Source organism: Streptomyces sp. NBC_00104 (genome assembly GCF_045160825.1).
GTDB lineage: Bacteria > Actinomycetota > Actinomycetes > Streptomycetales > Streptomycetaceae > Streptomyces.
Genome location: NZ_CP108215.1, coordinates 5,398,172 through 5,859,544 on the forward strand (window position 1 = coordinate 5,398,172; position 461,373 = coordinate 5,859,544).

Sequence of the window (461,373 nt, forward strand, 5' to 3'; positions counted from 1 at the left end):
CCCTCGGGGGTCTTCATGCGGACCGAGTTCTCGGGCGTGAGCCCGGCCGGGAGGTCGTCGGCGATGTTCGGGGGATCGGCTATCTGATACGTGCCTTCGCCCAGCCTGATGTGCGTGCCGTTCGTGATCCCCCGCAGCCCGGCCATGACATCGCTGATCTTGACGGCCGTCCCGCCGATGCCCTTCGCGATGTACGTCATCGGGTCGACGATCCGCCCCGCCTTGCCCGCGAAGGAGATGGCCTTCGCGATCGCACCGGCCTTACCGGTCGCCGCGACCGCTCCTCCCGCCCCACCCGTGAAAACGGTCGTCAGGACGTTGAACGTCACCGCTCCCGCCGCCCGCGACGGGTTCTTGCCCCACTCGTCGTACGCGATCAGCGCCTTCCCGGTCTCCACGACCGCCGTACGGGAGTCGCGCAGCCAGGAGGGGAGCTTGTCGGCCGGGGTCAGCCAGTACGCGGCACCGAGCGGCGTTCCCGTGATCAGGATGCCGGTCGCGAGCTTGCCGAGGCCCACCCAGGCCTGGCCCGCCGCGTCCCAGCCGTTGAAGCCGACCAGCGTGCCGAGGCCCTTGATCGTGCCCCACACGCCGTCCACGACGAAGCCGACCGTGAAGTCCCAGGCGTGCTCGTGGAAGTAGTACCAGGGGTTGGACTCCTCGACGACGTCCCCCCACGGCAGACCGCCGGCGTTGTTCAGGTCCTCGGCCCGGTAGCCGTACGTGTTCTCCTTGTCCGACCCGTCGCCGACGACGAGCGGCTCTCCGCCGACCAGCGCGACGATCTTGTTGTAGCAGGCCCGCTCGGCGGCCTGGAACGCGGTCCAGGCCGCGTTCACCGCGTTGCGGCGGGCCGTGTTCTCGTCGATGAGGTCGCCGTCCGCGACCCAGTCGTCGTCGTCCGCGACGCGCCGTTCGAAGGCCGCCGCCTCCTCGCGGAGCGAGTTGAGCCTGTCGACCAGGGGCCGGACCTCTGCCGCGTAGTCGAGCAGCGCCTTGGAGACCGTGCCCAGCTCGGTCTGCAGGTCGTGGCCGGCCGCCGCGACCGGCGCGGTCGTCGCGAAGAGCTGGTCGGCCTCGGGGGCCTTGTAGAAAGGTTCCAGCAGATTGAAGTTGGCGTCGATCAGCAGACCCGCGGCACCGATCGCCATCCCGTCGAACGCGATGTCCCCGGCGTCCGTCTCCAGCTGCTCCAGATTCCCCGTGAACTCCGGTATCTCGGCTGAGACAACGGGCCTGTCCTCGCTCACGCCTACCCCCGTGGACGCCTCGCAGATACGTTCCCTCAACTCGGCGCCCAGCCTGCGCACCTGACGCAAGGACAGACAAGGACACCCAGTCGATCATTTGTACCAAAATTGCGATCGCGATCCCATGCACTTCTGGCCAAAGCTCGATCCTCAGGGCGAACCGGCCCCCACACACGACCCTTACGTCCACATCAGGCACACTCGAACTCCGGAGAACACCGGATCGACAGAACAGGGGCGAACAGGGCCGACACCCCGTCAGAAGCGGGGACGGGCCAGCCCCCTGAGGCCACGAAAGGGGAATAACGACGGAACCACACCACAGGTTCCGGTTCACCCTCGTTGCCCGGCGTGACCCGCCGTGATACACAGAGTGACGATACGACCCTTCGTTTACCGTTCCGCACCCCCCGTTAGGGGCCCACGCGGGTCGGCGGCAAGGGATCCGTACGAAAACCGCCAATCAATGACGCCAAGTCGACATACGACAGCGTCATTGTCGGCGAGAATGGGCCCGACCTCTGCGCACCCGCGCGGAGGTGTGCGGTGCGAACGCCGAGGCGCACGCGCCGCACAGCACCGAAGACAACAGAACTACCCACTAGGGGCGGTGACTTACATGTTCGTTGCGGCCGACAAGGGCGACATCACCACCATCATCGGCGGAATCGCCCCCGACTGGGGGCCTTTCGGCAGCCTGGGCAACGAAGCACGCGTGATGATCGAGGTCGTGATGGCGATCGCCATCCTCCTCTGCCTCGGCATCGCGATCTGGGGTGCGGCCAAACAGCGCATCGGCGCGACCGCCCTCCGCGACACCTTCAGTGCCGAACAGGGCAAGGGCCTCATCATCGCCGGCCTCACCGGCGTCTTCATCATCGGCTCACTGGGCACGCTCTTCACCATCGTGTACGGCATGGCCGTGTAGCGCCGCGGCCGGCCCTCGTCCCGGCCGGGCACGCCAGCTTCGCCCGGTTCCCCCTCCCACCCCACCCGTCCGTCGTGCCCACCGGCTGAGGTTGCGTTTCCCTGATGTCGAGTCTCCACACCGCGCCCGCGCGGGAACCAGCGCGGCTACCGTCGTACTGCTACGCCTTTCGGTACGACGTCGAAGTTGAAGGGGCGACTGCGGCATGAGTCTCGGCGACGAGCACGGGTACGAGTCCTCGCGCACCGGTGACGACGGGGCGTACGGGGCGTACGGGGGGTACGCGGGCACCGGCCAGACCCGGACCCGCCTCCCCGAAGGCGACGCCCCCTACGGCGGGGCACCCCGCCGCCCCCGCTCCTCCTCCAGAAGCCTCGTCACCATCGTCGGCGTGGTCGTCCTCCTCATCGCCGCGATCGCCTTCGCGAACCGGGGAGGCGGCGACACCGACACGGGTTCCGGCGACGCCAAGACGGAGACGGCGCCTACGGCGGCTTCGGGGGAACGGCCGGTGGAGTCGAAGACAGCCGGGATTCCTACGGGGTTCGCGCGGAGCGAGGAGGGCGTGCAGAGCGCCGCGGCCAACTACGCCGTGGCACTCGGCTCGACCGGCATGTTCCACACAGAGAGCCGGCACTCCATCGTCGACGCCCTCTACACCTCCGACGCGGCCGCCAAACTGCAAACACCGCTGGACGAGGCCTACTCGGCTGACTTCCTGAGCAATATGGGCCTGGACTCCGACGGCAACCCGCCCGAGGGCAGCACGTTCGTCTCGCGTGTGACGCCGTTGGGCACCACGGTCCAGGACTACGGCGACACCGGCGCCAAGGTCGCGGTTTGGTACATGGGCCTCATCGGCATGTCCGGGAAGAGCTCGACCGATCCCGTCACCTCCACCTGGAAGACGTGGACCTTCGATCTCCAGTGGTCCAACGGTGACTGGAAGATCGTCACGGACTCTCAGAAGGACGGCCCCGCCCCGGTCCCGGGCGACGACCAGGCCGCCACCTCCGAAGAGATCAGCAAGGCCGTCGAAGAGTACGGAGGGTTCACGTATGCCCGGTAGCCCGAACCGTGCGCTCAGGCTCACCGGAGCCGTAGCCGCCGTGCAGACGTCTGTCGTCCTGCTGGCGTCGAGCGCCTACGCGGCTCCCACCCCGTCGCCGTCGCCCTCGTCGTCGAACAACCCTTGCGATCTCATCGTCGGCGAAGCCAAGAAGTACTGCGAGCGAGAATCCGGCGAAAAAGGCGACACCAGCACCCTCCCCAACGACGTAACCACCACCCTCGACCCCCTCTCCTCCCTCGCCCAAGGCTGCGCCGACGCCGCCTCCTGGACCGTCGACAAGCTCTCCGAAGCCGTCAACGAGACCGCGGACGTCGACTTCACGAACCTCACGTTCCTGAAGCAGTACGCCGTCGTCTTCGCGGCCTCGGCGATCCTCACGCTCGTGCTGTGGCTGCTCGCGGTCACCAAGCGAGCCGTCCGGGGCGTGCCGCTCATGACCGCGATGTCGGAGGCCATCGGCTTCCTCTGGCTGACCGTGCTGGCGTCAGCCTTCACCCCACTGATCCTCTACACCGTCGTCTCGGCCACCGACGGCGTCAGCGACATCATCGCCCAGACGACCGGCAACCAGACGGACACGTTCTTCGGCACGTTCTCCGAGGCCCTGAAGCAGGGCAACGACATCGGCGGCGGCCCGATCATGCTCATCCTGGTGTCGCTGATCTCCATCGTCGCCGCGGGCGTGCTGTACATGGAGCTGTTCCTGAGGGCCGTCCTGCTCTACGTCGGCGCCCTGCTCGGCGTGGTGGTCTACGCGGGCCTCGTCGACAAGGACCTGTGGGGTCATGTCCGCCGCTGGGCGGGCATCATGATCGCGATCATCCTCGTCAAGCCCGTCATCGTCATCGTGCTCGGCCTCGCGGGCGCCCTGACCACGGAGGAGGGCCCCGACTCCCTCGCCGCGATCGTCTCCGGCCTCGCCATCATCCTCCTCGCCATCTTCGCCTCAGGCATGATCTACCGCTTCGTCCCCGGCTTCGGCGACGAGATCGCCAACTCCCGCAACAACCGCATCATGCGCGGCGCCGAGGGCAAGGCCGCGGCCGTGATCAGCTCTCCGGCCAGCCTCGTCGCCCAGGGCATCAAGACCCACAGCTCCCGGGCCGACAACAACGGCGGCGGCGGCGGAAGCAGCGCCCCCCGCCCCGCCAACCCCGTATCCGGCGGCGTGGCCGCCCACAGCTCGCGCCCCGCGAACGGAGGCGGCGGAACTGTCCCCTCCGCCGCACCCCCGCCCCGGACGAGCCCGGTCAACACCCCCCACGCCGGCAACACCCGCAACAGCAATCGCACGGGAGGTGAAGGGCGTTGACGGCTGATTCCCACGCGGCCCATTTGTCCCATCCGGTCACGCCCCGCCGTACCTATCTGATCGGCCGCGCCCGGCCGAACGCGATCATCGGCCGGAACCGCGAGTCCGGCGAGATCGCGCTGATCATCGCGGGCGCGTTCCTCGGCATGATGTGCGGCCTCCTCGTCCCGGTGCTCGTCCCGCGCATCGCCCTGCTGACGGGCTTCCCGATGCTGGCGCTGGCCGCCGTGTACGTGCCGTACAAGCGGCGGACGTTCTACAAGTGGTTCGAGATCAACCGCAGTTACAAGCGCAGCCTGCGCCGCGGCACGACGTACCGCTCCGCCAACATGGAGGCCGGAACGCGCCTCGACGGCCGTGAGGTCGAGGTCGGGCCCCCGCCGGGTATCGGCCGCATCACCTGGCTGGCCGCGCCCTTCGGCCCCGACGAGATCGCCGTCCTCCTGCACGCCGACCGCCGGACCGTCACCGCGGCCATCGAGATCGAGGGCCCGGGCGTCGGCCTGCGCGACTCCGAGGACCAGGAAGCCCTCGTCGACCGCTTCGGCACCCTCCTCAAGCACGTGGCCAACGGCGACGGCTTCGTCACCCGCCTGCAGATTCTCGCCCGCACCCTCCCGGCCGACCCCGACGCCCACGCCAAGGACGTCGCCCAGCGCGGCGACGAGCGCGCCCCGGGCTGGCTGCAGCAGTCGTACGACCAGCTGCAGTCCATGGTCTCCACGAGCAGCGAGCAGCACCGCGCGTACCTCGTCGCCTGCATGCACTACACCCGCGAACTGGCCGCCGAGGGCCACGCCATGGCCCGCGCGGCCCGCCCCCACCAGGGCCGCAAGCTCGACAAGGACGCGGGCCTCGCCGTCGTCATGGCCCGCGAGCTGACGGACATCTGCTCGCGCCTCCAGGAGGCCGACATCCGCGTACGGCAGCCGCTGGGCCAGGGCCGCCTCTCCTCCCTCATCCACTCCATGTACGACCCGGACCACCCCATCGACCACATCCAGGCCATGACCAAGCGCAACGCCTGGCCGGCCGAGCTGGACGCGATGGAGCCGGACTACCTCCAGGCCAAGACCCGCGAGTCCTCCACCCGCGCCCCCTGGTGCCACGCCACGGCCTGGGTGAAGGAGTGGCCGATGACCCCGGTCGGCGTCAACTTCCTGGCGCCGCTCCTGGTCCACACCCCGGACGTCATCCGCACCGTCGCCGTCACGATGGACCTCGAACCCACCGAGGTCGCCATCGAGCGCATGCTGACGGAGAAGACGAACGACGAGGCGGAGGCATCCCGCGCCGCCAAGATGAACCGGACCGTCGACCCCCGTGACGTGGCCTCCCACTCCCGCCTCGACCAGCGCGGCGAGGACCTCGCGAGCGGCGCGGCCGGCGTCAACCTGGTCGGCTACATCACCGTCTCCTCCCGTTCCCCGGAGGCGCTGGCGCGTGACAAGCGGACGATAAGGGCCTCGGCCGGCAAGTCGTATCTGAAGCTGGAGTGGTGCGACCGCGAACACCACCGGGCCTTCGTCAACACGCTCCCGTTCGCCACCGGAATCCGAAGGTAGGGCCACCGCGATGCGGGATCATCCGGACCAGCACCAGCAGGAGTCACCCCCAGGGTCGGTTTCCGAGACCGGCCGAGTGCCAGAGGCCGCTCGTGTGCCGCGGCAAGGACAGGAGGTACGTCGCTGATGCGGGACCCGATGTCCGCCCTCACGGACGCCTTCACGTCATTCCTCTTCGGCAAGGTCGAGACGACCCGCCTTCCCGTGCGCACCTCCACGGGCCAGGCCCAGGCGGTCTACCTCCCGACCGCCGCCCCCGGCCTCGGCGACTCCGGCGTGATCATCGGCCGCGAGGTCTACTCCGGCAAGGGCTACATCTACGACCCCTTCCAGCTCTACGGCCAGCAGCTCCCCGCCCCGCACTGGCTCGTCCTCGGCGAGTCCGGCAACGGCAAGTCGGCCCTGGAGAAGACGTACGTCCTGAGGCAGCTGCGCTTCCGCGACCGCCAGGTCGTCGTCCTCGACGCCCAGGGCGAGGACGGCGTCGGCGAATGGAACCTCATCGCGGAGGAGCTGGGAATAACTCCCATCCGCCTGGACCCGACGGCCGCCCTGGACCACGGCATCCGCCTCAACCCCCTCGACCCCTCGATCACCACGACCGGCCAGCTCGCGCTGCTCCGGACGATCATCGAGGTCGCGATGGGCCACGGCCTGGACGAGCGCTCCGGCTTCGCCCTCAAGGTCGCCCACGCCTACGTCAACGAGACCATCGTCGAACGTCAGCCGGTCCTCACCGACATCGTCGAGCAACTCCGCCACCCCGAGCCGGAGTCCGCGGAGGCGATGAACGTCGCCATAGACGACGTACGGGCGTGGGGCCTGGACGTGGCGCTGGTCCTGGACCGCCTGGTCGACGGTGACCTGCGCGGCATGTTCGACGGCCCGACGACGGTCGGCATCGACCTCGACGCGCCGCTCATCGTCTTCGACCTGAGCCACATCGACCGCAACTCCATCGCCATGCCCATCCTCATGGCGATCGTCGGCGTGTGGCTGGAGCACACCTGGATCCGCCCCGACCGGAAGAAGCGCATCTTCCTGGTCGAGGAGGCCTGGCACATCATCAACAGCCCCTTCGTCGCCCAGCTCTTCCAGCGCCTGCTGAAGTTCGGCCGACGCCTCGGTCTGTCCTTCGTCGCGGTCGTCCACCACCTGTCCGACGTGGTCGACGGCGCGGCGGCGAAGGAGGCCTCGGCCATCCTCAAGATGGCCTCGACACGGACGATCTACGCCCAGAAGGCGGACGAGGCGAGAGCGACGGGACGCGTACTGGGCCTGCCGCGCTGGGCGGTGGAGATCATTCCCACCCTCACCCCCGGTATCGCCGTCTGGGACGTCAACGGCAACGTACAGGTGGTCAAACACCTGATCACCGAGACCGAACGCCCCCTGGTCTTCACCGACCGCGCGATGACCGAATCGTCCGTCGACCACCTGATGGACCAGGACGACGCCTTCCACGCCGCCGAACTGGAGGCCGAGGAACGGGCGGCCGCGTTCGTCGCACAGCAACTGAGCGAGGTCGACGGATACGGCTCCTCCGAGTCGACGGTGGCCTGACCGAGACCAGGAACGAGCGGGACCAGGAACGAGCGGGACCGAGCAGGCAGGGCAAGGGAACGGCGTGAACGGCGGCGGAGGAAACGGCGTGAACGGCGGCGTGCGATGAGACCGGGCGACCGGCGCCCCGAGCAGGGCGGAGGCGGCGTCCCCGACGGGCTGCTGATCGCCCTCCTCGGCTTCCTGGTGGGCCTGACCCTGCTGGTCTGGTCCGCCACCGGCCTGGCCGGCCTCTTCGCCCACGGCGCCTGGCCCGACGCCATCACCTTCACCCGTACGCCCCTGGCCGTACGCAGCCTGGTCTCGAACCCCCAGGACCTCGCCGCGGCCTGGCCGGACACCCCCGCCGCCCAGCTCTCCGGCTACGGCCTCTTCTGGGGCCTCTTCATCGGCCAGCTCATGATCCTCCTCGTCCTGACCGTCTTCGTGATGGGCACACTGGCCCGCTGGCGGTCCGTACGAGCCCGGGAGAAGGCGGCACGAGCCCAGGGAAAGAGCAGCGGCGCGTCGACGACTGCCCCGACCGAGGCCCAGGGCCACACCACACCACACACCACGCCGTACGCCACACCGCACGCCGCTGGGTACGCCCACAGCCCGGACCCGACGGCCGACGCCCCCGGCGGGCCGGCCACCCCACCTGTCCCGCCGCACACCGGAAGACACACCGGCGGCCTCGCTCCCCCCGCCGGGTTCCCTGCCGCGCCCTCCACACCCTCCACGCCGGTCCCCGAGCCGCGGCACGGCGCGCCCTCTGCTCCGCTCGTCCCGGCGACCGAGGCTCCTCGCGCGGCCCCGCCCGGCCCGCACCCCACCACCCCCCTGACCCTCGCGACCGGTACGGAACCCGCCGCTCCGCCCGCCCACCCCCGGCCCGGAGGAACCGAAGCCCCGGCCGCCCTCCACACCGGCGGCTGGGCAAGCGCGCCCCCCTCGGTCGTCCTCGGCCCCGCCGAATCCCGTCGCCCCGCCGCCACCCAGGCCGTACGGGACGCCGAGGGCCCTGCCCTGGTGGTCACGTCCGACCCCACCCTCTGGTCGGACACGAAGGACGCCCGCGCGAAGCTGGGCCCGGTCCTCCTCTACGACCCCGCACACCGCTGCGACACCCCGGCCCGCCTCCACTGGTCCCCCATCGCCGGCTGCGAGGACAAGCCGACGGCACTGGCCAGGGCGATCGCCCTCCTCGCCCCCATCCGCCCCACCGCCAGGCTCGACCAAGCGATGGCGGACACGGCGGAAACCCTCCTGCGCAGCTACCTCCACGCCGCCGCCATAGACACCCGCACCATCCGCCACCTGCACCGCTGGGCCCAGGGCAGCAACGTCCAGGAAGCGGTACGCACCCTCCGTACGAACCCGAAAGCGGCTCCCGGCGCGGCGGGCGAACTGGAGTCGGCGCTCACCTCGCACCCCGAACGCCGGGACATCGCCCAGCAGTTGACGGCCCGAGCCCTCTCGGCCCTTTCCACGGTCAACGTCCGGGAATCCTGCACCCCGAACCGAGCCGACTCCCTCGTCCTGGATTCCTTCGTGCACGAGGGGGGAACGCTCTATGTGGTCGGCGACCCCATCGAGGACCCCAAGGCGAACCCTTCCGCGATGCCGCTTCTGACGGCCCTCGCCTCAAGCGTGGTCGAGCGCGGCCGGCGCATGGCCGAACGGTCATCCTCCGGCCGCCTCGACCCACCACTCACCCTGGTCCTGGACGACGTGGCAGCCGTGGCCCCGCTCCCCCAGCTCCCCCAGCTCCTGACCAGCGGCCCCGACCAGGGCCTCCCCACCCTGGCCCTCCTCCGCTCCCGCGAACAGGCCAGATCCCGCTGGCCCCACCACGAACTCCCGCTGCCGTAAAGGCCACGGGGACCGTCACCCGGCCGACGCCCCGCTCTCGCCCTCATACTCGCCCTCGTGCTCACCCTCCTGAGACACCGCGTACCCGGGCACGGACGGCCACCGCACGGTCAGCACCACCGACTCCTCCTCGGCGACCCAGGAGTGGTCCACCCCGCGCCCCCAGACGACATAGTCGCCCTGGCGCTCCAACACGACGCTACGGCCGGGAAAGTCGACCCGGAAGCGACCGCTGATCAGCACCTGCAGGGCGGTACGTTCCTCGCCCCGGACCCACTGCGCGCGTGTGTCGCCCCGCGGATGAACACCCCATTTGATCTCCACCGCCTCACTCCGGCGAGGATCACCGTCCGCCTTGAAATGCCCGAGCAGCCAGCCCCGGTCCATGGCCGCGTCCTTGCCCGCATTGCCCACGTACACGCTGTCGTCCATGCCGCCGAAGCTAACACCAGCCCGTCCGGCGCCCGCGCCTACGCCGGCTCCAGCACGTACTCCAACTCCCGCCCCTCGTCCCCCTCTACGGTCACCCCGCTGCCCACGAAGCCTGCCCGCCGATAGAACGCCGCGGCCCGTCCGTTCCCCTCGTTCACGAACAACCGCACCCGCTCGACGCCGACTCCTCGGGCCCACTCCACCGCGACCGCGAACATCGCCTCTCCCAGGCCCTTCCCCCGATGCCCGTCCCGCAGGAACACCCCCACCAGATGCCCCTGCCGCCGCTCGACGATCCCTCCGAAGAAGTCCCGCGTCCCGGCCTCCTCCACGAGCACGGTCACCGTCCCGACCCATGCACCGTCCTCGCTCTCCACAACGAACTGCTGCCGCTCCCGAACCCCCTCCGCGGCCTTCTCCGTCCGCTCCTTCCAGAACGCGTCGGACCGCGCCAGGGCATCCTCGTAGGTCTCCAGAAACGCGAGATGCGCCACCGGGTCCAACAACGCGGCCAACCGCAACTCCCGTACGGCCCGCCACTCATCAGCGCGAACGGCCCGCACCACATACCCCTCGGGCACAGCGCCCTCGGCACCCCTCAGCAGATCCATACCGGCGACGCTAGCCTCACGCTTTCTTGAAGCAGGCTGTCCGGCAGGTGGTCAGCTCAGCAAAAAGTGCCCCTGACCAGCAAGAATGAGGATTGTCGAGGTCCTTGTTCCCGCTGAAACCAGAGGCACTTTCCAGGTGAAGGTGCGACACGAGGTCGCGTGTGTTGAGTGGGCTCTTTTGGAGAGGGGGTCGGCGATGGCGTCGGCGACAGAGTAGCCCCGGGTCAGTGTCCGATGACCTGTCCCCACCCGGACATGCGTCGCTGGTAACGGCGGGGTGTGAAGCTCCGGGGGAAAAGCCCAAGTGCCCTCGTTCCACCCGAGGGCAACAGGCAAGGGGAAGACCGGACGGGTGAATAACCGTGAACCCTTGATGACGTCTCGTGAGAGAAAGCCCCGCCGGTGGGAAGCAACAGCGGGGTGCAGGGCAGGCCGCTGGAACGCGGCAGGCGCCGGGCGGATGCTTCACGCCGCCCGGGAGGACACCGCCGCCCCGGGATATAGAGGGCACCCAACCCGGTCGCAGCTCAGGCACACGGAACGTGGAAACCCCGACGGAAGCCGCCCGTCCATACCGGACGGGCGGTGGGCTGACCGTGAGGAAGGCTGATGTTTCCGGCGGGAAAGGACGGCTCAAGAAGCGAAGGCCGGCACGCCGAAAGGCCGGAGGAAACCAAGGCAGCTACGGACGGTGGACTCTCCGCCGCCGCTTTGGCCAACTCGCCGGATACGGACCGATGTCCGAGTCCGAAAGGACGCTGACGTGAGCCGGGTGAGCCTGTGAGGAGGGACGATGACAGCAGCGACAGCACTGAAGGACAAGTTGGACGCCCCGGCCCCGGCCGGGGTGAACGGACCGGAGGGCGGCTTCGTGGACTGGCCCAGCATCGACTGGGACCAGGCGGACAAAGACGTACGCCGTCTGCGCCAACGCATCTTCACGGCATCGAAGGAAGGGGACCTGGCGAAGGTCAGGAACCTGCAGAAGCTGATGCTCCGGAGCCTGAGCAACACGCTGGTCAGCGTGCGGCGGGTGACGGAGATCAACGCCGGACGCAAGACGGCGGGGATCGACGATCAGGTCGTACTCACCGCCTCGGGCAAGTCGGAACTGGTGCGCTTCATCCAGCAGCGCGGCAGTAACTGGCAGGCTCGCGCGGTCCGGCGGGTGTTCATCCCAAAGGCGGGAGGACGCAAGCGGCGCCCGCTCGGCATCCCCGTCATCGTCGACCGGGCTCACCAAGCCCGTGTCTCGGCGGCGCTGGAACCTGAGTGGGAGGCCCGGTTCGAGGCAAGGTCGTACGGCTTTCGCCCGGGCAGGGGCTGCCATGACGCGATCGGGGTCATCTTCAATACGCTCAGCGGCAAGAACCCGCAGCGCGTGTGGATCCTGGACGCGGACCTGGCGGCGGCATTCGACCGCATCGATCACGACCAGCTTCTGGCCGGGCTCGGCACTTTCCCCGCTCGGGGACTGGTCCGGCAATGGCTGAAGGCCGGGGTCGTGGAACGCGGGAGATTCACACCGACCGAGGAGGGGACTCCCCAGGGCGGCGTGATCAGCCCCGTGCTGCTGAATATCGCTCTGCATGGGATGGAGATGGCTGCGGGCGTGCGGTATCACCCTTCGGGCCGACGGGCCGGAGAAATCATGCCGAACGCTCCTGTGCTGGTCAGATACGCTGACGACCTCGTGGCGATATGCCACAGCCGCGCTGCGGCTGAGCAGGTCAAGGCACGGCTTGCCGAGTGGCTCGCGCCCCGGGGGCTGGTCTTCAACGAGGACAAGACGCAAATCGTCCACGCGGAAACCGGCTTCGACTTCCTCGGGTTCAACGTGCGCCGCTACCGCAGCGGCAAGCTACTGATCAAGCCCAGCAAAGCGGCCGTCAAGCGGATCCGGGGCAGACTGCGGGAGGAAATCCGGGCCCTTCGTGGCGCGGAGCCTGCGGCAGTACTGCGGACGCTCAATCCGATCGTTCGCGGATGGGCGGCCTACTACCGGACGGTGGTGTCCAAAGAGGTCTTCGCCTCGCTGGACGCCTACCTATGGCAGCTCACCTACCGGTGGGCGCTGCCCAGGCACCCGAAGAAGCCGAGGCGCTGGATCATGAGGCGGTACTTCGGTCGCTTCAATCCTGCACGTCAGGACAATTGGGTGTTCGGTGACCGCGACAGCGGCGCCTACCTGGTCCGGTTCGCCTGGACGAAAATCATCCGGCATCAGCTGGTCAGGGGTGGGGCGTCCCCGGATGACCCTGCTCTGACCGACTACTGGGCCGACCGCCGTCGCAAGGGCGCCCCGCTGCCGCTGGACCGGGCCACCATGCGTCTACTGAAGATGCAGGCGGGCCGCTGCCATCGGTGCGGGCAACTGCTCCTGCACGCAGACCGGTCCCCGCAGTCCCCAAGGGAGTGGGAGCAGTGGCTCCGCACCACCCGGAAAGCGATCAAGACCCAAAACATCGCTTACCAGGGGACGAAGACGCCGGATGGGGTTCAACTCCGCCTCACCCACGCCTCATGCCGTCAACGCCTATACGTGGACGGCCGCGAGGAAACCCTGCACACCGGAGAGCCTTCGGGGCTTGCTTGAGCCGTATGCGCGGATGACGTGCACGTACGGTTCTGAGGGGGCCGGAGTCCAGCAATGGACTCCGGCTACCCGACCAGCCTATAGGTTCCTATCCCCGTGTGCGTGTTCAGGGTGACGGCCGTCAGGTCTTCTCCCAGGCCGGGTCCGTCCTGCTGGTCGAAACGGTCCGCAAAGCCGGTCTCGACCGGGTGTTGTCCTCAGCGCTTGCTCCGTGGCGGAAGCCGCGGGCCGTCCACGACCCGGCCAAGATCCTCCTGGACGTCGCGCTGGCGGTCGCACTCGGCGGGGACTGTCTCGCCGACATCGCAACGCTGCGGGCCGAGCCGGCCGTGTTCGGGCCGGTCGCCTCCGACCCGACGGTCTCCCGCCTGATCGACACCCTTGCCGCCTCGAGCGAGAAGGCACTGACCGCCATCCGCGCGGCCCGGTCCGAAGTCCGCGTCCGGGTCTGGACGTTGGCCCGCGACCGGGCTCCGGACGCCGGTGGGCAGGTCACCGTGGATCTGGACGGAGTGCTGGTCATCGCCCACTCGGACAAGCAGGACGCCGCCCCGACCTGGAAGAAGACCTACGGTCACCACCCGCTGATGGGCTTCGTCGACCACGGCCCCGGTGGCACCGGTGAACCTGTCGCCTCCCTTCTGAGGGCGGGCAACGCGGGCTCGAACACGGCCGCCGACCACATCGAGGCCGCCCGCCTCTCCCTCGCCCAGCTGCCCACGAAGTACCGGCGCGGGCGGCAGACCTTGATCCGCTGCGATTCCGCGGGCGGCACCCACGAGTTCGTCGCCTGGCTCGCCCAGCGCGGGCGCTGGCTGTCCTACTCGGTCGGCATGGTGATCACCGAGGCCATTCACCAGCACGTTCTGAAGATCCCGGCATCGGCATGGACGCCGGCCGTCGAGACCGGCGGCGAGGTCCGCGACGGGGCCTGGGTCGCCGAACTCACCGGCGACCTGCTTGAGGGCTGGCCGAAGGGCATGCGGCTGATCGTCCGCAAGGAACGGCCGCATCCCGGGGCCCAGTTGAGAATCACGGATGCGGACGGCATGCGGATCACCTGCTTTGCTACCAACACCGCCGGCCGTCCCATCGCCGAACTCGAGCTCCGTCACCGGCTGCGGGCCCGGGCCGAGGACCGCATCCGAGCTGCCCGCGCGACGGGCCTGCGGAACCTGCCCCTGCACGACACCGCACAGAACAAGGTCTGGCTGGAGATCGTCCAGATCGCTCTCGACCTGCTGGCCTGGATGCCCATGCTCGCCCTGACCGGCCAGACCCGGCTCTGGGAACCCCGCCGCCTCCGCTTCCGCCTGTTCTCCGCAGCCGCCCAGCTCGTCACCACCGGCCGGCGCCGCATCCTCCGCCTCGCCCGCCACTGGCCCTGGACCCGGGAGATCACAGACGCCCTCGCACGGCTCGCACTCCTGCCGAACCCCGGCTGACCAGCAGCTTCCCTACCCCTGCGAGTAGCACCACCCCACCCGGAGCAGTGGAACCCGGCGCCCACCCGACGCGACACTCGGGCCCACGGCCTGCCCGGCATCAGCCACCGAAAGCGAAACGGCCCACCGACTCCGTCGGCGGACCGTCACGAAAGATCGAGGCTAGTACCGGGGTACCGCACCCTCCACCCAATTTCCCTCCGGAAACGCAAAAAGGCCCACACCATAAGGTGTGGGCCTTTCGCAATATTTGTTCGGCGGCGTCCTACTCTCCCACAGGGTCCCCCCTGCAGTACCATCGGCGCTGTAAGGCTTAGCTTCCGGGTTCGGAATGTAACCGGGCGTTTCCCTCACGCTATGACCACCGAAACACTATGAAACACTCAACCGCACCATCCCCCGTGACCAAACAAGGGAATGGGGTTGTTCGTGGTTTCAGAACCAACACAGTGGACGCGAGCAACTGAGGACAAGCCCTCGGCCTATTAGTACCAGTCAACTCCACCCGTTACCGGGCTTCCATATCTGGCCTATCAACCCAGTCGTCTACTGGGAGCCTTACCCCATCAAGTGGGTGGGAATACTCATCTCGAAGCAGGCTTCCCGCTTAGATGCTTTCAGCGGTTATCCCTCCCGAACGTAGCCAACCAGCCATGCCCTTGGCAGAACAACTGGCACACCAGAGGTTCGTCCGTCCCGGTCCTCTCGTACTAGGGACAGCCCTTCTCAATATTCCTGCGCGCGCAGCGGATAGGGACCGAACTGTCTCACGACGTTCTAAACCCAGCTCGCGTACCGCTTTAATGGGCGAACAGCCCAACCCTTGGGACCGACTCCAGCCCCAGGATGCGACGAGCCGACATCGAGGTGCCAAACCATCCCGTCGATATGGACTCTTGGGGAAGATCAGCCTGTTATCCCCGGGGTACCTTTTATCCGTTGAGCGACGGCGCTTCCACAAGCCACCGCCGGATCACTAGTCCCGACTTTCGTCCCTGCTCGACCCGTCGGTCTCACAGTCAAGCTCCCTTGTGCACTTACACTCAACACCTGATTGCCAACCAGGCTGAGGGAACCTTTGGGCGCCTCCGTTACCCTTTGGGAGGCAACCGCCCCAGTTAAACTACCCATCAGACACTGTCCCTGATCCGGATCACGGACCCAGGTTAGACATCCAGCACGACCAGACTGGTATTTCAACGACGACTCCCCCTGAACTGGCGTCCAGAGTTCACAGTCTCCCAGCTATCCTACACAAGCCGAACCGAACACCAATATCAAACTGTAGTAAAGGTCCCGGGGTCTTTCCGTCCTGCTGCGCGAAACGAGCATCTTTACTCGTAGTGCAATTTCACCGGGCCTATGGTTGAGACAGTCGAGAAGTCGTTACGCCATTCGTGCAGGTCGGAACTTACCCGACAAGGAATTTCGCTACCTTAGGATGGTTATAGTTACCACCGCCGTTTACTGGCGCTTAAGTTCTCAGCTTCGCCACCCCGAAGAGTGACTAACCGGTCCCCTTAACGTTCCAGCACCGGGCAGGCGTCAGTCCGTATACATCGCCTTACGGCTTCGCACGGACCTGTGTTTTTAGTAAACAGTCGCTTCTCGCTGGTCTCTGCGGCCACCCCCAGCTCGAGGAGCACGTCCTCTCACCAGTGATGGCCCCCCTTCTCCCGAAGTTACGGGGGCATTTTGCCGAGTTCCTTAACCATAGTTCACCCGAACGCCTCGGTATTCTCTACCAGACCACCTGAGTCGGTTTAGGGTACGGGCCGCCATGAAACTCGCTAGAGGCTTTTCTCGACAGCATAGGATCATCCACTTCACCACAATCGGCTCGGCATCAGGTCTCAGACTATTGCCAGGCGGATTTACCTACCTGACGTCCTACACCCTTACCCCGGGACAACCACCGCCCGGGATGGACTACCTTCCTGCGTCACCCCATCACTCACCTACTGCAAGTCTGGTCCGTCGGCTCCACCACTTCCCTTTCCCCGAAGGGTCCGGGACGGCTTCACGGACTTAGCATCGCCTGGTTCAATGTTTGACGCTTCACAGCGGGTACCGGAATATCAACCGGTTATCCATCGACTACGCCTGTCGGCCTCGCCTTAGGTCCCGACTTACCCTGGGCAGATCAGCTTGACCCAGGAACCCTTGGTCAATCGGCGCACACGTTTCTCACGTGTGTATCGCTACTCATGCCTGCATTCTCACTCGTGAACCGTCCACAACTCGCTTCCGCGGCTGCTTCACCCGGCACACGACGCTCCCCTACCCATCCATACAGGCGTTGGCCCTATTGTATGAATGACACGACTTCGGCGGTACGCTTGAGCCCCGCTACATTGTCGGCGCGGAATCACTAGACCAGTGAGCTATTACGCACTCTTTCAAGGGTGGCTGCTTCTAAGCCAACCTCCTGGTTGTCTGTGCGACTCCACATCCTTTCCCACTTAGCGTACGCTTAGGGGCCTTAGTCGATGCTCTGGGCTGTTTCCCTCTCGACCATGGAGCTTATCCCCCACAGTCTCACTGCCGCGCTCTCACTTACCGGCATTCGGAGTTTGGCTAAGGTCAGTAACCCGGTAGGGCCCATCGCCTATCCAGTGCTCTACCTCCGGCAAGAAACACACGACGCTGCACCTAAATGCATTTCGGGGAGAACCAGCTATCACGGAGTTTGATTGGCCTTTCACCCCTAACCACAGGTCATCCCCCAGGTTTTCAACCCTGGTGGGTTCGGTCCTCCACGAAGTCTTACCTCCGCTTCAACCTGCCCATGGCTAGATCACTCCGCTTCGGGTCTTGAGCGTGCTACTAAAGTCGCCCTGTTCGGACTCGCTTTCGCTACGGCTACCCCACCCGGGTTAACCTCGCAACACACCGCAAACTCGCAGGCTCATTCTTCAAAAGGCACGCAGTCACGACGCACCGAGCAAAGCTCGATACGCGACGCTCCCACGGCTTGTAGGCACACGGTTTCAGGTACTATTTCACTCCGCTCCCGCGGTACTTTTCACCATTCCCTCACGGTACTATCCGCTATCGGTCACCAGGGAATATTTAGGCTTAGCGGGTGGTCCCGCCAGATTCACACGGGATTTCTCGGGCCCCGTGCTACTTGGGTGTCTCTCAAACGAGCCGTACAGATTTCAGCTACGGGGGTCTTACCCTCTACGCCGGACCTTTCGCATGTCCTTCGCCTACCCATACGGTTTCTGACTCGCCGACCAGCCGGCAGACTGATCAAGAGAGATCCCACAACCCCGTATACGCAACCCCTGCCGGGTCTCACACGCATACGGTTTGGCCTCATCCGGTTTCGCTCGCCACTACTCCCGGAATCACGGTTGTTTTCTCTTCCTGCGGGTACTGAGATGTTTCACTTCCCCGCGTTCCCTCCACTTGCCCTATGTGTTCAGGCAAGGGTGACAGCCCATGACGACTGCCGGGTTTCCCCATTCGGACACCCCCGGATCAAAGCCTGGTTGACGACTCCCCGGGGCCTATCGTGGCCTCCCACGTCCTTCATCGGTTCCTGGTGCCAAGGCATCCACCGTGCGCCCTTAAAAACTTGGCCACAGATGCTCGCGTCCACTGTGCAGTTCTCAAACAACGACCAACCACCCGTCACAACCCGCTCACACGGATTTTTACCGGGGTCGGCACTGAAGGCAGCCATACGGCCATACCCTCAGACACCCAACAGCGTGCCCGACCCGATCGACGTCCGGAGATCATGCTTTCCACGCCCTTACGGACAGTACTCACAGCCTCCGACCCGTGAACCGGTCGAATAATCAACGTTCCACCCTTGAGCTGACCACCGCAGAACATTTGCCTGCGTAGTGGCTCTGGATCTCTTGCGAGACCTAGATGCTCCTTAGAAAGGAGGTGATCCAGCCGCACCTTCCGGTACGGCTACCTTGTTACGACTTCGTCCCAATCGCCAGTCCCACCTTCGACAGCTCCCTCCCACAAGGGGTTGGGCCACCGGCTTCGGGTGTTACCGACTTTCGTGACGTGACGGGCGGTGTGTACAAGGCCCGGGAACGTATTCACCGCAGCAATGCTGATCTGCGATTACTAGCAACTCCGACTTCATGGGGTCGAGTTGCAGACCCCAATCCGAACTGAGACAGGCTTTTTGAGATTCGCTCCGCCTCACGGCTTCGCAGCTCATTGTACCTGCCATTGTAGCACGTGTGCAGCCCAAGACATAAGGGGCATGATGACTTGACGTCGTCCCCACCTTCCTCCGAGTTGACCCCGGCAGTCTCCTGTGAGTCCCCATCACCCCGAAGGGCATGCTGGCAACACAGAACAAGGGTTGCGCTCGTTGCGGGACTTAACCCAACATCTCACGACACGAGCTGACGACAGCCATGCACCACCTGTACACCGACCACAAGGGGGCGACCATCTCTGGCCGTTTCCGGTGTATGTCAAGCCTTGGTAAGGTTCTTCGCGTTGCGTCGAATTAAGCCACATGCTCCGCTGCTTGTGCGGGCCCCCGTCAATTCCTTTGAGTTTTAGCCTTGCGGCCGTACTCCCCAGGCGGGGAACTTAATGCGTTAGCTGCGGCACCGACGACGTGGAATGTCGCCAACACCTAGTTCCCACCGTTTACGGCGTGGACTACCAGGGTATCTAATCCTGTTCGCTCCCCACGCTTTCGCTCCTCAGCGTCAGTAATGGCCCAGAGATCCGCCTTCGCCACCGGTGTTCCTCCTGATATCTGCGCATTTCACCGCTACACCAGGAATTCCGATCTCCCCTACCACACTCTAGTCTGCCCGTATCGAATGCAGACCCGGGGTTAAGCCCCGGGCTTTCACATCCGACGCGACAGACCGCCTACGAGCTCTTTACGCCCAATAATTCCGGACAACGCTCGCGCCCTACGTATTACCGCGGCTGCTGGCACGTAGTTAGCCGGCGCTTCTTCTGCAGGTACCGTCACTTTCGCTTCTTCCCTGCTGAAAGAGGTTTACAACCCGAAGGCCGTCATCCCTCACGCGGCGTCGCTGCATCAGGCTTTCGCCCATTGTGCAATATTCCCCACTGCTGCCTCCCGTAGGAGTCTGGGCCGTGTCTCAGTCCCAGTGTGGCCGGTCGCCCTCTCAGGCCGGCTACCCGTCGTCGCCTTGGTGAGCCGTTACCTCACCAACAAGCTGATAGGCCGCGGGCTCATCCTTCACCGCCGGAGCTTTCCACACTCATCGGATGCCCGAGAGTGTTGTATCCGGTATTAGACCCCGTTTCCAGGGCTTGTCCCAGAGTGAAGGGCAGATTGCCCACGTGTTACTCACCCGTTCGCCACTAATCCCCACCGAAGTGGTTCATCGTTCGACTTGCATGTGTTAAGCACGCCGCCAGCGTTCGTCCTGAGCCAGGATCAAACTCTCCGTGAATGTTTACCCGTAATCGGGTCGACACCACGAGAGCGGAACCACCGGAGGAATGATCCGATGGTTCACAGCGTCCTCGCTGTGTTTTACTTCAAAGGAACCTCGCCCCAACCGATAACCGGCCGGGAACGGGGTATCAACATATCTGGCGTTGATTTTTGGCACGCTGTTGAGTTCTCAAGGAACGGACGCTTCCTTTGTACTCACCCAAGCTACTCTCGGGCTTTCCTCCGGGCAGTTTCCCTTCGGTCTTGCGTTTCCGACTCTATCAGATCGTTTTCCGATCCGATTTCCTCGGTGCTTTCCAGGTTTCCGCTTCCGCGTTTCCCTTTCCGGCGGTTCCGACTCTATCAGATCCTTTCGGGCCTGATTCCCAGTCAGCGGGAGTTGTCTTCGCGACTGTTGGGCCGTTCCGACGTTCCAAACCTTAGCGGATCTGCTCGGCAGTTCCCAATCGGGGCTGTCGAACCCAAATCGAATTGCATTCGGGCGTGCCGAATTCACCCCGGTTGGGAGGTCGTGCTGCTTGGTTTGGGTGCCGCTTGAGCGGCGGAGGTGCTGTCGCAGAACCGTTACGGCTCCGTGGCAACCCGAAGAACTCTACGTATCGCGGGGTGGACTGTCAAGCCTCCCCCGGGGCACCCGCGGCCAAACCTCGGGCGCCTTCAAGCGTACGGCCTCAGTCGAGGTCGGTGAGGCGGCCGCCGGCGTCCGGCTGAGCGTGCTCGACGCGGCGGAGGAGACGGGTCAGGACCTCGCCCAGGACGGTGCGTTCCAGCGGCGAGAGGTCCTGGAGGAGGTCCTCCTCGAAGACCGAGGCGAGGCGCATGGCCTCCAGCCACTTCTCGCGGCCCTCGGGGTTGAGCTCGACGATGACGCGTACGCGGTTGGTCTCGTCGCGCTCTCTCGTCACCAACCCCTCGGCGACCATGCGGTCGATGCGGTGGGTCATGGCGGCGGGCGTGAGGCCGAGCCGCTTGGCGAGCTCGCTCGGACCCATGCGGTACGGGGCGCCGGAGAGGACGAGGGCCTTGAGGACCTCCCACTCGGCGTTGCTGATGCCGAGCGCCGAGGTCTGCCGGCCGTAGGCGACGTTCATCCGGCGGTTGAGGCGGGAGAGGGCCGAGACGATCTTCTCGACCTGGGGGTCGAGGTCCTGGAACTCGCGCTGGTAGGCGGCGATCTGCTCCTCGAGTGTCGGCTCGGCGCTGTCGGAGATGCCGGGGGTGTCGCCCATGGGCGAAGTATGGCACGCCGCTGCTTGGCGTCGAAGTCCTTCGAGGTGTACTGTTTAGCTTCTAAGTTTTAGCTTCGAAGTCTTCAGTGTTAACGCTTGAGCTGAACGGCTTCCCTTACCTAGGCAGGTGAACGTGACCAGGGGGATGGGCGCAGCGATGCGCCGGATTCACGTGGGCAACGCGCTCGGCGCGTTCGGACTCGGCTTCACGGTCCCGTATCTGTACGTCTACGTGGCGCAGGTGCGGGATCTCGGTGCCACGACGGCGGGGCTCGTGCTGGCGGTCTTCGCCGTGGCCGCGCTGGTGGTGCTGCCCTTCGCGGGGCGGGCCATAGTCCGGCGCGGCGCGCTTCCGGTGCTGCTCACCGCCCTGGTCACCGCCGCCGTCGGATCGCTGAGCCTCGGGCTGGCCTCCAGTGCGACGACCGTGCTGTTGTCCGCGGTGGCGCTCGGGGCTGGGCAGGCCGTGACGCAGCCGGCGCTCGCGACGATGATCGTCGACTGTTCGCGTGCGGAGAACCGGTCGCGGGCCTTCGCCACACAGTTCTTTCTGCAGAACCTCGGGCTCGGGGTCGGCGGGCTGATAGGCGGGCATCTCGTCGATGCCACGCGCGCCGGTTCCTTCGTCCTCCTGTTCTCCATACAGGCGGCGATGTTCCTGCTGCTCGTGGGAGTGATGGCGACCGTGCGGATGCCTCGCGCTCCGAAGGTCGAGGGCGTGCCCACAGGGGCGACGGCCAAGGGGAGCTGGAAGCAGCTGCTCGGGAATCGGGCCATGGTGCAGCTGTGCGTGCTGGGGTTCGTGTTGTTCTTCGCCTGCTACGGGCAGTTCGAGTCGGGGCTCAGCGCGTACGGGGTCGAGGCGGCCGGGATATCGACATCCGCGCTCGGGACGGCGCTGGCGGCCAACACCGCGGTGATCGTGATCGCGCAGTTCGCCGTGCTGCGGTTCGTGGAGCGGCGTCGGCGGTCGCGCGTGATCGCTGCCGTGGGGCTGATCTGGGCCGTGGCGTGGGGCGTGGCCGGGTTCGCCGGGCTGGGGCAGACGAGCCAGACCATGGCGACTGCCGCGTTCGTCTCGACGTACGCGCTGTTCGGGCTCGGTGAGGCCATGTTGTCGCCGACGGTTGCTCCGCTGGTGGCCGATCTTGCGCCGGAGGGGATGGCTGGGCAGTACAACTCCGCGTTCGCGCTGGTCAAGCAGCTTGCGTTGGCGGTTGGGCCAGCGGTGGGTGGGCCGATGGGGGCCTCGCTGCATGCCCCGTACATCGTGGCGTTTCTGCTCTTCTCGCTGGGGATCACGGTGCTGGCGTTGCGGCTTGGGCGGCAGCTCAGCGATGTACAGGATCAGCCCGCCTCGGGGAGGAGTCGGGTGGTGGCTCGGGGTGGGGCGGCTTCCCGGAAGAGCGGGGTGGTGCGGGCCTGAGGTTTCGCCCCGCCGCCCCTACCCATCCCACCCGTCCACAAGGGGCTGTGCCCCTTCGACCCCGTCAAAGACTCGGGGCTCTGCCCCGGACCCCGTTCGCGCAGTTCCCCGCGCCCCTATGAGGGCGTGGGGCGGGGCAGGGCGAACTCGCACCACACCGCCTTGCCGCCGCCCGGGGCGCGGCGGCTGCCCCAGTTGGAGGCGATGGTGGCGATGATGGCGATGCCGCGGCCGGACTCGTCGGCGGGGTCGGCTCGGCGGCGGCGCGGGAGATGGTCGTCGCCGTCGGTGACTTCGACGATCAGGCGGCGGTCGGTGCGGCGCAGGCGCAGGCGCATGGGTGGGGTGCCGTGCTGGAGGGAGTTGGCGACGAGTTCGCTGGCTGCCAGGACGCCCAGGTCGTGCAGTTCCGGCGGGAAGCGCCAGCTGCTCAGGACGCCGGAGGCGAAGGCGCGGGCCCGGGGGGCGGCTTCCACGCCGCCGAGGAGTTCCAGGGCGGCGTTGCGGAAGAGTTCGCTGTCGGGGCCGACGCGGGCGGGGTGCTGGAGGACGAGGACGGCCACGTCGTCGTCGTGGTCGGCGGTGACACCCGTCGAGCGGACGAGGCGGTCGCAGACGACCTGCGGGGTGCCGGTGGCTCCGGACAGGGCGCGTTCCAGGGCGGCGATGCCCTCGTCCAGGTCCTCGTTGCGGCGCTCCACCAGGCCGTCCGTGTAGAAGACGGCCGTGGAGCCGGGGCCGAGGGGGATCGAACCGGAGGAGTGGGTCCAGCCGCCGGTGCCGAGCGGGGGGCCGGTCGGTTCGTCGGCGCGCAGGACCGTGCCGCTCTCGTCGCGGACGAGGATGGGGAGGTGCCCCGCGGAGGCGTAGACCAGGCGGCCCTCGTTGGGGTCGTGGACGGCGTAGGCGCAGGTGGCGATCTGGTTGGGGTCGATCTCCGTCGCGAGACCGTCCAGCAGCTGGAGCACCTCGTGCGGCGGGAGGTCCAGGCGGGCGTAGGCGCGGACGGCCGTACGGAGCTGGCCCATGACGGCGGCCGCGCGGACGCCCCGGCCCATGACGTCGCCGATGACGAGGGCCGTGCGGCCGCCGCCGAGGGTGATGACGTCGTACCAGTCGCCGCCGACGGCGGTCTCGGTGCCGCCGGGGTGGTAGACGGCGGCGATGCGCAGGTCGTCGGGTTGTTCCAGCTCCTGCGGGAGGAGGGAGCGCTGGAGGGTGACGGCGGTCTCGCGCTGGCGGCGCTCGCTCGCGCGGAGGCGTTCGGCGGCCTCGGCGTGGTCGGTGACATCGGCGGCGAAGATCAGCACGCCGCCGTCGCTCTGCTCGGCGCCGCTCGGTACGTCGACCGGGGTGCAGGTGATCGTGTAGCTGCGGCCGCCGGCGGCCTTGCGGGACTTGACCGTGCGGGGTCTGGAGCTGCGCAGGACCTGGTCGAGGAGCGGGAGGAGGCCGAGGGCGTCCAGCTCGGGCAGGGCCTCGCGGGCCGGTTCGCCGAGCGGGCGTACGCCGAAGGCCGCGGCATAGGCGTCGTTGACGTAGGCCGTGCGGTGGTCCGGGCCGTGGACCAGGGCGACGAGGGCCGGGATGCGGTCGAGGATCTCGCGGGTGGGGAGGTCGTCGACGACGGGCACGGTCGGTGTGTCGTCCGGGGGGTCGTCGGTCTGCCGTTCGACGCGGGCCGCGGGCACGGAGCCTTCCCCCCGCCGGTCCGGGGTGACCGTGTGGTCGGTCCGCGCTGCGGCGCGGCGCTGCGTACCGGGGAGCCGGGCGCTCCAGCGCGTGAAGTTCACCGAATCCTTGCCTCGTGCCTCGTGTTGTCGTCTGTGGCCGGCTCCGGATCCTGCCGATGGCCCCGGGTGGTGCCCCGGGGTACGGCGGTGGGGGGACGCCTGGTCGTGGGTGCTGTGCGGGCAGGGCGGTGGCCCCGCCCGAGATTGTGGATCACGTCGCGGACCAGTCTGGCCGACAGGACCGACATCCGTCAGACGTCGGCCTGAACGGTGGAGTTCCTGGATCCGGTCAGGACGACCCCTTCGGGTCCTCAGGAGGCTTTCCACCGGCCGCGAGTTCGAACTCGGCACGGGGATGTTCGAGTGAACCGAGCGAGACGATCTCCCGTTTGAAGAGCCCGGAGAGGATCCATTCGGCGAGGACACGGGCCTTGCGGTTGAAGGTCGGCACCCTGCTCAGGTGGTACACGCGGTGCATGAACCAGGCGGGGTAGCCCTTCAGCTTCCGTCCGTAGACGTGGGCGACGCCCTTGTGGAGGCCCAGGGAGGCGACCGAGCCGACGTATTTGTGCGAGTACGTCTGAAGCGGCTCGCCGCGCAGGGAACGGGCGATGTTGTCGCCGAGGGCGCGGGCCTGGCGTACGGCGTGCTGGGCGTTGGGGGCGGTCTCCTTGCCGGGTTCGGCGGTGACGTCCGGGACGGCGGCCGCGTCGCCCGCGGCCCAGGCGTGCGCGACGCCCTCCACGGTCAGCTCAGCCGTGCACTTCAGGCGCCCGCGCTCGTTCAGCGGGAGGTCGGTCGCGGCGAGGATCGGGTGCGGTTTCACACCGGCCGTCCAGACGACCGTCCGGGTCGGGAAGCGGGCCCCGTCGCTGAGGACGGCGACGCGGTCGGCGCACGATTCGAGACGCGTGTGGAGGCGTACGTCGATGTTGCGGCGGCGCAGCTCGGTGACCGTGTAGCGGCCCATCTCCTCGCCGACCTCCGGGAGGATGCGGTCGGAGGCCTCCACGAGGATCCACTTCATGTCCTCGGGCTTCACGTTGTGGTAGTACCGCGCGGTGTAGCGGGCCATGTCCTCCAGCTCGCCGAGCGCCTCCACGCCGGCGTAGCCGCCGCCCACGAAGACGAAGGTCAGGGCCGCGTCACGGATCGCGGGATCGCGGGTGGAGGAGGCGATGTCCATCTGTTCGATGACGTGGTTGCGCAGGCCGATGGCCTCTTCGACGGTCTTGAAGCCGATGCCGTGGTCCGCGAGCCCGGGGATGGGCAGGGTGCGTGCGATCGAGCCGGGGGCGAGGACCAGCTCGTCGTACGTCAGCTGCTCGGAGCCCGTGCCCTCCTCCGCGGTGGCGAGGGTGTCGAGGGTCGCGATGCGTTTGGCGTGGTTGATCGCGGTGGCCTCGCCGATGACGACCTTGCACTGGTCGAGGACGCGGCGCAGCGGCACGACGACATGGCGGGGCGAGATCGAGCCCGCGGCCGCCTCCGGAAGGAAGGGTTGATACGTCATATAGGGGTCGGGGGACACGACGACGATCTCGACGTCACCGCGTCCGAGTTCCGGTTTCAGCTGTCGCTGCAAGCGCAGCGCTGTGTACAGCCCGACGTATCCGCCGCCGACGATAAGGATGCGCATCGGTTCCTTCACCATCCCATGACGCACCTTGCTCGTTGGTTTGTCCACAGGCCCGGCAATTTGTGTGACCGGTCTCCACAGGAGCGCGGGGTTGGCCGATTTACCGGCGTGTGCGGCAGATGCGCAGGTCAGATGGTGTGAGCGGGGTGGCAGGAGGGGGCGCAAACCGGACGTAAACCGCCCGTACTCCGATCGAGGGGCGCTCCGTGCGGAACGTGCCCCTTCTGAATTGACTCCCTCTCAACTATGTTCGTGTGTCGACGGGGTGTAGGGGGATGCGTTCAAGAGGTTCGGTCGGGTCCGGTTCCGGGTTGTGGATTCCGGGTTCGGGTCCGGGTTCCGAGTGGTCCGCGACGGGCGGTTCGGCTCGGGGACCGGGTCTCCGGCGAAGGAAATCGGAGACCACCGAGGACCTTGGACGCTTGTTCCGCCGCTCCGGCTTCCGATGACGGGGAGAGTCTCCGGGGGGAGACGTCATTACCGGGGGAACACGTATGCATATTCAGGAATCCCATTGGTCGTCCGCGTCCACCATCGCACCCGGTGGTGCGATGGGCTCGGCGGGCGGCAACGGACGCGGTGACGGAGTGCGGTCCACTCCGCTCCGCGTGGACGCACAGCGCAACCTCGAGCACGTGCTGCGCGCGGCGCGCGAGGTCTTCGGCGAGCTGGGATACGGCGCGCCGATGGAGGATGTGGCCCGCCGCGCGCGGGTCGGTGTCGGCACGGTGTACCGGCGCTTCCCGAGCAAGGACGTCCTGGTCCGGCGGATAGCCGAGGAGGAGACGTCCCGGCTCACCGAACAGGCCAGGGTGGCGCTCGGGCAGGAGCAGGACCCGTGGCAGGCCCTGTCGCGGTTCCTGCGGACCTCGGTGGCCTCGGGTGCCGGGCGGCTGCTGCCGCCGCAGGTACTGCGGGTCGGGGTCGCGGAGGACGGGTCCGACACGGTCGGCGGATTCGTCGTCGACGAGGCGCGGGTGCCGCAGCAGCGGGCTCAGCCGACGGCCGAGCTTCGGTTGGTGTCGGCGGATTCGGGCGCGGGTTCGCTCGGCGCCTCGGGTGGCGTCGGTGCGAGTGCCGGTGCCGGTGGCGTCGGTGGACCGGTGGACGATGCCGGGGCTTCGGCACTGCTCGAGGTGGTGGGGCAGTTGGTGGAGCGGGCGCGGGCCGCCGGGGAGCTGCGGCAGGACGTGACCGTGGCGGATGTGTTGCTCGTGATCGCCACGGGTGCGCCCGCGTTGCCGGATGCGGCGCAGCAGGCTGCCGCGTCGGCTCGGTTGCTGGACATTCTGCTGGAGGGGTTGCGGTCTCGGCCTGCCTGATGGTGGGTGGGTGAGGTTGTCGCCAGGGGCGGCGTGGGGTGGGTTTCCGCCCCCGCCGCCCCTACCCGTTCCCCTCCACTTCCCCTCCACCAGGGGCGCTGCCCCTTCGACCCCGTGGGGTGTGTTGTCGGGTGCGGGTTCGTGGGGGTTCTCGCGCGGTTCCCCGCGCCCCTTTCGGGGCGCGGGTTACAGCGGGTGGCCACCGTGCCGGCTGGTTCCGGCGGCCAGGAGGCGTGCGGTGCGGGCGTGGTCGCCGAGGCCGGACAGTACGGTCGCGGTGCTCGGCCGGGGTTGGCCGCCGTCACGGTCTCGGCGCAGGGATGTCCACGGCGGTGCGGAGGGCGTCGGTCATTCCGCGCGGGCCGGGTTCCGGGCCGGACTCTGCGGTCGTGAGGAGCCCGTCGACCAGGTCCGGGAAGGCCCGGAACCGGGGCGGGACTGTTTCCCGGTGAGGCACCTCGTGGGCGAGCCGCCACAGATCACGGGCGTGGGTGGTCTCGCCGTCGACCAACGCCATGGGGGCGCGGGAGGTGGACGAAGGCGTGGGGGTCCGGGGCGCCGAAGCGGTCGGCCGCCGCCGTCGCCTCGTCCAGCGGGGCATCGGGGCAGGTGGCTCGCGCCCCGAAAGGTCGGCTACGCCCGTCGCGCCGTCGCCCCCGTGCCCAGCGCGCCCCTCTGGGGGGTGATGCCGGCCGGTACCGCTCGCTGTCTTGCCGGGGTGCCCGTCCAGCAGGTGCCTCGGCGGGAGAGGAGGCGGCGGAGCCAGAGTTCGAGGGAGACGAGGTCGGCGAGGCCGTCCAGGGGGAGGGGCTCGCCCTCCGCCGCCGCTCGGAGGGCCTTGCGGACCACGCGGGCCTCCACCAGGCCCGCCTGCGCGAGCAGCGGTGTGTCGAAGAGGCTGATCAGGGTGTCGGCGGCCACGCGCAGGCCGGTTCGGGCCGCGGCGGCGGAGGTGGCGTGGGAGGGGGCGCCCCAGCCGGGCGGGAGGTCGGTGACGCCGGCGCCCTCCAGGACCGTACGGAGGATGGCGGCGCGGGCGCCCGGCTGGACGCGCAGGGCCTCGGGGAGGGCGCGGCAGGCGCGGACGACCTGGTTGTCGAGGAAGGGGGTGTGGAGGCGTTGGGAGCGGATCTCCGCCGCCTGCTCCAGGATCCTCAGGTCCGCCGCATGCCGGGCCAGGGCCGCGCGGGCGCGGAAGTCGCCGGGACGCTGGCCGGGGCCGACGGTGGAACGGCCCGTCGTCGCTCCCAGGCGAATCGATACTTCTGCCAGGGCCTCGCCGGTGAGCCAGCGGGCGGCGGGGCCCGGTCTGGCCCAGGTGAGCGCCGCCAGGGAGGCGCCCACCGCGCCTCCGGGCTCCTCGAAGCGGCGCTGCATGAGGCGGTCGGCGAGGACTTCGACGCCGGAGCGGTACGGGGTGCGGGCCAGCTTCCGCGCGGCGCCGTACACCCGCGCGGGGACCATCACCGAGCCGTCGGCCTTGGTGAGGGCGGCGACCGGGCGGACCAGGTGGCGGCGTTTGCGGTCCATGAGGAGGTCGGCGAGGCGGGCGGGGTGGGCGTCCAGGACCTGGCGGGCGCCGTAGCCGGTGAAGTGGTCGGCGCTGCCGGCGGCGAGGCGGGCGCGGTGGCGGGCGGCCGTCACCAGGGAGGGGCCCGGTTCGTCGGTCAGGGGGATGTCGAGGTCGGCGTACGGGAGCACCTCCTCGCCGCCCGTCACGACCACGTGGTGGAGGCGGGGGTTGGCGGCCAGCGTGCCCGCGCGTTCCAGTTCGGTCTCGCGGCCGGAGGTGGCCAGGTCGTTGAAGGTGACGGCGAGGAGGCGTTCGCCGGCGCCCGTGCCGTGGCCGAGGACCGTGCCGGGGGCGCCGGGCAGGCCGGCGGCGAGCAGGGCCAGGGTGCCGGAGGCGGGGCCGCCCGAGACATCGGCGCCGATGCCGGGGACGGGCATGCCGCGGGCGGCGCGGCGCTCGGCCGGGCCCATGCCGGGGACCGGGCCGGGGTCGACGTCGGGGACGTGCCGGGGGGCGGACAGCCGGACCCGTACGGCCTCGACGAGGGCGTCGCGGACGGCGTCCACCGCGCTGGTCGGGTCGGCGGAGGGGGCGGCGACGGCCAGCGAGGCGACCTGCTCGTAGCCGGCGACCTCACGCGCCCCGGCGCGCAGGATCAGTGCGTGCCCCGGAGGAATGCGGCGCACGCCGTCGTACGGGGTGGAGTCGTGCAGGGCGTCCGGTACGTCGGGGGCGGCCAGCAGGGCGGCCAGGTGCCCGAAGTCGAGGTTGGCCTCGATGAGGTCGGCGAGGGGCAGCGCGGCGGTCGCGTACGCCGTGCCGCCCGCCCAGGGGGTGTAGAAGACCGGGCGGGCGCCCGCGATGTCGCCGCAGACGGTCACCCGGCGGCCGACCTGGACGACGGCGGTGTAACTGCCGGGCCAGGCGGTCAGGTGGCGCAGGGCACCGCCGCGGGCGGCGAACAGGCCCACGCGCAGCTGCTCGTCGGAGGCGCCGCAGATGCCGAGGACGGCGATCTTGGTCTGGGCGTCGGCCGTCACGACGCGCACCTCGTCGGGGCGCCAGTCGCCGACGGCCCACAGCGGATCGGGGTCGCCCCACAGGAGGTGCGAGCCGACCGGGTGCACGGTCTCGCCGTCGGGTCCGGTGGCGCCGGCGGAGCCGAAGGCGGGTGCGCCAGCGGCGGTACTGCTCCATCCCACCAACCACCGCATCGTCGCCTCCACAGGCTGTGGACAACCAGGGCACCGCACGAACGGCTCCCATGCTGCCACGAAGGAGGCTTGCCGGAGGGCGTGTGGCGCGGCTTGCACACCGGTGAGTGCGCCCCTGGGGAGCCTTGAGCGCTCCCCCGCCACACCCTCAAGTCGCCCTTGAAGAGGGGAGGTCGACAAAGGAGGACCCCGGGTCTACGACGTGAATGCGCCCCCGGTACGCTCCCCCAGAACACCTAACGCGCCCTCAAGAGACGTGGTCGGAGCGGTATTCACGCTCGACGACCACCGTCGATTTTCGGCCAAATCGGCCCTGAAGGGCGGAGTTGGCCCACCCGCCGTACCGCCCCCGATGACGACACAGCGTCAACGCACAGTCCGGGAGGCGGAGTTCGCCTCCCGGACCGGTCCGCCGCCCGCGGGGATGTAGGCGGCGGTGTCCCCCAGCCCACTGGATCCAGTACAGCGGGCCGACCCACGCACGACCATGGAAGCGCTCCCCCGGTGGCCGGAGAAGAGCGCACGGACAGGCGCACGGCCACACAGCGGGAGCACGTCACCACACTCCGTACTCTGTCCGCACTTTCGTACGGACCACAATCCCGCCATCCGGATTTGGGCCCCTTAACGCTTGGGATGCGGCGAACTACGCTGGGTTTACGAATGCCGCGTGCCTATGCCGCCGCGGCAGCCGTCTGTTCGAGGGGTGGCGCAATGTCCAGGGAGCAACGCGGGCCGAACGAAAAACTCGGCACCGTTCTCGCCCTCGCGGGAATCAGCAACGCAGGACTCGCGCGTCGCGTCAACGATCTTGGCGCTCAACGCGGGTTGACACTTCGCTACGACAAGACCTCGGTGGCGCGGTGGGTCTCCAAGGGCATGGTCCCCCAGGGCGCCGCGCCGCACCTCATCGCGGCCGCGATCGGCCAGAAGCTCGGCCGACCGGTGCCGCTCCACGAGATCGGCCTGGCGGACGCGGATCCCGCCCCCGAAGTGGGCCTCGCCTTCCCCCGGGACGTCGGGCAGGCGGTGCGCGCGGCGACGGAGCTCTACCGCCTCGACCTCGCCGGCCGCCGCGCCGGCACCGGCGGCATCTGGCAGTCCCTCGCCGGATCGTTCGCAGTGAGCGCATACGCAACGCCCGCCTCACGATGGCTGATAACCCCGGCCGACAGTTCGGTGGCGCGTGAGGCGGGCTCCGCGGAGGGCTCCGGGTCGCCGCTGAAAGTCGGCCACAGCGATGTGCAGAAGTTGCGGGAGGCCGCCGAGGACGCCAGGCGCTGGGACTCCAAGTACGGAGGCGGCGACTGGCGTTCGTCCATGGTGCCGGAGTGCCTGCGGGTCGAGGCGGCGCCGCTGCTGCTCGGGTCGTACTCCGACGAAGTGGGCCGCGCGCTGTTCGGAGCGTCCGCGGAACTCACCCGCCTGGCCGGCTGGATGGCCTTTGACACGGGTCAACAGGAGGCGGCGCAGCGGTACTACATCCAGGCGTTGAGGCTCGCGCGGGCCGCGGCCGACGTGCCGCTGGGCGGATATGTGCTGGCCACCATGTCCCTGCAGGCGACCTACCGCGGCTTCGGCGACGAGGGCGTCGATCTCGCGCAGGCCGCGCTCGAACGCAACCGGGGGCTGGCCACCGCGCGCACGATGAGCTTCTTCCGGCTCGTCGAGGCGAGGGCACACGCACGCGCGGGTGACGCGGCGGCCGCCGGGGCGGCCCTCAAGGCCGCCGAGGGGTGGCTGGAGCGAGCCCGGGACGGCGACAACGATCCGACCTGGCTCGGGTTCTACGGCTACGACCGGTTCGCCGCGGACGCCGCGGAGTGCTACCGCGACCTCAAGGCGCCGCGTCAGGTGCGCCGCTTCACCGAGCAGGCACTGTCGCGGCCGACGGAGGAGTTCGTACGCTCGCACGGGCTGCGGCTCGTCGTGTCGGCGGTCGCCGAGCTGGAGTCCGGCAACCTCGATGCGGCGTGCGAGCAGGGGGTACGGGCGGTGGAGGTCGCGGGGCGCATTTCGTCCGCCCGCACGACCGAGTACGTGAAGGATCTGCTGCACCGGCTGGAGCCGTACGGGGACGAGCCGCGGGTGATCGAGCTGCGGGAGAGGGCGCGGCCTCTTTTGATGACGCCTGCGTGAGCGCTCCGCTTGGCTGTCGGCGCCTACTCGTCTGCCGGGTTTGTGAGGGTTTTGCGGGTGCGGGTGAGTTGTGGCTGGTCGCGCGGTTCCCCGCGCCCCTTTGGGGCGCGGCCTTGGGCGCCCGGCATCGAAGAACGGCATCGAGGAACGGCATCGGAGAACGTGACCAGCGCCATGTAGGCGGCTTCCGGGTTTGAGGGCATTGTCAGTGGTGCAGTGCACTATCGGAGTCGGGAGGTGGGGCGCGTGCGGAGGCAGGGCGCGTACGACTGTGATGTGCTCGTGGTCGGCGGCGGGATCGTCGGGCTGTCCACCGCGTATGCGATCACGCGGGCGGCGCCGGGCACGCGGGTCACCGTGCTGGAGAAGGAACCGGGACCGGCCCGGCATCAGACCGGGCGGAACAGTGGCGTCATCCACAGTGGGATCTACTACCGGCCGGGGTCGCTGAAGGCGCGGTACGCGGTCAAGGGCGCCGCCGAGATGGTCAAGTTCTGCGCCGAGTACGGCATCGACCACGCGGTCACCGGAAAGCTGATCGTCGCCACCGAGAGGTCGGAGCTCCCCCGGCTGCACGCCCTCGTACAGCGCGGGCGGGAGAACGGGATCCCGGTGCGGGAGCTGGGCGCCACCCAGATCGCCGAGTACGAGCCGGAGGTGCGCGGGCTCGCGGCCATACACGTCGGCACCACCGGGATCTGCGACTTCGTCGGGGTCGCCCGGCAGCTCGCGCGGGCGTCCGGCGCCGAGATCCGGTACGGCGCCGAGGTCGAGCGGATCGACCGGCGGGCCTCGCTGGGCGTCGCCGTGCGGATCCGGGGCGGTGACGTCGTACGGGGACGGGTGCTGGTGAACTGCGCCGGGCTGCACTGCGACGAGGTGGCCCGGATGACCGGGGACGAGCCCGGGATGCGGATCGTGCCGTTCCGGGGGGAGTACTACGAGCTGGCGCGGCCCGAGCTGGTGCGTGGACTCGTGTATCCGGTGCCCGACCCGGCGTTTCCGTTCCTCGGGGTGCATCTGACCCGGGGGATCGACGGGGGCGTCCACGTCGGGCCCAACGCCGTGCCCGCCCTGGCCCGCGAGGGGTACGGGTGGGGGACCGTGCGGGTACGGGAGCTGGGGGCGACCCTGGCCTGGCCCGGGGCCTGGCGGATAGCTCGGCGGCACTGGCGGTACGGGGCGGGGGAGCTTCGGCGGTCCGTGTCGAAGAAGGCGTTCACCGGGGCGGTGCGGCGGTTGTTGCCGGGGGTCTCGGAAGGGGACCTGGTGCCTGCGGCGGCCGGGGTGCGGGCTCAGGCCGTGCTTCGGGACGGCACGCTGGTGGACGACTTCCTGATTCGGGAGGGGGCGCGGGCCGTCCATGTACTGAACGCGCCTTCGCCTGCGGCGACCGCTTCGCTGCCGATCGGGCGAGAGGTGGGGCGGCGGGCGCTGGCCGTCCTGGCCGGGGTGTGACGGGCGCTGGCCGTCCTGGCCGGAGTGGGACGGGCGCTGGCCGTCCTGGCCGGAGTGGGACGGGCGCTGGCCGTCCTGGCCGGAGTGGGACGGGCGCTGGCCGTCCTGGCCGGAGTGGGACGGGCGCTGGCCGTCCTGGCCGGAGTGGGACGGGCGCTCGTGCGGTGCCCGGCGGCTGGGGCCGCGCGATGGTCGGTGGGTTTCGCTCACCGGCGCCCGCGGGTGGCCGCTGCGGCCACCCGTGCCGCCCCGAGCGGCACGACTGCCCGCAGCTGCGCGCGGGGGCGGCGGGCAGGCTGGGACGCGGGCTCGGGGAGTCGTAAAATCGGGGGCACTGTGTCTGACTCCGCCAATTCCCCTGAGCCCCGCACCACCGGTGCCTCCCTTCGGCGTACCCGGGACAAGGGTGAGCCGCGATTTCCCGATGGGCCGAAGGCGGATCCCGCCGGGTCGCATTTCGAGCGGCGGATCAGGAGTTTTCAGCCCCGGCGCAGTCGGGTGACGGCCGGGCAGGCGGACGCGCTGCAGCGGTTGTGGCCCAAGTGGGGGCTCGATATCGACGGGCGTCCACTGGATCTCGTCGAGCTGTTCGGCGACGAGAAGCCCGTCGTGCTGGAGATCGGGTTCGGGATGGGAGAGGCGACCGCGCGGATGGCGGCCGCCGATCCGGAGACCAACGTGCTCGCCGTGGATGTGCACACGCCGGGCCAGGGAAACCTGCTGAATCTCGCGGACCGGGACGGACTGTCCAACATCCGGGTCGCGAACGGCGACGCGATCATTCTGCTGCGGGAGATGCTGACACCCGGCTCACTGGACGGGCTGCGCGTGTACTTCCCCGACCCCTGGCCGAAGAAGCGGCATCACAAGCGGCGGCTGATCCAGCCGGAATTCCTCACGCTCGTCGCGTCACGGCTCAGGCCGGGGGCGATCGTGCACTGTGCGACGGACTGGGAACCGTACGCCGAACAGATGCTGGACGTGCTCACCACCCATCCGGATTTCGAGAACACCCGGACCGACGGCGGGTTCGCGCCACGTCCCGGCTTCCGGCCGCTGACCCGTTTCGAGGGGCAGGGACTGGACAAGGGTCATGTGGTGAACGATCTGCTCTTCCGCCGCGTACAGCAGCGTGAGCAGGAGCAACAGCAAACGCAGAAGCGGATGCGGATGCGGATGCAGGAACAGATGCGGAAGTCCGAACACCCCCCCACAGGCGTCTGAAGGCCGTCGTTCACAGTCCGGCGGGCGCGGTTCGGCGGGCAGAGTCCGGCGGCCGGGCCGGCGCGTGCGGTCCTACGGCCGGGCCGGCCGGCGCGGTCCGGCGGGCCGTACCACGCGCCGTCGCGGGCGGCGCCCCTCCCTCGTTAGGGTCAATGCAATGGCCACCAGTCCCCCCTACCCGACGCACCCCAGCGGCCCTGCCGGTGGGTATGCGTTCAGGCCCACGCGCTGGTGGCAGCGGAAGAGCGTCACGTACGGGGCGCTGATAGGACTGCTCGGGATCTCCGGGCTCGTCATCCTCGCGCTCGTCCGTGAACAGACCGGCACGGAGGGGTTTCTCGTCGGGCTGGGGCTCTCGGTGCTGCCCGTGCCGTTGCTCATGGCCGCGTTCCGGTGGCTGGACCGGGTGGAGCCCGGGCCCTGGAGGAACCTGGTGTTCGCGTTCGCCTGGGGGGCGTGCGCGGCGGCGCTGATAGCCATCGTGGCGAACAGTTTCGCGACCCGGTGGATAGCCACGGCGACCGCGGACCCCTCGCATGCCGACACCCTGGGGGCCACCGTCATAGCGCCCGTGGTGGAGGAGACCGCCAAGGCCGCGGCCGTCCTGCTCGTCTTCCTGTTCAGGAGGCGGGACTTCACCGGGATCGTGGACGGGGTGGTGATCGCGGGGTTCACCGCGACCGGGTTCGCGTTCACCGAGAACATCCTGTATCTGGGGACCGCGTTCGGGACGGATCAGCTCAGCGGAGGGAGTGGGCTGGCGTCGGTCACCGCGGCGACGTTCTTCGTGCGGGTGATCATGTCGCCGTTCGCGCATCCCTTGTTCACCGTGCTGACGGGGATCGGGTTCGGGGTGGCGGCGTTCTCCGCGGAGTGGCAGCGGGGGCGGCGGGTGCTCGTGCCCGTGGGCGGGCTGTTGCTCGCCATGGGGATGCACGCGGTCTGGAACGGGTCCGCGACGTTCGGGGAGTACGGGTTCTTCGCGGTGTACGCGGCGTTCATGGTGCCGGCGTTCGGGTTGCTGACGTGGTTGGTGATCTGGGCTCGGCAGCGGGAGTTGCGGACCGTGCGGGAGGAGCTGCCGGCGTACGCGGCCGCGGGGTGGCTGACGCCGGCCGAGCCGTATGTGCTGGGGTCGATGCGGGCTCGGCGGGTGGCGCGGGAGTATGCGGCGCACCACTTCGGGAAGGCGGGGGCTCGGTCGGTCGCGGAGTACCAGGCGTACGCGACGAGGTTGGCGTTCCTCCGGAACCGGGGGCGACGGGGTCGGGCCGGGGGCGACTTCGCGCTGCGGGAGCGGGAGTTGCTGTTCGAGCTGTGGCGCAGGCGGGAGTTGGCCCGCCCGGCCCTGGGGTACGCGGGGCGGGAGGCCGGACCGAAGCACGGGTACGGCGGGTACGGGTACGGATACGGATACGGCGGATACGGATACGGCGGGTACGGCGGGTACGGGTCCGCCTATCCGCAGCCGGTGGTTCACGGGATGGCTCCGTATCCCTCGTACAACCCGTATCGGTACTAGCGGTATCGGCAGCGGGAGCCGTAGCGGTTCGCGGGCTGCCGGTGCGTGGCGTGGTCGGGGCCGTGCCGGTGTGTCCCCCGTCGCCTGGCGCCAGGTGCCTCCTGCGGTAGGGACGCCCGCCCCGCCGCCGCACCGTACTGTCGCTCCCCCGGCATGACGAACGCCGCGTAATCCCCGTGGGGTTACGCGGCGTCGTGGTCTCCGCGGGCGGGTGCGAGGCCCGGCGGGAGTGGTCGCTGGTTCTGCCCGGCTACGGGGTGAGGCCCTTGCTGCGCAGCCACGCCGCCGGGTCGATGCCGCTGGCGGAGCCGCCCGGGTGGACCTCCATGTGGAGGTGGGCGCCGGTGACGTTGCCGGTGGCGCCGACGCGGCCGATGACGTCGCCGGTGGCGACCTTCTGGCCGACACTGACGCCGATGGAGGACTGGTGGGCGTACCAGATCTCGGTGCCGTCATCGAGGGTGAGGACGGTCTTGTAGCCGTAGGAGCCCTCGTAGCCGGCCTGCGTGATGGTGCCGCTGTGGACGGCCTTGATGAGGGTGCCGGTGGGGGCCGCGAAGTCGAGGCCGGTGTGGTAGCCGGAGGACCAGTAGGGGCCCGCCTGGCCGAAGGTCGAGGTGAGGGTGTACGAGGAGGTGGGAAGCGTGAACTGCTTGGCGAGGGCGGCGAGGCGCTCGGCCTCCTTCTTCGCCGCGGCCTCCTCCTCCGCCTTCTTCTTGGCGGCGGCTTCCTTCGCCTCGGCTTCCCTCTTCTCCTGGGCGGCCTGCTCGGCGGCCTTGTCCGCGGCGGCGGTCTGGGCGGCCTCGGCGGCGGCCTTGTCGAAGGCCTCCTGCTGGGACTCGGCCTGCGCCATGATGCGGGCGCGCAGCGCCTCGCCGGCGTCCGCGGTGCCCTGCTCGGTGTCGGCGGTGGTCAGGCCGGCACTGCTGAGCGGGGTGGTGGAGGCCTGGGGCTCCGGCTCGTCGGGCTTCTCGTCCTCGAAGACCGAGCCGACGTTCGGCATGTCGGGCAGCGATATGGACACCGGGGCCTTGCCGGACTGCGCGCTGGCCATGCCGGCGCCGCCGACGGCGGCTATGACACCGACGCCGAGAACCGTGGAGCTGCGGGCCAGTCCGCCACGGGCGAGTCCACCGCGCGGCTTGGCGACGCGGTGCCGACCGCGAACGGGGCGCAGGGTCTCCTCGCTGGGATTCCACTCCTGCCAGGGGCCCTCGTTGTCGCTGTTGTAGCTGCCGTAGCCGAACGTCTGGCTCTCGCCGTCTCGTTGGCTCGGTACGAACGGGGCTTCGGTCGCGGACCGGTTCGACGCCACGTGGGCGTGCTCCTTCCTTCCTCCTCGCCTACCGGGTTAGCTGACGGGTTCGGAGCAGGAAGGTCTCCTACGCGCGTAAACCAGTCGTGCGTACTGCCACGACGGCTTCCGTGCGATTCACCCCAGGGTGGTGGTTCCCCGGTTCCCTTGCGGGATTCGGCGCGTGAGCACGGAGCCGTCTCTTGTGACGGCTGGGACGACCGCGCTGCGTTATCGAACGTTAATAGACGCGAGTACTCCATTCCAAGCTGTTCTTAATGATCGTTCCGGCTTTCGCGCTGGACTTTACGGGTCATGAGGGGCGTAAAACGGGCGAGTTGACCTTTCCTCAGGAGTAACAAATGGCCTGACGGTACGTCAGTTGTTATACGGAGGACGGTCGGACGGACACGCTCGGTGATATCGAGCGGGAGAGATGTGAGAGGGGCGTGTGCGACGTCAGGGACGGCGGACCGCGAGGAGGGCCATGTCGTCCGTCGTGCGGCCACCCGTGTGACGGCGTACCTCTTCCGCGAGGGCCGTCAACAGGGCACGCGGGGCGGAGAAGGTGCGTCCGGACAGGCGCTCGGCCGGGTCGTAGAAGGCGCCGCGCGCGTCCCGCGCCTCGGAGAGGCCGTCGGTGTAGAAGAGCAGCGTGGCGCCGGGCGGGAATCCGGTCTCCTCCGCGCGGTCGGGCCAGGTGCCCAGGTCGTCCATGCCGAGGGGAAGCGCGGGCTGCGGGGCTTCCAGGGCGCACAGAACGCCGTCGGCGTACAGCAGCAGGGGGGACGGGTGGCCCCGGTTGACGATCCGGGCACGGCCGGCGCCGTGCGGGAACTCCGCCAGGACGGCCGTCACGAACCCCTCGTGCTCCACCGTCGCGTCCCGTCGCGCGGCCTCGCGGCGCGTGGCCTCCCGGGCCAGCGCCCGTTCCAGGCGCTGGGCGACCGCTTCGAGCGTCGACTCCTGCTCGGCCGCCTCCCGGAACGCGCCGATCAGCACGGCCACCGCCGACACCGCCCCCAGCCCCTTGCCCCGCACATCGCCGACGATCAGCCGTACGCCGTGGGGCGAGTCCTGCACCGCGTACAGATCGCCCCCGATCGACGCCCCGGCCTGCGCCGCCTCGTACCGCGCGGCGATCTCCAGTCCGCCGATCCGCTCCTGCGGCACCGGCAGTACGGCGCGCTGCGCCGCCTCGGCGATCTCACGGGCGGTGGCGAGCCGGGCGTCGCTGCGGCGCACGAGGCGGTTGATCAGTACGGCCAGTACGGCGACGGTGGCCACCGTGGCGATCTCGGTGATCGCGTCCACGCTGCTCGTGTCGCCGTAGTAGAGGCGTACGGCGGTGATGCCGGCGATCGAGGCGAGCCCGGTGACCACCGTGCCGTGCAGCGAGAAGAGCGGGGCCGCCACCAGGGGCGCTGCGGTGAAGAAGGGGACCGCCGTGAACTCGCGCGGGGTGAAGTGGTCGTAGAAGAGGCCCGTGGCGATCAGCAGGGCGGGCAGGACGCGAACGAGCGCGCGGGCATACGAGAACCGCCGCCCACCCGGCTCCCGCACACCCCTCCACTCCCACTGGCTGCCCACGGATACAGGGTTTCCGTCGGTGGGGAACGGGGCTAGTCGGCCGGGCCGAGTGGGCTAGTGAGGGGACGGGGAGGCCGCGCCGCGCGGGGCTCAGCCCGCCGTCAGCCCCGCGAGTCCCGTCAGTTCCGTCAGTTCCGGCAGCTCCGGTAGGGGGAGGGTGTGCTGGGTCTGGAGGACCTTCGCGCGGAGGTAGCGGACGTTGTGGGCGGTGGTGAAGACACCCGTCGGGACGCGCCGGCCGACGCCTACGCCGAGGTCGCGGAGCTGCTGCGCCTTGTCGGGGTTGTTGGAGAGCAGGTCCAGTTCGTCGATGCCGAGGGCACCCAGCATCTGGGCCGCCGCCGTGTAGTCGCGGGCGTCCTCCGGCAGTCCGAGCGCCGCGTTCGCCTCGTACGTGTCGAGGCCCTGGTCCTGGAGGGCGTACGCGTCGAGCTTGTTGTAGAGGCCGATGCCCCGGCCCTCCTGGCGGAGGTAGAGGAGGACACCGCCGCGGTCGGCGATCCGCTCCACTGCCTCGCGCAGCTGCGGACCGCAGTCACAGCGGGCCGAGCCGAACACGTCGCCGGTCAGGCACTCGGAGTGCAGCCGGACCAGCGGGGCCGCGCCGGGGGCGGGGTCGCCGAGGACGATCGCCAGGTGCTCCTGGCCGTCGACGAGGCCGTGGAAGGTGACCAGGTCGGCGTCGACGCCGTAGCCGTCGTGGAAACGCAGCGGTACCCGGACGCGGGCACGCGGGGTGGCAGCGGGAAAGTCGGGCATGCGGGTTCTCCGGTCCTGGGGCGGGGCGTCGCTGTGCTTCAGTTTTGAAGCACAGCGCTCGCAGCGACTCTAACCCGTGCTTCAAAATTCAAGCAACCGGTTTGGGGATGCGTCACATTCCCGCCACACGGGAACCGAGGGGAGGGCCGCCCGACCGGCCACCTGGCGGGCCACCGGGCGGATCGCGGAGCGCCCGCTACTGCCCCGGCCGGCCGGACGGGCACGCGCGGCGGCGCCACGGCAGGTCGTCGGAGCCGGCGGTCGCCTGCGGCTCCCCGCCCTGGATCGCCGTCGCGATGGCCGCGCAGATCTCCTCGAACTGACTGATCTGCTCGGCGCTGAGGTGGTCGAAGACGGCCTTGCGGACCGTCTCGACATGCCCCGGCGCCGTACGCTCCAGCAGGGCCATGCCCTCGTCGGTGAGCACGGTGACGCTGCCGCGCTTGTCCCACTGACAGTCCTCGCGCCGCACCACGCCGTCCTTCTCCAGCCTGGTCACGGCATACGTCAGCCGACTGCGCGTGATCTTCAGGTACTCGGCGAGATCGGTCATCCGCATACGGCGGTCCGGCGCCTCGGAGAGGACGGCCAGCACGGAGTAGTAGAGGTGCGGGAGGCCTGCCTCCTGCTGGAGCTGCCGGTCGAGCGCGTCCTCCAGGAGCGTGGTCGCGGCGAGGTAGGCACCCCAGGCACGCTGTTCCTCGGGGGTGAGCCAGCGGGTCGTCATACGTACAGTGTAGTTATTGTTTAAAACTTGAACCAAGCCCGGTGGTGAGGCAGGCCACCACCGCCGTCACCCCACCGCCGTCACCTCACCGTCACCGCCAGGGAGCGCGTCCATGCCCCAGCCCTACGTCCTGTTGTCCGCCGCCGTCTCCCTCGACGGCTTCCTGGACGACACCGGGCCCGAGCGGCTGCTGCTCTCGGGTCCGGCCGACTTCGACCGGGTCGACGAGGTGCGCGCTGCGAGCGACGCCATCCTGATCGGCGCCGGCACCCTGCGCACCGACAACCCCCGGCTGCTGGTCAACTCCCCGGAGCGCCGCGCGGCCCGCGTCGCCGCCGGGCTCCCGGAGTACCCGCTGAAGGTCACGGTCAGCGCGTCCGGCGATCTCGACCCGGCGGCCCAGTTCTGGCACACCGGCGGTGAGAAGGTCCTCTACACGACGGACAAGGGCGCGGACCGGCTGCGCGGACTCGGCCTGCCGACCGGCCCGAACGGCGTGGCCGTCGTGTCCGTCGGCCCCGACCTGCAGTGGCCCGCCCTCCTCGACCACCTCGGGGACGTACGCGGCATCCGGCGCCTCATGGTGGAGGGCGGCGGCCGCGTGCACACCCAGTTGCTCCAGCAGGGGCTCGCGGACGAGGTGCAGCTGGCCGTCGCGCCGGTGTTCGTGGGCGAGGCGGACGCGCCGCGGATGTTCGGGACCGGCGCCTACCCCGGAGGGCCGAAGAGCCGGCTGCGCCTGCTGGAGACCCGGCCGGTCGGCGACGTCGTCCTCATCCGGTACGCCCCCACCGTCCCCGGCACCGGCCCGGCCGTCTCCGCCGCCGACCGGCACTGGCTGTCGCTGGCCTGCGAACTGGCCGCCGAGTGCCCGCCCTCGCAGACCGCGTTCAGCGTGGGCGCGGTCGTGGTCGCCGCGGACGGTACGGAGCTGGCCCGCGGCCACTCCCGCGAAGGCGGCGACCCCGTGGCCCACGCCGAGGAGGCCGCCCTCGCCAAGCTCGACCCCGCCGACCCGCGACTCGCCTCCGCCACGGTCTACAGCAGCCTGGAACCGTGCGCCCGCCGCGCCTCCCGCCCCGCGCCCTGCGCCCGGCTCGTCCTCGACGCGGGCATCCGCCGCGTCGTCACGGCCTGGCGCGAGCCGGACACGTTCGTCGAGGACGCCGCCGTCGGCAACGCGGTGCTCTCGGCGGAGGGGGCCGAGGTCGTCGTCCTGCCGGAGTACGAGGAGCGGGCGAAGACGCCCAACAAGCATGTGGTCGGCTGAGCAGGGGTGTGGTCGGAGGCGTGTGGTCGGAGGTGCTTCGTCGGCCGGGTCGGACCCGCGTGGGAGCGGGCGGCCCCGCGTTGGAGCGGACCTGACAGACGTTGTGCGCACCTGACACACGCGTGGCCCGGTCGCCTGGCAGATGTCCGGGCGGCTGAGTGAACTCACGGTGATCGGCGGTCGCCATCAAGCCGTGTGCGTGAGGTCCCGCAGATGGCGTACACTGGTTTCAACGACGCGGGGTGGAGCAGCTCGGTAGCTCGCTGGGCTCATAACCCAGAGGTCGCAGGTTCAAATCCTGTCCCCGCTACTGAAGGCCTGGGGCCGGAATCCGATGAGGATTCCGGCCCCAGGTGTTTGTGCTCACCGGCCGGGGCTGTGGGCCCGACGGACCGCCGCCACCGCGTCCGTGTAGAGCTCGCGCGTGAGGTCCTCCGGGGCGATGCCCAGCTCGTCGAGCACCGCGCGGATGTCGTCGAGGGCCGCGCCGACCTCGGCTTCCTCCATGACCAGGGTTTCGATCTCCAGGAACGTGCCGTCCAGTTCGGGGACCCGTACGAGGGTGGCGAGCATCGGCCGGCCGTACGCCTCGAAGGCGTGGCTGCGGCAGCGCTTCTCGAACACGATCGCCGGCACGTAGCCGAGATGTTCCAGGATGGCGTGCGCGATCTGTGAGTCCCCGACCCGCGTCTCGTACTCGGGCTTGGAACCGGACGCCTCGTCCACCGCGGCCGCCTTGAAGGTGAGCAGCGTCCGCCGGTCGCCCGTGCCGTGGTCGGCCAGGAACCGCAGCCGCAACTCCTCGTCCCGCGCGCGCAGGCTGCCGTCCGGCAGGTCGTAGTACGTGTCCTGGTACGTCTCGGACCTGCCCTCGGCCCACTCGTCGAGCGCCCGCGCGACCGCCTCCGGCGCACGGACCCGGGCCTTCAACTCCGCCTCGATCACGACCCGTTCCTCTCCTTCCACACCGCTCCCCCTCTCCCCCTCCCTCCTACTGTCCCCTCCGACCGAGCGTCAGGGGAGACGGAGTGGGGCGCTCACAGGTGGAGAGACGAGAGCGCGAAGGCGCGAGAGGGGAAGGGAGGAGGTGGAGGGTGGACGGGCGGGCCCCGTCACCACCCGTACGGCAGTTCCACCGCGACCATGGTCGGTCCCCCGACGGGACTGGTCACGGCGAACAGGCCGTCCAGGGAAGCCGATCGAGCGCTGCAGGCAGGTCGGAGGGCACGTTTCCATGAAGCGTGCTGCTGCGTACGTCGGCTTGGCCGGTGACCGGCCAGCGGTCACCGGTCAGCGGTGGCTGGCCGGTGGGACCGCTGGGGCCGGTGGCCTACTTGCCCCAGATCTTCCGGTACGCCTGGCGGTAGCCCTCGGAGTCCCAGGACAGTGCGCCGCCGCTGTTGGAGGCGGTGGCGATGTGGACAGGGGCGACGTATCCGCTGTCGGCTCTGCCGGAGAAAGCACGGTTGAGCTCGTCGATGATCTGCCAGCCCTGTTCGGAGAGGGGCTCGGGCACGGTGGCGGCCTGGTACTCCCTGCCATTGATGCGCCGGAATGCCGAGGGGTCGCCGTCGCCGGCGCCGATGTTGAACGGGGCGTCGGCGCCCTGCCGGCCGGCGGCGCGCAGAGCGGTGGCGGCGTGCTCGAAGTAGAGGTCGTTGATGGCGGCGGAGTGGGTCCACTCGCTGCCGAAACGGGAGAGCAGGGAGGAGACCGCCTCAACGGTGCGGCTGTTGGCCTCGGGGATGGGGATGTCCTCGTAGCTCAGCAGCCTGACGTCGGAACAGGTGGCGAGTTCCTTCTTGATCAGGTCGGACTTGCGCTTGGCGAAAGGTATCGAGGCGTCGGTGAACAGGACCACGCCCGCGCGCCCGTTGGACCGGCTGATGATCCAGTCGGCGCTGATCCTCGCGACGTCCTCGACCCTGGTGGTGACGTTGCTGAAGAGCTCCGGGTCGTCGCTGGGGCCGGGGGCGCCGACGGCGTGCCAGCCGATCAGCGGGATACCCGCGGCATTGGCCCGACGGACCTGCTGGGCAGTGGATTTGGGGTCGAAACCGCCGATGACTATGCCGGCGGGCTCAAGGGCCACGGCCTCGTCGAAGGCGGCCTTGATTCCGGCGGGCGTGCCCTGGCCGTTGATGACGCGGACCTTCCAGCCGATGACCTTGGCGGCCTCCTCGACTCCCTGGGCGACGCCGGTGACACCGGGGTTGGCCAGGGTCTGGGCGACGAAGACGACGGTCTTGCCGGGAACCGCCCGGGGACCGGTGGTGGGACCGTCCCACGGTGCGTCGACGTCTTCGGCCTTCTTGACCGCCGACTTGGCACGGGCAAGGACAGCGGGGCAGCCGGGCTCGGCGGAGCCGGCGGTGGCTGCGGCGGTGGTCGAACCACTGTCGCAGCCGACGACGGCGGTGGCCAAGACCAGCAACGCGGCGGCCGACGCGGTCGCCTGGCGGGTGGCGTGCACTGGGGTCTCCTCAGAACAGGGCAAAAGAGGGTACGGGGAGTGGGGGGAGGAGAGGGACAAAGACGCCTACGGTTCCGTGCCCTCGAAGGCGGCCGGGGCGTGTGCCGGGGGAATGTAGCAGGGTGCGCGGTGCCCGTCCGCCGGCAGGACGCCTCGCGCCTCCGCACGACGCCGAGGTGACGATCCGCCACCGGGCCGAGCCGAGCCGCGACGAACAAGGCGCCGACGACACCGACGACGTCGACGACCTACGCGCCGTCGGCGCCGAAGCTCACGCGGAAAACGAAGAACACGAAGACGACGAAGACGACGAAGAGCACGAAGGACACGAGGAACGCGCAGACCACGCGGGACACGTCGACCCTGGGCAACTCCGCCGCCCCGCATCGGACATGGGCCGACGGCGGACTCTCCCACGACGAAGCGTCCATGTCTGCACATAAACCAAGAAACATTTTGTAATCAACTCTTGATGGCATATGGCCAGTCGAACCTCCGCCCGAACGATAGTCTCCGCACGGCCGGATTCAGACACGTGGCGCAATCACTTCGTACCTATCAGCGATGGGCGGGCCCATAGTGTCACCCTCCGCTCCCAGCGGCTCGCGGTCCGGCACGAACAACCCCTCGGTCACCGCTCAGGAACACGACGAAGGAGGCCCGGGTGTCCGCGACCACAGTGGACCCTCCCCCACGCTCGGCTTCGCCCGAGCGGGGGGACCACCACCTCGCATCCGCCCCGCCAGGGCCTGCGGACGCGACGCCGCCGTTGCGCCGGAGAGCGGGGGCCGTGCTCGACCGATGGCCGTTCCGGCGGAAGCTCAACGTCCTGGTGAGCGCACCCGTCCTGGTTGTCGGCCTGCTGCTCGGCGCCGGTGTCGTCGACCAGGTGGACCGGGCCCGGGACGCCGGCCGGATCGCTGATCTCGTACGCGACAGCGAGCAGGTCGCGAGGCTCATCAACGACGTACAGGCCGAACACCGGCAGGCGCTCGTGCTGTCGGTGCGGTACGAGTCGGCCCGCCCCGGAGCCGCGCTGCCCTCGCCCACCGACTACCGCCGGGCGCAAGAGGACACCGACGCTCAGGTCGCCGCCGTGCGTTCGGCGTTCGGGTCGAACCTGCCGGCCGAGGAGACGCAGGCCCTTGAGTACATCGACAGTCTCGCCGTCCTGCGCGACAAACTCGGACGGGGCTATGTCCCGGCCGCCAACATCGACCCCGCGTACGCCTCCGCGGTCGACTATCTGATCGACGGCATCGGCCTCGACCGCTTCTCCGGCACCTCGTCGTCCTCGGTCACCACGCTGCTCGACACGGTGTTGCGCGCCGACTCCGCCCACGCCGCCTATGAGAGCGCGGTGTTCTCCGCGCAGACCCGTGACGCCAACGCTCTCACCGAGTACACCCGCGCGGTCGGCGCCCACGCGCTCTTCGACCACCAGTCGGACCGGTTCAGCCGGATCGCCACACCGGACCAGGTCCTGAGCCTCAGCGGCATCGAGCGCAGTGCCGAGGAGAGCGGCATCGAGTCCCAGTTCGCGGAGCTGCAGATCGATCCGAGTTCCCTTCAGAACCAGACACCGGAGCAACTGCGCAAGGAGATCGCCGCCGGGGCACAGCAGGCCGAAACCCGCCTCGGCATCACCCGGTCGCTGATCCGTCAGATCGCCGCCCAGGCCGACTCCACCTCCGCGAGCGCCCTGCGGGAGGCGCTGGTGCTGCTCGGCCTGGCCCTGCTCGGCTTCGCCGCCTGGCTGGCCTTCTCCATCCTGGTGCGGCGCTCGGTCGTACGCCCGCTGGCGGCACTCACCGGCGCCGCCCAGCAGGTCGTCGACGTGGCGGGGGAGGAACTGGCCCGCGTCGCCGACGACGAGGCCGCCGACAGCACCCCGCTGCGTCCGCGGGCGATCCCGGTCCCGGTACGTGACGAGATCGGTGAGTTGGCCGAGGCGTTCAACCAGGTGCAGGTCACCGCGGCCGCGCTGCTGGAGCGGCAGGTGCTGAGCCGTCGGAACATCGCCGAGATGTTCGGCAACGTCGGCCGAAGAGTCAGCAACCTGACATCACGTCAGCTCCTGCTGATCGACACCGCCGAACGCGAGGAGACCGATCCCGACCTCCTCGAACAGCTCTACCGCATCGACCACATCGCCGTACGCCTCCAGCGCAACGCCGACAGCCTGATGCTGCTCGCCGGCATCCGGGAGACCGGTGTCGAGGCCCGGCCGACCCCCCTGGCCGACGTCATCCGCGCGGGGCTCGGCCGGATCGAGGGATTCCAGCGGGTGTCGCTGCGGGCCGAGGCGGACGTCACCATCGCCCCCGACATCATCGGCGACCTCACCCTGATGCTCGCCGAACTGCTGGAGAACGCGGTCGCTTTCTCCCCGTCCCATACGCCCGTCGAGGTGGCCGTCCGCCCCGGCACCGACGTCACGTCGGACGGCGGTGCGCTGGTCGAGGTCATCGACCACGGCCTCGGGATGAGCGCGGAACGCCTCGCCGAGGAGAACGCCCGCCTCATCCGCCGGGAACGGCTCGACGTCGTACCGACCCGGGTGCTCGGTCTCTTCGTCGTCGGCACCATCGCCCGGCGCTGGGGCATACGGGTGATGCTGAGCCGCACGCCGGGCGGCGGGGTCACCGGGACCGTCTGGATTCCCTCCGCTCTCCTGTTGACCATGAGCTCTGTGGACCCCGTCCCGCCCCGGGCCACGGGCCCGACCGGGACCGTGGCGGCGTTCCCGACGAGAGCCGTAGCGGGGCACGAGCAGGAGGCCGTCGCACTCGTGAGCACACCGAAGGCGACGCCGCCCGCGGCGGAGCCACTGATCGACGCGACGCGAGCGCACACGGACGTGACCTCGGCGCACACGGCTCACGAGGACGCGGCGGACGACGAGCAGGGCCCGGGAAGCGTCAGCACCGGAACCGATCACCCGGACCCGAACCCGAACGGCGATCACCCGGCCCCGGCCCCGAACCCGAACGACGATCACCCGGCCCCGGCCCCGGCCCCGGCCCCGGCCCCGAACGACGATCACCCGGACCCGGACGAACACGGCAACGGAATCCGGGAACCCAAGCCCGCACGGGCGGCCCTCGCCACCGAAGGGCGGCCGACGACTCCGTCGCCGCAGGGCCTCCCCCGACGCGTCCCGGCCCGCACCCGCACCACCGCGGACGGGGTCGCCCACGCCGAGGAGTCCGCGACGGATGCTTCCCGACCGCTGCGCAGGCGGGTACGTGGCGCGACGCTCGCCAGGACCAGCCCACCGGCCGACCGGGGGAATCCGGCCGTACGGCCCCCCGTCGACGCCGACGCGGTCCGCGCGGAGCTCGACGACTTCGAGGCCGCCGTACGCAGGGCGGAGCAGGACAGCGCCCTGAGCAGGACGGAGTCGGCACCATCAGCGCACCAGGAAACCCAGAAGGAGTCGGGCAGTGACCACGTCGACAGGTGACAGCAGTTCCGAACAGGCGATACCCACCGATCTGCGAACCGCCGCGGCCGATTTCACCTGGCTCCTCGACCGGTTCGCCTCGGACACGGCCGGCGTCGTCGACGCCATCGCGGTGTCGTCCGACGGCCTGCTGATCGCAGCCTCCCGGCTACGCGACCATGCCGACTCCGAGCGCCTCGCCGCGATCGTGTCCGGCATGACGAGCCTCGCCGCGGGCGCCTCCGGCAACTACGGCCTGGGCGGCCTCAACAAGGTCATCATCGATCTGGAGGGCGGCCACGTGCTGGTGTCGGCCATCGGCTGCGGCGCGGTCCTCGGCGTGGTGACCTCGAAGGAGGCGAAGCTCGGCAACATCGCCTACGAGATGACCCTCTTCGCCAACCGGGCCGGGGCCGCGCTCACCCCCCAACTGGTGCTGGAGCTGAAGAAGAGCGTCGGTGCCACGCCGGCCGGCTGACCGTCCGAACGCCACGGCACGGTTGCAGGGACTTCGGAAAGGGATCGTGATGGCCGTCGGTGGACCAGCACCACACGATGCGGCAGGAGTTGTCGGTAACTCGCCGGAGCATTCAGCGGCAGCGGCGGCCGCCGGCAACTCACCGGAGCATGCACCGGAGCCGGTCGGGCGCGCCCCCGCCATCCGTCCGTTCCTGCTGACCGCCGGCCGGGTGTCGGGGGGTGGCACCGGGCTGCCCATCCCCATCGAGACCCAGGTCGTGTCGACGTCGGCCGGGCTGTCCGTCCTGCACACGCTCACCTTCGAGCACCGCGACATCATCGCCGCCTGCCGGCAGCCCCAGTCCGCGGCGGAACTCGCCGCCCGGCTGCGGTTGCACCTCAACGTCGTCCGCGTGCTGGCCGAGGACCTGTGTGCCGCCGGGCATCTGGCGATCCACAGGCCGAACGCCGGAGCGGCCCAGGATCTCTCCGTACTGCGAAGGGTTATCGATGGTCTCCGCGCCGTCCCCGATTCACGGGGCACACTCCGTGACTCCGGTTGAACAGCCGCCGCTGCCGGTCAAGTTGGTCATCGCCGGTGGCTTCGGGGTCGGCAAGACCACGGCCGTGGGCGCGATCTCCGACATACGACCGCTGACCACGGAGGCCGCGATCACCGAGGTCGCGGCCGGCGTGGACGATCTCACGCACACCCCGGGCAAGACCACCACCACGGTCGCCATGGACTTCGGCTGCATCACCATCGACCCGACGCTGAAGCTGTACCTGTTCGGCACACCGGGCCAGGACCGGTTCGGCTTCATGTGGGACGACCTGGTCGAGGGCGCCCTCGGCGGTCTGGTGATCGTCGACACCCGCCGTCTGGACGACTGCTATGCGGCGGTGGACTACTTCGAGCACAAGGAGCTCCCGTTCGCGGTCGCCGTCAACGCGTTCGACGGGGAGGTCGGGCACGATCTGGACGAGGTGCGGTGGGCACTGGACATCCCGGAGCACGTACCGCTGATCGTCTTCGACGCACGAAGGACCGGCTCGGTCCGGGACGCGCTGCTGGTGGTACTCGACATCGCCCTGTCCCGCGCCCAGGACGCGGCGGCCACCTGATCCCCGACCATGGGATCAGGTGGCGCACAGGGCGGGCAGCGCGGCGCGGGGCCGTGACAGGACCCCCGTCCCGGTCACGGCCCCGCTGGCACGGAGGTCGGTCATCGGCGGATCAGCAGCAGCCGCCCGCGGGAACCGGTTCCTGCGCGCCGGTGCCCGTGCCCGACCCGGCCGTGCCGGAGTCCGCCGTGCCGGAGTCCGCCGTGCCGGTGCAGCAGGTGCTGCCCTGCTGCTTGGCGAGGGAGTCGGCGTCAGCCTTGACGACGTACACCTCCCAGGGTTCCCGGCCGGGGCCGTGGACCCAGACCTTGTCCTGGAGGGCGTAGCAACAGGTGGTGTCGTTCTCCACGTCGGTGGCCAGGCCGGCCTCGCCCAGGCGGGCGGTGGCGGCGTGGACCGCTTCGGTCGTCGCGACCTCCACCCCGAGGTGGTCCATGCGGGTCGCCTCGTCCGGGGTGCCTTCGATGAGGACGAGCTTGAGCGGGGGCTCGGTGATGGCGAAGTTGGCGTACCCGTCGCGGAGTTTGGCCGGTTCGGTGCCGAAGAGCTTCGTGTAGAAGGCGATGGACGCGTCGAGGTCGGGGACGCGGAGGGCGAGCTGTACGCGGGATGTCATGGCGAACCTCCTGGAGTGGGTGGGATGTTCAGCAGCCGCCGGAGGTGGTGGCCGGGGTGCCGATGCCGATCTGGAGGGTGGAGGGGGCGGCGCAGCAACCGCCGCCGGACTGCTCGACGTTGTCCGGCTCGTCGAAGAGGCCCGCGCCGCCGCACACGCCCGTCTCCGGGAGGGTGAGTTCGACGCGCTCGGCGGCCTCGCGGTCGCCGGCGAGCGCGGCGGAGAGGGAGCGGACCTGCTCGTAGCCGGTCATCGCGAGGAACGTCGGGGCACGCCCGTAGGACTTCATGCCGACCAGGTAGACGCCCTGCTCGGGGTGGGAGAGCTCGTTCACACCGTGCGGGTAGACCGTGCCGCAGGAGTGCACGTTCGGGTCGATCAGCGGGGCCAGGGCGGTCGGGGCCTGGAGGCGTTCGTCGAGGCCGAGACGGAGTTCGGAGAGGAAGGACAGGTCGGGGCGGAGGCCGGTGAGGACGATGACCTCGTCGACCGGGTCGAGGCGGCGGCCGTCCTCCGCGACCAGGACGAGCTGGTCACCGTCTCGTTCGACCGCCTCGGTGCGGAAGCCCGTGACGGCGGACGCGTGGCCGGCCTCGACGGCGGCCTTGGCCCGCAGGCCCAGCGCGCCTCGGGCGGGCAGTTCGTCGGCCTCACCGCCACCGTAGGTGCCGGCACCGATGCCACGGCGCAGGATCCACACCGCGTGCGTCCCGTCCTCCTCCTTCGCCAGGTCGGCGAGGAGGGCGAGGGCGGTGAAGGCGGAGGCGCCGGAGCCGACGACGGCGGTGCGCCTGCCCGCGTAACGGGCGCGTACGGCCGGGTCGTCGAGGTCGGGGACGCGGTAGGAGACGCGGTCGGCGGCCGTCTTCTCGCCGAGGGCGGGCAGGCCGTCGGCGCCCATGGGGCTCGGGACGGACCAGGTGCCGGAGGCGTCGATGACGGCGCGGGCGGTGATCCGCTCCTCGCGCCCGTCGGCACACTGGATGTGCACGGTGAACGGCTGCTCGTCGCGGCCGGCGTCGACGATCCGATCGCGGCCGGCGCGGGCGACGCCGGTCACCGTGGTGCCGTAGCGGACCTTGTCGCCGAGGACGTCGGCGAGGGGCTGGAGGTAGCGCTCGGCCCAGTCGCCGCCGGTCGGGTAGGCGGTGGCGTCGGGGCGGATCCAGCCGGTCGGGGCGAGCAGCTTCTCGGCGGCCGGGTCGATGACCTCGCCCCAGGTCGAGAACAGGCGAACGTGGGACCACTCGCGTACGGCGCTGCCCGCGACCGGGCCGGCCTCCAGAACCAGGGGTTCCAGGCCACGCTCGACGAGGTGGGCGGCAGCGGCCAGACCGATGGGGCCGGCACCGATGACCACGACGGGCAGCCGGTCGACGGTGAGCACGCTGTCAATGGACGCAGCCACTGGATTCCCCTTTGTTTCGATATTCGTCGATCTCCTGCGCTGCCAGCATGGCACCTGTATCGACAAGCGTCAACATAGACATCCATCGAATTCATGGAGCGGTGTGGAACAGGCAGACGTAGCGGTGATCCGGGTCGGCCCGGCTGGCCCGGCCGGCCAGTCCGGACCGGCCGCAGCAACCGCCCTGCACCGGCAGGGCTTCAGCCGGTGGCCCTGAAGGCACCCGTCCGGCCGACCGGATCATGGCCGCGCTACCACGACAGCCTCACCCTCTCGGGTCGACGGCAGCAGCGAGGAGGTCGACACGACCCTGCCGACCACCGGCCACCGGCCACCGCCTCGACCTCGGCTACCTGACCCCGCTCGGCGCGCTCAACGAACACGGCCACCCCATCCACCGGCAAGGCGTACAGCTCCTCCACCCCGGCCTCGCCTACGCCGGGCCGGAGTGGCAGCGCGACCCGTCCTCGAACTCCCTTCGGAGGTCGGCAGGGACGCGAACCGGATCGCACGAAGCAGCACGGCGTACGTGCGCCGGGACCGATGAAACCGCGGACCCTGCCCACCCTGGTTCGACGTATGTCAACATAGATGCATGTCGAACATCAAAGTGCTGCCGCTGGTGGAGCCCGAGGTTGCAGAGGGTGTCGTGCCGTGCTGCCCGCCGCTCACCGAGCGGCCGCTGACAGCCGAGGAGGCCGAGCGGACCGCCGCGATGTTCAAGGCACTCGGCGACCCGGTCCGGCTGCGGCTGTTCTCGCTGGTCGCCTCGCACGAGGGCGGCGAGGCGTGTGTGTGCGACATCTCCGACGTGGGCGTCTCGCAGCCGACGGTCTCGCACCACCTAAAGAAGCTCAGGGAGGCCGGCCTGCTCACCTCCGAGCGGCGCGGCACGTGGGTGTACTACCGGGTGGAGCCGTCGGTGGTGGCAGCGATGGGGCAGATGCTGACCGCGGCTGCCCCTGCGGCCTGACCGTCACCCAGCTCGGGGATCGGGCCGTCCCGACGTTCTCACGCAGCACCCCGAGAACGCCACAGCGCCCGATCCGACCGAAGCCAACCCGAGCGCCGCACCGCAGGTCAGTATCAAAAGTCCTGGTGGGGGTGTGGCGGGTGGTTCCGGACGACTCGTCACAGCTCCGAGACTGGTAGAACCGCTCCAACCCCAGCCGGTCGGAGGCGGACCGCTCGACGACGACCCGCTCCCGTGCCTGGCGCACCGGGCCGCTGGGAGGCTCGGCATCCGAGAGCCAGACCCGACCGCGCCGGTCGTAGAGGTCCCAGGCGAGGAGCAGCGAGGAGCGGGCCGGCGAAGAGGCGAGCAGAGCCGGGGCTCGCACATCGGCCCGGACCTCGGCGGACTCGCCCGGCGTCAGGTCCCGCGGAAGCGCGGCCAGGTGATCCACAGGTTGCTCGCCCCGCCGGTACGCGTACTCCGAGCCGTCCGGCCGGTACCACCGCGCACCGAGGGCGATGTCCCGCGCCCGCCAGGGCTGTTGGCCCGTGTCCGTCACCGTGACCCGCACCTCGGCCCTGTCGCCGGGGATCCAGCGCCGTGGAGTGGCGGGCGCGACGTAGGTCGCTCCGCGCGGTGGGCGCTCGGTCCGGCTCGCGGTCGCGTCCCTCTTGTCCCCGGCGGGAGGCCGTCGGTGGGGCAACGGCTCGCCGGACGGCAGCAGCCCACCCGGATGCCGTCCGGGTTCCCCCTGCCACACCGGAGCGGGTACACCTCTGCCGGACCCACCTCCGTCCGAGCCGTTCGAACGGCTCGGGACTTGCGCACCCGGCACGGTCGCCAGGGTGGAGCCGATGAGAAGGAGGACAAGAGGGAACCGGCTGCGGGGCATGCGTCAGCTCCATGCACGGGAGGGAATCCCGAGGCGACCCACGGACCTGATCACTACAGTCGGATGATCGAGAATCACATAGCGTGACATCCTGACGTCGTGTGCGCCATCCGGACGAAAACGTCCTGCCCAGGTCCTGGAACCGTCGCGGCGGGACGCTCCGCGCGGCTGACCACCCGCCGTCGCACGCGCCCACCCGGGCGTTCCGGGACACACCCGAGGAGCAATGAAGTATCAAGGGAAGCCGGGGTTCCAGCCCGGGGGGAGAGACCGTGACCGACAGCACATCCGCCTCTGTTTCCTTCGCACAGTGCCGCCGCGCGGCGCGAGCGGTACGGGCGGCGGAATACGGGCGGCGGGCAACGGCCACGGTGCGCGGCGGCCGGGGGATCTCCAGCCTGCTGCGTGCGCGCGGCCCGCTGACGGTGCTGCTGTACGTCGCCGCGCGCGAGGGACGGCTGGTGTGGCAGGGCGAGCGAGGCTTCATGGTGCTGGAGCCGCCCTTGCTCATCTCTCGGCGGTTCCACGGAGCGGGCGTCGGTCTCCGGCTCCTTCGGCTCGTGGACCGGCACTGGCAGACGCTGCTGTTCGCGGGTCCGCCGACACTGGCCCTCGCGGTCGCCGCGTCTCTGCTGCCGTTTCCGGGCGCGCGTCTCGCCGTCCTGCTGCTGGCGCTGGCCGCGGTCGCTCACGTCGCCGTGCTCATGGCCGCCCAGGTCGTCACCAGCGGCTGGGCCCTGTGGCGGTCGTTCGGCACGGCGGGAGCCGGACCACGCGCCGTGGCGGAGTCCCTGGCGGGCCGGCATTGGACCGTGCCGCTGTGCCACCAGGAGGACGTGCACCGCACGGACGAACTACTCCGGCGCACCACCGGGCGGCTGAGCACACTGGTCGCCGTACACGCGGAGGCAGCCGCCGCCGACCTCGGTTTCCGAGTACAGCGGGGGGACTCGGCCGAGACCTTGGTGGTGCTGCGGCGCGGGATCACCACCGAGGCGGTGCGGCGGTGCCTCGACGCGCACGACGACAAGGCCGGTGACCCGGTCGAGGTCCTGGTCCTGCACCCGCCGTCGACGGCCTCCGACCCGAGCGACCGCAGGGTCGTCTCCGGGTCCTTCCTGCTCTGGTACGTCAGTGGTGCGGCCGTCTCGGTACTCGTGGGAGCCCAACTCGTGGTGGGCTGGGAGCGCGCGGAATGCCCCGGCGAGTGTCCCGGCCGTCCGGTCACGTACACCAGCGCACTGCGCTGGCTGTCCCATCGACTGCTGCTGACCGAGCCCGACGGTCTCAGCCCGGCCACCGCCCAGACCCAGACCATCGGCTGGCTGCTCGGGCTCATGGCCCTCATGGCCGTCCCCGTCACCTACGTGGCGGTCCGTCAGCAGGCGAAAGCGCTACGGATCGCGACCGAACCCCATCGCAGGCTGAACAGGAGAATGATGCCCACGAAGCTGCTGCTCGTCGTCGCGACCTCGGACGAACGGGATGCGGTGTTCCGATCGGTGGCGGCAGTCAACGGAACCGGCCCCGAACGCCGTCGCCTGGGCGACCACACGGCCTTCGCCCTCGGCCGGATCAGCGAAGTCGACCTCTACGTCGTCCAGAGCGAGCAGGCCTCGGGCGGCCCCTCCGGCTCCGCACTCGTCGTGTCGTCCGTACTGGACCACCTGGCGCCCGACTTCCTCGTCGCGGTGGGAATCTGCTGCGGCACGCGCCCCGAGCGGCAGGAACTCGGTCACATCCTGGTCTCCACCCAGCTCCGCATGATGGACCACCGACGTGTCGGTGACGCCGACGGAGAGCCGCTGGTCGTCCTGCGGGGCGACAAGGTGTCCGCCTCCCCGGTACTGCTGGACCGGCTGCGGGCCGCCGAGATCGACTGGACCGGCGCCAAGGTCCACTTCGGGCTGATGCTGTCCTCCAGCGTCCTGATCGACTTCGCTCCGCTCCGGGACCGCATGGTGGAGGAGGAACGGGACGCCCTGGGCGCGGAGATGGAGGGCGGCGGCATCCACGCGGCGGCTGCCAGGCGCCACGTTCCCTGGATCGTGGTCAAGGCCGTCTCCGACTGGGGCGCGGGGAAGACCGACGACGCGCAGGTACCGGCCGCTCGCAACGCCGCCGACTTCGTGACGCACATGGTGAGGGGCGGCGCCCTCGACCCCCAGAGCGGGCAGAGCGCGCACACGGGCCGGTAAGGAAACGTCGGACCTTCGGCCAGGAGTCCGGTCATCGCGGCACAAGCGCTCACGCGACAGAACCGGAAACCCGCGAGGAGCCTCGGCCGGCTCCCGCCGACCGAGGCTCCTCTTCGCAGGTCAGAGAGGTTTCCTCTCCCCCGCACCGGTAGGCCCTGTGGGACTCGAACCCACAACCAATGGATTAAAAGTCCACTGCTCTGCCAATTGAGCTAAGGGCCCAGGCGATGTTGCCTCCCCGAGCATAGCCGGACGTGGCCGGGAGTCCGATCGGGTATCGGTGACCCGGCCGCGTCGGAGGGCCGCAAAAAGGTCCGCCGCAGAACAGAACGGGCGGAAGATCGGCGGAAGTCGGGCGAGTCGACTGGTGCGCCCGCCCCTACGGATCCACCGGTTCCGGTGCCCCCTTCCGTGCCGCTTCCCGGGCCACGCTGCGCTCGTGCTCGGGGTTGAGGAACCAGTGGCGGGCGGAGGCGGCCCACCAGATCGCCGCGAAGCCCAGCACCACGAGCACGGCGACGGGGGCGTAGTTGAAGTTCTCCCAGGTGACCGGGGACAGCTGCGGAAGCATGAACAGGACGGTGATGACGAAGACCCAGAGCACCGCGATGAGGCCGATCACCCGCGACCAACGGCCCAGGTGCCAGGGCCCCCGTTCGAACGCGTCGCCCTTGCGCAGCCGCAGCAGGGTCGGGATGACGTACGCGATGTAGAGGCCGATCACCGCGATCGACGTGACCGCCGCGTACGCCGTGACATTGATCAGGTACGGCAGGCCGAGGACGAGCGCGCCGCCCGCCGCCAGCCAGACCGCCGCCACGGGGGTGCGGGTGCGGGGGCTGACCGTGTGCCAGATGTGCGAGAACGGGAGGGCGCCGTCGCGCGAGAAGGCGTAGATCATGCGGCTGTTGGCGGTGACGGAGGCCATACCGCAGAAGAGCTGCGCGCCGATGATGACGAGGAGGAGCAGTTTGCCGCCGGTCGCGCCGAGCGCGTCCAGCAGGATCTGCGCGGGCGGCACCCCGGTCTTCGAGGCGAGAGCACCGTCGTAGGACTGGATGGCGAAGGTGAAGCCGAGGAGGAGGACGAAGCCCGCCACCCAGGACGTCCAGATGGACTGGACGATGCCCTTGGGGCCGGCCGTCGACGCGTCGTGCGTCTCCTCGGTCATATGGGCGGAGGCGTCGTACCCGGTGAAGGTGTACTGCGCCATCAGCAGGCCCAGCAGCACCACGTACAGCCCGCTGCCCCAGCCGGTGTTGTTGACGAACTCGGTGAACACGAAGGACGCCGACTGATGACTGTCGGGGACGACGACGAGCGCGCCGACGATGACGACCACGCCCACGACGTGCCACCACACGCTGATGCTGTTCAGCAGGCCGACGATGCGGACGCCGAAGGTGTTCAGGAGGCCGTGCAGCAGCAGGATCGCGGCGAACAGCAGGATCGTCCGGCCGGGGGTCACCTCGAAGCCGAACTCGAGGTTGAGATACGCCGCCAGGAAGGACGCCGCGCCGAAGTCGATGCCGGCGGTCACGGCGACCTGGCCGAGGACGTTGAACCAGCCCGTGAACCACGCCCAGGCGGCCGCGCTGCGCTCCGGCGCCAGTCGATGGGCCCAGAAGTACAGGCCGGCGGAGGTCGGATAGGCCGAACAGATCTCGGCCATGGCCAGACCCACGAAGAGCGTCATCAGACCGACCGCGACCCAGCCCCAGGTGATCACCGCGGGCCCGCCGGTGTTCATACCGAAGAGGTAGAGCGTCATACAGCCGGACAGGACCGAGATGATCGTGAAGGAGACCGCGTAGTTGGAGAACGCGGACATACGGCGGGCGAGGACCTGCGTGTAGCCCAGCTGGGCGAGCCGTTCCTCGTCGGACACCGAGACCGACACAGAGTCCGGAGCCGAAGCCCCGGCCGCCCCACGGGCTATGTCGTCATCTGTCATGCCCCCAGCAATTCCCTCCCGGGCGGCGTGACATGCGCCACACCGTGGCCGAAAACCGGCGGGGACAAGGGGAAGCCATGCAGAAGGGCCCGTACGACAGGAGTCGTACGGGCCCTTCTGCATGGCAGTTGTATGTCAGTCGGCGTCAGCCTCAGGCCTCAGCCATCGACATCAGCCATCAGCCATCGACATCAGCCGTTGCGCTTCCAGCGCGGCTTGTCGTCACGACGGCCGAAGGAGGAGCCGGTGCCGGTGCCGGTGCCGGTCCCGGTGCCGCGGTGCTCGTCACGACGGCCGTACGGGCGCTCGTGGCCGCCGGAGCGGAAGCCCGGACGGTCGCCGCCCTGCCGGTCGCGGTTGAACGGACGGTCGCTGCCCCGGTGCCCGCCACGCTCGTCACGACGCTCGAAGGAACGCCCACCACGGTCGCCGTCCCGGCGGAAGCCGCTGCCGCCACGGTCGTCGCGACGCTCGAAGGAACGCCCACCGCGCTCGCCGTCCCGGCGCTCGAAGCCGCCACGGTCGTTGTCCCGGCGGAAGCCACTGGCACCACGGTCGTCGCGACGCTCGAAGGAACGCCCACCACGGTCGCCGTCCCGACGGTCGTCACGGCGGTCGTTGTCGCGGCGGAAGCCGCTGCCGCCACGGTCGTCGCGACGCTCGAAGGAGCGGCCTCCACGGTCGTTGTCCCGACGAAAGCCACTGCCGCCACGGTCGTCGCGACGCTCGAAGGAACGCCCACCACGGTCGCCGTCCCGACGGTCGTCACGGCGGTCGAAGCCACCGCGCTCACCGTCGCGGCGGTCGTCCCGGCGGAACCCACCGCGGTCGCCACGGTCGTTGTCACGACGCTCGTAACCGCTGTTGCCCCGCTCCTCGCGGCGCTGACGCGGCTGGTCGTACGAGGAACGCTCGGCCGGCTGCTCGACGATCGCGACCGGGGCCTCGACCGGCGCGCCGTCCGCCTCGACGACGGCGGCCGCGGCCTCCACGACGGCGGCGACGGCCGCCTCCGGGTCCTCGCCCCGCTCCCGCGCGGCACGCGCGGTCAGCCGGGTGGCCTCGTCACGCAGCTCGGCGGCGCGGCGCGTGGCCCGCTCCAGCTCCTTGGTGAGCTGGGCGACCTCGCGCTCGGCCTGCTGCGCGGCGTTGTCGACCGACTCGGCCTGGACCTCGGTCATCGACCGGGCGCCGGTGATGTCGGCGACCTCGGTGTCGAAGGCCGTACCGCCCTGGATGATGTGGCGCGAGGCGTCGACGCCCGCGTCCTCCATCAGGCGGAAGATCTGTCGGCGCTGGTGCGGCAGGGAGAGCGACACGACCGTGCCGCTCCGGCCCGCGCGGGCCGTACGGCCGGAGCGGTGCAGGTAGTCCTTGTGGTCACCGGCCGGGTCCACGTTCAGGACCAGGTCGATGCCGTCGACGTGGATACCGCGGGCGGCCACGTCGGTCGCGACCAGCGCGTTGACGTAACCGTCCTTGAAGTCGGCCAGCGTCCGCGTGCGGGCGCCCTGGGTCATGCCGCCGTGCAGCGCGTCGGCCTTCACACCGGCGTCGCGCAGCTGCTCGGCGATGCGGTCGGCGCCCAGCTGGGTGCGGACGAAGATGATCGTGCGGCCCTTGCGGGAGGCGATCGCGGCGGTGACCGGCGCCTTGTCCTTGGGCTTCACGATGAGGATGTGGTGCGACATGGTCGTGACGTTGCCCTGGGCGCTGTCGACCTCGTGCGTGACCGGGTTGCTCAGGTAGCGCTTGACCAGCGTGGAGATCTCGTTCTCCATCGTGGCCGAGAACAGCATGCGCTGGCCGCCGCCCGGGATCTGGTCGAGCAGCTCGGTGACCTCGGGCAGGAAGCCCAGGTCGGACATCTGGTCGGCCTCGTCGAGCACGGCGACCTGGACGTTCTCGAGGGAGCAGGCGCCGCGGTTGATGAGGTCGCGCAGCCGTCCCGGGGTGGCGACGAGGACGTCGACGCCGCGCTCCAGGGCGTAGATCTGGTTGCCCATCGACGTACCGCCGCAGACGACCTTCATCTTCAGGCCGAGGACGTCGCCGTAGGGCTGGAGGGCGTCCGCGACCTGCATCGCGAGCTCACGCGTCGGCGTGAGGATGATGCCGCGGGGCTTCTTCTTCTCGGTGTGGCTGCCGGACAGCTGCGTCAGCAGCGGCAGACCGAAGGAGAGGGTCTTGCCGGAGCCGGTGCGGCCACGGCCGAGGATGTCCTTGCCGGCCAGGGCGTCCGGAATGGTCGCGGCCTGGATCGGGAAGGGGGTGGTCACGCCGTTCTGCGCGAGCTTGCGCACGACGCCCTCGGGGAGACCCAGGGTCGCGAAGGTGACCTCGGGTGCTGCCGCCTCGGCGGAGACGTTCTCGATGTTCTCGACGTCTTCGCCGTTCTCGGGCACGACGACGTGATCAGTACTGGAAATGGACATGCGTATGCGAAACCTTCCGGAGTCTCGTCGGCACGCGCCCGTCAACTCCGTGATTTCGCAAACGACCGCCTCAATGCGGTCAGCCACGGCAAGGGAGAGTACGCGCCACGCGGCGCGCTCTGCAGTGGCGCCGGGCAATGGGATCAAACGATCTACCACCATACGCACCCACCACCCACCAAGGCAAACTGGGCGGATACCCGCAGGTCAGGCGCTGACACCTCGGGCGCGGGCGACGGCCGGCGACAAGCGGGTGCGGAACCCTCGACATCGAGCACGGACAACCGAACGGACACCCCACCCGAACACACCCGGCCCACCCCCACCCCCCACCCCAACTCCCCAAGCCCTACGCCGCATCCCCCGCCTCAGGCGCCGGCTCCCGTTCCACCAGCTGCGCCCCCTGCTCGTGCGCGGACGACGACGGCTCGGCCGAAGGTTCGGGCGACGGCGACTCCACCGGCTTCGTCGGCTCCGGCTCGGGCTCGGGCTCCACCACCGTCGGCGGAGGAGTCGGCTCCCCCTGCGTGGGCTCGGGCTCCTCCGGCCACTCCCCCTTCCCCTCGTCCTCGCCCCCCTTGGGAGGCATCGCCTTCCCGGACGGCTCGGCGGCCCCGGGGGCCGACGCGGAGGCGGACGCGGACCGGGAGGCGGAAGGGTCGGGTGAGGCGGAGCCGCGGCGCTTCCCCTGCCCGGCCTGGTACCCCGTACCGCCTCCGCCCGTCACCGCGGAGCCCCCGTCCGGCTTCTCCCCGCCCCGCTGCCCCGCGGACGGCGACGGCCCGGGTTTCCGCCCGTCGTCCCCCACGCTCATACAGCCGGCGGCTGCCGCGACGGCCATGACCGTGGCGGCCAGACGGGCGGATACGTTCAAGGCGCGCACGGCGGCCACCTCCGAGGGGGGCGGGAAGAGGAGTCCCCCTGCCCAACTCCCGCCGCCCGCAAGAAGACACGCGCCGCCCGAAGCCCCCTACGAGTGCCGCATTTCACAGCCCCCGGCCGAAGCGGTGCCCCCGAAGGAGCGCGGGGAACGGCCCGACCGTCCCCCACCCCACCCGGCGGTCATCCGTACCCCAGCGCATGCAGCCGCGCGTCGTCGATCCCGAAGTGATGCGCGATCTCGTGCACCACGGTCACCTCGGTCTCCGCGACCACGTCCTCCCGCGTCTCGCACATCCGCAGCGTCGGCCCCCGGTAGATCGTGATCCGGTCCGGCAGCACCCCCGCGTACCACTCCCCGCGATCCGTGAGCGGAGTCCCCTCGTACAACCCGAGCAGCTCGGGGTCGTCGGCGGGCGGCTCGTCCTCGACGAACACCGCCACGTTGTCCATCAGCCGCGTCAGTTCCGGCGGAATCCGGTCCAACGCCTCGGCGACCAGTTCCTCGAACTCCTCGCGCGTCATCTCCAGCACACGGCCATTGTCATGCACGACACGCGACTACGAGAGCTCCGAGCAGCACGAAAGCCACACACGGCACAACGGGCGGGCACACGAAGCACGACGCCCCGGCCCCCGACCCCCACAACCCGCCACCGCATATCCGCCCCCACCCCTGGGCATACGGGACCAATGGCCCGCGTCCCCGCCGCCCCAGCCACCGCCGCCAACGCCTCCGACACCGCCCCGCGTACGGCCCTGCGCCGCATCCGCCGGGCCCTGCCGCGGGCCCCCCGCGCCCTGGCCCGGCACTATCGCTCCCGCCGCACCCCCCCGACCGTCGAGCTGGTCCACCACCCCCACCCCTGGGGGCGCGCGTTCGGTCTGGTCGCGGTCGTCCTGTTCGGCGCCTGGCTGGGCCTGCTGATCGTGGGGAACGTACGCACCCCCGTCGGCCCCATGAACACGACGATGACCCTGCGCCCCTCCCTCACCGGCGGCACGAAGATCAACGTCTCCCCGCTGGGCGCCCTGGAGCTGCAGAGCCACCACGCCCCCGTACGCCTGGACGTGAACGTCGACCAGCTCGACCCGGAGCGCGCCCAGGCCCTGGTCGACCACCCCGAACGGATCTCCGGACTGCAGGAGGAGATCGCCTCCGACGTGCAGCACGGCACCATCGACCTGGCCGTACGGTCGGGCGTCGCCGTCGTCGTAGGGGCCACCACGCTCGGCCTCGCCGTGTACCGCCGCCCCCGCCGCGCCCTGGCCGCCGGCGGCCTCGCCTTCGTGCTCCTGGCCGGCTCCGGAGGGACGGCCGCCGCCACCTGGAACCCGAACTCCGTCCTGGAGCCGAAGTTCTCGGGTCTGCTCTCCTCCGCACCCTCCATCGTCGGCAACGCGCGCAGCATCGTCACCGAATTCGACGTCTACCAGCAGGAGTTGGCCCGCCTGGTGACGAACGTGACCAAACTGTACGACGTCACGTCCACCCTCCCCGCGTACCAGCCGGACCCGACCACCATCCGTGTCCTGCACGTCTCGGACATTCACCTGAACCCCGCGAGCTGGAAGATCATCGCCTCGCTGGTGGAGCAGTACGAGATCAACGTCATCGTCGACTCCGGCGACACCATGGACCACGGCAGCGCCGCCGAGAACGGCTTCCTCGACCCGATCGCCGACCTCGGGGCCCCGTACGTCTGGGTGCGCGGCAACCACGACTCGCGCGCGACGCAGCGCTATCTGGAGGGCATGGACAACGCGCACGTCCTCGACGAGGGGAGGGCGGTGACCGTGGGCGGGCTGCGCTTCGCGGGGATGGGCGACCCGCAGTTCACCCCGGACCGCTCGACCGACAAGTCGGGCCTGCCCTCGGAGGAGGTGGCCGGGCGGCGGCTGGCGGACGCCCTGCGCGCCCAGAAGGCGGCGGGCACCCCCGTGGACATCGCGATCGCCCACAACCCGGACGCCGCCCGGGAGACGGACGGCGACGTCCCGCTCGTCCTCGCCGGGCATCTGCACCACCCGGAGATGGAGGTCCTCGACGAGGGCACCCGCCTGCGCATCGAGGGCTCGACGGGCGGCAGCGGTCTGCGCGCCGTGGAGGGCAAGCACCCCGACCCGATCGAGGCCTCGGTCCTGTACCTCGACCGCGACACCCGCCGCCTCCAGGCCTGGGACGAGATCAAGCTCGGCGGCCTGGGCCTGACGACGGCCGAGGTCAGCCGCCACCTGCCGAAGGAGAACCAGCCGGGGGCCGAACCCGGGGACGAGCAGTCCCCGTCGCCCTCGGGAAGCACGTCAACCGGGGCCTCCCCGAGTGGCCCGTAAACCGTTTTGGCGATACCTCCCGCCACCCCGTATGCTTCTCACGTCCCCGACGCGCTGACGAAGCGCCCAGGCGGGCCGATAGCCCTCATCGTCTAGCGGCCTAGGACGCCGCCCTTTCAAGGCGGTAGCACGGGTTCGAATCCCGTTGGGGGCACGCAACACACTGTGCGAGACTAGTCCCGCACAAGCTTGGTCCTGTGGAGCAGTTTGGAGTGCTCGCCACCCTGTCAAGGTGGAGGCCGCGGGTTCAAATCCCGTCAGGACCGCTGGTGTTTCACGTGAAACATCGCGGCTGGGTAGCTCAGTTGGTACGAGCGATCGCCTGAAAAGCGATAGGTCGCCGGTTCGACCCCGGCCCCAGCCACACCGTACGAAAACCCCCTCCGGATGCCCGGAGGGGGTTTTCGTCGCTCACGGAGCCTTGACGGAAGCCTTGAGGGGCTTCTTGGAGCCCATCACCAGGAGACCTGTGACGGTCGGCGAAAGCCCGACAGCGAACACTTCGTCGACAGCGGCACAGACGACACAAAGGACACAGAGGACTACGTCGACGTGCGGTAACGCGCATCACAGGCATCGGGCGAGGGGCGGACGCAAAAGCGTTCGCCCCTCGTTTCCCTGAGGTGAGATCCTGGGTCGCGTATGTCCACTCACCCCGCCCCCGCCTTCGGCGCCCTCGCCCCCCGTCTGGCCGAGCTGTCCCTGCGCGACGCGCACCGGCTCGGGCGCAGGCTCGAAGGCGCGCGCAAGATCCGTAAGCCCGAGGCCCGGGCCGCCGTGCTCGCCGAGATCGAGGCGGAGGTCGCCAAGGGCGAGTCCCGCATGGCCGAGCGCGCCGCGCGCGTGCCGGCCGTCTCGTACCCCGAACAACTGCCCGTCAGCCAGCGGAAGGACGACATCGCGGCCGCCATCCGCGACCACCAGGTCGTCATCGTCGCGGGCGAGACCGGCTCCGGCAAGACGACCCAGATCCCCAAGATCTGTATGGAGCTGGGGCGCGGCGTACGCGGCATGATCGGGCATACGCAGCCCCGTCGTATCGCCGCCCGTACGGTCGCCGAGCGCGTGGCGGAGGAGCTGCGGACGCCTCTGGGCGAGGCCGTCGGCTGGAAGGTGCGGTTCACCGACCAGGTGAATCCCGACGCGACCTTCGTCAAGCTGATGACGGACGGCATCCTGCTCGCCGAGATCCAGACGGACCGCGAGCTGCGCGCCTACGACACGATCATCATCGACGAGGCCCACGAGCGGTCCCTCAACATCGACTTCCTGCTGGGCTATCTCGCCCAGCTGCTGCCCAAGCGCCCCGACCTCAAGGTCGTCATCACCTCCGCGACCATCGACCCCGAGCGCTTCTCCCGCCACTTCGGCGACGCGCCGATCGTCGAGGTCAGCGGCCGTACGTATCCGGTGGAGGTGCGCTACCGCCCCCTCCTGGAGGAGGACGGCGACGACGCCGACCGGGACCAGATCACCGCGATCTGCGACGCCGTCGAGGAGCTTCAGGGCGAGGGCAAGGGCGACATCCTCGTCTTTCTGTCCGGTGAGCGCGAGATCCGCGACACGGCGGACGCCCTCATCAAGAAGCAGTACCGCTTCACGGAAGTACTCCCCCTCTACGCCCGGCTCTCGCACGCCGAGCAGCACCGCGTCTTCCAGCCGCACACCGGCCGCAGGATCGTTCTGGCCACGAACGTCGCCGAGACGTCCCTCACGGTCCCCGGCATCAAGTACGTCATCGACCCGGGCTTCGCCCGCATCAGCCGCTACAGCCACCGCACCAAGGTCCAGCGGCTCCCGATCGAGGCGATCTCCCAGGCCAGCGCCAACCAGCGCAAGGGCCGTTGCGGCCGTACGTCCGACGGTGTCTGCATCCGCCTGTACAGCGAGGACGACTTCGAGGCCCGCCCGGAGTTCACGGACGCCGAGATCCTCCGTACGAACCTCGCGAGCGTCATCCTCCAGATGACCGCGGCCGGCCTTGGCGACATCGAGAAGTTCCCCTTCATCGACCCGCCGGACCACCGCAACATCCGCGACGGCGTCCAGCTGCTCCAGGAGCTCGGCGCGCTCGACCCGACGCAGAAGGACGCGCGCAACCGCCTGACCCCGATGGGCCGCAAGCTCTCCCAGCTGCCCGTCGACCCGCGCCTGGCCCGCATGGTCGTCGAGGCCGACAAGAACGGCTGCGCCCGCGAGGTCATGGTGATCGCCGCCGCGCTCTCCATCCAGGACCCGCGCGAGCGCCCCGCCGACAAGCAGGCCCAGGCGGACCAGCAGCACGCCCGCTTCAAGGACGAGACCAGCGACTTCCTCGCCTTCCTCAACCTCTGGCGGTACGTCCGCGAGCAGCAGAAGGAACGCGGCTCGTCGTCCTTCCGCAGGATGTGCAAGCAGGAGTACCTGAACTTCCTGCGGATCCGCGAATGGCAGGACATCTACAGCCAACTGCGCACCGTCGCCAAACAGATGGACATCCATCTCAACGAGGACGACGCCCCCGAGCAGCACGTCCATGTCTCCCTCCTCGCCGGCCTGCTCTCCCACATCGGCATGAAGGATGTGAAGGACGCCGGAGGGGAGGCCGGGAGAAGCACGGGGAAGAACGAGTACCTGGGCGCCCGCAACGCCAAGTTCGCGATCTTCCCCGGCTCGGCCCTCTTCAAGAAGCCCCCGCGCTTCGTGATGTCGGCGGAGCTGGTGGAGACCAGCCGCCTCTGGGCGCGCGTCAACGCGAAGATCGAACCGGAGTGGGTCGAGCCGCTCGCCGAGCACCTCCTCAAGCGGACGTACAGCGAGCCGCACTGGGAGAAGGACCAGGCGGCCGTGATGGCGTACGAGAAGGTCACGCTGTACGGCGTGCCGATCGTCGCCCAGCGGAAGATCAACTACGGCCGGATCGACGCGGAGGCCAGCCGCGAGCTGTTCATCCGCAACGCGCTCGTCGAGGGCGACTGGCGTACGCACCACAAGTTCTTCGCCGACAACCGCAAGCTCCTCAGCGAGGTCGAGGAGCTGGAGCACCGGGCCCGGCGCCGGGACATCGTGGTCGACGACGACACGCTCTTCGACTTCTACGACCAGCGGGTCCCCGAGCATGTCGTCTCCGGCGCCCACTTCGACTCCTGGTGGAAGCACAAGCGCCACGACCAGCCCGACTTCCTGGACTTCGAGCGGGAGATGCTCATCCGGGAGTCGGCGGAGGCGGTCACGAAGGCCGACTACCCGGACTCCTGGCGCCAGGGGCAGCTCAAGTTCCGCGTCACGTACCAGTTCGAGCCGGGTGCCGACGCGGACGGTGTGACGGTCCACATCCCCCTGCACGTCCTCAACCAGGTCACCGACGAGGGCTTCGACTGGCAGATCCCGGGCCTGCGGCAGGAGGTGGTGACGGAACTGATCCGCTCCCTCCCGAAGCCGATCCGCAGGAACTACGTGCCCGCGCCGAACTTCGCGCAGCGCTTCCTGGACCAGGCGGTCCCCCTCCAGGAGCCGCTGCCGGTGACGATGGCCCGCGAGCTCAAGCGCATGGTGGGCGTGCCGGTGACGCCCGAGGACTTCGACTGGTCCCGGGTCCCCGACCACCTGAAGATCACCTTCCGGATCGTCGACGAACGGCGCCGGAAGCTGGCCGAGGACAAGGACCTGGAGTCGCTGCGGCTGCGGTTGAAGCCGAAGGCGCGCCAGGCCCTCTCCCAGGCGGCAGCGGCGACCGCCGAGCGCCAGGGCGGCGAGTCCCTGGAGCGCACGGGTCTGACGGACTGGACGATCGGTTCGCTCACCCGTGTCTTCGAGACCCGCCGGGCCGGGCAGCCGGTGAAGGCCTATCCGGCGCTCGTCGACGACGGACCGACGGCGAACACCGTCTCCGTGCGCCTCTTCGACACGGAGGCGGAGCAGGCGGAGGCGATGTGGAAGGGCACCCGCCGGCTGATCGTGCGCAACATCCCGGTCAACCCCGCGAAGTTCGCTTCCGAAAAGCTGACCAACGCGCAGAAGCTGGCGCTGTCCGCGAACCCGCACGGTTCGATCCAGGCCCTGTTCGACGACTGCGCGATGGCGGCCGCCGACAAGCTGATCGCCGACTTCGGCGGACCGGCGTGGGACGAGTCGTCGTACCGCAAGCTGTACGACAAGGTGCGCGCCGAGATCGTCGACACCACGGTCCGTACGGTCGGCCAGGTCCAGCAGGTGCTGGCCGCCTGGCAGGCCTGTGAGCGCCGCCTGAAGTCCACCCGCAGCCCGGCCCTCCTCGCCAACCTCGCCGACGTACGGGGGCAGCTGGACGCCCTCGTGAAGCCCGGGTTCGTCACGGAGGCGGGGCTGCGCCGGCTGCCGGACCTGATGCGCTATCTGGTGGCGGCCGACCGCCGCCTCCAGCAGATGCCGACCGGCGTCCAGCGGGACACCTCCCGCATGGAGAAGGTCCACGAGATGCGTGACGAGTACGCCTGGCTGCTCGAACAGCTCCCCCAGGGCCGGCCCGTCCCGTCCTCCGTCCTGGAGATCCGCTGGATGATCGAGGAGCTGCGCGTCAGCTACTTCGCCCACGCGCTGGGCACGGCCTACCCCGTCTCCGACAAGCGGATCGTGAAGGCGATCGACGCCGCGGTTCCGTAACGGGCCGTGCACTCCGGGTGAGTTCGACCGACGGGCTCCGGCTCCTGTACAGTCTCTTCTCGCAGGCCAGCGCGGCAACAAGGCGCGGACTGCGAAACCTGGTCCTGTGGAGCAGTTTGGAGTGCTCGCCACCCTGTCAAGGTGGAGGCCGCGGGTTCAAATCCCGTCAGGACCGCACGATCGTGAGAGGCCCGTATCCGATGAGGATGCGGGCCTCTTGTCGTTGGGGCAGCGGGATTCCCCTCCCCCAGCGCCGACCCCGCCGCCAACCCTGCCGCCGGGCCGCCGCCGCCCAAGAGCGCGGGACTCTGGGGTTGTTGGGCGCGTACGGGGCGCGTGGGGCTGGTCGCGCGGTTCCCGCGCCCCCTGGAGGGGCCCGCGGCCCTCCACGGGCGCGCCGGGGGTTGACGGCGTCACATTCCGCCGGTACCTCAGATTCAGGGCCCAGACACCCCCGGAGGTGGCGCATGGCGGCGTCCGCTCGGCACGAGACCCGCGCGTTGCTCCGTGCCCATCTGTCGGCCGCCTCCTCGTACCGCCACCTCACCCCTCACTGCCCCATCTGCCACCGCCTGCTGCGGCTGGTGACGGACCCCGCGACGGGCGACGAGGACGGCATGGAGGGCCCCACGGAGGACGAGACCCCTTCCAAGGCGTGAGACGCGTCCGGCAGGGAACACACTCGGCGAGGGCGCGGCGCGCTCAACTCCCGCCTCCCCTATCGCACATACCGGTCGGTCAACAAGGATCCCGGCGTGTGACGGGTGTCACCGTATGAGTTTTCAGAACGCCGGTTCTTACAGGTCCCCTACAACTAGTCAATTTAATATGTGCAATTGCACCACTCCCCCGGGGGCCTGCACAGGAGATCCGACACCCCTCCCCAGAGTCCGACAAGCCCGAGCACAACCGGCCGCTTCCGGACCTGAAGCGCCCCGTTCCGCGCACAAAAAAGATCGCGCTGGACCCGGCGGAGTCCAGCGCGATCTACGACACACCCTTGTTGCTTGCCTGACGATGTCCAGGGGGCCTGGGGCCTCCCGGAAAGCTGTGTGTGGCTCGGGCGTGGGATCCGTTGGGGCGGAACCCGCGTCGCTTGAAGCTGCTTGAGCGGTGCTTTCGAGCTTCCGGCCGATTGGGGGACCAGCCGAAATGCCCTGTTATGCGAGTGGTCAGGCCTCGCTGCGCTGCTGCGGAATACCCGCGAGCAGTGCGCGGACCTCAGCCTCGCGGTAACGGCGGTGTCCGCCGAGCGTACGGATGGACGTGAGCTTGCCGGCCTTCGCCCACCGCGTGACCGTCTTGGGGTCGACGCGGAACATGGTGGCGACCTCAGCCGGGGTCAGCAGCGGCTCGGCATCAGGGGTGCGAGCGGTCATGAGCGGCCTCCTCGGGAGAACCGAACCTTCTCGGTTCTTTCCTCTAAATTCTGCACCTTGACCCGCGTTGCCCGAAATGGCGGACGCGAGTCGAGTCGGTTATAGGACGAACGGCTTGTCCTCGGCACTACAACTACACCATCCGTCCAGCCGCGTCGGCCAAACCGATGGAATTGCCCTCCCAGGTGTTCATCAGCGACGGATGCCGATGGACCATGCCATAGCGGACAGTCACGCCACTGTGACGATCAGTCACAGTGGCGCGCAGGAGTCACGAGACCCCCCAATAGCGTGCAATGCTGAGATTCCACCCATACGTGGGCAGAAGGAGCCTCCCCCGGGCTCCTTGTCCTATTTTGACACGAGGAGGTGCGTAAGAGGCAAGGCCCGCGTAAGTGCAATCCGTCACGCTTGGCGCCTGCTTGACACAAAAGCCCGGATCGGCGGCCTACGTCCCGTGATGACGTCCCTGTGGAACTTCGGTGCGTCAGGCCTGGGCCAAGAGTGGACAGTTCACCATGCTTCAGCTTGCGTGGAAAGCCTTTTCTCGCTGGCCCCACAAGTCACAAGTACGGCTGCGAGGTTGAGATGGTTCAACCGGTTCGGACCGTTTCTGCTCGCGAAGGACCGGTTCAGTTCGCCGAGCGCCGGTCCCGTACCGCCCGCCAGCGCTCGACCAGCCGCCCGTACGCCTCTCCGGCCGTGAGGCCGTCGCCACCGCGAAGGGCCTCGATGCCCTCGGCGACGTCGGCGGCGGAGTGGTCGCCGTCCAGCTCGGCGGCGGGCAGGACGTGCACGAGGCCGCCGTAGTCCAGCTCGACGAGCGAGCGCGGGTGGAACTCCTCCAGCCAGCGGCCCACGTCGACCAGACCGTCGATGAGCGGTCCCTCGTCGAGGGTGTCCCGCAGGGTCCGCAGCCCGCGCGCCACGCGCCGCCGGGCCTCCACCATCGGAGTGCGATAGCGAAGCACGGGCGAGGTCTCGCCCGAACCCTTCTCGTAGGTCCGCTCCTCGTCCGAGACGAGGACGAACCAGTTCAGCGGCACGTGCCAGGTCGCGGTGCGGATCCACGGCCGGGCGTCCGGGTTGCCGGCCATCCAGCGCTCGTAGTCCTGGCTCGCCTGGTGGCGCACCAGTGGCGGCAGCACCGCGTCCAGGACGGGGGTGGGCAGCTCCTCGGCCAGGTCGCCGAGCGCCTGCCAGCCGCGAAGCCGGGTCCGCCAGGGGCAGACGCAGACCACCCCGTCGACGTCCAGCACGAAGGCGTCGCCGCTCTCGTGCACCGGCACCGGGACGGGCGGGGTGGGCAGCAGGTCGGCCAGCGAGCGGCGCAGCTCGTCCTGGTACGAGGGCCGGTCGGTGCGCCGGGCGTAGCGGGCCCAGTGGCCGCGCTCGGGCTCGGGGAAGGCCGCCAGCGGCTCGTACACGCGGAGGTAGGACGCGTACGGGACGATCACCGAGGACACCTTGGGCACGCCTGCTCCCTCCCCCGGCTGCCACCGGGGAAACCTGCCGAACCCGCACACCGGCGGGCCGGAAAACTGTGCGGATCCCACCACGGCCGTACTCCGGAAGTGGGGTGATCCTGAGGCTGCGCCGCTGTACGGCGGACGCAGGCTCTAATCTCATCCCCACAGGCCCCGCCACCCGTACGGGAGCCTGTCACCCACCGCCGCTTCTTACCCAGGAGTCACCACAGTGACCGACGTATCTGACGGCGTCCTGCACACCCTGTTCCACTCGGACCAGGGCGGCCACGAGCAAGTCGTGCTCTGCCAGGACCGGGCCAGCGGCCTCAAGGCCGTCATCGCCATCCACTCCACCGCGCTGGGCCCCGCTCTCGGCGGCACGCGCTTCTACCCGTACGCGACCGAGGCGGAGGCCGTCGCCGACGCGCTGAACCTCGCGCGCGGGATGTCGTACAAGAACGCCATGGCCGGGCTCGACCACGGCGGCGGCAAGGCCGTGATCATCGGCGATCCCGACCGGATCAAGAGCGAGGAGCTGCTGCTCGCCTACGGACGGTTCGTGGCCTCGCTGGGCGGCCGGTACGTCACCGCGTGCGACGTCGGCACGTACGTCGCCGACATGGACGTCGTGGCCCGCGAGTGCCGCTGGACGACGGGCCGGTCGCCCGAGAACGGCGGCGCCGGCGACTCGTCCGTCCTGACCGCCTTCGGCGTCTACCAGGGCATGCGGGCCTCCGCCCAGCACCTGTGGGGCGATCCGACGCTGCGCGGCCGCAGGGTCGGGATCGCGGGCGTCGGCAAGGTCGGCCACCACCTCGTGACGCATCTGCGGGCCGAGGGCGCCGAGATCGTGATCACGGACGTGCGTGAGGAGGCCGTACGGCGGATTCTCGACCGGCATCCGGAAGGGGTCACCGCCGTCGCCCACACCGACGCGCTCATCCGGACCGAGGGGCTCGACATCTACGCCCCCTGCGCGCTCGGCGGGGCCCTCAACGACGACTCCGTGCCCGTCCTGACCGCCGAGGTGGTGTGCGGCGCGGCCAACAACCAGCTCGCGCACCCCGGTGTCGAGAAGGACCTCGCCGACCGCGGGATCCTCTACGCGCCGGACTACGTGGTGAACGCCGGAGGGGTCGTCCAGGTCGCCGACGAGCTCCACGGATTCGACTTCGAGCGGTGCAAGGCGAAGGCCGCGCAGATCTACGACACCACCCTGGCGATCTTCGCACGTGCGAAGACGGATGGTATTCCGCCGGCCGCCGCGGCCGACCGGATCGCCGAGCAGCGGATGCACGAGGCGGCCGCGGCGCGCGGCCGCTGAGCCCGAGCGGCCGGGTCGCGCCGCCTTCGCGCGGCGGCGGCCGGTACCCGTCGGCGGCTTTAGAGAGAACTCTCACTTCCGTCGGCGGGTCGCTCGCCGAGAAAGGGTTAAAATCGCGGTTGACCAGCGAGGAAAGGGCTCCTCGCAGGTTCTGGGCTCGGGCACGTCCTGCGGGCGACGTACCGTATGGGCGTGGGCTCAGGTACCGTGGAAGCCCTACGGACCGGTCTCTCCACGGAGAGCCCGTTCCAGATCATGAACGCGTGTCAAGACTCTGGGGCCACCGAGCCCCGTATCCGAGGGGGTCGAGCCATGGGGCGCGGCCGGGCAAAGGCCAAGCAGACGAAGGTCGCCCGCCAGCTGAAGTACAGCAGCGGCGGGACTGATCTGTCGCGTCTGGCCAATGAGCTGGGCGCTTCGACTTCGAGCCAGCCGCCGAATGGCGAGCCGTTCGAGGATGACGAAGACGACGACGACCCGTACTCCCAGTACGCGGATCTCTACAACGACGACGACGAGGACGAGGACGACCAGTCCGGTCCGGCGTCACATCGTCGCGGAGCTTGACGCCGTTTCGCTGCGCTTGCCCGGTCCGAGGGGGTTTCCACCACCGGACCGGGTTTTGCGCGGTTGCGCTCCGCTTGGGGCAGGGGCGCCTCGTGGGTTAGGTGCCCCTGTGGTTTGGGCGGCCGCGGATTCGTCGTGGTCGCTCGCGCAGTTCCTCGCGCCCCTTTTGGGCCTTCGGCCCATCAGGGGCGCGTTGCTGTTCAGCTTCGCGCGTAGTCGCCCACCAGTTCCGCGCCTGTCGTGTGGTCGCCGCGGTCGGTGATCTCGCCTGCCACCCAGGCGTCCACCCCGCGGTCCGCCAGGGCCGTGAGGGCCACGTCCGCCGACTCCTGGGGGACGATGGCGATCATGCCCACGCCCATGTTCAGGGTCTTCTCCAGCTCCAGGCGTTCCACCTGGCCCGTCCTGCCGACGAGGTCGAAGATCGGGGCCGGGGTCCAGGTGGAGCGGTCGACCGTGGCGTGGAGGGTGTCGGGGATGACACGGGCCAGGTTGGCGGCGAGGCCGCCGCCGGTGACGTGGCTGAAGGCGTGGACCTCGGTGGTGCGGGTGAGGGCCAGGCAGTCCAGCGAGTAGATCTTGGTGGGTTCCAGGAGTTCCGCGCCGAGGGGGCGGCCGAGTTCGGCGATCTCGGCGTCCAGGGAGAGGCCCGCCTGGTTGAGGAGGACGTGGCGGACGAGCGAGTACCCGTTCGAGTGAAGGCCGGAGGCCGCCATGGCGATCACCGCGTCACCCGTACGGATACGGTCCGGGCCGAGCAGCCGCTCCGCCTCGACCACGCCCGTGCCGGCGCCGGCGACGTCGAAGTCGTCCGGGCCGAGGAGGCCGGGGTGCTCGGCGGTCTCACCGCCGACGAGGGCGCAGCCGGCGAGGACACAGCCCTCGGCGATGCCCTTGACGATGGCCGCCACCCGCTCGGGGTGGACCTTGCCGACGCAGATGTAGTCGGTCATGAACAGCGGTTCGGCGCCGCAGACCACGATGTCGTCCATCACCATCGCGACCAGGTCGTGGCCGATGGTGTCGTACACGCCGAGCTGCCGGGCGATGTCGACCTTCGTACCGACGCCGTCCGTGGCGGAGGCGAGCAGCGGGCGCTCGTAGCCCTTGAGGGCGGAGGCGTCGAAGAGGCCGGCGAAACCGCCGAGGCCGCCGAGGACCTCGGGGCGCTGCGTCTTCTTCACCCACTCCTTCATGAGCTCTACGGCGCGGTCGCCCGCCTCGATGTCGACGCCCGCGGCTGCGTAGCTGGCACCAGTTGTCTCAGACATGGCTAGTGAGAACCTTCGTGTCGTACGGCAGGTGTTACGGACCGTCTACGGACGACGGATCGCGTCGGCCGCGGCCGTGGCGGCGGGACCGGCCGCCAGCTCGGTCTCCAGCAGCTGCTTGCCGAGCAGTTCGGGGTCCGGCAGTTCCATCGGGTACTCGCCGTCGAAGCAGGCACGGCAGAGGTTCGGCTTGGCGATGGTGGTCGCCGCGATCATGCCGTCGAGGGAGATGTACGCCAGGGAGTCGGCGCCCAGGGAGGTGCCGATCTCGTCGATCGTCATGCCGTTGGCGATGAGCTCGGCGCGGGTGGCGAAGTCGATGCCGAAGAAGCAGGGCCACTTCACCGGAGGTGAGGAGATCCGGATGTGGACTTCCGCCGCGCCGGCCTCGCGGAGCATCCGGACCAGCGCGCGCTGGGTGTTGCCGCGGACGATCGAGTCGTCGACGACCACCAGGCGCTTGCCCTTGATGACTTCCTTCAGCGGGTTCAGCTTCAGCCGGATGCCGAGCTGCCGGATCGTCTGGGAGGGCTGGATGAACGTACGTCCGACGTACGCGTTCTTCACCAGACCCGCACCGAACGGGATGCCCGAGGCCTCCGCGTAGCCGATGGCGGCCGGCGTGCCGGACTCCGGGGTCGCTATGACCAGGTCGGCGTCGACGGGGGCTTCCTTGGCGAGCTTGCGGCCCATCTCCACACGGGAGAGGTACACGTTCCGGCCGGCGATGTCGGTGTCCGGGCGGGCCAGGTACACGTACTCGAAGACACAGCCCTTGGGCTTCGCGTCCGCGAATCGGGAGCTGCGCAGACCGTTCTCGTCGATGGCGATGAACTCGCCCGGCTCGATCTCCCGGACGTAGGCGGCGCCACAGATGTCGAGGGCGGCGGACTCGGAGGCGACGACCCAGCCGCGCTCCAGGCGGCCGAGGACCAGCGGGCGGATGCCCTGCGGGTCACGGGCCGCGTAGAGGGTGTGCTCGTCCATGAAGACGAGGGAGAAGGCACCGCGCACCTTCGGGAGGACCGTGTGGGCGGCCTCCTCGATGGTCAGCGGCTTGCCCTCGGGGTCGACCTGGGCCGCGAGGAGCGCGGTGAGCAGGTCGGTGTCGTTGGTGGCCGCGACGCGGGGCGTACGGCCCTCCTGCCTGGGCAGGTCGGCGACCATCTCGGCGAGCTGGGCCGTGTTGACCAGGTTGCCGTTGTGGCCGAGTGCGATGGAGCCGTGCGCGGTGGCACGGAAGGTCGGCTGGGCGTTCTCCCACACGGAGGCGCCGGTGGTCGAGTAGCGGGCGTGACCGACCGCGATGTGACCTTGGAGGGAACCGAGCGAGGTCTCGTCGAAGACCTGGGAAACGAGGCCCATGTCCTTGAAGACGAGGATCTGGGAGCCGTTGCTGACCGCGATACCCGCGGATTCCTGGCCCCGATGCTGGAGGGCGTAGAGCCCGAAGTAAGTGAGCTTCGCGACCTCTTCGCCCGGCGCCCAGACACCGAAGACGCCGCAAGCGTCCTGGGGGCCTTTCTCGCCGGGGAGAAGGTCGTGGTTGAGTCGTCCGTCACCACGTGGCACGCCACCGAGTGTAGGCGAGATCGTGCACCGGTCCGAATCCGGTGATCTCGCCCGCCCCGGTACCCGACTGCGGGCCGTCTCCGGTCACTTGTCGGCGACGGCACCGATGCCCGCGTTGTTTTCGCTGGTCAGCGTGATGCTGCGGTGATCGATTCGATACTCCACCGTGCCCTTGAAGAGCTCCAGAAGGCTGCGCTCGGCGGCCATGAGTGAGTCGGAGCACATCTTGCGGGTGGTCCGCGGGTTGCCGAGGGTGATTCGGTCCTCGCTCACCGTGGCCTTCGCCGACACCTCGTTGCAGCCGAGGCTTCCGTTCAGGGTTCCGGCCTTCTTGTCGAGGGTGAACCAGGCCTTGCCCTGGGCGGCCTCGGGGAGCGAGGTGGCGACGTCGTGGTCCATGAGGGAGTCGATCCGCCACTTCGTGCCGTAGAGCTCCGCGGGCTTCTCCTCGCTCATCTTGACGGTGTCGCCGTCGCCCGTGGTGAGGGTGAGCCCGCCGTCGGTGGTCTCGGCCGTGAACTTCTCCGCGTCGAGCGTGCGGGCGAAGGCCTCCTCGAACTTCATCGGGACGTCGCCGCAGGCCATCTCCGTGGACCGGGCGGTCTCGAAGTCGATGCCGTCGTCCTTGAAGGCGGCGGTCGAGCCGAAGGTGTTGCAGCCGTAGTTGCCGTCGACCTCGCCGTTGTCGGCGATCTTCAGATAGGCGCCGTCGGGGGCCTGCTCGGTCTTCCCGCCGACGGTGAGGCTGTCGACCTTCCAGCGGACGCCGGTGACCGCCGCCTTCGTGGCGGTCGAGCCGACGTTGCCGCTGCCGGAGTCGCCGGCCGACTCGGTTCCGCAGGCCGCGAGCAGCGGGAGCGGGAGCAGGGCCAGGGCGGTGAGGGTCAGTCGCTTGTCCATGGCGGTGGGACGGGTGAGGTGGGTGGGTGGTTCCACCGGGATGACTCCACCGGGATGGTGCGGCCCGGATCAGCTCATGAGGGGCAGCAGCCTGCTCAGATCGGCGCGCTCGCCGCTCGCGCTGACCTTCGCCCCGTCCAGGGCGGCGGCCCACTCCAGGCGGCCGGTGGCGAGACGGATCCAGGTCAGCGGGTCCGTCTCGACGACGTTCGGCGGGGTACCCCGGGTGTGCCTCGGCCCCTCCACGCACTGCACGACGGCGTACGGCGGGATCCGCACCTCCGTCGAGCCGCCGGGCGCCCGCGCGGCGAGGGTGTCGGCGAGCAGCCGGACACAGGTGGCGAGGGCGTGCCGGTCGTACGGGATGTCGAGGCCGGGGACGGCGGCGTTCAGGTCGTCGGTGTGGACGACGAGTTCGATGGTGCGCGTGAGCAGGTAGTCGTCGAGCATCATGCCGCCGGCGCGGGTGTCGATGACCCGGTCCTGCGGGGCGGCCGCGAGCCCCTCGGTGATCCGCTGCTCCACCCCCGCGTAGAGGGCGACGAGGTCGGGGTCGGCCTCGGCCAGGCCGCGGCTGCCCTCGGCGATGGCACCGGCGTACGTGGCGGTCGCGGAGGCGTGGTCGAACGGGTTCAGCCCGGCCTTCGGGGGCTCGGGCCGTTCCAGGGCACGGCTGACGCTCTCCACGGCCATGGTGAGGTGCGCGGCCAGGTCCCGCGCGGTCCACGCCCCGAGCCGCGTCGGCAGCGCGAGCTGCTCGGCGGTGAGGGTGCCCACGGCCTCCCGTACGTTCCCGAACTGGGCCAGCACGGCCTTGCGGGTCTTGGCGGGGTCGTAGGTGCGGGGGCGTTTCCTGGCCGGGGGCATGGTGGGAAGCGTAATTGGAGCTGCGCCCGACGGAGGGCACGTCGCTGCGGCCCGCTGTCCGAGACGGCGGGCCGCAGCGACGTGCCGGTGTGGCGTCAGGGGGTCTGGCCGCCCGAGGTGGGCTTGAGCTGGACCCAGCCCGCGTTGCTCGGGGCGCCCTCCTCGTTCAGCAGGAAGATCATGTAGTAGCCGGGTGGGGCGGCGGCGGCCGAGGGCGGTGCCTGGAGCTCGACGAAGTTGCCGGAGCGGCTCTTGATCCGCAGGTCCAGGTGGCGCTGGCTGGTGTTGACCGAGTGGGTCGCGGTGGTCGGGGCGAGCAGCACTGCCCGGGTCACGTCGGCGGCGGTGGTGCTGCTGACGGTGATCCGCTCGTTGTAGCCGACCGAGGGGTTGAAGACCATGCCGAGGTTGGGGCGGCCGCCCTGGTGCAGGTAGGGCGGCTCGTAGATCTCGATGCTGCCGTTCATGTCGTCGTCGATGTTCGGGTCGTTGGCGAGCTGCTGCAGTTCGTCACCGGTCACCATCACCCGGCCGTCGGGGAGGACCACCGCGTTGGAGTGGTAGCCGCGCGGCAGCCGCTGGGCCGGGCCGAGCTTCCAGTTGCCGTTCGCGTCCCGGAGTTCGGTCTGGCGGTACTTCAGGTCGGCGTTCGGGTTGTACGGCCCGTTGCCGTAGTCGCGGATGTCGAAGGCGCCGTTCACGGTGAGCAGGTTGGCGTCCGGGAGCAGCAGGGTGTTGTCCTGGGTGCGGCCGAAGGCGCGCGGCTTCTCCTTGCTCCACTGGCCGCCGACCAGCTGGTAGGTGTTCGGGTCGTCACGGTCGCCGCCGAGGACCAGCACCGAGTCCGGGCCGCGGAAGCCGGCCGGGAGCGGGACGGCCGAACCGTAGTTACGGCCGATGCCTTGCGGGGGGACCATGGCACCCGGCGGGTGCGGGATGTCCGGGCGGGCCGGAAGGTCGCTTCTGGTCTCGGTGTTGATGTCGAACGTCCACTGCTGGTCGGGGTTGCGGCCGAGCCCGTAGATCTTGCCGTCGCGCAACGAGAACAGGTGCGGGTAGTCGCGCTTGAACGGCGCGTCCGCCCGGAACCCGCCGACGGACCAGCCTTCCGGCTTGTCGGTCCTGGCCACCGGCACCGGCCTGTCGAGCGCGGGGAAGCGCTCGACGATCGAGGTCGGCGTGCCCCAGCCCAGCTCGGACTGGCCGGACATGATGAGCTGTCGGCCGTCCATCCCGGTCACCACGCTCGGGTACCAACGGCCGACCGCCATGTCCTTGTTCTGGTACCAGACCTCCTGCCAGGGGTCGAAGACCAGCGAGAGCTTGGCCCCGGTGCCGCCGTTGCCGCCCAGGTTGCCGCCGAAGACACCGAGCATGCCGTTCGGCAGGAAGGAGTGCCCGGCGCAGAAGAACGGCGCGGGACGCGGCTGGTTGAGCCCGTCCGGCACGTTGACCGTCGGCGGGGTGACCTTGGTGAAGGCGTCCGATCCGGTGCCCTTGGCCGGGTCCCAGAGGTAGGCCCGCCCCGCGTTCTCCTTGCCGATGGTGTCGGTCGGCGCGGGTTCCTTCTGCGGGTTCTTCTCGACCCGCTCGAACGAGAACAGCAGCACCTTGCCGGTGGGCAGCTGGGCGACGTGCGCGGCGAAGTCGGGGGACGGGAAGTACTCCCGGAACCGCCCGGACTCACTCGGGTCGAAGCCCGTGTTGGCGGCGGCCTGGGACTCACCCAGCGCCTTGAGGCGCGCGGTGCGGGTGGTCTGCGGGTAGTCGCCGAGCGCCGCCAGCGCCCTCCTGGTGTGGGCGTGCTCCTCGGCGTGCTCCTCGCCGAGGGCCGCGGCCTCGTCCGGATCGGCCTTCACCGGCGCCCTGGCGGAGGTGCCGGCGGTCCGGTCGTGGTCGTGGTCGGTGCCATGGGCAATGGCCGGTCCGGTCACTCCGACGGTCAGTGCGGAGGTGGTGCAGACCGCCAGTGCGGCCGCGAGCAGCCACCGGGGGACGGTCGAGGGATTACCGCGGGACATGGAACTCCTAGCGAAGCTGGGATCGATGGCATGGGCCGGCCGATGGGCCGACGCACCGTCACCCAGTGTTGGTTCACCGCGACTGGCTGTCGTTTCCGAGCGGGCAGCCGGGTGAGCCGGTCCGGCTGGTTCGCCCGGTCGGGTCAGCCCGGAGCACAGCCCGTCGACTTACGAACACATGACGTAGTTGTATGGCAACTTAAAGTAACGCTTCGTCATCGGGAGACGAGATGCCGACTGAACTGAAACTGCGGGAGAGCGAGGACATCCAGGGCGATGTCCTCGCGGGTTTCAAGAAGGACCAGATGACCCTGCTCTTCCTCAAGTTCGAGGACGCGGCCAGGGCGAGGACGTGGGTGCGGCAGCTCGAACCGCAGATCTCCACCACCAGACAGGTCGCCACCTTCAACGCGGCGTTCCGCAAGGCCAGGCAGGCCTCGGGCGGCGACGATCCGCAGAAGCTGAAAGCGACCTGGATGAACGTCAGCTTCACCCACGAGGGCATCTGGCAACTGATCGGCAAGGACCCGCTGCCCAGCACGCGGCCGGGCGGCACACTGGAGGCGTTCAAGGACGGCTCGAACAAACGTGCGCTTGGCGACGTCGGCGACAGCTCGCCGGAGAACTGGCTGTTCGGCAACGGCAAGGGCCAGACCGTGCACGCGGTACTGACCATCGCCTCGGACACCGTCCAGGACCTGCAGGCCGCCGTCACCGCGCAGCGCGAGGCAACCGCCCAGGCCAAGATCGTGATCGTCTTCCAGCAGAACGGCGCGACCCTGACCGGCTCCCGCCGCGGCAAGGAGCACTTCGGCTTCAAGGACGGCGTGAGCGAGCCGGCCGTGATCGGCTTCGACGAGCCGGACCCGGAGCGGCCCGAGTACGAGAAGGGCAAGCCCGGCACCCGGCTGATCCCGGCGGGCGAGTTCGTGATCGGACATCCGAGGATCGGCGGTATCACCTACGACGAGATGCCGGACTGGGCGGTGAACGGCAGCTTCCACGTGGTGCGCCGGCTGGCCCAGGACGTACCCGGCTGGTGGGCCCAGATCTCCGCGCAGCTCAAGGTCCTGAAGAAGGCCAAGGTGGTGCCGCCGGAGGCCACCCCCGAGTGGCTGGCCGCCCGGGTGGTCGGCCGCTGGCGCTCGGGCACCCCCGTGGCCAAGTGCCCGCACGCGGACCGGCCGGGCAACGCGGAGGCCGGTGCGGACAACGACTTCGGTTTCAAGAACGATCCGGAGGGATTCGTCACCCCGCTCTTCTCCCACCTGCGCAAGACCAACCCCCGCGACGGCCTGCAGGAGAAACCCGGCGCCGAACCGTTCCCGGAGAACCCGGTGATGGACCGCCGGCGGATCATGCGCCGGGGCTCCCCGTACGGCGCGCCCTTCGACCCTGCCTCGGAGGGGCCCGGCGGGCCCGACGACCCACGCGGGCTGCTCTTCGTGAGCTACCAGTCCGACCTCGTCGAGCAGTTCGAGTTCATCCAGAAGGCCTGGATCAACGACCCGAACTTCCCCCCGGGCCGGACGAACAAGCCCGGCCCCGACCCGGACGTCGGCCCGACCGGCACCGTGACGTACGAATCGCCCGGCGCCTCCACCCAGCTGACGTTCAACCAGTTCGTGACCACCGAGGGCTCGGTGTACGGCTTCGCGCCCTCGCTGACCACGCTCCGGCTGCTCGGCGAGGGACGGCTGACCGACAAGCTGCCCAGCACCGTCCGGCCCACCGACGCCTTCCTGGGCGTCCCGGACCTCTACCGCCAGGGCGGCAAGAGCTGGTACTGGGCGTACGGAACGGGCGGTTCGGGCCCGGTCGCCCGCACCGTCTCGATCGCCGAGGGCGACGAACACAGCGACAGGCTGGAGCGGCCCGACCGGCCGCTCTCCACCTGGCCGCAGCTCTACAGCGGGGTCGGCCGCGTGGACGCGGTGCTCCCGGTGCCGGACGAGCAGCGGATCGACGGGCGCAGCCGGTTCTGGCTGTTCCACACCACCGAGGGCCGCCAGGTCTACCGGCTGATCTCGATCAACGACCGGGCCGAGTCGGGCCTGCCGCCGGACCAGGCGGGCACCGTCGACCGGGGGGACCGGGCGATCACGGCCTGGACCTCGTTCAACGGCATCGAGCAGGTGGACGCCTTCCTGCCCGTGCCGGACTGGAGCGGCGAGTTCCGGAACAACGGCAGGAGCTGGTACTGGGTCTTCCACACCCTCATGGGCCAGCAGGTCTACCGACTGATCTCGATCGCCGACGGCAAGGCGCACACCGACGTGATCGAGCGCGGCGACCGTTCACTGTCGCTCTGGCAGTCGCTGGCCGGGATCGACAAGGTCGACGAGTTCCTGGCCGTGCCGGACATGCAGATGATCAACGGCTTCAGCCTGTTCTGGGTCTTCCACCAGGACAGGTACCGGATCATCTCGATCAAGAGCGGTGCCGGACACCCGGACCAGGAGTCGGTCGGCGACCGGCCACTGACGCTCTGGACGTCACTGACGAACTGACCCGGCCGCCCGGCCGAGCGGCCCGGTCACGCCCAGCTGACCAAACGGCTTGGCTGACGCTCACCCGCCCGTACGGACCGCCGGGTCCGTACGGGCGGTTTTGACATGGCCGACGAAGGCGGTGAAGGCCTGGGGTGCGAGGGCGAGGGCGAGGATCGGGTCCGGCTACGACAAGGTCGATGCCGGGCGGGCGTACCTCTGGACGCGGCTGGCCGACCACACCGAGCGGCAGTCGCTCGTCGAGGAGACGGAACTCGTGGCCCGGGAGGGGCGGGCGTGAGGGCGTTGCTGCGTCGGCTCGGCCGGCGGATCGGCAGGGGGACACCGGGCGGCGGCCTCGCCGCCGGCGCACATCGGGGCTGGGGCGTCTCCGGACCCCACGTGCCCACGAACGGCAGGAAGGACCGCGACCATGCCTGCCGCTGCTGAGGACCCGCGCCCCGAACTCCCGTGCACGGTCTGCGGCACCGGCCGCGCGCCCTTCCTGCGCTACGGGACCGTGGACCGTATGGGGCGGATGTGCTCGGAGTGCCTGCGCCGGACCCGGATCTGCGTACGGTGCCAGCCCCCCGCCGAGAAGCCGGTCCCCGTGGCCGTCGTGCACGGCGCCACGGGTCCGGGCCGTACGGAGTACGCGTGCCGGGACTGCGCGGACCCGGGAGAGAGGTCACCCGAAAGTGTGATCGACGGCGAAGTACGCCTCGCTCCGACGCCCACTGGCGACACTGGCCTTCGCCTGGAAAGGGGGGCAACATGACGGTTATGGCCGAGCGCACGTCTCAGATGTCGGTGGAGGAGTTCGAAACGATCGCCTCCGCCGCTCCCGAGACCGTCACGTTGGAGTTCATCAACGGACGGATCGGAGTCAAGCAAGTGACGGACGGGGACCACAGCACCATCGTGTCCTGGTTGACCCGGCGCTGTATGCAGTCAAGGCCCGACCTGGACCTGTATCAGGGCCAGGGGCTCAGGGTGGAGACGTACCGTGAGGGCAGGGCGAAGCCGGACGCGGTGATCGCACCCGAAGCCCACTTCGCGGGACACGGCGAGTGGGCCGACCCCGACGGGGCGCTCATGGTCGTCGAGGTCACGTCCTACGACTCCGACACCGACCGGCGGGACCGGCACGAGAAGCCGGCCGCGTACGGGCAGTCCGGGATCCCTCTGTACCTTCTGATCGACCGGGGCTCGTGCACCGTCACCGTGCACAGCGGCCCGGACCGGCTGGTCGGCGGTTACCGCGACGTGCACACCGCGAAGTTCGGCGAGAAGGTGTCCCTTCCCGATCCGGTCGGGATCGAACTCGACACGGAGATCCTCAAGAACTACGTCCGCTGATCCCAGGACGCGGCGAAGGCCCCGCCGGATGCTTCCCCATCCGGCGGGGCCTTCGCCGTCGTACGCGGGACTACGCCAGCAGCGCCGGGATCGTGCCCTCGTGGGCCGTGCGCAGCTCTTCCAGGGGGAGGGTGAACTCGCCCTGGATCTCCACGGAGTCGCCGTCGACGACACCGATACGGGTCACGGGCAGGCCCCGCGCGCCGCACATATCGTTGAAGCGGACCTCCTCGGAGCGGGGGACGGCCACGACGGCGCGGCCGGCCGACTCCGAGAGGAGGAAGGTGAAGGCGTCCAGGCCGTCCGGGACGATCAGGCGCGCGCCCTTGCCGCCGAGCAGGGCCGACTCCACGACCGCCTGGACCAGGCCGCCGTCGGAGAGGTCGTGCGCGGAGTCGATCATGCCGTCGCGGGAGGCGGAGATCAGGATCTCTGCCAGCAGGCGCTCACGCTCCAGGTCGACCTGCGGGGGCAGACCGCCGAGGTGGTCGTGGACGACCTGGGACCAGGCCGAGCCGCCGAACTCCTCACGGGTGTCACCGAGGAGGTAGAGGAGCTGGCCCTCTTCCTGGAAGGCGACGGGTGTGCGGCGGGCGACGTCGTCGATGACGCCCAGGACCGCGACGACCGGGGTGGGGTGGATGGCCACCTCGCCCGTCTGGTTGTAGAGGGAGACGTTGCCGCCGGTCACCGGGGTGCCCAACTGCAGGCAGGCGTCCGCGAGACCGCGTACGGCCTCCGCGAACTGCCACATGACCGCCGGGTCCTCCGGCGAGCCGAAGTTCAGGCAGTCGGAGACGGCGAGGGGCTTGGCACCGGTGGTGGCGACGTTGCGGTACGCCTCCGCCAGGGCCAGCTGGGCGCCGTGGTACGGGTCCAGCTTGGCGTACCGGCCGTTGCCGTCCGTCGCGATGGCGACGCCGAGGCCGCTCTCCTCGTCGACGCGGATCATGCCGGAGTCCTCGGGCTGGGCGAGCACCGTGTTGCCCTGCACGAAGTGGTCGTACTGGCTGGTGATCCAGGACTTGGAGGCCTGGTTCGGGGAGGCCACCAGCTTCAGAACCTGCTCACGCAGTTCCTCGCTGGTCGCCGGGCGCGGCAGCTTGTTCGCGTCGTCCGCCTGGAGCGCGTCCTGCCACTCGGGGCGGGCGTACGGGCGCTCGTAGACCGGGCCGTCGTGCGCGACCGTGCGCGGGTCGACGTCGACGATCTTGCCGCCGTGCCAGAAGATTTCGAGACGGTCGCCGTCCGTGACCTCACCGATCACCGTGGCGATGACATCCCACTTGTCGCAGATCTCCAGGAACCGGTCGGCCTTCTCCGGCTCCACGACCGCGCACATGCGTTCCTGCGACTCGCTCATGAGGATTTCCTCGGGCGAGAGGGTCGAGTCGCGCAGCGGTACGTCGTCCAGCGTCACGCGCATGCCGCCGGAGCCGTTGGAGGCCAGCTCGGACGTGGCGCAGGAGAGACCGGCCGCGCCGAGGTCCTGGATGCCGACGACCAGCTTCTCCTTGAACGCCTCCAGGGTGCACTCGATGAGGAGCTTCTCCTGGAAGGGGTCGCCGACCTGGACGGCGGGGCGCTTCGACGGCTTGGCGTCGTCGAAGGTCTCGCTCGCCAGGATCGAGGCGCCGCCGATGCCGTCGCCGCCCGTGCGGGCCCCGTAGAGGATGACCTTGTTGCCGGCGCCGGAGGCCTTGGCGAGGTGGATGTCCTCGTGCCGCATGACACCGATGGCACCGGCGTTGACCAGCGGGTTGCCCTGGTAGCAGGCGTCGAAGACGACCTCGCCGCCGATGTTCGGCAGGCCCAGGCAGTTGCCGTAGCCGCCGATGCCGGCGACGACGCCCGGCAGGACGCGCTTGGTGTCGGGGTGGTCGGCCGCGCCGAACCGCAGGGGGTCCACGACCGCGACCGGGCGGGCACCCATCGCGATGATGTCGCGGACGATGCCGCCGACACCCGTGGCCGCGCCCTGGTAGGGCTCGACGTAGGAGGGGTGGTTGTGCGACTCGACCTTGAAGGTGACCGCGTAGCCCTGGCCGACGTCGACCACGCCCGCGTTCTCACCGATGCCGACGAGCAGGGCGTCCGACTGGGGCGCCTTCTCGCCGAACTGGCGGAGGTGGACCTTCGAGGACTTGTACGAGCAGTGCTCGGACCACATGACGGAGTACATGGCGAGCTCGGCACCGGTGGGCCGGCGGCCGAGGATCTCGACGACCCGCTCGTACTCGTCCTTCTTCAGGCCCAGTTCGGCCCAGGGCAGCTCGACGTCGGGGGTCGCGGCCGCGTGCTCGACCGTGTCCAGAGGCGTCCGGCTCATGCGTTGACCAGCTTCTTGAGGATCGAGGTGAAGAAGGGGAGGCCGTCGGTGCGGCCGGTGCCGATCAGCGGCTCCACGGCGTGCTCCGGGTGCGGCATGAGGCCCACGACGTTCCCGGCCTCGTTGGAGATGCCGGCGATGTCGTTGAGCGAGCCGTTGGGGTTGAAGTCCAGGTAGCGGAACGCGACCCGGCCCTCGGCCTCCAGCTTGTCCAGCGTGTACTGGTCGGCCACGTAGCGGCCGTCCATGTTCTTCAGCGGGATGTGGATCTCCTGGCCGGCCGTGTAGTCGGTCGTCCAGGCGGTCTCCGCGTTCTCCACCCGCAGCTTCTGGTCGCGGCAGATGAAGTGCAGATGGTCGTTGCCGAGCATCCCGCCCGGGAGGAGGTGGGCCTCGGTGAGGATCTGGAAGCCGTTGCAGATGCCGAGGACCGGCAGTCCGGCCTTCGCCTGCTCGATGACCGTCTCCATCACCGGCGAGAAGCGCGCGATGGCTCCCGCGCGCAGATAGTCACCGTAGGAAAAACCACCGCACAGCACCACGGCGTCGACCTGGTGGAGGTCCTTGTCCTTGTGCCAGAGAGCGACGGGTTCGGCACCGGCGAGCCTGATCGCACGCTGCGTGTCCCGGTCGTCGAGGCTGCCGGGAAAGGTGACGACGCCAATACGAGCGGTCACTTTCCCGCCTCCGCGACTTCCTCGACCTTGACGGTGAAGTCCTCGATCACGGTGTTGGCGAGGAAGGATTCCGCCAGTTCGTGGATGCGGGCGAGCGCGGCGTCGTCCACCGGTCCGTCAACTTCCAGTTCGAATCGCTTTCCCTGACGTACGTCGGAGACGCCCTCGAAACCGAGGCGCGGCAGCGCGCGCTGCACCGCCTGGCCCTGGGGGTCGAGGATCTCCGGCTTGAGCATGACGTCGACTACGACGCGTGCCACTGGCACTCCCGGTGTGTGGTGCTGAGCAGGTTCCTTCAGACTACCCGTACAAAATTTCTACGCGGGTAGATTCGTAGGAAACTACAGGGATTCCGGGTGACGGCGGTCACGATCCGGTATCGGGCGATCACCCTCACGAAAACTTCCGGGAAAGATCCCGGATCCCTATTGCGCGAGGGACACGCGGGCGGATTAAGTCTGTCTTCACATTGCAATGCCGGGCACTGTACAAATGAATTGGCAATAGCCGATACTTTGCCCAAATAACAGCCGGACAGCCGACATCCTCCTGACGTCAGGGCACGTCAACGGAGAGATGTCGCACGAAGGGACCGATATTCGTGGCGCAGCGTGTCGTGGTCACTCTCTCCGACGACATCGACGGCTCGGAAGCGGCGGAAACGATCGCCTTCGGACTCGACGGCAAGTCGTACGAGATCGACCTGAACGAAGCCAATGCCAAGAAACTGCGTAAGGCGCTCGCGCCCTACGTGGACGCCGGCCGCAAGCGGTCGAGGTCGGGCAAGGCGTACAAGCAGACCCAGGTCGCTCCGGACCCGGCGGCCGTCCGTGCCTGGGCCCAGGCCAACAAGCTGGAGGTTCCCGCGCGCGGCCGGATCCCCAAGAGGGTCTACGAGGCGTTCGCCGAGGCGCAGTAGACGCGCTCCGGTCGGCCGGTCCTCAGGGTTCGTCAGCGGGCCCCGGGGACGGCCGACTTGGACCCCGGGGACAACCGACTTGCGTTGCCCCCCGGCAGATCGGCTAGAGTCTGGAGCACGCCGAAGGGCAAGGCCGAAAGGCCCGGCTCACCGGAGTCACGCGGGTGTAGTTCAGTAGCAGAACATCCCCCTTCCAGGGGGAAGGCGCAGTGTGCAATTCCTGTCACCCGCTCTGGATCGCTTACCGACCACTGTTGTGGATCAGGTAAAGTAGTCCTCGCGCCGATCGGTGGGAGCCGGTCGGAGGCAATGCGGACGTAGCTCAGTTGGTAGAGCGCAACCTTGCCAAGGTTGAGGTCGCCAGTTCGAACCTGGTCGTCCGCTCGTGAGATAGATCGAAGAAGGCCCCGGTCCACTGGACCGGGGCCTTCTTCGTGTTTCCTCCGCGTGTTCCCTCCGACGTATCGCGCGTCTGACATTTGTCATGCCGAGTGATGACACCGCGCACTGCCTCACGGCCCGAACCGACGGGACGCTGAAGGCATGAAAACGAGCGGGCACGACGGCGTGAGCCCTCACGATCACGAGAACGTGATCGAGGTCACCGACCTGCGGCGCGTGTACGGGGGCGGTTTCGAGGCCGTGCGGGGAATCAGTTTCTCCGTCGGCCGGGGAGAACTTTTCGCGCTTCTGGGCACCAACGGAGCGGGCAAGACCTCGACGGTCGAACTGCTGGAGGGACTCGCGCCGCCGTCCGGGGGCAGGGTGCGGGTCCTCGGGCACGACCCCTACCAGGAGCGCGCGGCCGTACGCCCCCGGATCGGCGTGATGCTGCAGGAGGGCGGCTTCCCCTCCGAGCTGACCGTCGCGGAGACGGTACGGATGTGGGCCGGCTGCACCAGCGGGGCGCGGCCCGTGGCCGAGGCGTTGGAGATCGTCGGACTCGGTCGGCGGGCCGACGTACGGGTCAAGCAACTGTCCGGGGGTGAGAAGCGGCGCCTCGACCTGGCGCTCGCGCTCCTCGGGCGCCCCGAGGTCCTCTTCCTGGACGAGCCGACGACGGGCCTCGACGCGGAGGGCCGCCAGGACACGTGGGAGCTGGTACGGGAGTTGCGCGACGGGGGTACGACCGTGCTGCTCACCACGCACTACCTGGAGGAGGCGGAGGACCTGGCCGACCGGCTCGCCATCCTCCACGAGGGCGCCGTGGCCGCGACCGGCACCCCGGCCGAGGTGACCGCCTCCCAGCCGTCCCGCATCTCCTTCGAACTGCCCGCCGGGTACTTCCTCGGCGACCTGCCGCCGCTCGGCGAACTGGGCGTCACCGGGCACGAGGAGAACGACCGCGTGGTGGTGCTGCGCACGAACGAACTCCAGCGGGCGGCCACCGGGCTGCTGCTGTGGGCCGAGCGGGCGCGGGTCGAGCTGCGACGGCTGGAGGTGCGGTCCGCCTCGCTGGAGGAGGCGTTCCTGCGGATCGCCCGGGAGTCCGCGGAGGCATCGCGTGCGGCCACGGAATCCCGTACGGCCACGGAATCGCGCTCGGGCACGGGATCACGCAAGGACGGGGTGGCGGCATGAGCACGACCACGGGTACGGCGACGGGGGCGGGCGCGGCGCCCGTCGTCACGGCCGGGACGACGACCCTCAGGAGCCGGATGACCGCGCTCGCCCGCGCCGAGCTGACGCTGCTGGGGCGGAGCCGGGCCACCCTGTTCACGGCCTTGTTCGTGCCGTTGCTGCTGCCGCTCAGTGTGCGGTCGGCGACGGACCAGATGGACCTGGGGAAGGCCGGGCTGAGCGTCGGGACGGTCATGCTCCCCGCCGCCATCGGCTTCTCGCTGCTCTTCGCGGTCTACACCGCCCTCACCAACATCTATGTCGTACGCCGCGAGGAACTCGTCCTGAAGCGGCTGCGGACCGGTGAGCTGCGCGACCCGGAGATCCTGGTCGGCGCCGCGCTGCCCGCCGCGGGCATCGCGCTCGGGCAGTGCGTGCTCCTCGCGATCGGCTGCACGGTCCTGCTCGACCTCGGGGCGCCGCCCGCACCCCACCTGGCCGTGCTGGGGGTGCTGCTGGGCATCGTCCTGTGCGTGGCGCTGGCGGCGGTCACCGCGAGTTTCAGCCGTACCGCCGAGAGCGCGCAGGTCACCAGCCTGCCGCTGATGTTCGTTTCGCTGCTCGGGTCGGGCATCACCGTGCCGCTCGAAGTGCTCCCCGAGCGCCTGGCGTCCGTCTGCGAACTGCTGCCGCTCAGCCCCGTCATCACGCTGGTGCGCGGCGGCTGGACCGGCGACCTGTCCGCGTACGACGCCCTGGGTGCCCTCGCCACCGCGCTGGCCTGGACCGTGCTCGCGGTGTTTGCTGTACGGCGGTGGTTCCGCTGGGAACCGCGCCGATGAGGGGAGTTGGGGCATGCGGGGGCCGGGGGCGTGGTGGCGGGGCAAGAGCACACCCGCCAAGGTGGAGACGTACACGCGGTGGTCGTTCCACTCGTTCCCGGTGATCGAGGTCGCCGCGTTCGGACTGCCGCTCTTCGGCAACGTGCCGATGGTCCACGCGGGCTGGCTGTTCACGCTGCTGTGCGGGCACGCGGTGCTCGCCTCGGTGACCGGGTCCCGGGCGCTCGACTGGGTGCGGGGCACCCGCGAGCAGCCGCTGCGGCTCATGTGGTCGCTCGGGGTGGCCACCGTGGTGCTCGGCATCGCCGCGTTCGCGCTCGCCGACGCCGGGCACGGCGAGGACACCGCCACCGCGCTGGGCGGGATGTTCGGCGGGGTGCTGGTCTTCGGCCTCGGCATGATCACGCTCGGCATCCACAAGCGGCGGCGCGTGCTGTACCTGATAGCGGGTTTCGCGGGCGGCTCCGGAGTGCTGGTCCTCGCGGTGGGAGCCTCCTGGACCGCCGCGTTGGGCACGTCGATCGCGGTGCTGTTCGGCACCTCGTTCTTCGCCTTCACCTCCGTCTTCTCCGTCTGGCTCCTCAGAGCCGTCTACGAACTCGACGACGCCCGCGAGACCCGTGCCCGGCTCGCCGTCGCCGAGGAACGGCTCCGCTTCGGGCGGGACCTGCACGACGTGATAGGCCGCAACCTCGCGGTCATCGCCCTGAAGAGCGAGCTGGCCGTCCAGCTGGCCCGCCGGGAACGGCCCGAGGCCGTCGAGCAGATGATCGAGGTCCAGCGGATCGCGCAGGAGTCGCAGCGCGAGGTGCGGGAGGTCGTCCGGGGCTACCGGGAGGCCGACCTCGGGGTCGAACTCGCCGGTGCGCAGGGCGTGCTGGCTGCGGCCGGCATCGACTGCTCGGTCGACGGGGCGGTCGCCGCCGGGCTGCCCGGCGAGGTGCAGTCCGCGCTCGCCTGGGTGGTGCGCGAAACGACGACGAACGTGCTGCGGCACGGCAACGCCGTGCAGTGCGCGGTGGGGTTGAAGGTGATGGAGGGGCAGGTGGTGCTGACCGTGGAGAACGACGGGATACGGGCCGTCGGAGAGGGTGAGGAGCCGGTGGGGGACGAGAGCGCCCGGCGGTCTGTCGGCGCCGGGTCCGGGCTCGCCGGGCTGCGGGAGCGGCTGGCGGTGGTGGACGGGACGCTGGAGGCGGGGCCGGTGGGCGCGGAGGCGTTCCGGGTGGTGGCCAGGGTGCCGCTCGGGTCGACGGGCTCGCCGAGGACGTCGAGGGCGACGGGGGCGGCGGGGTCGGCGGGGTCGGAAGCGGCCTCCGGGGCGGCCTCGGGCTCGGCTTCGAGGAGCGCCGCGGCGGCCGGCCCGGCTGTCGTACGGGAGAGCGCGTCATGACCGGCGTACCGGAGGCGGGGCGGCCCGTGCGGCTGCTGCTCGCGGACGACGAGCATCTGATCAGGGGGGCACTGGCCGCGTTGCTGGCGCTGGAGGACGACCTGGTGGTGGTCGCGGAGGCGGCGACCGGGCCGGAGGCGCTGGCGATGGCGCGGGCCCACGAGCCGGATGTGGCGGTGCTGGATCTGCAGATGCCGGGGGCGGACGGTGTGAGGGTCGCCACATCCCTGCGCGCCGACCTGCCCGGCTGCCGGGTGCTGATCGTGACCGGTCATGGGCGGCCGGGGCATCTGAAGCGGGCGCTTGAGGCCGGTGTGCGCGGGTTCGTCCCCAAGACCGTCAGCGCGCAACGGCTCGCGGAGATCATCCGGACCGTGCACGCGGGGAACCGTTATGTGGACCCGGAGTTGGCGGCCGACGCGATCTCGTCCGGGGACTCGCCGCTGACCGCGCGGGAGGCCGAGGTGCTCGAATTGGCCGCCCACGGGGCGCCCGTCGCGGAGATCGCCGAGCGGGCGGCGCTGTCCCAGGGGACCGTCCGGAACTATCTGTCGTCGGCCGTGTCCAAGCTCGGGGTGGAGAACCGGCACGCGGCGGTGCGTCTCGCACGGGAGCGAGGTTGGGTATAGTGGGCCTCGCGCCACGGCGCAACGCGGACGTAGCTCAGTTGGTAGAGCGCAACCTTGCCAAGGTTGAGGTCGCCAGTTCGAACCTGGTCGTCCGCTCGTGAGATAGATCGAAAGAAGGCCCCGGTCCACTGGACCGGGGCCTTCCTCGTTTCACTAGCTCCAGCTGATGCCCGTCAGGCGCTCGTACGCCTCCACGTACTTGGCCCGGGTCGCGGCGACGATCTCCTCGGGCAGCGGCGGCGGGGGCTGCTCGCTCTTGCGGTCCCAGCCGGAGGCCGGTGAGGTCAGCCAGTCGCGGACGAACTGCTTGTCGAAGGACGGCTGGGCCTGGCCCGGCTCCCACCGGTCGGCCGGCCAGAAGCGGGAGGAGTCCGGGGTGAGAACCTCGTCGGCGAGAACGAGGGTGTCGCCCTCGTAGCCGAACTCGAACTTGGTGTCGGCCAGGATGATGCCCCGGTCCCGGGCGATGTCCCGGGCACGGCCGTACACCGCGAGGGTCGTCTGGCGCAGCTGGGCTGCGGTCTCCGCGCCGACCTGGCGGGCGACCTCCTCGTACGACACGTTCTCGTCGTGCTCGCCGACGGCGGCCTTGGTGGCCGGGGTGAAGATCGGCGCCGGCAGCTCCGAGCCGTCGACCAGGCCCTCCGGGAGAGCGAGACCGCAGACCGTACGGGAGTCGTTGTACTCCAGCAGGCCCGAGCCGGTGAGGTAACCGCGGGCCACGGCCTCCACCGGGACCATCGTGAGCGACTTGCAGACGAGGGTGCGGCCCGCCCAGTCGGCGGGGGCGCCCGGCGGGAGCTCCGTGCTCAGGACGTGGTTCGGGACCAGGTCGGCGAGCTGGTCGAACCACCAGAGGGACAGCTGCGTGAGGACGCGCCCCTTGTCGGGGATCTCCGTCGGCAGCACCCAGTCGAACGCGGACGTTCGGTCGCTGGCGACCATCACGAGGTCGCCCGCCTCGTTCTGGTACAGCTCGCGCACCTTGCCGGTGTGCAGATGTACCAGGCCCGGAATCTGGATCGGCTCGGGCTTTTCTACGAATCCGGACACGGTTCCTCCCCGTGGTGATGTCCAAGTGGCTCGATTCTCCCGTATGCGGGCAACCGATCTTGGCCAGGGGTCGTGCCGACTGGGCTCAGTCGCGTTTGCAGATGCGGTCCAGAAGGTTTGCGGTGGCTCGCTGGACACGGGTGTCGACGTGGCCCGGACGGTCCAGGGCCGGGGACCAGGCGAACGTCCCGGACGCGAAGACCCAGGCACCGGACGGGGCGCGGTACAGCGACGTCTCCTGATGGCGGACGGTGTCGTGGGCGTCCCGGTACGGGGAGTGGGCCAGGAGTATGCGGCCCTGGTGCTCGGGGAGCGGGGTGCGGGGGAAGTAGCGGTCGGCCTCGCCGGCGACCATGCCCTCCAGCTCGTCGTTCTCGTGGGCGCCGGTCGCGTCCCAGAGCCAGTGGTCGGCGTTGCGCACGACCAGGGGGTGGGGGTCGGGGACCCGGCCCTCGTACTGGATGCCCATCAACTGCTGCTCGGGGCGGTCGATTTCGCGCCACAGTGCGGATTTACCGGGGCCCCGGCGTTTTCGGCAGGTGAGGAGGCGGTCGGGGACCCCGGACGGGGACGGGCTCAGCTCCACCTGCCAGTACATGGTGTTGGAGGAGAGGAAGACCAGCGAGGTGCCGCTGTCGCGGGCGAGCTCGGCGGTGCGGCGCATCTGCGGTGACCAGTACTCGTCGTGGCCCGGGAAGACCAGCCCCCGGTAGCGGGACGGGTCGACACGGCCGGAGTGCAGGTCGCGGGCGTCGGCGTAGGCGAGGTCGTAGCCGTAGCGCTCGGCCCAGCGGATGAAGTCGTAGGCGTGACCCACATGCAGGGGGAGGCCGGCGCCGGCGTACGGACGGTCGAAGGAGACGGTCGTCGCGGCGTCGGACTCGCCGAGCAGCCGGCCGTCCTCGTCCCAGGCGTGGTAGAGGCTGGCGCCGGTGCGGCCGTCCTCCGGATACAGGTTGTACGCCTGCCAGGTGATGTCCGGGAGCAGGAGCAGCAGGTCGGCCGGGCGGTCGTCGCGGATGGTGAACGGCACGTGGGAGCGGTAGCCGTCGGCGGTGGTCAGGACCGCGACATACGCGCCGGTGTTCCAGTAGCTCGGGATCTGCAGCCGCCAGGAGAGCCACCAGTGATGGCAGGAGACCGTGCGGTCGGCGGTGAGGGGCGGGGGCTGGACGATGCCGGAGAGCCGGGGGCTGGTGGTGATCTTCGCCGCCCCGTCGCCGCTGTAGTGCCCGATGCGGTAGACGTCGACGCCGAATTCCTGCGGCGGGTCCACGGTGATGTGGAAGTCGATGGACTGGCCGGGCGCGGCGGCACCGGTCGCCGTGAACCCTTTGATCTGCCGCCGCACGTCGTCGGCGGAGCGGGGGCCCGCCGGGGTGCGGGGGGCGGGGACGCGGGCGCGGGTGCCTTTGGCCGCGGCGTCGGACTCGGGCGGGCCCGGCTCCACGTACCAGGGGACCACGTGGCCGGTGTCGTCGAAGTACGTCACATTGCCCCGCAGCCAGGGGACGGGGCCCTGGCCGAAGGGGTCCGTCACGGCGTGGGCGAGTGCGCCCGACTCCCAACGGCGGATGTGGTGCTCCGGGCTCATGAGTGGTCCCTCCCTCGTCCCCGTGAGCTGTCGCAAGCCCTTGCTACGTACGCGATCGGTCCCAGCACATCACATTACGCACGCACTCCGTCACCGTTCGTTGCGAATGGGCGAGAGTGGAACGGTGAGCTCCGGATGGGGAGTTGGGAGAGCGGGAGTGAGCCGGGGTCCGGTTGTGGATGGTCGGCGGTGGGTGCGGGTTGTTGTGGCTGGTCGGAGGCTGGTCGTGGGCTGGTTCGGGGCCGGGGGCACGGTCGGCCCGGCGAGGCGGGGCGGCGCGGGGCGTGGTGGTGGTCGGTCGCGCTCAGACCAGGCGGACGGGCTTCTCCGGGCGGACGCCGAGGCGGCGGAGCCAGTCCCGGAGAGGGACGGGGTCGCCGTCCTCCACGAGGGTCAGGACCCGGGGGGCGAGGTCGGCCGTCCGTTCGCCGTCGACGAGCAGGGAGGGGCCGTCCAGCCAGTCCAGGCCCGGGGCGGCGCCCGCCGTGTCCATCGCCGCGCAGCAGACCATCGCGGTGACGTGCTCGGTCAGCAGCTCACGGCCCGTCCGGGGCGGCTGCATCGGGAACAGCGGCAACAGCCCGTCGTCCCACAGCGCCAGGTCCGGTCCCTGCGCCTCGGCTCCGCCGCCCGCGCCGGCCACGGCGGCCGGGGCCGCCGCCTCCTCCCGCGCCAGCTCGGCGGTCAGAGCGGCGGCGAGATCGGCGGACTGGGCGTTCACGAGACCGGGTTCGTCGTCGTCATCGGCGTCGTCAGGACGGGATATGTGCTGCCGGTCCGGTTCCTGGGCGGGGTTGTGCGCGTGCTCGCGGTCCTGCGGGGCGGCGGGGGCTTCGGAGAGCGGCCCGGTGGTGCCCCCGGGGTGCGGCTCGTGTGTGGTCGCGTCGGCATCCGGCCGGTGCCCGTCGACGGCCTCGGGGAACGGCTCGCGCCCGCCGACGGCTCCGGGGCGCGGCTCGTGCGTGGTCGCGTCGGCATCCGGCCGGTGCTCGTCCGCGGCCTCGGGGAACGGCTCGCGCCCGCCGACGGCTCCGGGGCGCGGCTCATGGCCGGTGGCGACACCCGAGTGCCGCTCGTGCCCTTCGGGGGCGTGGGTCCGGGCTGTGGGTGCGTGTGCCAGGTGGTTCAGCACTCGGGCGAGGGTGGGGCCGGTGGGGTCGCGGCTCGGGTCGGTCGTCGTGTGGTGGACGCCCAGGGTGTCGAGGACGCGGTGGAGGCGGGCGGCGTCGGTGCGCCACTTGCGGTCGACGACCTCGTCCGGGTACTCGTGCCAGTCGACCGGTGACCAGTCGGGGCCGGACTCGGCGGGGCCGCCGTGGAAGAGGCGGGCGGCGAGAAGCGACGCGGCCTCGTCGACCGTGCCGGGCTCTTCGAGGAGGTCGCAGGCGGGGCGCTCGCCGAGCCGGGAGGCGAAGCCCTCGGCCAGACGGTCGCGGCGGGACAGCTCCGTGAGCGCGGCGACGACACCCGCGTCCAGGCGGGACGGCCAGCGGCCCATCCGCCAGGCGGGCAGCGCGACCCGGGTGAGAAGGCGGTCCCAGCCCGCGTAGGCCAGGCCGACCTGCTCCTGGGCGACAATCCGCAGACCGTAGTCCACAGCCTGTGCACGCTCGGCCGCCGCGGCGGCGACCCCGCGCTCCATCTCGGCCGCGTGCCCCCGGCAGCCGCGCAGGAGCAGCCGGGTCACCCAGCCGACACCGCCCAGCACCGTACGGAAGAGCGGGCCGCGCGTCGGCGACGAGGTGACGGCCACTGCGGCGTCCAGCCCACGGACGAAACGGCGGGCCGCGGCTATGTCCGGGTGCGCCGACGGTCCCGTACCCGCGACGACCGGTGCCAGCACCGCTCGTAGCTCACCGACCCGCATCCACCACAGGAACGGCGAGCCGATGACGAGCACCGGGGCGGTGGGCGCACGGTGCCGCCGGGGGGAGGAGAGTCCGGACTCCAGACCGGATTGCGGACCGGACTGCAATCCGGATCGCGGACCGGATCGCGGGTCCGGCGAAGAGCCGTGGGCGCTCGCCCTCTCGTCGGACCGTTCGCCGTCGGCGAGGCCGGTACCGCTGTCGGCCGCGTCGGCCCCGGTGGTCGAGGACTGCTTGGCGGGTGTGGTGTGGGACGGGTGGGTGCGGTCCTCCAGCCAGCTGTCGCAGTCCGGGGTGAGCGCTATCGCGGAGGGGGGCGGGACGTCGAGGCGGTCGGCCAGATCCCGGACCAGGCGGTAGAGATCGGGGGCGGCCTCCTCGGTGATCGAGACCGTGGGGCTCATGGCGGGCCGGGCGCGGGCCACGACGAGCGCGATGCCGGCGGTGGCGAGCAGCACGACGGCGGCGAGGCCGGACACGACCCAGCCTGCCGTCGACCAGCCCCGGCCGGTCAGATGACCGGTCGACCCGCCGACGAGCAGGACGACGGCGACGGCCGCGGGCAGCAATGCCACGGCCAGCGCCCTGCTGCGGACACGCAGCACAGCGAGGGCCCGGGAGCGCGCGGCCTGCGCGCCCGCCTCCTCACCACCTGCCATACCGGTCACGACCCGACGTCACCCCCTGCTGTCCTGTGCGGCGCACGGCGCGACGACTGCGACGACTGCTCGTCGAAGTGGTCGCCGCCGCATGCCCTGACGTTGCTCACTCCCCCACTGTGGCACCCACCACTGACATCGCAATGCCGGTGGGCCAAGTGCCGGAACACTTGCGCCGCACCCTAGTTGGGGCCCCGGCCGCCGTCAGCCGGATGGGCCATCGCTCACTCGATCGAATGGCTTTGGGGAGAGGTGAATGACGCTGGGCACGGATTGGGCCCCGGATTCCGACGGCTTTTCCAGGGGTTCCTGGGGGAGTCTCCGAGGGCTTCCGGGGCCTGGGGTTCGTACCCCTTTACGTGTGGATGCGTACGGAAAGGGCGACGCGTACGAAAGGGAGTGGAGGGTTGTGGAGGGGCCTGGAGGGGCCTGGAGGGGGGTGGGAGGTCACGGTCGCGCGGCCGGACTGAAATGGTCCGCCGGGTCCGTCGAGCGCACCCCACCCCACCCCTGCCGGACGACCGTGTGGCCCTCGGGCGACCGGCCGTCAGTCGGTCACGCCTCGGCTGCCGCCTTCGCCGCGATGTCCGCACGGTGCTGGGAACCGTCGAGGCCGATGCGGGCGACGGCGGTGTAGGCACGGTCGCGGGCCTGGGTGAGGTCCTTGCCGCTGGCCGTGACGGAGAGGACGCGGCCGCCGGCGCTGACGATCTCGTCGCCGGCGCGCTTGGTGCCGGCGTGCAGGACGTACGCGTGCGGGGCGTCCACCGCGGCGACCTCGTCGAGGCCGGTGATGGGGTCGCCGGTGCGCGGCGTGCCGGGGTAGTTGTGCGAGGCCACGACCACGGTGACGGCCGCGTCGCCGCTCCAACGGAGGGGTTCGAGGTCGCCGAGGGTGCCGTTGGCGGCGGCGAGCAGGACACCGGCCAGCGGCGTCCTGAGGCGGGCGAGGACGACCTGGGTCTCCGGGTCACCGAACCGGGCGTTGAACTCGATCACCCGTACGCCGCGGCTGGTGATCGCCAGGCCCGCGTAGAGCAGGCCGGAGAACGGGGTGCCGCGGCGCCGCATCTCGTCGACCGTCGGCTGCAGCACGGTCTCCAGGACCTCGTCGACCAGCTTCGGGTCGGCCCAGGGGAGCGGCGAGTACGCGCCCATGCCGCCGGTGTTGGGGCCCTCGTCGCCGTCCAGCGCGCGCTTGAAGTCCTGCGCGGGCTGGAGCGGGACGACGGTCACACCGTCGGTGATCGCGAAGAGGGAGACCTCGGGGCCGTCCAGGAACTCCTCGATGACGACCCGGCCGCAGGCGAGCGCGTGCTCGCGGGCCTGGGCGAGGTCCGACGTCACGACGACGCCCTTGCCGGCCGCGAGCCCGTCGTCCTTCACGACGTACGGCGCGCCGAACGCGTCCAGGGCCTCGTCGATCTCCTCGGCGGTGGTGCAGACGTACGACCGCGCGGTGGGCACGCCGGCCCCGGCCATGACCTCCTTGGCGAAGGCCTTGGAGCCCTCCAGCTGCGCGGCCTCCCCGGAGGGACCGAACACGGGGATGCCCGCCTCGCGCACGGCGTCGGCGACACCCGCGACCAGCGGGGCCTCCGGCCCCACGACCACGAGGTCGGCCTCCAGCCGCGTGGCCAGCGCGGTCACGGCGGCGCCGTCCAGCGCGTCGACCGAGTGCAACTCGGCCACCTCCGCGATGCCCGCGTTGCCGGGAGCGCAGTGGAGTGCGGTGACATCGGGGTCGAGGGACAGCGAGCGGCACAGCGCGTGCTCACGAGCACCGGTACCAATGACGAGGACGTTCACGGGGGCCAGCCTAGCCGGAGGGGGCGGGTGGCTTTGTGGGGGCTTCCAAAGAGTGGGACGGCGGGGGGTTGTCGGATCGTACGAAGGAGGGAGGGGAGGGGAAGGGAGGGGAAGGGAAGGTTGGGGAGGGGATCGGGGGCTGAGGGCGGAAGAGCGCGGACAGCGGCGGATGAACGGGGCCCTGCGGCAGCGCAGTCCGCAACCCGCGACGAGTTAGCCGAAGCGGGACTGGGCGCGGCGTCGGCGAACCCCGGCTCCGCGCCCCCCATGTCGGCGAAGCGCCGACCGCACCGCAGCGTCAGCCGGGACCCCGCCGCGAGTCTCACGGCGGCACTCCCGCCCCGCTCCTCTCCCCGCTCGCTCTTCCTCGCCCGCTCGCGGCGCGCGTGCTCGCGGCGCGCGTGCTCGCTACTCGTTCACGATCTCTTCCACCACCGTCGCCCCGAGTTCGCGCACGATCAGGTCGTGGCCGGAGAGGGCGGACTCGTCGAGGTCGGGGTCGTCGTCCTCGGGGGTGTCGTCCTCGGGGGAGACGGGCGGGGGTTCGGGGGCCGGGGGCGGTGCCGGGGCGACGGGACGGGCGGTCGGGGTCGACTGGTGGGACGCCGCCGGGCCCGGGGAGGCCGGGCGGGATGACGGAGCCGAGTCCTGGGGCCCGGCGGGGCGTGACGCCGGGGCGGGGGAGCCGCCGTAGCCACCGCCCGCGCCACCACCGCCGTATCCGCCACCGCCCGCGCCACCACCGCCGCCGTATCCGCCGGCGGCCGGAGCGGGAGACCCGTAACCGCCGGGGGCGCCCGGTGATGCCGAGCCGCCCGACGTGTCGATGACCGCCTCGATCTTCCAGTGGACGTTGAACTGCTCGGCCAGGGCCGCCCGCAGTACGTCCTCGCTGCCGCTGCTCGCGAAGTTGTCCCGGGCGCCCGCGTTGACGAAGCCGATCTGGAGGGTCGTGCCGTCGAACCCGGCAACGTGCGCGTTCTGGCTGAGCAGGATCCAGGTGAAACGGCGGCGGTTCTTCACCGTCTCCAGGATGTTCGGCCAGAGCGTGCGGGGGTCGGGTCCGCCGGGGGCGGGGTGGTAGGCGGCGGGGGCCTGGGCAGGCGCCGGAGGGCCGGGCTGGGCGTACGCCGGGGGCGGGCCCGAGGCGGCGGGCGCGGCCGGGCCGGGGGCGGACGCGGCCGGGGCCCCGGGTGCGGAGCCACCACCGGTGGGCGCGGCGGTCGGCCATCCGCCGGGCCGGCGCCCGCTGCCCGCGGCGGCCGGGGTGGGCCAGGAGCCGGGGGCGGAGCCGCCGGGCGCGGCGGCGGGCGCGTTGGGGTGGGGAGGGGGCGTGGAGCTCGCGCCCGGGTGGGCGGGCGGCGCGGCCGGAGCACCGGGCGCGGCGGCCGGGGCGATCGGTGCCTCCTGCGGGGCGGCCGGAGGCACCCCCGCAGGACCACCGCCGCCCGGGCCCGCCGGCCCGCCGACGGCGCCCCCGGCACCGTACGCATCCGCACCCGGGCCCGAAGCCGACGCGGAGCCTGCACCACCGGCACCCGGACCACCACCTGGCGCACCTGTCGCTCCGCCGCCTGAGCCAGAGCCCGGCCCGCGAACCGCTGCCCGCGCCGCCGCGGGCCCACCACCCGGCGGCACCTGCGCGACGTTCGGAACCTGCGGAACGTGCGGAACCTGTGGGGCCTGCGGGGCCATGCCCATGGGCGGGGCCGCTCCCCCATGCGCGTCGGGCCCGGGCACGTACCCCATGGCCGGTCCGGCGCCGCCGGAGAAGTTGATCCCGCGCTCCAGGCGGTCCAGGCGGGCCATGACGGATCGTTCGTCGCCGTAGGTCGCGGGGAGGAGTACGCGGGCGCAGATCAGTTCGAGCTGGAGGCGGGGCGAGTTGGCGCCGCGCATCTCGGTGAGGCCTTCGTTGACGAGGTCGGCGGCGCGGCTGAGCTCGGCGGCGCCGAAGACGCCGGCCTGGGCCTGCATCCGCTCCAGGACCTCGGCGGGGGCGTCGATGAGGCCCTTGTCGATGGCGTCGGGCACGGCGGCGAGGATCACCAGATCCCGCAGCCGCTCCAGCAGGTCGGCGACGAACCGCCGCGGATCGTTGCCGCGCTCGATCACGTGGTCGACGACGTCGAAGGCGGCGGCCCCGTCCCCCGAGGCGAAGGCCTCGACGACCGAGTCGAGCAACGACCCGTCGGTGTATCCGAGCAGCGACGTGGCCATGGCGTAGGTCACGCCCTCCTCCGTCGCGCCCGCCAGCAGCTGGTCCATGACGGACATCGAGTCACGCACGGAGCCGGCTCCGGCGCGCACGACCAGCGGGAGGACACCCTCCTCGACCGGGATCTTCTCCTTGCCGCAGACCTCGCCGAGGTACTCCCGCAGCGTGCCGGGCGGCACCAGCCGGAACGGATAGTGGTGCGTACGCGACCGGATCGTGCCGATGACCTTCTCGGGCTCGGTGGTCGCGAAGATGAACTTGAGGTGCTCCGGCGGCTCCTCGACGACCTTCAGCAACGCGTTGAAACCGGCCGACGTGACCATGTGGGCCTCGTCGATGATGTAGATCTTGTACCGGCTGCCCGCGGGCCCGAAGAAGGCCTTCTCCCGCAGCTCACGGGCGTCGTCCACACCACCGTGCGAGGCCGCGTCGATCTCGATGACGTCGATCGACCCCGGTCCGTTCCGTGCCAGGTCCTGGCAGGACTGGCACTCTCCGCACGGCGTCGGCGTGGGCCCCTGCTCGCAGTTCAGACACCGGGCGAGAATCCGCGCACTGGTCGTCTTCCCGCACCCACGCGGCCCGCTGAACAGGTACGCGTGATTGACCCGGTTGTTCCGCAGCGCCTGCTGCAGCGGGTCGGTGACATGCTCCTGCCCGATGACCTCGGCGAACGACTCCGGGCGATAGCGGCGGTACAGCGCGAGAGACGACACGCCTACGAGGTTATAGGCGCCCACTGACAACACGGACCCCCGCCGGAGACCAGGACCGAAGGGGCAGCAGAGCGCGGACCGCCTCCCGGCCGTCGCTCGCCCGCCCCTCGCCATGCCCCGCGGTCGGCCTCAGGCCGTGCGCGGGGCTCTGGGACGCAGAAGACCCCCCACGCACCCGCCAGAGCCAACCTACCCTTGCTGCCTTCCGGCCCTGGGGGAGTTCAGTCAGATAGCGCCGCGTGAGGGGCTGGCCCCAGCCTACCCGATCCCCGGGGCCCGCCGACCCGCCTCCCCACCTCCCCCTCCCGCCCGGATCACCCGGCCTCGAACGAGTTCGCAACCACCCTCCACCGTCATGTAATGTTCCCGGCGGAGGATTCGCCTAGAGGCCTAGGGCGCACGCTTGGAAAGCGTGTTGGGGGCAACCCCTCACGAGTTCGAATCTCGTATCCTCCGCCAGTGCCTCACCGGGCACGATGTCGAAGGGCCCCACCGTTCGCGGTGGGGCCCTTCGACGGTTCTCAGCCCTCGTTGTCCTGGTTTTTGTCCACAGCGGGTGTCTCCGGGGTTCCCCGGATGGCATCGGCGATCTTCCGGGCAGCGTCCTTGAGCATGGCGTCCGGCACGTGGAGGTACCGGGCCCGCATGCTTGCGGACGTTCCCGGCTCCCATCCCATGACCAGAGCTTTACCGAGGGGTCCGGACGCGGCGCTTCTCCACCCTCATTTCGTGCCGTTACGACCCGGAAACACTCGAAGTGCTGGAGAGTCGACGCGTCACTCAGTCATCCCCCGCATCCGTCGATGCCTTATTCACCCATCACGGGTTGGTCTGCGGCGACTCTGGTCTCGGCGGATCCACGCGGACTGTCCATGCTCCCGGGACGATGTCGCGGTCATAGCCCGATCATCCGGACCTTGCTGCCGCACAGCCGGGTCATGTCATCGACATCCGACGTGAGGATGGCGACCGGGCCAGGCTGACGCAAGGCCGCTTCCGCGACGGTGGCGTCGATCGCGTACTTGTGTCCGTGCAGACCGGCGCCCTTGAGCAGTTGGGCCGCCGCCTTGGCCGCCGCCTCCGTGATCGGCTCCACCTTGACCCGGGAGAGCGCCCATTGCAGTCGGGGCAGGTCCACCCTGGCGTGGCTCACCTCCACGATGGTGTTGGCGCTGACGACAAGGTCCGCCCCCATGTCATGGAACACCTGGAACATCGCCAGAACCTTCCGGTCCTGCGCCACCCAGGCCGACAGTCCCTCGCTGTCCAGGACCACGGTCTCCATGTGCCCGCTCACGCGGCGCTCGCGCCGCCGGCGGCCGACGTCGTACCGAAGACGCGCGCCCGCGCCTCGGCCAGCTCTTCCTCGCTGAAGGCCCCGTGCTCGTCCGTGTGGCTGCGCAGGTCGGCCCCCAGGAGCTGGTGCCGGATCTGCCTGGCGACCGCTTCGGCGACGTAGCCGGAGATGTTGTCCGTGATCTTCTTCAGCTCCGCCACCTGCTCGGCGGGGAGTGTCACCGTGATGCGCGTGGTGTCAGCCATAGCCGCAAGCATACTGCGGTATGCGCGGTACGTGCTGTCTGTTCCCGCAGCCGGTCCGGTCAGCGGCAGTCGGCGCGACTGTCCGTTCGAGCAGGGGCTCAGCCGGCCAGTTGTACGACGCGCCGGTTCAGCGGGCCCAGGAGCGGTATGCCTCGATCCACTGCCAGCCCTCGGGGGCGGGTTCCGGCAGCTGCAGGTCCAGAATTCCGATGTCCTGTCGGACCGGCCCCCGGGCGCAGCGTGCGACCATGCGTCCGTCCTCGACCAGATCGACACCGACCACGCTCACCTCGACGCCGAGAACAGTCGTGGTGAAGGGCACAGCAAGGCTCTCCTCGATCATCGTGAAGAAGCCGGTGAGCTGCTCATCCTCGCCGTAGGCGTCGACGGTGGCCTCTTCGATCAACGCCTCCAGCGCGGCTGGGGTCCAGGTGCTCATGACCTCACCGTAGCGCTGCACCGTACGGCTGAGGACCGGTGTGTTCAGCAGCGGCGTTTCCGTCGTGGCGCCGTCGCCGGCAGTCAAGCCAAGGCTCGCGGTTGCCAGTGTGTGACGTTGCCTGGTGGGGTTCGGTAGTGAGGCGGCCCAGGGGAGGGCCCGGCGAGCGACAGGGCGGAAGAGAGTGGCACGAGTCGTCGTACGAGAGCCGAGTACGGGCGCGAGGAGCACACCGCCGCTGGCCCGGCAGGAGACATCCGCCTTCGTGAGGGAGCTGCTCGGCGCCGGCTGGGCGGCGGTGTTCCTGCCCGGTGAGCCCGCCCGCCTTGGGCGCCTCCTGCTGTGGAGGCCGACCGGGGCAGCAGCCGGAGACAGTACGGTGCCCACCGGCCTTGAGACCGAGGCGGTGGAGTTGGTCCTGCCGCACGGCCGCTCGGTCAGGCGGCGCAGGGTCGAGGGTTACGCGTTGCCTGTCGCCGTCGCTGTCTCCGCCCTGGTCAATGCGGAGCCGACGCATCCCTCGGGCGCCGCCTGGCAGGCCGCCACTCGCTTCGCGCTGCGGCTGCTCGCCGACGGCCGCCTCCACCCGGCCCTCACCCCCGCCGGTTACGACACCTGGCAGGTGGGTCCCCTCACCGCCGCCCAGCGCCGGACGCTGGACGCCCTGGCCGCCGCCTTCCCGCCACACGCCCACTGCCTGCCCGAGCCTGGCCCTGCTCCGGTACGGATCGCCGAACCGGCTGCGCTGGTACGCCAGTTCTGCGACGCGGTCGCCGATGATCTGGTCCGTACGCCGGCCGCGCCGCTCGCCATGGGAGCGCTGCCGTACGCCTGGCGCGAGGCCCGCGCCGTGCCCACCTTGCGTGAATGGGCCGAGGAAACCCAGGCGGCGCTCACCGCCGACGTCAGTGTCTCCCTGCGCGTCGACGTACCCGAAGGACGCCGACGGCAGTTCCGGGCCGTCCTGCAACTGCACACCGCGGCGGACCCGGCGCTCGTCATCGAGGCCGCACGACTCTGGAGCGAGCCGACCGAAGTGGAGCGGCTGCTCGGCCCACGCGCCGAGACCGAGACCCTTCTCGCCCTGCGCCGCGGCGCCCGCGCCTGGCCCCCGCTGCGGAGGCTGCTCGACGATGCCGCTCCCGATCAGCTCCGGCTGACCGACGACGAAGCCTTCGATCTCCTTGGGGACGCCACGGACGCGCTGCGCGCGGCCGGTGTCGACGTGCACTGGCCGCGCGACCTGGTCAAGGCGCTCACCGCGACCGCGGAGATCGGGCAGCGCACCGCCCCCGGTTCCGCCGCGGGCGGCCTGCTGGACACCGAGGCCCTCCTCGACTTCCGCTGGCAGGTCTCCCTTGGCGGCGAGCCGCTCACCGAGGCCGAGATGGATGCTCTCGCAGAGTCACGCCGTCCCCTCGTCCGGCTTCGCGACCAGTGGGTGGTCGCCGACCCGAAGCTGGTGGCCCGCGCCAAGCGCCGCCGAATGGAACCGCTCACCCCCATGGAGGCGTTGAGCGCCGCGCTGACCGGCGAGGCCGAGCGAAGCGAGATGGGGGTCCCCCCGGCCGGAGGCTGGGGGAGGGACGGTGACCGGGTCCCCTGTGCGGCGGTCGGTGCGCTCGGCGACCTGGTCGCTCGTATCCGCGACCCCGAGTCCCGCACCCTCGTGCCCCAGCCCGCCGCCCTCAAGGCCACGTTGCGCGAGTACCAGAAGCGGGGCCTGGCCTGGCTGGCCGAGATGTGCGCACTCGGCCTCGGCGGCTGTCTCGCCGACGACATGGGCCTGGGCAAGACCATCACCTTGCTCGCTCTGCACCTGCACCGCCAGAACGACCCCACCACCGCGGGCCCCACCCTTGTCGTCTGCCCGGCCTCCCTGCTCGGCAACTGGCAGCGCGAGGCCGCCAGATTCGCACCGCTCACCCCCGTACGCCGTTACCACGGCGGCGACCGACACCTGGGGGACCTGGCCGGCGACGAGATCGTCCTGGTCACCTACGGGGTGCTGCGCCGCGACCGCGAAGTGCTCGCCGAGACAGCCTGGTCGCTGGTGGCCGCCGACGAGGCCCAGCACGTCAAGAACCCCTACGCCGTCACCGCCCGCGAACTGCGTGCCCTGCCCGCCCGCGCCCGCGTCGCTCTCACCGGCACCCCCGTGGAGAACAACCTCTCCGAGCTGTGGGCCCTGCTCGACTGGACCACCCCCGGGCTCCTCGGCTCACTCACCGCCTTCCGTGACCGGCATGCCCGCGCCATCGAGGCGGGCGAGGATCCCGAGGCAGCCGAGCGCCTGTCCCGTCTCGTACGTCCCTTCCTGTTGCGCCGCAAGAAGTCCGACCCCGGCATCGCGCCCGAACTGCCGCCCAAGACCGAGACCGACCACGTCGTCCCGCTGACGGCCGAGCAGACCAGCCTGTACGAGGCACAGGTCCGCGAGACCATGGCGAAGATCGCGGAGTCGGAGGGCATCGCCCGACGCGGTCTGGTGCTCAAGCTGCTCACCGCGCTGAAGCAGATCTGCAACCACCCCGCCCAGTATTTGAAAGAGCACAGCCTGCGCCGGTCCACTCCCCTGCGGGGCCGCTCCGGCAAGCTCGACCTGCTCGACGAACTTCTCGACACCATCACCGCCGAAGGCGAATCCGTGCTGGTCTTCACGCAGTACAAACAGATGGCGGCTCTGCTGGAGAAGCATCTCGCCGAGCGAGGCGTCCCCACTCTCTTCCTGCACGGTGCCACCCCCGTCACGCGGCGCGAGGAGATGGTGGACCGCTTCCAGCGCGGTGAAGTGCCGGTGTTCCTGCTGTCGTTGAAGGCGGCGGGCACCGGACTCAATCTCACCCGCGCCACTCACGTCGTGCACTACGACCGCTGGTGGAACCCGGCCGTCGAGGACCAGGCCACCGACCGCGCCTACCGCATCGGCCAGGACAAACCCGTCCAGGTACACAAACTCCTGGCGGAGGGAACCGTGGAGGACAAGGTGGCGAAGCTGCTCGAAGCCAAGCGCGCCCTCGCCGACGCCGTCGTCGGCTCCGGCGAGGCAGCCCTGACCGAACTGTCCGACGCCGACCTCGCCGAACTCGTCGCCCTGGGAAGGCGGTCATGAGCCCCGCTGTCCCCGGCCCGCGCCGGGCGCCCACCCGCGGCAGGCGAGCCTTCGCCGCGACCTGGTGGGGCCAGGCATGGGTGGCCGCCCTGGAGGACTCCACCCTGGACGCCGGACGGCTCTCGCGCGGACGCACCTACGCCCGCAAGGGCATGGTCGGCCCGGTCACCGTCGCTCCGGGCAAGGTCAGTGCCGCTGTCCAGGGCAGCCGCCCGCGCCCGTACCGCTCCTCGGTCCACCTGCCCGTCCTCACCGACCCTCAGTGGGACACCCTGCTCGACACGATCGCGGCCCGCGCCGGACATCTCGCAGCACTTCTCGACGACGAGATGCCCGCCGAACTCGTGGACGACGCCCGGCACGCGGGCGTCCCACTGCTCCCCCTGCCCACCGAGCTCGATCCGGAGTGCTCCTGCCCCGACTGGGGATACCCCTGCAAGCACGCCGCCGCGCTCTGCTACGCCATCGCCGCCACCATCGACACCGACCCGTTCGTGCTCTTCGCGCTGCGCGGCCGCGGTCGCGAGGAGGTCTTCGCCCAGCTGCGCGCACTCCGTACGGCAGCACAGGAGACCGCCGCCCCACCGGCACCGGCCGGTATCCCGGCCGCCGCCGCGTACGCCCACTGGGCCGAAGAGCCCCCCGCACTGCCCGAACTCCCGGAACCCGCCGCCCACACCACAGCACTGCCCGTCGCCCCGCCATCCGGCACCGGCCTGGCCGCCGCGGACCTCGAACGCCTCATGGCCGACGTCACCGTGCGCGCCGCCCGGCTCCTCGCGGGCGACACCGCCGACCTGCACCTGACCCAGCACCAGGACGCCGTCCGCATCGCCGCAAACAACCCCGGACCCGAGTGGTTCCACCACCTGATCCAGAACACCGGCACCAAACCCACTGCCTTCGCACGCCTCACCCGCGCCTGGCGCCACGGCGGCCCCACGGGCATCACCGTCGCCGAACAGCCCTACGCCCCCGACCCGACGGTGATGAAGGCCGCCCGCACCGCCCTGGACGCGGCCCTCGCCGAGATGACCGACTCCCCCACACACCTCAGAGCCTGGCGCAATCGACTCACCCTCACCCACCACGGCATCCAGCTGCGTCTGGGCCCCGACGCCCGCTGGTACCCCTACCTCCAGGACGACGACGGCGAATGGTGGCCCGCGGCACCAGCCGACACTGACCCGGTCATCGCGCTCACCTCGGCCTGGTCGCAGAACGGGGAGTAAGGAGGCGGCCCCCCGCTGACCAGGAACCACGAGCAGAAGCTGGACACACTCGGTCGGGGGTTGCCTTGCGGGCCGCCGACCCGTCGGCCTGCGGGGCGTCCCGCCCATGCGCAGAGCGAGTACGTCACGTCACCCTCACGACGCGAGCCGGGTCTCGGTTCCCGTCTCGGTTCGTGCTCGGGAGCGCCCGCTGGGCACGGCGCGCGGGGCCTGGACGCCACATCAGACGTCACCCCAGGGCGCCGGCGCGGCGGTCGGCTGGGCGGTCGGCTGGGCGGTGCGCAGTCGGGGCGGGGCCGTTCAGGGGCCGGGTGGCCAGTCGGTGGCGTCTCCGGGGGATGGGGGGCGGGCCGTGCTGAGGCGGCGGTAGGCGGCGCGGGCCTGGAGGAGGCGGGCGAGGGCGGTGCCGGTGAGGGCGGCGGTGAGGAGGCAGACGAGCCAGAAGGTGTCGCGGGGGTTGGTCCAGGTGAGGACGCCTGCGGGCGGGATCGCGAAGCCGTTGAGGAAGAGCCAGCACAGGGCTGCCGTGCCCGGGGCCGCGGTGAAGCGGGCGTACCCGCCGAGGAGTGCGGAGAGCAGGGACAGCGCGGCCAGGGCCGGACCGGGGCGGTCCGTGCCGACCAGCGCGTTGTGGAGGGCCACCAACGCCATCGCGCCCCCGAAGGCCGTGGCCCACACCAACGGGGTGGCCACCGGCTGGGGGACGGGGCGGGGGCCGCTCCCCAGAGACACCCACTGGATCACGGGCACGCTCCGGGGGTCTTGGGGGCCCGCGGTCCGGGGGATGTGGGGCCTGCGCAGGTCGAGGGTCGTTCGGGGGCGGAGGAGCGTCGGAGAGGTGAGGGGCGTCGGAGAGGTGAGGGGCGTCGGAGAGGTGAGGGGCGTCGGAGAGGTGAGGGGTGTCCGCGAGGCGAGGATCGTCTGGGGAGCGAGAGTCCTTTGGGGACCGAGCTTCCTTCGGAGGGCGAGGACCCTTCAGGGACCGAGGATCCTTCGAGGGCCGAGCGTCGGCCGAGGACCGAGCATCGTCCGAGGACCGAGCGTCGGCCGAGGACCGAGCGTCGGCCGAGGACCGAGCATCGTCCGAGGACCGAGCGTCGGCCGAGGACCGAGCGTCGGCCGAGGACCGAGCATCGTCCGAGGACCGAGCGTCGGCCGAGGACCGAGCGTCGGCCGAGGACCGAGCATCGTCCAGGGCTCGCCGGGCCTTCCGCTCCCGGGGGAATCGGTATCCCCTCGGTGTGGGGCTTGAGGTCATCCGCGCCATGGCTTGTGAGGGCGACCGCTCCGCGGCTCGCGGAGGCACCCGCCCAACGGGCCGTCGGAGCGCCCGCGTCGCGGCGGGCCGTGGGAGCGCCCGCGCGGGAGTTCGTCGGGACGTTCGCTTCGCGGAGCGTCGGGGCGGCCGGTTCGTTGGAGGTCGGGGTGTCCGTGCCTCGGGCCGTCAGGGGGTTCGCCGGGTGGCGGGCCGTCAGGGGGTTCGCCGGGTGGGTTGTGGGGGCACCCATGGGGATCATGGTGGTGGTTCCTTTCGGTCATCCCGCGGTGCCGGGGCGGGGTGGGGCCGGTCCGGGTCGAGTTGAAGGGGGATTGTTCCACCGGGGCGCAGACCCGGCGGCCTGCGGCCGGATTTCGGGGTCTCGTTAGGGTGGCACCGACGGTTGTCCGATGACATATCCGAATCAGACAGGGGGCCAGCCGTGGGTGCTCCGCGCCTCAGCAGTACGCCGTTGCCCGGCATCGGGGTCCGCTACGACCTCACGACGAGGGAGCAGCGGCGGATTTCGGTGGTCGCCCATCGGGACGGCGCACGGACGTTGAGCGCGTACCGGCAGGACGACCCGGACGCGTGCGCGCTGTCGGTGCGGCTGACGTCGGGAGAGGCGACCGCCCTCGTCGACGCGCTGGCGCCGGACCACCACAGCCCGACCCTTTTGTCCACCACGGAGTTGGGGCTGGTCGCCGAGCGGATCGAGCTGGCGTCGACGTCGCACTGGAACGGGCGGGTACTGGGCGACACCCGGATGCGGACCGAGACGGGCGCGTCCATCGTGGCCGTCCTGCGGCGGGCCGAGGCGATTCCGTCGCCGACTCCGGACTTCCGGCTGGCCGGCGGTGACACGCTCATCGTGATCGGCACCCGGGAGGGTGTGGAGGCGGCCGCCGCGACTCTCGGGCGGGAGTGAGCGGTTCATGTACGTCTCCGCTCAGTCCGTCGGACAGTCGGCCGGGGAGTCTGTCGTGCGGTTCGCCGGGGAGTCCGTGGTGGGCTCCGCCGGGGAGTCCGTGATGCGGTCCGCCGGGGAGTTCCTCGCCGAGTCGTCCGCCACTCACTCCTCCGCCGTCTTTCTGGTCGAGTTCGGCGCGATCATCCTCGGGCTGGGGCTGCTGGGGCGGTTCGCCGGACGCTTCCGGTTGTCGCCCATACCGCTGTATCTGCTGGCCGGGCTGGCCTTCGGGGAGGGCGGGCTGCTGCCGCTGGGGACGAGTGAGGAGTTCGTGGCGATCGGCGCCGAGATCGGCGTGATCCTGCTGCTGCTCATGCTCGGGCTGGAGTACACGGCGAGTGATCTCGTCTCCAACCTCAAGACCCAGTACCCGGCCGGACTCGTCGACGCCGCCCTCAACGCCCTGCCCGGTGCCGCCATGGCGCTGCTGCTCGGCTGGGGTCCCGTCGCCGCCGTCGTGCTCGCCGGCGTCACCTGGATCTCGTCGTCCGGCGTCATCGCCAAGGTGCTCGGCGATCTCGGGCGGCTGGGCAACCGGGAGACGCCCGTCGTGCTCAGCATCCTGGTCCTCGAAGACCTCTCCATGGCCGTCTATCTGCCGATCGTCACCGCGCTGTTGGCCGGGGTCGGTCTGGCGGCGGGCAGTGCGACGCTGGCCGTCGCGCTCGGTACGGCCGGGGTCGTCCTGCTGGTGGCGGTGCGGTACGGGCGGCACATATCCCGGTTCGTCTCCAGCGACGATCCCGAGAAGCTGCTGCTCGTCGTGCTGGGGGTGACGCTCGTCGTCGCCGGGCTCGCGCAGCAGTTGCAGGTGTCGGCGGCCGTGGGTGCGTTCCTGGTGGGCATCGCGCTGTCGGGTGAGGTCGCCGAGGGCGCGCACAGTCTGCTGGCGCCGTTGCGGGACCTGTTCGCCGCCGTGTTCTTCGTCTTCTTCGGGCTGCACACCGATCCCGCCAGCATTCCGCCCGTGCTCCTGCCCGCGCTCGTCCTGGCCGTCGTCACCGCCCTGACGAAGATCGCCACCGGGTACTGGGCCGCGCGCCGGGCCGGGATCTCCGCCAAGGGGCGCTGGCGCGCGGGCGGGACGCTGGTCGCCCGCGGCGAGTTCTCCATCGTCATCGCCGGCCTCGCCGTCACCGCCGGCATCGAACCGTCCCTCGGGCCGCTGGCCACGGCGTACGTCCTCATCCTGGTGATCGCCGGGCCGCTGACCGCGCGGTGGACCGAGCCGGTGGCGATGTGGGTGACGGGCCGACGGCTACGCGGGCACGCGGCAGCCGGCCCGGGAGAGGGCGGCACGCCGCCGACGGCTTCGGCGGCTTCAGCGGGAGCGGCGGGAGCGCACGAGGCGCTGGACGGGCAGGGTGCCGCCGACCGGACCTGAGGGACACAGTCGGGCGGCGTGAGGGGCGCGGCCGACCAGGCATGAGGGCCGTGGTCGGGCAGGCATGAGGGCCGTGGTCGGGCAGGCATGAAGGGGCGTGGTCGGGCAGGCATGAAGGGGCGTGGTCGGGCGGGGCAGCGCGCGCGAGCAGGGCGGTAGGTCCGGGCAGGTTCGTACGTCCGAGTCACCGCGACGGCCACGGCGGCGGAGGCGGAGGCGGGCTCGGTCGGCGTTTCCGGTGCTCACTGAGCCGTACCGGCCAACAGCCAGCGCCGTACGGGGACTTCGAGCAGTACGCGGGTCTCGCCCGGCCGGTGGGGTGCGGTGACGTCCCAGCCGTACTTCGCGGCGAAGGCCTCCGTGACGTCCGCGAGGTCCGCGAGGTCCGCCGGGAACGGGCCGCGCCGCACCACCGCCGTACCCTCCGCCACGACCGGGGACCCGCCGTCCTCCAGAGCCAAGGACACCCGCGCGAACCTCTCGATGTTCCGGACCTTGACCGACCCCCCGTCCGCGCCGATCCACCAGCTGCCCCGCAGGAACACGAACCACACCGGCGTCACATGCGGTGCCCCGTCCGGCCGCACGGTGCAGAGCCAGACGTTCTTCTCCGCGGTCAGCCGATCGCGTACGGCGGCGTCGGGCGGGACGGCACCGGGCCGGGCGGCGGCCGATGTGCCGTCGACCGGGGAAACCGGGGAGCCGTGCACGAGGGAGCCGTGCACCGGGGTGCCGTCGACCGGGTCGGCCGCATCACCCATGCGCGCCCCATCCCTCAACCTCGCCCTCGCCCTCGCCCTCGCCCTCGCCTAGACCCCACCCTCGCCCCCGCCCTCGACCCCGCCCTCGTCGAAGCTGGCGAAGTACGCGGCGGCCATGTCCTCGTCGGCGTGGCCCTGGGCGGCGGCGCGGGTGAGGCGGTCGGCGCCGGCGGCGGCCACGTCGAGGCGTACGCCGTGCCGCTGTCCGGCCTCGACGATCAGGCGGGCGTCCTTGGCGGCGGTGGAGACGGCGAAGGAGGCCGGGGAGAGGCGGCCGTCGAGGATGAGCGCGGACTTGGCGCGCAGATAGCCCATGTCGAGCGGGCCACCCTCGATGATCTCGAAGAAGGACTGCGGGTCGACGCCGAGGGCCTGGGAGAGGGCCAGGACCTCCCCGGCCGCGTTGGTGGCGGCGAGCACCCAGCTGTTGGCCACCAGCTTGAGCCGGGTCGCGGTGCCCGCCGCGCCGTCCTCGCCGGTCCAGACGGTCCGGGCGCCGACGGCGTCGAAGACGGGGGTGACCGTCTCCCGCCCCGCGACCGGCCCCGCGGCCAGCACCGTCAGCTGTCCCGCCTCCGCCGGCTGCCGCGTGCCGAGGACCGGGGCGTCGTAGAAGACCAGTCCGTGTTCGCCGGCCAGCGCGGCCAGTTCGGCGACGGTCTCGAGACCGGTCGTGGTGGACTGGACCCATGCCGTGCCCGGGCTCAGCGCGGGCGCCGCCTCGCGCATCACGTCCCGGGCGGCGGCCCCGTCGTACAGCACCGTGAGCACCACATCGGCGCCCCGCACGGCCTCGGCCGGGCTCTCGGCGATCTGCGCACCGTCGGCGGCGAGCGGCTCGGCCTTCTCCCGGGTGCGGTTCCACACCCGTACGGCGTGACCGGAACGGACGAGGTTGCGGGCCATCGCGGCCCCCATGATGCCGGTACCCAGGACACTTACGGTGAGCTTGTCGGTCATGACGTCAACTTCCTGCCGCGTACAGTGCGTTGGCAGTTTCGCAGCCCGGTGCGGGCTCGGGGGTGCTACGACACCGGGCGGCGCGCCCGCTCGAACCCGCTCGGATTCGCTCGGGTTCGCTCGGGTTCGCTCGGGTTCGCTCGGGTTCGCTCGGGTTCGCTTGCCGCGTGGGGGTCGGTGGCGGGCGGTCGTTCAGGACACTTTCCCGGTCGGACCGCATGCACGGACGGCACCGTGGGAAGACCGGGCCACGAAAGCCGGACCGCAACCGTCAAGGCACACAGCACCCGGCATCCAGCCCCAGCCCAGCCCCAGCACCCAGCACCCAGCACCCAGCACGACAAGCGATACAAGCGATACAAGCGACCGGCGTCGAAGGGCGAGCGATGAGCATCGACACGAACACGTCCCCGTCCTCGGAGGGACCCACGGGCGGCCTCGACGTGCGGCCGGCCTCCGGGCACATCGGCGCCGACATCCACGGCGTGGACCTCGCCGCCCCGCTCGACGACAGGACCGTCGCCGGTATCCGCGCGGCGCTGCTCCGCTGGAAGGTCGTGTTCTTCCGGGAGCAGAAGCTGGACCACGCCGGTCAGATCGCGTTCGCGCGCCGCTTCGGCGAACCGATCCGGCTGCGTTCGCGGGGTTCGGTCTCACCCGCCGGACACCCCGAGATCGAGACGACGGCCGACCGCCAGGAGCTGGGCCGCAAGCACGGCATGGACCAGGCCGAATGGCTGGAGCGCCGCCGCCACTCCACCCTCCGCGGCTGGCACGCCGACCACACCGCGCGCATCGACCCGCCCGCCCTGACGCTGCTCCGCGCCGAACGCGTGCCCCCGTACGGCGGCGACACCACCTGGGCCAACCTCGCCAGCGCCTACGCGGGCCTGTCCGAGCCGGTGCGCCGGTTCGCCGACGGACTGCGCGCCGAGCACCGCCTCGGCGTCGGCTACCTCGCCCGCTCCGGCCCCGACCCCTACCTCCGTCACCTCCAGGACCACCAGGTCGCGTCCGTCCACCCGGTCGTCCGCGTCCACCCCGAGACCGGCGAACGGATCCTGTACGTCAACCCGTACTACGTCGAGAACATCGTCGACGTCACCCGGGCCGAGAGCCGGCTGCTCCTGGAGATGTTCGTCGAGCAGATCACCCGTCCCGAGTACACGGTCCGTTTGCGGTGGGAGCCGGGTTCGGTGGCCCTCTGGGACAACCGCGCCACCGTCCACCTCGCCCCCAACGACACCGCCCATCTGGACTTCCCGCGCATCATGCACCGTGTCATGGTCGCCGGGGACCCGCCCGTCGGCGTCGACGGCACCCCGTCGAAGTCGCTCTGCGGCACGCCGCTGCACGACCGGAGCGAGTAGCCCCCGGCGAACGGGTGGTCAGGTCGCCGAGCCCGGGTAAGTGCCGAGCCCGGGTAAGTGCCGAGCCCGGGTAAGTGCCGAGCCCGGGTAAGTGCCGAGCCCGGGTAAGTGCCGAGCCCGGGTAACCGGCATCGCATGGGTGACGTACTCGCCGGAACCTGCTCCTGGACGGACCGCGCGCTGCTGGCCAGCGGCCGGTATACACGCGGCCACCGCGACCCCGGGCCCCGACTCCGTTACGCCTACTCCGAGTCCGAACTCACCGCGTGGGCGCCCCGGCTGCGGGCAGCTGCCAAACAGGTCGACGAGTTGCACGTCCTCTTCCACAACTGCTGCGCCGACGCCGCCGTACGCGCTGCGGAGACGATGCGGCGGATCCTGGCCGGGCGGTGAGCCCCGCCGGCCGAGCCGATCCGCCGCCCCGCTGCCCCGCTGCCCCGCTGCCCCAACGCTCCGGGCCCGGCCCGCCCCCGTCGGCGCCCGATGACCCGGCCCCCGGCCCGCTTCCCGCTTCCGCCTCCACTCGGCGGACCGGCTAGCTCACCCGTACCGACTTCTCCACCGTGACCTGGTCGATCTCCGTCGTACGGACCGTGAGTCTCATCGTCCACTTGCCCGGCAGAGGGAGTTGCAGGGTGTCGGTGGCCCAGTAGCCGCCGCGGTTGGTGAGCTTCGCGTCGATCGGGCCGATCTTCTGGGACTTGAGAGTGAAGGTGAGACGCAGTTCGGGAACGGTCGCGATGCCGTCGTCCGGGCCGAAGACCACGGCCTGCACGGAGTTCTTGCCCACGCGCCCCGGACCGAGGTCGATCTGGACCTTGCCGTGACCGTTCGGGGTGCCGACGTCGAACGGAACCGTCGACGAGGAGGCCGTGACCTCACCGGCCGCCCCGCCCGCCCCCTCCTTGGCGATCTCCGCCGCCGCCCGGCCCGGCAGGGTCCCCGTCAGCACGGTGGTGATCACCAGCACGACGACCGCGACGGTGAACTCCGCCAGCACGGAACGCCGAAGGCCCTGGCGCCGCAGATCTGCCGTATCCGCGGTATCCGCGGTATCCGCGATGTCTGCGGGCGAGCTCTCGGCCTGTGCGGCCGACGCGTCCTCGCCGCCACCCTGGTCGCCGTCCCGCGCACCTCGCGCGTCACCGGAGTGACGGTCGTCGGCGTCGGCCGCGTCCCGGGAGGGCCGGTCGGCGACATGGGTCGCAGCGTCGGTGTCGACACCCCCCACCCGCTCGGTCACCCGCGCCGCCACCGCCACGGCCGCGACGGCCGCGCGTTCGGTGCCCCCGGCCCGCTCGGCGGTCCTCACCGGCTCGACGACCGTCGTCGACGCGGCGGCCTCGGCCGAGCCGGTGCCCTCGGTCGCCCCAGTGGCTCCGGACACCTCACCGGCACCGGCACCGGCACCGGCCTCCCCCGGAACCGCCCCCAACCGCCCCGTCCAACGCCGTGAGAACGCCGCCGCCACCAGCAGGAGCAGCACCGCGACCAGCTTCGCGACGAGGACCTCTCCGTACGCCGTGGAGGTGAAGGCGGACCAGGAGCCGAGGCCGCGCCAGGACTGGTAGACGCCGGTGACGGCGAGGACGACCACCGAGACGAAGGCGAGCCGGGAGAAACGGTCGACCACGGCCGCCGACAAGGTCCGCGGCGCCCGGTACAACACGGTGAGCAGCGCGGTCAGCCCGCCCAGCCAGACGGCCATGGCCAGCAGATGCAGCACGGAGGAGGTCATCGCGACCGGCACCTGGATACCGGCGGAGGCGTGCTCGGCCACCGCCCAGGTCCCGGCAAGCCCGACGGAGACCAGCGCACCGCAGACAAGCGCGCTCTTCCCCCACTCCTGCCGCTCTCCCTGCGCTCCCTGCTCTCCGTGCTTGCCGTGGTTCCCCTGCCGCCGTACGCGTACGAGGAGGAAGGCGGCCACCGCGAGCAGCGCCAGCCGGGCCAGCAGGGCGAGTCCCGGCCGGCTCACCATCGTGTCGCGCAGGACGGAGAGGTCGAGTGCGGCCCCGACGCCACTGCCCCGCTCGTACGGTCCGCGGAGCAGCAGCAGTACCGCCGAGGCCAGCAGCAGGGCGAGCCAGCCCGCCAGCAGTAGCTTGCGCAGCACCTCGCTCGGGCCCCCGAGCACGACCGCCAGGAAGAAGGTCACACCGATGAGCAGGGCGAGGGCGCCGTAGGCGAAGTAGCGGGTGATGTCGTAGAGGGAGGACGTGAGCGGGTCCTCGGCGAGGTCGGCGGGGAGGACCGCGGAGGTCGCGGAGGGCTCGCCGATCGAGAAGAGCAGGGCACCCGAGATGGGGTGGCTGTCGGCCGAGACCACCCGCCAGGCGATCGTGTAGGTGCCGTCGTCGAGGCCGGTGGGGAGGGTGACGCGAGCCGTGTCGGCACGGCCGCCCGCGCGCCCCGGCCTGCCCGTGTCGACGGCCCGGTTCTCCGGGTCGACGACGCGGATGGAGTCCTCCAGGAGGCTTACCGACTCGGTGAAGCGGAGGGTGACCTCCCGGGGAGCGGCGTCGAGGACGCTGCCGTCGACGGGATCGCTTCCCTTGAGAGCGGCGTGCGCGGACGCGGTACCCGCCCCGCCGAGGAGGAACAGGACCAGCACGGCGCCCAGCAGCACCAGGCGCTGAACTCCTCGGCCCCGGCCACCGGCCCGGCCTCCGGTCCGGCCGACGGTCCGGCCGACGTGTCCACGCGTGGCCCCGCCGGATCCGCCGGGTCCGCCGGGTCCGCCGATCCCGCCATGTCGCCTCGCGCCTCTGTCTCCGCCACTGTTCCCGACCCGGCCCCGAGCCTCGTCCCGGTTCCGCTCCCGGACCCCGGCCCTGTCCCGGGCCTTGTTCCTGGCCCGGTCCTCGACTGGGTCGCTGTACCTGCCTCGGTCCACGTAGTGCTCCGGATCCACGGTCGCCGGCTCTCGAACTCCTCGAACAGGTACGCACGGCACGAACGTCGCGTTCAACACACGCCGCACGGGGCCACCCCGCACCGGGCCACCCGCCTCCGTGCAAGCACCCGCACCGCCTCCCCGGGCCTACGCCCGCCCCAGCTCCCCTATCGCGGCGGCCCGGTCCGGGTACAGCCGCGCCAGCTCCGCGGCGTCCCCGTGCTCGTACCCCTCGTAGGTGAACCCCGGTGCCATCGTGCACCCGAACAACGTCCAGCCCCCGCCACCACCGCCCAGGACCCGCGCCCCCATCCAGGTCCCCGCGGGCACGACGTACTGCACGTGCTGTCCGTCGAGCACGTCCGGCCCGAGGACGACGTCCCGCGAGGACCCGTCCGGGGCGAGGAGCAGCATCCCGAGCGGATCGCCGAGGTGGAAGTGCCAGATCTCGTCGCCGGGCAGCCGGTGCAGCGCGGAGTAGTCGCCCGGCTCGCTGGTGAGCAGGGCGACGATCGCGGTCCCCTCCGGGCGCCCGTCGCCCCGCTCGGGCCCCGCCCACGTCTGACGGAAACGGCCCCCTTCGCGCGGGATGGGCTCCAACTCGTAGTGCGCTATGAGGTCTTCGGGAGTCATCCGCCCGAGGCTACGCCCACCACCCGAACTACTGAGCGAGCATGGTCTCCCTCCGCAGGAACGCCAACCGGGCCCGCTTCTCGGGCAGATACACCTCCGGCAGGTCGATCTCCGGCAGTACGACGACCTGCCCGCACTCGAACCCCTGCCGCCTGAACCGCGCGATCGCCCGCTCGTTCCGCTCGTCCGGATCGACGACGACCCGCCGCCGGTCCAGCCCCACCAGCACGTACGACGTGAAGGCCGTCAGCACCGAGGACGACCACCCCGGCCGGCCTCCGGCGTCCCCGGCGGGCGCCAGCAGCACGTGGACGCCGATGTCGCCGGGCTCGACCTCGTAACACTCGCCGACCCGGTCGGCCTCCGGCTCGTACGTCTGCAACAGCCCGACGGGCTCGTCCTCGTGCACGGCGAGGTAGGCGTGGTGCGTGTCGAAGGCCTCCAGGCCCTCGTAGATCTCCCGCACCTGCTCCTGCGTGAGCCCGTTCATCCCCCAGAACTCGGCCCTCGGCTCACTCACCCAGCCATGGATCACCTCGGCGTCCGCCTTCGCGTCCAACGGCAGGATCCGCACGACCCCGAACCCATCGGCCACCTGCTCATGCACGGCCACCCGGCCGCTGTACGACCCATGCGGCTCATGCGGCTCATGCGGCTCATGCGGCTCATGCGGCTCAACGGTCATGGAGCTGCTCCTCGTTGCTGTTGTGGTTGTTGTTGTGGTCGCTGTTCTGGTCGCTGTTGCTGTTGCAGTTGCTCTCGTCGTCCTTGGTGAGGCGGTTCCAGTCGGTGACGACCGGGACGAGGTCTCCCCGCAGCCAGAGGGGGAGTTGATCGCGGTGGTGGGCAGATCCCTCTACGCCGGACGCTCCGAACGGCACCACCCAGAGGCTGTCCTCGCGTCGGGCCAGGTCCCAGACGTACCGGGCGGCGGGCCCGCGAGCGCTGAGGTCGGTGATGCCGGGGACAGCGGAGGTGCAGAGCACGCAGTCGTGGTCACCGGCCAGCCCCGGCTCGTCCCGGGACGCGTTCGGGTCGTCGTCCGGAAGCGCCCGCCACGGCACGAGCCGGTGGCTCTCGCCCCAGCGCCCGGTCCCGGAGTCGATGCCTGCGACCTCCTCCAGCGCCTCCCGCACGAGTGCGGCCCGGTCGATCCCGTACAACTCCTCGGCCCTGAGCAGATGTTCGAGCGCGAACCCGATCCGTACGGTGAGCGACAGCCACGGCCGGAACACCTCGGGGTACGTCGGCGGCACCGCCAGCGCCGCGAAGGCGGGCTCCGCCGCGAGCCGCCGCACGACCGCCCCACGCAACGCCGCGTACGCCGCCGCGTCGGCGCTGTCGGCCTCCATCCGCCGATCCCAGCGCAGGAGCCGGTCCCGGAGCTCGACCGCGGCCGGGCTGAGAGCCGCAGGTCCTTCCGGGGCGCGCGCCGGGACACCGACCGGGCGCGCCCCGGTGGAGCGATGCGCCGGGGCTTCGACCGGGTGATCCGTCGAATCATCGGCCGAACGGGCCACCGGGACTTCGACCGGACAATCCACCGGGTCATCGGCCGGGCGATCCGCCGGAGCTTCGGCCTGACGGCCCGCCGGGGCATCGGCCGAGAGGTCCACCGGACTCGCCGGGTCATCGGACGAGAGGTCCACCGGTTCCGCCAGGTCATCGGCCGGGACGTCCGCCGGTTCCGCCAGGTCATCGGCCGGGACGTCCGCCGGTTCCGCCAGGTCATCGGCCGGAAGGTCCGCCGGGTGATCCACCAGGGCGCCGAAGGAAGGTTCCGCAGGGCCCACCGGGTCAGCGGGCGGGGCTTCTGTGAGGGTGGCCAAGTGGTCCAACAAAGGTCCGGCGGAGGCCAGATGGGTGTCCATGTGGATCGCGGGCATGTCCTGCGCGGACCACACCCGCTTCTCGTTCAGCATCGCGCGGATGCGTTCGGCACGGTGCGGCGGGGCGAACTCCACGCCCAACGGGGTCGCCGGACCACGCTGGTTGGCCATCACCGCGACGCCGTCCTCGAACGCGCCGTACGGCGTCTCGTGCCACCCCTCCCACTCGTGTCCCGGCTCCCAGGCCGCCACGACCCGTGTCCGGTTGTCCCGGCTCCGTACCGGAACCCGCCCCGCCACCCGGTGCAGCACGCCACCCCGCGTGTCCGCCGCCTGCACGACGTTCACCGGCTCGGCCCACTGATCGAACGCCCGGTCCACATCGGCGACTTCCCGGGCCCGGAGGAGGGGAAGGAGCGCGCCGATCCCGAGGTCCTCGGTGACGCGGGGCGGATAGCGAAGGCTGAGGGGACCGACTGGGCCGGAATCGCCGCGGTCACGGTCATTGGCGTTGGCGTTGGCGTGGGAGCGGGAGTGGGAGTGGTCGTCGTCCCGGTCATCACCGTCGGAATCGGCATGCTCGCCGGTGTCCAGGCCGCCGATGACGACCGGCCCCCGCGCGGTCTCGATCACCTCCACCTCCACGGGCTCCCCACCCGCGACCTCGATGACCTCCACATGCCGATGCGCGACCCGCCACACCCCGTCCGGATCGAGCGCCTCGACGACGCCCTCGCCCCCGTACTTGTCCCCGTTCCCGTTCCCGTTCCCGTTCCCGTTCCCGTCCCCGTCGCCCTCTCCCTCGCCTGTCCGGCGGAGCCGCAGCCGCTCCCGGTACAGGTCCTGGTAGTCGGCCATGGCGTTGGTGATGGCCCAGGCCACGTCGCCGGTGTGACCGAAGTGGGCGATGCCGGGCAGGCCCGGGACGGCGAGGCCGACGACGTCGAACTCCGGGCAGGAGAGGCGGATCTGCTGGTAGACGCCGGGCTCCTCGATGAACCGGTGCGGATCACCGGCGATGACGGCCCGGCCGGTGGTCGTACGGGTCCCGTCGACCAGCCACCCGTTGCTGCCCGAGGTGGCGGGCCCGTCGGTGGCGAAGAGCCCGACCGCGTCGGCGCCGAGATGCCGTACGGCCTCCTCACGCCAGAGCTTGGCGGGGAACCCGGCGAACAGGATGTGCGTGGCGAGCCAGACGCCGAGCGGATGCCAGACCTCCCAACGCCCGGGCACGAGCCCGGCGCGCTCGAACTCGGGCGCGCGCCGGCCGCCCTCGGCCAGCCCGTCGTTCACACCCTCTACGTACGCCCCGACCCAGTCGGCGGTCTCCGGGTCCGTTCTCTCCAGCCGGGCGAAGCATCTTCGGGCCGTGTCCTCCAGGCGGGCCCGTCTCGCGAACCGGTCCCAGCCGAGGGAGCCGGCACCGAGGAACGCGGCCGAGGTGCCCTGCACGCGGTGGCGCTCGACCTCCAGCTGCCAGGCACGGTCGAGGGCGGTGACCCGGCCCTGGGCACGGGCGAGCGTGCGGACGTCGGCGGCGCGAAGGTGCGGAATACCCCAGGCGTCGCGATACGTCCCGTATGCCCCGTGGCTCAAACCGTTCCCCTGAGCATGCCCCTGAGCACCGCCGATTTCCCGCATCTCTCTATCCCACCTGTGATTTAGGTTAGCCTCACCTAAGCGGTCTGTGATCAAAGCGTACGCGAAGGGTGCAGAAGCCATGGGGCAGGGGCACGGTTGGGAGGGAGCGGTCCTCAAACTGCTCCGCGGGAAGGACTTCGTCTTCACGGTGACCGGTGCGGAACAAGTCACCGAGCACTACCGCCGGATCCACCTCACGGACGGCGGCATGCTCGCGGTGACCGGAGTCCACCCGACGATGTGGGTACGCCTCTGGTTCGAGGCGGCAGGCAAGCCGCACCAACGGGCGTACACCCTGGTCGACCCCGACCCGGCGGCCGGCACCTGCAGCCTGGAGTTCGCCCTCCACGACGGCCACGCCAGCGACTGGGCCCGCGCCGCACAGCCCGGCGACACCATCGAGGCCACGGTCCACGGCACCGCCTTCACCGACCCCGACCCGGCGCCTTCCCACATCCTCGCCATCGGCGACCCGGCCTCCCTCCCCGCCATCAACTCCCTCCTCAGAGCCCTCCCGTCGACCCCGGCGACGATCCGGTTCGAGACGTCGACGAAGACGAAGACGGAGACGGAGACGGAGACGGAGACGGACGCAGCCTCGGAGACAGATACGGAGGTAACGGCTGCGGCCGTGACGGGGGCGGCCGTGACGGGGGCGAGGACCAAGCCGCTCACGGAAGCCGAGCACACAACCGAAGCCGAAGCCGAAGCCGAAGCCGAAGCCGGAGCCGAAGCTCAAGTCCGAGCCTTGCTCCAAGCCCCGGTGGCAGAGGGTCTCCCCCTCCGTATCGACCCCGCCCGCCACGACTTCCGCCCGATCCCCCGACAGGACGCCGGCGCCCGCCTCCTCACCCAGGTGCAGACCGACGCCCCCGACCTCCTCGAAAACACCCCCGACCCCTACGTCTGGATCGCCTGCGACACGGCGACGACCCGATCCCTGACTGCGTACTTCCGCAAGGAACTGGGCCTCCCGAAGCAACGGATGCACGCCCTGGGGTACTGGCGGCCGTAACCACACCCCACAGCCCCCGGCACCGGCACCGGCCCCGGCCCGGCCCGGCCCCGCAGGACTACCGCCCGCAGGACTACGGCCCGCACCCCCGCCTCCAAGCACACGCCGGGGCCGAAGCCGGGCAAGAGCCGAGGCCGGGCTGCGGTGGGTCGCCCGGCAGGCGATCATCGGGGCATGGACGTCACCCTTCACCTCGCCCAGGACCCCGAGGCGGACGAGTTCCTCGGCCGCAGTCCGCTCGCCGCGCTGGTCGGCATGCTGCTGGACCAGCAAGTGCCGATGGAGTGGGCGTTCAAGGGCCCCTGGACCATCGCCCAACGGCTCGGCGCGGACGACCTGGACGCCCACGAGATCGCGGCGGCGGACCCGGAGTCCTTCGCCGCACTGCTGTCCACCAAACCGGCGGTACACCGCTACCCCGGCTCCATGGCGAAGCGGATCCAACAGCTGTGCCAGTACCTGGTCGACCACTACGACGGCGACGCGAGCACGGTCTGGCAGGACGCGACGACCGGCAAGGAACTCCTCTCCCGCCTTGAGTCCCTCCCCGGCTTCGGCCACCAGAAGGCCCAGATCTTCCTGGCCCTCCTCGGTAAACAACTCGGCGTCCACCCCACCGGCTGGCGCGAAGCCGCCGGCTCCTACGGCGACCCCGGCTCCTTCCGCTCCGTGGCCGACATCAAGGGCCCCGACTCCCTGGCCAAGGTCCGCTCCCACAAACAGGAAATGAAGGCAGCAGCCAAAGCGGCGAAGGCATCCGGCACCTGACCACCACCCGCCCTGCCCCGCACCCAGCACCCACCACCTCCCCCGGGCGGCAGCCCGCACAAGCCCCGGGGTCGAGGGGCAACGCCCCTGGTAAGGGGCGTCAACAGGGGCGCCGGGAACGAGAGTCGCCGCGGCCCCAGACCCACAGCCCCCGGCTGATCCACGGCCCAGTCAGGGGAGAACCACCGGTAGCTTCCGGGAGGCCTCCCGGCGACAGCGACTTCGCGGCGCCCCTCCGGAGAGGCCCGGGAAAAGCCCGGAAAAGTCCGGGAGAAGTCCCGAGGAAGCCCCAAGGAAGCCCCGAGAAAGCCCCGGCGAAGCCGGACCGAGATCCGGGAGAATCCCCGCCCACGCCGCGCGGTGAACTCTCCGCGCCCCCGAAAGAACCCCGCCGAGCGTTCACGACCACCACCGAACCCCCACAGAATCACCGTTTTGCCCCGCTTCGCGACGCCTTTCCGGGCTCGCACTCCGTCGCCATGGCTGCGCCCGGAACGTCTCGACCGGTAGGCTTTCCGTGTGATCTTCAAGCGCATCGGAAACGGCCGGCCGTACCCCGACCACGGCCGGGAAAGCACCCGGCAGTGGGCGGACGTCGCACCGCGCCCGGTCCGCCTCGATCAGCTCGTGACGACCAAGGGGCAGCTGGACCTGGAGACCCTCCTCGCCGAGGACTCCACCTTCTACGGCGACCTCTTCGCGCACGTGGTGAAGTGGCAGGGCGATCTGTACCTGGAGGACGGCCTCCACCGCGCGGTCCGCGCGGCCCTCCAGCAACGCCAGGTGCTCCACGCCCGCGTCCTCGAACTGGGCTAGCCCTTCACCGTCGGCGGCCTGACCGGCAGTCACCTGCCGACAGTCGCCCCGGCCACCGCCCCCAGGCGGTTCCGACCCGTGCCCTGACGGACGCCCGTTGGACCTTTCGGGTTGGACTGCAGCGCGGTGAATGATCATCTAGTAGGCATCACCGTCCAACGGCACTACGCTGCGCCCATGAGCATGCTGACTCCTCCTGGCATGGGCCGCCAGTACCGGATCACGGGGGACAAGTACCCGAGGCTGCGCCGGCCCAAGAGGCGTCGCAGGCTCGTCCTCACGGTCGTCGCGTCCGTGACCGCACTGGGCCTCGTCGGCTGGGGAACCCTGCAGCTCATCGACGTCTTCACCGGCGACGAGGACCAGGCCGCCGCGGCCGGCCCCAAGGCGGATTGCGCGAGCCGGGTGAGCCCGTCGCCGAAGGCGAGCGGGCCGGCCGGGAAGCCCGGCAGGGCCGGAGCGTCCGCGAAGGGCTTCCCCGCCCCCGGCAAGATCACCGTCAACGTCCTCAACGCCACGCCCCGCGCGGGTCTCGCCAAGGAGACCGCGGACGAGCTGAAGAAGCGCGGCTTCCGCATCGGGAACGTGGGGAACGCGACCGAGGAGTACGACAAGAAGGTCAAGGGCGTCGCCATACTGCTCGGCGCGAAGGCGGCCGAGGGCGCGGCGCTGCCCGTCCTCAACACCCAGCTCACCGGTGCGCGGCTGAAGACGGACGGCCGTGCGAAGGCCACCGAGGTGGACCTCGTCATCGGCACCGGCTTCAAGGCCCTCAGCAAGCAGAAGGACGCCGACAAGGCACTGGCCGACCTGACCAGTCCCGAGCCGACGCCCACCGCCACGAAGACCTGCTGACAAGACCCCGTAAGAGACCTTGCCCGTACGGGTTACTCGGCTGCGCCGTACAGCCGGTCGCCCGCGTCACCCAGGCCCGGCACGATGTAGCCGTGCTCGTTGAGACGCTCGTCGACGGCGGCGGTCACGACCGTCACCGGGGCGCCCGCCAGCTCGCGCTCCATGACCTCGACGCCCTCCGGGGCGGCCAGGAGCACCACGGCGGTCACGTCGTCGGCGCCGCGGGCGATCAGCTCACGGATCGCGGCGACGAGGGTGCCGCCGGTGGCGAGCATGGGGTCGAGGACATACACCTGGCGCCCGGAGAGGTCCTCGGGCATACGGGTGGCGTACGTGGAGGCCTCGAGCGTCTCCTCGTTGCGGATCATGCCGAGGAAGCCCACCTCGGCGGTCGGCAGCAGCCGGACCATGCCGTCGAGCATGCCGAGGCCGGCCCGGAGGATCGGCACGACGAGCGGGCGCGGGTGGGAGAGCTTGACGCCCGTGGTCGTGGCGACCGGCGTCGTGATGTCGACGAGCTCGGTGCGCACGTCCCGCGTGGCCTCGTAGGCGAGCAGGGTGACCAACTCGTCGGCGAGGCGACGGAAGGTCGGGGAGTCGGTGCGCCGGTCGCGCAGCGCGGTGAGCTTGTGAGCGACCAGGGGGTGGTCGACGACGTGGAGACGCATGTCCACAACAGTAACCGGGGCCACACCTTCGAGCGCCCCCGCCCGTCCGCCGCCCACCTCGTCTTCCGGATGGCATCAAACCCGCTATCGGAGGGAAAGTGGGATGAACAGAGCGGCGACTGAACGAGCCGACGCCTGACGGTGGTGACCCATGCCAGACAACCACGACGCCTCCCCCATCCCCGGGCCACCAACACGGCGCCCGCCCGAAAACCCGCCGCCGACCGACAGCAGACAGACGGCCAAGCGGGGGCACATGACCGACAAGACAGCCCGAACCACCGGCCGGACGGCCGACAGGACGACGCGGACGACGCGGACGACCAGCGGTTCGGCGCGAACGGCCAACAGGACGACACGAACCGCCGGCGGAACGCCACGGACGAGCGGCGGGACGGCACAGACCGCCGATGGAGCGACGCGAACAGCCGACGGGTCAGCACGGACAACCGGCAGGTCAGCACAGACGGCCGGTGGAGCCACGCGAACAGCCGGTGGAGCCACGCGAACAGCCGGTGGAGCCGCGCGAACAGCCGGTGGGACACCGCGAGGATCCGACGGAACAGCACGGACAGCCGACCGCGCAGCGCCCAAGGCCGACGAGGTGGCGCGCACGGCCGGGCGCTCGACCCGGATGCCTGGCGGGACGGCGCGAACGGCCGACGAAGCGGCGCGGACGAGTGGGAGGGCAGCGCAGGCAGGCAATGGGGCAGCGCCGAGGCCCGGACGGGCGGCGGAAAGGGCCGGTGGGACGGCGGAAGGGGCTGGCCGGACGACGAAAAGGGCCGGCGAGGCGACGGAAGGGACCGGCGAGGCGGCGCAGGGGGCCGGTGAGGGGGCGCGCCCGGTCGATGGGGCGCAGCGGGACGGGTGGGAGAGTGATGCCGCGCGTCGGCGGCGGCGCGCACAGTTCCTGCGGGAGCTGACGGAGGCGCGGGAGCTGCGCGACCGGGTCCAGCCGCGCCGCGCCAAGGCCGCCCGCCTCCGCCACGCCATGCGCATGCGTACCTTCCGCTGGTGACCTGGGCGGCCGAATCGAGCCCCGCCCCTCCTTGGCCCTCCCTACGTTCCCCCAGCCTCCCCAGCCCTCCCCAGCCTTCCGGTGCGCTTCCTCCATCCCTCCAACGGCTCCGCCCCAGCCGCTCCCTGACCGCCCCCCCACCACCACCACGCTCCGCTCTCTTCCGCTCCGTACCGCGCCCCGCCCCGCCCTGCGGCCTCCATCGCCCCTTTTCTCCCGGCCCCCTCCCTCGGCGCGCCCGGCCCCTCCACCGGCCGTCGCTGCCCGTCGCATGGTCCGCCCCGCCCATGCCCCTCTTCTCTTCCTCCACGCCCCACCCCGCCCCCCTCGTCAGACGCTCCCCACCCCCTCCCCGGTCGTCACCGGCTCTTCCCGGACCCTTACGTGGGGACCGGGTGGCGGGTTCGTGGGGTATGTGTGGGGCGTTCACGGGGTGGTCGTGCATATGCGGCCGGGAACTCCGCGTACGATCCGCTGGTGGCGGCAACAGGTGCGCAGGTGAACAGCGGACCCACCGGCGATCAAAAGAGCCGGACACAGGGAGCCGAAGACGTCCCCTGAGCGCTCTGTTTCTGCCACGATTCCGAGTGGGTGGGGCTCGGACCGCAAGCCTCCCCACCCACAACCTCCGCCGGGGGGACCCCCAACCGGCACACCTATGACCAGTGGGAGAGTCACGGTGTACTTCGCCGCACTGCTCGCGCGCACCGAAGACGGGTGGAAAGCGAGCGACACAGAGCTCGACGATGTGGAAACCCTGTCGGATCTGGCCGACCTCGCCCGTGAAGCCTCGCCCGGCGACGACACGGTGCTGGTGCTCATCGAGCAGGAGGACGCCTGGTTCGGCGTCGTCCGCATCGATGGCGAGGAAGACCCTCGTATCTATGTCTCGGACGCCGCCGCCGCTGCCCGCAGCAGCTACGGCGAGATCCTGCTCACCGACGAACTGCTCGGAAGGGAGCCCGGCGACGACGTCGCCGACCTGGACTCCCTCGACCTGGACGGCACGGAGGACGGTGAACCCGACGACGATGACGACGACACGGGCGCCGAGTCCGTGCCGCACAGCCCGGTCGGCGACACCGAGATCCTCGACGACCTGGGAGTGGGCGAGAAGGAGCTGCGCGCCCTCGACGCCGACGACGCCCTCGGCTCGATCGCCGACGCCCTCGGAGCGTCGGAGGTCCTGGAGACGGTCCGCTGAGTCCCGTGAGTCCCGTGTTTCCCCTGAGTCCGCTGAGTCCATCGGCTACGTGCCCCCGGTGACCGACGCGACCGACGCAGAGGCACCGGGCGGACCCGATCCGGTACGCGACCGCTGGCGGGCCGCGATGCGGCTCGCCCTGGCCGAGGCCGGGCGGGCCGCCGAGGGCGGGGATGTCCCGGTCGGTGCGGTCGTCCTGTCCCCGGACGGCACGACCGTACTGGCCACCGGGCACAACGAACGCGAGGCGACCGGCGATCCGACCGCCCACGCGGAGGTGCTCGCCGTCCGCCGCGCGGCCGCGGCACTCGGCGAGTGGCGGCTGACCGGCTGCACCCTGGTCGTCACCCTCGAACCCTGCACGATGTGCGCGGGCGCGCTCGTGCAGTCCCGGGTCGACCGGGTCGTCTACGGTGCCCGCGACGAGAAGGCCGGCGCCACCGGCTCCCTCTGGGACGTCGTACGCGACCGTCGCCTCAACCACCGCCCCGAGGTGGTCGAGGGAGTCCTCGCCGACGACTGCTCCAGGCTCCTCACCGACTTCTTTCGCACCCGTTGAGACCCCGGCCATATCGATTTCAAAGCACGCCCCACCTTGCTGTAAGGTCTCCCTCGGTAGCGTGTCCGAGCGGCCGAAGGAGCTCGCCTCGAAAGCGAGTGTGGCGCAAGTCACCGAGGGTTCAAATCCCTCCGCTACCGCAGGTAGACGAAGGGCCCGGTCCGATGGACCGGGCCCTTCGCGCTGCTCCGTCTCAGTTTCCGTCTCAGTTGCGACACCAGCACACGCCTACTGCCGCGTATGCCTGAGCAGCCTCCATGCTCGCTGTGACCCGAGTGCGCAACCACGCTCCGGCCGGATGCCGGCCGAAGGAGACAGTCTCAGCTCCCGGCCGAAGCGCGTGCGTCAGACGGTCGCGGCCAGCCAGCCGATGGTCTCGGTGGTGTGCTTGCCGTCGCTCTTGGCGGCGCCGGCGTACACCTCGTTCAGGCGGATGAGGAAGCCCGTGTTGGTGACGTCATGGACACGGATGCCCGGCGTCTCCGGGCCGTTGAAGGTCTGGGTCAGCGGGAAGACGACGACGTTGGAACCCGGCGGGAACGGACTGGGGAACGTGACGCGCGTGAAGGTCGAGGTATTGCCGCCGCTCGTCTCGATGGGGTCGTCGGACCTCAGATCGACCTTGCCGGTCTGAATGAAGCTCATCGTCGAGTTCCTTCATGTGAGGGGTCGGATTGCCTGGCCGTCTTGGACGACCAAAGGGAGGTTCGGCATGAAAGCGGCTCCGCATGCCGAAGTCCCACAAAAGAGCGATCACTTTCCAGACAGGAACAAAGCGGCACATATCACTAAACGGCGGGGGCGGGCGCCGAGCCCGCCCCCGTGTTTTCACGGGACTGGCGTCAATGCCCCGCGAACCCATCACCCTCGTCATCTTGTCCGTTTTCACCGGGCTTCCAGACGAGTCCGTCGACTTGCCGGGCGACGTCGCTGCGGACGGAATCCACCATGTGCTGATATCGCGCGGCCATGGCCGTGGTGGACCAGCCCATGAGCCGCATGACGGCCCGCTCGGAGACTCCGAGGATCAGCACGACCGTGGCGGCAGTGTGGCGGGCGTCGTGGAGTCGGCCGTCTCGTACCTTCGCGTCGGTGAGGAGTTCCTTCCAGTCGTCGTAGTCCGTTCGGGGAGACGTGCCCCGAACGGTCGGCGTCGCGAACAGCCACCCCTCATCCGTCCAGTCGTCTCCAGCCGCCGCGCGTTCGGCGGTCTGCTTGGCCTGATGCACCCGGAGCAGATCGACGAGCTGGGCGAGCAGACCGACCACGCGCCGCCCCGCACGAGACTTCGTGTCGGCCGTCTCGGGGTTCGTCCGCAGGCGCTGCGGGCAGTAGCCGGCCTTCCTGCCGCAGGTGTCGCCGCAACCGTGGGCGTAGCGCGGTCGGCGGCGGCTCCGCCGGAGCATCACGCGCTTGTGGGCAGCACCCCCACCGAGGACGTACGCGCCGCAACGGTCCTGTCCGATGGCGCGTCGCGTCTCGTCACTGAGTACGCCATGGCGACGTGGCGCGAAGTCTTCACGACGCTCCGGACCGGGGGACCGCGCGAGCTGATCGACACCGTCCGGAAGGTCGAAGCCACAGACCCGACGGGGCGACGGTGGCCGCGCTACAAGTCGGGCGACGACGCTTCCATCGCCTTCTGCCAGTGGTGATTGCCGCAGGTCAGTAACGACCGGCGCCGTCTCAGTCCGTCTCAGTTCCCGTCTCATTCACCCCGCTCCAGCGCCGTTCATAGCCGTTCGCGCCTCGGGCGGGAGTACGGGAACGAACGGGGTTGAACAGCCCTGGATCATGCCCTGACCAGCACGAACAGACCTCGGAAGCGAGTATGGCGCAAGTCACCGAGGGTTCAGATCCCTCCGCTACCGCCGAAGAGGGGTCCCGTCGTCAGACGGGGCCCTTCGTGCGTTTGCGGCCTCTCCTGCGAACGGATGATCGGGTTACACTCGCCGCCGACAAAGAGGACCCATGGGGCCCACGGGGCACAAGAGGCGGGGGAGGCCGCGGTGGCGGTGCACGGGAAGAAGATCGCGCTGTATGTGCTCGTGGTCTTCGTGGCCTACGTGATCATCACGGACCCGAAAGGGGCCGCCGGCTACGTCCAGATAGGGTTCGAGGGCATCTCGAACGCCGCCCAGTCCATCGGCGACTTCTTCACCTGGATCGCCGACGGGGCCGAGTAGCCCCCAGCCCTCGTACGACCCTCCCGGAGCGCCCATGATCCGCCACCTGGTCCTCTTCAAGCTCAACGAGGGCGTCGAGCGCGACGACCCGCGGGTCGCGAAGGGCGTGGACGCCTTCCGCGCGCTCGACGGGAGGATCGAGGAGATCCGCTCCTGGGAGCTGGGCTGGAACCTCAGCGACCGCCCCATCGCCTACGACTTCGCGATCAATTCCGCGTTCGACGACGTGGACGCGCTGCGCACGTACGTCGAGCACCCGGACCACCAGGCGGGCGTGGCCCTGTGGCACGAGTTCGCCACGTGGATCATCGCCGACTACGAGTTCTGAGCCGTACCCCCGGGGTTCCGAGCCGTACGCCGGACTCCGAGCCGTAGCCCCGGGGTTCCGAGCCGTACGGCCGCGCCCCCGACGCCCCGCATTCGAACAGTGCGGGGCTTTTTACACCCAATTACCCTTCGCTCCCCCAACTCTTGCTCAACACGGCTATATGCGGTGCTTGATCACAGTGCACATGTCTTGTGATGCTATGACCGCTTTTGACGGTTGAGTTGATGGATGAAGAGGTGGCGTTGACCGTGTCGGCCAGTACTGCCCCTCCCCAGGAAGAAGTCCCGGCTCCCGACCCCGCGTCGGCCCAGGTCACGGCCCAGGCCACCGCCCCCGCTCCGGAGAAACGTCGCGGCGCCGACACCCGGGCCCTCACCCAGGTGCTGTTCGGCGAGCTGAAGCATCTGGTGCCGGGCACCCCGGAGCACAACCGCGTGCGCGGGGCGCTCATCGAGGCGAATCTCCCGCTCGTGCGGTACGCGGCCGCCCGCTTCCGCTCCCGCAACGAGCCCATGGAGGACGTGGTCCAGGTCGGGACCATCGGGCTGATCAACGCCATCGACCGGTTCGACCCGGACCGGGGCGTGCAGTTCCCGACCTTCGCGATGCCGACCGTCGTCGGCGAGATCAAGCGGTACTTCCGCGACAACGTCCGCACGGTCCACGTCCCGCGCCGGCTGCACGAGCTGTGGGTCCAGGTGAACAGCGCGACCGAGGACCTCACCACAGCCTTCGGGCGCACCCCCTCCACCGCCGAGATCGCCGAGCGGCTGCGCATCACCGAGGAGGAGGTCCTGTCCTGCATCGAGGCGGGCCGCTCGTATCACGCGACCTCCCTGGAAGCCGCCCAGGAGGGCGACGGGATGCCGGGGCTGCTCGACCGGCTCGGTTACGAGGACCCCGAACTCGACGGCGTCGAACACCGCGACCTCGTACGGCATCTCCTCGTCCAACTGCCCGAACGCGAGCAGCGGATCCTGCTGCTCCGCTACTACAGCAACCTCACGCAGTCGCAGATCAGCGCGGAGCTGGGGGTCTCCCAGATGCATGTGTCGCGGCTGCTGGCCCGAAGCTTCGCGCGGTTGCGCTCGGCCAACCGGATCGAGGCGTAGGCGCTCCGCTCGGCGCCGGGTGCCTACTCGCCTGCCGGGTTTCTATGGTTTGCGGGTGCGGGTGCGGGTGCGGGTGCGGGTGCGGGTGCCGGTTCGGGTGCGGGTGCGGGCTCGGGTGCCGGTTCGGGCTCGGGTGCCGGTTCGGGCTCGGGTGCCGGTTCGGGCTCGGGTGCCGGTTCGGGTGCGGGCTCGGGTGCCGGTTCGGGTGCGGGCTCGGGTGCCGGTTCGGGTGCGGGCTCGGGTGCCGGTTCGGTCGTGGCTGGTCGCGCGGTTCCTCGCGCCCCTTCGGGGCGCTGCAACCGCAGCGGGGTGGGTGACCTTCGGTAACCAGAAACCCCCCGTACATTCCCGGTCGGACCATGGGGCACGCGGGGCGCACGATGGCAGGCGGGGCGCACAGAATCGGCCAGCGGGGCGCGAGTGCAGGCCATGGGCGTGACCGAATGCGCTGTCGAGGTGTCACCGGTGGGAGCGAATCGGTTATTGATGCTTCTTCAGGCTGATCTGCGCTGAAATCCCGTCAGACCACCTGTTTCCAGGGCTTATTCACCCTCTCCATGTCGACATGTCACTACATCGCGTTGCCGACGTGTGACATTCTCTCCCCAGCGCGTTTGCCGTGGCCTCGCCGCCGGTATTCAGGTGGAGGTGGAGGCTGCGTTCCTTACGACGGAGCGTCCGCCGCGACCGTCCGCGACCCAAAGGGGGTGGCATGTCCGCAGACCAGGGCAGCTCGAAGGTGCTCACGCTCGACAAGAGCGAGACCGCGCCCGACGCTATCCAGGCCCCTCAGGACCTTCAGGCGCTTGAGGACCTTCCCGGTCCCCAGGCTCCGCCGGTGACTGACCTTCCGGCCTCGTCGGCCTCGGCGAACATCGACACCCGCACCCTGTCCCGCTCCCTGTTCCTGCGGCTGGCCGCACTGGACGAGAACAGCCCCGAGCGTGCCTATGTCCGGGACACCCTCATCGAGCTCAACCTCCCGCTGGTGCGTTACGCCGCCGCACGTTTCCGGTCGCGCAACGAGCCGATGGAGGACATCGTCCAGGTCGGAACGATCGGCCTGATCAAGGCGATCGACCGCTTCGACTGCGAACGGGGCGTGGAGTTCCCGACGTTCGCGATGCCGACGGTCGTGGGCGAGATCAAGCGGTTCTTCCGCGACACCTCGTGGTCGGTCCGGGTCCCACGCCGCCTCCAGGAGCTGCGCCTGGCCCTCACCAAGGCCAGCGACGAGCTGTCGCAGAAGCTCGACCGCTCCCCGACGGTCACCGAACTCGCCGCCGTACTGGGCGTTTCGGAGGAGGACGTCGTCGACGGCCTCGCGGTCGGCAACGCCTACACGGCGTCGTCGCTGGACTCCCCGGCCCCCGAGGACGACGGCGGCGAGGGCTCCCTCGCGGACCGCCTCGGCTACGAGGACACGGCGCTGGAGGGCGTGGAGTACCGCGAGTCCCTCAAGCCGCTGCTGGCCAAGCTGCCGCCCCGCGAACGCCGGATCATCATGCTCCGCTTCTTCGCGAACATGACGCAGTCCCAGATCGGCGAAGAGGTCGGCATCTCCCAGATGCACGTCTCCCGCCTCCTCACCCGGACCCTGGCCCAGCTCCGCGAGGGCCTGATCTCGGACTGAGTACGGCGACGCGTTGACACGTGACCGCCGGGGTGCCCTCGCAGGGGGCAGCCCGGCGGTTGTCGTACGTGCGTATGGGTGAGTGGGCGCGGGTGTGTGTGTGGGGGGGCGGTGCTTCGGCGGGTGCGGGTGAGTGGGGGCTGGTCGCGCAGTTCCCCGCGCCCCTGAAAAGCAGGGGCTGCGCCCCGTGCTCTTCGGCCCGCCGGCCCGTCGTCGCCAGACCCAGAGGCCTGTGGTCCTTCAGCCTGCAGGCCCGTAGCCTTTCAGGCCCGCAGGGCCTGGTCCTTTAGGGGCGCGGGGAACTGCGCGACCAGCCCCCACCGCACCCGCACCCGCCGACGCCGCCGCACCCGCAGCCACAGCCACAGCCACAGCCACAGCCACAGCCACAGCCACAGCCACAGGATCACAAGAACCCGGCAGACGGGTAGGTACCCGAAGCACCGGGCAAGCGGTTACGCCAGCGCGAGCCACACCACGGCGGCCACCACAGCCACCGCCGCGATCACGCCGATGATCACACCCACCCGCGGCCCGGAGGACCCGGCCGCGGCCGCGGCGGCCTGACGGCCCCCGGAAGGCGTCTCGTCGACGAAGGCGCGGAACATCTGCGTACTGCCCGCGGGGTCGTAGTTGCCCTGGGGGCCCTGGTTGTCAGCCATGGCCCGAGACCTTAGCGAATCGGGGAGGACGCGCCCAAGCGGGGTTCTCCGTCCGAGACCGTCCGAACGTTCTCCTTTGCCAAGACTTGGGCCGCCCACCCCCGATTTCATTTGCCTGTAGCAACCATCCAGACCTATGGTTGCCCTAAGCAACAAACACGGGAGGGGCTCCATGGCCGGGCAAGCGCACTACGAGGAGCTGGCCCGTCAGCTCAGCGCCATCGGGGCCGTGAACCGGGAGATCGCACGGATGCTGCCGTACGAGTGCCCCGGCGGCTCGGCGGGAGTCCTGACGCTGCTCGGCCGGCACGGCGAGATGCGGATGAGCAAGCTCGCCGAGCTGCTCTCCGTGGACATGTCGGTGACCAGCCGACATGTCGCGCACGTCGCCGAGCGGGGCTGGATCGAACGCCTCCCCGACCCGGCGGACAAACGCTCGCGCATCCTGCGCCTGACCCCCGAGGGCCGGGCCGTGGTCACCGAGCTGTACCGGCGCACCAGCCGGCTCATGGCCGACCGGCTGAGCGACTGGTCCGACGACGAGGTCGGACAGCTCGCCCGGCTCCTGGGCCGGCTGCGGGAGAGCTTCGACGCCACTGCGCCGAGCCGTACGCCCGTACAGCCGACCGTCCCACCCGCGTAGAGACCACCACCACAACCCGTACACCCGCAAAGACCACGTACGAAAAGGAAGCCCCATGGCAACGACCACACCAGCCGGTGTGCGGGCTCACGCCAAGCACGGAGGAGGCGCCGCCAAGGGTGCCCCCCACAGCGGCGGCGACGCCCCGATGACGCACCGGCAGATCATGGAAGCGCTGACCGGGCTGCTGCTCGGCATGTTCGTGGCGATCCTGTCGTCGACGATCGTGTCGAACGCGCTGCCGGACATCATCAAGGACCTGGGCGGCGGACAGAGCGCCTACACCTGGGTGGTGACCGCGTCGCTGCTCGCGATGACCGCGTCCACCCCACTGTGGGGCAAGCTCGCCGACCTGTTCTCCAAGAAGCTGCTGATCCAGCTGGCACTCGTGATCTTCGTGCTCGGGTCTGCCGCCGCCGGGCTGTCCCAGAACGCCGGGATGCTCATCGGATTCCGCGCCGTCCAGGGCATCGGCATGGGCGGGCTCTCCTCGCTGGCCCAGATCATCCTCGCGGCGATGATCTCCCCGCGCGAACGCGGCCGGTACAACGGCTACCTCGGTGCCACCTTCGCGACCGCCATGGTCGGCGGCCCGCTGGTCGGCGGGGTCATCACCGACACCGACTGGCTGGGCTGGCGCTGGTGCTTCTACGTCGGCGTGCCCTTCGCGGTCATCGCCCTGATCGTGCTCCAGCGGACCCTGCACCTGCCGGTCGTCAAGCGCAGGGTCAAGGTCGACTGGGCGGGCGCGTTCCTCATCACCGCGGCGGTCTGCCTGCTGCTGGTCTGGGTGACCTTCGCCGGTGACAAGTACGACTGGGTGTCGTGGCAGACGTACGCGATGGTCGGCGGCACGGTCGCGCTGCTCGCGGTCTTCCTGCTGGTCGAGTCGAAGGCCAGCGAGCCGATCATGCCGCTGCGGCTGTTCCGCAACCGGACGATCGCGCTGGCCTCGCTGGCCTCGCTGTTCGTCGGTGTCGCGATGTTCGCGGGCACCATCTTCTTCAGCCAGTACTTCCAGCTGGCCCGCGACAAGTCGCCCACCATGTCCGGTGTGCTGACCATCCCGATGATCGCCGGTCTGTTCGTCTCGTCGACCGTCTCCGGGCAGGTCATCACCCGCACCGGCCGCTGGAAGGCCTGGCTGCTCGCCGGCGGTGTGCTGGTCACCTCCGGTCTCGGACTGCTGGGCACCCTCCGGTACGACACCCCGTACTGGCACGTGGCGATCTTCATGGCGCTGCTCGGGCTCGGCGTCGGCATGATGATGCAGAACCTGGTGCTGTGCACGCAGAACCAGGTGGCCCCGAGCGACCTCGGTGCCGCCAGCTCGGTCGTCACCTTCTTCCGCTCCCTCGGCGGCGCGATCGGCGTCTCCGCGCTGGGCGCGGTCCTCAGCCACCGGATCTCGCACTACGCGGAGGAGGGCCTCGCCAAGCTGGGGGTGTCCGGCTCCGCCACGGGCCACGGCGAGATCCCCGACCTGGACGCGCTGCCCACGCCGATCCGCACGGTGATCGAGAGCGCGTACGGCCACGGCATCGGGGACGTCTTCCTCTACGCCGCGCCCTTCGCCGTCCTCGCGCTCGTCTTCTCCTTCTTCATCAAGGAGGTCCCGCTGCGGACCAACGGAGCGCTCGCCCAGGCGGCGCAGGCCGAAGCGACGGGGACCGGGACGGACGACGGGACGGACGTGCCCGAGACATCGCCTGCTCCGGCCATGGCCATGGCCATGGCTTCGGTGACCGCCGACTCCGCCGAGGCCGCGGCTCCCACCGCGGCTCCCGCCACCACTTCGGTCACCGCTCCGGCCACCGCACCGGCCACCGCACCGGTGTCGGGCGGCGGCGGGATTCCCGTACGGGGTCATGTCCGCGGGGCCGAGGGCGCGTCCGTGCCGCGGGCCGCCGTCACCCTCATCTCGCTCGGCGGGCGGCAGCTCGGCCGTTCGGTCGCGAGCATCGACGGGGCCTACGCGGTGGACGCTCCCGCCGCCGGATCGTACGTCCTGATCGCGGCCGCCGACGGGTTCCAGCCGCAGGCGTCCACGGTGGTCGTCACCGGCGAGCCGGTCGCGTACGACATCCTGCTCAGCGGTACCGGCGGGCTGAGCGGTGTGGTGCGGGCCGCCGGGGCCGGGCAGGCCGTGCAGGACGCCATGGTCGTGGTGACCGATGTGCGCGGGGACGTGCTGGCCAGCGGGCTCACCGGTGAGCAGGGCGAGTTCGGCTTCGGCGAGCTGGTGCCGGGCGGGGTCACCGTCGCGGTGAACGCCACCGGGTTCCGTCCGCGGGCCCTGCCCGTCGAGGTTGGCGGCACCGGGGTCACCCGGATCGAGATCGACCTGGCGGCCGGGGCCCGGCTCCAGGGGGTCGTACGGGCGCCGGGCGGGGCTCTGGCCGACGCCCGCGTGACCCTCCTCGACGCGGCGGGCAACGTGGTCGGCACGGCCACCACCGGCTCGGACGGGGCGTACGCCTTCACCGACCTGGACGGCGGCGAGTACACGGTCATCGCGACCGGCTACCCGCCCGTGGCCACGGCTCTGACGGTCAGTGGCCCCGGCGTCGACGGCCACGACATCGAACTCGCCCACCCCGGCGAGTAGCCCGGCGAGTCGTTGGACCACCGGCCGGTGGAGCCACCCCCCGCTCCACCGGCCGGTCGCGTGCTGAGGAGTTGAACGGACATGGGATCGACATCGACATGGGACTGAGACCGCGAAAATCCGCACCCGGGACGGATGGGCCGTGTCGCACGCGGTCGTCACGGTGACCGGTGGGGGTACCTCCCGCTCGAGCGAAGCCGAGAGTGGGGGAGCGGTACGCAGGTGCTGCGGGCCGAGGCGGACGCCGAAGGGGGCGTGCACGACCCGACACCGCTCGCGCCCGGCGCGTACACGGTGATCGTCACGGTGATCGTCACGGCGGTCGGCTACGCGCCGTTCGCCGCCGGTGCCCTGGTGACGGCGAGTCGCCGGGCGGAGGTCGGCACGGTCGCCCTCGCCCGGCCGGTCGACACGGAACTGCCCCCGCCCGGGTCCCTGGACCGTCGACCCGGCCCACTCCTCCGTCGCCGCCGTGGCCCAGCACCTCGGCATCTCCAGCGTCCGCGGCCGCTTCACCGACTTCTCGGCCTCCATCGAGATCGCCCCGGCCCCGGACGAGGGGACCAAGTCCCGGGTGGAGGCGGTGATCCGGGCCGCCTCGATCGACACGGGGAACGCGACGCGGGACCGGCATCTGCGGTCCCCGGACTTCCTGGACGTCGAACGGCACCCCGAGATCACCTACGTCTCGACCGGTCTGACCCCCGTCGGCCCGGACCGCTGGACCGTCCACGGCGAGCTGGGGATGCACGGGGTCGTCCGGCCGGTGGACCTGGACCTCGCCTGTCTCGGACCGGCGCGGACCCCTGGGGCGGCACGCACGCCGCCTTCCGGGCCACCACCGAACTCCGCCGCGAGGACTTCGCCATGAACCACAACCAGGTGGTGCGGGCGGGAATCGCGGCGATCGGTACGACGCTGAAGGCCGAGCTGGACGTGCAGGCGGTCCAGGGCGAGACGCTGCCGTAGGCACAGGGCGTGGGCGTGGGCGTGGGCGTGGGCGTGGGCGTGGGCGTGGCGCGTGGCGCGTGGCGCGTGGCGCGTGGCGCGTGGCGCGTGGCGCGTGGCGCGTGGCGCGTGGCGCGTGGCGCGTGGCGCGTGGCGCGTGGGCGTGGCGCGTGGCGCGTGGGTACGCACGACAGGGTCAGCCTCACGGGCGGGCCGAGGGCCTACGCTGACCGCCATGGCACGGAACATCGCGACCAACACCTCGGTCTCCCTCGAAGAGCTGCTCGACTTCGTGCGCCCCCGGCACCGGGCGCTCCTGCTCACCCGGCGGGCCGACGGCAGCCCGCAGGCATCGCCGTTGACCTGCGGCGTCGACGACTCGGGCCGGATCGTGGTCTCCACGTATCCCGAGCGCGCCAAGACACGTAACGCCAAGCGGGACGAGCGCGTGAGCGTCGTCGTGCTGAGCGACGACTGGGACGGCCCCTGGGTCCAGATCGACGGTACGGCGGAGGTCATCGACTCGCCGGACTCGGTCGAACCCCTGGTGGAGTACTTCCGGAACATCTCGGGCGAGCACCCGGACTGGGACGAGTACCGGGCCGCCATGGTCAAGCAGGGCAAGTCGATCATCCGGGTCACTCCGGAGAGGTGGGGGCCGGTGGCCACCGGCGGCTTCCCGGCGCGGCTGGCGTCCGGGGAGTAGTCAGCCCCGCCGTGCCATCACCTCGATGCCGGCGACGAGGGTGTCCAGGGCGTAGGTGAAGTCATAGGCGCGCATCTCCTCGACCGTGTCGCCGCCACGGGCCTCCATGAGGTCCGCGGAGTGCTGGATGACCTCGTGGGGTTCGAGGGTGTCGGACACCGCGCTCATGGCGTGCCGGAAGTACTCCTCCTGGGTCATGCCGGCCGCGGCGCAGCGCTGGACGAAGTGGCCCTCGATGGTGCCGAAGCCGTACACGAACTGGAAGACCGCCGAGATGGCACCGGCCTGGCCGCGCGCGGGCAGGCCGGTGCGGCGGATCACGCGCTGCACGGCGAGTGAGAAGTCGAGCGCGTGCGGGCCGATGTTGAGGAAGGTGCCCGCGAGCGGTGACACCCAGGGGTGGCGGACCAGGATCGCCCGGTACTCCCCGGCGAGCGTGCGCAGTTGGTCCCGCCAGTCCTCGTCGGAGTCCGCCGGGGGCAGCCGCATCTCGTCGAACGCCTGGTCCAGGGCCAGTTCCAGCAGGTCGTCCTTGGTGTCGACGTACCAGTAGACCGACATCGCGGTCACGTTCAGCTCGGCGGCCAGCCGGCGCATCGAGAACTTGCCCAGCCCCTCCGCGTCCAGCAGCCGCACGGCCGTCCCGGTGATCCGCTCCCGGTCCAGCCCCGACGGCTGCCGACCCCGCCCGTCCCGCGCCTTGCCTTCCAGCCAGACACTGGCTCGCGCGGACCCCTCGGCCCGACCGGCTGCCCTCACCATGAGCACCTTCCCAGAAACACGACGACGATCGTCCGTTCACTGGTGACGATGCTAGGCGTGCCGCGCCCCGTGAGGGGCGCGGGGAACCGCGCGAGCAGCCACGACGTACCCGCGGTCGCGAGAACACCGCACCCCCGAGCTATGAGGCGACCACCACCTCCGCATCCGCCTTCTCCGCCCTGCGCAGCAGCCCCGCCGCCACCAGCCCCCCGAGCAGCACGGCCACGGCCCCCACCAGCAGACTCGCCTCCAGCCCGGACGAGAACGCGGACAGCACCCCGGCCCTCTCCGCGGCCGTGTCCGCCGCTCCCAACGCCGCGGGCAACGACGCCGCCGCCACCGAAACCGTCGCCGCGAACCGGGAGTTGAGCACCGCCCCCAGCACGGCCACCCCCAGCCCCGTCCCGAACTCCGCGAGCGTGCCGTTGATCCCGGCCCCCACCCCCGCCTTGGCCGGCGGAATCGCGCTCATGATCGCGTGCGCCATCGCGGGGTTGGCGATCGCGCAGCCCACCCCGATCAGCACCAGCCCGAGCAGGGTCCCCGCGTAACCGCCGGAGGCCATCGTCGCGACGGAGACCAGCCCGCCCGACATCAGCACCATGCCCAGCGCGATCGACACCGGCGTTCCGAGCTTCGCCGTCCACTTCGCCGAGAGGCCGGAGAAGTTGAGCGCGACGACGACCAGCGCGAGGGGCGCGGTCCGCAGCCCCGCCTCCAACGCGTCGTAGCCGAGCACGAACTGCAGATGCTGGGTGAGGAGGAACAGCGCGCCGCCCATGCCGAACGTGATCAGGACCACGCCGGCCACGGCACCCGTGAAGCGCCGGTCGCGGAAGAAGTGCGGGTCGAGCATGGGGTAGGGGATACGGCTCTCCCAGGATGCGAAGGCCGCGAGGACGACCACGGCGACGGCGGCCGTGGCGAGCACCCGGCCGGACGTCCAGCCGTGCTCGGGGCCCGAGATGATCGCGTACACCAGTGCCGTCATGCCGATGGTCGACAGCAGCGCGCCCAGCAGGTCCGGCCGGTCTCCCTGCGGGTTCTTCGACTCGGGGACCAGGGCGATCACGGCCACCACGCCCAGCGCGGCGACCGGCAGGTTGATCAGGAAGATGGCACCCCACCAGAAGTGGCCGAGCATGAATCCGCCGAGGAGAGGGCCGGCCGCGAAGCCGAGCGCGTTGACCGCGGCCCAGATACCGATCGCCTTCGGCTGCTCCTCGGGCGCGAAGATCTGCATGGCGACGGCGAGAGTCGTGGTCAGCAGCAGCGCGCCGCCGACGCCCATCCCGGCCCGCGCGGCGATCAACTGCCCGGTGGACTGGGCGAGTCCGGCCGCCAGCGAGCCGATGCCGAACAGCACCAGGCCCGCGATCAGCATCTTCTTGCGGCCGTAGCGGTCGGCCGCGCTGCCCGCGGTGAGCAGCAGCCCCGACTGCACCAGCGAGTAGGCGTTGATCATCCACTGGATGTCCGAGGTGGCCGCCCCCAGCTCCTCCGTGAGGGAGGGGATCGCCACGTTCAGCACGGTGTTGTCCAGCAGGACGGTGAGCTGCGCGAGACAGATGACGCCGAGGATCAGCCAGCGCTGCGGGTGGCCCTGGGTGGAGGGCGCGGTGGGCGCGGTGGAAGCGGTGGGGGTGGACATGCTCTACACCGTAGAACAGTTCCTATACGGCGTACAACGTGTATTTCTCCGACGTCCGAAAAGGGCGGTGGCCCGGGAGTTCGTCCGCCCCCGGGCCACCGCCCCGCTCACGCCACGGCCCCGCTCACGCCGCGGCCTCGGTCACTTCGCCTGCGTCAGGTCGTAGAACGTCGTGCCGTCGACCGTCACCGACTCGAAGTTCTCCTGGACCCAGGAGGTGATCTGCGAGGAGGTGCCGTCGCTGCTGCCGCCCATGCCGCCGCCGGATCCGCCGGCGATGAAGTAGTGGATCTTGCCGTCCGCCACGTACTTCTTGAACTCCGCGAGGGTCGGGGACGGGTCGGTGCCGTTGAAGCCACCGATCGCCATGACCGGGTCGCCGGTGGAGAGCTGGTAGCTCGCCGCGTTCTGGGCGCCGATGGCGGCGGCGGCCCAGGTGTAGTCACCGGCGTTCTTCTCCAGCAGTTTCTTGGCCTCGTCGCTGACGGAGGTGCCGTTGATCAGGCCGCCCATGCCGCCACCGCCGCCACCCATGCCGCCGCCGTCACCGTTCCGGGTCTGGCCGTTGCCCTGGCCCTGCTGCTGGTTCTGGCCGCCGCCGAAGCCGCCGGTCGGGGGCTGGCCCATCTGACCGTTGCCCTGCTGGTTGTTCTGGCCGCCCTGCTGGTTCTGGCCGTTGCCCTGCTGGTTGTTCTGGCCCGGCATACCGCCACCGCCGCCACCGGGACCGCCGCCCATGCCGCCGCCGGGACCGCCGCGGGCGCCCTGGACGGACGGACCGGCCGTCACGATCGAGCCGGTGTGGCCCTCGCCCAGGGTGGTGAGGGTGTACGCCGTCGGACCCGCCACCGCGGTGACGAAGCTCAGGCCCACGGCCGCCAGGGCCAGTTGACGCCCCAGCCTGGCCACGAAGACCAGGCCGAGCGCGGCGACCAGGCCACCGACGAGCACGACCCACTTGAGCCAGGGCAGGTAGTCGGACGAGCGGTTGAGGAGGACGTAACCCCAGACGGCCGTGGCCGTCATGGCGGCCGCCATGGTGATCGACGCCCAGAGCTTGCTCCGCCGGTCCCAGAGCAGAGCCGCGCCCATACCGATCAGCGGCGCGATGTAGGGGGCCAGGGCCACGGTGTAGTACTCGTGGAAGATGCCCTGCATGAAGCTGAAGACCACCATGGTGATCAGCAGCGAGCCGCCCCAGAGGAGGAAGGCCGCGCGGGTGGTGTCCGTGCGCTTCAACTTGCGGGTCGCCCAGATCGCGGCGCCCAGCAGGATCAGCGCGGCCGGGATCAGCCAGGAGATCTGGCCGCCGATGGAGGAGCTGAACATCCGGTCCCAGCCGGTCTCGCCCCAGTTGCCGCCACCACCGCCTCCGCCTCCGCCACCGCCGACGCTGCCGGTCTCCTCGCCGTTGATACGGCCGAGACCGTTGTAGCCGAAGGTCAGTTCGAGGAAGGAGTTGTTCTGCGAGCCGCCGATGTACGGGCGGGAGGACGCGGGCCACAGCTCGACGATCGCGACCCACCAGCCGCCGGCGACGACCATCGCGAGCCCGGCGAGCAGCACCTGACCGACCCGCTTCTTCACCGGGGCCGGCGCGAGGACGACGTACACGATCGCCAGGGGCGGCAGGATCAGGAACGCCTGGAGGGTCTTGACGAGGAAGGCGACGCCGATGGCGACACCCGCCCAGACCAGCCACTTCGTCCGCGCCTTCTCCATCGCGCGCTGCGTGCAGTAGACCGCGGCGGCCATCAGCAGCGCGAGGGCCGCGTCCGGGTTGTTGAAGCGGAACATCAGCGCGGCGACGGGCGTGAGCGCGAACACCGCCATGGTGAGGAAGCCGGCCGTGGCGGTGAAGCGACGGCGTACGGCCGCCCACAGCACCCCGGCGGTGGCGACCGCCATCAGGACCTGCGGGAACAGGATCGCGAAGGAGTTGAGGCCGAAGAGCCGCACCGACAGCGCCATCGGCCACAGCGAGGCCGGGGGCTTGTCCACGGTGATGGCGTTGGCGGAGTCCAGCGAGCCGAAGAAGAAGGCCTTCCAGGACTGGCTGCCCGCCTGCACGGCCGCCGAGTAGAAGGAGTTGGCGTAGCCGGAGGCCGTGAGGTTCCAGGTGTAGAGGCCGCCGATGAGCAGCAGCGTGAGGAGGAAGCCGGGGCGTGTCCAGCGGTTGTCCTCCGGCCGGCCTCTCCACAGCCGCTTGGCGAAGGGCTGCTTGGGCTCACCGGCCCCGGGGGCCGGGGGCTCGGCGGGTGCCTCCGGAACCACCGGTTCCTGATGGGCCGTCGTCGACGGGTCCCGGTCGGGGCCGGGATCCCCCGCCCGGCTCGTCGTCTCGAACTGCGTGGTCATCGTGCGTTCCTCGAATCCTGATCGTGCGGGCGCACCGGCCGCATCGGCATGGTCGCGTCCCCCCAGGTGCGGTCCGCGGCTTCACCGGCGCGGAACTGGGTCGTGGTGTACGGGGCGTTCCCGTACGGGGCTCGGGGCGCCGTCGCGTACTCGGCGCGGTTGTTCTGGCTCACGGTCGGGCGCTGCGGCAGCGGGTGGAACCGGTCCTGGTGGCCATACGGGCCGGGCTGACCGGGTCGCACCCCGATCGACGTCGGGTACGGGGGCGAGGCCGCGTCGGCGGGCTGGTGCGAGGCGACGACGGTCGAGCCCGGAGCAGCGGGCGTCCCGTCGTGGGACGACCCGTCGCCCCGGTCCGGGAACACCCACGCCCGGAAGAGCAGGAACCGCAGCACCGTCGCCGCGAGGTTGGCGGCGATGAGGACCGCCAGTTCCGTGGAGTGCGCGGGGTCGGAGGTCGCCGCGTTCAGGGCGGCGAGCGAGCCGCTGGTGAGGGCCAGTCCGATGCCGAACACGACCAGGCCCTGTGCCTGGTGCTTGATGACACCGCCGCGGCCGCGGACGCCGAAGGTCAGCCGCCGGTTGGCCGCCGTGTTGGCGACCGCCGAGACCAGCAGGGCGAGCGCGTTGGCGATCTGCGACCCCGAGAAGGTCCGGAAGCCGCTGTAGAGGAGCAGGTAGAAGAGGGTGGAGAGGCCGCCCACCACGCAGAAGCCGAGGAGCTGGCGGGCGAGGCCGCGTGGTACGTCCTGGATCTCGCGGTCCCGGGGGTCGTCCCCGAACGGCCGGGCGAGCCGGTCCAGCGCGAGTGATCCGGTGGCCAGGGCCTTGCCGACCCGCCAGACACCCTTGAGGTCGTCGGTGGCGGTCTTCACGATGTGGACGGTGGAGTTCGGGTCGTCGACCCAGTCCACCGGCACTTCATGAATCCTGAGCCCGGCGCGCTCGGCAAGCACCAGCATCTCGGTGTCGAAGAACCACCCGGTGTCCTCGACGAGCGGCAGCAGCACCTGCGCCACGTCGCGGCGTATCGCCTTGAACCCGCACTGCGCGTCCGAGAAGCGGGCCTGCAGCGAGCCGCGCAGGATCAGGTTGTACGCACGGCTGATGAACTCCCGCTTGGTGCCGCGCACCACCCGCGAGGAGCGGGCGAGCCGGGAGCCGATCGCGAGGTCCGAGTGACCGGAGATCAGCGGGGCCACCAGCGGCAGCAGGGCGTTCAGGTCGGTGGACAGGTCCACGTCCATGTAGGCGAGGACCGGCGCGTCGGACGCGGACCACACGGTCCTGAGGGCCCGCCCGCGCCCCTTCTGCTCAAGTCGGAAGGACGTGACCTCGGGGAGCTCCGCCTCCAGCCGCGCGGCCACCTGCGGGGTGGTGTCCGTGGACGCGTTGTCCGCGATCGTGATGCGGAAGGCGTACGGGAAGGTGCGCGCGAGGTGCTCGTGCAGTCTGAGCACGCACGGCTGGAGGTCCTTCTCCTCGTTGTAGACGGGGATCACTACGTCCAGGACAGGCGTACCGGCGTTTCCGGCCGGGAGGTGCTCCCGCGCCGGCAGGGTGCCGGGAGAAGAGTCGGTTCGCATGACAACCACATTCGCGAGCCGCTCTGTTATGCCCGTGTGCTCACACTGTGGTGTGCCTGTGAGTCCGATTGCCAGTTTGTCGCGCCGGTCACCAGGTCGTTCCCGTCGAACTCTCCGTCATGCCCGCCGTCGTACTGCGCGTCGTCGAGCTGCCAGTTCGCGGCGTCGTCGAGCGGCGGCACATCCCGGCCGAGGGCGGGCAGATGCACGGTGAACACGGTCCTGCCGGGCACGCTGTCGACGGTCACGGCACCACCGTGCGCGTCGGCCACGGCCTGCACGATGGCGAGCCCGAGCCCGGTCGACCCGGACGCCCTGGAGCGCGACGAGTCCCCTCGCGCGAACCGCTCGAACACGTGCGGCAGCAACTCCTCCGGGATGCCCTGCCCGTCGTCCTCGACATCGACGCACATCCACGGCCCACGCCGCTGGACGCGCGCGGTGACGGTCGTACCGGGCGGGGTATGCGTGCGCGCGTTCGCCAGCAGGTTGACGAGCACCTGCTGAAGCCGTGCCGCGTCGGCCGAGACGAGCGCGGGCAGGTCCGGCAGGTCGAGCCGCCAGTTGTGACTCCGCCCGGCGACACGCGCGTCGCTGACGGTGTCCACGACGAGGGGGATGAGATCGGTCTGCTCGAACTGCAGCGGCCGGCCGGCGTCGAGCCGCGCCAGCAGCAGCAGATCCTCGACGAGCATGGTCATCCGCCCGGACTCGGACTCGATCCGCCCGAGCGCGTGCCGGGTGTCGGGCCCGATCTCCTCCCTGCCGCGCCGGGTCAGCTCGGCGTAGCCGCGAATGGAGGCGAGGGGCGTCCTGAGCTCATGACTGGCGTCCGCGACGAACTGCCGTACGCGCGTCTCGCTCTCCTGCCGCGAGTGCAGGGCGCCGTGGATGTGGTCGAGCATCCTGTTGAGCGCCGCCCCCACCTGGCCGACCTCGGTGTGCGGGTCGGTCTCGGACGCGGGCACCCGCTCGTTGAGGGTGACTTCGCCTGTGTGGAGCGGCAGCTCGGAGACCCGGGTGGCGGTGGAGGCGACCTTGCGGAGCGGGCGCAGGGCCACGCCGACGAGGACGGAGCCGGCGATACCGGCGGCGATGAGGCCGGCGCCGGTGACGCTGAGTTCGACAGCGATGAGGGTGTTGAGGGTCTTGGTGACGGAATCGGTCGGGAGCGCGACGTAGAAGTTGCCCCGGTTGCCCTCGACGTACTGGACCCGGTATTCACCGAGGCCAGTGATTTCCACGGTGTGGGTGCCTGTCTTCGACACGTCGGCGAGAGCGGCCACCTTCTCGGCGCTCAGTGCGACGGCCGTCATGCCCTCGAAGCCCTCGCTGTCGGAGGTCTTCTCCTTGGCCACCACAGCTTTCGTGATCCCGCCGGAGGTACTCACCTGGGCGACGACGGTGTTCTCCTCGGTGCCGCCCTTCGTGACGAACCCGAAGGGGCCGTCCGGCGGGGGCCGGTTGTCGTCACCAGCGCCCTCTGGCTTCAGCGGACCGCCAGAGGCACGCATGGCGACCTCCGTCACCTGATCGTTGAGCTGGTCGTTCAGGCGCTCGCTCAACGCGACCGTGGTCACCGTACCGATGACCGCACACACCACCGCGACCAACGCCACCACGGAGACGACGAGCCGCGTACGCAGGGTGCGCGGCTGTCGTCCTCGCCCTCGCCTCAGCTTCAGCTGCCTCTGCGTACGCGTCCGTCGTCGCCCGCTCATGACGCGGCGGGCTTGATCAGGTAACCGGCCCCACGCCGGGTATGGATCATCGGCTCGCGCCCGGCGTCGATCTTCCGCCGCAGATACGAGATGTAGAGCTCGACCACGTTGGCCTGCCCGCCGAAGTCGTACGACCACACCCGGTCGAGTATCTGGGCCTTGCTGAGCACCCGCCTCGGGTTCCGCATCAGGAACCGCAGCAGCTCGAACTCCGTGGCGGTGAGGTGGATGTTCGCCCCGCCGCGCGACACCTCGTGGCTGTCCTCGTCGAGCATGAGGTCACCGACGACGAGCACGGAGTCGGAGCGGCGGTCGGCGGCACCGGAGCGGCGGATGAGCCCGCGCAGCCGGGCGACGACCTCTTCGAGACTGAACGGCTTGGTGACGTAGTCGTCACCGCCGGCGGTGAGCCCGGCGATCCGGTCCTCGACCGCGTCCTTCGCGGTCAGGAAGAGCACCGGCACGTCCGGCAGCTCGCGCCGCAGCCGCCCGAGGACGGTGAGCCCGTCCATGTCGGGCAGCATCATGTCGAGGACGACGGCGTCGGGCCGGAAGTCCCGGGCGGTCTGGAGGGCACCCGTGCCGTCCCCCGCACTCCGGATCTGCCATCCCTCATAGCGCAGGGCCATGGACAGCAGTTCGGTGATCGACAGCTCGTCGTCCACCACAAGCACTCGGACGGGGCTCCCGTCCGGCCTCAGCAGTTCGGTGCGCCCCTGGGGCGAGGTCGTGGTCATGCTGGACACCTTGTCGGGGCCCCCTGAGAACACCCTTTCCGGAACCTGTGATTTTTCTGAGAAACGCACAGGCGCCTCTCAGGCAACCCTTGGGAAGATCCCCGACTTCTCGGACACCACCCGCGCCGACCAGTACGTTCCTGATCGTTCCCACGGCATTCGCCAGGCCGCCTCACCGCGAACCCACAGCCTCACGAACACAGCGGCCCCCTCCTCGCACCCCTGCCCTGACCCCGGCTTTATGCAAGCGCTGTCATGCTTCGCCCCCTCCCCTCACGAAACCATGGCTCCGCTCGACCTTGGCGATGTGCAGCGTGTAGCTCTCGTACCACTCGGCCCGCCCCCGCTTCTGCGCCGCCCGGTGCTCGACATCGCCCCGCCACGCCTCGATGGCTTCGGCGTCCCGGAAGTACCCCACGGTGATGGCCATCCCGCCGGGTGTCCGAGCCTGATCCATCCCGAGGAACCCCGGCACGCCTTTCACCAACTCCTCCATCCGCTCGGCGGTCTCCCCGTACCCGCTCTGGTCCTCGGTCCGCGTGGAGGTGAAGACGACGGCGTAGTAAGGCGGTTCGTGGGCGGGTACGGGCGCTACGGCAGATACGTCGTCCGGTGCGTTGTCCGGTGCGTTGTCCGGTGCTTCGTCGGGTGCGTTGTCCGGTGCTTCGTCAGGCGCTATCCGCTGATCACTCATGGCAACACTCTCGGGCCGGGCCGCGACCGACGTCCACAGCCTTTCCGAACGGGATCCCAAAGGGATCGAAGTCTTTACCCGCCGCACCCGCCGCGCCCATCGCGCTCATCGCCCCCGGACCCACCGCGCCCATGGCGCCCTGCCCCTTAGGCACCCTTAGGCACCCTCAGGCCCTTCAGGCGCTTCAGGCCCCTCGGCCCCCCTCAGAACAGCCCGTCCTGCACGCTCCCGTCCCCCGGGCTCTTCAACTCCCGTACGGGCACGGTGAGGACGTCACGGGCGCCCTCGCCGACGGGAGCGGTCAACTCCCAGCCGGTCATGAGCCGCGTATCGAGGACGACGGTGCCTCGCCCGGTGGCCAGATGCAGATCGGGTCCGGCGACGGCGAGGACCTCACCGCCCACGACCCCACCGGCGACCAGCTCGGTCACCACACCGTCGGCGGCCGGCAACCCGCCGAGTCCGAACACGCCGAAGTGATCGACGGCTTGGAAGGGCACGGGCTCCAACGACTCGGGCCACCCGGCGAGCCCCAGGGCCCGCCCATGCAGCTCCGCCAGCTCCCCGACGCGCTCCTCGACGCCCGGCAGGTCGGCCCGCACGAGCCGCTTCTCGGCGTACGGAATCCGATCCGGCACCTTGAGCGCGGCCCGCAGCATCTCCTCCACCCGCCGCGCTGCCATCAGCGGCCCCCGCCCGAGCCACCCGAAGCAGACCGCCCCCTGCTCCAACAGCCGCGCCGGCCCCCGCTCGACCGCGGTGATCCCGACCTTCACCTGTGCGGGCCCGAACCACGCGAGGTACACGTGATACGGCCGCGGGTCATCGGCGATCGTGTCGGCGGCCACGGAATGCGCCCGGTCGAGCCGCGCACACTCCTCACACCGAGCCCCGATACTCCGCCCCGGCACCCCCGCACGCACCGGACACGGGTTCCCCCTGGCGCCGACGCACGTGCGACGCCCCTCGCTCACGACTCCGAAAGCCACCACCTTCCCCTGGGGCAATGGACTCCCCCGTCCACCCGCCCACCCCAACAGCGGCCCGTCCTCGCTCCACCGCAGCCCCGTACATCTCCACACGCGTGCCATCCCCCACGACGTTAGAGGGCACCACTGACAGCGCCTCCGCCCGGCGGTCCGGACCTCGGGAAGGTTCGTCGTCGGAAGGCGGCGATGCCGCGATGGCATGGCGAAGCCGGAGGCGGGGCGGCATGGCTCGGCGACGCGGCCGGCCGCGCCCCCCTCAGGGGCGGAACCCGGCGGTCGGGCCTACAGCTTGCTCATCTTGGTGTACGGGCTCAGGATCCGCTGTCGCGCGGAGCCGAAATCGACGAGGGCGGCGATCCCGTCCTCGATGCCGATCACTCGGCCGAGGCCGTACATGTCGTGTGTGACCTGGTCGCCCACCGCGAAGTGCTTGGGAGGCGGAGCGACCGGGGCCTTGAAGGGACTGGTGGGCAGATAGCGCTTCGGTGCACCTGGCTTTGTCATTGAGACCAGTATGCGCCAACGACGAGGGCCCCGGATCTCTCCGGGGCCCTCGTCTTGCTTGTGTGCACTCGGCAGGATTCGAACCTGCAACCTTCTGATCCGTAGTCAGATGCTCTATCCGTTAAGCTACGAGTGCTTGTTCTGTTTTCCCGCCGATCCTGGCCCTTTCGGCCCGCTCTCGGCGACAGGAAGAACATTACATGACTGCCGTCGCCATGTGAAATCCGTTTGCCATAGCCCTTGTGACCTGGGGAAACAGCTTCTGGGGCGCTCTCGGAGCGGGGTGGGGACGACGAAGCCCCGGTCGGGTGGACCGGGGCTTCGGTGATCAAGCGCGGAGGCGGAGGGATTTGAACCCTCGATGGGATTGAAGTCCCAAACCGCATTAGCAGTGCGGCGCCATAGACCGGACTAGGCGACGCCTCCAGCACAACCGCCCACGCGAGCGCGAGTGGTGCGTGCAGATGATGACACAGCCGGGTGGGCTGTCACCAATCGCCTCCCACGGTACTAGGCGGAGAGGCCGCAGGGCAAAGCCGTATGGCACGTCGGGAGTGGTGCGACGGCCTGACGGGGCGCCGCGGAACGGCGGACGTGGCGCCGCAACCGTGAGGCCGGCGTGACGTTAGTCAGGTCATGTCGCAGACCCCTCCCGCCGCGTCCCCCAGCCGTCCCGCCGCCGCCCTGGGCCGGCTGTTCCTCGGTGCCGCCGCCTCGCTCGCCGCGGCCGCCGCGGGCACGCTCGCGCCGGTGGCGCCGGACGCGTACGCCGCCGAAGCGGTGTCGCACGCGTCACTGCCCCTGCCCACACCCACGCCCGCGCCCGAGACCGGGGACCGGTTGACCGTCACCGTGCGCGAGGCCGGCGGCGGGGCGGACGGGACGTTCGAGCTGCGGTGCCACCCCCAGGGCGGCAGCCACCCGGACGCGCGTGAGGCGTGCGGGCGGCTCGATCGGCGGACGGTCTGGGGGAAGGATCCGTTCGCGCCGGTCCGGCCCGACGCCGTCTGCACGATGCAGTACGGCGGGCCGGCCACCGCGTACGTCACCGGGACCTGGGCCGGGCGACGCGTCGACGCCCGCTTCGACCGCGGCAACGGCTGCGAGATCGCCCGCTGGGACGCACTGGTGCCCGTGCTGCCGGACCTCCGCGCCTAGGAGCGCGTATAGAGGGGGTAGAGAGGGAGGAAGAGAAACCAGCCACCCGACGCGCGGCGCCGACAGCCCCCTCGACACCCGTGCACAGCCCGTACATATGTGCCGCGGGCAAGTCCGTCGGGCAAAACACACGGTCACGGCACCCCCGTCCGCACAGTCACGGCATCTCCGTATGTTCGGTGTGCGACCTCCCTCTCATCCGGCGTCGCGAGCGCAACCTCTGCCCGTAGACTCCCTCGCGTGACACGTTGCGGGCCGGTTGGCAAGATGGCCATGGGCCCAGCGGTCGGCAAGGTGCGGTAACAGGGAGGAAGCGTCTCGTGAGCAGCAGGCCATCCCGAGGCGCTGCTCGCCTCGCAGCCATACTGGACGCGCTGCCCGATGCGTTGGTGCTGGTCAACGCCAATGGGACCGTCGTCAACGCCAACACGATCGCCCTGGAGGCCTTCGAGACCCCCGGGACCGCGTTGGTCGGGCGCGGGTTGCTGGACCTGCTGCCCGAGTTCGACTCCCGGCTCATCCCGGGCTCCATGCGGCGGCCCGACACCATGGACCCGACCGGGCGGACCAAGCCGACCCGGATGACCGCCCGCCGGACCGACGGCAGCGAGTTCCCGGTCGAGGTCACAAGCGCGAATCTGGAGAACGGGCAGCAGGCGTACGACGGTTACGGCTACGCCAACGACGAGCTGCTCATGCTGGTCGTACGGGATCTTTCGGGCACCGTCGACACCGAGGCCGAACTCGCGCGTTCGCAACGGCAGACCGAGATGATCCTGCGGGCCGCGTCCGAGGGCGTGGTCGGGACCGACACGGACGGCAGGATCGTCCTCGTCAATCCGGCCGCCGCCCAGATACTGGGTTATCGGGCCAGTGACCTCGGCGGACGCGAGCTGCACACCCTCGTGCTGCACTCCCGCGAGGACGGCGCCCCATTCCCGTACACCGAGTCGCCGCTCGCGGACACCCTGAAGTCCGGGCGCAAGCACCGGGTGCGCGGGCAGGTGCTGTGGTCGAAGAACGGCGAGAAGGTGTCGGTCGACCTGACGACCGCGCCGGTGCGCGACGGGGATCAGCTCGTCGGCGCCGTGATGACGTTCACCGACCGGCGGCCGTACGACAAGCTCGCCGAGGAGAAGGACGCCGAGGCCGAGACGCACGCGGAGGAGCTGGAGCGGCTCGCCAAGGAGCACGCCGAGGAACTCGCGGGCGTACGCGAGGAGCACGCCGCCGAGCTGGCCGAACTGGCCGAACAGCACGCCGAGGAGCTCGCCGCCGGCGACGAGCGGTACGCGGCGCTCGGGGAGCGCGAGAAGGACCGGTACGAGGCGCTGGCCGCGCGGCACGAGCAGCTGCTCGCCGTGCTGGGCACCTCGCTGCGCGGCCCGCTCGACCAACTCCGCGGTGAACTGGGCACGCTCGCCGCCGACGACGCCGGGCAGCTGTGGCCCGAGGCCAACCAGGTGCTGCATCACCTGACCGCCGGGTACTCGCGGATCACGACGCTCATCGACAACGTGCTCGGCTACCAGCGGATCGACGCGGGCGAGGACACCCTGGTGCGTACGGCCGTCATGCTCGACGCGGTCGTCGCGGCCGGGGTCGACGGGGCCGTGGAACTGGTCGGGCCGGGACGGGTGCAGTTCGCCGTGCACGCGCCGCCCATCGAGGCCGAGGTGGACCAGGTGCGGCTCGCGACCGCGCTCGCCCATCTCGTCGCGGATGTCGCCGGTGTCGACGCGACGGGCAACGCGCCCATGTCCACCGGCGGCTACATGGACAACACCGTCGTCGTGGCGGCCGCGCAGCGCGGTGAGGTCGTCCGCATCGAGGTGCGCGGGCCATACGCCGGGGGAGACCCGGTGCACCAGCCGATCGTCCAGGGGATCGTGCGGGCGCACGGCGGTGTGCTCCAGACGGTCGAGGTGCCGGGGATGAGCGGCAGCGCGTATGTGCTGGAGGTGCCGCTGGGTGGCGGTGCCGGGGCGGTCCCCTCGCAGGCGCTGCCCGCCGAGACGGGCGTCGAGGCCGAACCCGAGTACATGGCGACCGGTGCCGAGGTCTCCTTGCCCGACCAGGCCGCCGCCGGTGGCGGCGGCGGGCGGCGGCGGGCACGGCGGTCGTCGGTGGACGCGTTCCTGGAGAGCGAGGACGCTCCCGAAGGTGGGGAGGGCGAGACCGCTGTCGCCCCGACCGGGCGGCGCAGGCGCAGGGCGGAGGACGCGGCGGCCGCGGCCGGTGCGGCAGCCGGGTCCGGCGAGGCCGCCGGACCCGCGCAGGGCGCCGAGGCCGAGGGCTCCGGAGGTACCGGGCGACGGCGTGGACGTGCCGCCTCGGCCGAAGCCGCCGGTGAGTCCGTGGCCACCGAGGGCGCGGTCGTCACGGCGGCCGAGCACGCGGCGGGTGCCGCTGCCGCCGCCTCCGGCCTGGGCGGGACGGTGCCGCCGCAGGGCGTGCCCGCGCCCGGCGGACGGCGCGCGCGCCGGGAGCCCGTGGCACAGAACGCTCTGCCTCCGGCGCTGCCGGCGGGGCCGAGCCCGGTCACCGAGGCGACCGCCGACGACGCCGCGTCCGGCGAGGCGGGCGGCGCCCAGCAGCCCACCGGACGCCGTCGTCGCGCCCTCGGGGGCGGGGAGGAGCGCGCCGCAGCGCCCGCACCGGGTGCGCGAGCGGTCTTCGCGCTGCCGCCGGCCGAGGCCGACCGGGGGCCCGAGTACGCACAGGCGGCCGGACTCGGTCCGCTCCCCCTGCCCGCGGGACCGGGTGCGCCCGGCACGCCCATGCCGCTGCCGGCAGGCCCGGCCGGACCCGCCGTGCCCGTGCCCGCGCAGGGTGCGGGGTACGACGGTGAGGGCGGCCAGGGTGTGGCCGCTGCGGCCGGGGGTATGGCTGCTGCGGCCGGAGGGCCGGTGCCCGCCGGAGGGCCGGTGCCCGCCGGAGGGCCCGTGCAGGTCGGAGGACCCGTGCAGGCCGCGGGAGTTGTGCCTGCCGGAGAGCCGGTGCCTGCCGCCGGGATCGGGCAGCAGGTCAGTGGGGGAGGACAGCAGGGCGCCGGAGCCGGGCAGCAGGTCCCCCAGAATGGTCCGGGGGCGCCGGGTGGCGTCGCCGGTGCGGGTGCGGGTGCGGGCCAGGTGGCCGGTGCCGGGCAGGGCCCCGGCGCGGGTCAGGCCGCCGGTGTGGGTCAGGCCCCCGGCGCGGGTCAGGCCGCCGGTGTGGGGCAGGCTCCTGGCGCTGGTCAAGGCGCCGGTGCCGGGCAGAACCCGGGTGCGGGCCAAGTGACCGTCGAGGGCCAGATGTCGGGTGCCCCGGCCGGGGGTGCCGACGACGGTCGCCACGACGCCGCGCTGCACGACCCGACCGACCACACCCCGCCGCAGCCGCACCCGGTGCCCACGCCGACGGGCCGCCGCCGGGCGGCACGGCAGACCGCTCCCCAGCAGGGTGACGGCGTGGCGACGATGGCTCCCGCACAAGGGGTGCCGCCCCAGGGTGCTCCCGCGCAGGGGATTCCCCCGCAGGGAGGACCGGAACAGCCGGTGCCCGCACAGGGCGCACCCGTGGCCACCGCACAGCCCGTGCCCGCCCAGGGTGTCCCGGGCGGCCCGCAGCAGGTGCCCGCGCACGCCGGAGCCCTCGGCCACTCCGTCGTCGTACCGGGAGTGCAGGGCGTACAAGGGGTCCAAGCCGTTCAGGGTGTACAGGGCGCGCAGCCCGTCCCCGCCCAGGCCCCTGGCGTGGCTCCCGGTCAGCCCGCCGCGGCAGGAATCGCGGCCGCGCAGTCCGTCTCTCCGCAGGGGGCCCCGGGGGGCGCCGCTCAGGCAGCCGCCGGGCAGGCGGCCACAGGCCAGGCCGCTGCCACCCAGGCCGCTCCAGGACAACCCGACACCGTCGGACAGACCGCCGTCGGACAGACCGCCGTCGGACATCCCGTCGCCGCGCAAGGCGCCGTCCCGCCGCAAGGTGCCCCCGGTGGCGCACAGCAGGTGCCCGCGCACGCCGGAGCCCTCGGTCACTCCGTCCTCGTACCGGGAGTGCAGGGCGCGCAGCCGGTTCAGGGCGTCGCCCAGCCCGTGCCCGCACCAGGGGTGCCCGGCGCCCAGCAGCCCGTCCCGGCTCAGGGTGCGGCCGCGGCCCCCGGCGCACCCCAGCCGCAGCAGCCCCAGTCCTGGCCGGACCCCCGCCAGGAGACCTCCGGGGCCGCCATCCCCGTAGCCGCTCCGCAGGCGCCGCTGCCCCCGCAGTCCACCCCCTCCTCGGGCACTCCGCTGCCGCCGGAGGTCGCCGTACAGCAACAGCCGCGCGCCGCACAGCCGTTGCCCGCCGAAGCCGCGGCCCCGGCCCCGGCCCAAGCCCCGGCTCCGTCTCCGGCTCCGGCCCAAGCCCAGGTTCGGGCCCAGGCCGCCCCGGTCCCCGCCGCCGCTCCCGCCCCCGTCGACCCCAACTCCACCCAGGGACGGTCGATCAGCGTGCGGACGCTCGGCCAGGGCGTCCCGTTCTCCCGCCAGGGCGGTCCCCAGGCGCAAGCCCAGGCACAGGCACAGGCACAGGCAGGCGCACAGACGCAGCCCCAGACCGGAGCCACACCCGCACCGAATCAGCCCGGTGGTTCCGGCAGGCGCCGCAAGCTCGGGACACCGCCCCAGGGGGTCGGCCGACCCGAAACGTCCGCGCGCCCCCACCCGCAGTCCACCCCGACCAACGGCACCGGTATCAGCACCGGCACCGGCACCGGCACCGGCACCGGCCAGACCCCGCCGCCCGCCCAGGCGGCGGCCCAGCCCCAGCAGGCAGCCGCGCATACGGCGCAGCCCTCCCTCGCCGGCCAGACCCCGCTGCCGGCCCAGCCCTCCCTCGCCGGGCAGGTCCCGCTCCCGCCGCAGCCCTCCCTCGCCGGGCAGTCCCGGCTGGCGGGCCGTACGGAGGGTGCCGGGCGGTCGTACGCCATAGGGGCACCCGACGAGAACGCGGCCGAAGGTCCCGAGCCGCTGGACGGGCCCGGCGGCGCCGTGGAGGTCCCCGACCGGCCGCATCCGCAGCCGATGGACGACGAGTTGCCTCCGGAGCCGCTGGACAACCCGCGCCGGCTGCTGGTGTGGCCCGCGCCGGACGCGTCGACCCATCAGGCGCTGAGCGACCGCGGCTACCGGCCCGTCATCGTGAACTCCCGCGAGGACGTGGACGCCCAGATCGCCGCCTACCCGGCCGCCCTGTTCGTCGACCCGCTGACCGGCCCCATCACCCGCACGGCCCTCCAGTCGCTGCGCCAGGCCGCCGTGGCCGCCGAGGTCCCCGTCCTCGTGACGGCGGGACTCGGCCAGGCGACGCGCGAGGCGGCGTACGGCGCCGACCCGGCCATCCTGCTGAAGGCGCTCGCGCCGCGCGACTCCGAGCAGCACCCGCCGCGCGTCCTGCTCATCGAGGAGCACGCGGAGATCGCGCTCGCCCTGACCGCGACGCTGGAACGGCGTGGCATGCAGGTCGCACGGGCCGCGTCGGACGCGGACGCCGTCACGCTGGCCGCGCAGATGCGGCCGAACCTCGTGGTGATGGACCTGCTGCAGGTGCACCGCCGCCAGGCCGGAATCATCGACTGGCTGCGGACGAACGGCCAGTTGAACCGCACCCCGCTCGTCGTCTACACCGCCGCCGTCGACCAGTCCGAACTCCCGCGCCTGGCCTCGGGAGAGACGGTCCTCTTCCTCGCGGAACGCTCGACGAGCCCCGAAGTACAGACCCGCATCGTGGACCTGCTGGCACGAGTCGGCACGAACTGATCCCCCCACGCATGGCGGTGGGGCGGTGTTTCACGTGAAACACCGCCCCACCATCACCTCACCTGACCGCGACGCGTCCTAGATCTGCGTCACATCCAGCGAGCCCTCCGCGTACTGCCTCCGCAGCACCTTCTTGTCGAACTTGCCCACGCTCGTCTTCGGCACCGACTCGATGATCGTCCAGCGCTCGGGCAGCTGCCACTTGGCGATGTGACCCTCGTCGGCGAGGAAGGAACGCAGGGCGGCGAAGTCGGTGGTGGACCCCTCCTTCAACACGACCGTGGCGAGGGGACGCTCGCCCCACTTGTCGTCCGGTACGGCGACGACGGCGGCCTCGGCAACGTCCGGGTGAGCCATGAGGGCGTTCTCCAGCTCGACGGAGGAGATCCACTCGCCGCCGGACTTGATGACGTCCTTGGCGCGGTCGGTGAGGGTGAGGAAGCCGTCGGGGCTGATCGTGCCGACGTCGCCCGTCTTCAGCCAGCCGTCCTCGCTGAACTTGTCGTCGGGGCGGACGGGTTCGGCGCCCGAACCGCCGTAGTAGGCGCCCGCGATCCAGGGGCCACGGACCTCCAGCTCACCGGCGGACTCGCCGTCCCAGGGGAGGCGTTCGCCGCCGGGGCCGGTGAGGCGGGCCTCGACGGAGGCGGGGAAGCGGCCCTGGGTGAGGCGGTAGGCGAGCTCCTCCTCCGAGTCGGGCTCGACATGGGCCGGCGGCCGGGCGATCGTGCCGAGCGGGGAGGTCTCCGTCATGCCCCAGGCGTGGCAGACGTGCATCCCCAGCTTGTCGAAGGCCTCCATGAGGGCGGGCGGGCAGGCCGAACCGCCGATGGTCACCTGGGTGAGCGAGGAGACCTCGCGCGGGCGGGCGGTCAGCTCCGCGAGCAGGCCCTGCCAAATGGTGGGGACGGCGGCGGCGTGCGTCGGCTTCTGCGTCTCGATCATCTCGGCGAGCGGGCCGGGCTGCAGAAACCGGTCCGGCATCAGCATGTTGACGCCGGTCATGAAGGTCGCGTGCGGCAGGCCCCAGGCGTTGACATGGAACTGCGGGACGACGACGAGCGAGAGGTCCGCGTCCGTCAGGCCCATGGACTGGGCCATGTTGACCTGCATGGAGTGCAGATAGATCGAGCGGTGGGAGTAGACGACGCCCTTGGGGTCGCCGGTGGTGCCGGAGGTGTAACACATGGCGGCGGCGGAGCGTTCGTCCAGCTCGGGCCAGTCGTACGTGGTCGGCTTCCCGGCGATCAGGTCCTCGTACTCGTGCACCTGGACGCTCGCTCCGGCGAGCAGCGACCGGTCGCCGGGTCCGGCGACGACGACGTGCTCCACCGGCTTGAGGTGCGGGAGGAGCGGCGCGAGGAGGGGCAATAGCGAGCCGTTCGCGATGATCACGCGGTCGGCGGCGTGGTTGACGATCCAGGCGAGCTGCTCGGGGGGCAGGCGCAGATTGAGGGTGTGGAGGACGGCCCCCATGGAGGGGATCGCGAAGTACGCCTCCACATGCTCCGAGTTGTTCCACATGAGAGTCGCGACGCGCTCGTCGCCGTCGACTCCGAGGTCCTCGCGCAGGGCGTGGGCCAGCTGCGCGGTGCGGGCGCCGATCTCGGCGTAGGAGCGGCGTTCGGGCTCACCCTCACCGGTCCAGGTGATCACCTGCGACGTCCCGTGGATGACCTGTCCATGGGTCAGGATCCTGGAGATCAACAGCGGTACGTCCTGCATGGTGCTCAGCACGGCGTCCTCCCGGGGCGGCTCTGCCTACGCGGTGGTAACGGATGTGCTGATTCTGCTCACATACCGCTCGGTATGTCACTAGAGGGCAAGATGATCGATCAGACGGAGTCACCCGGGCGAGCCCGAGCCCGCGCGTGCCGGAGCCACCTGACACACCAACGACCCGGCTAGCGCACGGGTTCCAGCTCGGGGTCCTCGCGCAGCTTGCCGAGCGCCCGGGACACCGCCGACTTCACCGTGCCGACCGAGACGCCGAGGACCTCGGCCGTCTGGACCTCGCTCAGATCCTCGTAGTACCTGAGGACGACCATGGCCCGCTGGCGCGCCGGCAGTTTCATGATCGCCCGCCACATCGCGTCGTGCAGCGCCTGCTGCTCGGCCGGGTCCGCGGCCTGGGCCCCCTCGGGCTCCGGCAGCTCTTCGCACGCGAACTCGTCCACCTTGCGCTTGCGCCACTGGGACGTCCGGGTGTTCAGCAGCGCCCGACGGACATAGCCGTCGAGTGCCCGGTGGTCCTCGATGCGCTCCCAGGCCACGTACGTCTTGGCCAGCGCGGTCTGCAGCAGGTCCTCGGCGTCGCACGGGTTCGCGGTGAGCGAGCGGGCGGCCCGCAGCAGCACCGGCTGGCGGGCCTTCACGTACGCCGAGAACGACGGGTACGACAGGTTCGTCAGGCTCGACAGGGCCGGCCGGGCCGAGGTCGATCGTGCCGAGGGCGACAGGGTCCGCGTCACTGGTGCAGCGGCCTTCGAAGCGCTGGTGCAGACGGGTGTGGTCATGGCTCCACGCTAGGAGCGGGCCCCGCCCGGCAAATCGGCCGCAGGTCCCGAAGGCGAATCCCCCTCAGGTTGTAGGAGTGGGGCACACCCGACCTACTGAAGGTGGATGAACAGCCCCGGGGTACTGAGGGTGTACCCCTGAGACCACCTGCCCAGGGTGTACGGCACCGGACCCGAGGAGGCCTGGAGCTCGCCCCGGGCGTCACCTGCGCACCGCTCACCCGTCCGTCCCCAGCACCAACCCCGAGGTCGGCACCCCCGTACCCGCGGTGACCAGCACCCGCTCGGCGCCGGCGACCTGGTTCACGGCGGTGCCCCGCAGCTGCCGTACCGCCTCCGCGATGCCGTTCATCCCGTGCAGATACGCCTCGCCGAGCTGCCCGCCGTGGGTGTTGAGCGGCAGCCGCTCCTCCGCGACGAAGTCCGCCGCCTCCCCCGGCCCGCAGAACCCGAACTCCTCCAGCTGCATCAGCACGAACGGCGTGAAGTGGTCGTACAGGATGCCCACGTCGATGTCGTCGGGACCGAGCCCCGAGGTCCGCCGGAGCTGCCGGGCGACGACGCCCATCTCCGGCAGCCCGGTGAGGTCGCTGTCGTAGAAGCCGGTCATCTGCTGCTGCGCCCGGCCCGCGCCCTGGGCGGCCGCCACGACCACGGCGGGCGGCTTCGGCAGATCCCGCGCGCGCTCCACGGACGTCACGACGAGCGCCTGGCCGCCGTCCGTCTCCTGGCAGCAGTCCAGCAGCCGCAGCGGCTCGACGATCCAGCGCGAGGCCGCGTGCTCGTCGAGGGTGATGGGACGGCCGTGGAAGTACGCCGCCGGGTTCGTCGCCGCATACTTCCGGTCCACCACGGCCACCTGCCCGAACGCCTCGGGGGTCAGCCCGTACGCGTACAGGTAGCGCTGTGCCGCCATCGCCACCCACGAGGCGGGCGTGAGCAGCCCGAACGGCAGCGTCCAGCCCAGCGCCACGCCCTCCGCCGAGGGTTCCCGATGCCGTACGCCCGACCCGAACCGCCGCCCCGAGCGCTCGTTGAACGCCCGGTAGCAGACCACCACCTCCGCCACGCCCGTCGCGACCGCGAGCGCCGCCTGCTGCACGGTCGCGCACGCGGCGCCGCCGCCGTAGTGGACACGGGAGAAGAAGGACAGCTCGCCGATACCGGCCGCCTGCGCGACCGTGATCTCCGGGCTCGTGTCCATCGTGAACGTCACCATCCCGTCCACGTCCGCCGGCGCCAGCCCCGCGTCGTCGAGCGCCGCCCGTACCGCCTCCACGGCCAGCCGCAGCTCGCTACGCCCCGAGTCCTTGGAGAAGTCGGTCGCGCCGATACCGACGATCGCGGCCCGCCCGCCGAGCCGGTCCTTGGTTCGCACGCTCATTCGGCACCCCCTGCCGGGAGGACGACATCCCCTGTCGGGAGGGCGGGGTCGCTTCCTGCCGGGAGGGCGGGGTCGCTTCCGGCCGGGGGCGGGAGGGTGTCGTCCGCTTCCGGGAGCGTGACCGTGACCGTGCCGGTGACGTGCCGGCCGATGCCGTTCTCGCCGACGACCTTGATCGTGGCCGTGCGACCGGCGGTCGTCTCGACCGTGCCGGTCAACACCATTGTGTCGCCCGGGTAGTTGGGCGCGCCCAGCCGGATCGCCACCTTGCGCAGGACGGCGGCCGGACCGAAATGATCGGTGACGTACCGTCCCACCAGCCCGTTCGTCGTCAGGATGTTCATGAAGACGTCCGGAGACCCGCGCCGCCGGGCCAGCTCCGGATCGTGGTGCACGTCCTGGTAGTCGCGCGAGGCGATGGCCCCCGCGACGACGAGCGTCCGGGTGATCTCGATCTCCAGCGGCGGAAGCGCCTGTCCGGCCTCGGCCCTCATACCGGCGCCACCTCCTCCTCCACGCGGAACACCGGCAACTCCAACTCCTCGTCACAGCGTGCGAATTCGAGCCGTACGGGCATCCCGATCCGCACCTTGTCGTACGGCACCCCGATCACGTTGCTGACCATCCGCACCCCTTCCGCCAGCTCGATCAGCCCGACGGCGTACGGCGGATCGAAGGCCGGGAAGGGCGGGTGATGCATGACGACGTACGAGTACACGACCCCCTCGCCGCAGGCCTCGACCGTGTCCCACTCGGGCGAACCGCACGCGTTGCAGCCCGGCAGCCAGGGGAGGCGGAGCGTGGCGCAGTCGGCGCAGCGCTGGATGAGGAGCCGGTGCCGCGCGACGCCCTCCCAGAAGCCGGCGTTGTCGCGATTGACGACGGGGCGGGGACGGCGGGGCCGCTCCTGCGGTTGGGGCCGGGGCTCTCGCTCCCTGGGCTCGTGCTCCCGGGACTCGTGCTCCCGGGACTCGTGATTCCCGGAGGCACCAGCCGGCGCGTACTTGAGTATCCGGAAGCGATGCGTGCCGACGAGTTCGTCGCCCTCCTCACCGGCCCGCACATCCATGCGCGTCGTCACGAAGTACCCCGTGCCGAGTCTGGTGGTCTTCCGCTCCGACACCGACTCGATGACCGAGTCGAACGTGATCTCGTCCCCGGGCCGCAGCGCCCGTAGGTACTCCTGCTCGCAGTCGGTGGCGACGACGGAGGTGTACCCGGCGCCGTCGAGCAGCGCGAGGAGTTCGCCGTACGCCGGCGCGCGGGTCTCGTGCCCGCTCAGCCCGCCCATCGTCCACACCTGGAGCATGGTGGGCGGCGCGATGGCCCCCGGTCCGGTGTACGCGGGGTTGGTGTCCCCCATGGCCTCGCACCAGTGCCGGATCATGGGCGAGTTGACGGGATCCTTGCCACGGCCGCCGTGGACGGCCGCGCGCCCCTCGTAGGCCTTGAGCCGTACGGACAGGTCCTCGACCATCGTGCCGCAGCCCCCTCCACGTTTCTGACTGTCCGTCAGATTGAAGGAGCGGTCGCCCCAACTGTCAAGGTCACGACGTCGCCGGAAACGCCTGTGCGGCGGTGCCGAAGCACCGCCACACAGGCGTGTTTCACCCCACGAACATGTCCCACACGTCCCGCACCCGAGGGTCGGGCCCTGAGGCCTCAGGGCCGGGGCGACCTCATCCGCCCACCCTCGGCCGCCCGGCCCGCCCTCGGCCCGCTCACCAGAGGTTGGTGAAGCTGACGACGGCGTTCTCCTGGTCGATCGCCGTGAGGCCGGAGCCGTTGACCTGGGCGGTGTTGTTCTGGTTCGAGGCGCCCGAGCCGTTCGCCTGCTGCTGCGAGGTCGACGAGTTGCCGCTGTTGTCGCGGCCGACACCGCTGCCGACGATGTTCGCCACGCCGGCGTTCGATCCGTTGTCCGCGATGGCGCCGTTGTCGGCCGACGCGACGCCGGTGAACAGGGCGGCGGCGAGCGGGAGCGCCGAGACGGCGGCGAGAGCGCGGGCTGTACGGATGCTTGCCATGTGCACTTCCTCCAGGGGTCCTTCACGCAAGTACGGGTTGCCCCGGGGCAGTTGGCCGACCGCCTCGGTGCGGGTCTTCGACGTCGCGAATCCAGAGTTGCCCACCGAATCCCCGGCGAACCACCCCGGAAGCCCCTATTCCCCCTGAAGCGTGATGACAAGTCGATAAACCCCCATGGATCAAGGAACTCCCAGTTCAGGAGCGATGCGCCCATCGAGCGGCAGCAAGATCAAGTGACGCAAGGGGCGAAGCGTTCCGGCACTTTTCCAGCCACCCCGCGCACTGACCTCCGACGACCGAAAGCGCTCCTCGCACCCCCTTCCCTTTATCGAACACACGTACGAACATAGAAACATGGCCACCACAGACCGGCAGGCCGGCACCCTGGCTCTGGCCCACGCCCTCTCCGCCGCCGAACGCGGACTGGCGGTGATCCCGCTGTCCCGCGCGAAGCTCCCGGCCCTGCGCTCCCCCCACCGAGACGACCCGTCTCCCTCCCCCTCCCCCTGTCACGGCGAGTGCGGCCGCTTCGGCCACGGCGTCCACGACGCCTCCACCGACCCCCGCCGCATCCGCGAACTCTTCACCGCCGCCCCCTGGGCCACCGGCTATGGCATCGCCTGCGGCCTCCGCCCCCACCATCTGATCGGCATCGACCTCGACACGAAATCCGGCACGGACTCCTCGACGGCCCTGCGCGAGCTCGCGCTCCGCCACCTCTTCACGATCCCCGAGACGGTCGTCGTCGTGACCCCCAGCGGCGGCCGCCACCTCTGGCTCACCGGCCCGCCCGACGTCGTCGTCCCGAACTCGGCGAGCCGCCTCGCCCCCGGCATCGACATCCGCGGCGCCGGCGGCTACCTCGTCGGCCCCGGCTCCCGCACCGACCACGGCGTCTACAGCACGGCCCCCGGCACGGCCCACCTGCCGCCGGCCCCCTGCCCGCCAGCCCTGCTCCGCCTCCTGCTGCCACCGCCGCGCACGAGCCCCTCCCAGACATCCGGCGGCCGGGGCGACGGCCACGGTCTGGTCCACTTCGTCCTGACCGCCCAGGAGGGCCAGCGCAACACCCGCCTCTTCTGGGCGGCTTGCCGCGCGTACGAGAACGGCCTCGGCCCCGACCTCACGAACGCGCTGGTCGAGGCCGCCGTACACACGGGGCTCACGGAACGGGAGGCGAGGTCGACGATCGCTTCGGCGGCACGGATGTCGGGGCGACGGGCGTGAAGGCGTGCCCCAGCCGCGACGCGCGACCGGCCGGCACCCGCGATTCCGCGCGCCGGTCGCCGGTGGTCTGTCATCGGTCGCCGGTTGCCGGTTGCCAGTCGCCGGTCGCCGGTGGTCTCTCATCGGTCGCCGGTCGCCGGTCGCCGGTCGCTCGAACATCATCACGGCGCGAGAGACGGCCGCGGCCGACGAGGGCGAGTAGGACTGACGGCCCCGTCAGCCGCGCCGCCACCACGGCACCATCACGCCACCACTACCGGGGCGGGTCCTCGCGGCCGGTGTCGGTCTGCCCCGTCTGCCCCGTCTGCCCTGTCTGCCCTGTCTGCCCTGTCTGCTCCGAGCCCATCTGCCGCCTGAGCCTCTCCTGCGCCGAGTCGACCTGACCGCTGTGCTTCCCCTGCGTCCGCCCGTCGACGAAGTCACCGGTCTTGTCGATGCCCTGCCCGGCCTGGTCCTCATGGCCCTTCAGCATGTGCTTGAGCTTGCCCATCACAGACATAGCGTCTCCTTCCGCCGTTTACACCGTCCCCACCAGAATCCGCGCCCCTCCCACAGACCGCATCTCGTAACCCCGCCCAACCGCCGACGAAGGGGCGCCCCGCAACCGGGACATCCCTGAAAGCGGCAAGTGCCCTACCGCTCGGATCGCGTGCCCCACTCGTGCGCCAGGCCGGGGAATCACGGGAACGTCAGGGCTGTCGGCGAGCAGCCGTCAACACAACGGCCCCTGACCGTCTTACCTGGTCAGGGACCGTTCACCTGGCGGTGGGTGTGGGATTTGAACCCACGGTGACTCGCGCCACGACGGTTTTCAAGACCGTTCCCTTAGGCCGCTCGGGCAACCCACCTACGCCCCGGCCCACCTGGCCCGGAGCGGCTACAGACTACCGGCTGCGGTCATGATCATGGGATGGCGGTCCGCGACAGGTGCACGGCGGCGCGGTGACCGGCTACAACTGTGGTGGGGGGAGGGGCCCATGAAGCCGGAGACCGTGATTTCTGTGTCGGCGACCGTGATCGCACTCGCTTCGCTCTGGGTGAGTTTCACGGAATCGCGAAGCATCCGGTCGCACAATCGTCAGTCGGTGAGACCGCTCCTGCAGATCCGGCGGGTGCTGACCTTCGAAGGATCGAGGACGGGGATCCAGCTCGTCAACGCCGGTCTCGGTCCGGCCATAGTCACCAGCAGCGTGGTGCGGGTGGACGGCGAGGTGTTGGGGGAGTGGGACCTGAAGACATACCGGCGGCTCACACAGGGGCACTCGGTCCGCCCGAAGGTGTCGACGCTGCAGCCAGGTGTTCCCGTGCTCTCCGGCCAAGTCGTGCACCTGCTGTTCTTCGACGACTTCGACCGCGCCGAGCACGCGTGGTTCTGGACGCTCGTCAGTGAGCGTCTGATGGTCGAGATCTACTACGAGTCGATGTACGGCGGCGAGAACTTCAGGGCCGTGCTGATCCCACCGTGGGAGCCCCCGACCTGACGCCGACCTGACGCCGACGTGATGTCGACCTGATGTCGACCTGATGCCGCCGTCCCCGTCCCCCGAGGCGGATGGCCGAGGGGTACGGGGACGACGGGACGAAGGGGCGGCGGTGAGCGGGGTCAGCTGTCGCCCTGGCGTTCGCCGAGGGTGACGTCCGCCGTGCGGGTCTTGCCGTCGCGGGTGTAGGTGAGGGTGACCTTGTCGCCGGGGAGGTGGGTCCAGATCTCGCCGATGAGGGTGGGGCCGCTGTCGATGACGTGGTCGTCGAGTTTGGTGATGACGTCACCGGGCTTGAGGCCGGCCTTGTCGGCGGGGCCGCCGGAGGTGATGGAGCCCGCGCCGCCCTCGCCCGACTCCGTGATCTTCGCCCCGCCCGTGCCCTCCTCCAGGGAGACCGAGGCGCCGATCACCGGGTACACCGGCTTGCCCGTCCTGATCAGCTGCTGGGCCACGTTCTTGGCCTGGTTGATCGGGATGGCGAAGCCGAGGCCGATGGAGCCCGCCTGGCCGGAGCCGAAGCTGCCGTTGCTGGCGGACTGGATCGCCGAGTTGATGCCGATGACGTTGCCCCGCGCGTCGAGGAGCGGGCCGCCGGAGTTGCCCGGGTTGATCGACGCGTCGGTCTGCAGGGCGCTCATGTAGGAGGCCTTGCTGCCGGAGGAGCCGTCGCTGGAGGCCACCGGGCGGTTCTTGGCGCTGATGATGCCCGTGGTGACCGTGTTGGAGAGGCCGAAGGGCGCGCCGATCGCGATCGTCGAGTCGCCCACCGCGACCTTGTCGGAGTCGCCGAGCGTCAGCGGCTGCAGGTTCGACGGGGCGTTCTCCAGCTTGATGACCGCCACGTCGTAGCCCTGCGCGTGGCCGACGACCTCGGCGTTGTACTTCTTGCCGTTCGGGAAGGTGGCCGTCACCTTGCCGCCGTCGACGGCTTCCGCCACCACGTGGTTGTTGGTGACGATGTGGCCTTCCTTGTCGAACACGAAGCCGGTGCCCGTGCCGCCCTCGCCTTCGCTGCTGGACGCCTCGATGGTGACCGTGCTCGGCAGCGCCGAGGAGGCCACGGCGGCGACCGTGCCGGCCGCGCGCTTGACGTCACCGCCGTTCTGCGAGGCCGAAACGGTCGTGGAGCCGGTGGAGTTGTCGTTGCGGTCGGCCAGTGTGTAGCCGATGCCGCCGCCGACCCCGCCCGCGATGAGCGCCGCCACGAGGATCGCGGCGATCAGACCGCCCCGCTTGTTGCCCGCCGGCTTGGGGGCCGGCTGCTGCGTCTGCTGCCACGAGGAGCCCCAGCCGCCGTCACCGGGGCCTCCGGGACCGCCGGCGCCGCCGGCTCCTCCGGCCGCGCCCGCGTTCCCGTACGCGCCGCCGCTGTCCGCGTACGCGCCGCCGCCGTTGTCCGCGTACGACGGGACGGCCGGTGGCGCCGGAGGCGGCCAGGCGGAGTCGGGCGCGGAGGACCCGGCACCGCCGGGTGCCTGTCCGTAGCCTCCGGGGGCCTGGCCCATGCCGTAACCCTGACCCTGGCCCGCGGCCGCCGCGTAACCGGGCGCCCCTGCGGACACCAGCTGCGGCTGGTGGGGAGTCGGCTGGTGGGGTGTCGGCTGCTGTGCCGTCGGTTGCTCCGCCTGCGGCACCTGCGGCTGTACCGCCGTCGCACCCGGCTCCGGGGCCGTCGGCGGGACCGGCGGGAGCTGCGTCGTCGGCTCGTTGTCGGCGGTGGCTCCGGCCGGGGCCGCCGGGGCGGTGGTCTCCGCCGGTGCCGCGCTCGGCTCGTGCGCCGGGGCCGGCGCGGAGGCAGCGGGAGTTTCCACCGGCACGGGAGGTGCGGACGGGGCCGGGGGTACCGCGGTGCCCTCGTTCTCGGTGCTCACAGCTTTTCTCCTCGATCCACGGCTTCACCTTGTCGGCGGTCGACTGTTCTTGGTCGCACATCCGGCTGTGCCTGAGTTTTGTATGGGGTCAGCTTTTCCCACGAGCCGTCAGGGCACCATAAGCGGTGACTGTGCGTCCGGGGCCATCCTTTATATAGGATCTATAGGACTAATGGCGCGTACTGTGCGTATGAACCCGGCCCTCCACGACCACCGCCCCACGCGTACCCCTCCACGGTGGCACCATGACGCGGTGACCCACGCACGACAGCTCCCGATTCAGGTCGTCGCCCACCGGGGGGCCTCCGAGGCAGCCCCCGAGCACACCCTGGCCGCGTACAAGAAGGCGATCGAGGACGGCGCGGACGCCCTCGAATGCGATGTCCGGCTGACGGCGGACGGCCACCTCGTCTGTGTCCACGACCGACGCGTCAACCGAACCTCGAACGGCCGGGGCGCGGTCTCCGCCCTGGAGCTCGCCGACCTGGCCGCCCTGGACTTCGGTTCCTGGCACAGCGGCGACGAGGCCCCCGACTGGGAGGTCGCCCCCGAGGACCGGGCGGACACCTCCGTCCTCACCCTTGAACGTCTGCTCGAACTCGTGGCCGACGCCGGGCGCCGGGTGGAACTGGCCATCGAGACCAAGCACCCCACCCGCTGGGCGGGCCAGGTCGAGGAGCGGCTGCTGGTCCTGCTGAAGCGGTTCGGCCTGGACGCCCCGGAGTCGGCCGCCGAGTCACCGGTACGGATCATGAGCTTCTCGGCGCGCTCGCTGCACCGCGTCCGGGCCGCGTCCCCGACGCTGCCGTCGGTCTATCTGATGCAGTTCGTCTCGCCCCGGCTGCGCGACGGACGGCTGCCGTCCGGTGTCCGGATCGCGGGCCCCTCGATCCGGATCGTGCGCAACCACCCCGCGTACATCGAGCGCCTGAAGAGCGCGGGCCACCAGGTGCACGTGTGGACGGTGAACGAGCCCGAGGACGTCGACCTCTGCGTCGAGCTGGGCGTCGACGCCATCATCACCAACCGCCCACGCGAGGTTCTCCACCGACTCGGCCGCTGACCACACCCCGGAGACCGCCGGGCACCCTCGCACCCCGGTGTCTCCGACACCATCGAGCGCACGGTCTCCGACACCTTCGAGGGCACGGTCTCCGACACCTTCGAACACACCGATTCCCACAGCTTCCAACACTTCGCCCCGGGCAGCTCCGAACACGCCTCTGTTCACACCTGCGACCACCTCGCCGACCCCCGTCACCGCCGCCGCGCGCCTCTTGACGGAGGTAAGAATTCCGCCAAGGCGGCGAAACAACGCCCGGGGACAAGTCGGCATATCGGGGACGAAATTCAGCCAGGCGACTACGGGGTGTACACCGGCGCGTTCGATCCGTATTCGACCGTGGCGAGTGCGTCAGAGCACATGTGTTGGCCGGTTTCCAGTCCAGTCCAATGGGGCATTCACACCGTGGCGTGGGGCGAAGGAGGTCTCGGGGGTGGCGTTGGTGGTGGCACAGGAGGTGCCCACGTCGTCGAGCATGGCCGTACCCCATGGCCCTGCGGGCGTGGGAGAAGCAAGGCATCGGATGCGCAATCAGTTGCGCGATGGTGGTGTGGCGGAATCGGTCATCGACGACGCCCTACTGATCCTTTCCGAACTACTCAGCAATGCCTGCAAACACGGCAGGCCACTCGGCGAGGCGCTGGCCGGTGACGGCGACGTCCGCTGCTCCTGGCGGATGGACCCCTCGGGGCGGCTCACGGTCGAGGTGACGGACGGCGGTGGTCCGACCCGCCCGGTTCCGTCCACGCCCTCGGTCACCGCACACGGCGGCCGCGGGCTGAACATCGTGACGGCACTGGCCGACGACTGGGGCGTGCGCGACGACGCCCGCGGCGAGGTCACGGTGTGGGTCGTCGTCCAGGACGACGTCTACCGCGCCCACCGCCGGGACGACTTCGCCAGCCGCGTCGTCGCCCCCTCGGTCTCCGGCATCCCCGATCTGGACTTCGCGGACGCCTTCGAGGACATGGACTGACGGGCCGGCCCGGGCCAGGCGTGCGCAACCTGGCCCGAACCGCCGGTTCCGGGACGACTCGGTGCGTTGTCCACAGGGTCCCGTCGGGCGTCGTACGAGCGGCTAGGCTCGCGCGAGTACGAGACGAGCCGTGATCGGGAGACACCCACGATGGCCAAGAAGCGACCCCACACGAAGGCCAAGCGCCCGCAGGGCACCGGCGGAGTCGGTGCCGCAGGCGCCGATGGGCAGGTTCCGGTTGTCGGCGCGCGCGAGCAATGCCCCTGCGGCAGCGGCCGCCGCTACAAGGCCTGTCACGGCCGGGCCGCCGCCCATGCGGTGACCGAGCTGGTGCAGCGCCCCTTCGAGGGGCTGCCGGGCGAGGGCGACTGGATCGCGCTGCGCGAGCTGGTGCCCGCCGCCACCGTCGAGCTGAAGCTGAAGGACGCGCTCCCCGAGGGCGTCCCGTCGGTGACGCTCGCCACCGTCCTGCCCATGGCGTGGCCCGCGCTGCGCCGCGACGACGGCTCGGTGCTGCTCGGCCTGCAGAACGACACGGCGTCCGGCGACATCAGCCGCGACCTCGCCGACACCCTCCAGCGCGCCCTCGCCGCCGAGCCGGGCACTCCGGTTCAGGGCCGGCGCGCCCCGGCCGACGGTCCACGTCTGCAGGACCTGCTCGACCCCGAAGGTGAGTTCGAGCCAGTCGTGCACTCGGGCTTCGAGTTCTGGGTCCCGGACTCGGAGAACGCGACCCCGGAGGTGACCGCCTCCCTGGAGCGCGCCAACTCCGCGGCGATCCCGACGGTGAAGCTCGCGGGCGTCGACGCGGCGTACTGGTGCGAGACCCCGGAGAAGAACCACCTGCGGTGGGTCATGCCGCACGCCGAGGAGCGGCTTCTGGACGCCCTCGCGCGGCTGCACGCGGCGGGGCGCTCCAGCCTCGGCGAGGGCACCCGCCTGGTCGGCTCCTTCCGTGCTCACGGCCTCACCGTGCCGGTCTGGGACCTCCCCAGCGGGGTCGGCGCGGACGACGTCGAGAAGCCGGCGGCCGAGTTCGCCGAGCGGCTCGCCACCGCCCTGGCCGACGAGTCTCCGCTCACCCCGGACGAGCGCCGGGCGCGCGGCGGCCTCACCAACCGACAGGTCACGCTCAGCTGACGTACATTTCCGGGCCGGTCGGACACCCGGCTGACCGAGTGCGTTCGAAGTGTGGTGACTCCTGTCACAACTCCCCTACGTGACAGGCGAATTCGTGTCCGAATAGCCGAGATCGAATTTGCGAAGCGCCGATCTCTTGTTACGGTTCCATTAGCCCGGTTGCTGGTGCATCCCCCGTCGCCAGCAACCGGGTCTTTTCATGCCCGGGATCGGAGCGGCTCCGCTGTACGGAACCCGCGATCGGCGTCAACGCCCTTACGAGCGGCCCGAGTTGCTCCCTGAGCGCAGCAACAGCGGCCCATCGCCGTCCGGTGCCGCGAACTCCGCGACGGCCGTGTACGCCCCCGTAGCGCCCCGCGTACGCTCCCTCGGCGTCTCGCACGCCCCCGGCTCGTCGTGTGCGCTCACGGCGCAGTGCATCCGTACGGTGTGCCCGCCGGGCGCCATCATGCTGAGGACCGAACTCAGCTCCCGCCCGGTGGCGTTGCGGTAGTACGTGCGGGCCCAGGTCCGCTCGCCCTGGGTGAGGACACACGTCTGCGCCTCGATGCCGTCGGGGGAGGTGAGCTCGGGGCCGCAGCGGGCGGCGGTGGCGAGTCCGAGGCCGAGCAGGGGGCGCGAGGAGAGCGCGGCATCGTCCGCCGCGTCGGCGCCGCCCGCCGGATCTCCGTCCGCCTCGCCCGCTCCGCCCGCCTTCGGATCGACGCGCCTGGACGAACCCTCGGCGTCCTCACCGGCGCCGTGCGCCGGCCCCACGGCCCCGCTTCCGAGTCCGGCGGCTTCACCGACGCGGTCGGCGGCACGGTCGAGTTCGGAGGGGAGGGTGCGCTCGGACCGGGAGGCGCGCTCGGACGTCCGTACGTCACCGAGCGGGCCCGCGGAGGCGGCGAGGGGCAGGCCGAGCGCGACCGCGACCGCCGTGGTCAGTCCCGCGAGGCGGAGCCGGCGTGGGTCCGGCCCGCCGCGCGCCGACTCGGGTGCTCTACGGCTCCGGGGCGGGAGAGCGCTGTGGCGGCCGCGCGGCGGGGCCCCGCGGCCCCCGGGAAGACGCTGCATGTGCGGAAGATAACGACCGACCGGGAGCACCAGGCCCCCCGCGCGCCGGGCGGGCTCAGAAGTCGGGCGCGCTCACACCCGTACGAGTGAGGGCGTCGACGACCGCGTCCACGACCGCCTCGACACCGGGCACCCAGGGGGCGGCCGAACCGGGCAGCGGCGCCCGCTCCCAACGGATCAGGCCGTGGCCCGTCTCCGAGGGGGGCAGGGCGAGATAGCCGCCCTCGCCGTGGAAGCGGAGGGAGCCGGGGACGAAGTCCTTGGCGTAGAGCAGCTCGCCCAGCTGTTCCATGGAGTACGGCGCGACGAGGATCGCCCAGCGGTGCGGGGCCGCGACCACGGGGCCGAGGCGCATACCGGTGCGGTCGAGCGCGGCGAGGGCACGGGAGGCGGCCAGGGCCGGCAGGCTCACCGCGCAGGGGGCGCTGCCCCCGGTGGCCAGCACGATCGGTGCCGTCGGCCGGTTGGTCCACCACCAGCGGACCATGCGCTCGTCGGTGGTGGCGGCCAGCAGGCCGGGGTCGAAGGGGTGAGCGCCGGGCACCACGCACTCCGGGTCCGGGCAGCCGCAGCGAGCACGCCCCTGCGGGTCCGGCGCCACCCCCGGGAGTACGGGCCACTGCCATTCCGTGGCGAACGTCAGGGCCTGCTCAAGAAGCTCGGGCCTCCCGCCGTTGCGCTTGGACAGGAGCCTGCGTCGCTTTCCGGGGATCTCGCGCATGAGCGCTCGTCCTTTCCGTTGCACGCATGGCAACACCGTGGGTCACATCACAACATGTGTCGTTCACTGCACTGTGCGTACCTGCTGGCGCATCACACCCCTGTCGCGGACAAGGGGAACCCCTGCGGGCCGAGCTCGGTTACGTCCGCGTCCCTCGCTTGCGTCGACTTGCGTCTGTCAAAAGCATGGGCATGGCGTAGGGGTGGCGGCGCCTGGCGTTTTACTGTCCCGCATGTGCTCGCCGCCTCCGCCACGGGAGGATGGGGCTCGGTCGTCGGTGGATAGGACGCCCGGGTCCGTCGCCAGGTTCCGGGTGGCCTCCGCCGCCCCTGGTCTTCACCGAGTACGTACCCATCACGACCGCTGTGACGCTCTGTTGAACAAGGCCAGTCGACCTCAATACACCGTTCACCACAACACTTTTTAGCCAACTTTGCTTTTTCCAAAGGACTGTACAAGAAGCCGACAGTCGTCCAACACCGCCTCACGGACACCAGATATCCCAGCAGGACAATGCTGGACATCTCCTCACGAGTGCGTGTACATGTGGAGACACTGCTAGCGGCGCAGAATGACATGGGGGTTTGCGATGCTTTTGAGCAATACGCACCGGTCGGAAAGCCGGACACCATGAACGCCCCTCACCCTCCGAAAGTGGCTGGAATCGATTCAACGGTTCCCTCCCCCGCACACACTGTCGCGCCCGCGCCCGCCGCCCCGGGCACCCCATCGGCCACTCCCGCCACCGGACCGGGCACCGCTCCCGGGGCCGTTCTCCAGGACAGACTCGCGGGCTGGGTCTCGGACCTCACGACGCTGCACGAGCTCACCGAGCGTCTGACCCGCACGGACTCACTCGAGAGCGCGCTGCAGGAAACCCTGCACGCCGGAGCCGCCCTGGTCGGCGCCCGCCGCGGTCTCGTCGTCCTGGAACCGGGTGACGGACTCGGCCCGGACACCACCATCGGCCTCGGCCTCGGCCGCGCCGACCTCGGGCACATCGAAACCGTGCCGCGCAGTTCCCTGCCGTACGGCCGCATCCTCGACGGACTGCCCGGCGGGGACGGCGAGATCGCCCAGCCCGACCTGTTCGCCGAGGACGGGCTCGACCCCCGCCACCGCGAGGTCGCCGCCCGGCTCGGATACGCGGCGAGCTACGCGCTCCCCCTGTCCGCCGAGGGGGCCGGCCGGCTCGGTGCCGCCGTCTGGCTGTACGACGAACCCGCGGAGCCGGTCGAGCGGCAGCGGCACCTCGTCGGGCTGTACACGCGGTACGCCGCCGAGCACCTGGCGCGGCTCGTCGAGGTCGAGCGCACGCGCGCGTGCATGGCGACCATCGCCGAGGAACTGCTCCCCTCCCGGCTGCCCCGCGTCGCCGGCGTCCAGCTCGCCGCCCGGCACCGCACCGGGCCACGCGGCGGCGGCGACTGGTACGACGCGCTGCCGCTGCCGGACGCCGCGCTCGGCCTCGCGGTCGGCTCGGTCACCGGGTCGGGGCCCAGCGCGGTCGCCGCGATGGGCCGGCTGCGGGCCTCCCTGCGGGCGTACGCCGTGATGGAGGGCGAGGACCCGGTCGCCGTCCTCTCCGACCTCGAACTGCTCCTCCGGCTCACCGAGCCCGCCCGCTCCGCCACCGCGCTCTTCGCCTACATCGAGCCCGCACTGCGCAAGATCACGCTGGCCGGGGCCGGACACAGTCCGCCCCTGGTGATCGGCGAGCGCCGCACCGAGTACGTGGAGACGTCCCTGTCGGCCCCCCTCGGCATGCTCGCCTGCTGGGAGGCGCCCAGCGTCGAGCTGACCGCCGAGCCAGGAGAAACCGTCCTGCTCTACACCGACGGCCTCCTCCAGCGCACCGGCGAAACCGTCGACCGCTCCTTCGCCCGCCTCCACGCGGCCGCCGCGGGCGTTCCCCGCGGCCTGCGCACCGACCCCGGCGCCCTCGCCGACCACATCCTGCGCACCGTCCTCCCGGACGGCCTCGACGAGGCCGACGGCACGGAGGACGTGGTGCTGCTGGCGGCGCGGTTCGAGTAGGGACGGTGGCGGGGCGCCGTCGGGCGGGGCGCCGCGTGCCGCCTAGCCCGGCCTCGTGTGTCGGTGAGCCCGGCGCTGTGTATCGCCGACGGCCGTGTGTCGCCGACGGCCGTGTGTCGGGCGGGCCGGCGTCGATGGATCTGCGCCTGGCCGGCCACCTGCCGGGCGGGCGGGCGCGGTCGCTTCGTGCCCGGGGTGCGGGGTGCGGGGTTGCGGTCACCGCGCGCGGAGGTGTCGCGCCCTCGCGGCTGCTTCCCGTGAGGGCTTGGTGACCCGTCGTGAGAGGTGCCTCGGCCTCCTGGGCCGCCTTCGGTACGACCGTACGATGGACGGGGTCCAGTGCCGTACCTAGGAGGATGACCGTGGCGGACGAGCTCGAGCCGGCGATCCCGGAGACCGAGGCGACCGAAGCCGAGGAGCCGATCAAGCAGCGCAAGAACGGACTGTACCCGGGCGTGTCCGACGAGCTGGCCGAGAACATGAAGTCCGGTTGGGCCGACACCGAGCTGCACGGCCTGGAGCCGATCGCCCAGGTCGCCGAGACGGCCGCCCGCCGCGCCGCGCTCTCCGCGCGCTTCCCGGGCGACCGCCTGGTGATCCCCTCGGGCAACCTGAAGACCCGCTCGAACGACACCGAGTACCCCTTCCGGGCGTCGGTCGAGTACGCGTACCTCACCGGTAACCAGACGGAGGACGGCGTACTGGTCCTGGAGCCGGTGGGCGAGGGCCACGAGGCGACGATCTACCTGCTGCCGCGCTCCGACCGGGAGAACGGCGAGTTCTGGCTGTCGGGACAGGGCGAGCTGTGGGTCGGGCGGCGGCACTCGCTGACCGAGTCGGCGGAGCTGTACGGCATCCCCGCCGCCGACGTGCGCGAGCTCGCCGACAAGCTGCGCGAGGCCACCGGCCCGGTGCGGGTCCTCCGCGGGTACGACGCCGGTATCGAGGCGGCGCTCACCGACAAGGTCACCGCCGAGCGCGACGAGGAACTGCGGGTCTTCCTGTCCGAGGCGCGGCTGGTCAAGGACGGGTTCGAGATCGGCGAGCTGCAGAAGGCCGTCGACTCGACCGTGCGCGGCTTCGAGGACGTCGTACGTGTGCTGGACAAGGCCGAGGCCACGTCGGAGCGCTACATCGAGGGAACGTTCTTCCTGCGCGCCCGGGTCGAGGGCAACGATGTCGGATACGGCTCCATCTGCGCCGCCGGTCCGCACGCCACCACGCTGCACTGGGTCCGCAACGACGGCCCGGTCCGCTCCGGCGACCTGCTCCTGCTGGACGCGGGCGTCGAGACGCACACGTACTACACGGCCGACGTCACCCGCACCCTGCCGATCAACGGCACCTTCAGCGAGATCCAGAAGAAGATCTACGACGCCGTGTACGACGCCCAGGAGGCCGGTATCGCCGCCGTGCGGCCCGGCGGCAAGTACCGCGACTTCCACGACGCCGCGCAGCACGTGCTGGCCGAACGGCTGGTCGCGTGGGGGCTCGTCGAGGGTCCGGTCGAGCGGGTCCTGGAGCTGGGCCTCCAGCGTCGCTGGACCCTCCACGGCACGGGCCACATGCTCGGCATGGACGTCCACGACTGCGCCGCCGCGCGCGTCGAGTCGTACGTCGACGGGACGCTGGAGCCGGGGATGGTGCTGACGGTCGAGCCCGGTCTGTACTTCCAGGCGGACGACCTCACCGTGCCCGAGGAGTACCGGGGCATCGGTGTCCGCATCGAGGACGACATCCTGGTGACGGACGACGGCCACCGCAACATGTCCGCCGGACTGCCGCGCCGCTCCGACGAGGTCGAGGCGTGGATGGCGTCGCTGAAGAGCTGACGACAGGTTGATGGCCGGGTACCCGCGGGGTGCCCGGCCGTTGTCGTGCCCGGCCGTTGTCGTGCCCGGCCGTTGTCGTGCCCGGCCGTTGTCGTGCCCGGCCGTTGTCGTGCCCGGCCGTTGTCGTGCCCGGCCGTTGTCGTGTGCGGGCGTTGTCGTGTGCGGGCGAGTGGGGGCTGGTCGCGCAGTTCCCCGCGCCCCTTAACAGCGTGGGTCGCGCCCGGCGCTTTCAGGGGCGCGGGGAACTGCGCGCGCAACCACGCACAACCCGCACCCGAACAACCCACCCGGGGGTCGAAGGGGCGCAGCCCCTGGGGAGGGGAATGGGTAGGGGCGGCGGGGGCGGACCCCTATGCGGGCACCCGCGCGGTGATCGGCAGGGCGTCCACGAACAGGGCCCCGGCGAGCAGCGAGCCACTCCCGCGGGGGCTCCATCCCCTGCCCTGGAGGTCCGTGTCGAACGCGGTCAGAGCCTCACGACCCGCATCGGTCGTCGTACCCCCCACCTCGATCACGCCCCGCGCCCCCGCCTGCACATGCCGCAGCCCGTGGGGCCCGGCGGTATAGAGCAACTCGGTGTCCTGGAGCGTCGACATGACCGTGAGGAGCGCGTCGAGGCGGGCGTCCGGCTCGGGTGTGCCGGCGGTGCGGGCCTTGCTCAGGACGTCCAACGCCCGCCGGACATGGGGGAAGCCCGCGCGGGCCTCACCCCGGGCGCCGGCCGCCCCGTACTTGGCGGAGACCGACGACCCCCGGGAGGGCCGCCTGGGCGCCCGCCGATCGGGATGCGCGGCTATCTTCTTCGCGGTGGCGGCGAGTTCAAGCCCCCGCGCGCCGGGTTCCATGGCCGCCGCGGCGACCAGGAGGCCGAGCACCCACGTGGCGCCGCGATGGCCGCCACCGGCGAGTTGCACGGAGTGTTCGGTGCAGCGCCCGATCGCACCGAGTTCGGCGCGGAGTTCGGGGGTGGGCGCACCGTTGCGGCGGGCGCAGGCCGCCATCGCCGTGAGGCCGGGCATCAGCGCCTTGGCCGACCAGCGCAGGGCGCGGTGGTCCTGCCGGGTGACCCGGGCGCCGAGATCGCGCGGGTCGGGCAGGCCGGGCTTGGGCGCCAGTTCCAACTGCCTGGTCAGCGCGGCCACCGCGGCCCGCGCGAGCGTCTCGTCCTCGCGGCTGCTCATGGGCGTACCCTACGAGGCCGACTCGGAGGCCGTGGCGCTGTCGGTCGGAGCGTCCGCCGGGGGCTCGCCCGACGGGGGCGTGCCGCCTTCGCCGCCACCGCCGCCGGCGCCGGTGTTCTCGGCGTCGGGGTCGATGCCGAGGGTGAGGAAGCCCTTGTAGCCCCGGGCCGGGTCGGCCTTCTTCACGGCCTTGAGGGTGAGCAGACCGCTGGAGGCGCCGCCGCCGTCGTAGACCATGTCGTCGTCGAGGGTGGTGTAGCTGCCACTGTGCCGGGAGTACGGCTCCAGCGTGAAGACCTCCTGGGCGATGTCGTCGTCGAAGAAGAACTGGCCGGTGTAGTTGACCTTGCCGCCCTCGTAGGTGCCGTCCTCCTTCTCACCGCCGGTGTGCACCTTCACGTGGATGTGGCAGGTGCGCGGGGTGTACCAACCGGGGAAGACGGTCTCGAACTTGACGACCCCGTTCGCGTTCGCGATCTGGTAGCCGCGGAGATAGGTGGCGTCGTCGGCGGTCGAGCCGTCCTCGCTCTCGGCGGGCGCCGAACCGCCGGGATTCGCGGTGGTGTAGCCGGAGTAGTAGCCCCAGGCGTCGCAGTGCCAGATCTCCACGGCCGCGCCGGGGACCGGGGTGCAGCCGTCGGTGGCGTCCACCACCGTGAGCCGCAGCGTCAGCGGCACACCGCTCTTGCCTTCGGTGATGTCCTTCCGGACCAGGGCGCCGTCCAGGTAGTAGGGGCCCTCGGTGACGCTCGTCATCAGCGTCATGCACGCGTCGGCGGTACTCGTCGCAGACGCCGCGGCCGTCGCCTCGGTGCTGCTCGCCGCCTCGTCCGCGAACGCCGACTGGTACCCCGCGACCGCCAGACCACCGGCGGCGACCGTCCCTCCGGTCACCGCGAGGGCGCGACGCCGGGTGATCGTTTTGCTTTTGTGGATTCCCGTCATGGCAGCGAATTTAGGGACGCAGTCCGTCAGGGGGCTGGGGCGTGGCTGTGAGGGGGCTGAGAGTGCGGAGAGCGCCGAGAAGCCTGAAGCCGCCCGGTTTCGCGGCCGCTCCGGCCCAACCGCCGTGCTCGCGGCGGGCGATGAGACGGTTCTCACGTTTGCCGCCCCGAATACGGACGAGGCTTGTGTTGCCGTTCGAAGCACTCCTCGGCTTCGGCTATGTTCTGGTCGCGACCAGCAGCTGACCGAATATTCGGCGCCGTTCGCCTGGTCGGCCGCTAACTTCTTCTGCGGTCGGTGCTCAAGTGAGAAATTCCTGTCGGCATCTGTTTCATCGAGCCGCAAGACTCCGCAACCCCGTCAGTTTCCACGCACAGATTGATGAGGTCTCCATGAACGCATCGCTCGACGCCACGGCCGAAGAGTCAGGGACTACGGCCGCCGTCGGTCCGGAGCGGGTGTCTTTGGTGCAGTTGGCGGCGCGGAGCGGCGGCGCGCTGTCGCCCGCTCTGACCCGTGCCGTGTCGAACGGAGTCGAACAGAGGGGGCCGGGAAGGGTCGCGGTAGCGGCTTTCCAGTCTTCCGTCTGACACCCCGACCCCCGCGACTCCCCGACATCCACATGACCGTCATGGGCCGACCGCTCCTGCCGCTACGCCAGTTCGTGCTGAAGATGCACAGTCGCTGCGATCTCGCCTGCGACCACTGCTACGTGTACGAACACGCGGACCAGAGCTGGCGCGGCCGGCCCCTGGTGGCGTCGGACGAGGTCCTGCGCGCCACGGCGGAACGCATCGCCGAGCACGCGAAGACCCATGAGCTCGCCGCCGTCCACGTGGTCCTGCACGGCGGCGAACCCCTCCTCGCGGGCCGGACCCGGCTGCGCAGGGCCGCCACGGAACTGACGGCCGCCCTCGGCGGCGTGTGCGAGCTGGACCTGCGGATCCACACCAACGCCGTCACGCTCGACGAGCGGTTCCTCGACCTGTTCGACGAGTTCGACATCAAGGTCGGCGTCTCGCTGGACGGCGACAGGGCCGCGAACGACCTGCACCGCCGCTACGCCGACGGACGCAGCAGCCACGACCGGGTCCTCAAGGCCGTCGCCCTGCTCAACCGGCCCCGCTACCGCCACCTCTTCGCGGGCATCCTGTGCACCGTCGACCTGCGCAACGACCCGGTCGCCGTCCACGACGCGCTCGCCGAACTCGCCCCACCCCGCGTCGACTTCCTCCTCCCGCACGCCACCTGGGACGATCCGCCCCCGCGCCCGTCCGACGACCTCGACGGGACGGCCTACGCGCGCTGGCTGCTGGCCGTCCACGACCGCTGGACCGCGACCGGCCGCTCCATGGACGTCCGCGTCTTCGAGTCGGTCCTGCGGACCCTGCGCGGCGAGAGCAGCCTGACCGAGTCGCTGGGGCTGTCCCCGGCCGACCTCGCCGTGATCGAGACCGACGGGACCTTCGAACAGGCGGATTCCCTGAAGACCGCGCACGACGGAGCGCCCGCCACCGGCCTGGACGTGTTCACCCACTCCCTGGACGAGGTCGCCGCGCATCCGGGCATCGTGGCCCGGCAGCAGGGCCTCGACGGGCTGGCCGAGCAGTGTCGCGCCTGCCCGGTGGTGCGCTCCTGCGGCGGCGGCCTCTACGCCCACCGCTATCGGTCCGACGGCAGCGGATTCCTGAACCCGTCGGTGTACTGCTCCGACCTGCTGTCCCTGATCACCGACCTCCGGGACCGTCACATGACCGACCAGTCCGCGCGGCCGGTGCTGGCCGACCACCACCTGGCCGACCTGGCCACCGGTCGCGGCACGAGCGCCACCGTGGACCTGCTGTCCCGCCACCAACTCGCCCTGGCCCGCGAACTGCTGGCCCTGGTACGGCACGAGGCGACGCGGACCCCGCCGACCGACGACGCCGAGAACGCCATAGACGCCATGAACGCCGAGAACACCGAGAACTCCAAAGCCGCCGAGGACGCCGAGGACGCCTGGAACACCCTGTCCGCCCTCGACAGCGAGGCACCCGAGGCCGTGGACCGAGTCCTGGCCCACCCCTACGTACGATCCTGGGCCCTCGGTTCCCTCAACTCCCTCGGCTCCCTCGGGGCCCGTCCGTCGGTAGGACCGCCCGGAGGCGCCGCGCCGGCCACGCGCGGGATCGCGGAGATCGCCGCCGCCGCCGCGCTGCGCGCCGGGCGCCGGGCGGCGGTCGTCGTCCCGGTCCACGACGGGCTGTTGCGGCTGCCCACGCTCGGGGCGCTGACGGTGGAAGCGGGCGTCGAGCGGGCCGTGGTGCGCACGGACACCGACGGCTTCACCGTCCAGGCGGGCGACCGGACGTACACGATGGCCCGGAACGGCCCCGCCGACCCGGCCTGGCGGGGGAGTCGGCGGTTCGAACTGGACGGCTGGACCGTGGCCCTGGAGGACACCGACCCCTGGCGGGACGGCCACGGCCATCCGGCGCACCCCCGGCTCACCGAGGACGAGGCCGAGGCGTGGCGGGCGGACCTGACCGCGGCCTGGTCCTGGATCCGCCGCGAACTGCCCCAATACGCGCCGGGCATCGCGGCCGGCCTCCGCGTGATCACCCCGCTCCTTCCCTCCCCCGAGGGTGCCGACATCAGCTCGGCGGCCCGCGACGCCTTCGGCGCGGTGGCCATCGCCCGCCCTGCCGCACCGGAGACGCTGGCGCTGCTCCTCGTCCATGAGTTCCAGCACGTGAAGCTGGGCGCCGTACTGGACCTGGCCGACCTGCACGACCCCGCCTGCGCAACGCTGTTCTACGCCCCCTGGCGCCCCGACCCGCGCCCGCTGGAGGGGTTGCTGCAGGGGACGTACGCGCATCTTGCGGTGGTGGACTTCTGGCTCGCCCGGTGGCGCAGCGGAGGCGGGCGGGAGGCCGAGGTGCAGTTCTCCCGGTGGCGCGACCAGACGGCGGAGGCCATGGGGACCTTGGTGGGGTCGAAGGCGCTGACGGTGACCGGGGAGCGGTTCGTCGCGGGGCTCCGGGAGGCGCTGGCGGGGGACGAGGTGAGCGCGGACGCCCTGCGGGCCGCCCGGCGGGTGGCGGAAGAACACCGGCGGGGCGTTCGGCCGTAGGAGAGTGACGTGCCCGGCGCGTCCCGCTTGCCTGTTCGAGAGCTGTGTCGCGGCGGCCGGGGCCGGAAGATTGAGCCCGTTCGTCATACTCCACGTGCCCCTGCCCCGTTCCTACACCGAGGAAAGTCACCGGCATCGGGGGGGCATGGGTGCGACACGGAGAAGTCCGAGGAACCGAGCCGCCGAGGGAGGTGTCCGCCGGGAGGGAGTGTCCGGGGGGGGGAAGTGACCGAGGGGGAGGGCGGGGCGTCTACACCGCCACCAGCGGTGCGTCCTCGCGCCATTTGAGGATCTTGTCGAAGCTGACGATCGCGCCGCCGCGGCCCGGTTTGTTGCCGATGTGGACGTGGTCGGCGAGTTCCCGGATGAGACAGAGGCCGCGGCCGCTCTCGGCGTCGGTGTGGGCCGGGCGGACCGGGTGGCGGTGCGGGAAGCCGGGGCCGGAGTCGGCGACCTCGATACGGCACTTCTCGCCGTCGAGATAGGCGGTGACCCGGTAGGCCTCGGTGGTGGCGCCGGCCGGGACCGCACCGCCGTGCTCGACCGCGTTGGCACAGGCCTCGCTGAGGGCGATGGAGAGGTCGTAGGAGACGTCCGGGTCGACGCCCGCCGTCTCCATCGTGCCGATCAACAGTCGCCGGGCGAGCGGCACGCTCGCAGCCTCACGCCGCAAATGGAGTGACCACCAGATGCTCATGCTCCAGCCTCCTGGCCGCGGCTCGACATACCGTTACGTATTGCCGCCGAGGGCCGTGCGCAATCGCCCGGAGGCCGTCTCTCCGCCCATACGGCGGATGCGTCCACCCCACAATCGGTGTATGCGGACCGAACCCTTCCGAATCACCCACCACTTTTGACACCCCACCCCCACGTGTACGACCACGGCCGACCTCGGGATTCAGGGGGCCAGGGCGGTCACGCGACCTTCAAAGGAACGAGGAGGTCCCGCGACCTTCAAAGGAACGAGGAGGTCCCGCGGCCTTCAATGGAACGGGGCGGAGAACGGGCACGGGGAGCGCGGGGCGGGGAACGGGAGCGGGGAGCGCAGCGCGTCTTTCAGGGGGGGCGGGCCACGGCACGCTTCAGGACCGCGGGCCACCGCACGTCTTTCAGGGGCGCGGGGAACTGCGCGACAAGCCACCCACGACCCGCACCCGCCACTCGACCGCGCACCCACCCCCTCCCGCGCCCAAACCCCCACCTGAACACCGGCCCCGCTCCCCCCGTACCTCCCGTCATGAACCCGCCGAACCCAGCGGAGCGCCCCGGTGCGATGATGGGCCCGCCATGACTGCCCCCCACCCACACCGGCCAGGCGCCCCGCGCCGGTCGCGCGCCGGAGGCGATCTCCGGGTTCTGCGGGCCGCGGTGTTCGCCGCGGTCTGCGTCGTGCTGGCCGGGGCCGGGCACGCGCTCGCCTCGTGCGCGACGATCCCGCTGTGGAGCCTGGGCGTCGGGTTCGTCGGCGTCTTCTCCGTCGCGGCAGTGCTGGCCGGGCGGGAACGCTCGCTGCCGGGCATCGCGGCGATGCTGGCGGTGGGCCAGACCGCGCTGCACGTTCTGTTCGGGCTGAACCAGCACGGGACGACAGCCGCGTCGCGGACCACGGAGACGATGGACGCGGTGCTCATCGAGCGCGCCGCCCGCTTCGTGTGCGGCGCGACCGCCGCGGCCCTGAGTCCCGCGCAGGCCCGGCGGATCCTCACCGAGGCCGGGGTCGGCAGCACGCACGCCGCGCACGATCCGGCGGACGCCATGACGACCGCGGCGGGCTCCCCCGCCGCCCTCCTGCCGTCCCTGCCCATGCTGCTCGGCCACGTGCTCGCGGCCGTCGCCGCCGGGTGGATGCTCCGCCACGGCGACCTGGCACTGCTGCGCCTGGCCCAGCTGTCGGCCCAGGAGCCGCTCGTACGGTCCCTGCGCGGGGCGCTCGCGCTGGCGCGGGTCCTGCGCTCCGGGCTCCCGGGTGTGCCGGAGGCCATTTCGCGCGCCTCGCACACCGTGTACGCGGCGCCCGCGGCGCTGCGTACGACCGCGCTCCAGCACACGCTCGTCCGCCGCGGCCCGCCGACCGCCGCGCCCGCCTTCGCCCTCGCCGCCTGACACGACGCACGCTCACTCCCCACCTGGGAGGGGGAGTCCGTCGTACGGCGTCGAGAACGCGCGCGCATCCGCTCCCGGCCCTTGGCCCCAGCGCCATGCCATGCCATGCCATGCCATGCCAGCGGTCGCTGTCGGCTGCCGGCTCCCAGTTGCCAGCTATCGACTGTCGCTGTCGGCTGTCGGGCTTTCGGCTATTGGGTTTTCGGCTGTCGGCTCTCCGCGCGCGTCGTCCCTCTTCCTCTCGTCTCCCTCACGCACTGTGGAGTGTCACCAGTCATGAAGGTTTCTCGTATCGCCGCCGTCGGCGCCCTCGCCGGTTCGGCCGTCCTCCTCCTGTCCGGCCCCGCGTTCGCGCACGTCAGTGTCGCGGCGGAGGGCACAGCGGCCAAGGGCGGGTACGCGACCGTCAACTTCAAGGTCCCCAACGAGCGCGACGACGCCACGACCACCAAGCTCGAGGTGAACTTCCCGACCGACCACCCGCTCGCCTCGGCGCAGCCGGAGGCCATCCCCGGCTGGGACATCAAGGTCACCAAGTCCAAGCTCGACAAGCCGGTCGACCTGCACGGTGAGCAGATCGACGAGGCGGTCTCCAAGATCACTTGGACCGCGGACGACGACGGCATCAAGGCGGGCTTCTTCCAGAAGTTCCCGGTCTCCATCGGCCAGCTTCCCGAGGACACCGACGAACTGGTCTTCAAGGCCATCCAGACGTACTCCGACAAGGAAGTCGTCCGCTGGATCGAGGTGCCCAAGGACGGCGAGGAGGAGCCCGAGAACCCGGCGCCCGTGCTCGCGCTGTCGGCCGCGTCCGACGATCACCACGGCTCCGGCGCCTCCACCGCCTCCGACGAGTCGGAGGACACCGACGACGCCAAGGCCGCGTCGAACGAGACCACCGCCGCGCCCGCCGACACCAGCGACACCACCGCCCGCGTCCTCGGGATCGTCGGCATCGTCGTCGGTGCCGCGGGCGTGGCGTACGGCGTGCTGGCCGGCCGCCGGCGCACGAACGCCTGAGCCTCCGGCTTCTCGGCCCCCTTCCCCCTCGGCGCGCACGCGGTCCCGTACAGAAGTTCGGACAGAAGTTCGGACAGAAGTTTTGGTGCAGAACTTCGTAGACCGTGCTGTCCGCGACGGCGTACGTCCCGTGCGCGCCGGGGCTCGACCATCTGGGACATTTCTCTATGCGTACGAACACGAAGAAGAAGACGTTCGCGGCAGGCGCCCTGCTCGTCGCGGCCCTCCTCACGCTCTCGGCCTGCGGCACGGGCGACGACTCCACGACGTCGGTCGCCGAGGTCTCCGACACCGGCCCGCGGAAGGCCTCCACGGTCCTCGACCAGCCGTTCACCAAGCCGGATCTGGTCCTCACCGACACGAACGGCAAGGCGTACGACCTCCGCAAGGAGACCGAGGGCAAGCCGACGCTGATCTACTTCGGCTACACCAACTGCCCCGACGTCTGCCCGCTGACCATGAACAACCTCGCGGTCGCGAAGAAGGAGGTGGCGAAGAAGGTGTCGAAGTCGGAGCTGGCGAACCTCCGTCTCGTCTTCGTCACCACCGACCCGGAGCGGGACACCCCGGCGGAGCTCGGTAAGTGGCTCAAGGGGATCGACGCCGAGATCGTCGGTCTGACCGGCGACTTCGACGACATCCAGGCCGGCGCCCGCAAGCTCGGTATCTCCATCGCCCCGCCGACCAAGGACAAGAACGGCAAGCCCGTCTCCGAGCACGGCACCCAGGTCATCGCGTTCTCGCCGAAGACCGACGGCGGCTATGTGCTGTACGGCGAGGACGCCACCGTGCAGGACTACGAGAAGGACCTGCCGAAGCTGCTCAAGGGCGAGAACCCGTGAGACGACTCGCCGGCCCCGTCCTGATCACCACCGCCGCGCTGGTCCTGACCGGCTGCGGTTCCTCCGACTCCTCTTCCTCCGACCCCTCGTCCTCCGCCGCGAAGCTGTCCGTGAAGTCGGCCTACATGCCGCAGCCCGTCACGGACTCCCTGGCCGCCGGTTACCTCGTCATCGAGAACGACGGCGGTACGGCGGACGAGCTGACCTCCGTCACCAGCGACATCGCCCAGGACGTCACCGTCCACGAGACGACCGGGCAGTCGATGCAGGAGGTCGCGGGCCTGAAGGTCCCCGCCGACGGCGAACTCGTGCTCAAGAGCGGCGGAAACCACCTGATGTTCGAGAACCTGAAGCGCAAGCCGAAGGAAGGCGAGACGGTGTCCCTGCGGTTGAACTTCACCAAGTCCGAGGCCATCACGGTCGAGATGCCCGTGAAGTCGGCGACGTACCAGCCGACCAGCGGGCACTGAGGGAGGTAGCACCGTTGAGCCGGTTGAGGCCGTTGCTGTTGCTGTTGTTCGCCACCGTCGGTGCGCTGCTCGCCGGTGCCGTGCCCGTCTCCGCGCACGCCGCGCTGACCGGCAGCGACCCGCAGCAGGGGTCGGTGGTCCAGGAGGCACCGGACCAGGTGTCGCTCACCTTCTCCGAGAAGGTCGCGATGTCCGACGGCTCGGTGCGCGTGTACGACCCCAAGGGCAAGGAGGCCGACACCGGCGAGGTCACCGACCTGGGCGGCAACAGCTATGCGGTCGGGCTGCACTCGGGCCTGCCCGACGGCACGTTCACCGTCACCTACCAGGTCGTCTCGGCGGACAGCCACCCCGTCTCCGGCGCCTTCACCTTCTCCGTGGGAGCGCCCTCCAAGACGACGGTCGCGGTACCCGAGCAGGAGGTCGGCGGCGGGGTCGTCGGCGGTCTCTACGGGTTCGCGCGCTACCTGTCGTACGCCGGTTTCATCCTGCTGGTCGGCGGCGCGGCCTTCGTGCTGGCCTGCTGGCAGCGCGGTGCCGGGGTACGACCCGTGCAGCGGCTCGTGGTCTCCGGCTGGCTCGCGCTGACCACCGCCACCCTCGCGATGCTGCTCCTGCGCGGCTCCTACACCGGCTCCGGCAAGCTCGGCGACGTGTTCGACCTCGACCTCCTCGGCCAGGTTCTCCAGACGAAGACGGGCGCCGCCCTCGTCTCCCGTCTGCTGCTGCTCGCGGCGGCGGCACTGTTCATCGCGGTGCTGTTCGGGGCGTTCGCGCGACGGGACGAGGAGGTCGAGAACGACGGGGAGGCCGAGGATCCCGCGAAGGCCGAGGAGAAGGAGATCGAGGGGGTCGACGAGGTCGACGGAATCGACGGAATCGACGAACTCGAAGGGGACACCGTCGAGAGCGTCGAGGACGGCGAAGAGGACGAGGACGACGACGACTCCCTCCGGCGAGACCTCACCTTCGGGCTGGCCATCGGCGGGGGCGTGGTCGCCGCCGGTCTCGCCGCGAGCTGGGCGATGGCCGAGCACGCCTCGACCGGTATCCAGACGGGCATCTCGATGCCCCTGGACGTCCTGCACCTGCTGGCGGTCGCCGCGTGGCTGGGCGGCCTGGCGACGCTGCTCGTGGCACTGTTCCGGGCACCCGTCGAGGCGCAGATCGAGACCGTGGCCGTACGACGGTTCTCACGGGTCGCGTTCGGCAGTGTGCTCGTGCTGACCGCGACCGGGATCTACCAGTCGTGGCGCCAGGTCGGCACCTGGTCCGCGCTGACCGGCACGTCGTACGGACAACTGCTCCTCGTGAAAATCGGCCTGGTCGCCCTGCTCGTGGGCATCGCGTGGATCTCACGTCGGTGGACCTCGCAGCTTGCGGAGGCACCGGCCGAGGCCGAAGCGGAAGCCGCGGTGGAGAAGGTACCGGCGGCCGCGCACGCGAGCGGCGGCTCCGGGCAGGCCACCGGGGGAGCTCCCGCGCGGGTCGCCAAGGAGGGTTCCACGAAGGTCGCCGAGGGTGGTTCCGCGTCGGGCGTCGGCAGCGGTTCCGCACGGGGCGCCGGCGAGGGTTCCGAGCCCACCGCCGAGCGTTCGGAGCGGGCCGCTCAGCTCGCCCGGCAGCAGGCGGCGATGACGACCGCCCGTGAGAAGCGGATGCGGAACGCCGACCCGGGCCGTACGGGACTGCGCCGGTCGGTGTTGGCGGAGGCGGGCGTCGCCGTCGTGCTGCTCGCCGTCACGACGGTGCTGACGGCCACCGAGCCGGGGCGCACGGTGGAGGAGGCCAAGGCAGCCAACGCGGCTCTGACACAGGAGGCCGAGCAGTCCGGAGCGCTGGCGCTGGACATGTCGTTCGACACCGGCGGCAAGGACGGCCAGGGCGTGGCACGGCTGGAGATCGACCCCGCGCGCGTGGGCGCCAACGAGATGCACGTCTACGTCCAGCGCCCCGACGGCAAGCCCTTCGACGTCCCCGAGGTGAAGGTCGCCTTCACCCTGGAGGCCAAGAAGATCGGGCCCCTGCCCGTGGTGCCCGACCGTGTCACCGCCGGCCACTGGACGGCGAACGGCGTGCAGCTCCCCATGGCGGGCGACTGGAAGATCGAAATCACCGTACGGACATCTGAGATCGATCAGGTGACCGTCAGCAAGAACGCGAAGATCGGCTGAAACACACCATGGCTGACCAGGACCTTGTCGAAGACGGCTCCGCCGCCCCCAAGAGGGCGCGGGGCGGTGGTGACCATGCGGCTACCACCGCACGGGCCCGAGCGACCACGGACGACTCGCGGTCGCCGTCCGGCCCTGCGGAGTCCCGGCGAGACGGCGCCACCCCATCCCCTGGTGGAACGATCTCGCGTCGCCTCCTGCTGAGCACCGCCGGCGCGACGGGTCTCGCACTGGGCGCGGCAGGCGGCGCCGCCGGATACGCGGCCGGTTCCGCTGCCTCGTCCTCCTCGGCCGAAAGGGTCACCCCGCTGGCCTCCCTCGGCGCGGGGGAGGTCAGGTTTCACGTGAAACATCAGCCCGGGATCACCACCCCCCTCCAGGCCCGCGGCCACCTCGTCGCGTTCGACCTGGCCGCCGGGGCCGGGCGCAAGGAGGCGGCCGCTCTGCTGCGCCGCTGGTCGGACACGGCTCGCCGGCTGATGGCGGGCGAGCCCACGGCACAGGACGACACCGACATCGCCCGCGACGCGGGACCGTCGTCGTTGACGGTCACGTTCGGCTTCGGGCACAGCTTCTTCGCCCGTACCGGTCTGGAGAAACAGCGCCCGGAATCCCTGGACCCGCTGCCCGACTTCTCCTCGGACCAACTCGACACGTCGCGCAGCAACGGCGATCTGTGGGTGCAGATCGGTGCCGACGACGCGCTCGTCGCCTTCCACGCCCTGCGCGCGCTCCAGAAGGACGCGGGCAGCGCGGCCCGGGTGCGGTGGCAGATGAACGGCTTCAACCGTTCACCGGGCGCCACGGCCCACCCCATGACGGCCCGCAACCTGATGGGGCAGATCGACGGCACTCGCAACCCGAAGCCGACCGAGTCCGACTTCGACGAGCGGATCTTCGTCCCCGCGTCCGCCTCACCGGCCACCTCCGGCGACCCGGCCTGGATGGCGAACGGCTCCTACGCCGTCGTACGCCGCATCCGCATGCTCCTCGACGACTGGGAGCAGCTCTCGGTCAAGGAACAGGAGGGGGTCATCGGGCGCCGGAAGTCCGACGGCGCGCCCCTGAGCGGGGGCGCGAAGGCGACCGAGACGACCGCGATGGACCTGGAGAAGACCGACTCCCAGGGCAATCTCCTCGTGCCGATCAACGCGCACGCCAGGATCACCCGCCCCGACCAGAACGGTGGCGCGGCCATGCTCCGCCGGCCGTTCTCCTTCCACGACGGCATCGACGCGAAGGGTGTTCCCGACGCGGGCCTGCTCTTCGTCTGCTGGCAGGCCGACCCCCTCCGCGGCTTCGTCACCGTCCAGCGCAAACTCGACCGCGGCGACGCCCTCTCCAAGTTCATCCGCCACGAATCCAGCGGCCTCTTCGCCGTGCCGGGGGGCGCGGCGGAGGGGGGCTATGTCGGGCAGCACCTGCTGGAGGGTTGACCCCTCCTTCACTCCCCTGGCTGCGGGCAGCCGAGCTGCTGGAGCGGCTCGGCTGCCCGCAGGCGGCGCCCTGTCGGCGTCGGCAAGCGCGACCGACCCCGCCCACAGCCCCTGCGTCGGGTTCCAGGGAGGCGTGAGGGCGCCCACAAGGCCGTACGTCGCTCTCAGGGGTGGTGGGGCGAGATACGTGCGCCGGGGCGCCGCAAGGCCATTAGGGTGAGTCCATGCCAGCCAGCTACGTGTACCTCGGTCCCGAGGGCACCTTCACCGAGGTCGCCCTGCGCACGCTGCCGGAGTCCGCGACCCGCGAGCTCGTCCCGATGGTCTCCGTGCCCGCCGCACTGGACGCCGTCCGCAACGGCGAGGCCGAGGCCGCGTTCGTCCCGATCGAGAACTCCGTGGAGGGCGGCATCACGACCACGCTCGACGAGCTGGTCGCCGGAGCGCCGCTGATGATCTACCGCGAGGTGCTCCTCTCGATCACCTTCGCGCTGCTGGTCCGCCCGGGCACCAAGCTCTCCGACATCAAGACGGTCACCGCGCACCCGGCCGCCCAGCCGCAGGTCCGCAACTGGATGAAGGCCAACCTCCCGCCCGACGTCGTCTGGGAGTCCGCCGCCTCGAACGCCGACGGCGCCCGACTGGTCCAGGAGGGCCGTTACGACGCCGCCTTCGCCGGTGAGTTCGCGGCCTCGCGGTACGGCCTTCAGGCCCTGGAGACCGAGATCCACGACGCGGAGAACGCCCAGACCCGGTTCGTCCTGGTCGGCCGTCCCGCCCGGCCCGCCGCCCCGACCGGGGTCGACAAGACCTCCGTCGTCATCTGGCAGCGCGACGACCACCCCGGCGGACTGCGCGACCTGCTCGGCGAGTTCGCCGTCCGCGGCGTCAACCTCATGCTGCTGCAGTCCCGACCGACCGGCGAGGGGATCGGCAACTACTGCTTCGCCATCGACGCCGAGGGCCACATCTCCGACCGCCGGGTGGCCGAGGCGCTGATGGGTCTCAAGCGGGTCTGCCTCCAGGTGCGCTTCCTCGGTTCGTACCCGCGCGCCGATGCCGCCACCGCGAAGATCCGGCCCACTCTGCCGGGCACCTCCGACGCCGAGTTCGTGGCCGCGTCGGACTGGGTGGCGCGCTGCCAGGACGGTCGGTTCTAGCGCGGCCCGCTCGCCGGTGCTACCTGCCTATTTTCTTTGTCCACAGAAGTTATCCACAGGGTTGCTTCTCGACCTGGGGACAAGTCGACAACACGGTGCCACTCGGTCGACAAATCCCCTTCGCGAGCCCTGCTGTGTCCACACCCCCGCAGGTCACCCTTCGCCCATGTGTCTCCCCCCGTCAATCCTTTAGGGCGACCCATTTCCGTGCGAATCCACTCGAAAGTGGGCGTGAAGGCGGTTTGAGTCGGGAATCCTCAAGTCGGCGTCCGGCTTCGCCTGCGATCTTCCCCGAAGTCCACAGATCTTTCGCACAGCCTGTGGATAACTTTGCGACACTGCGGATTCCTGTGGACGACCGAATGCCAAGTCCTGTACGAAACAAGGGAGTCGAGTCAACCAGGCGCCACCCGCATGCCCCCTTCGAGGGGGCGGACCGCAATTCATTGACATTCACCGGCGCCGGCGGGCCCGACCACCGTGATCAACATTCAGGTCAAAGCGCCACAGAAACGGCGTACCGCGAATTCAAGTCGTGGGCCGGAACCAGGCACCGGTAGCCTTGTGGGGTGATTGACCTTCGCCTGCTCCGTGAGGACCCCGACCGTGTGCGCGCGTCCCAGCGCGCCCGTGGAGAGGACGTCGCGCTCGTCGACTCTCTCCTGTCCGCCGACGAGCGGCGCAGGTCGTCCGGCGTCCGCTTCGACGAGCTCCGCGCCGAGCAGAGGTCGCTCGGCAAGCTGATCCCCAAGGCCTCCGCCGACGAGAAGGCCGAGCTGCTCAAGCGCGCGGAACAGCTCAAGGCCGACGTCAAGGCCGCCGACGCCGAGCGCAACGCGGCCGACACCGAGACCCAGGAGCTCCTCCTCCGCCTCGGCAACCTCGTCCACCCCGACGTCCCCGTCGGCGGCGAGGAGGACTTCGTCACGCTGGAGACGCACGGCGAGATCCGCGACTTCACGGCCGAGGGCTTCGAGCCGAAGGACCACCTGGAGCTCGGCACGATCCTCGGCGCCATCGACACCGAGCGCGGCGCCAAGGTCTCCGGCTCGCGCTTCTACTTCCTGACGGGCGTCGGCGCACTCCTCGAACTCGCCCTGGTCAACGCGGCGATCGCCCAGGCCACCGCGGCCGGCTTCACCCCGATGCTGACCCCGGCACTGGTCCGCCCGCAGTCGATGGCCGGCACCGGCTTCCTCGGCCAGGCCGCCCAGGACGTCTACCACCTCGACAAGGACGACCTGTACCTGGTCGGCACCTCCGAGGTCGCGCTGGCGGCGTACCACATGGACGAGATCATCGACGCCGACCGCCTCCCCCTGCGCTACGCGGGCTTCTCCCCCTGCTTCCGCCGCGAGGCCGGTTCGCACGGCAAGGACACCCGGGGCATCTTCCGCGTCCACCAGTTCGACAAGGTCGAGATGTTCTCGTACGTCGCGCCTGAGGACTCGCAGGCCGAGCACCAGCGCCTGCTGGACTGGGAGAAGCAGTGGCTGACGTCGCTCGAACTGCCCTTCCGGGTCATCGACGTCGCCTCCGCCGACCTCGGCTCCTCGGCCTCGCGCAAGTTCGACTGCGAGGCGTGGATCCCGACCCAGGGCAAGTACCGCGAGCTGACCTCGACCTCCGACTGCACCGAGTACCAGTCGCGCCGCCTGCAGATCCGTGTCCGTGACGGCAAGCAGGTCAGGCCGCTGGCCACGCTCAACGGCACGCTCTGCGCCGTCCCGCGCACGATCGTCGCGATCCTCGAGAACCACCAGCAGGCCGACGGCTCCGTCCGCGTCCCCGAGGTTCTACGTCCGTACCTGGGCGGCCGCGAGGTGCTGGAGCCGGTAGCCAAGTGAGCGAAGCGGCCGCCACCGAGGGCTCCACGGACTCCAGGACGACCACGGATCCGGATGCGTCCGAGGCATCCGAGGTTTCCGACACATCCGTGACGCCCTCGGGCTTCCCGTACAAACTGATCGCGACCGACCTCGACGGAACGCTCCTGCGCTCCGACGACTCGGTCTCCCGGCGCACCCGTGAGGCGCTCGCCGCGGCCACCGCGGCGGGCGCCGCCCACATCGTCGTCACCGGCCGGGCCGTCCCCTGGACCCGCCACATCCTTGACGACCTCGGCTACCGGGGACTGGCCGTCTGCGGCCAGGGCGCACAGGTGTACGACGCCGGAGAGCACCGTCTGCTCACGGCCGTCACCCTGGACCGGCAGCTCGCCGCCGTGGCCCTCGCCAAGATCGAGGCGGAGGTCGGCCCCCTGCACCTGGCCGCCAGCCGCGCGGGCCTGGAGGGAGCCATACTGATCGGCCCCGGCTACGCCCTGCACGGCTCGCTCCCCACCACCCCGCTCACGGACGTCTCCGACCTCTGGGCGGCCCCGCTGAACAAGATCTACATACAGCACCCGACCCTGACCTCCGACGAGCTCACCGAAGCCGCCCGTCAGGCCGCCGGCGGCTTCGTCACGGTCGCCATGGCCGGCGAGGGCATCGTCGAGCTCCTCCCCCTCGGCCTCACCAAAGCCACCGGCCTCTCCCTCGCCGCCCGCCGCCTCGGCGCCAAGCGCACCGACACCATCGCCTTCGGCGACATGCCCAACGACATCCCCATGTTCACCTGGTCCACCCACGGCGTAGCCATGGCCAACGCCCACCCCTCCCTCAAGGCCATCGCCGACGAAGTCACCTCCTCCAACGAGGCCGACGGCATCGCCGAAGTACTGGAACGGCTGCTGAGCGAGGGGCTCGACGGACGCTGACCGCCACGACGCCACGACGCCACGACATCAGCGTGACTCGACCGCGGCCCATCGGTCCGGCAAGGCCAACGACGCCAAGGGACGACGCTGTCGAAGCCGACGGCACCTGAGGCAGGACCTGCAGCAGCACCTGCCGAAGCAGACGGCACCTGGAGCCGGCGCGGTGGGCCCAGGCGCCGCCCAGGGCTGACGCGCTGGTGACCCGGGCGCCGCCCAGGGGCAGCGTTCTGGAGCGGATGATCACAGCTGGGGCAGTCACGGTCGGCCGACGCCCACCACCGCTGCCGCCGCCCTCCCAACTGCCCGCTGCCGGCCCTCCCGACTGCGGGCAAGTCCTACCGCGAGGAACGGGTGTCCACCCGGCCGTCGTAGCTGCGGGCAGTCGTGCCGCAAGGGGCGCGGCACGGGTGGGCGCAGCGGCACCCTGCAAGCGCCGGTAAACCAAGCCCACCCCGCCCAGCAGACCGCCCGGCACCCTCAAAAAAGCCCCCGAGGCCCAACACAGCCCCGTGAACCTCTCTACACGAACCCCCAACCCAAAAGCCCGGCCAAGTCACAGCGACAGCGAAACGGCGGAGGATGCACGAATCGAACGTGCGCGGGCAAAACCCGACCACGGCTTAGCAAGCCGGTGCCTTACCACTCGGCCAATCCTCCGGGTGGGCGGCCCACGCGAAGCGATTCGCGCGCTCGAAGCGGCCGCCCCGGGCAGCTCCCCGCTGGGGGAGGGACGGACTCGACGGAGGGGTAACTACTCCGGAGCCCGCCGTGGGCTGCCCTGTCGGGAACTCGACGTACTGCGCCTGAAGGACAGCATGGCCGGGCTCCTCTCCCAGAACATGGCGCCGGCTCGACCCGGCGACCTGGACATCAACCACTGTGCCCCGCAGCCGAGTTGCCCGCCACCGAATATCCGTCGCCTGGACCTCCGGCGCGCGGGACGGTCACCGGCGGCGCCACTTGCGGCGTCGCGCCTTGCTGAAGAACCACCCGGCGGGCGGCTCGTCCGAGCGCCAAGGCTGGGGGTCGGGGGCCTGCTGCCGCCAACGCGCGGCGAGCATCCGGGCCCGCGCCGAAGGTTCGTCCGTCTCAGCGGACCGTATGAAGTCCTCGTCCAGAACGAGGTCGTCCCAGACATCCTCGCCCGTGTTCCCGGCTCCGGATCCCGGCACCGGTCCGGATCCGCCCTCGGCGCCCGGTCCAGCCCCAGCGCCTGCTCCGTCCCCAACCGTGCTGTCGGTCACCGCGCCCTGCGTCTCGCCTCCGTCGGGCGACAACTCCGCCGGCATCCCCGCTCCTCCTGTCTCCTGGCCGCCCTTCCTGGCCGTGTATGCCCCTTCGATTCCGCGTTGCCCAGTGTGCCTGGACGTGTGTGAAGCCCCGGTCAAGATCAAGAGAGGGCGAGCCTCCGGGGCCGAGCGCCCCGGAGGGTCCGTCACTCCTCGCCGGCCAGCTTCAGCGTCCGCAGCTTCTGCCCGGCGTACCAGGTCGCGCCCGCTGTGACCACCGTCAACAGAACCACCGCGGTCGGCAGCCCCACGTCCGAGGTCACCAGGCCCCCGTCGGTGACCTTTTGGGCGACGGCGAGCGCCCACTGCTGGACGCTGAGCGTGCGCGCCCCGTCCACCAGGGACCCGAAGAGGGTCTCCCAGACGAGCGCGTACACGAGCCCGAAGACGACCGCGTGCCGGGTGACCGTCCCGAGGAGCAGGAACATCGCCGCGTACGCGATCGAGGCGACCAGCGCCGCCACCGTGTACGCGACCGCGATCTGCTGTCCGTTGCCGTTCAGGATCAGGCCGGCGAGCAGTGTCGGTATGGCCGAGAACGCCATCGTCACCGCGATCGCCACGATCAGCTTGGTGAAGATGATCGTCGGCCGCTTCACCGGCTTGGCCAGCAGATACACCACCGAGCCGTCGTCGATCTCCGGCCCGATCGCGCCCGTTCCCGCGATGACGCCGATGATCGGCACCATCGTGGCGAGCGCGAATCCGCCGAGGAGGTCCGCGGCCACCTGGTCGTCGGCGCCGCTCAGGCCACGCACGGCCACGGAGAGCACGATCAACAGGGCAGGCAGCGCGCTGAGAATGAGGGCCCGACGGCGGCCGAGCAGGGCCCGGTAGGTGAGCCGGGCGACTGTGGGGTCGTACATGTTCGGCCTCCTACGCCGCGACGAGATACGAGAAGACGGACTCGAGGGACTCGTCCGACGGCGAGACCGTGAGCAGACGAATTCCGTGGTCCCGGGCCACCCTCGGCAACAGCGTCGTGAACCGGCCGAAGTCGACGGCCTGGATGCGCAACGCGCCCTCGGCCGTATCCACTTCGATCCCGGCCGTCGACGGGTCGGCGATCAGCGCGGCGGCCAGGGCCCGGTCGTCACTGGAACGCACCAGATAGCGGTGCGGGCGGTCGGTCATGAGGCGGCGGATGCGCCGGAAGTCACCGCTGGCCGCGTGCCGTCCGGCGACGATCACCTCGATGTGGGACGCCAACTGCTCGACCTCTTCGAGGATGTGGGACGAGAAGAGCACCGTGCGGCCCTCGTCGCCCATGCGCCGCAGCAGGTCCATGAGCTGCATGCGCTGGCGCGGGTCCATACCGTTGAACGGCTCGTCCAGCAGAAGCAGGGACGGTTCGTGGACCAGCGCGGACGCCATCTTCACGCGCTGGCGCATGCCCTTGGAGTAGGTCGAGATCTTGCGGTCCTGCGCGTATTCCATCTCCACCGTGGCGAGCGCCCGCTGGGCGGCCTTCGCCCCGAGACCGTGCAACTCGGCGTTGGCGACGACGAATTCGCGGCCCGTGAGGAAGTCGTACATCGCCTCGCGCTCGGGGACGATGCCGATGTGCTTGTAGATCTGCTCGTTGCGCCACACCGGCGTGCCGTCGAGGGTGACGGAGCCCGTGGAGGGGGCGAGGAAGCCGCCCATCATGTTGATGAGGGTGGACTTGCCGGCGCCGTTCGGGCCGAGCAGGCCGGTGACACCGGGGCCGATCGTCATCGTGACGTCGTTGACCGCCACCACGTTGCCGAACCAGCGTGAGACGTGGTCGATGTTGAGCGTGGTCACAGCCCGACCTTTCGGTAGCGGCGCATCAGCAGGCCGTAGGAGCCGACGACGAGACCCAGGACGACGAGGAGATAGAGGACTCCCTGCCCGTTGGAGGGGCCGTGTCCGCCGGGGAAGGCGGAGGTGGCGCCCAGGAAGGCGGTCTGTACGCCGTCTATCAGAGTGATGGGCGAGAAGAGGCCGAGCCAGGGGACAGCCTCGGTGCTGGACTGCACGTCGGCGATGGCCTGGACGACGGACACGGCCCCGTACGAGATGGTGAGGACGGCGATGACGGCCGCGATACCGAAGCCGCGGCGCGGGGTGACCGCCGAGATCACCAGGCCGATGCCGGCGAAGAGGAGCGACAGCAGCGCCACGGACACCAGTCCCTGTGCCAATCCCTTGGTCTGGTCGGTGAAGTCGAGCTTGGCCAGCAACGCGCCCACATAGAGCACGAGCAGGGGCACCGCGGTGAGAATGAACAGCGCCGAGGTCAGCGCCGCGAACTTGGCGCGGACGTAGTCGGCGGTCTCGATCGGGCGCGAGAAGTACAGCGGGACGGTCTTGAAACGCAGGTCGCGCGAGACGGACTGCGGCGCCTGGGAGGCGACGTACAGGCCGATGACGGCCTGCATGATGACCGCGTAGTCGGTGTACTTGATGGGCAGGTCGTTGGCCTGGGTGGCGACCGATACCGCCACCATGATGGCCGCCGGCACGCACATCACCGCGAACAGCAGCATGGGCAGCACCTTGGACTTGGCCGAGCGGCCCAGTCCGTACGCGCCGCGCAGGGACTGCGAGTACAGCGAGCGGCGGGCGTAGGCGCGGCCGAGGCGAGGGCCGTCGTAGGAGCGGTATCCGATGTTGTGGATACGGCTCTGCTCGCCCGTGCGGGCGGGCTGTCCACCGGCGAGGGCCGGTGCCTGTGCACCGTGCTGCTCAACCGCCATGGCCGACCGCCTCCTTTCCTGCGTCCTGGGCGCTCCGGGTGCCCGTCTGCTCGTCGTGGTCCTGGAAGACCTCGGCGATCTGGTGCCTGCGCTGCTCCATGCGGACCAGACCGAGGCCCAGGTCGGCGACGACATCGCGGACCAGGTCGTAGGTCTCTTCCCCCTGGGCGGTGAGCAACAGGATGTGTCCGGCGCCCGGGAGCCCGCTGCCGTCGGAGACGGTCACCCCGCGTGCGTTGAGCGCTTCGCGCAGCGCGCTGGTGCCGTCGGGGTGCTCGTCGCTGTCGGTTACCTCGATCGCGAGGATCGCCGTGCTCTGGGTGAAGTCCTTGGTGGAGCTGGACCGCAGAAGCTTGCCGCCGTCGACCACGACGACGTGGTCGCAGGTGCGCTCGAGCTCGCCGAGCAGATGTGAGGTGACGAGGACCGAGATGCCGAAGTCGGTGTGGATGCGGCGGATGAGGCCGAGCATCTCGTCCCGGCCGACCGGGTCCAGGCCGTTCGTCGGCTCGTCCAGGAGCACCAGCTGCGGGTCGTGCACCAGGGCCTGGGCGAGCTTCACCCGCTGTTTCATGCCCGTGGAGTAGCCGCCTATGGGGCGGTACCGCTCCTCGTACAGGCCGACGTGGCGCAGGGTGTCCGCCGTGCGTTCTCGCGCGGCGGTCGGGGGGAGTCCGGACATGCGGGCCATGTGCACGACGAACTCGGTGGCCGAGACGTCGGGCGGCAGGCAGTCGTGCTCCGGCATGTACCCCACGCGCTCGCGGATGGCGCCGCCCTTGGTGGCGACGTCGAGGCCGAGCACCTCGGCACGGCCCTCCGAGGCGGGGGACAGACCCAGCAGGATTTTGATCAGTGTGGACTTGCCGGCGCCATTGGCACCGACGAGTCCCGTCACACCGGGTCCGATGTCCACGGAGAGCCGGTCAAGAGCGGTCACCCTCGGGAACCGCTTGCTCAGGCTTTCGGTCGCGATCACAGTCACGATTTAGACATTAGGGGCGGGGGCCGCCACGGTCATCACCCCGCAGAGCTGTCTCGACGTCACTCTCGAGTCGTAGGGGTCCGTAGGGGACATCCACCGCCGGTCCCCCTAGGGGTCACCCTGAGGTCGAACGACCCGACGGAGTCGGAACGCGCGGCGGTGGCCGTCATGGGAGGGAACGAGCGGCCTCGCCGTTTCGTGCCCACGTTCACGCCTGTCTTCGTGTCCACCGGTTGTCCACAGCCCTCGCGTACCCCCATTGACGCAGCCGCCAATCACTGTCACATTCATTGATGTCACCTTGCGAACACGGACTGTAGTCGATGGAGACGGGTGGGGCAGTGACATGACCTCGGCACTGACAAGCGGACTCACCACGGAGCTGCGAGGGTTCAGGCAGGTGCAGACCCTCGCGTACGACTGCGCGGAAGCGGTCGCGGCCCAGCTGAGGCCGGGCGTGACCGAGCGGGAGGCGGCACGGATGCAGCGCCGCTGGCTGCGCGAGCGTGGCGTGCGGGACTGGTTCCACCTGCCGTTCGCCTGGTTCGGCGACCGCACGGCGTTCGTGAACTTCCGCGTACCGCTGCAGTTCTTCCCCACCGACCGCCGTCTCGAAGCGGGCATGCCCTTCATCCTCGACATGGCCCCCATATACAAGGGCTACACGGCGGACATCGGCTACTCGGGCTGCATCGGGCCGAGTCCCCTCCACGACAAGCTGATGGCGGATCTTCGAGCGCACCGCGAGCTGATCCTGTCCGAGGTGCGTGAGCGCCGGTCGCTGCGCGAGATCTACGAGGACGTGGACCGGCTCATGGTCCGCCAGGGTTATGCCAACCGGCATCGCGCCTATCCCTTCGGTGTCATCGCGCACAAGGTGGACCGTGTGAAGCAACGCCGCTGGTCACCGCATGTGTTCGGGTTCGGCACACAGTCGTTGAAGGGCCTCGCCGCGGACGCGCTGCGCGGGCACCGCGACGGGTGGTCGCCGCTGTGGTCTCCGTACCGGTTCTCCGACCACCCGCCGCGGCCGGGGCTGTGGGCGGTCGAGCCCCATCTCGGCTTCCGGGGCACGGGCGCGAAGTTCGAGGAGATCCTCGTCGTCACCGACTCCGCAGACGCCGAGGAGAGCGCGTTCTGGCTGGACGACGACCTGCCGCACGTCCGGCGGTGGGCGGAGGAGAAGTGCCGATGACCGAAGGGGGAGACATGACGGATGCGGTGACGCTCGAAGGCGCGCGGGAGCGCCGGGTGCGTGCGGACGGAGTCGAGTTGTGCGTCGCCGAGCTGGGCGACCCCGAACAGCCGACCGTGCTGCTGGTGCACGGCTACCCCGACTCCAAGGAGGTCTGGTCCGAGGTCGCCGTACGGCTCGCGGAGCGCTTCCACGTGGTGCTGTACGACGTGCGCGGCCACGGCGGGTCGACGGCGCCGAAGCCGTTGCGCGGCGGTTTCACGCTGGAAAAGCTGACGGACGACTTCCTCGCGGTCGTGGACGCGGTCAGCCCCGACCGCCCCGTGCACCTGGTGGGACACGACTGGGGTTCGGTGCAGGGCTGGGAGTTCGTGACGGTCGAGCGCACCGCGGGGCGCATCGCGTCCTTCACCTCGATGTCGGGGCCTTCCCTCGACCACTTGGGGCACTGGATCAAGCAGCGGGTGAGGCGCCCGACCCCGCGCCGGCTTGCTCAACTCCTCGGCCAGGGCGCCAAGGCCTGGTACATCTACGCGCTGCACACACCCGTGTTGCCCGAGCTCGCCTGGCGCGGCCCCCTCGGCAAGCAGTGGCCCGGCCTGGTCCGGCGGGCCGAGAAGCTGCCCCGGAGCGGCTATCCCAGCCCGTCGCTGCCCACGGACGCGGCGCACGGGGTATGGCTGTACCGGGACAACATGCGAGCTCGTCTGGCCCGCCCCCGTGACGACGCGTACGCCCACGCGCCCGTGCAGCTCATCACGCCCCTGGGTGACCAGTTCCTCTCCGAGCAGCTCTACGACGACCTGGAGTCGTGGGCTCCCCGGCTCACCCGTCGCACCCTGCCCGCCAAGCACTGGATCCCGCGCACGAGGCCCGATCAACTGACCGCCTGGATCACCGCGTTCGTCACGGCGGCCGAGGGCGGACGCCCCGCACCGGAAGCCACCGGGACGTACACGGACCGCTTCGGCGGGCAGTTGGTCCTGGTCACCGGCGCGGCCAGTGGCATCGGCCGGGCCACGGCCTTCGCGTTCGCCGAGGCCGGGGCACGCGTCGTCGCCGTCGACCTGGACACCGAAGGAGCGGCCCGCACCGCGGAGCTGTCGCGGCTGATCGGCGCGCCCGAAGCCTGGGCCGAGACGGTCGACGTCTCCGACGAGCGGGCGATGGAGAAGCTCGCCGAGAGGGTCGCCACCGAGTACGGCGTGGTCGACGTGCTGGTGAACAACGCCGGGATCGGACTCTCCGGGTCCTTCCTCGACACCACCCCCGAGGACTGGCGGAAGGTCCTGGACGTCAACCTTTGGGGCGTGATCCACGGCTGCCGGCTCTTCGGCAGGCAGATGGCCGAGCGCGGCCAGGGCGGACACATCGTCAACACCGCCTCGGCCGCCGCGTATCTGCCCTCCAGGTCGCTGCCCGCGTACAGCACCTCCAAGGCGGCGGTCCTGATGCTGAGCGAGTGTCTTCGCGCCGAGCTGGCCGGGCAGGGCATCGGGGTGTCGGCGATCTGCCCCGGCATCGTCAACACCAACATCACCTCGACCGCCCGCTTCGCCGGCGTCGATGCCGCGGAGGAGAAGCGGAGACAGCAGAAGACGACGCGGCTGTACGGACTGCGGAACTACCCGCCGGAGAAGGTCGCGGAAGCCGTCCTGCGCGCGGTCGTCCGGAACCAGGCAGTCGTGCCCGTCACACCGGAGGCCCACGGCGGCCGCTTCATGTCCCGGTTCGCCCCGCGAGTGCTGCGCCGGCTCGCCCGACTTGACCCGCCGCTGTGAGCCCCCGGGACGCCCAGCACGAGAACGGGCAACACGTGATGGCCCCACGCAGTCTCCCCTTCGACTGGGAGAAGACCCGGCCGCACCGGTTCCCCGACGAACCCAGCGCCACCCCCCTGCCGTCAATGGGCTGCGAAGGGCTTCGTCCGCTCGGAGCCGGACCTCGGACGGGAGCAGTGCCGCCGCTCGGTTCCAGCCTTCGCGAGGCAGCGTGCAGCCCTCGTACGTCCGACGGATCACGGGCACGGCGGTCGCCGCGTCCCCGGCGCCACGCCTGCGGACGCGGAGGCGCCGTCTCTCTCCGATGGCAGGGCCCTGAGCTCGCCGGACGCCCGGCTGCTCGCTCGCCGCGCACAACCGCGCCGCGCACAAAGGCCCGTCGCCCACGCGGAAGGAACTCGGCGCGGGCGCGATCGCGCCGGCGGTGGCGTAGCCGCCCAGGGCAGCACGGCAGCACGGGTGACAGAAGGAGGCACGAGGACCGTGAACCACGAACCGGCCGGGGCCGCGTATCGCATCGAGGATCTGGCGCACCAAAGCGGCGCCACGGTCCGGACGATCCGCGCCTACCAGGACCGCGGACTGCTCCCCCGTCCCGAGCGACGCGGCCGGGCGAACGTGTATTCGAACATGCATCTGACCAGACTGCGTCAGATCGCCGGCCTCCTCGACCGCGGCTACACCCTGGCCTCCATCAAGGAGCTCCTGGAGGCCTGGGACACGGGCCGCGGCCTCGGCGGAGTGCTCGGCCTGGCCGCGGAGGTCGAGGGGCCGTGGACCGACGAGGAGGCCGTACGGATCTCGCGGGCCGAGCTGATCGAGCGATTCGGCGGCGCTCCGGACGAGGCGGCGGTGGCGGACGCGGTCGAGCTGGGCGTGCTGGAGCCGGTGCCCGGCGAGGCGGACCTGTTCCTCGTGCCCAGCCCACAAGAGCTGGCCGTGGCAGCCGAGTTGCATGAGGCCGGGGTGCCCCTGTCCGCGATCGCCGGTCATCTAAGGGAGTTGAGGGGACAGGTCGAGCACATCGCCACCCGTTTCCTGGAGTTCACCACCGAGCATGTGTTCGCTCGCTATATCGGGCAGCACCAGCCACCGACCGAGGCCGACACGGTCGAGGCGGCGACGCTCGTACGACGTCTGCGACCGCTGGCACAGCAGACGGTGGACGCCGAACTCGCGCGCGCCATGCGACTGTTCGCCACGCGTCAGCTGCGCCGCCATCTCGGCTCCGTCCCCGCCGCCACATCTGCGGAGGAGTCGTGTTCCGTACGGATCCCGGCGTCGACAATGCGAGCGGTCGAAAGGCTGGTTGGCCCCGAGCAGGTATCGGCCTTCATCGCGGCGGCAGCCGAACGGGAGGTACAGTCCCGCACCTTGGACTCACTCACTGCAAATATGCGCGAAACCAACAAAGTTCACGAACCACCCTGAATCAGAAAGGTAGTTGTCCACAGAATCTTCAATTCACCTGTGGATAACTCCACTTGGCTGTGGATCAAACATCCGGATCAAAATCACGTGCGTGACGCAGGTCTCTCCAGGCACGCTGGTGGGATGAACGAACGACGTACCGTGAGAGTGTCGAAGTACCTCTCGAAACACCTGCGACACCAGCCGGAGCGGATCGGGCTCACGCTCGACGAGGGCGGCTGGGTCGGGATCGACACGCTCATCGAGGCGGCCGCCGCCCACAACTTCCACTTCACCAGGGCGGAACTCGACCACGTGGTCGACGCCAACGACAAGCAGCGCTTCGCCGTCGAGGGCGACCGGATCCGCGCCAACCAGGGCCACACCGTCGAGGTCGACCTCGGCCTGGCCCCGGCGACGCCGCCGGCGTACCTCTATCACGGGACCGTGGCGGCCTATCTGGGCGCGATCAGGGCCGAGGGCCTGCGCGCCATGAACCGGCATGACGTGCACCTCTCACCCGACCGCGAGACCGCCACCCGCGTCGGCGCCCGCCGCGGCCGTCCCGTCGTGCTCTCCGTGGACGCGGGTGCCATGCACCGCGACGGCCACGTCTTCCGCGTCAGCGACAACGGGGTGTGGCTGACCGAGGCGGTTCCGCCTCAGTACCTGCGGTTCCCCGCGTCGCACTGAGCGGGACCACCCCACGACTGCCCTTACGCTCCATGTATGAGTCTGCGTCTGAGCACCGTGATCCTGCCGTACCTCCGCTGGCACGAGGGCGGCCGTGACACGTGGCAGCGCGCCAAGCAGCTCGGGTTCCACACCGCGTTCACGTACGACCACCTGTCGTGGCGGACCTTTCGGGACGGGCCGTGGTTCGGCGCCGTGCCGACCCTGACCGCCGCAGCCGCCGTCACCGACCATCTGCGCCTCGGCACTCTCGTGACCTCGCCGAACTTCCGGCACCCGGTGACCCTCGCCAAGGAACTGATCTCCCTCGACGACATCTCCGGCGGCCGGATCACCCTCGGCGTCGGCGCGGGCGGCACCGGCTTCGACGCCACCGCGCTCGGCCAGGAACCGTGGACGCCGCGCGAGCGCGCCGACCGTCTCGCCGAGTTCGTCCCCCTGCTCGACCGGCTCCTCACCGAGGACTCCGTCTCGTACGAGGGCGACTACTACTCGGCCCATGAGGCACGCAACATCCCCGGCTGCGTCCAGCGTCCCCGGCTGCCCTTCGCGGTCGCCGCCACCGGGCCGCGCGGGATGCGGCTGGCCGCACGGTACGGGCAGGCGTGGGTGACCACCGGGGACCCCAAGCTGTTCGAGACGGGCACCCCCGAGCAGTCGGTTCAAGCCATGCGTGGGCAGGTCGAGAGGCTGGCCGACACGGCCGCCGCGCTCGGCCACGACGCGGCCCGGCTCGACAAGATCCTCCTCACCGGTTTCACCCCGGACCGCGGCCGGCCGCTGGAGTCGCTGGACGCGTTCGTGGACTTCGCGGGCCGCCACGCCGAGCTGGGCTTCACCGACCTCGTGGTCCACTGGCCGATCCCGGACTCGGACTTCGCCGCGGACGAGAAGGTCTTCGAGCGGATCGCCATGGAGGCATTGGCCCAGCTGGCGTGAGCGCTTCCCGGAGCAGTCCCGACCGGGGTGCACACGGCGGCTCGTAGGAGCGCGAGCGCGGTCGGTCGTAACAACGCAGCTAGTCGGCGGGTCGGAGCGGTAATCACTCACCCGTGCGGGCGCCCGCACGACCGTGCGCGCATATGCGCGACAATGGGGTCCGTGACCTCAGCGACGAGACAGCCCGAGACCCCGGCCCCGACCGTCCCGCTCCGGCTGATAGCCACGGATCTCGACGGCACCCTGCTCCGTGACGACAAGTCGGTCTCCCCGCGCACCGTCGCCGCCCTCGCGGCCGCCGAGGCGTCCGGCGTCGAGGTCTTCTTCGTCACCGGCCGCCCGGCCCGCTGGATGGACGTCGTCAGCGAACACGTCCACGGCCACGGCCTCGCGATCTGCGGGAACGGCGCCGCCGTGGTCGACCTGCACGGCGGCCCGGGCGCCCATCGCTTCGTCAAGGTCCGCGAGCTGGCGCGGGAGAACGCGCTCGACGCCGTACGACTGCTGCGCGAGGCGGCACCGGGCACGGTGTACGCGGTCGAGCAGACGTTCGGCTTCAACCAGGAGCCCGAGTACCCGAAGCTCCACATGGAGATCCCCGACATCCTCGCGCCCGCCGAGAAGCTGCTGGCCCAGGGCGGTGCGGCCGACGACGAGCCGGTACTGAAGATCCTCGCGTACCACCCGTCGATCGACCCCGACGACTTCCTCGCCACCGCCCGTATCGCCGTCGGCGACCGTGCCACCATCACCCGCTCCAGCCCCAGCGCCCTGCTGGAGATCAGCGGACCGGGCGTCTCCAAGGCCAGCACCCTCGCCCTGTGCTGCGCCGAGCGCGGTATCTCCCACGAGGAGGTGGTCGCCTTCGGTGACATGCCGAACGACGTCGAGATGCTCACGTGGGCGGGGCAGTCGTACGCCATGGGCAACGCGCACCCGGACGTCCTCGCGGCGGCGTCCGGCCGGACCGTGGCCAACAACGAGGACGGGGTGGCGGTCGTGATCGAGCGGCTGCTGGCGGAGCGGCTGTAGCCGCGACCGCCGGGCTCACCACCGTCACCGGGCGCATCAGCGACGCCGCCGAGCTCGCCACCACCGCCGCCGAACCCATGACCGCCGCTCCGCCCACGGCCACCCCCGTGCCGGAGCGCCCGGCTACAACTCCACCCCGTGCTCCCGCAGCCACGGCACGGGATCCACGGCCGACCCCAGCTCCGGGGTGACCCGTACCTCGAAGTGCAGGTGCGGTCCGGTGGAGTTGCCGGTGGTGCCCGACTGGCCGATCCACTGCCCCGCCGCCACTCGTTCGCCCTGGTCGACGGTGACGGCGGCGAGGTGCGCGTACTGCGTGCAGTAACCGTCGGCGTGCTCGACGACGACCTCGATGCCGAAGGCTCCCCCGCACGACACCTTCACCACACGCCCCGCCCCGACCGCCCGCACCGGCGTGCCGATCGGCACCGCGAAGTCCTGCCCGGTGTGCTGACTGGCCCAGTGCTCACCACCGCTGCCGTAGCCCGCGGAGAGTTCGTACGTGCCCACTGGCGCCACCCACGCCTTCGAGGGCCCGCCGGCCGGCTGCTTCAGTCGGACGGCTCCCCGGCAGGCGCCGGCCGCGACCGCCTCGTCGGCCTGCCCCTGAAGCGTCCACTGCGCCACCTCGAGCTTCTGCTGGATCACCTGCTTGATCTCGGAGAGTCCGGTCTTCCACTCCTCCAGCGCTCGCCACGCCGTCGCGGCCTTCGCCTCGTCCGCGGCGAGCCTCGCCTCCGCGCGGCGGCTCTTGGCCACGGCGTTGTTGACCGCCAGATCGGCCTGCCAGACAGCCCGGTGCCCCCGCATCAGCTGCTCCGGGTCAGCCGCGAGAAGCATCTGCGCGGTGTACGGCACCCCGCCGCCCTCGCGGTACTGGGCGCGCGCGATCCGGCCCAGGTCGGTGTTCAGCACCCCGATCTGCTTCCGTTCCCGCGCGAGCAGTTTCTCCAGCCGCTCCGCCTTCACCTTCTGCGCCTCCGCCACCCGCCGCCCCGCCTCGTACCGCTGCGTCGCCACCGCCGCTTCCTCGAACAACCGCACCACCTGGGCGCTGAGCCCTGCCTCGCCGGTCCCACCCGGGGTCCCACCGCCGCCGCTGTCGGCCGCCGTCGGCCGGACCACGAGAACCGCCGCTGCACACAGCGGCACGACGACGAACAGCGAGTGTCGGCGAGAGAAGCGCATATGCGATCGTGGCCCGGCCCCCCGCGCCAGTCCTGTTCGAGTCGTACGGCCGGGGGACACGCTGCCCCCGTACGGGCCAAGGGACTAGGCCGAACAGGGGCCCGGCTCAGGTGTGTTCGGCCCGGTCACTCGCGGGCCAGTTTGAGCCGTACGAGACGGTCCGCGAGGCGGTCCTGCTCAGACGGGCCGTGCCAGCAGTCGGCCACACGACAGCGGCCCGACGGCAGCGGGCAGTCGGCGTCGGCCGGGACGGCCACCGCACTCAGCGAAGCTCCGGCCACACCACCGTCTGCCGCCCCACCCGTTCGTCCGCAACGGTCGGTCGGGCGCCCGGCCGACCGTCCGTCAGAGCCGCGACGAGATTCTCCGGCGAAGCCGCGATCGATCAGACTGAGACCAGCAGCTCTCCCGCCGCCTCCCGCTCCACCATCGTCCGCAAGGGGCCGTCCACCAGGGCCAGTTCCGCATAGGTCCCACGCTGCGCGACGCGTCCCTCCGCCAGCACGACCACCTCGTCCACGGCCTCGAGGCCGGCCAGCCGATGGGTGATCAGCAAGGTCGTGCGGCCCTCGGTCGCGGCCAGCAGGTCCTCGGTGAGCGCGTCGGCCGTCGGCAGGTCCAGATGTTCCGCGGGCTCGTCGAGGACGAGAACCGGGAAGTCGGCCAGCAAAGCACGGGCGAGGGCGAGCCGCTGACGCTGGCCGCCGGACAGCCGTGCCCCGTGCTCACCGATCAGGGTGTCCAGCCCGTCGGGGAGTTCGTCGGCCCAGTCGAGCAGCCGTGCCCGCTCGAGCGCGTCCCGCAACTCCGCCTCGCCCGCGTCCTTCCGGGCGAGCAGCAGGTTCTCCCGCACCGTGCTGTCGAAGAGGTGAGCGTCCTGGGCGCACAGCCCCACGAACCGCCGTACGGCGTCACCCTCGAGCGCGTACGCGTCCACCCCACCCAGCGTGTACGTCCCGTCCCGCGCGTCCAGGAACCGCAGCAGCACCTGTGCGAGCGTCGTCTTGCCCGCCCCCGAGACACCGACCACGGCGATCCTGCGCCCCTGTTCAAGGGTGAGGTCCAGCCCGGCGAGCGCGTCCCGGTCCTGCCCGGCGTACCGCGCGCCGATCCCTGCGAGCCGCAGCGGGAACGGCGACACGGGCGCCTCGGCCGACTCCCGCGGCTCGCGTACGGGGTCGGGGGCGTCCAGCACCTCGTACACGCGCTCCGCGCTCCTGCGGACCCGCTGGCGGAACTGGACGGCCAGTGGCATCCCCAGCACCGCCTCGAACGCGGCCAGCGGGGTGAGTACGACGACGGCCATGGCCACACCGCTCAGCCGCCCGCCGACGACTGCCTGCGCGCCGAGAAGCGCGGTGGCAGCGACGGTGAGCCCGGAGACGAGCGTGGTGAGTCCGTCGCCGAGCGCCGTGGCGGTGGCGGCTCGGGAGGCGATCCGGGTGAGTACGTGGTCCGCCCGCCGCGCCTCGGCGGTACGCGCGGGCAGGGCACCCGCGACCGTCAACTCGGCGGTGCCGGTGAGCAGATCGGCCACGCGGGTGGCCAGCACCCCGCGGGCCGGCGCCAGCCGGTGCTCCGCCCGCCGGGCCACGGACCCGGTCACGAGGGGGACCCCGGCGCCGGCGGCGAGCAGCCCGACGGCGAGAGCCGCTCCGGCCTCGGGCAGCAGCCAGGCCGTGAACCCGACGGAAGCGGCGGAGACGGCCACCGCGGCCCCGGCGGGCAGCAGCCAACGCACCCAGTAGTCCTGCAGGGCGTCCACGTCGGCGACCAGCCGCGAGAGCAGATCGCCGCGCCGGGTCGTCCGCAGCCCGGCGGGTGCCAGCCGCTCCAGCCGCCGGTAGACGGCCACCCTCGTGTCGGCCAGCATCCGCAGCACCGTGTCGTGCGACACCAGCCGCTCCGCGTACCGGAACACGGCCCGCCCGATCCCGAACGCCCTCGTCGCCGTCACCGCGACCATCAGGTACAGCACCGGAGGCTGCTGCGAGGCCCGCGAGATCAGCCAGCCGGAAGTCGCCATCAGCCCGACGGCGCTCCCCAGTGCGAGGCTGCCGAGCAACAACGCGAGGGTCAGCCGGCCCCGGCGCGGGCCTGCCATGTGGCGAACACGGCCGAGTACACCCTGCCGGGCGGCGTGGTTCGATGCATCGCGGCGTGGCACCGTGATCCCAGCCCCAGCCCCAGTCGCAACCCCAGCCGCAGTCGCAGCCGCGTCGAGGGGCACCCGCGCAGCAGCAGTCTTCTCGATTGCCCTCGCGTCGACGGCCCGTCCGGCCGCCGTTGCCGTTCCAGAAGAGCCGGACTCTCCCCGATCCTCCCCTTCGGCTCCCTCGGAAGGCCTGAGCGCACCGGCGGGCTCCCCCGACAAGGGCTCCCGGGTGGACAGCGCCTCAGCCGCCCGTCCCTCCAGCCGCACCACCCGATCCGCCACGCCCAGCAGAGCCGGCCGGTGTACCACCAGCAGCACGGTCCGCCCCACCGCCAGCCGCCGTACCGCCTCCACGACCTCCGCCTCGGTCTCCCCGTCCAGTGAGGCCGTCGGCTCGTCGAGGAGCAGCACGGGCCGGTCGGCGAGGAACGCACGGGCGAGGGCGAGCCGTTGCCGCTGTCCGGCGGAGAGACCGGCCCCGTCCTCGCCGAGGACCGTCTCGGCCCCGGCCGGCAGCGCGTCCACGAACTCCAGCGCACCCGCGTCGGTGAGCGCCCGCCGTACCGCCGCGTCGTCCGCGTCCGGACGTGCCAGCCGTACGTTCTCGGCGATCGACCCGGCGTACAGGTGCGGCCGCTGCGGCACCCAGGCGACGTGCGAGCGCCACTCGTCCAGGTCGAGCGAGGCGAGATCGGTGCCTCCGACCCGCACCCCGCCCGCCGTGGCCTCCGTGAACCCCAGCAGGACGTTCAGGAGCGTCGACTTGCCCACACCGCTCGGTCCGACGAGGGCCATCGTCTCCCCGGGGGACACGGTGAAGGACACGTCCGAGACGGCATCGTACGAGCGCCCGGGGTACCGGACGGTGACCCCGTCGAAGTGGAGGGCACCGGCGGACGGCACAGCCTCGGTCCCGGACGCCGGAAGCGGTGTCTCCAGGACCGCGAAGATCTCCTCGGCCGCCGCGAGTCCCTCGGCGGCCGCGTGGAACTGGGCGCCCACCTGCCGGACCGGCAGATAGGCCTCGGGGGCCAGCACGAGGATGACCAGCCCGATGTACAGATCCATCTCACCGTGTACGAGTCGCATGCCGATGGTGACCGCGACCAGCGCGACCGAGATCGTGGCGAGCAGCTCCAGCGCGAAGGACGACAGGAAGGCGATCCGCAGCGTCCGCATCGTCGCCTGCCGGTACTCGCCGGTGATCCGCTTGATCGACTCGGCCTGCGCCTTGGCCCGGCCGAACACCTTCAGCGTCGGAAGCCCGGCGACGACATCCAGGAAATGCCCCGACAGCTGTGACAGGAGCCGCCACTGACGGTCCATCTGCGACCGGGTTGCCCAGCCGATGAGCACCATGAAGACCGGGATCAGCGGCAGCGTCCCGACGATGATCGCCGCCGACACCCAGTCCTCGGTGACGATCCGCGCGAGCACCGCGACGGGCACGACGACGGCCAGGCCCAGCTGCGGCAGATAGCGCGAGAAGTAGTCGTCGAGCGCGTCGGCCCCCCGGGTGGCGAGGGCGACCAGCGAACCGGTGCGCTGCCCGCTCAGCCAACCGGGCCCCAGAGCGGTGGCCCGCTCCAACAGGCGCCCCCGCAACTCCGACTTCACCGCCACACTCGCGCGGTGAGCGGCCAACTCGGTGAGCCAGGAGACCAGGGCCCTTCCCAGCGCGACCGCCGCCAGGAGCAGCAGAGGAGTACGGAGTTCAGCGACCGCCATCCCGTGCTGGAAGGCGCCGACCACGATCTCGGCGATGAGCATGGCCTGCGCGATGACGAGCGCGGCCCCGACGACACCCAGGCCGACGACCACCACCAGGAAGAGCCGGGTGGCGCGGGCGTACCGCAGCAGTCGCGGATCGATCGGTTTCACGTGAAACACCCTCTTCTCGGCAGGCATGTTTCACGTGAAACATGCCTCTTCGGCCTGAGGAGGTGTGTTTCACGTGAAACATCGTCAAACACACCTCCCACCGGGACTCAGTGCGCCGACTCGGCGATGTGCTGTGTACCGATCCGCTTGCGGAACACCCAGTACGTCCACCCCTGGTAGAGCATGACCACTGGTGTGGCGACTGCCGCACACCACGTCATGATCTTCAGGGTGTACGGACTGGACGAGGCGTTGGTGACCGTGAGGCTCCAGTCCTCGTTCAGCGAGGAAGGCATGACGTTCGGGAAGAGCGTCAGGAAGAGCATCGCGACGGCAGCCACGATGGTGACCCCGGACAGAGCGAACGCCCAGCCCTCGCGCCCCGCTCGAACCGCCACCAGCGCCGTCACGAGCGCGGCGACCGCCACGGCCGCAGCGACCAGCGAAGCTCCGTCGCCCTTCTCGATCTGGGTCCAGAGCAGGAAGAGCAGCGCCAGTCCGGCCGTCACGGCACCGACGCGCAGCGCCAGCGTCCGCGCCCGCTCCCGGATGTCACCGACGGTCTTGAGGCCGACGAACACCGTCCCGTGGAAGGTGAACAGCGACAGCGTGACCAGACCGCCCAGGAGGGCGTACGGGTTGAGCAGGTCGGCGAAGTTGCCCACGTACTCGAAGTCGCGGTCGATCTTCACTCCGCGGACGATGTTGGCGAAGGCCACGCCCCACAGGAACGCGGGGAGCAGCGAGGTCCAGAAGATCGCCGTCTCCCAGTTGCGCTGCCACTTCTCCTCGGGCCGCTTCACCCGGTACTCGAAGGCGACGCCCCGGACGATCAGACAGACCAGGATGAGCAGCAGCGGCAGATAGAAGCCGGAGAAGAGGGTGGCGTACCACTCGGGGAAGGCGGCGAAGGTCGCGCCGCCCGCCGACAGCAGCCACACCTCGTTTCCGTCCCAGACGGGCCCGATGGTGTTGATGAGGACCCGCTTCTCCGGACGGTTCCGGGCCAGCAGCTTGGTGAGGACACCGACCCCGAAGTCGAAGCCCTCCAGGAAGAAGTAGCCGATCCACAGGACGGCGATGAGAACGAACCAGACGTCGTGAAGTTCCATGACTGTGCTCCCTTGGCCCGGTGCGGCCTAGTACGAGAAGGCCATCGGCTTGTCGGCGTCACGGGAGTCGCCGCCGATCTTCGTGGGCGGGTTGAGGTCGGCCTCCGTCAGTTCCGGTGGCCCCGCCTTGACGTACTTCACGAGCAGCTTGACCTCGACGACGGCGAGGATGGCGTACAGCACGGTGAAGACGATCATCGAGGTGATGACCTCGCCCTGGGAGACACCGGGGGAGACCGCGTCCTCGGTGCGCAGCACGCCGTAGACGACCCATGGCTGGCGGCCCATCTCGGTGAAGATCCAGCCCCAGGAGCTGGCGATCAGTGGGAAGCCCAGGGTCAGGACCGCGATGCGCCAGTACCACTTGGTGAGGGTCGGGCCGAGGGCCTTCTTCGGCAGCAGGACGAGATGCGGCACCTCGTCGTCGCCGACCCGCAGGTGCTGCGGCAGCAGGAACTTCTTGCGGGTGAGCCAGAGTCCGACCATGCCGATGGCGAAGGACGCCATGCCGAAGCCGATCATCCACCGGAAACCCCAGTAGGCGACGGGGATGTTGGGCCGGTAGTCGCCGGGCCCGTACTTCTCCTGCTCGGCCTTGTTGACGTCGTTGATGCCGGGGACGTACGAGTCGAAGTCGTCGTTGGCGAGGAAGGACAGCAGACCGGGAACCTCGATGGCGACCTTGTTGTGGCCCTTGTCTACGTCGCCATAGGCGAAGACGGAGAAGGGCGCGGGCGCCTCGCCGTCCCACAGGGCCTCGGCGGCGGCCATCTTCATCGGCTGCTGCTTGAACATGACCTTGCCGAGCAGGTCGCCGCTGATCGCGGTGAGCATGCCGGCGATCACCACGGTGACCAGACCGAGTCGCAGCGAGGTCTTCATCACCGGGATGTGCTTCCTGCGGGCCAGATGGAAGGCGGCGATGCCGACCATGAAGGCACCGCCGGCGAGGAAGGCCGCCGTGAGGGTGTGAAAGACCTGGGTGAGCGTGGTGTTCTGGGTGAGGACGAGCCAGAAGTCGGTGAGCTCGGCCCGGCCTTTGGCCTCGTTGATCCGGTAGCCGACGGGGTGCTGCATCCAGGAGTTGGCCGCGAGGATGAAGTACGCCGACAGGATGGTGCCGATGGAGACCATCCAGATGCAGGCCAGGTGGATCTTCTGCGGGAGCTTGTCCCAGCCGAAGATCCACAGGCCGATGAAGGTGGACTCGAAGAAGAAGGCGATCAGCGCCTCGAAGGCGAGCGGGGCCCCGAAGACATCACCGACGAAGCGGGAGTAGTCGGACCAGTTCATGCCGAACTGGAACTCCTGCACGATGCCGGTGACGACACCCATCGCGATGTTGATCAGGAAGAGCTTGCCCCAGAACTTGGTGGCCTTGAGGTACTTCTCCTTCCCCGAGCGCACCCACGCGGTCTGCAGGCCGGCGGTGAGCGCGGCGAGCGAGATCGTGAGGGGGACGAAGAGGAAGTGGTAGACGGTGGTGATGCCGAACTGCCATCGCGCCAGAGTCTCCGGCGCCAGAGCGAGGTCCACGTCTTCTCCTTACATGCCGTGGCACTGCGGCAGTTTGTCCCGCCTGCCACGTACATCTCAGGACAACCGGGACGCGCTTGTGAACGCGTTCACATTCACAAGCAATTATGACGCATACCCGTTCGAGCATCGATGGGTGGGGGGTCCCTAAGTCCGTGCCGATGGGCCTATGGCGCAAACAGGCACGTCAGCCCTATCGCGCACGCGGAAGGGGTTCGGGAGATCCCGAACCCCTCACCGCCGAGAGCACCGAGAGCTAGATGTTCTGTCCCGGGAGGTTGTGGACGGTGACAGGGATCACGGCTGATTGATCTTGAAATGGGTGAGGGCCTTCTGGCCTGGTGTGGATTGCGACATCTGCACCAGCAACAGAAAGGCCCTCGTGCCCCACCGTAATGCACCCCTGACCGAGACCGGCCGTCTGCGTCTGGCCCGCTGCGTGGTCGAGGACGGCTGGCCCCTGCGCCGGGCCGCCGAACGCTTCCAGGTCTCGCCGACCACCGCCCGGCGCTGGGCCGACCGCTACCGCCGACTCGGCGAGGCAGGCATGGCCGACCGCTCCAGCCGTCCCCACTCCAGCCCGCGCCGCACCCCGACCCGCACAGAACGGCGGATCATCAAGGTCCGCGTGCTGCGCCGCTGGGGACCGGCCCGCATCGCGCACCTGCTCGGCCTGGTGCCCTCGACCGTGCACCGCGTGCTCACCCGCTACCGGCTGGCCCGCCTGACGCACCTGGACCGGACCACCGGCCGTGTCATACGCCGCTACGAACGCGACAGGCCAGGCGAGCTGGTGCACGTCGACATCAAGAAGCTCGGCAACATCCCCGACGGCGGCGGACACAAGATCCTGGGCCGCCAAGCGGGCCGCAAGACCCGCTCGAACGCCGGCTACAGCTACCTGCACACCGCCGTCGACGACCACTCCCGCCTCGCCTACAGCGAGATCCTCACCGACGAGAAGAAAGAGACCGCCACCGGCTTCTGGACCCGCGCCCAGGCGTTCTTCACGGCGTGCGGGATCACCGTCGAACGCGTCCTGACCGACAACGGCTCCTGCTACCGCTCACGCGACTGGCGCGACCTGCTCACCACGGCCGGGATCACCCACAAGCGAACCCGGCCCTACCGGCCGCAGACGAACGGCAAGGTCGAACGCTTCAACCGCACCCTGCTCGACGAGTGGGCCTACGCCCGCCCCTACCGCTCAGAAGCCGAACGACGCGACGCCTTCCCCGACTGGCTGCACACCTACAATCACCACCGCGGACACACCGCGCTCGCAGGCAAACCACCCGCCAGCCGCGTCCCCAACCTCACAGGGCAATACAGCTAGAGCTCCTTGCGGAACCCTTCCGTCACCTTCAAGAAGATGTCATTCCCCTCGGTCTCGCCGATCGTCACGCGCACACCCTCGCCCGGGAACGGCCGCACGACGACACCGGCCTGCTCGCACACACCGGCGAACTCGACCGTGCGCTCCCCCAGCCGCAGCCACACGAAGTTCGCCTGCGTCTCCGGAACCGTCCAGCCCTGGGCTCGCAACGTCTCGACAACCCGGTTCCGCTCGCAGACCAGCGAACCGACCCGGCCGATGAGCTCGTCCTCGGCGCGCAGAGAGGCGACCGCGGCGTCCTGTGCGAGTTGGCTCACACCGAACGGCACGGCCGTCTTGCGCAGGGCGGCCGCCACCGGTTCGTGGGCGATCGCGAAGCCCACCCGGAGTCCCGCGAGGCCGTATGCCTTGGAGAAGGTGCGCAGCACACAGACGTTCGGGCGCTCGCGGTAGAACTCGACGCCGTCCGGCACCTCGGCATCCCGCACGAACTCGCGGTACGCCTCGTCCAGCACCACCAGCACATCACCGGGCACCCGGTCGAGGAACCGCTCCAGCTCGGCCCGGCGGACGGCCGTCCCGGTCGGGTTGTTCGGATTGCAGACGAAAATCAGCCGGGTCCGGTCGGTGATCGCGTCCGCCATCGCGTCCAGGTCGTGCACGTCCCCCGGCGTCAACGGCACCTGCACGGACGTCGCGCCGCTGATCTGCGTGATGATCGGGTACGCCTCGAACGACCGCCAGGCGTAGATCACCTCGTCACCAGGCCCCGAGGTCGCCTGCAGCAGCTGCTGGGCGACACCGACCGAGCCGGTACCCGTGGCCAGGTGCGTGACCGGCACCGCGAAGCGGTCCGCGAGCTCGCTCATCAGTCCCGTGCACGCCATGTCCGGGTACCGGTTGAAGGACGCGGCCGACCCGGTCACGCTCTCCAGCACCCCGGGCAGCGGCGGATAGGGATTCTCGTTGGAGGACAGCTTGTACGCCACCGGGCCGCTCGCCGCGGCCGGCTTGCCGGGCTTGTAGGTGGGGATCCCCTCCAGCTCGGCTCGCAGCTTGGGGCTCGTCTCGCTCACCGCAGTCCTCCTCGTCGACGTAATGCTTCTCACCTTATGAGGATTCGGCGCCCCTGCGAATGGCCTGTGGACAACCGCGTCCGTCCCGCATCCACACCTCTGCTGTCACACCAGCCCCACGGGCATCAGCACACGAAGGGGTACGAATCAGGGGGCGTGCCGTTCGCGGACGCACGCGCCGGTGGCTCACGCCGTAGCGCGCATCACCCGTGCAGGTGAGTTGAGACCTCTTCGAAACATCAGCTACTTGGCAGGCCTATGCGCGCCGACAAGTCACGTAGTGCCATTGGATCGTTCAACTCCCTTACAATCCAAGGCACTTGCCCCTGTATGACCTTGCAGAAACGTGCCTGTCAACGAGTGCATATGCGTCCGCACTACCCCACCGCATGAGCCCTACTATCGGCTCGCCATGACAGCAGCAGGGAAGCACCAGGTGAGCCGCGCGGAAACTCCCCGCCGAGGCACCCGGTCGGGCCGGGCGGGCATCCGGGACGTGGCCGCCGCCGCCGGAGTCTCCATCACGACCGTTTCCGACGCCCTCAACGGCAAGGGCCGGCTCCCGGACGCCACCCGACGCCATGTACGCGAGGTCGCCGACCGACTTGGCTACCGCCCCTCGGCGGCGGCCCGAACCCTCAGAACCGGCAAGTCAGGCCTCATCGGCCTGACCGTGACCACATACGGGGATGAACCTTTCACCTTCACCGAGTTCGCGTACTTCGCGGAAATGGCGCGGGCCGCCACCTCGGCCGCGCTGGCCCGGGGCTACGCCCTGGTCATCCTCCCCGCGACCTCGCGGCACGACGTGTGGTCGAACGTCGCCCTGGACGGCACCGTGGTCATCGATCCCTCGGACCACGACCCGGTCGTCAGCGAACTGGTCCGCCAGGGCTTACCGGTGGTCTCCGACGGCCGCCCGGCCGGCTCGCTGCCGGTCACCGCGTGGGTCGACAACGACCACGAGGCCGCCGTCCTCGGCATCCTCGACCACCTGGCCGCCGCGGGAGCACGGCGGATCGGGCTCCTCACGGGCACGACGACGGACACGTACACGCATCTCTCCACCACCGCGTACCTGCGCTGGTGCGAGCGAGTGGGCCAGGATCCGGTGTACGAGGCCTACCCGGCGCACGATCCGTGCGCCGGAGCCGTCGCCGCCGACCGGCTGCTGGCCCGGCCGGACCGCCCGGACGCGGTCTACGGCCTCTTCGACCCGAACGGCACCGACCTGCTGGCCGCGGCCCGGCGGTACGGCCTGCGCGTCCCCGAGGACCTGCTGCTCGTCTGCTGCAGCGAGTCCGCCGTGTACGCGACCACCGAGCCGCCGATCACCACGCTCTCGCTCAAGCCTCGCCGGATCGGCACGGCGGTGGTCCAGCTCCTCATCGACGCCATCGAGGGAGTCGAATCGGACCAACCGGTCGAGCAGGTGATACCGACGGAGCTGATCGTGCGGACCTCGTCCGAGCGGCGTCCACCGCGTACGACGGTCAGCCCGCCACGATCACCCGAAGAGGGTTGACGCCCGAGCTGAGGATCCGAACGGGAATTGGGCGGGAGAGCCCCGCCCAATTCGGGAGAAAACCGCGGCGAACTGGGGCCCTGCGCCATTTCACCACCCCTGGGTCATCACATGGCGCGATCCGCATTCCTATGATGGGCGCACACACCGTGGGCCGCTGCGACCAGGCAGTCCGATGCGGTGCAGATGCGGGCGATGGTGGTGGAGGGGTCGATGACTCAGGGGGCCGGTCAGGGACCCGAGGTGCGGACGCCGACGGTGCGCGATTTCCGCGTGCCCGCGTACGTCCACGAGGCCGGTCCGTACGGCCACACCGCAGACCCCGGAGAGGCCTCCAGGCCCTCCGAGGAACCCGAGGGCTACCCCGAGGGATACACCCCGACCCAGCGGGACCTTCCGGTGATCAAACGGGGTGACACGCTCCAGGTCGTGATCGACCCGGAGACCGCGGAGGCCGAGCAGTCCTCCGCCCGGCCGGGTCCGCTCTTCGTCGTCGGGGACGTCCACGGCTACCTCGACGAACTCCTCGCCGCACTGCGCGAGAAGGGCCTCGTCGACACCGCGGGCAACTGGTCGGCGGGCACCGCCCGGCTCTGGTTCCTCGGAGACTTCACCGACCGGGGCCCGGACGGCATCGGCGTCATCGATCTCGTGATGCGCCTGTCCGCCGAGGCCGCCGCAGCAGGGGGCTACTGCAAGGCCCTCATGGGCAACCACGAGCTGCTGCTGCTCGGCGCCAAGCGGTTCGGCGACACCCCCGTCAACTCCGGCGCGGGCACCGCCACCTTCCAGGCCGCCTGGCTCCTCAACGGCGGCCAGAAGACCGACATGGACCGCCTCCAGGACCACCACCTCCAGTGGATGGCCCGCCTGGACGCCATGGAGGAGGTCGACGGCCACCTCCTGGTGCACTCCGACACCACGGCCTACCGCGACTACGGCGACTCCATCGAGGCGGTCAACGACACCGTCCGCGAGACGATCACGCGCAACGACCCGGACGAGGTCTGGGACCTCTTCCGCAAGTTCACCCGGCGCTTCTCCTTCCGCGACGAGGGCGGCGCCGATGCCGTGCGCTCACTGCTGGAGACCTACGGTGGCACTCGCATCGTCCATGGTCACAGCCCCATTCCGTACCTCCTGGGCGAGGTCGGCTCGGAGGACGGCGAGGACCGCTCGGGCCCCTCGGTGAACGGACCGTACACGTATGCGGACGGTCTGGCCGTCGCCATGGACGGCGGCGTGACCATGGCCGGAAAGCTGCTGGTCCAGGAACTCCCGTTGCGTAGCTGAGCCTTCAACGGGCAGGCGTCCCCCGTCGGAAGACTTGGCTGGCCAGGGGCCAATTTCTTCAAACCCCCTGTCACCGCCTGCCGTCACCGCTCTACCATCGGCTTATCCGTAGCAGGCTCCCCTCCGTTTCTGCCCGACGGCTCGTCAGCATGCCGAGCCACAAGCCCTACGGAGCATCGGGGGATGCACATGAACAGCGTTCCGCAGCACCTGCTCAGTGAGGACCGCCAGGAGTACGAGCGGATCCTCGGCGAGGCGCTGCGCTCCGCACCACAGCGCCCGGAATTCGCCGCCGGCCTCCAGCGGCTCAACCGCGAACAGCTGCGCACCATGGCTCTCAACGCCACGGCGATCATCACCGCCGCCGCGACGACCGAATACCAGTACTACGTCAAGGTCCGCGACGAATTCCGCAACCCGCCGTCGACCACCACGCCCGCCCGTGAGGGGACGGCGTCCGGGTCCAGCGAACCGGACGGCACCGCGGTGGGACTCGCCGCCACCGTGGGCGAGGTCACCGAGGCCGTCGGCGCGGGCGCCGGTGCCATAGCCACGGTGCTCGCTCCCGTCCTCGCCGGAACCGCCGCAGTGCTCTTCCTGCTCGTGGGGTACGTCATGAAGGTGCTCGACCCCGAGCGCGCGATCGCCGAGACCCTCCTCACCACGGGGTGGGTCTTCGGCGCGGTCACGGCGGCGGCGATCCTCGTGGCCGCGATCGGCCTCCTGCTCACCGCCCTGCGCAACAACGCCACCGCCCTTCTGGACGACGGAGCGCGCAGCGAGCTGAACGAGGAGGTGACCCGGGCCAGGGAAGCCTGGTGCGAGGCTCTCCTGGAGCGCGGCATCCTGCCGTTCCTCCGCGATGCCCTCGCCAACCCGGGCCCGGCGGTGCTGAGCGAGCCGGACCAGCCGGCCCGGCCCAGCCGCATGCCCCACCTCGGTTACAACCGCCCGAGCTTCAGCAGCAGCCCGGACAGCGGCGGCGCCGGCTCCCGCCCCAGCTACAGCAGCCCGGACTTCTCCAGCCCGGACTTCGGCGGGCCGGAGCACCAGCCCGAGTAGCACCCGGGCTGCGGCCGCCACCCGGAAGCAACCGGGCTTCGGCGGCCATCTGGCACGCCCCCGGCCCGCGGGCCGGAACAGGCCCCACGGCACCGCCCAACCCGCGGCGGCGGGCTCTCCCGGCAACCGGCCGGAAGAGCACCGCTCGTCGCACAGGCAGCAGTTCGCCGCACGAGCGGTGGCGGCCGCGACCGGACCACTTCGCCGCCCATGGCTTTCGGCGGAGGTGCGCCTCAGTCCGCCATCGGCAGATAGACCCGGTTCCCCGCCTCCGCGAACTCCTTGGACTTCTGGGCCATACCCGCCTCGATCTCGGACCGGGAACCACCGTGTTCACGACGGATGTCCTGGGAGATCTTCATCGAGCAGAACTTCGGTCCGCACATGGAGCAGAAGTGGGCCGTCTTGGCCGGCTCGGCCGGGAGCGTCTCGTCGTGGAACTCACGAGCCGTGTCGGGGTCGAGGGCCAGGTTGAACTGGTCCTCCCAGCGGAACTCGAAGCGGGCGTCCGACAACGCGTCGTCCCACTCCTGTGCGCCCGGATGTCCCTTGGCGATGTCCGCCGCATGAGCCGCGATCTTGTAGGTGATGACGCCGGTCTTCACGTCGTCACGATTGGGCAGTCCCAGGTGCTCCTTGGGCGTGACGTAGCAGAGCATCGCTGTGCCCCACCACGCGATCATCGCGGCACCTATGCCTGAGGTGATGTGGTCGTACGCCGGCGCGACGTCCGTGGTCAGCGGGCCGAGCGTATAGAACGGGGCCTCATCGCAGATCTCCTGCTGCAGGTCGATGTTCTCCTTGATCTTGTGCATCGGGACATGTCCCGGGCCCTCGATCATGGTCTGTACGTGGAAACTCTTGGCGATCGTGTTGAGTTCCCCGAGCGTGCGCAACTCCGCGAACTGCGCCTCGTCGTTGGCGTCCGCGATGGAGCCCGGCCGAAGGCCGTCACCGAGGGAGTACGTGACGTCGTAGGCGGCGAGGATCTCGCACAGTTCCTCGAAGTTCTCGTAGAGGAACGACTCCTTGTGGTGCGCCAGGCACCAGGCCGCCATGATCGAGCCGCCGCGCGAGACGATGCCGGTCTTGCGGTTCGCGGTGAGTGGCACATACGCGAGGCGCACGCCCGCGTGGACCGTCATGTAGTCCACGCCCTGTTCGGCCTGCTCGATGACCGTGTCCTTGTAGATCTCCCAGGTCAGCTCCTCGGCCTTGCCGTCGACCTTCTCCAGCGCCTGATAGAGCGGCACCGTGCCGATGGGGACGGGGGAGTTGCGCAGCACCCACTCGCGGGTGGTGTGGATGTTCCGGCCGGTGGACAGGTCCATGACCGTGTCGGCGCCCCACCGGGTCGCCCAGGTCATCTTCTCGACCTCCTCCTCGATGGAGGAGGTGACCGCGGAGTTGCCGATGTTGGCGTTGACCTTCACCAGGAACCTCTTGCCGATGATCATCGGCTCGATCTCCGGGTGGTTGACGTTCGCGGGCAGTACGGCCCTGCCCGCCGCGATCTCCTCGCGGACGACCTCCGGCGAGATGTTCTCCCGTACGGCCACGTACTCCATCTCGGGGGTGATCTCCCCGCGTCGTGCGTACGCGAGCTGGGTCACCGCCCGGCCGTCACGGCTACGGCGTGGCTGGCGCGGCCGCCCCGGAAACACCGCGTCGAGGTTGCGCAGCCCGCCACGCGGCGAGGTGTGCTTGACCCCGTCGTCCTCGGGGCGGACAGGACGGCCCGCGTACTCCTCGGTGTCTCCCCGGGCGATGATCCAGTTCTCGCGGAGGGGGAGGAGTCCCCGCCTGACGTCGGTCTCCGTTGTCGGATCGGTATACGGGCCGGAGGTGTCGTACAAGGTGACGGACTGCCCGTTGGTGAGGTGCACCTGGCGGACCGGCACCCGCAGATCGGGGCGCGAGCCCTCGATGTACGCCTTGTGCCAGCCGATGGACTTCCCGGCCTCCAGAGGCTGTTCGCCCTGGTTCGTTTCGCCCTCGGACGCGGTGGATACCCCGTCTGTCTGGCTGGAGGCAGGCGTGCGTGTGTCCTCGATGGTCATGAGACCTACTCCCTACGCCGGCATTACCCGGTAACAGGTTCAGCGGTCGACGCAGCGATTTCCGCCCGACGATGTTCCACGTGAAACATCGCGTCTGCGGAGGTCAGCGCCCTCTCAGCCCGGTGCTCCGAGCTCCCGCGTGTGCAAAGGTGCCTCCACGCTAGCGGCAGATGTGGCGCGGTGAACAGTGCGCATCGCTCGTTCTTGCGATGATCGGTCGGTGACCACGACGCAGCAGCCCCCGCCTCCGCCCCCCGAGCGACCCCACGGCCATGGCCCCGGAAACGGTCATGGGCACGGCTCCGACGGTGGCCATGGATACGGTTCCGGGGGCGGCCACGGCCCCGGAGACGGTCATGGATACGGTTCCGGAGGCGGTCATGGCCCCGGTGACGGACATGGCCAAGGCCCGTCCTCCGGCGGCGGCCACTCCCACAGTCACAGCCATGGCCCCGCCGCGCCCGTTTCGCAACATCTGCGCAAGGTCATCGCGGCGGTGCTGATCCCCTTCGCGACCGCGGTCGTCGTGGGCCTCGTCGTGCTCTGGCCCGGCGGCGCCCCGGCACACGAGCGCACCGGGGTGGGCTTCGACCGGCAGACGCAGCAGGCCACCGTCACCAAGGTCGACGAGGTCGACTGCTCGTCGGTGAACGCCTCGGGTGTCCCCCCGACCGGCGACACGTCCACCGCCGAGGGCTCATCCGCCCAGCAGCAGGCGAACGGCACCTGCAAGAAGGCCACGATCCGAGTCGATACGGGCGACGACAAGGGCCGTACGTTCACGGAGATCGTTCAGCCGGACCAGTCACGGCAGTTGGAGCAGGGCCAGGAGGTCGTGGTCGCCTACGAGCCCGCCGCGCCCAAGGACCTGCAGTACTCGGTCACCGACGTGAACCGGAAGTTCCCGATGGCGCTGCTCGCCGGGATCTTCGCGCTCGCCGTCGTGGTGGTGGGCCGACTGCGTGGCCTCATGGCCCTGGTGGCACTGGCCATCAGCTTCCTGGTGCTGACCCTCTTCATCCTGCCGGCCATCCTGCAGGGCTCGAACCCGCTGGTGGTGGCGGTGGTCGGGGCGAGCGCCATCATGCTGATCGCTCTCTACATGTGCCACGGGCTCTCGGCCCGGACATCCGTGGCGGTGATCGGCACCCTGATCTCGCTGCTGCTGATCGGCCTGCTGGGTTCCGGATTCATCGGCTGGGCCTATCTGACCGGCAACACGGACGACAACACCGGCCTGATCCACGGGCTGTACCCGACGATCGACATGAGTGGTCTGCTGCTCGCGGGCGTCATCATCGGCTCGCTGGGTGTGCTCGACGACGTGACGGTCACGCAGACATCGGCGGTCTGGGAGCTGCACGAGGCCAACCCGGCGATGGGCTGGCGGGACCTGTACCGCGCGGGCATCCGGATCGGCCGGGACCATATCGCGTCGGTGGTCAACACCCTGGTCCTCGCCTACGCCGGCGCCGCGCTGCCACTGCTGCTGCTCTTCTCGATCGCCCAGAGCAGTGTCGGCACGGTCGCCAACAGCGAGCTCGTCGCCGAGGAGATCGTGCGCACGCTCGTCGGCTCCATCGGCCTCGTGGCCTCAGTGCCCGTGACCACCGCGCTGGCCGCCCTGGTCGTCTCGGCCGACCGCCCGGGGGCCCCGGAAGCGGCGGCCGTGCCGGCTCCGGCACGCGGCGGAAAGGGCCGCCGCCGGAAGCGCTGAAGCGTTACGGCACCCCGGCGCCGTAACGGTTCACCCCGCGCTCTGCTCCTCCGCCAGGATGCGGTCCAGAGCCTCGTCGAGCAGCGTGTCGAAGTCGGCGAGGGAACGCTCCTGCCCCAGCGGCACGAGCTTGTCCGTACGGTCCAGGAAGGCCACCAGCGGCGCCGTGCCGACCCGGAACATCGCCTGGTCGGTGCCCACCTGAAGCCGGATCAGGACCTCGCCGAACGTCTCCGGATCGGCGGGCGCGATGTGGACGTCCCCGTCCCCACACGGCCGACCCACGCCGTCGATGAGCAGCTCCCGCCCGAAAGCCCAGGTCACCGGAGCATCACCGGGCAGGTGGAAGGTCAGCCGCACGGCATAGGGATCACAGGTCTCGTAACGCAGCTCCACCGGAATGCGGAAGGAGAGCTCCTCCGAGACCAGGAAGCTCATCATGACCTCTGCCTGTACCGACTCGTGCATCGCCTACCCCGCCGTGTTCGTCGACTGGCCAGGAATCATCCGCCTGACACCCCTGGAAGTTTGCTGAAAGTACACGAGAGATCACAAGGAGTGATTTTTCAGATGCTGATAGAGATCGCGAGTGTCCCTAGCAGCTTTCCGATCTCGGTCTGCAACTGACGGGCGACGGGCAGCAGTCTGTCCGCCTGGTGCGACGGCAACGAGATGGCGAGGGTCCCGGCGGTGGTCCCCACGGTGATGGGAATCGCTGCGCAGACCGTCCCCAGGGCGTACTCCTGCCGCTCGACGACCGGCTCCATCCGCCCGATCCGGTCCAGGCGCCGGAGCAGCGCCTCGTCGTCACGGACCGTGTACGGGGTGAGCGACTGCACCGGATAACGATCCAGGTGGTCACGGCGGGCCTCATCGCTCAACTGGGACAGCAGGCACTGTCCGATGGCGTGTGCGTGACCCGTCTCACGGAAGTCGGCCCACTCCTCGACGGCCGGGGTGTTCGGGCTGTCGGCGACGCACTTCACCTCGATCTCGCCGTCCCGGTAGATCGCGAAGTACACGGGCACACCCAGGGCGTCCCGCCAGTGCGCCAGGACCTCGCCCACCGTGCTGCGACGTTTCTGCTGCGCTCCACTGCTGCTCAGCCGCTCCGCCGCCTCACCGAGGAAGAACAGCCCCTTCTCCCGGCGGAGATAGCCATCGTGGACCAGCGTGCGGAGCAGGTGGTACGCCGTGGGGAGCGCGAGCCCGGCGTCCCGCGCCAACTGTTTGGCAGGCGCCCCGTGTTCCCGCTCGGCGACGGCCTCCAGGAGCCGCATCGCCCGCTGCACGGAGCCGATCAGAGTGCCGGAGTTCGCCTCCGACACGGTCGGCGACGCCGGGGCCGGGATCCGCGCTCCCCTTGTCGGACCGTGCCCATGAGATGGCACAGGGCGGTCGAGCCCGGCGGTCCGCGGCTGGGTCCGGGCCGGTGGTGCCGGTGGCTGTGCACGGGTCGATGATGCCGCCACCTGCGCCTGCGGCAGGACCGGTGACGCCGGTGGCCGCGTCCGTGTCTGGGGCGCGGGAAGTTCGGGACATCGCTCGTTCTCCTCGCCCGGCGAGGTACGTGGCTGCACAGGGGGAGCCGAGGTCTTCGAAGGCGCAGTACGCGGCGGTGGCGGCGCACCGTGAGTCTCCGCGGCCCGGACACGCGGCTGCTCGGCGGCTGTCGGTGTCGATCGCGGGCCCGGCTGCGTGGGAGGAAGGGCGCTCTGTGCCGACCGGGAACGCGGCCTGGCGGATGGGGAGAGCGGTTCTGCGGGTGCGGTGTCAGCCGTGGCCAAGGGTCACTCCCGAAGCGCGAGGAGGGCCGCCCGTGCGGGGGACACGGGAGGGAGATGCGCCGCCCGCGGGGTCGAGCCCGCGACGAGTTCCCGGACTCTAGCCGCCCGTCACCGCCCGCAGACCGCCCCGCCGGGAAACTTCCCTCGGGCGAGGGAACCTCACGTTCCTGTTACCGCCCTGCCCTGACCGGGGCTCACCCACTCACGCCTCAACTGTTGCACGGTGCTGACGCCTCACCAGTCGCCGCGCGACGAGGAACCCGCCGTGAACTTCCTTACGACGTAGATCAGTCCGCCGACCAGCGCCACGAAGACCAGCAGCTTGAAGAGCAGGCCCACCACGACCTGGACGACACTGACTATCAGGCCTCCGAACACCAGCAGGGCGATGACCGGCACCGCGATCCACTTCACCCACCACGGCATCCCCGCGAAGATCTCCCGCATGGCCCTTGCTCCTTGTTTCTCCACCCGTCGCCCCGCCACCGGGGCACTCATTCCGGGCCTACTGCTGTCCTGCCATCGATGCTAGGCCCGCGCAGGGGCCATCCGGGGGCTTCGCACCCCTTGTCCGACCCTGATCGTCCCCCTAGGGAACACCGAAGCGGACGTCAGCCCTCCGGCGGAGAGAACACCACCACGACCCTCAAGTCCTCTGAGATGTGGTGGAACTTGTGGGCGACCCCGGCGGGCACGTACACGACGCTGCCGCGCGCGACCTGGGTGGTCTCCAGGCCGACCGTGAGTGCCGCCCGGCCGCTCACCACGAGGTACACCTCGTCCTGGCTGTGCGGCCTCTGCGGATCGAGCTCGCCGGCATCGAGCGCGTACAGGCCGACCGACATGTTCCGCTCGCGCAGGAACTGCAGATAGGCACCGTCATTGGCGGCGCGCTCCGCCTCCAGTTCGTCCAACCGGAATGCCTTCATCGACTTAGTCGCCCCTGCCCGGTGCTCGTACCGATCGCTTCTGCCACGATCAGACACATGATGAATTTCCTAGTCAAGACGATCGCCAACGCAGGCGCCCTGGCGGTCGCTGTCTGGCTGCTCGACAAGATCACGCTGACCGGGGACAGCACGGGCAAGAAGATCGGCACGCTGCTGCTGGTCGCCCTCGTCTTCGGCCTGGTGAACGCGGTGGTCAAGCCGCTCTTGAAGCTGCTGACCCTCCCGCTGTTCATCCTGACACTCGGCCTGTTCACGCTGGTCGTGAACGCCCTGATGCTGCTGCTCACCTCGTGGCTGGCCGACAAGCTCGACCTGAGTTTCCACGTGGAGGGCTTCTGGACCGCCGTCCTCGGCGGCCTGATCATCTCGATAGTCTCCTGGGCGCTCTCCCTCGTCCTGCCCGACGGGGACTGAGGGTCCGGCATGACCTACCGAGTCTGCTTCGTCTGCACCGGCAACATCTGCCGCTCCCCGATGGCCGAGTCCGTCTTCCGTGCCCGCGTGGAGGAGGCCGGGCTCGACGGCCTGGTCGAGGTCGACAGCGCGGGCACCGGGGGCTGGCACGAGGGCGACGCCGCCGATCCGCGTACCGTCTCCGTTCTGGAGGCGAACGGCTACGGCAGCATGCACGCGGCCCGGCAGTTCCAGGTCTCCTGGTTCTCCCGCCTCGACCTCGTCATCGCCCTCGACGAAGGCCACCTCAAGGCCCTGCGCCGCCTCGCGCCGACCGCTGCGGACGCGGACAAGATCCGGCTTCTGCGCTCCTACGACCCCGCCGCGGACGACGACCTCGATGTTCCGGACCCCTACTACGGCGGCATGGACGGGTTCGAGGAGTGCCTGGAACTCGTGGAGGCGGCGAGCCCCGGTCTGCTGGCCGCCGTACGCGAAAAGGTGGAGGCTGGGATCACATGAGCACGGACGACCTCGCGTCGGGCCCCGGTGACGGCACCCGCGCGGTGCGGGCCGGACTGCCCGAGCCCGTCAAGCACGAGCCGACCCTCCCCGGACCGGTCTTCGCCGCCCACTACCACCTGCCTGGTGAGCCCACCGGCCCGTACGCCTACGGGCGCGATCAGAACCCCACCTGGACGCTCCTGGAGCGTGCCATCGGCGAACTGGAGGCACCCGGACAGGACGCCGCAGAGACTCTCGTCTTCGCATCCGGCATGGCCGCCATCTCGGCCGTGCTCTTCTCCCAGCTGCGCTCCGGAGACGTCCTCGTCCTGCCGAGCGACGGCTACAACGTGCTGCCTCTGGCCGGTGAACAGCTGCGTTCATACGGCATCGAGGTGCGCAGCGCCCCGACGGGCGGCGACGCCCAGCTCGACGCTCTCGACGGTGCCAGGCTGCTGTGGCTCGAGACGCCGTCGAACCCGGGGCTGGACGTGTGCGACGTGCGGCGGCTGAGCGAGGCGGCACGCGCGCGTGGCTGTCTCGTGGCGGTCGACAACACCCTGGCGACCCCGCTCGGGCAGCGGCCGCTGGACCTGGGCGCCGACTTCGCCGTGGCCAGTGGCACCAAGCAGCTGACCGGTCACGGGGACGTCCTGCTCGGATACGTCGTCGGACGCGATGCCTCACTCATGGCCGGTGTACGACGGTGGCGCAAGATCGTCGGAGCGATCCCGGGCCCGATGGAGGCCTGGCTCGCGCACCGCTCGCTCGCCACGCTCCAACTGCGCGCCGACCGGCAGAGCGTCAACGCCCTGGCGGTGGCCGAGGCGCTCAAGGGCCGGCCCGGGGTGACCGGGGTGCGGTATCCGGGGCTGCCGGACGATCCCTCGCACAAGATCGCCTCGCAGCAGATGCGGCGCTACGGGTGTGTGGTGTCGTTCGCGTTGCCCACGCGCGCGCGTGCCGACGTGTTCCTCGACGCACTCGGCCTTGTGGACGACGCCACCAGCTTCGGCGGGGTGCGCTCCACCGCCGAGCGGCGCGGCCGTTGGGGAGGCGACGCGGTGCCGGAGGGCTTCATTCGTTTCTCGGCCGGCGCGGAGGACACCGACGATCTGGTGGCGGACGTGCTGCGGGCGCTCGCTGTTGCTACCGGCTAGTAGGACTCCGTTAAGTTGCTCTGGCTCTTGGGTTCTGGCTGGTGGTGGATGTTCTGGGCAGGGGGCGGTGGCAGGTGGTGCAGGTGCCGGTCCAGCAGTTCAGCAGGTCCTGGATGGTGTCGAGGATCTGGTAGAGGGTGAGTCCGCTGTATCGGCTTTTGGGGCCAGGCGCTGTTCGGTGAGGAACGCGTGGGCGGCGGTGACCAGGGTGACGTGGTGGTGCCAGCCGGTCCAGGAACGTCCTTCGAAGTGGTCCAGGCCGAGGCCGTGTTTGAGTTCCCGGTAGTCGTGTTCTATGCGCCAGCGGATCTTGGCCAGGCGGACCAGTTCAGCGTGCGGGGTGTCGGCCGGCAGGTTCGACAGCCAGTAATCGGTGGGTGCTTCGGCGCCTTCGGGCCATTCGACCAGCAGCGTGACGTCGGGCAGGACACCGTCCCACAAACCCTCCTGCGCGGTGGCGGCGGCCTGGGCAAGGCGGCGGGACCGGACACCGGCCGGCCGCACGCGCAGCGCCAGAAAGCGCGAGCGCATCGGCCCGCGTGAGCCTTCACGCCAGGTCACCTCGGTGAAGGCCTGCCGCCCCTGGTCCGCCGCGAGCGCGGCCACCGGGGACGGCTTGTCGCGGTAGCGGGGCTGAGGCTTGCGGCCGTTGCCGGACCAGGGCGGGGCAGCGGGCACCGCATCGTGCGGGTGGACGGTCACGTCCGAGCGGATCGCCACCACGTAGCCGATGTTCCGACGTTCCAGCCCGTCGCGGAAGTCGGCGTTCTGCCCGTAGCCGGCGTCGGCCACCACCGCCGGCGGCACCAGCCCCCACCCGGCCAGCTCGTCGAAGACGTCCAGGGCCAGGCGCCACTTCTCCCGGTGCCCGACCTCCTCAGGAACCCCCGTCCTGCGTCGGCGGACCGGATCATCCGCCCACTCCCGGGGCACGAACAGGCGCCACTGCAGCGGACAGGACGCGGTGTCGGAGACCGCGTGCACGCTGACCGCGACCTGACAGTTGGCCTGCTTGCCCAAAGCCCCGCAGTACTGGTGAGCGACAGCGACCGACATCTTCCCGTCCTTGGGAAACGACACATCGTCGACCGCCCAGGCATCCGGGCCGATTCTCGGCACCATCCGTTCCGCGATCCGCCGCCGCACCGGCACGGGATCCCAGGTCGACTGGTTCACGAACTGCTGCAGGTTCTGCTCGTTGCCGTCCGGCAGCCGCGAGGCCATGGCCTGGATGGACTTGCGGCGACCGTCCACCATCAGTCCCCGCAGATAGCAGTCACTCTTGGCCCGCTGATCCTTGCGCGGCACCGACGCGAACACATCGGCCACGAACAACGCCAACTTCGCCCGGGCACGGTTCACTTCATGTGCATCCACACACCCACCATGCCCCCAAACAGCACCGCGAGACAGACCTAACGGAGTCCTACTAGTACTGCACCACGCACAACGGGCGGTCCGAGCCTCCCCCCTCGTGGCTCGGACCGCCCCCGGTTCTGCGCGCGAAGAACCGCGCGAACAAGGCTAGTTGACTCTGTGTCAGTGTCCAATCACAGTAACGACAGAGACCTATCGACATATTTATAGTTGGGCGCTCCGGAGGCGGTGAGGCGAGAGGAGAGGATCGACCATGGATCTGGCCTTACTGCGAACGTTCGTGACCGTGCACCGGGCCGGTTCCTTCACCCGCGCGGCTGCCCTGCTCGGCCTCTCGCAGCCGGCCGTCACCTCGCAGATACGCACCCTGGAACGCCAGTTGGGCCGCCCCCTCTTCCTGCGCCAGGCCCGGGGAGTGACCCCGACGACCATCGGCGACGAACTCGCCCACAAGGCGGCGCCACATCTGGACGCGCTGGTGGAGATCGCCGAGACCGGCCTCGACGACGACTCCTCCTTACGGACCCTCCATCTCGCCGGTCCACCGGAGTTCACCGCCGAGCGGGCCCTGCCCGCCCTCACCGAGCTGACCGGGGACGACGGCCAGGGCTTCACGCTGCGGGTCTCTTTCGGGAACGCCGAAGAGACGCTGGAAGGCCTCGCCGCCGGGCACCACGACCTGGTCATCACCACCGCCCAGCCGCGTGGTGCCCTGCTCACCGCGGCTCCCCTCTGCGACGAGGAACACGTCCTGGTCGCCGCCCCGCGCTGGGCGGACGAGATCAGTCCTGGCAGGTTGCGCCGTAAGGGGGCACACGCCCTGGAGGACCTGCCCCTCGTCGAGGTGCACGAGTCCCTGCCCTTCATCGCCCGCTACTGGGCCTCGGTCTTCGACTCCCGGCCCGCCGTCTCCGGCACCGTCGTCGTCCCGGACCTGCGCGCGGTCCTCGCCTGTGCGATCTCGGGCGCCGGACTGGCCGTGCTGCCCCACTACCTGTGCGCCTCCGCCCTGGAACGCGGAGACCTCGTCACGCTCCTCGACCCTGCGGTGCCCCCGCTGCGGACCTATTTCCTGGTGGTCCGAACGGGCACCCTGGCCATGCCGCACATCGCGCGGGCGCATGAGTGGCTGTTGGAGTCCTCCGGAAACTGGTCCTGAGGCGGCCTGACGTGGGTCCTGTGGCAGCGCTGATGCCCCTCGGCGGCGGGGAGGGGCGGCGGCGGACCGCTCGCGAGCTCCGGGGTGCCCCTCTTCGTCGCTCCGGCGATGTTTCACGTGGAACATGCAGGGCCACATTTCTCCCATGACCGTACGACCCGTGGTCAAGCGCACCGCCCGCGCCGTTCTGCTCGACGGCGACGACCTGATCCTGATCAAGCGGACCAAGCCGGGCATGGATCCCTACTGGCTCACGCCGGGCGGCGGCGTCGAGCCGGAGGACACGACGGTCGTCGACGCGCTCCACCGAGAAGTGCACGAGGAGCTCGGCGCCAAGATCACCGACGTGGTCCCCTGTTTCGTCGACACCGTCGAACACATCGGCGAGGACGGCGGCGCCACCGGCGTGAAGGTCCAGCACTTCTTCGTCTGCCGCCTGGAGTCCATGGACCCCTCCAAGCGGCACGGCCCCGAGGTGGACGAGCCTCAGGGCGAGTACGAGATCGTGCGCATCCCCTTCACCCGGGTCGGCATCGCCTCCGTGCACCTCGTCCCGTTGTCCCTGCGGCACTACCTGGACGGGAACATCGAGGGCGTACGAGCGATGCACGCGCCCGACCTGGGCTGACGTTCCGCCGACGGTCACCCGGCCGCGCGCCGGGGAAACTTCGGCGGTCAGTCCCCGGCCGCCACCAGTTCCTCCACCGAGTCGTGGCGTATGCGATCCGAGGGCACCCCGGCGCCCTTCAGTGCGTCCACGCCGCTGCGGATCATGCCGGGAGGGCCCGAGAGGTACGCGTCGTACCCGTTCCAGGGTCCGTGGTCACGTATGGCGTCGGGCAGCTGGAGCAGCCCGTGCCGGTCCACGACGGGGCGGACCTCGAGCCACGAGTTGCTCTGCTGCAGCCGTAGCAGCGTGTCGAGGTCGTAGAGGTCCTGGCCGGTGCGGGCTCCGTAGAAGACCTCGACCGGGCGGTGCCGCCCGTGCTCGGCGACGTCCTCCACGATGGCCTTGATGGGTGCGATACCGGTGCCGCCGCCCAGACAGAGCAGTCCGCTGTCGCTGGTGTGGTCGACGGTCATCGCGCCGGCCGGCGGTCCCAGTCGCAGCACGTCTCCGGGCCGGGCACGGTGCACGAGCGAATTGGAGACCCAGCCCGCGGAGATCGCCTTCACGTGGAACGACAGCAGTCCGTCCGAGCGGGGCGCCGATGCGAACGAGTAGTGCCGCCAGATTCGCGGCCACCAAGGGGTCTCCAGGCTCGTGTACTGCCCGGCGAGGAAGGGGTACGGCTGATTCGGGCGGACGGTGATGACCGCTGTGTCCGACGTTCTCAGGTCGTGCGAGACGACCTCGGCGAGCCACCAGGGCGGGGCTCGCAGCTCGTCCGCCGCGGCCGCGTCGATCATCACCTGGGAGATCGTCGTGTACGCCCGGACCCAGGCCGCCTCGGTCTCGCCGCTCCAGCTCGCCTTGGCGTACCGGCTCAGCGCACCGATCAGACACTCGCCGACGGCCGGGTAGTGCTCGGCCTGGGTTCCGTACTTACGGTGGCCGCGACCGAGGTTCTGCAGATAGTCGACGAGGACCGGGGCGTTGTCGATGTGCTCGGCGGCGGTCAGCAGCGCCTTGAGCAGGCGGTCGCGCTGGGCGTCCATCGCGGGAGGGAACATCGAGCGCAGCTCCGGGTGCTGGACGAAGAGCAGCGCGTAGAAGTACGAGGTGACCTTGTCGGCGACGGGTCCGACCTCGTCCATAGTCCGCCGGATGAGAACGGCGTCGGGGGAGGCGGCGGCGTCGGTGCCGCCGCGCTGGACGGGCACACGGGTGTCGAAGACGGAGTGCTCGGAGGCGTGCTCCGCGGCGGGCGGGGCGGGCTGGGGGCTCGGCGGGGCGCTGGGAGGGAGGTCCGCGGAGGTCTGTATTCGCTCCCGCACGGTGCCTTCCCGGTTCTGCTGTGAGCCCTTCGGTGGCTCCTGGGAACGGCCGACGGGCCGCAGGGCTGCGAGGCGGTTGCCCTCTGGCTCCTGGTCTGCGCCGGGGGACGGCGGAGACGTGCGCGGCGTGAACCAGCCGCCTCCGTCAGTGCCCTCCGAAGTACCGTTGCCGGCCGACGTGGTGGTCGGAGCGTCCATGGTCTGCCTCGCCTCGAGCATCTTTCGGTCGATCTGCGTGCGCCCCCACTCGGAAGTCGCACGCTTTCCCCCGCGGACGGCCTTGCTTTTCCCCGTTCGTTCCCCGTCGACCAACGCGGCCACATTCAACCCGGGTTCCCGCTCCGTACGGACAAGTAGGTGAGAGTGTGACGTGAGCCGCAGCACTCACCAGCGTTCCACAGCACGCGAACGCCCCCGCCTCGTAACGGTAAACGCAGGTCCTCGATCTCCCTGTCCGGTTAGGCTGCATTGAGCTGCGTTCGCACCCCCGCCATGAGACGACTGCATCTCGCTTCGGACACGAACCGGACTCGACCCTACCGGCAGGGCCGCCACACACAAGTCCCCCCTTGCCCTACCGGGAATTCAACGGGGGCGAATCAACAATTCCTTCAATTACCGGGCGCGTCGCACCAATTCATAGGCATCCCACAGATCCTGCCCCGTGCACGAGTGAGTGGCCAGCCCCATCGGATGCCGGTCGGCATTCACGGCGACCGAGATCGGCACCGTACCGACGAGTTCCGCGTCCGAGAGAGAGTCGCCGTGAGCGACGCAGTCGGCGTGGGTCACCCCGAACTCCGCACAGAGCCGGTCCGCGATCTCCGCCTTGGCCGCCGACGTGAGAATCCCGGCCGATCGACAGGCTCGGTAATGGGAACACGGGAAGCGCGAGCCGTACGCGGCGGGCACGCCGCAAGTCGTGAGCCGCTCGAGGATGCGCCCCGTCACGACGTCCCGTTCGAGCTTGGCTGTCTCCTTGTCGAGGCCGAGTTGTCGCGAGATCTCCACCGGGGCCGCCGTGCGGCACAGCAGGGTGCCGTCCAGGCCGAACAGGTGCAGTCTCGTCATGGGAGCCGCGGCCAGCCACGCCTGCACGCCTATGCCCGGAGACGGATGTTTCACGTGAAACATCCGTCCGCGCCTGTGCGGTTGCGCACGGGATGGCCAAAAGGGCGTACGTCTGAAGGCAAACCGGTGGACGTCCGGGGTGCGTGTCGGACAGCCTGACCTGCGTGCCGACACCTTCCCCCGCCGCTCTGTCCATCCGCCGTCTGACGCATCGCGATCTCACCGCCTGCGCTGCTCTGTCCGAAGACCGGGGCTGGCCCCGCGAGGAGCACAAGTGGGGGCTGCTTCTCGCGGCCGGCACGGGGTACGGCGTCGATGACCCCGAGGGCGGCCTTGTCGCCGCCTGTGTGGTGACCGAGTACGGGCCGGTGGGGCGCCCCGACCTGGGTGCGATCGGTATGGTTCTGGTCGCCGAGCGGCACGCCCGCCAGGGCATCGGCCGCCGCCTGATGCGCCACGTCGTCTCGGAGATGGGAACGACTCCGCTGACCCTGCACGCGACACCGCACGGACGTCCGCTCTATGAGGAGCTGGGTTTCAAGGTCACCGGACGGGCCGAGATGGTTCGCGGGCACTTCACGTCAGGGGGGCCTCATCCTGCGGTCTCCACGCGCCCGGCCACGGCCGAGGACCTCACCACGATTCTCCGACTCGACGGAGAGGTTTTCGGCTCGGACCGGACCCACATCCTCACCCGGCTCCCCGCCTTCGCCGACCATCTGCGCGTAGCCGAGGACAACGGCCGGATCATCGGATACACGGCAGCCTGGCCCAACATGGACGATCACGTCGTCGGTCCACTGATCGCCCGTGACACGGAGACAGCGAAGGCGCTCATCGTTTCCCTGGCCTCCCACACCGACCGACCGTTGCGCACCGACATCGACGTACGCCATGAAGAACTGCTGACGTGGGTGAAGGCACGCGGCCTGGTGTCGGTCGCCTTCAACTCGGTGATGACGTACGGGCTCTCCGAGCTACCGGGTGACTGGACCCGGCGCTACGCCCCGTTGACCGTGGCGGCGGGCTGAGACCACACGTCCCGCACGTTCCGCTCATCGGGCTGTCAGTGATGCACGGCGGTCCGTTGATCGCCCGCTCCCACCGTTCCCGCGACGACCGTGCCGGCAGCGCTCTCCCGGCGCTCCAGCGTCGTCGCGATGAGCGCCAGCACCAGTGCGCTCACGGCGAGGGTGGCTCCGACCCAGCTGGGTGCCGTGTAGCCGAGGCCCGCGTCGATGACGAGGCCGCCGAGTCAGGCGGAAAGCACGTTGCCGAGGTTGAAGGCACCGATGTTCACGGCCGAGGCCAGTGTGGGGGCGCCGTGCGCCTGGTCGAGAACGCGCTTCTGCAACGGCGGCACGGTCGCGAAACCCAAGGCTCCGACCAGCGCGATGGTCACGGCCGCGGCGATCTTGTCCTGGGCGGTGAACGAGAACAGTGCGAGGACGACGGCCAGAGCGCCCAGTGAGACGTACAGCATGGGCATCAGCGCGCGGTCCGCGTACGTGCCGTCCACGAGGTTGGCGCCGACCATGCCAAGGCGACGACACGACCGAGCAGCATGACGGAGCAGACGGGGGCGAGCGCGGAGAGCAGGCGTGCGCGAGTACTCCCTGCTCGACGTGCTGAGCCGCCAGCACGACGGCGAGGTCGGGCACCTCCAGATGAAAGGGGTCGCCGACGCGGTCGTTCTCAGCCAGAGCGCAACGACCCGGCTGGTCACCCGGCTCGAGGTCCGCGGCCTCCTCGCGCGCTACCTCTGCCCGACCGACCGCCGGGGCATCTACACCGATGTCTCCGCAGCCGGTCTTGCAACTCCTCGCGCGGCACGCCCCACGAATGACGCCGCCCTGCGCGAGGCTCTCGACGAGGCGGCCGAGAACCCCGAACTGGCACCTCTGGTCCGCGCCGTGGAGTCGCTGAAGGCACCTGCGTAGGGTGCGGGCATGGGAGATCTTGGAATACGGTCGGCGACCAAGGACGACGTCCCGGAAATCGTCGCGATGCTGGCCGACGACCCTCTGGGCGCCGAGCGCGAGTCGTCGGACGACCTGGCCCCCTACTTCACAGCGCTGGAGCGGCTCAGCGGTGACCCCAACCAGCACGTGATGGTCGCCGTCCGCGCGGGCCGTGTCGTGGGTACGCTCCAGCTGACGATCATCCCCGGCCTCTCCAGGCGTGGCTCCACCCGCTCGATCATCGAAGGCGTACGTGTCCACACCGATGAGCGCGGCAGCGGTCTCGGCACACGACTCATCGAGTGGGCGATCGACTCATCACGGGCCCAGGGCTGCCAGTTGGTGCAACTGACGTCCGACGTCACGCGCACCGACGCCCACCGCTTCTACGAGCGGCTCGGCTTCGAGGCCACCCACGTGGGTTTCAAACTGCCGCTCTGAGAAGCGGTCCAGGAACACCTGTGGGGTCCTGTTTCACGTGAAACAACGCGCGCCAGAACCCCACCATCATCAGACTCGCACCTACGAGATCCCGCGCCACCCCTCGGGCTCCACCCCACCCGGCACCGGAGCCCCCTCGTCGTACGGCTGACGCGTGAACACGAACGACCCGAGGTCCAGATGGCTCACGGTCCCGTCGGGCCTTCGTACGGCCCGTAGAAGCTCTCCGGCGAAGTAGCCGTTGAGCCCCGTCCAACTGCCGTCGCCGTTGCGCCGGAACCGAGCGCCGCGCAGGGTGGCGGAGAGCGGATCCAGTGAGAGACCTCCGTCGGCGACGAGCCGCAACACGAAGCTGTACGTCCCCCAGTACCAAGGGCCGGCCAGCTCCAGGACCGAGCGGTCCACTTCGGGCAACGGTCGCCACGGCTCGGGGATCCGAGGCTCGGCCTCCGCCACGATGCGTACGAGGTCGGCGGCCACCTCCGAGACAACCGGCCCGGAGGTGCAGTTGGTGAGCACGACGGCCGCCACATCGTCCTCGACACTGATGAGGAGCTGCGCGAGGAAGCCGGGAACCGAACCGCCGTGACCGACGAGGAACCGTCCGTCCCGGTGCTGAAGCTGCATCCCGAGCCCGTACGCCGAACCGGCCGACACATCGGCGGCCTCCCCCGGTGCGGCCGGCGTCCGCATCTCCGCGACGGACTCCGCGCTGAGCACCCGGTCGTCGCCCTTGGCCAGGAGGACCGCGAAGCGCGCCAAGTCGCCTGTCGTGGACCAGAGTTGGCCAGCTGGACCCATGCGGCCCAGATCCTCGACCTGTTCCGGCAACATCACGTCGGCCCAGGGGTGGACGGCCCAGCCGCCGGCATGCGGCGCCTCCGGGTGCCACGTCGTGCGGCGCAGGCCGAGCGGTTCGAGCACCTCACGACGCAGGACGTCCTCCCAGGGCGCACCCCGCAACTGTTCGACGAGCGCGCCGAGGAGCGTGAAGCCGGGGTTGGAGTAGTGGAAGCGGCGGCCGACAGGGTGGCGGTGAGGCTGCTCGCCGAGCACATCGGCGAGTTCCGGGCGCAGGGAGCCCGGGGTGCGCTCCCACCAGGGCGATGGCGACTCGGCCGCCAGTCCGCCCGTGTGCGCGAGCAGTTCGGCGATGGTCGCCTCCCCCGCACCGGTGCCCGGCAGGTGCTTCTCCAGCGGGTCGCCGAGGTCCAGCACGCCCTCGTCACGCAGCCGCAGGACCAGTACGGCGGTGAAGGTCTTGGTGATCGAGCCGATCCGGTACTGCACGTTGGCGTCCGGCGCGTGCCCCTCCACCGAGGTCCGCGCCCCGTTCCACACCGTCTCCCCGCCCCGCACCACAGCCGCCACCAGTGACGGCGCCCGTCCGTCGGCCTGAGCGACGGCGATGCGGTGCAGCAGAGCCCGACGCGTGGCGGGAAGCAGCTCTTCCTGAGGTGTTGTCATGGGCCCAGTCCATCGGGCCCGGCACCACGCGTCGAGCGCATTTCGCCGGGTCAGGTCTGTGCCATGTCCACGAATCGCGAGTAGTGACCCTGGAAGGCGACCGTGATCGTGGCCGTCGGACCGTTTCGGTGCTTGCCCACGATGATGTCGGCCTCACCCGCGCGCGGCGACTCCTTCTCGTACGCGTCCTCGCGGTGCAGCAGGATCACCATGTCGGCGTCCTGCTCGATCGATCCCGACTCACGCAGGTCGGAGACCATGGGCTTCTTGTCCGTACGCTGCTCGGGACCACGGTTGAGCTGTGACAGCGCGATCACCGGCAGCTCCAGCTCCTTGGCCAGCAGCTTCAGGTTTCGCGACATGTCCGAGACTTCCTGCTGGCGGCTCTCGGACCGCTTGCCGCCGGACTGCATGAGCTGCAGATAGTCGATGATGACGAGCTTCAGGTCGTTGCGCTGCTTCAGACGCCGGCACTTGGCGCGGATCTCCATCATCGACAGGTTCGGGGAGTCGTCGATGTACAGCGGCGCCGCCGAGACGTCCGGCATGCGGCGGGCCAGCCGCGTCCAGTCCTCGTCGGTCATCGTGCCGGACCGCATGTGGTGCAGGGCCACGCGCGCCTCGGCGGACAGCAGTCGCATCGCGATCTCGTTGCGACCCATTTCGAGCGAGAAGATCACGCTCGGCATGTTGTGCTTGATCGAACAAGCGCGCGCGAAGTCCAGCGCCAGCGTGGACTTACCCATGGCGGGCCGGGCCGCGATGATGATCATCTGTCCCGGGTGCAGTCCGTTGGTGAGCTGGTCGAGGTCGGTGAAGCCGGTTGGCACACCGGTCATCTCCCCCGACCGCGAACCGATCGCCTCGATCTCGTCGAGCGCGCCCTCCATGATGTCGCCGAGCGGCAGATAGTCCTCGGTGGTGCGCTGCTCGGTGACCGCGAAGATCTCGGCCTGGGCTCTGTTGACGATCTCGTCCACGTCGTCGTCGGCCGCGTATCCCATCTGGGTGATGCGGGTGCCGGCCTCCACCAGGCGGCGCAGGACGGCACGCTCGTGGACGATCTCCGCGTAGTACTCGGCGTTCGCCGCGGTCGGCACCGTCTGGACGAGGGTGTGCAGATAGGAGGCGCCGCCGACCTTGGTGATCTCGCCGCGCTTGGTGAGCTCGGCGGCGATCGTGATGGGGTCGGCGGGCTCACCCTTGGCGTAGATGTCGAGAATCGCCTGGTAGATGGTCTCGTGAGCCGGTTTGTAGAAGTCGGGGCCCTTGAGGATCTCGACCACGTCGGCGATGGCGTCCTTGGACAGCAGCATGCCGCCGAGGACGGACTGCTCGGCATCGAGGTCCTGCGGTGGTACGCGTTCGAAGGCCGAACCTCCGCCGTCCCACTCCCCGTCGTCCCGGCCGCGGTCGTGCCGCTCGTCCCTGCTCCGGCCGCCGTCCGGACGCCGGCGGGAAGAGGGCAGACGATCACTGGGCCCGCTGTCGGCCCACGGGTCGTCCAGGGGCTCGGAAATGCTCACCGAGCAACCTCCTCCCGTCCGCCGAGCGGACCTCGCCGTGCTTCTCATTTCTACGGCACGACACTGACAAATAAGAGGCCCAACTCCGGTTCTGGCACGTCGGTTTTGCGAGGTTTCCGTGATCTGCCAAGGAGCGGGCGCCGCACCACCGTAGGCCCGTCGGCACCGTCAGCCAATCTGGTTATCCACAGGCCATGTGGACGACGGCCCAGATGCTGTGGAGAACCCCGCAAAACCTGTGCACGACTCGGTGGACAGGCCTGTGAACAAGACCTCGCCCCTACCGAAAGAACCGCCCTGACCTGCATCTTTACCGTCCACGGGCTGTGCAGAAGAAAAACTTTCCCGACCGGATCAAGATCATCACTATCGGTACACAAGAACACACCCGACCGGGCATCATGTAATAGTCACAAGCTCATTGCGTCACTTACCTGTGGAAGATTAGATTGGTGCTCATGACACAGGCTTCCGCGACCCCCAAGGCCACTCGGCGTCGGCACGATCGAGAGATCATCACGCTGGCCGTTCCGGCCTTCGGCGCGCTCGTCGCCGAGCCGCTCTTCCTGATGGTCGACACCGCCATCGTCGGCCACCTCGGCACCGCGCAACTGGCCGGTCTCGGCGTAGCCTCGGCCCTCCTCGTCACCGCGGTGAGCGTCTTTGTCTTCCTGGCCTACGCCACCACGGCCGCAGTCGCCCGGCGCGTCGGAGCCGGAGATCTGCGGGCCGCCATCCGCCAGGGCATGGACGGCATCTGGCTCGCACTGGTACTGGGCGCGGCCGTCGTCGCTGTCGTCGTCCCCACAGCTCCCACCCTGGTCGCTCTCTTCGGTTCCTCGGACACCGCGGCTCCGTATGCGACGACCTATCTGCGGATCTCGGCCCTCGGCATCCCGGCCATGCTCATCGTGCTCGCCGCCACCGGCGTCCTGCGCGGCCTCCAGGACACGAAGACTCCCCTTTACGTCGCCGTGGCGGGCTTCGTCGCCAACGGCGCCCTGAACGCAGGCCTCGTCTATGGTGCCGACCTGGGCATCGCGGGATCCGCCTGGGGCACGGTCATCGCCCAGGTCGGCATGGCTGCCGCGTATCTCTGGGTGGTGGTCCGCGGTGCCCGACGGCATGGCGCCTCATTGCGACCGGACGTCGTCGGCATACGTGCCTCGGCTCAGGCAGGAATGCCGCTACTGGTCCGCACGCTCTCACTGCGGACAATCCTGATGATCGCCACCGCGGTCGCCGCCCGGCTGGGGGACGAGGACATCGCCGCACACCAGATCATCCTCTCGCTCTGGAGCCTGCTCGCCTTCGCCCTGGACGCGATCGCCATCGCCGGGCAGGCCATCATCGGCCGCTACCTCGGCGCGGGCGACACCCAGGGAGCCCGCGAAGCCTGCCGCCGGATGGTTCAGTGGGGAATCGCCACGGGTTCCATACTCGGACTCCTGGTGATCATCGCCCGCCCTTTGTTCATCCCACTGTTCACGGGCGATCCGGCAGTCCAGGAAGCCGCGCTCCCCGCTCTCATCGTGGTGGCGCTCGCCCAGCCGATCTCCGGCGTCGTCTTTGTGCTCGACGGCGTACTGATGGGCGCGGGCGACGGCCCCTACCTTGCTCGGGCCATGTTGCTGACCTTGGCGGTCTTCATCCCGGCCGCCCTGCTCGTCCCTGCCTTCGGCGGCGGTCTGACCGCGCTCTGGGGTGCCATGACGCTGATGATGGCGACGCGCATGTCGACCCTCTGGCTGCGATCCCGCTCCGGCTTGTGGATCGTCACCGGAGCGACGCGCTGAGAGCGTGACCGAAGCCCGGCTTTGTTTCACGTGAAACATCGCCCGACAAGCATGTGGGGCCGCACCCTTCACAGGGTGCGGCCCCATACACCGCTTCAGCGAGCACGGCCCTTAGGCCGCGATGACCTCGATGTTGACCTTGGCGGCAACCTCGGGGTGCAGACGCACGGACGTCTCGTGGGCGCCCAGCGTCTTGATCGGAGCCGTCAGCTCGATGCGGCGCTTGTCGACCTCGGGGCCACCGGAAGCCTTGATCGCGGAAGCGATGTCGGCCGGGGTGACGGAACCGAAGAGACGACCGGCGTCGCCGGAGCGGACAGCCAGACGGACCTTGACGGCCTCGAGCTGGCCCTTGACCTGGTTGGCCTGCTCGATGGTCTGGATCTCGTGGATCTTGCGAGCACGACGGATCTGCTCGACGTCCTTCTCGCCGCCCTTGGTCCAGCGGATCGCGAACTTCCGCGGGATCAGGTAGTTGCGAGCGTAGCCGTCCTTGACGTCGACGACGTCGCCGGCAGCGCCGAGGCCAGAGACCTCGTGGGTGAGGATGATCTTCATGTGTCGGTCACCCTTCCCTTATCGCGCGGTGGACGTGTAGGGCAGCAGCGCCATCTCACGGCTGTTCTTGACGGCCGTGGCGACGTCACGCTGGTGCTGCGTGCAGTTGCCGGTCACGCGGCGGGCACGGATCTTGCCGCGGTCGGAAATGAACTTCCGCAGCATGTTCGTGTCCTTGTAGTCCACGTACGTGACCTTGTCCTTGCAGAAAGCGCAGACCTTCTTCTTCGGCTTGCGCACAGGCGGCTTCGCCATGGTGTATCTCCTGTGTGATCAAGAAGTTTGGGGTAAGACCCCCGCCCTCGACCTCGACGACCGGTGATCCGGCCTCGAAAGTCTTAGAAGGGGGGCTCGTCCGAGTAGCCGCCACCGCCGCCGCTGCCGCCGCTGCCGCCGCTGCCGCCGGAGCTTCCGCCCCAGCCGCCGCCACCGCCCTGGTTGCCACCGGCGGGAGCGCCGCTGGCCCACGGGTCGTCGGCGGGAGCGCCGCCGCCCTGCTGGCCGCCACCGGGGCTTCCGCCCCAGCCGCCACCACCCTGGCCGCCACCGCCACCACCGCCGTAACCGCCCTGGCCACCGCGGCCGCCTCCGGCGGTCTTGGTGACCTTGGCCGTGGCACTGCGCAGGCTGGCGCCGACTTCCTCGACGTCCAGCTCGTAGACCGTGCGCTTGACGCCCTCACGGTCCTCGTAGGACCGCTGCTTCAGCCGGCCCTGCACGATGACGCGCATGCCTCGCTGAAGCGACTCGGCGACGTTCTCCGCCGCCTGACGCCAGACCGAGCAGGTCAGGAACAGGCTCTCGCCGTCCTTCCACTCGTTGGTCTGACGGTCGAAGGTACGGGGAGTGGACGCGACACGGAACTTCGCGACCGCCGCACCGGAAGGGGTGAAGCGCAGCTCGGGGTCGTCGACAAGATTGCCGACGACCGTGATGACGGTCTCGCCTGCCATGGGGGTACCTCTCGGCGGGTTTGCTGCTGGCTGCTTGTGCTGCTACTCGGATCCCGGGATCAACTGAGCGGGAGAGCTCAGTGGGTCTCGGGACGGAGGACCTTGGTCCGGAGGACCGACTCGTTCAGGTTCATCTGGCGGTCGAGCTCCTTGACGACCGCAGGCTCGGCCTGCAGGTCGATGACCGAGTAGATGCCCTCAGGCTTCTTCTTGATCTCGTACGAGAGACGACGACGGCCCCAGGTGTCGACCTTCTCGACCTTTCCGTTGCCCTCACGGACGACGGAGAGGAAGTTCTCGATCAGAGGGGCGACAGCGCGCTCCTCCAGATCGGGGTCGAGGATGACCATCACCTCGTAGTGACGCATGTAGAACCCACCTCCTTTGGACTCAGCGGCCACGGTCGTTCCGTGGCAGGAGGGTCGTGATGCGTACGCAACGGTATCGGCCGCCACTGACAATCAGGGATCCCCGCCGGGGATTCCTGTCATGGCCTGGGCAGACACTCGTGCAGACGGTACAGACTACCCGCACACCCGCTTCCGGTTGAAATCCGGTGGCGGTGACCGTCAATCTGTACACATCGGGTGTGTATGGCGCTACGATGCGCCGCCTTCCGCAGGAGGTGCCCTATGGCACAGACATTGCGACCCAACATCGCCGGCTCTCTGTTCGCCACCGACGACAAGCCCCACCCAGTGCAGGACACGCTGCTGGCCGTGACGCTCGTACTCGGGGCGGTCTCCTTCATCACGGCGATGTTCCACCATCTGCACCTGCTCAGTTCATGGACAGGGTTGGTGGGGATTCTGACCGGCGCGTACGGACAGTTCATCTCGGAGACGACCCGTGAGCGCTTCGGCCTGATCGTGGGTCTCGGTGCCTCAGCCGTCGGCTTCTTCCTCGGCATGGCCCATGGAGGGCTCTTCGGCGGGCTCATCGGCTGACTCCGTATCTCCGACCGCGCGGTCGGAGGGCCGTGCTTCTCGCTGTCCGCTGTCCCACATCGGACCAAGCGGCCGAATAACACCGCCTGGACTCCCGGCCGCCTCCCGGCCGGGCTTCCAGGTTCCATACGGCCATTCGAGGCGCCCGCAGGGCGCTATAGGCTTCGGCGCGAGAGCCGGAGCCCCTGTACCCATGGGGACACACCAGCCCGAGGAGCGCCCCGAATGAGCCTGACCCTGAGGACGATCAGCCGTGAGCAGCATCTGGCGTACATCCAGAGCCTGCCTGCGGCTAGCCACATGCAGGTCCCGGCCTGGGCCGACGTCAAGGCCGAGTGGCGCTCCGAGAGCCTCGGGTGGTTCGACGACAAGACCGGTGAGATGGTCGGTGCCGGCCTGGTGCTGTACCGCCAGCTGCCCAAGATCAAGCGCTACCTCGCCTATCTGCCCGAGGGTCCGGTCATCAACTGGTTCTCGCCGAACCTCACCGACTGGCTGGAGCCGATGCTCGCGCATCTGAAGCAGCAGGGCGCCTTCTCGGTGAAGATGGGCCCGCCGGTGATCATCCGGCGCTGGGAGGCCATCTCCATCAAGGCGGGCATCCAGAACCCGGACGTGAAGCGCCTGCGCGACATCGAGGCCGACTTCATCGAACCACGCGCCTTCGAGGTCGCCGACAAGCTGCGCCGAATGGGTTGGCAGCAGGGTGAGGACGGCGGCGCCGGCTTCGGTGACGTACAGCCCCGCTACGTCTACCAGGTGCCGCTCGCCAACCGCTCCCTGGAAGAGGTCCACAAGAACTTCAACCAGCTGTGGCGCCGCAACATCAAGAAGGCCGAGAAGGCGGGCGTCGAGGTCGTCCAGGGCGGCTACCAGGATCTGGAGGAGTGGCAGCGGCTGTACGAGATCACGGCTGTGCGTGACCGCTTCCGGCCCCGCCCGCTGTCGTACTTCCAGCGCATGTGGACGGCCCTCAACACCGAGGACCCCAATCGCATGCGGCTCTACTTCGCCCGGCACAACGGCGTGAACCTCTCCGCCGCGACCATGCTGGTCGTCGGCGGGCACGTCTGGTACTCCTACGGCGCCTCGGACAACATCGGCCGTGAGGTCCGGCCCTCGAACGCGATGCAGTGGCGCATGCTGCGCGACGCCTACGCTCTGGGCGCGACCGTCTACGACCTGCGCGGCATCTCCGACTCGCTGGACGAGACGGATCACCTCTTCGGCCTGATCCAGTTCAAGGTGGGCACGGGTGGACAGGCCGCCGAGTACCTCGGTGAGTGGGACTTCCCGCTGAACAAGCTGCTCCACAAGGCGCTCGACATCTACATGTCGCGCCGCTGACGCCCCCGTTTTTGCTTCCATACCTCTGATACACCGCAGCCACCAGAAAGGTTCCGGGACCGTCCATGGCGCTCACGCTGTACGTCGACACCGCGCGCTGGCGGGCACACCACAAGCACGTTCAGGAGCAGTTCCCGGGACTCGTCCCCGTCTGCAAGGGCAACGGCTACGGCTTCGGGCACGAGAAGCTGGCGGAAGAGGCCACGCGCCTCGGGTCGGACATCCTCGCCGTCGGCACCACGTACGAGGCCGCCCGGATCAAGGACTGGTTCAGCGGCGACCTGCTGGTGCTGACGCCCTACCGACGCGCTGAGGAGCCCGTTCCCCTACCCGACCGTGTCATCCGCTCCGTGTCGTCCGTCGACGGCGTGTACGGCCTCGTGGGCGCCCGTGTCGTCATCGAGGTCATGTCCTCGATGAAGCGGCACGGAGTGAGCGAACAGGAGCTGCCCCAGCTCCACGCGGCCATTGAGAACGTGCGCCTGGAGGGCTTCGCCATCCACCTACCGCTGGACCGCACCGACGGCTCGGACGCCGTCGAGGAGGTCATCGGCTGGATGGACCGGCTGCGCGCGGCCCGCCTGCCGCTGCACACCATGTTCGTCAGCCACCTCAAGTCCGAAGACCTCATCCGTCTTCAGCAGCAATTCCCGCAGACCCGTTTCCGGGCCCGTATCGGTACGCGGCTGTGGCTGGGCGACCACGAGGCGACGGAGTACCGGGGAGCCGTCCTGGACGTCACCCGCGTCGCCAAGGGCGACCGCTTCGGCTATCGGCAGCAGAAGGCGGCCTCCGACGGCTTCCTGGTGGTCGTGGCGGGCGGTACGTCGCACGGGGTGGGTCTGGAGGCCCCGAAGGCGCTGCACGGCGTCATGCCGCGCGCCAAGGGCGTCGCCCGGGCGGGCCTCGCCACGGTCAACCGGAACCTTTCTCCCTTCGTCTGGGGCGGCAAGCAGCGCTGGTTCGCCGAGCCGCCGCACATGCAGGTGTCGATCCTCTTCGTGCCGTCGGACGCCCCCGAGCCGAAGGTGGGCGAGGAACTGGTGGCCCATCTGCGGCACACCACCACACAGTTCGACCGGATCGTCGACCGCTGAGCCCTGCCTCCCGAGGAGGCGGACGAGCAGGTCACCGGGCGGATCCGCCCGCAGTCCACGCGGAAGGCCGGACACGAGGTTCTCGTGTCCGGCCTTCCGCGTTGCGCCTCCCGCACCATGTTCGCTCAGAGCGAACCATCTCCCGGGCCCCGGCTGCCCCACTCCACCTGAGGTCCATCGAAGTGCATCGCGTGCCGCGGGGGATGGGCCGCCGCACCGTACACATGAACGTCCTCCGCGCCGTCGAGCACTCCGCCGGAGGGATCGTCGTCACCGGCCCGGCGCACCATGTCCCGCTCGGGCATGAAGATGTCCCGCACGACGACGACGCACAGGTAGAGCGTCCCCAGCAGGTGCGCCATGATGGCGAGTTGGTAGCCCTCGGCGGGCAGGCCCTTGTGGGCGTCCCCGCTGGTCGTGTACGCGAGGTACATCCAGATCCCCAGGAAGTACGCCACCTCGCAGGCCTGCCAGATCAGGAAGTCACGCCAGCGGGGCCGGGCCAGCGCGGCCAGGGGAACCAGCCAGAGCACGTACTGCGGCGAGTAGACCTTGTTGGTGAGGATGAAGGCCGCGACGATCAGGAAGACGAGTTGCGCGAAGCGCGGGCGACGCGGGGCGGTGAGCGTGAGTGCGGCGATGCCGGCGCAGACGAGCACCATCGAGACCATCGCATACGCGTTCGCCGTCTCGGCGGTGATCTGGATGTTCACCCGTTGCGAGATGACGAGGAAGAAGGAGCCGAAGTCGACGCCGCGTTCCTGGCTGAAGCGGTAGAACTTCGCCCATCCGTCGGGCGCCAGGAGCATCACCGGGATGTTCACCGCGAGCCAGGCCCCGACGGCGCCGAGCAGCGCGGTCATGTACGCGCGCCATTTACCTGCCCGCCAACACAGCACGAAGAGCGGCCCGAGCACCAGGAACGGGTAGAACTTGGCGGCCGTGGCGAGCCCGATCAGCACACCGAAGGCGAGAGGGCGCCGACGCGACCACATCAGCATCGCGGCGGCCAGCAGAGCCACGGCGAGGAGGTCCCAGTTGATGGTGGCGGTCAGCGCGAAAGCGGGCGCCAAGGCCACCAGAAGGCCGTCCCAGGGGCGCCGGCGGTGAATGCGCGCGCAGCAGACGGCGATGACCGCCGCGCACACCATCAGCATCCCGGCGTTGACCATCCAGTACCACTGCTCTTGTTCCTGGATGGTCCCGCTGCCCGGGGTGAGCCAGGCGGCGACCTCCATGAACACACCGGTCAGCACCGGATACTCGAGGTACTCCATATCGCCGGGGATCTTGTCGAAGTACGGCACGAGTCCGTCGGCGAAACCGCGCCCCTGATAGAGGTGCGGGATGTCCGAGTAGCACGCGTGCGTGTACTGGGAGCTGGCCCCGAAGAACCAGGCGCCGTCGTAGCAGGGCAGCTTCTGCACCATGCCCAGCGCGAACATGCCGATCGCCACGAGCGCGACAACCCGCACCGGCGTCCACCAGGACGTGCCGAGCAGCGCACGCCGCCCGATCGGGCCGCCGATCAGCTCACTGCCGGTCGAAGCGACCTCGTCCTCCCTGGTCGGCCGCACAGGCTCCGGCTCGTCCATGCTCACTCGCGTCGTCTCTGCACTGGGCATGCCGCACATCCTGCCGTACGTCTCCAGGAATACGCCGAGGACCACCGCATCCCGTCGTGTGCGACCCGCCCATGTTTCACGTGAAACACATCTCAACCGCTTGGTCCGAATCTCTCGGCGGACAGGGCAAGGGCCACCGCACCTGATCGGTGCGGTGGCCCTTGTTTCACGTGAAACACGTTCTGCCGGGCGGGAAATTACCCGGTGGAGCCCCCGAAGAGACCACCGTTCTGGTTGCCTCTCGTATCGTCCACCGACTCCGTCGGTGTCGCGGTCACCCCACCGTCGGTGCCACCTGTGTCTGTCCCGCCCGTGTCCGTACCGCCCGTGTCCTCACAGGTGGGATTGAACGGGTTCTTACAGGTCTCGCTGGGCGTCGGTGAGGGCAGGATCTCACTCTCGGACGGAGTCGGGCTCGGCTCGGGGCTCTCCTCCTCGGACTCGGTCACCGTCGGGGTCGGCGTCGGGTCCGGGTCGTCGTTGACGATCACACCGATCGGCTGGGGCTCCGGGAAGTCCTCCGCCGGCTCACCCTTGAGAGCGTCCTCCATGTAGTCGTGCCAGATCTCGGCCGGGAACGAGGCACCGTGAATCGTCTCCTGGCCACCCGTGCCGTACATCTCCAAGAACGTGCGGTTCTTGTTCGACTCGTTGTCGTCCATGCGGTACATGCTGATCGCGGTCGACAACTGCGGGGTGTACCCGACGAACCAGGCCGACTTGTTGCCGTCGGTGGTACCGGTCTTGCCCGCCACCTCACGACCGGTCAGCTGGGCCGACGTACCGGTTCCCTCGTCGACGACGGTCTTGAGGACGTCGGTGACGTTGTCGGCGACCTCGGACGTGAAGGCCCGCTTGACCTCGGCGATGCCGTCGTGGTCGAACACGGTCAGACCCTCATGCTCGACCGTCTTGACCGAGAACGGGTCGTTCTGCTTGCCGCTGGCTGCGAAGGTCGCGTACGAACCCGCCATACGGATCGCGCTGGGATCGGAGATGCCGATCGAGAAGGACGGGTAGCTGGTACCGGTGAGGCTTCCCTTCTTAAGGCCCGCCTCCACGGCCGCTTCCTTCACCCGGCTCAGACCGATGTCCATGCCCAGCTGCACGAAGGCGGAGTTCGCCGAGACCCGCATCGCCTCGCGGAGGTCGATCTGGTACTTCGGCGGGCTGCCGTACGACGCGTCGTCGTCGTTGGCCTGCAGCCACTCCTTGCCTTCTTCGTTGGTCCAGATCTCGCCGTCGTAATCCCTGATCTTGAGGTTGTTCTTGCCGCTGTAGAGGCTCTTCGGCGAGACGATGGTGCGCTCGTCCTGAGCCTGCTCGGGGTCGAGAGCGGGGTCACGCTTGCCCCAGGTCATGGCTGCCGCCAGGACGAAGGGCTTGAACGTCGAACCGACCTGCGCGCCGGTGACGTCGGCATTGTTGGTGAAGTGCTTGGTGGCGTCCTCACCGCCGTAGATCGCCTCGATGGCCCCCGACTTCGGACTCACCGACGCTCCACCGAACTGAACATGGGTATCGGTCTTCGGACGCAGGTCCGGCTTGATGTTCTCCTTGCGGACCTTGTTCACGGCCTTCTCGAGCTCCTTGACCTTGCTCTTGTCAAAGGTCGTGTGGATCTCGTAGCCGCCCTGATCGAGCTGCTTCTGCGTGATGTCGGTGTTGTTGAGGATGTAGCCCTTGGCCGTGTCGACGAGGTAGCCGATCTGGCCGCCCAGCTGCGCGTTGGAGCGAGGCGACTGGATCTTGGGGAAATCGGGGTACTTGGCACGCTCGGATGCCGACAGATGCTTGTCCTTGACCATCTCGCCGAGGATCCAGCGCCAGCGTTCCGTGGCCCGCTTGGTGTTCGCCTGTGCCGAGGCCGCCGGGTCGATCGACGTCGCTCCGGCCGGGTCGTAGTACGTCGCGCCCTTGAGGACCGCGGCGAGGAAGGCGCACTGGCTCGCGTCGAGCTTCTCCGCGTCCTCGCCGAAGTAGGTGCGGGCGGCTGCCTGAAGGCCGTAGGCACCGCGGCCGAAGTAGGCCGTGTTCAGGTAGCCGCGCATGATCTCGTCCTTGTCGACGGAGGCGCCCACCTTCACCGAGATGAAGAGTTCCTTCACCTTCCGGGACAGCGTCTGCGACTGGTCGTCGAGCATGGCGTTCTTCACGTACTGCTGGGTGATGGTCGAACCACCCTGCGTCTGACCACCCTTGGCCATGTTGACGACGGCACGGGCGATACCCATCGGGTCGACGCCGCTGTCGGTCTCGAACGTCTTGTTCTCGGCCGACATGACGGCGTAGCGCATCTCCTTGGGGATCTTCTCGTACGCGATGATCTGGCGGTTGACCTCACCACCCGTCGCGACCATCTGTGTGCCGTCGGACCAGTAGTAGACGTTGTTCTGCGCCGTCGCGGCCTCAGCCGGGTTCGGTACGGCCACGACCGCGTATCCGATGCCGGCCGCTGCCACCAGGCATCCGAAGAACCCGATGAACAGCCCTGTCACCTGGCGCCACGAGGGCACCCAGCGCATCGCCCCGTACTTACCGGCGCGCGGATAGTCGATAAAACGCTTCTTGCCGGGCGGAGCGGGGCGCCCACGGCCACGACCGGGCCCACGCCCCGCGGGTTCGGCAACCCTACGTCGGCCGCCACCCGGACCTGCGCCGGTGCTTCTCTGCGCCGCCCGTCGAGAAGCGGCGCGGCCCTCGTACTGGGTCTCCTCACCTCCCGAGCCATAGGTCTCGGAAAGTGACCCGGTGGCGCCCCGCGGTGCCGCGCGGCGGCCGGAGGATGCCGACTGGCCGCGTCGGGCCGCGGCACGTCCGCCTCCCTGCGGCTGCGGCGGTTTGCGACGGTGCTCGCTCATCGAACGACTACTCCTCGGGCAGGCGCACCCGTGCGCGCCTGGAAACGGCGGCTGGTTTCCGGTCCCCCCGAAGTACGGATGCGGTCGTGTTGGCATTCATCCGTACCGCACCCAGGACGACGACGTGATCAAACGTCACGCGTTTCCCAGTGGTGTGCATGCCGCACAGACTACGCACCGTCAAAACCCACGGAGCACCGAACTTCACCCCAAAACAGGCAACTTGCTTCCTACTAATCGGTGATGTGACCCCGTTCACCGGATCCCCACTTGTCGCATCCGTAGGGGCGTTCTATGGTCTGGATGTATCGAGTCGATACATCAGCTCGGCATAAAACGTGTCGGCAGGGTCAGCGGGAGAGGGGAGGCGACGATGAGCCGGCGCTCCGGGATACTCGAGTTCGCCGTCCTCGGCCTGCTCCGCGAAGCCCCGATGCACGGCTATGAGCTGCGCAAACGACTCAACACGTCGTTGGGTGTGTTCCGTGCGTTCAGCTACGGGACGCTCTATCCCTGCCTAAAGACGCTGGTCGCCAACGGCTGGTTGATCGAGGAGTCGGGTGGGAGTACCCCGGAGGATGCTGCCGCCGCCCCGCTCACGGGTCGCCGCGCCAAGATCGTCTACCGGTTGACGGCGGAAGGTAAGGAGCACTTCGAGGAACTGCTCTCGCAGACGGGTCCCGACGCCTACGAGGACGAGCACTTCGCCGCTCGCTTCGCATTCTTCGGGCAGACCTCCCGTGATGTGCGCATGCGCGTCCTGGAGGGCCGTCGCAGCCGTTTGGAGGAACGGCTGGAGAAGATGCGCGCCTCTCTGGCGCGCACCCGCGAGCGCCTCGACGACTACACGCTCGAGCTCCAGCGCCACGGGATGGAGTCCGTGGAGCGCGAAGTGCGCTGGCTGAACGAGCTCATCGAGAGCGAGCGGGCCGGCCGGGACCTGAAGGGTCCCAGCCAGGGAGAACCCGCTCGCGACACCACAGAGGGAGCGCCGGGCGCCCTGCCCCGGCCCGGGGACACCCCCGGTCCGGATGCGCCCGGCGACACCACCACGTGAGGTCCCTGCCAGGACCTCACTCGTACACACAGGGAGCAACCGGAATGGGTTCGGTTCGCGTAGCCGTCGTCGGTGTGGGCAACTGCGCCGCGTCGCTGGTGCAGGGAGTCGAGTACTACAAGGACGCCGACCCGGCGTCCAGGGTCCCCGGCCTCATGCACGTGCAGTTCGGTGAGTATCACGTCCGTGACGTGGAGTTCGTCGCCGCCTTCGATGTCGACGCCAAGAAGGTCGGTCTCGATCTCGCGGACGCCATCGGCGCCTCCGAGAACAACACGATCAAGATCTGTGACGTGCCGAGCACCGGCGTGACCGTGCAGCGCGGCCACACTCTGGACGGCCTCGGCAAGTACTACCGGGAGACCATCGAGGAGTCCGCCGAGGCCCCGGTCGACGTGGTCCAGGTCCTCAAGGACAAGCAGGTCGACGTCCTCGTCTGCTACCTGCCCGTCGGTTCCGAGGACGCGGCGAAGTTCTACGCCCAGTGCGCCATCGACGCCAAGGTCGGCTTCGTCAACGCCCTTCCGGTCTTCATCGCCGGCACCAAGGAGTGGGCGGACAAGTTCACCGAGGCGGGTGTCCCGATCGTCGGTGACGACATCAAGTCGCAGGTCGGTGCCACCATCACGCACCGCGTCATGGCAAAGCTGTTCGAGGACCGGGGCGTCGTCCTGGACCGCACCATGCAGCTGAACGTCGGCGGCAACATGGACTTCAAGAACATGCTCGAGCGTGATCGCCTGGAGTCCAAGAAGATCTCCAAGACGCAGGCCGTCACCTCCCAGATCCGGGACCGTGAGCTCGGCGCCGACAACGTCCACATCGGCCCGTCCGACTACGTGGCCTGGCTCGACGACCGCAAGTGGGCGTACGTCCGCCTTGAGGGTCGCGCCTTCGGTGACGTCCCGCTGAACCTGGAGTACAAGCTCGAGGTCTGGGACTCCCCGAATTCCGCCGGCGTCATCATCGACGCCCTGCGCGCCGCGAAGATCGCCAAGGACCGCGGCATCGGCGGCCCGATCCTGTCGGCGTCGTCGTACTTCATGAAGTCCCCGCCGGTGCAGTACTTCGACGACGAGGCCCGCGAGAATGTCGAGAAGTTCATCAAGGGCGAGGTCGAGCGCTGACCAGGCGTTCGTAGTGGGCTGTTGAGGGTCTCCGGGTCATGCGCCCGGGGGCCCTCCCCGTATGTGAGGCTGTGGCCCATGTCCGTCGTGCGCGACCTGCGCATCCTGCTCCGCTTCCGGGACTTCCGGCAGCTGCTGGCCGTACGACTGCTGTCCCAGGGAGCCGACGGCGTCTACCAGGTCGCGCTCGCCACCTACGTCGTGTTCTCGCCCGAGAAGCAGACGTCGGCGGCCGCGATCGCCTCCGCGATGGCGGTCCTGCTTCTTCCGTACTCCCTCGTCGGCCCCTTCGCGGGCGTCCTGCTGGACCGCTGGCGGCGCCGCCAGGTCCTGCTGTACGGAAACGTGCTGCGCGTCCTGCTGGCATCGGTGACAGCCGTCCTCATCCTGAGCCATGTGCCCGACTGGCTCTTCTATGTCTCCGCGCTCTGCGTCACGGCGGTCAACCGCTTCGTCCTGGCGGGACTCTCCGCCGCGCTGCCCCGTGTGGTGGACGCCGACCGTCTCGTGGTCGCCAACTCGCTCTCGCCGACAGCCGGAACGCTCGCCGCGACCGCCGGTGGCGGACTCGCCTTCGTCGTACGGCTGGTGGCCTCGGACTCCGACGCCGCGGTGGTCCTCCTCGGCTCGGCCCTCTACCTCTGCGCGGCCCTGGCCTCACTGCGCATGGCCCGGGAACTGCTCGGCCCGGACCCCGAGCTGGTGCAACCGCGCCTGGGTGCGGCGCTCGCCGGGACCGCACGGGGTCTGGCAGCGGGCGTGCGACATCTCGCCGAGCCTGGACGACGGGCGGCCGCCTGGGCACTGATCTCGATGACACTCATGCGGTTCTGCTACGGCGCGCTGACGGTCATGGTGCTCATGCTCTGCCGGTACGCCTGGTCGTCCACCGGCTCCGGGGCGTCCGACCCGGAAGAGGGGCTGGCCCTCCTCGGTCTCGCCGTGGGGATATCGGGAGCGGGATTCTTCACCGCGGCGGTGATGACGCCCTGGGCAGCCGGGCGGTTGGGTCCCGGCCTCTGGATCGTCACCTGCTCCGCGGCCGCCGCCGTGCTGGAACCGGCCCTCGGCCTGCCCTTCACGCAGGGGCCCATATTGATCGCGGCCTTCGTCCTGGGTCTGGTGACACAGGGGGCGAAGATCTCGACGGACACGATCGTCCAGTCCTCTGTCGAGGACGGCTACCGGGGCCGGATCTTCTCCCTCTACGACGTCCTGTTCAACGTCGCCTTCGTCGGCGCCGCCGCCATGGCCGCCCTGATGCTCCCCCCGGACGGCCGCTCAGTCGCTCTGGTGCTCACTGTGGCCGTGATCTACGGAGTGATCGCTACGGTCATGGCCCGTTTCGGGGTAGCGAGACAGCGCTGACGCCGGAGCGTCGATGTTTCACGTGAAACATCGACGCTCCGGCGTCCATGACGCCCGAGTCGACTGCGCGACATAGCAGTGCGGTGCGATGTTTCACGTGAAACATCGCACCGCGCTGTCCTCCGAAGGCGACGGAATACCTCTCGTCACGAAACCTGCGATGCCTGAGCCCACCACTCCTTGAGTGCTGTCACCGCCTCGCCGTGTTCCATCGGCCCGTTCTCCAGCCGCAGCTCCAGCAGGAACTTGTATGCCTGCCCGATCACCGGGCCGGGCCCGACGCCCAGGATCTCCATGATCTGGTTGCCGTCGAGGTCCGGGCGGATGGAGTCCAGTTCCTCCTGCTCCTGAAGCTGGGCGATGCGCTCTTCCAAGCCGTCGTACGCGCGGGACAGAGCGTTCGCCTTGCGCTTGTTCCGTGTGGTGCAGTCGGAGCGGGTCAGCTTGTGGAGCCGATCGAGGAGCGGGCCGGCGTCTCGCACGTAGCGGCGGACGGCGGAGTCCGTCCACTCACCGGTGCCGTACCCGTGGAAGCGCAGATGGAGTTCGACCAGGCGCGAGACATCCTTGACGAGTTCGTTGGAGTACTTGAGGGCCGCCATGCGCTTCTTGGTCATCTTGGCGCCCACCACCTCGTGGTGGTGGAAGGAGACCCGGCCGTCCTTCTCGAATCGACGAGTGCGGGGCTTGCCGATGTCGTGCAGCAGCGCGGCGAGCCGCAGCGTGAGGTCCGGTCCGCTCTCCTCGAGCGCGATCGCCTGCTCCAGGACGATCAGCGTGTGGTCGTATACGTCCTTGTGGCGATGGTGCTCGTCTCGTTCCAGCCGCAGCGCCGGCAGCTCGGGCAGGACGTGCTCGGCCAGCCCGGTGTCGACCAGCAGGCTCAGGCCCTCCCGGGGGTGGGCGGACAGAATCAGCTTGTTCAGCTCGTCCCGTACCCGCTCCGCCGAGACGATCTCGAGACGGCCGGCCATGTCGCTCATCGCCGAGACGACCTCAGGGGCCACCTCGAAGTCCAGCTGAGCGGCGAAACGCGCGGCCCGCATCATCCGCAGCGGGTCGTCGGAGAAGGACTCCTCAGGGGTGCCGGGAGTCCGCAGTACGCGCGCCGAGAGGTCCTCGAGCCCGCCATGGGGGTCGATGAACTCTTTCTCAGGGAGGGCCACCGCCATCGCGTTCACAGTGAAGTCACGGCGTACGAGATCTTCCTCGATCGAGTCACCGTACGACACCTCGGGCTTGCGCGAGGTCCGGTCATACGCCTCGGAGCGGTAGGTCGTGACCTCGATCTGGTAGCCGTCCTTCTGCGCCCCCACCGTGCCGAAGGCGATCCCGACCTCCCAGACGGCATCCGCCCAAGGACGCACGATCTTCAGCACGTTCTCAGGGTGGGCGTCCGTCGTGAAATCCAGGTCGTTGCCGAGCCGGCCGAGCAGCGCGTCCCTGACCGAACCACCGACCAGGGCGAGCGAGAACCCGGCCTCCTGGAAACGGCGGGCGAGGTCGTCGGCGACAGGCGACACCCGCAGCAGTTCACTCACCGCGCGGCGCTGCACCTGGCTCAGGGCACTGATGTCTTCGTTGGCGTTCGGCACAACAGAAAAGGGTACGTGGCGCCGGTGGCAGCAGTCGCCTCCATTGAACGTGCACAACGGCTTCGCGCAGGTGACCCCATCACCGACCCCTTTGATACGTGCACATACGGGGACAGCACGGCCTCCTCCCCCGATCTTGTGGAGCGGACCGCGGCACTTCCCCTCAGCGCACATCGTTACCATGCGTGGACGCACATTCCGACGACCACTGACGACGACGAGGGACGGGCGAGCGCGTGGCCGAGGCGGCAGACTTCCAGGGGACGAGTCCCTCACCTGCCCGCCGGTGGCTGCTGCGCACCGGGGCACTGTTCGCCGGGGCGCCCCTGCTGGCCGGTCTGTTCCAGTTGCCCGCGGCCCCGGACGCGCAGGCGGCGCCGAAGGGTTCCTTGGTCAAGGCCACGGGGTCGAAAACCGTCGAGGTCTCCCTGGACTCGCTCACCCCCAGCGTGCCCACCGACGGAGACACGGTCACCGTCTCCGGCACGGTCACGAACAAGGGCAAGCAGACGGTCACGGACGCCCATGTGGGCCTGCGCGTGGCCTCGGCGACCGTGACGGGCCGCTCGGCCATCGACGACGCGGCCAAGCGCACCGGCTTCGACCAGTACACCGACGGGAGGGAGGTCGGCGGGAAGTACGTGGAGAAGTTCTCCACGCTCGCCTCCGGCGTGGCTCAGCCCTTCACCATCTCGGTGCCCGTCAAGGAGCTGGACCTCGGCTCGGACGGTGTCTATCAGCTGGGTGTCACGCTCTCGGGCAAGACCTCCGCCGCCCAGTACGACCAGGTGCTCGGCATCCAGCGCACGTTCCTGCCCTGGCAGCCCGACGAGGCGGGCGCCAAGACGAAGACGACGTACCTCTGGCCGCTGATCTCCACCACTCACCTGACGGCCGAGACCGGTCCCGGCGAGCAGCAGACGCCCGTCTTCCTCAACGACGACCTGGCCAAGGAGATCTCCGCGGGCGGACGCCTGGAGCAGATGCTGACGCTGGGCAAGGATCTGGACATCACCTGGGTGATCGATCCGGACCTGCTGGCGTCGGTCGTCGCGATGACGGAGGGCTACCGGGTCCGCAGCGGGGGCACCACCGTCACGGGCAAGAACCAGGCCGTCGCCAAGGAGTGGCTGGCGGAACTGGAGACGGCGGTCCAGGGCGAGGAAGTGATCGCTCTCCCCTTCGCCGACCCCGACCTCGCGTCGCTGGCCCACAACGGCAAGACGATCACCGGCTCCCTCAGCCGGCTGAAGGACGCCACCGATGTGGCCTCGGACACCGTCGAGAACATCCTCCGGGTGGTACCGGAGACGGACTTCGCCTGGCCCGTGAACGGCGCCGTCGACCCGTCGATCGTCAAGGTCGCCATCTCCGCGGGCGCCGACAAGGTGATCGCCCGCAGCGACAGCCTGCAGGAGAGCAGCAGCCTGTCCTACACGCCCAACGCGGCCCGGCCCATCGGCGGCGGCACCACGGCCGTGGTCGCGGACGCCCGGCTGTCGACCGCCTTCCAGGGCGATATGACGAAGGCCGAGAGCTCCACGCTGGCGGTGCAGAGGTTCCTCGCGCAGAGCCTGGTGACGGACCTCCAGAACAACAAGCAGCGCAGCATCGTGATCGCCCCGCAGCGCATGCCGACGGCGAGCCAGGCGCAGACGATGGCGCAGGCTCTGACGGCGCTCCAGGGCGGCAACTGGTCACAGCCCCAGGAGCTGTCGGCTGCCGCCGCCGCGAAGCCCGACCCGAGCGCCAGCACCAGGATCCCGTCGGCCTCGGCATACCCCTCTCCGCTGCGGAAGCGGGCGCTGCCCAAGTCGGCGTTCGAAGAGATCCGGGCCACGCAGGCCGACCTCGACCGCTTCAAGGTGATCCTCTCCGACCAGTCCCGCGTGGTCACGCCGTTCGGCAGGACCATGGACCGGGAGATGTCCACCTCCTGGCGGGACCACTCCGTCGAGGCGGCGGTCTACCGCAACGACGTCCAGTCGTACCTCAACTCGCTCACCGACCAGGTCCGGCTGATCGAAAAGTCCGAGACGAAGCTCTCGGGCCGCAGCGCGACGATCCCCGTGACCGTGCAGAACAACCTCGTGCAGGGCGTGGACAACCTGACACTGCGCCTCACGTCGAAGGCCCCGAAGCGTCTGAAGATCGGTGACGACGACTTCGACGAGCAGTCCGTCGACATCTCCGGCGGGCACAGCGAGTCGGTGAAGTTCACCACCAACGCCGAGGCCAACGGGCCGGTCACCGTCGTCGCCCAGCTCTACACGGCGGACGGCGAGAAGTATGGTGACGAGGTCAGATTCACGGTGAACGTCACCGAGATCACGCCCACGGTGATGCTGGTCATCGCCGGTGGCGTCCTGCTCCTCGTCCTCGCCGGATTCCGGATGTACACGCAACGCAAGCGCGCCGCCGCCCGGCTGGAGGCTGAGGGTGCCTCGACGGACGACGACTCGTCGGAAGGCGTTCCGACGGACGAGGACGCGAACGCCAAGGCGGCCTCAGTCGTACACACTGCCGAGGAGGAGTCTCCGGTGAAGGCCGGGGCAGACGCGCCGGAGCACCCGAGTGACCCGGCACCGGACACCGCTCCGGAAAGCGCCGACCCGTCCGGCACGGGTGAGAGAGTGGACCGTTGAGCGATTGTCGTGGCCGGTTGGCCCGGGGACGATGAGGTGGGGTAACCATGAACGCGCCGTACGACGGTGACCGCGGCCAGGGCGCGGCCGACTCGGGGTATCCCGACGGCCCGCTGCCCGGGCCGGGCCAGGTGCCGCCGCAGCCTCCCGCGGACATGTACCTCCAGGACGCCTACGACCAGGACCCCTATCGCGCACGGGATCTCGCCGCCCAGGACCCGGTGGCTGAGGCGCTCTACGACCGCGCCGCACACCCGCCGCCGGCCCCGGGCACCTACCAGCCGCAGCAGCCGCTCTACTCCCAGCCGTCGGCACCGCAGTACGCGCCCGACCCCCGGGTCTGGGCCCAGACACCGGCACCCGAGCCCGAGGGACCGACACGGCATCTGCCGTACGGCGACGACGCCCGTACGACCCAGTTCGTCGGCGTGGACGACCTGGTGACACAGGCCGGCGAGGAGCGCCACGAGCCGGACGCGTTCGCCCACCTCTTCCGCGACCAGCAGCAGAGCGGCCACGCCCCCATGGGGCAGCCCTCCGTTCCCGGGCCGGCCCCCGCCCCGACGCCCGGTCCGGGCCGCCCGGCGTACGAGGAGCCCGCACCGGCTCCCACGCCTGCCGCGAAGAAGGGCGGGCGGGCCTCGGGCCTGTTGAAGTCGAGCGCCGTCATGGCGGCGGGCACGATGGTGTCGCGCCTGACGGGGTTCATCCGCTCGGCGATGATCGTCTCGGCGCTCGGTCTCGCCCTTCTCGGTGAGTCCTTCCAGGTCGCCTACCAGCTGCCGACGATGATCTACATCCTGACTGTCGGCGGTGGTCTCAACTCCGTCTTCGTGCCACAGCTCGTCCGTGCCATGAAGGACGACGAGGACGGCGGAGAGGCCTACGCCAACAGGCTGCTGACCCTGGTCATGGTGATCCTGGGCCTCCTCACCGCGCTCGCCATGTTCGCCGCTCCGCTACTCGTCCGCGCTCTGTCGACCCCCCTCGCCACCAACGCCGAGGCCAACGACGTCGCTGTCACCTTCACTCGGTACTTCCTGCCCTCGATCTTCTTCATGGGCATCCACGTGGTGATGGGGCAAATCCTCAACGCCCGTGGCCGCTTCGGCGCGATGATGTGGACCCCGGTCCTCAACAACATCGTCATCATCGTCACCCTCGGCGCGTTCCTCTGGGTCTACGGCAGCGCGGCTGACTCCCACATGTCGGTCGAGAACATCCCGCCGGAGGGCGAGCGGCTGCTCGGTATCGGCATCCTCCTGGGGCTCGTGGTCCAAGCCCTGGCGATGATCCCGTACCTGCGGGAGACCGGGTTCCGGATGCGGCTGCGCTTCGACTGGAAGGGCCACGGCCTCGGCAAGGCCGCGATGCTCGCCAAGTGGACGATCCTGTTCGTACTCGCCAACCAGGCGGGGGCCCTCGTCGTCACCCAGCTGGCTACCGCAGCGGTCACGGAGACGAACATCGCCGGCACAGGTTTCAGTGCCTACGCCAACGCCCAGCTCATCTGGGGCCTTCCGCAGGCCATCATCACCGTCTCTCTCATGGCCGCTCTCCTGCCGCGCATCTCGCGCTCGGCCGCCGAGGACGACACGGGCGCCGTTCGTGACGACATCTCACAGGGCCTGCGCACCACGGCGGTCGCCATCGTGCCGATCGCCTTCGGCTTCGTCGCACTCGGCATCCCGATGTGCACGTTGATCTTCGGTTCGTCCGGCACGGGCGCGGCCACCAACATGGGCTTCATGCTCATGGCCTTCGGGCTCGGCCTGATCCCGTACTCCGTGCAGTACGTCGTCCTCCGCGCCTTCTACGCGTACGAGGACACCCGGACGCCCTTCTACAACACGGTCATAGTGGCCGCCGTCAACGCGAGCGCCTCCGCCATCTGCTTCTTCGTGATCCCGGCCCGCTGGGCCGTGGTGGGCATGGCGGCCTCGTACGGTCTGGCATACATGATCGGTGTCGGCGTCGCCTGGCGGCGCCTCAAGAAGCGGCTGGGCGGGGACCTGGACGGCTCCAAGGTCATGCGGACATACGCGCGGCTGTCCATCGCCTCGCTGCCCGCGGCGCTGGTCAGCGGCGCGGCCTGCTACGGCATCAGCCGAAGCCTGGGACAGGGAGTCGGCGGCTCGATGCTCGCACTCGTCGGGGGAGGAATCGTCCTGCTCGGTGTCTTCTACGTCGCCGCGCGACGCATGCGGATCGAAGAGCTCAACTCCATGGTCGGCATGGTTCGCGGACGGCTGGGGCGCTGAGGCTGGGGTACGCGCACAACCATCGTCCGCCGACGCGTGTCGCTCATAGCGGCGGACTGTGGGCACAATTGGCTCTGGCGCCTTGGAGCGCTCAACGAATGGGGAGGCAGGAACGACGGTGGCGGAACGGAGCACGGCTGCCGTCGACGTGGCAGACAACAGCGGCGACAAGCCGCTGACCGCACAAGCGGACCAGTCCACGGCCGACGGGGAGGCCCAGAACCGGGAGCGGGACACGGAAAGCTCGGCGAGCGAAGAGGCACAGGGGAGCGGCGGTACCGAGAGCCCTTCGAAGACGACACCGCCCGAACTGCACAGCGGCCACAAACTCGCCAGGCGCTACCGCCTCGAAGAGTGCGTCACCCGTCTGGACGGTTTCAGCAGTTGGCGCGCCGTGGACGAGAAGCTGCGCCGCGCGGTCGGGGTGCATGTACTGCCCGCCGACCACGCGCGCGCTCGTTCCGTGCTGGCGGCGGCCCGCTCCTCGGCGTTGCTGGGTGATCCCCGCTTCGTCCAGGTACTGGACGCGGTCGAGGAGAACGACCTCGTGTACGTGGTGCACGAATGGCTGCCCGACGCCACGGAGCTGACGACGCTGCTGGCCTCCGGTCCGCTGGAGCCGCATGACGCGTACCAGATGGTCACGCAGCTCTCCCATGCCATGGCCGCCGCGCACCGCGAGGGCCTCTCGCATCTGCGGCTCAACCCGAGCGCGGTGCTACGTTCGGCCGCCGGGCAGTGGCGCATCCGAGGTCTCGCGGTGAACGCCGCGCTGCGCGGCATCGGCTCGGACACGCCGCAGCGCACGGACACTGAGGCGATCGGTGCGCTGCTGTACGCGGCGCTCACCCAGCGCTGGCCGTACGAGAACGACGCGCACGGCCTCTCCGGGCTCCCCAAGGGCGTCGGGCTCATCGCACCCGACCAGGTCCGTGCGGGCGTCCACCGGGGGCTGTCGGAGCTCTCCATGCGCGCGCTCGCCAACGACGGTGCCACCGCATCCCGCCACGAGTCTCCGTGCACGACGCCGGAGGAGCTGGTGAAGGCCATCGGTGAGATGCCACGGATCCGCCCGCCGGAGCCCGCGTTCACCGCGCCGCCCGACTACCAGCACACGACGTACCAACAGGGGAGCTACGGCCGTCAGGCCCCCCACGTCGGCGTCACCCAGCCACTGCAGACCCCGCCGCCCCCGCTGCAGAGCCGGACCGGCAAGGCCCTCAAGTGGGCCGTCTCGGCACTGCTGATCGCCGCACTCGGTCTCGGCAGCTGGCAGCTGGCCGACGCGCTGATGGACAGTAGGGGCCAGTCCAGCGAGCCGGACACCAGCCAGACGACGGACGGCAACGACAAGGGCACCGACAAGGCCAAGCCCGTCACGACGCTCAGCATCAAGGACGCCGCGGAGTACTTCCCGGACGGGAAGCCCCAGCACGCAGACGACGCGAAGCTGACGTACGACGCCAGCTCGTCGACGTACTGGCGGACCTACTCCTACAACGACGGCCCCACCCTGGCGCCGTTCAAAGAGGGTGTGGGCATCGTCTACGACCTGGGCTCGGTCAAGGAGGTGTCGGCGGCCTCGATAGGGCTGTACTACACCGGCGACCACACGACGGCCACGCTGTACGCGGCCGACTCCCTGTCGTCGTCGGCTCCGCTCAGCTCCATGACGAAGATCGCCACGAACAAGACAAGTGGCACGGAACTGAGGATCTCCGCCAAGAAGTCGGTGAAGACCCAGTACGTTCTCGTCTGGCTCACCGATGTGCCGAGGGCGAACGGTGACCAGTTCAGTGGAGCCGGCTACAAGCAGGCGATCACCGACGTGAAGTTCACGGGCTGAGATTTCACCGAGGGAGGGGGTCCATTGGCGCACAGCGCTGATCACAGCGGGGTGAGCGATCAGGATCTCCTGGCCCGGCATGTCGAGGGCGACCCCGACGCCTTCGGCGAACTCGTACGCCGTCACCGGGACCGGCTCTGGGCGGTGGCTCTGCGCACGCTGGGGGACCGCGAGGAGGCCGCTGACGCCGTCCAGGACGCGCTGGTGTCCGCCTACCGGGCCGCCCACACCTTCCGTGGCCAGGCGGCCGTCACGACCTGGCTGCACCGCATCACGGTGAACGCCTGCCTGGACCGTGCCCGGAAGGCGGCCTCCCGCAAGACGTCGCCCGTCGACGACACCGAGCGCCTGGAGCAGCTGCTGGAGCCGCACGAGTCGGCTTCCGCTCCCGCCGAGCGCAACGATCTGCACCGCCAGCTGCTGGAGGCTCTGGGCACCCTGCCGCGGGATCAGCGGGCGGCGCTCGTCCTGGTGGACATGCAGGGCTACCCGGTGGCGGAGGCGGCGCAGATCCTCGATGTGCCGACCGGCACGGTGAAGAGCCGCTGCGCCCGTGGCAGAGCCAGACTTCTGCCGCTCCTGACCCATCTCCGTACGGAGGGCGAGGGCGACGGCGGCAAAAAGTCGGGGACGGGAAGGAACCGGGCGCAGGGGACATCCGTCCCACCCGCAGCGGGACCACATGATGCAGGGCCAAGCGATTCAGCTGCTGTGAAGGGCGGAGGTGGGCGAGCGTGACATCGACGACCGACACGGCCGGACACCCGGAAGTCGCGGAGATCTCCGACCTCAGCGAAGGTCTGCTCCCGCCGTCCCGTACCGCGGATGTCCGTCAGCACCTGGACGAGTGCCTGCTCTGCGCCGACGTGTACGCCTCGCTGGAGGAGATCCGCGGTCTGCTCGGCACCCTGCCCGGCCCTCCCCGCATGCCCGACGACGTGGCGGGACGGATCGATGCCGCACTGGCCGCCGAAGCCCTGCTGAACGCCACGGCACCCGAGCACGAGACCGACGATGAGCCTGCCGAGGGCTCCCGCACGACGGCGAGCGAGGGCGACGCTCATGTTTCACGTGAAACATCGCCTGTGGTGGATCGCCCTGTCGGCCATCCACGCGCGTCCACCGGCCCGGGCCGCACGAGTCACAAGCGCCGAAACCGTCGCAGGACAGCCATCGGTGCCGTCTTCGCGATCGCCGCCTTGGGCTTCGGTGCCGTCCTCGTCCAATCGATCGGTGAGAGCGACAGTCCCACGAGCGCGATTCCGACATCGGCCGACACGTTCTCCGGCGTCAAGCTGGAGAAGCGGGTCGGAGATCTCCTGGGCAAGACCGAGGCCCAGAGGTCACCTCAGAAGGATCCCTTCGGAACCGCGGCGTCACCGGACAAGAGCACGAACACGTTCTTCAAGATCGATGTGCCCGTCTGCATCGCGAAGGGCATCGGCGACACCACGGGCGCGATCGCTTCCGAGCCGGGTACCTACCGGGGAGCCGACGCGTATCTCGTGCTGCTTCCCCATCGTTCCGACGACTCCCGCGTCACCGCATACATCGTCGATGCCTCCTGCTTGGACAAGGGTTCGGAACCCGCCGGCGACGTTCTCGTGAAGCGGTCGTACTCTCGCCCCTGAGGACTGTCTCCCGCGCTGTGCCACCCCTGGCATCCCTGTGCGGTGTCTCGTCTCCGTGTGCCCGGACACACCGGGAATGCACGCCCCTTAGGATCCGTTGGGTGGGGTGAGAGTTCCGAGAGCAGCTCCCACCGGCAGTACGCAGCAGTCCCCAGAGACGAGGAATCAAGCCGTGAGCGACGTCCGTAACGTGATCATCATCGGCTCCGGGCCCGCCGGCTACACGGCGGCGCTCTACACCGCGCGCGCGTCGCTGAGGCCGCTGGTCTTCGAGGGCGCCGTCACCGCAGGCGGCGCCCTGATGAACACCACCGAGGTGGAGAACTTCCCCGGCTTCCGGGACGGCATCATGGGTCCCGACCTCATGGACAACATGCGCGCCCAGGCCGAGCGCTTCGGTGCCGAGCTCATCCCGGACGACATTGTCGCCGTCGACCTGAGCGGCGAGGTCAAGACCGTCACGGACACCGCCGGCACGGTGCACCGTGCCAAGGCCGTCATCATCACCACGGGCTCCCAGCACCGCAAGCTCGGGCTGCCCAACGAGGACGCCCTCTCCGGCCGCGGTGTCTCCTGGTGCGCCACCTGTGACGGGTTCTTCTTCAAGGACCAGGACATCGCCGTGATCGGCGGCGGTGACACGGCGATGGAGGAAGCCACCTTCCTGTCGCGGTTCGCCAAGTCCGTGACCATCGTCCACCGCCGGGACACGCTGCGTGCCTCCAAGGCGATGCAGGAGCGCGCGTTCGCCGACCCGAAGATCTCCTTCGTGTGGGACAGCGAGGTCGCCGAGATTCAGGGCGACCAGAAGCTCGCCGCACTGAAGCTGCGCAACATCAAGACGGGCGAGACCTCTGAGCTGCCGGTAACCGGGCTGTTCATCGCGATCGGCCACGACCCGCGCACGGAACTCTTCAAGGGTCAGCTCGACCTGGACGACGAGGGCTATCTGAAGGTGGCCGCCCCGTCGACCCGGACGAATCTGACCGGTGTCTTCGGCGCCGGTGACGTCGTCGACCACACCTACCGCCAGGCGATCACCGCGGCCGGCACCGGCTGCTCCGCGGCCCTCGACGCCGAGCGCTTCCTCGCCGCTCTCGCCGACGGCGAGCAGGCCGCCGAGCCCGAGAAGACCGCCGTCTGACCCCCGTCCGCCCCACCGCACCAACCAGTTAGGAGCCCTCAGTGGCCGGCACTCTGAAGAACGTGACCGACGACTCCTTCGAGCAGGACGTCCTCAAGAACGACAAGCCCGTCCTGGTGGACTTCTGGGCCGCCTGGTGCGGTCCGTGCCGCCAGATCGCGCCGTCCCTCGAAGCAATCGCCCAGGAGTACGGCGACAAGATCGAGATCGTCAAGCTCAACATCGATGAGAACCCGGCCACGGCTGCCAAGTACGGCGTCATGTCCATTCCGACGCTGAACGTCTACCAGGCCGGCGAGGTCGCCAAGACCATCGTCGGCGCCAAGCCCAAGGCGGCGATCGTGCGGGACCTCGAGGACTTCATCGCCGAGTGATGTTTCACGTGAAACATGAAGGGGCCGACCCAAGCGGGTCGGCCCCTTCGTTTTAGAGCGGTCGCAACGCCGGTTCCTTCTGGACTGCTCCCAGAAGTCGGTCCAGAGCCATTTCGACGTCCTCCTTCCAGGAGAGCGTCGTCCGCAGCTCCAACCGCAGCCGGGGATAGGTGGGGTGAGGGCGGACCGTCTTGAAGCCCACGGCCGTCAGATGGTCGGCTGGAAGGACACACGCCGCCTCCTCCCAGCGGGCGTCACCGAAAGCCTCGATGGCCTTGAAGCCCCGTCGCAGCAGATCCTTGGCCACCGTCTGGACCATCACACGACCCAGCCCCTGCCCTTGGTAGCCCGGCATGATGAAGGCGGTCATCAACTGGACCGCGTCAGGCGACACCGGACTCGTGGGGAACGCCGTGGAGCGGGGCACATAAGCCGGAGGCGCGTACAGCACGAAGCCCACCGGCACCTCGTCCACGTAGACGACCCGGCCGCAGGACCCCCAGTCCAGCAGGACGGCGGAGATCCAGGCTTCCTTCTCCAGTGCGGGGGTGCCCCCCTTCACCGCGGCCTCGCCGCTGACTGGGTCCAACTCCCAGAAGACACACGAGCGACAGCGCTTGGGAAGGTCCTGAAGGTTGTCCAGCGTGAGCGGTACGAGCCGACGCCCCATGAAGGCTGTTCCTCGCTTCCTTCGCCCGCAGCGTCGCGAGCGGCTGTCAGAGCGCTCCGCTCCCTGAGCAGACTGCCGACGAATCCGCCGACCGCGCCGAGTCCCAGGCCTGCGGTCACCAGTCCGGAACGGCTCACGGTTCGCATGCCCCCGCCTCTCCAAGAAGATCCGCCAGGCCGATGCGCGATACCCGAACGCATCGTATCCACGATGTGATTGCCTCGATACCGCCTCAAAGCAAAGAGCGGGCTGTGTCCGGTATACATCGGACACAGCCCGCTCATGCGGTCGACGGGCCGCAGGCCTCCTGTCATTCGGAGGCTCAGGCCTCCGTCTCCTCCGAGTCGTCGTCCAGGAGGCTCTTCTGGAGAGCGAGCTTCTCGCCCGGGGCGAGCGTGCTCAGGATCCGCTCAAGGTCCTCCGTGGAGGCGAACTCCACGGTGATCTTGCCCTTCTTCTGGCCCAGATCGATTTTCACGCGCGTCTCGAAGCGATCCGAGAGCCGGGTTGCGAGTTCGCCCAGCGCCGGGGAGGGCACGGAGCCGGCCCGGGGCCCCTTGGACCGTGCGGTGCTCTTCGGGTGCGAGCCCATGAGTGTGACGATCTCTTCGACCGCTCGAACCGACAGTCCCTCGGCCACGATCCGGTGAGCCAGCTTGTCCTGCTCCTCCGAGTCCTCGACAGAGAGGAGCGCCCGGGCATGCCCGGCGGAGAGAACACCGGCGGCCACACGGCGCTGGACCGCCGCCGAGAGCTTCAGCAGACGCAGGGTGTTGGAGACCTGCGGGCGGGACCGACCGATACGGTCCGCCAGCTGGTCGTGCGTGCAGTTGAAGTCCTTGAGCAACTGGTCGTAGGCGAACGCCTCTTCCAGCGGGTTCAGCTGGGCACGGTGCAGGTTCTCCAGGAGCGCGTCCAGGAGGAGCTTCTCGTCGTCCGTGGCCCGCACGATCGCGGGGATCGCTTCCAACTCGGCCTCATGACAGGCTCGCCACCGCCGCTCACCCATGATGAGCTCGTAGCGGGACGGGCCCACCTGCCGTACGACGATGGGCTGGAGAAGGCCGACCTCCTTGATGGAGGTAACCAGTTCCTGGAGAAGGTCCTCGTCGAACACCTCACGCGGCTGGCGCGGGTTCGGGGTGATGGAGTCGAGAGGCAGCTCGGCGAAGTAGGCACCGATGGGCGCTGCGGGCAGTTCCGCCGCGCCGTTCGGCGACAGCTCCTCTGTTTCACGTGAAACAGGCGGGAGAGTCACCACCTTCGAAGCCGCCAACCCACGCTCAGGGGTGAAGACAGAAGTCGCCGCCTGTGGTGCGGGCGCTCCGGCTGGCGGGGACTCCTTCTCTCCTGTCGCGGCCGCTGGGATCAGTGCGGCGAGACCACGGCCCAACCCCCTCCGTCGATCACTCACTGGATCCCCTCCACCACACTCGGATTGTTCTGAGCACCGATATGGGCGTGCGTCGGGTCGTATCCGACACCCACGCCCTTCAGCGCGATTTCTCGTGCCGCCTCAAGGTAGGAGAGGGCACCGCTCGATCCTGGATCGTAGGTCAGCACCGTCTGCCCGTAGCTCGGCGCCTCGGAGATACGGACGGAGCGGGGAATGCTCGTCCGCAGCACCTCCTCGCCGAAGTGGGTGCGCACCTCGTCGGCGACCTGGGACGCCAGGCGCGTCCGGCCGTCGTACATGGTGAGCAGAATGGTCGACACATGAAGGACGGGGTTGAGGTGCCCCCGGACCAGATCGACATTGCGGAGCAGTTGCCCGAGGCCCTCCAGCGCGTAGTACTCGCACTGGATCGGGATCAGGACTTCCTGGCCGGCGACCAACGCGTTCACCGTCAGCAGTCCGAGCGAGGGCGGGCAGTCGATGAGGATGTAGTCCAGGGGCTGCTCGTACGCCTGAATCGCTCGCTGCAGTCGGCTCTCTCGTGCCACCAGGGACACCAGCTCGATCTCTGCACCGGCGAGATCGATCGTGGCGGGGGCGCAGAAGAGACCCTCGACATCAGGAACGGGCTGCACGACTTCTGACAGCGGCTTGCTGTCGATCAGCACGTCGTAGATGGACGGTACCTCGGCGTGATGGTCGATTCCCAGCGCGGTGGACGCGTTGCCCTGAGGATCGAGGTCGACCACCAGGACCCGGGCGCCGTGCAGAGCCAGCGAAGCGGCGAGGTTGACCGTCGTCGTGGTCTTTCCGACGCCGCCTTTCTGGTTGGCGACGACCATGACTCTGGTCTGCTCGGGCCGGGGCAGTCCCTCGCCGGCACGGCCCAGAGCCTCTACCGCCAGTTGGGCAGCACGACCGATGGGAGTGTCGTCCATCGGGGGCGGTGTTTCACGTGAAACATCGTCCCCCATCGACTCGGTACGGGGACCGGGGACCGGATCGGTCATCGGTCCCGCGATGTTGGCGTCGGACCGCAAGGATTCACTCTCCTCGACTTCAGGCTCGCAATGAACAGAGCCTCCCATGCCTTCGGGGTCGTGAACCAGTGAGGCCTGGTGTTCTGTGGAGAATTCCACCTCTGTGGAAAACTCCGTTACCTCTCCGAGTGACCCAAGAGGCTTCCGGTCGCGCGGTTCGGCCGCGGCGCGGCCACGGCTGATGATGCCGTGCAGCAGTGAGCGACGTTTCACGTGAAACACGATGCCTAGCGGCACGGCCCACGATCGCGCGACACTCCGAGATGCATAGGTTGGGAAGCTTGTGTGGAGTACTCATCGTCGTCAGGACGGATCTGTGAACGTCCAGATCAGTGCCTAGCGGCGTCGGCGTACCCGCCCGGTCCGGGCCGCCTTTGCCCTCTTCGCCGCGAAGCGCACACCGCCCGGGCTCTCTCCGACCTCCACGCGGACGACCGTGGACAGTGGATCGACCACGCCTTCACCGACGTGGTGGATGGAGGTCTCCACCGCACCGAGCTTGCTCAGGGCTGTGGCGGCACTTTTCAGCTCTTCCTCCGCGGTGTCGCCCTTGAGCGCCAGCATCTCTCCGTACGGGCGCAGCAGCGGAATGCCCCAGGCGGCCAGTCGGTCCAGCGGGGCCACGGCCCGAGCCGTCACCACATGGACCGGCTGCAATGTCCCGAGGACCTCTTCCGCTCGGCCACGGACGACTGTCACGTGGTCGAGACCCAGAAGCTCGACCACCTCGGTCAGGAAGTTGGTGCGCCGCAGCAGTGGCTCCAGCAGCGTGATCTTCAGATCCTCCCGGACGAGGGCCAGCGGAATGCCCGGCAGCCCGGCACCGGAACCGACATCGCACACCGTCACCCCCTCCGGCACGACCTCGGAGAGCACCGCGCAGTTCAACAGATGCCTCTCCCACAGGCGGGGTACCTCTCGCGGGCCGATGAGCCCTCGCTGCACACCCGCCTCAGCCAGGAGCTCGGCGTACCGGACCGCGTCCGCATAGCGATCGCCGAATACGTCGCGCGCCTGCTCGGGCGCAGGGGGGAGCTCCGCTGACTCCGTCACGGGGACCGTCCTTCCGTACCGCAAGGGCGCACTGGGGCGCTGACATCAGAACAACAGGCTGACAAAGTTCGGCCCCGTCTGCGGGCAGACGGGGCCGGAGGAACGTACCTACCGAATCAGACAGGCAGCACGACGACGAAGCGCTGCGGCTCCTCGCCCTCGGACTCGCTGCGCAGGCCCGCGGACTTGACCGCGTCATGCACGACCTTGCGCTCGAAGGGCGTCATCGCCTTCAGCTTCACGGGCTCGCCGGTGCTCTTGGCCTCGGCCGCCGCCTTGGCGCCCAGCTCGGAGAGCTCGGCGCGCTTCTTGGCCCGATAGCCGGCGATGTCCAGCATCAGTCGGCTGCGGTCGCCGGTCTCGCGGTGCACGGCCAGGCGCGTGAGCTCCTGGAGCGCCTCGAGCACCTCGCCCTCCCGGCCGACGAGCTTGTTCAGATCGCGGCCGCCGGAGTCGCTGATGATCGAGACAGAGGCACGATCGGCCTCGACGTCCATGTCGATGTCGCCGTCGAGGTCGGCGATGTCCAGCAGACCTTCCAGATAGTCCGCCGCGATCTCACCCTCCTGCTCCAGGCGGGTGAGGGTGTCTCCACCCTCGGAGGCGGCGGAGGTGGTGCCTTCCGTCACGGGATGGGCTCCTTCTTACTTCTTGGACGGGGACTTGGGGCGCTGCTGACCCTTGCGCTGACCGGACTGAGCCTTGCTGCGGCCACCGGCACCGGGCTTGGGCGCGGCCTTCTTGGCAGCGGCCGCCGGCTTGGCGTCCTCCGGCTCGTCGGACTTGCTCAGCGAGATGGGCTCGGTCTCCGGCTCGGCGTCGTCGGCGGTCTTCGCACCACCGGACTGACGCTGGGCCTTGGTCTGACGCTTGGGCTGCTGGCGCCTGGGGGTCGCCGGCGTACCGTCCTCGGCCGTCGCGACGGTCGAGACCTCGCTCTTGAGCACGGTGCCGTCACCCTGGGCCGCGAGCCCCTCCTTGCCCAGACCCGTGATGAACTTCCGCTCGTGCTCGTTGCGGTCACGGCCCTTGGCCACGATCGCCTTGACGATGGCGCGCTCACGGCGGTTGCGGGTCTTGCCGTGCCGCGTGACGTGCTTGAGGAGGCGCTCCAGGTAAGCCGCCTGGGCCTTGGAGCCCGGGGTCGGGTTGTTGTGGATGACGTACATCTGCTGGCCCATGGTCCACACGTTGGTGGTCAGCCAGTAGACGAGGACACCGACCGGGAAGTTGATGCCGAAGACGGCGAACATGATCGGGAAGACGTACATCAGCATCTTCTGCTGCTGCATGAACGGCGTCTTCACCGTGGTGTCGACGTTCTTCGTCATCAGCTGACGCTGCGTGTAGAACTGCGAAGCCGACATCAGGACGATCATGACCGCGGTCACGATGCGGACCGTGGTCAGCGAGGCGTCGAGTGCCGTGACGTCCGCGGAGCTGTCCGTGAACTTCGCGGCCAGCGGGGCACCGAAGATGTGCGCCTTCTGCGCGCTGTCCAGCAGGCTCTGGTTGATCGAGCCGATGGTGTCGTTGTTCGCGATGCTGTTGAGCACGTGGTACAGCGCGAAGAAGAACGGGGACTGCGCCAGGATGGGAAGGCACGAGGAGAGCGGGTTGGTGCCCGTCTCCTTGTACAGCTTCATCATCTCTTCGGACTGACGCTGCTTGTCGTTCTTGTAGCGCTCCTGGATCTTCTTCATCTCGGGCTGCAGCGTCTGCATCGCCCGGGTCGCCTTGATCTGCTTCACGAAGAGCGGGATCAGGCAGATACGGATCAGAATCACCAAGGACACGATGGACAGGCCCCAGGCCCACCCGGTGTCATCGCCGAAGAGGGCGCCGTACACCTTGTGGAACTGGACGATGACCCAGGAGACAGGTGTCGTGATGAAGCTGAAGAGGCTGGCAATCGTGTCCACTAATCATGCTCCTTGGGCATGGGACGGGCTCTCGGCGGCCGGGCTCGAAGGAACATGCCCCTCGGTGGCCGGTTCGGCGGCGGAGGACCCGCCCTTGCGTGCGCGCCACGTGCCACGCAACATCTCGTGCCACCGCGGGCGCTTGCGCGGCGGGACATGGTCCACACCGCCGAGCGACCACGGATTGCACCGCAGGATGCGCCAGGCTGTGAGTGCCGTTCCCTTGATCGCACCGTGCCGGTCGATGGCCGTATAGCCGTAGTGGGAACACGACGGGTAGTACTTGCAGACCGGCCCGAGCAGCGGACTGATCGTCCACTGGTACAGCTTGATCAGCGCCAGCAGCGGGTACTTCATCGTGCGCCCCCTCCCAGCAGCCGCCCTATGGCGGCATCCAGGTCTTGGGCCAGTTGTACGTGGTCGGCGTCACCCGCTCCGGGCAGCGCTCGTACGACTACCAGGCTACCGGGGGGAAACAGGGCGACTCGATCGCGCATCAGATGGCGAAGCCTGCGCTTCACCTTGTTGCGTACGACCGAGCCACCGACGGCCTTGCTCACGACGAAACCCGCACGCGTCGGGGGAGCGCTCTCCCCAGGCGCGTGCGGGTCCGTGGCACCGCTACGTAGGTGAACGACGAGGAGTGGGCGTCCGGCCCGGCGTCCTCGTCGTACCGCGGTCGCGAAGTCCTCGCGCCGCCTCAGCCGATGCTCGGTAGGCAGCACGACGTCATGACCTGATCGGGATCAGGCGGACAGGCTGGCGCGACCCTTGCTGCGGCGGTTCGCGAGAATCGCGCGACCGGCACGGGTACGCATCCGCAGGCGGAAGCCGTGGGTCTTCGCGCGACGACGGTTGTTCGGCTGGAAGGTGCGCTTGCTCACTCGGGGGCTCCAGAAAGAAATCGGTGTTTGCGGGTGCCGTCCTGGCTGTCACCGTGCGCCCACGAGTAGCTCGTATAAACGCCCGAGTGCACCGCTGTCCGATCACCTGACGCGATCTGTGCCCATCGGAGGCAGGCGGCAGCAGCCATCGACAACTCGACCTGGTTACGGTACGCGCGGCTGCGCCATTCGGTCAAACCGGAGGCCACAGGGAGACACTATCCACAGGCTGGGGACAACAACTTGAACCGTACCGGTCGCCGTGACTACCGTGACTGAACTCCGATTCGTTCCCTTTCCTTTGGCTGCTGGGACCCGACCCACCCACCAGCACCTCGTTTCGAGCGCCCCACCCGAGTTCCAAACCAACCTGTCCCAGAACCACACGTTCGTGGGACCTGTGAGAGAGCGTGCCCTGTGGCTGACGTACCTGCCGATCTTGCCGCAGTGTGGCCACGAGTACTGGAGAAGCTCCTCGGTGAGGGCCACGGTCAGGGCGTCGAGGTGAAGGACGAGCGCTGGATCAAGCGCTGCCAGCCGCTCGCACTGGTCGCGGACACGGCTCTTCTCGCCGTCCCGAACGAGTTCGCGAAGGGCGTACTCGAGGGCCGTCTCGCGCCGATCGTCAGCGAGACCCTGAGCCGGGAGTGCGGCCGGCCGATCCGTATCGCGATCACCGTGGACAGCTCCGTCGGCGAGCCCGCGCCCCCTCCGACCCGGCACCGCTTCGAGGAGCCCGAGCTCCCCTCCGTCCCGTCCCAGAGCCGTGACGCCTACGACAACAGGGACGCGTACGACAGCCAGGGGCGCGACGCCCGCGGCGGGTACGAGAACCAGAACGCGTACGAGAACCAGAACGGATACGACGGCCCGGCCCGCGCCCCCTACGAGGGGTACGGCCGCCACCGGGCCGACGACCGAGGCCCGGGACGCGGCGACCAGCTGAGCGGCGGGCCCGGTGACCTGCTGCCGCCCCCTCGCTCGGACCAGCACCCCTCCGGCCGCTCCGACCAGCTTCCGACCGCGCGCCCCGCGTATCCGTCCGAGTACCAGCGGCCCGAGCCGGGCGCCTGGCCACGGCCTTCGCAGGACGACTACGGCTGGCAGCAGCAGCGGCTCGGGTTCCCGGAGAGGGACCCGTACGCTTCGCCGTCGTCGGACTACCGTTCGCAGTCCATGGACCGGCCGCCGTACGACCAGCAGCGCTCCGAGTACGACCGGCAGGGTTCCGACTCCGACTATCCGCGGCCGGACCGGCGCGAGCGCCCCGAGCCGCGTCCGGGCTCGGGGCATGTGCACCGGGGTGGACCGGCCAGTAGCGCCCCCGGCCCGCTGGCGGCGCAGCCCGCGCCGGCACCCGGTCCGGGTGAGCCGACGGCACGTCTGAATCCGAAGTACCTTTTCGACACCTTTGTCATCGGCGCCTCGAACCGTTTCGCGCACGCGGCCGCGGTGGCCGTCGCCGAGGCGCCGGCGAAGGCGTACAACCCCCTCTTCATCTATGGGGAGTCGGGGCTCGGCAAGACGCACCTGCTGCACGCGATCGGGCACTACGCGCGCAGCCTCTATCCGGGCACGCGGGTGCGGTACGTGAGCTCGGAGGAGTTCACCAACGAGTTCATCAACTCCATCCGCGACGGCAAGGGCGACAGCTTCCGCAAGCGGTACCGGGAGATGGACATCCTGCTCGTGGACGACATCCAGTTCCTGGCGGACAAGGAGTCGACGCAGGAGGAGTTCTTCCACACCTTCAATACGCTCCACAACGCGAACAAGCAGATCGTGCTCTCCAGCGACCGGCCGCCGAAGCAGTTGGTGACCCTGGAGGACCGGCTGCGGAACCGTTTCGAGTGGGGTCTGATCACCGATGTCCAGCCGCCGGAGCTGGAGACGCGTATCGCGATCCTCCGCAAGAAGGCGGTGCAGGAGCAGCTCAACGCCCCGCCCGAGGTACTGGAGTTCATCGCGTCCCGGATCTCGCGCAACATCCGCGAGCTGGAGGGCGCGCTGATCAGGGTGACGGCCTTCGCGTCGCTCAACCGGCAGCCGGTGGACCTCGGTCTGACCGAGATCGTCCTCAAGGACCTGATCCCGGGCGGCGAGAACGCGTCCCCCGAGATCACCGCCACCGCGATCATGGCCGCCACGGCCGACTACTTCGGGCTCACGGTCGAGGACCTCTGCGGCACCTCTCGCGGCCGCGCCCTGGTCACCGCCCGCCAGATCGCCATGTATCTGTGCCGTGAGCTGACCGACCTGTCGCTGCCCAAGATCGGCGCGCAGTTCGGCAACCGTGACCACACCACCGTCATGCACGCCGACCGCAAGATCCGCGCGCTGATGGCCGAGCGGCGCTCCATCTACAACCAGGTGACGGAGCTGACGAACCGCATCAAGAACGGCTGACAGAAGGCCGTCGTACGTCGCTGAGGGCGCCCCGGGACGAGTTCCCGAGGGCGCCTTCGGCGTTCCGGGGAGGCTTCGTCCGTCGCCGCACCGTCATCGGGTGTTCGAATACCTGCCGCGTTACGGCCTCCCTCCACAGATTCGGGGACTTTTTGCCGTCCACACCCTGGGGACCGGGAAGTTATGCAGATCGTGTCCACAGGGCAGGCGGTTGCGGGATCATCGATCCAGGTCAACCCCCTGTGGATTCGTGGACGAAAGTTTTCCACAGGCTGTGGACGAAATGGGGATCCACAGACTGTGGACGGAGTTGTCCACCGACGGCCCACAGGCTGCGGCCGGTTGTCCCCAGTGATCGTCGGCTTCTCCACATGCCTGTCCACTGTTCGGCAAGCCAACGCGCCTTCTCACCGTGTCGAGTGAAAGGCGTCACACGAAGTTGCCTGGTTGGGCTGTGGGAAAGGTGGGTAAACCTGGGGACGCCGCTGGGGAGAAGTACCCCCGGGCTGTGCACGGTGTGTGCAGAACTTTCTGTTCTCCACAGATACCCCCGGTTGTCCACCGCCTCCGCCCACAGGCCCGGTGGACAAAATTTGCCGCCTGAGCTGCGAAAACGGGGTTATCCACGGTTTCCACAGGCCCTACTACTACTGACAACTAGAGAGAGCTGGGAATCCGTTTCGAAGTGGGTCCTGTGCACAACTCGCTCTGGGCTGCCCGACCGCGCCTCGTCACGACTTGACCCCGAGAGGCTCCGAGTGTCAGCGGTGTGCGTCAGACTGTTCCCCGGTGTCCTTCCCCTCACCGGAATCAGCGACACCGAGACAGACGACGAAGCCAGGCAGGGCGAGAAGCGCCGGCAACAGCAGGAGGCGGCAACAGTGAAGATCCGGGTGGAACGCGACGTACTCGCGGAGGCAGTGGCCTGGGCGGCGCGCAGCCTCCCGGCCCGTCCGCCGGCGCCGGTCCTCGCCGGCCTCCTTCTGAAGGCCGAGGAAAGCCAGCTGAGCCTCTCCAGCTTCGACTACGAGGTCTCCGCGCGGGTCTCCGTGGAGGCCGAGGTCGACGAGGAGGGCACGGTGCTCGTCTCCGGCCGGCTCCTTGCCGACATCTGCCGCGCTCTCCCCAACCGCCCGGTGGAGATTTCCACGGACGGTGTACGGGCGACCGTGGTCTGCGGCTCCTCGCGGTTCACCCTCCACACACTGCCTGTGGAGGAGTACCCGTCCCTGCCGCAGATGCCGAACGCCACAGGCACCGTCCCGGGTGAGGTCTTCGCCTCCGCCGCCGCCCAGGTGGCCATCGCCGCCGGCCGCGACGACACGCTGCCCGTGCTCACCGGTGTGCGCATCGAGATCGAGGGCGACACGGTCACGCTGGCCTCCACCGACCGCTACCGCTTCGCGGTCCGCGAGTTCCTGTGGAAGCCGGAGAACCCCGAGGCGTCCGCGGTCGCACTGGTGCCCGCCAAGACGCTCCTGGACACCGCCAAGGCCCTCACGAGCGGCGACAGCGTCATCCTGGCGCTCTCCGGCTCGGGCTCGGGCGAGGGCCTGATCGGTTTCGAGGGCGCGGGCCGTCGGACGACCACGCGGCTGCTGGAGGGCGACCTCCCGAAGTACCGCACGCTGTTCCCGACGGAGTTCAACAGCGTGGCCGTCATCGAGACCGCCCCCTTCGTGGAGGCCGTCAAGCGTGTGGCCCTGGTCGCCGAGCGGAACACCCCGGTGCGGCTGAGCTTCGAGCAGGGCGTGCTGATCCTGGAGGCCGGCTCCAGCGACGACGCACAGGCTGTGGAAAGGGTCGACGCCCAGCTGGAGGGCGACGACATCTCGATCGCCTTCAACCCGACGTTCCTGCTGGACGGCCTGAGCGCCATCGACTCCCCGGTGGCGCAGCTGTCGTTCACGACGTCCACCAAGCCCGCGCTGCTCAGCGGCAAGCCGGCCGTGGACGCCGAGGCGGACGAGGCCTACAAGTACCTGATCATGCCGGTGCGGCTCAGCGGCTGACCGGCCGGACACCGCCCCGGCCGAGGCGCCGGAGGGTGTCCACAGCTCCGCGGGGCCCGGTGGAGCACCGGGCCCTCGGTGCGAAGCCGCAGGTCGGGGCATACGTTTGAGCGGGTATGCCCACAGGTGTGCGTGAGCGTCCGGGTTTAGGCTCGTGCTGGGTACGCAGGTGCCCTCATGCCACGTCGCAACCTAAGGAACAACTGATGGAGCTCGGTCTCGTCGGCCTCGGCAAGATGGGCGGCAACATGCGCGAGCGGATACGCCGCGCAGGCCACACCGTCATCGGATTCGACCGGAACCCGGATCTCGCCGATGTTCACAGCCTCGAAGAGCTGGTGGGCAAGCTCAAGGGCCCGCGGGTCGTGTGGGTGATGGTCCCGGCCGGCGCCGCCACCCAGTCGACCGTCGACGAACTGGCCGAGCTGCTCCAGCCGGGAGATGTCGTCGTGGACGGCGGCAACTCCCGCTGGACGGACGACGAGAAGCACGCCGAGGCACTGGCGGCCAAGGGCATCGGCTTCGTCGACTGCGGTGTCTCCGGCGGAGTCTGGGGCCTGGAGAACGGCTATGCGCTGATGTACGGCGGTGACGCCGAGAACGTCGCCAAGGTGCGGCCGGTCTTCGACGCGCTCAAGCCCGAGGGCGATCTCGGCGCGGTGCACGCGGGCAAGGTCGGCGCCGGGCACTTCGCGAAGATGGTCCACAACGGCATCGAGTACGCGATGATGCAGGCGTACGCCGAGGGCTGGGAGCTCCTGGAGAAGGTCGACTCGGTGACGGACGTCCGCGAGGTCTTCCGTTCCTGGCAGGACGGCACGGTCATCCGTTCCTGGCTGCTCGACCTGGCGGTGAACGCCCTCGACGAGGACGAGCACCTGGACGGGCTGAAGGGGTTCGCACAGGACTCCGGCGAGGGCCGGTGGACGGTGGAGGCCGCCATCGACCACGCCGTGCCGCTGCCCGCGATCACGGCCTCCCTCTTCGCGCGGTTCGCGTCGCGCCAGGAGGACTCTCCGCAGATGAAGATGATCGCGGCGCTGCGGAACCAGTTCGGCGGCCACGCGGTCGAGAAGAAGTAACCCGCGGCACAGAAGACGAGAACGAACACACTACGGTCGACGAGAAGTCGTCCACAGGGCCGCACGGCGGTCCACAACCCTGGGGGAGGTCGGCACCCGACCATGCACGTCACGCATCTGTCGCTGGCCGACTTCCGCTCGTACGCCCGGGTCGAGGTCCCGCTCGACCCGGGCGTCACCGCGTTCGTGGGCCCCAACGGGCATGGCAAGACGAACCTGGTCGAGGCGGTCGGCTATCTCGCGACCCTCGGAAGCCACCGGGTGTCGTCGGACGCGCCACTCGTCCGCATGGGCGCCGACCGGGCGGTGATCCGCGCGCAGGTGCGGCAGGGCGAGCGGCAGCAGCTGATCGAGCTGGAGCTGAACCCCGGCAAGGCGAACCGGGCGCGTATCAACAGGTCGTCGCAGGTCAGACCGCGTGATGTGCTCGGCATCGTGCGGACGGTGCTGTTCGCGCCGGAGGACCTCGCGCTGGTCAAGGGCGACCCCGGTGAGCGGCGGCGCTTCCTCGACGAGCTGATCACCGCGCGGGCTCCGCGGATGGCGGGCGTGCGCTCGGACTACGAGCGGGTCCTCAAGCAGCGCAACACCCTCCTCAAGACGGCCGCGCTGGCCCGTCGGCACGGCGGCCGCTCCATGGACCTGTCCACGCTCGACGTGTGGGACCAGCACCTCGCGCGCGTGGGAGCCGAGTTGCTCGCCCAGCGCCTGGACCTGGTCGCCTCGATCCAGCCGCTCGCCGACAAGGCGTACGAGCAACTGGCACCCGGCGGCGGCCCGGTGAGTCTGGAGTACAAGCCCTCCTCGCCCGGCATCGTCGGCCACGCGCGTGAGGAGCTGTACGAGCAGCTGATGGCCGCCCTCGCCGAGAGCCGCAAGCAGGAGATCGAGCGGGGCGTCACCCTTGTAGGCCCTCATCGGGACGATGTGATGCTCAAACTCGGGCAGCTGCCCGCCAAGGGGTACGCCTCCCACGGCGAGTCCTGGTCGTACGCCCTGGCCCTGCGGCTCGCCTCCTACGACCTGCTGCGGGCCGAGGGCAACGAGCCGGTGCTGATCCTCGACGACGTCTTCGCCGAGCTGGACGCTCGTCGGCGGGAGCGCCTGGCGGAGCTGGTCGCGCCGGGCGAGCAGGTCCTGGTGACCGCAGCCGTCGACGACGACGTACCGGACGTACTGACGGAGACGCGGTACTCCGTGGCCGACGGGACGGTGGAGCGCGCATGAGCGGATCCGAGGGAGCCCAGAAGCCTCCCGAGCCCTCCGGCGTGGACCTCGCGCGCGTGGCGCTGCGCGCCGCGAAGGAAGCGGCACGCGCGCGAGGCGAGGCCACCCAGCAGCAGAAGCAGGCCAGGCGCGGTGGCGGGCTGCGCTCCGGCGCGCGTGCCGACGGCCGTGACCCGATGCCCCTCGGCCCCGCGATCAACCGCCTGATCACCGAGCGGGGCTGGGAGACGCCGGCCGCCGTCGGCGGGGTGATGGGTCGCTGGCCGCAGATCGTCGGCGACGACCTGGCGAGACGATGCGTACCGGAGCGGTACGACGAGGACGAGCGGGTCCTGCACGTGCGGTGCGACTCGACGGCGTGGGCGACGAATGTCCGGCTGCTCGCCCCTCAGCTCGTCGCCCGGCTCAACGAGGACCTCGGCCACGGCACCGTGCGGCTGCTCAAGGTCCACGGCCCCGGCGGAGCCGCTCGACGCTACGGGCCCCTGCGCGCCCCGGGAAGCACCGGTCCCGGCGATACCTACGGGTGACCGTAGTCACATTTCCGGGCGCCTCCGCGCTCGTGACCGGGCGTCCTTCGAGGGTCTGCGGACGACGGTGCGCTCCGGCGCGGACGCTCGCATGCGGTTGCGAACGTCGACCTGACCCGGGAGTAGCAAAGGGTTGACACCCGGAAGCGCTGAGTGCCGCTGTGAGCCTCTTGGAGCCCCGCTCCGCATATGGGGAGTCGGGAGAGACCGGTTCAGGGCGGCACATGCGGACTCAGGTACCGGCAAACCCCCATCACGGTCGGCGCTACCGGTAGACTGGAAGCTAATCCCGCCCCATTCGTGGGGACCGCTACGGAAACACTGTTCACCGCTGACAAAGGCTTCCACCGCAACATGCCGCAGCCGCTCCGGCAAACCCGCCGGGAGCCGGGCTTGTGCTGTGCCAGAAAGGGCGCTTCGTGGCCGATTCCGGCAACCCCAACGAGAACATCCCGTCCACCGGCGCCGGCGCCAACGGCGAGGTCACAGCCTCGTACGACGCCAGTGCCATCACCGTCCTCGAAGGGCTGGACGCGGTCCGCAAGCGGCCCGGCATGTACATCGGCTCGACCGGTGAGCGTGGGCTGCATCACCTGGTGCAGGAGGTCGTCGACAACTCCGTCGACGAGGCGCTGGCCGGCCACGCCGACACCATCAGTGTGACGATCCTCGCCGACGGCGGCGTCCGGGTCGTCGACAACGGCCGCGGCATCCCGGTGGGCATCGTCCCTTCCGAGGGGAAGCCGGCCCTTGAGGTCGTGCTGACGGTGTTGCACGCGGGCGGCAAGTTCGGCGGCGGCGGCTACGCGGTCTCCGGCGGTCTGCACGGTGTCGGTGTCTCCGTGGTGAACGCCCTGTCCAGCAGGGTCACCGTCGAGGTCAAGACCGACGGCCACCGCTGGACCCAGGACTACAAGCTGGGCGTTCCGACGGCACCGCTGGCCAAGCACGAGGCCACCGGGGAGACCGGTACCTCGGTGACCTTCTGGGCCGACGCCGACATCTTCGAGACCACGTATTACTCCTTCGAGACGCTCTCGCGGCGCTTCCAGGAGATGGCGTTCCTCAACAAGGGTCTGACCATCAACCTCACGGACGAGCGCGAGTCCGCGAAGGCCACGGCCGGTGCGGACGAGGCCGGCGAGGACGAGAAGCACGAGGTCAAGACCGTCTCGTACCACTACGAGGGCGGCATCGTCGACTTCGTGAAGCACCTCAACTCCCGTAAGGGAGAGGCGGTTCACCCGTCCGTCATCGACTTCGAGGCCGAGGACAAGGACAAGCTCCTGTCCGTCGAGGTCGCCATGCAGTGGAACAGTGGTTACAGCGAGGGTGTCTACTCCTTCGCCAACATCATCCACACGCACGAGGGCGGTACGCACGAAGAGGGCTTCCGCGCCGCGATGACCGGTCTGATCAACCGCTACGCGCGCGACAAGAAGCTGCTGCGGGAGAAGGACGACAACCTCACGGGTGACGACATCCGCGAGGGTCTGACCGCGATCATCTCGATCAAGCTGAGCGAGCCGCAGTTCGAGGGCCAGACCAAGACCAAGCTGGGCAACACGGAGGCGAAGACCTTCGTGCAGAAGGTCGTGCACGAGCACCTCACGGACTGGCTGGACCGCAACCCGGTCGAGGCCGCGGACATCATCCGCAAGTCCATCCAGGCGGCCACCGCGCGCGTGGCGGCCCGCAAGGCCCGTGACCTCACCCGTCGCAAGGGCCTGCTGGAGACGGCGTCCCTGCCGGGCAAGCTGAGCGACTGCCAGTCGAACGATCCCATCAAGTGCGAGATCTTCATCGTCGAGGGTGACTCCGCCGGCGGCTCGGCCAAGTCCGGCCGTAACCCGCAGTACCAGGCGATCCTCCCGATCCGCGGCAAGATCCTCAATGTCGAGAAGGCGCGGATCGACAAGATCCTGCAGAACCAGGAGATCCAGGCGCTGATCTCCGCCTTCGGCACGGGTGTGCACGAGGACTTCGACATCTCCAGGCTCCGCTATCACAAGATCATCCTGATGGCGGACGCCGACGTCGACGGCCAGCACATCAACACCCTGCTGCTGACCTTCCTCTTCCGCTTCATGCGGCCGCTGGTCGAGGCCGGACACGTGTTCCTCTCGCGTCCCCCCCTCTACAAGATCAAGTGGGGCCGCGACGACTTCGAGTACGCCTACTCGGACCGCGAGCGCGACGCCCTGATCGAGCTCGGCCGACAGAACGGCAAGCGCGTCAGGGAGGACTCGATCCAGCGCTTCAAGGGTCTCGGCGAGATGAACGCCGAGGAGCTGCGCATCACGACCATGGACCAGGACCACCGCGTCCTCGGCCAGGTCACGCTCGACGACGCCGCCCAGGCCGACGAGCTGTTCTCGGTCCTCATGGGCGAGGACGTCGAGGCCCGGCGCCAGTTCATCCAGCGCAACGCCAAGGACGTCCGCTTCCTCGACATCTGAGTCGGTCTCAGCTGACCGCACCAGGAAGGATCCCCACCAGCAATGGCCGACGAGAACACCCCCCTCACGCCTGAAGAGGCCGGCGAGACGACCGTGCGCATCGAGCCCGTCGGGCTCGAGACCGAGATGCAGCGCTCGTACCTGGACTACGCGATGTCCGTCATCGTGTCGCGTGCGCTGCCCGATGTACGGGACGGTCTCAAGCCCGTCCACCGCCGTGTCCTGTACGCCATGTACGACGGCGGTTACCGGCCCGAGAAGGGCTTCTACAAGTGCGCCCGCGTCGTCGGCGACGTCATGGGCAACTACCACCCGCACGGCGACTCCTCGATCTACGACGCGCTGGTCCGCCTCGCGCAGCCGTGGTCGATGCGGATGCCGCTGGTGGACTCCAACGGCAACTTCGGCTCTCCGGGCAACGACCCGGCGGCGGCCATGCGCTACACCGAGTGCAAGATGGCGCCGCTGTCGATGGAGATGGTCCGTGACATCGACGAGGACACCGTCGACTTCACGGACAACTACGACGGCCGTTCCCAGGAGCCGACCGTCCTCCCGGCACGTTTCCCGAACCTGCTGATCAACGGCTCGGCCGGTATCGCGGTCGGCATGGCGACCAACATCCCGCCGCACAACCTCCGCGAGGTCGCGTCCGGTGCCCAGTGGTACCTGGAGAACCCCGAGGTCTCCCACGAGGAGCTCCTGGACGCGCTGATCGAGCGCATCAAGGGCCCCGACTTCCCGACCGGCGCCCTGGTGGTCGGCCGCAAGGGCATCGAGGAGGCCTACCGCACGGGCCGCGGCTCCATCACGATGCGCGCGGTCGTCGAGGTCGAGGAGATCCAGAACCGCCAGTGCCTGGTGGTCACGGAACTCCCCTACCAGGTCAACCCGGACAACCTCGCGCAGAAGATCGCCGACCTGGTGAAGGACGGCAAGATCGGCGGCATCGCGGACGTCCGCGACGAGACGTCGTCTCGTACGGGCCAGCGCCTGGTCATCGTCCTGAAGCGCGACGCGGTCGCCAAGGTCGTGCTGAACAACCTGTACAAGCACACCGACCTGCAGACGAACTTCGGCGCCAACATGCTGGCGCTGGTCGACGGCGTGCCCCGGACCCTCTCGCTGGACGCGTTCATCCGCCACTGGGTGACGCACCAGATCGAGGTCGTCGTCCGCCGTACGAAGTTCCGGCTGCGCAAGGCCGAGGAGCGGGCGCACATCCTGCGCGGCCTGCTGAAGGCCCTGGACGCCATCGACGAGGTCATCGCGCTGATCCGGCGCAGCGACACCGTCGACATCGCGCGCACGGGCCTGATGGAGCTCCTGGAGATCGACGAGATCCAGGCCAACGCCATCCTCGAGATGCAGCTGCGCCGACTGGCCGCCCTGGAACGCCAGAAGATCATCCAGGAGCACGACGAACTCCAGGCCAAGATCCGCGAGTACAACGCGATCCTCGCCTCCCCCGTCCGCCAGCGCGGGATCGTCAGCGCGGAACTCGCCGCGATCGTCGAGAAGTTCGGCGACGACCGCAAGACGATGCTGGTGCCCTACGACGGTGACATGTCCATCGAGGACCTCATCGCCGAGGAGGACATCGTCGTCACCGTCTCGCGCGGCGGTTACGTCAAGCGGACCAAGGCGGTCGACTACCGGGCGCAGAAGCGCGGCGGCAAGGGCGTGCGCGGCACGAAGCTCAAGGAAGACGACATCGTCGACCACTTCTTCGTGTCCACGACCCACCACTGGCTGCTGTTCTTCACCAACAAGGGCCGCGTCTACCGGGCCAAGGCGTACGAGCTGCCGGACGCCGGACGTGACGCGCGTGGACAGCACGTCGCCAACCTGCTGGCCTTCCAGCCGGACGAGGCGATCGCCGAGATCCTCGCGATCCGCGACTACGACGCCACGCCCTACCTGGTGCTCGCCACCAAGGGCGGTCTTGTGAAGAAGACGCCTCTGAAGGATTACGATTCGCCCCGTTCCGGCGGCGTCATCGCGATCAACCTCCGTGAGAAGGAGGACGGTTCTGATGACGAACTGATCGGAGCCGAACTCGTATCGGCAGAGGATGACATCCTTCTGATCAGCAAGAAGGCACAGTCGATCCGCTTCACGGCGACGGACGAGGCACTGCGGCCCATGGGCCGTGCCACCTCGGGTGTCAAGGGCATGAGTTTCCGTGAGGGGGACGAGCTGCTCTCGATGAATGTTGTTCGACCCGGTACGTTCGTGTTCACTGCCACAGACGGTGGGTACGCGAAGCGGACCGGCGTCGACGAGTACCGCGTCCAGGGTCGCGGCGGCCTCGGCATCAAGGCCGCCAAGATCGTCGAGGACCGCGGTTCGCTCGTCGGCGCGCTGGTGGTCGAGGAGACCGACGAGATCCTCGCCATCACGCTGTCGGGCGGTGTGATTCGTACGCGAGTCAACGAGATCAGGGAAACCGGCCGTGACACCATGGGCGTCCAACTGATCAACCTGGGCAAGCGCGATGCCGTGGTCGGCATCGCTCGTAACGCCGAGGCAGGGCGGGAGGCGGAGGAGGTCGACGGCGACGACGCCGTGGACGAGACCGCCGAGGGTGCCGCGACGACCGGTACGGACGAGGGTGAGGCGCCCTCGTCCGAGTAGCACGAGGAGTGAGTCAGCGTGAGCGGAGCCACGGGCGCCGGATCGTCCGGTACTTCGGCCGGCACTTCGACCGGGTCGGAGGCGGACGGCGGCGGCCGTGGCTCCGCCGCGCGTGCGATGGACACGCACACGACCCAACTGAAAGCGATCAAGCCGAGCGCGACCGACTCGGCCGAGACGTCGCCCGAGAAGTCTGGACCCCAGGGGGGAACCGTGACGGACACCCGTGGTCCGCAGACCCAGCAGCCCGCGCCGGGCACTCCGGCCGCGGCTCCGGGAGGGCCCGGCCGCCAGGCTTCGGCGCCGCCCCAGCCTCAGCCCCACGCCCAGGCTCCGGCGCAGGCCGGTGGCTCCGCGCTGCCCGGTGAGCGGCAGTCGCAGCAGCAGGCGGGCCCGTACCACCCGCCGCAGGCCTACCAGCCGGCTCCGGAGGGTTCGTCCCGCAAGCCGCGTACGGGAGCGCGCACGACGCCTCGTACGCGCAAGGCCCGGTTGCGGGTGGCGAAGGCCGACCCGTGGTCGGTGATGAAGGTCAGCTTCCTGCTCTCCATCGCTCTCGGCATCTGCACGGTCGTGGCGGCCGCGGTGCTGTGGATGGTCATGAACGCGATGGGCGTCTTCTCCACGGTCGGCGCCACGATCTCCGAGGCCACCGGCTCGAACGAGTCCAACGGATTCGATCTGCAGTCGTTCCTGTCGCTGCCCAACGTGCTGATCTTCACCACGATCATCGCGGTCATCGACGTCGTCCTCGCCACCGCCCTCGCCACCCTCGGCGCCTTCATCTACAACCTCTCCGCGGGCTTCGTGGGCGGCATCGAGCTGACGCTCGCCGAGGACGAGTGACGACGCCCCACCGCGTCACGGACCCCCTCCAGGTATCGATTTTGGGACTGCCCACGTCGTGCGCTAATCTTCAGGAGTCAGCGCGCGGGACACACACCGCAGAGCGCGGCGGGGCTATAGCTCAGTTGGTTAGAGCGCATCCCTGATAAGGATGAGGCCACAGGTTCAAATCCTGTTAGCCCCACCAGCGAAAAGACCTCCTACTCACATGAGTAGGAGGTCTTTGCCGTCCATGGCTGACATCAGCCGATGAGTGGATCTTCCAGAAGCTCGGTGAGCATCGTGACGGGGGATCGCATGAGCGACTTGGGATGCACCTTCAGGCTCGTGCGACCCGTGGCCACCGGCGATCTTCCGCTCCACCTCCTGAAGCTCCTGGCGCTCTTCCGGGGCACGGGCGCAGAACTCCGGCAGCGGGAGCACACCGCCCGTGACTACTTGGTCTTGGGAAGCTTGGGGACCAGCCCGACGGCCCTGACGCGCTACCGGGTCAGGGGGCGTTCCACGGCTTGCCTTGTCCGGCTGACCTCGGGCATGTCGACCAGGAAGGCGCGACGTTGCGCGTCAGGATCTCTTCGCCGACCGTGTGGCTCTCGGTGCGGGGAACGGTAGCTGGGGAAGGGGGTGGGCTGAGGCTGCGAGGCTCCCGAAAAGCCTTCGCACCCACTCGCCTCGGCCGGTACGGTCTCGAGCGCGCGTCCACTGTGGGGAGCCCAGGAGCTCCGCGCGCGGCCGCACCGGCAGTTCCCACGCTGAGAGTAGGTTTCGTCAATGGCATGTCGTATCAGTGAGCTCGTGCTCGGTTGCCGCGACCCCGAGGTGCTGGCGCGGTTCTGGTGCGAGGTCCTGGACTTCGTCGTGCTCGACCGCGAGGGGGACGACTGCTTCGAGATCGGGCCGCGCGAAGGGTTCGGCGGCCCGCAGCCGACGATCATCCTCAGCCGCAGGGACGAGCCGGAGCCGGGCAAGTCCCGGCTGCACATCGACGTCAACGCCACCGACCGTGACCAGGATGCCGAGCTCGAACGCCTCCTGAAGCTCGGGGCGCGCCCGGCTGACATCGGCCAGACCGGCGAGGAGCAGTGGCACGTCCTCGCTGACCCCGAGGGCAATGAGTTCTGCCTGCTCAAGGCCCGCCTCAACCCGCTCTGACGGCTCCGTGCCCCAGGAGCGGACCTGGCGCCCGGTTGGAGCTGCCACTCCGCCGTCGTCTGGGCAGCCTGCTGGTCACCGCTCAGCAGGCTGCAGCCGTCGACGTCACCTGCTCGATCAACGTCCACAGGCGGACGTTCTACGAGAACACCTCGTTCTACGGCTTCCCCGTGCGGACCGAGGGCGTCCGCGTCCTCCTGGACGGTGTCCGCAAGATCGATCCGTCGAAGCACACCAGTGACACACACGGCCCGCTCCAAGAGCACCAAAGCCCGCAGGACGACCGTCTCCTGGTCCGCCAACAAGGACATGGAAATGGCGAGTTGCTCCCCTCACCGGCGGCCCCGTCGCCTCCAGCACCTGGACGAAAGCCACCACGACCACCGCGTGCAGCCACACCGATCCCCGGGTGCATCAGGGGTACGACCCACGCCTCGACCCTGCCACGGCCACCGTCTGTGATCCGCTGTTCGATGTTCGCCGCGCGCAGGGGCGCCAGGATTCCCAGGACTGATCGTCCGGGGGGCTTCGCAAGGCTGAAGAACGATCTTCCGCGGCTCCACCAGCAAGAAGACCCTCAGCCGTGTATCGGCTGAGGGTCTTCGTCGTTCACGGTCTTCTCCTGGGCGTCGTACGCAAGATCGCCACTGGGTGAGTGTCTTCCGACCGGGGATCAGCGCTGGAGGGGTGCGAATGGATGCTCTGCCTGTGGGAGAGGGGCGTCCGGGGCGATGGCCGGGTCGGTGACGTTCGTGGCGGTGTCCAAGGCGGTGCCCGTGGCTGTGTGCAGGGCCGTGTGGTGGCGGCAGGAGGGTGAGGAGCCGTGGGCCTCGGCGCGGATGCGCTGCTTCATCGTGGGGGGCAGTGCGCGGTCGTGGGGGCGGGCCGGAAGGGACGTCGCCGGCGCCGTCGTGAGGGCGGCGCCGTTGCGGGTGGTCTCGGTCCGCGGTACCGCGGCCGACGCCGTGGTCGTGATGAGTCCGAGCGCCGTGCACAGCGCGAGGAAGGCGGTGACGATGGCGGTCCACAGCTTCATGACCTTGTTCTGGGCCATGGCCCCTCACTTTCGGGTCGGGCGATTTGCGTACTTTCCTCATGATGTGTATGTGGGCTCCGAAACCGAGGACCGACGCCCGCGGCGCGTCGATCTTCGGATGAACACCACTCGGACGGGCGCAAGGGGGCCGGAGGGTTCCAGGAAGCCGCAGGAAGTCGCCGGAAGTCGCCGGAAGGGAAGGAGAGGCAGGGGAAAGGGGGGCGAGACCGGGTGTGCGCCTGGGGGAAGCTATGGGTCCGTCGAGGTGTGCGTGATGTGATGGACCTGTGTGATGAAGTTGCGATCGGAAGAGCAGAGTCCGGTTCTACTGCGGTCTTCCCCACGGGAGTTGAGGGGTCGACGCAGGTCACCGATCGGTATCGGTCGGTGTGTATAGTCGGGCGCCAGAGGTCCCCTACGTCAAGGAAAGACGAGGTCGCGCGGTGAAGAAGCTTCTCCTGGTCGCACTGGCCGCCATCGGCGGGCTCCTCGTGTACCGCCAGATCCAGGCGGATCGCGCCGAGCAGGATCTGTGGACGGAGGCGACTGACTCCGTGCCCACGGGTTCGTGACCATAGACATCAGTCTCAGAGCAGACCCCGGCCGCGCTCGCGGTCGGGGTTTTGTGTCGCTCGGGCGCATCGGCCACATCGTCTCGGACATGTGGGCGCCTGCCATCGAGCTTGGATTCGCCTTGGCGAACGACGTGCTTGCGACAGCAAAGTCGAGGTCTGCGTAGAGGCCGTTTCCGGCCGCTTGTTCCCAGGAAGGCAGGCATCGGCGCCCGCTGCCCGGCAGGATGGGCGCGTTCGGCGCCGCGACCACTGAGCCGGGGCTTCGGAATCACGGTCTACGACGAGGGGTGGCGCGTGATGGGGCGGCGCACGGTCTGGTGGCGAGCTGCGGCAGCCGTGGGAGCGGCCCTGTGCGCGACGACGGCGGCGATCCCATCCGCCGTGGCGGCCGACACGCTCACCCCGTACGCCTACGCCGAGGGCGCGACGACGGTCGAGGGCGCCACGAGCAGCACCGGAGCCGTACGGCTGGCGGCCGGCGAGACCTACCGGAGTTCCATCGGCCCGGGGGACAAGCTCTACTACCGCCTCGATCTCGGCGCCGCGGCCAACGCGTACGTCTCGGCGACGGCCGTACCCGCGGCGGGAGCCGCGGTCGCCTCCGCGGACGGTGTCAGGGTGTCCCTGCAGGACGCCGACGCACATCGCTGCTCCTACGAGACCGCCCGCTTCGGACCGACCCGCAGCGCACACCCTGTCACCGCCTGGGCCTCGCGCGAGGTCGGCAGCGACGAGTACATGTGCCAGGGGGCCGGGGTGTTCTACGTCGTCGTCGAACGGGTCGGCACGGCCGTGGGAACCGGTACGGGGACGAGTACGGGCTCGGCTTCCGGCGCGGTGACGGGCTCCCCCTCGGAGGGTTCGTCGGAGGAGTGGGGGCTGGAGCTCGGCTTCGTGTCGGAGCCCGCGGTGACGAAGGGGGGTCCGACGAGCGCCCCTCAGAGCTGGAACTCCGCATCGCCCGAGGGTCTGTCCGGTGATCCCGAGAGTCGTCGCGGCGGGAGCGGCTTCGCCACGGCGAGCCCCGTGGCACAGGGTGTCTGGCAGGACGAGGCCGGGATCAGAGCCGGAGAGACGCTCTTCTACAAGGTGCCCGTCGGCTGGGGGCAGCAGCTCTACGCCACCGCCGAACTGGGCAGCACGACGGGTGGGGACGGATACGTGGGGAACGCGTTCGTCATGTCGCTCTACAACCCCGTACGTGGCTTCGTGGACGACAGGACCGCCAACTACGGGGGCGAACAACGCTCCGCCAGTCTGGACCCGCTCCCGCCTGTCGCGTACGAGAACCGTTCCTCGCTCGACGACGAGGTGAGCGGGATGCGGTTCGCCGGCTGGTACTACCTGGCACTGCACCTCGGGACATCGGTCGCCGACCGGTTCGGAGAGGAGCCTCTCGGGTTGACCCTGCGGGTGCGGCTGGAGGGAGAGGCCGGCGCCGGGCCGGGATATCTGGGTGCTTCCGAGCCGCGGGGGGTCTTCGAGGTCACCGGGGAGGACCAGGAGGCCGCGGAGAGCGGGGCCACGGGGGACACGCTGGACGGCGCGGGGGACGGCGGCGGTGGGGACGCGGAGACGTCCGGCGCAGGGGAGGGCTCCGGCGACTCCTCGGGCGCCGGAGATCAGCGTCTCGCCATGACGGTCGTCGCGGCGGGTGGCATCGGCACCGGGAGCCTGCTGGTGCTCGTGCTCCTGGTGTGGACACTCGTGGCGCGCAGGCGGGCGCCCGTCGACGCGGAGCCGGAACGGCTGAGGCCCGCTGCGGCTCCCCGGGGGCGGCATGGAGCGTCCCGGGGGCGGTAGGACGATCGGCCGCACTGGGGCTGGGCATCGGTGGGGACGATGGGTGGGCGACGGGTCCCGGCCGAGCCGGCAGCGGGCGTGGCAGGTACTGGCCCATGCCCGGTTGTTCTTCGAGGTCGTTGTCGCGGCTGATGCGGCTGATGCGGCTGATGCGGCTGATGCGGCTGATGCGGCTGATGCGGCTGGCGAGCGCCGCCGGAGGGAAGGCCGGACAGACACGGATGCGCCGAGGGCGTCAGTGGGCACCGGTGAGCAGGATCAGAGCCGGCTCAGTGCCCAGAACCCCACCGCGAAGCAGGCCAGTGCGATCAGCAGGACCGGTACGACCACCTTGACGGGCGGGCCCGGACGGCGCCGGGGAAGTGCCCTCGACCGACGTGGAACCTGCGGTGGACGAGCGGTGTATGAACCAGTAGAGGCGTACACGTGCTGCTGCGCCGCGGCGGTCGGGGCCTGAGAGAGGCCCAGCGACGGGTGAGGCTGGGGGGAGGGCACATGCGCGGGTTCGGGGTGTTGCGCTGGAGCGGCTTGGACGGGCGCCGCGGCGGGGGGAGCGGCCTGCTGCTCGGGCTGGTGTTGTGGGTTGCCCAGGCCGGGGGCGTGCTGCTGTTCCGCCTGTCGCGAGGGTGTGTGGGCGGCGAGTACCTGGGGCGGCGGCAGATGGAAACTGCCGGTGTCCGACATCGTGGACGGCTGCGGCGGTACGGGAGCGCGTTCGGGCCGAGGTGGTGCGGCGGCGGGGGGCGACTCGGGCGATATGTGACCGGTGTGCGTCGAAGACGCCGAAGGTGGCGAGGACAGGGTGCCGGAATCCTGGGACCACTGCCCGGCACCGGTGCCGGTGCCGGTGGAGCCGGTCTGGGGCGGGGCGTTGGTGGGCATGGGGGGCGGCGATATGGAGCCCGTGTACGGCGGCTGAGGCACGGCGTCTGTGTGCGGTGCCGGGAGTGCGGTGCCCGCCCCGGGCTGGGGCGGCAGGTTCTGGGGCGGCGGGCTGTAGGCGGGCGGATGGTGAGGCGGCGGTGGTGTCGCGTCCGCGCCGGAGGGCGAGGGAGGTGAGGGCGGCGACGCAGTGGACGGGGACGAGGCGGGAGCCGAAGACACGGCGGGAGCCGAAGACACAGCGGGAGCCGGAGCCGATGAAGGGGCGTGCCGGCCGGGGAAGTTGGAAGGAGCGTCCGCCGTCGGTCCGGAGGCCGGGGAGGACGTGCCGCCGGGACTCGTGCCCGTGCCCGTCTTGTCCAGCCCCGATGCCCTCTGCAGGGGGCCTTCGAGGGCGAATCCCTTGGGAAGTGGGCCGAGTTGGTCGAAGACCTCCACCAACTCGTCGTCGGGCCCCGGATCGGGCAGGAGCTCGACGGCCGCGGCGAGGGCCTTGCGAGCGCCTGTGGCGGTGCGGAAGCGGGCGCTGGGGTCCGGCTGGAGCAGCGTGGAGATGACCTGCCACAGCGGTTCGGGAATGCCTCGCGGGGCGTTCGGTGTGCCGTGGGCGGCGAAGTGCTCGATGAGGGCCTTGGCGTCGGGTTTCGCGCCCTCCAGGAGGTACAGGGCGACGAGACCCACCGCGAAGAGGTCGGCCGGGAAATCCGGGTCTGCGCCCAGCATCTGCTCGGGGGCGAAGTAACCCGGCGTTCCCACCACGTAGTTGGTCTCGGTCAGGCGGGGCTCGCCCAGGCGCATGGCGATGCCGAAGTCGGACAGGCGCAGGCGGGGCCGAGCCGTGCCGGTGGCCTCCAGCAGCACGTTGGCGGGCTTGATGTCACGGTGGATGACGCCCTCGGCGTGTACGGCGGCGAGACCGGACAGCAGTTGGTCGAGCAGGCCGCAGACATAGGAGGGCGGAAGGGGACCGTAGTCGTTGACAAGGTTGACCAGGGAGCCTCCGGCCACCAGGTCCATGGTGAACAGGACCTTGTCGTCGTCGGCCGCCCAGCTGGCGGGCGCGAGCACATGAGGATGGTCGATCCGTACGGCCTGCTCGCGGACGAAGCGCAGCAGGGCGTGCGCGTCACGCTGTTGCAGGACCTTGGCGGCCACATAGCGGCGGCGGCGGTGGTCCCAGGTGCGCCAGACCGCGCCGACTCCCCCGCGCCCGATCGGGTCGACCAGTTCGTACCGGCCGGCGAAGACCTCACCCATGGCTGTGCGTCGTTCCCCCTTCGGCTCCCCCCCTTTGGCTGCCCGTCGGCGGAGGACACGGCGCTCGCGCCGCCCTCCGCGGAGCCGGCACGCACGTGCCCGGCTCCCCTCGGAGCTTGTTCCCCGCCTCTGCCCCCTACCGCTCTGCTCCGCTGTACTTGCCGACTCTTCTGGAGCCTACGTCCACGTCTCCGTGGCTCACGAGGGGCCTACAGACCCCTCGTCCCCCGCTTCGGCTTCGGCCCGGTCGCCGAACCCCCTTTCGGGGACCGGGCCTTGGGCTCAGTTCTGGTGGGACTGGTAGTGCGCCACCGCGTCCGAGGTGCGGCCCGCGCCGTACACCCGGAGGAACTCTGCCAGTTCCGGGTGGGTCGGGGCGAGGGTGTCCGCCGCCTCGATGATGTCGCCCGCGGCCGCCACCGAGCGAAGCAGCGACTGGATCTCGCGGACGACCCGCTTGACCGTGGGCGCCCCCGAACTCGTCGTCGACTGCGTGGTGTTGCTGAGCACCGATCCCCCCTGTGACTTCTTGATCTCGTCCATGCGCTCGGTCGCCTCGGCAGCGCTCACGCTGCCGTCCGCGACCTGCCCCGCCAGGTCCTGCAGCAACTGCACCCGCTGGACCACTGCCGGGTTGCCGATCTTGGCACGCTGACCGCTCATCAGCTGCGACAGCATCGGTGCCGACAGACCCAGCACCCCCGCGAGACGGGCCTGGTTGAGACCCAGGTCCTCGATGAGCCTACGGAAGAGCGCCCCCAACGGCTCTCCGTACCAGTTCCGCTGCAGCTCCCGGGCTCTTGCGGTCGCTTCCTGCTGTGCGGCGTCCATTGCGTCTCCCCATCGCTTCCCCAAATACCGTGGTTCGCTGTAGCGAACCACGACGAGCATCTTACGGAGAGTGGTCGTTCACGGGGACCCCCAATCTTTTTGCGAGATCCCGGGGGTGACCCGGTACTCTGGTCTGCGAAGCCCCCCGGTGGTCGGTTCTTCCGGGTGGGTGCTTCCCTTTCGGGGCCTTAGCTCAGTTGGTAGAGCGCTGTCTTTGCATGGCAGATGTCAGGGGTTCGACTCCCCTAGGCTCCACAGCGGATCGGCCGGGTCGGATGTCGTAGGACATCCGACCCGGCCTTTTTTCTGCCTCCATCGCCGAGGTCGTCGGTGACGCTTCAGATGAACCTCGTCGCGATCGCTATCTGTGCACTTCGTGCAGGGAGGCCCGCTGTAACGGGGCGACGGCCGGTGGCGCGTGTCGACGTGCGCATATGCGAAACCAGTGGCCTGGATCACGCCCGCGCTCGGCGGGATGTGTACGTCACCCTTCGCAATCGGACCAATACATTCCGGGCGGTGGGGTTGCAGTGCGCCTGGAGGCTGGGACGTTTCACGTGAAACAGCCCTGTGGGGCAGAAGACCTCCAAGTCTTCTGCCCCACAGGGCTGTTGAAAGGTGTCCTGTCGGACGCGCTCTCGGGCAAGGCCGAGCCGAGAGGGGACGCGGCCTGGGACGTCGGCGGCCTCGGAAAAGTGACCTCGGCTGCCGGTTCTCAGCGGCGGTTGTCGCGGTCGGCGGCCTCGTCCTCGGCCTGCTTGGCCTGGACCTCGGGGTCGAGGGCGGACTGGCCACTGCCGTCGACGGAGGACAGATGACCGGGGTCGGAGACCTCGGTCGCGGCGGGGGGCTCGACCAGCCAGTCGGGGTTGGCCTGCTTGTCCCACCACTTCCAGGCGGCGAAGGCGCCGCCGGCCACGACGCCCAGGACGGCCAGGCCCTTGAAGGCTCGGCCGGCCCTCGCGCGACGCTGCTGCCTGCGGACCAGCTTCTGGATCTGCTGGGGCGAGACCTGCCCGCGCAGTGCGGCCAGCGCCGCGACGCTGCGGGCGGTGGCCTCCTCGCGGACGGGGCCGGCGGCGGCCACGGCCTGCTCGATGCGTGGACGGGAGTAGTCGGCGGCCTGGCGGGCCGCCTTACGGGTGCGGACGGCGGCTTCGTGGGCCGCGTGGTCCACCTTCGGCGGTACATGTGTGCGGGCCTGTTCCAAGCGCGGGACGACATGGGCGCCGTACTGGACGCGTGCCTGTTCCGCGGCCTGCGACACCTTCGGCGCGAGTCGTACGCGTGCCTCTTGCGCGTAGTGCGAGGCCTTGTCCTTGGCCGTGTCGGCGTAGGGCGCCACCACTTCCGCGGCGTGCAGCACGCTGTCCTTTGCCGAGCCGGTCGCGGCGCGCATGCTGTCAATGCGGGTCACGGGATCCTCCTCCTCGGTGGCGTACGTAATTCGACTTTCCACCCTTTTGGGGATCATGCCTCCCGGAGCGCTCCGAGGCATGTGCGGGCGGGCATCCGGGTCATGGGCGCCGACTCCGGCTGATCATCGAGCAGGAGCCGCTCATGAATCCGGTCACGTGCAATAGGGGATGAATGCGGGGCAACGGGAACTTGTCCACGACAGTGCCGACAATGCCACGGATCGCCGCGAAGCGCGCCGGTACCGGGGGTACTCGACCGGTTTTCCGTGCGCCCGCAGTACCGAGAGCGTGGGCGTCGGGGGACGGACGGCGTCGGCCGTGCGAGGATCGGGGGAGTCACAGAGGACAACGGAAGGCAGATCGTGGCAGAGCAGCTGTACGCCACCCTGAAGACCAACCATGGCGACATCGAGGTGCGGCTGCTGCCGAACCACGCGCCCAAGACGGTCCGTAACTTCGTCGAGCTCGCCCAGGGCGAGCGTGAGTGGACCAACCCGGCCACCGGCCAGAAGTCCACGGACAAGCTCTACGACGGCACGGTCTTCCACCGGGTGATCAGTGGATTCATGATCCAGGGCGGTGACCCGCTGGGTAACGGCACCGGTGGTCCCGGCTACCAGTTCGCGGACGAGTTCCACCCGGACCTCGCCTTCGACAAGCCCTACCTGCTGGCCATGGCCAACGCGGGCCCGGGCACCAACGGGTCACAGTTCTTCATTACCGTCTCCCCGACGGCGTGGCTGACCCGCAAGCACACCATCTTCGGTGAGGTCGTCGACGCGTCCAGCCAGAAGATCGTGGACGCCATCGCCGGGGCCCAGACCAACCCGCGCACCGACCGCCCGGTCAACGACGTGGTCATCGAGTCCGTCGTCGTCGAGACCCGCCAGGGCTGAGCCCTCCTGGGTTCACCGCGAGGGCCGAGCACGCCGGGTCCACCGTGAGGCCGGACCCGAAAGGTTCACAAGGTCCCGAAGGGAACCAATCGCCCCGCTCATCCGTAAGGATGGGCGGGGCGATGTGTTGCACACACGACATGGAGGGGATCCATGGACCAGGCGCCGAGCAGCCCGCAGGACGCGCGGAGCCTGCCCACCTGCTACCGGCACCCGGACCGCGAGACGGGTATCCGCTGCACCCGCTGCGAGCGCCCCATCTGCCCCGAGTGCATGGTGAGCGCCTCCGTCGGCTTCCAGTGCCCCGAATGCGTCCGCGGCGGCTCCGGCACGGGCCACGCGCCCTCCGCCTCCGCTCCACGCACCCTCGCGGGCGGCACGGTCGCCACCGACCCCCGGCTCCTCACCAAGATCCTGGTCGGCGTGAATCTCGTGCTCTTCCTGGTGAAGATGGCGGCGGGCGACACCTTCACCGACCGGTTCTACCTCATCGGGAGGGACTGGGTCCCGGAACTGGGCTCCTCGCTCCAGGGCGTCGCGGAAGGCCAGTGGTACCGGCTGGTGACGTCGATGTTCCTGCACGGAAGCGTCACGCACATCCTGTTCAACATGCTCAGCCTGTGGTGGATCGGTGGTCCTCTGGAGGCGGCCCTCGGCCGAGCCCGCTATCTGGCGCTCTACTTCGCCTCCGGCCTCGCCGGCAGCGCCCTCACCTACCTGCTTGCCGCGCCGACCGAACGGTCCCTCGGTGCTTCCGGCGCCATTTTCGGTCTCTTCGGTGCCACCGGCGTCCTCATGCGCCACCTCAAGTACGACATGCGCCCGTTGATCATCCTGCTGGTGATCAACCTGATCTTCACCTTCAGCCCGATGTTCAACATCGCCTGGGAAGCCCACGTCGGCGGCCTCGTCGGCGGTGTGCTGATCGGCTACGCGATGGTGCACGCACCGCGCGAGCGGCGGGCGCTGATCCAGTACGGCGCATGCGCTCTGGTACTGGCCGCCGTGGTCGCCATGACGGTGATCAGGACCGCGCAGCTGACCTGAGGTGATGTCGGACCGTCACCGGTTCGGCGCTCGGTCGGCACCGTTACAGCACTGTTGTCCACAGACCGTGGCGGATCTTGTGCATAGGGTGCGGGAACAGGTGTGCCCCCTGTCGCTCACCTGTGTTTTCGCAGGTCAGGCAGGGGGCGAACATGTTTGCGTGTGCCGGTAGGTCAGTCATACCGGCGTCAACGCCCAGTGAGTTATCCACAGATCGTCGTTCTTTTTCCCCACTGTGGAAAACACCTGTGGATAACTCCGTGGACAGCTCTGGGGAGGGCTACCTCCACTGAGCCGAGACCACTACTTCCACTGGGTCGAGACGCCGAATCCGGCGGCGATGAAGCCGAAGCCGACGACGATGTTCCAGTTACCGAGCGAGTCGATCGGCAACGAACCGTCGGTCACATAGAAGACGACGATCCATGCCAGCCCGATGAGGAACATGGCCAGCATGACCGGAGCCACCCAGCCGCGGCTGTTCAGCTTGATGTTCGTGGCCTGCTTGGACGGCGGCGGCGTGTAGTCGGCCTTCTTGCGGATACGTGACTTCGGCACGAGGGTCTCTCCTGTCGATGCGCTGCGTGGCCGCGCAGGGAAGTGTGGCGGGCTCCGGGGCAGCGTACAAGGGGACACTGAATGCTCCCCCGGGCGTCCGTTAGCGTAGTGCTTCCGTGGCGCCTAAGGAGATAAGGGTACGTTGAGCAATTCAGCCGACTCCCCCGAGGCCGGTTCCGGCACCTCCCCGGAAGCCGGGTCCGGCGACTCCTCCGGGACGGGCTCCGACCCCACCGCCCGAAACGGCGACACCTCCTCCCGAGGCGGTGTCCGCCCCATGCGGGTGCTCACCGTCGGGGTCTTCGCCCTCGCCGGGCTGATCTTCTTCACCAGCTTCGACACGGCCAAGGGCACCAACATCCGTACGGACGCCTCGCTGCTGAAGCTCTCCGACCTGATCCAGGAACGCAGCCACAAGAACGGGCAGCTCGACGAGTCCAACGCGGTGCTCCGGGACGACGTCGAGGCCCTCGCCGAGCGGGACGACGGCAGCACCGACGCCGAGGACGCCCGGCTCAAGGCACTGGAGAAGAACGCCGGCACCCAGAAGCTCAAGGGCGAGGCACTCACGGTCACCCTCGACGACGCCCCGCCGGACGCCACCGCCAAGCTCCCCGGCTACCCCGAGCCCCAGCCCGACTACCTGGTCATCCACCAGCAGGACCTGCAGGCCGTGGTGAACGCCCTGTGGCTGGGCGGCGCCGAGGGCATCAAGGTCATGGACCAGCGGCTGATCTCCACCAGTGCCGTCCGCTGTGTCGGCAACACCCTGATCCTCCAGGGCCGCGTCTACTCACCCCCGTACAAGATCCAGGCGGTCGGTGACCCGGAGAAGCTGCAGAAGGCACTCGCCGAGAGCGAGGCGATCCAGAACTACATGGTGTACGTCAACGTCTACGGCCTGGGCTGGAAAGTCACCGAGGACGGGCCGGTGACTCTTCCCGGCTACTCGGGCACAGTGGATCTGAAGTACGCGAAGCCCGTGGAGTAACGGCAGCCGGGGGACCCGTGTCGGTGCGCGTGATCGTGAGGACCGTCAGCGAACTCTGCATCACCGTCGGGACCCTGATCGTGCTCTTCGTCGTCTACGTGCTGTTCTGGACCGGGGTGAAGGCCGACACCGAGATGGACCACCAGGTCGACCTGCTTCAGGACCAGTGGGCGAAGCAGCCGGTGAGACCGACGTCAGGTCCGGGCGCCTCGGCCGCTCCGGAGCCGCCCGCCCCGTACGAGGACGGCAAGCCCTTCGCCCTCATGTACATCCCTCGTCTTGGTTCCACGTGGAACAAGCCCGTCCTCGAGGGCACGAAGACGGACACTCTCCAGAAAGGGCTCGGGCACTACGCGAACACCGCGCAGCTGGGACAGAAGGGGAACTTCGCGGTCGCCGGCCACCGCCGTACGTACGGCGACCCCTTCAAAGATTTTCCCAAGCTGCGCCGCGGCGACGCGGTCGTCCTGAGCGACGGGGCGGACTGGTTCACGTACGTCATCGACAAGGGCCCCTATCGGACATTGCCCACGGACGTCCAGGTCATCGACCCCGTGCCGACGAAGTCGGGGTTCACGCGCGCGGGGCGCTATCTGACGTTGACGACGTGCGACCCGGAGTGGGGACACAGCCATCGGCTCATCGTCTGGGGCCATCTGGAATCCACGCAGCCTGTGGAGTCAGGGAAACCGGAGGCACTGCGCCGTTAGTCTGGTGACGGTACGGCGTGAGTCCGGTGCGGTGGTGTGAAGGAAGGGACGGCATGTACGACTGGATCTGGCGACATCTGCCGGGTAACGCGTGGCTGAAGGCGCTGATGTCCATCGTGCTGACCCTGGCCGTCGTCTACGTCCTCTTCCAATACGTCTTTCCCTGGGCGGAGCCCCTGCTCCCCTTCAACGATGTGACGGTGAACGACCAGTGAGTGCCGCCCGACCCGCCCGGGTCCTCGTCGTCGACAACTACGACAGCTTCGTCTTCAACCTGGTCCAGTACCTGTACCAGCTGGGCGCCGAGTGCGAGGTGCTGCGCAACGACGAGGTGGCGACCACGCACGCCCAGGACGGCTTCGACGGTGTGCTCCTGTCCCCCGGGCCGGGTACCCCCGAGGAGGCCGGCGTCTGCGTCGACATGGTCCGCCACTGCGCCGCGACCGGTGTCCCCGTCTTCGGCGTCTGCCTCGGCATGCAGTCCATGCAGGTGGCGTACGGCGGTGTCGTCGACCGCGCGCCCGAACTGCTGCACGGCAAGACGTCACTGGTGGAGCACGAGGGCAAGGGCGTCTTCGCGGGCCTGCCCACCCCCTTCACCGCGACCCGCTACCACTCCCTGGCCGCCGAGCCGACCACCGTGCCGGCCGAGCTGGAGGTCACGGCGCGCACCCACGACGGGATCATCATGGGCCTGAGGCATCGTGAACTGCCCGTCGAGGGTGTGCAGTTCCACCCCGAGTCGGTGCTCACCGAGCACGGCCACCGCATGCTGGCCAACTGGCTGGCGGAGTGCGGCGACCAAGGGGCCGTGGCGAGGTCGACGGGGCTCGCCCCCGTGGTGGGCAGGGCCACGGCGTGACGGCACTGCGCCCCGAGCGCGAGAGTGCCCCCTACGGCGGCGAGGCCGCGTACGGGGGCGCCGAGTCGTTCGAGGCGGAGGCCTTCCAGCCGGGCGCGCCCTTCGGTGACCCGGCCGAGCCCCAGCAGTGGGCCGCCCAGCAGGCCCCGCAGTACGCCCAGGGCGACTGGTATGCGCAGCAGCAGCCGTACGCGGAGCCGTCGTTCGAGCCGTACGAGGCCTACGAGCCACGTCCCCAGGCCCCGTACGGAGGTCTGTACGAGGCCTATGAAGTGGCGGGCGTCCATGAGGGCACCTCGATGGACACCGCCCAGGAGCACCCTCCGATCGACGAGGAGACCGTGGCGCTCCGGGTCGAGGAGGCGCGGCGTATAGCCGCCGCGGTCGAGCCGATACCCGCGCCCCCGGCTCCCGGAGGCCGTGCGGCCCGCCGTAAGGCCGCGAGACGGCACGGGAGACACGGGGGCTCCCCGGGAGCCCACGCGGGCTCCGGAGCCGCTCAGGGGCCCGAGGAGGCCTTAGAGGAGGACGGGCGGACATCGCCTCGCTCCCGGATCGAGGCGCGACGGGCGGCGCGGGCGCGGAAGCCCAGCGCGGGAGTGATCGCCAGCCGGGTCATCGGCGAGGTGTTCATCACGACCGGTGTGGTGATGCTGCTGTTCGTCACCTACCAGCTCTGGTGGTCGAACATCCGGGCGCACCAGCAGGCGGGCCGGGAGGCGACGAGCCTTCAGGAGGAGTGGAAGAGCGGCAAGCGCGCGCCGGGCGCGTTCGAGCCCGGGCAGGGCTTCGCGATCCTCCACATTCCGAAGCTGGACGTCGTCGTGCCGATCGCCGAGGGCATCAACAAGTCGAAAGTCCTGGACCGCGGGATGGTCGGGCACTACGACGAGAACAGCATCAAGACGGCGATGCCTGGGGACAAGACGGGCAACTTCGGCGTCGCGGGCCACCGCAACACCCATGGTGAACCCTTCCGTTACATCAACCGGCTCAAGCCGGGCGACCCGATCGTCGTGGAGACGCAGGACACGTACTACGTCTACGACATGGCCTCGATCCTGCCGGTGACACCGCCGTCGAACGTCAGCGTGCTCGAGCCCGTGCCCCCGGGATCGGGTTTCACCCAACCGGGTCGCTACATCACGCTGACCACGTGCACGCCGGAGTTCACGAGCAAGTACCGCATGATCGTGTGGGGCAAGATGGTGGAGGAACGGCCGCGCAGCGAGGGGAAGCCCGACGCGCTCGTCCAGTAGGGGCTCGACCAAGGGCGGAAGAACTGTGGCAGTGACCACCGACGGCACCGAAGAGAAGACGGACGCGCCCGAGACCGCGCCGCGGCGCCGCGGCATGAGCCGGATCGCCATGGCGGTCAGTGTCTTCGGTGAACTCCTCATCACGGCGGGCCTGGTGCTCGGTCTCTTCGTCGTCTACTCGCTGTGGTGGACGAACGTGCTCGCCGACCGCGAGGCGGACAAGGAAGCGAACAAGGTCCGCGACACCTGGGCGTCGGACGACAGCCCGGGCGCCCTGGACACCAAGGACGGCATCGGCTTCCTGCACGTCCCCGCCATGAAGAGCGGCGAGGTCCTGGTGAAGAAGGGCACCTCGCCCAAGATCCTCAACGGTGGCGTCGCCGGCTACTACACCAACCCGGTCAAGGCGACCCTCCCCGCCTCCGACAAGGACGGCAACTTCACCCTGGCCGCCCACCGCGACGGCCACGGCGCGAAGTTCCACAACATCGACAAGCTCGAGAAGGGCGACTCGATCGTCTTCGAGACCCGTGACAACTGGTACGTCTACAAGGTCTACGACACCCTCGCCGAGACCTCGAAGTACAACGTCAAGGTCCTCTCGAACATCCCCAAGGAGTCCGGCAAGAAGAAGGCCGGCAAATACATCACCCTCACCACCTGCACGCCCGTCTACACGTCCCGGTACCGGTACATCGTGTGGGGCGAGCTGGAGCGCGTGGAGCGGGTGAACGCGGAGCGCACGCTGCCGAAGGAGCTGCGCTAGTTGTGCGGGGGATTGCTCGCTCGTAGGGATGTTTCACGTGAAACACCCGGTTTCACGTGAAACATCGGGATGACGAAGGAGCCCCGGCCCCCTCCCTGAGGAGGGGGCCGGGGCTCCTTCGTCATACGGGGACGAGGTGGTGGATCCCTCCTCGTCGCGGGGTGTTGGTGGCGCTATCCGAAGAAGCCGCCGCCGTCACCGCCGCCGTTGTTGTTATTGCCGTTGTTGCCGAAGCCGACCGAGGCGAGGGTGATCGTCGTCTGGGCCGGGTCGGCGTCGTTGCCGCCGTCCGGGTCCTGGTCGGTGACGAGCGCGGTGTCGCTCTGGTCGCTGCCGTTGGCGAACTGGATGTTGGTGAAGCCGGAGGCCTGCAGGATCTGCTTGGCCTCGCCCACGGTCCGTCCGACGACGTTCGGGACCTTGGCCTTCTGCTCCTCCTTCTCGGCGGCCTTGCCGATCTGGATGGTGACCGTGTCGCCCTTGTTGAGCTCGGAGCCCGCCGCGGGGTTGGTCGCGATGACCTTGCCGACGAGGCTGTTGTCGTCGGTCTCGACCTCGGTGCAGGTGCCGACGAGGTTGTTGGCCTCCATCTGAGCCTTGGCGGCGTCACAGCTCTGCCGGGAGACGTCCGGGACGGTTTCCTTGTCCGGCGCCTTGGCGACCGTCAGCGTGATCGTGGAGCCCTTTTCAATCTTGCCGCTCGCCGGGTCCTGGTCGATCACGATGCCAGCCGTGCGGTCGGACTCCTCGGTCTTCCTCTCGACCTCGAAGCCCTTGTCCTTGAGCTCAGCCTCGGCCTCGTCGAACTTGATGCCCTGGACATCGGGAACCGTGACCTTCGGCGCACCCGTCGAGATCACCAGGGCGATGGTGTCGCCCTTCTTGACTTCGGTGTCGGCCTCCGGGGTCTGCTCGCAGACGTTTCCGGTCTTCTGGTCCTCGCACTCGGCCTTGCTGGTCGTCACCTTGAGGTCGACGTTCCCGGCCGCCTGTCTGGCCTCGGCCTCGCTCTGGCCCACGAAGTTCGGCGCCTTGAGGGTGTCGTTGCCGGTGCCGTTGCCCGCGAACATCCATCGGCCGATGAGGACCGCGCCGACCAGCACCAGTACACCCGCGACGACCAACAGGATCGTCGAGGTGTTGTTCTTCTTCTGCTGGCGGCGGCGGCCCTGGCGGTCGTCATAGCCGTAGCCGTCGTCCGGGCCGACCGGTGGCAGCATCGTCGTGGCACCGGCATCGGCGCGCAGGGCGGTGGTCGGCTGGTCGTCGGGGTAGCCGCCGTAGCCGACCGAGCCCATGGCCGCCGTGGCCGCGACGGGCTGGCCGTCGAGGCAGGCCTCGATGTCGGCGCGCATCTCGTCGGCGGACTGGTAACGGTAGTCCGGGTCCTTGACCAGCGCACGCAGGACGATGGCGTCCATCTCCGGCGTGATCTCCGGGTCGAAGACGCTCGGGGGCTGCGGCTCCTCCCGCACGTGCTGGTAGGCGACCGCCACGGGGGAGTCACCGACGAACGGCGGGCGCACGGTCAGCAGCTCGTAGAGCAGACAGCCCGTCGAGTACAGGTCGGAACGGGCGTCCACCTGCTCACCCTTGGCCTGCTCCGGAGAGAGGTACTGGGCGGTGCCGATGACCGCGGACGTCTGCGTCATGGTCATACCGGAGTCGCCCATGGCGCGGGCGATGCCGAAGTCCATGACCTTGACCTGGCCGTTGCGCGTCAGCATGACGTTGGCCGGCTTGATGTCGCGGTGGACGATCTGGTTGCGGTGGGCGTACTCCAGTCCCTGGAGGATGCCGATGGTCATCTCCATGGCCCGCTCCGGCAGCAGCTTGCGGCCGCTGTGGAGAAGCTCACGGAGGGTGGAACCCTCGACGTACTCCATGACGATGTACGGGATCGAGACCCCGTCGATGTAGTCCTCGCCCGTGTCGTAGACCGCCACGATCGCGGGGTGGTTGAGTGAGGCGGCCGACTGGGCCTCCCGGCGGAACCTGGCCTGGAAGGTGGGGTCGCGCGCGAGGTCCGCTCGCAGCGTCTTGACCGCCACGGTGCGGCCGAGGCGGGTGTCCATCGCGAGGTAGACCTCCGCCATGCCACCACGGCCGAGCACCTGGCCCAGCTCGTACCGGCCGCCGAGGCGACGCGGCTCTTCCATAGCTTCCTACCAGCCCTCTCCGTCGGTCCCGACCGCACCCATGTGTGGTCCGGCGGCTGTGCTCCGGGCATACGGTACCCGGCTCGCCTTCTGTGACCTGGCCAACCGCGTCACCCGATACAGGACCGGTATCGCAACGTGCACCGATGTGAAGGCGACGTGAGCGGGGTCACTTCTTGCTGTTGATCACTGCCTCCATCACGTTCTTCGCGATCGGGCCGGCGAGACCGCCACCGGAGATGTCACCGCGGTTGGCCGCACCGTCCTCCACGACCACGGCCACGGCGACCGGCGAGCTGCCGTCGCTGAGCTTGGCGTACGAGATGAACCAGGCGTACGGCTTCTCCTTGTTGTTCACGCCGTGCTGCGCGGTACCGGTCTTGCCGCCGACGGTGACGTTGTCGATCTTCGCCTTGCCACCCGTGCCCTGCGGGTCGCTGACGACGGTCTCCATCATGTCCTGCAGCTTCTGGGCGGTCTCCGGCGAGACCGCCTGGGACAGCGTCTCGGGGTCGTGCGTCTCGATGACGTCGAGGTTGGAGGCGCGCAGCTGGTCGACCATGTACGGCTTCATCAGCTCGCCGTCGTTGGCGACGGCCGAGGCGACCATGGCCATCTGCAGCGGCGTGGCGCGGTTGGAGGCCTGGCCGATGCCGTCCATGGCGTTCTGCGGCTCGTTGTCCTCGGGGTAGACGCTCTCGGCGGCGCGTACGGGGACGTCCAGCTTGTCCTCGTTGAAGCCGAACTTCGCGGCCTGCTCACGCATCTTCTCGTTGCCGACGTTGTCCGACATCTTCGCGAAGACGGTGTTGCAGGAGACCATCAGCGCGTAGCGCAGGGTGGCGTTCTTGCACACGCCGTGCTCGTTGGTGAGGTCGGTTTTCGTGCCGGGCAGCTGGTACGGGTCGGGCGTGGCCGTCTTGTCGTCGATGCCCGAGACGATGTCGTTCTCCAGCGCCGCGGCGGCCGTGACCACCTTGAACGTGGAGCCCGGCGGGTAGGTCTCGCGCAGCGCGCGGTTCAGCATCGGCTTGTCGGAGTCCTTCTCCAGTTTGCCGAAGGTCTCGCTGTCCTTGTTGCTGATCCCGGCGAAGGTCGACGGGTCGTACGACGGCGTGGAGGCCAGGGCGAGGATCGCGCCGGTCTTGGGATCGAGCGCGGCGACGGCGCCCTTCTTGTCGCCGAGGCCCTCGAAGGCCGCCTTCTGCGCGGCGGCGTTGAGGGTGGTGACGACGCTGCCGCCCTCCTTCTTCTTGCCGGTGATCATGTCCAGCGTGTTCCGGAAGAAGAGCCGGTCGTCGTTGCCGGTGAGGATGCCGTCCTCGAGGTTCTCCAGCTGGGTCGCGCCGACGATCTGGGAGGAGTAGCCGGTGACCGGCGCCCACATCTCGCCGTTCTTCCAGGTGCGCTTGTACTTGTAGTCGGCGCCTTCGGACGCGACGGACCCGGTGATGGCTTTGCCGTCGACGATGATGTCCCCGCGAGGCGTGGCGTAACGCTCGATGGAGACGCGCCGGTTCTCCTTGTCGGTGGCAAGGGAATCCGCTTTGACGTACTGGAGCCAGTTGTTGCGGACGAGCAGGGCGAGGACCAGGAGCCCGCAGAAGATCGCGATGCGGCGCAGAGGCTTGTTCATGACGGGCGGACCACCTGGGTCATCTCGGCGTCGGGGTTGGGTGCGGGGGCGGGGGCGGGCCTGCGCGCGGTGTCGCTGATTCTGATCAGGACGCCGATGAGTGCCCAGTTGGCGATGACCGAGGAACCGCCGTATGCCAGGAACGGCATCGTCATACCGGTCAGGGGAATGAGGCCCATCACACCGCCGGCGACGACGAAGACCTGGAGGGCGAACGCGCCGGACAGGCCGACTGCGAGCAGCTTGCCGAACGGGTCGCGGGCGGCGAGGGCCGTTCGGATGCCGCGCTCCACGATCAGGCCGTAGATCAGCAGGATCGCCATCACCCCGGTCAGACCCAGCTCCTCACCGAAGGTGGCGAGGATGAAGTCGGAGTTCGCGGCGAAGCGGATGAGCTCCGAGTGGCCCTGGCCCCAGCCGGTGCCGAGGGTGCCGCCGGAGCCGAACGCCCACAGGGCCTGCATGGCCTGCTCGGAGTGGACGATGCCGTCGGTGGTCCCCGCGCGGCTGAGCTTGTACTCGCGGTACGGGTCGAGCCAGGCCTGCACACGGGTCTGGACGTGCGGTTCGAAGCTGGCCACGCCGACGGCGCCGGCCGCGGACATCAGCAGACCGAAGACGATCCAGCTCGTCCGCTCGGTCGCGACGTACAGCATGATCACGAACATGCCGAAGAACAGCAGCGAGGTACCGAGGTCGGTCTCGAAGACCAGGATGAGGATCGACATCGCCCAGACGACGATGATGGGACCGAGGTCGCGGCCGCGCGGGAGGTAGAGGCCCATGAATCGGCGGCTGGCCAGCGCGAGCGCGTCGCGCTTCACCATCAGGTAGCCGGCGAAGAAGATCGCCAGCACGATCTTGGCGAACTCGCCGGGCTGGATGGTGAAGCTGCCGACCTGGATCCAGATCTTGGCGCCGTAGGTGAGCTCGGCGCCGAGGCCCGGGACCAGGGGGAGCAACAGTAGGACCAGCGCACCGGCCATGGAGATGTAGGTGTAGCGCTGGAGGGTGCGGTGGTCCTTGAGGAAGATCAGCACGGCGATGAGGAGAGCGATGCCCATCGCCGTGTAGATCAGCTGGTTCGTCGCCTTTCCACCGGCCACGCCGAGGCCTTGCAGGAGCTCCGACTGGTCCAGCCGCCAGATGGCCACCAGCCCCAGGCCGTTCAACAGCGTGGCCAGCGGCAGCAGCAGCGGGTCCGCGTACGGCGCGAACTTGCGTACGACGAGGTGGCCGATGCCGGCCAGCACGCCGAGGCCGACGCCGTACGCGGCCAGGCCGGTCGGGACCTCGTCGTTCAGGGCGAGACCCACGTTGACGTAGGCGAACACCGGGATGACGACCGCGAACGCCAGCAGGGCCAGCTCGGTGTTGCGTCGGCTCGGGGTGCCGATCGCGCCGATCGTGGACGTGTGCTGCGTCGATGGGTTGGTAGTACTGCTCATCGTGTGAGTGGGCCCCTCGCGGCTTGCCTACTGCTCACCGCACCGTGAGACCAGTTCCTGCTCCTCCTCCGAGAGGCTGGGGCCGGTCGACGGTGTGGGTGCGGTCTGGGTCGGGGTCGGGGACGTCGAGGGCTTCGACGTCGGGGACGGTGTGGCCTTGGACGTGAGGGAGGTCTTCGTGGTTCCCGTGACTCCGCCGGCCTCGCCCTCGCCGGTCTTGGCGTTGTTGTCCGCCGCCTCGCGGCGCTCGGCGTTCTTCTTGCACGCCGACGCCTGGGTGGACAGCTCCGTGATCTTCTTCTCGGCGTCGCTCAGACCGCCCTCGGCGATCGTGGCCTCGACCAGTTTCTGCTGGTAGGGCGGCAGGTACTTGAGTTCGATCTCGGGGTGGTCCTTCTCGACCTTCGAGAGCGAGATCCAGGCCAGGTCCTGACTGATGCCGCGGTACAGGGCCACATGATCGTCGTTGGAGCCGACGTAGTACTGCGTCTGCGTCCAGCGGTAACCGCTGTACAGGCCCCCGCCGACCACGGCGAGGGCGAGGATGCCGAAGAAGGATCTCTTCAACCACCTGCGCTTCTTGCGCGGCTTGACGAAGTCGTCGTCGGAGTAGTCGCCGAAGCTGCCCGCCGCCGGCACGTACCCGGTGGTGTCGCCGGAGCCGGGCGGGCCGAACTCGCCGCCGCCCTGGCCGTGCCCATGGCGGCCGAGACCGGAGGCGCGGCCGGCCGGGGTCTGCATGATGCCGTTGTCCTGCAGGTGGAGCTGGTTCTCGGCGACCGCGCCGACCACGACCGGGGTGTCGGAGAGCTGCCCGGCGAGGGTGTCTCCGGTGTCGAGGTCGAGGACGTCGGCGATGATGACCGTGATGTTGTCCGGGCCACCGCCGCGCAGCGCGAGCTGGATCAGCTCCTGCACGGTCTCCTGCGGGCCCTGGTAGCTGGCGAGGGTGTCTTCCATCGTCTGGTGGGACACGACGCCGGACAGACCGTCGGAGCAGATCAGGTACCGGTCGCCGGCGCGGACCTCGCGGATGGAGAGGTCGGGCTCGACGTGCTCGCCGCTGCCCAGCGCGCGCATCAGCAGGGAGCGCTGCGGGTGTGTGGTGGCCTCCTCCTCGGTGATGCGGCCCTCGTCGACCAGACGCTGGACCCAGGTGTGGTCCTGGGTGATCTGGGTGAGGACGCCGTCCCTGAGGAGGTACGCGCGGGAGTCGCCGACATGCACCAGGCCGAGTCGTTGGCCGGTCCACAGCAGGGCGGTGAGCGTGGTGCCCATGCCCTCCAGCTGGGGGTCCTCCTCGACCATCGCGCGCAGCTGGTCGTTGGCGCGCTGCACGGCGGTGCCGAGGGAGGTGAGGATGTCGGAGCCGGGGATGTCGTCGTCGAGCGTGACGAGGGTGGAGATCACCTCGGAGGAGGCGACCTCGCCGGCCGCCTGGCCGCCCATGCCGTCGGCGATCGCGAGCAGGCGGGGACCGGCGTAGCCCGAGTCCTCGTTGCCCTCGCGGATCATGCCTTTGTGCGATCCGGCGGCGAAGCGCAGTGACAGACTCATGCGCACCTCGCCCGTCGGCTCCGGGTACATCCGCACGGTGCCCACCCTCCGGTCGGGAGCGCGCCGGGACCCCTGGTGGGGGCCGCCGCTGCGTGCTCGCTCCGCTCGCGCCTATTCATGATGTAGCACTACTTCCGCAGCTCGATGACGGTCTTGCCGATGCGGATCGGCGCGCCCAGCGGGATCGGCGTGGGAGTCGTCAGTCGGTTCCGGTCGAGATACGTGCCGTTGGTGGACCCCAGGTCCTCGACGATCCACTGGCCGTCGCGGTCCGGGTAGATCCGGGCGTGTCGGCTGGAGGCGTAGTCGTCGTCCAGCACGATCGTGGAGTCGTGTGCGCGGCCCAGGGTGATGGTCTGGCCCTGTAGCGCCACGGTCGTACCCGTCAGCGTGCCCTCGCTGACGACGAGCTTGGTCGGGGCGTTGCGCCCGCGGCGGCCGCCGCCTCCGGTGGCGGGCGCGGGCTGCTGGCCGCGCTGCTGTGGGGGCGCGGCCTGACGGGCGGCCTGCTGTGGCCGCGCGGCCTCCCGGCGCGACCCCCGCTGGGTGACGCGCGTACCGAACAGGTCGCTGCGGATGACCTGCACGGCCACGATCACGAACAGCCACAGTACGGCTAGGAAACCCAGCCGCATGACCGTGAGGGTCAGCTCTGACATTGCCCCCGCTTCACCCTTCGGCTTGCCGGTAAATGATGGTGCTGCTGCCCACGACGATCCGCGAGCCGTCGCGGAGCGTAGCGCGGGTGGTGTGCTGCCCGTCCACCACGATGCCGTTGGTGGATCCGAGATCCTGGATCGTCGAGGGCGTTCCGGTCCGGATCTCGCAGTGCCGGCGGGAGACGCCGGGGTCGTCGATCCGCACGTCTGCTTCGGTGCTGCGCCCCAGCACCAGCGTCGGGCGGGAGATCTGATGGCGGGTGCCGTTGATCTCGATCCAGTAGCGCATGCGCCCACCGGCCGCGGGAGCGGCGGGCGGCCGCTGGCCGAGCTGGGCGGCGCCGGGACGGCCACCGCCGGGCGGCGGGGCGGCCGGCATGGGTGGGGCACCCGCGGGCGCCGGTGTGGGCGGGTAGCCGTAGCCACCGGGGCGGCCCGCCGCGGGGCTCGCCGGGGCACCCGAGGGGGCCTGCTGGTTGGTGGAGGAGGCGAGCGTACGGCTGCGCACGCGGTAGAGACCGGTGTCGAGGTCGTCGGCCTTCTCCAGATGGACCTTGATCGGGCCCATGAAGGTGTAGCGCTGCTGCTTGGCGTAGTCGCGCACCATTCCGGCGAGCTCGTCGCCGAGCTGGCCGGAGTAGGGGCTGAGGCGCTCGAAGTCGGGCGTGCTCAGCTCCACGATGAAGTCGTTGGGGACGACAGTCCGGTCGCGGTTCCAGATGGTCGCGTTGTTGTCGCACTCCCGCTGGAGTGCTCCCGCGATCTCCACGGGCTGGACCTCGGACTTGAACACCTTGGCGAAGGTGCCGTTGACCAGACCTTCGAGACGTTGCTCGAACTTCTTCAGGACTCCCATGGGGCACCTCCTCCGTCGTCACCGCTCTGCGTACCGCATCGGTACTGCTTACTGATCGTATCCACGCGCCGGGAAATCGGCTGGTTCCCCCTGTCGGCCCGGTCGACCGGTGTCACCCGGTATCGACGCCCACTGAAGTCCCCTCCCGGATTCCCTCCGGAGCTCCTCTTCGAACTACTCCGCGCGAACTCTGTCAAGGATCGTAGAGGCGGCGCGAGACCAGTGTCCCGCACCGGACTGTGCACCCTGTCCTTCTCCAGTGGAGATGGCCGGGACCGGTACGAGGTTGATACGTGAACCAGCACTCGTTGATACGTGGCCGGAAGGGGTGCGTGTTCGGTCCGTCCTGGTCGGCCGGGTCACGTCGCTGTGGCGTGGTGCCGGCCGCCGATAAGGGATGTGAAGCCACCCTTCCCATCGTGCTAATCTTCTCGATGTCGGAAGGCGCCAGCACCGCAAGGACGGGGCCCAGGACACACCCAATGCGCGGGTGGCGGAATAGGCAGACGCGCTGGATTCAGGTTCCAGTGCCCGCAAGGGCGTGGGGGTTCAACTCCCCCCTCGCGCACAGCGAAGCGGTCCCATCGTGATCACGATGGGACCGCTTCTTTTTTTGTCCGCTCACCCTTTGTGGGGAGGGGGCGGGTGGGGCGACTGTGGGGCTCTGGAGTGTGAGGAGTCTCTCAGGGATTCGGTAAGGGCTTTCGGTATCCGGTGGCGCGGGACGGCGTGGGGGCGTGCCGCTTAACGCGTGCGCGGTCGGGAGTGTCGTCGGAGTCAGCATCACGTGAATCGCCGTAGATGTGGATACGAACGATGTTTCACGTGAAACGGTCCCGAGCGCGTGCATGGAGCCGTTCTGTCCTGGGTGTCGGCCCCGGCAAACCCGTCAGTACCGTTGACGCTCGGCTGTCGCATACCTATCTTCTGGTCGGTAATTCGCACATCGTTCGCCATTTCGAACGTGATCGGCTTTGTTCAACGCTCCGACACCCCCACACCTGCCAGAGACGAGGCGCACATGGCTCCGCCCCTCTCCAGACGCTTCCTCCTCCAGGCCGCGATACTCGCCGCGGCCGCTCCCGGAGTCTCCTTCGCGGCGGGCGGCGGCCGTGCGGTCGCCGCCACGGTGCCGACGCCTTCCACCTGGTCGGTGCGGCCCTTCGAGCTCAAGGACGTGACGCTCGGCCAAGGGCTGTTCGCCGACAAACGGCAGTTGATGCTCGACCACGGTCGCGGCTACGACGTCGACCGGCTGTTGCAGGTCTTCCGCGCCAACGCGGGACTCTCCACCAAGGGCGCGGTCGCCCCCGGCGGCTGGGAGGGCCTCGACGGCGAGGCCAACGGCAACCTCCGCGGCCACTACACCGGGCACTTCCTGACGATGCTCGCGCAGGCCTATGCCGGCACCAAGGACACGGCCTACTCCGACAAGATCCGCTACATGATCGGCGCCCTGACCGACGTGCGCGCCGCGCTGCGCACCGGCCCGCGCATGCTCGCCGTCACCGGAAAGTTCGGCACCGCGCAGGAGAACGGCCGGGGTTCGTACCAGTACGTCGACCTGCCGAACAGCGTGCTCGGCGGCGCCTCGGCGATCACCCTGTCGGCCTGGGTGAAGCCCACCCACAACGCCAACTGGGCCCGCGTCTTCGACTTCGGCAACAACACCACCCGCTACATGTACCTGGCCTCCCGCAACGCGAGCGGCTTCCCGCGCTTCGCCGTCACGACCAACGGGCCCGGAGGGGAGCAGGGCCTCAACGGCACCGCCGCGCTGCCGCTCAACCAGTGGAGCCACCTCGCGGTGACGATCGGCGGCGGCACCGGCACGCTCTACGTCAACGGCACGGCCGTGGCGCAGAACACGTCGATGTCCCTCACTCCGGCGGCCCTCGGCACCCTGGCGAACAACTGGCTGGGCCGGTCCAATTTCTCCACCGACCCCGTCTTCGCGGGCGCGTTCGACGAGTTCAACGTCTGGTCGCGTGCGCTGACGGCCGCCGAGATCACCTCCCTCCAGAGCAATCGGGCGCCCGCCACCTCGGCGGGGCGGGGCAACCTGGCCTCGTACGACTTCTTCGAGACCAGTGGCGGCACCTTCGCGGACGGCTCCGGTCGCGGCCTGACCGCCACCCTGCGCCGCACCTGGGGCGCGCCCAGCCATGCCGGGTTCCTGGCGGCGTACCCGGAGACGCAGTTCATCGAGCTGGAGTCGATGACCAGCGGCGACTACACGCGCGTGTGGGCGCCGTACTACACCGCGCACAAGATCCTGCGTGGTCTGCTGGACGCGTACCTGCATGTCGACGACGCGCGGGCGCTCGACCTGGCCTCGGGCCTGTGCGACTGGATGTACTCCAGGCTGTCGAAGCTGCCGGACGCCACGCTGCAGCGGATGTGGGGCATCTTCTCCAGCGGTGAGTACGGGGGCCTGGTCGAGGCGATCGTCGACCTGTACGCGATCACGGGCAAGGCCGACCATCTCGCCCTGGCCAAGCTGTTCGACCTGGACAAGCTCATCGACGCCTGTGCCGCGAACACGGACACGCTCGACGGTCTGCACGCCAACCAGCACATCCCGATCTTCACCGGGCTCACGCGGCTGTACGACGTCACGGGCGAGGCGCGCTATCTGACCGCCGCGAAGAACTTCTGGGGCATGGTGATCCCCCAGCGCATGTACGGGATCGGAGGCACCAGCACGGGCGAGTTCTGGAAGGCGCGCGGGGTCATCTCGGGGACGATCAGCGACACCAACGCCGAGACCTGCTGCGCGTACAACCTGCTCAAGCTGAGCCGGAGCCTGTTCTTCCACGAGCAGGACCCGAAGTACATGGACTACTACGAGCGGGCCCTGCTCAACCAGGTCCTCGGTTCCAAGCAGGACAAGGCCGACGCGGAGAAGCCGCTGGTCACGTACTTCATCGGGCTCACCCCGGGGCATGTGCGCGACTACACCCCCAAGCAGGGCACCACCTGCTGCGAGGGCACCGGCATGGAGAGCGCCACCAAGTACCAGGACTCGGTGTACTTCACCAAGGCCGACGGCAGCGCGCTGTACGTCAACCTGTACAGCGCCGCCACGCTGAACTGGTCCGCGAAGGGCGTGACGGTCGCCCAGAGCACCGACTATCCCCGGGAGCAGGGCTCCACGATCACCGTCGGGGGCGGCAGCGCGGCCTTCGAGCTGCGGCTGCGGGTGCCGTCCTGGGCCACCGCCGGCTTCCGGGTGACCGTCAACGGCAGTGCGGTGAGCGGCACACCGGCCGCGGGGAGCTACTTCACGATCCCCTCCCGCACGTGGCGCGGCGGGGACGTCGTACGCGTGACGATGCCGTTCCGGCTGCGGGTGGAGAAGGCCCTCGACGACCCGTCGCTCCAGACGCTGTTCTACGGGCCGGTCAACCTGGTCGGCAGGAGCAGCGGTACGAGCCATCTGTCGGTCGGGCTGTACCGCAACGCCGGCCTCTCCGGCGATCTGCTGCCCTCCCTCGCCCCGGTGAGCGGAAAGCCGCTGCACTACACGCTGGGCGGCATCGAATTCGTTCCCTTCTACGAAGGGAACGAGGACCCGACCCATGCGTACGTCAAGCGCTCCGAACCGAAGGTCGTCCTCGGAGGCACCGACTCGGGCGTCGCCAACCCGGCGAAGTCGAACGGCACGACCCTGCTCGACGAGATCTGGGCCGGGGCGCCGTTCGCCGACAAGGGGGCGCTGGTGGCGCGCGTGCAGTCGACCGTCGGCTCGTGGGTGTCGGCCGGGCTGCTGAGCCAGGCCGACGGGCAGAAGGTGGTGACCACCGCGCAGAACGCCACGTACGCCGCCTGACGGCACGGGCGGCCGCTCCTTCGGTGGGGGCGGCCGCCCTTCGCGTTCGCGTTCTCCGGAAGGTCTACGCGGCGAGGCGTTCGGCCAGCTCCTTGGCCTTGACGACGGCGTCGTCAAGGACTTTGGTCCGAGAAGCCTCCAAAAGCGTCTGCGGGCCGACTCAGTGGTGCGCGGGCCGGGTTTTCCACAGGTGGGGACGGGTGGGGCGCGGAGTTGTCCACAGGGTCTGACGCGTTTCGGCCACCGGCTGTACCGTCTCACGAGTTGATGTTCGTGCGGGGACATGTGCGGGGGAGGCGGTCAGCGTGACCGAGACCGATACGACGACGGCGGTGCCGGCGGATTCCGGACAGACCGGGGCGGTGGTGCCGCGGTCGTCCGGTGCGCGGGTGCCGGGGGTGGCGGGGTTCGCCGGGTGGCCCGCGGTGGGGTCGCCCAAGGACGAGGGCAAGGCGCTGCGTACGCGGGTGCCCCGCAGTGCGCACGCGGACCTGACGCTCACCACCGACCGGCCGGACGCGGTGTCCGCGGTGGAGGAGTCCAACCGAGGCCGGATCGCCAACCTCACCCCGATAAGGGTCGGCAGGATGGCGGCCACCCCCTTCGCTTTCCTGCGCGGCTCGGCGGGCCTGATGGCCCACGACCTCGCCCGTACGCCCATGACCGGCATCGGCACCCAGATCTGCGGCGACGCCCACGCGGCCAACTTCGGCCTGTACGGGGATGCCCGTGGCGGCCTCGTGATGGACCTCAACGACTTCGACGAGACCGTGCACGGTCCCTGGGAGTGGGACCTCAAGCGCCTCGCCGCCTCTCTGGTGCTCGCCGGCCGCGAGGCGGGCGCCGACGAGGACATCTGCCGCAAGGCGGCGTACGACGCGACGGGGGCCTATCGGCGCACGATGCGGCTCCTCGCCAAGCTCTCGGCGCTCGACGCCTGGAACGCCATCGCGGACGAGGAACTGGTCTCCCACACCGACGCCCACGACCTGCTGGGCACACTGGAGCGGGTCTCGGAGAAGGCGCGCGCCAACACGAGCGGCCGGTTCGCGGCCAGGGCGACCCGGCAGGTGGAGGGCGGCGGCCGCCACTTCGTGGACGCTCCGCCGGTGCTGCGCCGCGTGGACGACGAGGAGGCGGCGGTGGTGGCCACCTCTCTGACGCAGTACCTGACCACGCTCTCGGAGGACCGCCACCCGCTGCTCGCCCGGTACGCCGTGCACGACGTGGCGTTCCGCGTGGTCGGCACCGGCAGTGTGGGCACCCGCTCGTACGTCGTCCTGCTCCTGGATCATCGCGGTGAACCGCTCGTCCTCCAGGTGAAGGAGGCCCGCCCTTCGGCGCTGGAGCCGCACCTCGCGACCGCCGGCTTCGAGGTGCCGGAGGTGGACCACGAGGGACGACGGGTGGTCCTCGGCCAGAAGCGCATGCAGGTCGTCAGCGACATCTTGCTGGGCTGGACCACGGTCGACGGGTTTCCCTTCCAGGTACGCCAGTTCCGCAACCGCAAGGGCAGCGTCGACCCGGCGGCCCTGGCCGCCGACCAGATCGACGACTACGGCCGCATGACCGGCGCTCTCCTCGCGCGCGCTCACGCCCACAGCGCCGATCCCCGTCTCATCGCCGGCTACTGCGGCAAGAACGACGAACTCGACGAGGCGACGGCCACGTTCGCCGTGACCTACGCGGACCGCACGGAGGCGGACCACGCGGACCTGGTGGAGGCTGTGCGGGCGGGGCGGATCGCTGCGGAGACGGGGGTCTGAGGCGAGGGCTGACGGGGGTGCCGGGGCGGCTGGGGGTGTTCGGTCGGCCGGGGCGCCCAGGTCGGTGGGGTACTTGAGCACGCGGAATATGTCGAGGCGGTCGGGGCGGCCGACAGGCGTCCAGGGTGTCCGGAGTGGTCAGAGTGTCCGGAGTGGTCAGGGTGTCCGGGGTGGTCGGGGGTGGCCGAGGGGACGGTGTCCGGATGCGGCGGCTGAGTCCCGGGCTGTGTCGGCCGGGCGGTCGGATGTGGCGTGGGTGTTCTCACTCCGTACCGGCGTCTTCGGTGGCTTTCGGTCGGGCCTGGAGCCGTGGCCTAGGCTGGGTCGGGTGACGACCCCGGAAGCCGATCAGACACCGTCCGAGCGCCCCGCCGAGCCCGTGGAGCCCGATGAGGGCACGGAGCCTGTAGAAGGCACTGCACCGGCTGAGGGCACGATCCCCGCTGAGGGCGCGGCGTCTGACGAGGGCGCGGCCTCGGCTGACGAGGAGGCCTCCGCCGAGGGGCCTGCTTCCACCGAGGGGGCGGCTTCCACCGAGGGCGCGGGCTCGGGGCGTCCTGAGGACCGGTTGGAGCGGGCCGTGCGGGCGGCCGAGCAGGCGTTGATCGAGTACGAGATCGCCGTGGAGACCTTCCGGGTCGAGGTGGAGAACTTCTCCCGGTTGCACCACCAGAGGCTCGGCCCCGTGTACGCGCGGCTGGACGAGCTGGACGCCCAGATCGCCGAGGCCAAGGCGGCGCGCACCGGCGACCCCGAGGATGTGCGCAAGGCTCAGGAGGCGCGGGCCCGGGTCATGCCCATGCCGGGCGTGGAGGAACTTTTCCACGGCTGGATGGACTCGGAGGGCCTGTTCCCCGAGGCGGCGGCCATGCTCACCGACCAGCCGGTACGGTCCCCGGAGCGGGTGCGCCCCAGCGACGAGGCCCGCAGGCTCTACCGCGAGCTGGTCCGCAAGGCCCACCCCGACCTGGCGCAGGACGACAAGGAGCGGGAGCGGCGGGGCGAGTTCATAGCTCGGGTGAACGCCGCGTACGCCCGGGGTGACGAAGTGCTGCTGCGGGAGCTGTCCGAGGAGTGGGCGGCCGGGCCCGTGCCGGAGGAGCGCAGGCCGAGTCGCGCGGAGGAGCTGTACGCCCGGCTCGAATGGCTCGCCCAGCGCAAGGAGCTTCTCGCTCTCGTCGCCCGGGATCTGGAGGAGGGTGCCATCGGCTCGATGCTCCGCCTCGCCCCGGACGACCCCGACCGCCTCCTCGAGGAGATCGCCGACCAGCTGCTGGCGGAGGTCGAACAGCGGGAAGCCGAGCTGGCGGGACTGCTCGGCCGACAGGAATAGCCGAGGTCTGGTCCTGCCCGGTCGGACTGTGGGGCGCGGGCCGTCGGCAGTCCGGTCGGACGGTCGGGGGCGGGGGCCGTCGGCTGTCCGGTCGGGTAGCGTCGTAGGCATGCATTTCGGAGCTGGTGTGCCCACGGTCGAGGTCGGAGACCTCAAGGACGACGACTTCCTGCTGGACGTCCGGGAGGACGACGAGTGGCAGGCGGGTCATGCCGAAGGGGCGCTGCACATCCCCATCAGTGAGTTCGTGGCGCGCTACGGCGAGGTGACCGAAGCGGCCCCGCAGGACGGCAGGATCCACGTGATCTGCCGCTCGGGCGGGCGTTCGGCACAGGTCACCACGTATCTCGTCCAGCAGGGCATCGACGCCGTGAACGTGGACGGCGGCATGCAGGTCTGGGCGGCCGCCGGTCGTCCGGTGGTGGACGACAAGGGCGGGGCCGGGTTCGTTCTCTAGGGAACGTCGTTCTCCGGGGCACGTGCGGCGGAACCGCAGGTGGACGGGGGCGCGCAGGCCGGATGTGCGCGCCCCGGGGCGTGGCGTGCGCGACGCTCAGCCCAGTGGGTGTGCCGCGAGAAGGTCGCCCAGCGCCTCCTCGTGGGCCGCTGCGGGGCCGAGTGACAGTTCGAGGTGCTTGGCCCAGGCGTGATAGCGGTGCAGGGGGTAGTCGACGTCGGCACCGAAGCCCCCGTGCAGATGCTGTGCGGTCTGCACCACCCGTCGTACCCCCTCCGAGGCCCAGATCTTGGCCACGGCGACATCTCCGGCGGCGGGTAGCGCGCCGCCCGCTCCGGAGGTGATCCGCCAGGCGGCCTGCCACAGCGTCGCCTCCATCGCGCGCAGGTCGATGAAGCGGTCGGCGGCCTGTACGGCGACGGCCTGGAACGAGGCGATCGGGAAGCCGAACTGTTCTCGCTTGCCGGCGTATTCGCTGGTCATGCCGAGTACGCCTTCACCCAGCCCGAGCGCCAGCGCGCACGTTCCGGTGGCCAGCAGCTCCCGCAGCCGCTCCCACGCGCCCTCCGCGTCGATGACGTCCCGCGCGGCGATCCGTGCCGACTCCAGCCGCAGCTCCGCCAGGCGTTCGCCGGCGGTGGAGACCTGGTCGGCGAGCGTCACCCCTGCGTGGACGCGGGGCACGAGAGCGAGCACGGCCCGGCCGTCGGCAACGGTGGCCGAGTCCTGCTCGCCGCCGTCGGCGGAGACACCGGGGGTGACCGACTCCGGGGCGACCGTGGCGGGGACGACGACGAAGTCCGCGTTGTGGGCCCAGGGCACCGCCGTCTGCATGCCGTCCAGGACCCAGACGCCGTCGACGTCCCGTCGCGCGGTCACGGCGAGTTCGGCCGGGTCGTGGCCGGTGCGGCCCTGCGCGGCGACGGTCAGGACGACCTCGCCCCGGCCTACGCGGGCGAGCAGGTCCGCCTTCAGCTCCTCGCTCCCGTGCGCCTGTACGGCCACCGCGGCCGCGGTGCTCTCCAGCAGCGGTCCCCTGGCCAGTACCTTCGCAGACTCCCGCAGCACCAGACACAGCGCGATCGGGTCGAGGCCCGAGCCGCCGTACGAGGGGTCGAGTAACAGGCTCAGCAGGTCCGCGTCGGCGAGCTTCGCCCAGAGGGCCCGGTCGAAGTCGTCGGCCACGGCCCCCGGCACGAGCGACGGACTCGGTACCCCGTCCGGGGCGACCCCGGCGAACACCGCCCTCGCCGCCCCGGCCGCCGCCTGCTGCTCCTCGGTGAAGGTGAAGTCCACGGTCCCGCCCCTTCCGTGTCGCCGATGACGGGGCGTCAAGATAGAACAGGTTCTAGAAGAAGGGAATGGCGTGGGTCGAGGCGGTGGCCGAGCCGCAGGCAGAGCGGGCAGAGCGGGCAGGGGGCAGGCGACAGAGCGGGCAGAGCAGGCAGAGGGCAGGCGACAGAGCGGCGAGGTGGCTTTCGGGAGAGGCGGACCACACCGCGCCGTAAGGTGTCCCCCGCTGTGGATAACCTCATCAGTGCCGTGCGAGCGGTGTGACGATGTGACTGCTGTGGCTATCGGGGCTGTGCCGGAGGAACGCGGCTGAGTAGGTTCCGGTGGGGAAGTGGACCGGGTAGTGGGAATCGGGGAGCTGGGCGGAATGGACGCGAACGACGAGGTCTCGAACGCCCGGCCAGGGCCGGACGAGCCCGAGGGCTCCGCCTCCACGAGCGATGCGAACCCGCAGCCCCGGCCTCCCCGGCAGAACTCCGACCCGGATCCGCTGCCCGACCAGGATCCGGATCCGCATCCGGCCCAGGAACCCGTGGCCTCGTCCCTGCGTCGGGAGCCGTCGGGATCGCCATCGGAATTGCCATCGGAATTGCCGTCGGAGTCGCCTCCCCCGCCGCGACCGGCGGAGATAGCCGAGCCGGCGCAGCCGGCCTCGGGTATCGCCGCCCTCACCCTGCCGTACCAGATCGCCGTGGCGCTCGTGCTCGCGGTCGTGGCGGTGGCGACCTGCGCGCATCTCGGGCTGGTGTTTCTCCATATCGCACCCTCGAACACGCTGACGAAGCAGCACGGCCGGGCGGTGGACGAGTGGGTGTACCCGGAATTCGAGCAGAACTGGAAGCTGTTCGCGCCGAACCCGTTGCAGCAGAACATCGCGGTGCAGGCGCGCGCCGAGATCCGCACCGCTGACGGCGAGGTGCGTGCGACCGGCTGGTACGACCTGTCGGCGCTGGACGGCGCCGCGATCGACCGCAATCCGGTGCCGAGCCACGCGCAGCAGAACGAACTGCGCCGGGCCTGGGACTTCTACACGGCCACGCATGACGGCGAGCACCGCGCCACCTCGTCGCGCGGCGATCTGTCCCAGCGCTATGTGCGCCGCATCGTGGTGATGCGCCTCGACCGCGAGCAGGCCGACGGCCCGGGCGGTGTGATCGAGCGGATCCAGCTCCGCTCCCGTACCACCAATGTGGAGCCGCCCGACTGGAGCGAGGAAAAGGTGTCCGACAAGCCCGTCGTCAGTGAGCTGCCCTGGTGGCCGGTGACCGACGACGACCGCACGGACGCCGCCGCCAACGCGGCCGGCGTCGGTCCGGCCGTCACGGGTCGGACGGAGGCGAGCGCCGGATGAACTCCCTGAGGACGACCGACCCGGCCCGGCCGGTGAGCCCGATGGGGCGCCTCGCCGCCGCGATGGGCAACGGGATCACCCGCGTCACGGATCGCGCGCTGGGCCCGTACCAGAGCGCGATCATCCGTATCGGCTTCTCCTTGACCTGGCTGTTGTTCCTGCTGCGCGAGTTCCCGCACCGGCGCGAGTTGTACGGCCCCGACGGGCCCTGGAGCTGGGAGCTGGCCCAGCAGCTGACCGCGAACAACGACGCCTTCACGGTGCTGATGTGGTCCGACAGCATGGTGTGGTTCGAGATCGTCTACGCCGTCGCCATCCTGTCCACTTTTGCGCTGCTGCTCGGCTGGCGCGCCCGCGCCGCGAGCGTGCTCTTCATGGTGGGCGTCTTCTCACTGCAGAACCGCAGTGTCTTCATGGGCGACGGCGGCGACAACGTCATCCACCTCATGGCGATGTATCTCGTCTTCGTCCGCTGCGCCCAGGTCTGGTCGCTGGACGCGCGGCGCGCACGGCGCACGCGCGAGCGCCTGGCGCGGGTCGGCGAGGCGCCGGTGGACCGGGTCGGCCCCGCCCTGTGGTGCGTGCTCGGGTTCGCGCTGCTGGTGGCGACGTTCGGCGGTCTGATTCCCGGCGGTCTGCTGGGCGGCTGGCTGACGTTCTTCTGGGGGCTGTGGGCGGTGCACGCCCTGTGGTGGGCCGTCGGCCGCATCGACGCGGACACCAAGCCGCGGGTGCTGCTCGACATCGTCGGCAACCTCGCGCACAACGCCGCCCTGGTCGTGATCATGGCCGAGGCGTGTCTGATCTACGCGGCGGCCGGCTGGTACAAGATCCAGGGCTCGCGCTGGCAGGACGGCACGGCCGCCTACTACCCGTTCCACCTGGACTACTTCTCGCCCTGGGCCGCGCTGTCCGACCTGATGTCCTCCAGCGGCACGATGGTGATGCTGGTGACGTACGGGACGGTGATCGTGCAGGTCGCCTTCCCGTTCACGCTCTTCAACCGGCGTGTCAAGAACGTCCTGCTGGCGGTCATGATGACCGAGCACGCCGTGATCGCCGTCGTGCTGGGACTGCCGTTCTTCTCGCTCGCGATGATCGCCGCCGACGCCGTCTTCCTGCCGACGCCCTTCCTGAAGCGCCTGGGCGGCCTGGTGGCACGCGCGCGGGACCGCGTCGTCCGTCGTGTGCTGCCGGGGCGCGGCCGTACGGTCCCGGGCCCGCGCGACCCGGAGCAGCCACCGCTCCCCCGGGAGAAGGAGACGGCCGAGCGGGCCCACGTAGGCTTCACCGCATGAACGATCCGGTGAGCGCACCACAGGACGGACCGGCAGGTGGCCCGGTGACCGGATCGACCGCTCGCCCGGCGGGCGACACCGTGCGGACCTGGCACCGCCTCGCCGACACCGCCGTATTGCTCGACGGCTTCCACGCCCTCAAGCACGCCGTGCGCTTCGGTGCCGAGGTACAGGTGGCCGTCACCGCCGACCGCGCGGCGGCGCTGGCCCTCGCCGACGATCTGGCCCCGGACGTACGGGACCGGCTCGTGGATCTCCTCCAGGAGGTTCCGGAGGAGACGTACCGGACTCTCGTGCCGCGCCCGCACCCCACCGCCGTCGCCGCCCTGGCCGTACGCCCGTCGCGCGCGGCCCATCTGGCGGCGCTCGCCCACACCCCGCGCACCGCTCCCGTCGTCGTCCTCGACCATCCGCGCAACCTGGGCAACGCGGGGGCGGTGATCCGGCTGGCTGCCGGTTTCGGCGCGACCGGTGTGGTCACCACGGGGACTCTGGATCCCTGGCATCCCACGGTCGTACGCGGCGGGGCGGGCCTGCACTTCGCCACCGCCGTCGAGCACCTGGAGGTGGCCGATCTGCCCCCGGGGCCGCTCTTCGCGCTCGACCCCGAGGGCGACGACATCCGGGGCGTGAAGCTCCCGGACGACGCCGTCCTGGCCTTCGGCTCCGAACGCAGTGGCCTGTCCACCGAACTCCGTGCCCGGACCGATCACTTGCTGTCCCTGCCGATGCGCCCCCAGGTCTCCAGCTACAACCTGGCGACCAGCGTGGCGATGACGCTGTACCACTGGAGCGCGGGTTCCCCTTGAGGGCGGTCCAGCTGAACCGCGCACCCGTTCTCAGGGGCGTGGGGAACCGTGCGACCAGCCGTCACGGACCCGCGGTCGCCCCACGCCACGAGCAACCCCTACGCCTCGCGCCGGACCTCGACCACCCGGAACCGGTTGGCGACGAACGCCCCGTCGCAGAGAGCCGCGTTGGCCGCCGGGTTCCCACCGGACCCGTGGAAGTCGGAGAACGCCGCGGTCTGGTTCACATACACGCCGCCCGTGAGGTTCAGCGACAGCTGCGCGCACTCGTCCAGGCAGACCTCCTCGACGGCATCGGCCACCGCGTCGGAGGTGGTGTACGCGCCGACGGTCATCGCGCCCTTGTCGGCGATGGTCCGGCGCAGCAACTCCACCCCGTCCGTCGCCGAGTCGACGGCGACGGCGAACGACACCGGGCCGAAGCACTCGCTCATGTACGCGGCCTCGTCGTCGGTCCGCTCCCAGTACTTTCGCGCGCCGTCGAGCTTCACGATCACCGGCGTGCGGACGACCGCGCCGGGGAACTCGGGGTTGGTGATCTCCCGTGAGGCGAGGGCGACCTCGCCGAGCGACGTGGCCGCTTCGAGGCGGGCCTTGACGTCGGGGTTGACGATCGCGCCGAGCAGGGCGTTCGCGCGTGCGTCGTCGCCCAGCAGGCCGCCGACCGACTGGGCGAGGTCGGCGACGACCTCGTCGTAGGACTTGGGGCCCACGTCGGTGGTGATGCCGTCGCGGGGGATGAGCAGGTTCTGCGGGGTGGTGCACATCTGGCCGCTGTACAGGGACAGCGAGAAGGCCAGGTTGGAGAGCATGCCCTGGTAGTCGTCGGTGGAGTCGACGAGCACCGTGTTGACGCCGGCCTTCTCCGTGTAGACCTCCGCCTGGCGGGCGTTCGCTTCCAGCCAGTCGCCGAAGGACGTCGATCCGGTGTAGTCGATGATGCGGATCTCGGGGCGGGTGGCCAGGTCCTTCGCGATGCCCTCGCCGGGGCGTTCGGCGGCCAGCGCGACCAGGTTGGGGTCGAAACCGGCCTCGGTGAGGACCTCGCGGGCGACCTGGACGGTGAGGGCGAGCGGCAGCACCGCGCGCGGGTGGGGCTTCACGAGGACCGCGTTGCCGGTGGCGAGGGAGGCGAACAGGCCCGGGTAGCCGTTCCAGGTCGGGAAGGTGTTGCAGCCGATGAGGAGGGCGATGCCGCGCGGCACCGGCTTGAACCGCTTGGTGAGGGTGAGCGGGTCGCGCTTGCCCTGGGGCTTGATCCACTCCGCGTTGTCGGGGGTGCGGACCTGCTCCGCGTACGCGTACGTCACCGCTTCCAGGCCTCGGTCCTGGGCATGCGGGCCGCCTGCCTGGAAGGCCATCATGAAGGCCTGACCGCTGGTGTGCATGACCGCGTGGGCGAACTCGTGGGTGCGGTCGCTGATCCGCTTGAGGATCTCCAGACACACCGCCGCGCGCGCCTGAGCGCCTGCGTCGCGCCACGCGCGCTGGCCCGCCTTCATGGCGGGCAGCAGCGTGTCGACGTCCGCGTGCGGGTAGGTGACGCCCAGCTCGATGCCGTACGGGGAGACCTCGCCGCCCACCCAGTCGTCGGTGCCGGGCTGGCCGAGGTCGAGGCGGGTGCCGAGGAGGGCGTCGAAGGCGGCCTTGCCCTCTGCCATGCCCAGGCTGCCGTTCTCTCCGTACGCCTTCGGGTGCTCGGGGTGGGGCGACCAGTACGCGCGCGTGCGGATCGCTTCCAGCGCCTGGTCGAGGGTGGCCCGGTGCTTGGCGATCAGGGTGTGCGCGGACGGTTCGGCGGCCATGCTTGACCAACTCCTCACGTCAGGGGGCTCTTCTTCGAGCTCTGACCTGGGCAGGACAGAGTCGAGAGGGGTGGCGCTGAGCGCCTAGGTCAGGGCGGTGGTGGGCGACGGGTGGGCGGACAGAGTTAGAGTAACCGAACGATCGGTCGGGACAAGGGGGTCCGCCGCATCTGTGGACAACCCCGTGCGGGAGGATCGCGCACATGACAGCACTCGACCTCAGCAGCCCCGTGGCCGTCGTCGGCGCCGGCACCATGGGCCAGGGCATCGCCCAGGTCGCGCTGGCCGCGGGCCACCTCGTACGCCTGTTCGATGCCATGCCCGGTCGTGCGCGGGAGGCGGCCGAGGCGATCGGCGCCCGGCTCGACCGGCTCGTCGCGAAGGACCGCATGACCGGCGCCGACCGGGACGCCGCGCGCGCCCGGCTGCACGCCGCCGAGAGCCTCTCCGACCTCGCGGACTGCGATCTCGTCGTCGAGGCCGTCCTGGAACGCCTGGACGTCAAGCAGGAGTTGTTCCGCGCGCTGGAGGACGTCGTCGGCGAGGACTGCCTGCTCGCCACCAACACCTCCTCCCTGTCCGTCACGGCCATCGGCGGCGCCCTGCGCAACCCGGGCCGTTTCGTGGGCCTGCACTTCTTCAATCCCGCGCCGCTGCTGCCCCTCGTCGAGGTCGTCTCCGGGTTCGCGACCGACGTCACGTCGGCCACGCGCGCGTACGAGATGGCCCGCGTCTGGGGCAAGACGCCGGTCGCCTGCGCCGACACCCCCGGTTTCATCGTCAACCGCATCGCACGGCCGTTCTACGCGGAGGCCTTCGCGGTGTACGAGTCGCAGGCCGCCGAGCCCGTCACCATCGACGCGGTCCTGCGCGAGTGCGGCGGCTTCCGGATGGGCGCCTTCGAACTGACCGACCTCATCGGGCAGGACGTCAACGAGTCCGTCACCCACTCCGTGTGGCAGGCCTTCTTCCAGGACGTCCGGTTCACGCCCTCGCTGGCCCAGCGGCGGCTCGTCGAGTCCGGCCGGCTCGGCCGCAAGACGGGACAGGGCTGGTACGACTACACCGACGACGCCGAGCGCCCCGAGCCGCACACGGCCGAACCGGTCCCGGCGCCCGCGTACGTCGTCGTCGAGGGCGACCTGGGCCCCGCCTCCGAACTGCTCACGCTGATCCGCGAGGCGGGCATCCCCGTCCGCGAGGACGAGGAGGACCACGGCACCCGGCTCGTCCTGCCGAGCGGCGGTCAACTGGCCCTCGCCGACGGGCAGACCTCCGTGGAGTTCCGGGACGTCGTCTACTTCGATCTCGCGCTCGACTACCGCAGGGCCACCCGGATCGCGCTGTCCGCCTCCCAGGACACCTCGCCGCAGACCCTCGCGGAGGCCACCGGGCTCTTCCAGGCGCTGGGCAAGGACGTCAGCGTCATCGGGGACGCCCCCGGCATGATCGTCGCCCGCATCGTGGCGCGGATCGTCGACCTCGCGCACGACGCCGTCGCCAAGGGCGTGGCCACCAAGGAGGACATCGACACGGCGATGCGCCTGGGCGTCAACTACCCGCTGGGGCCCTTCGAATGGAGCCGCAGGCTGGGCCGCAACTGGGCGTACTCCCTCCTGGACGACCTGCACCTGCGCGACCCCTCCGGGCGCTACGCGCCGTCCCTGGCGCTCTACCGCCACGCCTACGCCTCCGACAAGCGGGAGGGCACCTCCTCATGACCACCGCCAAGCGCGACACGTACACCCCGGAGACACTGCTGTCCGTCGCCGTCCGGGTCTTCAACGAGCGCGGCTACGACGGCACGTCGATGGAGCACCTCTCCAAGGCGGCCGGTATCTCCAAGTCGTCGATATACCACCACGTCACGGGCAAGGAGGAGCTGCTGCGCCGGGCCGTCAGCCGGGCTCTGGACGGGCTCTTCGGGATCCTCGACGAGGAACCCGCGCGCACGGGGCGTGCGGTGGAACGCCTGGAGCACGTCGTGCGGCGCATGGTCGAGGTGCTGATGAACGAGCTCCCCTACGTGACCCTCCTGCTGCGGGTGCGCGGCAACACCGGCACCGAGCGCTGGGCGCTGGAGCGGCGCCGCGACTTCGACCACCGGGTCGCCGAGCTGCTGAAGGCCGCGGCCGCCGACGGGGACGTACGCGGGGACGTGGAGGTGCGGCTCGCGACCCGGCTCGTCTTCGGGATGATCAACTCGATCGTGGAGTGGTACCGGCCGGACGGGCGGGGCATGGGCGAGCGGGAGGTGTCCGAGGCCGTGACACACCTGGTCTTCGCGGGGCTTCGCGCCCAGGACTGACCGATCCCCGCGGGGACCTGCGGCCCGGGGCGCCGATCACCCCTCCGGTTCCACGTCCTCCTCCTCGAACACCAGCAGCGTCCGGGTGCTGAGCACCTCCGGGATGGCCTGGAGCTTGGTGAGGACGACCTCGCGCAGGGCCCTGTTGTCCGAGGTGTGCACCAGGAGCAGGACGTCGTAGTCGCCGCCCACCAGCGCGATGTGGGCGGCGCCGGACAACTGGCGCAGCTGATCGCGGACCGTGCGCCAGGAGTTCTGCACGATCTTGAGGGTGATGTAGGCCGAGGTGCCCTTTCCGGCGCGCTCGTGGTTCACCCGCGCCCCGAAGCCACGGATCACGCCGTCCTCGATGAGGCGGTTGATGCGCGCGTAGGCGTTGGCGCGGGAGACGTGGACGCGCTCGGCGACGGACCGTATCGAGGCGCGGCCGTCGGCCTGCAGCATGCGCAGGATGTCCTGATCTATGGCGTCCAGCGGTCGAGGGGGCGGCAGGGCCGGGCCGTGCTCCGGCGGCTCGGCCATTTGTTCAGATGCCATGTGCCCCCGCCTCCCTGCCATGGACGTCCTGCGTTCATTTGAGGCTGTGCAGAACCGTTTGTCCACAGCCTGAGGGCGCCTGTAGCCAAAATGCGCCAACGACCGAACAATCGGTAGGTGAGACGCGTCACAACCGTGCCGCGTCCCAGAAGCCACTCCCACGAGGAGGTGCCGTATGACGGTCATGGAGCAGCGGGGCGCGTACCGCCCGACACCGCCGCCCGCCTGGCAGCCCCGCACGGACCCCGTGCCGCTGCTGCCGGACGCCCTGCCGTACCGCGTGCTCGGCACGGACGCGGCGGCCGACGCCGACCCCGCGCTGCTGCGCCGGCTCTACGCCGAGCTGGTGCGCGGCCGCCGCTACAACACGCAGGCCACGGCCCTGACCAAGCAGGGCAGGCTCGCCGTCTACCCCTCCAGCACCGGCCAGGAGGCCTGCGAGGTCGCCGCCGCGCTCGTCCTCGAAGACCGGGACTGGCTCTTCCCGAGCTATCGCGACACGCTCGCCGCCGTCGCCCGTGGCCTCGACCCCGTGCAGGCGCTCACGCTGCTGCGCGGCGACTGGCACACCGGTTACGACCCGCACGAGCACCGCGTCGCGCCCCTGTGCACCCCGCTCGCGACCCAGCTCCCGCACGCCGTGGGCCTCGCGCACGCCGCCCGTCTCCAGGGCGACGACGTGGTGGCGCTCGCCCTGGTCGGCGACGGCGGCACCAGCGAGGGCGACTTCCACGAGGCGCTCAACTTCGCCGCCGTCTGGCAGGCCCCGGTCGTCTTCCTCGTCCAGAACAACGGCTTCGCGATCTCCGTCCCGCTCGCCAAGCAGACCGCCGCCCCGTCGCTGGCCCACAAGGCCGTCGGCTACGGGATGCCGGGCCGCCTGGTCGACGGCAACGACGCCGCCGCCGTGCACCAGGTGCTCGCCGAAGCCGTGGCCCACGCGCGCGCGGGTGGCGGTCCCACACTGGTCGAGGCGGTGACGTACCGCATCGACGCCCACACCAACGCCGACGACGCGACCCGCTACCGGGGCGACGCCGAGGTCGAGACCTGGCGCGCGCACGACCCGATCGCGCTCCTGGAGCACGAGCTGACCGAGCGCGGCCTCCTCGACGAGGACGGCATCCGGGCCGCCCGCGACGCCGCCGAGACGATGGCGGCCGACCTGCGCGAGCGCATGAACCAGGACCCGGTCCTCGACCCCATGGACCTCTTCGCCCACGTCTACGCCGAACCCACCCCCCACCTGCGCGAACAGGAGGCCCTGCTCAGGGCCGAGCTGGCGGCGGAACAAGAAGGGGCGCACCGATGACCACCGTCGCCCTCAAGCCCGCCACCATGGCGCAGGCGCTCACCCGCGCCCTCCGCGACGCCATGACCGCCGACCCCACCGTGCACGTCATGGGCGAGGACGTCGGCGCCCTCGGCGGCGTCTTCCGGGTCACCGACGGGCTCGCGAAGGAGTTCGGCGAGGACCGGGTCACCGACACCCCGCTGGCCGAGGCGGGCATCCTCGGCACGGCCGTCGGCATGGCGATGTACGGGCTGCGGCCCGTCGTGGAAATGCAGTTCGACGCGTTCGCCTACCCGGCGTTCGAGCAGCTCATCAGCCATGTGGCCCGGATGCGCAACCGCACGCGCGGCGCCATGCCGCTGCCGATCACCATCCGCGTCCCCTACGGCGGAGGCATCGGCGGCGTCGAGCACCACAGCGACTCCTCCGAGGCGTACTACATGGCGACTCCGGGGCTCCATGTCGTCACGCCCGCCACCGTCGCCGACGCCTACGGGCTGCTGCGCGCCGCCATCGCCTCCGACGACCCGGTCGTCTTCCTGGAACCCAAACGCCTGTACTGGTCGAAGGACTCCTGGAACCCCGAGGAACCGCAGACCGTCGACCCGATCGGCCGCGCGGTCGTCCGCCGCGTCGGCCGCAGCGCCACGCTCATCACGTACGGCCCGTCCGTGCCCGTCTGCCTGGAGGCCGCCGAGGCGGCCACGGCCGAGGGCTGGGACCTCGAAGTGGTCGACCTGCGCTCCCTGGTGCCCTTCGACGACGAGACGGTCGCCGTGTCGGTCCGGCGGACCGGGCGCGCGGTGGTCGTCCACGAGTCCGGCTCCTACGGCGGACCGGGCGGCGAGATCGCGGCCCGGGTGACCGAGCGCTGCTTCCACCACCTGGAGGCGCCCGTGCTGCGGGTGGCCGGGTTCGACATCCCGTATCCGCCGCCGATGCTGGAGCGGCACCACCTCCCCGGCGTCGACCGGATCCTGGACGCCGTCGGGCGCCTGCAGTGGGAGGCGGAGAACTGATGGCCCAGGTGCTGGAGTTCAAGCTGCCCGACCTCGGTGAGGGGCTGACCGAGGCCGAGATCGTCCGCTGGCTGGTCCAGGTCGGGGACGTCGTCGCGATCGACCAACCGGTCGTCGAGGTCGAGACGGCCAAGGCGATGGTCGAGGTCCCCTGCCCCTACGGCGGTGTCGTCACCGCCCGCTTCGGCGAGGAGGGCACGGAGCTGCCCGTGGGGGCACCGCTGTTGACCGTGGCCGTGGGAGCGCCCGCCTCCGGAGCCCTCGCCGACGAGGGCTCCGGCAATGTGCTGGTCGGATACGGCACCGGGGCGCCACCGGCGCGGCGCAGGCGGGTGCGGCCGGGGGAGCCGATCCGGTCCGGGGCGCCCGCGACACCGGCGGTTCGGCCCACCGCCGTCGATACGGCGGCCGCCCAGGTCGCCGCCCCCGAGCGCCCGGACGGACCCGTGCCGGTCATCTCCCCGCTGGTCCGCCGCCTCGCCCGCGAGAACGGCCTGGACCTGCGCGAGTTGCACGGCTCGGGCCCCGAGGGCCTCATCCTGCGGGCGGACGTGGAGCACGCGCTGCGGGCTGTCGCGGCCCCGGTTCGGGCGCCGCAGCCGGTCACCGTGCCAGGCGCGCAGCCTGCCCCCGTCGCGGCGCCCGCGCGCGCGGAAAGCCCCTCCGGTACCCGCGTGCCCCTGCGTGGAGTCCGGGGCGCCGTCGCCGACAAGCTCTCCCGCAGCCGGCGCGAGATCCCCGACGCGACCTGCTGGGTGGACGCCGACGCGACGGAGTTGATGAACGCCCGTACGGCGATGAACGCGGCCGGCGGCCCGAAGGTCTCCCTCCTCGCACTGCTCGCACGCGTCTGCACTGCAGCGCTGGCCCGCTTCCCGGAGCTCAACTCGACGGTCGACATGGAGGCCCGCGAGGTCGTACGGCTCGACCAGGTGCACCTCGGGTTCGCCGCGCAGACGGAACGGGGGCTGGTCGTGCCCGTCGTACGGGACGCGCACACCAGGAACGCGGAGTCGCTCGGCGCCGAGTTCGCCCGGCTGACGGAGGCGGCGCGCACCGGCACGCTGACACCCGGCCAGTTGACCGGCGGGACCTTCACGCTGAACAACTACGGCGTCTTCGGTGTCGACGGCTCCACGCCGATCATCAACCACCCCGAGGCCGCCATGCTCGGCGTCGGCCGCATCGTCCCCAGGCCCTGGGTGCACGAGGGCGAGCTGGCGGTACGGCAGGTCGTACAGCTCTCGCTCACCTTCGACCACCGGGTGTGCGACGGCGGCACGGCCGGAGGCTTCCTGCGGTACGTGGCGGACTGCGTCGAACAGCCGGCGGTGCTGCTGCGCACGCTCTGATCACCGGCGTCGTCCGGTCGGACCCGATCGCTTCGAGCCATCGGACCCGACCGGGGCGTGATTGCGCCGCCGCCCCGCGTTCCCTGTGATCGCGGAGGCACGCATACTCGGAGGGTGACCCCGTACGAGCCCCCGGGCGGCCCCGGTACCGAGGCGTTCGACGCCGTCGTGCTCGCCGGCGGCGCCGCCCGGCGGCTCGGCGGCGCGGACAAGCCCGCCGTACGCGTGGGCGGACGGGCCCTGCTCGACCGGGTCCTGACCGCCTGCGCCGGGGCCGGGGCGACCGTCGTCGTCGCCGACCCCCGCCCCACGGCCCGGCCCGTGCTGTGGGCCCGCGAGGAACCCCCCGGCGGCGGCCCGCTCGCCGCGCTGGGCGCCGGACTCCGGCACACCACCGCCCCGCATGTCGTCGTCCTCTCCGCCGACCTTCCGTTCCTGGACGACGAGACGGTACGGAGGCTCCTCGACGCCCTCCAGGGCGGCGCGGAGCCCGCCGACGGCGTCCTGGTCACCGACCCCGACGGCCGGGACCAACCCCTCGTGGCCGTCTACCGGGCCGAGGCCCTGCGTCGTGAGCTCGCGCGGCTCGCCGACGAGCACGACGGCCTGACCGGGCTCCCCCTGCGGCGGCTGACCGCCGCGCTGCGCCTCACCCGTATCACCGACCCCCTCGCGTCCTTCGACTGCGACACCTGGGACGACATCGCCGCCGCCCGCGCACGGATCAGGGAGCATGGCCACGTGTTGGATGAATGGATTTCCGCAGTCAAGGACGAGCTGGGGATCGACCTCGACGTCGACATCACCGAGCTGCTCGACCTCGCCCGTGACGCCGCCCACAGCGTGGCCCGGCCAGCCGCCCCGTTGACCACGTTCCTCATCGGCTACGCCGCCGCCCAGGCCGGGGGAGGCCCCGAGGCGGTCACCGAGGCCGCCAGGAAGGCCTCCGCCCTGGCCCTGAGCTGGGCCGACGAGGGCACCCCCGACGCCGGACCGGCCGTCGGCACCGGCACCGGCACCGGCACCGGCACCGGCACCGGCACCGGCGCCGGCCAGGACACCGGCCCGGCCGCCGGATGACCGCCCAGGACGCCGAGGAACTCGACGTGGAGGAGGCGCTGGCCGTGGCCAACGACAGGGCCGTCCGGGGGCCGGGCGAGCCCCGCTCCCCCCGCGAAACGCCCACGACCGGTGACACCGGCGCGCACCGGGCCAAGGACGACTCCCACCACCGGGCCACCTCCTGGCCCGAGGCCCGAGCCGTCGCCGAACGCGCCGCCCGCTCGGCCGGACGCCGGGCCCCGGCGTCGGTCACCGTGGACAAGGCCCTCGGCCTCGTCCTCGCCGCCCCCCTCACCGCCCTCACCGACCTCCCCTCCTTCGACACCTCCGCGATGGACGGCTGGGCGGTCGCCGGCCCCGGTCCCTGGGACGTACGGGAGGACGGTGTGCTGGCAGGGCACGCCGAGCCCGGGCGGCTCACCGACGGGGAGGCGGTCCGGATCGCCACCGGTGCCCGCATCCCGGCCGACACGACCGCCGTCCTGCGCAGCGAGCACGGCCGCACCGACGACAAGGGGCGGCTGCACCCGACCCGGGACCTGGCACACGGGCAGGACATCCGCCCACGAGGCCAGGAGTGCCGCTACGGCGACCAACTGCTGCCGCTCGGCACGCAGATCACCCCCGCCGCGCTCGGACTCGCGGCGGCCGCCGGGTACGACACGGTGAGCGTGCTCCCCCGCCCGCGCGTCGAACTGCTCGTCCTGGGCGACGAACTGCTCACCGAAGGCCGCCCGCGCGAAGGCCTGATCCGGGACGCACTGGGCCCGATGCTGCCCTCCTGGCTCCGGGCACTGGGCGCCGAGGTCACCGCCGTACGCCGCCTCGGGGACGATGCCGAGGCCTTGTACCGGGCCGTGAAGAAATCCTCCGCCGACCTCATCGTCACCACGGGGGGCACGGCTTCCGGGCCCGTCGACCATGTCCACCCCACCCTGCGTCGTGTCGGGGCCGAACTCCTCGTCGACGGTGTGAAGGTGCGCCCGGGGCACCCCATGCTGCTGGCCCGTATCAAGCGGGACCAGCATCTCGTCGGCCTGCCCGGTAACCCGTTGGCAGCCATCTCCGGGCTGTTCACGCTCGCCGAGCCCCTGCTGCGGACCCTCGCCGGGCGCGCCGCCCCGGAGCCGTACACGATGCCGCTGCGGGAGGCGGTGCACGGGCACCCGTACGACACCCGGCTCATCCCCGTCGGTCTGCGCGGTGACGACGCCGTGCCGCTGCACTACAACGGTCCCGCTATGCTCCGCGGCATCGCCACAGCCGATGCCCTTGCCGTCGTACCGCCCGGCGGCGCCCGCCCTGGCCAGGAGCTGGAACTACTCGACCTGCCCTGGGCGACCGCGGGGATCCAGGTGTGTTTCACGTGAAACGTCGATATGACCAACTGGCCTTGCGGCCGACGACGTTTCACGTGAAACAACGGGTAGATGGCAGCGGAGTACAGCCAGGGGATGTACGTCGAAACGGGGAGTGTTTCACGTGAAACTGCCGGGCCAGGACGCGATCGCCCGCAACGCGGACGAGCGACTGGTGACCCACCAGGTGCGACTGCCGAAACGGGAGGTCGAACGGCCGATGCGGCAGGTCGGCAGGCGGCTGGCGATGGCCCTGTTCGTGCTGATCGCGACCGCGTTCATCGTCTATGCCGACAACGAGGGGTACAACGACAACTCCGACGGTTCCGTGGACCTGCTCGACGCGTTCTACTACGCCACCGTCACCCTCTCCACCACGGGGTACGGCGACATCACTCCGGTCAGCGACGCTGCCCGGTTCACCAACATTTTCGTGATCACGCCGCTGCGTGTGCTGTTCCTGATCATTCTGGTCGGGACCACGCTGGAGGTCCTCACGGAGCGCACGCGTGAGGAATGGCGACTGAAACGCTGGAGGGCGGCCTTGAGGGAGCACACCGTGGTAGTCGGCTGGGGGACGAAGGGACGGTCGGCGATCCAGACAGTCTGTGCGACAGGGCTGAAGAAGGAACAGGTCGTGGTCGTGGATCCCAGCTCCAAGGTCATCGACGCCGCGACGGCCGATGGGTACACGGGCGTTGTCGGGGACGCGACCCGCAGTGATGTGCTGTTGCAGGCCGAAGCGCACAAGGCGCGGCAGATCATCATCTCGACCGCGCGGGACGACACCGCCGTACTGGTCGCGCTGACCGCCCGCCAGCTCAACCGCGGGGCGAAGATCGTGGCCGCCGTGCGGGAGGAGGAGAACGCGCCGCTGCTGAAGCAGTCGGGAGCCGACGTCGTCATCACCAGCGCCAGCGCGGCCGGACGGCTCCTCGGGCTCTCCGTCCTCAGCCCCGCGGCCGGCATGGTGATGGAGGACCTCATCCAGCAGGGCAGCGGGCTGGACATCGCCGAACGGCCGGTCATAAAGGCCGAGGTGGGGCGTGGCGTGCGGGAGACGGAGGATCTCGTGGTCAGCGTGCTGCGCGGTCATCGGGTGCTGGGCTATGACGATCCGTCCATCGGTGCGCTCCAGCTGACGGACCGGCTCATCACCATCGTCCGTGCCACCCCGAGCACGAAGATCACCCCCGAGACCAAGCACCTGCCGTAGCCGGCGGGCCGGCGGGGCGACGGGCCGGCCGCGATGTGAGCGGGAGCGGGAGCAGCGTGAGGGCGCCCCAGGGATACGTCCCCGGGGCGCCCTCACGTATGGACCGACTGGTCCGGGCGGACCTGTATGGACCGACCGGCCCGGGTGGACCGCTACTTGCGGTTGTACAGCCGCATCGTGATCGGTCCGAAGACGAGCACGAACAGGGCGGACCAGCCCAGCGTCCAGGCGACCTCCGCCGTCGGCCACTCGCCCGCCATCAACTCGCGGACCGCCGAGGCCAGATGCGTGACCGGGCTGTTGTTGACGAACGCCTGGAGCCAGCCCGGCATGGTGCTCGGGTCGACGAAGACGTTGGACAGGAAGGTCAGCGGGAAGATCACCATCATGCTGACGCCCATCACGGACTTCTCGGTGCGCAGCATGAGGCCGAACATCGTCCAGATCCACGAGAACGCGAACGAGAAGACGATGAGCAGCGCGACCCCGGCGACCACGCCCAGCACCCCGCCGTCCGGGCGGTAGCCGAGGATCATGCCGACGGTGAGCATCACGAAGGACGCGATCGCGTAGCGCAGGGCGTCGCCCAGCAGATAGCCGACCATCGTCGACGGCCGCCAGATCGGCAGCGAGCGGAACCGGTCGAAGACACCCTTCTCGATGTCCGTGTTGACCGAGACACCGGTGTACATCGTGATCATCACGACCGACATCACCAGGATGCCCGGCAGCAGGAACTGGATGTACTCCTCCGGGGAGCCGGCCAGCGCCCCGCCGAAGAGGTACGTGTACATCAGCACCATCATGATCGGGAAGGCGGTGACGTCGAAGAGCTGTTCCGGCACGTGTTTGATCTTGAGCATGGCCCGCCAGCCGAAGGTCAGGGACGCCGACAGGGCGCTGGGCCGCGGCGGTCGTTCCTTGGCGATCAGCAGCGCGGCGAGCGACTCGGCACTGACGGGGGCGAGTTCCTTGTTCTCGGTGGTGGTCGCGGTGCTCATGCCGCCGCCTCGTCCTTCGTCTCGGAGGTGTCCGCGGCCTGCGTGGCCGCTGTCCTGGTGTCGTGTCCGGTGAGGGCGAGGAACACCTCGTCCAGGCTGGGCTGCCCCAGCGCGAAGTTGTCGACGGTGATGCCGGTACGGGCCAGTTCGGCGAGCGCCCGGGCGGCGGCCTCGGCGGCACCCTGCCCGTTGGCGGATCCAGCGCCCACGCGTGCCGTCAGCGCCACCGGGTCCGGCTCGCGCTGCACATCGGCGTCGAGGGCGAGCCGCAGCACCTCCTCGGCCTGCGGCCGCTGGGCCGCGTCGCGCAGCCGTAGATGGACGGAACCGGCGCCCACGGACGCCTTCAGCTCGCCCTTCGTGCCCTCCGCGATCACCTTGCCCCGGTCGATGACCGCGATCCGGGACGCCAGCTGGTCCGCCTCGTCCAGATACTGCGTCGTGAGAAGCACCGTCGTGCCCTGGGCGACCACCGCGCGCACGATGTCCCACACCTGGTTGCGGCTGCGCGGGTCGAGGCCGGTCGTCGGCTCGTCCAGGAACAGCAGGTCGGGGGTGTTGAGGATGGACGCGGCGATGTCGATACGGCGCCGCATGCCGCCCGAGTAGTGCTTGACCTGCTTTCCGGCCGCCTCGCTCAACCCGAAGGCCTCCAGCAGCTGCTCGGCGCGATGGCGGGCCGCCCGTTTGTCGTGGCCGAGGAGACGGGCGAGCAGCACCAGGTTCTCGGTGCCGGTCAGATCCTCGTCCACGGAGGCGTACTGCCCGGTCAGGCTCACCCGGCCGCGTACCTCGTCGGCCTCGCTCACGACGTCGTGACCGAAGACGTGCGCCTCGCCGCCGTCGGGGCGCAGCAGGGTGGCGAGCATCTTCACCGTGGTCGTCTTGCCGGCGCCGTTCGGGCCGAGGACGCCGTAGACCGTGCCGGCCGGCACGGCCAGGTCGACGCCGTCGACGGCCCGGGTCTCGCCGAAGGTCTTCACCAGACCCGCGGTCTCGATCGCGAGGCCGGACGTCTGTGCGCTCATGTCTGGGATCCTTCCGCGTGCGGGGCCCGTGTCCGGGGCTATGCAAGGAGAGACCGCCGGGACCGCCGAAACTCATCGGTCACCGCGCGGGACATCGCGACTGCCCCGGCATCGGGGCGGAGCGCGTCGGCGAGAACCCGTGCGGCCGCGAGGTCTCCACGGTCTCTCCGATGGCGACCGATTGCACCCCCATCGGGACCAAGGGCGCAAGAGGATCGGACCGGGGACGCAGGCCGACCGGGACCGGGACGCAGGCCGACCGGGACCGGGGCGTGGGCCCACCGGGGCGGGGACTCGGTGCGGAGGCCGAGGGGGTAGCTGCTTGCCGCAGAGTGCGCACGAGGCCGAATTAGCTCGCTCGTGTGATCGTCCACTTGTGAGTTTGCGGTGCCCTGGGCTGATCGGGCTGACGTGGTCCTGCGACCTGGGACACCGGGTACGGCGTCGGCGTGCGGGGCCCCTGCTCCACCAGAGGATGGTTCAGGGTCTCCCCGTCGCCTCTGGCCGTACCTCTGTGGCCAGGTCGCGCAGGGCTGGTTCATCAGCGGCCTCCGGCCGCGGGGGCCTCCCGGGCCCGGACCAGGCACAGGATGCGTGTCGCCGCCCCGGGGCTGAGAATGCCAGGGACCTGAGGGCACCTCCCACGCCCTTAAGGCAGTGGGGGAGCGCCCAAGACCGTTCGGGGCGTGCGGCTGAGCGGGCTCACTCATGCTCAGTCCACAGGAACGGTAGCGTCCCCTTCATGTATGCGATCACGATTCCCGAACCCGGTGGACCCGAGGCCCTGGTGTGGGACGAGGTCCCCGATCCGGTGCCCGGCGAGGGCGAAGTGCTCATCGAGGTGGCGGCGAGTGCCGTGAACCGAGCCGACCTGCTCCAGCGGCAGGGCTTCTACGACCCGCCGCCCGGCGCCTCTCCCTACCCCGGCCTGGAGTGCTCCGGCCGGATCGCGGAGCTCGGGCCCGGGGTGTCCGGGTGGAACGCCGGCGACGAGGTGTGCGCGCTGCTCTCGGGCGGCGGCTACGCGGAGAAGGTCGTCGTCCCGGTCGGCCAGCTGCTGCCCGTGCCCTCCGGCCTCGACCTCAACCGGGCCGCCGCGCTGCCCGAGGTGGTCTGCACGGTCTGGTCGAACGTCTTCATGATCGCCCACCTGCGTCCCGGTGAGACCCTCCTCGTGCACGGCGGCTCCAGCGGGATCGGCACGATGGCCATCCAGCTCGCGAAGGCGGTCGGCGCGCGGGTCGCCGTGACGGCCGGTACCAAGGAGAAGCTCGAACAGTGCGCCGCCCTGGGCGCGGACATCCTGATCAACTACCGCGAGCAGGACTTCGTCGAGGAGGTCCGCAACGCCACGGACGGCAAGGGCGCGGACGTCGTCCTGGACAACATGGGCGCCAAGTACCTCGACCGCAACGTCCGGGTCCTCGCCGTCAACGGCCGCCTGGCGATCATCGGCATGCAGGGCGGCATAAAGGGCGAGCTGAACATCGGCGCCCTCCTCGCCAAGCGGGCCGCGATCAGCGCGACCTCGCTGCGCGCACGCCCCCTGGAGGAGAAGACCGCCATCGTCGCCGCCGTACGCGAACACGTGTGGCCGCTGATCGCCGGCGGCCACGTACGCCCCGTCGTCGACCGCGAGATCCCCATGGACGACGCGGCCACGGCCCATCGTGTGCTGGAGGAGAGCGGTCACATCGGCAAGGTGCTCCTGGTGGTGCCGTAGACCGGCCGGCCGAAACGCTGTACGAGCCCCCGCTCAGCCCGGCTCAGTCCCGCCGTATCCGTAGTCCGACGAAGGCCAGGCCGAGGCCCAGGCCCAGCAGCATGAGGCCGCTGCCGAGGGAGAGGACCTGCAGGACGGGTTCCTCGGAGGTCACGGTGCCGGCTCCGGGTGGGACGGCCGGGACAGGCAGGGCGGCGTCCTGGGAGGGCTCGGGGACGCCGGTGGCGTCCGGGACGGGAGGGGGCTCTTCCGGGGGCGCGTACGCGTCGTCCTCCGGTTCCACGGGCTCGGCGTCCTGCCGCCCCGGGCGCTCCCGCCCTTCGCCCGCGCGGCTGCCGGCCCAGGAGGTCGCGGGGTCGGGCTCGGCCGCGTACACGGCCGGCACGGCCCCGGTCACCAGAACCACGAGCAGTCCCGTGACGAGAACCAGTCCCGTCACGCGCGCTGAGCGGAGCCAAGGAGCCACGCCCTCAGCGTCACACGCCACCCACACACCGGCATCTCGACGCCGAACCGCCGAACCGCCGGACCGCCGAACCGCCGGACCGATTTGACTGCCGGACTGCCGGACCGATTCGACCGCCGGACTGCCGGACTGACGAACCGATCCGACTACGGCCCCGGTCGAAGGCCGGCAGCGGCGCCGCAGTAGTCCGCGCCCGCCATCGTCCCCGCGCCCGCCATCGTCCCCGCGCCCGCCGAAGCCCGCCCAGGCCCGCCGAAGGCCCCCGGCGGGCACGAATCCCCGTCCGGGACACGAGCCGCTGCCGTGTAAACGGTGGATCACCCTGCGTCGGGGGCACCTGGGTGATGAGGTGTACGTGTGCGAGAGAATGGCGGCATGGAGATGCCGAGGAACGAACGGTCGCCCGAACAGCCCCAGATCCTGGTCGTGGGCCAGGACGGAATGGCGGTGGGCGGCGGCGGAGACGAAGACTCCCGCGAGATCCCGGTGACGGAGATGGTGGAACAGCCGGCCAAGGTCATGCGCATCGGCAGCATGATCAAGCAGTTGCTCGAAGAAGTACGGGTCGCCCCCCTCGACGATGCCAGCCGGGCCCGGCTGAAGGAGATCCACGCCAGCTCGGTCAAGGAACTGGAGGACGGCCTGGCGCCCGAACTGGTCGAGGAGTTGGAGCGGCTCTCCCTGCCCTTCACCGACGAGGTGATCCCGAGCGACGCGGAACTGCGGATCGCGCAGGCCCAGTTGGTCGGCTGGCTCGAAGGCCTCTTCCACGGGATCCAGACGACGCTGTTCGCCCAGCAGATGGCGGCCCGGGCCCAGTTGGAACAGATGCGCCGCGCGCTGCCGCCCGGCGTCGGCGGCGGCCTCGAGGGCGACGACGATCCCCGTACGATCGGCCGCTCGGGCGGCCCGTACCTCTAGCCTCCGACGCCTCCGACCCACCCACCCCCCGCCCATACGTACGCAGAGGGCCCGGCACACGAAGTGCCGGGCCCTTCCTACGACCAGGGGCCCGGGGCCCGGGGCATCAGGCCGGGTTGCCCGTCGAGACCTTGAGGATGATCGAGGGCATGTCCTTGGGGTCGACGTCGTCGGAGGCCGCCGGGTACTGCTCCATGACCGTGCCCTCGCCGTACGTGTTCTCGTCGACCTTCTGGACGTCGTACTGCCAGCCCGCCGCCTGGAAGCACTTCTTCACCGAGTCGATGTTCTTGAAGGTGAAGTCCGGCAGCAGGATCTTGTCGGGGTCGTTGTAGGACTCCGAGGGCTCCGTGCACTCGGTCGAGTCGATGACCTTCGACGTGTCCGGTCCCTTGTGCCCCTCGACCACGGTCGGCGAGGCGGACGGGGTGGTGCCGCCGTCGCCGCTCGACGCCTCGCTGCCGGTGTTCAGACTCAGCGCCGTGACTAGGCCGCCGACCGCGAGGACCGACACGACGATCGCGCCGACGATGACGCCCTTGTTGCTCTTGCCGCCCCCGGAACGTCCGGCCGAGAGGGAGGACTGCTGGGGCGGGAGGTTGTACGGCGGCGGGGTGGACGCCCCCTGCTGCGGCGCGTACGCGGCGGTCTGCGGGGGCGTCTGGTAGCCGCCCTGCTGCGGGTAGCCGTAGGACGGGGCGGGCGTGGGCGTCGGCGGACCGTATCCGCCCGTCGCGTGCGGCTGGTACGGCGTCTGGACGCTGCCCGACTGCGGGGCCCCGGTCTGGTCGATCGGCGGGAAGACGGCGGAGGAGACCCCGGCGCCGCTGGACGTCTGCACGCCCGGCACGATGCTCGGCGCCACGGGCTGGAGGGACGCGGCGACCCGCAGGCACTCGTCCCGCATCGCCTCCGCGCTCGGGAACCGCTCGTTCGGGTTCTTCTTCAGCGCGCGGGCGATGATCGCGTCGACGGCCGGCGGCAGGGAACGGTTGATCGAGGAGGGAGCGACCGGCTCCTCCTGGACGTGCGCATACGCGATGGCCAGCGGCGAGTCCGCCTCGAACGGCAACCGACCGGTGGTCAGTTGGAACAGCATGATGCCGACCGAGTACAGGTCGGAGCGCGCGTCCACGCCACGGCCGAGGGCCTGCTCGGGCGAGAGGTACTGCGGGGTGCCGACGACCATGCCGGTCTGCGTCATCGACGTGACGCCCGACTGCATGGCGCGGGCGATGCCGAAGTCCATGACCTTCACGACGTTCCGCTTGGTCATCATCACGTTGCCCGGCTTGATGTCCCGGTGGACCAGGCCCATCTCGTGGCTGATCTCCAGCGCCGCCAGCACGTCCGCGGTGATCTTCAGCGCCTTGTCGGAGGGCATCGCGCCGAGCTGCGAGACGTCCGCGTCCAGCACCGAACCGAGCGGCTTGCCCTCGATGTACTCCATGACGATGTACGGCGTCGTCATGCCGTCCATCTCGTCCTCGCCCGTGTCGAAGACCGAGACGATGTTCGTGTGGGTGAGCTTCGCCACGGCCTGCGCCTCACGGCGGAACCGCTCACGGAAGGCCTGCTCGCGGCCCAGCTCGGTGTGGAGTGTCTTGATCGCGACTTGTCGGTCGAGCACCGAGTCATATGCGAGGTGGACGGAGGCCATGCCGCCCTCGCCGAGCAGGTCACGCAGCTGATAGCGGCCACCGGCTAGCGACCGCCCCGCGTACCGGCCCTGTGCGGCGTCCTGGCTCATCTTCCTGCGTCCCCCATCGGCGCGCGCGAAAGCTGCTGGCGTGGCTCCCGCGATCGGTGATCATGGTGATCCCCGACGATCCTGGTGATCCTTTGTGCTATTCCCGGCCAAGTCTGCCCCAGGGCACTGACACGTCAAGCGCGGTGCCCGATCCGTGACCGTACGCGAAAGAAGCGTCGCGGAAGCGTTACAGGGGGCGTACGCCCGGTACACAGAACTTGCACGAGTGCGCGCGCTGCGGGTTTCATGGCCGATCAACCTTCGAATCCACCTTGAATCCGTCGTGAACCCGTCGCGTGGCCAACCCGGACCGGCCTCTTGCGTGAAGGCTGTAGCGTGGCCGACGGAGACCGTAACAAGTACCGCGCGGACCGCGGGCAGAAATGACGGCGAGGACTGATGGCACAGCAGCAGCGCTCTCAGGGCCCGTCCGACCCCGAGGCGACTGGCGGCGGCATGTCGGACGCGCCGGAGTTGTGGGGCAACGGCGGGCTTGTCGGTGACGGTCGATACCGGATGACCCACAGACTCGGCCGGGGCGGTATGGCCGAGGTGTTCGCGGCCGAGGACGTGCGCCTCGGTCGTACGGTCGCGGTCAAGTTGCTCCGCTCCGACCTCGCCGAAGACCCCATTTCCAAGGCCCGCTTCACGCGTGAGGCCCAGGCGGTGGCCGGTCTCAACCACCACTCGATCGTGGCTGTCTACGACTCCGGCGAGGACGTCGTGAACGGCACCCCCGTGCCGTACATCGTCATGGAGCTGGTCGAGGGCCGCACCATCCGCGATCTGCTGATCAACGCGGAGGCGCCCGGCCCGGAGCAGGCGCTGATCATCGTCTCCGGTGTACTGGAGGCGCTGGCATACTCCCACCAGCACGGCATCGTGCACCGCGACATCAAGCCGGCGAACGTGATCATCACCCACAACGGGGCCGTGAAGGTGATGGACTTCGGTATCGCCCGCGCCCTGCACGGGGCGTCGACGACGATGACGCAGACCGGCATGGTCATGGGCACGCCCCAGTACCTCTCCCCGGAGCAGGCGCTCGGCAAGGCCGTCGACCACCGCTCCGACCTGTACGCCACCGGCTGTCTGCTCTACGAACTCCTCTCACTCAGGCCTCCGTTCATCGGCGAGACCCCGCTGTCGGTGGTCTACCAGCACGTCCAGGACATCCCGGTGCCCCCCTCCGAGGTCTCGGAGGGGGCGGCGCCGCCGGAGCTCGACGGCCTCGTCATGCGCTCCCTCGCCAAGGAGCCGGACGATCGGTTCCAGACGGCCGAGGAGATGCGCGGCCTCGTCCAGTACGGCCTGCAGATGCTGTACGACCAGGGCGGCCACACCGGCACCTGGAACACCGGGCCCGTCACCATGCACGAGGGCCGGAACACGCCGCCGGGCGGTATGTCCGGTACGGCGGTCATGTCGCACCCCGGGGAGCCGGGCACCTCGCAGACCCCGCAGCCGATCCTGCCCGGGTACGGCGGTGGCGGCCGGGACGACGGCGGCTTCGAGGGCCGCGGCAACCGGGGCAGCGGCCGCGGCAAGCTGTGGATCCTCGCCGTTCTCGCGGTGGTCGCCATCGCGGCGGGTGTCGCGCTGGCGCTGAACGACAACGGTGGCGGCAGCGGCGGCGACACCGGGACCACGAAGTCTCCGACGGCCTCGACGTCGAGCAAGGACAAGGACGCCAGCGAGTCGCCCAGCGACGAGGAGACCGCGGAGGAGACGACGGAGGAGAACACCGGCTCGGGCAACGACCCCGACTACACGCCGCCGTACTCGCAGTCCCCGTCCTTCAGCCAGTCGCCGACGCAGAGCCCGACGGAGGAGCCGACGGAGGAGCCGACGACCGAGGAACCGACGACGGAGGAGCCGACGGAGGAGCCGACGACGGAGGAGCCGACCGACGACGGCAGCGGCGGGGACGCCGCCGGGGGCCTGACGGTCGGTGGCGGCGACGGCGAGGAGTGATCCGGCGGCGTGACCGGAGTGACCCTCCCCGGGTCACTCCACGAACGCCTCGCACACCGCGTCGTACTCCCGCGTCCACCACACCACCAGCGCCGAGGCCGCCGGGAACTGCGGGTCGGCGCGGAGGTCGCCGCGCTCGTAGTGCCAGCGCAGCATCCAGAAGTCGTTGAGCCGCTCCCACCACACGCGGTGCACCGCGGCCGCGAGTTCGGCCGGGGCGGCGCCAGCGGAACGGCGGTACGCGCGCGCGTAGGACCGTACTTTCGCCAGGTCCAGGGCGCCGACGGGGCGCACGAAGAAGATCACCGCCGCCCGGACCGCTTCCTCCGCGCGCGGCTGCACGCCGAGCCGGTCCCAGTCGAGGATCGCGGCGGGCACATCGGGGACGTCGTCCCGGTAGAGCACGTTGAACGGGTGGAAGTCCCCGTGCACCCACCCCACCGAACCGCCCCGGGGCGGGCGCCGTTGCGCGTGCCGCTCCAGCAGATCCCGCCGCTCCAGCAGCCGATGCCGGGCGAGCGCGTCGAAGGCGTCGGCCGGCCGATGACGTCGTACCCGGTCGAGCAGATCGTCGATGAGGGCGAAGGTGTCGACGGCATCCGCGCTCTCGGTTCCGACGGACCCGACAGCCCCGACGGACCCGACAGCCCCGACAGCCCCGACAGTCCCTGCGGCCCCTCGGCCTCCCGCCCCGCATGCGACGTGAGGCGCGGTGGCCGCCCTTGTCCGAGCCTGGGGCGACCGCGCGGGCGGAGCCTGCCGCTGGGCCGGGATCAGCCGCTTGCGTACCGGCACGACCGGCACCGCCGGCTCCCGCACCGGCACCGGCACCGGCACGTCAGGCTCCCGCACAGACACCTCCGGTTCCTGCGCAGGCATCACCCGCTCCAAAGACGCGTGGACGACGCCCAGGAGCGCCCCCAGGCGGGCGCACTGTCCGGGGTCGAGCTGGCCGCCGTGCCGGTGGCGTCCGTCGATCCACGGGTGCAGGGCGTAGGCGTGACCGCCGACGACCGCGACCGTGCGCCCGTCGCGAGCGGCCAGCGGCGGGGCCACGGGGACGCCCAGGTCGGCGAGGCGCTGGGTGGCACGGTGCTGGCGGACGATCGCGGCCGGATCGGCGGTCTCGGGGTCGAAGTGGTGCTTGAGGAAGTACCGGCCGCGGGTGGTGGACAGCCGGTAGCCGCGGTTGAGGAGCCCCTCGTCGACGGGTTCACAGGTCAGTGCGGACCCGGCGGCGTACCGCTCCAGCAGAGGGCCCAGAGGGGGCGCGTGGAGCACAGGGGGTGGTACAGATGAGCGCAGCACGCGCCAGATGTTAGGGCATGCGCCACGCCGCTGACCTGACGCTTGTCACACACAGTCGTTACCGATCACGGAGTGCGCAGATCCGAACTGCGGCTCGACGCGCAGACATGCGGGCCGGATATCCACCGCGCCCGAGAGGAAACAGGGCGATTCGGCCGGGTTCACGGATGGAGCAACTTCCACGGGCGATCTCACGGCCCGCCCCCGGCGAAGTCTTCCCGTGGCCGGGGTGGCCGGGATAACGTGCCGGTGTTCCGGCCCCCTGCCAGGCTGTTAACCAGCGCTGTGACCAGCAGCTGTTCCCGACGGACGCGACTTACTTGGACCCCCTAGTACCGAATTACTTGGAAATCCAAGGAAAATCGCAGGTCAATAGGGGTTTCACAGGAATGTGGAGCACTGGGTAACGTGCCTCGTGCAGGGCGCTCGCCGGGGCACCTGTCACGTCTGTTCCCGGCCAAGGGCACCCACCCCGTGCACGGGCACCGGGATCAGGCGAGCCGCACTGGTCTTCCGGCAATCCCGGGGGCCGGACCGACGGAGGAGCACACGTGACCGTGGAGAGCACTGCCGCGCGCAAGCCGCGACGCAGCGCCGCAGGCAAGACCGGCACCACCGGCAGCAAGGCGGCCGGTACCACCGGCACCAGGCGCGCCGCTGCCAAGAAGCCGACCGACGCCCAGCCCGAACTCGTTCAGCTGCTGACGCCCGAGGGCAAGCGCGTCAAGAACGCGGAGAACGCGCCGTACGAGCCGTTCGTCGCCGACATCACCACCGACGAGCTGCGTGGCCTGTACCGGGACATGGTGCTGACCCGTCGCTTCGACGCCGAGGCCACCTCCCTGCAGCGCCAGGGCGAGCTGGGCCTGTGGGCCTCGCTGCTCGGCCAGGAGGCCGCCCAGATCGGCTCCGGGCGGGCCACCCGCGAGGACGACTACGTCTTCCCGACCTACCGTGAGCACGGCGTCGCCTGGTGCCGCGGGGTCGACCCGACCAATCTGCTCGGCATGTTCCGCGGCGTGAACAACGGCGGCTGGGACCCGAACAGCAACAACTTCCACCTCTACACGATCGTCATCGGCTCCCAGACGCTGCACGCCACGGGCTACGCCATGGGCATCGCCAAGGACGGCGCCGACTCGGCGGTCATCGCCTACTTCGGTGACGGCGCCTCCAGCCAGGGCGACGTCGCCGAGGCGTTCACCTTCTCCGCCGTCTACAACGCGCCCGTCGTGTTCTTCTGCCAGAACAACCAGTGGGCCATCTCGGAGCCCACGGAGAAGCAGACCCGCGTCCCGCTGTACCAGCGCGCCCAGGGCTTCGGCTTCCCCGGCGTCCGCGTCGACGGCAACGACGTCCTCGCCTGCCTCGCCGTCACCAAGTGGGCGCTGGAGCGCGCCCGCCGGGGCGAGGGCCCCACCCTGGTCGAGGCGTACACGTACCGCATGGGCGCCCACACCACCTCCGACGACCCGACCCGCTACCGCCACGACGAAGAGCGGGTGGCCTGGGAGGCCAAGGACCCGATCGCGCGCCTGCGCGCTTACCTGGAGTCCGAAACGGACACGAACGAGGGATTCTTCGCGGAACTCGAAGCGGAGAGCGAGGCGTTGGGAAGGCGAGTGCGCGAAGTGGTGCGTGCCATGCCCGACCCGGACCACTTCGCCATCTTCGACAACGCGTACGCGGACGGACACGCGCTCGTGGACGAGGAGCGCGCCCAGTTCGCCGCGTACCAGGCGTCGTTCGCCGATGTGGACGAAGAGGAGGGCAAGTAGCGATGACCACGCAGACAGCCGCGCAGACGGCAGGGCAGACCGCCGGGCATTCCGCCCCGAAGAGCATGGCGGTCGCCAAAGCGATCAACGAGTCGCTGCGCAGGGCCCTCGAAACCGACCCCAAGGTCCTCGTCATGGGCGAGGACGTCGGCAAGCTCGGCGGCGTGTTCCGGGTGACGGACGGCCTGCAGAAGGACTTCGGAGAGGACCGGGTGATCGACACCCCGCTCGCCGAGTCGGGCATCGTCGGCACCGCCATCGGCCTCGCCCTGCGGGGCTACCGCCCGGTGGTCGAGATCCAGTTCGACGGCTTCGTCTTCCCCGCGTACGACCAGATCGTCACCCAGCTCGCCAAGATGCACGCGCGCTCGCTGGGCAAGGTCAAGCTCCCCGTCGTGGTCCGGATCCCCTACGGCGGCGGCATCGGCGCGGTCGAACACCACTCCGAGTCCCCGGAGGCGCTGTTCGCGCACGTGGCGGGCCTGAAGGTGGTCTCGCCGTCGAACGCCTCCGACGCCTACTGGATGATGCAGCAGGCCATCCAGAGCGACGACCCGGTGATCTTCTTCGAGCCCAAGCGGCGTTACTGGGACAAGGCCGAGGTCAACCCCGAGGCCATTCCCGGCCCGCTGCACAAGGCCCGTGTCGTGCGCGAGGGCACCGACCTCACGCTCGCCGCGTACGGCCCGATGGTGAAGCTCTGCCAGGAGGTCGCCGACGCGGCCGCCGAGGAGGGCAAGGCCCTGGAGATCCTGGACCTGCGGTCGGTGTCCCCCCTGGACTTCGACTCCATCCAGGCGTCCGTGGAGAGGACGCGCCGTCTGGTGGTGGTCCATGAGGCGCCGGTGTTCTTCGGCTCGGGCGCGGAGATCGCCGCCCGCATCACCGAGCGGTGCTTCTACCACCTGGAGGCCCCCGTCCTTCGCGTCGGCGGGTACCACGCCCCCTATCCGCCGGCCCGGCTGGAGGAGGAGTACCTGCCGAATCTGGACCGGGTGCTCGACGCCGTCGACCGCTCGCTGGCGTTCTGAGGGAGAGGGTCGTGACGACGATGACAGACACGTCTCCGCGCGAGTTCAAGATGCCCGACGTGGGTGAGGGACTCACCGAGGCCGAGATCCTCAAGTGGTACGTCCAGCCCGGTGACACGGTCACCGACGGCCAGATCGTCTGCGAGGTGGAGACGGCCAAGGCCGCGGTCGAACTGCCCATCCCCTACGACGGTGTGGTGCGCGCCCTGCACTTCCCCGAGGGCACCACGGTCGACGTCGGCACGTCGATCATCGCGGTGGACGTGGCGGGCGGCGCGGCCCCGGCGCAGGCCCCCGCCGAGGCGGCCGCGCCCGCCCAGCCGGCGGCGAAGCCCGCGGCGGAGCCGGTGGCCAAGAAGCCCGAGGGCCGCAAGCCGGTCCTCGTCGGCTACGGGGTCGCCGAGTCCTCCACGAAGCGCCGCCCCCGCAGGGGGGTCCCGGCCGCCGCCGCGCCCGCCGAGGACACCCTGTACGCGGCCACCGCGATCCAGGGCGTCCAGGGCATCCAGGGTGAGCTGAACGGGCACGGGCAGCACGGGATCACCGTCCCGCGTCCGCTGGCGAAGCCGCCGGTCCGCAAGCTGGCCAAGGATCTCGGGGTGGACCTGGCGACGATCACCCCGTCCGGCCCCGACGGGGTCATCACCCGCGAGGACGTCCACGCCGCGGTGGCCCCGCAGACGGCTGCCGAGCCCGTGGTGGAGGCGCCCGCGCCCCCCGCCGCGCCTGCCGTCGCCCCGGCGCCGGTGACGTCGTACGACGGCGCCCGCGAGACCCGTGTTCCGGTCAAGGGTGTCCGGAAGGCGACGGCGGCGGCGATGGTCGGCTCGGCGTTCACGGCGCCGCACGTCACGGAGTTCGTGACGGTCGACGTGACGCGCACGATGAAGCTGGTCGAGGAGCTGAAGCAGGACAAGGAGCTGGCGGGCCTGCGGGTCAACCCGCTGCTGTTGATCGCCAAGGCACTCCTCGTGGCGATCAAGCGCAACCCGGAGGTCAACGCCTCCTGGGACGAGGCCGCCCAGGAGATCGTGCTCAAGCACTACGTCAACCTGGGCATCGCCGCCGCCACCCCACGCGGCCTGATCGTCCCGAACATCAAGGACGCCCACGCGAAGACGCTGCCCCAGCTCGCCGAGTCACTGGGCGAGCTGGTCTCCACGGCCAAGGAGGGCCGGACCTCCCCGGCCGCCATGCAGGGCGGCACGGTCACCATCACCAACGTCGGTGTCTTCGGCATCGACACCGGCACGCCCATCCTCAACCCCGGGGAGTCTGCGATCCTCGCGGTCGGCACGATCAAGCTCCAGCCGTGGGTCCACAAGGGGAAGGTGAAGCCCCGCCAGGTCACCACCCTGGCCCTCTCCTTCGACCACCGGCTGGTGGACGGGGAACTGGGCTCCAAGGTGCTGGCGGACGTGGCGGCGATCCTGGAACAGCCGAAGAGGCTGATCACTTGGGCGTGAGGCCCTCGACTGGATAGGCTCCATGTGAAGGGGCGGCCGCAAATTCGTCTTGCGGCCGCCCCCTTCTGCTGTGGCTCTGCTCAGTCCCCGCCTGTCAGCGCTGGTTGAGCACGTACACCGGTGCCCCGTCCTCAGCGGCGCCCCGAGACTGGATGCAGGCGTGCTTGCGCAGCATCCGTAGACATTCGTTGACGCGGTGCACCGACAGCCCCGTACGGGCCGCGATCGCCTCCAGCGGCTGACGCAACTCACCCTCCTGGACAAGCACCGGGGCGATCACCACGGCCACCGTCCACACGTCCTCCGTCACCGACAACCGCTTCCGCCAGTCGGCCAGCACGGACTCCGTGGTCGGTTGCGCCGAGAAATCGGGAACGGGCGCCGGCCGGTCGAGCGCGAGGGTGTCGAGACGGTTCGCGATGCGTTCCATGGCCTGGGCGATGGCTTGCTGGGCGCCAAGCGTGGCGCGCTGCGTCTCCAGCATGGTCCGCTGTGTCTCCAGCAACTCCTGTTGCAGTGCCAGCGATTTGTGCTGTGCGACCGCAAGCTGCTCGTCCGCTTGAAGGTTGCGCTCTTCGAGCCGGACGATGGCCTCGGCGACCTGCTCGGGCATGGCGTACGCGATGGGGGCGCCCGGCTCGGCGGGCTGTACCTCGGCCTCCTCCAGCGAGTAGGAGCCCTCGCGCTGAATGGTCTCGATCACTTCGGCGACCCACTGTTTGAAGGGTGCGCATTCGGGCTTGGTGCAGGCGCTGACGAGAAGGATCAGACCCTGGAGATCGATGAGATTCAGGTCTCGGCGCCACTCCCGACCTGCGGGAACGCTGAGACCGTAAGCTCCAGTTACGGTCTCGAGAATCTCTCGGTGCTCCTCTGGAACATGGTCGGAGAGTGCCTGCCGCGAGTTGGTGTGCCCCAACTGCTTGCAGACATCCACCGCCGGGAACCAGTGCGCCCCGTCCGGCATGGTCAGTCGGCGGACGCGTGCTCCGGTAGCCGCGTAGACGAAGTCGCCGACGTCGAGCGCGTCCTGCTGCGTGCGGGGGTCGGGCTGGTGCTTGCTGGGTTCGATCATCTGAACCACCTCCAACCCGGAACGTAGGGGGGAGGAATGGGCATATGCCAGCCAGCGCAACGATGTTCACTATTGCGAGGGAAGCCCGCCTGTTCGGCTTGCGATCCAGGCAAGTAGGACGAAGGGGGCCGTCGCTCGACAGCGACGGCCCCCTTCCTCGTGCTGGTGCGGTTACAGCGTGGCGAAGCCGTAGTCCATCAGCTTCTTCACGTCCGCCGTGCGGGTGGTCGCGTTGGTGGATGTGAGGACGGTGCCCACGATCGTCTTGCCGTTGCGGGTCGCGGAGAAGACGAGGCAGTACTTGGCCTGGGCGCCGGAGCCGGTCTTCACACCGAAGGTGCCCTTCCAGCCGAGCAGCTTGTTGGTGTTCTCCCAGGTGTAGTAGCGGTAGCCGCCACTCTTGGTGGTCACCTTCTGCTTGGTGGTCTTCGTACCTACGATCGACTTGAATGTGGAGTTCTTCAGCGTGTTGCTGGCGAGCTTGGTGAGGTCACGCGGCGTCGAGTAGTTCGAGCCGTTGCTGATGCCGTCGAACGAGTCGAACTTCGTGTTCTTCATGCCGAGACTCTTGGCGGTGGAGTTCATCTTGGAGATGAACGACTTCACCCGCGCCGCACGCGTCGAGCCCGTGCCGAACTTGTCGGCGAGCGCGTACGCGGCGTCGCAGCCCGACGGGAGCATCAGAGCGTAGAGGAGCTGGCGGACGGTGACTTTGTCGCCGACGATCAGGCCGGCGTGGGAGGCCTGGTTCTTGACGATGTAGTCGCTGTACGCCTTCGAGACCGTGACCTTGGCGTTCAGGTTCAGGTTCTTCTGCGACAGCACGACCTTGGCGGTCATGATCTTGGTGGTGGAGCCTGTGGACCGCTTGGTGTCCGCGGCCTTCGTGTAGAGGGCCTTGCTGTTGGCGTTGTTCCACACGAACCCGCCTTTGGCGGTGATCGTGGGCTTGGCGGGAGCTGCCTGCGCGGTGCCGGAGCCGACGACTCCGGTCGCGATCATCGCACCGGTGGTCACGACGACTGCAGCGGCTCTGCGGACACGTGCGCCCTTTATGGCGGTAATCAAGTCAAGTACCCCGATTGCGTGAAATGTCTGTGGAGCGCGGCCACTTGGGCTCCGGTTTCGGGCAAGCGGGGCCGCTTCTCGTGTGACAAGTGAGTAGCACAAAAGGTTGTGCCTTGGGTGGGGCGGGGGTCAATTCAAGTCCATCTCACTGTCTTTTGACGGGTTCAGGGTGGGGGTGCCGTCCCGGATCGTGGACGGGTGCGGCGATGCGTACGTGTTGTATCTAAGCTGTGGGCATGCCCACAGCTCCCGCCCCCGCCGTGAAGCAGCCCCCCGCCGCCGACCGCGTGTACACCCACGTCAAACAGGGTGTCCTGGAGCGCCGTTACGAGGGCGGCACGCTGCTCACCGAGGGCGAGCTGGCCGAGGCGGTCGGCGTGTCCCGGACGCCGGTGCGGGAGGCGCTGCTGCGGCTGGAGGTCGAGGGGCTGATCAAGCTCTATCCCAAGAAGGGCGCCCTGGTGCTGTCCGTCTCCGCGCAGGAGATCGCGGACGTCGTCGAGACCCGGCAGCTGGTCGAGGAGCACGCGGTCCGCAAGACGGTCCCGGCCACGCCGCGGCTGATCGAGCGTCTGGAGGCTCTCCTGGAGCAGCAGAAGGCGCAGGCCGCCGCCGGGGACCTGGCGGGTGCCGCGGTGACCGACCGCTGCTTCCACGCCGAGATCGTCCGCAGCGGGGGGAACGAGATCCTCTCCCGCCTCTACGACCAGCTCCGCGACCGGCAGCTGCGGATGGGCGTCGCCGTGATGCACGCCCATCCCGACCGCATCACCAAGACGCTCAGCGAGCACGAGGAGATCCTCCAGGCGCTGCGCGCGGGTGACGCGGAGGCGGCCGTGGCGCTCGTGCACCGGCACGTCAGCTGGTTCTCCATGCTGGCGCGGGGAGAGGTCCGGTGAGCCGCCCCGCCATACAGTCGTCCGCCGGGTCCCTGCCCGGAGACCCGCCCGGCGGCCGTCGCGCGCTCGCCGTGTGGGGTGTGGGCGTCTCCGTCTACTTCGTCGCCGTCATCTTCCGTACGTCGCTGGGCGTGGCCGGCCTCGACGCCGCCGACCGCTTCCAGGTGGGCGCCTCCGCCCTGTCGACCTTCTCGATACTCCAGCTGCTGGTCTACGCGGGCATGCAGATCCCCGTCGGCCTGCTGGTCGACCGGCTCGGCACCAAGAAGGTGCTGACGCTGGGCATCCTGCTGTTCACGGCCGGACAGATCGGCTTCGCGCTGTCTCCGTCGTACGGCACCGCGCTGGCCTCGCGGGCCCTGCTGGGCTGCGGCGACGCGATGACGTTCATCAGCGTGCTGCGGCTGGGCAGCCGCTGGTTCCCGGCCCGGCGCGGGCCGATGGTCGCTCAGATGGCGGGCCTGGTCGGTATGGCGGGCAACCTGGTCTCGACGCTGCTCCTGGCCCGGCTGCTGCACGGGGTGGGCTGGACGGCGGCGTTCGCGGGCAGCTCGGTCGCCGGCCTCGTCGTCCTGGTCCTCACCCTGCTGTTCCTGAAGGACCACCCCGAGGGGCACGAGCCGGAGCCCTTCCCGCACCACGGGGCGGCGTACGTGCGGCGGCAGATCGCGGCGTCCTGGCGGGAGCCGGGTACCCGGCTCGGGATGTGGGTGCACTTCACCACCCAGTTCCCGGCGATGGTGTTCCTGCTGCTGTGGGGGCTGCCGTTCCTGGTCCAGGCGCAGGGTCTCAGCCGTGGCACCGCCGGTGAGCTGCTCACCCTCGTCGTCCTGTCCAACATGGTCGTCGGGCTGGTGTACGGCCAGGTCGTGGCCCGGCACCACGCGGCGCGGCTGCCGCTGGCGCTCGGCACGGTCCTCACGACGGCGGTGGTGTGGGCGACCACGATCCTCTACCCCGGCGAGCACGCGCCGATGTGGCTTCTGATCGTCCTCTGCGCGGTCCTCGGGGCCTGTGGGCCGGCCTCGATGCTCGGCTTCGACTTCGCCCGCCCCGCGAACCCGCCGGAGCGGCAGGGCACCGCCTCCGGCATCACCAACATGGGTGGTTTCGTCGCCTCCATGACGACCCTGTTCGCGGTCGGTGTCCTCCTGGACCTGACCGACGACGACTACCGCGTCGCCTTCTCCGCCGTCTTCGTCCTCCAGGCCCTCGGCCTCACCCAGATTCTCCGCCTCCGCGCCCGTGCGGCCCGCCGCGAACGGGAACGGCTGGTGGCGAGCCGGGTGGAGACGGTGCACGTACCGGCGTAGCGGCCGCCGGGCTTTCGGAAGCCCTGTGACCTGGTGGCTACACCGTCACCGCGAACGCGCGCAGGATCGCCGCGATCAGGTGGGGGTCGCCCTCGGCCTTGATGCGGTCGGCGACGAGGTCGGCGGTGACGCGGCCGCAGGCGAGGCGGACGTAGGTCTCCCAGTCGAGGGTGATGGTGGCGGCGGGGCCGAGGGCGGGGGTGGTCTCCAGGGTCCCGCGGCCCTGCATGTCGACGCGGACGGTGCGGATGAACTCCACCGGGCCGTGCACGTCGAAGACGACGGCCGAGCTGCGCGGCGCCTGCGCGTCCTCGGCGACGACCTTCGGCAGCACGGACAGCAGCTCGTCACGGACGACGTACGCGCCCGGGGAGTCCAGGTTGCCCGGCTGGCCCAGGGCGGCGCGCAGGTCCTGCTCGTGGACCCATACGTCGAACGCGCGGTTCCGCATGGCCTGTTCGAGCGTCTGCTCCGTGCCGAGCGGACCACGTACCTTGTGCCCCGGGTCCCGCGACTCGTTCCGCAGCTGGCGGTTGCGCCGGATGATCGTGTACTCCAGCTCGGAGGTCATCTCCGGCGCGGTGTGGTGACGGCGGGCGTCGACCTGCATCTCCATGTACCGCTGGTGCTCGGTCCGTACGTGGTACAGGTCGCGCGGGAGGGTGTGGATCGGCCGCGGGTCGCCGAGCATCTCGCAGTCCAGGCCGATGACATGCGAGACCACATCGCGCACCGACCAGCCGGGGCATGGCGTCCGCCGGTTCCACTCGCCCTCCACGAGCGGCGTCACCAGCTCGGATATCGCGTCCACGGAGTGGGTCCAGGCGTCGGCGTAGGGCTGAAGAGTGGGATGCAGACTCACGGAACGGGACCCCTCGGGCGGTCGGTACGTGTCAGTACGGTCGGTGCGTATCGGTAGGGGGGCGGCTGATTTCGGTCGGGCGTCGGCGTTGACGGCGGTGAGCGGGCGTCGGCGGCTGTCAGTGGGTGCTGTGGAACGTTAAGTTACGCTGCCGTGAGGCACCCCGGCAGTGCTTTCGTGTGACGATCGTAGGCCGGTGTGGACGTCTCGAATGCCAGGACGGTGGTAGTGTGCGCGCCTCGCTCATCCAGATCGGCGTAGACGAGGACGAATCGGTCGATTCGCGCAGGCGGCGTGTGGCCGCGCTGGTAGGGGACCAGGCCGGCGCCGATCTCGTCGTCCTTCCCGAGCTCTGGACCACCGGCGCTTTCGCGTTCGAATCCTTCGCGACGGCGGCCGAGCCGCTGGAAGGACCGACGTACGAGGCGATGGCCAAGGCGGCGAGCGACACGGGCGTCTGGCTGCACGCGGGCTCGATCCCGGAGCGGGACCCTGACGGAACTCTCTACAACACCTCCCTCGTCTTCTCACCCTCCGGCGACCTCGCCGCCGCCTACCGCAAGATCCACCGCTTCGGCTTCGACAAGGGCGAGGCCGTGCTGATGGGTGCGGGTTCGGACCTGGTGACGCTCCGCCTGCCCGAGACGACCATCGGCATCGCCACCTGCTACGACCTCCGCTTCCCCGAGCTGTTCCGGGGACTCGTCGACTCGGGCGCGGAGATGTTCGTGCTGTCGGCGGGCTGGCCGGAGCGGCGGCGCTCGCACTGGACCCTGCTGGCGCAGGCCAGGGCCGTGGAGAACCAGGCCTACGTCCTCGCCTGCGGAACGGCCGGCACGCACGCGGGAGTTCCCCAGGCGGGTCACTCGATCGTGGTCGACCCCTGGGGCGAGGTGCTGGCGGAGGCGGGCCCCGACGAGGAGGTCCTCACGGTCGAGTTCGAACCGGCGAAGGTGGCCGCGACCCGGGAGCAGTTCCCCGCGCTGAAGGACCGGCTGCTGGGGCTGGAGCCGCCGCGCCGCTGAACTGCCGCTCAGCCCTCCAGTGAGGTTCGGGACCCGTTCCGCAGCGTGCTGAGGAGCGCGTGGAGGGCAGTGGCCGAGGGCGACAGGATGGTGGCGGGGGTGTCGCTCTCGCGTAGGTGGAGGGTGGTGGATATCTCCAGGCAGGACGTGTCCTCGCCGCCTCCGGAGAACGACGACTTTTGCCAGGGGGTGGGGGCGGTGGCTATCTCCAGGCAGTTGGTGTCGGCGCCGCCGGCGGAGTACGACGACTTCTGCCAGTGGAGGGTTTCAGACACGAGATACCTTCACAGTTCCTGGGAGATGCGGTGGATGAGGTCAAGGGAAGCATCCTCCGGGAGGGCCGCGCTGTCGATGCTCTCGAAGAGGGCTAGGTAGCGGCTCAGTCGCACCGGGGCCTCGATGAATTCTGCACCGTGCAGCGTGTCGATCTGAACGGTGTCGAGTTGGGGCACGATCCCTCCGACGTACTGCATGGGGAGCCCGGCCCCCGCAAAGCCTTCGGCCGCGAAGGGGATGACGCGAAGGCTGACCGTCTCGCTGGCGGCTGCCTTGAGAAGGTGCTCAAGCTGGGCGCGGGCCACTTTGGAGCCGCCGACGCGCATGCGCAGGGCGGCTTCATGGATGATCACGTCGTACGGCGTGCCCGTAGCGAGGACTTGTCGGCGGCGCATCCGGAACGAGACGTGGACTTCGCGCTGGTCCATCGGGCGGTTCGGTTCCGTGAAGACCGAGGCCGCGTATACGTGCTCCTCCGTCTGGAGAACGCCTGGGATGTGCACCATCTCGAAGGCCCGGACGTACGACGCGTGGTGCTCCAACTCGGCAAGGTCGAGGGCCGGGGGAGGCAGAAGCCCGCGGTACTCCTCCCACCAGCCCTTGTTCATGCGGTCATTCGCCATTTCGGCCAGTGCGTCCACGAGTTGGGTGTTGGTGCAGGCGTACAGGCCGACGAGCCTGCGCAACCGCTCCTCGCTGATGCCGAACCGACCGGCTTCGATGTGGCTGACCTGGGTCGGACTCGTGTTCAGGAATGCGGCGGCGTCCCGGTTCGACACGCCTGCGGCCTCGCGCAACTTCCTTATCTCAGTCCCCAATCGCTGCTGACGTGCCGTGGGGTTGGGCCTCGATGCCATGCCGTGCTCCTTGTCGTTGATGCTGACTTATCGGGAATTGTTGAGGTACCTCAAGTTGAGGCGCTATGGTCGTAACGTACCTCACGGAGAGTGCCCATAAGGTCACTCATTCGCAACTCCTGCACGCCCAGCTCCCGTTGGAAGTGCCACCCCGGTCATCGACACCGGGGCGCCGGACAGCAACGCGGACGGACAGGCGCGTGCAACCCCCTCACCTCCACCGGAGTTGATGCCCCATGCCCTCGTACACCCTCATCTGCCCACCCCTCGAAACCTCCCCCCACATCGCCCGCGACTTCGTCGCCACCGTCCTTCACGCGCTGCGCCTGGACCGGACCCTGGTCGACGACGCGGTCCTCTGCGCCTCCGAACTCGTCACCAACGCCTGCGTGCACGCGAAGGGCGGTGACGGCACCGTGCTGTGGCTGGCGGTGGAGGAGGGGCGACTGCGGGTGGTGGTGTACGACGGGGACGAAAACCCGCCGGTGATAAGGGAACTGACGACTGAGACCTGGGAGCGGGGCGGCGGCCGGGGGCTGTATCTGGTGGACGCCCTCACCGAGGGCCGCTGGGGGCACGGCCCGGACATCCCGTACGGCGGCCCGACGCACCCGGTGGGCAAGGCGGTGTGGTTCGACCTGCCCGCGGACCTGCCCGGGGATCAGCCGGTGGACCTGCCCGTACGGCGAAGGGCGGTGCTGTGACCGACGAGCCGCGAACGCCCGACAGGCGGCGGGAACTCGAATCGGCGGCCGTCGTCCTGGGCCTCGCGCGGCCCGATGGTCGACCACGGCGCATGCCTCACGGCCGACCAACTGCGCTGGATCGCCCGCCGTCCGGTCGAGTCCCTGGCGGAGGTCCTCAGGATCGCCGCCAGTCAGTGCGGTCCCACGCCCGAACCGGGTGGAGGCGATGGGCGCCACGCCCCCACCCGCTCGAACACCCGCCCCTAGGGTCGGGCCGGTGGGTGGCGCCACCGGGGCCCTGCCGCTCGCCGAGCAGGACGACCGCGTTCTCATCGGGATCTTCGTAGGGCGTCCGGCGGCCTGACGAGTGGTCTCAGTCGTCCCGCTCCTTCTCCGCCAGGTTGATCACGCACACCGTGACGGCGATCAGCAGGGCCGGGTCCGCGTCGTCACGTACGACGTCGAGGCCGTAGGTCTCACGGACGCGCAGCCATCTGCGGGAGATGTGCGCGAGGAGTTCGCCGTCGTACTCGATGACGAACTCACGGTCGAGGATCTTGCCGCTGACGTCGAGTTCGGTGCCCTCCGTGAGAGCGACGCGGTAGTGGTTGCGGAGCAGGGACAGGCGCTTGCGGCGGACGGTGGCGAGAGGGTGACCGTCCCGTTCGATCACCATCGTGTCGCGCAGTGCGAACATCTTGCGGCGGATGTCGATCAGTACCCGCCCCTGGGTGTCTCTCAGCTCGAAGGTGTCCCGCAGCCGCATGGCCTTGCCGTCGACGAGGAAGGCCTTTGTGCCGTGCTCGTCCTCGATCCAGTAGTCGTCACCGATGCCGAGGAGCCGGTCGCGTACGAGGAATCTCATGTCTACAGGCGTTCCCCCGCGCCCGCTCCGAAACGTCGCCTGTAGGCCGAAGGGCTCAGCCCGGTCTCCTGGCGCAGGCGCGCGCGGAGGTTCGCGGCGGTCCCGAGACCGCTGCGCTCGGCGACCACGTCGAGACGCTCCTCACCGCGTTCGATGAGTCGTCGGGCCAGGGTCACGCGCTCCCCGATGAGCCAGGCCAAAGGCGTCGTGCCGAGCTGGCTGCGGAAGCGGCGGTGCAGGGTGGCGGGCGAGACGGCCGCGCGGGTGGCGAGGTCCGAGACCGTGAGTGGGGCGGCGAGGCGCTTCTGGGCCCAGGCCAGCACGGGTCCGAGGGACTCGTCCGGGATGTGCGGAACGGGCCGCTCCACGAACTGCTGCTGCCCACCGTCGCGATGAGCCGCGAACACCAGCCGTCGGCTCACCGCGTTGGCGAGCTCCGCGCCGTGGTCCCGGCGCCAGATGTGCAGCCCCAGGTCGAGCGAGGCCGCGCTGCCGGCCGAGCTCAGCAGGTCGCCCTCGTCGACGTAGAGCACGTCCGGTTCCAGCCGGACCTTCGGATGCAGCTGCTGGAATGTCTCCGCCCAGCGCCAGTGGGTGGTGGCCCGACGGCCGTCGAGCACCCCGGCCTCCGCCAGCGCGAAGGTGCCGGTGCAGAAGCTCACGATCCGCGCCCCGCGCGCGTGGGTGCGCCGGATGGCGTCGAGCACGGCGGCCCCGCGCGGCACGACGTTGTCCGGTCGGCCCGGTACGACGAGGGTGTCGGCGTCGTCGACGGCGTCGAGCCCCGCCACCCCGGTCATGGTGAAGAACCCGTGGTTCATCCGGACCCGGGCCCCGGGCGTGCACAGCGTCACCTCGTACAGCGGTGCGGGCAGCCCCAGTTCGGGCCGCGGCAGCCCGAACAACTCGGTCGCCACGCCCACTTCGAAGGGGTTGGTGGCCTCGTCGACGACCACCACGACGCGATGCGGACTCGGCAGAGGGTGCTGCGAGGATCCTTTCGACATGTGCGATTCCTAGCACTCGCACGGTGGTGTGCGCACACCGACGATGAGTTCATGGAACCCACGGCACCCATCTCCCTGGCCAAGGCGCTGTCTTCTTTCGACGCCCTGTGGAGCCCCCGCATCGTCACCACCGTCAACGACTACGACGTCCGCGTGGCCAAGGTCGAGGGCGACCACCTCTGGCACGTCCATGAGAACACCGACGAGTTCTTCCTGGTCTTCGAGGGCGAACTGCACATCGGCCTGCGCGAACCGGAGGGGGAACGCACGGTCGTCCTGCCTCAGGGCTCGGTCTTCACCGTCCCACGAGGGGTCGAGCACAAGCCGTACGCCCCGTCCCGCGCCGCCATCCTCGTCATCGAACCGAGCGGTACGAGTACCGTCGGCGACCGGCATGACGAGATCCCGGACCATGTGGACGCGACCACGGGGCATGCGCTGAGCTGACCGGCCGGTGGCACTGCGCAGCGCAGCGCAGCAAGAGTTTTCCACAGGCCGTGCGCGAGGTTGTCCACAGGCTCGCGAGCGGGCCGTCGGCAAGTGGCACTCTTGATCCATGAGCGATTCCACGACCGAGCACCCGGCACCCCGCCGCGTCCGTGTCCGCGCCCCTGAGCTGATCGGGAAGGGCAGCTGGTTGAACACGGGCGTCTCCGCCACCCCGCCCGAGCTGCTGCTCCGGGGCGGGGGCGGGGGCGCGGACACGGCCCTGTCCCGCGCGCTCGAACTCGACCCGTCCATAGCCGAGGGCGTGCTCCACGTCTCGGCGATGGCGGCCTCCTGCGAGGACACCGCGTCCACCGGCGCCGCCGTGGAGGCCGAGGTGCATCCGGCCTGCCACGTCCACCAGCAGGACCGGGGCGTGCCGGTCCGGCTCACGGAGGGCGGGACGGACCGGCTGCCGCTGGTGCCGGCGGGGATGGACGAGGGCCTCTAGGGACACGGGGGCTTCCGCTCCTCGGCCAGCCGGTGGCGCCGGCCTCCGTGTCCTAGTACCCCTGGTACCCACCCCGCTGCTGGCCGTTCTCGTCGACGACCGGAGCCGTGGGAGGCACCACGACCCGCTTCCGCTTGGCGATGCTGCTGAACGTCGCGACTCCGATGAGTCCGACGATCATGAAGATGATGCCGACCAGGTCGAGGTTGACCCCCTGCATGTCCCAGTCGGTGGCGAACGTGAGAATGGCTCCCACGGCGATCAGAATGATGCACCCGCCCAGGCCCATGAGTGTTCCTCCCAGTGTCCGGTTGGGTCGGCCGGTCGTTCCGGTCGTTCGGTCCTACCGGTCGACATCGGGTACCCGGACAGGCCCGTCCGTAACAGCCGTTGAGGGCACGGGCGGCGGGCTCAGCCCTCCAGGAAGCCCACCAGAGCGTTCGCCAGGAGGTAGGGGTCCTTCGCGCCGCACAGCTCGCGGGCGCTGTGCATCGAGAGGATGGCGACGCCGATGTCGACGGTGCGGATGCCGTGGCGGGCGGCGGTGATGGGGCCGATGGTGGTGCCGCAGGGCATGGAGTTGTTGGAGACGAACGTCTGGAACGGCACGCCGGCCTTCTCGCAGGCGGCGGCGAAGACGGCGCGGCCCGAACCGTCCGTGGCGTAGCGGTTGTTGACGTTGACCTTGAGGAGCGGGCCGGCGTCCGCGCGGGGGTGGTGCGTCGGGTCGTGGCGCTCCGCGTAGTTGGGGTGGACGGCGTGCCCGGTGTCGGAGGAGAGACAGACCGTGCCGGCGAAGGCGCGCGCCCGGTCCTCGTAGGAGCCGCCGCGCGAGAAGACCGAGCGCTCCAGCACCCCGCCGAGCAGCGGACCGTCCGCGCCGGTGTCGGACTGGGAGCCGTTCTCCTCGTGGTCGAAGGCGGCGAGGACGGGGATGTACGGGAGTTCGTCACCGGAGGCGGCGACCGAGGCGAGTGCGGCCGTGCCGGCGTGCACGGAGAGGAGGTTGTCCATGCGGGGACCGGCGAGCAGCTCCTTGTCGCGGCCCAGGTACGCGGGGGGCTCGACGGAGTGGGTCATCAGGTCCCAGCCGGTGACCTCGCCCTGGGGGAGGCCCGACTCCTCCTCCAGGAAGGCGATCAGGTCGCCGTCGCGGACGTCGTCGCCGAGGCCCCAGACGGGCTGGAGGTGACGCTGCTTGTCGAGCTTGAGGCCCTCGGAGGTGACCGTACGGTCGAGGTGGATGGCGAGTTGGGGGACGCGCAGGAGAGGTCTGTCGACGTTGACGAGGCGGCTGGTGCCGTCGCGCAGGGAGAGCCGGCCGGCGATGCCGAGGTCACGGTCGAGCCAGGAGTTGAGCAGCGGGCCGCCGTAGATCTCGACGGCGATCTGGCGCCAGCCGTGCGCGCCGCTGTCGGGGCGGGGCTTGACCCGCAGATTGGGGGAGTCGGTGTGGGCGCCGACGATACGGAAGGGGGTGTGGGGTCGGGCCCCCTCCGGCACGTACCAGGCGATGATCGCGCCGCCGCGCAGCACGTACCTGCCGCCGAGCGAGCCGTCCCACGCGTCGGTCTCCGAGACCTGCCTGAAGCCTGCCTTCTCCAGCCGTTCGGCGGCGCTCGCCACCGCGTGGTACGGGGACGGGCTGCTCGCCAGGAAGGTCATGAGGTCGTCGGTGTGGCCGCGATCGAAGCGTGGGGGTGTGCGCATGGGTTCACCTTAACGACGTACGAGGGCCCACTCCCTGGGGACGGGAGCGGGCCCTCGTAGTGAGCGTGTGGAGGAAAGGGCGCCGGACGGACGGGCAGGGTCCGTCCGGCGCCACGACCGGGGTGCGGCCGGGGAGGGGCTGTCTAGAACGCCGCCTCGTCCAGATCCATCAGGTCCAGGTCGACGCCCTCGGAGATCTTGCGGGCGAGGGTGACGCCCGGCAGGACGTTGGCCGCGAAGAACTTCGCCGCCGCGATCTTGCCGGTGTAGAAGGCCTCATCCTTGGCGGACACAGCCTTCGCCGAGGCGTTCTCCAGCTTCTCGGCGGCGACGACGGCGCCCTTGAGGAGCAGGTAGCCGACGACGACGTCACCGGAGGCCATCAGCAGGCGGGTGGTGTTGAGGCCCACCTTGTAGATGTTCTTGACGTCCTGCTCGGTGGCGGCGAGGTCGGTGAGGAGGAGGCCGACGATGGCCTCCAGCTCGACGGCGGCCTTGGCGAGGTGCTCGCGGGCGCCGGCCAGCTGCTCGCCGCCCTCGCCGAGCGCCAGGAACTTCTTGATCTCCTCGGCGAGGGTGTTCAGCGCGGCGCCCTGGTTGCGGACGATCTTCCGGAAGAAGAAGTCCTGGCCCTGGATCGCGGTGGTGCCCTCGTACAGGGTGTCGATCTTGGCGTCGCGGATGTACTGCTCGATCGGGTACTCCTGCAGGAAGCCGGAGCCGCCGAAGGTCTGCAGCGACTGGGCGAGCTGCTCGTAGCCCTTCTCGGAGCCGTAGCCCTTGACGATCGGCAGGAGCAGGTCGTTCAGGGCCTCCAGGGCGGAGATGTCCTCGCCCGCCGCCTCCTTGACCTGGATCTCGTCCTGGATGGAGGCCGTGTAGAGGACCAGCGCGCGCATGCCCTCCGCGTACGCCTTCTGCGTCATCAGCGAGCGGCGGACGTCGGGGTGGTGCGTGATGGTGACCTTGGGGGCGGTCTTGTCCATGAAGTTCGCCAGGTCGGGGCCCTGGACGCGCTCCTTGGCGTACTCCAGGGCGTTCAGGTAGCCCGTCGAGAGGGTGGAGATCGCCTTCGTGCCGACCATCATGCGGGCGAACTCGATGATGCGGAACATCTGGCGGATGCCGTCGTGCTTGTCGCCGATCAGCCAGCCCTTGGCCGGGTGGCGGTCGCCGAAGGTCATCTCGCAGGTGTTGGAGGCCTTGAGGCCCATCTTGTGCTCGACGTTCGTGGCGTAGACGCCGTTGCGCTCGCCCAGCTCGCCGGTCTCGAAGTCGAAGAGGTACTTCGGGACGAGGAAGAGGGACAGGCCCTTGGTGCCGGGGCCGTGGCCCTCGGGGCGGGCGAGGACGTAGTGGAGGATGTTCTCCTCCATGTCGTGCTCACCGGAGGTGATGAAGCGCTTGACGCCCTCGATGTGCCAGGAGCCGTCCTCCTGCTGGACCGCCTTGGTGCGGCCGGCGCCGACGTCCGAACCGGCGTCCGGCTCGGTGAGCACCATGGTGGAGCCCCAGGTCCTGTCGACCGCGATCTGGGCGATCTTCTTCTGTACGTCGTTGCCCTCGTCGTAGAGGATGCCGGCGAACGCCGGGCCGGAGGCGTACATCCACACGGCCGGGTTCGCGCCGAGCAGCAGCTCCGCGTACGCCCAGATCAGGGAGCGCGGCGAGGTGGTGCCGCCGATCTCCTCGGGGAGGCCGAGCCGCCAGTACTCGGAGTCCATGAAGGCCTTGTAGCTCTTCTTGAAGGTGGCCGGTACCGGAGCGGTGTTCGTCTCCGGGTCGAAGACCGGCGGGTTGCGGTCGGCGTCCGTGAAGGACTCCGCCAGCTCGTTCTCCGCGAGACGGGCCAGCTCCTCCAGGATGCTCTTGGCGGTGTCCGTGTCCATCTCCGCGAACGGGCCGGTGCCGTACAGCTTGTCGCGCCCGAGGACCTCGAAGAGGTTGAACTCGATGTCGCGGAGATTCGACTTGTAGTGCCCCATGGCGACGGCTCCGTAAGAGAGATCGGCGAGGCACTGGCTCCTCGCGCTAGTTCACGTACCAACAAGTAGCTTCTGTGTCGATGATGCTACCCATCAGTAATAAGAAGCAACCCCGAGCGGGTCATCTGTGACTCGTTACGCTTTGCCGCATGTACGGCTACGACCAGAGCGCCGGCCCTCAGCAGCAGTACGCCCCGCCGCCGCAGCAGCAGATGCCCGGGCAGATGCCCGGCGGCCAGATGGGGGGCGGTTACGGGCAGCAGCAACCGCTGTACCCGGAGCCGTCCCCGCCCTCCCTCGCGGACGGGGTCCGCGCCTTCACCACCGGTCAGATGGCCGCGGAGGACTTCCAGCAGGTCTTCGCGACGTCCAAGGTGTACTGCCCGCGCGGCGACAACCCCGGGTTCCTCGCGCTGCACAACACCCAGCAGCCGGTGATCCCCATGTTCACCTCGCTCAAGGAGCTGCGCCGGTACGCCGGCAAGGAGTCCAAGTACTTCGTGATCACCGGTGCGGAGGTGATCGATCTGCTGCCGACCGGGTACGGCTTCGTCCTCGACATGGAGGGGGAGCACCGGATGGTGTTCGACGCGAAGGCCGTGGAGCAGATGGTGGAGTTCGCGATGCGGCGGATGTACGGATAGTTCCGCCGGTTCAGCAGGGTCCGGCTTCGGCAGGGTCCGGCTTCAGCAGGGTCTGGGTTCGGCTCGGTGGGGTGCGGTTCGGTGGGGTGCGGTTCGTCGCGGGGTGCGGGTGGTGTGTGGTTGCTCGCGCAGTTCCCCGCGCCCCCTGGGGGTCGCTGCCCCGTAGAGGCTTGCTGAAGCGTTTCTTCCGGTCCATGGGTCCCCTACGGTGACCGGTGACCGAGATCGACACATCGCCGCTGGTCCTGCATGGCCGGCGGCGTTCTGTTGCCCGGCTGGAGGCCGGGGTGCTGTTGCTGGATCGGGGGCGGACGTGTCGGGGGGTGCCCGTGGCGGCGGTCGAGCGGGTGGGGGTGGCGGCGGTCGAACGGGTGGGGGGTGGGCGGTCCTCGGGATCAGGGGCTGACCGTCGTGCTGACCGCCGTGGCTCCCTCCTCCTGTGACGTATGCGCGTCGGGTCCGCAGCGCTCCCGATGCTCCGGGAGTGCGCGGCGGCCATGAGCCGGGCGGGCCGGGCGCTACCCGTGCGGGACGCCGAGGGGCCGCGTGTCGTGTCGACGGGGCGGGGCTGGGGCTGGGGCTGGTGTCGGAGGAGGCGGTGAGGCCGTGGCGTGGTCGCCGAGCCGGGGGCACCGGGTCGCGGCGGGGCTGCCGTCCGGCCGTCCGTCCGTCCGTCCGGCCGTCTGTCTGCTGGCGCCGCTCGTGCTGTGGTTCGCCGACAGGGTGACGCCGCTCGCCCGGTGGCTGCTGGGCCCGGTGGCCGCTGGGCTCCGTGGTGGCTGGGATCGGGGTCTGGGCGGTGATGGACGGCTGGGGGGTGAAGGGGAAGGCCGCCGCGCCGCGCAGCGCGCAGGGCCGGGGGTGCCGAGCGGGTCGAGATCGTCTACGGCTCCGAGGATCCGGAGGACGACATGGCCGGACGCGGGACGGCGGCGCGACTGGCCGGGACGTGGCTGCTCGTCGTGCTGGTCGGGGGGGGCGATGGCGGCCGGGGTGGTGTTCGTGGTCGTGGGAGTGGTGGCCCTGTTCCCCTGGCCCGGAGCGGAATGAGACGCCTACGGCCGGGCGGGAATGAGATGCGGTCCGTGCGCTGTTAGGGCTGGCAGAAAGTTCAACAATCAACTAAACTGAGCGCACAAGGAGGTACCGACATGCCCGCAGTGACCGTCGAGAACCCGCTGACCCTGCCCCGTGTCGCCGCACCGACCGACGCGGTGGCCCGTCCGGTGCTCACCGTGACGACCGCGCCCAGTGGTTTCGAGGGCGAGGGCTTCCCGGTCCGCCGTGCGTTCGCCGGGATCAACTACCGCCACCTCGACCCGTTCATCATGATGGACCAGATGGGCGAGGTGGACTACGCGCCGGGAGAGCCGAAGGGCACCCCCTGGCACCCCCACCGCGGCTTCGAGACCGTCACCTACATCATCGACGGGATCTTCGACCACCAGGACAGCCACGGCGGTGGCGGCACCATCACCAACGGCGACACCCAGTGGATGACGGCCGGCTCGGGCCTCCTCCACATCGAGGCGCCGCCGGAGTCCCTCGTCATGTCCGGCGGTCTCTTCCATGGCATCCAGCTGTGGGTGAACCTCCCGGCCCGGGACAAGATGATGGCCCCGAAGTACCAGGACATCCGCGGCGGCCAGGTCCAGCTCCTCACCACGCCCGACGGCGGCGCGCTCCTCCGCGTCATCGCCGGTGAGCTGGACGGCCACGAGGGGCCGGGTATCACCCACACCCCGATCACCCTGCTCCACGCGACCGTCGCGCCGGGCGCGGAGATCACCCTGCCGTGGCGCGAGGACTTCAACGCCCTCGCGTACGTCCTCGGTGGGCGCGGCACCGTCGGTGCGGACCGGCGTCCGATCCACCTCGGCCAGACGGCCGTCTTCGGAGCGGGTTCCTCGATCACCTTCCGCGCGGACGAGCAGCAGGACTCCGACGCGCCCGACCTGGAGATCGTGCTTCTCGGCGGACAGCCGATCCGTGAGCCCATGGCCCACTACGGTCCGTTCGTCATGAACACCCGCGACGAGCTGCAGCAGGCGTTCGAGGACTTCCAGAAGGGGCGGCTGGGGACGATCCCGGCGGTTCACGGGATGACCTCCGAGGGGCTGTAGACCTGCGAAGCCCGGAAAGAAAGCCCCGTCCACATGTGGACGGGGCTTTCTTTCCGGGCTTTTCCGCACTCGACAGGGGGCGCCACCAAAGGCGATAAATGCGGTGCATCTTCCCCAATCGGGCTGCGGGGAGTTCTCCGGGTTCACTGTCTTCCGGGTGATCATGCCCACCCGGAGATGACTGGATCGGCTTTGTTTCCGCCGCGTACATTCTGGCGTGTCCACCCACTCGGCTGACTTCCGAGACGGGTGGCTCTCGGGGGAGACAGCACTCAGATCCCGCGTTGGCCTGCGGCCAGGGCGTGGTTCGGCGTGCCCGCTGCCCCGCCGCATGAACGGGGAAACGGGGAGAGAACTCATGCGCAGCGTGCCTGACGACAGCGAATATCGCCGACATCACCGATATCGCCGAAATCAACGGTGTCGCGAATATTGCGGGTATCGCGGATATCGCCGTCCGGTCGACCATTCTCCGTTCGCTTGAGTACGAATGCGCTGTCACTCCTGAGATTCCGCGTGGCCGTCATCGCTGCCTGCTCGGCGGTTGTGGCCGTGGTGCGGCGCCTTCCGATCTGGTCGGTTCCGGTGGTGTGGACCCTCGCTCTCGGCCTGTGGGGGCTGTCGCGGGAGTACAGCGTGTGGCGGGACGAGGCCGCGACCTGGCAGGTGGCACGGCGGTCGGCCGCCGACATCTGGCACATGCTGGGGCAGGTCGATGTCGTACATGGGTTCTACTACCTGCTGATGCACGGCCTCTTCGCGTGCTTCGGACCCGGCACGACGACCCTGCGGCTGCCCTCGGTGCTGGCCATGGCGGTGGCGGCCGCCTGTGTGACGGTCATCGGCAGCCGGCTGGCCGGGGCCTGGGCGGGCCTGGGGGGCGGACTGGTGTTCGGGCTGCTGCCGGCCGTGCAGTTCCATCTCCAGGAGGGCCGCCCCTATGCGCTGATAGCGGCGGGCGCGGGAATCTCGACCCTGCTGCTGGTGACCGTGCTCCAGCGGGAGCGGGGTGGCCGAGGGGCGCACTGGGCGGCGTACGGGGGCGCGATCCTGGTGTGCGGGCTGCTGAACTGGCTGTCGTTGCTGATCGTGCCCGCGCACGCGGCGACCCTGGCGTGGGCGCGGGCACCGCGAGCGGTGTGGGTGCGCTGGGCGACGGCCTCCGCGGTCGGCGTGGCGGGGGTCCTGCCGTTGATCCTGTTCAGCCGGCAGCAGTCCGGCCAGGTGTCCTGGATACCGCCGCTGACCTGGCACATGCTGATCGGCCCCGCGGTCCTGCTGGCGATCGGCTGTCTCGGGGCCCTGCTGGACCGGCCGCGGACGGGGCGAGTGTCGGTGGCGGCGGTCGGACTGCCGCTGTTGGTGGTGCCGCAGCTCGGTCTGCTCGGCCTCTCCCTGATCCGCCCCCTGTTCCTGGACCGCTATGTCCTGTTCAGCATGCTGGGTCTGGCCCTTCTGATCGGGGCGGCCCTGGGCGCGGCGGTCCGGGCCGTCCGGCCGGGGTTCCCGAGGGCGTCGCCGTGGCTCGTCCCGGTGCTGGTCGCCGTCGCGGTGGCGGCGCTGTTGCCGCAGTCGCTGGCCAAGCGGTCCCCCGCCAGCCGGGTCGACGACGTCCTGGCGACCGCCGTGCACGTACGACGCCTGAAGCAGCCCGGTGACGCGGTGCTCTTCGCGCCGTCGGCCCGGCGCGACACCGCGCTGGTCTCCCCCGACGACTTCGCGGGGTTACGGGACATCGCGCTGGCCCAGAGCCCCGTCGCCTCCGGGACGCTGAAGGGGGTGGAGGCGGATCCGGCCCGGATCCGGACCGCGATGCTGGCTCAGCGGCGCATCCTGTTGATCACCGACGCGCCCGGTGTGGCCCGGCCGCTGTCGGGGGGACGGGACAGGACGAAGGCCGCGGTGCTGAGGGAGTACTTCACCGTGGTGGCGGACGAGGCGGTGCGCGGGCGGCGACTGCTCGTGTACGAGCGGCTCTGATCGGACGGGCGCTCCGGCGAGACGGTGAGGCGGCGAGGTGCGTATCCCCCATACCGCGCATACTGGAGAAGAGTCCTGATTCGGGACCCTCGCGTGAGTCTCGTCACGTGGGAGGCCGGCATGACGATTCCGACACCGACGTCGCAGATGGCGCCCCAGCTCGACGCGGACGAGGCCCCTCGAAGAAACCTGTGGCCCGGGATCGCCGGGATCGCGTCCGGCGTACTGATGCTCGTCGCGCTGCTCGTGAGCTACGGCAACAGCCCGGACTACACGGGTGCGGACGGCCTCCGGGACACGGTCACCTTCTACCGCGACAGCGGCAACCTCGACCTCACCGAGGCCATGAGCCTGGTGATGCTGGCCGCGACCCTGCTCTTCTTCTGGTTCCTGGCGGCGCTGGCGCGCCTGGCCGGGGCCCGGTCCTCCCTGGTGCTCGTCGGCGGGACCGCGTTCGTCGTGCTCGTGATGATCGCGACGATCACCGGTGCCATCTACGCGCTGTCCGCCAACCACACGGAGACGTTCCTGGTGGGGCCGCAGACGGCGATGGTGGCCATGCTGCTGATGGACGTCTCCTACGCCGGGTTCATCGCGGCCATGGCCGCCGCGGCCGTCCTGCTGTTCGCGGTGTGGCGGGTCTCCGTCACGACGGGGGCGTTGCCGGCCTGGCTCGGCTGGTTCGCGTTCGTCATCGCGGTGCTGTGCCTGGCGGGGCCGTTCAGCGCGTGGCTCACCGCGCCGCTGATGGGGGTGTGGGTGGTCGTGGCGGGGGTGGTGCTTGTGCTGCGTTCGCCGTCCAGGGGTAGTTGAGTTCAGATACGGTAGGACGAGGCCCGAAGCCGCAACTTCGATTTGCGACTTCGGGCCTGTCCTGTGTGGATTCCGCTGCGGGGCTGCGGGGCTGCGGGGCTGCGGGGCTGCGGGGGTTGGGGGGTGGGGGCTACGGAAGGACGTACACCTGCGCCCCGTCCGGAGCGCAGCCCGCCTGCCGTACGCATCCGCGCTTGAGTAGCATCCTCAGGCAGTCGTTGACGCGTTCCCGGGGCAACCCTGTACGGGTGGAGATCTCCTCCATACGGTAACGGGCCTCGCCGCGTACCAGCGCAGGGGCGAGGTAGGCCGCGACCGCGTGGATGTCCTCGGTGACCACGAGGTTCTTCGCCTTCCAGGTGGCGAGGAGGGCCTGGGGGGTCAACTCCGGTTCCGGGGTGGGGCGGGGGTGGTCGGTGGGGTGCCTGATGCTTGTGGCGATGTCCTGCAGGGCGTCGGCCATGATGCTCTGGCTGCGACTGATCAGGCGCAGGAGGTCGTTCCGCTCCTCCTGGAACGCCGTCAGCATCTCGTCCGCCCGGATGTTCCGCTCTTCGAGCCGCACGATGGCATCGGCAACTTGCCGGGGCATGGCGTAGGCCGTGCCGCCGGTGGGGGCGGGTTGTACGGGGGCCGGTTCGAGGGCGTAGGAGCCGTCGCGCTGGATGGTGACGATGACTTCGGAGACCCAGGTCTTGAAGGGGTGGGACTCGGGCTTCGTGCATCCGTTGACGAGTTGGACGAGGCCCTGCAGGTTCACCATCTTCATGGTTCTGCGTAGCCCGTGACCTGCGATATTGCGCGTTGCGTCGCTCTGATCGACGCTTCGCGCAATATCACCGAGCGTAGTTACATGTTGTTGCGAAACCATGTTGCGCACGGCATCTCGTGTGTTGGCGTAGCCGAGGTTCCCCGCCACGTCCACCGCCGGGAACCAGTGCGTCCCGTCCGGCAGTGTGAGCCTCCGAAGTCGCGCGCCCGTAGCCGCGAAGACGAAGTCGTTGATGTCGATCGCGTCCTGGTGTGCCGTCGTTTCTTTCGGCGGCGTGTTGTTCTGCTCGTACATCGAGCATCACCTCCGCTCCGGAAGCTAGGCAAGCGGGGGTGTAACTCATGTCTTTAGCAAGGATGTTCACCCGTTAGGGGACCGATGCATCGATTCTGCGGGACTCCCGTCGGGCTGTGGACACGGTCCGGGCGCTGTCGCCGTGTGGGAGCTGGTCGCGCGGTTCCCCGCGGCCCTGACGGGGCACGATCCGACGCCGCTTGAGCGGTTGGCCGTCCTATCTCGTCGATCCCCCGTTCGCGCCGGCACCGTCCGGTGGTGCCGTCTCGTACAGCTCGAACCAGATGCTCTTGCCCTCGCCGCGGGGGTCCACGCCCCAGGCGTCCGCGAGCATGTCCATCAGGACGAGGCCGCGGCCGGACGAGGCGAGTTCGCCGGGGTGGCGCTTGTGGGGGAGGTCGTCGCTGGCGTCGGTGACCTCGATGCGCATCCGGCGTTTGCCGCCGTCGCCGGTCATCTCGGCCACGAGGAGGGCGTCGGCGTCCGTGTGGACGAGCACGTTCGTGAGCATCTCGGAGACGAGAAGCACGGCGGAGTCGACCTGGTCGCCGCAGCTCCAGTCGTGAAGGAGTTCGCGCACCTGCTGGCGGGCGCCGGCTATGCGTTCGGGCTCCGCCTGGGCGATGGTCAGGGCGGTGCGGCGGACGGGCGGCCGTACGGCGGTGGTGTCGCCGCAGCCGCAGCCCTCGCTCTCCCGGCACAGCAACAGCATCGCTATGTCGTCCTCCCGCCGGTCGGCGAGCGGGCCGGGCGTGTGGTGCGAGGAGGGGCCGTGCACGCCCTGGACGAGCGCGTCGGCCAACGCCTCCAGCCTCCCCGGCGCCAGACCGACCGCCTCCAGCCGAGCCGATACGAGGGGGGCCGGCTGAGGCCGCCTCGGCGCGAGGCCAGTGGGTTCCGGGTGGGCCGGGATACGGTCGTCGTGCTCCGGGTGGCCCGGCGTGGGGTCACCGGCCACCTGGGGGGTCGGCGTGGGGGCGGCGCGCTCCGGTTGGCTCGGCGTGGCTCCGCTGGGTTCCGGGCGGTGCGGCGTGAGGGCAGCAGGCTCCGGGGCGCCCGCCGCGGGCGTACCCGGTCCCAGGTGACTCGTTTCCACGCGAACCGGCTCAGGACCACGTGCTTCGTCGCCGCCGGTTCGGTGCCCGCCCCGCCTCAGGCCATCGACACCTCGGCCAAGGGCACCCCGGCCATCGACACCCCGGCCATCGACACCCCGGCCATCGACACCCCGGCCATCGACACCCCGGCCATCGACACCCCGGCCATCGACACCCCGGCCATCGACACCCCGGCCACCGGCACCCTGGCCAAGGGCACCCCGGCCATCGGCACCCTGGCCAAGGGCACCCCGGCCATCGGCACCCTGGCCAAGGGCACCCCGGCCATCGGCACCCTGGCCACCGGCACTCCGCCCGTCGCCGTACCTGCCCTCGACGATCAGCCCACCGTCGTCGAGCCCACCGACCTCGCGACCCTCCGTACTCAGCCGGTCCGTACTCAGCCGTTCCGCAATCAGCCGTTCCGCACCCACACGGCCCGCCTCCGGCCCCCCGTCCCCCTCGTCCGCGCCCTCGTGCTCCCCCTCGCCCTCGTACGGTCTCGCGTCGAAGGACTCCAGGATCGTGCGGATGCGGCGCCAGCCCGTGTCGAGGTCGTGGCCGCCGGTTTCGATGAGGCCGTCGGTGCACAGGAGCATGGTTTCGCCGGGTTCGAGGACCAGGCGGGTGGTGGGGTAGTCGGCGTCGGGGTCGATGCCGAGGGGGAGGCCGCCCGGGGTCGGGCGGACGAGGACCGTGCCGTCGGCCATGCGGACCACCGGGTCGGGGTGCCCGGCACGGGCGATGTCGAGGACGCCTGACACCGGGTCGACCTCGACGTAGAGGCAGGTCGCGAAGCGCAGGTCGGCGTACGCGTCCTCGTCGGTGTTGGTGATGCCGTGCAGGAAGCGCGAGGCGCGGGAGAGGACGGCGTCGGGGCGGTGGCCCTCGGAGGCGTAGGCGCGCAGGGCTATGCGGAGCTGGCCCATGAGGCCGGCGGCGCGTACGTCGTGGCCCTGGACGTCGCCGATGACCAGGGCGAACCGGCCGCTCGGCAGGGCGATCATGTCGTACCAGTCGCCGCCGACCTGGAGTCCGCCCCCGGTGGGGACGTAGCGCGCGGCGACGCTCATCCCGGGTATCTCGGGGCCCAGCGTGGGCAGCATCGTGCGCTGGAGGCCGTCGGTCAGCTCGCGTTCCGTCTCGGCGGCGCCCGCGCGGGAGAGGGCCTGGGCGAGCATGCGGGCGACGGTGGTCAGCACCGAGCGCTCGTCGGGGGTGAAGGTGACGGGGTGGGTGAAGCCCGCCATCCACGCGCCCATCGTGCGGCCGGCGACGGTCAGCGGCAGGAACGCCCAGGACTGTCGGCCGAACTGTTCGGCGAGCGGCCAGGCCGTGGGGTAGCGCGCCTTGTAGTCCTCGGGGGAGGAGAGGTAGACGGCGCGGCCGGTGCGGACCACCTCGGCGGCCGGGTAGTCCGTCTCTAGCGGCATATGGGTGAAGGGGCCCTCGTCGCCCTGGTTGTGCCCGTGGTGTCCGATGACGGTGAGCCGGTCGGCCTCCACACCGAAGACCGCGAGTCCGTCCGGTGAGAAGCCGGGCATCGCCAGGCCCGCCGCGACCCGCAGCACCTCCGCGGTGGACCGCGCCTCGGCCAGCGCCCGGCCCGCGTCCAGCAGGAACGCCTCGCGCGAGCGCCGCCAGTCGCCGGTGACGGACGGGGCGCGGGCGGCGGTCTCCGGCGAGGGCTCGGTGACCTCCTGGATGGTGCCGATCAGCTCGAAGGACTTGCGGACCGGGTCGAAGGTCGGTTTGGAACGGCTGCGAATCGTGCGGATCACCCGGCCCCGGTCGTCCATGACCCGGATCCGTACCTCGGCGAGGGTGTCCTCGGCGACGGCGAGCTGCACGACCGAGACGATCTCGTTCCAGTCGACGGGGTGCAGGCGCGAGCGCGCCCCGGCCTGGGTGAGCGTCGTCGGTTCCGCGGGCAGACCCATGAGCCGGGCGGCTTCGGCGTCCAACGTGACGGTTCCGGCAGCGCTGTCCCAGGTCCACAGTCCCGTCGCGAGGGCGGACAGGACGTCCCCCACGGTGGGCGGGGGCTCACCAGTGCGCATTGACCCACTCTAAGAACAGCTGATCGGACCGTGCCACCGAAGCCGTTCCGGGCACCGAGCGGTACCGGAGGCCATGACAAGTAACCACGACCGGCGGCGACGGAGGTGACGGCAATCGACGCTAGCGACAGTAACCGCTTACGGTCCTGCCCATGGCTATGACCGTGCGTATCCGGTCAGTGCGGCGGCGGCCGCGGGGTCGGGGCCCTGCCGCCCAGCGGTAAATGGTGGGGAGGCGATCTCGGGGTGCCCGGTACGCTTGGGGTTGTTTCACGTGAAACACCGGCCGTGAGACACCACCGGCCGTGAGACACCCGCCAGATCCCCGATCAGCGAAGGCTGGATGAACGACGATGCATCGGTACAGGTCCCACACCTGCGGCGAGCTCCGCGCCTCTGACGTCGGCACCGACGTCCGGCTGAGCGGCTGGCTGCACAATCGGCGCGACCTGGGCGGCATCCTCTTCATCGATCTCCGGGATCACTACGGCATCACGCAGCTGGTGGCCCGTCCGGGCACCCCGGCGTACGAGGCGCTGGACAAGATCTCCAAGGAGTCGACCGTCCGTGTCGACGGCAAGGTCGTCTCGCGAGGCTCCGAGAACATCAACCCGGACCTGCCCTCCGGCGAGATCGAGGTCGAGGTCGGCGAGGTCGAGCTGCTCGGCGCGGCCGCCCCGCTCCCCTTCACGATCAACGCCGAGGACGGGGTCAACGAGGAGCGGCGGCTGGAGTACCGCTTCCTCGACCTGCGCCGCGAGCGCATGCACCGCAACATCATGCTGCGTACGGCCGTGATCAGCGCCATCCGTCACAAGATGACGGCCCTCGGGTTCAACGAGATGGCTACGCCGATCCTGTCCGCCACCTCCCCGGAGGGCGCCCGCGACTTCGTCGTGCCGTCGCGCCTCAACCCGGGCAAGTTCTACGCCCTCCCCCAGGCTCCGCAGCAGTTCAAGCAGCTGCTGATGATCTCGGGCTTCGACCGGTACTTCCAGATCGCGCCCTGCTTCCGTGACGAGGACGCGCGCGCGGACCGTTCGCCGGGCGAGTTCTACCAGCTCGACGTGGAGATGTCCTTCGTCGAGCAGGAGGACGTGTTCCAGCCCATCGAGAAGCTCATGACCGAGCTGTTCGAGGAGTTCGGCAAGGGTCGGCACGTCACCTCCCCCTTCCCGCGCATCCCGTTCCGCGAGGCGATGCTCAAGTACGGCTCCGACAAGCCGGACCTGCGGGCCCAGCTGGAGCTGGTGGACATCACCGACGTCTTCGAGGGCTCGGAGTTCAAGGCGTTCGCCGGCAAGCACGTGCGCGCGCTCGCCGTGCCGGACGTCTCCTCCCAGCCGCGCAAGTTCTTCGACCAGCTCGGCGAGTACGCGATCGAGCAGGGCGCGAAGGGCCTGGCCTGGGTGCGGGTCGCCGAGGACGGTTCGCTGTCCGGCCCGATCGCCAAGTTCCTCACCGAGGAGAACGTCGCCGAGCTGACGAAGCGTCTGTCGCTGGCCGCCGGCCATGCGGTGTTCTTCGGCGCGGGCGAGTTCGAGGACGTCTCGAAGATCATGGGCGCTGTGCGGGTCGAGGCCGCCAAGCGTGCCGGGCACTTCGAGGAGGGCGTCTTCCGGTTCTGCTGGATCGTCGACTTCCCGATGTACGAGAAGGACGAGGACACCGGGAAGATCGACTTCTCGCACAACCCGTTCTCGATGCCGCAGGGCGGCCTGGAGGCCCTGGAGACCCAGGACCCGCTGGACATCCTCGGCTGGCAGTACGACATCGTCTGCAACGGCGTCGAGCTGTCCTCCGGCGCGATCCGGAACCACGAGCCCGAGATCATGCTCAAGGCCTTCGAGATCGCGGGCTACGACCGTGACACCGTCGAGGAGCAGTTCGCGGGCATGCTGCGCGCGTTCCGCTTCGGCGCCCCGCCGCACGGCGGTATCGCGCCGGGTGTCGACCGCATCGTCATGCTCCTCGCGGACGAGCCCAACATCCGCGAGACCATCGCCTTCCCGCTCAACGGCAACGCCCAGGACCTCATGATGGGCGCGCCGACCGAGCTGGACGAGACCCGGCTGCGCGAGCTGCACCTGTCGGTGCGGAAGCCGCAGCCGAAGTAGGCAATGAGGCGAACAATGAAGTAAGGCAAGCCTTTCTTGGCTTGTCGGTGAAAAGGGTCCTGAAGTCGTCCGTCGATTTCAGGACCCTTTTCCGTGCGTGGGGAAAAGGCATCGTTTTCTCAGCTCGCTGACAGGGTTCCTATCTAACTTCCCGGCGCATGACAGCGAATCAACAAGAACAGCAGCCCCAGGAGCCGGCCGGAAGGGAGCATGTGACGGACTCGCGGGATGTGACGCGCCGCAAGGTCGTCGTGGCGGGCGTCGGTGTCGTCGCGGCGGTGGGTCTGGGCGGTGCCATGGCGGCGAACGCCGTCGCCGACGAGCAGAGAGAGGAACCCGGCGGTCGCGCTCCCCTCCCGGAGGAGTGCTACCTGCTGACGTCGGAGACCATGGAGGGTCCGTACTACATCGACGCGGACAAGCTCCGCCGGGACGTCACCGAGGACCGTGAGGGCATCCCGCTCCTGCTCCGCCTCAAGGTGATCGACTCCGAGACATGCCGGCCGATCCGCGACGCGGCCGTCGACATCTGGCACTGCGACGCGGTCGGCGTCTACTCCGGCTACGAGGACGTGGGCAACGGCGATGGCGGCCCGGCCCCCACCGGCCCGCCCCCGAGTGGCGACCCCTCCGGCCCGCCCCCGGGCGGTGGACACCAGGAGCCGACGGACGACACCCGCTACCTGCGCGGTACCTGGCGCACGGACCGGCAGGGGTTCGTCACCTTCAAGACCGTCTTTCCGGGCTGGTACACGGGCCGCTGTGTGCACATCCACACGAAGGTCCATGTCAACGGCGAGTGGACGGACGCGGGCTATGAGGGCGGGAACACCTGCCACACCGGACAGTTCTTCTTCGACGAGGAGTCCGTTCTCGCCTCCGCGGTCGTGGAGCCGTACGCGTCCAACACCGCCGACCGCACGACGCTCGACGAGGACTTTCTCTACGACGGCAGCGGCGCCCAGGGCGGCCTGCTGAAGCTCCGTTACGACGAGCGGGACATCTCCCAGGGTGTCCGGGCCTCCCTCACGGTGGGCGTGGACCCGGAGGCGACCAACGAGGGGACGGGGACGCCGCCGCGGCCGAGCACCTCGGCGTCGCCGTCCGCGAGTTAGAGCACACGTAAGGTAAGACTATCCAGAGTTTTTGCCGAAAGGGGGCCCGAAATGGACGGCGATTTCGGGCCCCCTTTCCTTCCGTATGGGAATACATGGCGAACCACAGTCCTTTCTTACGGCTTTGACAGCCTGACTCCCTAATTTCCTGCCCATGACGGGAAACCAGACCGGAAACGAGAAGGCCCAGGGGCCGAAGCACAAGCGGGACCTGACGCGCCGCAAGGTCGTCGTGGCGGGCGCGGGCGCCGTGGCCGCCGTGGGCGTGGGCGGAGCGGTCGTCGCGACCGCGAGCGCGGGGACGAACAAGAAGGGGAGCGCGAAGCCCCTCGCCTCCACGAGCGCGAGCGCCGCCGAGGAGTGCTACAAGCTCACCTCGGAGACCACCGAGGGTCCGTACTACATCGACGCCGACAAGCTCCGCCGGGACATCACCGAGGACAAGGAGGGCATCCCCCTCACCCTCCGCCTCAAGGTGATCGACTCCGAGACCTGCAAGCCGATCCGCGACGCGGCCGTCGACATCTGGCACTGCGACGCGCTGGGTCTCTACTCGGGCTACGAGAGCTTCTCCGAGGGCGGCGGCACCGCCCCCACCGACGCCCCCTCCGGCACCCCGACGGACGTGCCGTCCGGCGCCCCGACCGGGGAGCCCCCGGCCGGTGGCGGCGGTGGCGGCGGCGTGCACGAGGAGCCGACCAGTGACACCCGCTATCTGCGGGGCACCTGGAAGACCGACAAGCAGGGCTTCGTCACCTTCGAGACGATCTTCCCGGGCTGGTACCGGGGTCGCTGCGTGCACATCCACACCAAGGTGCACGTCAACGGCGAGTGGACGGACGCCGGTTACGAGGGCGGCACCACCTGCCACACCGGCCAGTTCTTCTTCGACGAGGAGTCCGTCCTGGCGTCCGCCGAGGTCGAGCCGTACTCGACCTCCACGACCGAGCGCACGACCCTCGACGACGACACGATCTACGACGGCAGCGGCGTCCAGGGCGGTCTGCTGAAGCTGAAGTACAAGAAGAGCGACATCGCCAAGGGCGTCGTCGGCTCCCTCACGGTCGGCGTCGACCCGGAGGCCACGAACACCGGCACGGGCGACTCCGTCCAGCCGGGCGGGACGGACACGGCGTCGGAGTCCGCCTCGGCGAGCTGACCCCGACGGGCGTACGTCGTCGGTGAGCGGCCGAACGACGTACGGCTCGGTGCGAGGCCCGGAAACCCCTCCCCCTGGGTTTCCGGGCCTCTGCCGTGCGCTCGTGTCCGTCTTGGGTACCCGCTGGGGAAGTCATCAGGGGACGCACAGGTTTCTCGACGGACGATCACAGCGGCAGGGGGTGTGATGGGACGTACAGGGTGAGGAACCCGTACGAGCCTGTACGAGCCCGTTGGGGTCCGGCGGGGTCCGTCGGGGTCCGCTGGAGCCCGTACGAGGACGGAACGTCGGAATGCTGGAGGAGGCCATGAAGCTGGCCGTGCTGGTGGCAGTGTTGCTGATCGTCGGGGCGGTGGTCGCGATCGTCGCGCGGCGGCGGTCCGTGGACGAGCCCGGTCCGTCGTCCGACCTGGACGCGGAGGCCGATGCCAACCGCTGGGTCGTACGGCTGGGCGGCAGCCTGGCCGGCATCGACGTACGGGCGCAGGCCGGGGCGGGCGGCAGCGCGGCCGAGTCCCTGACCGACGCCACCGAACGCCTCCGCACCGCCCGCGCCCAGCTGACCAGGGCCCGCACACCCGACGAGTACGCGCAGGTCACACGGACGGCGGTCGAGGGACTGCACCATGTGCGGGCGGCGCGTACGGCGCTGGGGATGGACCCGGGTCCGGGTGCGGGTCCGGGTCCGGGTCCGGCTCCGGCTCCGGGTGCGGGTGCGGACGGTCAGGCCGAGGTGTCCGCGGCGTCGCCGGTCCGGACGGCGACCAGCAGGCCGCTCGACCAGGTCAGCCGGGTCGTCCGGAAGTCGGAGCGCCCCTCCAGAACGGCGAGCAGGTCGGTCACCGCGGCCTCGTGACCCTCCGGCCAGCCGGGAACGGGCATCAGGTCGTCCACGACGTACGCGCCGCCGGGCGCCACGAGGGCCAGGGCGGCGTCGAGGTGGGTGAACTTGCCGGGCCAGGTGTCCGCGAAGACCAGGTCGAAGGGGGCGCCGTCGTACTCCTCCAGCCAGCGGCCGCCGTCCTCGGTGACGAAGCCGACCCGTTCGTCGCCGCCGAACTGCCCACGGGCGACGGCCTGCACGGAGTCGTCGAGTTCGACGGTGACCAGCGTCGCCGTCTCGTTCATACCGCTGAGGAGCCAGGCGGTGCCTTCGCCGACGCCGGTTCCGAGTTCGAGGATCCGGCCGCCGGGGCGGGTGGCGGCGAGGGTGGCGAGCAGGCTGCCGGTGCGGGGTTCGCACGACATCGTGAACCCGGCGGCACGGGCGGCCTCCTGCAACTCGGTGAGGGAGGAGGGGAGTTGGCTGAGCCTGGGGAAGTCGTCCATGCGGGGATTCTGGGCGCGCGGGGGCGGCGGCCTCAACCGGATTGTTCGGAACCGGCGACGTCCCGTGTGCGGAACTGCCCGGCCTCCCGCCCGCGTCGTACGGATCATGACCACGTCGACCGCGCCCACTCCCAGCCCTGCCCCCGTCCCCCCCGCCCACGACCCTCGGCGAGGAGATCCTCCTTCTCTCCCTCGACGACACCACGGGCGAGGCGACGGCTCCGGGCAGGGAGTGTAAGCCGAGTTGGACGGTCGGTCGGCGATGCTGCTCGCCGACGTGGCTGATCACGTGCAGGGGTGGGCGGCGGAGGCGTTGTGGGCAGCGGTGTGCCGGCGGTGCCCTGAGTATCCGGATATACAGCCGTTGACGGCGGCTGTGGAGAAGAGCGAGGCGGTGTGGGCGTGTCCTCGGAGCGGGGCGGTCGCTTGTCGTGTGGTGAGGAGCCGTCGGGAGGGTGAGACGGGGCTCGATTGTGGTCAGGGGCTGAGCTGTTGGCGAGCGTGGGCGAGGTTGTCGCGGATGACCACGGTGGTGGGATGCGTGGGGCCGAGGACTTGCTCGCACTGCCCGAGGGTGGCTTCGAAAAGGGGGATTGCTTGGTCCAGGTGTCCGGCCTTCTGGTAGGCGGCTGCGAGGTTGTTGCGGCTGGTCAGGGTGTTGGGGTGGGTGCGGCCGAGGATCTGTTCGCGTTGAGTGAGGGTGGTTTCGTACAGGGGGATTGCTTGGTCCAGGTGTCCGGCTGCCCGGTAGGCAGCTGCCAGGTTGTTGCGGCTGGTCAGGGTGTCGGGGTGGGTGTGGCCGAGGACCTGTTCGCATTGAGTGAGGGTGGTTTCGTACAGGGGGATTGCTTGGTCCAGGTCTCCGGCTGCCCGGTAGGCGCCTGCGAGGTTGTTGCGGCTGGTCAGGGTGTCGGGGTGGGTGTGGCCGAGGACCTGTTCGCATTGAGTGAGGGTGGTTTTGAGTAGGGGGATTGCTTGGTCCAGGTCTCCGGCCTCCTGGTAGGCGGCTGCGAGGTTGTTGCGGTTGATCAGGGTGTTGGGGTGGGTGTGGCCCAGGGTCTGTTCGTACTGGGTGAGGGTGGTTTCGTACAGGGGGATTGCTTGGTCCAGGTCTCCGGCCGACCGGTGGGCGCCTGCGAGGTTGTTGCGGCTGGCCAGGGTGTCGGGGTGGGTGTGGCCGAGGGTCTGTTCGCATTGGGTGAGGGTGGTTTTGAGTAGGGGGATTGCTTGGTCCAGGTCTCCGGCCTCCTGGTAGGCGAGTGCGAGGTTGTTGCGGCTGGTCAGGGTGCTGAGAAGCTGTTGCTCTATCGATCTTGGTGGGCGTGAGTTCGAGGTTGTCGACTCGGTCGGGTGATCTCGTGGCCAACCGGGCATGAAAGCGGGGCCTCCCGCACAGCTCGTGGGTGTCGAATCCAACCGAGCAACAGGAGGCCCCTGGTGCTGCAGTCTTCCGTGCCGGCGTCGATGGCGTCCAACCAAGCTTCCCTGGAGTGTGATTGCCTCGCACACCGGTTCGGGAACGCCAGGGACCGGCCGTACAGGCGACCGAAGTATCCGTCCGACATGAGCGACGCGGAGTGGGCCGTCGTACGTGAGGCGATGCCGGTTCCCGGCTGGCTGGAGGGCCGTGGCGGGCAACCGGAGAGCTATTGCCACCGGCAGATGGTCGACGCGGTGCGCTATCTGGTCGCGGGCGGTATCACCTGGCGGGCGATGCCTGCGGACTTTCCCGCGTGGGACCGCGTCTACGCCTTCTTCCGGCGCTGGCGGGACAAGGGCCTGACCGCCGAGTTCCACGACCGGCTGCGCGACCGGGTCCGCCGGGCTGAGGGCCGGGACCCGGAGCCGACGGCCGGCGTCATCGATGCGCAGTCGGTGAGGGCAGCCGCGTCGGTGCCGGGCGCGACCAGGGGCTTCGACGGCGGGAAGAAGGTCAACGGCCGCAAGCGGCACATCGTGGTGGACACCCTCGGACTGCTGTTGGCCGTGACGGTGACCGCGGCCTCGGTCACCGACCGGGACGCGGGGCAGACACTCCTGGCCCGGCTGCGTGAACGGCACTGGCGCATCACGCGGGTGTGGGCCGACGGCGGCTACACCGGGCGCCTGGTCGACCTCGCCCGCGACGCCTGGCGGATCGCGCTGACCGTGGTCAGACGCAGCGACGACACCAGCGGTTTCATCGTGCTGCCGAAGAGGTGGCTGGTGGAGCGCACGTTCGCGTGGCTGATGCACTCACGCCGGCTGGCCCGCGACTACGAGACGCGCACCGACACCTCGGAGGCAGTGATCAAGTGGGCGATGAGCACAGTCATGAGCCGCCGCCTCGCCCGACGGGCACGCTGAACAGCCCCGGACGTTCCTCAGCCAGCCAGCCCCGCGCGGCCAGCCGCTTGGCTTTCGACCGCACCCCTTCCACCTTCGCCGGGACCGGCTCCAGCCCGAGGCCTGCCGCGAGTTGACGACAGTCCATCGCCTCCCCGCGCATCCCGTTCCCGCCGGCCAGCACGTCCATGATCCGCTGGTAGTCCGGCGCGAGAACCGCCGGGGCGAGCCCTTCCTCCCAGTGAGGCACCACTGAGCCGGGCACCGCCTGCCTGACCTGCACCGGCCGTTCGCCGGCCACCACGACCGGCGCCACGTCCTCGCCTCCGCGAGGCTCCGCCAGAACCTCACCCACCGTCTCACGGGCAATCACGAACCGCTCCCACACCGCCTCCGCTTCCCGCAGCTCGGCCTGGAGAGCATCCACCCGCTGCCGAGCGACGCGTTCACGCTCCTCCAGCAACCCCATCACCGACGGCATCCCGGCACCTCCACCGAAGAGACGACACAACAACCCGTCCCTCCCGCCGAAACACCACCCCTACACCTGACCAGCAGAAACACGCCCGTCACTCTCGGAAAGACAACGGCTTCTGAGGTGGGTGTCGCCGTGTACCCGCTTGTTGTGAGCGAGAACGGCTTGGCGCAGGAGGATGGTGTGGGCATCCCGGCCTTGTCGGCGAAGGTGCTGGGCGGCCTCGATGTACGCCGATCGGGTTTCGTTTGCGTCGGTGTGGTCGGGCGGGACGCTTTCGGCGAGGGCGGCGATGTGGGGGAGGAGCTGTTGCCACTGTTCGGCGGCGGCGCGGTCTTCGGCGTCGGCCGGTAGGGCCTTGTGGACGGCGCGTTCCGCACCGTCGCGGCCTCGGGGTGGAGTGCCGCGCGTACGCAGGACGGTTTGTACGAGGCGGTGAATGCTGACGTTTCGTTGGTCGGTGAAGGCGACCATGTTGTACGTGTGCAGCACGCCCAAGGCATTGGCGAGGGCGATGGGGGTTGGGGCCAAGGAAGCCAGGAGGCTGCGGGGGATGTCGTCCGGGGCCAGCCAGGCCATGGCGTTCAGGAGGGTCACCGCTAGCGGGTCGCGGTCGGCGATGGCGGTGATCGTGTGGTCCCAAATACGGGCGATGGTGCGCTCGGAGTCGATGCCCTCGGTCGGTTCGTCCAAGACGAGGCCCAAGGACACGCGGTACGTCTCGAGGTCAATGCCGGTCTGGAAGGCGTAGGCGCCGGCCTGTTCCAGAGCCAGGGGAAGGCAGCCCAGTACCCGCGCCAGCCGCCGGGCCGCTTCACGGTCCTCGTCGGTGGCCGTGTCGTTCGGGAACGCGAGGGTGCACAGTAGGTCGGTGGCTTTGTCCAACGGGAGCAGGCCCAAATGCATGACCGGGGCCAGAGCGTGCCAACCCGTCGCTTTGCGGCTCGTCGCCAGGTGGTGGCCTCGGTGGAGGGTGCCCAGGTAGGGGCCCAAGTGGGCTGGGTTCTCGATGTTGTCGAAGATCAGGAGCCAGTTGGGGTGCTCCTGGAGCCACAGGATCGACCACGCCGCTCGTTCGTCCGGTCCGGCGCTTCCCGCCCACTGGGGGCAGAGTGACAGGGCCAGCCCCGACAGGCTTTTCACGATCGACTCTGCTGACTCGGCCGTGATCCAGCACACCAGCGTGTACTCGTCGCGGTAGCGATGGGCGTACTGCAGGGCCAGCCTGCTCTTGCCGACGCCGCCCAGGCCGTGGATCGCGCGGACCGGCGCTTGGGTCACCGTGGCCGCACCCTCGCCGGTCAACATCTCGCGCAGGTTGGTGAGTTCGTGTTCCCGGCCGACGAAGACTCCGGATGCCGACCCCGGCAAGTACCCGGCCGCAGCCGGGGCGTCGACCGTCTGCGCCCAATGCACGGCCTCGGCCGGCAGCATCACGAAGCGGGTGTTGTCCCCAGTGATCGCCACCCTGATCGAACCGCCAGCGGCGATCGATCTGTCACCCGATGCCTCCGCCCCACCACCCGGAGACGATGGCCACTCCTCGCCGATCACGACCGTGGCGCCGAGTGATCGTCGCCCGTGATCGCCGTGCCGATGTTGCCCCCCGCGGCGATGGAGCGCGGGCCCGATGCCGTCACCGTCCTACCCCCGCTGTTGCCGGACGGCGACGGCAACAGGGCCGCCAGCTCGCGCAGCAGCTCCGCATCGTTCCGCAGCGCCTTCTTGATCTGTTGGCGCAGGGACCCCGTCGCGTCCTCGTCTTCCGGTTCGGCGGCTGCGTCGGCCACCGCCGACTCCAGTGCCGCCCGGCCCTGCTCGTCCCGGTGCTGCCACGCCGCCCGGAGCATCCGGCGGCCGATGTTCGCCGTGGTCTCGACCGCCGCGCTCTCCTCTCGCGTCAGCACCCCGGTGCCGTACGCGACGACGGCCGCCGTCAGGTACGGGCTTGCCTGGCCCACGACTTCAGCGATGCTCGTGCTCATTCCCGGTACCCCGTCCCCAGCCCTCTCGCACCACGGCTCAGTAGCAACACAGCGTAGGGATAAGCCACTTCCCCCAAGTCGCAAACGCCGGATGAGGGCAGGCCGGTTCCCCTCGGTCGCAGGGGCTATCGCTTCAGGGCCCGGTACCGCTGCAGCAGGGCGTTCAGTCTCCGTGGGTCCTTCGCGCCGTTCAGCTCGGTGAGGAGGTCGTCCGGGCAGAGTTCGTAGAGGTCGCCCCACCAGCCCCGGCGGCGGTTGTCGTAGACGCGGTAGCCGCCGGGGACGCCCCGGGCGACGTACCGTCTCCGGCTCACTCGGGTTCCTCCTCCGGTGGGGATGCCAGGGCCTCCTCTTCCAGGAGGCGTTCGGCGATGTCGTCGGCCCAGGTCTGGGCCCAGCGGCGGAGTCCAAGGATGGCGTCGGTGCCCAGGCCGTGGCGAGCGAATTCCCGGTCGTCGAGCCACTCGGTGCCCTCCAGGCGCGCCTGTAGGTCGGTGAGGTCGAAGGTGGTGGACGTCGCGGAGGTGTGGCGGCGGGCCAGTTCCTCCAGTTCGGCGACGGTCCAGTGGGCCGTGGCCGCGTGGACGGCGATCAGGTCCCGGGCCGCGCCTCGGTCCGCCACCGCCCGGACCTTGGTGCCCACCACGTCTTCCAGGGAGAGGGTGGGGCCGAGCGAGGTCTCCACCGGCGGGTGCCACAGGGTTTCCTTCAGGAGGTCCAGTGTGCGTTCCTCCGTCGTCGTGGGGTCGGTGACGAGGAGGCGGGCGGAGAGCGGGGCCGTCTCCACCGCGTGCACCAGCCAGCCGCGTTCCGCCAGGCCCACCCGGACCGTGGCGGCGATCTGCTCCATCGGGGCCGCGTGCTCCGTCGCCACCTCCAGGTCGCGGCCGGGCGGCCTGGCCTCGACCAGTCCGTGTGCCTGCGCCGCGTGATCGCCGGTGAGGGCGAGGGCGTACGGCGCGCCGATGGCCAGCACGTCGGCGAGGAGACGGTGGAGCTGTTCGGGGAGGTCGTGTACGCGTGGGTCCGGGGAGCGGTCGTTCACGCGCGGGCCTGCGGCGGTGTGGGGAGGGGCGGGTGCGGGGCCATGGAGGGATTATCACGGCCCCTGAGGCGTTTCCCGGCTTCCCCGGCTTCTCCGGTCAGTACGGCCGTCGGCCGAGCCGGTTCCCCGGCGGATCGAAGTGGGCCACCACGTAGGTCCAGCGTTCCCGCATCTGGCCCCGGCCGCGCCGACGCGTGTCGAGGTGCGCCAGACCAGCTGGGTGTAGTGGAGGCACTCCCGGCCGTTGACGCAGGCGTTGGAGGGGAGGGAGGTCGTAGTCGGACTTCTCGTCGCGCCACAGACGGGCCGGGGAATCACGGCGGGTCCAGGTTTCGGGCTGACGCGAACCGCCCGCGAACTCAGGGGAGTTCGCGGGCGGATCGCTCGACCGCCGATCGGTCGACGGCGGTTACCGGGTGACGGCTACGGCGTGACCGTCAGCGGCGTGTGGCCCACGGCCGCCGAGCCGTCGCCGAACTCGACGACGCCGACGTACCGTTCGCCGCGTGTCGCGTCCGGCCATGACACGGTGATCTCCGGATGGTCGCCCGCCGAGACCTTCTGCCCGGCCGGGGTGACCGTGGGGGTCACCGCGGGTGTGCCCTGGCCGACCTTCCAGCTCCACAGGGTGTACTGCTGGCTGGTGGTGCCGGCCGGCAGTTCGTACTGCACGACGTAGACGTCGTAGTCGCCGGGCGGCAGGTCGACGTACTCGTCGGAACCGACGTCCGCCCATTCGCCGACGTGGTTGCCCTGGGTGTCGAAGGCGTACAGGTCGATGTCGCTGCCGGGGAGGTGGTCGGCGGACGTGATGGCGAACCGGGTGAAGGGGGCGCCCTCGGGGACGTGGACGCGGTGCTTCACCGCGGCGTCGTTGGTGTGCTGGCTCTCCCAGAAGGGGGACTGGTCGGTGCCGGTGAGGGTGCCGGTGGTCTTCTCTCCGGTGTAGAGGGAGGCCTCCGCGGTCAGTTCGCCGGTCCAGCCGACCCCGGCCGTCAGCGTCGCCGCGTCACCGCCGGTGACCGTGACCTCGTTCGGGGCGGAGAACAGCACGGCGCGCAGGGCGATCGGGCTGGTGACCTCGTGGCGGCTGTGCGTGTCACTGAGGGTCAGCGAGCCGAAGGACCAGGTGCCGCGGTCCGCGCTCGTCCGCTCCAAGGTCACCTGGTACGACGCCGACCCGCCCGGCGCGACGGTCAGCCGCTTCGGGGTGACCTCGGCGCGGAAGCCCGGCGGGGTCTGCGTCTTCGCCTGGTAGGTGGCGGTCTCCGACGAGACGTTGGTGACCGTGCGGGTCACCGTCTGGGCGCCCAGCAGGTCGCCGACCGAGATCGACGGGTGGTTGAGGTCGCTGGGGTCGGTCTTCGCCGCCGTGGGGCAGGCGTCGTCGCCGTTCTCCGTGACCGGCTGCTGGCCGATCGCGCAGAGGTACGCGGTCCAGTCGGCGGAGGTGGAGTCGTAGACGAGGCCGGGGTCGGCCGCGCGGGCGACCCGGGGCAGGCCCGCGCCGTAGTCGAGGGGCGAGGCGGAGTCGGCCAGGGCGCGGCCGATGGGGTCGCCGTTCTCGTCGGTGGTCGTGGCCGTCGTCATCAGCGCCGACTTGATCTCCATCGGCGACCAGTCGGGGTGGAGCTGCCGCAGCAGGGCGGCGAGGCCCGCGATGTGCGGGGACGACATCGACGTGCCGTCGGCGAAGCCGAACCGGCCGGTGTACCCGCCGCCGCTGCCGGGCACCACGCCCGCCGGGACGCTCTCGCCGAAGGAGGCGATGTCGGGCTTGAGCAGGTCGCCGTCGCTGTAGTGGTCCGGGCCGCTGGAGGAGAAGGAGGTGATCTCCCGGGTGGCCCGGTGGCTGCTCTTCGTGGGGGTGAACTCGGCGGTCGCGCCGGCCCCGGAGGCGTAGGCGTGGACGGCCTTCGCGTCCTCGGTGGCGACCTGGACCACGGGCACCGCGAAGACGTACGCGAAGAAGTCCTGCGCGCTGGTCGGGGTGTGGGTGAGCACGACCCCCGCGCCGTCGACCGCCGCGACCTCGTCCGCCTTGGTCTCGACCCAGATGCCGTCACCGCCCCGGTCGCAGACGACGAGCTTGCCCTTCGCCCGCTTCGGATCGAGCGTGCCCGGCGCGCACAGCGCGGCCTGGTCGGCGTCCGCGCCGTCCTTCCTCACGGCTGCGGCCTCGACCAGCGGGGCCGAGCCGACGCCCGGGTTCAGGCTGAGGCTGGTGTAGCGGCGGCCGTCGCCGAGGACCAGGGAGGCGGTGTACTCGGTGTCGTGCGTCGCCGCGGCGACCGTCGTGACCCACGGGCCGGTGTGCTCCACCGTGTCCGGGCCGCCGTTGTTGGCCGACGCGGCGATGAAGACGCCCGCCTTGGCCGCGTTGAACATGGCCTCCATGGAGACCGGGTCGGGGAGCGCACCGCCGATGGAGTAGTTGAGGACGTCGACGCCGTCCGCCACCGCCTTGTCGATCGCGGCCGTGGTGTCCACGCTCGGGCAGCCGGCGCTCCAGCACGCCTTGTAGTAGGAGAGGCGGGCGGCCGGGGCGACTCCGCTGAGGGTGCCCTCGGCGTTGCTGCCGGGGACCGACGCGGCGACGCCGTGGTTCCCGGCGGCGGTGGTGCCGGTGTGGGTGCCGTGGCTGTCGGTGTCCATCGCCGAGGGGATGTCCTCGCCGTCCGGGTCGGGCCTGCCCGCGCCGAACCACTGGGCGCCGATCACCTTGTTGTTGCAGGTCCCCTTGTGCGCGGGGTCGTCGCCGGGGACGCAGTCGCCGTGCCACTTCTTGGCGATGGCCTCGGCGTCGGGGCGCGGCTCCGGCAGCGCGGCGAGCATCGGGTTCGACGGGTCGACCCCGGTGTCCACGATCCCGACGATGACGCCTTCTCCGGCGTGCTCGGGGCCGCCGGCCTTCGCCCAGAGGCCCTTCTCACCGGAGAGGCCGAGGAGGCGGGGGGTGTCGGGGAACCGGGCGGAGCGGGTGGTTCCGGGGGTCTTGGAGCTCGGGGTGTGCGGTGCGTCGGCGGCTGCGGGGCCGGTGGGGGTTTCCCGCGCGGTTCCCCGCGCCCCTGAAGGCGGGGGCCCTGCGGGCCGCTCGTCCTTCAGGGGCGAAGGAGCCTGCTGGGCCTCCGGGGCCGGGAACCTGGCCTCGTCCTCGGCCTCGTCCTCGGCGCGGCCGTCGGCCACGACCCGTATGTAGGTCTCCGTCCCTCCATCGGCTCCTGCCCGGCCGAAGACATCCGCCCCCGGCCCGTGGTCCGGCCCCGTGTCCGTCAGCTGGGCGACCGTGTTGCGGGTCACCGAGACGACTCCCGGTGTCGCGGACAGCTTCGCGGCCTGTCTGCCGGTGAGTTCGGCGGCGAATCCGTTGAACGTGTAGGAGTAGTCGTGGAGCGTCTCGATCCCGGGCACGGCGTCGAGGACGCGCTCCCGGCGGTCGTCCAGGTGCGCCACGTACTTCTCGACCGTGGCGGAGTCGGCGTCGAGCCGCTTGCCCGCCGTGGGCGCCGTCCGCTTCAGCCGGGGCAGCCCGCCCTCGTACGCGGCGACGGGCGCGTCGGCGAGTTTTACGATGTAGGTGTCGTCGTCGTAACTCCCGCTGTTCTCAGCGGAGTCGGCGTAGGTGGGAGCGGTGACCGCGGTCAGGGTCAGGGCTCCGGCCAGGAGGGGCGCCAGCAGGGTGACGGCCGCCCTCGGGCCTATGTGATGGTTCGTCAACTGTGGTCCATGTCGATCGATCCGAAAGATCTCGATCCCCCGAGGACCCCAATGTCACAGACGACTAGTCAGTAACAATCTTGAAATCTCAAATACTGGCGGGTCTCCACAGTCGTTTCACAAGAGGCGGTTCAGAACCGCACGGGGGCGGCGAGCCGGGGTGGAGCGGGTCCAGCGGGTTCACCCCCCGTTGGCCCGCGGAACTTCTCAAGTTCAGTTAAGGGAAGGCAAAGCCCGCTCAAAGGTTGACCCCGGATTGTCTTTTGACATGGACCAGACCCTTCTTGTGGTCGCCGATCTGGCTGCCATCTCCGTGCTGACCTTCGCGGTCTACTTCCCGCGCCACCACCGCCGGGACCTCATCGCCGCCTTCCTCGGCGTCAACGTCGGTGTTCTCGCGGTGGCGATGACGCTCAGCTCCTCCTCGGTCGGCATCGGCCTCGGCATGGGGCTGTTCGGCGTCCTGTCGATCATCCGGCTGCGGTCCAACGAGATCGCTCAGCACGAGATCGCGTACTACTTCTCCGCGCTCGCCCTCGGCCTGCTGGCCGGGCTGCCGGAGCAGGTCAACGTCCTGTCGACCCTCCTCATGGCACTGATCGTCGCCACGATGTACGTCGGCGACCACCCGAGGCTCTTCGGCCGCTACCGGCAGCGCAGCCTGCGTCTCGACGCCGCCTACACCGACGAGGACGCCCTGCGCGCCCACCTCGAAGTGCTGCTGGGCGGGCGGGTGGTGAACCTGTCCGTGCAGAGCGTCGACCTGGTCAACGACATGACCCTGGTCGACGTCCGGTACGTCGTCACCGGCACCGGCACCGGCACCGGCACCGGCACCGGCACGGGCACCGGCACCGGCACGGGCACGGGCACCGGATCGCGTGCGCCCCAGGAGCCGCGGGAGACAGGGCGCCGCGTCGAGCAGGGACGCGGGGTCCGGGCATGACGGCACTGGACGCCGTCGCCCCCGTGGTCGGGGCGCTGCGCCCCATCGGCCTCGGCGAACTCGTCGACCGCGCCGAGCTGCTGACCCGTCTGGACCGCAAGTACATGCTGCCCCTCACCGACCTGCCCTTCGTGGTGGCCGGGCTGGATGAGGACGTACAGGTCCTGGAGGTCGACGGGGAGCGGCAGTTCGCGTACCGGTCCGTGTATTTCGACACCCCGGACATGGAGGGCTACCTGGGCGCGGCCCGCCGCCGCAGACGCCGCTTCAAGCTGCGGATCCGGACCTACCTGGCGTCCGGACAGCATTTCCTGGAGGTCAAGACGCGCGGCCCGCGCGGCACCACGGTCAAGCAGCGCGTCCCGTACGACGGCGACCCGGGCCGGCTGGGCCCCGAGGCGCGGGCGTACGCCGACGACGTCCTCGGCGCGGCGGGCATCGACTCCCGGGACTTCCGCCTGGTCCCCACCCTCACCACCCTCTACCGCCGGACCACCCTCTTCCTGCCCGGCAGCGGCAGCCGGGTCACCGTCGACACCGACCTGACCTGGGCACTGCCCGACGGCACCGAACTGCGCACCCCCGAGCGGACCATCGTCGAGACCAAGGCCGGGCGCGCGGGGTCCGGCGCCGACCGGCTGCTGTGGTCGCTCAAGCACCGGCCCTGCCCGGTCTCCAAGTACGGCACCGGGCTCGCCGCGCTCCGGCCCGACCTGCCCGCCAACCGTTGGCTGCCCGTACTGCGGCGCCACTTCCCCACCGCACCGGCACTGAACGGGAGCCCCGCATGAACATCCGTATGAACTCATGGAAGAGCAGGACACGGGGGTTCCGTACGAAGGCGGCCGCGGCGCTCGCCTCCGTCGTCCTCGCGACCGCCGCGCTGGCCGGGTGCTCTTCCGGGAGCGACTCCGGCACGGCGTCGTCCGACTCGTCGTCGAGCGCGAGCGCGGCGGCGGCCGTGGACGGGACGCGGAACGCGGCGGCCGTCCTCGCCGACAACGAGGACACGCACGCCGAGGACGGCGACACGGAGTACGACGAGGCCGACGAGTCGGAGGCCGTGGGCATCGAGCTGAAGGGGGACTCGGCGGAGGCGGACGGCAAGGGGGTCGATGTCGACGGGTCCACGGTCACTATCACCTCCAGTGGGACGTACCTGCTCAGCGGCTCCCTGGACGACGGGCAGATCGTGATCACCGCGCCCGAGGCGACCGTGAAGCTGGTCCTCGACGGGGTCGACATCTCCAGTTCCTCCGGGTCGGCGATCGCCGCGACCGAGGCGGAGCGGCTCGTGGTCGTCCTCGCGGACGGCAGCGAGAACAAGCTGAGCGACGCCGACTCCTACGCCGACGACGCCGAGGCGAACGCCGCCCTGTACAGCGCGGGCGACCTGACGATCGGCGGCGGTGGCTCGCTGACCGTCAAGGGGAACGGCAACGACGCGATCGCCGGCAAGGACGGCCTGGTCGTCGAGGGCGGGAACATCACCGTCGAGGCCGCCGACGACGGCATCCGGGGCAAGGACTACCTGGTGGTGAACGGCGGCACGGTCACCGTGACGGCGAAGGGCGACGGACTCAAGTCCGACAACGCGGACGAGGAGGACGCCGGTTACATCGCCGTCGCGGGCGGCACGCTCTCCGTCACCGCGAACGGTGACGCCGTGGACGCCGCCACGGATCTGGTCGTCACCGGCGGCAAGCTCACCGTGAAGACCGAGGCCTCCGACGACACCTCCGCGCACGGCCTGAAGTCCGGTGTGATCACGGTGCTGGAGGGCGGCACGGTCGACGTCTCCGCCTCCGCCGACGCGCTGCACGGCGACGCGGCGGTCCACCTCAACGGCGCCGACGTCACCCTCGCGGCCGGCGACGACGGCATCCACGCCGAGGGCGACCTCGTCATCAGCGAGGGCACGCTGAACATCACCCGCTCCAACGAGGGCCTGGAGGGCAAGGACATCCTCGTCCGGGGCGGCACCTCGAACGTCACCTCCGACGACGACGGCGTCAACGCGTCGGGCAGCGAGGCGACGTCCGAGGAGGAGCAGGGCGGGCAGGGCGGCTTCGGCGGCGGCGGTCCCGGCGGGGGCGGCGGCGGGGAGAACGTCGGCGACTACTCCGCCAAGGTCAGCGGCGGCACGCTCGTCCTCAACTCCCAGGGCGACGGCTTCGACTCCAACGGCACCGCCGAGATCACCGGCGGCACGGTCGTCGTCAACGGCCCCGAGATGGGCGGCAACGGAGCGCTCGACGTCAACGGCAGCTTCACCGTCAGCGGCGGCACCCTCCTCGCCGCCGGCAGCGCGGGCATGGTCGTCGCCCCGGACGAGGAATCGGAACAGGGCTGGCTGTCGGCGACGCTGGACGCGTCGGTCGAGGCCGGCACCACCCTGCACATCGTCGACGCGGACGGGAAGGTCGTGGCGTCGTACGTCACCTCGAAGACCATCCAGAACGTCGTCTACTCGGGCGAGTCGATCAAGAGCGGTGAGGAGTACACCGTCTACTCCGGCGGCTCCACCTCCGGCTCCGACACCGGCGGCCTCGCCGGCTCCGGCAAGCTCGGCTCGGCCAAGAAGATCGCCACGGTCACGGCGGGCGAGGCCCCGGAGGGCGGCGGCTTCAGGGGCGGTCCGGGCGGGGGTGGGGACCGGGGCTGAGGACTGAGGGCTGAAGGGAGAAGGGGAGCCGGAAGTCCGCCATCGCCGCCGGGCCCTGTCGGTCCGGCGGCGACAGTGGTGCTGCCACACGTGACCGGACTCAGCCGCTCGATGCCGCGATGGCCCCGATTACCTCGCAGGGGGCCGACCGGGGCTTATACGAGGCCCTTGGAATCCCTAACGAAATGATCTTCGAGGAGGTTGGATCACTCCGGGACTGATGAACCGGGGGTGCTGGGTGGCGCGGCCGAAGCCGTGGGAAGTCGACGACGAGCTGGGGGCGGTGATCGAGCCGCTGCTGCCCAAGGTGGAGCGTCGGACCCGGCACCCGGGACGCAAGCGGCATCCGGACCGGCTGGTCTTCCAGGGCATTCTGTTTGTCCTGCACACCGGAATCTCGTGGGAGCATCTGCCGCAGTAACTCGGCTTCGGCTCGGGCATGACCTGCTGGCGCCGCCTGGCCGAGTGGTCCGAGGCCGGGGTGTGGCCCCGGCTGCACGAGGTCCTCCTTGCCAAGCTCCGCAGCGCGAACGCCCTGGACTTCTCCCGGGCGGCGGTCGACGGCTCCCACATCCGGGCGTCCGATCCGACCGCTGGAGGCGCGGTGGCCGAGCCCGTCCGTGTGCGCAGACTGACCGACCAGGAGGGTCAGAAGCTGCAGCAGATCGTGCGCCGGGGCAGCGCCGGTTCGGTTCACTACCGGCGGGCGATGATGCTGCTGGCCTCGGCCGGCGGGAACCGAGTGCCGGTGATTGCCCAGCTGGTGCAGGCCGACGAGGACACCGTCAGGGATGTGATCCACGCGTTCAATGAGAAGGGCCTGGCCTGCCTGGACCCTCTGTGGGCGGGAGGCCGTCCCCGCCGACTCAGCGATGACGGCGAGGACTTCGTCATCGCGACGGCCACTACCCGCCCGGTCCAGCTCGGCCAGCCGTTCACCCGCTGGTCGCTGCGCAAGCTGGTCGCCTACCTGCGCAAAGTGCGCGGCCGGGTGATCCGTATCGGCCGTGAGGCGTTACGGTGCCTGCTCGCGCCCGCCGCGGCGTCACCTTCCAGCGCACCAAGACCTGGAAGGAGTCCCCGGACCCCGAACGGGAGGCGAAGCTGGACCGTATCGAGCACGTCCTGGACCGCTTCCCGGGCCGGGTCTTCGCCTTCGACGAGTTCGGCCCACTCGGAATCCGGCCCACCGCGGGCGCGGGCTGGGCCGAACAACGGCGTCCCGACCGGCTGCCGGCCACCTACCACCACACCCACGGAGTCCGGTACTTCCACGGCTGCTACTCGGTCGGCGACGACCGGCTGTGGGACGTGAACCGGCGTAAGAAGGGAGCCGTGAACACGCTGGCCGCGCTGAGATCGATCCGTGCCGCCCGGCCCGACGGCGCACCGATCTACGTGATTCTGGACAACCTGTCCGCCCACAAGGGCGCCGACATCCGTCGCTGGGCGAAGAAGCACAAGGTCGAGCTGTGTTTCACCCCGACCTACGCCTCGTGGGCGAACCCGATCGAAGCGCACTTCGGACCGCTGCGGCAGTTCACCATCGCCAACTCCAACCACCCCAACCACACCGTGCAGACCCGGGCCCTGCACGCCTACCTCCGCTGGCGCAATGCCAATGCCCGCCACCATGACGTCCTGGTCGCCGAACGCAAGGAACGCGCCCGTATCCGCAGCGAGAAAGGCATCCGCTGGGGCGGCCGACCCGCTCTCGCTGCATGATCAGGCGACCTGGCGAACGTTCCAGGTCACAGCACCACCTCCGCAGCGAATCTGTCTGGACTACTTGACCAGCCGGAAGGCGGGGTGCCCAACCCAGGCCCGCAGGAACTCCGCCGATCCCAGCGCCATCCAGTCGTCGCCCGCGATCGCCAACACCCCCGGAAGGCCAGCGACGACCGACGCCTGTCCATCCAGCAGCTCGACATTGGCCACGCCCCCGATGACGTCCATGACAGCGGCGGTCAGCAGGGCCGTGGTCACGTGGTCGATCTCGCGATTGCAGCCGGCGCTGACATTGACGGCATGGGTCGGCCTGAAGCCGAGGATGGCCTCCACCTCGGGCTCGTCCGCGTGCTCAGCCTCGAAGGTGCTCTCGTCGCCGACGCCCGGCCCCATCAAGTTGACCAGGAAGGGCCGACGCCAGTCCTCGCGCTGCGGATTGAATCCCACCAGGGCTGTGAGCTCCTCGTCCGCGGAGGTGTTGCCGAGGAGTGGCAGCGGGAACGGCTTTCGCCAGTCCTTCTCTCGCCTGTCCTCGACGCCCAGTCGCTCTGCGGGCACGTTGACGTCGAAGAACCCGGGCCGCTTCTCGTCGAAGTGGGAGGAGAGCCCCACCATCAACGCGCGGAACTCCCGCAGCGCAGCCGGGGAGAGCGGCTCCGCCAACTCGATCACCAACGTCGGACCAGACATGCTGGGAGCCTAGTTTGATCGGCTCCGCGACCGCTCGCATTGTTCCCACACCGAGTCCAGCCGGTCCGAGCACCGACGTCGCCAACCCGGCGAACCTATGCGGTCAGAGCACTAGCAAGTTGGACGAGGGGACTGCGCGTCAGGAGTGCATGCTGCTTCCTGGGCGGCCATAACCTCATCGCCGTACTCGAAGGCCCATGCGCCGACGGCGTCGATGGGCGCCAGCAAGGTCCGTCCCAGAGCGGTGAGTTGGTACTCGACCCGTGATGGCGCGTCGGGGTCTGCCTGCCGGTCGACCAGGCCGTTGAACTGCAGCCGGCGCAGAGTCTCGGTGAGGACCTTGGAACTGATGCCCCCGATCCGCTCCCGTAATTCGACCGGGCGCCTGGGACCGTCGCGCAGTGCCCAGAGCACCACGGCGTTCCAGGTGTTGGAGAGCAGGTCGAAGGCGAGGCGGGCGCGGCAGTCGGCGAGGAAGGCGTCGGTCGTCACGTACCAAATGGTGCCCGAACGGCCTTCTAGCGTCGGTGTGAACGGTCGAAGCAGGCGCGGAGAGGGACCACGTGATGAGAATCGGCGTACTGGGCACGGGCAACATGGCCGACGCGCTCGCCACCCACTGGGTGCGGGCCGGGCACGACGTGACCATCGGGGGGCGGGACGCACACAAGGCGGAGCGGCTCGCGACGCGCATCGGAGGCAGCGCGAAGCCTGGCAGTCTGCGCGCGGCGGCCGAGTCCGGCCAGGTGGTGCTGGCCGCGCTGCCCTTCGGGGCGGGAGTAGACGTGGCACGGGACCTGCACGCGGCACTGGAGGGCAAGGTGCTGCTCGACTGCTCCAACCCGGTGGGGCCGGGCTTCCGGCTGCTGACGGAAGGAGGCACCTCAGCCGCGCAGCAACTGGCTGCGGCAGCACCGGGCGCCGACGTGGTCAAAGCTTTCAACCTCTGCCACGAGGACGTGTGGCGGATGCGGCCGCCTGTCTTCGATGGGCGACCACTGGCCGTTCCGGTCTGCGGGGACGACGAGACGGCTCTCGTGCGTGCACGCGAGTTGGTGCGGGACGTGGGCTGTGAACCCGTGGCTGGCGGCGGTCTCGAACGTGCGGGACTCCTGGAAGCGACCGCCGCGCTGTTCATCGCGCTGTGGGTCGGCGAAGGAGCGGATGCCCAGGCAATCGCCCCTCCGCTGGCATACGCGGCCGGACCGAGCCACCAGGAAGCGGAGGGCGGCACGGCTGCTTTCCGTTAGGGGTTCTTACTGGACGGGGCATCGGCGGCCCCTGAGTTCTCCGGGTCCTCCGCGAAGAGTTCCTCCGCGAAGAGTTCCTCCGCGTGCGTGACCGTGCCGGCCCGGTCGAGCCAGGCGCTGACTCGGGTGGGGTCGGAGCATGTGGTGATGCGTTCGCGGACGTCGTCGGTGACGGGAATGCCACGCACCTCCAGGACGCGCAGGACTCCCTTGGCCTCGCCCCTGGCCTCGCCCTTGGCCTCGCCCTCCAGGTAAGCCGTCTCGCGGACGGTCCCACGACCGGGGAAGTAGCTGACGAAGCTCATGATGTCCCTCCATTTTTCTCCGGCGGGAGTGCCCCGCAGATTGACTTCCAGGAACTCGTAGAAGTAGTCGGCTGCCTTCCCGTCCGTCTCCTGAAGGGCGCGGCCCATCGCGTCCAGTATGTCGTCGATCTGAGCGCTGCGGGCGTGTGCGAGAGCGGAGAAGGCGGCCATGGCGAGGTTGTTCGCCGCGGTCCTCGGGTCGGTGATCGCCGGAAGGTTGTCCGGCCCGACGACCATGGGGTGGGTTCGCTGAGTGATCCAGCCGCGAGTACCGCAGTCGAAGGGGCCTGACGCCCACTTCGCGGTGCGCCGATCCTGACAGACGACGAGCAGCAGTACGGGCAGACGGTACTTGGACTGGAGGTATGAGACGTAGTACGGCCAGCTCCTCTCCTTGTCCGGCTTTCGCTCGCCCTGTACTTCGACGGCGAGCATGAAGTCCTCCCCGCCGGACGGGCCGATGCGCAGCACGGTGTCCACGCGCCGCTCCATCGGTTTGGTCTCCGTCACGTCGGTGGTGAGCGCGTCCACGGTCGCCTTCTCCGGAAAGGGGAGGCCCAGCACTCCGAAGACGGGTGCGAGGATCTCGGGCTTCTCCTGGAAGATGCGGTGCAGGCCCTCGTGGGCTGAAGTGACCATGTGGTGGAACCTACGGGCCATCTCGCACCGTTATGGGGTCACTTGAGGTGGGATCACTCTTTCGAGCGAGGAAGAAACGTTCACACCGCCGTGGTCAGTTCGCACCAGACGAACTTGCCGTCCGTGCGGTGGGGTTCGGCGGTGTGGATCGAGTTGAACCAGCCCCAGTTCTCGGCGCAGGCCTCGACGAGGGCGAGGCCGCGGCCGGTGTCGGAGGTGGGGCCGGGGGCTCGGGGAGCGAGGGCGCGCGCGGTGCGTCGGGGTGCCGTGTCCCATGCGGTGATCCGCAGCACCGGGTCGGCCCAGCGGAGCTTTATGGCCGCCGGGCCCTTGGTGTGCCGTACGGCGTTGGTGATCAGCTCGGTGGCGAGGAGTTCGGCGGCGTCGGTGAGGTGGGGGAGGCCGTGCAGGGTCAGGATCAGGCGGAGGGTGCGGCGGCAGATGGTGACGGCGCGGGGGTCGTTGGGGATGGTGAGGGTGTAGGTCCAGGGTTCGTCGGGGCGGGGCGTCGATTCGTCGGTGAACTCTCCGCTGTCGAGCATGCGTGACTCCTCTGGCTGGCGGGGGAGTTGGGGGCGACCGGTGGCCTGCCGCACCCGCCGTGGCAGGACGGGGCGGTGCGCTTCCGGGGGGCCGGTGGTTCCGCAGGGTGTGCGGTGCGTCACCGACGGTATGGCATTAATTTGTGCCACCGCAAGCCGGTTGCGTAGTCTGACCCCCATAAGTGGGATGCCGGTACGGCTTGTTGAGGAAGAGGTCCGCATGCCGCCGAGGAGTCAGCCGACCGAGCGTCAGGTGCGACTGGGCACGGAGCTGCGCAGGCTGAGGGAGGCCGCCGGTCTGACCGCCCGGGATGTGGCGCGGTTCCTCGGGTCGACATCGGCGCAGATGAGCCACATGGAAGCGGGCATCGCGGGCGTCAGCGAACAGCGTGTACGACAGCTGGCGGCTCACTACACCTGCACCGACCAGGAGTTGGTCGGAGCACTCGTGGCCATGGCGACAGATCGGACGCGAGGCTGGTGGGAGAAGTTCGCGGGTGTGCTGCCTCCGATCTTCGCGGATCTGGCGGAGATGGAGCACCACGCCACGTACCTCCAGGACATCGCCACCGCCCATGTCCCGGGGTTGCTGCAGACCGAGGAGTACGCGCGGGCCGTGTACACGTACTGGCGCCCCGAGCTTCGGCCGAGCGAAGTGGAGCTACGCGTCGAGCACCGGATGAGCCGCAAGGTCGTTCTCGGGCGCGAGGAAACGCCGTACACGGCGGTGCTGCATGAGCCCGTGCTGCGCACCCGGGTCGCCGACCGGAGTGTGGCGCGGACCCAACTGGACTCGCTCCTCGCGCTGTCCGAGAATCACGGTGTCACCCTGCGAGTCATTCCGTTCGACGTCGACGGATTCGCGGGGGCGAGCGCGGAGTTGATCTATGCGGGAGGCCGGGTCCCCGCGCTGGACACGGCGCAGCGGGACACGCCGTACGGGCCCGCCTTCATGGATGCTCCCGCACAGCTGAAGGCAATGCGCGCGCTGTTTCATAGAGTGGCCGGGGTGTCGCTCGACCCCGCACCGTCCCGGGACTACATCCACCGTCTTGCGAAGGAGCTGTAGGACGTGACCCAGTGGCAGAAGTCCAGCTTCTCCAGCGGATCCGACGGCACGAATTGCGTCGAACTCGCCCTCTCCCCTTCCCGCATCCTCCTCCGCGAGAGCGACGACCCCGCCCGAATACTCCCCGTCACCCGTCACGGTGTCGCCGCCCTCATACGGCACCTCGGCGGCTATGCCTGTGAGCCGAAGTTCTGGGTCCAGTAGTTGCCCGGGCCCGCCAGGCCGATGCCGATTTCCTTGAAGGCGCAGTTGAGGATGTTGGCCTTGTGGCCGGGGCTGTTCATCCAGCCGTCCATGACGGTGTCGGCGGTGCCGTAGCCGGCGGCGACGTTCTCGCCCGCCGTGCTGAAGCGGTAGCCGACGCGGGCGAGGCGGTCGCTCATGGACGAGCCGTCGGAGCCGGTGTGGGACATGTTCGTGTGGTCGGCCATGTCCTGGCTGTGGTCCTGCGCGGCCTTGGTGAGCTTGGAGTCCACGGTCACCGGCGAGCAACCCGCCTTCTCGCGTTCGGCGTTGACCAGGGTCAGTACACGGGCCGTGGGGCCGGAGTCCGTGTCGCCGGTGGAGGTGGTGGGAGTAGTGGTGTCGGACCTCGTGGCCTTCGTCGCCTTGGGGGCGGTCGGAGGTGAGGTGGTCCTGTCCGGGGTGTCGGCGGTGTCGGGGGTGGACTTGGCGGCCGGACTGCCGGACTTCGACGGGGACGCGCTCGGGCTCGGGGAGCGCGACGGGCGCTTCTTGCGCGACGGTGTGGGGGAGGCGCTCGCGGAGGCTTCCGTCGCGGACGGGGTGGGTGTGCGCGCGGGTTCCGGGGCAGCCTGATCCGACGTGTTCCCTCCCCACCAGGAGGACGCCACACTGCTCCAGCCGCCCAGCCCGTGGCCGCCGGCCAGCGCCGCGGTGGGGATGCCCACGGCACCCACGACCAGCACGACGGCGGTGGCGATGGCTATCTTCCGGCGCTTCGTTCTCGGACGCCCGGTTTCCGAGCGCCCGGTTTCCGAGCGCGCGGTCTGCGACCCTTTCGTCCCCGAGCGTTTCGTCTTCCGGCGATGACTGTTCATACGTGACATGCGTGGCCTCACTGAGTGGTCCGACTTCGTCCGGCTCTGGTCCTGAATGACCCCCTGGTTGGCCGCCGCCCTGGCGAGCCCGGTCATTATGGGGACCGCCGAGCGCACCGGGCAACGAACGCCCGTGCGACTGTCGGGGCGGTGTCGATCGCGTTTCCCGGGGGTGTGAGGACGGACTGACCCAGCCGTCGGGGCACCCGCTCAGGCCCCTCGCGCGCAAGCGGGACCAGGCAGAAGGCCGCCCTGCCGGGGTGACGGGTGGGGGCATCGTGAACCGGATGATCAGGTGAATTTGCCACTCGTGGCGGCAAGTGCCCCATAGATATCGAGGAGGCGGCATTTGTCGCTTCGGAAAAGCAGGTCGATCGATTCCATCAGGCGCATTTCGGTCGTGACGCAACTCACCCCGATTCGAGGTGTGCGTGAGGCGGGCGCAGACTGGAAAGTGCGGGGTTCCCGAGAGAGCGGACCCCGGCAGGGAGTTTCCCGAGGCCCCGCGGCGGATCGGTCGTGGAGGAATCATGACGGCAGTCACGCGGGCGGATACACCCGTCGAGATCGAGGGCGACGGCGTCGAACTGCGTATGCGGGACATCGGCGGCGGCACGGAGGTCGCCTTCGTCCGGTTCCCCCAGGGGACGGACATGCGGCCGGCCCTCAAGGACGAACCCGACGGCCTGTGCCAGGTCCCCCACTGGGGCTACATGTTCAAGGGCCGGCTCGTGATGCACACCAAGGAGGGCGACAAGACCTACGAGGAGGGCGAGGCCTTCTACTGGCCGCCCGGGCACGCACCGGAAGCGCTTGAGGATTGCGAGTACGTGGACTTCTCGCCCAAGAAGGAGTTCGAGCAGGTCATCAGCCACGTGAAGTCGAACCTCGGCTGACCGCGGCTCAGATCCCCCGGCGGACAGGGAAGTTGGAGGCAACCTTTCCCGACACGGCGACCACACATGAGTCGGAACCCCCTTCACGGGGGCTCCACACGAACCACGTGTTCTCCCGAACCACGTACGTTACGTAAGGACTCATCCGTGGCCTCTGCCTCCCCGCGCCCGTCCCACCGCCGGTCCCTTCGCACGCGCCGGACCCTCGTGGTCTCCGCCGCAGCCGTGGCCGCCGCTGTCGGCGCCGGCGTCCTCGTGATGAACGCCAACGCCTATCCCGTGGACCTCTACCACCAGGTGCTGCCCGCCAAGGACGGCTGGGCGGCGTCCGGTTCCGGTACGACCGGCGGTGCGAAGGCCGACGCGGCACACACCTTCACGGTGTCGACCCGGGCCCAGCTCGTGAAGGCGCTCGGCTCCGCGACCGACACCACGCCCCGCATCATCAAGGTCAAGGGCACGATCGACGCCAACACGAATGACTCCGGCAAGAAGCTGACCTGCGCGGACTACGCCTCCGGCACCGGCTACTCGCTCTCCGCCTACCTCAAGGCGTTCGACCCGGCGACGTACGGCAAGAAGGCCCCGTCGGGCACCCAGGAGACCGCCCGCAAGGCCGCTCAGGACAAGCAGAAGAAGAACATCGTCCTCAGGGTGCCGTCCAACACCACCATCGTGGGCGTCCCCGGCACCAAGGCCGGCATCCTCGGCGGCAGCGTCCTGGTCCAGAACGTCAAGAACGTCATCATCCGCAACCTGACCTTCGCGGACACCCAGGACTGCTTCCCGCAGTGGGACCCGACCGACGGCTCGGCCGGTGAGTGGAACTCCAACTACGACTCCGTGACGCTGCGTGGCGCGACCAACGTCTGGGCCGACCACAACACGTTCACCGACGCGCCGACCTTCGACAAGACCGAGGCGACGTACTACGGCCGCAAGTACCAGGTCCACGACGGCGCCCTCGACATCACCAACGGCTCCGACCTGGTGACCGTGGAGCGCAACCAGTTCCTCAACCACGACAAGACGATGCTGATCGGCAGCAGCGACACCGACTCCACCGGGAAGCTGCGCGTGACGATCCACCACAACCTGTGGAAGGGGATCGTGCAGCGGGCGCCCCTGGCCCGCATCGGCCAGATCCACCTCTACAACAACGTCTACGACACCACCACGGTCAACGGCTACGCCCCCAAGTACAGCCTCGACTCCCGCGCCAAGGCCCAGGTGGTCGCCGAGCGCAACGTCTGGAAGATCCCCGCCGACGCGAAGGTCGCCAAGCTGCTGAGCGGCGACGGCACGGGCTCGGTCGCCGGCACCGGCAACCTCGTCAACGGCAAGGCCACCGACATCGTCGCCGCGTACAACGCCGCGAACTCCAAGAAGCTGAAGACGACCGTCAACTGGACCCCGGCCCTCACGGCCGGCCTCCAGACCACGGTCACCAGCCTCCTGACCGACCTGACCGGCACGACGGGCGCGGGCACCCTCTCCTGACCGCTCCCCTGTGGACGTGCCACCGCCCGGCCACCCTTCTCCGGTGGCCGGGCGGTGGCACCGTGTCCGCAGAACCGGGTCGCCGACGGGTGCGGGAGGGTGACGGGGCACAGCCCCTCCGCCGGGACCCGGCGACCAGGTCGTCCGCCTCCGTCCGGCATCACGCGAGGCGCATGACGTCGTTCTCAGGTGCCAGAAGCCAGCGGAAATGTTCATGGGTGGGGTGGTCACCCACCCATCCGCCCGCGGCCGCGGTCTTGCCCGGGCCGTGTCCGGCTTCGTCCTGGACGCCCTCGTCAACGGCTACGGCCGCGCCGCGCTCATGGTGCTCACCAGCAACGCGCCGGCCATCGCCACGTATGAACGCCTCGGCATGGCCAAGCGTCGGTTCGGAGCGGCGCACATCCCGGCCCGGTGAGGCCAGGGCTCCACTGCGGCAAGCCGACGCGGCCCCCTCACGCGGAGTGATCACTGGCGGCCAGACAACTCCCCGCCAGCTAACCGCCAGTGGGGGGATCTCAACTGGTGACTATCAGTCGAGCAGGCCGCCGAGGGTGAATGTCCTTTGACAAGGAATTTAGTCCAGATCGTCGCCCTGACCTGGAGCGACTCAGTTGGATGTCAAACGGCCCGTCTTGCCCAGCTCACCCACGGGGTTGTGGTGACGTGTTGTGAGGGCCTGTGCAGCGTCGAGGAGGTCTGTGACACCCTTTGGCAATGCTCTTGGGTGATCAGGTAAGCAGTGTCGAGCTTTGCCCGTTGCGGTATCAGTTCTCCGCGGTCCGCGGCGACTCATACGATGACAACTGGCTGGTCATTGGTGGCTCGGTGATGACTCCGGAGGGCATCTGGGCTTTCACTGATCCTTGTCTGCTGATCGATGAGGCCCGCCAGGTGTCCGCTTGGCTGCGCGCGGTGGCGGCGGGGACGGTTGTGGTGACCGGACCGGATGCCGACGGCTCGCTGTCCCCGGACATGCAGTTCGTCGAGCCGGTCCTGGCCTTCAGCCTCGTCGATCGAAGCGAGGATGGTGCGGTGATTCGTGTGCATCTGTCTATGGAGGCGGCACCCCCATGGCAGCAGGGTGAAAACGGAGCAGACCTCTACCGGTACTTCGTCGAGGCCCAGGTAGATATGGCTGCTCTGCTTCGCGCAGCTGACCAGTGGGATCTTGCTCTGGCTTCGTTCCCCACCCGCTGATCAGTATCAAGTCAGCAGGAGACGATGGACAGGATGTGGTCTGCGGCTCCTTGCTCGAAATTCGACCGGGTTAGTCAGGCCGTAGGCCCTCGCGTGAGCCCGGCAACTTCGCCAGGTCTTCGAGGTGATACCAGTCCTGGGTGATCTCCCAGGACTGGTAGGTCCGGAAGACCCGGGCAGGGCCGTCCGGCTGTTCTCGTGTGGTGAAGAATTCCCCGATGAGCTGGTAGAGCGTAGTCACGGCTGCAATGTCGGTCTGTGCGGAGAGTGGGGTGGGTCCAGCCTCCGGGGGCGAGGTGGCGGACGAGAACGGGCCAGGTCAGGTCGTGTCCCTTGCCGAGTCGGACGACGAGCCATTCTTGGAATCCGGTGAGCATGCTCCACGAGCTTCCGGCGTCGAGGCCGAGGATGAAGGCCGTCGTCGTGGCTTAGGAGCCGTCGAGTCCGTGCCGTGCCGGGTCTCGGCGGACTGCGGCCAGCAGTGCCCGGTAGTGCTTGATCACGTTGCTCTGGAAGGGCAGTTGGGCCGTTGCAAGGAAGTCTCCCGAACGCTGGTCAGGCTGCCGGACCAGGGTGTCCTGGCTCCAGTGCGGATGTTTAGTCAGGTATCGGTGGACGGTGGCGTAAGCGGCGGTGACATGGTGGTCGTCCAGCAACTTCTCCCAGATCACCCTCATGGTGGGGAACTGGCCGGCGTGGGTGGCGGCGTACTCGTCGAGGATGGCGTCGATCACCGGGCGGATCCGTCCCTTGGCCGGGCCCACGGTGGGAGGTCGCTTCTTGCGGGGTGGTGGCGTGGGCGAGTTCAGGGCCTGCCGGACGGTGGCGTGACTGACGCGGTGGCGTCTCACCAGGTGTGTGACAGGCAGTTGTTCAGCTTGAGCGTCTCGTCGGATCGCCGCGAAGAGCGCGGGTTTGTCCGCGGACTTCGTACTGTCTCGTCTCATGCTAATTGACCCCTGTCACAGGTGATCTGGTCCGATTCGCTCGTCGGCTCAGGCGACCTGGTCTGTTGGCGCTACTCATGTCACGCGAGACCTCGACCCGCACGGCGATGAAACCCCGGGATCTCGGTGACCAGCACGCGCCACTACTGTGGACCGATGCCATCGATCAAGAAGTTCCAAGTCACCTTCGACTGCGCAGAACCTGAGCGCCTCGCTCGTTTCTGGTGCGAGGTGTTGGGGTATGTCGTACCGCCGCCACCAGAGGGGTTTGCCACTTGGGACGATTTCAAGCGCTCGCAGCCACCTGAGCAGCGGGATTCATGGTTCGCCTGCATAGATCCCTCAGGTGTGGGCCCGCGACTGTATTTCCAGCGCGTCCCCGAAGGAAAGGCCGCCAAGAACCGGCTGCATCTTGACGTGCGGGTCGGCACTGGACTCGTGGGTGAAGAGCGACTCGCCGCACTTGAAGCTGAATGCGCACGACTGGTCCCGCTCGGCGCAGTACACGTACGAACGTTGTATGACGGCAATGATTCGTGCATCCCGATGCAGGACATCGAGGGCAACGAGTTCTGTATCGACTGAGGGGCCACGATCAACTGCTTCGACTCGCAGGCACGGAAGCTCCGGCCATAACCGAAACAGCAGCGACGAACCCACCGCACTTCCGAGCCTGCCTGCCGAAGACGCCGTGGGTTCCCGGTGAAAGTTCCTCAGTCACGCTGAACCCACGGCCGTCGTGTTGTTAACGAGTAGCGAACCAAGTGACAAGTAACCCGCCGGCAGCTTTCAGGGCTTCGCCGCAGCGGTCTTCTTCGGCTGGCGGGGCACGGCCTTGGCCTTGTCGAGGTGTCCGTAGACCGTGGAACGGCGCACGTTGAACATGTCGGCGATCTACTGGACGGTCTTCTCCCGGGCGTCGTAGAGCTGCTGGGCGAGCTCGGCCTGGTCGGCCGTGAGCTTCGGCCGGCGCCCGCCCATCCGGCCGCGGGCCCGCGCGGAGGCGAGCCCGTCGTTCGTGTTCGCCACGCTCAGCTCTCTCTGGAGCTCCGCGAGCACGCTGAGCATCCCGAACATGGCCCGGCCTTCCATGGTGGAGGTGTCGATGCCCTGCCCGATGACGTGCAGCCCGATCCCGCGCTCCCGCAGCTCGGCGCCGAGGGTCACCAGGTGCAGCACGGAGCGGGAGAGCCGGTCGAGCCGGGTGACCTTCAACGTGTCACCCTCGCGCATCAACTGCATGACGAGGTCGAGCTTGGGGCGGGAGGCTTTCGCGCCGTTGGCGACGTCGACGTGGATGTTGTCGCGGTCGACGCCGTTGCGGAGAAGTGCGTCGATCTGGTGGTCGGGTTTCTGATCGGCCGTCGAAGTGCGGCAGTAGCCAAGAAGCATTGTCGGAAACGACTCCGACGACCGTTCACCGACGTTGATTTCCGACGCGAGTTGTCAACAGTGCCCACCTGCGGGTTCGTGATCACGCGTATGAGTGTCGACAGACGGTCGTTTGCCGACACTCAAGGACACATGGGATCCAGTGGGGAGTGTCCGGCCAAGGGCCAGGCGCACATCATCGGCGACGGAAAATCGTCAGCGGGGGGCGAGAAGGCCATCGACCAGAGCTCGGAGCCCGTCAAGGTAAGTGTCCTCGCCGGTCAGCGGTGCCCAGCGGTCCGCGATCTGTGCCAACCGGGGCAGCTCACCCGGGTCGAGATTGCCGAAGACTTGCTCCCGGTAGGTCCCTCGGTCGTCGTCTGCGCGCCGCCGGGCCGCTGTCGCCCGGACCACGATCTCTCCAGCGGTGTAGTACCAGATCGCGCGGTAACCGTGCACGGCCTGCTCGGGGGACAGTCCGCATTCGACCAGGCCGTCGACGATCTGCTCGACAAACCACAGCGCTGACGTGGACATCAGGTCATCGGCGGTCAGCACTTCCACGATCCAGGGACAGGCGGCGAGCGCCTCGTGGATCGCGGCGGCGGCAACGACGATCCGCTGGCGAGGGTGGGCGGGCAGTTCGGATCGGCGCAGCGCCTGCGCCGCGTAGTCATCCAGCAGCAGGACGAGCAGTTCTTCCTTGTTGCGGACGTGGTGGTAGAGCGCCATCGGCGTACTGCCGATCTCCGTGGCCAGCCGCCGCATGGTCAGACGGTCCACGCCTTCCTCGGTCACGATTCGGCGGGCCGTCCCGATGACCTCCTCGCGGGAGATGCGGGGAGGTCGGCCAGGAGATTTGCGCGGTGCGGACGGCTGCGGCATGCCCCCATCATTCCCCAGGTGTCGACAACGGCGATCTCCTGGCGCTAGTTTCTTTACGTGTATAAAAACCAACAGGGGCGACCTGGAGTGGTGCTGGCGGCGGCGGCCGTCGCCCAGTTCGTCTTCGCCCTGGACATGTCGGTGGTCAACGTCGCATTGCCCGCGATCCGTACCGCGCTGGGAATCGCGCCGCTCGACCTGTCGTGGATCGTGCACGTCTACGCGCTCACATTCGGCGGCCTGCTGTTACTGGGAGGCCGCGCTTGTGACCTGTACGGTCACCGTCGGCTGTTCGTGGTGGGCCTGGCCGTCTTCGGGCTGTGCTCGCTGGCGGGCGGGCTGGCCCAGGCGCCTTGGCAACTGATCGCGGCCCGTGCCGGCCAGGGGCTGGGGGCTGCCGCGGCCGCCCCAGCCGCGCTGGGCATGCTCACCACGACGTTCTCTGAGGGCCCTCGGCGTGTCCGGGCGCTCGGGGTGTGGAGCGCGGTGAACGCCGCAGGGGGAGCGGTGGGAGTACTGGCAGGTGGTCTGCTGACCGAGTACGCGGGTTGGCGCTGGGTGATGCTGGTCAACCTGCCCATCGTGGCAGCGGCTCTCGCGCTGGTTCCGGCAGGCGTGCCCGCGGGAGCACAGCCCGACCGGCGCGAGAGGCTGGACGTGCTCGGCGCTGTCCTGGCGACCGGCGGAGTCGGGCTGCTGGTGTTCGGTGTCGTCCGCACCGACGCCCGAGGATGGGGATGCCTGGCCACCGTGGCGACCCTCGCCGCTGCGGCCGCGCTCCTGGCCGCCTTCATCCTCGCCGAATCCAGAGCCCCCGCGCCGCTGCTGCGCCTCGGCCTGCTGCGCAGTCGCTGGGTGGCCGGCGCCAACGTGCTGGTTTTCTTGGCCGCGGCCGGGCAGTTCACGGCGTTCTACTTCGTGTCCCTGTACGTGCAGCAGGTCCTGGGCATGGGTGCCGCGGAGACCGGCGCCGCGTTCCTGCCGTTCTCCGTGAGCCTGGTCGCGGGCACCGTCATCGCGACCCGCGTCACCACGGCACGCACCCCCCGAGCTGCCCTGGTGCCCGGCGCTCTGCTGGCCGCCGTGGGCCTGGCCTGGTTCGCGTTCATCAGCCCCGGCGGCGGTTTCCTCACCGACGTGCTCGGTCCCTGCCTCATCACCGGCGTCGGCGTCGGACTGGTCCTGGCCCCGGTCGCCGCCGCCGCGACCACCGGCGTCGCCTCCCGCGAGGCCGGCATGGCCTCCGGCCTTTTCAACAGCTCCCGCCAACTCGGCGGCTGCGTCGGCTTGGCCGCCCTGGCCACCATCGCCGCATACCGCACCGGCACGGCCACCGACCCTGCCGCGCTCAACGACGGCTACGCCCTGGGCCTGGCCGTCACCGCCGGCCTCTTCGTGCTCGCGGCAGTCGTGGCGATCGGGGTGTTGCCCCGACGCCATGCCGCCCTGCCTGACCCGCAACCCGCCGCCCCCGCAAAGAACCGACTGGAAGGAACACCATCATGACGACGACCCCCATCGACCTGTTCGTCTCCGCGCTGCAGTTCCGCCCCGACGGCGATGTCCGAGCCGCCGAACGGCAGATGACGAGCAGCGACTGCGCCTGGCAGATCACGACGTTCCACGTGGAGACCGACGTCGACGTTCACGCCGACCACTGGGAGATGCACCCGGAGGCCGAAGAGGCGGTGTGCTGCCTGACTGGCGGCGTCCGCCTCTACTTCCGTGCCACCACGCCCGGTGGCGCCGAGGACATGGTGCAGTTGCAGGCAGGCACCGCAGTGATCGTCCCCCGCGGCCGTTGGCACCGCCTGGAGCTGAACGCCCCCAGCGACCTGATGTCGATCACCCTTCGCCACGGCACTCGCCTCGAAAAACGCACCGAGATTCACTGACCGGGAGGTGGCCCGACATATTCGCTGCCGGGCCACCGCGAGCCTCGCCCAGTCCTCACGAAGTTCCCACAGCGCGCCGTTTGACAGCCCTCGTCGACTGCACAGGGATCCATACTGATGAGCTCGCGTATTCAACTGTCGCCGGTTCCCCGATCTGGCGGACCTGGACATGACCGCCATGCGCAGGGATGCCACGGGCAAGGCCGCTGGGCATACAGCCTTCGCCTGAACTGATCGTCCGACGCCGCGACCAGGCCCGCCCACCCCGCCGGACCGCTTCGCCGATGTTCGTGCGCCGTGTACAGCTGTGCTTCTACCGTCCAGCCCGAATACCGATCACGGCATGCAGAAGGGGCTGTCAGTGGGGCGGGATCTGGGTCTGGACGGGGTGGTGGACCACTTCACCCTGTCCGGCGACGAGGCGGGCTGGTTAAGGAACAGGACCGGCGCCACGAGGCGCTGGGCTTCGCCGTCCAGCTGTAGTGGTGGCGGCTTCGGCGGCACGCGAAGGGTCGTCACTTGCGGCGGTCGAGCGGACGACGTCGGTGACCACCCAGGGGCGGCGGCGCACGGTGACGCGTTGACCGGGGCCGGTACACCGGCGGTGTCTCCCATGACGACGCAGGGCCCGGTGACGCCGTACGTCACCGAGCCCTTGTTCTGATGCTTGGGCGTTACGCCGGCTCGCCGCCGAAGCGCTCCTTGTACGCCTCCAGGTCGTCCTCCGTCAGCTTGGCGAAGAGGACCGGGGGGACGGTGAACGGGGTGCCGGACGGGACGGAGTCGAGGGCCTTGGCCTCGGCTGCCGTGACCCAGGTCGCCGTGTCGTCCTTGAGGGCGAAGGCGGCACGCATGGCGGCCGAGGACGCCGGGATGAAGGGCTCGGAGACCACCGAGTAGAGGTGGATGAGGTTCATGGCGGTGCGGAGGGTGAGGGCCGCGCCGTCCTGGTCGGTCTTGATCTCCAGCCAGGGGGCCTTCTCCTCCAGGTAGGAGTTGCCCGCCGACCACAGGGCGCGCAGCGCCGCCGCCGCCTTGCGGAACTGGAGGGCCTCCATCTGCGCCTCGTACTCGGCGAGGAGGCGGGCGATCTCCTCGCCCAGCTTCGTCTCCGCCTCACCGGCCGCGGAACCCGCCGGGACCTCGTCGCCGAAGCGCTTGCGGGAGAAGGACAGGACGCGGTTGACGAAGTTGCCGAGGGTGTCGGCGAGGTCCTTGTTGACCGTGGCGGTGAAGTGCTCCCAGGTGAAGGACGAGTCGTCCGACTCGGGGGCGTTGGCGATGAGGAAGTAGCGCCAGTAGTCCGCCGGGAGGATCTCCAGGGCCTGGTCGGTGAAGACACCGCGCTTCTGCGAGGTGGAGAACTTCCCGCCGTAGTACGTCAGCCAGTTGAACGCCTTGACGACGTCGACCTTCTTCCACGGCTCCCGGATGCCCAGCTCGGTGGCCGGGAACATCACCGTGTGGAAGGGGACGTTGTCCTTCGCCATGAACTCCGTGTAGCGGACGTCGGTGTCGACGTCGTACCACCAGGACTTCCAGTCGCGGTTCTCCGGGTCCTGGTCCGACCACTCCTTCGTCGCGCCGATGTACTCGATCGGGGCGTCGAACCACACGTAGAAGACCTTGCCCTCGGCGGCCAGCTCCGGCCATGTGTCGGCGGGGACCGGGACGCCCCAGTCCAGGTCACGGGTGATCGCGCGGTCGTGCAGGCCCTCGGTCAGCCACTTGCGGGCGATGGAGGACGCCAGCTGCGGCCACTCGTGCTCGTGCGCGCTGACCCAGGCCTCGACCTCGTGCTGCAGCTCGGACTGGAGGAGGAAGAGGTGCTTGGTCTCGCGGACCTCCAGGTCGGTGGAGCCGGAGATCGCCGAGCGGGGCTCGATGAGGTCCGTGGGGTCCAGGACCCGGGTGCAGTTCTCGCACTGGTCGCCGCGGGCCTTGTCGTAGCCGCAGTGCGGGCAGGTGCCCTCGACATAGCGGTCCGGGAGGAAGCGGCCGTCGGCCGGCGAGTACACCTGGCGGATGGCCCGCTCCTCGATGAACCCGTTCTCCTTCAGCCGGCGGGCGAAGTGCTGGGTGATCTCGACGTTCTGCGGGCTGGAGCTGCGGCCGAAGTAGTCGAAGGCGAGCGCGAAACCGTCGTAGACGGCCTTCTGCGCGTCGTGCGCCTGGGCGCAGAACTCGGCGACCGGCAGGCCCTGCTCCTTCGCGGCCAGCTCGGCCGGGGTGCCGTGCTCGTCCGTCGCACAGATGTACAGGACGTCGTGGCCGCGCTGGCGGAGGTAGCGGGAGTACACGTCCGCCGGGAGCATGGACCCCACCATGTTGCCCAGGTGCTTGATCCCGTTGATGTACGGAAGGGCGCTGGTGATGAGGTGTCGAGCCATCGCGGGCTGCTCCCAGGTCGTTACGTGAGGTGATGGTCGCGGAATCGTGCGGGGGATTTCCGGAACCTTGAAATCGTAGCCGACATGGGTGTGCCGCCCGCCTCCCGTTTTGACGGGTGGGAAGCGGGCGGCACGGGACGAGCCGGGTACGGGGTGGTGCGGGGTGGTGCGGGGACGGGGTTACGGGCGCCAGGCGGCCAGGATGCCCTCGTAGACCTCGGCGTCCGTCAGTTCGCGCGGGGTCTCGCCGGCCAGGAAGTGCGACGTGTTGGCCGTCTTCAGCTTGCGGAGGTAGTCGAAGGCCTTGTTCTCCGGGTCGCCGAACGCGACGAACGCGAAGTGGACGGCCGGGTGGTTCTTCGCGGCGTCCGCGAGCGCCTGGTTCGCCGGGGTCTTGGCGTCCGGCGCGCCGTCGGTCTGGAAGACGACGAGGGCGGGGGTGCCGGAGGCCGCCGCCTTCTGGTGCTGGGCGAGGACCTCCTCGACGGCGACGTGGTAGCTGGTACGGCCCATGCGGCCGAGGCCGCCATGCAGGTCGTCGACCTTGTTGTCGTACGCGTCGAGGGTGAGCTCGCCGGTGCCGTCCAGCTCCGTGGAGAAGAAGACGACGGGGACGGCGGGGGACTCGGGGTCGAGGTGGGCGGCGAGGGCGAGGGTCTGCTCGCCGAGTGCCTGTGCCGAGCCGTCCTTGTAGTAGCCGCGCATCGACGCGGACCTGTCGAGCACGAGGTACACCTTGGCGCGGGCGTCGGTGAGGTCGCGCTTCGCGAGTACGGCCTGTGCGGCGTCGTAGGCGGTACGCAGGCTCGCGGGCACGGAGACCTCGGCCGCTTTCGCCTTCGCCTTCCCGCCCGCACCACCCGTGCCGCTCTCGTCGTCGGCAGCGGGTGCCACCTGCGGGGCGCCTCCACCGTCGGCGACCGCCGGTACGGGGGCGGCTTCCTCGGCTGCGGCCACGGGCTCGGGGGCGGTGGCCGGCTCGGTGGTGGGGGCCGGGTCGGAAGCGGCTTCCGGTTCGGCGGCGGCCACCGGCTCAGGGGTGGCTGTGGCTTCGGGCGCGGGAGAGGCCGCGGCCTCGGGGGTGGCTTCGCGCTCGTCGGCGGCTGCCGGCTCCGCCTCGGGGGCGGCGTCTGACTCCGGCGCGGTCTCCGGCTCCTTCACGGCTTCCGGCTCCGGCACGGCCTCGGGTTCAGGCTCGGTTTCGGCCTCGACCTCGGGCTTGGCCTCGGCCTCGGGCTTGGGCTCGTCCTCCTTCGCAGCCACCGGCTCGGCCTTCGTGACCTCGGCCTTCGTGACCTCGGCTTTCGCGACCTCGGCCTCCGCCTCGGCGGCCGGCTCCGCGGCCGACTTCACCGTCTCGGCGTCCGCCTTCGGCTCCGTGTCGGCGGTCGGCGCCACGGAGTCAGCGGCGGCCTCCGTCTCAGCCTCACTCTCCGACGCCACAGGCTCGGCCTCGGCCACCGGCTCGACCTCGGCGGCCGGTGCAGCGGGCTCGGGCTCGGCCTCGGCGTCGGCCTTCACCTCGGCCTCGGCGGGTACCTCGGGTTCGGCTTCGGCGACCGGCTCCGGCTCGGCCTTGGCGGCAGCCTCGGCCTCAGGGTCGGCGACGGGGTCGGCGACGGGCTCGGGCTCGGCCACCGGGGCAGGCTCGGCCACCGGCTCCGGCTCGGCCTCGGCGGCCGGCGCAGAGGCCTCCACCTCGGCGGCAGCCTCCACCTCGGCCTCGGCGGACGCCACGGGCTCGGGCTCGGCGGACGCCACGGGCTCGGGCTCGACGACCGGCTCGGGCTCGACCGCCGGCGTCTCCGCCTCGGGCTCCTTCTCCGGCTCCAGCTCCGCCTTCGGCGCTACCTCCGCCTCCGGCTTCACCTCCGGCTTCGTCTCGGCCTCGGGCGGAGCCCCAGCCTCCGTCTCGCCGTCTCGCGGCTTCGGTACCGTCACGTTGTCGAACGCCGCGGAGACGAGTTCGTCGGCGACGGAGGCGGGCGGCGTCGGGACCGCAGGCTCGGTGGTCGTGGTCGTCGGCTCGGGCTCGGCCGACGGGGCCGGAACCTTCGGCTCGGCCTCCCGCGTGGAGGCGGCCTCCGGTGAGGAAACCCGCTCCGCCTCCTGCGAAGGAACCGTGTCGCGCCCCTTGCGTGAGCGGCTGAACGCATTCCGCAGGAGAGAGAGAATGCCCATGTGCGCAACCCTTCGGGTGAGTTGAAGCCCGTCAATCCCTGGCCAGGACGGACACGTAAGGTTAGCGGCCGGGCGTGGCGATCTTGGGGTGGGGCAGGGGCCTTTCTCTATCCCCGCCACCCCGCGCTGTCAACACCGCCTCAACTCCCGCAGGTTCACCCTGTGTTCACCTCGCGTCCCCGTTCTCGAACACACGCCCGCCTAGCGTCACGCTGACACCCAAAAGGCACATAAGAGCATCGAGGAGCGCGCTGTGCGCAAGCTGCTGCCCATGATCGGCTCGCATCCCGGCGGCCGTTCCGCCCTGACCTGTCGGTTCCGCTGTGGTGACGCCTGCTTCCACGAGGTGCCCAACACCAGCACCAACCCCTACGTGGGCGACGTCATCGCGAGCGCGCTGAGCCGCCGCTCGGTGATGAGAGCCGCCGCCGTCGTCTCCGTGGCCACCGCGGCCGGTACGGCCGCCACGCTCGGCACCGCCCCGCCCGCCGCCGCGGCCACGGCCGAAGCCGCCACGGGCACGGGCACGGGGAAGGGCAAGGGCAGGGCCGCCCGCGGTCTGCGGTTCACCGCCGTCGAGCCCAACACCGCCGACACCGTGACCGTCCCCGACGGGTACAAGCAGAACGTCGTCATCCGCTGGGGCGAGCCGATCCTGCGCGGCGCCCCCGCCTTCGACCCGGAGAACCAGACGGCGAAGGCCCAGGCCGGCCAGTTCGGCTACAACAACGACTTCCTTGCGCTGCTCCCGCTCCCCGGTGAGCGCGGCCGCCGGCTCCTCGTCGCGAACCACGAGTACACCGACGAGGTTCTGATGTTCCGCGGCTACGACGCCGCCAACCCGACCCGCGACCAGGTCGAGGTCGCCTGGGCCGCGCACGGGCTGTCCGCCGTCGTGGTCGAGGAGGACCGGCGCACCGGCAAGCTCACCGCCGTCACCCGGCACCAGCTCAACCGCCGCGTCACCGCCACCACCGAGTTCCGGCTGACGGGGCCCGCCGCCGGCTCCGACCTGCTCAAGACCTCCGTCGACCCGACCGGCACCAAGGTCCTCGGCACCCTCAACAACTGCTCGGGCGGTACGACCCCCTGGGGCACCACGCTGCACGGCGAGGAGAACTTCAACCAGTACTTCGCCAACAGCAGCCGTACGACCGACAAGCGGTACGGCATCGGCACCGGCGCCTCCGAGCGCAAGTGGGAGCGGTTCGACAAGCGGTTCGACGTCGCCCAGGAACCGAACGAGGCGCACCGCTTCGGGTATGTGGTGGAGTTCGACCCGTACGACCCCTCCTCCACGCCCCGCAAGCACACCGCGCTCGGGCGGTTCAAGCACGAGGCCGCCACCATCCGGCTGACCTCGGACGGGCGTCCGGTCGTCTACTCCGGTGACGACGAGCGCTTCGACTACTTCTACAAGTTCGTCAGCGCCAAGCGGATGAGGAAGGGGTCGGGCCGCGCGGTGCGCGAGCACAACCTCTCGCTGCTCGACGAGGGCACGCTCTACGTCGCCAGGCTCACCGGAGACTCCCCGGCCATCGAGATCGACGGCACGGGCAAGCTGCCGGCCGACGGTGAGTTCGACGGCGGCGGCGAGTGGATCCCGCTGGCCACCGCGACCGCCGAGGGCGCCGTCTCGCACGTGGACGGCATGACGGCCGACGAGGTCTTCGTCTTCACCCGGCTCGCGGGGGACAAGGTCGGCGCCACCAAGATGGACCGCCCCGAGGACATCGAGCCCAACCCGGTCACCGGCAAGGTCTACGTCGCCCTCACCAACAACTCCAACCGTGGCAAGACCGGCTTCCCGGCCGCCGACGAGGCCAACCCGCGCAACGCCAACAAGCATGGCCAGGTCCTCGAACTCACCGAGCACCGCAACCGTCCCGAGAGCACCAGGTTCGGCTGGCTGCTGTTCCTCGTCGCGGGCGACCCCGAGGACCCGGCGACCTACTTCGCGGGCTTCCCGAAGGACCACGTCAGCCCGATCTCCTGCCCGGACAACGTCGCCTTCGACCCGCACGGCAACCTGTGGATCTCCACCGACGGCGCCCAGCTCGGCTCGCACGACGGTCTGTTCGGGGTGGCGACCCGTGGTGAGCGGCGCGGTGAGTTGAAGCAGTTCCTGACGGTGCCGAGCGGCGCGGAGACCTGCGGCCCGATCATCCAGGAACGCCGCGTCCTGGTCGCCGTCCAGCACCCGGGCGAGCTCGACGGAGCCACCGTCGAGAACCCCAAGAGCGCCTGGCCCGACGGCGCGGGCACGTACGTCCGCCCGGCGGTCGTCGCGGTGTGGCGCGCGGACGGCTGCGACATCGGCGTCTGATCCCGTACGCACCCCCTGCGTACGTCTGATCCCGTACGCACCCCCTGCGTACGTCTGATCCCGTACGCACCCCCTGCTACGTCTGATCCCGTACGCATATGCGAATGCGGGCCGTCCTCCTGTCGGGGAGGGCGGCCCGCACCGGTTCTCGCGGCCGGAGGTCAGGGAGCCAGGCAGCCGACGCCCGGGAGGCCCGCCGGGTCCACGAGGCCGGCCGGGTCGAGCAGCACGGCCGGGTCGACGAGCTCCGTCACGCCGGCCGGGGTCTCGGCGACACAGGTGACGGTGCCGACCGGGTCCGGGATCGCGTGGGCCGCCGGGGCCATGGTGCCGGCGAGGGCGAGGGTTCCGAGCAGGACGGTCGCGGTGCGACGCATGAAAAATCCCCTTATAGGTAGGGCGGTTGAACAGGATTGATCATGTCTGCTTTTCGGCTGCGAATTCGCCCTCAGTCACCCGTGCGGGGATGACGTAACGATTCAGCGCCCTGCGTCGAGTTGACCTGGGGACTCACTGACGCGGGGGATTCAGAGGGGAGAGGTGATCGTCCTGGCCGCCGCCACCTCCTGGCGCAGCGGCTCCAGCACGCTCTCCGGCGGTCCGCTCAGGTCGGAGCGGACCTCGTAGAGGGTCTCCGTCTTCCGCAGTCCGTCCGCCAGCTCCCGCAGCTGAACGACGACCTGGTCGACCTCGGCGGTGGACGGCGGTTCCGCGCCCTGCTTGATCCGGACCCGCGCGGCCGTCGTCGCGTCGATGATCCGCTCGACCGCCACGACCAGCGGCCACCAGGCGGCGGCCCGTCGCCCGACGGGCGGCGGTTCGGTGAGGGCCCGCTGGAACTCCGTACGGATGGCGGACAGGTCGCGGTAGAGGCGGCGGCGCATCCGGGCCCGTCCGGCGGGGTCCGCCGGGCCGTCTCCGAAGGCGTGCTCGACGTACGCGGCCGTGTCGGCGACGGCGTCCGCGAGACCGGCGCCGACCCGTGCGTGCCAGCTCTCGGGCCACAGCAGATAGCCCGCGACGAGGGCGATCGCGCAGCCCATGAGGGAGTCGACGAGACGCGGCACCAGCAGGCCCGTGCCCTGGTGGTTGAGGATGTCGGAGAGCAGCAGGATCACCGGGGTCATGGCCGCCGTCTGATAGCCGTAGCCCCGGGGCGTGAACACCGGGATCAGCGGCGCGAGGAGCAGCATCACCGGCACGTCCCACCAGCCGCGCGGCACCTGGGAGAGGATCCCGGCCGCGACCACCAGCCCCACGACCGTGCCGAGCGCCCGCAGCAGTGCCCGGGAGAACACCGACCCGAAGTCCGGCTTCAGCACGAACGTGATGGTCAGCGCCACCCAGTACGAGCGCGGCACGGGCACGAGCGACACCAGGGCCTGGGCGATGCCGATGCACAGCGCGAGGCGCAGGCCGTAGCGCCAGGAGGTGCCGGAGAGGGCGACGTTCCGCGCGACCCGGAGGGCGCGCACGCCCAGCGGGGCGGGGCGGCCGGCCCGGTCGCCGGCCTTCTTCAGCGCGTCCGGCGACTTCTCGGTGGCGACGTCGGCGGCGTGCCGCAGCGCCTGGTCGACCGCCCGCCCGATCTTGCTCCCGGGCTCGGGCAGCCGCAGCCCCAGCGGCCCCGAGTATCCCGTCTCGACGGCCTCCGCGAGATGGCGTACGGCCGTCGGGATCTCGGTGGGCAGCGGCAGGCCGGACAGCCGTACCGCCGGGGCGGCCTCCACCAGCGGGGTGATCGCGTTCAACTGGGCCAGCAGCCGCACCAGTTCGGGGCTGCGGCCGTGGTGGCGGGCGCGGCGGGCGAGAACGAGGTCGTAGGACTGGTCGAGGGACTGGGTGACGATGCGCCGTGCGTCGTCGTACGTGTCCTTGTCGTCGTACGTGTCCTTGGCGTCGTCCGCGTCGTCCGTGCCCTTGTCGCCGTCCGGGGCGGGTGCCGTCGTGGTCGCGAGGAGGTCCGCGACCTTGCGGTAGGTGTCCGCGACCGCGGTCCGTTCCGGTACGCCCGCCCGCAGCGGCCAGGCGAGCAGGGCCAGCGCGAGGACGAGGAGGCCGCCGCCGGACATCAGCAGCGGGGCGAGCCACCACTCCCCCGGCATCGGCAGGCCGGCGCCGATCACCGAGTTGAGCAGAAGCAGCAGCCCCGACACGGAGGCCACGGCGCCGATCGACGAGATCATTCCGGAGACCAGCGCGACCCCCGTGAGCACCGCGACGGTCACCCAGCCGTGGCCGTACACCAGCGAGCCGAGCGTGATGCCCACGACGCCGAAGAGCTGCGGAACGGCGATCTTGAGCAACCGCATGCGGTACGCGTCCGCCGTGTCGCTGATGACGCCGAAGACGGCGCCCATGGAGGCGAGCGCGCCGTACCCGGGCTGCCCGGCGGCGAGGCCGAGCACGAGCGGCAGCGTCAGCGCGATCGCCGCGCGGGCGACGGCCGGCCGGTTGACCGGCGGCGCCTGCAGCGGCTGAAGGTTCCGCACCAGCCAGTCGGGAGGGGAGAGGCCGATGGGGAGTGGGCGGGGCATGCGCCCATTATGGACGGGGGTGAATGGGGTTCCTGGGGCGCTGGTGTGACCCTTTCGTTCACCCGCTCGTTCACCCGCGCTGGTGGAGGGCGAGGTCCACGGTGACGGCGTTGTGGTCGGTGCCGGACAGCTCCCGGAAGTGGACCTCGCGGGCGGAGAAGTCCTTGCCGGAGACGAGGACGTGGTCGATCTGGGCGCCCAGCCTCGGGGTCGTCCGGGCGGGCCAGGTCGGCGTCCGGTCCTCCCCGACCAGCCGGGCGGCGTCGCTCATGCCCGTGTCGAGGATGGCGCGGAAGGCCGCGTGGTCCTGGGAGGCGTTGAAGTCCCCGGCCAGGACCGTCGGCGTCCGGGTGTCCTTCGCCGCGTACGCCCGCAGCGCGCCGAGCTCCCGCCGCCAGGTGTCCAGCTGTCCCGGCAGCGGGGGCATGGGATGCGCCAGTTGCAGCCGTACGGGGTGGCCCTCGACGTCCGCGACCGCGCCGGGCATGCCCATCGAGCCGGGGATCGGGTCGGCGGGCTTCAGGGGGTAGCGGCTGAGGATGACGGAGCCGGTGGAGCCGTAGCCCTCGATGGACCGGCGGTGGGGGTAGGCCGGGTTCTTCCCGCTCAGGTCGCCGAGGGTGTCGCGGAGGGCGGCCGAGCACGTCAGCTCGCACTCCTCGACGAAGACGATGTCGGGGCGGTCACGGCGGACGGCCTTGACGAGGGCGTCGGTGCCCCGGCCGAACTGCACGTTCGACGTCATCACCCGTACCTCGGCGAGCACCGTCCCGGTCGGCTCGCTCGCCTTGCCGTACGGCTCGATGTACCAGGCGAGCGCGCCGAGGACGACCACGCCCCAGGTCAGGCCGATCCACCAGCGCGCGAGGAGCGCGAAGAGGAGGGCGAGGCCGGTGGGGGCGAGGAGCCAGGGCAGGAACGCGAGGAGTTGGGGGACCGGGGTGAAGGCGTCGATGTCGGCCGCGCGGGAGGCGACGACGACACTGACTCCGAGGAGGAGCAGCGCGGCGAGGAAGGCCTTGCCCCGGTGCCGGGTGCGCCGTGGCGGCGGTGCCGGTTCCGGGAGGGGCTCCGGCCGCTCGATGGTCGTGCTCTCCACGGCCGGTGCCTCTCGTTCCTGTTGCGGGGTTCGTCGTTCCCCTTCAAGGACGGGTGGGGTGGGGGGAAGGTTGCGACGGGGGCGGGAACGGGGGCGCTTGGGCGGGTGCGGGTGCGGGTGCGGGTGCGGGTGGGGGTGCCGGGTGCCGGGTGCCGGTGCCGGTGCCGGTGCCGGTGCCGGTGCGGGTGCGGGTGCGGGTGGTTCGTGGTGGCTCGCGCGGTTCCCCGCGCCCCTGGACGACGTGGCCCCGCGGGCCGAAACGGGGCGCGGCCCCTGCTTTTCAGGGGCCGCGCCCGCATGCGCCTACGCCGCGGAGTCGGGAGACGTCGCCAGGGACCAGATCACGAACACCGCGATGCCGATGCAGATGACGGACCAGACGGGGGCGTACGGCAGGAACATGAAGTACTCGATGGCGAACAGGGACGTCAGGGCGATGCCCAGGGCACGGGCCCAGGGGCGGTTCTGGATGACGCCCCAGCCGGTGCCCAGGACGACGAGCCCGATCGCCAGGTGGATCCAGCCCCACGTGGTGAGGCTGAACTCGAAGACGTAGCTGCCGATGTTCGTGTACACGTCGTCCGTGGCGATCCCCGCGATGCCGTTGAGGATGCCCATGATGCCGATGACCATCATCAGGACACCGGCGAAGACCATCCCGCCGTGGGCCATCGCCGAGCCGGTCTCCCGTTGACGCGTCGGCGTCTCCTGCGACGTGCGGTTCGAACGCGGTGCGGTGCTGTGCTGGGCCATGAGGGTCTCCTCCGACGGATGGACAGCTCATCCGCATGCTCACGCGGCAGGGGGAGGGCCGCACGCGGTGTAGGCCGAACGGGTGAACGGCGGCCCCGCGCCCCGCCCCGCGCCCCGGCTCAGTCCAGCCGGGCCAGCAAGCCCTCCAGGGCCTTGTTGAACTCCTCCGGGCGCTCCAGGTTCGGCAGGTGGGCGGCGCCGTCGATGACGTGGAGGGTGGAGTCGGGGAGGGCGGCGTGCATGGCCTCGGCGTCGGAGACGGGGGTGTACTCGTCGTCGGCGCCCACGACGACCAGGGCCGGGACGGCGACGCGGGTGAGCAGCTCGCGGTAGTCGGGGCGTTCGGCGCGGCCGCGCAGGGCCGCCGCGGCGCCCTCGGGGTCGGTGGCCGTCATCATGCGGCGCACCTGGGCCGCGACGTCGGCGTCCGCGTACGGCGCGACCATCTTGTGGAGCACCTCGTCGGCGTACCCCGTCATGCCCTCGCGCAGCAGCCGGTCGGCCATGGCGTTGCGGGTGCGCCTGCCCTCCTCGGTCTCGGCGGCGGGGAAGGTGTCGGCGAGGAGGAGGCCGCGGATGCGGTGCGGGTACTGGCGGTAGCACTCCATCACGATCTGGCCGCCCATGGAGAGGCCCCCGAGGACGAACTCGGAGACCCCGAGGCCGTCGAGGAGCGTCGCGATGTCCTCGGCGAAGGTCTGGAGCGGGGTGACGCCCGGGACCACCGGGGACGCGCCGTAGCCGCGCAGATCGGGGGCGATGACACGGCGGGAGGCGGCGAACGCCGTGATCTGGGGGTGCCACATCGTGCGGTCGAAGGGGTGGCCGTGGATGAGGACGAGGGGGAGGGGCGCGCCTGCTTCCCCTTTGTCCTCGTATGCGAGGAAGGCGGTCATGGCTTCGACCCTAGGGTTCCCCAACTCCTCGGTGCAATGTGGTGAAGGCGGGTGTTCGCGCGGCGGCGGGGCATCGCCGGGTCGACCGCCGGGCGGGTGTACGCGGAGCTGGTGCGGCGCGGGCTGGCGGTGGGGGAGGTCGGGCGCGGGACCTTCGTACGGGCGGCGCCGCCGGTGTCGGCGGGGTGGGCGCTGGCCGAGCCGGCTGGCTCGGTGAAACCTGGAGCTCAACTACCGTTCCTAGGGACTGAGCGGGGCTGAGTCCTGTTGCCAGGTCTCGTGCTCGGCCGAACGCCCCGGACGGTGTTGGGCGTTCTGGTTGCCCGCGTTCGCTCCGCGTCCGGGCGGCACGGATCGTGTCCGTGGTCCGGGGATGCGGGGACGGGGTTCCTCACGCCCAGGAACCTCCGGTCGGGCCTGGACGGTCCGATGCCCCACCGCATCACTCCGGTGCTGTGGGGGCGGTGTCGTCCGTCGCCGGATCGGGTGTCCCTGGGCGCGCCTTCCGATCGCCACGGCAGCAGCGTCATGGCGAGTGGTGGTGCGGCTTGTGGTGCTGAGGGGCTTCTGCCAGTGCTGGGCACCCCAGCGGCTGGTGTAGGCCGGGTCGACGGCGATGACCGCGATCCCGGTGGCGTCGGCCATCGAGGCCAGGCGGGCGCGGAGCTTGCCGGTGGGCATGCCGGAGATGAGTCGGCGAAAGCGTGTGCGGCGGCCGTGCTTCTCCCGGGTCTTCTCGGCAGCGAAGTCCAGGTCCTCCACCGCGATCGCCTTCACTCCACAGGTGCGGGCCCAGTGCAGGAGGCGGGTGAGCGCGTGGCGGACCTGGGCGTCGCGATGTTCGGCGGGGCCGGTGAGGTCGTAGAAGAAGCGGCGCGGGCTGCCGGTCGGGTTGCCGTGGAGATCGAGGCGCCAGGCGGCGAGGTGGTCGGCGTTCATGTCGACGCCGATCACTCCGTGGGCGAGCGCGGCCTCGATGGGGAGGGTGGGGGTGGGCGGGATCTGCCAGGAGGCGGTCACATACCAGCGGTCCCGGCCGGTATCGAGGTGGATGCGGTAGGCGATGGCCCGGTCCGCTGCGACGCGGTCGGCCCACTCGCCGCCCCGGTGCGCGAACGCGACCCTGCAGGCCAGGACGTACCGGCCGTGCGGAGCGTTCGCCAGATGCGTCAGCGGTGCGGGGAGCTTGATGCTCACCTCGCCCTCCGAGCTGATGCGGATGGTTTCGTTGCCGTGGCGCTTGCCGGACTCACCGTCCGCCTGGCAGAACCAGCGCTCCGCCTCCCACCGCCCGCGCCACGCGGACTCGGTCAGCCCGGCCTCCTCCAGGTGATGCCGGGTACGGGCCAGCCGTTTGCCGCCGCGCACGACGTGCACGATGCCGGCCTCGCGTTCGGCCCGCGCGGCGGTCAGCCGGTCCTGCAGCACCCGCAGGCGCCGCGACTTCGCGTGCCATTCCCGCGGGGACCGGTAACCTCCGGGCGCCTTCTTCGTCCCCTTCTGCCCGACCGGCAGGGACAGGCGGTCCTCCATGGTGCGGATGCCGGCTTCCAGGTTGTGGATGTGCGCCGACTGGCAGCGGCGGGCGAGCGCCCACTGGTCGTGCGTGGCCTTGGTGATACTGCCCGCCCACCGCGACGACGACAGCGGCGTCAGCCCCCGCTTACGCACCGCCCACGCCTGACCGGAATGCTCCAGACCGTCCCGGCAGCGCGCCTTGAGATCCTTCGCCGCCAGCGACCCCAGATGCGCACCCACCAGACGCAGCACCTTCTCATCCCCGGGCGTCAGCTGCTTGAGGCGGGTCCGGACAGCCACACCATGCGGACCGGACGCAACGAACGGCGCGGCGATGCTCCTCAGCCCACCCACTCTGTCACCCCCGCCCGGCCCCACCCGAAGAACCCGTCGCTAAGGGAAACGAGCACCACCCAGGAAAGTCACGCATTCGATGAAAGAACGTCAGTTCCCCACTGAAACCGACACCACCACCGAGGCGCATGACACAACACAGACCAGCAGCACTCACTCCCGCTCACCAAAACGCTCCTGAACGCACTCCAGCGACAGCAGCTCCATACCCCGCTCGCTCTCGGCCAGTCGGAGCTGCTGGCCGCCGGACTGGCGCCGCTGCTGCGGCCGGACGTGCTGACGGACGCGCTGCGCACGGCCCCCGCGACCGGTACGGCCGCCGCGCGCGAGGCCGCGGCCGGGCTGCTCGCCACGGCCGGCTGGCGCCCGGACCCGGACCGTTTCCTCTTCGCCGGCAACGCCCGCCAGGCCATCGCCGCGGCCCTCGCCCATCTCGTACGGCCCGGGGGCCGCGTCGGTGTCGAGGCCCTCACGTATCCGCTGGTCAAGGAGATCGCCGGGCGGCTGGGGGTGACCCTGGTACCGCTCGCGACGGACGGGGAGGGGGTGCGGCCGGAGGCCGTGGTGGCCGCGCATCGGGCCGCGCCGTTGTCGGCGGTGTATGTGCAGCCGACGTTGCACAATCCGACGTCCGTGACGATGGGGACGGGGCGGCGGGCCGAACTGGCGCGTGTGGTGCGGGAGTTGGACCTGCCGGTGATCGAGGACCGGATCTGGTCGTTCCTGGCGGATGGTGATGCGGGCGGGGATTCGGGTTCCGGTGAGGGGGTGGCGCCGCCGTTGGCCGCGTACGCGCCGGAGCGGGTGTTCGTCGTGGACGGGCTGTCCAAGCGGGTGGCGCCGGGGCTGACGGTCGGGTTCCTGGTGGTGCCGGAGGGGCGGGTCGAGGGGGTGGCGGACGCGTTGCGTTCGGGTGGCTGGACGGCGGGGCGGTTCGCTCTGGAGGCGGGGGCGCGGTGGATCGGGGACGGGACGGTCGGGCGGCTGGTCGAGGCGAAGCGGGCGGACGCGGCGGCACGGCAGCGGCTGGTCGCCGAGCACCTCGCGGGGTTCGCCGTACGGGGGGATGCGCGGGCGTACTACGCGTGGTGGGAGTTGCCGGAGCCCTGGCGTGCCGACACGTTCTGCGCGGCGGCGGCCGAGCGGGGGGTGGCGGTGACCCCGGGGTCGGCGTTCAGCGTTCCGGTGGTGGGGGTGGGGCGGGGGCCTGCCTTCAGTGGTCCGGCGGCCGGTGCGGGTCGGGGGGCGGCAGGCGGCGGCCCGGCGGTCGGTGCGGGGCGGGGACCGGGCACGCTCACCGGCGGTGACAGGGTGCCGCCGCGCCCACCCTCCCCCGCTCTCGGCGTCGATCGAGCGGGGGGACCCGCATCGCCCCAGCGGCCCGCCCGCCCGCGGTCGGGCTGGGCGGGGCAGACGGGAGAGCCGGGGTGGTCGGTGCCGCCGGGGTCGGCCGCGGCGGGGCCCTGGACGCGGACCGGGTGGCCGGGGCCGGGTGGGGCGGTGGCGCAGGAGGGCGAGCCTTCCCGGGCGGGGCGGCTCCGGGCGGCGGCGCCCGCGTCCGACTGCGTCAGACTTGGGCTCGCGTCGGTTCCTCTGCCGGAGTTGGCGGGGGCGTTGCGGGCACTCGGCGATGTCGCGCGAGGCGGCCCGTGAGCCAGGCGGCCGCGGCGACGGTGGCGCCGAGGCCCAGGAGCCCCCAGGTCACGGTGCGGAGGGTGGCGGTGAGGGCGTCGTAGACGGCGCCGGCGGCCGCGGGGGAGACGTCCGGAGGCAGGTCGGCGAGGGTGAGATGGCGGCCGAGGGCCACGGCGACCCCCAGGAGCGCGCCGCCGAGCGCCGTGCCGAGGCCCGTCGCACAGACGGCCCGGCGCCGCTGCGTCGCGACGAGAACACCACCGGCGGCCAGCGCGAGCGCGCCGACCGGGAGCCAGAACGCGGCGATTTCGAGCACGCGATACCCCTTCCGAAGCTGAACCAGTTCCGCGGCCGACAGCACCTCGACCTCGGTGTGCGCGACCGGGATGCGATGGGCGAACGGCACGTGGTCGCGGACGAGTTGACGTTTGACGCGTTCGCCGACCGGCGCGAGGTCGAGCGTCACCGCCCGCGCCGCGCCCCCACCGGGGCCGTCCGCGGCCCCGGCGCCCGCGTCCTCCTCGCGCACCGCCCCCAGCACCGCGTCGTGTGCCGCCCGGTTCGCCGTGTGCCACGCCGTGCGGAACGCCTCGGTCTGGGTGAAGGAGCGCGCCGCGTCGTGCGTGAAGTCCTGGACCGGACGCCGCAGCGGGGGCCGCACCCGGACCTCGCGCAGGATCCCGGCGGCGACCGCGTCCGCGAGCGCCTCCCGTACGTCCGGGTCGGCGGCCAGCGGCGCCATGACCGCCTCGTAGCGCGTCCGGTCCGCTATCTCGTACGTCGCCCACGCCGCCAGCGCGCCCACCGGCGTGAGCAGGCAGGCGAGCACGGTCAGCGCGGCCGACAGGGTGCCGCGGGCACGGTGGGACACCCCTCCAGGCAAGACCTCCGCCCACCACCGCGCGAGCGCTCCCGCCCCACGTGACTGCGAATGGCCCCCCAGGACAAGCCGAACGGGGTGACCGACCGACAGTCCCGTGCGGCGGCCCCGCGCGGAGGTCCCGGCCGACAGCCCCGTGCGGGGCCGGCGCCCCCTCCGGCGGAGCGCTCACCCGGACGGGGGTTACCCGCACGATCACCGCCCGCGGTGACCTGAACCCGGATGATCACCGCTGCGGAGACGGATAAGCGGCTTGATCACCGTTGGCGGATGAGGGCTGATCACCGCTGCGGAGGCGGATGCGGGCTGATCACCGCTGCCGGTGGCCCGTCGCGTCCTCGTGGGTGTAGTAGCGGTAGAAGTTCACCGCGAAGACCGCCGCCGCGATGGCGAGCGACATGACCGTGGAGCGCAGCACGCTGTGCTGGGACGCCTGGCTGTAGAGGAAGCCGAAGGCGCAGCCCGCGAAGGCGGCCCAGAGGAGGGCGTGCGCCTCGCGGCGCAGGCGGGGTGCCACGGTCAGTACGGCGATGTGGAGCGCCGCGAACACGAACGCCGTCACGAAGCCGAAGAGGAGGTTCCAGCCGGTGATGGGGCCGGCGTCGCGGTCCATGGCCGCGGCCCAGTATCCGTAGACGAGGCCGAGGACCACGGGCACGATCCGGTTCGCGAGCACGTGGGTGCGCGCGCTGAAGACATCGGGTGTGGCCGGCCCCGCCGACCTGCCCGGAGCCGAGGGCCTGCCCGGAGCCGAGGGCCTGTCCGGAATCACCGGCCGGCCCGGAGTGGGTGCCGCTTGAGCCATGGGAGCACTCCTCTCTTCCCCCTCCCCCGCAACGCTCCGCCCCGACTACCAGAGCACACCTGGGAAGGCGCCCTGGCAAGTCGGGCGGCAAGGGTCGTGACAGGGCGGGGCGGGGGCGTGACAGGGCGGCGGGACGGGGTCACGCGGGGCCGGGCGGGCCGGGGCCGTGCCGGGCTCCGGATGTGGCCGGGTCGGGATGCGGGGGGCGTAGGGGCGTGTTTCGCTGTGGGGCATGCGGATACGGATACCGGTGCCGCGGGGGCGCCGGGAGCCGGACCCCGTCGAGCGGCGGCAGCCGCTGCGGGTACGCGGGCGCGACATCGCCTGGCTACCGCCGCTGGTGGTGCTCCTCGCCGTACCGGTGGTCGACTGGTACACCAGCGGCGACTTCCGGATCATCTCGTGGCTGGTGCTCGTACCGGGCGTGGCCGCCGCGGTCTGCCGGGTGTGGACGACGGCGCTGTTCGCGGCGCTCGCGATGCTCATGTACGTCCTGGGCGACAACTCCTGGCCCCACCAGTACCGCGCCGGCCTCCCCGACTTCATCCTCGTCGCCCTCGGCGGGATCCTGTCCGTGCTGGCCTGCGCGGTACGGCTGCGCGCGCAGGAGCGGATGCTGCACATGCGGGCCGTCGTCGACACCACCCGCCGGATCCTGCTGCGCCAGCTGCCGCCCGACGTCGGCGGCCTCGACCACGCGGAGATCTATCTCGCCGCCGACAGCGAGGCCCGAGTGGGCGGCGACTTCTACGACATCCAGCCGAGCCCGTACGGCACCCGCGTCGTCATCGGCGACGTCCAGGGCAAGGGGCTCGAGGCGGTGGAGGCGGCGTCCGTGCTGCTCGGCACGTTCCGTGAGGCCGCCTACCACGAGGCAGAACCGGCCACGGTGGCCGAGCGGCTGGAGACCCGCATGGTGCGGCACCTGCGCTACTGCGAGCACGTCGGCCGCGACGACGCCGAGCGCTTCGCGACCGCCGTGCTGCTCGACTTCCCCGACCTGCGCAGCGAGCGCACCGACTGGGGCCCGGACCTCACCGGGCTCGACGCGGTCACCGTGGACGTCGTCAACTTCGGCCACGAACCCCCGCTCCTGGTCTCCCCCGACGGCGTACGCCCCCTGCCGCTGTGGGACGGACTCCCGCTGGGGCTCAGTGAGTTGGCACCGATGCCGCCCAGGGCGGCGACGGTCCGGCTCGCCGCCGACGAGACGTTGCTCCTGGTCACGGACGGGGTGACGGAGGCGCGCGACGGGAGCGGGGTCTTCTTCCCCCTCCGCGACTACCTCACCCGTGCCCTCGCCGCCGGGCCGCCCGTCCTCGACCCCGGGTCCCTGGTCCGCCTCGTCCGCGACGGCGTCCTCGCGCACACCGGCGGCGGCCTCGACGACGACACGACGATCTTCGCGGTACGCCGGGCGTCCGAGCCGATGCGACGGGGGCCGGGGGCGGCACAGCGGGCGTCGTGAGGTGGGGAGCGGGTTGGGGCGTGAGGTGCGGGTCCGTGGGGCGTGAGGTGCGGGTCCGTGGGGCGTGCGGCCGGTGTGCGGGCCCGGCTCCGTTCGTCGCGCGGCGACCCGAACGGGGCGCTCCTTTCCCCGTTTGCACGCGCAGCGGTTACCGTGCTGGCTGGCGTACGTGATCGATGGGGAGGGAACGATGCCCGGAACAGTGCTGCTGATCGCGGCCTCGCCCATGGGCAAGGGGTGCCTGGTGGACGCGGCCTCCGTGCTTCCCGTACTGGCGGCCGTCACGCCCGAGGTGCTGTCCGGCACGGGTACGGCGAACGTCGTCGAGCTGGCCGATCCGCTGGAACCGCAGGCCGTCCTCACCCGGCTGCGCGCCGCGGCGACCGCGCCCGGGCCGCTCACCGTGTACCTCGCCGGGCAGCTCCAACTCGACCGCAAGCAGCGGCTCGTGCATCTGGCGCTGGCGCGTACGACGCCGGCGACCGTGCGGTACACGGCGTTTCCCTGGCACTGGATCGTGGAGGAACTGCGGCTGCGTACGCCCGGGTCGACGACCTTGTTCGTCGATCTGCACGCCGACGCGGAGGTGTGGCGGCAGTTGGCAGGGCAGCCGCTGTCCGCCGGGCCCGGGGTGAGCGTGTACGGGCGGATCGCGCCGCCGGCGGCGGGGGTGCGGCGGGGGGTGGCCGTGCCGGGGTACATGAAGGCGTTGGCGACGATACTGCGGAGCGGGCAGCGGCCGGGGGCGGCGGTCCTCCACGAGCAGGTGCTCGCGCGGACGGGGGGGTACGGGGACCTGGCCCTGGCCTGGGACGCGACGGCGCCCGGCGGGGGTGTCCGGCACGGCGATTTCGCCCCCGCCGCCCCTACCCGTCCCATCCCGTCCCCGGGGGCTCCGCCCCCGGCCCCCCGAAGCCACCCTCCGGCCTCGCCCTCACCCGCCGGACGGGCTGAGAGCAGTGGGGCGGGGCCGGCGGAGAACGGCACGCCTGAACCGGAGGGGAACAGCCTGACGGGGCCGGCGGAGAACGGCTTGCCCGGGCCGGGCGGGAACAGCTTGCCCGGGCCGGAGGGAGCCGGCCTGCCCGTGCCGGTGGCGCAGGGTCTGCCCGGGGCCGTGGCGGGCGCCTCGGCGTTGTCGGCGGCGAACGACCGGCCTGTGCTGGTGGTCCGGGCCCCCGGAGCTGGAGCGCATGCCGCGTCCGAGACCTTGGCGAAGTCCCTGCCTGCGCCTGCGCCTGCGGCGGACGGCTCGTCCGGGCCCGCGGTGAACCGCTGGCCCGGGCCCGAGGCGGACGGTGCATCCGGCCCTGCGGTGGCTCGCTCCGGGCCCGAGATGGACGGTTCGTCTGGCCCTGCGGTGACTCGCCCGTCCGGGCCCGAGGCGGACGGTGCATCCGGCCCTGCGGTGGCTCGCTCGTCCGGGCCCGAGATGGACCGTGCGTCCGGGACTCCGGCGGTCGGTTCGTCCGGGCCTGTGGTGGGCGTCTCGTCCGGGACTCCGGTGGACGGCTCGTCCGGGCCCGAGATGGACCGTGCGTCCGGGACTCCGGCGGTCGGTTCGTCCGGGCCTGTGGTGGGCGGCTCGTCCGAGGGCCCGGTGGAACGGTTGTCCGGGGCCGTGGCGGTGGCGGTGGCCGATCCCCATGGGGCCATCGCTGTCGCCGTCGAGGCTGGGCGGCATGGTGAGGCCGATGAGCTCGCCGCTCGGTGGGAGCAGGGGGCGTTGCGGGAGTTCGGGGACGGGTCGGAGGAGGTCTTGCACTGGCGGGAGGTGCGGGCCGATCTGGCGATGTTCGCGGGGGACCCGGCCGGGAGTTGTGAGGCCTGGATGGGGGTCGCCCGGGCGCGGCTCGCGGCGGGGCGTCCGGCGCAGGACCCGATGGTCGAGTCGGCGGTCGACCGGGCCCATCATCAGTGGGGGCTCGTCGCGGACGCGGGGCGGGCAGGTGAACTCGGCGTCGCCCTCGTGGAGTTGCGGGGCCGCGTCCCGGGGCGCCGACCCGGAGCCCTGGAGCACGCTCGGCAGCATCTGGCCGAACTGCGGCAGCGGCTCGCGGAGTTGAGGTCGGCCCAGCACGTACCCGGTTAGCCGAGCCGGTCGATGAGCCGTCGTTCCGTTCGTCGTAGATCGATGAGCCGTCGATCAGGGCGAATACCGGGCCGACCTCGGAGGGGAGTTGTACGAGGTCACACCATCAGCACACAGGGTGGACACCGCACGTTGATCACTTAAGCGGTCGTGGCTCCGGAACAGATCGGAGTTTGATCAGAGAATGATCAGAAACTCCCCTGCCGTTGGCAAAGTCCACCTCCCGCCACCACCCGTGGGTTATGTCGAGCCGCTCAGGACGAGGCCGGGATGCGCACCCTGAACCACGCCCCCTGGTGCGGCGGGTGGGGCGGTTCCAGCGTGACCATGCCGCCGTGGGCCGTCGCGATCGCCGTGACGATGCTGAGGCCGAGCCCGCTGCCGGCGGCCCGCGTCTCCTCACCGCGTACGAAGGGGTCGAAGAGCCGCTCGCGCAGTTCGCCCGGGATTCCGGGACCGTCGTCCAGAACCTCGATCACCCGGTACCCGTCCTCCGTGCCGAGCCCCAGCGTGGTCGTCGTACCCGGCGGTGTGTGGACACGCGCGTTGGCCAGCAGGTTGGCGACCAGTTGGTGCAGCCGCAACGGGTCGCCCGTGACCGTGTGGTCCCCGGGGGCGAGCAGCAGCCGTACGGGCCGGCCGGGGTGGCAGTCACGGGCGGCGGAGACCGCGTCCCGGCACAGCTGGGCCAGGTCCACGCACGTCAGTTGCAGGGGCTGGCCGAGGTCGAGGCGGGTCAGCAGCACGAGTTCGTCGATGAGGGTGCTCATCCGGCCGACCTCGGTGGTGATCCGGCCGAGCGCCTCCTGCCGCATGGGCTCGTACGCGGGGTCGCCGACCCGGGCGAGTTCGGCGTAACCGGAGATCGTGGTCAGCGGGTTGCGCAGCTCGTGACCGGCGGCCGCCATGAACTCGCGCAGCCGCCGCTCGGTGCCCTGCCGCTCCCTGACCTCCCGGCGGCCCAGGCGGCGGGCGCCGATCAGGACGGTGGCGAGGAGGGGGAGCGCGGCGGCCGTCTCGACCTGGAGCAGGCGCTCGACCGCCCGCCGGTCCTCCGCCGTCGACCTGGCCGTGACGATGTAGCCGCCCTCACGATTCCGGCCCGCCTCCGCCACGCGCACCACCTTCGCCCGGTAGCTCTCCCCGAACGCCGACGGTGTCGCCCGAGCCGCGTACGCCTTCAGCCGGGCGGGCGTGAGCGCGGGGAACGCGGGGAGGCCGTCGGACCCCGGGTAGCGCTCCACGACCTTGCCGTCGGCGTCGAGGACGAGGACGAGGCCGTACTTGTCGATGGGCGTCGTCGATACGGGGGCACGGGGGCCCGGCGCGGGGGCGGCTGCCGACGCGGACGGCGAGACAGAGGATGACGGCGAGACCGAGGCCGGGTCTGAGGCTGAGGATGACGTCGACGTTGATGTCGAGGTCGAGCCCGACGTCGCCTCCGCCTCCGCCTCCGCCTCCGCCTCTGCCTCCGCCTTCGCCTCTGCCTCCGGTGCTGGTGCCGGTGCCGCGTACGAGGCGGAACCCGGGCCGCCCGGGCCGCCGAACCCGCTCGCCCTCGTTATCTCCTGATCGGTGCGGGTGGTGAGGTGGTGGGCGAGGGTGTGGGCGGAGAGGGTGGCGACCGCGCCCAGCGTGGTGAGGGTGGCGACCAGCCAGAAGCCGACCGTGCGCCGGCCGGTGCGGTGGGGGCGGATCGGCTGTTCGAGGGAGGGGAGGGCGCGGCCGGGGTGGGGCCGACGGCACGTGTCACTCGGCGCGAGCAGCCCGGCCGCCCTGATGTTCTCGCCCAGCCCGGTGAACCCACTCATCCGCCCAACCCGTCCACGCCGCCCAGCTCTCCGTCGCCCCCGCCGGTCCCGCCCGCCCCTCCCCCGGAGGGGCGCTGGCTCAGTTCGCGCACAGTTGGTAGCCCACTCCCCTGACCGTCCGTATGAGGGACTGGCCCGGCTCGCCGAGCTTGCGGCGCAGGTAGTAGATGTACGTGTCCACGACGCCCGACCCCTCGTCACGGTGGTTCCAGACGCGCTCCTGGATCTGGCCCCGGGAGAGGACGCGGCCGGGGTTCTCCATCAGGTAGCGCAGGAGGGCGAACTCGGTGGTGGTGAGGTCGACGGGGCGGCCGGCGGCCCAGACCTGGTGGGCGTCGGCGTCGAGTTGGACCGCGCCGGCGCGGAGGCGGTTGCGGTCGGGCGCGGGATGGCCGCCGCCGGCCCGGCGCAGCAGGGCGCGGACGCGGGCGGCCACCTCCTTCAGCTCGAACGGTTTGGTGACGAAGTCGTCACCGCCCATGTCCAGCCCGCGCACCCGGTCGTCGACACCGCCGAGCCCGGTGAGGAACAGCACCGGGACCGCGTTGCCCCGGTCGCGCAGGGTCCGGCACACCTCGAAGCCGCCCAGGTCGGGGAGGTTGACGTCGAGGAGGATGAGGTCGGGGTCGTACCGCGTGACGGCCTGCAGCGCCTGCCGCCCGGTCGCCGCGGCGGTCACCTGATAGCCGAGGAACTCCAGTGCCATGGTCAGCATGGACCGGATCCCCTCCTCGTCGTCCACGACGAGCAACTGCCCGCCCGAGGGCGCGGGTTGGACTGCTGAGTGGGCGGAGGGCACAGGGGTGGTCATGTCCTGTTCCTTTGCGGCCGTGACCCCAGATTGAGGTCTCAAGTTTCGGCAGATCCGTATCGTCACACGTACCGGCAGGTAAGGGAGACCGCTTTCGAAATCATTCGGAATGGCTCGTTCCCGAAGCGCGAGAGCGCGCCCGGTCGATGACCGGACGCGCTCTCGGCGGTTCCCGCGGGTGATCAGCTGGTGAAGACGAAGTGCTTCCAGGCGCCGTGCGTCGTCGTGTTCACGTTGTCGCCGGAGCTCGTGTCGACGTACGAGGAGCGGATCCGGAAACGGACGCCGGTGCTCGGGGTGCCGGTGAGCTCGACCGCGCCCACGCCTCCCGACTCCAGCGCGAAGTACTGCGTGGCCGTGGTCCGCCAGGCGCCGTCGTAGTACGCCTGGATCTGCACCCGGTACTCGCGGCCCGGGTAGTAGGTCATCGAGGTCGTGAACAGCGGGTCCACGGACTTCCGGAAGTAGTAATACGTGTGGTTCCAGGCGTAGTTGGTCTTGTAGTGGCGGCTCGGCGTCGTCGACACCCTCACCTTGGTGTGGACGCGGCTCTCCGCCGTCTTCGGCGCGTAGCGCGAGTCGCCCGCGAACTTGGCGGTGAGCTTGGTGTCACGGGTCAGGTCAAGGGTGACGGACAGGTTGCCCTCGGAGTTGACCGTGCCGGACTTCACCAGCTTGTTCGGCTTGTCGGAGCCGTAGGGGTCGGCCCAGATCTCGACCTTGCGGTTCTTGTAGGTCGTGCCGAGGTGCGCCGTGAACGCCACGTCCGCGCTGTACGCGTACACGTTGCCGTTCTTGTTGAGCGTCAGCGTGGGCGTGGCGCGGGAGACCGTGACGGTGTCGGAGCCGGAGCTCGCCGCGTGGTCGGCGTCGCCCGCGTAGGAGACGGTGTACGTGACGGAACCCCCGGAGGGCGGGGTGTCCTTGAAGGAGTACGAGCCGTCGGCCGTCACCGTCACGGGGGCGAGGGCCTTGCCGGCCGGGGACTCCATGTCGGTGCGGGTCACCGCGACGGTGGCCCCGGCCGGGAACGCCAGGTTCGAGGTCACCTTGCCGGTGACCGTCAGCTCCTTGGCGCGGGTGGCCGTGGCGGGCGCGTCCACGGTGACGGCCGTCGCCACCCTGGTGGGGTCGGCGACCACGCGCAACGTGAAGCCGCCGTCGCTGTCGGTGGTGATCACGAACAGTCGGGATTCATCGGGCGTCCAGGCGAGGCCACCGGGCACGACCCGGCCGTTGCCGAAGCCGCTGTTGTCGCTGAAGGCGTGCGTGCGGATGGGCGTGGTCGCGCCCGGTTCGTAGAGGTAAACGACCGGCTCGCTCCAGTTGTCGACGCCCGCCGCGACCGTCCCGTCGGGTGCGATCTCGACGGCCGTCGGGTAATGGGTGCTGGGGTAGACGCCGTCCCGGGTCAGGTCCGACGTCTTGAACACCTGGTGGTTGTACGGGTATCCGCTGGCCGTGACCACCTGGGAGCCGTCGGGGCTGAGCGCGAGGTCCTGCAGGTTGCTGCCGGCGTAATCGTCGGTGTCGGGGCCGCTCGCCGTCTTGGCGGCGGTGCCCGAGGACACGTCGTAGACCGCCAGGGAGAACGGGCTGAGGTCCTTGATGCCCGCCACCAGTGTGTTCGGTGCGCCCGATGTGGTCTCCAGGACGGGGGCCGCGTACCAGGTGCGGTTCGGCTCCTGGTTCAGTACGACGACCGGGTCGGCGCCGGAGACGTCCAGCGAGCCGATGTTGCCCTGGGTCGCGGCGCCGTAGCCGAACCACAGCTTGTCGCCCGCCCACGCCGGGTACTGCGGGTCGGTGCCCTCGCCCGTCGGGTACCGCTTCGTCTCGGTCACGGTCGCCGTGTCGACGGCCACGATCGCGTCGGCGCCGGGCACCGCCGCGTACAGCGTTCCCGAGTCGGCCGACAACTCCAGGCCCTTGGCCCCGGGCAGGGAAGGCACGGTGCCGACGACCGTGCCCGTGTAGTCGGTCGCGACGACCTTGCCGCCGTTCGGGTCGGAGACGAAGATCCGCTGGTGGACGCCGTCGACGACGATGTCGCCGGACGACGTCACCGGCAGGAACGCGCTCGTTTCGGCCACGGCGGGCGTGGCCGTCCCGACCGCGAGCGCGGCCGAGCTGAAGAGGACGGCCAGCGCGGTGGCGGCCGGAAGAGTGTGTGTGCGTCTGCGCACGGTGTTTCGAACCCCCGGAAGGAAAACGAAGGGACAGCGGTACGGCCGCCGTCGCATACGGCCGGTGTGCGGGATTGAGGACGTGCCCGATCATCGAGGACGTGCCTGATCCGTGGACCGTGGGGAGACCGTGTGGGGCGCGGGTGGCGTGCCAGAGAAGACTAGATCACGCCACCGACCGACTAGATCACGCCACCGACAGGAACTCCGCGGGGGGTGTTCGAGAACCCGACGACTGCTGCGGCCCGACGAATTCCCCACGCGTCACACGGAGCGCTGCCGGGCCCGACTGAGGTGTGCCGCGTACCCGGTCGTCGACCCCGCCGAGCCCGGTGAGGAACAGCACCGGCACGGAGTTGCCGCGCTCGCGCGCCGTCCGGCAGGTGTCGAAGCCGCCCATGTCGAGGAGGCTGACGTTGAGCAGGATCAGGTCGGGGATGTGGCGTGTGGCGGCCCTGGAGCCCCGGCCGCCCGGTGGCGGCACCGGGCGCCTGGTGGCCGAGAAACTTTCGGACCATGGCGAGCATCGAGCGGATGCTCTCTTCGGCGTCCACTACGAGGGGGGCGGGGCTCTGAGGTGGCAACAGTGGGCACAGGAGTGGAGGGAGCGCTTTCGCAATAATGGGGAAAGGGTCGTTCCTTCCTTCCTTCCTGTCTCCCCCTGGGGCCTGCTCTCCTGCCCGCCCGTCCTCCGCGCCCGGATAATCGGCGATTCGGACCCCACGTTTGATCAAGAGTCTTCTGCAGTTCGGTGATTGGTGGCACTGCGTTCACCTGCCACTTTCGGCTCTTTCGTGATCGTGTTCACGCCATTTCTGTGGGGCTGCGCGCTCATATACGCCGCTTGGCCAGGGGCTCCCTGGGCGGGGTGCGCGCCACGGCTTCGGTTTCAAGTCGTACTTGTGCGGCGCGAGTTAGTTCGTGCGCACCCTTGATCAGTGATCACTCGACACTCCGTTCACGGTCATCACACAAGGGATGCACGGTGCGCATACGAATACATGGAACGGTACGAAGATCCGTCATCGCTGTCCTGACCCTGGCCTTACTGGCTGTCGCGGGCGTAGTCCCGGCTTGGGCACTTCCCGACCGGCTCTCGGCAGCGCAGCCCGGCGCCCCTGCCGCCGCACCGCCCGGGCTTCGTACAGCGGCAGACCTGCCGAAGCCGCCCAGAGCCATGACATTGGCCGAGCGGCGCAAGCAGGTGAAGGAGTCCCGGGACGAACTGTCGCCGATGCGCGACTACGCGGACTCACCGACCAGGAAACCCCGGGGCAAGCCACAGAGTCGGCCTGACGGTGATGACGCCAAGCGCGGTCCCGCGACCGAAGCAGGCGCGACGCCCTTCTCGGCGGCGACAGGGGACCCCGCGTGGGTGTCGGCCTGGGCGACCGCATACCCGGGACTCCTGTCCATCGGCGGGCAGATGAAGCTCCCTTCGGGCACAGGGGCGTCGTACACGGGGATGTGGCTGTATGTCCTGGACGAGGCAGGCAACTTCGTCCATCAGCAGGAGATCAAGAGAGCTTCGGACGATCCCAGCGGCCGGTATGTGGAGAACGGAGCCTGGTGCTACGGCTGGTGGCCGAGCAATTCCTATCCCGCCGACCAGTGTTTCTGGTGGAGCGGTAGCGCACTGGGCGGACACCTTCAGGACGGTAAGAAATACTACGCTTGGATCTTCGTTCAGGGCTCGGACGGGACCTGGAGCCCGAACGGGACGACTTCCCCGTTGGTGGAGGCCTTCTATACGCCGGACATCCCCGGCGCGCAGGCCGGTATCTGCTCCTGCTACGCGCAGGCCCACCGTGCCGACCCCATCAACACGGCTACCGGCATGTTCTTCGAGCAGCTTACCGACGCCCAGCTGGTCGGTGTCGGCACGCAGGTGTCCCTGGAGCGCACCTACCGTTCCGACTCCACCACGACCGGTCTGCTCGGCCGCGGCTGGGCGACGCCCTTCGACGTGAAGTTGGCCATCGCGACAGACAAGGTCACCTACCAGGCCGACGACGGAGCGAAGTTCGTCTTCACGCAGGCGAGTGACGGCACCTACACCGCGCCGGCGGGTTCGGCGGCGAAGCTCGTCAAGGGCGGCAGCACTTACACGGTCAGCACGCCAGACCACACCAAGCGGACATTCAGCAGCACCGGTCAGCTGACGTCGGTCGTCGACGAAGCAGGACAGGGCCTGGTGCTGACGTACTCGTCCGGCAAGCTCTCCTCCGTCAAGGACGCGGGGGGCCGTACCACGGACTTCACCCTGAACTCCGGCGGCCAGGTCACGAAGGTGAGCCTCCCGGACTCCACTTCGGTCTCATACGCCTACACGGACGGTCTGCTGACCTCGGTCACGGACCCGGCGGGCAAGGTGTCGTCGTACGCCTACAACGCCGACAAGCGGCTGTCGTCCTTCACCGATCCGGCCGGAGGCAAGGTCGCCAACACCTACGACTCCAGCGGCCGGGTCAACTCCCAGACGGACCAGAACGGCAAGAAGACCACCCTCACCTGGGACGGCAGTCGTGAGTCGCACACCACCGCCCCGGATGGGGGTGTGTGGACAGACATCTACTCCGGCAACGTCCTGATGGAGAGCATCGACCCGTACGGCAAGCGCGTCTCCTACAGTTACGACCGGTATCTTCGCCCGGTCGAGATCACCGACCAGCGCGGCAACACCACGGCGATGACGTACGACAGCGCCGGGCGCATGCTGACCCGCACATCGCCGTCGTCGCTCGGCTACTCCGAGAGCTGGACGTACGACAGCGCGGGCAATGTGCTCAGCCACACCGACGGGCGCGCCAACAAGACGTCGTACACCTATGACGCCAAGAACCAGCTGACGTCCGGCACGGATCCGGCGGGTGGGAAGACGTCGTACACGTACACCTCGCTGGGTGCCCTGGCGACCGTGACGAGCCCACGCGGGAAGACGACGACGTACGGGTACGAAGCGGCGGGCAACCGGACCTCGGTGACCACGCCGCTCGGGGAGAAGTCGACGTTCACCTACGACGGCGCCGGCCGCATCACCTCCAAGACGGACCCGCGTGGCAATGTCTCCGGCGCCGACCCGGCCGCGTACACCACCAAGTACACCTACGACGGCAGGGGGCTGCTCAGCACCGCCACCGACCCGCTGGGCCGCACCACCACCTACGGCTACAACGGCGCCGAGCAGCTGACCTCGGCGAAGGACCCGGCGGGCGGCACCACCACGTACGGCTACGACGACGCCGGGAACCTGACGCGCACCACGGACGCGGCCGGCAAGTCGGTCACCCGCACCTACGACCACGGCGCCCGTCTCACCTCGGAGACCGATCCGCTCGGCAACAAGACGACCTACACCTACGACAAGGTCGGCCGACTCCTCACCACGGTCTCCGCGCGCGGCAATGTCTCCGGAGCCGACCCAGCCGCCCACACGACGAGCCACACCTACGACGCGGCGGGCAACCTGACCAAGGTGACAGGGCCCACGGGCGCGACCGTCACCACCGAGTACGACGCCGTCAACCGGCCCGTCAAGGTCACCGATCCGCTCGGCAACGCGACCACCTACACCTACGACGCCGTCGACAACGTCACCAAGACCACCGACCCACTCGGCAAGAGCGTCTCCTCGGTCTACGACAAGAACAACCGGCTGACCAGCACCACCGACCAGCTGAGCAAGACCACCGGCTACGCGTACGACGCCGACGGCAACCTGACCAGCCGGACCTCGCCCCTCGGCAACAAGGAGACCTGGACCTACGACGGCGACGGCCGCCCGCTCACCGCAGTCGATCCGCGCGGAAACGCGTCCGGCGCCGACCCGGCCCAATACACCACCACCAACAGGTACGACGTCGCCGGCAACCTCGTCACCGTCACCGACCCGCTCGGCGGTGTGACGAGCACCGAGTACGACGCGGTCGGCAACGCCACCAAGCGCACCGACGCCGACAAGCGCGTCACCACCTACGGCTACGACAGGCTCGATCGGCTCACCACGGTCACCGCACCCGACGGCGGAAAGACGGCCTACGACTACGACGCTGCGGGCAACCTCACCAAGCGCACCGACGCCAACAACCACGCCACCGGCTACGCCTACGACGCCGCCCGCAGGCTGACGTCGGCCACCGACCCTCTGGACCGGGTGACCTCGAACGCGTACGACGCCGACGGCAACCTCACCAAGAAGACCACCCCGCGCGGCTCCACCAGCTACGCCTTTGACGCGCGTGGGCTGCTCACCAAGGTCGACTACTCGGACACCACGCCCGACATCACGCTCGCGTACGACGCCGCCGGGCGTATGACGAGCCGGGCCAACTCGACGATCTCCGAGGACTTCGGCTACGACGCGGTCGGCAACCTCACCAAGACCCGTGCCTTCTCCTACACCTATGACGCCGCCGGGCAGATGCTCACGCGCAAGTACTCCGACGGCAACACCATCGGCTACTCCTACGACAACGACGGCCGTACGTCGTCCATGACCGCCGACGGGGTCACCACCAACTACACCTGGGACGCGGCGGGCAACCTGACCCGCTCCACGCTGCCCAACACCGAGACCGAGGACCGCGCCTACGACCGGGCCGGCCGACTGACCGCCGTCACCTCGGCCAAGTCCGGTGCCACGGTCACCAAGACCGCGCTCACCCTGTCGGCCGCCGGGCTGCCGACGCACGTCGACGTCACCCGGGCCGGTGTCGCCACCGGGGGCTGGGATCTCACATACGACGCCGCGGCCCGCCTCACCTCCGGCTGCTTCCCGCAGCCCTGGGTCAGCGGCTGCGCCTCGACCCGCACCACGTCCTACACCTACGACAAGGTCGGCAACCGCCTGACCTCCACGCTCGGCGCCACGAGCACCGGCTACGCCTACGACGCGGCCGACCAGCTGACGTCTGCCACCACCGGCACCACGACCACCACCTATGAGTACGACGGCGAGGGCAATCAGACCAAGGCGGGAGCCGACACCTACACCTACGACCTGGCGGGCCAGATATCCGCCGCCACGATCGCCGGCAGCAGCTACACCTACGGCCACGACGCCAGCGGCAACCAGGTCACCACCGCCAAGGACGGCACGGTCACCAGCCGCACCCAGTGGGACCCCAACGCCCCGCTGCCGATCCTGGCCACCGAGTACGACGGTGCCTGGGCGATCAAGCAGTCGTACCGCTACGACCCGCTGGGCCAGCCCACCGCCACCGAGACCGGTTCGGGCACCCTCTTCTCCTACCACCACGACACCCAGGGCTCCCCGGTCGACGTCACCGGCAGCACCGGTACCGTCCATCAGCGCTGGGCCTACGACCCGTTCGGCACACGGGTGTTGAGCACCGTCACCAGCGGCGCCCCCGCGAGCACCCCGTCCTACACGGGCGCCCGCTACGAGCCGACCACGGGCAACCTGGACCTGCACGCCCGGCAGTACAACACGGGCACGGGCCGCTTCACCCGCCCGGACCCGGCCACGCGGAGCATGACGACTCCGTACGTATCGCCGTACGCCTACGCCGACAACACTCCCACCCTCTACACCGACCCGAGCGGTCTGACCCCCGACGATCCCAACAACGACCGCGTCGACAGCCTCGGAGAAGGCCTCAAGATCTTCGGCGACGCCTTCATCGACGTCTTCAAGGCGCCGTTCGAGTTCATGGGCGACGCCCAGGACGCCGTGACCGGCGAGAATGGTGGCGTCGGAGCCTTTACCGACAAGTACCTCCCGGTCCGCCCCGCCTACCGGCTCTACCGCGCCGAGTACCTACTCCGCCAGCAGGGCTGCGACGCCCTGGCCGACCTGTACGCGGACGCGGCGGACGAATTCCTCCAGCAACTGGTCCTGACGGGCGTCGGCGGGCTCACCGGGTGGCGGCGACAGGCTTACGAGGCCGAGACGTCGATACTGGGAGCCGAGGGACTATCGAAGAGCGCCGCCGGCGGTGGCTTGTTCTTCCACGGTTCCGACGTGAAGTCGTTGGTCGATATCCTCAACAAGGGACTGGATGCGTCCGCGGCGGCCGCAGGCCACACCGACGGGCCCGGAGGGTTCTTCATCGCCACCCATCGCGCTGACGCGGAGTTCTTCGCACTGCGCAGCTCGGGACAGAGCGGAATCATCAAGGTCAAGATCACGGATGCGGCGATGAGGAGGCTGGAGGAGGCCGGAGCCGTGACCCGTAAGATCCCGGAATCGCCGAAGTCACCGACATTCCAGGGGTACGAGTTCCACATTCCTCCCTCAGCGTTCGACCTCTTCAACCGACTCAGGCGGGATGGCGACATTGAAGTATCACCCTGACGACATCACCGAACTCCACGTGATGGATTACCTGCAGAGGAATGAGAGGCAGTTCTTCCGCTCAGGCGGCTACAACTCCATCGAGCTGGCGGGAATGATCGCCACCGAGGCTCTGATGCTGGGCGCGGACAACGTCCGAATCCACTCTCACAGGGAGTGGATGACCGTTACCGCCGACAAGGACTGGCTGGAACCCTACGAGCACGAGGCGTTCCACGAGATCACACCGTTCCCGGAAGCGGGAGCCAACTCCATGCTGGCAGAAGTTCTCGCCGTCGCCTTTTCGGCAGGCGTGACAACTACCACACGCGTTGGGGCCAGGGTGATCACGGGGGAAGCCGACGCTCCCGCCCACCTGATGGGCCAGGACATGGCCAGAGCAGTTGCCTTCAGGCACCGACGCGGGCTCCGCCCCCTCGCATGAGCGCCATGCGTCCGCACGAACCACACCAGGTTCGTGCGGACGCGTGTTCTCCAGCTGTTCTCCTCGGCCCATACAAGGGGCGGAATCATCATCAACTCCGATCTCGGACTGGGTACCAACAAATGATCAGTCTCGAACGAGCAGCAGAGTTGGCCCAGAAATACGTGGACGAGGATCCACTCAACTCTGAGGTGGACTTGATCCCGATCGAAGGCTACGTGGCTGTAGTCGGAGAAGCCGCCTACTTCGGCTATCAGACCCGTGGCCACTTGGAGACCGGCGACCCGTCCCAGATGGCGATCGGTATCGGCCCCATCCGCGTCGATCTGGTGACGGGCGAGTGCAGGATGCTCGGCTCTCTTGAGGCCATGGACATGGATCTGTTCGAGGTTGATGAGTTTGAACTTTTCGGTCCGGGCGGTTGGAGGATCGTCGCGCCCGAACAACTGGATGCCTGGCGGGCCGCCTTCGACGCGGAGCCGGCCGCTGCCGACCTCTCATCCGCCTGTCCGCAGTGTGGTGCGACGGATCTTCATCGCTGGTACAGGGTGGAAGACCCGCTGGACGAAACGTTCGACGGGGTCCGTGCCGTCGCCTACGGTTGGCGTGTCGAGTGGTGTGCCTCGTGCCACCTCTGTTACGAGGACGGCGACACCTTCGTACCGGACTACTGGCGGTCTCCGTACGACGTGCCCGAGGCGTTCGAGGTGAAGTTCGCACCGCGGTATGTCGAGGCCGCCCGCCAGGCGAAACTGGAAGCCGACGAGAAGCGTTCGGCTCGGGATCGCTGAGACAGGCAATGGTGGTGCCGTGCTTCTCGCTGCGCGATCGGCGGGAAGCACGGACCATCGGCGTACGGAGGACAAGATCTCGGAGTGAGGCCAACTCGAATGACGGACGAGATCAATGAGTACGCGTTTCTCTGGGACGGGTCCGAGGGCGGCTGGGCCGTGATCACCTCTGATCTTGGACTCGGTGCCATTTACAACACCAGGACGCAGATGGCTCTCCTGATCGAGGACGACAACCTGAATGCCCGGGTGATCGAGCTGATGCGCGAACACAGCCGCCCGTTCCTGGACTTCATCCCGAGTACCTCATGGGAAGAAGGACGGTCATGAGCTACGACCTCGCATTCTGGTACGAGAGCGGTTCCATCGACTCGAAGGCGGCGTTTCGGAAATATGACGCGACAGTGGACGGTGAGTCCGGCGTCACCGCTGGGAGTCCGAGAGTCGCCGCATTCCATCGGGACGTCCTGAACGCGTATCAGGACCTCACGGAGAACACCTCGGAAGAGGAAGCGGAACAATCTCCCTGGACTTCTTCCGTGTATTTCAACGGAGAGTGCGTACTGGTCACCATCGCCTGGTCCCGAAGAAGCGAAGTCGCCGACGCGCTCATCACCATGGCGAAGAACCGAGGACTTGTGACCTACGACCCGCAGGACGGGCTGGTCATCGAGGCGTGACGCGCACGAGTTGCGTGCAGTTGCGTGTTGCTTGCCTGGTTGGAGGCTTCGGGTCGCTGGCTGCGACTGTGGTGGTACTCGCCGTTCCGGTAACGCTGGTGGGAGTGGCCGGGTCGGCGTCGGCGACGGCACCTGTGGCACAGGGGGTAGCAGCAACAGGGACCCGAGTGCCAACGTGAGGATGACAGCGGGCGTCGCCGCGAACATGCGCAGCGGCTCCAGCACCAGCTGTGCGGTCCGAGGTTGGGCCGACAACCAGAATGTCCTGGACTACTGGTGCTACACCCGCAACGCCGACAACTCCACCTGGACGTACCTCAGGAACGTCACCGACAACACGTACGGCTGGGTCAGCGACTCCCTGCTGTCCAACGGCGGCTCCAACTTCCAGTGCCTCTGACCGCCCCAACGGCACTGTGGCCCGCGACGGTCGATGTCGCGGGCCACCCGGTGGGCGATCCACCGGCAGGCAGAGCCCGTCCCGCGTCGCGAGCTCGTGGGCCGCTCGTCGGACCGGTGCGACGGGTCACCCTGTGGGGCATCGCAGGTCGGATAGGGAGCGGTTCGGGGAGCAGGCCACCATGGCCAGGGAGAGATACGTGGGGCGTTCGAGGTAGCGGCCGAGGGACATCTGCGGCTCCCTCCGTGGCGGCTGCGGCTGTCCGGCGTCGTCGCCAGTGACCAGCCGACGTTGTCGCCGGTGCGCACGTTGTGTGAGACGACCAACTGATCGGCACCCGCGATCTGTTGAAGAGCGTAGTCCGCGGTGATGTGGATGAGGTTCGCGGCTCATGAGGCCGCGAGCGACGACGGACGAGAGGCCTTGAACCGATGCCGGAGAACAAGTACGCGAGGCCCGCGCGACTGAAGGCGGTCCACCTGTCGGGGCCCACGACGGGCGATCCGGAACAGTCCTGTGAGGAACTCGTCGACCACATCCGGGACGGCCTGGCGAAACGCCGTTACGTCCTCGCGGACATCCTGCCGACGGTTCCCGAGATACGGGACCGTTACGGAGTGCCGGAGGAAGACGTTCACCTCGCGATCCGGGAACTCCGCAGGGCCGAGCTCCTGCAACTGCACGACGAGTACGAGGACACATACTTCCTCGATCCCGGTCCCGGTTCCGGTCGCCCGGCGGGTGGGCCACCGGACGACCTGGCCGTGCGGGTGCGAAAGCTGGAGGCGCTGTACCGCGACCTGGCGGCCCGCGAGGAGGCGATCGAGCCGCCGCCACCCCCGTCGGCCTGACGCACCACGGCACGGAACGGCCGGGCACACCGGGTACGAGTCCCGTGGTGCCCGGCCGGTGTGCCGAAACAGCGTGCCCCGGACTACGTGAAGATGAAGTACTTCCACGCGCCGGACGTCGTGGTGTTGACGTTGTCGCCGGAGCTGGTGTCGCGGTACTCGGAGCGGAAGCGGAAGCGGATGTTCGTGGTCGGGGTGCCGGTCAGGGTGACGTCGGACCTGCCGGCCGTGCCGAGGGGGAAGTACTCGGAACCGGCGTCCCGCCAGGCGCCCTGGTAGTAGGCCTGGAGCTGGAGACGCTGCTTGCGGCCCTCGTAGTACGTCATCGTGGTCTTGAGGACCGGGTCCTTGGACTTGCGGAGGTAGTGATACTTCTGGCCCCAGGCCGACCGGGTCTTGTAGTGGCCCGCGATCGACGAGGAGATCCTGACCTTGGTGTAGACGGTGTTCGTGACCGTCTTCGCCTTGTAGCGCGCGTCGCCCGCGAACTTCACCGAGAGCTTGGTGTCGCGCTTGAGGTCGACGGTGACCGACAGGTTCCCCTTCGAGTTCACCGTCCCCGACTTCACCAGCTTGTTCGGCCTGTCGGAGCCGTACGGGTCGGCCCAGATCTCGACCTTGCGGTTCTTGTACGTCTTGCCGAGGTGCGCGGTGAACTTGACGTCAGCGCCGTACGCGTAGGTCTTGCGGTTCTTGTCGAGCGTGAGGGTGGTCGCGGCGCGCGAGACCTCGACGGTGTCGGAGGCGGACGTGGCGGTGTGGTCCGCGTCGCCCGCGTACGACACCTTGTACGTGACCTTGCCGCCGGCCGGCGGAGTGTCCGTGAAGGAGAACTTGCCGCCCGTGCCCAGGGTCTTGGTGCCGAGCGACTTGCCCTTCGGGGACTCCATGTCGGTGCGGGTGACCGTGAGCGGGGTGCCGGCGGGCAGCGCCAGGTCCGCGGTGAGCTTGCCGGAGACGGTGAGCTTCTTGGCGCGGGTGGCCGTCGCCGGGGCGCTGACCGTCGCGGTGCTGACGTACTTGCGGGGCTCGTCGACGACGTGGAACGTGGTCGCGCCCGACGACGAGGTCAGCACGAACAGCTTGTTGCCGTCGGGGTCCCACACCACGCCGTTGTCGTTCCACAGCGAGGCGCCGTGCAGCTTGCGGACGCTGGCCGGCTGCTCCGCGCCCTTGCCGAAGACGTAGGTGTCGCCGGTGCGCTCGAAGTCGGAGATCGTCGCCGCGACCGTGCCGTCCGGGGCGATGTCGACGCCCATCGGCTCGTCCGGCACCGGGAACGAACGCGTCTGCTCCAGGTCGGAGAGGCGGTACTCGGTGAGCGCGCGGTTGCCGGGGCCGGCCATCACGAGGTGGGTACCGTCCGGGGTGAGGGCCGCGTCGTTCGGGAAGCCGCCCTTGTTCGCGGAGACCCGGACGACCGGCGTACCGGAGGCGATGTCGTAGACGATGACCGGGCCGGAGCTGATGCCCGCGTCGAGCGCGACCAGCGTGCCCGGGTTGTCCGGGTCGGCGTACAGCTGGGGCGGGCTGGCGTAGTCGTGGCCCGCGGCGAGGTCCAGCGTGACCGTCGGGGTCTCGGCGGTCAGGTCGACCGCGCCGAGCCCGGAGTCCCACTGGTCGCCGTAGGCGAACCACAGCTTGCCCTCGGCGAAGGCCAGCCGTGAGGGATCGGTGTTCGCGCCGGTCGCGTACTCGGCGGTCTTCGTCAGCGTCGCCGTGTCGATGGCGACGATCTTGTCCGCGCCGTACAGGGCCGCGTACAGGGTGGTGTTGTCCGGGCTGAGTTCGAGGTCCCTGACCTGTGCCAGGCCGGTGATCTGGCTGACGACGACACCGGCGTACGTGGTGACGACGATCTTGTTGTTGCCGGGATCGCTGATGAAGAGCCGCTGGTGCTCGGCGTCCACGACCGTGTCGTACGGCTGCGAGACGGCGATGGCCCTGCTGCTGTCGGCGGACACGGGTGCGGCCGTGCCGACGGTGAGCGCGGCCGAGCTGAAGAGGACTGCCAGCGCGGTGGCAGCCGGAAGAGTGCGCATACGCACGAGTTTCGAACCCCCCGGAACGAAAGAAATGGGCGCGTCGTCGCGCGGGGCCGGTGTGTTCGACCTGTGCGGCGCGTGTGACGCGTGAGTGAAGATTAAGTCATGTCACTGACAAGAGGGTCACAGGGGGTGGTGGGCAACTCAATGGATTTACGTTGCGCAGGACCGGCAAGGGTGCCGCCCCGCAGGGAGCGGCACCCTTGAAAGACCCTTGGTCGGCCGTGGTGGTTCAGCGGTCGAGGACGATCTTCGTCGTGGTGACCGGCGCGGCGTTCGGCGTGGCGGTCGCGGACTTCTTCTTGTCGGGGTTGATGGCGTACTTGAAGGTGAAGCCCACCGTGGCCTTGCCCGGCTTGCCGCCGACCTGGACCGCGAAGACGCAGGTGGCGGAGAGGTTGTAGGTCTTCTTCTTGGTGTGCGGGTGGGCCTTGCTGCCCACCTTGGAGTGCCACACGTAGCCGACCGGTATGGCGGCGTGCGTGTCGTGGTACTTGCCGTTGAGCCCGGTCGCCTTGCAGTTCATCTTGCTCGTGGCGATGGCCTTCAGCTTCTTGTTGGTGATCTTGAACGACCAGGGCATCGGGTAGTACTTGGGGTACTTGCCCGTCAGCTTGACCTGGGCGTGGAGGATCCCGGCCTTCTGCTTCGCCTTGGGTGTGCTGTAGCCCTGCTTCTTGGGTGTGAAGACGGTCGTCTCCTGTGCCGCCGCGGCCGTCGGCGCGGCCTCCGCGGCACCGAGCGCGCCGAAGGCGAGGGCCAGGGCGGTACCGGACACGACGGCCACGCGGCCGATCCTGTTCATTTCGTTCTGCAAGGTGTCCCCGTTTCAGAAAAGCGTGAGACCGGGTGTGTTGCCTGGTCACCGACAGCTCATCAGAGGGGGCGGGGGCCGCGGTAGGTCCTTTGGGACAATGCGAGTGCGAAAGTCGAGGGGCTAGCCTGTGGAGCCATCGTGCAGAGTCGGTCCGTAGGGGGAGCGATCAGTAGTCATCCGGTTCATGGCACCGTCCGGTCGTGGGACGACGAGTCCGGCTGGGGTGTGCTGACCTCACCCGAAGTGCCCGGCGAGGTCTGGGCGCACTTCTCGGCCGTGCAGACCCCGGCCCCGGACGCGTTCGCGTCCCTGGAACCCGGCGAGTCCGTCCTCTTCACCTGGGAGGAGGCCGACCAGGACGGCTACTCCTACCGCGCGTTGCGGGTGCGCCGCCCCGGCGACCCGGAGACCGACTGGGACGGCGACGAACACCGCACCGACGGGGACCAGACCGACGAGGCCGACGAGGACGACGACGATGAGGAGGACGACGTGTTCGCGCTGACCGACGTCCACATCGAGTTCGACGACGAGCGAGACGACGAGCGAGACGACCGGTGAGGCGACGGGTGAGGCTACGGCAGAGGCGAGGATAGAGAAGAGAGAGGGCTGAACTGCCGGACCGATAAAGGGTGTCGGCCGGTGCGAGGGGGGGGACACATGCGTGAAGCCGTGGTCACGGACGCCGGGGACCGGATCCGTTGGGTCGAGCTGCCGGGGGAGGAGCCCAGCCGGGTGTATGTGCACGGGCTCGGGGCCACCTCGCCCGCGTACTTCACGGAGGTGGCGGTCCACCCTCTGCTCGCCGGGCGCCGCTCGCTGCTCGTCGACCTGCTCGGGCACGGCATCAGCGATCGCCCCGCGGACTTCGACTACAGCCTGGAGACGCACGCCGACGCGCTCGCCCGGGCGCTGACGGCGGCGGACGTCACCGGCGCCGAGATGGTCGCGCACAGCATGGGCGGCTCGGTGGGGATCGTGCTGGCGTCGCGGCATCCGCGGCTGGTGCGGAAGCTGGTGATGATCGACTCCAACCTCGATCCGCTCACCCCCACGCACGGGGTCGTCGGGAGCAACGGCATCGCCGCGTACTCCGAGGAGGAGTTCCTCGCGGGGGGCCGGGAGGAGTTCGCCCAACTGGCCGGTGCCCAGTGGTGGTCGACCATGCGGCTGGCCGGTCCCGAGGCCCTGTACCGCAGCGCCGCCGGGCTGGCCCGGGGCACCCACCCCACCATGCGTGAGCTGCTGCTCGACCTGAAGATCCCCCGTACGTACCTCCATCCCGGGGCCGACGGCCCGCTCCCCGGCACGGACGCCCTCAGAGAAGCCGGGGTGTCCGTCGTCCCGATCCCGGACTGCGGCCACAACGTCATGCTCGACAACCCGGAGGCCTTCGTAAGCGCGACGGCGGCGGCACTGGGCCGACTGATACCACCGGCCCTCCGCCGAACACGGTTCCCCGGCCCGCACAGAAACGTAACAGCACACTCGTTCGAGTGAATGGCTCCGGATTCCCTGTGCGGGCTTCCGGCCTACGCTGAGAGGGTCGCGCTGAGCGAACGGAGGTCTGTCATGCCGACGGCGGAGCCGATCATCATGCCGGGGTACCAGGGCGAGTACATTTACGGTCCCTATGACGACCCTGACGGCGAGTACGAGGAGCCCTTGCGTATGGGCGGCGTAAGCGTGGAGCAGGCCTTCGAGTTGTTCAGTGCGGCTGCCCCCGAGGGCTGGCGCGTGGAGCTGATCGAAGGGGAGATCTGCGTGACACCTCCGGCCAACGGGGAGCACGAGGAAATTGTGTCGGAGGTCAACCATCAGGTCGGCCGGAAAGTCCGCGACGACTCGCTGCGGAACTTCACCGGCATCGGCCTGACCGTCCCCGGCTCCTCCGCGACAGGTCATGTCGTCCCTGACCTGGTCATCGCCCCCAAAGGGAGTTTCGGAGACCAGGAAGAGTGGCACGAGCCCTCCCCCATCCTCCTCGTCGCCGAGGTCACCTCCGACAGCACGGCCGCCCACGACCGCGAGAAGAAGATCCGTGGCTACGCCCGGGCGGGGATCCCCGTCTACCTCCTCATCGACCGGGAGGAGGGGCAAGTGACCGTGTACTCGGAGCCGTCCGGCGACGAGTACGCCAAGGGTGCCCAGCACAAGATGGGGCTCGCTGTGCCGCTGCCCGCGCCTCTCGGCTTCGACCTGGACACCGCCGAGTTCTGAGCCGGCGGTCGGCGAGGCCGCGCCCCCCGTCAGCGGGGGAAGGCGTTGGCCACGGTCATCAGGGCGGTGATCGCGAGGAGCGCGGCGGCCACGGAGCGGGCGTGGCGGGTGAGCAGGTCTCGGATCACGGGGACCTCCCAGCGGCGGCGATGGCGACGGCAGCGGCGATGGCGGCGGCACGGTACGACGGTGACGGTGACTGTGTGACGGTGACTGCGGCGGCGACTGAGTGGCTGATCAAGCGAGTTAAGCGCACTTAACGTGCCACTTAACGTAAGGCTTTGGCCTGCCAACGGCAAGAGGACGTTGGGGAGTTGGGTAAAGCGGCCGGTGTAAGGGGGGTTACTGGCATGCTTACGTCATGGCAGGTATGGCCGAGCGTGACGACCCCGAGGTCATCGGGCGCAGAGTGCAACAACTGCGGACGGAACGGGGCCTCACACAGCGGCAGTTGGCGGAACCGGCGTACACCCCGGCGTACATCTCGACGCTGGAGGCCGGCCGGGTCCGGGCCTCCGAACCGGCCCTGCGGCACATCGCCGAGCGGCTCGGCGTGGGATACGAGGAACTGGCCACCGGCCGCCCCGCCGGCTTCGCCACCGAGCTGCGGCTGCGCCTCACCGGCGCCCAGCGCACCCTCGCCGGCGGTGCCACGGAGGCCGCCGCCGAGGGGTTCACGGTCGTCCTCGCGGAGGCGGAGGAGTACGGGCTGGTCGCCGAGCAGGCCGACGCACTGCTCGGGCTCGGTGAATGCGCCCTGGAGACCGGCGACCTGGAGACCGCCCAGCTGCGGTTCGAACAGGCCGAGCAGCGGCTCGGCGACGCCCCGCTGCCGGCCCGCGTCCCCGCCCTGCGCGGCCGTGCGACCGCCCACTACCTCGCCGGTGAACTCCGCTACTCCTGCTACCTGTTCGAGTCCACACTCGACGAACTGAACCGCAACGGGATGCACGATCCCGACGCGTTACTCCTCCTCTACACCGGGGTCATCGCCCCCTACATGGACATGGGTGCCCACGCCCGCGCCGCCCAGGCCGCCGAGCTGGCCCTCGCCCTCGCCCCGCAGTCCGGCGACCCGGCCCTCGTCGCCCGTATGCACCGGTCCGTCGCCCGGACGATGATCGCCGAGGGGCGGATCGCCGAGGCCGACGCGTCGCTCGCCAAGGCCTCCGAGCTCTACCGGCAGCTCCAGATCCGCACCGAGCTGGCCAACTGCCACTGGATGCGCGGCTACCTCCACGCCCAGAACGGCGACTACGCCCGTGCCGAGGAAGAGCTGCGCGAGGCCCGCCGCATGCTCTCCGCCAAGCGCGCCGCCCTCTACACCAGCCAGGTCGCCGTCGAGCTCGCCGACGTCCTGCACCGCCGCGGCAAGTCCGAGGAGGCCGCCGAGCTGCTCCGCGAGGTGCTCAGCGACCTCAGCTCCGAACGCGGGGCCCTGCACTCCGCCGCCGCCCACCGCCTCCTCGGCATCATCGCCGAGGACACCCGGGACGCGGACACCGCCGAGGAGCACTACGTACGGGCGCTGAGCCTGCTGGAACGGGCGGGCGCCGCCGGCGACCTGGCCGACCTGTGCCGTCTGCTGGGCGACCTGTACCGCCGCACCGGCCGCGTCGAGGCCGCCCTCGACGCCTACCGCACCGGCCTCGGCCACCACACCGCCCCCGGCACCACCACTCTCGGCCCCGCCCCCGCACAGCCCCCTCTGTGACGATTCCTCGCCCCCCCCACAGCCCCGCGCCCTAGCTTCCTCATGTGGAGACCGAGGAAGAGGAAGAACAGGGGAGCGCCGAGAGACAGAACACCGCCGGGACACGGCCGAGGCCCGGAGAACGACCGGGCGTCGGGGAGCGGGCGGGTGTCGGGAAGCGGCCGGGCGTCGGCGAGCGACCGGCCGTCGGGGAGCGGCGGAGTGCCGGGCAGCGCGGGGGCGTTCTCGTCGCCGTGCGGCTTGTCGTGCGCGTGCTGCTCTGCGCCGTGCCCGGCGGTCTCGCGCTCGTCGCCGTCGCGACCGTCGCCTCCGTCCTCGGCCCGGTGGTCGTGCGGACCGGGAGGCCGCCGAGTACGCGGCGCGCGGCGTCGGGACGTTCCCCGCGCTGCCGAAGGCGGACCCGGTCGAGCTGACCCTCGGTGAGTTCTCGTCCCGGGCGGTCCACGACAGCGGGCGGTCGCTGAAGGGCCGTACGGTCCGGACGACCGGCTTCGTCACCCAGGGGGCGACGGCGCCTGGTACCTCACCCGCCTCCTCGTCTCCTGCCGCGCCGCCGACGCCGGCCCGTACAAGGTCGAGATCCGGGACGCCGACGCCCCGACCACCGACACCTGGGTCACCGTCACCGGCATCTGGCACCCCACGGGCGAGCCGGGCTCGGAGAAGGCCTGGCCGCCCGTCCTGGACGCCGGGTCGGTGCGGCGGGTGGCCGAGCCGGAGAACCCGTACGAGAAGCGGTGAGACCGCGGAGCGTCAGGGGCCGAAGTAGTTCTCCGCGAGCACCTCGCCGTCGGTGCCGTAGACCATCACCTCGTGCACGGGGTCCTGGAAGTCGAGGGAGCGCGCGAGGTCCTCCGGGACCCGCACATGGCCGTAGTAGACGCCCCAGTTGGTGGTGCCCTTCAGGCGCAGGACCGTGCCGTCGAGGACCGTGCCGTCGTAGGTGGTGATCCTGACGCCGGCGGCCGCGGACCGGACGCCGTAGAAGAGGCCGTGGACCGTGTAGCCGCCGGTGGCCGAGCCCGAGCCCTGCAGGGAGATGCCCGGTTCGCTGGTGTCGAGGTTGCCGTCCACCAGGCTGCGGAACTGGTCCGGCCCGGTCACGCCGGGCTCCGGCTCCGGGTCCCGCCAGTGCTTGCCGTCCGCGGTCAGCCACAGCTCCGTGCCCTGCTCGGTGGTGACCCGTTCCTCGGGCGCGACGACCCGTACCTGCCCGGCGAGTGGCGCGGAGGTCTCGGAGGTCCGGGCGGGCGTCGGGGTCGGCGTCGGTGAGGGCGAGGCGCCGGCGCTCGGGTTCGGGCTCGGCGGGGCCATCGGCCGGACCGTGGAGGAGGGGCCGTCGGGGCGGAGGGCCAGCACGACGAGCGGGATGAGCAGCAGCCCGCAGCCGGTGCTCAGTGCGGCGGCCCGGCGCCGCCGTCGGCGCTTGCGGCCGTCCCGCTCGATCGCCTCCAGCGGTACCGGCGGCGGCGTGACGTCGTACGCGGCCTCGGCGAACGCCTCCCGCAGCAACTGCCCGGTGTCGGCGGCGTACGCGCCACCCACGCCCGAGCCCGCCGCGCCCGAGTCGGCACCCGAGCCCACGCCCGTTTCCGCGCCCGCGTCCACGCCGACGCCCGCGCCTGTTCCTGTGTCTGTGCCGGTTCCGGTCGGGCCGGTCCCGGAGGTCGGGTGGTTCATGGGCGGGCTCCGGGGACGGGCGAGGGGGGCGCCTGGGCGAACGGGGGAGAGGGAGCGGAGGCGGTGGAGCCGTGGCCGCCGTCCGTACGGGAGGCGGCGAACACCGGGTGGGTGCGCAGGGCCTGCAGGCCGCGCCGTACATGGGTCTTGACCGTGCCGAGCGAGCAGCCGAGCAACTGGGCGATCTCGTTCTCGCTGAGGTCCTCCCAGAAGCGGAGCACCAGCACGGACCGCTGGCGGGCCGACAGTCCGGCCAACGCCTGGGTGACGGCGGCCTGTTGGGCGATCGAGTCGGCGTGCCCGGCGTGCCGCTCGTGCACCCGTTCCGGCAGGAACGGCGTCAGCAGATGGGCCACGCGTCTCTTGCGGACGCGGCTGATGTTGTTGTTGACCAGCGAGCGCCGTACGTAGAAGTCGACGTCGTCGCGCGGGATGCGCCGCCAGCGGGCGTACACCTTCGCCAGGGTGGTCTGCACGAGATCCTCGGCCTCGTGGAAGTCACCGGTCAGCATGTGCGCGGTACGCACCAGGCGGGGCCAGGCCACGGTGGCGTACGCGGCGAAGTCGCCGCCCTCGGGCGGTCCGGGCTGCTCGTGCGGTCCGGGCTGCTCGGGCTGCTCGGGCGGTCCGGGTTTCTCGTGCGGCACGGACGACGGTCCTCGGGGTCGGGAGTGGGGGAGCGTGCCCGTGCGGGCGGGGAGTGGTCAGGTCCTCCGCCCGCACGGTCACTTCGAGCCGCCGACCGCTCCGGCCGACAGAGCGGTACGGAGCGGGTCGGCTCAGGTCAGCTCAGCTCAGCTCAGCTCAGCGGCAGCTGGGAGTAGACGCGGCCCCTGGTGTCGTAGACGGTGACCTCGCGGAGGAAGTCCTCCCCGTTGTCGCCCGACGGCAGGTCGGCGATGGCGTACCAGACACCCCAGCCCGGCTTCCCGGCCAGCTCGATCAGCTTGCCGCGGACCTTGCCCGTGCTGGTCGCGACCTCGACACGGGAGGCCGTGCCCTTGCCGCCGTAGTAGAGGCCGGAGAGGTAGTAGCGCCCCTCGAAGCCGCTGCCCTGGAGGGACACCCCGGGCCGGGTCGGGTCGATGTTGCCGTCGACGACGCTGCGGAACTGCGGGTCGTCGGGCATGTCCGGGTCCGTCCAGTGCTTGCCCTCCGCCGTCAGCCACAGCTCGAAGCCGGGCGCGGCGACGACGTGCTCCCCGGGTGCGACGATGCGCGGCGTCGGCGCCTTCCTGGCCGCCGCCACCGCCGCCGTGTCGGTGCCGTGCGCCGTCTCCCCCCGCGAGACGGCGTACGACATCGACGGCACCCCCGCCAGCACCGTGGTCAGCGCTGCGACGGCGACGTACTTGTGCATCCGCGTCATGGTCATGAACGGACAACCCCCATTGGTGTGTTGGTCTGACACCTCTGCAAACTCACAAGACGTACGGGACGGATGACACCGGCGTACGTTTTTTTTCGCCGCGCTCTCAGCGCAGTGCGCTGCCCGCCACCCACCGTTCCCAGCTCAGGTTCCAGTCGCCGTACCCGTTGCCGACGGCCACGGTCTCCTTCGAGCCGGTCACCTTCACCACGTCGCCCGGGATGACCTGGTCGTAGAACCGTTTCGCCGTGCCGTCGTCCGCGAGGCCCACGCACCCGTGGGTGACGTTCTGTCGGCCCGCGTACGTGTTGGCCTTCGGGTTCTCGTGGAGGTAGGTGCCGGAGGCGGTGAGGTGGACGGCGTAGGAGTACCAGTCGGCGTACGAGTCGCCGTAGCCGACCGAGCGGGAGTCCATGAAGACCTTGGGCTGCTTGTCGGAGACGACCATCGTGCCGTTCCAGGTCTCCATGCCGGGCGCGCCCGTGGTGACCGGGATGCGCTGGGTCGAGCCGTCCTTCTCGACGGTCATGGTGTGCTGCCGTACGTCGACCGTGGCGATCAGCGAGCGGCCGATGGTGAAGTGCCGGGTGAGGTCCGCCCCGACCTCGACGGTGACCTTCGTACCGGGCTTCCAGTAGGTGCGGGGACGGAAGTCGACGCGCTGGCCGTCGGCGAGGTTCCGGTCCTTGACCCAGCTCCAGGAGCCCTCCGTGCCGGTGTCCGTCTCGACCTTCAACCGCCGTTCCACCTCGGCGCGTTCGGCCTCCGGGACCGGGCGGTCGAAGGTGACGGATATCGGCATGCCGACGCCCACGGTCTGCCCGTCGGCGATGTTCACGCGCGCGCCCTCGAAGGCCTTGGGCGGCGGCGGGCCGGGCTTCACGTTCACGGCCTCGGCGCCGGTTCCGTCCCCGGTTCCGTCCCCGTCCCCGGCGTCCGCCCCCTGGTCCGCCTGGGAATGGGCCCTCGGGATCCCACTCGGCCCCTCGACCCGCACGCCCTCGCCGCTCCCCGCGCAGCCCGTGAGCGCGAACGCGACCGCGCACGCGGCCGTCGCGGCGATCACGTGGACGAGACGTCGGCGCCGCCGCGTTCCCGTGCCCCTGCTTCTCGCGGCCCTGCTCCTCGTGGTCATGGTCTCCCCCAGATGTGTTTCGCGATGATGTGATTCGCGATGTGTTTCGATGTGCGGGCGTACGTACGGGACCTGTACGCACGACGGGGGCGACCGGGTTGCATGGCGACGCAGGGAACTTCGGACAACGGCGGGGGCATGACCGAGGCAGAGTTCGACGCGTTCTACGCCACCGCGTTCCCCCGGCTGACCGGCCAGCTCTACGCCTTCACCGGGGACCACGGCGAGGCGCAGGACGTGGTGCAGGAAGCCTTCGTGCGGGCCTGGGACCGGCGGCGGGACTTCCTCGCGGAGGGGGCGCCCGAGGCGTGGATCAGGACCGTGGCGATGCGGCTCGCGGTGAGCCGGTGGCGCCGGGCGCGCCGCTGGCTGGAGCTGGTGCGCCGCACTCCGCCCCCGGAACACGCGCCGGGACCCGATCCCGAGCGCGCGGTGCTGGTCGAGGCGTTGCGCAGGATTCCGGAGGCCCAGCGGATGGCGGTGGTTCTGCACCATCTGTGCGACTTGAGTGTCGAGCAGGTAGCCTCCGAGACCGGTGCCCCCGTGGGCACGGTCAAGGCCCGGCTGTCCCGCGGCCGGGCGGCACTGGCGCGCGAACTGGCCCCCGCCGAGGGTGCGAAGGAGGACGGTCGTGTCCGATGAACTCACCGTCCGGCTGCGCGAGTTGGCCGAGACCGCCGAGGCTTCTCCGCCCGGGTCCGGCGCCGACGTCCGCGCCACCGCCGGACGCCGTCGGCGGCGGCGCCGGACGACCGCCGCCCTCGCGGGCGGCTGCGCGGCGGCGGGCCTGGCCGCCGTCCTCACGCTGAACGTCGCCTCCCACGGCACCGAGCGGGGCCCGTCCACGACCGCGACCTCCCTGCCCAGCGCTACGGCGGCGCCCGACGTCACCGTGGACCTCTCCCGCCGCGTCCTCACCGTCGACGGCCGCGAACTGCCACTTTCCAGTGGCACGGCCAGGACGCCGACCCCGACCGGCCTGATGACCGTCACCGCCAAGCACAGCGTCATGGTCGTCTCCGCCGCGACGGTCCGCTTCCCCGACGAGTACGAGATGAAGCTCCCGTGGGTCCTGGAACTGGCCCCGGTCGAGGCGAGCGCCGAACCCGGTGCGGACAGTGCGGACGGTGCGGACGGTGCGGACGTTGCGGACGGTGCGACTCCTACCGCCGACGGCAGCGGCAGTACGGGCGGTCCGCGCGGCACGACCGAGGCGACCGACGGGACCGAGGCGACCGACGGGACCGGCACGAGCGAGAAGGCGACCGGGGATCCGACGCGGAGCCCGGCCGGGAGCGGCATCTGGATCGCCGCCCTCACCTACAACGACAAGGCTCCCGGCAACCTCGACACCACCTCCGGCTGGATCGGCCTGCGCACCGACGACGCGCGGTGGCTGTACGACCGGCTGACGACGGGCGCGCTCGTGGAGATCCGGGGCACGGCACCGACCCCGGCCCCGGACTCGACCCTCCCCACACCCACGACGGCCGACGAGTCCTTCCTCCCCACCCCCCTGCCCTGAACCGAACCCCCGCGCCGCGGTGCTGTGAGGAGAGCCGTCCGGGAGAGCCGTCCGGGGGAGCCGCTCACCCGTACGCCCTCGTGCGCTGGTGGACGGGCCCGAGGGGTGTTGGCGTAGGAGCGGAAACGTCGTGCTCTCGGGAGGCTCCGCCATGCGTCGTCCGTACCGTGTTCTCGCCCGGGCCGTGGCCCTCGGGATGCTCGCGGGGGCGGCGGCCTGCGCCGTGGACGACCCGGGGCACCCGCGTGGTTTCCCCGAGGCCGCCTCCGTCGACGAGACCATGGCCCCCGCCTCGCCCTCCGCCTCGACGGTCCCCGCCCTCACCGACGCCCGGGCCAGAAGCGCCCTGCTGCGCCAGGACGACCTCGGCGACGCCTGGGCCGGCACCCAGGGCGCGGCGACCTGGCGCGACGGTCTCCTCAAGGGCCGCACCGACCGCCCCGAGTGCCAGGCACTCCTCGACGCGGTCTACGCCGAGGACATCCTCGGCGAACCCAAGGGCGGTACGGCCGTCACGGGCTTCGACGACTACGAGTACGGCGCCCAGCTGCGCTACCAGGTCGGCGCGTACGACAAGGCCGACGTCGACGCCCGCCTCGGCCGGCTCCGTCAACTCGTCGACAAGTGCGGTGAGTTCACCATCACCGGTGCCCAGGGGCAGGAGTACGGCGCCGAGGTCACCCCCGTCGAACTCCCCGGCGGCCTGGGCGACGCCCGGCAGGGGCTGCGGCTGGTCGTCAGCGGTGCCGTGGAGGGCGAGGACAGCGCCCTCACCCTCGACCTCGCCACCGTCCGCGTCGGCGACACCGCCGCCCTTCTCACCCACGGCGGCCTCTACGGCATCGACGACACCGCCACCCGCGACGCCGCCCAGGCCGGCGTCCAACGCCTCCAGGACCTCCTGAAGAAGGAACAGAAGGAGAGGAAGGAGCAGCGAGAGAAGAAGGCCAAGAAGGCGAAGGAGACGAAGGAGGCCGAGAAGGGGGAGAAGAAGACGCCGTCCGAGGGGAGTCCCGCCGAGGAGGGCGCCCCCGACGAGCCGTCCGCGGACGAGGAGTCCTCCGCCTAAGGGGACTCCTCCGAGGCCCGGCGGCTCGCTGTAGTCGGTGATGCTCCTGCTTTCCTTCCTCCAGCATCGGTGTGAGGAAGGAAAGCCCGAAGGTCAGGTCAGAACTTGCCGTAGAGGCCGGTCATGTCCACCTGGGGGCACAAGACCGAGCCGACGAGGCACTTGGTGCTGCCGTGCTTCTTCTTGTGGACATTGGTGACCTTACCGCCGTCGTAGATGTAGATGTAGTTGTTCGGGTACTGGCGGTGCGTGCCGGAGCGGATCTCATAGTTACCACTCTTGGACATATTGATGGTGAAGGCACCGGAGGCCGCGCCCTTCAACCCGCCCAGGCCCTTGCAGTACGGGTTGGTGGCGTGGACAACCATCCGGATGCCCACGGTGTTGCCGCTCGACGCCAGCTTCTTCGCGTACGTGTTCTTGGCGGTGGCGGTCTTCGAGCCCACGTACTTGTTCGTCTTCTTCACGTAGACGGTGGTGGGGTTGATGTGCTTGTTACTCACCACCTTCTTGGTCTTCCAGGTGATGGTGGCGTGGAGCGCGAAGCGGTACTTGTTCGACTTCCAGTTGAAGTCCTTGTGGTTGTCACCACCGAACTTGAAGCTCTTGCCGTAGTCACAGCCGGCGAAGGGAGCGTCGACGTACTTTTGCGGGATGAAGCCGACCCAGCTCAGCGTGGACGTCTTGGCCACGGCCGCGGTGGACGCCCGCTCGACCGCCGACTCGCGCAGCCCCGTGAGCGAGCCGGAGTGGGGGACGGCCACCCTCATGCCGTAGAGCCTGGAGTTCGGGTTGCCGCCTTTCGGCAGCAGAGGAATGACCTGGTAGGCGTAGTCGGCGCCCGCCTTTACGCTGGTGTCGCGGAAGGAGGTCACGCCCGCGCCCAGGGTGGCGATGCTCTTGCCGTCTCGGGTGACGACGTACCGGGCGTCCTTCGTGTAACCCTTCCAGGACAGCTCGACAAAACCCTTGCCGGCAGCCGTGGTGACGCCCTGGCGTGCCATGGAGCTGTCGACGACAGCGGCCTCCCCTGAGGCCGCCCGCATGACGCCGAAGTCTTCCGCCCTCAGGGTCTTGCCCTGGGTGCTGTTCGAGCTGAAGCCGGAGACGTCCTTCAGCCCGCCGTCGGACCTGGCGGACAGCGCGGACACAGAGAACGCCGCGGCGGCGGGCCGTGCGTCCTGAGCGGACTGGTCCGCGAGAGCCGACGCCTGGAAACCACCCGCGACCAGCGTGAGCGGAGCCACGGACAACGCCGTCACCTTCGCGAATCGAGAGATTTGCATGTTTGTCCCTTCGTCCCCGTCAATGCCAGGCGACCTGATGGGAGCGGATAGCTTCTTGTCAGGCGCCTGCCAAAGACCCTAGGGAGGAGGGGGGAGGGGTGTAAGTGACTCCTGGGGCAGCGCCCTCTTGGGCAGTGCCCGAAAGGGCAAGGCACTGGTGGGCGGGCCCGCACGGTGCGGCCGTAGGCCGAGGCCACCGGATTCGATGACAACTATTGCGGTGTCCCATCGCGCCACCGGGGCAATGCGTACGAGAAGCCCGCCGTCGACCCGCGGATGAAGCACCTCCGCGAACTCGCCGACGATTGCAGGGAGTTCAGATCACAAGCGGTCGCAGCGGCGAGTACGGGGCCCAAGTCACCATCGTTGATGGGGACATCGGTCCTCACCCCCTGAGGGCCTGGGGGAATGTTTCAGAAGCCGCCGGTGAAGACGAAGAAGAAGGAGAGCGGGTAGAGGAACCCGAAGGCGCCGGTGACCAGCCCGATGGTGCTCTTGGTCCGGCTGACCTTGCTGGTCAGGCCGAGGATGCCGAAGGTGATGGCGAGGGCGCCGGCCAGAATGCCGAAAATACCGAAGAAGAACGCGGTGATCAGCGCGATGACCCCGAGACCGAGAGACACCGGGCCGTAGAGCGTCGCCGGGCTGTCGGTGGTTCCAGCTGCCATGACTCGGGTCCCTTGTTGTGGGGCGTCGCCGTCCTGCGCCGTACATGAAGCGGCTCGTACGCTCTCATCCTGCCACTCTCGGTCGCCCCAGCCGCAGCCACCCCTACTCATGTGTCTTCCCCGAGGTCTCCTTCAGTATCGGAGTGAGAATGGCCTGCAACTCCTTCTCGGTCAACGGGGATTGGACGGCCCCCGCGATCCTGCCTTCCCGATCGACGAGCAGGGTGAAGGGGAGGAGTCGCGGGTTCACCATGCCGCGCGGCAGCTTCAACAACTGCCTGCCGTCCGGGTCGTGCAGGCTCGGGTAGGAGAGGGCGAACTCCCGCTGGAACGCCCGCGCGTTCTGTCGCTCGACGTCGGTGCTGATCCCTAGTACCTGCACGCCTTGGTCTTTGAACTTCCGATACGTGCGCTCCAGAGCGGGCGACTCGGCCCGGCACGGACCGCACCAGGTGGCCCAGGCGTTCACGACGACGACCTTGCCACGGTAGTCGGAAAGGTGGACCGGATCGTCGTCGACCGTACTGCCGGAGAATTCGGGAGCGTCCGCGCGCTCGGTCACCGGAACGCTCTTGAACGGCTGGGACCGTCCCGACTGTGCCGTGTCCGTATCGAGTACCAGCGGTTCGCTGGTCGAGCAGCCGGACAGCGCGACCGCGACCGCGATCGCGCACATGGCCGCCAGCCGGAGTGTCTTCGTCGTGGCCATCGGGTACTCCAACTCCCTCAGTGGGTGCTGTGCGTCGGGCTCGGGGGTGCCATCACATCGGAGGGGGAAAGACACTCGTTGCGTTGCTTGAGGGATTTCACGACAGGGGAGAGGCCGACGAGGACGGAGTCGGGGGCCGCCTCGCCGACGGTGAGCTGCACCTCGACGGACGGTTCACGACCGTAGGTGACCAGCACTTCCCGTCCGTCGTCGTCCGTGCTCGTACGCCATGCCCAGTCCACCCCGTTGACCTCGGCACACGCGTCGGCGGTGGCCTTGAGCCGGGGGAAGCCACAGCGCGCGACGACGGCTCCGTCACCCCAGACCGCCGCGCCCTTCGTCGTGGTGTCCGACCGCTCCAGCCCGGCCAGTCGGTTGGGGTACCGCTCGCCGACCCGGGTGCAGGCGGGATCGTCGGCCAGTGGGGCGGCGGCGAAGCTGAAGGTGGGTTCTCTCAGCATGTGCACGGTGATCACGGCGGTGGTGGTGAGGGCGAGGGCGCCGATGGTCAGACCGGCGATTCGGGTGCGGCGGGACATGGCGGGATCGTACGGGGTGGGTGTGAGTGTCCCTTGAGGCAGTGCCCAAACAGTCAATACCGCCGCCACCGGCCAGGACTCTACGGTCCTGGTCACCGAGTACGTGATCTCGAGAAAGCGGTGGCTTCATGAAGAACGCGGTGAAGGGGCTTGTGCTCGCCGGTGCGGCGGGCGCTCTGCTGGCGGGCGGCGCGCTGCCGGCGTCGGCGGCGGGCGCCGGGGCGCAGGACAAGGTTCCGAAGGGCTACGGCAATGTGCGCCTGGAGAAGGTGTTCGGCACGTACGGCATGTGCCTGTCGATGGACAACTCCAAGGCCAACAAGGCGGACCTGAAGCTGCGCAAGTGCGCGAAGAAGGCGACCACGCAGCGGTGGGACCTGGTGTGGATCAATGACAACAAGCCCAACCAGTCGCGCATATTCGTGATCAAGAACAAGCACTCGAAGAAGTGCCTGTATGTGCGGTCCGCCAAGACGAAGACTCAAGTGGAGCAGACGAGCTGCAACACCAAGTCCAAGGCGCAGCAGTGGGACTTCGCCGGCAGCAGGATCAAGAACGTGTCCGCGAAGAAGGTGCTTACGGCCGCCAGCAGCAGCTCCGGGCAGAAGATCACGATCACCCCGGCCGACGGGTCGAACAAGGGGCGAGTGAAGCAGGAGTGGGGCCTTTCCTGACCTGTCTCCGCCTCCGCCCCGGCGTGAACATGGTGTCATCGGGTGTCGCCACAAGGCTGCTCAGTCATCGAATCGGGTCGGTGCGCCCGGTGGCACCGACGCCGGCCGGGTGATCGACACCGGACGCGACGACGCCGTCAGAACCGGGCTCTACGACGAAGGTGATGGGCGACAGTGCCCCGTCGGCCCTTCATCGGTGTTCCGTCGGTCTCGGCCCACGGCTCGGGTTTGTACAGTGAGCGGCGTAACTCCCGAGCTGGAAGCGACAGTTGCTGACTGACGTGGCGAGTGACATCGGAGCCAGGGAGTCTGTTGCGAGTGGGGCGGCGGGCGCCGCGTCGACGGCGCCCCGCACATCACGGGTCCGGCCGGTGGCGCGGGAGGGCGGGTATCGGCGGAGAAGGGGCCCGTGGAACGAAGGGCCCGCCGGATGGCGGGCCCTTCTTCACATTTCTCGCCTCTTGCTCGTCATCTCGTGGTCATACGCGCATCTACCCCCGTAAGTCGCTCGCGCCGCACATGGGTTGCGTGTGCTCAGCTGGTCATTGAGCGGTGGTGATTTTCAAGAGTGAACGACCGGTCGACGGTCAGACGGCGGACGCCCCGACGAGACGGGACGTCGGCGCGGCCGAGTCGCACGTGCACCGTGGATCGGCGCACAGCAGCTCGTGGGCGAGGACGGAGAGCACCGCGGCCTGCAGCCGTGTCTGCTGCTCCAGTTTCTCCACTATTCGCGCGACATGTGCCTTCACGGTCCGCTCGGCGATACCGAGCTCCCTGGCCAACTGCCGGTTGCCCAGGCCCGTTCCCAGCAGAAGCAGGACTTCCTTCTCCCGTTCCGTCAGCGTCTTGAGCCTGCTGATGTCCCGAACCGGTTCG

Annotated in this window: 371 protein-coding genes, 18 tRNA genes, 3 rRNA genes, 1 other RNA gene, 13 pseudogenes and 2 riboswitches (2 of these 408 only partly in view); of the genes and pseudogenes, 212 read left to right on the forward strand and 194 right to left on the reverse strand. The window is 70.1% G+C overall.

The window, feature by feature from the left end; genetic code table 11:
* Positions 1 to 1,250, reverse strand: the start of a protein-coding gene (locus OG272_RS23800; RefSeq protein ID WP_405894781.1) for a hypothetical protein. 1,369 nt of this gene lie to the left of the window's left edge; only the first 1,250 of its 2,619 coding nucleotides appear in the window; its start codon is at positions 1,248 to 1,250; its stop codon lies beyond the left edge, outside the window.
* 619 nt (positions 1,251 to 1,869) lie between these two features.
* On the opposite strand from OG272_RS23800, the gene OG272_RS23805 reads away from it, so the two are divergent.
* The 6 genes from OG272_RS23805 (at position 1,870) to OG272_RS23830 (ending at position 9,544) form a co-directional block, all read left to right on the forward strand.
* Positions 1,870 to 2,178: a hypothetical protein gene (locus OG272_RS23805; protein WP_005476966.1), complete on the forward strand. Its 309-nt coding sequence runs from the start codon at positions 1,870 to 1,872 to the stop codon at positions 2,176 to 2,178.
* 205 nt (positions 2,179 to 2,383) lie between these two features.
* On the forward strand, positions 2,384 to 3,247 hold the full coding sequence (locus OG272_RS23810) for a hypothetical protein (protein WP_405894782.1): 864 nt from the start codon (positions 2,384 to 2,386) through the stop codon (positions 3,245 to 3,247).
* Positions 3,237 to 4,562, forward strand: coding sequence for a hypothetical protein (locus tag OG272_RS23815; protein ID WP_405894783.1), 1,326 nt, complete (start codon positions 3,237 to 3,239; stop codon positions 4,560 to 4,562). The genes OG272_RS23810 and OG272_RS23815 overlap by 11 nt, the downstream gene beginning before the upstream one ends.
* A 23-nt stretch (positions 4,563 to 4,585) precedes the next feature.
* Positions 4,586 to 6,127: an SCO6880 family protein gene (locus OG272_RS23820; protein WP_405896065.1), complete on the forward strand. Its 1,542-nt coding sequence runs from the start codon at positions 4,586 to 4,588 to the stop codon at positions 6,125 to 6,127.
* A gap of 126 nt (positions 6,128 to 6,253) precedes the next feature.
* Positions 6,254 to 7,690 carry an ATP-binding protein gene (locus OG272_RS23825; protein WP_328223550.1) on the forward strand — a complete coding sequence of 479 codons (1,437 nt, stop codon included), beginning with the start codon at positions 6,254 to 6,256 and terminating at the stop codon, positions 7,688 to 7,690.
* A gap of 105 nt (positions 7,691 to 7,795) precedes the next feature.
* Positions 7,796 to 9,544: a type VI secretion protein gene (locus tag OG272_RS23830; protein ID WP_405894784.1), complete on the forward strand. Its 1,749-nt coding sequence runs from the start codon at positions 7,796 to 7,798 to the stop codon at positions 9,542 to 9,544.
* A gap of 15 nt (positions 9,545 to 9,559) precedes the next feature.
* Here OG272_RS23830 and OG272_RS23835 read toward each other — a convergent pair whose 3' ends face one another.
* Both OG272_RS23835 and OG272_RS23840 read right to left on the reverse strand, forming a co-directional pair.
* The gene (locus OG272_RS23835) at positions 9,560 to 9,976 is read right to left on the reverse strand and encodes a signal peptidase I (protein WP_405894785.1); all 417 of its coding nucleotides are present in this window, start codon (positions 9,974 to 9,976) and stop codon (positions 9,560 to 9,562) included.
* 38 nt (positions 9,977 to 10,014) lie between these two features.
* Positions 10,015 to 10,587, reverse strand: a complete 573-nt coding sequence (locus OG272_RS23840) for a GNAT family N-acetyltransferase (RefSeq protein WP_327728916.1) — start codon at positions 10,585 to 10,587, stop codon at positions 10,015 to 10,017.
* Between the two features lie 793 nt (positions 10,588 to 11,380).
* Here OG272_RS23840 and ltrA point away from each other — a divergent pair.
* The gene (ltrA, locus tag OG272_RS23845; RefSeq protein ID WP_328222294.1) at positions 11,381 to 13,183 is read left to right on the forward strand and encodes a group II intron reverse transcriptase/maturase; all 1,803 of its coding nucleotides are present in this window, start codon (positions 11,381 to 11,383) and stop codon (positions 13,181 to 13,183) included.
* Between the two features lie 80 nt (positions 13,184 to 13,263).
* Positions 13,264 to 14,628: an IS1380 family transposase gene (locus tag OG272_RS23850; protein ID WP_405896066.1), complete on the forward strand. Its 1,365-nt coding sequence runs from the start codon at positions 13,264 to 13,266 to the stop codon at positions 14,626 to 14,628.
* 252 nt (positions 14,629 to 14,880) lie between these two features.
* On the opposite strand, the gene rrf is transcribed toward OG272_RS23850, so the two are convergent.
* The 4 genes from rrf to OG272_RS23870 all read right to left on the reverse strand — a co-directional run bounded on the left by rrf (position 14,881) and on the right by OG272_RS23870 (position 21,285).
* Positions 14,881 to 14,997, reverse strand: a 5S ribosomal RNA gene (rrf, locus tag OG272_RS23855).
* A gap of 96 nt (positions 14,998 to 15,093) precedes the next feature.
* Positions 15,094 to 18,217, reverse strand: a 23S ribosomal RNA gene (locus OG272_RS23860).
* Positions 18,218 to 18,524: 307 nt separating this feature from the next.
* Positions 18,525 to 20,051: ribosomal RNA gene (locus OG272_RS23865) — 16S ribosomal RNA — on the reverse strand.
* Together the 16S, 23S and 5S rRNA genes form the textbook arrangement of a ribosomal RNA operon.
* A 676-nt stretch (positions 20,052 to 20,727) precedes the next feature.
* Complete coding sequence (locus OG272_RS23870; protein ID WP_327728915.1) at positions 20,728 to 21,285, reverse strand: MarR family transcriptional regulator; 558 nt, start codon at positions 21,283 to 21,285, stop codon at positions 20,728 to 20,730.
* 145 nt (positions 21,286 to 21,430) lie between these two features.
* Between OG272_RS23870 and OG272_RS23875 the strand changes: the two genes are divergently transcribed.
* Positions 21,431 to 22,711: an MFS transporter gene (locus tag OG272_RS23875; protein WP_328223555.1), complete on the forward strand. Its 1,281-nt coding sequence runs from the start codon at positions 21,431 to 21,433 to the stop codon at positions 22,709 to 22,711.
* A 116-nt stretch (positions 22,712 to 22,827) separates the two neighbouring features.
* On the opposite strand, the gene OG272_RS23880 is transcribed toward OG272_RS23875, so the two are convergent.
* Positions 22,828 to 24,504: a SpoIIE family protein phosphatase gene (locus OG272_RS23880; protein WP_326581202.1), complete on the reverse strand. Its 1,677-nt coding sequence runs from the start codon at positions 24,502 to 24,504 to the stop codon at positions 22,828 to 22,830.
* Positions 24,505 to 24,733: 229 nt separating this feature from the next.
* Positions 24,734 to 26,098 carry an NAD(P)/FAD-dependent oxidoreductase gene (locus OG272_RS23885; RefSeq protein WP_326581200.1) on the reverse strand — a complete coding sequence of 455 codons (1,365 nt, stop codon included), beginning with the start codon at positions 26,096 to 26,098 and terminating at the stop codon, positions 24,734 to 24,736.
* Positions 26,099 to 26,577: 479 nt separating this feature from the next.
* On the opposite strand from OG272_RS23885, the gene OG272_RS23890 reads away from it, so the two are divergent.
* Positions 26,578 to 27,405 carry a TetR/AcrR family transcriptional regulator gene (locus OG272_RS23890; protein ID WP_405894787.1) on the forward strand — a complete coding sequence of 276 codons (828 nt, stop codon included), beginning with the start codon at positions 26,578 to 26,580 and terminating at the stop codon, positions 27,403 to 27,405.
* 301 nt (positions 27,406 to 27,706) lie between these two features.
* On the opposite strand, the gene OG272_RS23895 is transcribed toward OG272_RS23890, so the two are convergent.
* Complete coding sequence (locus OG272_RS23895; protein WP_327728912.1) at positions 27,707 to 27,922, reverse strand: hypothetical protein; 216 nt, start codon at positions 27,920 to 27,922, stop codon at positions 27,707 to 27,709.
* 116 nt (positions 27,923 to 28,038) lie between these two features.
* On the reverse strand, positions 28,039 to 30,132 hold the full coding sequence (locus tag OG272_RS23900) for an asparagine synthase-related protein (RefSeq protein WP_405894789.1): 2,094 nt from the start codon (positions 30,130 to 30,132) through the stop codon (positions 28,039 to 28,041).
* A 714-nt stretch (positions 30,133 to 30,846) separates the two neighbouring features.
* Between OG272_RS23900 and OG272_RS23905 the strand changes: the two genes are divergently transcribed.
* From OG272_RS23905 to OG272_RS23920, 4 genes are all read left to right on the forward strand, one after another.
* Positions 30,847 to 32,271 carry an MFS transporter gene (locus OG272_RS23905; RefSeq protein WP_327728910.1) on the forward strand — a complete coding sequence of 475 codons (1,425 nt, stop codon included), beginning with the start codon at positions 30,847 to 30,849 and terminating at the stop codon, positions 32,269 to 32,271.
* A gap of 246 nt (positions 32,272 to 32,517) precedes the next feature.
* Positions 32,518 to 33,729, forward strand: coding sequence for an L-2-hydroxyglutarate oxidase (gene lhgO / locus OG272_RS23910; RefSeq protein ID WP_326581194.1), 1,212 nt, complete (start codon positions 32,518 to 32,520; stop codon positions 33,727 to 33,729).
* Positions 33,730 to 34,065: 336 nt separating this feature from the next.
* Entirely contained in the window at positions 34,066 to 34,953 is an 888-nt protein-coding gene (gene trmB / locus OG272_RS23915) for a tRNA (guanosine(46)-N7)-methyltransferase TrmB (protein ID WP_405896067.1), read from the forward strand.
* 157 nt (positions 34,954 to 35,110) lie between these two features.
* Entirely contained in the window at positions 35,111 to 36,475 is a 1,365-nt protein-coding gene (locus OG272_RS23920; protein WP_328223563.1) for a PrsW family intramembrane metalloprotease, read from the forward strand.
* 250 nt (positions 36,476 to 36,725) lie between these two features.
* On the opposite strand, the gene OG272_RS23925 is transcribed toward OG272_RS23920, so the two are convergent.
* From OG272_RS23925 to OG272_RS23940, 4 genes are all read right to left on the reverse strand, one after another.
* On the reverse strand, positions 36,726 to 37,790 hold the full coding sequence (locus OG272_RS23925) for a M23 family metallopeptidase (protein ID WP_326581190.1): 1,065 nt from the start codon (positions 37,788 to 37,790) through the stop codon (positions 36,726 to 36,728).
* Between the two features lie 10 nt (positions 37,791 to 37,800).
* A riboswitch (cyclic di-AMP (ydaO/yuaA leader) is annotated at positions 37,801 to 37,962 on the reverse strand.
* Positions 37,963 to 38,228: 266 nt separating this feature from the next.
* Entirely contained in the window at positions 38,229 to 39,359 is a 1,131-nt protein-coding gene (locus OG272_RS23930; RefSeq protein ID WP_405894791.1) for a PP2C family protein-serine/threonine phosphatase, read from the reverse strand.
* Positions 39,360 to 39,449: 90 nt separating this feature from the next.
* Positions 39,450 to 40,118, reverse strand: coding sequence for a GTP cyclohydrolase II (ribA, locus tag OG272_RS23935; RefSeq protein WP_405894793.1), 669 nt, complete (start codon positions 40,116 to 40,118; stop codon positions 39,450 to 39,452).
* Positions 40,119 to 40,314: 196 nt separating this feature from the next.
* Positions 40,315 to 40,845, reverse strand: coding sequence for a MarR family transcriptional regulator (locus tag OG272_RS23940; RefSeq protein ID WP_327728906.1), 531 nt, complete (start codon positions 40,843 to 40,845; stop codon positions 40,315 to 40,317).
* 112 nt (positions 40,846 to 40,957) lie between these two features.
* Between OG272_RS23940 and OG272_RS23945 the strand changes: the two genes are divergently transcribed.
* Positions 40,958 to 42,115, forward strand: coding sequence for a dihydrofolate reductase family protein (locus OG272_RS23945; RefSeq protein ID WP_326581185.1), 1,158 nt, complete (start codon positions 40,958 to 40,960; stop codon positions 42,113 to 42,115).
* A 236-nt stretch (positions 42,116 to 42,351) separates the two neighbouring features.
* A tRNA-Met gene (locus tag OG272_RS23950) sits at positions 42,352 to 42,425 on the forward strand.
* 53 nt (positions 42,426 to 42,478) lie between these two features.
* Here the strand turns inward: OG272_RS23950 and OG272_RS23955 are convergent.
* From OG272_RS23955 to OG272_RS23965, 3 genes are all read right to left on the reverse strand, one after another.
* The gene (locus OG272_RS23955) at positions 42,479 to 43,060 is read right to left on the reverse strand and encodes a CYTH domain-containing protein (RefSeq protein ID WP_328224717.1); all 582 of its coding nucleotides are present in this window, start codon (positions 43,058 to 43,060) and stop codon (positions 42,479 to 42,481) included.
* A gap of 385 nt (positions 43,061 to 43,445) precedes the next feature.
* Positions 43,446 to 44,588, reverse strand: a complete 1,143-nt coding sequence (locus OG272_RS23960; RefSeq protein WP_326581184.1) for a substrate-binding domain-containing protein — start codon at positions 44,586 to 44,588, stop codon at positions 43,446 to 43,448.
* A gap of 248 nt (positions 44,589 to 44,836) precedes the next feature.
* A complete protein-coding gene (locus tag OG272_RS23965; RefSeq protein ID WP_327728905.1) occupies positions 44,837 to 45,019 on the reverse strand; it encodes a hypothetical protein in 183 nt (60 codons plus the stop codon).
* Positions 45,020 to 45,378: 359 nt separating this feature from the next.
* Between OG272_RS23965 and OG272_RS23970 the strand changes: the two genes are divergently transcribed.
* From OG272_RS23970 to OG272_RS23985, 4 genes are read left to right on the forward strand one after another with little or no spacing between them, the layout of a single operon-like run.
* Entirely contained in the window at positions 45,379 to 48,054 is a 2,676-nt protein-coding gene (locus OG272_RS23970) for an ATP-binding protein (protein ID WP_405894794.1), read from the forward strand.
* Complete coding sequence (locus OG272_RS23975; RefSeq protein ID WP_326581178.1) at positions 48,035 to 48,511, forward strand: roadblock/LC7 domain-containing protein; 477 nt, start codon at positions 48,035 to 48,037, stop codon at positions 48,509 to 48,511. Before OG272_RS23970 ends, OG272_RS23975 begins: the two co-directional genes overlap by 20 nt.
* A 49-nt stretch (positions 48,512 to 48,560) precedes the next feature.
* Positions 48,561 to 49,055, forward strand: coding sequence for a DUF742 domain-containing protein (locus tag OG272_RS23980; protein ID WP_405894795.1), 495 nt, complete (start codon positions 48,561 to 48,563; stop codon positions 49,053 to 49,055).
* Complete coding sequence (locus OG272_RS23985) at positions 49,003 to 49,617, forward strand: ATP/GTP-binding protein (RefSeq protein WP_326581177.1); 615 nt, start codon at positions 49,003 to 49,005, stop codon at positions 49,615 to 49,617. The genes OG272_RS23980 and OG272_RS23985 overlap by 53 nt, the downstream gene beginning before the upstream one ends.
* A gap of 112 nt (positions 49,618 to 49,729) precedes the next feature.
* On the opposite strand, the gene OG272_RS23990 is transcribed toward OG272_RS23985, so the two are convergent.
* Together OG272_RS23990 and OG272_RS23995 are read right to left on the reverse strand one after the other, a co-directional pair.
* On the reverse strand, positions 49,730 to 50,233 hold the full coding sequence (locus OG272_RS23990) for an ArsI/CadI family heavy metal resistance metalloenzyme (RefSeq protein ID WP_327728903.1): 504 nt from the start codon (positions 50,231 to 50,233) through the stop codon (positions 49,730 to 49,732).
* Between the two features lie 28 nt (positions 50,234 to 50,261).
* Positions 50,262 to 51,641 carry an FAD-dependent oxidoreductase gene (locus OG272_RS23995; RefSeq protein WP_327728902.1) on the reverse strand — a complete coding sequence of 460 codons (1,380 nt, stop codon included), beginning with the start codon at positions 51,639 to 51,641 and terminating at the stop codon, positions 50,262 to 50,264.
* A gap of 595 nt (positions 51,642 to 52,236) precedes the next feature.
* On the opposite strand from OG272_RS23995, the gene OG272_RS24000 reads away from it, so the two are divergent.
* Together OG272_RS24000 and OG272_RS24005 are read left to right on the forward strand one after the other, a co-directional pair.
* Positions 52,237 to 52,614, forward strand: coding sequence for a metalloregulator ArsR/SmtB family transcription factor (locus OG272_RS24000; protein WP_327728901.1), 378 nt, complete (start codon positions 52,237 to 52,239; stop codon positions 52,612 to 52,614).
* Between the two features lie 1,146 nt (positions 52,615 to 53,760).
* Positions 53,761 to 55,686, forward strand: coding sequence for a hypothetical protein (locus OG272_RS24005; protein WP_327728900.1), 1,926 nt, complete (start codon positions 53,761 to 53,763; stop codon positions 55,684 to 55,686).
* A 149-nt stretch (positions 55,687 to 55,835) separates the two neighbouring features.
* Here the strand turns inward: OG272_RS24005 and OG272_RS24010 are convergent.
* From OG272_RS24010 to OG272_RS24030, 5 genes are all read right to left on the reverse strand, one after another.
* Positions 55,836 to 55,908: transfer RNA gene (locus OG272_RS24010), tRNA-Lys, on the reverse strand.
* Between the two features lie 157 nt (positions 55,909 to 56,065).
* Complete coding sequence (locus OG272_RS24015) at positions 56,066 to 57,640, reverse strand: amino acid permease (RefSeq protein ID WP_405894797.1); 1,575 nt, start codon at positions 57,638 to 57,640, stop codon at positions 56,066 to 56,068.
* A 191-nt stretch (positions 57,641 to 57,831) separates the two neighbouring features.
* Positions 57,832 to 60,075, reverse strand: a complete 2,244-nt coding sequence (locus OG272_RS24020; RefSeq protein ID WP_327728898.1) for a DEAD/DEAH box helicase — start codon at positions 60,073 to 60,075, stop codon at positions 57,832 to 57,834.
* 349 nt (positions 60,076 to 60,424) lie between these two features.
* Entirely contained in the window at positions 60,425 to 60,958 is a 534-nt protein-coding gene (locus tag OG272_RS24025; RefSeq protein ID WP_405894800.1) for a hypothetical protein, read from the reverse strand.
* Positions 60,959 to 61,137: 179 nt separating this feature from the next.
* Positions 61,138 to 61,488 (reverse strand): metallopeptidase family protein, encoded by a 351-nt coding sequence (locus tag OG272_RS24030; protein ID WP_059249887.1) that lies wholly within the window; start codon positions 61,486 to 61,488, stop codon positions 61,138 to 61,140.
* Between the two features lie 159 nt (positions 61,489 to 61,647).
* Between OG272_RS24030 and OG272_RS24035 the strand changes: the two genes are divergently transcribed.
* The 7 genes from OG272_RS24035 (at position 61,648) to OG272_RS24065 (ending at position 68,567) form a co-directional block, all read left to right on the forward strand.
* Positions 61,648 to 63,288, forward strand: coding sequence for a metallophosphoesterase (locus tag OG272_RS24035; RefSeq protein WP_405894802.1), 1,641 nt, complete (start codon positions 61,648 to 61,650; stop codon positions 63,286 to 63,288).
* A gap of 81 nt (positions 63,289 to 63,369) precedes the next feature.
* Positions 63,370 to 63,442 (forward strand) — tRNA-Glu (locus tag OG272_RS24040).
* Positions 63,443 to 63,479: 37 nt separating this feature from the next.
* A tRNA-Asp gene (locus tag OG272_RS24045) sits at positions 63,480 to 63,554 on the forward strand.
* A gap of 24 nt (positions 63,555 to 63,578) precedes the next feature.
* A tRNA-Phe gene (locus tag OG272_RS24050) sits at positions 63,579 to 63,652 on the forward strand.
* A 278-nt stretch (positions 63,653 to 63,930) separates the two neighbouring features.
* Positions 63,931 to 67,908, forward strand: a complete 3,978-nt coding sequence (gene hrpA / locus OG272_RS24055; protein WP_326581159.1) for an ATP-dependent RNA helicase HrpA — start codon at positions 63,931 to 63,933, stop codon at positions 67,906 to 67,908.
* Between the two features lie 100 nt (positions 67,909 to 68,008).
* Positions 68,009 to 68,083, forward strand: a tRNA-Asp gene (locus OG272_RS24060).
* Between the two features lie 292 nt (positions 68,084 to 68,375).
* Positions 68,376 to 68,567 (forward strand): DUF6274 family protein, encoded by a 192-nt coding sequence (locus OG272_RS24065; protein ID WP_326581157.1) that lies wholly within the window; start codon positions 68,376 to 68,378, stop codon positions 68,565 to 68,567.
* A 513-nt stretch (positions 68,568 to 69,080) separates the two neighbouring features.
* Here OG272_RS24065 and bldC read toward each other — a convergent pair.
* Positions 69,081 to 69,287, reverse strand: a complete 207-nt coding sequence (bldC, locus tag OG272_RS24070; RefSeq protein ID WP_003949541.1) for a developmental transcriptional regulator BldC — start codon at positions 69,285 to 69,287, stop codon at positions 69,081 to 69,083.
* Between the two features lie 632 nt (positions 69,288 to 69,919).
* The gene (locus OG272_RS24075; RefSeq protein WP_405894805.1) at positions 69,920 to 70,762 is read right to left on the reverse strand and encodes a hypothetical protein; all 843 of its coding nucleotides are present in this window, start codon (positions 70,760 to 70,762) and stop codon (positions 69,920 to 69,922) included.
* A 223-nt stretch (positions 70,763 to 70,985) separates the two neighbouring features.
* On the opposite strand from OG272_RS24075, the gene OG272_RS24080 reads away from it, so the two are divergent.
* Positions 70,986 to 72,080 carry a Glu/Leu/Phe/Val dehydrogenase dimerization domain-containing protein gene (locus OG272_RS24080; protein WP_327728894.1) on the forward strand — a complete coding sequence of 365 codons (1,095 nt, stop codon included), beginning with the start codon at positions 70,986 to 70,988 and terminating at the stop codon, positions 72,078 to 72,080.
* Between the two features lie 312 nt (positions 72,081 to 72,392).
* Entirely contained in the window at positions 72,393 to 72,647 is a 255-nt protein-coding gene (locus OG272_RS24085) for a DUF3073 domain-containing protein (protein ID WP_326581150.1), read from the forward strand.
* A gap of 200 nt (positions 72,648 to 72,847) precedes the next feature.
* Here the strand turns inward: OG272_RS24085 and purM are convergent, their stop codons facing one another.
* From purM to OG272_RS24110, 5 genes are all read right to left on the reverse strand, one after another.
* Positions 72,848 to 73,918 carry a phosphoribosylformylglycinamidine cyclo-ligase gene (gene purM, locus OG272_RS24090; RefSeq protein ID WP_327728893.1) on the reverse strand — a complete coding sequence of 357 codons (1,071 nt, stop codon included), beginning with the start codon at positions 73,916 to 73,918 and terminating at the stop codon, positions 72,848 to 72,850.
* A gap of 45 nt (positions 73,919 to 73,963) precedes the next feature.
* Positions 73,964 to 75,490 (reverse strand): amidophosphoribosyltransferase, encoded by a 1,527-nt coding sequence (gene purF / locus OG272_RS24095; RefSeq protein ID WP_405894808.1) that lies wholly within the window; start codon positions 75,488 to 75,490, stop codon positions 73,964 to 73,966.
* A gap of 84 nt (positions 75,491 to 75,574) precedes the next feature.
* Positions 75,575 to 76,390, reverse strand: a complete 816-nt coding sequence (locus OG272_RS24100) for an META domain-containing protein (RefSeq protein WP_405896068.1) — start codon at positions 76,388 to 76,390, stop codon at positions 75,575 to 75,577.
* 69 nt (positions 76,391 to 76,459) lie between these two features.
* Positions 76,460 to 77,257: a sterol carrier family protein gene (locus OG272_RS24105; RefSeq protein WP_405894809.1), complete on the reverse strand. Its 798-nt coding sequence runs from the start codon at positions 77,255 to 77,257 to the stop codon at positions 76,460 to 76,462.
* A 95-nt stretch (positions 77,258 to 77,352) separates the two neighbouring features.
* Positions 77,353 to 79,278, reverse strand: a complete 1,926-nt coding sequence (locus tag OG272_RS24110) for a galactose oxidase-like domain-containing protein (protein WP_327728891.1) — start codon at positions 79,276 to 79,278, stop codon at positions 77,353 to 77,355.
* Between the two features lie 230 nt (positions 79,279 to 79,508).
* On the opposite strand from OG272_RS24110, the gene OG272_RS24115 reads away from it, so the two are divergent.
* From OG272_RS24115 to OG272_RS24125, 3 genes are all read left to right on the forward strand, one after another.
* On the forward strand, positions 79,509 to 81,788 hold the full coding sequence (locus OG272_RS24115) for a Dyp-type peroxidase (protein ID WP_405894812.1): 2,280 nt from the start codon (positions 79,509 to 79,511) through the stop codon (positions 81,786 to 81,788).
* A gap of 49 nt (positions 81,789 to 81,837) precedes the next feature.
* A complete protein-coding gene (locus OG272_RS24120; protein ID WP_405894813.1) occupies positions 81,838 to 82,068 on the forward strand; it encodes a hypothetical protein in 231 nt (76 codons plus the stop codon).
* Between the two features lie 473 nt (positions 82,069 to 82,541).
* Positions 82,542 to 83,126 carry a Uma2 family endonuclease gene (locus tag OG272_RS24125; RefSeq protein WP_405894815.1) on the forward strand — a complete coding sequence of 195 codons (585 nt, stop codon included), beginning with the start codon at positions 82,542 to 82,544 and terminating at the stop codon, positions 83,124 to 83,126.
* Positions 83,127 to 83,196: 70 nt separating this feature from the next.
* Here the strand turns inward: OG272_RS24125 and purL are convergent, their stop codons facing one another.
* From purL to purS, 3 genes are read right to left on the reverse strand one after another with little or no spacing between them, the layout of a single operon-like run.
* Positions 83,197 to 85,455 carry a phosphoribosylformylglycinamidine synthase subunit PurL gene (gene purL, locus OG272_RS24130; protein ID WP_405894817.1) on the reverse strand — a complete coding sequence of 753 codons (2,259 nt, stop codon included), beginning with the start codon at positions 85,453 to 85,455 and terminating at the stop codon, positions 83,197 to 83,199.
* Positions 85,452 to 86,132, reverse strand: a complete 681-nt coding sequence (gene purQ / locus OG272_RS24135; RefSeq protein ID WP_326581132.1) for a phosphoribosylformylglycinamidine synthase subunit PurQ — start codon at positions 86,130 to 86,132, stop codon at positions 85,452 to 85,454. The genes purL and purQ overlap by 4 nt, the downstream gene beginning before the upstream one ends.
* The gene (gene purS, locus OG272_RS24140) at positions 86,129 to 86,392 is read right to left on the reverse strand and encodes a phosphoribosylformylglycinamidine synthase subunit PurS (RefSeq protein WP_005482678.1); all 264 of its coding nucleotides are present in this window, start codon (positions 86,390 to 86,392) and stop codon (positions 86,129 to 86,131) included. The genes purQ and purS overlap by 4 nt, the downstream gene beginning before the upstream one ends.
* A gap of 341 nt (positions 86,393 to 86,733) precedes the next feature.
* Here purS and OG272_RS24145 point away from each other — a divergent pair, with 341 nt between their 5' ends.
* The 8 genes from OG272_RS24145 (at position 86,734) to OG272_RS24180 (ending at position 91,571) form a co-directional block, all read left to right on the forward strand.
* Positions 86,734 to 87,051: an Lsr2 family protein gene (locus OG272_RS24145; RefSeq protein ID WP_045562551.1), complete on the forward strand. Its 318-nt coding sequence runs from the start codon at positions 86,734 to 86,736 to the stop codon at positions 87,049 to 87,051.
* A 160-nt stretch (positions 87,052 to 87,211) separates the two neighbouring features.
* A tRNA-Gly gene (locus tag OG272_RS24150) sits at positions 87,212 to 87,283 on the forward strand.
* A gap of 79 nt (positions 87,284 to 87,362) precedes the next feature.
* Positions 87,363 to 87,435 (forward strand) — tRNA-Gly (locus OG272_RS24155).
* Positions 87,436 to 87,594: 159 nt separating this feature from the next.
* Positions 87,595 to 88,632, forward strand: a complete 1,038-nt coding sequence (locus OG272_RS24160; RefSeq protein WP_327728886.1) for an ABC transporter ATP-binding protein — start codon at positions 87,595 to 87,597, stop codon at positions 88,630 to 88,632.
* Entirely contained in the window at positions 88,629 to 89,453 is an 825-nt protein-coding gene (locus OG272_RS24165) for an ABC transporter permease (RefSeq protein WP_326581126.1), read from the forward strand. Before OG272_RS24160 ends, OG272_RS24165 begins: the two co-directional genes overlap by 4 nt.
* 13 nt (positions 89,454 to 89,466) lie before the next feature.
* Positions 89,467 to 90,846, forward strand: a complete 1,380-nt coding sequence (locus tag OG272_RS24170; RefSeq protein WP_327728884.1) for a histidine kinase — start codon at positions 89,467 to 89,469, stop codon at positions 90,844 to 90,846.
* Positions 90,843 to 91,475 (forward strand): response regulator transcription factor, encoded by a 633-nt coding sequence (locus OG272_RS24175; RefSeq protein ID WP_326581122.1) that lies wholly within the window; start codon positions 90,843 to 90,845, stop codon positions 91,473 to 91,475. Before OG272_RS24170 ends, OG272_RS24175 begins: the two co-directional genes overlap by 4 nt.
* 23 nt (positions 91,476 to 91,498) lie before the next feature.
* A tRNA-Gly gene (locus OG272_RS24180) sits at positions 91,499 to 91,571 on the forward strand.
* Positions 91,572 to 91,628: 57 nt separating this feature from the next.
* Here the strand turns inward: OG272_RS24180 and OG272_RS24185 are convergent.
* From OG272_RS24185 to ffs, 6 genes are all read right to left on the reverse strand, one after another.
* Positions 91,629 to 92,528, reverse strand: coding sequence for a phosphoribosylaminoimidazolesuccinocarboxamide synthase (locus OG272_RS24185; protein WP_326581120.1), 900 nt, complete (start codon positions 92,526 to 92,528; stop codon positions 91,629 to 91,631).
* 85 nt (positions 92,529 to 92,613) lie between these two features.
* Entirely contained in the window at positions 92,614 to 94,122 is a 1,509-nt protein-coding gene (locus OG272_RS24190) for a N,N-dimethylformamidase beta subunit family domain-containing protein (RefSeq protein WP_405894820.1), read from the reverse strand.
* 304 nt (positions 94,123 to 94,426) lie between these two features.
* A complete protein-coding gene (locus OG272_RS24195) occupies positions 94,427 to 96,649 on the reverse strand; it encodes a hypothetical protein (protein WP_405896069.1) in 2,223 nt (740 codons plus the stop codon).
* 555 nt (positions 96,650 to 97,204) lie between these two features.
* The gene (gene purD, locus OG272_RS24200; protein WP_326581117.1) at positions 97,205 to 98,458 is read right to left on the reverse strand and encodes a phosphoribosylamine--glycine ligase; all 1,254 of its coding nucleotides are present in this window, start codon (positions 98,456 to 98,458) and stop codon (positions 97,205 to 97,207) included.
* Positions 98,459 to 98,866: 408 nt separating this feature from the next.
* Positions 98,867 to 101,392, reverse strand: a complete 2,526-nt coding sequence (locus OG272_RS24205; RefSeq protein ID WP_327728882.1) for a DNA polymerase III subunit gamma and tau — start codon at positions 101,390 to 101,392, stop codon at positions 98,867 to 98,869.
* Between the two features lie 158 nt (positions 101,393 to 101,550).
* Positions 101,551 to 101,641: signal recognition particle sRNA small type (gene ffs / locus OG272_RS24210), an RNA gene on the reverse strand.
* 122 nt (positions 101,642 to 101,763) lie between these two features.
* Here ffs and OG272_RS24215 point away from each other — a divergent pair.
* Positions 101,764 to 101,851: transfer RNA gene (locus OG272_RS24215), tRNA-Ser, on the forward strand.
* 62 nt (positions 101,852 to 101,913) lie between these two features.
* On the opposite strand, the pseudogene OG272_RS24220 reads toward OG272_RS24215, so the two are convergent.
* The 4 genes and pseudogenes from OG272_RS24220 to OG272_RS24235 form a co-directional block, all read right to left on the reverse strand.
* Positions 101,914 to 102,072: pseudogene (locus OG272_RS24220) on the reverse strand (site-specific integrase); the annotation flags it as partial.
* Between the two features lie 215 nt (positions 102,073 to 102,287).
* Complete coding sequence (locus tag OG272_RS24225) at positions 102,288 to 102,689, reverse strand: PIN domain-containing protein (protein WP_326581113.1); 402 nt, start codon at positions 102,687 to 102,689, stop codon at positions 102,288 to 102,290.
* Entirely contained in the window at positions 102,686 to 102,934 is a 249-nt protein-coding gene (locus OG272_RS24230) for a hypothetical protein (RefSeq protein ID WP_327728881.1), read from the reverse strand. The genes OG272_RS24225 and OG272_RS24230 overlap by 4 nt, the downstream gene beginning before the upstream one ends.
* A gap of 127 nt (positions 102,935 to 103,061) precedes the next feature.
* Entirely contained in the window at positions 103,062 to 103,373 is a 312-nt protein-coding gene (locus OG272_RS24235; protein ID WP_405894823.1) for a hypothetical protein, read from the reverse strand.
* Positions 103,374 to 103,638: 265 nt separating this feature from the next.
* Here OG272_RS24235 and OG272_RS24240 point away from each other — a divergent pair, with 265 nt between their 5' ends.
* Together OG272_RS24240 and OG272_RS24245 are read left to right on the forward strand one after the other, a co-directional pair.
* Complete coding sequence (locus OG272_RS24240) at positions 103,639 to 106,485, forward strand: DEAD/DEAH box helicase (protein ID WP_405896070.1); 2,847 nt, start codon at positions 103,639 to 103,641, stop codon at positions 106,483 to 106,485.
* On the forward strand, positions 106,482 to 107,717 hold the full coding sequence (locus OG272_RS24245) for an SWIM zinc finger family protein (protein WP_405894825.1): 1,236 nt from the start codon (positions 106,482 to 106,484) through the stop codon (positions 107,715 to 107,717). Before OG272_RS24240 ends, OG272_RS24245 begins: the two co-directional genes overlap by 4 nt.
* A 300-nt stretch (positions 107,718 to 108,017) precedes the next feature.
* On the opposite strand, the gene OG272_RS24250 is transcribed toward OG272_RS24245, so the two are convergent.
* The gene (locus OG272_RS24250) at positions 108,018 to 108,461 is read right to left on the reverse strand and encodes a hypothetical protein (protein ID WP_327728877.1); all 444 of its coding nucleotides are present in this window, start codon (positions 108,459 to 108,461) and stop codon (positions 108,018 to 108,020) included.
* Positions 108,462 to 109,417: 956 nt separating this feature from the next.
* Between OG272_RS24250 and OG272_RS24255 the strand changes: the two genes are divergently transcribed.
* Together OG272_RS24255 and OG272_RS24260 are read left to right on the forward strand one after the other, a co-directional pair.
* Positions 109,418 to 109,903, forward strand: coding sequence for a TrkA C-terminal domain-containing protein (locus OG272_RS24255; RefSeq protein WP_328223574.1), 486 nt, complete (start codon positions 109,418 to 109,420; stop codon positions 109,901 to 109,903).
* A 103-nt stretch (positions 109,904 to 110,006) separates the two neighbouring features.
* The gene (locus tag OG272_RS24260; protein WP_327732184.1) at positions 110,007 to 111,329 is read left to right on the forward strand and encodes a cation:proton antiporter; all 1,323 of its coding nucleotides are present in this window, start codon (positions 110,007 to 110,009) and stop codon (positions 111,327 to 111,329) included.
* A gap of 242 nt (positions 111,330 to 111,571) precedes the next feature.
* Here OG272_RS24260 and OG272_RS24265 read toward each other — a convergent pair whose 3' ends face one another.
* The gene (locus tag OG272_RS24265) at positions 111,572 to 112,090 is read right to left on the reverse strand and encodes a pyridoxamine 5'-phosphate oxidase family protein (RefSeq protein WP_405894827.1); all 519 of its coding nucleotides are present in this window, start codon (positions 112,088 to 112,090) and stop codon (positions 111,572 to 111,574) included.
* A gap of 48 nt (positions 112,091 to 112,138) precedes the next feature.
* Positions 112,139 to 113,050 (reverse strand): NAD(P)-dependent oxidoreductase, encoded by a 912-nt coding sequence (locus OG272_RS24270; RefSeq protein WP_327728875.1) that lies wholly within the window; start codon positions 113,048 to 113,050, stop codon positions 112,139 to 112,141.
* 386 nt (positions 113,051 to 113,436) lie between these two features.
* Between OG272_RS24270 and OG272_RS24275 the strand changes: the two genes are divergently transcribed.
* Positions 113,437 to 114,420, forward strand: coding sequence for a TauD/TfdA family dioxygenase (locus OG272_RS24275; RefSeq protein ID WP_328223575.1), 984 nt, complete (start codon positions 113,437 to 113,439; stop codon positions 114,418 to 114,420).
* Between the two features lie 135 nt (positions 114,421 to 114,555).
* Positions 114,556 to 114,813 carry a DUF72 domain-containing protein gene (locus OG272_RS24280; RefSeq protein WP_327728873.1) on the forward strand — a complete coding sequence of 86 codons (258 nt, stop codon included), beginning with the start codon at positions 114,556 to 114,558 and terminating at the stop codon, positions 114,811 to 114,813.
* A gap of 142 nt (positions 114,814 to 114,955) precedes the next feature.
* On the opposite strand, the gene OG272_RS24285 is transcribed toward OG272_RS24280, so the two are convergent.
* The 4 genes from OG272_RS24285 to OG272_RS24300 all read right to left on the reverse strand — a co-directional run bounded on the left by OG272_RS24285 (position 114,956) and on the right by OG272_RS24300 (position 121,374).
* Positions 114,956 to 117,049, reverse strand: coding sequence for a copper resistance protein CopC (locus OG272_RS24285; protein ID WP_328223576.1), 2,094 nt, complete (start codon positions 117,047 to 117,049; stop codon positions 114,956 to 114,958).
* A 414-nt stretch (positions 117,050 to 117,463) separates the two neighbouring features.
* On the reverse strand, positions 117,464 to 117,949 hold the full coding sequence (locus OG272_RS24290; RefSeq protein ID WP_326581095.1) for a cupin domain-containing protein: 486 nt from the start codon (positions 117,947 to 117,949) through the stop codon (positions 117,464 to 117,466).
* Positions 117,950 to 117,977: 28 nt separating this feature from the next.
* Positions 117,978 to 118,634 carry a GNAT family N-acetyltransferase gene (locus OG272_RS24295; RefSeq protein ID WP_405894829.1) on the reverse strand — a complete coding sequence of 219 codons (657 nt, stop codon included), beginning with the start codon at positions 118,632 to 118,634 and terminating at the stop codon, positions 117,978 to 117,980.
* Positions 118,624 to 121,374 carry a penicillin acylase family protein gene (locus tag OG272_RS24300; RefSeq protein WP_405894831.1) on the reverse strand — a complete coding sequence of 917 codons (2,751 nt, stop codon included), beginning with the start codon at positions 121,372 to 121,374 and terminating at the stop codon, positions 118,624 to 118,626. Before OG272_RS24300 ends, OG272_RS24295 begins: the two co-directional genes overlap by 11 nt.
* A gap of 124 nt (positions 121,375 to 121,498) precedes the next feature.
* Here OG272_RS24300 and OG272_RS24305 point away from each other — a divergent pair, with 124 nt between their 5' ends.
* From OG272_RS24305 to OG272_RS24320, 4 genes are all read left to right on the forward strand, one after another.
* The gene (locus OG272_RS24305; RefSeq protein ID WP_405894832.1) at positions 121,499 to 122,434 is read left to right on the forward strand and encodes a siderophore-interacting protein; all 936 of its coding nucleotides are present in this window, start codon (positions 121,499 to 121,501) and stop codon (positions 122,432 to 122,434) included.
* 174 nt (positions 122,435 to 122,608) lie between these two features.
* Complete coding sequence (locus OG272_RS24310) at positions 122,609 to 123,202, forward strand: HhH-GPD-type base excision DNA repair protein (RefSeq protein WP_327728867.1); 594 nt, start codon at positions 122,609 to 122,611, stop codon at positions 123,200 to 123,202.
* A gap of 519 nt (positions 123,203 to 123,721) precedes the next feature.
* A complete protein-coding gene (locus OG272_RS24315; RefSeq protein WP_003955420.1) occupies positions 123,722 to 124,018 on the forward strand; it encodes a type II toxin-antitoxin system VapB family antitoxin in 297 nt (98 codons plus the stop codon).
* Positions 124,019 to 124,219: 201 nt separating this feature from the next.
* A complete protein-coding gene (locus OG272_RS24320) occupies positions 124,220 to 124,873 on the forward strand; it encodes a LytR C-terminal domain-containing protein (RefSeq protein WP_326585735.1) in 654 nt (217 codons plus the stop codon).
* Positions 124,874 to 124,905: 32 nt separating this feature from the next.
* On the opposite strand, the gene upp is transcribed toward OG272_RS24320, so the two are convergent.
* A complete protein-coding gene (upp, locus tag OG272_RS24325; RefSeq protein WP_326581066.1) occupies positions 124,906 to 125,541 on the reverse strand; it encodes a uracil phosphoribosyltransferase in 636 nt (211 codons plus the stop codon).
* Between the two features lie 1,700 nt (positions 125,542 to 127,241).
* Between upp and OG272_RS24330 the strand changes: the two genes are divergently transcribed.
* The 3 genes from OG272_RS24330 to OG272_RS24340 all read left to right on the forward strand — a co-directional run bounded on the left by OG272_RS24330 (position 127,242) and on the right by OG272_RS24340 (position 128,465).
* Positions 127,242 to 127,766 (forward strand): hypothetical protein, encoded by a 525-nt coding sequence (locus OG272_RS24330; RefSeq protein ID WP_405896071.1) that lies wholly within the window; start codon positions 127,242 to 127,244, stop codon positions 127,764 to 127,766.
* A 127-nt stretch (positions 127,767 to 127,893) separates the two neighbouring features.
* Complete coding sequence (gene tadA, locus OG272_RS24335; protein ID WP_326585733.1) at positions 127,894 to 128,325, forward strand: tRNA adenosine(34) deaminase TadA; 432 nt, start codon at positions 127,894 to 127,896, stop codon at positions 128,323 to 128,325.
* Between the two features lie 55 nt (positions 128,326 to 128,380).
* A tRNA-Ser gene (locus tag OG272_RS24340) sits at positions 128,381 to 128,465 on the forward strand.
* Positions 128,466 to 128,670: 205 nt separating this feature from the next.
* Here the strand turns inward: OG272_RS24340 and OG272_RS24345 are convergent.
* Both OG272_RS24345 and OG272_RS24350 read right to left on the reverse strand, forming a co-directional pair.
* A complete protein-coding gene (locus OG272_RS24345) occupies positions 128,671 to 128,970 on the reverse strand; it encodes a hypothetical protein (protein ID WP_326581064.1) in 300 nt (99 codons plus the stop codon).
* 197 nt (positions 128,971 to 129,167) lie between these two features.
* Positions 129,168 to 129,734 (reverse strand): annotated as a pseudogene (locus OG272_RS24350) (tyrosine-type recombinase/integrase); the annotation flags it as partial.
* Positions 129,735 to 129,740: 6 nt separating this feature from the next.
* Here OG272_RS24350 and OG272_RS24355 point away from each other — a divergent pair.
* The 5 genes from OG272_RS24355 (at position 129,741) to OG272_RS24375 (ending at position 133,584) form a co-directional block, all read left to right on the forward strand.
* Positions 129,741 to 129,980 (forward strand): hypothetical protein, encoded by a 240-nt coding sequence (locus tag OG272_RS24355; protein WP_327728864.1) that lies wholly within the window; start codon positions 129,741 to 129,743, stop codon positions 129,978 to 129,980.
* Between the two features lie 354 nt (positions 129,981 to 130,334).
* Positions 130,335 to 130,511 (forward strand): hypothetical protein, encoded by a 177-nt coding sequence (locus OG272_RS24360; RefSeq protein ID WP_326581060.1) that lies wholly within the window; start codon positions 130,335 to 130,337, stop codon positions 130,509 to 130,511.
* 34 nt (positions 130,512 to 130,545) lie between these two features.
* Entirely contained in the window at positions 130,546 to 130,839 is a 294-nt protein-coding gene (locus OG272_RS24365; protein ID WP_327728863.1) for a Dabb family protein, read from the forward strand.
* A gap of 224 nt (positions 130,840 to 131,063) precedes the next feature.
* On the forward strand, positions 131,064 to 131,951 hold the full coding sequence (locus OG272_RS24370; RefSeq protein WP_326581056.1) for an RNA polymerase sigma factor SigF: 888 nt from the start codon (positions 131,064 to 131,066) through the stop codon (positions 131,949 to 131,951).
* A 712-nt stretch (positions 131,952 to 132,663) separates the two neighbouring features.
* Positions 132,664 to 133,584, forward strand: coding sequence for an RNA polymerase sigma factor SigF (locus OG272_RS24375; protein WP_257543447.1), 921 nt, complete (start codon positions 132,664 to 132,666; stop codon positions 133,582 to 133,584).
* Positions 133,585 to 133,847: 263 nt separating this feature from the next.
* On the opposite strand, the gene OG272_RS24380 is transcribed toward OG272_RS24375, so the two are convergent.
* The gene (locus OG272_RS24380) at positions 133,848 to 133,994 is read right to left on the reverse strand and encodes a hypothetical protein (protein ID WP_327728862.1); all 147 of its coding nucleotides are present in this window, start codon (positions 133,992 to 133,994) and stop codon (positions 133,848 to 133,850) included.
* Positions 133,995 to 134,039: 45 nt separating this feature from the next.
* A complete protein-coding gene (locus tag OG272_RS24385) occupies positions 134,040 to 134,246 on the reverse strand; it encodes a hypothetical protein (RefSeq protein WP_326581052.1) in 207 nt (68 codons plus the stop codon).
* 172 nt (positions 134,247 to 134,418) lie between these two features.
* Here OG272_RS24385 and OG272_RS24390 point away from each other — a divergent pair, with 172 nt between their 5' ends.
* The 4 genes and pseudogenes from OG272_RS24390 to OG272_RS24405 all read left to right on the forward strand — a co-directional run bounded on the left by OG272_RS24390 (position 134,419) and on the right by OG272_RS24405 (position 139,151).
* The gene (locus OG272_RS24390) at positions 134,419 to 134,889 is read left to right on the forward strand and encodes a MarR family transcriptional regulator (protein ID WP_327728861.1); all 471 of its coding nucleotides are present in this window, start codon (positions 134,419 to 134,421) and stop codon (positions 134,887 to 134,889) included.
* A gap of 55 nt (positions 134,890 to 134,944) precedes the next feature.
* Positions 134,945 to 137,497, forward strand: coding sequence for an MFS transporter (locus tag OG272_RS24395; RefSeq protein WP_405894834.1), 2,553 nt, complete (start codon positions 134,945 to 134,947; stop codon positions 137,495 to 137,497).
* Between the two features lie 118 nt (positions 137,498 to 137,615).
* A pseudogene (locus OG272_RS24400) lies at positions 137,616 to 138,466 on the forward strand (YceI family protein).
* A gap of 214 nt (positions 138,467 to 138,680) precedes the next feature.
* Positions 138,681 to 139,151 (forward strand): PPOX class F420-dependent oxidoreductase, encoded by a 471-nt coding sequence (locus tag OG272_RS24405; protein WP_327728859.1) that lies wholly within the window; start codon positions 138,681 to 138,683, stop codon positions 139,149 to 139,151.
* Here the strand turns inward: OG272_RS24405 and OG272_RS24410 are convergent, their stop codons facing one another.
* The 11 genes from OG272_RS24410 to OG272_RS24460 form a co-directional block, all read right to left on the reverse strand.
* The gene (locus OG272_RS24410) at positions 139,152 to 139,913 is read right to left on the reverse strand and encodes a TetR/AcrR family transcriptional regulator (protein ID WP_326581044.1); all 762 of its coding nucleotides are present in this window, start codon (positions 139,911 to 139,913) and stop codon (positions 139,152 to 139,154) included.
* A 139-nt stretch (positions 139,914 to 140,052) separates the two neighbouring features.
* Complete coding sequence (locus tag OG272_RS24415; RefSeq protein WP_328506739.1) at positions 140,053 to 141,564, reverse strand: MFS transporter; 1,512 nt, start codon at positions 141,562 to 141,564, stop codon at positions 140,053 to 140,055.
* Between the two features lie 141 nt (positions 141,565 to 141,705).
* On the reverse strand, positions 141,706 to 143,922 hold the full coding sequence (locus OG272_RS24420) for an ArnT family glycosyltransferase (RefSeq protein WP_405894837.1): 2,217 nt from the start codon (positions 143,920 to 143,922) through the stop codon (positions 141,706 to 141,708).
* Positions 143,919 to 145,508, reverse strand: coding sequence for a bifunctional glycosyltransferase family 2/GtrA family protein (locus tag OG272_RS24425; protein ID WP_326581038.1), 1,590 nt, complete (start codon positions 145,506 to 145,508; stop codon positions 143,919 to 143,921). Before OG272_RS24425 ends, OG272_RS24420 begins: the two co-directional genes overlap by 4 nt.
* Before the next feature lie 26 nt (positions 145,509 to 145,534).
* Positions 145,535 to 147,229 carry a sensor histidine kinase gene (locus tag OG272_RS24430; protein WP_405894839.1) on the reverse strand — a complete coding sequence of 565 codons (1,695 nt, stop codon included), beginning with the start codon at positions 147,227 to 147,229 and terminating at the stop codon, positions 145,535 to 145,537.
* The gene (locus OG272_RS24435; RefSeq protein ID WP_046912936.1) at positions 147,226 to 147,966 is read right to left on the reverse strand and encodes a response regulator transcription factor; all 741 of its coding nucleotides are present in this window, start codon (positions 147,964 to 147,966) and stop codon (positions 147,226 to 147,228) included. Before OG272_RS24435 ends, OG272_RS24430 begins: the two co-directional genes overlap by 4 nt.
* Positions 147,967 to 148,219: 253 nt before the next feature.
* A complete protein-coding gene (locus OG272_RS24440) occupies positions 148,220 to 148,660 on the reverse strand; it encodes an antibiotic biosynthesis monooxygenase (protein ID WP_328506737.1) in 441 nt (146 codons plus the stop codon).
* A gap of 203 nt (positions 148,661 to 148,863) precedes the next feature.
* On the reverse strand, positions 148,864 to 149,751 hold the full coding sequence (locus OG272_RS24445) for a DUF2797 domain-containing protein (protein ID WP_327728854.1): 888 nt from the start codon (positions 149,749 to 149,751) through the stop codon (positions 148,864 to 148,866).
* Between the two features lie 180 nt (positions 149,752 to 149,931).
* Positions 149,932 to 150,153, reverse strand: a complete 222-nt coding sequence (locus tag OG272_RS24450) for a hypothetical protein (RefSeq protein WP_013002359.1) — start codon at positions 150,151 to 150,153, stop codon at positions 149,932 to 149,934.
* Between the two features lie 63 nt (positions 150,154 to 150,216).
* Positions 150,217 to 150,289, reverse strand: a tRNA-Arg gene (locus OG272_RS24455).
* A 199-nt stretch (positions 150,290 to 150,488) separates the two neighbouring features.
* A tRNA-Ser gene (locus OG272_RS24460) sits at positions 150,489 to 150,579 on the reverse strand.
* A 210-nt stretch (positions 150,580 to 150,789) separates the two neighbouring features.
* Between OG272_RS24460 and OG272_RS24465 the strand changes: the two genes are divergently transcribed.
* Positions 150,790 to 151,311, forward strand: a complete 522-nt coding sequence (locus OG272_RS24465; RefSeq protein ID WP_405894842.1) for an SSI family serine proteinase inhibitor — start codon at positions 150,790 to 150,792, stop codon at positions 151,309 to 151,311.
* Between the two features lie 320 nt (positions 151,312 to 151,631).
* Positions 151,632 to 157,085: a PAS domain-containing protein gene (locus OG272_RS24470; RefSeq protein WP_405894844.1), complete on the forward strand. Its 5,454-nt coding sequence runs from the start codon at positions 151,632 to 151,634 to the stop codon at positions 157,083 to 157,085.
* Positions 157,086 to 157,163: 78 nt separating this feature from the next.
* Here OG272_RS24470 and OG272_RS24475 read toward each other — a convergent pair whose 3' ends face one another.
* The 6 genes from OG272_RS24475 to OG272_RS24500 form a co-directional block, all read right to left on the reverse strand.
* Positions 157,164 to 158,822 (reverse strand): long-chain fatty acid--CoA ligase, encoded by a 1,659-nt coding sequence (locus OG272_RS24475; RefSeq protein WP_327728851.1) that lies wholly within the window; start codon positions 158,820 to 158,822, stop codon positions 157,164 to 157,166.
* Between the two features lie 167 nt (positions 158,823 to 158,989).
* Complete coding sequence (locus OG272_RS24480; protein WP_328223587.1) at positions 158,990 to 159,601, reverse strand: SigE family RNA polymerase sigma factor; 612 nt, start codon at positions 159,599 to 159,601, stop codon at positions 158,990 to 158,992.
* Between the two features lie 217 nt (positions 159,602 to 159,818).
* Entirely contained in the window at positions 159,819 to 160,985 is a 1,167-nt protein-coding gene (locus OG272_RS24485) for a lipid-transfer protein (protein WP_326581019.1), read from the reverse strand.
* Positions 160,982 to 161,479: a MaoC family dehydratase gene (locus tag OG272_RS24490; protein WP_327728848.1), complete on the reverse strand. Its 498-nt coding sequence runs from the start codon at positions 161,477 to 161,479 to the stop codon at positions 160,982 to 160,984. The genes OG272_RS24485 and OG272_RS24490 overlap by 4 nt, the downstream gene beginning before the upstream one ends.
* Positions 161,476 to 162,462 carry a bifunctional MaoC family dehydratase N-terminal/OB-fold nucleic acid binding domain-containing protein gene (locus OG272_RS24495; RefSeq protein ID WP_327728847.1) on the reverse strand — a complete coding sequence of 329 codons (987 nt, stop codon included), beginning with the start codon at positions 162,460 to 162,462 and terminating at the stop codon, positions 161,476 to 161,478. Before OG272_RS24495 ends, OG272_RS24490 begins: the two co-directional genes overlap by 4 nt.
* Positions 162,463 to 162,706: 244 nt before the next feature.
* Complete coding sequence (locus OG272_RS24500; protein ID WP_405894846.1) at positions 162,707 to 163,012, reverse strand: hypothetical protein; 306 nt, start codon at positions 163,010 to 163,012, stop codon at positions 162,707 to 162,709.
* 355 nt (positions 163,013 to 163,367) lie between these two features.
* Here OG272_RS24500 and OG272_RS24505 point away from each other — a divergent pair, with 355 nt between their 5' ends.
* The gene (locus OG272_RS24505; protein WP_327728846.1) at positions 163,368 to 164,240 is read left to right on the forward strand and encodes a bifunctional DNA primase/polymerase; all 873 of its coding nucleotides are present in this window, start codon (positions 163,368 to 163,370) and stop codon (positions 164,238 to 164,240) included.
* Between the two features lie 253 nt (positions 164,241 to 164,493).
* Here OG272_RS24505 and OG272_RS24510 read toward each other — a convergent pair whose 3' ends face one another.
* Positions 164,494 to 164,739, reverse strand: a complete 246-nt coding sequence (locus tag OG272_RS24510; RefSeq protein ID WP_328223588.1) for an antitoxin — start codon at positions 164,737 to 164,739, stop codon at positions 164,494 to 164,496.
* Positions 164,740 to 165,000: 261 nt separating this feature from the next.
* Positions 165,001 to 165,088 (reverse strand) — tRNA-Ser (locus tag OG272_RS24515).
* 237 nt (positions 165,089 to 165,325) lie between these two features.
* Here OG272_RS24515 and OG272_RS24520 point away from each other — a divergent pair.
* A complete protein-coding gene (locus OG272_RS24520; RefSeq protein ID WP_327728844.1) occupies positions 165,326 to 165,721 on the forward strand; it encodes a hypothetical protein in 396 nt (131 codons plus the stop codon).
* Between the two features lie 122 nt (positions 165,722 to 165,843).
* Here OG272_RS24520 and OG272_RS24525 read toward each other — a convergent pair whose 3' ends face one another.
* Positions 165,844 to 167,595, reverse strand: coding sequence for a S1C family serine protease (locus tag OG272_RS24525; protein ID WP_405894848.1), 1,752 nt, complete (start codon positions 167,593 to 167,595; stop codon positions 165,844 to 165,846).
* 253 nt (positions 167,596 to 167,848) lie between these two features.
* Between OG272_RS24525 and OG272_RS24530 the strand changes: the two genes are divergently transcribed.
* The 3 genes from OG272_RS24530 (at position 167,849) to OG272_RS24540 (ending at position 170,774) form a co-directional block, all read left to right on the forward strand.
* On the forward strand, positions 167,849 to 168,658 hold the full coding sequence (locus OG272_RS24530; protein ID WP_327728842.1) for a glycerophosphodiester phosphodiesterase: 810 nt from the start codon (positions 167,849 to 167,851) through the stop codon (positions 168,656 to 168,658).
* Positions 168,659 to 169,091: 433 nt separating this feature from the next.
* A complete protein-coding gene (locus tag OG272_RS24535; protein WP_405894850.1) occupies positions 169,092 to 169,634 on the forward strand; it encodes an ATP-binding protein in 543 nt (180 codons plus the stop codon).
* 150 nt (positions 169,635 to 169,784) lie between these two features.
* On the forward strand, positions 169,785 to 170,774 hold the full coding sequence (locus OG272_RS24540) for a DUF5926 family protein (RefSeq protein ID WP_326580974.1): 990 nt from the start codon (positions 169,785 to 169,787) through the stop codon (positions 170,772 to 170,774).
* Between the two features lie 255 nt (positions 170,775 to 171,029).
* On the opposite strand, the gene OG272_RS24545 is transcribed toward OG272_RS24540, so the two are convergent.
* A complete protein-coding gene (locus OG272_RS24545) occupies positions 171,030 to 171,830 on the reverse strand; it encodes a hypothetical protein (protein WP_327728841.1) in 801 nt (266 codons plus the stop codon).
* A 55-nt stretch (positions 171,831 to 171,885) separates the two neighbouring features.
* Complete coding sequence (locus OG272_RS24550) at positions 171,886 to 172,551, reverse strand: bifunctional DNA primase/polymerase (RefSeq protein ID WP_327728840.1); 666 nt, start codon at positions 172,549 to 172,551, stop codon at positions 171,886 to 171,888.
* A 513-nt stretch (positions 172,552 to 173,064) separates the two neighbouring features.
* Between OG272_RS24550 and OG272_RS24555 the strand changes: the two genes are divergently transcribed.
* Together OG272_RS24555 and OG272_RS24560 are read left to right on the forward strand one after the other, a co-directional pair.
* Positions 173,065 to 174,588 carry a PP2C family protein-serine/threonine phosphatase gene (locus OG272_RS24555; protein ID WP_326580970.1) on the forward strand — a complete coding sequence of 508 codons (1,524 nt, stop codon included), beginning with the start codon at positions 173,065 to 173,067 and terminating at the stop codon, positions 174,586 to 174,588.
* A 356-nt stretch (positions 174,589 to 174,944) separates the two neighbouring features.
* Positions 174,945 to 176,420: an aminopeptidase P family protein gene (locus tag OG272_RS24560; RefSeq protein WP_405894851.1), complete on the forward strand. Its 1,476-nt coding sequence runs from the start codon at positions 174,945 to 174,947 to the stop codon at positions 176,418 to 176,420.
* Positions 176,421 to 176,770: 350 nt separating this feature from the next.
* Here OG272_RS24560 and OG272_RS24565 read toward each other — a convergent pair whose 3' ends face one another.
* Together OG272_RS24565 and OG272_RS24570 are read right to left on the reverse strand one after the other, a co-directional pair.
* Positions 176,771 to 177,601 carry a triphosphoribosyl-dephospho-CoA synthase gene (locus OG272_RS24565; RefSeq protein ID WP_405894853.1) on the reverse strand — a complete coding sequence of 277 codons (831 nt, stop codon included), beginning with the start codon at positions 177,599 to 177,601 and terminating at the stop codon, positions 176,771 to 176,773.
* A 9-nt stretch (positions 177,602 to 177,610) separates the two neighbouring features.
* Positions 177,611 to 178,546, reverse strand: a complete 936-nt coding sequence (locus tag OG272_RS24570) for an intradiol ring-cleavage dioxygenase (RefSeq protein ID WP_327728837.1) — start codon at positions 178,544 to 178,546, stop codon at positions 177,611 to 177,613.
* Positions 178,547 to 178,938: 392 nt separating this feature from the next.
* Here OG272_RS24570 and fxsA point away from each other — a divergent pair, with 392 nt between their 5' ends.
* Together fxsA and OG272_RS24580 are read left to right on the forward strand one after the other, a co-directional pair.
* Complete coding sequence (gene fxsA / locus OG272_RS24575; RefSeq protein ID WP_326580962.1) at positions 178,939 to 179,136, forward strand: FxSxx-COOH cyclophane-containing RiPP peptide; 198 nt, start codon at positions 178,939 to 178,941, stop codon at positions 179,134 to 179,136.
* A 32-nt stretch (positions 179,137 to 179,168) separates the two neighbouring features.
* On the forward strand, positions 179,169 to 181,658 hold the full coding sequence (locus tag OG272_RS24580) for an FxsB family cyclophane-forming radical SAM/SPASM peptide maturase (RefSeq protein ID WP_405894855.1): 2,490 nt from the start codon (positions 179,169 to 179,171) through the stop codon (positions 181,656 to 181,658).
* Between the two features lie 250 nt (positions 181,659 to 181,908).
* Here OG272_RS24580 and OG272_RS24585 read toward each other — a convergent pair whose 3' ends face one another.
* Positions 181,909 to 182,355, reverse strand: coding sequence for an ATP-binding protein (locus OG272_RS24585; protein WP_327728835.1), 447 nt, complete (start codon positions 182,353 to 182,355; stop codon positions 181,909 to 181,911).
* A gap of 590 nt (positions 182,356 to 182,945) precedes the next feature.
* On the opposite strand from OG272_RS24585, the gene OG272_RS24590 reads away from it, so the two are divergent.
* From OG272_RS24590 to OG272_RS24630, 9 genes are all read left to right on the forward strand, one after another.
* Positions 182,946 to 183,761 (forward strand): hypothetical protein, encoded by an 816-nt coding sequence (locus OG272_RS24590; protein WP_405894856.1) that lies wholly within the window; start codon positions 182,946 to 182,948, stop codon positions 183,759 to 183,761.
* 276 nt (positions 183,762 to 184,037) lie between these two features.
* Positions 184,038 to 184,781 carry a YcnI family protein gene (locus OG272_RS24595; protein WP_326580954.1) on the forward strand — a complete coding sequence of 248 codons (744 nt, stop codon included), beginning with the start codon at positions 184,038 to 184,040 and terminating at the stop codon, positions 184,779 to 184,781.
* Between the two features lie 167 nt (positions 184,782 to 184,948).
* The gene (locus tag OG272_RS24600; protein WP_405894857.1) at positions 184,949 to 185,623 is read left to right on the forward strand and encodes an SCO family protein; all 675 of its coding nucleotides are present in this window, start codon (positions 184,949 to 184,951) and stop codon (positions 185,621 to 185,623) included.
* Entirely contained in the window at positions 185,620 to 186,093 is a 474-nt protein-coding gene (locus tag OG272_RS24605; protein ID WP_326580950.1) for a copper chaperone PCu(A)C, read from the forward strand. The genes OG272_RS24600 and OG272_RS24605 overlap by 4 nt, the downstream gene beginning before the upstream one ends.
* Before the next feature lie 14 nt (positions 186,094 to 186,107).
* Entirely contained in the window at positions 186,108 to 188,267 is a 2,160-nt protein-coding gene (locus OG272_RS24610; protein WP_405894859.1) for a copper resistance CopC/CopD family protein, read from the forward strand.
* Positions 188,268 to 188,275: 8 nt separating this feature from the next.
* The gene (gene efeB / locus OG272_RS24615) at positions 188,276 to 189,703 is read left to right on the forward strand and encodes an iron uptake transporter deferrochelatase/peroxidase subunit (RefSeq protein WP_405894861.1); all 1,428 of its coding nucleotides are present in this window, start codon (positions 188,276 to 188,278) and stop codon (positions 189,701 to 189,703) included.
* A 224-nt stretch (positions 189,704 to 189,927) separates the two neighbouring features.
* A complete protein-coding gene (gene pheA / locus OG272_RS24620) occupies positions 189,928 to 190,863 on the forward strand; it encodes a prephenate dehydratase (protein ID WP_326580946.1) in 936 nt (311 codons plus the stop codon).
* Positions 190,864 to 191,432: 569 nt separating this feature from the next.
* Complete coding sequence (serS, locus tag OG272_RS24625) at positions 191,433 to 192,710, forward strand: serine--tRNA ligase (RefSeq protein ID WP_405894863.1); 1,278 nt, start codon at positions 191,433 to 191,435, stop codon at positions 192,708 to 192,710.
* Positions 192,711 to 192,799: 89 nt separating this feature from the next.
* A complete protein-coding gene (locus tag OG272_RS24630) occupies positions 192,800 to 193,624 on the forward strand; it encodes an HAD family hydrolase (protein WP_326585730.1) in 825 nt (274 codons plus the stop codon).
* A 573-nt stretch (positions 193,625 to 194,197) separates the two neighbouring features.
* Here the strand turns inward: OG272_RS24630 and OG272_RS24635 are convergent.
* The 6 genes from OG272_RS24635 to OG272_RS24660 all read right to left on the reverse strand — a co-directional run bounded on the left by OG272_RS24635 (position 194,198) and on the right by OG272_RS24660 (position 198,615).
* Positions 194,198 to 194,281, reverse strand: a tRNA-Ser gene (locus OG272_RS24635).
* A gap of 287 nt (positions 194,282 to 194,568) precedes the next feature.
* Positions 194,569 to 194,868, reverse strand: coding sequence for a hypothetical protein (locus OG272_RS24640; protein WP_405896072.1), 300 nt, complete (start codon positions 194,866 to 194,868; stop codon positions 194,569 to 194,571).
* Positions 194,869 to 195,059: 191 nt separating this feature from the next.
* On the reverse strand, positions 195,060 to 195,779 hold the full coding sequence (locus OG272_RS24645; RefSeq protein WP_327728826.1) for an ABC transporter permease: 720 nt from the start codon (positions 195,777 to 195,779) through the stop codon (positions 195,060 to 195,062).
* Positions 195,780 to 195,789: 10 nt separating this feature from the next.
* Entirely contained in the window at positions 195,790 to 196,701 is a 912-nt protein-coding gene (locus tag OG272_RS24650; RefSeq protein ID WP_326580936.1) for an ABC transporter ATP-binding protein, read from the reverse strand.
* Complete coding sequence (locus tag OG272_RS24655) at positions 196,698 to 197,636, reverse strand: ABC transporter permease subunit (RefSeq protein ID WP_327728825.1); 939 nt, start codon at positions 197,634 to 197,636, stop codon at positions 196,698 to 196,700. Before OG272_RS24655 ends, OG272_RS24650 begins: the two co-directional genes overlap by 4 nt.
* A complete protein-coding gene (locus tag OG272_RS24660) occupies positions 197,626 to 198,615 on the reverse strand; it encodes an ABC transporter ATP-binding protein (protein WP_326585729.1) in 990 nt (329 codons plus the stop codon). The genes OG272_RS24655 and OG272_RS24660 overlap by 11 nt, the downstream gene beginning before the upstream one ends.
* 352 nt (positions 198,616 to 198,967) lie before the next feature.
* On the opposite strand from OG272_RS24660, the gene OG272_RS24665 reads away from it, so the two are divergent.
* From OG272_RS24665 to OG272_RS24690, 6 genes are all read left to right on the forward strand, one after another.
* Positions 198,968 to 199,816 (forward strand): M24 family metallopeptidase, encoded by an 849-nt coding sequence (locus OG272_RS24665; protein WP_327728824.1) that lies wholly within the window; start codon positions 198,968 to 198,970, stop codon positions 199,814 to 199,816.
* Positions 199,813 to 201,597 carry an SDR family oxidoreductase gene (locus tag OG272_RS24670; RefSeq protein ID WP_327728823.1) on the forward strand — a complete coding sequence of 595 codons (1,785 nt, stop codon included), beginning with the start codon at positions 199,813 to 199,815 and terminating at the stop codon, positions 201,595 to 201,597. The genes OG272_RS24665 and OG272_RS24670 overlap by 4 nt, the downstream gene beginning before the upstream one ends.
* A gap of 483 nt (positions 201,598 to 202,080) precedes the next feature.
* Entirely contained in the window at positions 202,081 to 203,028 is a 948-nt protein-coding gene (locus OG272_RS24675; protein WP_405894867.1) for a MerR family transcriptional regulator, read from the forward strand.
* 123 nt (positions 203,029 to 203,151) lie between these two features.
* Positions 203,152 to 203,700, forward strand: a complete 549-nt coding sequence (locus tag OG272_RS24680; protein WP_405894869.1) for an RNA 2'-phosphotransferase — start codon at positions 203,152 to 203,154, stop codon at positions 203,698 to 203,700.
* Between the two features lie 36 nt (positions 203,701 to 203,736).
* On the forward strand, positions 203,737 to 204,639 hold the full coding sequence (locus OG272_RS24685; protein WP_405894871.1) for an LLM class flavin-dependent oxidoreductase: 903 nt from the start codon (positions 203,737 to 203,739) through the stop codon (positions 204,637 to 204,639).
* A gap of 162 nt (positions 204,640 to 204,801) precedes the next feature.
* A complete protein-coding gene (locus OG272_RS24690) occupies positions 204,802 to 205,671 on the forward strand; it encodes a Cof-type HAD-IIB family hydrolase (RefSeq protein WP_405894872.1) in 870 nt (289 codons plus the stop codon).
* Between the two features lie 123 nt (positions 205,672 to 205,794).
* Here the strand turns inward: OG272_RS24690 and OG272_RS24695 are convergent, their stop codons facing one another.
* From OG272_RS24695 to OG272_RS24715, 5 genes are all read right to left on the reverse strand, one after another.
* Positions 205,795 to 206,859 (reverse strand): M23 family metallopeptidase, encoded by a 1,065-nt coding sequence (locus OG272_RS24695; RefSeq protein WP_327728818.1) that lies wholly within the window; start codon positions 206,857 to 206,859, stop codon positions 205,795 to 205,797.
* A 125-nt stretch (positions 206,860 to 206,984) separates the two neighbouring features.
* Complete coding sequence (locus OG272_RS24700; protein ID WP_327728817.1) at positions 206,985 to 207,140, reverse strand: hypothetical protein; 156 nt, start codon at positions 207,138 to 207,140, stop codon at positions 206,985 to 206,987.
* 104 nt (positions 207,141 to 207,244) lie between these two features.
* Entirely contained in the window at positions 207,245 to 210,895 is a 3,651-nt protein-coding gene (cydD, locus tag OG272_RS24705) for a thiol reductant ABC exporter subunit CydD (RefSeq protein ID WP_405894874.1), read from the reverse strand.
* Positions 210,896 to 211,002: 107 nt separating this feature from the next.
* On the reverse strand, positions 211,003 to 212,007 hold the full coding sequence (cydB, locus tag OG272_RS24710; protein WP_327728815.1) for a cytochrome d ubiquinol oxidase subunit II: 1,005 nt from the start codon (positions 212,005 to 212,007) through the stop codon (positions 211,003 to 211,005).
* Positions 212,008 to 212,034: 27 nt separating this feature from the next.
* Positions 212,035 to 213,543, reverse strand: a complete 1,509-nt coding sequence (locus OG272_RS24715) for a cytochrome ubiquinol oxidase subunit I (protein WP_405894875.1) — start codon at positions 213,541 to 213,543, stop codon at positions 212,035 to 212,037.
* Between the two features lie 382 nt (positions 213,544 to 213,925).
* Here OG272_RS24715 and OG272_RS24720 point away from each other — a divergent pair, with 382 nt between their 5' ends.
* Positions 213,926 to 214,879: an IS481 family transposase gene (locus OG272_RS24720; protein WP_405894876.1), complete on the forward strand. Its 954-nt coding sequence runs from the start codon at positions 213,926 to 213,928 to the stop codon at positions 214,877 to 214,879.
* Here the strand turns inward: OG272_RS24720 and hisC are convergent.
* Complete coding sequence (gene hisC, locus OG272_RS24725; RefSeq protein WP_326580911.1) at positions 214,876 to 215,955, reverse strand: histidinol-phosphate transaminase; 1,080 nt, start codon at positions 215,953 to 215,955, stop codon at positions 214,876 to 214,878. The two genes, OG272_RS24720 and hisC, sit on opposite strands and share 4 nt — an antisense overlap.
* A 412-nt stretch (positions 215,956 to 216,367) precedes the next feature.
* Between hisC and OG272_RS24730 the strand changes: the two genes are divergently transcribed.
* The 3 genes from OG272_RS24730 to OG272_RS24740 all read left to right on the forward strand — a co-directional run bounded on the left by OG272_RS24730 (position 216,368) and on the right by OG272_RS24740 (position 219,835).
* Complete coding sequence (locus OG272_RS24730) at positions 216,368 to 217,480, forward strand: LacI family DNA-binding transcriptional regulator (RefSeq protein ID WP_326580909.1); 1,113 nt, start codon at positions 216,368 to 216,370, stop codon at positions 217,478 to 217,480.
* A 198-nt stretch (positions 217,481 to 217,678) separates the two neighbouring features.
* Positions 217,679 to 218,773, forward strand: a complete 1,095-nt coding sequence (locus OG272_RS24735) for a metallophosphoesterase family protein (protein ID WP_327732182.1) — start codon at positions 217,679 to 217,681, stop codon at positions 218,771 to 218,773.
* Positions 218,774 to 218,956: 183 nt separating this feature from the next.
* The gene (locus tag OG272_RS24740) at positions 218,957 to 219,835 is read left to right on the forward strand and encodes a hypothetical protein (protein ID WP_327728813.1); all 879 of its coding nucleotides are present in this window, start codon (positions 218,957 to 218,959) and stop codon (positions 219,833 to 219,835) included.
* 233 nt (positions 219,836 to 220,068) lie between these two features.
* Here the strand turns inward: OG272_RS24740 and thiC are convergent, their stop codons facing one another.
* Positions 220,069 to 221,895, reverse strand: a complete 1,827-nt coding sequence (thiC, locus tag OG272_RS24745; protein WP_327728812.1) for a phosphomethylpyrimidine synthase ThiC — start codon at positions 221,893 to 221,895, stop codon at positions 220,069 to 220,071.
* Positions 221,888 to 222,044: riboswitch (TPP riboswitch) on the reverse strand. Its footprint overlaps the gene before it by 8 nt.
* A 71-nt stretch (positions 222,045 to 222,115) precedes the next feature.
* On the opposite strand from thiC, the gene OG272_RS24750 reads away from it, so the two are divergent.
* On the forward strand, positions 222,116 to 223,612 hold the full coding sequence (locus OG272_RS24750; RefSeq protein WP_327728811.1) for a YibE/F family protein: 1,497 nt from the start codon (positions 222,116 to 222,118) through the stop codon (positions 223,610 to 223,612).
* A gap of 30 nt (positions 223,613 to 223,642) precedes the next feature.
* Here OG272_RS24750 and OG272_RS24755 read toward each other — a convergent pair whose 3' ends face one another.
* From OG272_RS24755 to OG272_RS24770, 4 genes are all read right to left on the reverse strand, one after another.
* Positions 223,643 to 224,080, reverse strand: a complete 438-nt coding sequence (locus OG272_RS24755) for an SsgA family sporulation/cell division regulator (protein WP_326580901.1) — start codon at positions 224,078 to 224,080, stop codon at positions 223,643 to 223,645.
* A gap of 98 nt (positions 224,081 to 224,178) precedes the next feature.
* Positions 224,179 to 224,904: an IclR family transcriptional regulator C-terminal domain-containing protein gene (locus OG272_RS24760; protein WP_327732181.1), complete on the reverse strand. Its 726-nt coding sequence runs from the start codon at positions 224,902 to 224,904 to the stop codon at positions 224,179 to 224,181.
* Between the two features lie 729 nt (positions 224,905 to 225,633).
* A complete protein-coding gene (locus OG272_RS24765) occupies positions 225,634 to 225,846 on the reverse strand; it encodes a DUF5326 family protein (RefSeq protein ID WP_319103437.1) in 213 nt (70 codons plus the stop codon).
* 164 nt (positions 225,847 to 226,010) lie between these two features.
* Positions 226,011 to 226,328 (reverse strand): cupin domain-containing protein, encoded by a 318-nt coding sequence (locus OG272_RS24770; protein ID WP_326580897.1) that lies wholly within the window; start codon positions 226,326 to 226,328, stop codon positions 226,011 to 226,013.
* A gap of 57 nt (positions 226,329 to 226,385) precedes the next feature.
* Here OG272_RS24770 and OG272_RS24775 point away from each other — a divergent pair, with 57 nt between their 5' ends.
* Genes OG272_RS24775 through OG272_RS24785 form a run of 3 tightly spaced genes read left to right on the forward strand, consistent with a single transcriptional unit; the run spans position 226,386 to position 228,406 of the window.
* A complete protein-coding gene (locus tag OG272_RS24775) occupies positions 226,386 to 226,763 on the forward strand; it encodes a phage holin family protein (RefSeq protein WP_326580895.1) in 378 nt (125 codons plus the stop codon).
* A gap of 9 nt (positions 226,764 to 226,772) precedes the next feature.
* Positions 226,773 to 227,264, forward strand: coding sequence for a low molecular weight protein-tyrosine-phosphatase (locus OG272_RS24780; protein WP_327728810.1), 492 nt, complete (start codon positions 226,773 to 226,775; stop codon positions 227,262 to 227,264).
* Positions 227,261 to 228,406 (forward strand): cystathionine gamma-lyase, encoded by a 1,146-nt coding sequence (locus OG272_RS24785; RefSeq protein ID WP_326580891.1) that lies wholly within the window; start codon positions 227,261 to 227,263, stop codon positions 228,404 to 228,406. The genes OG272_RS24780 and OG272_RS24785 overlap by 4 nt, the downstream gene beginning before the upstream one ends.
* A gap of 99 nt (positions 228,407 to 228,505) precedes the next feature.
* On the opposite strand, the gene OG272_RS24790 is transcribed toward OG272_RS24785, so the two are convergent.
* Positions 228,506 to 229,783: an IS701 family transposase gene (locus OG272_RS24790; protein ID WP_327728809.1), complete on the reverse strand. Its 1,278-nt coding sequence runs from the start codon at positions 229,781 to 229,783 to the stop codon at positions 228,506 to 228,508.
* A 253-nt stretch (positions 229,784 to 230,036) separates the two neighbouring features.
* Between OG272_RS24790 and OG272_RS24795 the strand changes: the two genes are divergently transcribed.
* Together OG272_RS24795 and OG272_RS24800 are read left to right on the forward strand one after the other, a co-directional pair.
* The gene (locus OG272_RS24795; RefSeq protein ID WP_327728808.1) at positions 230,037 to 230,942 is read left to right on the forward strand and encodes a LysR family transcriptional regulator; all 906 of its coding nucleotides are present in this window, start codon (positions 230,037 to 230,039) and stop codon (positions 230,940 to 230,942) included.
* A gap of 145 nt (positions 230,943 to 231,087) precedes the next feature.
* Positions 231,088 to 231,570 carry an NUDIX hydrolase gene (locus tag OG272_RS24800; RefSeq protein ID WP_326580887.1) on the forward strand — a complete coding sequence of 161 codons (483 nt, stop codon included), beginning with the start codon at positions 231,088 to 231,090 and terminating at the stop codon, positions 231,568 to 231,570.
* Between the two features lie 47 nt (positions 231,571 to 231,617).
* Here the strand turns inward: OG272_RS24800 and OG272_RS24805 are convergent, their stop codons facing one another.
* Together OG272_RS24805 and OG272_RS24810 are read right to left on the reverse strand one after the other, a co-directional pair.
* A complete protein-coding gene (locus OG272_RS24805) occupies positions 231,618 to 233,099 on the reverse strand; it encodes a globin domain-containing protein (RefSeq protein ID WP_327728807.1) in 1,482 nt (493 codons plus the stop codon).
* A 396-nt stretch (positions 233,100 to 233,495) separates the two neighbouring features.
* Positions 233,496 to 233,978 (reverse strand): hydrolase, encoded by a 483-nt coding sequence (locus OG272_RS24810; protein WP_405894880.1) that lies wholly within the window; start codon positions 233,976 to 233,978, stop codon positions 233,496 to 233,498.
* 137 nt (positions 233,979 to 234,115) lie between these two features.
* Between OG272_RS24810 and OG272_RS24815 the strand changes: the two genes are divergently transcribed.
* The gene (locus tag OG272_RS24815) at positions 234,116 to 234,982 is read left to right on the forward strand and encodes a GNAT family N-acetyltransferase (protein WP_405894882.1); all 867 of its coding nucleotides are present in this window, start codon (positions 234,116 to 234,118) and stop codon (positions 234,980 to 234,982) included.
* Between the two features lie 35 nt (positions 234,983 to 235,017).
* On the opposite strand, the pseudogene OG272_RS24820 reads toward OG272_RS24815, so the two are convergent.
* Positions 235,018 to 235,494, reverse strand: a pseudogene (locus OG272_RS24820) (MFS transporter); the annotation flags it as partial.
* Between the two features lie 55 nt (positions 235,495 to 235,549).
* Between OG272_RS24820 and OG272_RS24825 the strand changes: the two are divergent.
* Both OG272_RS24825 and OG272_RS24830 read left to right on the forward strand, forming a co-directional pair.
* A pseudogene (locus tag OG272_RS24825) lies at positions 235,550 to 235,891 on the forward strand (MarR family winged helix-turn-helix transcriptional regulator); the annotation flags it as partial.
* Between the two features lie 9 nt (positions 235,892 to 235,900).
* Positions 235,901 to 236,353: a GNAT family N-acetyltransferase gene (locus tag OG272_RS24830; protein ID WP_405894883.1), complete on the forward strand. Its 453-nt coding sequence runs from the start codon at positions 235,901 to 235,903 to the stop codon at positions 236,351 to 236,353.
* 81 nt (positions 236,354 to 236,434) lie between these two features.
* Here OG272_RS24830 and OG272_RS24835 read toward each other — a convergent pair whose 3' ends face one another.
* The gene (locus OG272_RS24835) at positions 236,435 to 237,820 is read right to left on the reverse strand and encodes a serine hydrolase domain-containing protein (protein WP_328223596.1); all 1,386 of its coding nucleotides are present in this window, start codon (positions 237,818 to 237,820) and stop codon (positions 236,435 to 236,437) included.
* A gap of 50 nt (positions 237,821 to 237,870) precedes the next feature.
* Positions 237,871 to 239,346, reverse strand: a complete 1,476-nt coding sequence (dnaB, locus tag OG272_RS24840; protein WP_326580877.1) for a replicative DNA helicase — start codon at positions 239,344 to 239,346, stop codon at positions 237,871 to 237,873.
* A gap of 449 nt (positions 239,347 to 239,795) precedes the next feature.
* On the opposite strand from dnaB, the gene OG272_RS24845 reads away from it, so the two are divergent.
* Positions 239,796 to 241,142, forward strand: coding sequence for an MATE family efflux transporter (locus tag OG272_RS24845; protein WP_405894885.1), 1,347 nt, complete (start codon positions 239,796 to 239,798; stop codon positions 241,140 to 241,142).
* A gap of 111 nt (positions 241,143 to 241,253) precedes the next feature.
* Here OG272_RS24845 and rplI read toward each other — a convergent pair whose 3' ends face one another.
* From rplI to rpsF, 4 genes are all read right to left on the reverse strand, one after another.
* Positions 241,254 to 241,700, reverse strand: coding sequence for a 50S ribosomal protein L9 (rplI, locus tag OG272_RS24850; protein WP_326580873.1), 447 nt, complete (start codon positions 241,698 to 241,700; stop codon positions 241,254 to 241,256).
* Positions 241,701 to 241,718: 18 nt separating this feature from the next.
* Entirely contained in the window at positions 241,719 to 241,955 is a 237-nt protein-coding gene (rpsR, locus tag OG272_RS24855) for a 30S ribosomal protein S18 (protein ID WP_003949403.1), read from the reverse strand.
* Between the two features lie 83 nt (positions 241,956 to 242,038).
* Positions 242,039 to 242,653, reverse strand: coding sequence for a single-stranded DNA-binding protein (locus OG272_RS24860; RefSeq protein ID WP_327728802.1), 615 nt, complete (start codon positions 242,651 to 242,653; stop codon positions 242,039 to 242,041).
* A 77-nt stretch (positions 242,654 to 242,730) separates the two neighbouring features.
* Positions 242,731 to 243,021 (reverse strand): 30S ribosomal protein S6, encoded by a 291-nt coding sequence (gene rpsF / locus OG272_RS24865; protein ID WP_005482942.1) that lies wholly within the window; start codon positions 243,019 to 243,021, stop codon positions 242,731 to 242,733.
* 264 nt (positions 243,022 to 243,285) lie between these two features.
* Between rpsF and OG272_RS24870 the strand changes: the two genes are divergently transcribed.
* The 3 genes from OG272_RS24870 to OG272_RS24880 all read left to right on the forward strand — a co-directional run bounded on the left by OG272_RS24870 (position 243,286) and on the right by OG272_RS24880 (position 246,044).
* On the forward strand, positions 243,286 to 243,600 hold the full coding sequence (locus OG272_RS24870) for a hypothetical protein (RefSeq protein WP_013002267.1): 315 nt from the start codon (positions 243,286 to 243,288) through the stop codon (positions 243,598 to 243,600).
* Positions 243,601 to 243,825: 225 nt separating this feature from the next.
* On the forward strand, positions 243,826 to 244,947 hold the full coding sequence (femX, locus tag OG272_RS24875) for a peptidoglycan bridge formation glycyltransferase FemX (RefSeq protein ID WP_326580762.1): 1,122 nt from the start codon (positions 243,826 to 243,828) through the stop codon (positions 244,945 to 244,947).
* Positions 244,948 to 245,012: 65 nt separating this feature from the next.
* The gene (locus OG272_RS24880) at positions 245,013 to 246,044 is read left to right on the forward strand and encodes an alanine racemase (RefSeq protein WP_033530670.1); all 1,032 of its coding nucleotides are present in this window, start codon (positions 245,013 to 245,015) and stop codon (positions 246,042 to 246,044) included.
* 125 nt (positions 246,045 to 246,169) lie between these two features.
* Here the strand turns inward: OG272_RS24880 and OG272_RS24885 are convergent, their stop codons facing one another.
* The gene (locus OG272_RS24885; protein ID WP_327728801.1) at positions 246,170 to 247,669 is read right to left on the reverse strand and encodes a glycosyltransferase 87 family protein; all 1,500 of its coding nucleotides are present in this window, start codon (positions 247,667 to 247,669) and stop codon (positions 246,170 to 246,172) included.
* A 197-nt stretch (positions 247,670 to 247,866) separates the two neighbouring features.
* On the reverse strand, positions 247,867 to 250,530 hold the full coding sequence (locus OG272_RS24890; RefSeq protein WP_405894889.1) for a transglycosylase domain-containing protein: 2,664 nt from the start codon (positions 250,528 to 250,530) through the stop codon (positions 247,867 to 247,869).
* A gap of 373 nt (positions 250,531 to 250,903) precedes the next feature.
* On the opposite strand from OG272_RS24890, the gene OG272_RS24895 reads away from it, so the two are divergent.
* From OG272_RS24895 to OG272_RS24905, 3 genes are all read left to right on the forward strand, one after another.
* A complete protein-coding gene (locus tag OG272_RS24895) occupies positions 250,904 to 251,587 on the forward strand; it encodes a PadR family transcriptional regulator (RefSeq protein WP_327728799.1) in 684 nt (227 codons plus the stop codon).
* A 44-nt stretch (positions 251,588 to 251,631) separates the two neighbouring features.
* A complete protein-coding gene (locus OG272_RS24900; RefSeq protein ID WP_326580753.1) occupies positions 251,632 to 252,714 on the forward strand; it encodes an inositol-3-phosphate synthase in 1,083 nt (360 codons plus the stop codon).
* A gap of 78 nt (positions 252,715 to 252,792) precedes the next feature.
* Positions 252,793 to 254,082 (forward strand): MFS transporter, encoded by a 1,290-nt coding sequence (locus OG272_RS24905; RefSeq protein ID WP_327728798.1) that lies wholly within the window; start codon positions 252,793 to 252,795, stop codon positions 254,080 to 254,082.
* Between the two features lie 146 nt (positions 254,083 to 254,228).
* Here the strand turns inward: OG272_RS24905 and OG272_RS24910 are convergent, their stop codons facing one another.
* Positions 254,229 to 255,677 carry a CCA tRNA nucleotidyltransferase gene (locus OG272_RS24910; protein ID WP_327728797.1) on the reverse strand — a complete coding sequence of 483 codons (1,449 nt, stop codon included), beginning with the start codon at positions 255,675 to 255,677 and terminating at the stop codon, positions 254,229 to 254,231.
* Between the two features lie 236 nt (positions 255,678 to 255,913).
* Here OG272_RS24910 and OG272_RS24915 point away from each other — a divergent pair, with 236 nt between their 5' ends.
* The 7 genes from OG272_RS24915 (at position 255,914) to trxA (ending at position 265,578) form a co-directional block, all read left to right on the forward strand.
* On the forward strand, positions 255,914 to 258,322 hold the full coding sequence (locus OG272_RS24915) for a DUF6049 family protein (protein ID WP_326580747.1): 2,409 nt from the start codon (positions 255,914 to 255,916) through the stop codon (positions 258,320 to 258,322).
* A gap of 47 nt (positions 258,323 to 258,369) precedes the next feature.
* The gene (gene murJ, locus OG272_RS24920; RefSeq protein ID WP_327728796.1) at positions 258,370 to 260,583 is read left to right on the forward strand and encodes a murein biosynthesis integral membrane protein MurJ; all 2,214 of its coding nucleotides are present in this window, start codon (positions 258,370 to 258,372) and stop codon (positions 260,581 to 260,583) included.
* 118 nt (positions 260,584 to 260,701) lie between these two features.
* Positions 260,702 to 262,429, forward strand: a complete 1,728-nt coding sequence (locus OG272_RS24925; RefSeq protein ID WP_327728795.1) for a protein kinase family protein — start codon at positions 260,702 to 260,704, stop codon at positions 262,427 to 262,429.
* A gap of 24 nt (positions 262,430 to 262,453) precedes the next feature.
* Positions 262,454 to 263,167, forward strand: a complete 714-nt coding sequence (gene sigM / locus OG272_RS24930) for an RNA polymerase sigma factor SigM (RefSeq protein WP_326580741.1) — start codon at positions 262,454 to 262,456, stop codon at positions 263,165 to 263,167.
* Positions 263,164 to 264,060 carry a hypothetical protein gene (locus OG272_RS24935; protein WP_327728794.1) on the forward strand — a complete coding sequence of 299 codons (897 nt, stop codon included), beginning with the start codon at positions 263,164 to 263,166 and terminating at the stop codon, positions 264,058 to 264,060. Before sigM ends, OG272_RS24935 begins: the two co-directional genes overlap by 4 nt.
* A gap of 172 nt (positions 264,061 to 264,232) precedes the next feature.
* A complete protein-coding gene (gene trxB / locus OG272_RS24940; RefSeq protein WP_405894894.1) occupies positions 264,233 to 265,204 on the forward strand; it encodes a thioredoxin-disulfide reductase in 972 nt (323 codons plus the stop codon).
* Between the two features lie 41 nt (positions 265,205 to 265,245).
* Positions 265,246 to 265,578: a thioredoxin gene (trxA, locus tag OG272_RS24945; RefSeq protein WP_005482961.1), complete on the forward strand. Its 333-nt coding sequence runs from the start codon at positions 265,246 to 265,248 to the stop codon at positions 265,576 to 265,578.
* Positions 265,579 to 265,630: 52 nt separating this feature from the next.
* Here the strand turns inward: trxA and OG272_RS24950 are convergent, their stop codons facing one another.
* From OG272_RS24950 to rpmH, 9 genes are all read right to left on the reverse strand, one after another.
* On the reverse strand, positions 265,631 to 266,248 hold the full coding sequence (locus OG272_RS24950) for a GNAT family N-acetyltransferase (protein WP_327728793.1): 618 nt from the start codon (positions 266,246 to 266,248) through the stop codon (positions 265,631 to 265,633).
* Positions 266,249 to 266,570: 322 nt separating this feature from the next.
* On the reverse strand, positions 266,571 to 267,662 hold the full coding sequence (locus OG272_RS24955) for a ParB/RepB/Spo0J family partition protein (protein ID WP_327750234.1): 1,092 nt from the start codon (positions 267,660 to 267,662) through the stop codon (positions 266,571 to 266,573).
* Positions 267,659 to 268,732, reverse strand: coding sequence for a ParA family protein (locus OG272_RS24960; RefSeq protein WP_326585726.1), 1,074 nt, complete (start codon positions 268,730 to 268,732; stop codon positions 267,659 to 267,661). The genes OG272_RS24955 and OG272_RS24960 overlap by 4 nt, the downstream gene beginning before the upstream one ends.
* A 288-nt stretch (positions 268,733 to 269,020) precedes the next feature.
* On the reverse strand, positions 269,021 to 269,737 hold the full coding sequence (gene rsmG / locus OG272_RS24965) for a 16S rRNA (guanine(527)-N(7))-methyltransferase RsmG (protein ID WP_326580729.1): 717 nt from the start codon (positions 269,735 to 269,737) through the stop codon (positions 269,021 to 269,023).
* A gap of 116 nt (positions 269,738 to 269,853) precedes the next feature.
* Positions 269,854 to 270,366 (reverse strand): R3H domain-containing nucleic acid-binding protein, encoded by a 513-nt coding sequence (locus tag OG272_RS24970; protein WP_326580727.1) that lies wholly within the window; start codon positions 270,364 to 270,366, stop codon positions 269,854 to 269,856.
* Between the two features lie 15 nt (positions 270,367 to 270,381).
* The gene (gene yidC, locus OG272_RS24975) at positions 270,382 to 271,659 is read right to left on the reverse strand and encodes a membrane protein insertase YidC (RefSeq protein WP_327728791.1); all 1,278 of its coding nucleotides are present in this window, start codon (positions 271,657 to 271,659) and stop codon (positions 270,382 to 270,384) included.
* Between the two features lie 3 nt (positions 271,660 to 271,662).
* Positions 271,663 to 272,016, reverse strand: coding sequence for a membrane protein insertion efficiency factor YidD (yidD, locus tag OG272_RS24980; protein ID WP_257543242.1), 354 nt, complete (start codon positions 272,014 to 272,016; stop codon positions 271,663 to 271,665).
* Positions 272,013 to 272,384, reverse strand: coding sequence for a ribonuclease P protein component (gene rnpA, locus OG272_RS24985; RefSeq protein ID WP_078853524.1), 372 nt, complete (start codon positions 272,382 to 272,384; stop codon positions 272,013 to 272,015). The genes yidD and rnpA overlap by 4 nt, the downstream gene beginning before the upstream one ends.
* Before the next feature lie 21 nt (positions 272,385 to 272,405).
* Complete coding sequence (gene rpmH / locus OG272_RS24990; RefSeq protein ID WP_005482975.1) at positions 272,406 to 272,543, reverse strand: 50S ribosomal protein L34; 138 nt, start codon at positions 272,541 to 272,543, stop codon at positions 272,406 to 272,408.
* A 417-nt stretch (positions 272,544 to 272,960) separates the two neighbouring features.
* Here rpmH and dnaA point away from each other — a divergent pair, with 417 nt between their 5' ends.
* From dnaA to OG272_RS25040, 10 genes are all read left to right on the forward strand, one after another.
* Positions 272,961 to 274,949: a chromosomal replication initiator protein DnaA gene (gene dnaA, locus OG272_RS24995; RefSeq protein WP_327728790.1), complete on the forward strand. Its 1,989-nt coding sequence runs from the start codon at positions 272,961 to 272,963 to the stop codon at positions 274,947 to 274,949.
* A gap of 881 nt (positions 274,950 to 275,830) precedes the next feature.
* Positions 275,831 to 276,961 (forward strand): DNA polymerase III subunit beta, encoded by a 1,131-nt coding sequence (gene dnaN, locus OG272_RS25000; protein WP_327732179.1) that lies wholly within the window; start codon positions 275,831 to 275,833, stop codon positions 276,959 to 276,961.
* A 206-nt stretch (positions 276,962 to 277,167) separates the two neighbouring features.
* Complete coding sequence (gene gnd, locus OG272_RS25005) at positions 277,168 to 278,043, forward strand: phosphogluconate dehydrogenase (NAD(+)-dependent, decarboxylating) (protein ID WP_405894895.1); 876 nt, start codon at positions 277,168 to 277,170, stop codon at positions 278,041 to 278,043.
* A 102-nt stretch (positions 278,044 to 278,145) separates the two neighbouring features.
* Positions 278,146 to 279,270, forward strand: a complete 1,125-nt coding sequence (recF, locus tag OG272_RS25010; protein ID WP_405894897.1) for a DNA replication/repair protein RecF — start codon at positions 278,146 to 278,148, stop codon at positions 279,268 to 279,270.
* Entirely contained in the window at positions 279,267 to 279,800 is a 534-nt protein-coding gene (locus OG272_RS25015) for a DciA family protein (protein ID WP_327728787.1), read from the forward strand. Before recF ends, OG272_RS25015 begins: the two co-directional genes overlap by 4 nt.
* Positions 279,801 to 280,195: 395 nt before the next feature.
* Entirely contained in the window at positions 280,196 to 282,259 is a 2,064-nt protein-coding gene (gene gyrB / locus OG272_RS25020; protein WP_327728786.1) for a DNA topoisomerase (ATP-hydrolyzing) subunit B, read from the forward strand.
* Between the two features lie 42 nt (positions 282,260 to 282,301).
* Entirely contained in the window at positions 282,302 to 284,896 is a 2,595-nt protein-coding gene (gene gyrA, locus OG272_RS25025; RefSeq protein WP_326580696.1) for a DNA gyrase subunit A, read from the forward strand.
* An 18-nt stretch (positions 284,897 to 284,914) separates the two neighbouring features.
* Positions 284,915 to 285,742: a DUF3566 domain-containing protein gene (locus OG272_RS25030; RefSeq protein ID WP_327728785.1), complete on the forward strand. Its 828-nt coding sequence runs from the start codon at positions 284,915 to 284,917 to the stop codon at positions 285,740 to 285,742.
* Positions 285,743 to 285,852: 110 nt separating this feature from the next.
* Positions 285,853 to 285,929 (forward strand) — tRNA-Ile (locus tag OG272_RS25035).
* A gap of 584 nt (positions 285,930 to 286,513) precedes the next feature.
* Positions 286,514 to 286,894, forward strand: a complete 381-nt coding sequence (locus tag OG272_RS25040) for a VOC family protein (protein ID WP_267008962.1) — start codon at positions 286,514 to 286,516, stop codon at positions 286,892 to 286,894.
* Positions 286,895 to 287,567: 673 nt separating this feature from the next.
* Here OG272_RS25040 and OG272_RS25045 read toward each other — a convergent pair.
* Positions 287,568 to 287,948 (reverse strand): DUF6344 domain-containing protein, encoded by a 381-nt coding sequence (locus OG272_RS25045; RefSeq protein WP_405894898.1) that lies wholly within the window; start codon positions 287,946 to 287,948, stop codon positions 287,568 to 287,570.
* Positions 287,949 to 288,373: 425 nt separating this feature from the next.
* Here OG272_RS25045 and OG272_RS25050 point away from each other — a divergent pair, with 425 nt between their 5' ends.
* Positions 288,374 to 288,502, forward strand: coding sequence for a DLW-39 family protein (locus OG272_RS25050; RefSeq protein WP_003999697.1), 129 nt, complete (start codon positions 288,374 to 288,376; stop codon positions 288,500 to 288,502).
* Between the two features lie 300 nt (positions 288,503 to 288,802).
* Positions 288,803 to 290,308 carry a hypothetical protein gene (locus OG272_RS25055; protein ID WP_405894900.1) on the forward strand — a complete coding sequence of 502 codons (1,506 nt, stop codon included), beginning with the start codon at positions 288,803 to 288,805 and terminating at the stop codon, positions 290,306 to 290,308.
* Between the two features lie 258 nt (positions 290,309 to 290,566).
* Here OG272_RS25055 and OG272_RS25060 read toward each other — a convergent pair whose 3' ends face one another.
* Positions 290,567 to 292,447 carry a serine/threonine-protein kinase gene (locus OG272_RS25060; protein WP_405894901.1) on the reverse strand — a complete coding sequence of 627 codons (1,881 nt, stop codon included), beginning with the start codon at positions 292,445 to 292,447 and terminating at the stop codon, positions 290,567 to 290,569.
* Between the two features lie 282 nt (positions 292,448 to 292,729).
* Positions 292,730 to 293,278 carry a transcriptional regulator gene (locus OG272_RS25065; RefSeq protein ID WP_033530590.1) on the reverse strand — a complete coding sequence of 183 codons (549 nt, stop codon included), beginning with the start codon at positions 293,276 to 293,278 and terminating at the stop codon, positions 292,730 to 292,732.
* Between the two features lie 182 nt (positions 293,279 to 293,460).
* On the opposite strand from OG272_RS25065, the gene OG272_RS25070 reads away from it, so the two are divergent.
* Positions 293,461 to 293,533: transfer RNA gene (locus OG272_RS25070), tRNA-Ala, on the forward strand.
* 460 nt (positions 293,534 to 293,993) lie between these two features.
* Here OG272_RS25070 and OG272_RS25075 read toward each other — a convergent pair.
* Entirely contained in the window at positions 293,994 to 294,695 is a 702-nt protein-coding gene (locus OG272_RS25075) for a DUF5324 family protein (protein WP_327728782.1), read from the reverse strand.
* A 363-nt stretch (positions 294,696 to 295,058) separates the two neighbouring features.
* Between OG272_RS25075 and OG272_RS25080 the strand changes: the two genes are divergently transcribed.
* Entirely contained in the window at positions 295,059 to 295,592 is a 534-nt protein-coding gene (locus OG272_RS25080) for a peptidylprolyl isomerase (RefSeq protein ID WP_326580587.1), read from the forward strand.
* A gap of 153 nt (positions 295,593 to 295,745) precedes the next feature.
* Positions 295,746 to 296,639: a rhomboid family intramembrane serine protease gene (locus tag OG272_RS25085; RefSeq protein WP_326580585.1), complete on the forward strand. Its 894-nt coding sequence runs from the start codon at positions 295,746 to 295,748 to the stop codon at positions 296,637 to 296,639.
* 303 nt (positions 296,640 to 296,942) lie between these two features.
* Here OG272_RS25085 and crgA read toward each other — a convergent pair whose 3' ends face one another.
* A complete protein-coding gene (gene crgA / locus OG272_RS25090) occupies positions 296,943 to 297,197 on the reverse strand; it encodes a cell division protein CrgA (protein WP_045558527.1) in 255 nt (84 codons plus the stop codon).
* Between the two features lie 142 nt (positions 297,198 to 297,339).
* On the opposite strand from crgA, the gene OG272_RS25095 reads away from it, so the two are divergent.
* The 6 genes from OG272_RS25095 to OG272_RS25120 are packed head-to-tail and all read left to right on the forward strand — an operon-like array spanning position 297,340 to position 301,785.
* Positions 297,340 to 298,188 (forward strand): DUF881 domain-containing protein, encoded by an 849-nt coding sequence (locus OG272_RS25095; RefSeq protein WP_327728781.1) that lies wholly within the window; start codon positions 297,340 to 297,342, stop codon positions 298,186 to 298,188.
* A gap of 23 nt (positions 298,189 to 298,211) precedes the next feature.
* The gene (locus tag OG272_RS25100) at positions 298,212 to 298,898 is read left to right on the forward strand and encodes a class E sortase (RefSeq protein ID WP_326580575.1); all 687 of its coding nucleotides are present in this window, start codon (positions 298,212 to 298,214) and stop codon (positions 298,896 to 298,898) included.
* A gap of 53 nt (positions 298,899 to 298,951) precedes the next feature.
* On the forward strand, positions 298,952 to 299,113 hold the full coding sequence (locus OG272_RS25105; protein WP_326580573.1) for a hypothetical protein: 162 nt from the start codon (positions 298,952 to 298,954) through the stop codon (positions 299,111 to 299,113).
* A complete protein-coding gene (locus OG272_RS25110) occupies positions 299,110 to 299,760 on the forward strand; it encodes an aminodeoxychorismate/anthranilate synthase component II (RefSeq protein ID WP_326580571.1) in 651 nt (216 codons plus the stop codon). The genes OG272_RS25105 and OG272_RS25110 overlap by 4 nt, the downstream gene beginning before the upstream one ends.
* A complete protein-coding gene (locus tag OG272_RS25115; RefSeq protein WP_326580569.1) occupies positions 299,757 to 301,019 on the forward strand; it encodes a class E sortase in 1,263 nt (420 codons plus the stop codon). The genes OG272_RS25110 and OG272_RS25115 overlap by 4 nt, the downstream gene beginning before the upstream one ends.
* A gap of 25 nt (positions 301,020 to 301,044) precedes the next feature.
* The gene (locus OG272_RS25120; RefSeq protein WP_326580567.1) at positions 301,045 to 301,785 is read left to right on the forward strand and encodes a class E sortase; all 741 of its coding nucleotides are present in this window, start codon (positions 301,045 to 301,047) and stop codon (positions 301,783 to 301,785) included.
* A gap of 173 nt (positions 301,786 to 301,958) precedes the next feature.
* On the opposite strand, the gene pknB is transcribed toward OG272_RS25120, so the two are convergent.
* The 6 genes from pknB to OG272_RS25150 all read right to left on the reverse strand — a co-directional run bounded on the left by pknB (position 301,959) and on the right by OG272_RS25150 (position 310,100).
* Positions 301,959 to 303,944, reverse strand: a complete 1,986-nt coding sequence (gene pknB / locus OG272_RS25125; protein WP_326580565.1) for a Stk1 family PASTA domain-containing Ser/Thr kinase — start codon at positions 303,942 to 303,944, stop codon at positions 301,959 to 301,961.
* A gap of 169 nt (positions 303,945 to 304,113) precedes the next feature.
* The gene (locus OG272_RS25130) at positions 304,114 to 305,580 is read right to left on the reverse strand and encodes a penicillin-binding protein 2 (protein WP_327728780.1); all 1,467 of its coding nucleotides are present in this window, start codon (positions 305,578 to 305,580) and stop codon (positions 304,114 to 304,116) included.
* Complete coding sequence (locus OG272_RS25135) at positions 305,577 to 307,028, reverse strand: FtsW/RodA/SpoVE family cell cycle protein (protein ID WP_326580561.1); 1,452 nt, start codon at positions 307,026 to 307,028, stop codon at positions 305,577 to 305,579. Before OG272_RS25135 ends, OG272_RS25130 begins: the two co-directional genes overlap by 4 nt.
* A 27-nt stretch (positions 307,029 to 307,055) precedes the next feature.
* Positions 307,056 to 308,585, reverse strand: coding sequence for a Stp1/IreP family PP2C-type Ser/Thr phosphatase (locus OG272_RS25140; protein ID WP_326580559.1), 1,530 nt, complete (start codon positions 308,583 to 308,585; stop codon positions 307,056 to 307,058).
* 128 nt (positions 308,586 to 308,713) lie between these two features.
* Entirely contained in the window at positions 308,714 to 309,244 is a 531-nt protein-coding gene (locus OG272_RS25145) for an FHA domain-containing protein (RefSeq protein WP_326580557.1), read from the reverse strand.
* 10 nt (positions 309,245 to 309,254) lie between these two features.
* Entirely contained in the window at positions 309,255 to 310,100 is an 846-nt protein-coding gene (locus OG272_RS25150; protein ID WP_326580555.1) for a DUF3662 and FHA domain-containing protein, read from the reverse strand.
* A gap of 484 nt (positions 310,101 to 310,584) precedes the next feature.
* On the opposite strand from OG272_RS25150, the gene OG272_RS25155 reads away from it, so the two are divergent.
* The 5 genes from OG272_RS25155 (at position 310,585) to OG272_RS25175 (ending at position 317,488) form a co-directional block, all read left to right on the forward strand.
* A tRNA-Leu gene (locus OG272_RS25155) sits at positions 310,585 to 310,668 on the forward strand.
* Positions 310,669 to 311,121: 453 nt separating this feature from the next.
* A complete protein-coding gene (locus tag OG272_RS25160) occupies positions 311,122 to 313,932 on the forward strand; it encodes a beta-L-arabinofuranosidase domain-containing protein (RefSeq protein WP_327728779.1) in 2,811 nt (936 codons plus the stop codon).
* 305 nt (positions 313,933 to 314,237) lie between these two features.
* Entirely contained in the window at positions 314,238 to 315,698 is a 1,461-nt protein-coding gene (locus OG272_RS25165) for a DUF2252 domain-containing protein (protein ID WP_405894905.1), read from the forward strand.
* Between the two features lie 328 nt (positions 315,699 to 316,026).
* On the forward strand, positions 316,027 to 317,031 hold the full coding sequence (locus OG272_RS25170; RefSeq protein ID WP_327728778.1) for a hypothetical protein: 1,005 nt from the start codon (positions 316,027 to 316,029) through the stop codon (positions 317,029 to 317,031).
* 127 nt (positions 317,032 to 317,158) lie between these two features.
* The gene (locus OG272_RS25175) at positions 317,159 to 317,488 is read left to right on the forward strand and encodes a rhodanese-like domain-containing protein (RefSeq protein WP_326585723.1); all 330 of its coding nucleotides are present in this window, start codon (positions 317,159 to 317,161) and stop codon (positions 317,486 to 317,488) included.
* Positions 317,489 to 317,584: 96 nt separating this feature from the next.
* Here OG272_RS25175 and OG272_RS25180 read toward each other — a convergent pair whose 3' ends face one another.
* Positions 317,585 to 318,784: an acyl-CoA dehydrogenase family protein gene (locus OG272_RS25180; protein ID WP_327728777.1), complete on the reverse strand. Its 1,200-nt coding sequence runs from the start codon at positions 318,782 to 318,784 to the stop codon at positions 317,585 to 317,587.
* 364 nt (positions 318,785 to 319,148) lie between these two features.
* On the opposite strand from OG272_RS25180, the gene OG272_RS25185 reads away from it, so the two are divergent.
* The 3 genes from OG272_RS25185 to OG272_RS25195 are packed head-to-tail and all read left to right on the forward strand — an operon-like array spanning position 319,149 to position 322,239.
* Positions 319,149 to 320,132 (forward strand): DUF5819 family protein, encoded by a 984-nt coding sequence (locus tag OG272_RS25185; protein ID WP_327728776.1) that lies wholly within the window; start codon positions 319,149 to 319,151, stop codon positions 320,130 to 320,132.
* A gap of 41 nt (positions 320,133 to 320,173) precedes the next feature.
* Positions 320,174 to 321,430 (forward strand): HTTM domain-containing protein, encoded by a 1,257-nt coding sequence (locus OG272_RS25190; RefSeq protein ID WP_327732177.1) that lies wholly within the window; start codon positions 320,174 to 320,176, stop codon positions 321,428 to 321,430.
* Positions 321,427 to 322,239, forward strand: coding sequence for a TrmH family RNA methyltransferase (locus OG272_RS25195; protein ID WP_327728775.1), 813 nt, complete (start codon positions 321,427 to 321,429; stop codon positions 322,237 to 322,239). The genes OG272_RS25190 and OG272_RS25195 overlap by 4 nt, the downstream gene beginning before the upstream one ends.
* 98 nt (positions 322,240 to 322,337) lie before the next feature.
* Here the strand turns inward: OG272_RS25195 and paaN are convergent, their stop codons facing one another.
* Entirely contained in the window at positions 322,338 to 324,044 is a 1,707-nt protein-coding gene (gene paaN / locus OG272_RS25200; RefSeq protein ID WP_326580544.1) for a phenylacetic acid degradation protein PaaN, read from the reverse strand.
* A 203-nt stretch (positions 324,045 to 324,247) separates the two neighbouring features.
* On the opposite strand from paaN, the gene OG272_RS25205 reads away from it, so the two are divergent.
* A complete protein-coding gene (locus tag OG272_RS25205) occupies positions 324,248 to 325,765 on the forward strand; it encodes a 3-hydroxyacyl-CoA dehydrogenase (RefSeq protein ID WP_326580542.1) in 1,518 nt (505 codons plus the stop codon).
* Positions 325,762 to 326,352, forward strand: a complete 591-nt coding sequence (locus OG272_RS25210) for a TetR/AcrR family transcriptional regulator (RefSeq protein WP_326580540.1) — start codon at positions 325,762 to 325,764, stop codon at positions 326,350 to 326,352. Before OG272_RS25205 ends, OG272_RS25210 begins: the two co-directional genes overlap by 4 nt.
* Positions 326,353 to 326,388: 36 nt before the next feature.
* On the opposite strand, the gene OG272_RS25215 is transcribed toward OG272_RS25210, so the two are convergent.
* Complete coding sequence (locus OG272_RS25215) at positions 326,389 to 326,874, reverse strand: Lrp/AsnC family transcriptional regulator (protein ID WP_013002201.1); 486 nt, start codon at positions 326,872 to 326,874, stop codon at positions 326,389 to 326,391.
* 190 nt (positions 326,875 to 327,064) lie between these two features.
* On the opposite strand from OG272_RS25215, the gene pdhA (OG272_RS25220) reads away from it, so the two are divergent.
* From pdhA (OG272_RS25220) to OG272_RS25245, 6 genes are all read left to right on the forward strand, one after another.
* Positions 327,065 to 328,201 carry a pyruvate dehydrogenase (acetyl-transferring) E1 component subunit alpha gene (gene pdhA / locus OG272_RS25220; protein ID WP_405894908.1) on the forward strand — a complete coding sequence of 379 codons (1,137 nt, stop codon included), beginning with the start codon at positions 327,065 to 327,067 and terminating at the stop codon, positions 328,199 to 328,201.
* Positions 328,198 to 329,202: an alpha-ketoacid dehydrogenase subunit beta gene (locus OG272_RS25225; protein ID WP_327728774.1), complete on the forward strand. Its 1,005-nt coding sequence runs from the start codon at positions 328,198 to 328,200 to the stop codon at positions 329,200 to 329,202. Before pdhA (OG272_RS25220) ends, OG272_RS25225 begins: the two co-directional genes overlap by 4 nt.
* A complete protein-coding gene (locus tag OG272_RS25230; protein ID WP_405894909.1) occupies positions 329,202 to 330,554 on the forward strand; it encodes a dihydrolipoamide acetyltransferase family protein in 1,353 nt (450 codons plus the stop codon). Before OG272_RS25225 ends, OG272_RS25230 begins: the two co-directional genes overlap by 1 nt.
* Positions 330,555 to 330,668: 114 nt before the next feature.
* The gene (locus OG272_RS25235; protein ID WP_405894910.1) at positions 330,669 to 331,634 is read left to right on the forward strand and encodes an NTP transferase domain-containing protein; all 966 of its coding nucleotides are present in this window, start codon (positions 330,669 to 330,671) and stop codon (positions 331,632 to 331,634) included.
* Positions 331,631 to 332,986, forward strand: coding sequence for a molybdopterin molybdotransferase MoeA (locus tag OG272_RS25240; RefSeq protein ID WP_405894912.1), 1,356 nt, complete (start codon positions 331,631 to 331,633; stop codon positions 332,984 to 332,986). The genes OG272_RS25235 and OG272_RS25240 overlap by 4 nt, the downstream gene beginning before the upstream one ends.
* A 103-nt stretch (positions 332,987 to 333,089) precedes the next feature.
* On the forward strand, positions 333,090 to 334,190 hold the full coding sequence (locus OG272_RS25245; RefSeq protein ID WP_326580528.1) for a potassium channel family protein: 1,101 nt from the start codon (positions 333,090 to 333,092) through the stop codon (positions 334,188 to 334,190).
* A gap of 152 nt (positions 334,191 to 334,342) precedes the next feature.
* Here the strand turns inward: OG272_RS25245 and OG272_RS25250 are convergent, their stop codons facing one another.
* Entirely contained in the window at positions 334,343 to 335,191 is an 849-nt protein-coding gene (locus tag OG272_RS25250; RefSeq protein ID WP_326580526.1) for an ABC transporter permease, read from the reverse strand.
* The gene (locus OG272_RS25255; protein ID WP_405894914.1) at positions 335,188 to 336,219 is read right to left on the reverse strand and encodes an ATP-binding cassette domain-containing protein; all 1,032 of its coding nucleotides are present in this window, start codon (positions 336,217 to 336,219) and stop codon (positions 335,188 to 335,190) included. The genes OG272_RS25250 and OG272_RS25255 overlap by 4 nt, the downstream gene beginning before the upstream one ends.
* A gap of 742 nt (positions 336,220 to 336,961) precedes the next feature.
* Here OG272_RS25255 and OG272_RS25260 point away from each other — a divergent pair.
* Positions 336,962 to 337,942, forward strand: coding sequence for an NAD(P)H-quinone oxidoreductase (locus tag OG272_RS25260; RefSeq protein ID WP_327728770.1), 981 nt, complete (start codon positions 336,962 to 336,964; stop codon positions 337,940 to 337,942).
* Positions 337,943 to 337,985: 43 nt separating this feature from the next.
* Here the strand turns inward: OG272_RS25260 and OG272_RS25265 are convergent, their stop codons facing one another.
* A complete protein-coding gene (locus OG272_RS25265) occupies positions 337,986 to 338,381 on the reverse strand; it encodes a hypothetical protein (RefSeq protein ID WP_326580520.1) in 396 nt (131 codons plus the stop codon).
* A gap of 402 nt (positions 338,382 to 338,783) precedes the next feature.
* On the opposite strand from OG272_RS25265, the gene OG272_RS25270 reads away from it, so the two are divergent.
* Entirely contained in the window at positions 338,784 to 339,329 is a 546-nt protein-coding gene (locus tag OG272_RS25270; RefSeq protein WP_326580518.1) for a bacterial proteasome activator family protein, read from the forward strand.
* Positions 339,330 to 339,435: 106 nt separating this feature from the next.
* On the opposite strand, the gene OG272_RS25275 is transcribed toward OG272_RS25270, so the two are convergent.
* The gene (locus OG272_RS25275; protein ID WP_405894916.1) at positions 339,436 to 341,079 is read right to left on the reverse strand and encodes a protein kinase domain-containing protein; all 1,644 of its coding nucleotides are present in this window, start codon (positions 341,077 to 341,079) and stop codon (positions 339,436 to 339,438) included.
* Between the two features lie 399 nt (positions 341,080 to 341,478).
* Between OG272_RS25275 and OG272_RS25280 the strand changes: the two genes are divergently transcribed.
* Entirely contained in the window at positions 341,479 to 343,053 is a 1,575-nt protein-coding gene (locus OG272_RS25280) for a protein kinase domain-containing protein (RefSeq protein ID WP_405894918.1), read from the forward strand.
* A 33-nt stretch (positions 343,054 to 343,086) separates the two neighbouring features.
* On the opposite strand, the gene OG272_RS25285 is transcribed toward OG272_RS25280, so the two are convergent.
* Positions 343,087 to 344,361 (reverse strand): phosphotransferase, encoded by a 1,275-nt coding sequence (locus tag OG272_RS25285; RefSeq protein WP_405894919.1) that lies wholly within the window; start codon positions 344,359 to 344,361, stop codon positions 343,087 to 343,089.
* Between the two features lie 551 nt (positions 344,362 to 344,912).
* On the opposite strand from OG272_RS25285, the gene pdhA (OG272_RS25290) reads away from it, so the two are divergent.
* From pdhA (OG272_RS25290) to OG272_RS25300, 3 genes are read left to right on the forward strand one after another with little or no spacing between them, the layout of a single operon-like run.
* On the forward strand, positions 344,913 to 346,139 hold the full coding sequence (gene pdhA / locus OG272_RS25290) for a pyruvate dehydrogenase (acetyl-transferring) E1 component subunit alpha (RefSeq protein ID WP_327728766.1): 1,227 nt from the start codon (positions 344,913 to 344,915) through the stop codon (positions 346,137 to 346,139).
* A 2-nt stretch (positions 346,140 to 346,141) separates the two neighbouring features.
* Positions 346,142 to 347,170 carry an alpha-ketoacid dehydrogenase subunit beta gene (locus OG272_RS25295; protein WP_405894921.1) on the forward strand — a complete coding sequence of 343 codons (1,029 nt, stop codon included), beginning with the start codon at positions 346,142 to 346,144 and terminating at the stop codon, positions 347,168 to 347,170.
* An 11-nt stretch (positions 347,171 to 347,181) separates the two neighbouring features.
* Positions 347,182 to 348,636, forward strand: a complete 1,455-nt coding sequence (locus tag OG272_RS25300; RefSeq protein WP_327728765.1) for a dihydrolipoamide acetyltransferase family protein — start codon at positions 347,182 to 347,184, stop codon at positions 348,634 to 348,636.
* A 94-nt stretch (positions 348,637 to 348,730) separates the two neighbouring features.
* On the opposite strand, the gene OG272_RS25305 is transcribed toward OG272_RS25300, so the two are convergent.
* Together OG272_RS25305 and OG272_RS25310 are read right to left on the reverse strand one after the other, a co-directional pair.
* Positions 348,731 to 349,711 (reverse strand): BRO family protein, encoded by a 981-nt coding sequence (locus OG272_RS25305; RefSeq protein WP_405894923.1) that lies wholly within the window; start codon positions 349,709 to 349,711, stop codon positions 348,731 to 348,733.
* Positions 349,712 to 349,882: 171 nt separating this feature from the next.
* Positions 349,883 to 350,713, reverse strand: a complete 831-nt coding sequence (locus OG272_RS25310; protein WP_405894925.1) for a D-alanyl-D-alanine carboxypeptidase family protein — start codon at positions 350,711 to 350,713, stop codon at positions 349,883 to 349,885.
* 302 nt (positions 350,714 to 351,015) lie between these two features.
* Between OG272_RS25310 and OG272_RS25315 the strand changes: the two genes are divergently transcribed.
* Together OG272_RS25315 and OG272_RS25320 are read left to right on the forward strand one after the other, a co-directional pair.
* The gene (locus OG272_RS25315; protein WP_326580502.1) at positions 351,016 to 351,678 is read left to right on the forward strand and encodes a GntR family transcriptional regulator; all 663 of its coding nucleotides are present in this window, start codon (positions 351,016 to 351,018) and stop codon (positions 351,676 to 351,678) included.
* Positions 351,675 to 352,991, forward strand: coding sequence for an MFS transporter (locus tag OG272_RS25320; RefSeq protein ID WP_326580500.1), 1,317 nt, complete (start codon positions 351,675 to 351,677; stop codon positions 352,989 to 352,991). The genes OG272_RS25315 and OG272_RS25320 overlap by 4 nt, the downstream gene beginning before the upstream one ends.
* A gap of 37 nt (positions 352,992 to 353,028) precedes the next feature.
* Here OG272_RS25320 and OG272_RS25325 read toward each other — a convergent pair whose 3' ends face one another.
* Positions 353,029 to 353,853: a maleylpyruvate isomerase family mycothiol-dependent enzyme gene (locus OG272_RS25325; protein ID WP_405894926.1), complete on the reverse strand. Its 825-nt coding sequence runs from the start codon at positions 353,851 to 353,853 to the stop codon at positions 353,029 to 353,031.
* Between the two features lie 230 nt (positions 353,854 to 354,083).
* Between OG272_RS25325 and OG272_RS25330 the strand changes: the two genes are divergently transcribed.
* The gene (locus OG272_RS25330) at positions 354,084 to 354,878 is read left to right on the forward strand and encodes a carbon-nitrogen family hydrolase (protein WP_326580496.1); all 795 of its coding nucleotides are present in this window, start codon (positions 354,084 to 354,086) and stop codon (positions 354,876 to 354,878) included.
* 8 nt (positions 354,879 to 354,886) lie between these two features.
* On the opposite strand, the gene OG272_RS25335 is transcribed toward OG272_RS25330, so the two are convergent.
* Both OG272_RS25335 and OG272_RS25340 read right to left on the reverse strand, forming a co-directional pair.
* Complete coding sequence (locus OG272_RS25335) at positions 354,887 to 355,153, reverse strand: DUF397 domain-containing protein (RefSeq protein WP_327728762.1); 267 nt, start codon at positions 355,151 to 355,153, stop codon at positions 354,887 to 354,889.
* 9 nt (positions 355,154 to 355,162) lie between these two features.
* Positions 355,163 to 356,011 carry a helix-turn-helix transcriptional regulator gene (locus tag OG272_RS25340; protein WP_327728761.1) on the reverse strand — a complete coding sequence of 283 codons (849 nt, stop codon included), beginning with the start codon at positions 356,009 to 356,011 and terminating at the stop codon, positions 355,163 to 355,165.
* Between the two features lie 236 nt (positions 356,012 to 356,247).
* Here OG272_RS25340 and OG272_RS25345 point away from each other — a divergent pair, with 236 nt between their 5' ends.
* The gene (locus tag OG272_RS25345; RefSeq protein WP_327728760.1) at positions 356,248 to 356,715 is read left to right on the forward strand and encodes an ATP-binding protein; all 468 of its coding nucleotides are present in this window, start codon (positions 356,248 to 356,250) and stop codon (positions 356,713 to 356,715) included.
* Between the two features lie 355 nt (positions 356,716 to 357,070).
* Here OG272_RS25345 and OG272_RS25350 read toward each other — a convergent pair whose 3' ends face one another.
* On the reverse strand, positions 357,071 to 357,562 hold the full coding sequence (locus OG272_RS25350; protein ID WP_326580486.1) for an LURP-one-related family protein: 492 nt from the start codon (positions 357,560 to 357,562) through the stop codon (positions 357,071 to 357,073).
* 2 nt (positions 357,563 to 357,564) lie between these two features.
* Positions 357,565 to 358,569 carry a helix-turn-helix domain-containing protein gene (locus OG272_RS25355; RefSeq protein ID WP_326580484.1) on the reverse strand — a complete coding sequence of 335 codons (1,005 nt, stop codon included), beginning with the start codon at positions 358,567 to 358,569 and terminating at the stop codon, positions 357,565 to 357,567.
* A 51-nt stretch (positions 358,570 to 358,620) separates the two neighbouring features.
* Between OG272_RS25355 and OG272_RS25360 the strand changes: the two genes are divergently transcribed.
* Together OG272_RS25360 and OG272_RS25365 are read left to right on the forward strand one after the other, a co-directional pair.
* Complete coding sequence (locus OG272_RS25360; protein ID WP_326580482.1) at positions 358,621 to 359,016, forward strand: cupin domain-containing protein; 396 nt, start codon at positions 358,621 to 358,623, stop codon at positions 359,014 to 359,016.
* A 202-nt stretch (positions 359,017 to 359,218) separates the two neighbouring features.
* Positions 359,219 to 359,506, forward strand: a pseudogene (locus OG272_RS25365) (alkyl hydroperoxide reductase); the annotation flags it as partial.
* A gap of 52 nt (positions 359,507 to 359,558) precedes the next feature.
* On the opposite strand, the gene OG272_RS25370 reads toward OG272_RS25365, so the two are convergent.
* From OG272_RS25370 to OG272_RS25380, 3 genes are all read right to left on the reverse strand, one after another.
* Complete coding sequence (locus OG272_RS25370) at positions 359,559 to 359,795, reverse strand: DUF6458 family protein (RefSeq protein ID WP_327728758.1); 237 nt, start codon at positions 359,793 to 359,795, stop codon at positions 359,559 to 359,561.
* Positions 359,796 to 359,917: 122 nt separating this feature from the next.
* Complete coding sequence (locus OG272_RS25375; RefSeq protein WP_327728757.1) at positions 359,918 to 361,216, reverse strand: M18 family aminopeptidase; 1,299 nt, start codon at positions 361,214 to 361,216, stop codon at positions 359,918 to 359,920.
* Positions 361,217 to 361,359: 143 nt separating this feature from the next.
* Positions 361,360 to 363,201, reverse strand: a complete 1,842-nt coding sequence (locus OG272_RS25380) for an acyl-CoA dehydrogenase (protein ID WP_405894930.1) — start codon at positions 363,199 to 363,201, stop codon at positions 361,360 to 361,362.
* A 149-nt stretch (positions 363,202 to 363,350) separates the two neighbouring features.
* On the opposite strand from OG272_RS25380, the gene OG272_RS25385 reads away from it, so the two are divergent.
* From OG272_RS25385 to OG272_RS25400, 4 genes are all read left to right on the forward strand, one after another.
* On the forward strand, positions 363,351 to 363,845 hold the full coding sequence (locus OG272_RS25385) for an SseB family protein (protein WP_327728755.1): 495 nt from the start codon (positions 363,351 to 363,353) through the stop codon (positions 363,843 to 363,845).
* Positions 363,846 to 364,996: 1,151 nt separating this feature from the next.
* Positions 364,997 to 365,968, forward strand: a complete 972-nt coding sequence (locus OG272_RS25390) for a pirin family protein (protein WP_327728753.1) — start codon at positions 364,997 to 364,999, stop codon at positions 365,966 to 365,968.
* Between the two features lie 525 nt (positions 365,969 to 366,493).
* Positions 366,494 to 367,948, forward strand: a complete 1,455-nt coding sequence (locus OG272_RS25395; RefSeq protein WP_405896073.1) for a hypothetical protein — start codon at positions 366,494 to 366,496, stop codon at positions 367,946 to 367,948.
* Positions 367,949 to 368,068: 120 nt separating this feature from the next.
* Positions 368,069 to 368,761 carry a hypothetical protein gene (locus OG272_RS25400; protein WP_326580468.1) on the forward strand — a complete coding sequence of 231 codons (693 nt, stop codon included), beginning with the start codon at positions 368,069 to 368,071 and terminating at the stop codon, positions 368,759 to 368,761.
* A gap of 130 nt (positions 368,762 to 368,891) precedes the next feature.
* Here OG272_RS25400 and OG272_RS25405 read toward each other — a convergent pair whose 3' ends face one another.
* Positions 368,892 to 369,827: a BRO family protein gene (locus OG272_RS25405; RefSeq protein WP_327728751.1), complete on the reverse strand. Its 936-nt coding sequence runs from the start codon at positions 369,825 to 369,827 to the stop codon at positions 368,892 to 368,894.
* A 217-nt stretch (positions 369,828 to 370,044) separates the two neighbouring features.
* Positions 370,045 to 372,984, reverse strand: a complete 2,940-nt coding sequence (locus OG272_RS25410; RefSeq protein WP_405894932.1) for a SpoIIE family protein phosphatase — start codon at positions 372,982 to 372,984, stop codon at positions 370,045 to 370,047.
* A gap of 353 nt (positions 372,985 to 373,337) precedes the next feature.
* Here OG272_RS25410 and aspS point away from each other — a divergent pair, with 353 nt between their 5' ends.
* From aspS to OG272_RS25425, 3 genes are all read left to right on the forward strand, one after another.
* Positions 373,338 to 375,101: an aspartate--tRNA ligase gene (gene aspS, locus OG272_RS25415; protein WP_326580462.1), complete on the forward strand. Its 1,764-nt coding sequence runs from the start codon at positions 373,338 to 373,340 to the stop codon at positions 375,099 to 375,101.
* Between the two features lie 158 nt (positions 375,102 to 375,259).
* Positions 375,260 to 376,216, forward strand: a complete 957-nt coding sequence (locus OG272_RS25420) for an intradiol ring-cleavage dioxygenase (RefSeq protein ID WP_405894934.1) — start codon at positions 375,260 to 375,262, stop codon at positions 376,214 to 376,216.
* Positions 376,217 to 376,370: 154 nt separating this feature from the next.
* Entirely contained in the window at positions 376,371 to 377,375 is a 1,005-nt protein-coding gene (locus OG272_RS25425; RefSeq protein WP_327728749.1) for a dioxygenase, read from the forward strand.
* Positions 377,376 to 378,098: 723 nt separating this feature from the next.
* Here the strand turns inward: OG272_RS25425 and OG272_RS25430 are convergent.
* The gene (locus tag OG272_RS25430) at positions 378,099 to 378,704 is read right to left on the reverse strand and encodes a class I SAM-dependent methyltransferase (RefSeq protein WP_327728748.1); all 606 of its coding nucleotides are present in this window, start codon (positions 378,702 to 378,704) and stop codon (positions 378,099 to 378,101) included.
* Between the two features lie 477 nt (positions 378,705 to 379,181).
* A complete protein-coding gene (locus tag OG272_RS25435; protein WP_405894936.1) occupies positions 379,182 to 380,078 on the reverse strand; it encodes a tetratricopeptide repeat protein in 897 nt (298 codons plus the stop codon).
* Between the two features lie 189 nt (positions 380,079 to 380,267).
* On the opposite strand from OG272_RS25435, the gene OG272_RS25440 reads away from it, so the two are divergent.
* Positions 380,268 to 381,050 (forward strand): IS5 family transposase, encoded by a 783-nt coding sequence (locus tag OG272_RS25440; RefSeq protein WP_086753550.1) that lies wholly within the window; start codon positions 380,268 to 380,270, stop codon positions 381,048 to 381,050.
* On the opposite strand, the gene OG272_RS25445 is transcribed toward OG272_RS25440, so the two are convergent.
* The 6 genes from OG272_RS25445 to OG272_RS25470 form a co-directional block, all read right to left on the reverse strand.
* A complete protein-coding gene (locus OG272_RS25445; protein ID WP_179201440.1) occupies positions 381,016 to 381,510 on the reverse strand; it encodes a hypothetical protein in 495 nt (164 codons plus the stop codon). The genes OG272_RS25440 and OG272_RS25445 overlap by 35 nt on opposite strands.
* A 60-nt stretch (positions 381,511 to 381,570) precedes the next feature.
* Positions 381,571 to 383,058, reverse strand: coding sequence for an NB-ARC domain-containing protein (locus tag OG272_RS25450; protein ID WP_405894938.1), 1,488 nt, complete (start codon positions 383,056 to 383,058; stop codon positions 381,571 to 381,573).
* The gene (locus tag OG272_RS25455) at positions 383,055 to 383,489 is read right to left on the reverse strand and encodes a hypothetical protein (RefSeq protein ID WP_327728746.1); all 435 of its coding nucleotides are present in this window, start codon (positions 383,487 to 383,489) and stop codon (positions 383,055 to 383,057) included. The genes OG272_RS25450 and OG272_RS25455 overlap by 4 nt, the downstream gene beginning before the upstream one ends.
* Positions 383,490 to 383,614: 125 nt before the next feature.
* A complete protein-coding gene (locus OG272_RS25460) occupies positions 383,615 to 383,803 on the reverse strand; it encodes a hypothetical protein (protein WP_326580452.1) in 189 nt (62 codons plus the stop codon).
* Positions 383,800 to 384,534: a hypothetical protein gene (locus tag OG272_RS25465; RefSeq protein WP_405894940.1), complete on the reverse strand. Its 735-nt coding sequence runs from the start codon at positions 384,532 to 384,534 to the stop codon at positions 383,800 to 383,802. The genes OG272_RS25460 and OG272_RS25465 overlap by 4 nt, the downstream gene beginning before the upstream one ends.
* A 423-nt stretch (positions 384,535 to 384,957) precedes the next feature.
* Positions 384,958 to 388,251 (reverse strand): S8 family serine peptidase, encoded by a 3,294-nt coding sequence (locus OG272_RS25470; protein WP_405894942.1) that lies wholly within the window; start codon positions 388,249 to 388,251, stop codon positions 384,958 to 384,960.
* 268 nt (positions 388,252 to 388,519) lie between these two features.
* On the opposite strand from OG272_RS25470, the gene OG272_RS25475 reads away from it, so the two are divergent.
* The 5 genes and pseudogenes from OG272_RS25475 to OG272_RS25495 all read left to right on the forward strand — a co-directional run bounded on the left by OG272_RS25475 (position 388,520) and on the right by OG272_RS25495 (position 393,587).
* Positions 388,520 to 389,197, forward strand: coding sequence for a DUF4956 domain-containing protein (locus OG272_RS25475; protein WP_405894944.1), 678 nt, complete (start codon positions 388,520 to 388,522; stop codon positions 389,195 to 389,197).
* On the forward strand, positions 389,194 to 389,988 hold the full coding sequence (locus tag OG272_RS25480) for a VTC domain-containing protein (protein WP_327728742.1): 795 nt from the start codon (positions 389,194 to 389,196) through the stop codon (positions 389,986 to 389,988). The genes OG272_RS25475 and OG272_RS25480 overlap by 4 nt, the downstream gene beginning before the upstream one ends.
* Positions 389,985 to 391,862 (forward strand): carbohydrate-binding domain-containing protein, encoded by a 1,878-nt coding sequence (locus tag OG272_RS25485; protein WP_327728741.1) that lies wholly within the window; start codon positions 389,985 to 389,987, stop codon positions 391,860 to 391,862. Before OG272_RS25480 ends, OG272_RS25485 begins: the two co-directional genes overlap by 4 nt.
* 220 nt (positions 391,863 to 392,082) lie before the next feature.
* A pseudogene (locus OG272_RS25490) lies at positions 392,083 to 392,442 on the forward strand (transposase); the annotation flags it as partial.
* A 24-nt stretch (positions 392,443 to 392,466) separates the two neighbouring features.
* Positions 392,467 to 393,587, forward strand: a pseudogene (locus tag OG272_RS25495) (IS630 family transposase).
* 60 nt (positions 393,588 to 393,647) lie between these two features.
* Here OG272_RS25495 and OG272_RS25500 read toward each other — a convergent pair.
* Together OG272_RS25500 and OG272_RS25505 are read right to left on the reverse strand one after the other, a co-directional pair.
* Positions 393,648 to 394,280, reverse strand: coding sequence for a DUF6368 family protein (locus OG272_RS25500; RefSeq protein ID WP_327728740.1), 633 nt, complete (start codon positions 394,278 to 394,280; stop codon positions 393,648 to 393,650).
* Between the two features lie 111 nt (positions 394,281 to 394,391).
* The gene (locus tag OG272_RS25505) at positions 394,392 to 394,772 is read right to left on the reverse strand and encodes a helix-turn-helix domain-containing protein (protein WP_327728739.1); all 381 of its coding nucleotides are present in this window, start codon (positions 394,770 to 394,772) and stop codon (positions 394,392 to 394,394) included.
* Positions 394,773 to 394,846: 74 nt separating this feature from the next.
* Between OG272_RS25505 and OG272_RS25510 the strand changes: the two genes are divergently transcribed.
* Complete coding sequence (locus OG272_RS25510; RefSeq protein ID WP_327728738.1) at positions 394,847 to 395,530, forward strand: NAD(P)-binding domain-containing protein; 684 nt, start codon at positions 394,847 to 394,849, stop codon at positions 395,528 to 395,530.
* Here OG272_RS25510 and OG272_RS25515 read toward each other — a convergent pair.
* Positions 395,527 to 396,474, reverse strand: a complete 948-nt coding sequence (locus tag OG272_RS25515) for a hypothetical protein (RefSeq protein ID WP_327728737.1) — start codon at positions 396,472 to 396,474, stop codon at positions 395,527 to 395,529. The two genes, OG272_RS25510 and OG272_RS25515, sit on opposite strands and share 4 nt — an antisense overlap.
* Before the next feature lie 80 nt (positions 396,475 to 396,554).
* Positions 396,555 to 397,016 (reverse strand): ATP-binding protein, encoded by a 462-nt coding sequence (locus OG272_RS25520; protein WP_405894948.1) that lies wholly within the window; start codon positions 397,014 to 397,016, stop codon positions 396,555 to 396,557.
* A 220-nt stretch (positions 397,017 to 397,236) separates the two neighbouring features.
* On the opposite strand from OG272_RS25520, the gene OG272_RS25525 reads away from it, so the two are divergent.
* Together OG272_RS25525 and OG272_RS25530 are read left to right on the forward strand one after the other, a co-directional pair.
* Positions 397,237 to 398,085, forward strand: coding sequence for a helix-turn-helix transcriptional regulator (locus tag OG272_RS25525; protein WP_327728735.1), 849 nt, complete (start codon positions 397,237 to 397,239; stop codon positions 398,083 to 398,085).
* Positions 398,086 to 398,088: 3 nt separating this feature from the next.
* Positions 398,089 to 398,289 carry a DUF397 domain-containing protein gene (locus OG272_RS25530; RefSeq protein WP_327728734.1) on the forward strand — a complete coding sequence of 67 codons (201 nt, stop codon included), beginning with the start codon at positions 398,089 to 398,091 and terminating at the stop codon, positions 398,287 to 398,289.
* Here the strand turns inward: OG272_RS25530 and OG272_RS25535 are convergent.
* Positions 398,256 to 398,996, reverse strand: a complete 741-nt coding sequence (locus OG272_RS25535) for a CAP domain-containing protein (RefSeq protein WP_327728733.1) — start codon at positions 398,994 to 398,996, stop codon at positions 398,256 to 398,258. The genes OG272_RS25530 and OG272_RS25535 overlap by 34 nt on opposite strands.
* Positions 398,997 to 399,676: 680 nt before the next feature.
* On the opposite strand from OG272_RS25535, the gene OG272_RS25540 reads away from it, so the two are divergent.
* The 4 genes and pseudogenes from OG272_RS25540 to OG272_RS25555 all read left to right on the forward strand — a co-directional run bounded on the left by OG272_RS25540 (position 399,677) and on the right by OG272_RS25555 (position 402,742).
* Positions 399,677 to 400,042: a hypothetical protein gene (locus tag OG272_RS25540; protein WP_328223613.1), complete on the forward strand. Its 366-nt coding sequence runs from the start codon at positions 399,677 to 399,679 to the stop codon at positions 400,040 to 400,042.
* Between the two features lie 147 nt (positions 400,043 to 400,189).
* Entirely contained in the window at positions 400,190 to 401,542 is a 1,353-nt protein-coding gene (locus OG272_RS25545) for a polysaccharide lyase family 1 protein (protein WP_405894950.1), read from the forward strand.
* A gap of 202 nt (positions 401,543 to 401,744) precedes the next feature.
* A pseudogene (locus OG272_RS25550) lies at positions 401,745 to 401,960 on the forward strand (GNAT family N-acetyltransferase); the annotation flags it as partial.
* A gap of 299 nt (positions 401,961 to 402,259) precedes the next feature.
* Entirely contained in the window at positions 402,260 to 402,742 is a 483-nt protein-coding gene (locus tag OG272_RS25555) for a hypothetical protein (protein ID WP_327728730.1), read from the forward strand.
* Between the two features lie 70 nt (positions 402,743 to 402,812).
* On the opposite strand, the gene OG272_RS25560 is transcribed toward OG272_RS25555, so the two are convergent.
* Positions 402,813 to 402,983: a hypothetical protein gene (locus tag OG272_RS25560; protein WP_327728729.1), complete on the reverse strand. Its 171-nt coding sequence runs from the start codon at positions 402,981 to 402,983 to the stop codon at positions 402,813 to 402,815.
* 187 nt (positions 402,984 to 403,170) lie between these two features.
* Positions 403,171 to 403,593 (reverse strand): hypothetical protein, encoded by a 423-nt coding sequence (locus OG272_RS25565; protein ID WP_328223614.1) that lies wholly within the window; start codon positions 403,591 to 403,593, stop codon positions 403,171 to 403,173.
* 252 nt (positions 403,594 to 403,845) lie between these two features.
* Here OG272_RS25565 and OG272_RS25570 point away from each other — a divergent pair, with 252 nt between their 5' ends.
* On the forward strand, positions 403,846 to 404,274 hold the full coding sequence (locus OG272_RS25570; protein WP_327728727.1) for a VOC family protein: 429 nt from the start codon (positions 403,846 to 403,848) through the stop codon (positions 404,272 to 404,274).
* Between the two features lie 309 nt (positions 404,275 to 404,583).
* Here OG272_RS25570 and OG272_RS25575 read toward each other — a convergent pair whose 3' ends face one another.
* Both OG272_RS25575 and OG272_RS25580 read right to left on the reverse strand, forming a co-directional pair.
* Positions 404,584 to 405,081 (reverse strand): recombinase family protein, encoded by a 498-nt coding sequence (locus OG272_RS25575; RefSeq protein ID WP_327728726.1) that lies wholly within the window; start codon positions 405,079 to 405,081, stop codon positions 404,584 to 404,586.
* Between the two features lie 195 nt (positions 405,082 to 405,276).
* Positions 405,277 to 405,945, reverse strand: a complete 669-nt coding sequence (locus OG272_RS25580; protein WP_327728725.1) for a TetR/AcrR family transcriptional regulator — start codon at positions 405,943 to 405,945, stop codon at positions 405,277 to 405,279.
* A gap of 57 nt (positions 405,946 to 406,002) precedes the next feature.
* On the opposite strand from OG272_RS25580, the gene OG272_RS25585 reads away from it, so the two are divergent.
* Both OG272_RS25585 and OG272_RS25590 read left to right on the forward strand, forming a co-directional pair.
* Positions 406,003 to 407,451 (forward strand): MFS transporter, encoded by a 1,449-nt coding sequence (locus tag OG272_RS25585; RefSeq protein WP_327750232.1) that lies wholly within the window; start codon positions 406,003 to 406,005, stop codon positions 407,449 to 407,451.
* A complete protein-coding gene (locus OG272_RS25590; protein ID WP_327728723.1) occupies positions 407,448 to 407,840 on the forward strand; it encodes a cupin in 393 nt (130 codons plus the stop codon). Before OG272_RS25585 ends, OG272_RS25590 begins: the two co-directional genes overlap by 4 nt.
* 674 nt (positions 407,841 to 408,514) lie before the next feature.
* Here the strand turns inward: OG272_RS25590 and metG are convergent.
* Positions 408,515 to 410,230: a methionine--tRNA ligase gene (gene metG / locus OG272_RS25595; protein WP_327728722.1), complete on the reverse strand. Its 1,716-nt coding sequence runs from the start codon at positions 410,228 to 410,230 to the stop codon at positions 408,515 to 408,517.
* 180 nt (positions 410,231 to 410,410) lie between these two features.
* A complete protein-coding gene (locus tag OG272_RS25600; RefSeq protein WP_405894952.1) occupies positions 410,411 to 412,411 on the reverse strand; it encodes a VWA domain-containing protein in 2,001 nt (666 codons plus the stop codon).
* A 253-nt stretch (positions 412,412 to 412,664) separates the two neighbouring features.
* Here OG272_RS25600 and OG272_RS25605 point away from each other — a divergent pair, with 253 nt between their 5' ends.
* Positions 412,665 to 414,737 carry a PhoX family protein gene (locus OG272_RS25605; protein WP_328223616.1) on the forward strand — a complete coding sequence of 691 codons (2,073 nt, stop codon included), beginning with the start codon at positions 412,665 to 412,667 and terminating at the stop codon, positions 414,735 to 414,737.
* A gap of 161 nt (positions 414,738 to 414,898) precedes the next feature.
* Here the strand turns inward: OG272_RS25605 and OG272_RS25610 are convergent, their stop codons facing one another.
* The 5 genes from OG272_RS25610 to OG272_RS25630 all read right to left on the reverse strand — a co-directional run bounded on the left by OG272_RS25610 (position 414,899) and on the right by OG272_RS25630 (position 420,022).
* Complete coding sequence (locus OG272_RS25610) at positions 414,899 to 415,114, reverse strand: hypothetical protein (protein ID WP_326580386.1); 216 nt, start codon at positions 415,112 to 415,114, stop codon at positions 414,899 to 414,901.
* A 150-nt stretch (positions 415,115 to 415,264) separates the two neighbouring features.
* Complete coding sequence (locus OG272_RS25615; RefSeq protein WP_405894953.1) at positions 415,265 to 417,274, reverse strand: FUSC family protein; 2,010 nt, start codon at positions 417,272 to 417,274, stop codon at positions 415,265 to 415,267.
* 70 nt (positions 417,275 to 417,344) lie between these two features.
* Positions 417,345 to 418,373 carry an endonuclease/exonuclease/phosphatase family protein gene (locus OG272_RS25620; RefSeq protein ID WP_326580382.1) on the reverse strand — a complete coding sequence of 343 codons (1,029 nt, stop codon included), beginning with the start codon at positions 418,371 to 418,373 and terminating at the stop codon, positions 417,345 to 417,347.
* A 303-nt stretch (positions 418,374 to 418,676) separates the two neighbouring features.
* The gene (locus OG272_RS25625) at positions 418,677 to 419,126 is read right to left on the reverse strand and encodes a hypothetical protein (protein WP_326580380.1); all 450 of its coding nucleotides are present in this window, start codon (positions 419,124 to 419,126) and stop codon (positions 418,677 to 418,679) included.
* Between the two features lie 119 nt (positions 419,127 to 419,245).
* On the reverse strand, positions 419,246 to 420,022 hold the full coding sequence (locus OG272_RS25630; protein WP_405894954.1) for an alpha/beta fold hydrolase: 777 nt from the start codon (positions 420,020 to 420,022) through the stop codon (positions 419,246 to 419,248).
* A 45-nt stretch (positions 420,023 to 420,067) separates the two neighbouring features.
* On the opposite strand from OG272_RS25630, the pseudogene OG272_RS25635 reads away from it, so the two are divergent.
* A pseudogene (locus tag OG272_RS25635) lies at positions 420,068 to 420,262 on the forward strand (PLP-dependent aminotransferase family protein); the annotation flags it as partial.
* Here OG272_RS25635 and OG272_RS25640 read toward each other — a convergent pair.
* Positions 420,263 to 421,894 (reverse strand): annotated as a pseudogene (locus OG272_RS25640) (IS200/IS605 family accessory protein TnpB-related protein).
* Positions 421,895 to 422,092: 198 nt separating this feature from the next.
* Between OG272_RS25640 and OG272_RS25645 the strand changes: the two are divergent.
* Positions 422,093 to 423,076, forward strand: a pseudogene (locus tag OG272_RS25645) (aminotransferase class I/II-fold pyridoxal phosphate-dependent enzyme); the annotation flags it as partial.
* Positions 423,077 to 423,461: 385 nt separating this feature from the next.
* Here the strand turns inward: OG272_RS25645 and OG272_RS25650 are convergent.
* Positions 423,462 to 424,400, reverse strand: coding sequence for a hypothetical protein (locus OG272_RS25650; protein ID WP_328223618.1), 939 nt, complete (start codon positions 424,398 to 424,400; stop codon positions 423,462 to 423,464).
* Between the two features lie 319 nt (positions 424,401 to 424,719).
* Positions 424,720 to 425,214 (reverse strand): hypothetical protein, encoded by a 495-nt coding sequence (locus OG272_RS25655; protein ID WP_327728716.1) that lies wholly within the window; start codon positions 425,212 to 425,214, stop codon positions 424,720 to 424,722.
* Between the two features lie 232 nt (positions 425,215 to 425,446).
* On the opposite strand from OG272_RS25655, the gene OG272_RS25660 reads away from it, so the two are divergent.
* Both OG272_RS25660 and OG272_RS25665 read left to right on the forward strand, forming a co-directional pair.
* Positions 425,447 to 426,682 (forward strand): PP2C family protein-serine/threonine phosphatase, encoded by a 1,236-nt coding sequence (locus OG272_RS25660; protein ID WP_405894955.1) that lies wholly within the window; start codon positions 425,447 to 425,449, stop codon positions 426,680 to 426,682.
* A gap of 190 nt (positions 426,683 to 426,872) precedes the next feature.
* A pseudogene (locus OG272_RS25665) lies at positions 426,873 to 427,524 on the forward strand (hypothetical protein); the annotation flags it as partial.
* 1,504 nt (positions 427,525 to 429,028) lie between these two features.
* Here the strand turns inward: OG272_RS25665 and OG272_RS25670 are convergent.
* The 4 genes from OG272_RS25670 to OG272_RS25685 form a co-directional block, all read right to left on the reverse strand.
* Entirely contained in the window at positions 429,029 to 430,585 is a 1,557-nt protein-coding gene (locus OG272_RS25670; RefSeq protein ID WP_405894957.1) for a sensor histidine kinase, read from the reverse strand.
* Between the two features lie 79 nt (positions 430,586 to 430,664).
* Positions 430,665 to 431,396, reverse strand: a complete 732-nt coding sequence (locus OG272_RS25675; protein ID WP_326580367.1) for a response regulator transcription factor — start codon at positions 431,394 to 431,396, stop codon at positions 430,665 to 430,667.
* Between the two features lie 182 nt (positions 431,397 to 431,578).
* The gene (locus OG272_RS25680) at positions 431,579 to 433,582 is read right to left on the reverse strand and encodes an Ig-like domain repeat protein (protein WP_328223621.1); all 2,004 of its coding nucleotides are present in this window, start codon (positions 433,580 to 433,582) and stop codon (positions 431,579 to 431,581) included.
* Between the two features lie 187 nt (positions 433,583 to 433,769).
* On the reverse strand, positions 433,770 to 434,066 hold the full coding sequence (locus tag OG272_RS25685; RefSeq protein ID WP_327728712.1) for a hypothetical protein: 297 nt from the start codon (positions 434,064 to 434,066) through the stop codon (positions 433,770 to 433,772).
* 693 nt (positions 434,067 to 434,759) lie between these two features.
* Between OG272_RS25685 and OG272_RS25690 the strand changes: the two genes are divergently transcribed.
* The 7 genes from OG272_RS25690 to OG272_RS25720 all read left to right on the forward strand — a co-directional run bounded on the left by OG272_RS25690 (position 434,760) and on the right by OG272_RS25720 (position 443,044).
* On the forward strand, positions 434,760 to 439,898 hold the full coding sequence (locus OG272_RS25690) for a DUF6531 domain-containing protein (RefSeq protein ID WP_405894959.1): 5,139 nt from the start codon (positions 434,760 to 434,762) through the stop codon (positions 439,896 to 439,898).
* The gene (locus tag OG272_RS25695; RefSeq protein ID WP_405894961.1) at positions 439,873 to 440,322 is read left to right on the forward strand and encodes a hypothetical protein; all 450 of its coding nucleotides are present in this window, start codon (positions 439,873 to 439,875) and stop codon (positions 440,320 to 440,322) included. The genes OG272_RS25690 and OG272_RS25695 overlap by 26 nt, the downstream gene beginning before the upstream one ends.
* 122 nt (positions 440,323 to 440,444) lie before the next feature.
* On the forward strand, positions 440,445 to 441,113 hold the full coding sequence (locus OG272_RS25700; RefSeq protein WP_327728709.1) for a hypothetical protein: 669 nt from the start codon (positions 440,445 to 440,447) through the stop codon (positions 441,111 to 441,113).
* A gap of 99 nt (positions 441,114 to 441,212) precedes the next feature.
* Entirely contained in the window at positions 441,213 to 441,443 is a 231-nt protein-coding gene (locus OG272_RS25705) for a hypothetical protein (protein ID WP_327728708.1), read from the forward strand.
* A complete protein-coding gene (locus tag OG272_RS25710; RefSeq protein WP_327728707.1) occupies positions 441,440 to 441,793 on the forward strand; it encodes a hypothetical protein in 354 nt (117 codons plus the stop codon). Before OG272_RS25705 ends, OG272_RS25710 begins: the two co-directional genes overlap by 4 nt.
* A gap of 175 nt (positions 441,794 to 441,968) precedes the next feature.
* The gene (locus tag OG272_RS25715) at positions 441,969 to 442,193 is read left to right on the forward strand and encodes a hypothetical protein (protein ID WP_327728706.1); all 225 of its coding nucleotides are present in this window, start codon (positions 441,969 to 441,971) and stop codon (positions 442,191 to 442,193) included.
* A gap of 431 nt (positions 442,194 to 442,624) precedes the next feature.
* Positions 442,625 to 443,044, forward strand: coding sequence for a hypothetical protein (locus OG272_RS25720; protein WP_405894963.1), 420 nt, complete (start codon positions 442,625 to 442,627; stop codon positions 443,042 to 443,044).
* An 83-nt stretch (positions 443,045 to 443,127) separates the two neighbouring features.
* Here OG272_RS25720 and OG272_RS25725 read toward each other — a convergent pair whose 3' ends face one another.
* Both OG272_RS25725 and OG272_RS25730 read right to left on the reverse strand, forming a co-directional pair.
* Positions 443,128 to 445,086 carry an Ig-like domain repeat protein gene (locus OG272_RS25725; RefSeq protein WP_405894965.1) on the reverse strand — a complete coding sequence of 653 codons (1,959 nt, stop codon included), beginning with the start codon at positions 445,084 to 445,086 and terminating at the stop codon, positions 443,128 to 443,130.
* Between the two features lie 235 nt (positions 445,087 to 445,321).
* Entirely contained in the window at positions 445,322 to 445,876 is a 555-nt protein-coding gene (locus tag OG272_RS25730) for a hypothetical protein (RefSeq protein ID WP_327728703.1), read from the reverse strand.
* A 168-nt stretch (positions 445,877 to 446,044) separates the two neighbouring features.
* Between OG272_RS25730 and OG272_RS25735 the strand changes: the two genes are divergently transcribed.
* The 6 genes from OG272_RS25735 to OG272_RS25760 all read left to right on the forward strand — a co-directional run bounded on the left by OG272_RS25735 (position 446,045) and on the right by OG272_RS25760 (position 450,581).
* Positions 446,045 to 446,467, forward strand: coding sequence for a cold shock domain-containing protein (locus tag OG272_RS25735; protein WP_327728702.1), 423 nt, complete (start codon positions 446,045 to 446,047; stop codon positions 446,465 to 446,467).
* A 99-nt stretch (positions 446,468 to 446,566) separates the two neighbouring features.
* Entirely contained in the window at positions 446,567 to 447,406 is an 840-nt protein-coding gene (locus OG272_RS25740; protein WP_405894966.1) for an alpha/beta fold hydrolase, read from the forward strand.
* 171 nt (positions 447,407 to 447,577) lie between these two features.
* A complete protein-coding gene (locus OG272_RS25745; RefSeq protein ID WP_327732174.1) occupies positions 447,578 to 448,126 on the forward strand; it encodes a Uma2 family endonuclease in 549 nt (182 codons plus the stop codon).
* A gap of 370 nt (positions 448,127 to 448,496) precedes the next feature.
* Entirely contained in the window at positions 448,497 to 449,840 is a 1,344-nt protein-coding gene (locus OG272_RS25750; protein ID WP_326585714.1) for a tetratricopeptide repeat protein, read from the forward strand.
* A gap of 44 nt (positions 449,841 to 449,884) precedes the next feature.
* Positions 449,885 to 450,253, forward strand: a complete 369-nt coding sequence (locus OG272_RS25755; protein ID WP_327728700.1) for a hypothetical protein — start codon at positions 449,885 to 449,887, stop codon at positions 450,251 to 450,253.
* Between the two features lie 166 nt (positions 450,254 to 450,419).
* Entirely contained in the window at positions 450,420 to 450,581 is a 162-nt protein-coding gene (locus OG272_RS25760) for a hypothetical protein (protein WP_327732173.1), read from the forward strand.
* Between the two features lie 12 nt (positions 450,582 to 450,593).
* Here OG272_RS25760 and OG272_RS25765 read toward each other — a convergent pair whose 3' ends face one another.
* The 4 genes from OG272_RS25765 to OG272_RS25780 all read right to left on the reverse strand — a co-directional run bounded on the left by OG272_RS25765 (position 450,594) and on the right by OG272_RS25780 (position 454,024).
* A complete protein-coding gene (locus OG272_RS25765; protein ID WP_327728699.1) occupies positions 450,594 to 451,520 on the reverse strand; it encodes a hypothetical protein in 927 nt (308 codons plus the stop codon).
* The gene (locus OG272_RS25770) at positions 451,517 to 452,065 is read right to left on the reverse strand and encodes a SigE family RNA polymerase sigma factor (RefSeq protein ID WP_327732172.1); all 549 of its coding nucleotides are present in this window, start codon (positions 452,063 to 452,065) and stop codon (positions 451,517 to 451,519) included. Before OG272_RS25770 ends, OG272_RS25765 begins: the two co-directional genes overlap by 4 nt.
* A gap of 254 nt (positions 452,066 to 452,319) precedes the next feature.
* Positions 452,320 to 452,895 carry a hypothetical protein gene (locus OG272_RS25775; RefSeq protein WP_327728698.1) on the reverse strand — a complete coding sequence of 192 codons (576 nt, stop codon included), beginning with the start codon at positions 452,893 to 452,895 and terminating at the stop codon, positions 452,320 to 452,322.
* 100 nt (positions 452,896 to 452,995) lie between these two features.
* Positions 452,996 to 454,024 (reverse strand): L,D-transpeptidase, encoded by a 1,029-nt coding sequence (locus tag OG272_RS25780; protein WP_327728697.1) that lies wholly within the window; start codon positions 454,022 to 454,024, stop codon positions 452,996 to 452,998.
* A gap of 138 nt (positions 454,025 to 454,162) precedes the next feature.
* Between OG272_RS25780 and OG272_RS25785 the strand changes: the two genes are divergently transcribed.
* The 3 genes from OG272_RS25785 to OG272_RS25795 all read left to right on the forward strand — a co-directional run bounded on the left by OG272_RS25785 (position 454,163) and on the right by OG272_RS25795 (position 456,618).
* Positions 454,163 to 454,666, forward strand: coding sequence for a SigE family RNA polymerase sigma factor (locus OG272_RS25785; RefSeq protein ID WP_326580349.1), 504 nt, complete (start codon positions 454,163 to 454,165; stop codon positions 454,664 to 454,666).
* Positions 454,656 to 455,549, forward strand: a complete 894-nt coding sequence (locus OG272_RS25790) for a L,D-transpeptidase family protein (protein WP_405894969.1) — start codon at positions 454,656 to 454,658, stop codon at positions 455,547 to 455,549. Before OG272_RS25785 ends, OG272_RS25790 begins: the two co-directional genes overlap by 11 nt.
* Before the next feature lie 151 nt (positions 455,550 to 455,700).
* Positions 455,701 to 456,618 carry a hypothetical protein gene (locus OG272_RS25795; protein ID WP_327728695.1) on the forward strand — a complete coding sequence of 306 codons (918 nt, stop codon included), beginning with the start codon at positions 455,701 to 455,703 and terminating at the stop codon, positions 456,616 to 456,618.
* A gap of 98 nt (positions 456,619 to 456,716) precedes the next feature.
* Here OG272_RS25795 and OG272_RS25800 read toward each other — a convergent pair whose 3' ends face one another.
* The 4 genes from OG272_RS25800 to OG272_RS25815 all read right to left on the reverse strand — a co-directional run bounded on the left by OG272_RS25800 (position 456,717) and on the right by OG272_RS25815 (position 459,820).
* On the reverse strand, positions 456,717 to 457,904 hold the full coding sequence (locus OG272_RS25800) for a hypothetical protein (RefSeq protein WP_405894971.1): 1,188 nt from the start codon (positions 457,902 to 457,904) through the stop codon (positions 456,717 to 456,719).
* A 413-nt stretch (positions 457,905 to 458,317) separates the two neighbouring features.
* Positions 458,318 to 458,572, reverse strand: coding sequence for a hypothetical protein (locus tag OG272_RS25805; protein ID WP_326580341.1), 255 nt, complete (start codon positions 458,570 to 458,572; stop codon positions 458,318 to 458,320).
* Positions 458,573 to 458,675: 103 nt separating this feature from the next.
* Complete coding sequence (locus OG272_RS25810) at positions 458,676 to 459,281, reverse strand: TlpA family protein disulfide reductase (protein ID WP_405894973.1); 606 nt, start codon at positions 459,279 to 459,281, stop codon at positions 458,676 to 458,678.
* A 17-nt stretch (positions 459,282 to 459,298) separates the two neighbouring features.
* Positions 459,299 to 459,820: a DUF3515 family protein gene (locus OG272_RS25815; protein ID WP_327728692.1), complete on the reverse strand. Its 522-nt coding sequence runs from the start codon at positions 459,818 to 459,820 to the stop codon at positions 459,299 to 459,301.
* Positions 459,821 to 459,948: 128 nt separating this feature from the next.
* Here OG272_RS25815 and OG272_RS25820 point away from each other — a divergent pair, with 128 nt between their 5' ends.
* Complete coding sequence (locus tag OG272_RS25820; RefSeq protein ID WP_326580335.1) at positions 459,949 to 460,494, forward strand: RICIN domain-containing protein; 546 nt, start codon at positions 459,949 to 459,951, stop codon at positions 460,492 to 460,494.
* A 587-nt stretch (positions 460,495 to 461,081) separates the two neighbouring features.
* Here OG272_RS25820 and OG272_RS25825 read toward each other — a convergent pair.
* On the reverse strand, positions 461,082 to 461,373 hold the 3' portion of the coding sequence (locus tag OG272_RS25825) for a LuxR C-terminal-related transcriptional regulator (RefSeq protein WP_326580333.1). It continues 56 nt past the right edge of the window; 292 of the gene's 348 nt are visible here — the last part of the coding sequence; its start codon lies beyond the right edge, outside the window; the stop codon is at positions 461,082 to 461,084.

Excerpts from the sequence above, each read along its gene's own strand:
- OG272_RS24480 (WP_328223587.1), bottom strand. The coding sequence starts at position 159,601 with ATGACCACACCCGTCTGCACCAGCGCTTCGAAGGCCGCTGCACCAGTG.
- OG272_RS23825 (WP_328223550.1), top strand. The coding sequence starts at position 6,254 with ATGCGGGACCCGATGTCCGCCCTCACGGACGCCTTCACGTCATTCCTC.
- OG272_RS24235 (WP_405894823.1), bottom strand. The coding sequence starts at position 103,373 with ATGAGCACCTGGACCCCAGCCGCGCTGGAGGCGTTGATCGAAGAGGCC.
- OG272_RS25590 (WP_327728723.1), top strand. The coding sequence starts at position 407,448 with ATGACGACGACCCCCATCGACCTGTTCGTCTCCGCGCTGCAGTTCCGC.
- recF (WP_405894897.1), top strand. The coding sequence starts at position 278,146 with ATGCACGTCACGCATCTGTCGCTGGCCGACTTCCGCTCGTACGCCCGG.
- pknB (WP_326580565.1), bottom strand. The coding sequence starts at position 303,944 with ATGGAAGAGCCGCGTCGCCTCGGCGGCCGGTACGAGCTGGGCCAGGTG.
- OG272_RS24805 (WP_327728807.1), bottom strand. The coding sequence starts at position 233,099 with ATGCTCGAGGCGAGGCAGACCATGGACGCTCCGACCACCACGTCGGCC.
- OG272_RS25280 (WP_405894918.1), top strand. The coding sequence starts at position 341,479 with ATGGCACAGCAGCAGCGCTCTCAGGGCCCGTCCGACCCCGAGGCGACT.
- OG272_RS25270 (WP_326580518.1), top strand. The coding sequence starts at position 338,784 with ATGGAGATGCCGAGGAACGAACGGTCGCCCGAACAGCCCCAGATCCTG.
- OG272_RS24590 (WP_405894856.1), top strand. The coding sequence starts at position 182,946 with ATGACTGCCCCCCACCCACACCGGCCAGGCGCCCCGCGCCGGTCGCGC.
- OG272_RS25420 (WP_405894934.1), top strand. The coding sequence starts at position 375,260 with ATGACAGCGAATCAACAAGAACAGCAGCCCCAGGAGCCGGCCGGAAGG.
- OG272_RS25785 (WP_326580349.1), top strand. The coding sequence starts at position 454,163 with ATGACCGAGGCAGAGTTCGACGCGTTCTACGCCACCGCGTTCCCCCGG.
- OG272_RS25190 (WP_327732177.1), top strand. The coding sequence starts at position 320,174 with ATGGGGCGCCTCGCCGCCGCGATGGGCAACGGGATCACCCGCGTCACG.
- OG272_RS25305 (WP_405894923.1), bottom strand. The coding sequence starts at position 349,711 with ATGATCGAACCCAGCAAGCACCAGCCCGACCCCCGCACGCAGCAGGAC.
- OG272_RS25580 (WP_327728725.1), bottom strand. The coding sequence starts at position 405,945 with ATGCCGCAGCCGTCCGCACCGCGCAAATCTCCTGGCCGACCTCCCCGC.
- OG272_RS25775 (WP_327728698.1), bottom strand. The coding sequence starts at position 452,895 with ATGACCATGACGCGGATGCACAAGTACGTCGCCGTCGCAGCGCTGACC.
- OG272_RS24385 (WP_326581052.1), bottom strand. The coding sequence starts at position 134,246 with ATGGCTGACAACCAGGGCCCCCAGGGCAACTACGACCCCGCGGGCAGT.
- OG272_RS24195 (WP_405896069.1), bottom strand. The coding sequence starts at position 96,649 with ATGGCAGGTGGTGAGGAGGCGGGCGCGCAGGCCGCGCGCTCCCGGGCC.
- OG272_RS25510 (WP_327728738.1), top strand. The coding sequence starts at position 394,847 with ATGAGAATCGGCGTACTGGGCACGGGCAACATGGCCGACGCGCTCGCC.
- OG272_RS25400 (WP_326580468.1), top strand. The coding sequence starts at position 368,069 with ATGACGATTCCGACACCGACGTCGCAGATGGCGCCCCAGCTCGACGCG.
- OG272_RS24780 (WP_327728810.1), top strand. The coding sequence starts at position 226,773 with ATGACCTACCGAGTCTGCTTCGTCTGCACCGGCAACATCTGCCGCTCC.
- OG272_RS25480 (WP_327728742.1), top strand. The coding sequence starts at position 389,194 with ATGACGGCACTGGACGCCGTCGCCCCCGTGGTCGGGGCGCTGCGCCCC.
- OG272_RS25225 (WP_327728774.1), top strand. The coding sequence starts at position 328,198 with ATGACCACCGTCGCCCTCAAGCCCGCCACCATGGCGCAGGCGCTCACC.
- OG272_RS24550 (WP_327728840.1), bottom strand. The coding sequence starts at position 172,551 with ATGCGCGAGATCCCCGGAAAGCGACGCAGGCTCCTGTCCAAGCGCAAC.
- OG272_RS23895 (WP_327728912.1), bottom strand. The coding sequence starts at position 27,922 with ATGGCGTTGGTCGACGGCGAGACCACCCACGCCCGTGATCTGTGGCGG.
- thiC (WP_327728812.1), bottom strand. The coding sequence starts at position 221,895 with ATGACCATCGAGGACACACGCACGCCTGCCTCCAGCCAGACAGACGGG.
- OG272_RS25105 (WP_326580573.1), top strand. The coding sequence starts at position 298,952 with ATGTACGACTGGATCTGGCGACATCTGCCGGGTAACGCGTGGCTGAAG.
- OG272_RS25065 (WP_033530590.1), bottom strand. The coding sequence starts at position 293,278 with ATGGACGCCGCACAGCAGGAAGCGACCGCAAGAGCCCGGGAGCTGCAG.
- OG272_RS23830 (WP_405894784.1), top strand. The coding sequence starts at position 7,796 with ATGAGACCGGGCGACCGGCGCCCCGAGCAGGGCGGAGGCGGCGTCCCC.
- OG272_RS24900 (WP_326580753.1), top strand. The coding sequence starts at position 251,632 with ATGGGTTCGGTTCGCGTAGCCGTCGTCGGTGTGGGCAACTGCGCCGCG.
- OG272_RS25675 (WP_326580367.1), bottom strand. The coding sequence starts at position 431,396 with ATGACCACCCCTGTGCCCTCCGCCCACTCAGCAGTCCAACCCGCGCCC.
- rpsF (WP_005482942.1), bottom strand. The coding sequence starts at position 243,021 with ATGCGTCACTACGAGGTGATGGTCATCCTCGACCCCGATCTGGAGGAG.
- OG272_RS24110 (WP_327728891.1), bottom strand. The coding sequence starts at position 79,278 with ATGTCCCGCGGTAATCCCTCGACCGTCCCCCGGTGGCTGCTCGCGGCC.
- OG272_RS24125 (WP_405894815.1), top strand. The coding sequence starts at position 82,542 with ATGACGGTTATGGCCGAGCGCACGTCTCAGATGTCGGTGGAGGAGTTC.
- OG272_RS25195 (WP_327728775.1), top strand. The coding sequence starts at position 321,427 with ATGAACGATCCGGTGAGCGCACCACAGGACGGACCGGCAGGTGGCCCG.
- OG272_RS25260 (WP_327728770.1), top strand. The coding sequence starts at position 336,962 with ATGTATGCGATCACGATTCCCGAACCCGGTGGACCCGAGGCCCTGGTG.
- OG272_RS24495 (WP_327728847.1), bottom strand. The coding sequence starts at position 162,462 with ATGGTCGAGGACCTGTCCGTACGGCTCAAGGCCTACGAGGGGCGCGCG.
- OG272_RS24545 (WP_327728841.1), bottom strand. The coding sequence starts at position 171,830 with ATGCAGCGTCTTCCCGGGGGCCGCGGGGCCCCGCCGCGCGGCCGCCAC.
- OG272_RS24835 (WP_328223596.1), bottom strand. The coding sequence starts at position 237,820 with ATGACAACACCTCAGGAAGAGCTGCTTCCCGCCACGCGTCGGGCTCTG.
- OG272_RS25410 (WP_405894932.1), bottom strand. The coding sequence starts at position 372,984 with ATGCGCACTGGTGAGCCCCCGCCCACCGTGGGGGACGTCCTGTCCGCC.
- OG272_RS24395 (WP_405894834.1), top strand. The coding sequence starts at position 134,945 with ATGGCAACGACCACACCAGCCGGTGTGCGGGCTCACGCCAAGCACGGA.
- OG272_RS24410 (WP_326581044.1), bottom strand. The coding sequence starts at position 139,913 with ATGGTGAGGGCAGCCGGTCGGGCCGAGGGGTCCGCGCGAGCCAGTGTC.
- OG272_RS24595 (WP_326580954.1), top strand. The coding sequence starts at position 184,038 with ATGAAGGTTTCTCGTATCGCCGCCGTCGGCGCCCTCGCCGGTTCGGCC.
- OG272_RS25215 (WP_013002201.1), bottom strand. The coding sequence starts at position 326,874 with ATGGCCGAGCCGCCGGAGCACGGCCCGGCCCTGCCGCCCCCTCGACCG.
- OG272_RS24740 (WP_327728813.1), top strand. The coding sequence starts at position 218,957 with ATGCACATGAACAGCGTTCCGCAGCACCTGCTCAGTGAGGACCGCCAG.
- OG272_RS25705 (WP_327728708.1), top strand. The coding sequence starts at position 441,213 with ATGACGGACGAGATCAATGAGTACGCGTTTCTCTGGGACGGGTCCGAG.
- OG272_RS24670 (WP_327728823.1), top strand. The coding sequence starts at position 199,813 with ATGACCGAAGGGGGAGACATGACGGATGCGGTGACGCTCGAAGGCGCG.
- OG272_RS23890 (WP_405894787.1), top strand. The coding sequence starts at position 26,578 with ATGCATATTCAGGAATCCCATTGGTCGTCCGCGTCCACCATCGCACCC.
- OG272_RS24880 (WP_033530670.1), top strand. The coding sequence starts at position 245,013 with ATGGCGCTCACGCTGTACGTCGACACCGCGCGCTGGCGGGCACACCAC.
- OG272_RS23945 (WP_326581185.1), top strand. The coding sequence starts at position 40,958 with ATGCCCCAGCCCTACGTCCTGTTGTCCGCCGCCGTCTCCCTCGACGGC.
- OG272_RS24320 (WP_326585735.1), top strand. The coding sequence starts at position 124,220 with ATGGGCCGCCAGTACCGGATCACGGGGGACAAGTACCCGAGGCTGCGC.
- OG272_RS24190 (WP_405894820.1), bottom strand. The coding sequence starts at position 94,122 with ATGAGCCCGGAGCACCACATCCGCCGTTGGGAGTCGGGCGCACTCGCC.
- pdhA (WP_405894908.1), top strand. The coding sequence starts at position 327,065 with ATGACGGTCATGGAGCAGCGGGGCGCGTACCGCCCGACACCGCCGCCC.
- OG272_RS25085 (WP_326580585.1), top strand. The coding sequence starts at position 295,746 with ATGGACCAGGCGCCGAGCAGCCCGCAGGACGCGCGGAGCCTGCCCACC.
- OG272_RS25040 (WP_267008962.1), top strand. The coding sequence starts at position 286,514 with ATGGCATGTCGTATCAGTGAGCTCGTGCTCGGTTGCCGCGACCCCGAG.
- OG272_RS25660 (WP_405894955.1), top strand. The coding sequence starts at position 425,447 with ATGCGGATACGGATACCGGTGCCGCGGGGGCGCCGGGAGCCGGACCCC.
- OG272_RS25745 (WP_327732174.1), top strand. The coding sequence starts at position 447,578 with ATGGGCGGCGTAAGCGTGGAGCAGGCCTTCGAGTTGTTCAGTGCGGCT.
- OG272_RS24440 (WP_328506737.1), bottom strand. The coding sequence starts at position 148,660 with ATGAGTGATCAGCGGATAGCGCCTGACGAAGCACCGGACAACGCACCC.
- OG272_RS25350 (WP_326580486.1), bottom strand. The coding sequence starts at position 357,562 with ATGAGATTCCTCGTACGCGACCGGCTCCTCGGCATCGGTGACGACTAC.
- OG272_RS24775 (WP_326580895.1), top strand. The coding sequence starts at position 226,386 with ATGATGAATTTCCTAGTCAAGACGATCGCCAACGCAGGCGCCCTGGCG.
- OG272_RS24585 (WP_327728835.1), bottom strand. The coding sequence starts at position 182,355 with ATGAGCATCTGGTGGTCACTCCATTTGCGGCGTGAGGCTGCGAGCGTG.
- OG272_RS25045 (WP_405894898.1), bottom strand. The coding sequence starts at position 287,948 with ATGGCCCAGAACAAGGTCATGAAGCTGTGGACCGCCATCGTCACCGCC.
- OG272_RS23810 (WP_405894782.1), top strand. The coding sequence starts at position 2,384 with ATGAGTCTCGGCGACGAGCACGGGTACGAGTCCTCGCGCACCGGTGAC.
- OG272_RS24265 (WP_405894827.1), bottom strand. The coding sequence starts at position 112,090 with ATGGGTGATGCGGCCGACCCGGTCGACGGCACCCCGGTGCACGGCTCC.
- OG272_RS24430 (WP_405894839.1), bottom strand. The coding sequence starts at position 147,229 with ATGAGCGGGCGACGACGGACGCGTACGCAGAGGCAGCTGAAGCTGAGG.
- OG272_RS24175 (WP_326581122.1), top strand. The coding sequence starts at position 90,843 with ATGACCGGCGTACCGGAGGCGGGGCGGCCCGTGCGGCTGCTGCTCGCG.
- OG272_RS24565 (WP_405894853.1), bottom strand. The coding sequence starts at position 177,601 with ATGAGCAGCCGCGAGGACGAGACGCTCGCGCGGGCCGCGGTGGCCGCG.
- OG272_RS25140 (WP_326580559.1), bottom strand. The coding sequence starts at position 308,585 with ATGAGTCTGTCACTGCGCTTCGCCGCCGGATCGCACAAAGGCATGATC.
- OG272_RS25405 (WP_327728751.1), bottom strand. The coding sequence starts at position 369,827 with ATGTACGAGCAGAACAACACGCCGCCGAAAGAAACGACGGCACACCAG.
- OG272_RS25810 (WP_405894973.1), bottom strand. The coding sequence starts at position 459,281 with ATGGCCACGACGAAGACACTCCGGCTGGCGGCCATGTGCGCGATCGCG.
- OG272_RS24485 (WP_326581019.1), bottom strand. The coding sequence starts at position 160,985 with ATGAGCGTGCGAACCAAGGACCGGCTCGGCGGGCGGGCCGCGATCGTC.
- OG272_RS24000 (WP_327728901.1), top strand. The coding sequence starts at position 52,237 with ATGTCGAACATCAAAGTGCTGCCGCTGGTGGAGCCCGAGGTTGCAGAG.
- OG272_RS24540 (WP_326580974.1), top strand. The coding sequence starts at position 169,785 with ATGGCCAAGAAGCGACCCCACACGAAGGCCAAGCGCCCGCAGGGCACC.
- OG272_RS24655 (WP_327728825.1), bottom strand. The coding sequence starts at position 197,636 with ATGGCGGTTGAGCAGCACGGTGCACAGGCACCGGCCCTCGCCGGTGGA.
- OG272_RS25445 (WP_179201440.1), bottom strand. The coding sequence starts at position 381,510 with ATGCCGTCGGTGATGGGGTTGCTGGAGGAGCGTGAACGCGTCGCTCGG.
- OG272_RS24570 (WP_327728837.1), bottom strand. The coding sequence starts at position 178,546 with ATGACGGGAATCCACAAAAGCAAAACGATCACCCGGCGTCGCGCCCTC.
- OG272_RS24895 (WP_327728799.1), top strand. The coding sequence starts at position 250,904 with ATGAGCCGGCGCTCCGGGATACTCGAGTTCGCCGTCCTCGGCCTGCTC.
- OG272_RS24290 (WP_326581095.1), bottom strand. The coding sequence starts at position 117,949 with ATGACTCCCGAAGACCTCATAGCGCACTACGAGTTGGAGCCCATCCCG.
- OG272_RS25740 (WP_405894966.1), top strand. The coding sequence starts at position 446,567 with ATGCGTGAAGCCGTGGTCACGGACGCCGGGGACCGGATCCGTTGGGTC.
- metG (WP_327728722.1), bottom strand. The coding sequence starts at position 410,230 with ATGGCTCGACACCTCATCACCAGCGCCCTTCCGTACATCAACGGGATC.
- fxsA (WP_326580962.1), top strand. The coding sequence starts at position 178,939 with ATGAACGCATCGCTCGACGCCACGGCCGAAGAGTCAGGGACTACGGCC.
- OG272_RS24375 (WP_257543447.1), top strand. The coding sequence starts at position 132,664 with ATGTCCGCAGACCAGGGCAGCTCGAAGGTGCTCACGCTCGACAAGAGC.
- OG272_RS24645 (WP_327728826.1), bottom strand. The coding sequence starts at position 195,779 with ATGTACGACCCCACAGTCGCCCGGCTCACCTACCGGGCCCTGCTCGGC.
- OG272_RS24390 (WP_327728861.1), top strand. The coding sequence starts at position 134,419 with ATGGCCGGGCAAGCGCACTACGAGGAGCTGGCCCGTCAGCTCAGCGCC.
- OG272_RS24505 (WP_327728846.1), top strand. The coding sequence starts at position 163,368 with ATGGCCACCACAGACCGGCAGGCCGGCACCCTGGCTCTGGCCCACGCC.
- OG272_RS25060 (WP_405894901.1), bottom strand. The coding sequence starts at position 292,447 with ATGGGTGAGGTCTTCGCCGGCCGGTACGAACTGGTCGACCCGATCGGG.
- OG272_RS24105 (WP_405894809.1), bottom strand. The coding sequence starts at position 77,257 with ATGCCCCCGGCCAGGAAACGCCCCCGCACCTACGACCCCGCCAAGACC.
- OG272_RS25185 (WP_327728776.1), top strand. The coding sequence starts at position 319,149 with ATGGACGCGAACGACGAGGTCTCGAACGCCCGGCCAGGGCCGGACGAG.
- OG272_RS24680 (WP_405894869.1), top strand. The coding sequence starts at position 203,152 with ATGAACGAACGACGTACCGTGAGAGTGTCGAAGTACCTCTCGAAACAC.
- OG272_RS25340 (WP_327728761.1), bottom strand. The coding sequence starts at position 356,011 with ATGGCATCGAGGCCCAACCCCACGGCACGTCAGCAGCGATTGGGGACT.
- OG272_RS25610 (WP_326580386.1), bottom strand. The coding sequence starts at position 415,114 with ATGCGTCGCACCGCGACCGTCCTGCTCGGAACCCTCGCCCTCGCCGGC.
- OG272_RS23985 (WP_326581177.1), top strand. The coding sequence starts at position 49,003 with ATGGTCTCCGCGCCGTCCCCGATTCACGGGGCACACTCCGTGACTCCG.
- OG272_RS24695 (WP_327728818.1), bottom strand. The coding sequence starts at position 206,859 with ATGCGCTTCTCTCGCCGACACTCGCTGTTCGTCGTCGTGCCGCTGTGT.
- OG272_RS24020 (WP_327728898.1), bottom strand. The coding sequence starts at position 60,075 with ATGTCCATTTCCAGTACTGATCACGTCGTCGTGCCCGAGAACGGCGAA.
- OG272_RS25355 (WP_326580484.1), bottom strand. The coding sequence starts at position 358,569 with ATGTCGAAAGGATCCTCGCAGCACCCTCTGCCGAGTCCGCATCGCGTC.
- murJ (WP_327728796.1), top strand. The coding sequence starts at position 258,370 with ATGAACGCGCCGTACGACGGTGACCGCGGCCAGGGCGCGGCCGACTCG.
- OG272_RS25255 (WP_405894914.1), bottom strand. The coding sequence starts at position 336,219 with ATGAGCGCACAGACGTCCGGCCTCGCGATCGAGACCGCGGGTCTGGTG.
- OG272_RS24795 (WP_327728808.1), top strand. The coding sequence starts at position 230,037 with ATGGATCTGGCCTTACTGCGAACGTTCGTGACCGTGCACCGGGCCGGT.
- OG272_RS25435 (WP_405894936.1), bottom strand. The coding sequence starts at position 380,078 with ATGCCCGGTTGGCCACGAGATCACCCGACCGAGTCGACAACCTCGAAC.
- OG272_RS24685 (WP_405894871.1), top strand. The coding sequence starts at position 203,737 with ATGAGTCTGCGTCTGAGCACCGTGATCCTGCCGTACCTCCGCTGGCAC.
- OG272_RS24765 (WP_319103437.1), bottom strand. The coding sequence starts at position 225,846 with ATGCGGGAGATCTTCGCGGGGATGCCGTGGTGGGTGAAGTGGATCGCG.
- OG272_RS24905 (WP_327728798.1), top strand. The coding sequence starts at position 252,793 with ATGTCCGTCGTGCGCGACCTGCGCATCCTGCTCCGCTTCCGGGACTTC.
- OG272_RS23940 (WP_327728906.1), bottom strand. The coding sequence starts at position 40,845 with ATGACGACCCGCTGGCTCACCCCCGAGGAACAGCGTGCCTGGGGTGCC.
- OG272_RS25455 (WP_327728746.1), bottom strand. The coding sequence starts at position 383,489 with ATGAGCACGAGCATCGCTGAAGTCGTGGGCCAGGCAAGCCCGTACCTG.
- OG272_RS24425 (WP_326581038.1), bottom strand. The coding sequence starts at position 145,508 with ATGCGAACCGACTCTTCTCCCGGCACCCTGCCGGCGCGGGAGCACCTC.
- OG272_RS24465 (WP_405894842.1), top strand. The coding sequence starts at position 150,790 with ATGTCGCAGACCCCTCCCGCCGCGTCCCCCAGCCGTCCCGCCGCCGCC.
- OG272_RS24035 (WP_405894802.1), top strand. The coding sequence starts at position 61,648 with ATGGCCCGCGTCCCCGCCGCCCCAGCCACCGCCGCCAACGCCTCCGAC.
- OG272_RS24560 (WP_405894851.1), top strand. The coding sequence starts at position 174,945 with ATGACCGTGGCGGACGAGCTCGAGCCGGCGATCCCGGAGACCGAGGCG.
- aspS (WP_326580462.1), top strand. The coding sequence starts at position 373,338 with ATGCATCGGTACAGGTCCCACACCTGCGGCGAGCTCCGCGCCTCTGAC.
- OG272_RS23990 (WP_327728903.1), bottom strand. The coding sequence starts at position 50,233 with ATGACATCCCGCGTACAGCTCGCCCTCCGCGTCCCCGACCTCGACGCG.
- OG272_RS25385 (WP_327728755.1), top strand. The coding sequence starts at position 363,351 with ATGTACGGCTACGACCAGAGCGCCGGCCCTCAGCAGCAGTACGCCCCG.
- OG272_RS23900 (WP_405894789.1), bottom strand. The coding sequence starts at position 30,132 with ATGCGGTGGTTGGTGGGATGGAGCAGTACCGCCGCTGGCGCACCCGCC.
- upp (WP_326581066.1), bottom strand. The coding sequence starts at position 125,541 with ATGCGTCTCCACGTCGTCGACCACCCCCTGGTCGCTCACAAGCTCACC.
- OG272_RS25160 (WP_327728779.1), top strand. The coding sequence starts at position 311,122 with ATGGCTCCGCCCCTCTCCAGACGCTTCCTCCTCCAGGCCGCGATACTC.
- OG272_RS24860 (WP_327728802.1), bottom strand. The coding sequence starts at position 242,653 with ATGGCAGGCGAGACCGTCATCACGGTCGTCGGCAATCTTGTCGACGAC.
- OG272_RS25570 (WP_327728727.1), top strand. The coding sequence starts at position 403,846 with ATGCCATCGATCAAGAAGTTCCAAGTCACCTTCGACTGCGCAGAACCT.
- OG272_RS25315 (WP_326580502.1), top strand. The coding sequence starts at position 351,016 with ATGCCCACAGCTCCCGCCCCCGCCGTGAAGCAGCCCCCCGCCGCCGAC.
- OG272_RS24890 (WP_405894889.1), bottom strand. The coding sequence starts at position 250,530 with ATGAGCGAGCACCGTCGCAAACCGCCGCAGCCGCAGGGAGGCGGACGT.
- OG272_RS25805 (WP_326580341.1), bottom strand. The coding sequence starts at position 458,572 with ATGGCAGCTGGAACCACCGACAGCCCGGCGACGCTCTACGGCCCGGTG.
- OG272_RS25275 (WP_405894916.1), bottom strand. The coding sequence starts at position 341,079 with ATGAGCCAGGACGCCGCACAGGGCCGGTACGCGGGGCGGTCGCTAGCC.
- rplI (WP_326580873.1), bottom strand. The coding sequence starts at position 241,700 with ATGAAGATCATCCTCACCCACGAGGTCTCTGGCCTCGGCGCTGCCGGC.
- OG272_RS25555 (WP_327728730.1), top strand. The coding sequence starts at position 402,260 with ATGCTCTTGGGTGATCAGGTAAGCAGTGTCGAGCTTTGCCCGTTGCGG.
- OG272_RS25250 (WP_326580526.1), bottom strand. The coding sequence starts at position 335,191 with ATGAGCACCGCGACCACCACCGAGAACAAGGAACTCGCCCCCGTCAGT.
- OG272_RS24870 (WP_013002267.1), top strand. The coding sequence starts at position 243,286 with ATGGCACAGACATTGCGACCCAACATCGCCGGCTCTCTGTTCGCCACC.
- OG272_RS25370 (WP_327728758.1), bottom strand. The coding sequence starts at position 359,795 with ATGGGCCTGGGCGGGTGCATCATTCTGATCGCCGTGGGAGCCATTCTC.
- OG272_RS25210 (WP_326580540.1), top strand. The coding sequence starts at position 325,762 with ATGACCACCGCCAAGCGCGACACGTACACCCCGGAGACACTGCTGTCC.
- femX (WP_326580762.1), top strand. The coding sequence starts at position 243,826 with ATGAGCCTGACCCTGAGGACGATCAGCCGTGAGCAGCATCTGGCGTAC.
- OG272_RS24270 (WP_327728875.1), bottom strand. The coding sequence starts at position 113,050 with ATGACCGACAAGCTCACCGTAAGTGTCCTGGGTACCGGCATCATGGGG.
- OG272_RS23920 (WP_328223563.1), top strand. The coding sequence starts at position 35,111 with ATGGCCACCAGTCCCCCCTACCCGACGCACCCCAGCGGCCCTGCCGGT.
- OG272_RS24500 (WP_405894846.1), bottom strand. The coding sequence starts at position 163,012 with ATGGCAAGCATCCGTACAGCCCGCGCTCTCGCCGCCGTCTCGGCGCTC.
- OG272_RS24885 (WP_327728801.1), bottom strand. The coding sequence starts at position 247,669 with ATGCCCAGTGCAGAGACGACGCGAGTGAGCATGGACGAGCCGGAGCCT.
- hrpA (WP_326581159.1), top strand. The coding sequence starts at position 63,931 with ATGTCCACTCACCCCGCCCCCGCCTTCGGCGCCCTCGCCCCCCGTCTG.
- OG272_RS24450 (WP_013002359.1), bottom strand. The coding sequence starts at position 150,153 with ATGACAAAGCCAGGTGCACCGAAGCGCTATCTGCCCACCAGTCCCTTC.
- OG272_RS23980 (WP_405894795.1), top strand. The coding sequence starts at position 48,561 with ATGGCCGTCGGTGGACCAGCACCACACGATGCGGCAGGAGTTGTCGGT.
- OG272_RS25500 (WP_327728740.1), bottom strand. The coding sequence starts at position 394,280 with ATGTCTGGTCCGACGTTGGTGATCGAGTTGGCGGAGCCGCTCTCCCCG.
- OG272_RS25360 (WP_326580482.1), top strand. The coding sequence starts at position 358,621 with ATGGAACCCACGGCACCCATCTCCCTGGCCAAGGCGCTGTCTTCTTTC.
- OG272_RS25800 (WP_405894971.1), bottom strand. The coding sequence starts at position 457,904 with ATGCAAATCTCTCGATTCGCGAAGGTGACGGCGTTGTCCGTGGCTCCG.
- OG272_RS25540 (WP_328223613.1), top strand. The coding sequence starts at position 399,677 with ATGACGGCAGTCACGCGGGCGGATACACCCGTCGAGATCGAGGGCGAC.
- OG272_RS24785 (WP_326580891.1), top strand. The coding sequence starts at position 227,261 with ATGAGCACGGACGACCTCGCGTCGGGCCCCGGTGACGGCACCCGCGCG.
- OG272_RS25310 (WP_405894925.1), bottom strand. The coding sequence starts at position 350,713 with ATGATCGCGACCGGAGTCGTCGGCTCCGGCACCGCGCAGGCAGCTCCC.
- OG272_RS23885 (WP_326581200.1), bottom strand. The coding sequence starts at position 26,098 with ATGGTGAAGGAACCGATGCGCATCCTTATCGTCGGCGGCGGATACGTC.
- OG272_RS25390 (WP_327728753.1), top strand. The coding sequence starts at position 364,997 with ATGCCCGCAGTGACCGTCGAGAACCCGCTGACCCTGCCCCGTGTCGCC.
- OG272_RS25015 (WP_327728787.1), top strand. The coding sequence starts at position 279,267 with ATGAGCGGATCCGAGGGAGCCCAGAAGCCTCCCGAGCCCTCCGGCGTG.
- OG272_RS25055 (WP_405894900.1), top strand. The coding sequence starts at position 288,803 with ATGGGGCGGCGCACGGTCTGGTGGCGAGCTGCGGCAGCCGTGGGAGCG.
- OG272_RS24245 (WP_405894825.1), top strand. The coding sequence starts at position 106,482 with ATGAGCCCCGCTGTCCCCGGCCCGCGCCGGGCGCCCACCCGCGGCAGG.
- OG272_RS24305 (WP_405894832.1), top strand. The coding sequence starts at position 121,499 with ATGGGGCAGGGGCACGGTTGGGAGGGAGCGGTCCTCAAACTGCTCCGC.
- efeB (WP_405894861.1), top strand. The coding sequence starts at position 188,276 with ATGGCTGACCAGGACCTTGTCGAAGACGGCTCCGCCGCCCCCAAGAGG.
- tadA (WP_326585733.1), top strand. The coding sequence starts at position 127,894 with ATGCGGCTCGCCCTGGCCGAGGCCGGGCGGGCCGCCGAGGGCGGGGAT.
- OG272_RS25150 (WP_326580555.1), bottom strand. The coding sequence starts at position 310,100 with ATGGGAGTCCTGAAGAAGTTCGAGCAACGTCTCGAAGGTCTGGTCAAC.
- OG272_RS24420 (WP_405894837.1), bottom strand. The coding sequence starts at position 143,922 with ATGACCACGCAGTTCGAGACGACGAGCCGGGCGGGGGATCCCGGCCCC.
- OG272_RS25345 (WP_327728760.1), top strand. The coding sequence starts at position 356,248 with ATGCCCTCGTACACCCTCATCTGCCCACCCCTCGAAACCTCCCCCCAC.
- OG272_RS25205 (WP_326580542.1), top strand. The coding sequence starts at position 324,248 with ATGACAGCACTCGACCTCAGCAGCCCCGTGGCCGTCGTCGGCGCCGGC.
- OG272_RS24950 (WP_327728793.1), bottom strand. The coding sequence starts at position 266,248 with ATGGGGCGTCGGCTCGTACCGCTCACGCTGGACAACCTTCAGGACCTT.
- OG272_RS25625 (WP_326580380.1), bottom strand. The coding sequence starts at position 419,126 with ATGGCCCAGCACAGCACCGCACCGCGTTCGAACCGCACGTCGCAGGAG.
- OG272_RS25485 (WP_327728741.1), top strand. The coding sequence starts at position 389,985 with ATGAACATCCGTATGAACTCATGGAAGAGCAGGACACGGGGGTTCCGT.
- OG272_RS24960 (WP_326585726.1), bottom strand. The coding sequence starts at position 268,732 with ATGGGAGGCTCTGTTCATTGCGAGCCTGAAGTCGAGGAGAGTGAATCC.
- OG272_RS25575 (WP_327728726.1), bottom strand. The coding sequence starts at position 405,081 with ATGCTTCTTGGCTACTGCCGCACTTCGACGGCCGATCAGAAACCCGAC.
- OG272_RS25145 (WP_326580557.1), bottom strand. The coding sequence starts at position 309,244 with ATGTCAGAGCTGACCCTCACGGTCATGCGGCTGGGTTTCCTAGCCGTA.
- purM (WP_327728893.1), bottom strand. The coding sequence starts at position 73,918 with ATGTCTGAGACAACTGGTGCCAGCTACGCAGCCGCGGGCGTCGACATC.
- cydB (WP_327728815.1), bottom strand. The coding sequence starts at position 212,007 with ATGGAACTTCACGACGTCTGGTTCGTTCTCATCGCCGTCCTGTGGATC.
- OG272_RS25670 (WP_405894957.1), bottom strand. The coding sequence starts at position 430,585 with ATGAGTGGGTTCACCGGGCTGGGCGAGAACATCAGGGCGGCCGGGCTG.
- OG272_RS24490 (WP_327728848.1), bottom strand. The coding sequence starts at position 161,479 with ATGAGGGCCGAGGCCGGACAGGCGCTTCCGCCGCTGGAGATCGAGATC.
- rpsR (WP_003949403.1), bottom strand. The coding sequence starts at position 241,955 with ATGGCGAAGCCGCCTGTGCGCAAGCCGAAGAAGAAGGTCTGCGCTTTC.
- OG272_RS25795 (WP_327728695.1), top strand. The coding sequence starts at position 455,701 with ATGCGTCGTCCGTACCGTGTTCTCGCCCGGGCCGTGGCCCTCGGGATG.
- OG272_RS24800 (WP_326580887.1), top strand. The coding sequence starts at position 231,088 with ATGACCGTACGACCCGTGGTCAAGCGCACCGCCCGCGCCGTTCTGCTC.
- OG272_RS25700 (WP_327728709.1), top strand. The coding sequence starts at position 440,445 with ATGATCAGTCTCGAACGAGCAGCAGAGTTGGCCCAGAAATACGTGGAC.
- OG272_RS25230 (WP_405894909.1), top strand. The coding sequence starts at position 329,202 with ATGGCCCAGGTGCTGGAGTTCAAGCTGCCCGACCTCGGTGAGGGGCTG.
- OG272_RS25475 (WP_405894944.1), top strand. The coding sequence starts at position 388,520 with ATGGACCAGACCCTTCTTGTGGTCGCCGATCTGGCTGCCATCTCCGTG.
- OG272_RS25295 (WP_405894921.1), top strand. The coding sequence starts at position 346,142 with ATGACCACGCAGACAGCCGCGCAGACGGCAGGGCAGACCGCCGGGCAT.
- OG272_RS25710 (WP_327728707.1), top strand. The coding sequence starts at position 441,440 with ATGAGCTACGACCTCGCATTCTGGTACGAGAGCGGTTCCATCGACTCG.
- OG272_RS25130 (WP_327728780.1), bottom strand. The coding sequence starts at position 305,580 with ATGAACAAGCCTCTGCGCCGCATCGCGATCTTCTGCGGGCTCCTGGTC.
- purL (WP_405894817.1), bottom strand. The coding sequence starts at position 85,455 with ATGAGCCGGACGCCTCTGGACACGGTCGAGCACGCGGCCGCGACCCCC.
- OG272_RS23840 (WP_327728916.1), bottom strand. The coding sequence starts at position 10,587 with ATGGATCTGCTGAGGGGTGCCGAGGGCGCTGTGCCCGAGGGGTATGTG.
- OG272_RS25380 (WP_405894930.1), bottom strand. The coding sequence starts at position 363,201 with ATGGGGCACTACAAGTCGAATCTCCGCGACATCGAGTTCAACCTCTTC.
- yidD (WP_257543242.1), bottom strand. The coding sequence starts at position 272,016 with ATGAAGTACCCGCTGCTGGCGCTGATCAAGCTGTACCAGTGGACGATC.
- OG272_RS25240 (WP_405894912.1), top strand. The coding sequence starts at position 331,631 with ATGACCGCCCAGGACGCCGAGGAACTCGACGTGGAGGAGGCGCTGGCC.
- OG272_RS25815 (WP_327728692.1), bottom strand. The coding sequence starts at position 459,820 with ATGTCCCGCCGCACCCGAATCGCCGGTCTGACCATCGGCGCCCTCGCC.
- OG272_RS23905 (WP_327728910.1), top strand. The coding sequence starts at position 30,847 with ATGTCCAGGGAGCAACGCGGGCCGAACGAAAAACTCGGCACCGTTCTC.
- OG272_RS24445 (WP_327728854.1), bottom strand. The coding sequence starts at position 149,751 with ATGGCACGCGTGTGGAGATGTACGGGGCTGCGGTGGAGCGAGGACGGG.
- OG272_RS24770 (WP_326580897.1), bottom strand. The coding sequence starts at position 226,328 with ATGAAGGCATTCCGGTTGGACGAACTGGAGGCGGAGCGCGCCGCCAAT.
- OG272_RS24100 (WP_405896068.1), bottom strand. The coding sequence starts at position 76,390 with ATGGACAAGCGACTGACCCTCACCGCCCTGGCCCTGCTCCCGCTCCCG.
- OG272_RS25690 (WP_405894959.1), top strand. The coding sequence starts at position 434,760 with ATGACATTGGCCGAGCGGCGCAAGCAGGTGAAGGAGTCCCGGGACGAA.
- OG272_RS24600 (WP_405894857.1), top strand. The coding sequence starts at position 184,949 with ATGCGTACGAACACGAAGAAGAAGACGTTCGCGGCAGGCGCCCTGCTC.
- OG272_RS25630 (WP_405894954.1), bottom strand. The coding sequence starts at position 420,022 with ATGACCGCCTTCCTCGCATACGAGGACAAAGGGGAAGCAGGCGCGCCC.
- OG272_RS25515 (WP_327728737.1), bottom strand. The coding sequence starts at position 396,474 with ATGGTCACTTCAGCCCACGAGGGCCTGCACCGCATCTTCCAGGAGAAG.
- OG272_RS23835 (WP_405894785.1), bottom strand. The coding sequence starts at position 9,976 with ATGGACGACAGCGTGTACGTGGGCAATGCGGGCAAGGACGCGGCCATG.
- OG272_RS23815 (WP_405894783.1), top strand. The coding sequence starts at position 3,237 with ATGCCCGGTAGCCCGAACCGTGCGCTCAGGCTCACCGGAGCCGTAGCC.
- OG272_RS24065 (WP_326581157.1), top strand. The coding sequence starts at position 68,376 with ATGGCGGCGTCCGCTCGGCACGAGACCCGCGCGTTGCTCCGTGCCCAT.
- OG272_RS25750 (WP_326585714.1), top strand. The coding sequence starts at position 448,497 with ATGGCCGAGCGTGACGACCCCGAGGTCATCGGGCGCAGAGTGCAACAA.
- OG272_RS25615 (WP_405894953.1), bottom strand. The coding sequence starts at position 417,274 with ATGCCCCGCCCACTCCCCATCGGCCTCTCCCCTCCCGACTGGCTGGTG.
- OG272_RS25375 (WP_327728757.1), bottom strand. The coding sequence starts at position 361,216 with ATGCGCACACCCCCACGCTTCGATCGCGGCCACACCGACGACCTCATG.
- OG272_RS24730 (WP_326580909.1), top strand. The coding sequence starts at position 216,368 with ATGACAGCAGCAGGGAAGCACCAGGTGAGCCGCGCGGAAACTCCCCGC.
- OG272_RS23875 (WP_328223555.1), top strand. The coding sequence starts at position 21,431 with ATGGGCGCAGCGATGCGCCGGATTCACGTGGGCAACGCGCTCGGCGCG.
- bldC (WP_003949541.1), bottom strand. The coding sequence starts at position 69,287 with ATGACCGCTCGCACCCCTGATGCCGAGCCGCTGCTGACCCCGGCTGAG.
- OG272_RS24115 (WP_405894812.1), top strand. The coding sequence starts at position 79,509 with ATGCCGACTGAACTGAAACTGCGGGAGAGCGAGGACATCCAGGGCGAT.
- OG272_RS25440 (WP_086753550.1), top strand. The coding sequence starts at position 380,268 with ATGAGCGACGCGGAGTGGGCCGTCGTACGTGAGGCGATGCCGGTTCCC.
- OG272_RS24370 (WP_326581056.1), top strand. The coding sequence starts at position 131,064 with ATGGATGAAGAGGTGGCGTTGACCGTGTCGGCCAGTACTGCCCCTCCC.
- OG272_RS24160 (WP_327728886.1), top strand. The coding sequence starts at position 87,595 with ATGAAAACGAGCGGGCACGACGGCGTGAGCCCTCACGATCACGAGAAC.
- OG272_RS24230 (WP_327728881.1), bottom strand. The coding sequence starts at position 102,934 with ATGGCTGACACCACGCGCATCACGGTGACACTCCCCGCCGAGCAGGTG.
- OG272_RS25725 (WP_405894965.1), bottom strand. The coding sequence starts at position 445,086 with ATGCGCACTCTTCCGGCTGCCACCGCGCTGGCAGTCCTCTTCAGCTCG.
- OG272_RS25425 (WP_327728749.1), top strand. The coding sequence starts at position 376,371 with ATGACGGGAAACCAGACCGGAAACGAGAAGGCCCAGGGGCCGAAGCAC.
- OG272_RS25780 (WP_327728697.1), bottom strand. The coding sequence starts at position 454,024 with ATGACCACGAGGAGCAGGGCCGCGAGAAGCAGGGGCACGGGAACGCGG.
- pheA (WP_326580946.1), top strand. The coding sequence starts at position 189,928 with ATGCCAGCCAGCTACGTGTACCTCGGTCCCGAGGGCACCTTCACCGAG.
- ribA (WP_405894793.1), bottom strand. The coding sequence starts at position 40,118 with ATGCCCGACTTTCCCGCTGCCACCCCGCGTGCCCGCGTCCGGGTACCG.
- paaN (WP_326580544.1), bottom strand. The coding sequence starts at position 324,044 with ATGGCCGCCGAACCGTCCGCGCACACCCTGATCGCCAAGCACCGGGCC.
- OG272_RS24365 (WP_327728863.1), top strand. The coding sequence starts at position 130,546 with ATGATCCGCCACCTGGTCCTCTTCAAGCTCAACGAGGGCGTCGAGCGC.
- OG272_RS25520 (WP_405894948.1), bottom strand. The coding sequence starts at position 397,016 with ATGCTCGACAGCGGAGAGTTCACCGACGAATCGACGCCCCGCCCCGAC.
- OG272_RS24275 (WP_328223575.1), top strand. The coding sequence starts at position 113,437 with ATGAGCATCGACACGAACACGTCCCCGTCCTCGGAGGGACCCACGGGC.
- OG272_RS24415 (WP_328506739.1), bottom strand. The coding sequence starts at position 141,564 with ATGTCCACCCCCACCGCTTCCACCGCGCCCACCGCGCCCTCCACCCAG.
- OG272_RS24580 (WP_405894855.1), top strand. The coding sequence starts at position 179,169 with ATGACCGTCATGGGCCGACCGCTCCTGCCGCTACGCCAGTTCGTGCTG.
- OG272_RS25525 (WP_327728735.1), top strand. The coding sequence starts at position 397,237 with ATGCCGCCGAGGAGTCAGCCGACCGAGCGTCAGGTGCGACTGGGCACG.
- OG272_RS24165 (WP_326581126.1), top strand. The coding sequence starts at position 88,629 with ATGAGCACGACCACGGGTACGGCGACGGGGGCGGGCGCGGCGCCCGTC.
- OG272_RS23805 (WP_005476966.1), top strand. The coding sequence starts at position 1,870 with ATGTTCGTTGCGGCCGACAAGGGCGACATCACCACCATCATCGGCGGA.
- OG272_RS24755 (WP_326580901.1), bottom strand. The coding sequence starts at position 224,080 with ATGCACGAGTCGGTACAGGCAGAGGTCATGATGAGCTTCCTGGTCTCG.
- OG272_RS24085 (WP_326581150.1), top strand. The coding sequence starts at position 72,393 with ATGGGGCGCGGCCGGGCAAAGGCCAAGCAGACGAAGGTCGCCCGCCAG.
- OG272_RS25600 (WP_405894952.1), bottom strand. The coding sequence starts at position 412,411 with ATGGGCATTCTCTCTCTCCTGCGGAATGCGTTCAGCCGCTCACGCAAG.
- OG272_RS25765 (WP_327728699.1), bottom strand. The coding sequence starts at position 451,520 with ATGAACCACCCGACCTCCGGGACCGGCCCGACCGGAACCGGCACAGAC.
- OG272_RS24280 (WP_327728873.1), top strand. The coding sequence starts at position 114,556 with ATGGGTGACGTACTCGCCGGAACCTGCTCCTGGACGGACCGCGCGCTG.
- gnd (WP_405894895.1), top strand. The coding sequence starts at position 277,168 with ATGGAGCTCGGTCTCGTCGGCCTCGGCAAGATGGGCGGCAACATGCGC.
- gyrA (WP_326580696.1), top strand. The coding sequence starts at position 282,302 with ATGGCCGACGAGAACACCCCCCTCACGCCTGAAGAGGCCGGCGAGACG.
- ltrA (WP_328222294.1), top strand. The coding sequence starts at position 11,381 with ATGACAGCAGCGACAGCACTGAAGGACAAGTTGGACGCCCCGGCCCCG.
- OG272_RS24555 (WP_326580970.1), top strand. The coding sequence starts at position 173,065 with ATGCTGGACATCTCCTCACGAGTGCGTGTACATGTGGAGACACTGCTA.
- OG272_RS24435 (WP_046912936.1), bottom strand. The coding sequence starts at position 147,966 with ATGACCACGACCTCGCCCCAGGGGCGCACCGAACTGCTGAGGCCGGAC.
- OG272_RS25430 (WP_327728748.1), bottom strand. The coding sequence starts at position 378,704 with ATGGACGACTTCCCCAGGCTCAGCCAACTCCCCTCCTCCCTCACCGAG.
- OG272_RS25695 (WP_405894961.1), top strand. The coding sequence starts at position 439,873 with ATGGCGACATTGAAGTATCACCCTGACGACATCACCGAACTCCACGTG.
- OG272_RS23965 (WP_327728905.1), bottom strand. The coding sequence starts at position 45,019 with ATGGACGCTTCGTCGTGGGAGAGTCCGCCGTCGGCCCATGTCCGATGC.
- OG272_RS24830 (WP_405894883.1), top strand. The coding sequence starts at position 235,901 with ATGGGAGATCTTGGAATACGGTCGGCGACCAAGGACGACGTCCCGGAA.
- OG272_RS23870 (WP_327728915.1), bottom strand. The coding sequence starts at position 21,285 with ATGGGCGACACCCCCGGCATCTCCGACAGCGCCGAGCCGACACTCGAG.
- OG272_RS24295 (WP_405894829.1), bottom strand. The coding sequence starts at position 118,634 with ATGACCGTTGAGCCGCATGAGCCGCATGAGCCGCATGAGCCGCATGAG.
- OG272_RS24310 (WP_327728867.1), top strand. The coding sequence starts at position 122,609 with ATGGACGTCACCCTTCACCTCGCCCAGGACCCCGAGGCGGACGAGTTC.
- OG272_RS24345 (WP_326581064.1), bottom strand. The coding sequence starts at position 128,970 with ATGAGCTTCATTCAGACCGGCAAGGTCGATCTGAGGTCCGACGACCCC.
- OG272_RS25135 (WP_326580561.1), bottom strand. The coding sequence starts at position 307,028 with ATGAGCAGTACTACCAACCCATCGACGCAGCACACGTCCACGATCGGC.
- OG272_RS25655 (WP_327728716.1), bottom strand. The coding sequence starts at position 425,214 with ATGGCTCAAGCGGCACCCACTCCGGGCCGGCCGGTGATTCCGGACAGG.
- OG272_RS24665 (WP_327728824.1), top strand. The coding sequence starts at position 198,968 with ATGACCTCGGCACTGACAAGCGGACTCACCACGGAGCTGCGAGGGTTC.
- OG272_RS25720 (WP_405894963.1), top strand. The coding sequence starts at position 442,625 with ATGCCGGAGAACAAGTACGCGAGGCCCGCGCGACTGAAGGCGGTCCAC.
- OG272_RS24510 (WP_328223588.1), bottom strand. The coding sequence starts at position 164,739 with ATGTCTGTGATGGGCAAGCTCAAGCACATGCTGAAGGGCCATGAGGAC.
- OG272_RS25820 (WP_326580335.1), top strand. The coding sequence starts at position 459,949 with ATGAAGAACGCGGTGAAGGGGCTTGTGCTCGCCGGTGCGGCGGGCGCT.
- OG272_RS24260 (WP_327732184.1), top strand. The coding sequence starts at position 110,007 with ATGCGGTCCGCCGGGGAGTTCCTCGCCGAGTCGTCCGCCACTCACTCC.
- OG272_RS24015 (WP_405894797.1), bottom strand. The coding sequence starts at position 57,640 with ATGACAGATGACGACATAGCCCGTGGGGCGGCCGGGGCTTCGGCTCCG.
- OG272_RS24405 (WP_327728859.1), top strand. The coding sequence starts at position 138,681 with ATGGCACGGAACATCGCGACCAACACCTCGGTCTCCCTCGAAGAGCTG.
- OG272_RS24170 (WP_327728884.1), top strand. The coding sequence starts at position 89,467 with ATGCGGGGGCCGGGGGCGTGGTGGCGGGGCAAGAGCACACCCGCCAAG.